This is a genomic window from Paraburkholderia phenazinium (assembly GCF_900100735.1).
Taxonomy (GTDB): domain Bacteria; phylum Pseudomonadota; class Gammaproteobacteria; order Burkholderiales; family Burkholderiaceae; genus Paraburkholderia; species Paraburkholderia phenazinia.
Genome location: NZ_FNCJ01000005.1, coordinates 115,344 through 463,427, shown reverse-complemented (window position 1 = coordinate 463,427; position 348,084 = coordinate 115,344). Strand labels below are relative to the sequence as shown.

Here is a 348,084-nt window from a genome sequence, read left to right as displayed (position 1 = left end):
CGACGAGTTGTCGGGCGGCATGCGCCAGCGCGTGGGCCTCGCCCGGGCGCTGGCCGCCGACACCGACGTGCTGCTGATGGACGAGGCGTTCTCCGCGCTCGATCCGCTGATCCGCACCGAAATGCAGGACCAGTTGCTGCAGTTGCAGGCCACGCTGAACAAGACCATCGTATTCATCACGCACGATCTGGACGAGGCGCTGCGCATCGGCAACCGCATCGCGATCCTGCGCGACGGCACGCTGGTGCAGGAAGGCACGCCGAACGAGATCCTCACGCGTCCGGCCGACGATTATGTGCGGCGTTTCGTGGAACGGCGCGCCGGCGTGCATTGAACGGCACGCGTACGGGAACGGGAATCGGAACGGGCGGGTAGAATGCACGCGAAGCGACGGACTGCGGTCCGTCGCCTGCATTTCGCCCTGCTGTTCTCTCGCTCCCCATGAATCTCGAAAGCGTTCTCTTCACCCAGGGTTTCGGTTCACGACGTCAATGCCGCGCACTGATCGCGGACGGCCGCGTGACGATCGACGGCGCCGTTCACGACGATCCGGACGCCGACCTCTCGACCGAGGCGCTCAACTTCACGGTCGACGGCGCCGCGTGGCCCTACCGCGAGCACGCCTACCTGCTGCTCAACAAACCCGCAGGCTACGAATGCTCGCGCGAGCCGCAGCATCATCTGAGCGTGTTCAATCTGCTGCCGCCGCAATTCGCCGCGCGCGGCGTGCAATGCGTGGGCCGCCTCGATCAGGATACGACCGGGCTGCTGCTGCTCTCCGACGACGGCAAGTTCGTCCACGCCTTCACCTCGCCCAAGCGCAAGGTGCCGAAGGTCTACGTCGCGAGCACCCGCCATCCGCTCGACGATGCGCAACTCGGCGCATTGCGCGAAGGGGTGCTGCTGCACGGCGAGCCCAAACCGATTGCCGCGGTCGCCGCGCAGGCGCGCAGCGAGCACGCGCTCGAACTGACCGTGCTCGAAGGCAAATACCACCAGGTCAAACGGATGGTTGCGGCCGCTGGCAACCGCGTCGAAGCGCTGCATCGCGAGCGGATCGGCGGCCTCAGCTTGCCCGCGACGCTCGCCGTTGGCGCATGGCAATGGCTCGACGAAGCCGACCTCGGATCTTTACGGAGCGGGTAAACAAGTAACCGGGCAGGCCATAGAGCCGCGCAGCCCCACAGCGTCGAGCACGTCGTGTGCGGTGTCCCACCAAGGCCGCCTTTATCGGTCCATTTACGGCCCTTTTGCGCCCTGTTTGCGCTGCGGCGCAGCATGCCCTTCCTGACAAGTCGCTTTATACTCGATTAAACAACGAGTACAAAGTTTCAGGGAGGAGCGCCATGATCACCCACACTTCGTTTGAGATCTCGGCCGCGATGATTGCGTTTGTCTGCCTGGCTGCAGTCGTGGTCGGCGCTCTGCTGATCGTGATGCATCTGCGGCACAAGTATCATCCGAGCCTGATCGGCGCGCTGATCGGCGCGGTCCTGTGCTTCCTGCTGCTGGAAGCACTGCCGGCCCTCACCTGACTCATCTGAGCTTGGTCCGCATGCTTTATGGCGCCGCGTCGGTAGGGTGCGTTTCGCCTCCCGGCGTGGTTTCTCCATGCGCACGCCGCAGAAAATCCGCCACCGTCGGATAGCGCAACTGCACCCGCAGCTCGCGCTTCATCCGCTCATTCACGAGCCGCCGCGATTCACGCATGAACGACAGCATCATTGGGTCGATCTGCGCTTCGGCTTGTGCCCGCGAAATGCGCGGGGCGCGCTCAAGTCCGTACGCGTCGGCCACCAGGTCGAAGTACTCGCCCATTTTCAAGCTCGTATCGTCCGAGGCATGGACCACCCGCCCGCGCCGGCCGAGCCGCATCATCCGCACCAGAATCGCGGCCAGATCGTCGGCGTGGATATGGCTCGTGTAGACGTCGTCGGCGTCGATCAATGCCGGAGTGCGCTTCTGCAGCCGCGCGAGCGGCAAGCGGTTGCCCGCGTAGATACCCGGAATGCGCGCAATGCTCGCCTGCAGCGTGCCGCGCGCAGTGGCGCGCCGCAGTTGCTGTTCCGCGGAAACCCGCCGCAGCGCCCGCGGATTGGCCGGGCGTACCGTGCGCGTTTCGTCGATCAGCGCGCCGCCGCAGTCGCCGTATACGCCGGTCGTGCTCGCGTAAACCATACGCACGGGAGGCCGCGAACCCGCGGAGCGTCTTACCCCGTCGGGTACAATATTGCCTGCTTCCCGTTCCATCCATGCACCGCGAAGGCGGCGCAAGCGCGCTACCGGCGCTACCGCACTGCGTGCGGGCCGGATCCGGCGTGCGCTGAGGGCGCCAAGCAACGCCCGCGTACGGCGGTCGTCGTCGCCGGTCTTTTGCGGCGGGGCCAGATGCAGCACCATCGGCGCGAGGCCCGCGAGCCGCTTCAGGCTGCGGCGGGCATCGAGATCGCCGAGCAGCGGCGTCAAGCCCGCCGCGCGCAATTCGGCGCAACGGGCTGGCTGGGTCGTAAGCGCAAACAGATGCGCGCGCGGCTGCAGCAGCGCGGCACAACGCATGCCGACATCGCCGCAGCCCACAATGAGCACGCGCCGGCGGCGCAAGTTTCGTGTGGCTTTCATGGTGGACGCATTGTAGCCGTCAGGGGCGGCTCACACCGATTACCGACTCTTCGAACTCGAACACGCTATGGCATTTAATGTAACCCTCCGGCAAAGCGGCCGGCAGTTTCAAGTAGAACCCGACGAACCCGTCCTGACCGCCGCCCTGCGCCAAGGCATCGGCCTGCCGTATGGCTGCAAGAACGGCGCGTGCGGTTCGTGCAAGGGCACCGTGGTCAGCGGCGAAGTCGAACAGCGCCAGCATTCGTCGTCGGCACTGTCGAACGACGAAAAAACCCGCGGTATGGCGCTGTTCTGCTGCGCGACGCCGTGCTCCGATCTGGAGATCGACATCCGCGAAGTCGCGGGTGTGGGCGACGTGCAGGTCAAGAAGCTGCCGTGCCGCGTGAACGCGATCGAGCGCAAGGCCGACGACGTGGTCGTGCTGAAGCTGCAATTGCCCGCCAACGAGCGTCTGCAATACCTCGCCGGCCAGTACCTCGAGTTCATCCTGAAGGACGGCAAGCGCCGCAGCTATTCGATGGCGAACGCGCCGCACGTCGAAGGCCCGATCGAACTGCATATCCGCCATATGCCCGGCGGTGCGTTCACCGATCACGTCTTCAACACCATGAAGGAGCGCGACATCCTGCGCTTCGAGGCGCCGCTCGGCACCTTCTTCCTGCGCGAAGACTCGGACAAGCCGATCGTGCTGCTCGCCTCCGGCACCGGCTTCGCGCCGCTGAAGGCGATCGTCGAACACGCGGTGTTCAAGGAACTCGACCGGCCGATGACGCTGTACTGGGGCGCACGCCGCAAGAAAGACCTGTACCTGCTCGAGCTGGCCGAACAATGGGCGCGCGAAATCCCGAACTTCAAGTTCGTGCCGGTGCTCTCCGAACCGGACCCGAGCGACGCATGGACCGGCCGCACCGGCTTCGTTCATCGCAGCGTCATCGAAGACCTGCCAGACTTGTCGGGTTATCAGGTGTACGCCTGCGGCGCACCGGTGATGGTCGAATCGGCGCAGCGCGATTTCACGCAGCACCACGGCCTGCCGGAAGACGAGTTCTACGCGGATTCCTTCACGAGCGCAGCCGACCTCGCGAACCCGGTTTAACCACAGCCAGCCCTTACCTGGATTGGCCGCGTCAACCTGACTAGCCTGCACGGCGGACCCAAAAAGTCCGTCGCAGGCGAAATTCATGGTTTACACCGGTGCTCGCGTTGTCGTATTCTTTCGCGCATGAACCGCATCCAGTCCGAACTCCGACGTCGCCGCTCGCTGCTCCCTTAGGGACGCCGCCGGCTTTGTCACGGATTCGCGCCAGACAGGCGCATGTTGTTCGAATCACGAAAGCCACGGCATGCCGTGGCTTTTTGTTTTTCCCGCCCCTTTTTACTGTTCCTTCACCCTGCAACGCCCGGAGCCTGCCGCCATGAATTTCAATGAGTATCCCGTCGAGTCGCTGATGTACATCACCAACCGGCCCGAGATCGTTTTTACGCACGGCAAGGGCTCGTGGATCTACGACAACACCGGCAAGCGATATCTCGACTTCATCCAGGGGTGGGCGGTCAACGCACTCGGGCATTGCAACGAAGGCATGATCGAAGCGCTGAACAAGCAGGCGCAACTGCTGATCAACCCGTCGCCCGCGTTCTACAACGCGCCGATGGCCCAGCTCGCCGGCCTGCTCACGCAACATAGCTGCTTCGACAAGGTCTTCTTCGCCAACAGCGGCGCCGAAGCGAATGAAGGCGCGATCAAGCTGGCGCGCAAGTGGGGCAAGAAGCACAAGGACGGCGCCTACGAGATCATCACGTTCGACCACAGCTTCCACGGCCGCACGCTCGCCACCATGTCGGCGAGCGGCAAGCCGGGCTGGGACACCATCTACGCACCGCAAGTGCCGGGTTTCCCGAAGGCCGACCTGAACGACATCGCCTCGGTTGAAAAGCTCATCAACGGCAAGACCGTCGCGGTGATGCTCGAGCCGATCCAGGGCGAAGGCGGCGTGATTCCGGCGACGCCCGAATTCATGCAACAACTGCGTGCGCTGACCCAGAAACACAACATCCTGCTGATCGCCGACGAAGTGCAAAGCGGCTGCGGACGCGCCGGCACGCTGTTCGCGTACGAACTGTCGGGTATCGAGCCGGACATCATGACGCTCGGCAAGGGTATCGGCGGCGGCGTGCCGCTCGCAGCGCTGCTCTGCAAGGCCGCAGTCGAAGTGTTCGAAGCCGGCGACCAGGGCGGCACCTATAACGGCAATCCGCTGATGACGGCAGTCGGTTACTCGGTGATCTCGCAACTGACCGCACCGGGTTTCCTTGAAGGCGTGCGCGAGCGCGGCGAGTATCTGCGTGCGAAGCTGCTGGAACTGTCGGAAGAGCGCGGCTTTGCTGGCGAACGCGGCGAGGGCTTGCTGCGCGCGTTGCTGCTCGGCAAGGATATCGGCAACCAGATCGTCGAGAAAGCCCGCAATATGCAGCCGGACGGTTTGCTGCTCAACGCGGCGCGTCCGAACCTGCTGCGCTTCATGCCGGCCCTGAACGTGACCAACGAAGAGATCGACCAGATGATGGCTATGCTGCGCTCGATTCTCGACACCCTTTAAACGCTGAAGAAGGAGCGCGCATGACAACCGCCACGCTATCGATCCGCCGCTTTGAAGCGAGCGATACCGATGCCGTGGTCGCGCTGTGGCAGGAGGCATTTCCCGAGTATCGGGAAGTGACGCGGCCGCATCGCAACCCGCATCTGTCGATCGCCAACAAGATGGCCACGCAGCCGGAGCTGTTCTTTGTCGCCACGCTCGGCGAGCGTCTGGTGGGCACCGTGATGGCCGGTTATGACGGCCACCGGGGCTGGCTTTACTCGCTCGCCGTGGATGGCTCGCAGCGCCGGCTCGGCATCGGCACCAGGCTGATTGCGCATGCCGAAGCGGCGCTCGTTGCGATGGGCTGTCCGAAGGTCAATCTGCAGGTGCTGACGGCGAAGCAGGAAGTGCGGGCGTTTTACGAGGCACTCGGTTATCGCGCCGATGCGGTGATCAGCCTGGGCAAGCGCCTGGGTGAACATGCGAGCGCCGAGTCGGCGTCGCCTCCTTCTGCTGCGTAAGTTCGTTTTGAACGGCTAAGCAAGCCGGCGCGCAGAAATAACAAAGGCCGCATGCAAAATATCGCATGCGGCCTTTGTGTTTGGGCAGGTTTGAGTGGCGGGTTCAGCCACTCAACTTGCCGGGTTTATTCACCGAGCTCATTCACCCAGCTCATTCACCCAGATAAGCAGCCCGAACCTTCGGATCATCCAGCATCTGCTTCGCGTCACCGGACATCGTCACCAGACCCGAGTCCATCACGTAGCCGCGATTCGCTGCCTGCAGCGCCAGGCGCGCGTTCTGCTCGACCAGCAGCACGGTCATGCCTTCGGCCGAGATCGCCCGCACCACTTCGAAGATCTTCTCGACCATGATCGGCGAGAGACCCATCGACGGCTCATCCAGCAACAGCAGCTTGGGCTTGCTGATGATCGCGCGCGCCATCGCCAGCATCTGCTGCTCGCCGCCCGACAACGTGCCCGCGTACTGCGAAGCGCGTTCCTTCAGGCGCGGGAAGAAGCCGAACATGCGATCGACGTCCGCCTTGATGCCGTCGGTGTCGTTACGCAGATAAGCACCCATCTGCATGTTTTCGACAATCGACATGCGCGAGAAGATGCCGCGACCTTCCGGCACCATCGCCAGACCGCGCTTGAGCAGCTCGTGCGCGGGCAGCCCCTTGATGGACTGGCCCATGTACTCGATATCGCCCGCCGAGTACGCCTTCAGACCCGTGATCGCCTTCATCGTCGTGGTCTTGCCTGCGCCGTTCGCGCCAATCAGCGTGACCAGTTCGCCCTGACCAACTTCCAGGTCGATACCCTTGACTGCCTGAATGCCGCCGTAATTGACCTGCAGGCCCTTGATTTTCAACATTGCCGTAGCCATCAGTGGACCCCCGCACCCAGATATGCCTCAATCACCTTCGGGTCTTTCTGCACGTCTTGCGGCAGCCCCTGGGCGATCACCTTGCCGTAATCGAGCACTGTCATGTTGTTGCACAGGCCCATCACCAGTTTCACGTCGTGCTCGATCAGCAGGATCGTCTTGCCGTCGCTGCGGATCTTGTCGAGCAGCTTGGTCAGCTCGACCTTTTCCGTCGCGTTCATGCCGGCGGCCGGCTCGTCCAGCGCCAGCAGCTTCGGATCGGTTGCCAATGCACGGGCGATTTCCAGACGACGCTGGTGGCCATACGACAGATTGCGCGAGGTGTAGTCCGCGTATTGCAGCACGCCGACGTACTCCAGCAGTTCGAGCGCGCGCTCCTTGATCTCGCGCTCTTCCTTGCGCTCAGCCGGCGTCTGGAACACAGCGCCGAGCAGGCCATGCTTGGTGCGCACGTGACGGCCCACCATCACGTTTTCCAGCGCGGTCATGCCGCCGAACAGACGAATGTTCTGGAAGGTCCGCGCAATCCCGGCCTTCGCGACCTGGTACACCGCGGTCGGCGTGTAGCTCTCGCCGTCCAGCCTGAAGTCGCCGGAGTCCGGCGTATAGAGGCCCGTGATGACGTTGAAGAACGTGGTCTTGCCGGCGCCGTTCGGCCCGATCAGACCGTAGATCTCACCGGACTTGATTTCCAGGCCGACGTCGGACAGTGCCTGCAGACCGCCAAAGCGCTTGTTCACGCCCTTGACGGACAGACGGATTTGTTTGTCGCTCATAGAATTCTCCAATCAGGCCTCAGGCGCGCACCGGCTTCTTGCTGTTGCGCTTCGCGATTTTCGCAATCTTGTCCTCGTGCTTCGGCGACGGCCACAGGCCTTCCGAGCGGTACAGCATGATGAGGACCATCGCGAGACCGTACAGCAACTGACGGATCACTTCGGTATCGACAATTTCATGGCCGAAGATCATGTTCTGCAGCGGACCCATGGTCGAGCGCAGGAATTCCGGGAACACGGCGAGCAGCACCGCACCGAGAATCACGCCCGGGATGTGGCCCATACCGCCCAGCACCACGCAGGCCAGCACCACGACCGATTCCCAGAAGGTGAACGATTCAGGCGACACGAAGCCCTGGAAACCACCGAACATCGCGCCCGACAGGCCGCCGAACGACGCGCCCATCGCGAACGCCAGCAGCTTCACGTTACGGGTGTTGATGCCCATTGCCTTGGCAGCGATTTCGTCTTCGCGGATCGCGGCCCATGCACGGCCGATACGCGAGTGCTGCAAACGCGTACATACCCAGATCACCAGCAACGCACACAGCACGAACAGGTAGTAATACATGTACACCGTCGTGAACTGGAAGCCGAGGAACGTGTGGGTCTGCGCGAGGCTGAAGCCGCCGACCTGCACCGGGTCGATACCCGTGATCCCCTGCGGCCCGTTGGTGATGTTCACCGGGCGGTCGAGGTTGTTCATGAAGATCCGCACGATTTCCCCGAAGCCCAAGGTCACGATGGCGAGGTAATCGCCACGCAGACGCAGGGTCGGCGCACCGAGCAGAACACCGAACATCGCGGCCAGTGCCATGGCGAGCGGCACGATGATCCAGAACGGCGTATGCAGGCCGTGCGGGAACATTGCGCCGATCCACGCGAATTGCGTGGACAGGTGCGGCGACGACAACAAGGCCGTGGTATAGGCGCCGATCGCGTAGAACGCGATGTAGCCCAAGTCCAGCAGGCCGGCGAAGCCGACCACCACGTTAAGGCCGAGTGCCAGCATCACGTACAGCATCGCGAAGTCGAGCACGCGCACCCAGTAGTTGCCGCCGACTGCGCCGATGATCATCGGCGCGGCGATCACGAAAATCGCGGTGATGATGCCGACGGTCAGCGTCTTCGTCAGGTTCTTCTCGGGGATGAGCGTCGTGGACGGCTCGATCGGTTGAATTGAGGTCATGTCTAATTGCTCCTTATGGCCCAGGTCAGGCGCGATCTGCGACACGTTCGCCGAGCAGGCCCGACGGACGGAACACCAGCACGACGATCAGCACGATGAATGCGAACACGTCCTGGTAGTTACTGCCGAACACACCACCCGTCAGGTTGCCGATGTAGCCCGCACCCAACTGTTCGATCAGGCCGAGCACCACGCCGCCGACCATTGCACCGCCGAGATTGCCGATGCCGCCCAGCACTGCCGCGGTAAAGGCCTTCAGACCGGGGATAAAGCCCATATAGAAGTGAGCGTTGCCGTACTCGGACGCGATCATCACGCCGGCCAGCGCAGCGAGGGCCGAGCCGATCATGAAGGTTGCCGAGATCACGAAGTTCGGGCTCACGCCCATCAGGCTCGCCACGTTCGGATTTTCGGCAATCGCGCGCATCGCACGGCCGAGCTTCGTCTTGTGCACGAGCAGCAGCAGGCCGCCCATCACGAGAAACGCCACTACGATGATTACGATTTCAGTCATCGAGATCACGGCGCCCGGATTGTTGGGCCCGGCCTTGATCACGTTGATCGGATCGGTCGGCAGCAGTTGCGGGAACGGCAGCGGGTTACGCGACCAGATCATCATCGCAAGCGTCTGCAGCAGGATCGACACGCCGATGGCGGTGATCAGCGGAGCCAGACGCGGCGCGCGGCGCAACGGCCGGTAGGCCACGCGCTCGATCGTGTAGCCGACCACCGAGCAAACCGCTGCGGCGATGATCAACGCGATGATGAGCGTCGGCACATTGCCTAGCCCCGGAAAGTGGTTCTGCAGCACGCCTATGGCTGAGAGCGCAACCATCGCGCCCACCATCAACACATCGCCGTGAGCGAAGTTGATGATGCCCAAGATGCCGTAAACCATCGTATAGCCCAGTGCGATGATGGCGTAAACGCTGCCAAGCACCAGTCCGTTGAGGATCTGCTGGATGAAGATATCCATTTAATGCTCCTTAGCCCGTGCGACTGGATTTGCGTTCGTCATCAGCCGGTGGGCGGTGATGCTTCACACAAATCGCAACGGCACTGCGGGTACTGATGTAAAAGACCGGTAAGGGTTATCCGCTACCGGTTCGTCATGCGACTGGGATGCAGTCGCCGCCTTGCCGGAAACGGATGCAAAAACGACACCAATGGGTGGGCCAGGTGCCGTCAGGCTGTACGTCCCGTCATTACATCTCTACGGCGTCGAGGACCGCGTGCTTGCTGTCCCTGAAGTCGTAAAGCGTAATGGCGCCTTCTTTCAAATCACCCTTGTCGTCGAATGCGATGTGACCGGTTACGCGGTGGTAACCCGCGCTCGGCATCGCAGCCAGCACCTCGGGCGCGTCGATTGAGTTGGCGCGCTGCTTTGCATCGACAATCACGTACAGAGCCTCATACGTGAACGGCGCGTCACTCTGCACCGGCGTGTTGGAACGGCCTCCATCCTGCTGCTTGAAGCCCGCTCCCTGGGTCATGTCCGAAAGCACGAGTGCCGCCTCCGAACTGACCGGGTTGTGCCCGGCGGATCCCGCCAGCTCCCCCACCTTGACGGTACACACGCCGTCGCCGCCAAGGATTTCTGCCCTGATATCGAGCGCGGCCGCCTGCTTCGTGAGCGGCCCGCCCGTTGCGTGCATGCGGCCGGACTTGATGCCGCCCGGCTGAACACGCTTGATGTTGGTGAGAATGGCCCGGATCCCCGTGGCCTGATCATTTGTCGCTTCCCGTGCGACCGTTTTCGCGCTGCTCGCCCTGGCGGTATTCGCAGACTCGTCCGCGCTCCCCTTGCCATAGGCAGCCGCATCGGCCCTTGGCGCGATGCATTTCGCGTCCAGCTCCGGCTGGATCTTCTGGCCGTCGACTGCCGGCCCCTGCGTGGTCATCTCCTCAACTACCAATCGCGCCCCGTTTTCGTTGTCTTTGCCTAGATGGGCAATATTTCCCATTAATGGGGTCGCATGATCGATCGTAACGATCGCCACCTTCCTGCTTGCCGGCGCCTCTACCATCGTCGCGGCGGATTCGCCTGCGTCTGCCATGCCATTGCTCTTTTTGCTGCTCGCGGTCAGCGTCTCAACCGCGGCCGGGATGGACACGGCGTAAGCAAACTTGACTCGCATTAGGTAGGTCTCCAGCGCCTTGCTAAATCCAGCGTTCGAAGCCCGGAGGCCTTGAGAACGCGCGCATTGTAACTCCAATTATGCGACGGGCAATATTGTTGAAACGGCAGGGTTTTCCTGCATTGCAACCGTATTTTGAGAACAATATCGGGATAAAGGCGCAACCTGGTTGCGACAATTTTCCGTGCATCAGTTGCACCAACGTAGACCCAAGCAGCATCAAGTGTTGCAGCGAACGCGGTCCACCCCTGATTTCATCGCGCTGAGCGATAAGTACTACCTTTTGGTATATCGGCAGCGCGACGCACAATGTTAGTGCATCAAAAATCAACGGTGGCGAATATCACACAGTTAAATGGGGCTCGATCACTGCCGGATAGATTAAATAAAATCGCCTGGAAACAAAATTTTTGCGTTCCGGGCACTGCAAAACGGTTCATTTCTATGATCTGACACTTATTTATAGAACTCGATGCAATCGTCGGAACAATAAAAAAGCGCGCTCGAGGCGCGCTTTTCTTACAGAAACGTCAGCAGATTGTCAGGCTGGCAAGCCCAGACCTCGCGGCAGAGGAAACGCGATGTTTTCCTCGATGCCTTCAAGAGCGCGCACATTGCGCACGCCCAGCTCGCGCAAACGGGCGATCACGGCTTGCGCCAGCACTTCCGGCGCGGACGCGCCGGCGGTCACGCCGATGCGGCGCTTGCCGACGATCCAAGCCGGATCGATCTGGTCGGGCGAGTCCACCATATAAGAAGGGATCCCGCGCTTCTCGGCGACTTCGCGCAAGCGGTTCGAGTTCGAACTGTTCGGACTTCCCACCACGATCACCACGTCGCACTGCGGCGCCATGAACTTCACCGCGTCCTGGCGGTTCTGCGTGGCATAGCAGATGTCCTGCTTTTTAGGCTCGCGGATGGCCGGATACTTGGCCTTGAGCGCAGCGATGATCTCGGCGGCGTCGTCGACCGACAGCGTGGTTTGCGTGACGAATGCTATGCGCTCCGGATCCGCGAGTGCCAGCGCTTCGACATCGGCAATGTCTTCGACGAGATACATGCCCTCGCCCGCCTGCCCCATCGTGCCCTCGACTTCAGGATGACCCTTGTGGCCGATCATCACGATATCGAAGCCGTCCTGGCGCATCTTGGCGACCTCGATGTGCACCTTGGTGACGAGCGGACAAGTTGCGTCGTACACGCGCAGGCCACGCGACTCGGCTTCCGCGCGCACCGTCTTCGAGACACCGTGCGCACTGAAGATCACCGTATTGCCGGCCGGCACCTCCTCCAACTGCTCGATGAAGATCGCGCCCTTCTTGCGCAGGTCTTCCACCACATAGGCGTTGTGAACAATCTCGTGACGCACGTAGATAGGTGAACCGTGCAGCTTGATCGCGCGTTCGACGATTTCGATGGCCCGATCGACACCCGCGCAAAAACCGCGCGGTTGCGCCAGCAGGATCTCGGCTTCAGTCAGAGTCGTATCCGTGGTGCTCATGTTTACAGAATCCCGATGATTTTCACTTCGAACGCCAGCGCCTGGCCGGCGAGGGGGTGATTGAAATCGAACAGGGCAGACGTTTCGCCCACTTCCTTCAGCACACCAGCGTAGCGTCCGCCTCCCGGCGCGTTGAATTCGACGAGATCGCCCGGCGAAAAGTCCTCACCGATCATGCTGTTTTCGCGCAGCGTGGCGAGCGACACCCGCTGCAGCAGTTCGGGATTGCGCGGGCCGAAGGCCTGCTCCGGCGTTAGCTGAAAGGTCGAATGGTGGCCGACCTTCAATCCCAGCAAAATATCTTCCAGCGGCGGCGCCAGTTGGCCTGCGCCCAGCAGCAGCGTGGCCGGCTTTTCCGTGAAGGTGTTGATGACTTCGGCGCCATCGGCAAGCGAAAGCCGGTAATGGAGTGTGACGTGCGAACCGGGTTTCACTTCAGAGATGTCGATGATGCTCATGCAGTACTCGTTCAGTCGGGACGCGCTGCACGCGGGCGCCGTGGGCGCCGCCTGTGCGGGTGGCAAACCGTCATGGTGCCGTGCGCAAAGGCCCTATTGTAAGCCACATATCCCGCGGCGGCTTGCGAGCGTCATATGCAAGGCCGCTACAGGTGAGGCGGTTCTCACCCACCAATCGGAGAAAGATGACATGGACTATTACGCCTGCGTCGAAGTGACGCCAAATACCGCGGAGGATGTGGGTACGCTGTCCGCCCCCGGGCGGCTCGCGCCGAAGCCGCCTGCGCGTTCGGCGACCATGGGCGAGCGAGCCGTGCGCAAGCGCAGCCGCAGCAAGCGCGGCAAACCCGACATGCCGCGCGAGCGCTTGCTCGAGTTCGGGCCCGGCACTCTGACCGACGCCGAACTCGTCGCGCTGGTGCTGGGCTCCGGGCTGCCGGGGCACAGCGTGTTCGGCATCTCCCATTCCCTGCTCAAGCGCTTTGGTTCGCTGCGCGCAATGCTAGACGCCACACCGGACGATTTCAACGGGCTGCCCGGCATCGGCCCCGCCAAAACCGCGCAGTTGCTCGCCATTCTTGAGCTGGCGCGGCGCTCGCTGGTCGAAAAAATGCGCGAAAAGCCGCTGATCGACTCGCCCGAGGCAGTCGAAGACTATTTGCGCCTGCTGATCGGCTCGCGGCCCCATGAAGTCTTCGTCTGCCTGTTTCTGGACGCCCGGCACCGGCTGATCAGCACCGAGGAAAGCTCGCGCGGCTCGCTCACGCGCATGGCGGTCTATCCGCGGGAAATTGTCCGCCGCGCGCTCACAACCAATGCGGCGAGCATGATCGTGGCGCATAATCACCCCTCTGGCGCGGTCAAGCCGAGCGCCAGCGACCGGCGGCTCACCCAGGTGCTGCGCGATACCCTCGCGCTGATCGACGTCCAACTGATCGATCACCTCGTGATCGGCACCCACGAGACATTCTCGTTTGCCAGAGCCGGATGGTCGTGAATCCCCGAGCGGCCACAGCAGCACAGCGCCAGGGCGCCCGTCGGATTGAGGACGCAGCGCCATGTTGTCCCGGGTAGCCGATCGCAAATAAGGTTTGATTTATCGGCTTTTTTTCTGCTAGAATTCCGGTTTGCCTGTTTCCAACCCTGTTCCGAAGCCATCAAAGGCCTTTCGGGAGATAAGTGACTGAGTGATCAGCACGGCCCTTCCGGATAACTTTCGCGGCGTCCGAACTCAGAATTAGCGTATTAGGAGTGCTCTCATATGGCACGCGTATGCCAAGTAACTGGGAAAGCGCCGATGAGCGGCAACAACGTTTCCCACGCGAACAACAAAACCAAGCGCCGGTTCCTGCCGAACCTGCAAAACCGCCGTATTTGGGTGGAAAGCGAAAACCGTTGGGTGCGTCTGCGCGTTTCGAACGCCGGCCTGCGTCTGATCGACAAGAACGGCATTGACGCCGTGCTCGCAGACCTGCGCGCACGCGGTGAAGCCTAAGGAGTAAATCATGGCCAAAGGCGCACGCGACAAGATCAAGCTGGAATCGACCGCAGGTACGGGTCACTTCTACACCACGACGAAAAACAAGCGCAACATGCCGGAAAAGATGGAGATCAGCAAGTTTGATCCCGTCGTTCGCAAGCACGTTCCGTACAAGGAAACCAAGATCAAATAAGATCTTGTCTCCTGTTTGTTGACGACGACAAAAAAGCCCCGCACTTGTGCGGGGCTTTTTGCTTTTTCAGGCCTCCTTGCTGCGCGCTGCGCGTATGCTTTCACGTTTATCGGTGAGCGGCGACACGAGTCGCAACGGCCGATCAAGCGATGGAGACGCAGGGAATGAATTTCGATGTGGCGATTGTCGGCAGTGGCCTGGCGGGTCTGAGTGTCGCACTGAATCTGGCGGAGACGCGGCGGGTCGCGGTCATTGCCAAGGTTTCGATGACTGAAGGCGCCAGCGATTGGGCGCAAGGCGGAATCGCCGCCGTGCTGGATTCCGCGGACAGCATCGAAAATCATGTCAGCGACACGCTCATCGCCGGCGGCGGTCTGTGCGACGAAGCCGCGACGCGTTTCATTGTCGAGCATGGGCGCGAGGCCATCGAATGGCTGATCGCCCAAGGCGTGCCGTTCACCAAAGACGATGCCGCCGAACTCGGCTTCCACCTTACGCGCGAAGGCGGCCATAGCCATCGCCGCATCATTCATGCTGCGGACGCGACCGGCCACGCGGTAGTCGCAACGCTAAGCGAGCGTGTGCGCCGCCATCCGAACATCACGTTGCTCGAAAATCACTACGCAATCGACCTGATCACGTCGGACCGCCTCGGTCTGCCGGGGCGTCGCTGCCACGGCTTGTACGCGCTCGATCTCGAAAGCGGCCGCACCGTCACTATCGAGGCGCCGCACACGGTGCTCGCAACCGGTGGTGCAGGCAAGGTCTACCTGTACACCACGAACCCGGACACCGCCACCGGCGACGGCATCGCCATGGCCTGGCGCGCCGGCTGCCGCGTGTCGAACATGGAGTTCATCCAGTTCCACCCGACGTGCCTGTTCCATCCCTACGCCAAATCCTTCCTGATCTCGGAAGCGGTGCGCGGCGAAGGCGGCATTCTGAAGCTGCCGGACGGCACCCGCTTCATGCCGCAGCACGACGAGCGCGCCGAACTGGCCCCGCGCGATATCGTGGCCCGCGCGATCGACTTCGAGATCAAGAAGCGCGGCATCGACTGCGTGTACCTCGATATCAGCCACCAGCCGGCGTCGTTCCTGCAAGAACACTTTCCGACCATTCTCAAGCGCTGCCTCGAGTTCGGTATCGACATCACCAAAGAGCCGATTCCGGTCGTGCCGGCCGCGCACTACACCTGCGGCGGAGTCGTCACGGATCTGGGCGGCCGCACCGATCTGGCGGGCCTCTACGCGGTCGGCGAGACCTCCTGCACCGGACTGCACGGCGCCAACCGTCTCGCCAGCAATTCGCTGCTGGAGTGCCTTGTTATCGGCCGCTCCGCCGCCGCTGCCATCGAAGCGGAAGGTTTCAGCGCCGCCGTTCATGCGCCGCTGCCGGACTGGGACGAAAGCCGCGTGTCCGATCCGGACGAAGAGGTGGTGGTTGCCCACAACTGGGACGAGCTGCGCCGCCTGATGTGGAATTACGTCGGCATCGTGCGAACCGACAAGCGGCTCGCACGCGCCAAGCATCGTCTCGCGCTGCTGCGCGACGAGATCCACGAGTACTACGCACACTTCAAGGTGAGCCGCGATCTGCTCGAACTGCGCAATCTGGTCGACGTCGCGTCGCTGATCGTGGATAGCGCCCGTTCACGGCGCGAAAGCCGCGGCCTGCACTTTAGCCGCGACTGGCCGGCTGCGCTGCCGAAAGCATTGCCCACCGTGTTGTCGCCGGAGAACGTGCGCAACCGCAACGTCTAACGCATGAGGTGCGGAGCGCGGCTCATCGCCGCTCGTTTCGGACCTGCCCAAAAACAAAAAGGCCATCGAACGTTGACGATGGCCTTTTTGCTGCTGCGGCGGCAGATGACGCATGCCGCGTACTCGAATCGAAAAGAGACGCGACGAGGAAATCAGACGATGCGCATCGAGTAATCCGTTGCGCGCACGTCCTTCGTCAAGGCGCCAATCGAGATGCGATCGACACCCGTCTCGGCAATCGTCCGCACGGTCTCGAAGTTCACGCCGCCCGAGACTTCGAGCACGGCACGCCCGGCCGTGAGACGCACCGCCTCACGCATGGCATCGAACGTGAAGTTGTCGAGCAGCACGGATTGCGCCCGATGAGCGAGAGCCGTTTCAAGCTGCTCGAGCGTTTCCACCTCGATCTGGATCGACACACCCGCATTCAACGCGAGCGCAGCGTCCATCGCCGCCCCCACGCCGCCAGCCGCTGCGATGTGATTCTCCTTGATGAGAATGCCGTCATACAGCGCGAGCCGCTGGTTAGCGCCGCCACCCACGCGCACCGCATACTTCTGCGCGAGCCGCAACCCGGGCAAGGTCTTACGCGTATCCAGAATGCGCGCCTGGGTATGGGCGATCGCATCGACGTAGCGCCGTGTCGCGCTCGCCACGCCTGAGAGCATCTGCAGGAAATTGAGCCCGTTACGCTCAGCGGTCAGCAACGCGCGCACTGGGCCGCGCAGCTCGCACACCGGCGTGTCGGCCGCCATGCGTTCGCCTTCGCGATAGCGCCACTGCACCTCGATGTGCGGATCGACGCTGCGCATCACTGCGTTGAACCACGGCACACCGCACAGCACGGCGTCTTCACGCACGATGATGCGCGCGTCGCGCAACTCGTCGGCAGGTACGAGCCGGCCCGTCTGATCGACCGCACCCACATCTTCCGCCAGTGCGTCCGCGACGTTGCGCGCGAGCGCCGCATCGAAGGCCGCGCCATACTGCGCCCGCACTTCTGCAAACAACGGCGATACCGCGTCAGCCTGATATCCCGCCCGATTCTGCTCAGCCGCCCCCATTACGCCGCCCCCACATTCGAAAACAATGCCGTGTCCTTGGCCAGATCGCCGCTCGCCTGCACGCGCTTCTTGTGACGCGCGGCGAAGTCGAGCATGCGGTCGATCGGCAGGCGGGCGCGCTCTGCCACCGCGCGATCGACGAAGATCTCGTTGTGACCGCGTTCCAGCACGTCGGCCAGATTCGCCAGTCCGTTCATCGCCATCCACGGGCAATGCGCGCAGCTCTTGCAGGTCGCGCTGTTGCCGGCCGTGGGCGCTTCGATAAAGGTCTTGCCCGGCGCGGCAAGCCGCATCTTGTACAGAATGCCGAGATCCGTTGCGACGATGAACTGCTTGGCGTCGAGCCGTTGCGCGGCGTCGATCAGTTGCGTCGTCGAACCCACCACATCGGCCAGCGCCACCACGCTTTCCGGCGACTCGGGGTGCACCAGCACCTTCGCGTCCGGATATTGCTCGCGCAGCAGATCGAGTTCGATGCCCTTGAATTCGTCGTGCACGAGACACGAACCCTGCCACAGCAGCATGTCCGCGCCGGTCGTCTTCTGAATGTAGTTGCCCAGGTGCCGGTCCGGCGCCCAGATGATCTTTTCGCCGCGCGCGTGCAGGTCGGCAACGATCTCGAGGCCGATCGACGACGTCACCATCCAGTCCGCCCGCGCCTTCACGGCGGCACTGGTGTTCGCGTAGACCACCACCGTGCGATCCGGATGCGCATCGCAGAAGGCCGAGAACTCGTCGGCAGGACAGCCGAGATCGAGCGAGCAGGTCGCGTCGAGATCCGGCATCAGTACACGCTTGCCGGGACTGAGAATTTTCGAGGTCTCGCCCATGAAGCGCACGCCGGCGACCACCAGCGTCTGCGCTTCGTGATCGCGGCCGAAACGAGCCATTTCCAGCGAGTCCGCCACGCAGCCGCCAGTTTCGTCGGCCAGCTCCTGCAGCTCCGCATCGACGTAATAGTGCGCGACAAGCACTGCTTTCTCACGCACCAGCAACTCGCGGATACGCGCCTTCAGCGCGCGCCTTTCTTCCGCCGACGGCACGTCCGGCACCTTTGCCCACGCTTGCCCGATACCGCACGTCAGGCCCTGCGCCTGCGGCCGGTCGTATTCGACGCTCCTGATCGCCTGCTGATTCATGATCCCCTCTGCCCTGCTGATTCGCCGCTGATCGCCGTACGTGGTGCATGCGCCGATGCGCTATCCATGTTGCGCATGCTGCGCTGCGCGTCACGTCCGACGTTTTTGGCGGCCCAAAAAAGCAAAACCCCGCCAACGCGGGGTTTTGTGACGTAACTAAATTTTAATAGATTTCGTGCTTATGTTCCGAGCTCATGCATAGCGACGCAGGCGCATCGCAAATTCCTGCAGGGCCTTGATGCCGCTCTGTTCTGCACGATGACACCAATCCTGCAACTGTACCAGCAACTGTTCGCGCGAGGCGTTCGAGCGCTCCCACATGGCGGCCAGCTCATTGCGCAGTTCGATGTAGGTGCGCAGCTTCTGGCTGTTCGCGAAGATTTGCGGCAGTTGACGCTTCTGCGGTTCGTCGAGGCCTGCCTCTTCCTTGTGGAACCAGCTACGTGCGCCACGCATCACTTGATACTTTTCGCGCGCGCCCACTTCCTTCAGGTGTGCGAGTTCCTGGCGATAAGCGCGCTTGAGCGCCTTGCCGTAACGGGCCATCACTTCGTAGCGATTGGCCAGCACGGCCTGCAGCGTGTCCTGGTCGAGCACCAGCTTGCCGGTGGTCAGGCGCGGCGTAGGCGCGACCTTCTTCACCTTGGCGAGGCGGAAGGCCGACATGATGCGGATGTACATCCAGCCGATATCGAACTCGTACCACTTGTTCGACAGCTTGGCCGAGGTCGCGTACGTGTGGTGGTTGTTATGCAGCTCTTCGCCGCCGATCAGGATGCCCCACGGGAAGATGTTGGTGCTCGCATCCGACGAGTTGAAGTTGCGATAGCCCCAGAAGTGTGCGAGGCCATTGACCACGCCAGCTGCCCAGAACGGAATCCAGATCATCTGCACGGCCCAGACGGTCAGGCCGACGAGACCGAACATGGCGACGTTCAGCACCATCATCAGGCTCACGCCGAGAATCGGGTACTTGGTGTAGACGTTGCGTTCCATCCAGTCGTTCGGGGTGCCGTGACTGAACTTGCGCATGGTCTCTTCGTTCTTGGCTTCCGTGCGATAGAGCTCGGCGCCTTCCAGCAGGACCTTCCAGAGGCCGCGCGTTTGCGGGCTGTGCGGATCTTCTTCGGTCTCGCACTTGGCGTGGTGCTTACGGTGAATCGCGGCCCATTGGCCGGTCAGCATGCCGGTGGTCATCCACAGCCAGAAGCGGAAAAAATGACTGACTGCGGGATGCAGATCAAGGGCGCGATGCGCCTGGCAGCGGTGCAGATACACCGTCACACCGATGATGGTGATGTGCGTCACCACGAGCGTGTATACCACGAGTTGCCACCAGGAGAAGCGCAGCAGACCGTGGGCAAGAAAATCAAGCAAGGAATTCAACAAGGCAATTTACCTGTGGAACGAGAGTGACAGGACACCAGAAGACAACGCGAAAACAGCAACCAGCGGATAACCGAAACAGGGTAACCAAAAACGCGGCGTCAAGAAAGTGAAAGCATACGAACAGATTGGACGTTATTCTACTTGAACCGTTCCAAGTGTTTGTAACAATTGAGGATTTTTTGTGGCGCATCAAGCCAGGGGAAACACGCTGGCGCTCTTTTTTGATACGCCGGCGTGAGGCCGCCGCCCCGTCAGGCGGGGCTGCCCGGCTCGCCAGCGACCCCTTCGGTCAGATTTGCCGATCGCGACAGTATGTCGCTCGCGCCGACGATGCGCACTTCGCGCTGCGAGAACGGGATCGAAATGCCGTTTTCGCTGAAGCGGCGCCAGATATTGCGGTTGATCGCCGAGCGCACGCTGGCGGTGCCGGTGGCCGCGTCCTCGATCCAGAAGCCCAGTTCAAGGTTGATGCCGTCCGGCCCAAAACCAACCAGATAGGGCGTGGGCGCAGGGTCCTGCAACACGCGCTCCACCCCAGCCGCCGCTTGCGCGAGCAGACTCATGGCCTGTTCGACGTCCGACGTGTAAGCGACCTGCACTGCAAGCTTCGAGTAACCACGGGTCAGATACGACGACTGGTTCTGTACGACGTCGGTAATCAGCTTTTCGTTGGGAATCAGCGTTTCGATACCGTCGAGACCGCGCACCACCGTATAGCGGGTGCGGATCTGCGTGACCATGCCCTGCAGGCCGCCGGTGTTGATGGTGTCGCCGATCCGCAGCGACCGGTCGATCAGGATGATGAAGCCGGACACGTAGTTGCTGGCGATCTTCTGCAGGCCGAAGCCGAGCCCCACACCCAGCGCGCCGCCGAACACGCCCAGCACGGTAATGTCGATACCGACCAGCGACAGGCTGATCAGCACCGCCGCCAGCACGAACAACGCGCGGCCGACCCGCGCCACCACCACTTTCAGATTCGCGTCGAGCGTATGCGAGCGCATCAGGCGCTCTTCGAACGCCGAGCCCAGCCACATCGCCACGATCATGGTCACGCACACCCACAGGAGGCCCGTGGAGAGCGACAGCAGCGTCATATGCGCATTGGCGACGCGAAAGTGCACGCTGCCCATCCATTCGAGCACGTCGTCCTGGATGCCCATGACGGTCAGCACCATGCCGATCCAGACGATCAGCGAGACGATTTTCTCGCCGAAGAAGAGCCAGGTATGGGCTTCGCCATGGCTCGCAAACACGCGCCGGGCGAGGAAAAACATCACGTAGATCAGGCCGATGCCCAACAGCGGCACCAGCGCCAGATCGAGCAGCGCGGTGTGCATGAACTGGCCCGCAACCGCCTGCGCGATCCAGACCAGTGCCGCGCCGATCAGCGGAAAGAACGCGCGGTTGAGGCTTTCCGCGCCGAAGCGCAGCGCCTGATAGCGCGTCTGACGGCGCAGATCGAGCGTGCGGCGCAGCAGCCAGGCGAGCCCCCACGCGAGCGCGAGCGTCCCGAGCAGCACGCCCACCTGCCAGAGCATCACCGGCTGGCCGAAGTCGTGGCCGACATCGCCGAACAGGTGCGAGAAGATCCGATTGTGCATGGTTTCGTGGTTGCGCCCGGCGCGGCGCGGCCGCCGTTGCAGCTTGGCGGCCGGCGCGCCTGCGGCGCTTCTGCTGCCTTAAGCGCGGCGCTCCAGCACGGCGGCGAAGAAGCCGTCGGTGGCGTGACGGTGCGGCCACAGGGACAGGTAGTCACCCATCTCGATCTCGACGCGCTGCTCGGCCAGCACGTCGCGCGCCGGCACGAGGGCAAAGCTCGGGTGATTGGCGAGGAACTGCGTGACAATCGCCTCATTCTCCTCTTCGAGAATGCTGCAGGTCGCGTAGACCAGACGCCCGCCCACCTTCACGAGGCGCGCGGCGCTGGTCAGGATCGACAACTGCTTGGGCGCCAGTTCCGCCACAGACTCAGGCGACTGACGCCACTTCAGGTCCGGATTGCGGCGCAACGTGCCGAGGCCGCTGCACGGTGCATCGACCAGCACGCGGTCGATCTTGCCCGCGAGGCGCTTGATCTTCGCGTCATGCTCGCTGTCGATCAGCACCGGGTTGACGTTCGACAGCCCGCTGCGCGCGAGGCGCGGCTTGAGCTTGGCGAGGCGCCGCTCGGAGATGTCGAACGCGTACAGACGGCCGGTGGAACGCATCATGGCGCCCAGCGCCAACGTCTTGCCGCCCGCGCCGGCGCAAAAGTCGACGATCATCTCGCCGCGCTTGGGCGCCACCAGCGAGCACAGCAACTGGCTGCCCTCGTCCTGCACCTCGACCCAGCCGTTCTGGAACGCATCCAGCTTGGTGAGCGGCGGCTTGCCGACCACCCGCACGCCAAACGGCGCGAACGGCGTGGCGCCGGCCTCGATGCCGGCCTTCGAAAGCGCGCCCAGCACGTCGTCGCGGCTCGCCTTGATCGGGTTGGCGCGCAGGTCCAGCGGCGCCGGATAGTTCAGAGCGGCGGCCAGTTGCGCCAGCTCTTCGGCCTCGAAGCGCCTGGAGAGCGCCTGATAGATCCAGTCGGGCAGATTCATGCGAATCCGCAGCGGCAGGCTTTCCGGGTCGATCTTCGCGACGTGTTCGAGCCAATTGGACTCGCTGTCGGAGACGAACGGCTTCAGGGCCGAGCGCCCTGCCGTCTGCATCAGGCCCAGCAAGGCCATCCGGCGCGCCGGGCTGCCCGTGCCGCTTTCGGCCAGATGGGCGAATTCCATCCGGCGGCGCAGCACCGCGAACACCGCTTCGGCGATCACGCCGCGCTCGCCGTGCCCGAGCTTCGGGTGAGCACGGAAAAAGCGGCTGGTGGCCGCGTCGGCAGGGCCTGCCAGCTTCAGCACGTCCGCCAGCAGCGTTTCGGTTTGTCCAATCAGAAATCCATGCAGTCTCATACGCCCTCTCCGGCGATCTTGTTGCTATTGATGTCGGCAAAGAGCCATTGCGGCTCCGGCGGCGTCAGCGTGACGCGCAGTCCGTCGAGCGCGAGACGCCCTTCGACGAACCAGCGCACCGCGCGTGGGTAAATGATGTGTTCCGTAGCCAGTACCCGCTCGGCGAGCGCAGCAGCGTCGTCGCCGTCCTGCACCGGCACGGCCGACTGGATCACGATCGGCCCATGATCGAGCTGCGACGTGACAAAATGCACAGACGCGCCGTGCAGGCGCACGCCGGCGTCGAGCGCCTGCTGGTGGGTTTTGAGGCCCGCGAAGCTCGGCAGCAGCGACGGATGCACGTTCAGCATACGCGCCGCGTAATGGTCGACAAAGCCGGGCGTCAGGACGCGCATGAAACCGGCGAGCACCACCAGGTCCGGCGTGAAAACGTCGATCTGGCGCGCGAGAGCAGCGTCGAACGACTCGCGATCGGGAAACTGGCGGTGGTCGACCACCGCCGTGGCAATACCATGCGACGCGGCAAACGCAAGGCCCGCGGCGTCTGGACGGTTGGCAATCACGGCGGCGACTTGCGCCGGCCAGCCTTCGTGCGAACAGGCGCGCACAATGGCTTCCATGTTGCTGCCCCGCCCGGAAATCAGGATGACAAGTTTTTTCATCCGCGGATTTTATCATTCGGGGGACGCCGGAACGGCGCTGCGCCGCCGGGTCCCGCTTTGAGCGTTTATAATCGTTTGTTTTGCGGCGTCTGCGCTTGCTGCGTCCGCGCCTTGTGGCGTCCCCACAGACTAGTCCGTTACACGCGTCCCCAACTTTAAAGTTGCTCAACCCGCTATTGTGAGAGTCTTCCGCGGTCTTCCCAATGCCGAGAGCCGTGCGCCCTGCGCCCTGACCATCGGCAACTTCGACGGTGTCCACCGCGGCCATCAGGCTTTGCTCGCCCATGTGCGGGCGGCCGCCGATGCGCGCGGCCTGCCTGTCTGCGTGATGACTTTCGAGCCGCACCCGCGCGAATTCTTCAATCCGGCCGGCGCCCCACCCCGCATCGCGATGCTGCGCGACAAGCTGGAAGCGCTGCGCACCAACGGCGTGGACCGGGTCGTGGTCGAGCATTTCAACCACACCTTCGCCAGCCAGTCGCCGGATACCTTCGTCGAACGGATCATCGTCAACGGCCTGCATGCGCGCTGGGTCATGATCGGCGACGATTTCCGCTATGGCGCCAAGCGCGCGGGCGATTTCGCCTCGCTGAAGGCAGCGGGTACCCAGCACGGTTTTGAAGTCGAGCAGATGGCCACGGTCGCGGATCCCTCGGGTGCGCGCATCTCCAGCTCGGGCGTGCGCGCCGCGCTGGTGGCGGGCGACCTCGACTCGGCACGCGCCGCGCTCGGCCGCGACTACCTGATCAGCGGCCACGTGGTGCACGGCATGAAGCTTGGCCGCGACCTCGGCTTTCCCACCCTGAACCTGCCGATCGCCCACAAGCGCCCGGCATTGGCGGGCATTTTCGTCGTGCGCGTGCACGGCATCGAAGCGGAACCGCTGCCGGGCGTCGCCAGCCTCGGCTTGCGCCCCACCGTCGACGATTCCGGCCGGGTGCTGCTTGAAGTCCACCTGCTCGACTGGCACGGCGACGCCTATGGCAAACTCGTGCGCGTCGAATTCCTGAAAAAGCTGCGTGACGAGGAAAAGTATGTCGACCTCGAAACGCTGACCGCCGCTATCGCGCGCGACGTCGCCAATGCGCGCGCGTGGTTTGCGGCTGTCGGCACCGGCACGCCGGGCAGCCGTTCGACCGGCTTCGCCACTTCAGCCACGGACCGAATTAGATAGCCGCCGCGGTGCGTGCCAGCGCGTTCAGCATCAAGCGCAGCACGCACCCTCGCCGCGCGCATCGAAGGGCGTCCGTGGATCACGCGACATGCCTGCCGGGCGCGCCTAACGCCCCGCGCATCGTGCGCATATCGCGCACTTACCGCGCATCGAACGAATTCACCGCGACCACACCATGAGCAACAAGAAAGCCGATTCGAAACCGCAGTCCCGCTACCCGGTCAACCTGCTCGACACGCCGTTTCCGATGCGTGGCGACCTGCCCAAGCGCGAGCCGCAATGGGTCAAGGAATGGCAGGAGCGCAAAGTCTACGAAACGATCCGTGCAGCCTCCAAGGGTCGCAAGAAGTTCATCCTGCATGATGGCCCGCCGTATGCCAACGGCGACATCCACCTCGGCCACGCGGTGAACAAGATCCTCAAGGACATGGTCGTCAAGGCGCGCAACATGGCGGGCTTCGATGCAGCCTATGTGCCGGGCTGGGACTGCCACGGCATGCCGATCGAAATCCAGATCGAAAAGCAGTTCGGCAAGTCGCTGCCGGCCGCCGAAGTGATGCAGAAGGCACGCGCCTACGCGAGCGAACAGATCGAGAAGCAGAAACTCGGCTTCCGGCGTCTGGGCGTGCTTGGCGACTGGGACAACCCGTACAAGACCATGAACTTCACGAACGAAGCCGGCGAAATCCGCGCGCTCGCGAAGATCATCGAGAAGGGTTACGTGTTCCGCGGCCTGAAGCCGGTGAACTGGTGCTTCGACTGCGGCTCGGCGCTGGCCGAGGCGGAAGTCGAGTACAAGGACAAGTCCGATCCGACCATCGACGTGCTGTTCGCCTTCGCCGAGCCGGAAAAGACCGCGCAGGCGTTCGGCCTCGCGGCCCTGCCGCGCAGCGAAGGCGGCATCGTGATCTGGACCACGACGCCGTGGACCATCCCCGCCAACCAGGCGCTCAACGTTCATCCGGAAATCGCCTACGCGCTGGTGGATACGCCGCGCGGCCTGCTGATCCTCGCTGAAGAACGCGTCGAAGCGTGCCTGAAGCTGTACGGCGTCGAAGGCCACGTCGTCGCAACCGCCGCGGGCGCGAAGCTCGCCAACCTGCGCTTCCATCACCCGCTCGCCTCCGCGCATCCGAGCTACAAGCGCACGGCGCCGGTGTATCTCGGCGACTACGTGACGACCGAAACCGGTACCGGCATCGTCCACTCCTCGCCCGCCTACGGCGTGGAAGACTTCGTGTCGTGCAAGGCGCACGGCATGGCCGATTCGGACATCATCAGCCCGGTGATGGGCGACGGCCGTTATATCGAATCGCTCGCGCTGTTCGGCGGCCTGTCGATCTGGGCAGCGAATCCGAAGATCGTCGAAGCGCTGGGAACAGCCGGGTCGCTGCTGCGCACCGAAAAGTACGAGCACAGCTACATGCACTGCTGGCGCCACAAGACGCCGATCATCTACCGCGCGACCTCGCAGTGGTTCGCCGGCATGGATGTGAAGCCGAACGACACCGACAAGACGCTGCGCGAAACCGCGCTCGAAGGCATCGAAAACACCGCGTTCTATCCGTCGTGGGGCAAGCAGCGCCTCTTCAGCATGATCGCCAACCGCCCGGACTGGACGCTGTCGCGCCAGCGCCAATGGGGCGTGCCGATGGCGTTCTTCGTGCACAAGGAAACCGGCGAGCTGCATCCGCGCACGCTGGAGTTGCTCGAAGAAGTGGCGCAGCGCGTCGAGAAGGCTGGTATCGAAGCCTGGCAATCGCTCGATCCGCGCGAGCTGATCGGCGACGACGCCAACATGTACGAAAAGAACCGCGACACGCTCGACGTGTGGTTCGATTCGGGCACGACGCACTGGCACGTGCTGCGCGGCTCGCACAAGGATGAACTGCAGTTCCCGGCCGACCTCTACCTGGAAGGCTCGGACCAGCACCGCGGCTGGTTCCATTCGTCGCTGCTGACGGCTTCGATGATCGACGGCCGCCCGCCCTACAACGCGCTGCTCACGCACGGCTTCACGGTGGACGGCGAAGGCCGCAAGATGAGCAAGTCGCTCGGCAACGGTATCGATCCGCATGAAGTGGCGAACCGCCTGGGCGCGGAAATCATCCGCCTGTGGATCGCCTCGACCGATTATTCGGGCGAACTGGCGATCTCGGAGGAAATCTTGAAGCGCGTAACGGAAGGCTATCGCCGCATCCGCAACACGCTGCGCTTCCTGCTCGCCAACCTGTCGGACTTCGACTTCGAGAAGCACGCGCGTCCAGTGGAAGACTGGCTCGAGATCGACCGTTATGCAGTGGCGCTGTCGGCCAACCTGCAAACCGAGATCCTCGCGCACTACGACAAGTACGAGTTCCACCCGGTAGTCGCCAAGCTGCAGACGTTCTGCTCGGAAGACCTCGGCGGCTTCTACCTCGACGTGCTGAAGGACCGCCTGTACACCACGGCGGCGGACTCCGTGGCACGCCGTGCCGCTCAGACCGCGCTGTATCACATTGCGCATGGCCTGCTGCGCATCATGGCGCCGTTCCTGTCGTTCACCGCCGAAGAAGCGTGGAAGGTGTTCCAACCGGGCAGCGAAACGATCTTCACCGAGACGTATCACGCCTACCCGGAAGTGGCGGACGCCGCCGCGCTGCTCGACAAGTGGACGCTGCTGCGCGCCGTGCGCAGCGACGTCACCAAGGCGCTGGAAGAAGCCCGTGTGGCGAACCTGATCGGCTCGTCGCTGCAGGCGGAAGTGGAAATCCGCGCGAGCGGAGCGCGTCATGACGCGCTGGCAAGCCTCGGCGCGGATCTGAAGTTCGTGCTGATCACGTCCTCTGCCACGGTCGTGAAGGTCGAGGACGAAGCGGCCGAAAGCGTCGAAGTGGTCGCCTCGAAATACCTCAAGTGCGAACGCTGCTGGCACTACCGCGCCGACGTCGGCGAGAACGCCGAACACCCGTCGCTGTGCGGCCGGTGCTTTAGCAATCTGTTCGGGAGCGGCGAAACGAGGAGCGCGGCATAATGGCAAGAACACTGTCAAAACCCGCCAGCAGCGGTTCGCTGGCACCGTGGCTTGGCGTGGCGCTGATCGTGATTCTGTTCGACCAGCTCACGAAGATTGCAGTCCAGAAGGTGTTTTCTTACGGTGTGCCGCATGAGGTGGCGCCGTTTTTCAACCTCATTCTGGTCTACAACCGCGGCGCCGCCTTCAGCTTCCTCGCCATGGCGGGCGGCTGGCAGCGCTGGGCTTTCACGGCGCTCGGCATCGTCGCGGCGCTGGTGATCTGCTATCTGCTCAAGCGCCACGGCACGCAGAAGATGTTCTGCGCGGCCCTGGCGCTGATTCTGGGCGGAGCGCTCGGCAATGTGATCGACCGGCTGGCGTACGGCCACGTGATCGACTTCCTCGATTTCCACGTGGGAAGCTGGCACTGGCCGGCGTTCAACCTCGCCGATAGCGCGATTACGATCGGCGCGATCCTGCTGGTACTCGACGAATTGCGGCGCGTACGCGGCTCGCGCTAACGCTGTTGCTTTGTCTCGGAGGCTTTCGTTGGCAACCGCAGAACTCACAGGCAAACATCTCGTCCTCGGCATGAGCGGCGGGATTGCCTGCTACAAGATCGCCGAACTCACGCGCCTGCTGACCAAGGCAGACGCCACCGTGCAGGTCGTCATGACCGAAGCGGCGACGCAGTTCATTACCCCCGTCACCATGCAGGCGCTGTCGGGCCGTCCGGTCTACACAAGCCAGTGGGACGCGCGCGTGCCGAACAACATGGCGCATATCGATCTGTCGCGCGAAGCGGATGCGATCGTCATTGCGCCGGCCTCGACGGATTTCCTCGCCAAGCTGGCACACGGCATGGCCGACGATCTGCTTGCGACGCTATGCGTGGCGCGCGATTGTCCGCTGCTCGTGGTGCCGGCGATGAACCGCCAGATGTGGCAGAACCCGGCCACGCAGCGCAACGTCGCGCAACTGCGTGCCGACGGCATCGAAGTGCTCGGCCCGGACTCCGGTCCGCAGGCGTGCGGCGAGGTCGGCGACGGCCGCATGCTGGAAGCCGCCGCCACCTACGAAGCGATTGCCTCGTTTTTCCAGCCGAAGATTCTCGCCGGCCGCCGTGTGCTGCTGACCGCCGGTCCGACCTTCGAACCGTTGGACCCGGTGCGCGGCATCACTAACCGCTCGAGCGGCAAGATGGGTTTTGCGCTGGCGCGCGCGGCACAGCAAGCCGGCGCCGACGTGCATCTGATTGCCGGGCCGGTCGCGCTGGAAACGCCGTGGGGCGTGATCCGCGAGGACGTGCAAACGGCCCAGCAAATGCACGACGCGGTGATGCGCGCGGTGCCCGACTACGACGTCTTCATCGGCGTGGCGGCGGTGGCCGACTGGCGTGTCGATCACATCAGCGACCACAAGATCAAGAAGACCGCCGAACGCGCGATACCGGCTTTCAACTTCGTTGAAAATCCGGACATTCTGGCGGCGGTGGCCAAGCTGCCACATCCGCCCTACTGCGTCGGCTTTGCAGCGGAGAGCGGCGATCTCGACGTACACGGCGAAGAAAAGCGCGTGCGCAAGAATGTGCCGCTTCTGATCGGCAATCTCGGCCCGCTGACCTTCGGCCTCGACGATAACGAAGTCGTCCTTTTCGAAGCGAGCGGCGCGACGAAACTGCCGCGCGCGGACAAACGGACGCTCGCGGGCGCATTGATTGCCGAAATCGCCAAGCGCCTGCCCGATACGAGCCTGATCCGGTAACGACCTGGCAACCAGGCGGTCTTTTTGCCGGAACCCTGAGTCACCTTGGAGCAGTACTGTCATGACGCTACTATCCGTGCTCGATCAAACGCCCGTGATCGACGGGCACCCGGTGGCGGACGCAATCGCCGCCACCGTCGAACTCGCGCAGCTTGCCGACGATCTCGGCTATACGCGCTACTGGTGCGCCGAGCACCACGGGCTGCGCGGCGTGTCCAATCCCTGTCCTGAGGTCATGCTGGCCCGCCTGGGCAGCGTGACCAAACGCATTCGCCTCGGCTCCGGCGGCGTCATGCTGCCGTACTACAGCCCGTTCAAGGTCGCCGAGCAGTTCATGATGCTCGAAGCGCTGTTCCCGAACCGCATCGACCTCGGCGTAGGCCGCGCGCCGGGTGGCGATATGCGCACCGCGCAAGCCGTAGCCGCTGGCGAGTACAACCGCGGCGATATTTTTCCGCAGCAGGTGGCCGATCTGGTCGGTCTGATGAACGGCACGCTGCCGGAGGGTCATGTGGCGCAGGGCGTGCTGCTGCAGCCGCAGATCGAGACCCGCCCGCAACTCTGGATGCTCGGCTCGAGCGAATTCGGCGGCCTGCTCGCTGCGCAACTCGGCATTCGTTTCGCATTCGCCCACTTCATCAACGCGCACTTCGGCCATCAGGTCGCGCAGGCGTATCGCGAGCGCTTCAAGCCCGGCAACGAGGCGCAGCCCTATCTTGCCGCGGCGGTGTTCGTGATCTGCGCGGATACGGAGCATGAGGCGGCGGCACTGGAGAAAGCCGTCGACCTGCGCCGCGTGCAGATGGCCTACGGGCTGAACGCGCCCATTCCCACGATCGAGCAAGGCCTGACCCAGGAGTACGGCGAGCGCGAGCAACTGGTGATCGACCGCGAAAAGCCACGCAGCATTATTGGCACGCCAGAGAGCGTGACGGAACGCATGCTCGCCCTGCAAGAGCAGTTCCAGGCCGACGAACTGGTAGTACTGACCGTGACCGGCAGCTACCGTGCGCGGCTGCGCTCCTACGAACTGCTCGCCGAGGCGTTCCAGCTCGGCCGCTGAACCGGGCCTTACACCGAATTTTTCCTGACACCCTACCCACTCATTCGAACTGCATGAAACTTGACCTGAAGATTCTCGACGCGCGCATGCGCGACCAGCTCCCGGCCTACGCCACGACGGGCAGCGCCGGCCTCGACCTGCGCGCGTGCCTCGACGAACCGCTGACGCTGCAGCCCGGCGAAACCGCGCTGGTGCCGACGGGTCTGGCGATTCACGTCGGCGATCCCGGCTATGCGGCCTTGATCCTGCCGCGTTCGGGCCTGGGACATAAGCACGGCATCGTGCTGGGGAATCTGGTGGGTTTGATCGACTCGGATTATCAAGGTCAACTGATGATCTCGACGTGGAACCGCGGGCAAACCGCGTTCACGCTGAACCCGATGGAACGGCTCGCGCAACTTGTGATCGTGCCGGTCGTACAGGCTGAATTCAATATCGTCGACGATTTCGCGGAGAGCGAGCGCGGTGCAGGTGGTTTTGGCAGTACCGGCAAGCACTGAGGTTTTGCTCTAGCGCTCTCGCGCTAGACCGTGGCCGCGCTGGCGGCACTACGATTATCTGAAGCGGCAATAAAAAAACGGCACGGGCTTTGCGGCCCGCGCCGTTTTACTTTGCTTGCTGCGAGAAACTGAGCGCTTACTCGACTTCGACCGCTTCCGGATTCGGATTGCGCGGAGCCGGCGTTTCGTCGAACGTGAGCTGCACCTTGTCTTCGGCATCCACATCCACCGTCACGCGGCCACCGCTCATCAGCTTGCCGAACAGCAGTTCGTCGGCCAGCGCACGACGGATCGTGTCCTGGATCAGACGCTGCATCGGACGCGCGCCCATCAGCGGATCGAAACCGTGCTTGGCGAGATGCTTGCGCAGTGCGTCGGTGAAGAGCGCATCGACCTTCTTCTCATGCAACTGATCTTCCAGTTGCATCAAGAACTTGTCGACCACGCGCATGATGATTTCTTCATCGAGCGAGCGGAAGCTGATCGTCGCGTCCAGACGGTTACGGAACTCCGGCGTGAACATGCGCTTGATGTCGACCATCTCGTCGCCGGTTTCGCGGCGCGTGGTGAAGCCGATAACCGATTTGCCCATTGCCTCGGCGCCCGCATTCGTCGTCATGATGATGATGACGTTGCGGAAATCCGCCTTGCGACCGTTGTTGTCCGTCAGCGTGCCGTGGTCCATCACCTGCAGCAGCACGTTGTAGATGTCCGGATGCGCTTTCTCGATTTCGTCGAGCAGCAGCACGCAGTGCGGCTTCTTCGTCACAGCTTCGGTCAGCAGACCACCCTGGTCGAACCCGACATAGCCCGGCGGCGCGCCAATCAAACGGCTCACCGCGTGACGTTCCATGTACTCGGACATGTCGAAGCGGATCAGCTCGATACCCAGCGTGAACGCCAGTTGCTTCGCCACTTCGGTCTTGCCCACACCAGTCGGGCCCGAGAACAGGAACGCGCCGATCGGCTTGTCCAGCTTGCCGAGGCCTGCGCGCGCCATCTTGATCGCCGCCGACAGCGCGTCGATGGCCGGGTCTTGCCCGAACACCACGCTCTTCAGGTCGCGATCCAGCGTTTGCAGCTTGCTGCGGTCGTCTTGCGACACGCTTTGCGCCGGCACGCGCGCGATCTTCGAGATGATTTCCTCGATCTCGCCCTTGCCGATCGTCTTCTTCTGCTTCGACTTCGGCAGGATGCGTTGCGCTGCGCCCGCTTCGTCGATTACGTCAATGGCCTTATCCGGCAGATGACGATCCGTGATGAAGCGTGCCGACAGTTCAGCCGCCGCCGACAGCGCACCCGACGAGTACTTCACGCCATGGTGCTCTTCGAAACGCGACTTCAGGCCACGCAGGATCGCCACCGTCTGTTCGACGGTCGGCTCGGTCACATCCACCTTCTGGAAGCGGCGTGACAGGGCCGCATCTTTTTCGAAGATGCCGCGGTATTCGGTGAAGGTCGTCGCGCCGATGCACTTGAGCGTGCCCGACGACAGTGCCGGCTTCAGCAGATTCGATGCATCCAGCGTGCCGCCCGAGGCAGCGCCTGCGCCGATCAGCGTATGGATTTCGTCGATGAACAGAATCGCGTGCGGACGTTCCTTCAATTCCTTGAGGACCGTTTTCAGGCGTTGCTCGAAATCGCCCCGGTATTTAGTACCGGCCAGCAGCGCGCCCATGTCGAGCGAATACACCTGCGCATCGGCTAGAATATCCGGCACTTCGCCGCGCGTGATGCGCCAGGCGAGCCCTTCGGCGATCGCGGTCTTGCCGACACCGGCCTCACCGACCAGTAGCGGATTGTTCTTGCGCCGGCGGCACAGCACCTGCACCACACGTTCGACTTCCGATTCGCGCCCGATCAGCGGGTCGATGCGGCCGTCTTTCGCCATCTGGTTCAGGTTCTGCGTGAACTGGGCGAGCGGCGTTTCTTTCTGCGCAGCGGCTTCGTCAGACTCGGCATTCGCATCGCTCGCCTTGGCGGCGTCGGTGCTGCTGGTCTTGGCAATGCCGTGCGAGATGAAATTCACCACGTCCAGACGCGTCACACCCTGCTGTTGCAGGTAGTAGACGGCGTGCGAGTCCTTTTCGCCGAAGATCGCAACCAGCACGTTCGCGCCGGTCACTTCCTTCTTGCCATTCGAGGTGGACTGCACATGCATGATGGCACGCTGGATCACGCGCTGGAAACCCAGCGTGGGCTGCGTGTCGACGTCGTCCGTGCCTGGCACGGTCGGCGTGTTGTCATGAATGAAGTTGCGCAGGTTCTGGCGCAGATCCTCGATGTTGGCCGCGCAGGCTCGCAACACCTCTGCGGCCGTCGGATTGTCCAACAGGGCCAGTAAAAGATGTTCGACCGTAATGAACTCGTGCCGCGCCTGGCGTGCTTCCATAAACGCCATGTGCAAGCTGACTTCCAGTTCCTGGGCAATCATGCTTCCTCCATCACACACTGCAGCGGATGCCCGGCCTGCCGTGCGTGGGTAACGACTTGCTCGACTTTGGTCGACGCGATGTCCCGCGTATAGACCCCACAAACTCCCCTACCTTCGCGATGCACCTTCAACATAATCTGCGTTGCGGTTTCACGATCTTTATTGAAGTATTCCTGCACGATCATCACGACAAATTCCATTGGCGTGAAGTCGTCGTTCAACAGCACCACCTTATACATGGAAGGCGGCTTCAGCTTTTTTTCCTGCCGCTCCAGTACGGTGCCGTCCTGCTTGTCCGGGATAATTGCCATACACCCATTCTAAACAACTCGGACAGGCCCGCAATCCTGTCAAAACCCCACCGGCGATCCGGCGACCCTTGTTCGTCCCCACGTGACGGCATTGCCTGCCACGCGTGCGTCTTGCACGGAGCCGATTGCGGAGCCGGCCCTCCTGAAAGTCGTTGCCACTGCTGTTGCAGTGCAGTTGGATCGAGTATCGCACAACCTGCTCCGGCAAGCTGAGCGCCTGCACGACGGCCAAGGACATGTCACCTCGCCGTCATACGGTAATACTTGCGGGAGCACCGGCTCGCAGAACTGCATGTGAGTCGATTATGCGACTTTTCAAGACGAGAGGGTTGCGCCACCGCACATAAGAAAAGCGGGAAAAACCCTGGAAATGGGGTGTTTGCAACGCGCCGGGACCGGTCTCAAAATTTTCTTGACACTCGAATAAAGAGCCTCAACAATCAAGCTGGCACTTTTTTCAGTCAGCCACATATTCGAAAAAATGCCGATGGTGAGCTTGTGAGGAGGGAGCGGCTGCATACCCGCGGCCGTTAAGCTTTTCGAGGGCTCGTGGTGGTGTCATGAGTTACAGGGGAAGTAGGTATGGCAACTGGTACGGTCAAATGGTTCAATGACGCGAAAGGTTTCGGATTCATTACGCCCGACGAAGGCGGTGAGGATCTGTTTGCACACTTTTCGGCCATCCAGATGAATGGGTTCAAAACCCTGAAGGAAGGCCAGAAGGTTAGCTTTGAGGTCGTGCAAGGCCCCAAAGGCAAGCAGGCATCGAACATCCAGGCCGCAGCCTGAATCTGTTCGATACCCGTACCCTGGAAACCCGGCTTCGTGCCGGGTTTCTTCATTCTGGGACGCGAGACACGCATCGCGCATGGGCGAGTTGGCGTTCAGCGTGCGCGCCTGGCTTTCGGATAGCCTTCAGGTCGCTCAGATCACCTTGAGCGTGCCCATCATGCCGAGATCCTCGTGTTCGAGGATGTGGCAGTGGAACATCCGCCTCCCCGCCTGCTGCTGAACCGTCGCAATGCGCACGGTCTCCCCCGGCTGCACGTTGACGGTATCGCGCCACGCCCGGTACGGCTCCAGCGCGGCGACACCGCCCTGCTCGCGCTCCAGCACCTGAAACTGCGTGCCGTGCAGATGGAACGGGTGGTCCATGTCCGTGCGGTTTTCAATCGACCAGTGTTCAACCTCGCCGCGCCGGCTGGTCAGTGTGATGCGGCGCGGATCGAAGGTCGCACCGTTGATCATGAAGCTCATGCCGGTTGGCAGACCACCAGGCAGCCCACCAGTAACCGGCCGGCCGGTGTGGTGCATCGCGGCCATGTCCATGCGTTCGGAGAACACCACCGATTTGCGTGCGGCCGGCGCCCCGAGCGGGGCAATGACCCGCAGCGACGCTGGAAGCACACGCGCGACCTGGGTGGTATCTGCCGAGTCCGGTTCGAACTGCACGTCTGCGAGCGGCAAAGCTGGATTGGGCGGCAGGCTGCCATGCGACATCGCCATCTTGCGGCGGTCGTAGACTTCGGCGGTCAGGATCGCCCGGGCTGTCTGCGCAGAAGTCGCCAACTGCCTTGATTGCGCGGATTGCTGCGCTTGTGCAGCCTCGCCCGACGCTCCAGCGGCCGAAACCATCAGTTCCGCCCGCTCACCCGGCGCCAGCAGCAGAGTTGTCAGCCCCGCACGCGGCTGCTCCAGCAAGCCGCCATCCGTACCGACCTGGGTAAATACACGGCCCTCCCCCAGCGACAATCTCAAATAGCGGGCATTACACCCATTCCATATTCGCCAGCGCTCGTCCGTCGTCACCACGATCAGTGGGCGACGCGCGCCGTTGACGAGCACAAACTGCCCTTCGCGGCCGTTCATCCAGTCCATCATGTCGTTCGGCGGGATCGCGCCGTCGCTCGCCAGCTTCAGGTCTGAGAAGAATAGATGCCGCTCCGGCCAGGCGGCGAGCGGATCATCGGCGGCGCGGACCACGAACGGGCCCGCGAGTCCGCGAAACACCTGCTCGGCCGATTGTCCATGCGGATGCGGGTGGTACCAATAAGTGCCGGCGCTGCCACGCGGCAGCGTAAAGCGGTAGACACGCGAACCGCCGGGCGCAACCGGGTCTGATGGATTGCCGTCCTGGTCGGGCGGCACCGGCAGGCCATGCCAGTGAATCGTGGACGGTTCGGGCAGACGGTTCACGAAACGGATCTCGACGGTGTCGCCTTCACGCACGTCGATCAGGGGGCCGACAACAAGACTGCCTGGTTGCGCCGAAGCTGGGCCATTGCCGGCGCCTTCGGCGGGTTGCCCGCCAGCGGGGCCGTACTGCCAGAACGTCGTCGGGTGCCCGGCAATCAGCGTGTGCTGAGCCGGCTGCGCGACGAGGGTTGCGCGGAACAAGCCGGGTTCGCCGCTTTCGTTAGGCAGCGTGCGCAACGCAGCCAGCGGCGCACCTGCGGGCAGCGCATCAGGCGCGGCCAGTTGGACAGACGGCGGCATACCGCCGCCTGGCATGTCCGGCATCCCGGACGAGTTCCGCATTCCTTGCATGCCGCTCATATCGGACATGCCGTGCATCGAGTGCGCGCCTTGCTGTCCTTGCTGTGCAAACGCCTCACGCGCAAACACTGACGCTGCGGCCGCGCTCAACGCGCGGACGAGAAATTCCCTGCGGATCATGGATCGATTCCCTAATCTGGGCTGCGCAGCGGCGCTCTTGAGCCGCCGCGCGTGATGGTTCAAACGGCTCGCGCGGCGCTAGCCGCCGCCCGAGCCGTGCCTAACGGGATGCATTGGGCGAGCCCGTCAGACCGGCGCAATGCATCGAACCATCAGCCGATCGGCGGACGCACCGGAGGCGCGTGGGTCAGACCGTCGCGCCGCGGTTCGGGAAGCGATTGAGGGTGCGCGGAGTCGAGCGCGTGGGGTTCAAACTGGAAGGCAACGAACAGGGCACCGCAGTGGACGCCACAAGTGACGACGCAGCAACACGGCGCGTGGTCGTGACCACAGGGCTCGCCGGAGGCAGTGGCCTCCGACCCCGGGCAATGAGCCGGAGCGTTTGCAGCGGTACCGAATGCACCTTCTACGGAAGGCATCGCCATGTGCTGCGAATCCACCGCACGCTCATGCGCAGACGCGCCGTGCGCGGTGAGCAGCGCAAGCGAGAGCAATAGCAGGAGGCGCGTCAGGAAATTCATCAGGATGCCGGAAGGCGAGTCCACAGGATGGCGGTTGATCGGCACATCATAGCGCAGGGGCCGGCTCTGCACCCCCACGCGCTGCCAGTCGCTGCAGATTCAGACTGCGCTCCAGGTCGCCCCGAAACACGGCAACACCCTGATGAGTAAAGTTCGATCGCGTATCCACCGCCGGCGTGATGCCGATGCTGGCGATGCGTCGACAGAACGCATAGTCCTCGGACAGGTACGTGCGAGTCTGAGGATCGATCATCGTGTCGAAGAACGCGTAGTGCAGCGCCCCCAGCACCCCCGTGTCGTCTTCTTCGCGGCCCTTCATACGGGCGCTGCATTGAAGCTCGGGGAAGTGTCGCATCAACGCCAGAAAGACCTCTCGCTTGATCAGCATGAATCCTGTTGGCGCATAAAGGGCATCGAGGAAACCATCTGCATCGGCCTCCAGGTTATCCGAACGCGCTACCGCGGGATAGCTCGCAAAGCGCGCCTGGAAGTCGGCCTTCGTGGTTCCCGCCGGCAGCGCTTCGGGCAGCCCGGAGCGCGGCCAGCCGTCGGACTTCAACGGGTAGACCCCAGCGACTACTGGCCGGTTTGCCTTCAGCAGCCGGACCACGTCGGTGCCCTTGAAACCGATGTCGCCGTCAATCCACATCAGGTGCGTGAAGCGGTCGTCAGCGAGGAATTCGGCCACCATCGTGTTGCGTGCACGGGTGATCAGACTGTCGAAGCTGTTGAAGTGCACCCGCAGACCGAATCCATAGCTTTCAGACACGTCGTAAAGGTCAAGCAGGCCAAGCACATAATCGGTCGCGACCACCGCGCCGTAGCTCGGCGTGGCCACATAAACATTCGCCTGGATTTTTTCGTCGCTCATCATCTCCCCTTGAATATCGAGCACATCGCGGCGCACTCAACCGTGTGCCGATGACGGATCTGCCAAAGCGGCGAACTTATATCAGAGGGGTTTGTTTCAAACCATATGAACAGATGCGTTGGCGTCGATCAGGATGCGTTTTTAAGATGTGATTTTCGGTTGTAGGGCGCCGCATCAGATTTGACAAAAAAATTCAGAATGCCGAATTATTTGTGTTTTGCCACAGGGTATTGAGACAGCGATCCGAATGCGTTGGTCGAGGCAGGACAATCGTGCGTGAGCACTAAGAGTCTGTTTGTGAGATAGAAAAATCGACGAGCGGTGCGACGATTCGCCGCAGCGCAATCGGCTCCATGTCGGCTGCATTCACGCGACCAGCCGATTCCCCAAATCGCAACACCCTGAAGCATCCGAGCCAGGAACGATCCTGGCCTCGCCCAGCTCGAAACCTTGATCTCAAAATAAAAAACCCCGGCGACGTTTTATCGACCGGGGTTTGCAACGTAGCCCATTAAAGGGCCAACCGTCAGACTCACATATTCTCGATCAGCACCTGCCCAAAGCCCGAACACGACACCTGCGTCGCGCCTTCCATCAAACGCGCGAAGTCGTACGTGACACGCTTCTGCAGAATCGACGCTTCCATCGCCTTGATGATCACATCCGCCGCTTCGGTCCAGCCGAGGTGGCGCAGCATCATTTCCGCCGAGAGAATTTCCGAGCCCGGGTTCACATAGTCCTTACCCGCGTACTTCGGCGCCGTGCCGTGGGTGGCTTCGAACATCGCCACCGAATCCGACAGGTTCGCGCCCGGGGCAATGCCGATCCCACCAACCTGCGCAGCCAGCGCGTCGGAAATATAGTCGCCGTTCAGGTTCAGTGTCGCGATCACGTCGTATTCGGCCGGACGCAGCAGGATCTGCTGCAGGAACGCGTCGGCAATCACATCCTTGACGACGATATCGTTACCCGTCTTCGGGTTCTTGAACTTCATCCACGGGCCGCCGTCCACCAGTTGCGCGCCGAATTCCTTCTGCGCAAGCGCATAGCCCCAGTCACGGAAGCCGCCTTCCGTGAACTTCATGATGTTGCCCTTGTGCACCAGCGTGAGCGAGCGGCGATCGTTGTCGATGGCGTACTGCAGCGCCTTGCGCACCAGACGCTCCGTGCCTTCGCGCGACACCGGCTTGATGCCGATAGCCGACGATTCCGGGAAGCGGATCTTCTTCACGCCCATTTCTTCGCGCAGGAACTTGATGACCTTCTTCGCCTGTTCCGATTCCGCCGCCCATTCGATACCGGCGTAGATGTCTTCCGAGTTCTCGCGGAAGATCACCATATTGGTCTTTTCCGGCTCGCGCACCGGCGAAGGCACACCCTTGAAGTACTGCACCGGGCGCAGGCAGACGTACAGGTCGAGTTCCTGGCGCAACGCCACGTTCAGGGAACGGATGCCGCCGCCCACCGGCGTCGTCAACGGCCCCTTGATCGAGACGACATAATCCTTCACCACCGCCAGGGTTTCTTCCGGCAGCCACACGTCCGGGCCATAGACCTTGGTCGCCTTCTCGCCGGCATAGACTTCCATCCAGTGAATTTTCTTCTTGCCCCCGTAGGCTTTCTCGACCGCTGCGTCCACCACCTTGATCATGACCGGCGTGATGTCGGTACCCGTACCGTCGCCTTCGATGTACGGAATAATCGGTTGGTCAGAAACATTGAGCGAGTAGTCTGCGTTGACAGTAATCTTGTCTCCGCCCGTCGGAACCTTAATGTGCTGATACGGCATGATCGGACTCCAGTGATGGCTGTTCTGATTGAAGCAGATGGGGACTGTGGGCCTGGGCGCTCCTCGCTATGCGCAATGCTGAACGCCTGCAAGCGGCCGAGCGGCTATTCTAGCCCACGCTGATGCCAGCGCGCGCCGGCCGTGCCGCAGGCTTTGAGACAAAGCAAGCTAAAGGTAGCAGCCGGGTAGCAACTGCTAGCAGCCCCCGCGTCTTATGTCTTATATAAGACATAAGATCTGCCGTTGGGGATTATGCATTATTATCCCGCCATTTGCCACAGAACCTGCCTTGCCGGGCGGCGCGCGGGTACCAGCCGGTACCGGCCCGCTCCTGCCACCGGCCGGTGTTCGCCGGACTCCGCATGCGCCTCCTTGCCCTCAATAAGCCGTTCGGCACCATCTGCCAGTTTTCGCCGCACGAAACCCGCGCCTCGCTTGCCGACTGGGTCAAGGTGCCCGGCGTCTATCCGGCCGGCCGCCTCGACTCCGATAGCGAAGGCCTCCTACTGCTGACTGACGACGGCGCACTGCAGGCGCGCATTGCCGAGCCGCGCCACAAGCTCGTCAAGCGCTACTGGGCACAGGTCGAAGGCGCACCTGACGAGGCTGCGCTGAATGCGCTCGCCAAGGGCGTCGATCTCGGCGACTATGTGACGCGCCCATGTCAGGCCCGGTTGATCGAAACGGACGAGGTCGAGGCCGGCCCCGGGCCTGGCGCTCTGTGGCCACGCAATCCGCCAATCCGATACCGTGCGGCGATCCCGGCCACCTGGATAGAACTGTCGATCACCGAAGGCAAGAACCGCCAGGTGCGCCGCATGACCGCCGCGGTCGGCTTCCCCACCCTGCGCCTGGTGCGCGTCGGCATCGGCGCGCTCGATATTTTTTCGCTGGGACTGCAGCCCGGCGAGTCGCTTGAACTGACTGCCAGGGCACCTTGGGACGGTCTCCGCTAACGCTCAATCTTTAGGCACCGACACGCTAAGCCGTTGTATCCGCAAGCATTTCCGTTGCAATGCAAATCCATTGCGCCACTTCATCAAGGGTGGCCAGGCGCTCAATAAAGCGGCGAATAAACATTCCCGAAAATTTGCGTCAACCGCGTCGCGAGTTCACGCGTTATTCGACGCAGATGCCGCCCGAAGCTATCCGGCATTCAGCCTTGAGGGCCTTTGTGCAAGCCGTTCGTGCGGTCAGTGCAGGGAGACCGAGCGCTAGCAGACGCGTCAAAAAAAATTGTTTGATGCGGCTGTCAACCGAAAGGTGGATGGCACGTTTACCGACATGACTCATACATAACCGGGTCATTTGGTTAATTAACTAAAGCTGAGGATTCACAAAATGAACAAACTGATCGCCGCTCTGGTCGCTGGCCTCTTCGCAACGGCAGCATTCGCACAAGCTTCGGCACCGGTCGCAGCTTCGGCAGCTCCGGCAGCAGCAGCTTCGTCGGCAAAGAAGACGACGAAGAAGGCAGCACACAAGAAGTCGCACAAGAAGGCAGCTGCAGCAGCAGCAGCTTCGGGCGCTTCGGAGTAAGTTTGTTGTAAAAACGCAGTCAAGAACTAGCAGCAGTTGCCGTTCTTACGGCGTTGAAAGGCAGATCACCGCAAGGCGATCTGCCTTTTTGTTTTTGACGTGCTTTGACGCGCTCGCGTAACATTCGCGGGTTAATTTCCCACCCAGGAGTCTTGCCGTGCGAATTTCCCTGCGCTCGTTGCTCGCGCGCTTTGCGTTTGCTGTTGCGCTGCCGTTGGCCGCCGCCTCGTTCACGCTCGCCCCCGTTCATAGCGCCTATGCGCAGCAAATGCCGCCCGGTGCAAAACAGCCCGGCGACTTCCCGCGCGCCAAACTGACCGTCGGCATGTTCGTGATCGACGCCGCCGTCGCGGCTAACGATCCGGATCGCGAGCAAGGCCTGATGTACCGCTCGCAGCTCGCACCCAACGAAGGCATGCTGTTCGTGTTCAACGAGAACGCGGTGCACTGCTTCTGGATGAAGAACACGCTGATCCCGCTGTCGATTGCCTTCATGCGCGCCGACGGCACGATCACCGACATCGACGAGATGGACGCCGAAACGACCAACAACCACTGCCCGCGCAACAACGGCGTGTATGCGCTGGAAATGAGCAAGAACTGGTTTGAGTCGAAGGGCATCAAGCCGGGCATGACGATTCAGGGCCTGCCGGCAGCGCAATAGCCGCCGATCCGACCGCCCTTCGCGGCAGGCGCGGCGCCAGATGCCTGGCGACAAACCGCACCGCCCGACTGCCCGCTCCCGCAAAGCCGGTGCCTTGTCAAGGTCACCGGCTTTTTTGCATTGGGCGGACGCTGGCAAGATTCCTGCAAAAGCCCTTGCGACGCGCTATGCTAGTAGTCTTATCGCAGCACCGAGTTCGTCCGGGCGGCGTCGTGCGCCGCCCGACGCCCACCACCGGCGCGCCAATCCAAGGAGGTTCACGTGCCCCGCAAGACTCCCATCGAGCGCTACCGGAATATCGGCATTAGCGCTCACATCGATGCCGGCAAAACCACCACCACCGAACGCATCCTGTTCTACACCGGCGTGACTCACAAGATCGGTGAAGTTCACGACGGTGCGGCGACGATGGACTGGATGGAGCAGGAGCAGGAGCGCGGCATCACGATCACATCGGCTGCCACGACTGCTTTCTGGAAAGGCATGGCCGGCAATTATCCGGAACACCGCATCAACATCATCGACACCCCGGGCCACGTCGACTTCACAATTGAAGTCGAGCGCTCGATGCGCGTGCTCGACGGCGCCTGCATGGTGTACGACTCGGTCGGCGGCGTGCAGCCGCAGTCCGAAACGGTGTGGCGCCAGGCGAACAAATACAAGGTGCCGCGCATTGCGTTCGTCAACAAGATGGACCGCGTCGGCGCGGACTTCTTCCGCGTGCAGCGGCAGATCGGCGATCGCCTGAAGGGCATCGCGGTACCGATCCAGATTCCGGTCGGTGCGGAAGATCATTTCCAGGGCGTGGTCGACCTCGTCAAGATGAAGGCCATCTACTGGGACGAAGAGAACCAGGGCATCAAGTTCGAGTATCGGGACATCCCGGCGGAACTCGCAGCTACCGCGAAGGAATGGCACGACAAGATGGTCGAGGCCGCCGCCGAAGCGAGCGAGGAACTGCTCGACAAATACCTGCACGGCGGGACGCTGAGCGAAGAGGAAATCAAGCACGGCATTCGGGTGCGCACCATCGCCAACGAGATCGTGCCGATGCTGTGCGGCAGCGCGTTCAAGAACAAGGGCGTGCAGGCGATGCTCGACGCGGTGATCGACTATCTGCCGTCGCCGCTCGATATCCCTGCTATCACCGGTCACGACGAGCACGACAACGAAATCGAGCGTCATCCGCGCGACGACGATCCGTTCTCCTCGCTCGCCTTCAAGATCATGACCGACCCGTTCGTCGGCCAGCTGATTTTCTTCCGCGTGTATTCGGGCGTGGTGAATTCGGGCGATACCGTCTACAACGCGACCAAGGAAAAGAAGGAACGCCTTGGCCGGATCCTGCAGATGCATGCGAACGAGCGCAAGGAAATCAAGGAAGTCTACGCGGGCGACATTGCCGCGGCGGTCGGCCTGAAAGAAGCGACCACGGGCGACACGCTGTGCGATCCGAACCACGTGATCATCCTTGAAAAGATGATCTTCCCGGAACCGGTGATTTCGCAGGCCGTCGAGCCGAAGACCAAGGTCGACCAGGAAAAGATGGGCATTGCGCTCAATCGTCTGGCCCAGGAAGACCCGTCGTTCCGCGTGCAAACAGATGAAGAATCCGGCCAGACCATCATCTCCGGGATGGGCGAGCTGCACCTGGAAATTCTGGTTGACCGCATGAAGCGCGAGTTCGGCGTCGAGGCGACCGTCGGCAAGCCGCAGGTTGCCTACCGCGAAACGGTGCGCAACAAGGTTGAGGATGTCGAAGGCAAGTTCGTCAAGCAGTCGGGCGGGCGTGGCCAGTACGGTCACGCAGTCATCACGCTGGAGCCGGCGCCGCAGGGCAAGGGCTACGAATTCGTCGACGCGATCAAGGGCGGCGTGATTCCGCGTGAATACATCCCGGCAGTCGACAAGGGCATTATCGAAACGCTGAAGGCCGGCGTGCTGGCGGGCTATCCGGTGGTGGACGTGAAGGTGACGCTGACCTTCGGTTCGTACCACGACGTGGACTCGAACGAAAACGCCTTCCGTATGGCTGGTTCGATGGCGTTCAAGGAAGCCATGCGCAAGGCCAAACCGGTCTTGCTCGAGCCGATGATGGCCGTCGAAGTGGAAACGCCCGAAGACTTCATGGGCAACGTGATGGGCGATCTGTCGAGCCGTCGCGGCATGGTGCAAGGCATGGAAGACATCGCCGGCGGTGGCGGCAAGCTGGTGCGCGCCGAAGTGCCGCTCGCGGAGATGTTCGGCTATTCCACCTCGCTGCGTTCGGCAACGCAAGGCCGTGCGACCTATACGATGGAGTTCAAGCACTACGCTGAAACGCCGTCGAACGTCGCCGAAGCCGTGATCAACGCCAAGCAGAAGTAAGCGCTGAAGCTGGGCGCAGAGCAAAGCCCGTCCCGGTTGGACGGGCTTTTTTTTGGAGACACCCCATGAGCCACGACCATCCCCACGACCCCGACCACGCTCACGATCACTCGCCTGAGGCTGAACCCGATGCAGCGCCCGCGCCGGTCGACTGGCGCGAACACGGCGTCAAGGTCATCCGCGGCGATCAGCTCGACACCAACACCGCACAAACCCCCGGCATGAACCGCGCCGCCGCGATCAACGCGGCGCGCGTCGGTGCGCAGAAGATCTGGGCCGGCACCGTGACGATCCATCCGAATGCGAAGACCGGCGCGCATCATCACGGCGCGCTCGAAAGCGTTATCTATGTGGTGCGCGGCCAGGCGCGCATGCGCTGGGGCGAGCACCTCGAATTCACAGCCGAAGCCGGTCCCGGCGACTTCATCTTCGTGCCGCCCTATGTGCCGCATCAAGAGATCAACGCCAGCACCGACGACCCGCTCGAATGCGTGCTAGTGCGCAGCGACAACGAAGCGGTCGTGGTGAATCTGAACATCGACGCCGTGGAAGCACCCGAAACCGTGTTCTGGGTCGATCCGATCCACAAGCATCCGCACGAGCACTAGATCCGGCCTGCCGGCCGCAGGCCGGTAAAGATGTCGCCGTGGCAGCGGTTCTTCTGCCAGGGCATCGGCAACAGTGATACGGCTCGGCGCTTGCGGCAGGCGGCTGGGCGGCCCGCCGTTGTCTGGGCGATACAGGTTGACCCGTTTAAGCGCCCCAGGCCGCCTCGCGGCCGCTGCAGGCGTTCCGAATCCCCAGGCAATCGCTTACACTGAAACCGCTTTTCGTCATCGCAATACCGTCGCCCCTGCCGCGCGCAAACCGCGCAGCACCCATCAGAACGGACAGGACACCCCATCGATGAAGACTCCCGCGGACCGACTCCTCGCGCTCGAAACGGCACGCCGCAGCGCCGATCAGTATGGCAATCACGCGCTCGACGAATTCCTCGCCGGCCGCCTGTCGCGCCGCGAGCTGCTGCGCTACGCCAGCGTGATCGGCCTCTCGCTTGCCGGCGGCGGCCTGTTCGCCGCACCGCAAGCGCGGGCACAAGGTACGGCCGGAGCCGCGAATGCGACCATTCGCGTCGCCCACCTGACGCCGGCCGGCGCAATCGACCCGCTCACGGTCACTGACGCCGGCGGCCTCGCGCTGCTGGTTCAGAGCGGCGAATTCCTGATCAACGACGACGGCGAGCATCTGGTGCTGAAGCCGGCACTCGCGCTGTCGTGGAAGCCGAATGACAAGGGCGACGTCTGGACCTTCAAGCTGCGCCCGAACGTGAAGTTCAGTGACGGCCAGCCCTTCACCGCCAAGGACGTGGTCGCCACCTTCGACCGCCTCGCCGATCCGGCGAGCGGCTCGGCGGCGCTCTCCGTGTTGAAGGGCGTGCTGTCCAAGGGCGGCACCCAGGCTGTCGACGATCACACGGTCGCCTTCCATCTCGACGCGCCGAACGGCAACTTCCCGTACTACGTTTCCTCGGACAATTACAACGCCATCGTGCTGCCGGCGAACTACGCAGGCAACTACGAAAAGACCTTTATCGGCACCGGGCCGTTCAAGCTCGAGAAGTACACGCCGAAGGTAGGCGCCTCGTTCGTACGCAATCCCGACTACTGGGGCGAAAAAGCGTTACCGCAACGCGTGCAGTTCTCGTTCTACGCCGATGAGCAAGCCCAGATCCTCGCACTGCAAGGACGCCAGGCCGACGTGATGGGCACGTTCACCGTACAGGGCGGCTCGGGCATCATGAATAACCCCGAGTTCAAGACGATGGGCGTAAAGTCGAGCGCGCACCGCCAGATCCATATGCGCAACGACGATCCGCTGTTCAAGGACAAGCGCGTGCGCCAGGCCATGGCGCTTTCGCTCGACCGCGATGTGATCGTGCGCGGCCTGTTTCGCGGCAAGGCGCAACTCGGCAACGACAGCCCGTTCGCACCCGTGTTTCCGTCCTCGGATGCGGGTGTTGCGCAACGCAAGATCGACATTGCCAAGGCGAAGCAACTGCTCGCACAGGCGGGTGTCGCCAATGGCTTCGACGTGACGCTCACCACCGAAAAGTACATGGAGATTCCCGATCTCGCCGTGGTCGTGCAGAACGCGGCGAAGGCGATCGGCGTACGGGTGAATCTGAAAGTGGAAAGCCAGTCGCTGTACTACGGCGCGGGCACGCCTGGCAAGTCGGACTGGCTGGATTCGCCGCTCGGCATCACCGACTACGGCCATCGTGGTGTGCCGAACGTGTTCCTGAACGCACCGTTGACGAGCACCGGCACGTGGAACGCGGCGCACTTCAAGAATCCGCAGTACGACCAACTGGTCGCGCAGTTTGTCGCTGCGGTCGATATCGCCTCGCAGCGCAAGCTCTCCGGCCAGATCCAGACGCTGTTGCTCGATGAAACGCCGGTGATCATTCCGTTCTTCTACGATCAACTGATCGCCATGCGTGCTGGCGTCAACGGCATGCGCTTTACGGCGCTGGCGCAGTTGTACTTCGATCGCGTCACGCTCAGCGCTTAAGCGCCCGAGCACCCGAAACGTCCGCTTCGAATCGACCATGTCCACCGCGCTCACGCCCTCCCCCCCTCACGTTGCCAGCGGCAACGCGGGACGGGTCGCGCGTTTTCTGGCGACGCGTTTCGCGCTGTCCTTGATCACGCTGTGGCTGCTCTCGGTGATCGTGTTCGCGGGCGGCCAGTTGCTGCCGGGCGATATCGGCCGCTCGGTTCTCGGCCCGCTCGCCGATGCGCGCGCCGTCGCTGCGCTCAATCATCAGCTCGGCGCGGACCGGCCGCTGTTGACCCAATACGTCGAGTGGATCACGCATTTCGTGCGCGGCGATATGGGGCTGTCGTACGCGTATCGCGAACCCGTTGGACCGTTTATCGCCGATGCGCTGGCGCACTCGGCAAAGCTCGGCGTGCTGGCGTTCATCGTCGTGGTGCCCTTGGGTATCGCCGGCGGTGTGTGGGCCGCCATGCACGCGGGGCGTTGGCTCGATCGCACCATCAGCATCGCCGGTTTGTCGGCGACGGTAGTGCCGGAATTCGTCTCGTCGATCGCATTGATCCTGATCTTCGGCGTGTGGCTGCGCTGGCTGCCGATCGAAGCGTCGTATCCGCCCGAGGCCGGCGTACTCGAACAACTCAAGCATCTGATCCTGCCGGTGCTGCCGCTCGTGCTGGTGTTCTTCGGCTACATCGCACGCATGGCGCGCGCCGGCACCGTCGAGGCGCTCGACGCCGATTACACGCGCACCGCCATTCTCAAGGGCTTGCCGCGACGTGTCGTGATCTGGCGGCATGTGTTGCGCAATGCGCTGCTGCCCACCATCACGGTTGCCGCCACCCAACTCGGTTACATGATCGGCGGCCTCGTCGTGGTGGAGACGCTGTTTCACTATCAGGGCATCGGCTCGCTGATCTATAACGCGGCCAAGGCGAAGGACTTTCCGATGCTCGAGGCCGGGGTGCTGACGATCGGTGTCGTGTACACGGTGGCGAATCTCGCGGCCGACGCGCTGCAAGTGCTGCTCAACCCGCGCCTGCGCGTGAGGAGCGGCGAATGAGCACGATCGTTCCAGCCACTCCTCAAACGCACGAACCCCGCTTCGATCAGTTGCGCGTATTGCTGCGCTCGCCCACCTTCGTGGTCGGCGTGGTGATCGTGCTGTGGTGGGTGGTCTGCGCGATTGCCGGAACGTGGATCGCGCCGCTCGACGCCTATGCCTCCGATCCGCTCAATTCGCTGATGCCGCCCGACCATACGCACTGGTTCGGCACCGATCAGCTCGGCCGCGATGTGTTCTCGCGCGTGATCGTCGGCGCGCGCGACATTCTCACCATCGCACCGCTCGCCACGCTGCTCGGCACCGTGGCGGGCACCGCTCTCGGCCTCGTGGTCGGCTACTTCGAAGGCTGGGTCGACAACGTGGTGGGACGCGCGATCGACGCAGTCCTCGCGCTGCCGCTCGTGATCGTCGCCCTGCTCGCGCTGGCCGCTGTGGGCGCGTCGAACTTCACCGTGATTCTGGTGATCGGCATCACCTTCACGCCGATCACGGCACGCACGGTGCGCGCCGCGGTATTCGCCGAACGCCATCTCGACTACGTCGCCGCGGCGCAACTGCGCGGCGAACGCGCGCCCTACATCATGTTTGCGGAGATCCTGCCGAACGTGCTGCCGCCCATCATCGTCGAAGCCACGGTGCGCCTCGGCTATGCGATCTTCGCGGTGGCCACGCTGTCGTTTCTCGGCTTCGGCATCCAGCCGCCATCGGCGGATTGGGGCCTGGCCTTGTCCGAGTCGTACACGCTGATGGCCGGCGGCGCCTGGTGGACTGTCGTGTTCGACGCCACCGCCATCGCTTCGCTAGTGGTGGGCGTGAATCTGATCGCCGATAGCGTACAAGGCGTGCTCGACCGATGAACGGCCCGCCTCCCGCCTCGTTCCCCGCCTTCGACGTCTCGAAGAGCGACCGCACCGACGCGCTGACAGTGGTCGGCCTCACGGTCACCTACCGGATTCGCGGGCGCGACCGCGAAGTCCTGCACGACGTATCGTTCCGCGTGCGGCGTGGCGAGGCGTATGGCCTCGTGGGCGAATCGGGTTGCGGCAAGTCGACCGTGGCGATGGCGACCTTGCGCTACCTGCCGCGCAACGGCAAGGTCAAGGCCGGCAAGATCCTGATTGCCGGACAGGACGTGCAGGCGCTCGACGCCGACGCGTTGCGCACGATGCGCGCCACCGCGATTTCGATGGTCTACCAGGACCCAGGGCGAGCGCTCAATCCTTCGATGACGATTGCGCGCCAGGTCGCCGAGGCCTTCGAAGCGGCCGGCGCCAGCCGCAGCGAGGCGCTCGCGCGCACGCTGGAGATGCTGCAGCGCGTGCGCATTTCAGCCCCGGAACGGGTGATGGATAGCTATCCTCATCAGTTGTCGGGGGGCATGCAGCAACGCGTCGTGATCGCGATGGCGCTCGCGTCGAACCCTGCCTTGCTGATTCTCGACGAACCCACCACCGGACTCGACGCCACGGTCGAGGCCGAAGTGCTGGATCTCGTCGCGCAGTTGCGCAAGGAACTCGGCACCGCCGTGCTCTTCATCAGCCACAACCTCGCGGTGATCGGGCGCATGTGCGAGCGCGTCGGCGTGCTGTATGCGGGCAAGCTGGTGGAAGAAGGCGCAACCGAGGACGTGTTCGCACGGCCGCGCCACCCCTACACGGTCGGCTTGCTGCGCTGCCTGCCGACCTCCGGCCGCAGCAAGGAGCACGAACGGCTCGACACGATCGCGGGGCAATTGCCCGCGCCCGGCTCGGTGACGCAGGGCTGCATCTACGCAGACCGCTGCCGTCTCGCCGACGAGCGCTGCCGGCGCGAGGCTCCGCCGCCGCATCGCGTCGCCGGGGCGCATGGCGATCAGATGTCGCGCTGCCACTATCACGAACGCGCCATGGAATTGCCGCGCACCAGCACCGAAGCGCCCACACCGCGCAGCGGCGCTGATGGCGCTTCGCCTGCCGATGCCGCAGCGCCTAGCGCGCTCGTGCTGCGCGCCGAACGGGTCTCGAAGACCTTCCACGTAAGCGGCGTCGCGCTGCGGGCGGTCGACGACGTCTCGCTCGATCTGGCGAGCGGCGAAACACTCGGCCTCGTGGGCGAATCGGGCAGCGGCAAGACAACGCTCGCCAAACTGATGCTCGGCCTGCTCTCGCCGGACGCCGGCAGTGTCCTCGAACTCGACGGCGCACCGCTGCCGGCGCGCGTGACGAGCCGCAACGACGAGCAGGTCAAATCGCTGCAGATCGTATTCCAGAACCCGGACTCGGCACTCAACCGCTCGCACTCGGTGAAGCGGCTGATCGGCCGGGCGCTGTCGCGGCTCGCCGCGTTGCGCGGAACCGCGCAGGACGAACGGCTCGCGGCGCTGGCCGCCGCGGTGCGCTTGCCGGATCGCTATCTCGGCGCCCGCACGCGGCAATTGTCGGGCGGCCTCAAGCAGCGTGTCGCGATTGCCCGCGCCTTCGCCGGCGAACCGCGCGTGGTGGTCTGCGACGAGCCAACCTCTGCACTCGACGTCTCGGTGCAGGCCTCGATCCTCAACCTGCTTGCCGATCTGCAGCGCGAACGCGGCGTGAGCTACGTGTTCATCTCGCACGATCTGCACGTGGTGCGCTACCTGTCCGATCGCATCGCCGTGCTGTACCTCGGACGACTGCTCGAAATCGGCCCGGCCGCCGCCGTCTTCGACGGCCCGCACCATCCCTACACCGAGGCGCTATTGTCTTCTGCGCCCGCGCTCGGCGAACCTGCGCGCGGCGAGCGCATCCGCCTGTCCGGCGAAATGCCGAGTGCAGCCGCGCCGCCTTCAGGCTGCGTGTTCCACACGCGCTGCCCACGCAAGCTGGGTGCTGTCTGCGAAGAGCAGGACCCGCCCTTCGCCGAGGCGGGCGATGGTCATCGGATTCGCTGCCACATCCCCATCGAAGACCTGCGCACGCTGCAGGGCGTGAAGTGCGCCGCCCACAGCGAGGCCGCCGGCGACGCGCCGCACGAGGCTTGATTCGGCGTCGGGCCGCACACACGCGAACCCGCTGCGCACGTTTCATGTGCGAAACGTTTTCCGTCGATTCGCCGCGCGCCACATCCGGGCCGTCACACAGATGCCACATTGGACGGGCCTTTGCGGCCAATGGCATGGATATCGCTATAGAAGAAGCGGTATCCGGCCCGCGTTGAGCGATCCAGCCGCGTGCACGCAGCGTCGCACTGACCTCCATACGAATGGACCAGCACGACCCCCTGCGCACCGTCGACATCGCGCGCGGCCTACGCGCGGGCAACCGACGCGTCCGCCATCTCGCGTGAGGGAGGGGGAATCAATCACACGAGCCGGAGCCACGAAGGATCGGCAAAACGGTGACACCGTTTCGCGCACATCGCGTGCATTAGAGAGGCACGCGGCGCGCAGAGCGAACTCGGGGAAGCGATGAGGCCCGCGGCTCGACAGGCCCATTGCGGAAAGCATAGCTTGAGAGACGACGGCGGCGAGGCGCTGGCGTTTCCTCGGGAGAGAAGTCATGAAAACCACAATATTAGATAAGTACTGCTACGGGATTGTCAGAGGGTTTGCAGTCGTGGCTGCTGGCGTGGGGTTGCTGGCGACGCAGGGCGCTTATGCGGCGCCCACTGATGATGGCGTGAGGCTGGCGGTTGCAGCGGGTGCTCCGTTGCCCGCCAGCGGTGCGTCTGCGGCGACCCAGCTCGCGCAGGACGACGAGTCGGCAACCAGCCCCGCTGCTTACGCAGCCACTGCGGCTGACGATGCAGCGGCGATCTTCCAGATTCAGGAATGCCGCGGCGACAACTCAGGAAACTGCGTGACACATCCGCGTGGCGGTACCGGCAGCGCGAGCGCTGGTGCGAACGCCAGCGGCGGAACCGGGCCAAGCGGGGTAGGAGCCGATACGGGCACCGGGCCAAGCGGCGGGGCCAGTCCCGGTGCTGGTGGCTCGAGCGCTAATGGGAAGGGCGGTGGAAGTGGTAGCGGCGGCGGCAACGGCGGTGGTAACGGCGGTGGTGGCAACGGCGGTGGCAACGGCGGTGGCAACGGTGGTGGTAACGGCGGCGGAAACGGCGGCGGAAACGGCGGTGGTAACGGCGGCGGCAACGGTGGTGGTAACGGTGGTGGTAACGGCGGTGGTAACGGCGGTGGTAACGGCGGTGGTAACGGCGGTGGTAACGGCGGTGGTAATGGCGGTGGCCCTGGCGGCAGTGGCCCCGGCGGCGGTAGCAGCGGTTGCGGTTGCGGCAGTGGTCCTGCCGGCGGTTTTGGCGGTGGCTTCGGTGGTGGCTTCGGCGGAGGCCTTGGCGGCGGCTTCGGCAACGGCGGCCACGGAGGCAAGGGTGGAAGCGGCAGTGGCGGCGGTAACGGCAACGGCGGTAATGGGCATTAGACCCAGGGGGACGGCGCCCCCGAGCCGTTCCCTCCCCCGCGTGTCGTGCCCCGTCGCGGCGGCCCCTCCCGGCAAGCGTCGGCGGTGGCGTCTCGATCCCCCGGTCGAGCGTCACCGCCAAAGCCGGGACCCGCAGCAGCAGCAGCACATCTGGGTCAAGAGAAGTACAGCAATGCCCCTATCCAGCAGGAACCAAACAGCATCAATGCCCTCATATCAGATTCAACGTTCGATATGAGGGCACCACAACATGCAACCAAACGTCCCCCGCACCGCAGCGCGAGCAGCCACCGGCCTGCTAATGGCAGCAGCATTCGGCTTCGCCACGCTGGCACACGCACAGACTGCTGACCAGCAGGCTCAACAGCAGGCCCAGGCACAGGCCGCCCCTCCCGTCGATCCCTCCTTCTCCGCCTGGTCGCTGATGCAGGTCTGCAAGCAGAAGGCCGATAACGTGGCGCAAGGTGAATGTGTCGGCGCGATACGCGGCATTATCCATGGCTATCAATACGGCGTGCTGTTCCTCGGCCAGCGCGCCTCGCTGCCGGCCAACGAAACCCAGCGCGTCTCGCTGTGTCTGCGTAACGTTCAGGTGTCCTCGATCGTCGACGACTTTGTCGGCGATGCTGCTCAGGTGAGCGAAGAGTCGCTCAGGCGCACGCACGCCGAGGTCGCGGTGCTCGGCTCAGTCCACTCGCATCACGCCTGCAACTGAGCGCCGCGGCGCGCTCAAGACGGCACCCGGCGCGCGCCATGCAACCCGGCCGCGTCGGCGCTTGAAGCATGACAACAGCAGTAACCGCCGCCGCTCAAAGCATCTCGAGCGGCCGCTTGCTGCGCGGCGCTCTGAAGTAGGCATCGATAGCCGCGCAGTCGTCGGCACTCAGGTGCAGTTCTAACGCTCGATGGTTGTCGCGCACATGCTCGATGCGCCCCGCTTTCGGAATCGCGAACACGCCCGGCTGCCGCAACGCCCACGCCAACGCCACCTGAAACACCGAGACACCACGCGCATCGGCAATGTCGTCGAGCGGCGAGCGTTTCGGCAAGCGAGCGTGATCCACCGGGCTGTATGCCATGGCCGGCATGTTCCGCGCCGCAAGCCAAGGCAACAGATCGAACTCCGGCCCGCGCCGCACGACGTTATACAGAATCTGATTGGTCGCGCAGGCCTCGCCGCCCGGCGTCGAGATCAGTTCTTCCATATCCTCGGTGTCGAAATTGCTGACGCCCCAGTGGCGAATCTTGCCGGCCCGGCGCAGGGCTTCGAAGCCTTCAACCGTATCTTCCAGCGGCACCGAACCGCGCCAATGCAGCAGGTACAGATCGAGCCGGTCGGTCTTCAGGCGTTTCAGGCTCTTTTCGCAGGCCGCCTGCACGCCGCGGCGGCTGGCGTTGTGGGGATACACCTTGCTGACGAGAAACACACGCTCGCGCAAGCCAGCGAGCGCCTCGCCGAGCAGGGTTTCCGTGGCGCCGTCGCCGTACATCTCGGCGGTATCGATCAGCGTCATGCCAAGTTCGACGCCAGCGCGCAACGCCGCGATTTCGGCGGCGCGCCGCGCGGGTTGCTCGCCCATCTCCCAGGTGCCCTGACCCAGCTTCGGGATGCGCTCGCCGTCGGGCAAGCTCACAGTGGCGATGCCGGTCGTCATGTTTTCTTCCTTCGGTTGTGGAGGGCCGTGTACGGATAGCCGCTTACGGACAGCCGCTCGCGGACCCCGCATGGCCGGTTGCGCTGCCAGTTTATCCCCAGCAGCAGGGCGAAATCGCCCTCCAGGCAAAAGCCCGCTATAACACGGCGCGCCAATGTCATAGAATTGCCGCTTGCCCTTCTTGCGTCTGCCACATGAACTCTGCCTCGGAAGACCGCTGGCGCGACCTGCGCCCGGACCCGGAAAACGATACGCCGCTTTATCTGCAACTCGCTCGCAAGCTCGGCAACGCGATTCATGAAAACCGCTGGAACGCAGGCGAGGCGCTGCCGTCCGAGCGGGTGCTGTCGGACGCGCTCGGCGTCTCGCGGATCACCGCACGCAAGGCGATCGCGCTGCTGGTCGAACAGGGTTTGATCCGCCGCACTCAGGGCGCAGGCAGCTTCATTACGCCGCGCTATGAAGACCCGCTCTCGCGCCTGTCGAGCTTCAGCGAAATGCTGCGGCGGCGTGGTTTCAGTCCGAGTTCGCAATGGCTTTCGCGCGAGATCGTGCCCGCCAATCGCGACGAAGTGATTCAACTGGGATTGTCGCCGGCCGCCGCGGTCACGCGCCTGCGGCGTCTGCGCCTCGCGGACGGCATCGTGATGGCGGTTGAGAACTCGACCTTCCCGGCCGCGGTGATTCCCGATCCGCAGGCCATCGGCGATTCGCTCTACAGCTACCTCGAACAGCGCGGCCTCGGGATCGTGCGCGCCCTGCAGCACTTTCGCGCCGTCAACGCGAGCGACGAGATCGCACAGCAGATGAGCATTGCGCCCAACGAGGCGCTACTGCTGATCACGCGCGTCGGCTATACGGCCGATCAGCGCGCGATCGAGTTGACCGATACCTATTGCCGCAACGATTACTACGACTTCGTCGCCGAGTTGCGCAAGTAACGAGGTGGGGCCGCGTCAACTCTCCCAGCATGCCTCGTCCGTGCCGATCGGCGCCGGCGGGCGGCCATAAAACGGCGGCGTCTCCGACAGGCGCTCGGCGGGCAAGGTCCCGCGCACCCGGCCAAACGGTGAAGCGACCGTCTCCATGCAATCCTGGACGTCCTCGGCCCGAACCTCCGGTACACGCCAGCCGTCCTCGATCTGCCCCATCGATTGCAGCCAGCGCCCAGTCTGCGCCAGCGACAGCCGCACGTGCCAGCTTCCACCTTCGGTAGCCCGCCGCGCCAGCGCGACCATCGCGCCGAACGCGGCCAGATAGCCGGTGGCATGATCGAGCGCCTGACACGGCAGATGCTTTGGCCCGTCGCTCTGCGCCGCACGGCTCTCGGTCCAGGCAATGCCGCTCGCGGACTGCACCAGACTGTCGAAGCCGCGCCGCTGCGCCCACGGTCCCGCGTGGCTATACGCGGAAATCGACACGTACACGATCCCAGGCCGCACCTGGGCTAACGCTTCAGGTGCAAAACCGCGCGCGGCGAGCGCCCCCGGCCGGTAAGCCTGCAGAAACACGTCGGCGTCGCCCACCAGCGCACGCAGGTGGGCGACGCCGGCCGCGTCGCGCAGATCGAGCGTGGCGGAGCGCTTGCCGCGCCCGTTGTCGATCACGAGCGGCGCGATATTCGGTAAATGCGGGCCGTTGATCAGCAGCACCTGGGCGCCGTGCTGCGCCAGCGCGCGCCCCGCCACCGGCCCCGCAATGATGCGCGACAGATCCAGCACCCGCGCGCCGGCCAACGGCCGGTCCGCGCCGCCGCGTCCGGCGGGCTCGGGAGGCGCGTCGCCGATGCGGGTGATCTCGAACAGCGGCAAATTGGCAATCGCCTGCGCCTGTTCGAGCGCCGCCCATTCGCGCGGCGAGCGGATCAGCGCGGCGCACAGTCCCGCGTCGGCGAGCGTCTGATCGAGCACCGCGCCATCCCAGCCGCGAATCGCCTCGGCCACCGCGGTGGGATCGTTGGCACAACCCAGCACCTTGAGGATGCCGGCCAGATGATGCGGGAAATTGGTGTGCAACTGGATCCAGCGGCCATCGCGCGTCGCATAGAAGCCCATCACCGGATCGCGCAAGGCGGGCGGCGGGCCGTCGTCGATGCGCAGATAGCGCTCGCTGCGAAACGCCGCCAGCGCGCGCCGCGCATCCACCTCGACGCGTTGCCGGCAACCGGTGCGCAGGCGGAAGCATTCGGCGGCGGCCAGGCCCACGGCGGCAGTCGTGGCCGTGGCGAGGGTGCCGACCCGGTAGACGGAGGGCAGACCGGGATCGTCGCCGCTCAGCGTGACGGCGTCGAGCGCGGCGGCATCGCAGCCGGCCGCGGTCCAGAGATGATCGAGGGCGAGATGAGGTGTCATGTCGAGCGCAGTGAAGTTGGGGGAACTGAGCTGAGTCTAGAATTTCACCTTCACACGATCAATCTTGATTAATATAATCAATATATATTGATTTGTCCGGCTTTCTCGCGCCTTTATACCTCCTCATACCCATGTCCACCCACCTCACCGCGACCGAAGCCGCCGCCCTGCTCGGCATCAGCGTCCCAACCCTGTACGCCTATGTGAGCCGCGGCATGCTGCAATCGTCGCCGGATGCGCATGGCAAGCACCGGCTCTACAACGCAGCCGAAGTGCGGCGGCTCGCACGCCGCAAGGCCGACGGCAAACGCGCCGGCAAGGTGGCGCAGAAGGTGCTCGACTGGGGCGTGCCGGTGCTCGAATCGTCGATCACCTTGATCGCAGACGGCCGCCTGCTGTACCGGGGGCATGACGCGGTCGAACTGGCACGCACGGCGTCGCTGGAAGACGCGGCGGCGCTATTGTGGGAATGCAGCCCGCGGCGGCTCGCCGAGGCGCCGCCGGTGCCGATCGGCACAGCGCAGTGGGCCGCATGGCTGAAATTGTGGAGCGACAGCACGCCACTCGACCGGGCGCTGGTGCTGCTGCCGGCCGCCGCCGCGCAAATGCCGCGCGTCTGGGCGCAAGGCCGCGATGCGCAACTCGATACGGCTTGCGCCGTCATGCGCCTGCTGGCCGCGGCGATGATCTCCGCGGCGCCGTCGAACGAACCGCTGCACCGGCAGCTTGCTGCCGCGTGGGGCATCCGCAACCGGCAGCAGATGGGCGTGCTGCGCGCGGCGCTAGTGGCCTGTGCGGATCATGAACTGAACGCGTCGACCTTCACAGTGCGCTGTATCACCTCGACCGGCACCCACCTGTTCGGCGCCGTGGCGGGAGGTCTCGCGGCCTTGTCGGGGCCGCGTCATGGCGGCGAGACCGTGCGCGTCGCCGCGTTGCTCGACGAAGCGGCCCGCGCGCCCGATCTCGACCGTTTCCTGGCCACCCGTCTTGCCCGCGATGAACATGGCGGCTACGGCGCGATTCTGTCGGGCTTCGGGCATACGCTCTATCCGCAGGGCGATCCACGGACGCGCATGTTGCTGGAGTTGCTGACCGAATGCGCACCGGCGCGCTCGGCAATGGGCGAGATCCATGCACTGGCTCGTGCCGTGCGCGAGACGAGCGGCGTGGAGCCGACGCTCGACTATGCGCTCGCGGCCATCGAACGAGTGTTGGATTTGCCCGCCGGCGCCGGCTTTACGCTGTTTGCGGTGGGCCGCGTGGTGGGCTGGATCGCGCACGCGATGGAGCAAGCGGCGGACGGCCGTCTGATCCGTCCGCGAGCGCGTTACGTTGGGGAGTACGAGGCGGATCGCTGACCGCGCCCGCCGGCACAGGCCGCCTCGCCGCAGAGAGATGCCAAGCGCGCGTCCCTCAGATGGTCTGCAGCCAGCGCGGCACCCAGTTCCGCGCCGAGCGCCGCGCCGCCTCAGCCACAGGCCGCCCCAGCGCACCCGCGGCATCGCTCGCAAAAGCAAGCACCAGCCGGGTACCGCCCTGCCCGGCGCTCACCCACACCCGAGCACCGCGCTTCAGTTCGAAGGTCTCGCCCGAAGCGAGCCAGTAATCGCGCAGGTCACCCTCCACGGTCAGCCAGACCTGTCCCGCCATGACCTGCAAAGTGAGCGGCTGCGCGACACGCCAGGCGGCTGCCGGCTCGCCGTGATCGAGTTCGAAAGTACGGATTTCACGCATCGCTCTACTCCTTGGAAGCTTTTGCTGGTTGACTAATTATTGCCGTGCGATGATGTAAACCCCATGCACACTTCCAGACAGTTTCTACGGAACTGTGCAGTCGAAAAACCTGACAGTTTCCGACATGCCGCTTCCTAGGCACCGGTTCGCAGGCGTCTAAAGCGCGAGACCTTATGAAACTCGACATCGAACTCGACCGCGAAAACGGCGTGCCGCTCACCGAGCAGATCGTCAGCGGCGTCACCGCGTGGATCCGCTCGCGGGCCGCCCATCCGGGCGCGAAGCTGCCGTCGATCCGCCAGTTTTCGGCCGACTACGGCGTGAGCCGCTTTCCCGTGATCGAGGCGTACGACCGGCTGGTCTCGCTCGGCTATCTCGACTCGCGCCACGGCTCGGGCTTTTACGTCGCCGAGCGGCATCGCAACGCGAGCGACCCGCAGTGCACCTCGGACCCGCGCCGCGCCGAGGAAGTGGTGGAGCACATCCTGCAGCAGTTCAATCACCCCGGCGAATCGCTCAAGCTCGGCAGCGGCTTTATCCCGGAAGCGTGGCGCGACATGGACAGCCTTGGCCACGCGATTCGCCACGTGTCGCGGACGGACCCCGCGAGCCTCGTCGACTACGCCACCCAGCTCGGCAATCTGACCTTGCGCGAGCATCTGCAAAGCCGCCTCGGGCAGCTCGGTATCGAAGCCGACCCCTCGCAGATCCTCATCACCAACGGCGCGAGCCAGGGGCTCGACCTGCTGATGCGCTTCATGCTGAAAGCCGGCGACACGATGTTCGTCGAGGACCCCGGCTACTACAACCTCTACGGCTTGCTGAAGCTGCATGGCGTCAAGCTGGTCGGCATTCCGCGTACCCGTACCGGCCCGGATCTCGAGGTGCTGCAGGCGCAGCTGCGCCTGCACCGGCCCAAGCTGTTCTTCATCAACACGCTGTTCCACAATCCGACCGGCACCACGGTGTCACCCCCCGTGGCGTTCCGGCTGCTGCAGCTCGCCCGCGAGCACGACTTCCGCATCATCGAAGACGACATCTACGCCGACTTCCAGACCGATGTCAGCGACCGCCTCGCCACCCTCGACCAGCTCGAGCACGTGATCTACGTGGGCGGCCTGTCGAAGACGATGTCGTCGTCGCTGCGGATCGGCTTCGTGGTCGCCAGTCACACGATCATCAAGACTCTCGCCGACATCAAGATGCTCACCAGCATCGGCGGCTCGCGCTTCGCCGAAGCGGTCGCGGTCGCCATGCTCGAACGCGGCGCCTACCGCAAGTATCTGGAGCGGTTGCGGCGCCGCATGCGCGATGCGCTCGGCGCCTCGGTCCAAGCGCTCGAGGCGAGCGGCTGGGAGGTCTTCGAAGCGCCGCAGGGCGGCAAGTTCGTATGGGCCCGGGTGCCGCATATCGAGGACTCGACCCGGCTCGTCGAATGCGGCGCGCCGCTCGGCGTGACGGTCGCGCCGGGCAGCTATTTCCGGCCGAACGGTGAAGTGAGCCCGTGGATCCGCATCAACGCCGCCTATACGAGCGATCCGCGCGCCCAGCAATTTTTCGACGCAGCAGCGCGGCTTCGATAAGCGATGCTAGCTCGCGACGCGGCCTCGCGATGCACGCCACGCCGAACCAGGCCGCATAATCAGGCTGCACAATCAGGCCGCATAATCAGGCCACACAGCCGCGCGGATTTCCCTAAAATGGGCACTCCCCAGCCCGTCCGGTACGCGTGATCAGCCGCCCTCCATGTCCAATCCGCCGAACGCCGCCGCAGCACCCGCCCCTACCGCCTCCCAGCCCACCGCCCGCTCGCTCACCGTGATGCTGTGGCTCGTCGCCACCGGCTTCTTCATGCAAACGCTGGACTCGACCATCGTCAACACGGCCCTGCCGGCGATGGCGACGAGTCTCGGCGAACTGCCGCTGCGGATGCAATCGGTGGTGATCGCCTACTCGCTAACGATGGCCGTGATGATCCCGGTGTCCGGCTGGCTCGCCGACAAACTCGGCACGCGCAAGGTGTTCTTCAGCGCCATCCTGGTGTTCACGGTCGGCTCGCTGCTGTGCGCGAACGCGCATTCGCTCAATCAACTGGTGATCTACCGCATCATTCAGGGGGTCGGCGGCGCCATGCTGCTGCCGGTCGGACGGCTCGCCGTGCTGCGCACCTTCCCCGCCGAACGCTATCTGCCGGCCTTGTCGTTCGTCGCGATACCCGGACTGATCGGCCCGTTGATCGGTCCGACGCTCGGCGGCTGGCTCGTCAAGATCGCCTCGTGGCACTGGATTTTCCTGATCAATGTGCCGGTGGGGATAGTCGGCTGCATTGCGACCTTCATCTTCATGCGGGACAGCCGCAATCCCGACACCGCGAAGTTCGACATCAAGGGCTATCTGCTGCTGGTGGTCGGCATGGTGGCGATCTCGTTCGCGCTCGACGGCCGCACCGAACTCGGTATCCAGCACGCCACCGTGCTCGTGCTGCTGATTCTCAGCCTCGCCTGCTTTGTCGCCTACGGGCTGCACGCGGTGCGCGAACCGCATCCGCTGTTCTCGCTCGATCTGTTCAAGATCAATACGTTCAGCGTCGGCCTGCTCGGCAATCTGTTTGCGCGCATCGGCAGCGGCGCGATGCCCTATCTGATTCCGCTGCTGCTGCAGGTGAGCCTCGGCTACAGCGCCTTCGAAGCCGGTCTGATGATGCTGCCGGTGGCCGCGGCCGGCATGACCTCGAAACGGCTCGCCACGACACTCATCACGAAGTACGGCTATCGCCGCGTGCTCGTCACCAACACCGTGCTGGTCGGCCTCGCGATGGCGAGCTTCGCCCTGACCACTGCGGCCCAGCCGCTGTGGTTGCGGCTCGTGCAGCTCGCCTTCTTCGGCGGCGTGAATTCGATGCAGTTCACCGCCATGAACACGCTCACCCTCAAGGATCTCGGCACCGGCGGCGCGAGCAGCGGCAACAGCCTGTTTTCGCTGGTGCAGATGCTTTCGATGAGCCTCGGCGTGACCGTCGCGGGCGCTTTGCTGGCGACCTTCACCGGGCTGATCCACAAGGTCACCGAAGCCAACTCGCTGCCCGCGTTTCACGCGACCTTCCTGTGCGTCGGCTTCATCACCGCCTGCTCGTCGTGGATCTTTGCCCAGCTGGCGGCCGACATTCGCCGCACCGCGAAGAAAACCGATCCGTCGGAACGGACCTGAGGCGCTTCGCCGACCCGCAACAGGGCGCGCCGCGCACCACAGCTGTGCGCGGCGTAGCCGCAGCGCACATACCGGCGCACAATGAGCGATTAACCGCATGCGAAGCGCATTTCGCTCGCGCGCATGGTTCTTGCTCGCCTATCCTGTAAACTCACCGATAATGCACGCCAACTGCGGCGTGCCGGCTGCGCCGCCACCTTCACACGACTGACACATGATGAGCATGATCGAACTCGATCCTCCCGGTTTCCAGCCGCCGCGCCCGATGGCGGGCGACGAAGGCTCCCGGCGCACCGTCCTGTACGGCGGCTACACGGTGTTCAGCGTGTTCCAGCCGGTGTTTTCCGTGTCGCACCGCCGCGCGATCGGCTACCACGCCTCGCTGCGCGCACACGACGAACATGCGCTGCAGGTGCCATCGCACGAGGTGTTCACCCAGGCCGCGCGGCGCGGCGACCTGCTGGAACTCGGGCGGCTCGCGGAATCGCTGCATCTGGGCAACTTCAACGCGTTCGATAGTCATGACGAGTGGCTGTTCCTGAGCCTGCACCCCGCCGCGCTGATGGACACCAGCTATGGCGACGCGCTGCTCGCCGGGCTCAAGGCACTGGGCCTGCCGCCGCAACGGGTAGTGCTGGAAGTGTCGGAGCAGGCCGGCGGTGAGACCACGCGTTTCGCGGAGATCATCGACGCGCTGCGCAAGTCGGGTTTCCTGATCGCGCTCGACGGTTTCGGCGCCAAGCACTCGAATATCGACCGCGTCTGGAACCTGCGGCCCGATATCGTCACGCTCGACCGCTGCATTCTGGCGCAGGCGAGCGAGCATTCGCACATCGAACGCGTGCTGCCCGGGCTGGTCTCGCTGCTGCACGAATCGGGGCAACTGGTGCTGATGGGCGGTCTGTCGACCGAGCGCGACGCGCTGATCGCACTCGAATGCAATGTGGACTTCGTGCAGGGCGCCTATTTCGCCGGACCGAGCGTCGAGCCGGTGAAGCCGCAAGCGGCGGCCGGTTTGATGGATGCGTTGTCGGCCGCACTGCGCGAGCGGGTTGCCGCACGCGACCGGGCCCAGGCCGCACGGCTCGCGCCGTACGCCAAAGCGCTCGAAACCGCCAGTGCGCAACTGGTGGCCGGCGAGACGGTCGCTCAGGCAACCGCGCCATTGCTCACGCTTGGCGAAACCGCGCGCTGCTTCGTGCTGGATGGCTCCGGGCGCCAGATCGGCGATAACGTCCTGCCGACGGGACGCGCGTCGCAACGGGCCAAGCGCTTCCGTCCGCTGCTGCATTCCGAAGGGGCCAGCTGGGAACGCCGGCCGTATTTCATCGGCGCGATGCGTACGCCCGGCCAGGTGCATCTGACGCCGCCCTATCTGTCGATCAACGAGGCGCACCTGTGCGTGACCGCATCGATTGCCGCGCAGACGCCGCGCGGCATGCAGGTGCTATGCGTGGACATCAACTGGGAAGTCGCCGCACACCGTAGTTGAGGTGCGAGTTGATGTGTGGCCCGGCGCCGGACACGAAGGCGTGCGGATTGCCCCGAGCAAACGCACGATAGCCGGCAAGCCGAAGCGGCGGCGCGCAGCTTGCAGTTGCGCGGCCCGGGTGACGATGCGCAGCGCCACGAGCCGGCCGGCGCGGCTCGAGACGTCGAGCAAGGCAAAGATTTCGCCCCCCTGCAGGAGCGCCACGCCGAGCGTACCGTCGATTGACAGGCATTCGGCGTAAAGCGCGCTGGCATGGGGTGTCTCTGACGCCGCGGGTTCCATTTGCCCCGTTTGCCCGGTTTGCGCCATTCCCCCCCGTTGCCCCGTTTGCGCCATCTCTCCCGATCGCCCCGTCTGTGCCACTTGCGTCGCGCTCGCCACGTTCGCGACTAGCGACATCACCACGTCCACCCAGTCCGTTGCCGCCACGACCGGTTCGCTCACTCGGAGCGGCGCGTCGCTGACAATTTCCGCCGCGTCGCTAAAGAGGCGCAGCAAACCCGCCCGATCCTGCGTTTCCAGCGCCGTCCGCAACTGCTCCACGAGCCGGGCATGCTGTGCCGGCTCCGGCCGCCTCAGGGGCGCACCGTCACGCTGCAGGCGCTGTTTCGCGCGATGCACGATCTGCCGGCACCCGGCCGGCGTGCGCTCAAGGATCTTCGCAATCTCCGCGTAGTCGCAATCGAAGGCCTCGTGCAGCACGAAGGCCGCACGCTCGTCGGGCTTGAGCCGCTCGAGCAGCAGCATCAGACCATACGACATCTGCGCCGAACGCAACGCCAACTCTTCCGCGGACGGCGCCGTTTCATCGAGCCACGGCTCCGGCATCCAGCCCGCCGCCCGCGCGCTGCGCTCCCGTTGCAGATGGCGCAACCGGTCGATCGCGAGGCGCGCTGTAATCGTGGTCAGCCAGGCCGCCGGGGTACGCACCTCGCGGGTGTCGGCCAGCTGCCATTTGAGCCAGACGTCCTGCACCACGTCTTCCGCTTCCGCGCGGCTGCCCAGCATGCGGTACGCCAGCGCGACGAGGCGCGCGCGGGCGGCCTCGAAGGCGGATGACTGGTCGATTGCGGGTTCGGTCATGCGTGCTGCTCCCAGAAACGTGAACGATACTGCGCGGGCCGAATCCGCGCGCATGCGCGGCAACCCGCAGCCTCTGTACAGCTAGACGTTCGAGCACCGTCCGATGTGACAGGCCGGCGCAAAAATATTCGTGTCACAGTCTGGCGTGCGCTTTCGTCATGGAGACAGTCACCCGCGCCCGCAACAGCGGCGACGGGTTCTTCGACCCTATCCAACCTCCAACGAGGCGCGCATGCAATCCAGCTCCCCTTCCTTTTCCGGCCTCGGCCTGGTGCCCACCGTCATCGAACAATCCGGCCGCGGCGAGCGTGCCTATGACATCTATTCGCGGCTGCTGCGCGAGCGGATTGTGTTTCTGGTCGGCCCGGTGAACGAACAGTCCGCGAGCCTGATCGTCGCGCAGTTGCTGTTCCTCGAATCCGAGAATCCCGACAAGGATATTTCTTTTTACATCAATTCGCCGGGCGGCTCGGTTTACGACGGCCTGGCGATCTACGACACGATGCAGTTCATCAAACCGGAGGTGTCGACGCTTTGCACCGGTTTTGCCGCCAGCATGGGGACGTTCCTGCTGACCGCCGGCCAGCGCGGCAAGCGCTACGCGCTGCCGAATGCGCGGATCATGATCCATCAGCCCTCCGGCGGCAGCCAGGGGACCGCCGCCGACGTCGAGATTCAGGCACGGGAGGTGTTGTATCAGCGCGAGCGCCTGAACGCGATGATGGCGGAGCATACGGGTCGCAGCATCGACGAGATCGTCAGGGACACCGACCGGGACAACTTCATGTCCGCGGCGGCGGCGAAGACGTATGGGCTGATCGAAGACGTGTTGCAGACGCGCGAAGCGCTTGGGGCGGCGGCGCGCAGCAAGGCGATGTAAGCGATCCGGCCGATGTGACGATGGGTGCTTGCGGGCGGCGCGCACGCCGCCCGCTCATTTAACGCTCGTCGTGCACGCGCTGAGCGATCGCCACGAAGTCGCTTTCCTTCATACTCCGAATGATTTTCTCTTCGGCCCGCAGATCGAGCGAGCGGCTCAGCAGCCAGTACACCCCGCCCGCGACGATCAGCCCGACCAGCCACGCGATATCCACCCCACCCAGCAAGCGCGCAACATAGCCGACGAATACTTCTTTTTGCGCCTCGGCGTCGTACACATAAAAGAACGGAATCATCGCCACGAACCCCACGACGTAGGCCACAATGCCACGCATCTGCCACGCACCGTAAATGCCCTTGGGCGCGAAGAAATGCGGAATCGCATAACGGCCCTTGCGCACGAAGAAGTAGTCGACCAGATTGACCGCCGTCCATGGCACGAGGAAATACAGCATCAACACGAGGAACGTATTGAGCAGCGCGATGCCGTTGCCCTTGATCGCCAGCACGCAGACCAGCACCACCGCGCTGATCGCCATGATGGACAGTACCCGTGCGCCGCGCGTCGGCTTGATCTTGCGGATCGAATCCACGCCGGTGAGCAGCGTCAACATCGCGCTGTAAGTGTTGAGCGCGATGATCGGCAGAAAGCCAGCCACTGAAACCATCACGATCACATGGCCCAGACCTGGCAGCATCGATGAACCGACCTGATTCAAGGCGACCAGCGCATCTTCCGCCTTCAGTTGCTGCGCGAGCCACGCGCCGAGGCCGATCATCCACGCCCCCGAGAGCGACGCACCGAGAAAGATCGCCGTAATCAGCTTGCGCCGGCTGGTGTGCTTCGGCAGATAGCGGGAATAGTCGGACACGTACGGCGCATACGAGATGTTGTAGCTCGCGCCGATGGCGAATTGCGTGGCGAAAGCAATCCAGTTGAAGCCCAACGCAGGCGCGGGAGTCGCCGCGGCCGCCGCGCTATGGCCGACACCGAACATCAGCGCAAGCGTCACCAGCGCATACAGTGGCAAAGTCACGATCAGCGCCCACTTGAACGCCTTGTGCATCAGATCGTGGCCATAGATCGACAGCAGCGCGCCCGCGAGGATCGCCACCACGGCGGCCAGCGTCGCATCGAGGCCGAACACGTGCTTGAGGCCATCCGTGATGAGCGAGACATTGACGACGTTGAAGCCGACGAACACGAACAGCGTGGCAAGCAAGGCGAGAATCACGCCGCGATAGCCGAACTGCGCGCGCGACTGGATCATCTGCGGCAGGCCCATCTCCGGGCCCTGGGAGCCGTGAAAGGCCATAAAGATCGTGCCGAACATGATCCCCAGGGCGCCCGCGAGCGTCGTCCAACCCGCCGACAACCCCATGCCGGGACCGACAAAGCCAATCGAAATGGTGAAGAAATGGAAATTGCCGAGGAACCAGAACGGTCCCTGGCTGCCGAGGCGGGCATGCCGTTCCGTCTCGGGAATGTAGTCGATCGAGTGACTCTCGACCTCGATACCCGCGCCGCCGCCGGCCACGTTGATCGCTTCTGGTTGATTCATCTGATTCTGTCTCCCGCTTGTCCCGCCGACTCGATAACACCGCAGGCCCAGCACGCAATGCGGGGCTGCGAGCGCGTTTCACTCCGCTTGCATGGATGTCGCCGGATCCTTCGGATCGGCCGACGGGATTAGTTGTAAGCGGCCAAAAGTCAGAAATGAATTGCGAAGTCGGCACGTTTACTTCGATCTGCGGCGATGTATCGAGATAACGGAGCGGATAGCGAGCCCGCGGCGCACACAAAGCTGTTAACCCGGCACAGGAATCGCTATCATGGTCGCGATCCGTCGAGTTCGACGGTTGCCTCATTGGAGAGATACATGGCGTCATCCCACGAAACCATCAGCATGGCGCTGTTCTGCGACTTCGAAAACGTCGCCCTTGGCGTACGCGATGCGAAGTACGAGAAATTCGACATCAAGCTGGTGCTCGAACGTCTGCTGCTCAAGGGCAGCATCGTCGTCAAGAAGGCGTATTGCGACTGGGAGCGTTACAAGAGCTTCAAGGGCACCATGCACGAAGCCAATTTCGAGTTGATCGAAATTCCGCACGTGCGGCAGTCGGGCAAGAATTCGGCGGACATTCGTCTCGTCGTCGACGCGCTCGATCTCTGCTACACCAAATCGCACGTCAACACGTTTGTCATCATCAGCGGCGACTCCGACTTCTCGCCGCTGGTTTCCAAACTGCGCGAGAACGCCAAACAGGTGATCGGCGTAGGGGTTCAGCAATCCACCTCCGACCTGCTGATCGCCAATTGCGACGAATTCATTTTCTACGACGACCTCGTGCGCGAAAGTCAGCGGACCGTGGTCAAGCGCGAAACGGCGCGTCCGGCACAGCAGCCCACAGCGACCGCCGCCGCCAAGCGTGCGCCGAACGAAGAAAAGCGCCCGAAGGAAGACCTGGAAACGCGCCGGACCAAAGCAGTCGAAATCGCCGTGCAGACCTTCGATGCGCTCGCTTCGGAACGCGGCGACAGCGGCAAGATCTGGGCCTCGGTACTGAAAAACGCCATCAAGCGACGCAAGCCCGATTTCAACGAAACGTATTACGGCTTTCGTGCCTTCGGCAATCTGCTTGAGGAAGCGCAGGCGCGTGGCCTGCTCGAGTTCGGCCGTGACGAAAAGTCAGGCGCGTATGTGTATCGCAGCACCGTTGTGACCACGGGCGGCGAGGTGCTAAGCGAACAGGCGGAACAGGCTCAGGAGACGCTACCGGCGGAAGCGGCACAACCCGCACAGGCAGAACACTCTGGACGGCCGGCGAAATCGGCTCAGCAGGCGGAATCGGGCCGCAAGCAGGACGCCCGCCGCCGCGGTCGCGGCAACCGCAAGACGGAACGTGAATTGCCGGCGGCGACCCGTGACGAACAACCGGCTACGGGCCACCACGAAGCGCAGACGCTTTCCGACGAACAGGACGAAATCTTCTTCAACCACGGTGGCCGCTCGCCTTTCGCATACGACGAGCCCGAAGAGGAGCAAGCGGAAACGGTTGCACAACCCGAGTTGTTCGCGTCGGAGCCGGAACCGGTTGTCGAAGCGGGCGAAGCAGGCGAAGCGGAAAGCAATCAGGAGACGCGGCGTAAGGGACGCGGCAGCCGGAAACCAGCGGCCAAGAAGACGAGGAAGGCTGCTGCGCAACCGGTTGAAGCGGCGTCTGAGAGCAATGTGCCGCAGGAAGCGCCTGCTGAACCTGCTGCAGAAGAACCCGCAGCCCGTAAGACCGCGCGCAAGTCCACGACCCGCAGCCGCCGGCCGCGTAAGACTGCGGCAACTTCGGATGCCGAATAAGCACGCACCCCTATCACCGCTTGCGCACATTCCGCTCTACCGCCGGATAGCGGAATGTGCGCGCAAGATGCGTGACGCGTGGCTCGTATAGCCGCAGCGCGAGATAGAACGCGCCAGCCGGCACCGGTAACCAGTTCTTGCGCAACACGGCGTCCGCCGGTTGCCGTGAGGAGATGGCAATGCGCAATCCGCCATCGGCGTCGTAACACAAGCCAGGGGTGTGGTCGCCTAGCGAATAACGGCCAATCGCATTCTCGACCAACAAACGGCTTGCCTTGTCATAAGCGGTGATCGACCAGAAAGCGCCGGTCTGCGGCAAACCGCCAGGCGGAAAATACAGCACGTACTCCTCGTCACCACGAAGCGGGACCCCTGCTACGTCACGGTCCGCGACGACATACATGGCTTCCTCGACGCCGAGTGCCCCAATGTAATTGTGCGCAACCTGAGCCCGCTCGCGGTAGCGCGTCCCGTACGATTCGCTCACCGCGACCGGCAAGAACCAGCCGCCACCCAGCTCGGACGGCTGCGGTTCGGACAGTTCAGCCACTACCTGTTGAATCGCATGTGCAACGGCCTCGCGTTGTGCCGCACTCATCGCGTCGGAATCGCAATTCGGCCCTATGCCGACTTGCGCGAAATTCTCCAGCGCACGGACTGATTCTGGCGCCGGTGGATTCTCCGCCAACGCCCGGTTGACGACGCGCGCATAACGCGCGGGATCGCCTGCCAGCTCGCGGGGTTGCATGCCCGCGTCGATCAGCATGGACACCCGCGCGGCGGCGCGGCCGAACGGCGCGAACACCAGACGGTCCTGCAACGCCACGACCTGGGCCAGATCGTCGTTTCCATCGACCAGGAAGCGGCCGATCATCCACACATGGGGCGTCGGGCAACGCAGCGCGCGCACGCCTTGAGGTGCTTCGCCATTCCAGTCAGGACCATGCAGCAGAAAAGTGCCTGCGCCTGTGCCGGTTGTTCGGCTGCCGATGTAACCGAATGGGTTGGTATAAAAATCGAGCAGACCCAGCACGTAGTAGCGCCAGCTCATATCGGGTACGTGCAACAGAAGCGGACCTTCGCTCAGATCAAGCCAGGCGCTCGAATAGAGGGTGTCGCTATTGGGGGTGACCACCTCGCGGTTTTGCGGCCCCAATAGCTGGCGCGTGTGGACCCACTGATTCATCCATCGCAGCGTCGATTCAGCCGAACCGCCGGCGAGCTTGCCCTCGGCATCGCGCCTTGCCGAGGCAGCGGCGCGCATGCGCGCCATCTCATACAACGGGTAGGTGAACAGGACCGCGTCGCGAGCGATCCTCGCTATATCGTTCAAGGGTGGCTGCGCTGCGGGATCTGACATGGACGTAACCGACATGAAGTTCGAAGACTTTAGGAATGCAGGATTGCAGACGTCGCTTCCGCGGCTCTGGACAATCGACAGCGCACCGGCTGGCCCCGGGTCGCGGGACCAGCCGTCTTTCGCTGCGCCTTTCAGAAACGATGAGTCATGCCCACCGTTGCAAGAACCTGCTTTGTTCCCGGTTCGCTAACCGTGACGCCCGGCCAGCTAACCGTCGCACTGCCGTTGTTTTTGATGTAACCCGCGCGGACATAGAGACTCGTGCGCTTCGACAAAGAGTGATCGGCGCCGATCTGGAAGCCGGGCGCGTTGTCGTGCGCACCACGCACACTGCGCTGAACCGCGGCGATCTCGATCGTATCCACAGCCGTTGCCTGGATCGTCGCACCCAACTCGGCGGTGCTAAGCGAATGAGCCGTGCCGAGCACTGCGGCGAGCGAGTGCGCGGAAGGATCTTGCGCGCGCTGATACGAATAGTTGAACTGGAAGTTGACGATGCCGAGCCGGTACGCGAGCGCGCCGATGAAGTGCTCGGTGCCCAGCAGGCTGAGGGGTCCCGGCAAGCCGGCGATGGTCTCTTGCCCCGGATGCTGATAGACGTAGGCAAGGCCCGCATACAAGCCGTAACCCGTATAGGTTGCCCCCAGGTTCAGCATGTTGCCGGTGGTGGCCGGCACCGGCTGCGTGACGGTGGAGGCAAACGCATACATGCCGTAAAGCTGGAGGCCGCCCAGGTTCGGCGATTGATACATGATCGAATTGCTGGCGCGACCGGAGTCGTATTGCGTCGACAAGGTATTACGGTCGACCGCCAGGACGTCTGCCGAGAACGGCGAGAGCACCTCGTTCGCCCGGTACGGATCGGTCGGATACACCACGCGGAAACTTGGCTCGTACTGGCGCCCCAGTGTCAGCGAACCATAGCTCGAGTGGCTCAGGCCAACCCAGGCCTGGCGATAGAAGAGCGACGTGGTGTCGGCGAACAAGGTACCGTTGTTGATGTTGAAGCCGGTTTCAACGTCGAATTGCGCCGAAAGCCCCCCTCCCAGGTCTTCGTTGCCCTTGAGGCCGAATTGCGAACCCGTTGCACCGCCGCTTCGTTCGGAATACGAATGGTTGCCACCGTTGTCGAGGTACTGAACGAACGTATCGGCCACACCGTACAACGTCACACTCGAATCGGCCGCTGCTGCACCGCCGGCGGCAAGAGCCAGCGTGGCCCCGCAGATACTCTGACTGATCAAACGCATGCATGTCTCCTCATTTTGATAGCCGCTTGCAGCGGACTTGATTGCATCGCTGCGATTCCACGCGACCGCTGTCTCCTGCACACCGCATCGAGAGCGGGGTGCGCGATCGTTCTCTCCGACCCTGCGTGTCATGCCCGGCAGTGGCGCCGTTCAGGTGGAAAATAGAATGCCCGTGCTAATTTGAAGGCAACTGAGGCCATAACGCTATTGCATTATTCTCATGATGAGATTGCAGAGAGCGCATGCCCGTCGGACGCCCTGCAGGCAGGGGAAGTTGCTCGAAACGACGGCGTAACGAGGGAACCAAGGCAGGGTTTACACAGCCGGCGCGGCGGGCCGGGCGGTGGATTTAAAGCGAGGGAAACTTAGGGAGGGACTAACGAAACACCGCTCATACAAGGCGTGTCGAGTTCGATGTTTCGACGCTTGCAGTAAATGGCAAACTGCAAGGCCCAAAAAACAGAAAGCCCTCACGCAGGAGGGCTCTCATTGTCACTACCGGGTCCAGGCTTGCTTGCAGCGCGGCGTTCGGACTGTTCAACCTGCCCGGCCACGCCGCACCGCGTGAAACCTTACGCGAAGTTCTTCGCAGCAAAGTCCCAGTTCACGATGTTCCAGAACGCTTCGACAAACTTCGGACGTGCATTGCGATAGTCGATGTAGTACGCGTGTTCCCACACGTCGATCGTCAGCAGTGCCTTCGAGTCCGTGGTCAGCGGCGTGGCAGCGTTGCTGGTCGAGACGAGGTCGAGCGAGCCGTCAGCCTTCTTCACGAGCCATGCCCAGCCCGAGCCGAACGTGCCGACTGCGGTCTTCGCGAACTCTTCCTTGAACTTGTCGTAGGAGCCCCACTTCGCGTTGATCGCGTCGCCGAGCGCGCCCGACGGTGCGCCGCCACCTTGCGGCGACAGGCTGTTCCAGAAGAACGTGTGGTTCCAGACTTGCGCGGCGTTGTTGAACAGACCGCCCGTTGCCTTCTTGACGATCTCTTCAAGCGACAGGTTCTCGTACTCCGTACCCTTGATCAGATTGTTCAGGTTGGTCACATAGGTCTGATGGTGCTTGCCGTAGTGATACTCGAGCGTCTCTTCCGACATATGCGGGACGAGTGCGTTTTTCGCGAACGGCAGCGGCGGGAGCGTATGTTCCATGGTGCTTTCCTTCTATCTGTGTGTGGGGGAGTCTGCGGATAACGCTGTGGAGCACTCGATTGTAGGCGAGTTGGAATAACCCCGCAAACCAGCGGACTTTATGTCAGGCATGCGCAAACAAGCCGCTCAGAGGACGTAATTAGTGCTCGCGCAAGGCCGTTGCCACGGTCAAAAGTACGACTCCAGCAGACGCTCAGAAACCGTCGGCAAGACGCGCCTGCACATCGGCGAGCGTGATATCCGCGGCCCCTTCGGCAAGGTGCACGGTAAGACGTCGGCCGGGCTTCAACGAGGCCGGCGCGCGCACCGCGCGACCGTTCTGCGCATCGAGCACAGCCGCGTAGCCACGCTCGAGCGTGCGCTGCGGACTCAGCACCTCGAGGCGAGCAGCGAGCGTGGTCACGCGCGCCGTATGCCGTTCATGCTGGCGCAGCACCGCGCCATCGAGACGCTGCGCAAGCGAGTTCAATGCCGCGTGGTGCGCTGCCAGGTCCGGACGCCAGCGCTGCCAGCGCATCTGCAGCAGCGAAAAACGTGCTCTTGCATCGCGCACTGGCCGCGCCCCCGCAGACCCAAGGCGCACGCTGAGCTGCTGCAAATGCGTACGTTGCCGCGCGAGCCGCTCGGAAGGCGAGACCAGCCGGCGCGCCAGCCAGTCGAGTTGTTGCGCACGCCGCTCCATCATGCGGCCAAAGCCGCGCGCGAGCGTCGCGTGCCGTTGATCGAGATCGCGCAGCAACAGCACGCGTTGCGGACTGACGAGCTCGGCCGCGCCAGTCGGCGTGGGGGCACGCACGTCGGCGGCGAAATCGGCAATCGTGAAATCGGTTTCGTGACCCACACCGCTCACCACCGGCACGCGGCTCTCGGCAATCGCCCGCGCCAGCACTTCTTCGTTGAAGGCCCACAGGTCTTCAATCGAACCGCCGCCACGGCACACGATCAACACATCGATCTCGCGCCGCGCGTTGGCCGTCTCGACCATCGCCGCGAGTTTCGCACTCACCCCTACACCCTGCACCGGCGCGGGATAAACAATCACCGGAATATGCGGCGCACGGCGTTGCAAGGTGGTCAGCACGTCGCGCAAGGCGGCGGCCTGCAATGAAGTGACGATGCCGATTGCGCGCGGATGCGCCGGCAACGGCCGCTTGCGCTCCGCGGCAAAGAGCCCCTCTGCTTCCAGCTGCGCCTTGAGCTTCAGGAACGCTTCGTAAAGCCGTCCCTGCCCGGTACGGCGCACGGCTTCGACATTGAGCTGCAACTCGCCACGCGGCTCGTACATCGTGACGAGCGCGCGCACTTCGATCCGGTCGCCTTCGCGCGGCGTGAACTCAGCGTACTGGGCACGGCCGCGGAACATCACGCAACGCATCTGCGCCTGGGCATCCTTGATCGAGAAGTACCAGTGACCGCTCGCGGCGCGCGTGAAATTCGACACTTCCCCCGCCACCCAGACGAGCGGAAAGGAACGTTCGAGCATCGTGCCAATCGCGCGATTGAGCGCCGACACCGGCACGACGACCTCGCCACCCGGCGTGGACGGCGACGAAAAAGGACTATCTGAATTCATGCGAAGAATAGGGATGACGGGCCGGACAGACGATAGACCGAGCGGCCATCCGCGTCCAGCGCGTTGTACGAATTGTTAAAAGTGTCCACATGTCGGGAGAAGCTTACGAAACGCCGCCAAAGCGCGTGCAGAGCCCAGTAACGCCGAATTAACCCATTGATTTTTAAAGACTTTGTATCTCATTAGTACCAATGCATACCGACAAGACCCGCGCGGCATGGCCTTTCCAGCCTCGTCGATGGCAGGTTCTCCACAAAGTTATCCACAGGTTGCCGAGGCACGGATCGCCACCCGCGGGCGGCCGGGTGCAACCCGCGCGACTTGCGGCGCACGACGCTCGCGCGCTAGAGTGCCGGGTTTTAAGGGCATCATGAGCGACATGCCACGTATGCGGCGCTCGCCCTGTCCTGTTCGTCCCGCCCGGAGAAACGCGTTGATACTTGTTCCGTGTACCGCGTCACCTGAACCGGTGCCGCAACCGCTGTACGCACCGGCGTTGTCCTCATGAGCGAAGTCAAAGCCCAACTCGAAACGCGTCTTGCCCGCGAGTGGCAGCAACGCGGCCCGCTGGCCTGGGCGATGCTGCCGTTCGCCTGCGTGTTCGGCGCGATCGCCGCCGCGCGGCGCGCGGCCTTCTCGCTCGGCTGGCTGAAGGCGCAACGCATCGGTGTGCCGGTGGTGGTGGTCGGCAATGTCACAGTCGGCGGGACCGGCAAGACTCCGACGGTCATCGCGCTGGTCGAAGCGCTGCGGGGTGCCGGGTTTCACCCGGGCGTCGTCTCACGCGGTTACGGCGCGCGGGTTAACCGGGCGACGCCGGTCACGCCCGCCTCGGCGCCACAGGACGCTGGCGACGAGCCGCTCCTGATCGCTCGCCGCACCGGCGCGCCGGTGTGGGTCTGCCCGGACCGGGTGGCCGCTGCGCAAGCGCTGTGCGCCGCGCATCGCGAGGTCGACGTGATCGTCAGCGACGACGGCCTGCAGCACTACCGCCTCGCGCGCGACGCCGAACTGGTGGTATTCGACCATCGGCTTGGCGGCAATGGCTTCCTGCTGCCGGCCGGTCCGTTGCGCGAGCCGCTGTCGCGCCACCGCGATGCAACGCTGATCAACAACCCCTACGAACGGACGCTGCCGCCCTGGCCCAACACCTTTGCGCTCACCCTCACGCCCGGCGATGCGTGGCATCTGGGCAATCCGGCGCTGCGCCGCCCGCTCGCGCAATTCAGCGGCGAGCGGGTGCTGGCCGCGGCCGGCATCGGCTCGCCGGAACGCTTTTTTGCGACTCTGCGCGCCGCGGGCCTGACGCCTGAGACCCGCGCCCTTCCGGATCACTATGCGTTCAGCAGCAATCCGTTTGCCGCGGTCGATGCCGATGCGATCCTGATCACCGAAAAGGATGCGGTAAAATTGGGGTCCTGGCACGATGCGCGCATCTGGGTTGTCCCGGTTGAAGCCGCACTCGATCATCGCCTCATTGAATTAGTTGTGGAGAAAGTCCGTGGACGCTCGCCTGCTTGAAATTCTCGTCTGCCCGATCTGCAAGGGCCCGCTCAGCTACGATCGTTCGGCACAGGAGCTCATCTGCAACGCCGACAAGCTGGCGTATCCGATCCGCGACGGCATCCCGGTGATGCTGGTAGACGAAGCCCGGCAAACGGTTGAAGGCACGCCGGTCGAGCCGTTGAGTCCCGGGGCCGGCGATCCCACGTCCGGCGTCTGAGGCTGCCTTCTCGATGACTCAAGCCGCCACCGCCACTGCCGCCCCGCCGTTCATTGCCGTCGTTCCGGCACGGCTCGCCTCGACCCGTCTGCCCAACAAGCCGCTCGCCGACATCGGCGGCAAGCCGATGGTCGTGCGCGTCGCCGAACGCGCGCTCGCCTCGGGTGCGCAGCAGGTGTTGATTGCATCGGATGCGCAGGCGGTCCTCGAGGTGGCACGAGAACATGGCATCGAAGCCGTGCTGACGCGCGCCGACCATCCGTCGGGCACGGACCGTCTCGCGGAGGTCGCCGCATATTTCGGCTGGAGCGACGACACCATCGTCGTCAACGTGCAGGGCGACGAACCGCTGATCGATCCGGCGCTGGTGTGCGGCGTTGCGTCGCACCTCGCCGCCAATCCAGACTGCGCCATTGCTACCGCGGCTCACCCGATCAGCGACCCCGCCGAAATCTTCAATCCGAACGTCGTCAAGGTCGTCCTCGATGCGCGCGGCGTGGCGCTGTACTTCTCGCGCGCGCCGATCCCCTGGGCGCGCGACGCCTACCAGCCACACTGGCCCGACATCGCCGCAATGCCCGCGCCACCGGCTCCCGCGACGGTCTACCGGCATATCGGACTGTATGCATATCGTGCAAAGTTTCTGCGCTCCTACCCGACGCTCACGCACTCGCCGATCGAGCAGGTCGAGACGCTCGAACAGCTGCGTGCGATGTGGCATGGCGAGCGGATTGCAGTCCTCGTCACGGACGAAGCACCGCTGCCGGGCGTCGACACGCCTGCCGACCTCGCCCGCGTAAGGTCGTTATTCGGTCCGTCAGCGTAAAAACCCATGGCATAATCAAACGGTTGTGCGCACCATCTGCAATGATCGTTCGTCAGGGTTTGTCCGGTCGTCCCGCTGCCCCCTTGCAGCGCCGTCGCCATCGACGTGCAGCCCAAGGCGCATTGCGGCCAGTTCGATGCGGGCCCCCTGAAGCCAACGCGCAGATAAGCTTAAAGACAAGCTTCAAGCGTCGCGCCGCGAAAGAATTCACATAGATCTGGAGATATCACATGCGTTTGATCCTGTTGGGTGCTCCCGGAGCGGGCAAGGGCACTCAGGCCACGTTCATCAAGGAAAAGTTCGGCATTCCGCAAATTTCCACCGGCGACATGCTGCGTGCAGCCGTCAAGGCTGGCTCGCCGCTCGGCGTTGAAGCGAAGCGTTTCATGGACGCTGGCGAACTGGTGCCGGACGAGCTGATCATCAACCTCGTCAAAGAGCGCCTGAAGGAAGCGGATTGCGCGAACGGCTATCTGTTCGACGGTTTCCCGCGCACGCTGCCGCAAGCGGAAGCCATGAAGCAGGCTGGCGTCGCGATCGACTACGTGCTGGAAATCGACGTGCCGTTCGACGAGATCATCGTGCGTATGAGCGGCCGCCGCGTGCACGCTGCGTCGGGCCGTACGTACCACGTCAAGTTCAACCCGCCGAAGGTCGAGAATGTCGACGATGTCACGGGCGAACCGCTGATCCAGCGCGACGACGACAAGGAAGAAACGGTCAAGAAGCGCCTGGATGTGTACGTCGCACAAACCAAGCCGCTGATCGAGTACTACAACACGTGGGCCAAGCAGGGCGATGCAGCGAGCAGCTTGAAGGCGCCGCAGTATCGCGCTATCTCGGGCCTTGGCAGCGTCGATGAAATCCGCACGCGTGCGTTCGACGCACTGAAGTAAGTCGGCTAGCGCTAGCTGGCGAGCCGGGCCGCAATCAAACCCGCACTACCGCTCGCTCAGCAAGACGCACGATCCGCTTCGACAGAACCCGCCCAGATGGGCGGGTTTTTTATCGCCGCCGCAAAATGCGCGCTGGTTCGCAGCGTAACGCTGCCGCCCAGGTCGGCGAGCCATCTGGAATCGATCCCGCGTGCGCGCCGCACCCGCTACGGCCAACTTGCTCAGTTATCCAAAGCAAATCGATCCGCCCGCCAACGCACCACCCCGGTGCAAACGCCCCACCCTTTCGCTTTCCGCGCTGCAGCACAGCCGTTACAATCGACCATCGAAAAGATATTCGATCCTGACGGTTACTGAACTGAATTAAAGGAGAAGACATGGAGATTCGTGACAACGTATTCCTGATCACCGGCGGTGCATCGGGCCTCGGCGCCGCCACGGCGCGCCTGTTCGCGGCAGAAGGCGGCAAGATCGTGGTCGCCGACCTGAATCATGACGCCGGCACGGCGCTCGCGCAGGAACTGGGCGGCGTGTTCGTCAAGTGCGATGTGAGCCGCGAAGACGACGCCACGCAAGCCGTTGAAGCCGCGACGAAGCTCGGCACGCTGCGCGGCCTGATCAACTGCGCGGGCGTTGCACCGGCCATCAAGACGGTCGGCAAGGACGGCCCGCATCCGCTCGAGTCGTTCACGCGCACCATCTCCATCAACCTGATCGGCACCTTCAACATGATCCGCCTAGCCGCAGCGGCGATGTCGAAGAACGAACCGAACGCCAACGGCGAGCGCGGTGTGATCATCAACACCGCATCGGTAGCAGCGTTCGATGGCCAGATCGGCCAGGCGGCTTATGCAGCCTCGAAGAGCGGCGTGGTCGGCATGACGCTGCCGATCGCACGCGACCTGTCGCGCAACGCAATCCGTGTGATGACGATTGCACCGGGCATCTTCGAAACACCGATGCTGCTCGGCATGCCGCAAGAAGTGCAAGACGCGCTCGGCGCGATGGTGCCGTTCCCACCGCGCCTCGGCAAGCCGGTGGAATACGCTATGCTCGCCAAGCAGATCTTCGACAATCCGATGCTCAACGGCGAAGTGATCCGCCTCGACGGCGCGATCCGGATGCAACCGAAGTAATCCTGCCTGGTTGCCGTGCCTCGGGTGATACGCTGCGCCGCCCGAGGCGCGATGCACCCTGCACGATTGAAGATGGACAAATAAAAACGCCTGCGGTGCGCTCGATGCGCATCGCAGGCGTTGTGCTTTTCGTCCTGGGCCTAGCCAGGTTTCGTGTTTAGTCGCGATCGTTGTGCTGCGTACGCTGGCGCAACTCGTGCAACTGCGACTCGACCACCGTTGCATCGTCGGCATCGGGCCGGTCGCCCAGGTAGCGCTCCAGATCTTCGAGCGCCGGGCGCAGATAGTCGAGCCGCGCATAAGCGAAGCCGCGGTCGCGCACTTCCTCGATGCTCTCGGGCAGCAGAATTACCAGACGCTGCTGCACGCCCAGGAGGCGCTGCCAGCGTTCCGTCTGAAGATAGGTCGCCTTCAGGTTGCGCAGCATGCGCGCAATGATCTCGCGGCGCGTGGCCGGCTGCAGCAGCATGCGCAAGGCACGGCTGACCGACTCGCCCGCGGAGGCCACATACGGCTCCAGCATCTCCACCATCTCCGACTCGGACAGCGAGTGCCCCGTAGTCGGATCGAGCATCACGTCGCCGTCAGGCGTCGTCACGCGCAGCAGGAAATGCCCGGGAAACGACACCCCGCGCACCGGAATGCCGATCTGCTCGGCCATCTCCAGATACAGCACGGCCAGCGAAATCGGAATGCCGCGGCGCCGTTTCAGCACGACGTTCAGATGGCTGTTGTCGGGGTCGTAGTAATCGTTGAGATTGCTGCCGAAGCCCAGCTCGCGGAAGAAAAAGCGATTGAGAATGCCAACCTTCTGCTTGATATCGGCATCTGCCGGCATGCGGCGTTGCAGGCGCACCACCAGTTCGTCGATCTCGGCGAGCGCGCCTTGCAGATCGAGATCGGGATAAGCGTCCTGTGCAAGCGAGAGCGCTGCCTCGGTCAGGGGCAGACTGTCGTCTTCGGCGACCAGCGTGCCGAAATAGTCGAGAACCCGCGTCGTCGTGATCACTTCACTCGCCTTCTGAAATACGCGTATTTGAAGCCCATCAGCCAGAGCATACCGAAATATAGCGCAGCAAACAGCACGAGGCACGCCGCCAGCAACACGATGCGTGCGAGCGGCTGGGCATGCAGCCCGATCCAGTCGAAGCTGATGGCGAACCAGTGCATCACGCCCGCGAGCACGAGGCATGCGCCGATCATTTGCACGAAGAAAACCAGCCAGCCGCTCGACGGCATATAGATGCCGCGCCGGCGCAAACCGATGAACAGCAGCAAGGCATTCATACAGGCGCCGAGCCCGACGCTGAGGGTCAAACCTGCGTGCGCAAAGATCGGCACAAAGACGAAGTTGCTCAACTGCGTAACGATCAGCACGCCAACCCCGATCTTCACCGGCGTCTTGATGTCCTGTTTCGCATAGAAGCCCGGCGCGAGGATCTTGATGAGGATGAGCCCGATCAGGCCAACCCCGTAGGCCGCCAGCGCGCGGCCCACCATCACGACCGAGTGGCCGTCGAATTTGCCGTAGTGGAACAAGGTGGCGGTGAGCGGCTCAGCAAAGAAGAACAGCGCGATCGCGCTCGGTGCGGCGAGCAGGAAGGTCACGCGCAGGCCCCAGTCGAGCAGCGACGAGTACTCGTGCGGATCGGCATCCACGTGTGCTTTGGAGAGGCTCGGCAGCAGAATCGTGCCGAGCGCGACGCCGAGCAGCGCGGTCGGAAATTCCATCAAACGATCGGCGTAGTTGATCCACGAAACGGCGCCCGGCCCGATGCGCGAGGCAATGTTCGTATTGATGATCAGGCTGATCTGCGCGACGGAGACCGCGAACATCGCCGGCACCATCTTCGACAGCACGCGCTTGACGCCACGATGCGCGAGCGCGCGCACCGGGTTCCAGCCGATGCGCGGCACCATGTCGATCTTCTTGAGCCCAGGCAACTGCACGAGAAACTGCAGCACGCCGCCGACGATCACCGCCCAGGCGAGCGCATACACCGGCGTCTTCATATGCGGCGCGACGAACACGGCCGCGACGATGAACGCGACGTTCAGCAGCACCGGTGCGAAAGCGGGCAGCGAAAAGTTCTTGTAAGTATTCAGCACGCCCGAGGCCAGCGACGTCAGCGAGATGAATACGATGTACGGGAACATGATGCGCGTCATCGTGACGGCGAGCGGATACGCCTGGCCGTCATGCGCGAGACCGGAAGCGACCACGAACACCACCCCGGAGGCTCCAACGACGCCGATCAGCGACAGGATCGCCAGCGCCCAGGCGAGCACGGTCGAGGTCGCGTCGACGAGCGCCTTGGTCGCGTCGTGCCCCTGCTGATTCTTGAACTCGGCAAGAATCGGCACGAACGCCTGCGAGAATGCGCCCTCCGCGGAGATCCGGCGCAGCAGATTGGGAATGCGAAAGGCGACGTAGAACGCGTCGGTGAATTGGCTGGCGCCGAACGCACGGGCGATCAGCGTTTCGCGGGCCAGTCCGGTCACGCGCGACAGCAGCGTGAAGCCGCTGACCGTCAGCAGGGCTCGGAATAGATTCATGGGGCGCTTATTATACGGGTGCCGCAGGGGCGGGCGACGAGCCGGGACGCGAATCGGACCGATTTCTGGCGCAGACGTTCGATTCGGTGCGTGTTCCGCGCGCACCGGCAAACGGGTTTCGAGGCGTTTTTCCGGCGCCGGGCCGGGTGCTTGCCCGACGCGCGAAGCCCTGAATGGCGGGCTTTGCACGCGCCTCGCGAGGCAATTCGCCCGCCGAATCGCGCTTTTCCGTTTGCCACGTGCTTGTTTTTGTTGCTATAATCGCCGGTTTCGAAGCTCGCTCAATTTTCGGACAGCATTCAGGAACGCTCCTGATGCGTGCTGAAAACCGAAGAATCGGGCCTGATTTCGCGTAGTTGAATCACCCCATTCGTCAGTAATCTCGACATTTTTTGCGCTCTTGGGCAATCGCTTCCAAGGGTTCGATCTAAAAGCAGCGCCCGGCCACTTGAAGGTCAGGTACTGGAAACAGGAACAGGATAAGGAACCGTCATGGCTAACTCCGCACAAGCACGCAAGCGCGCCCGTCAGGCCGCGAAAGCAAACTCGCACAACTCGGCGCTGCGCTCGAAGTTCCGCACGGCAATCAAGGCTGTTCGCAAGGCGATCGACGCCGGCGACAAGGCTAAGGCCGCTGAGATCTTCCTGGCGTCGTCGAAGACGATCGACATCATCGCCGACAAGAAAATCGTTCACAAGAACAAGGCAGCTCGCCATAAGAGCCGCCTCGCTGCAGCCATCAAGGGTCTGCAAGCGCCCGCAGCGCAGTAAATCCGGTCAGCCCGCTTCGGTGGGCTACCTCCTGTTTCCGCTGCGTCAGGAAAGCCCGCTTAGGCGGGCTTTTTTGTTTGGCCCGACTGGCTTGCTCCCGCCCAACTCTGCAGCCTGCCACCAGGCACAAAAAAACCCGCCTTTGCGGGTTTCGTCGTTTTCATTCGCCTTGCTTGCCCCATCCATCGTCACCCGGACCTGGGCCAAGCTGCCTGCCAGCGGGACAAAGCCCGGAGTTACTTCGCCTTCAGCGCCTGTTGCGTGCCGTGGTCGGGAGGCAGTTCGCAGGCCTCGGTCACCACAAGGTCGTTGTCCTTCGCGAAGTTCATGACGAAATCGAAGGCCATCGGCTCGATGTCGCGCAACCGCGAATCCAGGATGACGCACTTGAGATCGTCGAGCATGGTGGGGCGAACGTAAAGCGAGTACTGCATGTAGGCGTTCGGCCCTTTTTTCTGGCCCGGCCCGAACATGGACATCACCCCGGCGAGGCGCTCCGACCAGTCGCTCGGCCGAAACTTCTTTCCGCTCTTGGTAATGCCCTGAATGAAATATTCGGTTGGAGCTGCTTCGGCCATGTAGGGATACCTGTGTGACTGCCCAGCAAAATGCCAGCGAATGCGGCTGCCCGACCAGCTCACTCAAGCCGCCGTACACGACCCCGGGCGCAAAGCCGCGGGTGCCGCAGTGCCGGCCAAGGCCACCTCGGCAATCGTCATGACGGCGCGCCGCGAGGAAAGCGTTCCGGGCGCGCGAGCCGTGTCCCGCAAGCATGGGAGCCTGCCTGCCGGGCTTTTTGGAAACCCCGAGATTATAGCGCAGCGGACCTTTTTCCGCACTGCACACAAGAACCCTGCCAGGACTCGCACACTCGTGTAGGAATGACCGACATGCCTTTTGGCTAACTCGTCAAATGGGTCAAAATCCTTTATGCTGCTTAGAGTTACCACAAACGACGGCGGCGCAGTCCGGCAATTTCGCCGGGTGAGACCGCCGTATTTGTTTCATGACCGCCAAGAAAATTCGCCACTACCTGCAGTTCAAGGATTTCTCGCTGGAAGACTACGAGTACGTGCTCGAACGCGCGCGCATTCTGAAGCGCAAGTTCAAGAACTACGAGACCTACCACCCGCTGCACGACCGCACGCTTGCGATGATCTTCGAGAAAAACTCGACGCGCACGCGCCTGTCGTTCGAAGCGGGCATCTTCCAGTTGGGCGGCCATGCGGTGTTCATGAGCACGCGGGATACGCAGCTGGGTCGCGGCGAGCCGATCGAGGACGCCGCGCAGGTGATCTCGCGCATGGTGGACATCATCATGATCCGCACCTTCGGCCAGGACATCCTCAAGCGCTTTGCCGAGAATTCGCGCGTGCCGGTCATCAACGGCCTGACCAACGAGTATCACCCTTGCCAGGTGCTGGCTGACATCTTCACGTATTTCGAGCATCGCGGCCCGATTCGCGGCAAGACCGTGGCATGGGTCGGCGACGCCAACAACATGCTGTACACCTGGATCGAAGCGGCGCAGATTCTCGGCTTCAAGCTGCGTCTGTCCACCCCGCCGGGCTACAAGCTCGACCACGCCATGGTGGCGGCGGAAAGCGTACCGTTCTTCGAAGAGTTTGACGATCCGAACGAGGCTTGCGCAGGGGCCGATCTCGTCACCACCGACGTCTGGACCAGCATGGGCTTCGAGGCAGAAAACGAAGCGCGCAAGACGGCATTTGCCGACTGGTGCGTCGACGCCGAGATGATGGCCCGCGCCAACCCGGATGCGCTCTTTATGCACTGCCTGCCGGCCCACCGTGGCGAGGAAGTCAGCGCGGAAGTGATCGACGGACCGCAGAGCGTAGTGTGGGACGAGGCGGAAAACCGCCTGCACGTCCAAAAGGCCTTGATGGAATTTTTGTTGCTCGGCAAGCTGAATCACTGAGCGGCCCAAACCTTCAAGCTAACGGCCAGAAAAAAGGCGCCAGGATCATCAATCCTGGCGCCTTTTTTATTTCTTGCGACGAACTCTCAGCCCCGCCCAGCGGCACCTACAAACAAACCGGCTCCGCCTCCAGCTCGACCCCAAAGCGCTCGCGCACATCGTGCTGAATCGCCTGCGCCAGCGCCAGTATCTCCGCCCCGCTCGCCCCGCCGCGATTCACCAGCACCAGCGCCTGCCGGTCATGCACGGCCGCCGCGCCCATCGCGCGCCCCTTCCAGCCGCAGCGGTCGATCAACCAGCCCGCCGCGAGCTTCACCGCCCCGTCGGCCTGCCGGTACGACACCACCTCCGGCTCGCGGCGCTGCAAGGCTTCGAACTGCGCCGCGTCGATCACCGGATTCTTGAAGAAGCTCCCCGCATTGCCCAGTTGCGCCGGGTCAGGCAGTTTCGCGCGCCGCACCGCCACGACTGCGTCGAAAATCGCCTGCGCGCTCGGCGATGTGTCACCATGACCCTCGGCGGCCAGTTCGCGCGCGATGTCCGCATAGCTCGCGCGCGGCACCCACACCTTCGGCAAGCGGAAGGTAACCGACGTGATCACAAAGCGGTCACGCCCTTCGCGTTTGAAGAAACTGTCGCGATAGCCGAAGCGGCAGGCCGCCGCGTCGAGTTCGTGCACTTCGCCGCTCGCCAGCTCCACGGCGCGCAGCGACGCAAAGCGTTCGCACATTTCCAGGCCGTAGGCGCCGATGTTCTGGATCGGCGCGGCGCCCACCGTCCCCGGAATCAGCGCGAGGTTTTCGAGCCCGGGCATGTCCTGCGCGAGCGTCCAGGCCACGAAGTCGTGCCAGTTTTCGCCGGCGGCCGCTTCGACGTACCACGCGTAGTCGTCTTCACGCACAAGACGCCGGCCGGAGAGCGCCACCAGCAACACGAGGCCCTCGAAGTCACCGCTCAGCACGACATTGCTGCCGCCGCCCAGTACCAGACGGGGCAGGCCCGCGACTCGCGGATCGCGCACGGCGGCCAGCAGTTGGTCCTCGCGCTCGAGGCGGCACGCGAACCGCGCGCGGACATCGAAGCCAAAGGTGTTGTGGGCCTTGAGCGGATACTGGTTCAGGAAAACAGTGGAGTCGGACTGGGACATCAGGGACATCGGAATGTGAGGGCCGTCTGCGGCAGGCCGGGCGGTAATGCGCAGCGGCCTTGGGCAAAAGAGAAAGGCGTCGGTAAAATGACGTCCGGTTCGTGATTATAGCGAGTGCGTCGTGCGCAGCCGTCCGGCGGCGCCAGGCACCGCAGCACTATTGGGAGAGAGCAATGCCATCGTTTGACGTCGTCTGCGAAGCCAACATGATCGAAGTCAAGAACGCGATCGAGCAGTCCAACAAGGAAATTTCCACCCGCTTCGACTTCAAGGGGTCGGACGCGCGCGTCGAGCACAAGGAGCACGAGCTCACGCTCTACGCCGACGACGACTTCAAGCTGGGTCAGGTCAAGGACGTGATGGTGTCGAAAATGGCCAAGCGCAACGTGGACGTGCGCTTCCTCGACTACGGCAAGATCGAGAAGATCGGCGGCGACAAGGTCAAGCAGGTTGTCACCGTGAAGAAAGGCGTGTCGGGCGATCTGGCGAAGAAAATCGTCAGGCTCGTGAAAGACAGCAAGATCAAGGTGCAGGCGAGCATCCAGGGCGATGCGGTACGCGTGAACGGCACCAAGCGCGACGACCTGCAGAGCGTGATTGCGCTGCTGCGCAAGGATGTCACGGATACGCCGCTCGACTTCAACAACTTCCGCGACTAACGCGGTCAGGTGCGGGGCGCCAGAGGCCCCCGCGCCCGCATTCGACTCAGCGGCTCGCCGAACTCAGTGCCGCTTGGCAGACGTTTGCGCCTCGTCCTTCTTCTTGCCGCCAATACGGCTTTCCTGGCCGGCCATCAGCTTGGCGATGTTGCTGCGATGGCGCCAGATCAGCAGTGAGCTCATGGCGACGATGGCCAGTGCGATGATGTTCGCGCCGAACAGGAAGCCGTCGAACAGCGGCGCGAATACTGCCGCCGCAAGCGCCGCAAGCGACGAATAGCGGGTGAAGAACGCGACGATCAACCAGGTCAGCAGGGTGGCAATGCCGAGCACCGGGTTGATGGCGAGCAGCACGCCCGCGGCCGTCGCGACACCCTTGCCGCCCTTGAAGCGGAAGAACACCGGATACAGGTGGCCGAGGAACACGGCAATCGAGGCTAGCGCAATCGCCGTATCGTCGAGGCCGTAGTGCGCGCCGAAGTGGCTGACGAGCCAGACGGCAAGCCAGCCCTTGAACGCGTCGCCGATCAGCGTGAGAATCGCGGCCGTCTTGTTGCCGCTTCTCAGAACATTGGTAGCGCCGGGATTCTTCGAGCCGTACGAGCGCGGGTCGGCCAGCCCCATCACGGAACTGACGATCACGGCAAACGACACCGAACCGATCAGATAGGCGACGACGGCGACGATCAGGTTTTGCATCTGGGGACTCTTATAGGTATCGGAAAGCGCAACAGGTGCATCAGGTACAACACGCACCCCACAGCACGAACGAAACGGCGAACATTCTACCGAACCGGCCCGCCACGGCCAGCCACTTTTGTAGAGGGTTGCCCAGAAAACGCCGGGGACCTCGGGTTTGCCCTCCCCCATTCGGCGGGCTTGGCGCAGCGACAGGCTTGCTGCCCCCTGGCAAACCCCGCCCTGCTTCAGGTTTATGTACCCGCGTCTGCCGAGCGGCGCCAGCAGCCAGCGCTCTCAGGCAGCTCAGTCCACGCTCGCGCATTGCACCGGTTTCGCCTCCAGCAACCCGGTGAGCACGGCCGGCGCGATGCTGACGAGGAACCCACGCCGCCCGCCATTCAGCCAGATATTCTCGAGTTCGAGAATACTCGACTCCACATACACCGGCATCGCCTTGCGGGTGCCGAATGGCGAGGTACCGCCGATCAGGTAGCCCGAATGCCGGTTCGCCACCTCGGGCTTGCACGGCTCGACACGCTTGGCGCCGATCTGCCGTGCGAGGTTCTTGGTGGAGACGGTGCGGTCGCCGTGCATCAGCACGATCAGCGGCTTGGCGTGCTCGTCTTCCATCACCAGCGTCTTGACGACCTGATGCTCGTCCACGCCGAGCTGACGCGCCGATTCCGCGGTGCCGCCGTGCTCGACATAATCGTAAGGATGCTCCCCGAAGGCGACCCCATGGCGGCGCAGAAACTGCGTTGCGGGGGTTTCGGAGACGTGTCTGGATTTGCTCATCGGCGCATTGTAATGGCGACTTCGCGCAACGGCTATTTGCCGAATGGCCAATTGTGCGCCCCTGGCGGCTGTGGCACGATCGTTCGAAAATCACCGTGCGCAGCGCGTGCGGGCACCCCAATGTTTCAGGGAGACAGCGTTGACCCACGACCCGCTTGCGCGCAGCGCCATCCACGTGCCTGATCTGCTCGCCGCGTTACCGCACCGTATTGCCGAGATTCCGGTGCTGGTCGCAACGCGCGATCCGCAGCATGTCGCGCTGATCGAAGACGCGCGCCGGCTGACGAGCGCACAACTGCTCGAGGCCGTGAACGCGACCGCGGCGCTGCTGCGCGAACGGGGTGTGCGCGGCGGTGACCGGGTGATGATCGTCGCGGAAAATAGCGTCGCGCAGGTCGTGCTGCTGTTCGCCACCGCGCAGCTCGACGCGTGGGCGCTGGTGTCGAATGCGCGCCTGTCCGCCGCCGAACTCGACGCGATCCGCGCGCACGCCCAGCCACGCCTCGTGGCCTATGCCGTCGAAAGCTCGCCCGACGCGCAGCAGCATGCGCAACGCCATGGCGCCGTGGCAGCGCCCGCGCTCACGCCGGATATCGGCGCGTGGGCTTACACCACGGACGCATCCGTCACAGCGGAGCCAGTCGAGCAGGCCAGCGAGCGCCAATGCGCCGCGCTGATCTACACCACCGGTACCACCGGCGCACCGAAAGGTGTGATGCTGTCGCACCGCAACCTGCTGTTTATCGCGGCGATTTCGAGCGGCCTGCGGCGTGTCGGCCCGGACGACGTGGTGTACGCCGTCCTGCCCATGTCGCACGTCTACGGCTTCGCCTCGGTGTGCCTCGGCAGCCTGTATGCGGGCGCCACTCTGCGGCTCGCACCGCGTTTCGCGCCGGAAGCGGTACGCCGCGCCCTCGCGGAAGAGCGTGTGTCGATTTTGCAAGGTGTCCCTGCCATGCACGCCAAGCTGCTCGAGCATCTGCAAAGCCACGGCCATGCGTGGTCCGCGCCGCATTTGCGCTTCGCCTATTCGGGCGGGTCGCCGCTCGACGCGGCGCTCAAGGCCCATGTCGAAAGCGTCTATGGCACGACGCTGCACAACGGCTATGGCATGACCGAGAGCAGCCCGACGGTCGCTCAAACCATGCTCGACGCGCCGCGCAGCGACTGCTCCGTCGGCCAGGCGATTCCGGGCATCGAGGTGCGCTTCGTGGGCGCCGAAGGCATGGAGGTCGCGCAAGGCGAGATTGGCGAGTTGTGGGTGCGTGGTCCGAACGTCATGCTCGGCTACTACCGCGATCCGGAGCAGACCCGCGCAACAGTCACCGGAGACGGCTGGCTCAAAACCGGCGATCTAGCGCGCCAGGACGCCGACGGCGCGTTGCATATCGCCGGGCGCAGCAAGGAGTTGATCATCCGCTCGGGCTTCAACGTCTATCCGGCGGAAGTCGAGCATGTGCTTAACGCTCACCCGGAGGTCGTGCAATCAGCGGTGATCGGACGCGCGGTCGAAGGCAACGAGGAAGTGATCGCCTTCGTCGAATTGAAGACCGGCGCCAAGGTCACGCCGGCTGAGTTGATCGCCTGGTGCGGTAAACGTCTCGCACCGTATAAGCGTCCCGCCGAGGTACGCCCGCTCGCAGCGCTGCCGGCTGCGTCAACTGGCAAGATCCTCAAGCACCGGTTGCGCGACTTGGTTTAAACGGAGAGACCCACGTGCAAGCCCGGACGCAGCCGCGCTTTCTCACCACGGCGGCCACCCGCTCTCAGCCACGCTCACCCGCGCGGGTGATGCGCCGCATGCAGCGACTTCAGCCGCTCCCGCGCGACGTGCGTATAGATCTGCGTAGTCGAAATATCCGTGTGACCCAGCAGCAGTTGCACCACGCGCAGATCCGCACCGTGATTTAACAAATGTGTGGCGAACGCGTGGCGCAAGGTATGCGGCGAGAGCGGCGCATGCACCTCGGCAGCCGCGGCGTGGCGCTTGATGATGTTCCAGAACTGCTGGCGCGTCATGCCTTCGGCGCGAGTGGTCACAAACAGCGCATCGGTCGCACGGGCACCCAGCAGCGCCGGACGCGCCTCGCGCAGATAGCGCTCGATCCACGCGTGCGCCTCCTCGCCGAACGGAATCAGGCGCTCCTTCGAACCCTTGCCCATCACCCGCACGACGCCTTCATTGAGGCCCACTTCAACGGTTTTCAGGGTGACCAGTTCGGTGACGCGCAGGCCGCTCGCGTACATCAGTTCGAGCATCGTGCGGTCGCGCAGGCCGAGCGGCGTGTCGATATCCGGCGCGCCGAGCAATGCTTCGACCTGGGCTTCGCTGAGCGTCGCCGGAAAGCGCGCCGGCTGTTTGGCCGAGCGAATACGCAGCGTCGGGTCCACCTGGGCACGATGCTCACGCACGGCCCACGCGTAGTAGCGCCGGAACACCGAGAGGCGCCGGTTCGACGAAGTCGACTTATCCTTCTGCCGCACCACGCTATACGCGGTGAGATCCGCTTCACTCGCCGTATCGAGCGAAGTATTGCGGCTCTGCGCAAGCCATTCGCAGAACAGACGCAAATCGCGCCGGTAAGCATCGAGCGTATTGCGCGACAGGCCGTGTTCGAGCCACAGCGCGTCGCAGAACGCATCGATCGAGGCGTTGCTCGCCACAACCAGCGGTGACACCGCGGGGGAATCAACAAGAATGGTGTCGCTCATGCGTAGGGCACGCCTTCGTGCGCCAGCAGCCAGCGCTTCACGTCACGGAAAAAATTCTCGCCCGCATGATGCGCGAAGCCGCCAATGCCGTTCGACGCCACCACGCGGTGACACGGAATCACCAGCGGGAAATAGTTCGAGCCGCACGCCTGACCGACCGCTCGCGGCACGCTGCCCACCTGCCTCGCGAGCTGTCCATAGGTCAGCACGACACCCGGCGGGATTTCGCTGATCGCCGCCCACACGCGCCGCTGAAACGCGGTGCCGACCGCAGCCAGCGGCAGGTCGAAGCCGGCCGAGGCGCGCTCGAGATAACGCTCGATCTGCTGCGCGGCCTCTTTGGCAAGCGGACTATCCGGTGCGACGTTGTCCACCGAATCCGGCAAATAGACGATCTCGCGCACTGTGTCGGCTTCGAGACGGATGCCGACCTTGCCGAACGGCGCGTCGATCACTGCGTTGAACATCATGTGCTGGCCCGATTTGCTTAACCAACCCGGACGCGGCCCGCTGCCGCACCGGTACCCCGCTACTGTACGCCGCCTGCTTGCCGGGCTTCAAGCTGCCGCCTCAAGCGCCCATTCGACGTGTTCGCGCACCAGCGCCGACGGATCGTCCAGGCGCCGGCGCAAAGCCTCGACAATCGCCGCACGCGCATCGCCGGCAAGGCTCGCCGGATCCGCTCGCAGTGCATTGCCCATGCCGACCGCGAGATTGCGCAGCCAGGATTCGTAGCCGATGCGCCGAATCGCGCTGCCCTGCATGCGCGTATCGAAATCGTCGGCACTCCAGTCGAATAGCTCGACCAGCGTCGCGCGATCGAGGCCATGCCGAACGTCGAAATCGGCAACCGGCGCCGCCTTGGCAAACTTGTTCCACGGACAGACGAGCTGGCAATCGTCGCAGCCATACACACGATTACCGATCAGCGGCCGCAAATCCAGCGGAATGCTGCCTTTCAGTTCGATGGTCAGATAGGAGATGCAACGGCGCGCGTCCACCTTGTAAGGCGCGACGATCGCGCCCGTCGGGCAGGCATCGATACAACGCGTACAACTGCCGCAATGCGCGCCCGGCGTTTCCGGGGCCTCGGCGGGCGCGGTCTCGGCGTCGGTCGGCAGCGGCACATCCACGTAGATTTCGCCGAGAAAGAACAGCGAGCCAGCGTCTCGTTGCAGCAACAGCGTGTGCTTGCCGCGCCAGCCGATGCCGGCTTTCTGCGCGAGCTCGACCTCGAGGACTGGGGCCGAATCAGTGAAGACGCGGTACCCGTAAGCGCCGATTTCCGCTTCGATTCGCTCGGCGAGCTGTTGCAGGCGGTTGCGCATCACCTTGTGATAGTCGCGGCCCCGCGCGTAGATCGAGACGACCGCGGCGGACGGGTCGGCAAGCCGCGCATGTTCGTCGGCACGCCAGTTGCGCGATTCCGGCTGCGCGCTTTCGCCCAGCTTTCCACCCTCCGCCTTAGCCGGAAAATGCGCCGGCAAATCAGCGGGCAAATAGGCCATCCGCGCGCTGATGACCCGTCGCGTGTGGGCCACAAGCTCTGCGGGGCGGGCGCGTTTCATCCCATGTTTGGCCATATAATCCATCTCGCCGTGGCAGCCCTCTTCAAGCCAAGCAGCGAGACCCGCCTCGGCAGCGGAGAGATCGGTGTCGCTGATACCGACCGCCCCGAAACCCAGTTCGCGGCCCCACGTTTTGATGCGCAGGGCAAGCGCCGCCAGCGCCGCCTCATCGAGGTGACGCGTGGCACGCGCAGCGTCATCGGACGCAGGCGTGCAGGAAACGGGGGACTCCAGACTTCGGTTCATCACGCCATTTTACGAGAATGCCCGACAACTCCGATCTCTCGATCCAACCATCCGCCGCCGTCCTGCTCGAGCGTCACTTTGCGCTCGCAGACGAAGCCGCCACCAACGCGTTCGGCGTGCGCTTCGCCGAAGCGATCGAGAGTGTGCGCCTCGCTGCGCACCGGGCAGCCAGCAGCAGCGCTACTTTCCAGGGCCTGCAGGTGCAATTGACCGGCGACCTCGGCGCCGGCAAAACCACCCTCGTGCGCGCCACGCTACGCGGCCTCGGACACACCGGACGCGTGCGCAGTCCTACCTATACGCTAGTCGAACCCTACGCGGTTGAAAGACCCGACGGGGAACTTGAGCTCTATCACTTCGATCTGTACCGTTTCACCGATCCGGCTGAATGGGCCGACGCCGGCTTTCGCGAGTACTTCGACAGCGGCGCAATTTGCCTCGTCGAATGGCCGCAACGCGCGGGCGGCCTGCTAGGCGTGCCGGATCTTGTTTTCTCGCTCGATGTCGACGGCGACGGCCGGCTGCTGATTGCCCGGGCGTTCAGCGAATCAGGAAAAGCATGTCTAGAAAGATGTTAATCAAACCATTTCGCTCGATCGAGTCCGCCGCTACCGCGTCACACAACTGGCGGCGCCGGCAGATTCTGCGCGCCGGCGCCTCGTCGCTCGTGCTCGGCCTCGTCGCGCCGCGCCTCGCGTGGGCAAGCTCGGTGCTCGGCGTGCGGGTCTGGCCGGCGCGCGACTACACGCGCGTGACGATCGAATCCGACCAGCCGCTGCAGAACACCCAGCAGTTGCTGCTCAATCCCGACCGGCTGGTGGTGGACCTGAGCGGCCTCGATCTCGACCAGGCGCTCAAGGACCTGGTCTCGAAGATCACGCCGAACGACCCGCAGATTCAGGCGGTGCGGGTTGGGCAGTATCAGCCGCATGTGGTGCGGATGGTGTTCGACCTGAAGGGTTCGGTGAAGCCACAGGTGTTCACGTTGCCGCCGGTCGGCTCGTACAAGTACCGGCTGGTGTTCGATCTATACCCTGCTGTCGCACCCGATCCGCTGATGGACCTGATCGCGCAGAGCGAGCGCAAGCAGCAGCGCCTCAATGAGAACAGCGCGCCGCCCACCACGCTGAGCGGCCCGGGCACCACACCGCCGATCGCCGACAACAGCGAGGCGTTCTTCGACCGTTACGCGCAAAACAGCGGCGGCGCGCCCGATATGCCGCATCCGTCAGTGCACACTGCGCCGGCTCCGATACCCGTTCCTGCGCCGCGTGTGCTCGCCCAGACGCCGACGCCGGCTCCCGCGCCCAGCAAACCCGTGGCGCCGCCCAGCGCGCTGGCCAACAACGGCAGCGGCGACGACAGCACCGACGACACCTATGCCTTCACCTCGCCGAAGTCCGGCAAGGGCAACACGGTGCGCCTGTTGACCGTGGCGATCGATCCGGGCCACGGTGGCGAAGACCCGGGGGCGATCGGCAGCGCGGGCACCTACGAGAAGCACATCGCGCTCGATATCGCCAAGAAGCTGCGTGCGAAGATCGATGCGCAGCCCAACATGCGTTCGATGATGACGCGCGACGACGACTTCTTCGTGCCGCTGAACGTGCGCGTGCAGAAAGCGCGGCGCGTCGGCGCGGATCTGTTCGTGTCGATCCACGCGGATGCGTTCACCACGCCGCTCGCACGCGGCTCGTCGGTGTTCGCGCTGTCGGAACACGGCGCCTCGAGCGCCGCGGCGCGCTGGATGGCGAACAAGGAAAACTCGTCGGACCAGATCGGCGGGATCAACATCAAATCGGATGACGCCGCAGTGAATCGCGCGCTGTTCGATATGTCGACCACCGCGCAGATCCGCGACTCGATGCGCTACGGCAACTTCGTGTTGAACGAGATCGGCGACATCAACAAGCTGCACAAGGGTTCGGTGGAACAGGCCGGGTTTGCCGTGCTGAAAGCACCGGATATTCCGTCGATCCTCGTCGAGACGGCGTTCATCAGCAACCCGGACGAAGAGCGGCGCCTGAACGACGACGCCTATCGCGACCAGATGGCCACGGCGATCATGAAGGGCATCAAACGGTATTTCGCGGCGAATCCGCCGCTGGCGAAAAACCGCATGACTTGAGGCGAAGTGCGCCTCTGAAGCAAAACGGCCGCTGCTTGCGGCCGTTTGTATTTGAGGGGAGCAGTTTGGCTTTAGGTCTTGCCTGAGGGCTTCAAGCGTTGAGCCAGTTCTCAATTCTCACGCCCGGGTAGGTGGCGAAATCCCGTTCGTTGTTGGTAACCAACACCACGTCCAGTGATAACGCATGCGCCGCAATCAGCTTGTCGAACTGGTCCTTCTTGCGCTCGCGGGTGGCTTCCCGAATCGGCCCATACGCGCTCGCCGCGGCGCTGTCGAACGGCTGCACCGGAATGTCTTCGATGAGGGCTGCGAGATTTCGCCGCTCACGCGCGCGGTTTGCTGAAACGGCCACGCCGAACTCCAGCTCGGCATACGTAATCGCTGACATCACCACGTCGCCGACGAAACACTCGGCAAAGCGCTCCGCGACCTGCTCGGGTTGGTTCTTCATCAGGTAGATGCACATGTTGGTGTCGAGCATGTAACGCGGCATTACATATCCTCGCGTTCGGTTTGCTCATGGTCACCGCGCCCATCTGCCATGAAATCCGGCCCGAATTTCGCGAATTTTTTCAGCACACCCGCGAGCGGACGTCGCATTGGGCGAATGCGCAGTTCGTCACCGACACGCTCGATCTCGACCTCGACATCGGTACGGTCGTAAGCCAGTTCCGCAGGGATGCGCACGGCCTGCGAATTGCCGTTTCTGAAGACTTTAGTCGTATGCATATTGAGCTCCCAACCACGGATGTACATGGATGTACTATAAACCTCGAAAACGACAATGTAACTACACGTGTGTACATATAGCGTCGACTCGGCGGAACCGGCCAACAGGGTGCAAGGGCATGCCAGGTCAACGGGCCGCGGCAAGGCACTCACCCAGGGAACCCATCCCCCAAACTGCACCATCCCCCGCACACCAGTAGAATGACCCCATCCTCCACGCACCGAGCCTGCCCCATGACCTCCTCGATCAAAGCAGTTCTCAAGCCCCACCTGCGCGACGTCGGCAACCTGACGGTGCGCCGCGTCCTGCCGGCGATGGCCGCGCGCCTGATCGGGCCATTCATCTTCTTCGATCACATGGGCCCGGCCACGCTCGCACCCGGCGTCGGCCTCGACGTGCGTCCGCATCCGCATATCGGCCTCGCCACCGTCACCTATCTGTTCGAAGGCGCGATCATGCATCGCGACAGCATCGGCTCGGAGCAGAAAATCGTCCCCGGCGACGTCAACTGGATGACCGCCGGCCGCGGCATTGTCCATTCGGAACGCACGCCCGACGCGGACCGCGCCACAGGCCAGACGATGCACGGCATCCAGACCTGGGTCGCGCTGCCGCTCGATCATGAAGACGTCGAGCCGTCCTTCGAGCATCACCCCGCCGCCACGCTTCCTGAGATCGAACGCAACGGCGTCACGCTGCGCGTGATCGCCGGCACGGCGTTCGGCCAGACCGCGCCGGTGACGACCTTCTCAGGCACGCTGTACGTGGCTGCCCACTTCACGCCGGGCAGCGCGTTCGCACTCGAACCGGAACACGAGGAACGCGGCGTCTATCTGGTGGAAGGCGATCTGGAGATCGACGGCACGCCGCTCGAAGCCGGTCAGATGGCCGTGCTGGCGCTCGACGAAACGGTCACGCTCGCCAGCAGCAACGGCGCCACCGTGATGGTGCTCGGCGGCGAGAAACTGGATGGCGAACGCTTTATCGAATGGAATTTCGTCGCCAGCTCGCGCGAGAAAATCGAGCAGGCCAAGCTCGCGTGGACCAATCAGGAAATGGGACACGTGCCCGGCGAAAGCGAGTGGATTCCGCTGCCGGAGCGCAAAGCACACTGAGGATGCTGGGCGTCTTGTGAGCACGCTGGGCGCATCGAGTCCCCCCGCACACGGTACGCCGCGAATGCGCCCCGAGCACATTGAACCGGCCGCATTCGCCCCCATCTACACGCACGAACCGTAATACCGACGAGGATGCAATGGAAACAACCCTGGCCACTTTCGAGAAAGATGTCATCACCGCCTCGACGCTCGCCCCCGTACTGGTCGACTTCTGGGCGCCGTGGTGCGGCCCATGCAAGACACTCGGTCCGATGCTGGAAAAACTCGAGGCCGAGTACGCCGGCAAGTGGCGGCTCGTGAAGGTGAATGTCGACGAGAACCAGGAACTGGCCGCGCACTTCCAGGTGCGCAGCATTCCGCACGTCATGGCGTTTGCCGATGGGCGGCCGGTCGACCAGTTCGTCGGCGTGCTGCCGGAAGGTCAATTGCGCGAGTTCCTCGACCGGCTGGTGCCGCAGGGCGCCGACGCCGCGCGCATCGAAGCGCAGACGGCTATCGCCGAGGGCCGCCGCGAAGACGCATACGACGCGCTCAAGGCCGCGCTCGCCTACGACCCGGGCTACGACGACGCCCGTCTCGATCTGATCGAGCTGCTGCTGGAAGACCACCGGATCGACGAGGCGCGCAATGAAGTCGACCTGCTGTCGCCGAAGACCACCCAAGGCATCGATGCCCGTTTCAACGCGATCAAGACGCGCCTCGACGCCGTGGACGCCGCGGCCGACCTGCCGCCCACCGACGCGCTGGAAGCCCGCGTGGCCGCCGAGCCGGGCGATCTCGAAGCGCGCTTCGACCTTGCCAGCGCCCTGATCGCGCGGCGCAACTACGCCGGCGCGCTCGAGCATCTGCTCGCCATCGTGCAGCGCGACCGCACCTTCCGCGACGACATCGGCCGCAAGACCATGTTGTCGGTGTTCGATCTGGCGGCACACCAACCGGAAATCGTCTCGCAGTGGCGGCGTAAGCTGAGCGCGGCGCTGTTCTGACCTGACCGCATGGTTTGACCTGGCGCCTGGATCGTCCCGCAGCGCCAGGTCAACCGCGCATCCAGCTCAAGCAGCCGCGCCCTGCCCCAGCGCACGCAGCACATGCGCCGCCGCGGCAAACCCGAAGCTCGCGGTCACGCATACGCTGGACCCAAATCCCGCGCAGTTCAGCCCGATCGGACCCGCCGTCGCGCTCGGCTGCGTCGCAACATCCCCTGCATCCTCATCTGCCCCGCTCGACACGGTTGCCGCTTCCGGGTAGATCAGCGGCTCGTCCGAATACACCGCACTCACCTTGAACTTCGCTTTCGGTCCGCGTGGAAAACCATGCTGCTTGCGTAATTGCGCGCGCACCTTCGACAGCAGCGGATCCTGAATCGTCAGCGCCAGATCGTCGATGCGGATGCGCGTCGGGTCGAGCTGGCCACCCGCGCCGCCCACGGTGATCAGCGGCTGGCCCTGCTCGACACACCACGCGATCAACGCGGTCTTGGTGCGCACGCTGTCGATCGCATCCACCACGTAATCGAAACCGCCGCCCAGTACCGCCGCAAAATTGTCCGGTTCGATGAAGTCCTCAACCTGCCGCACCTCGCACAGCGGATTGATCTGCCTGATCCGCTCGGCCATCGCCTCGACCTTCGGCTTGCCGTAGTTGCCGTCGAGCGCGTGGATCTGCCGGTTGGTGTTGCTTTCCGCTACGTTGTCCAGATCGATCAGCGTCAGCGAGCCCACCGCGCTACGCGCCAAGGCCTCGGCCACCCACGAGCCCACCCCGCCGATGCCGATCACCGCGACGCTGGCGCGCTCGAACGCCGCCAGCGCCGGCGCGCCGTACAGCCGGGCGATGCCGCCAAAACGCCGCGCGTGGTCGGCGCCTTCAAAGCCTCCGGGGCTGGTAGTAAGATCGGCAACATTGGAGGGCACGGCAGGGCTAGGCGTCGACATGGTTTGGGGCTCGTCGGGGACGGACATGAAAGCGAACAAAAAAGCGGTGAAATGAGCGCCGGAAAAAAGCGCTTAAGACAACGGACACAACAGCAAACCAGGCGGCAAAATAAGCAGCAAATTAAAAAGCAGGCAAAAGCTGTCGAAGCGCAAGCAAACGGTACTCAGAAACGAGAGACGTGAAACACGCGCATGCGCTAATCCGGTATTTTGCCTGATCGCGTCATCACCGACGCGCAAGCCCTGCGTCAACCTTGCCTGCAAGGCGCCGCGCGCTGCCGCGCTGCACGCAGGAAATTTGTTCCTTGGCTATACTGGCCTTACTGAACTGTAGCGTTCGCATAAGAACATGACCTCACTCGCCGAACTTCGAAAAAACTATTCGCTGGGTTCACTGGACGTCGCAGATGCCGACCCGAACCCGTTTCGTCAATTCGAAACGTGGTTTGCCCAGGCCGTCGAAGCGAAACTGCCCGAGCCGAATACCATGACGCTGGCTACGGTCGACTCGCGCGGCCGGCCGTCGGCCCGAATCGTGCTCATCAAGGGCGTCGACGAACGCGGCTTCGTGTTCTTCACCAATTACGAAAGCCGCAAGGGCCGCGAACTCACGAACAATCCGCACGCGAGCCTGTTGTTCTACTGGATCGAACTGGAGCGCCAGGTGCGCATCGAAGGCACGGTCGTGAAAACGAGCCAGGCCGAAAGCGACCAGTACTTCCAGTCGCGCCCGCTCGGTTCGCGCATCGGTGCGTGGGCGTCGGAGCAAAGTCAGGTAATTGAAAGCCGTGCGGTGCTCGAAGCTCGCGAGAGGGCAATCAGCGCGCAATACGGCGAGCATCCGCCGCGGCCGCCGCACTGGGGCGGCTACCGGCTGGTTCCGGACGCCATAGAATTCTGGCAAGGCAGGCCGTCGCGTCTTCACGACCGCCTGCTCTACACACGCGAGGCGCAAGGCGGCAACTGGCAGATCGCCCGGCTTTCGCCCTGAAACCATATCAACGCCGGCGCGCCCGATCTGCCGTAGAAGCAGCGCGCGCATCGGCAGGATTGCGCGGCCATCGAGGCTTGGGAGTGACGCCACGGCACGCAGCGACCTGAAAAGCTTTGCTTTGTATTTCATCGGACACGGAGAAATCACATGTTCTGGGAGAAGAAGCTGGCGCAGTGGGTGGAAGACGTAAAAACCAAGGCGAACCTGCCAGCACGCCTTGTGCTTTGGGATGGCCAGCAACATGACTTCGGGCAGTTTGCCGCGCCCCAGGTCACGCTGCACGTGAAGAGCGCCACGGCGCTGCCGTATCTGCTCGAACCGAGCCTCGACAATCTGGGCGAGGCGTACGTGAAGGGCAAGATCGACATCGAAGGCAAGCTGTCGGACATCATCAACATCGGCTATTCGCTGGCACGCAACACCGTCACCAGCGCAAGCAAGCTGGCGCGGGTGCGACGCTACTTCAATCACTCGAAATCGTCGGACAAGAAGGCCATCCAGTATCACTATGACGTCTCGAACGAGTTCTACAAGCTGTGGCTCGACGAGAACATGGTGTACTCATGTGCGTACTTCGAAAACGGCGATGAAGATCTCGCCACCGCGCAGATCAAGAAGATCGACCACATCCTCACCAAGATCCAGTTGCAACCCGGTCAGCGTCTGCTCGACATCGGCTGCGGCTGGGGTGCGCTCGTGCTGCGGGCGGCCTCGAAGTTCGGCGCCAAGTGTCTCGGCATTACGCTGTCGCAGAATCAGTTCGACCTCGCCACCGCGCGCGTGAAAGCCGCCGGTCTGGAGAACCAGATCGAGATCCGCCTGCAGGACTACCGCGATCTCGAAGGCCAGTTCGACCGGATCACCAGCGTGGGTATGTTCGAGCACGTCGGGCGCAAGAATCTGCCGGCCTATTTCCAGAAGATCCGCGAGCTGCTGGTGGACGACGGCATTGCGATGAACCACGGCATTACGTCGAGCGATTCGGACAGTGGCGAGACCGCGCTCGGCGGCGGCGAGTTCATCGACCGCTACGTGTTCCCGGACGGTGAGCTGCCGCACATCAGCCTCGCGCTCGAAGCGATGCAGCGCGGCGGGCTCGAAGCGGTTGACGTCGAAAGCCTGCGCCGTCACTATGCGCACACGCTCGACATCTGGGCGGAAAATTTCGAAACCCACGCGGAAGAAGCACGCAAGCTCGTCGACGACGAAAAATTCCGCATCTGGCGCGTGTACCTGGCCGGCTGCGCGTATGCGTTCGAGAACGACGACGTGTCGATCTACCAGGTGGTATGCCGCAAGGCCGGCCGCAGCGCGAAAACCTTGCCGTGGTCGCGGCGGTATATGTACGACAAACCGCTGTGACGCGGTTGCGCCGGAGCGATGCACCGCCGCGCAGCCGCTCCGGCGCAACCTTTGACAGCAAGACCGGAACTCGATGGACGAAGGCGCAGCAAGCGAATTTCCCTCAGTGATGCGCGCAGGCGCGGACACTGACGCGCACAGGGAGAGCGTCACGCCGGACGTGGACGCGGAGCAACTGGATCTGTTTGGCATGCCGGTCGGCGCGCCCGTTTCCCCACCTACCCTTCAAGCCGCGCCGGGCAGCGGGTCAAGCACGACCCGGCCGCGTCAAGCGCGCCCCGTAATCGCCTCTCTGTGGGAAGAAGACGAGACGCAAGCCGCCGAGGCGGAAACCGCAGCGGAAGACGAAACCAACGCAGACGAAGCGCCCGCGCCGCCCGCCACCGCCCCCAAAAAGCGCCGCACCCGCGAGGTGCTGGCGGCCGAACCCTCCGCCGAAATACTGGAAATCGCCGCCGCGCTGCCGCCGCAGATTCACCTTGGCACGTCAACGTGGTCGTTTCCGGGCTGGAAAGGCATCGTCTACGGCGACGACTACAGCAACAGCAAACTGTCGCGCGACGGCCTGACCGCCTATGGCCTTCATCCGCTGCTGCGCACGGTCAGCATCGACCGCTCGTTCTATGCGGCGCTCACCGTCACCGACTACCTGCGCTATGCGCAGCAGGTACCGAAGCACTTCCGCTTCATAGTCAAGGCACCGGCCCTCGTTACGGATGCCACCGTACGCGCTGAGCGCGGCGAACCGGTCTCGCTCAACCCGTGCTTTCTGAACGCGCAACTGGCCGTCGACGAGTTCGTGCGGCCCTGCCTCGACGGACTCGGCGCCAAGGCCGGCGCGCTGGTGTTCCAGTTCTCGCCCTTGCCCGACCAGATGCTGGCTGACCCGGCCGGCTTTATCGAGCAACTCGCGGCCTTCCTCGCCGCGCTGCCACCTCTGCCCGGCGGTACAAGCTACGCGGTCGAGATTCGCGATGCATGCCTGCTGACGCCACGCTTCATCCGCACGCTGAAAGCGACCGGAGTGCGATATTGCGTGGGAATCCATGCGCGCATGCCGGACCCACTGCGCCAGGCAGCGGCGCTCGCGCTGCTCGACGGCGAGCCCGCGGGGCCGCTGGTCGTGCGCTGGAGCCTGCACGGCGGCTTCAAGTACGAACAGGCGAAGGCCAAATACGAGCCGTTCGACCGTCTGGTCGACGAAGATCCGGCCACCCGCACGGCGCTGGCCGAACTGGCCGCCCGTTATGCGATTGCCGGGCAGCCCGTGGTGATTGCGGTGAACAACAAGGCGGAAGGGTCGGCGCCGCTGACCTGCGTGAAACTCGCGCGGGCGATTGTCGAAGCCTACTTGCGTTTGCAGGACGAAGCAGCGCACGACGCGCAACCGGCAACACCGGCGCATGAGACTCCGTAGATCCAAACGCGCCGCGTGCGGCCGGGCCGAAGCCGCAGGGTAATCAACCCGCCTTCACCCGATGCGCGAACTTCTGGCGAAACTTCGCGACCTTCGGCGCCACCACGAACGAGCAATAGCCCTGGTTCGGATGCTGCGCAAAATAGTTCTGATGATAGGCCTCGGCCGGCCAGTAGTTGCCGTCGAGCGGCAGCACCTGGGTGACGATCTGGCCGCCGTAGATGCCTTCGGCGGCAATCTCGCGGATCGCCTGCAGCGCGGTCTCGCGTTGCGCCTCCGAGTGCGTGAAGATCACCGAACGGTATTGCGTGCCGACGTCGTTGCCCTGCCGGTTGAGCTGGGTCGGATCGTGGATCGCGAAGAAAATGTCGAGAATCTCGCGGTAGCTAATGCGCGCCGGATCGAAGTCGACCTTCACGACTTCCGCATGGCCGGTAGCGCCGTCGCACACCTGCTCATAGGTCGGCCGCTCCACCTGGCCACCCGCATAGCCGGACTCCACGGCATTGACGCCGTCGACGCTGAGAAACACCGCTTCGAGACACCAGAAACATCCGCCGCCAAGGGTGGCGACTTCATCTGTCTGACTCATGCTGCCTGCTCCTAGTTGATTGCCACCTGCCAACTTGCGGGGCCCAGCTAGCCGGGCCACCCTGCCTGGGCACCGCGGCCGGGCAACTCCGCATTGCCGCTCAGGGTGACAAGTCCGGCGGCATTTGCCGGATACCCGCATGAAGCGGGCCACGCCCCCAACAGCGGCTAGCGGTTTCAATAGCGGTAGCGGCCAAGGTTCGCGGCCAGTCCACCCGCGATTCCGTTAAAATTGGGACAAATCGCCGAATTTCCACATGACTTTCGATTCAATTTATTCCCTTTGCGCGCAACCCGCAGCCGCCCGACCAGCCCAGTGGACCTGCCACCAATGAAGCGCGCCTCGCCGCCCAACTTCGACCAGCTCGCCTTCAAAAAGGCGCTGGGCCAGTTCGCCACCGGCGTCACCGTCATTACGACACGGACGGACTCGGGCCAGTTGATCGGGATCACGGCCAGTTCATTCAATTCGGTATCGCTCGCGCCGCCGCTCGTGCTGTGGAGCCTCGCGACGCGTTCGGCGTCGATGTCGGCGTTCCAGGCGAACAGTCATTATGTGGTCAACGTGCTGGCCGCGTCGCAGCTCGATCTGTGCAAACGCTTCGCCACGGTGAAGGGCGACCGCTTCGAGGGCGTTTCGCACGCAGCGGGCGATTCCGGCATGCCGGTGCTCGACGGTGCGCTGGCGTGGTTTGAATGCCACAACCGCAGTCGCTACGAGGAAGGCGACCACGTGATTTTCGTCGGCGAAGTGGAGCGCTGCGGCATCCGCGAGGATGCCGCCGAGATCGCCCCGCTGGTATTCCAGAACGGCCAGTTCCACGGACTGAAGCCGCTCTAGGCCCTCAGTCGCCCGCGGCCACGCTGCTTCTGACCGACGCCCCCGGCACCAGCGCCACCGGCACGCCCGAATCCTCCTTGAGCGTCTGCAGCACGATGTTCGAGCGGATATCCATCACGCCGGGCGCCTTATACAGCCGCTGCAGCACGAAGTCCGAATAGTGCTTGAGGTTATGCGCGAGCACCCGCAGCAGGTAATGGGTCTCGCCCGTCACGACGAACGCCCCGACCACCTCCGGCCAGTCCCGCAACGCCTCGGCAAAGCGCTCGTGCCAGTTTTGCTGGTCGTTGCGCATCGACACCTGCACGAATGCCTCCAGTTCGAAGCCCAGCACCTCGCGGTTCAGGCACGCCCGGTAACGTTCGATCACCCCCTGCTCTTCCAGCAAGCGCAACCTGCGCAGGCACGCGGAGGGCGAGAGCGAGATTCGCTCCGCCAGGTCGAGATTGCTGATCCGTCCCTCTTGCTGAAGCACCGTCAAGATACGGCAATCGGTGGCGTCGAGCGAGATCGCGTTCATATTCGGTCTCCCTTTCCTATTTGAATCAAATTATGTTCCAAGGGAGACCAAAAAACGAGATTTTTTCGCAAGCACATTTCGCCACGCCTTGCCTATCATTCGAGGCATACACAGCAAGGCACATCGGAGACATGACTACACTCTGGGACATCACCCCCGCCGTCGACACCGCGACGCCCGTCTGGCCGGGCGATACGCCAGTCACGATCGAGCGCGTCTGGCGCATGGAAGCCGGCTCGCCGGTCAATGTCGCCCGGCTCACACTCTCGCCGCACACCGGCGCGCATACCGATGCACCGCTCCATTACGACGCCGAGGGCGCCGCCATCGGTGCCGTGCCGCTCGACGCGTACCTGGGCCGCTGCCGCGTGATTCACTGCATCGGCGCGGCGCCGGTCGTCACGCCCGAGCATGTGGCCGGTGCGCTCGACCGTCTGCCGCCGCGCGTGCTGCTGCGCACCTACCAGCAGGCGCCGACCACGGCGTGGGACAGCGCGTTCTGCGCGGTCGCGCCGGAGACGATCGACCTGCTGGCGGCCCATGGGGTCAAGCTGATCGGTATCGACACGCCGTCGCTGGACCCGCAGGAATCGAAGACCATGGACGCCCATCACCGCATCCGGGCGCACCGCATGGCGATTCTCGAAGGCATCGTGCTGGATGCGGTGGCGCCGGGAGACTACGAACTGATCGCCCTGCCGCTCAAATTCGCCACGCTCGATGCGAGCCCGGTGCGCGCCGTGCTGCGCGCCCTGCCCGCCGCAGACCTCACCTGATCCCCCTTATTTTTTGACTCTGGACCATCATGAAGAATCGTGACGAAGCCGTAGCGCTCGACCGCGCCGACCCGCTGGCCCCGCTGCGCAATCAGTTCGCGCTGCCCGCGAGCACCATTTATCTCGACGGCAATTCGCTCGGCGTGCCGCCCGCCGCAGCCGCGCAGCGTGCGCAGAGCGTGATCGCCGCCGAATGGGGCGAAGGACTGATCCGCAGCTGGAACAGCGCGGGCTGGTTCACGCTGCCGCGGCGCCTCGGCAACAAGCTCGCGCCGCTCATCGGCGCGGCGCACAACGAGGTGGTCGTCACCGATACGATTTCGATCAACCTGTTCAAGCTGCTCTCGGCCGCTGTGCGCGTCGCTAACGAACGTGACCCGAAGCGGCGTGTGATCGTCTCAGAGCGGTCGAATTTCCCGTCCGACCTGTATATCGCGCAAGGCCTGATCGAGCAGCTCGACCGGGGTTACGAGCTGCGCCTCGTCGACGATCCGTCCGAACTGCCGGCGGCGATCGGCGACGATACGGCAATCGCGATGATCACGCACGTCAACTACCGCACCGGCTACATGCACGACATGGCCGCGCTGACCAGGCTGATTCACGACAAGGGCGCGCTTGCGCTGTGGGATCTGGCGCATTCGGCCGGGGCGGTGCCGGTGGATCTGAACGGCGTCGGCGCTGACTACGCGGTGGGCTGCACCTACAAGTATCTGAATGGCGGCCCCGGGTCGCCGGCCTTCGTATGGGTGCCGCATCGCCATCAGAATGCATTCGCGCAGCCGCTGTCGGGCTGGTGGGGCCATCGCGCACCGTTCGAGATGAACCCGGTCTACAAGCCGGACGACGGTGTGGGACGCTTTTTGTGCGGCACGCAGCCGATGGTGTCGATGGCGCTGGTCGAATGCGGCCTGGATGTGTTCCTGCAAACCGATATGCAGGCGATCCGCCGCAAGTCGCTGGCGCTGACCGATCTGTTTATCGAACTGGTCGAATCGCGTTGCGCCGAGTTTCCGCTCACGCTCGTCACGCCGCGCGACCACGCGCAGCGCGGCTCGCATGCGAGCTTCGAACATCCGCACGGCTATGAAGTGATGCAGGCCTTGATCGCGCGCGGCGTGATCGGCGACTATCGCGAGCCGCGTGTGTTGCGCTTCGGCTTTACGCCGCTGTACACGCGCTTTGTCGATGTGTGGGATGCCGTCGAAACGCTGCACGAGGTACTCGCCAAAGAGACCTGGCGTGCGCCCGAATTCGCCGCTCGCGGCGCGGTGACCTGAGGAGCCTGCGATGACCGATCATATGCAAACGCCGGGAATTCCTGGTTCGCCGGAAGCGTCCGGTGCCGCGCCGGCCCAAGGCGGATGTCCCTTTGGTCACGGCAGCGGCGCTGCTGCGGCCCACGTTGCTTCGGCACCGCACGTGCCGGCGGCGGACGACGACGGCTGGCATAACGCCCAGCTCGATTTTTCGAAGTCGATGAGCTATGGGGATTACCTGTCGCTTGGCTCGATTCTCTCCGCCCAGCATCCGCTCTCGCCCGATCACAACGAGATGCTGTTCATCATCCAGCATCAGACCAGTGAACTGTGGATGAAGCTCGCGTTGTATGAGCTACGTGCTGCACTCGATGCCGTGCATCGCGACGAATTGCCGCCCGCGTTCAAGATGCTGGCGCGTGTCTCGCGCATCATGGAGCAACTGGTGCAGGCGTGGAGCGTGCTGTCGACGATGACCCCGTCGGAATACACGGCGATGCGTCCTTATCTGGGCAGCTCGTCCGGATTTCAGTCGCATCAGTACCGGCAGATCGAATTCCTGCTGGGCAACAAGAATGAGCTGATGCTGAAGCCGCATGCGCATCGGCCTGACGTGCTCGCTGAGGTTAAGGCGACGCTAGAGGCGCCTTCGTTTTATGACGAAGTGATCCGCCTGCTGGCGCGACGCGGCTTTGCGATCGCACCGGAGCGCCTGGAGCGCGACTGGACGCAGCCGACTACGCACGATGCGTCGGTGGAAGCGGCGTGGCTCGAGGTCTATCGCAATCCGTCACAGCACTGGGAGTTGTACGAGATGGCCGAGGAGCTGGTCGATCTGGAAGACGCGTTCAGGCAGTGGCGCTTCCGGCATGTGACGACGGTTGAGCGGATCATTGGCTTCAAGCAAGGCACAGGCGGCACGAGCGGGGCAGTGTATCTGCGCAAGATGCTAGACGTGGTGCTGTTTCCGGAGTTGTGGCACGTAAGGACGATGCTCTAGTCCACTTGCCCAGCAAGCGTATTCAGTCAGGCACGGCGCGCATGCATCTCAGCGCGCCGTGAAACCCCCATCAATCGGCAACGCCACTCCGCTGATCATCGAAGCCGCATCGCTCAGCAGAAACAGGATCGGCTCCGCCACCTCATGCGGTTCAGCAAACCGCCGCAACGGAATCCCCTGCAGCGCCGGTTCGCGTTTAGCCGGATCGCTCCACGCCTGCACGGCCATCGGCGTGAGCGTCACCGTCGGATTCACGCTATTCACCCGAATCCCGTGCGGCCCGAGTTCGATACACAAGGCTCGCGTGATCGCATCCATCGCCGCTTTCGACGCGGAATAACTGAGATGATCGTCGAGTGCGACGAGCGCCGCCTGGCTCGACACATTGACGATGCTGCCCTGCCGCTTGCCGTCGATCATCCCCCGCGCCACGTGACGCGCCACTAGCGCGGCACCGCGTGCGTTGACCGCCATCACGTGGTCGAAACTCGCGGCGCTCGTATCGATCGCCCGTTCGAGCAGCGCGATGCCCGCACAATTCACGAGGCCATCGAAAGGATCGAGACCCGTCAGCGCATCGTCGATCGCAACAGGATCGCCGACATCGAGCACCAGCGGCTCGCAGCCGGTCTCCTCCGCAAGGCGCGCCAGTTCGTTGACGTTACGCGCCGCCGCGACGACGCTCGCGCCGCTCGCGCACAGCAACTCGACGGTGACACGGCCAATGCCGCTCGAAGCACCCGTCACAAGCACCGAGCGTCCGGAAAAGTCGAAAGTCGTTTTCATTTGGGCTGCAGCCGGTGCATGACCGGTTTCAAGGCAGGGTACAAATCAGTGTAGACGCCAAAACGCTCCGCATACAAAGCGACGCGTTGCGGATCCGGCTGGGCCCGCTCGATCAGCTTGACCCATCCGCCTTGCGCGGCCTCATGCGACACCAGCTTGACGCCCACGGCCGCCAGCAGCGCGGCGCCCATTGCCGCCTCCACTTCCTGCTCGATGGTGAAGACGGTATAGCCGGTGATATCGGCAATGATCTGCATCCACATGTCGGAATGGGCCGCACCGCCCACGACGATCAGCTTGTCGTCGAGCGACTGCGCGCCTTTACGTCCCGCTTCGATATTGTGCTTGAGCGCAAACGACACGCCTTCCAGCACCGCACGATACAAATGCGCCCGCGTATGAAACAGGCTCAAGCCGACAAACGCGCCGCTCGCCTTCGCATCCCACACAGGGCTGCGCTCACCCATCAAATACGGCAGAAACAGCACGCCATCGGAGCCGGCTGGAATTTTCGCCGCGGCCTCTTCGAGCAGCGTATGCGGATCGCCATGCGTCAACGAACGGGCCGCTTCGGTCTCGGCATGGCAGAACTGCTCGCGATACCACGTGACCGATGCGCCCGCCGTAATCGCGCCGCCGAAGATATAGATATCGTGCTGGCCGTTGAACACGTGCGGCATGCTGACCAGGCCATGACGCGCATCGACTTTCTGGTTGATATAGCCCCAGCACATGCTGGTGCCGATCATCGCAACATGCTGTCCAGCACGCGTGACGCCCGCGGCAAACGTCGCCATGGCCGCATCGACACCACCCGCAACGATCGCCGTGCCGGCCTTCAGGCCGAGCTGATCGGTCCATTGCGACAGCAGGCCACCCACCACTTCGGATGAGTCGACCAGCCGATCCGGCATCATGGTTGCCGGAATGCCCAGCATATCGAGCGCTTCGTCCGACCAGTCGCGCCGCGCAATGTCGTACACGCCACCAATGTTGCCCGCCGAACTGTGATCCACCGCCACTTCGCCAGTCAGCAGGTAGATCAGATACGCATTGGGTGGCAAGAAATAACGCGTCTTCGACCACACGTCCGGCTCGTGTTCGCGCAACCACAGCATCTTCGTATAGCCGTAGTAGCTGTCTACGCCGTTGCCGGTAATCGCATACAAGCGCTCGAGGTCGACGTTCTCACGCACCCATTCGACCTGATCGGTCGCCCGGCGATCCATCCAGATCAGGCATGGATAAAGCGGGCGCATTTCGCTGTCGACCGGAATGCCCGAACCGCCGTACAGGCTGCTCACGCAGACCGCCTTGATAGAGGCAGCGGAGATGCCCTCCACTTTGGCCTTTTCGACACAACGCGAAATACAGCCCACCACCGCCTTCAACCACACCGAAGGCCACTGTTCGGCCCATAGCGGTTTCGGGGTATCCGGCTGATAGCTGCACGCGTGTTGCGCGATGATCGTGCCGTGCTGATCGACGACTAGCGCCTTGGTACTCTGGGTGCCGATATCGACGCCGATAACGTAATCCATAAAGTCTCCGTTCTTGTGCCGCTTCTTGCGTGCGCTCGTGGGCGCTTTCGTGCTGGGCGACGGCGCATGGCTAACGCGCTGCGCCCAGGCACAGGCTCACGCTCAAGTGCGCGGCTTCATCAACACCTTGATCGAATCGAGCGAGTTCGCGACCTTGATCGCCTCGTCCCATTCTTCCAGCGAAAAGCCGTGAGTGACAATGCCCTTCGACGTCACCAACCCGCGCGCCAGCAGATCGATAGCAATCGGATAGCAGTACGGCCCCAGATGCGCGCCGCGCACATCGAGCTCTTTGCGATCGCCGATCACCGACCAATCCATTGTAGTCTCGCTGCCGAACACAGAAAACTCGACGAAGCGTCCGAGCTTGCGAATCAGATCCATGCCCTGCGTGACGCCGGCAGGCACGCCGGTGGTTTCGATGTAGACGTCGCACCCATAGCCCTGCGTCAAGGAGTGGATAATCGCCAGCGCATCGTCCTGCTTCGGATTGATGGTCACGTCCGCGCCATACTCGCGGGCGAGCGCAAGACGCTCTTCCACCAGGTCGATCACCACCAGCTTCTTCGGCGTTTTCAGATGCGCGACCTGCACCATCATCAAGCCGAGCGGTCCCGCGCCGGCGATCACCACTACATCGTCGAGCTGCAGATCGCCGCGGTTGACCGTATGAATCGCACAGGCGAGCGGCTCGATGATTGCCGCATCTTCCAGCGAGATGCCATCGGGAATCTTGTGCACGATCGCAGTCGGCGGAATACGCATGTACTCGGCCATACCGCCGTCCGCGACCTCGCGCTGGAAGCCGAAGATGTTATGCACTTCGCACATCCAGTACTGGCCGGATCTGCAATAGCGGCATTTGCCGCACGGCACGATCTGTTCGGCAATCACGCGGTCGCCCACCTTGACGTCGAAATGTTCGGCCGCGCCCTCGCCCAGTTCCTCGACAAAGCCGAAGAACTCGTGCCCCGGAATCACCGGCGCTTTCACCCATGGGCTCGGGCCGCCCCAAAACATCCTGGCGCCGGAATGGCACTTGCAGTCGCTCGCGCAAATACCGCACGCAGCGATGCGGATCACCAGTTCATGTGCGCGTGCCTTAGGCTTGGCCACCTGCTCGACACGGTAGTCCTTAGGTGCATGACAGACGATGGCTGTCATGTTGTGTGCGTTATCTTGAGTCGTCATTGCATTGTCCTGCGAGAAAGGAAAATCAATCGATCGAAGAGGCAGATCACTTGCGGCGATCGCGGCTGATATAAATCGCGAGCAGGATGATTCCGCCCTTGATCACGTTCTGCACGTAGGGGTTCACGCCGACCATGTTCAGGCCGTTGTTCAGCACGCCGAGCAAGAGCGCACCGATCAACGTGCCGATAATCGAGCCGCGCCCGCCGGAAATCGACGTGCCGCCCATCACCACCGCAGCAATCGCGTCGAGTTCGAAGCCAATGCCGGCGTTCGGCTGACCGCTCATCAAGCGCGCGGTGAGCACGATGGAAGCGAACGCGGAGGTCAGCCCCGCCAGCATGTAGACGATCAGCTTCACGCGGGCCACTCGCACACCGGACAGTCGCGTGGCCTGTTCATTGCCGCCGATCGCGTAGACGTAGCGGCCGAACGGCATGCGTTCGAGCAGCACCCACGCAATCGCATAGATCACCAGCATGATCACGACGGGCGCCTGAACGCCGAGCACCTTGCCGCTGCCGAAGAAGCTGACCCAGTCGGGCAGGCCGTCGATCGGATAGCCGCCCGTGTAGATCAGCGCCAGACCGCGCGCAATCCCCATGGTCGCGAGCGTGACGATGATGGGCGGCATGCCGGCGTAAGCGACGAAAAAGCCGTTCGCTGCGCCGAAGCCGAGGCCCACCGCGATGCCGACCACCAGCGCCGCCGCCGCATTCATCCCAGCAACCATCAGACCCGCAGCAAGCGTGCCCGACAGCGCCATCACGGACCCCACCGACAGGTCGATGCCGCCCGTCAGGATCACACAGGTCATGCCGACCGCGATGATGGCGTTGATCGATACCTGACGCAGCACGTTCTCGATGTTCGCCGCCGACAGAAAGCTGTTGCTCGCGAACACCATGACGACGCACACCACAGCCAAGCCGACGAACGGATAGAAGACCGTCGAGCGCTTCAGGCTGGCCCACGAGAGACGAACCGGCGCCCCGGCCGTGTTGCCGCTGACGGTGGAGGTCTTGGGCGATGAGGAAGGATTAGGCGTGTTCATGAGTTGCTCCACGAGAAGAGCCGGCTGTCGCGTAAGTCATCACGGCGTTCGAGTCGATCTGGTCGCCTTCGAGGATCGCTTCGATGCGGCCCTGGCGAAACACGGCTACGCGGTCGCACATGCCGACGACCTCCGGCAATTCGGACGAGATCATGATGATCGAGTAGCCGCGCGCGGTGAGTTCGCGCATCAGCAGGTAGATCTCCGCTTTCGCGCCGACGTCGATGCCGCGTGTCGGTTCGTCGAAGATCAGGATGTGGGTGTGATGGTTGAGCCAGCGTGCAATCACCACCTTCTGCTGATTGCCGCCGGAGAGCGTTGCCACCTCGGTATGCATGCTTGGCGCCTTGACGCCAACGCGCTTCATAATGTCGGCAGTCGAGCGCGCTTCGCTGCGCCGGTCGATAAAGAAGCGCAGCGAACGGTATTTGCCGAGGTTGTTGATCGAGATGTTTTGCTTGATCGAGAAGTCCGTCACGAGCCCCTCGGTCTTGCGGTTCTCCGGCAGGATGCCGACACCCGCTTTTAAAGCGTCCGCAGGATCCGAGAGGTTCGCAACGGCGCCATTGATGCGAATGTCCTTGACGTGAGCCGGGTCCGCGCCGATCACCGCCAGCGCGGTTTCGGTACGGCCAGAGCCGACCAGTCCAGCGAAGCCGAGAATCTCGCCTTCGCGCAGCGAGAAGCGGTTTACCGGCCCGTCTTTTTGTAGCTGCAACGCGTTCACGTCGAGCACGACTTTCGCATCGCTGCGCAGCGTCGGCTTGGGCGGAAAGCTGCTTTCGATGCGCCGCCCCACCATCATCTCGACGAGCCGCCCGACATCGGTGTGCGCCACCTCCGTCACACCGACGTATTGGCCGTCGCGCAGCACGGTAATGCGGTCACAGACTTCGAATATCTCTTCGAGGTGGTGCGAGATGAAGATCATCGCTACCCCCTGCTGCTTCAGTTCACGCATGATTGCAAACAGGTGCTCGGCCTCGGCTGGCGTGAGCGTCGCCGTCGGTTCGTCGAGAATCAGGATGCGCGCATTGAGCGAGAGCGCCTTGCCGATTTCCACGAACTGCTGCTGCGCAACCGACAATTCGCGGATCTCCACCGACAGGTCGATCGTCACGCCCAGCCGCACAAAAATCTCCGCCGCGGCGCGCCGCATCCGCGCTCGGTCGAGCATGCCCAGGCCATTGCGCAACTCGCGGCCAAGAAACATATTCTCCACGGCATTCAGATACGGAATCAGGCTGAACTCCTGAAACACGATCCCCACACCGGCGGCCACCGCGTCGTGATAGTTGCCGAAGTGCCGCTCCTCGCCCTCGAGCGTAATCGTCCCTTCGTCGGGCTGATAGATGCCGGACAAAATCTTCATGAGTGTCGACTTGCCCGCGCCGTTCTCGCCGAGCAACGCATGAATCTCGCCACGTGCGATCTCCAGGTGAATGCCCTGCAGCGCCTTCACGCCGGGGAAGCTCTTGGTGATGCGGTCAAGCTTGAGTATCGAGTCCATCGGCTCCTCCTTTGCTGCACGAGCGGCGCGGCATGCTTCAAAAGCTCGCCACGCCGCGCGCGTACGGCTTACCAGCTAAAGCCCCTGGCGTTGCTCTTGTCGACCAGCTTTACGTCGACCGGGATGGCTTTCGGTACATTGGCGCCCCACTTTTTGGCGAGCGCAACGCCGACCGCGATGCGCACCTGGTCAGCAGGGAATTGCGCCGAGGTCTCGATGAACTTCGAGTTTGGCTTCTGGATCGCCGTAATCGCTTCCGGCGCGCCATCCACGCTCGACAGCTTGATGTCCTTACCCGACGATTCGATCGCCGAGAGCGCTCCCATCGAGCCGCCGTCGTTCACGCTGAAAAGACCCTTGAGATTCGGATGCGCCTCGATCATGTTTTCGGTGACCGTCAGCGCCGTGGCGCGCTCCTGCTTGCCGTTCTGCGTATCGACGATCTTCACGTTCGGAAACCTGGCGAGCGCCGCCTTGCAACCGCGTACGCGCTCCAGAATCGGCACCACGGGAATGCCATCGAGAATCGCCACTTCACCGCTGCCGCCAATTGCTTTGGCGAGGTAATCGCAGGACATCTGGCCGGCATCGAAATTCTTCGAGCCGACGAACGAGTCGACCGGACCGTTCGCGTTCGCATCGACCGCCACCACCACCACACCAGCCTTCTTCGCCGATACGACTGCCGACTGAATGCCGGTCGAATCCGTCGGGTTCACCAGCAGAATGTCGATCTTCTTCTGCAGCATGTCCTCGACATCGCTCACCTGTTTGCTCACATCGTGGTGCGCGTCGGTGACCACGACATCTGCGCCGATCGTCGCCGCCGCATCGTTTAAGGCCTTTTGCATCGTCACGAAGTAGGGATTGTTCAGTTCCTGAAACGTCATGCCGATCTTCAGCGGCGCGGCGTGTGCAGCGCTCGCGCCGACCAGCGACATGCCGAGCGCGAGCGCGGCGCTCAGGGCCGGCAGACGTGCAAGGCGTACGAGGGGATTGAACGGGAGCGGCTTCAGCGTGGTTTGCGTCATGGTTGTCTCCAGATCTTGAGGATGAGCTTGTCCCTCGCGTGGTCTTGAGCCACGCGATGAGCGTTGAAACACGGGTGAGGCGAAGCGTTACGTCGGTGGATACGCGGCTGGGTTAAGCCGCGTGTGGCTGGGGGTCTGGACGGCCGGGACGATCGCCGGCGCGTTGGCGATGCCGACGCCGCGGGCCGCCGCTTCCTCGGAGGCGTCGCGGCTTGCGTCGTTCGACTGCTGGTAACGGCGGAACTTCGAGGGCGCCATGCCCTTGGCGATCAGGAACTGCCGGTTGAAATTGGACAGGTTGTTGAAACCGACCTTGTAGCAGATGTCGGTCACGCTCAACTCGGCGTCCATCAGCAACTGGCAGGCGAGATTGATGCGCATGCGGTTCACGTACTGCACGAACGGCATGCCGGTATGACGGCGGAAATAGCGCGAGAATGCACTGACGCTCTGGCCCGCCAGTTGGGCGAGATCCGACTCACGCAACTCGGAGGACAGATTTTTGCCGATATACGACAGCGCATGATTGATGCGCGTCGCGGCGAAGCCGGTCGGGTCAGCCTGATACGCCGGGCTCGCCAGCAGTTCGGTATCCTGAGCGCTCACCAGCACTTCGAGCATCGACATGAACAGCACGATACGGCGCAGGCCACGTGCATCCAGCAACTCGATAAACAGCGGCCGGATCGCCGCACTGGTTTGCGCATCGAACGACACGCCACGCCGCGAGGCCGCCAGCAAAGCCTCCACCTGACGCCACTCGGGAAAGCTCTCCATGCAGTGCGCGACGAACTCCTGACCGAACTGCACGACCAGATTGCGCTGCTCGATGGTTTCGCCCTCGGGCACGTCGCTCACCCAGTTGTGCGGCAGGTTCGGCCCCATCAGCACCAGATTGCCAGGCGCGAAGCTGCCAATGTGATCGCCGACGAACATCTTGCCCGTGGTCGCCACGATCAGATGGATTTCGTATTCGGGGTGGAAATGCCAGCGCACCGTACGGTACGGATAACCGTGGTACCACGCCTTGAACGATTCGTCGCGGCGCACAGCCACGAGTTCGAGATCGGGTTGCACGTGTCTTCCTCCATTGAAGCGGCTTGGCTGCAGCGCTGGTTTTTAGCGCGCCGCCGGGCTTCGGTTTGTGTAACGAAAATTACCCCCCAAAGGCGCGCCGCACCACTAAAAATGAAACCGCTGACCGATACTTTTTTGCATTCGGGTTAGTCCTGACGCTTTCGATGTCAAATTTGATGCAATGCAGCAGCCCCGCGAAGCGGCTCCGCAGAACGTCGCGCACGGCCCGCTTGCTCCGTACAAGGCCCGCCGCGCGGCGCTGCGCCACAGATTGAGGCGTTTGCCGCCTTGACTTTCGATTCGCCGGGTACGATCATTCGCTCACATACAGAGCAAATGCTCCAAATCAGAAAATGCACGCCTCTACCGGCCAACTCCGGTCGACATAGGAGACACACATGAACAGTGGCCAAAGCGGCGTCGCGGACGCCCACGTGATCTTGCACATTGGCGCAGGATCGTTTCACCGCGCCCACCAGGCGTGGTATCTGCACCGGTTGAACGAGCTACGCAAGGAAGGCGAAGCGCGCTGGTCGCTCACGGTGGGCAATATTCGCGGCGACATGAATCCCGTGCTCGAAGCGCTCGCGGCGCAGGACGGCGTCTATACGCTCGAAACCGTCACGCCCGGCGGCGAACGTGCGTATGAGACAGTGCGTTCGATCGAACGCGTGGTGCCGTGGTCCGACAGCCTCGACGGGCTGATCGAAGCCGGCGCCGATCCGGCCTGCAAGATCATTGCGTTCACCGTCACCGAGGGCGGCTATTACCTCGACGAGCACGACCGGCTCGATACCGCCCTCCCCGATCTCGCCGCCGATCTGAACGGCGCCCACACCACCATCTACGGCGCGCTGGCGGCGATTCTCGAGGCACGCATGCAGCGCAATGCCGGCCCGGTGACGCTGCAAAGCTGCGACAACCTGCGCAGCAACGGCGAGCGCTTCCATGCGGGGATGAGCGAGTTTCTCGAGCGGCGCAACGCCAACGCGCTGCGCGCCTGGTTCGACGCCAACACGACCTCGCCGAGTTCGATGGTCGACCGCATCACGCCACGCCCTACCCCCGACGTGCGCGAGCGCGTGCTCGCCGCCACCGGCTTCGACGACGCGGTGCCGGTAATGGGCGAAGCGTTTATCCAGTGGGTGATCGAGGACCGTTTCTGCGCCGGACGTCCTGCGTGGGAGCGGGTCGGCGCGGAACTGGTCGACTCGGTCGTGCCGTACGAAGAAGCCAAGATCCGCATCCTGAACGCCACCCATAGCTGCATCGCTTGGGCGGGCACGCTGGCCGGGCTGAACTACATCCACGAAGGCACGCTCGATCCGGAGATCCGCCAGTTCGCCTTCGATTACGTCACGCAGGACGTGATTCCCTGCCTCACGCCGAGCCCGCTCGATCTGGCGCGCTATCGCGATGTCGTGTTGGACCGTTTCAGCAATCCGCATATCCAGGACACCAATCAGCGCGTTGCGGCCGATGGCTTTTCGAAGATCCCCGGTTTCATCGCGCCGACGCTCGCCGAATGTTTCGAGCGCGGCGTCGAACCGGCGGCCACTGCGGTGCTGCCGGCGTTGTTCTTCCGCTTTCTCGACCGCTGGCAGGCCGGCAAGCTGCCGTATGCGTATCAGGATGGCGTGATGGACGAACGCGTCGCGCGCGGCTTCTTTGCCGCGCCCGATCCACTGCAGGCGTTCTGCGCCGACCGGCTGCTGTGGGGCAGCATGGCGCAGACGACGCATCTGGAGAAGGCGTTGCGCGGTGCATTGGCCCGCGTGGATGCGTGGCTCGCCAGGTCTAACGCCCATGGCATCCCCCGCCATGTGAGGCTAAAGTAGCGCATCCCCAACGACGAAGGTTCCGCGCCCATGTATCTCGGCATCGACCTCGGCACGTCCGAAGTGAAAGTCCTGCTGCTCGCGTCCAACGGCCGCGTGGTCGGTACGGCAGGCTCTCCGTTCACCGTTTCGCGCCCGCATCAGCGCTGGGCCGAACAGAATCCCTGCGACTGGTGGGACGGCACTCGTGCCGCCCTGTTCGCGCTGCGCGCAAAGCATCCTGACGAGTTCGCCCAGGTGCGCGGCATCGGCCTGTCCGGGCAGATGCACGGTGCGGTACTGCTCGATGCGCAAGACCGTGTGCTGCGCCCGGCGATCCTGTGGAACGATATGCGCAGCGTGGAGGAATGCGCCGAGCTGACCGCACGCGCACCCGAACTGCATCGGATTGCCGGCAACCTCGCCATGCCCGGCTTCACCGCACCCAAGCTGCTCTGGGTCGCGCGCCACGAGCCGGAGATTTTCCGGCAGATGGCGAGCGTGCTGCTGCCGAAGGATTATCTGCGGCTGCAACTGACGGGCGACAAGGTCTCCGATCCGTCGGATGCCGCGGGCACGCTATGGCTCGATGTGGCGAAGCGCGATTGGTCCGACACGCTGCTGGCCGCCTGTGACATGCGCCGCGCGCAGATGCCGCGCCTCTGCGAAGGCAGCGAATCGTCCGGCACCTTGCGCGCCGACGTGGCCCGCGAGTTCGGCCTGAGCGAAGCTGTGGTGGTCGCAGCGGGCGGCGGCGACAACGCGACGAGCGCCATCGGCATCGGCGCGACGCAACCGGGCGACGGCTTCGTCTCGCTTGGCACCTCGGGCGTGCTGTGCGTGGTCGGCGACAGTTTCCGGCCCAATCCGGCCTCCGCCGTGCACGCGTTCTGCCATGCGATTCCGGACCGCTGGCATCAGATGAGCGTCGTGCTCTCCGCGGCCAGTTGCCTGCGCTGGGTCTGCAAGCTCACCTCCACCGACGAGCCCACGCTGCTCGCCGAAATCGAAGCGCTCGCGCCCGAGGCGTTGGTAAGCGCGCCGTTCTTCCTGCCCTATCTGTCCGGCGAACGCACACCCCATAACGATCCGTATGCGCAGGGCGTGTTCTTCGGCATGAACCATGCGACCGATCGCGCGCTGCTCGGCTATGCGGTGCTCGAAGGCGTGACTTTCGCGCTGACGGACGGGCTCGATGCCCTGCGCGCGGCCGGTACCGAAACGAACGCACTATCGCTGCTCGGCGGCGGTGCGCGCAGCAGCTACTGGGCGCAGTTGCTCGCCGACGCGCTCAATACCACCACCCGCAAGCACGGCGGCGGCGAGACGGGCGCGGCGCTCGGCGCGGCCCGCCTCGGCTGGCTGGCGGCAGGCGGCGATCCGGCGCAGGTGCTGACCAAGCCGCCGGTGGAAATGGAGTTCACGCCGGACCCGGTGAGGCGCGCGGCATTGCGCTCGCGCCTCGATGGTTTCCGGGCGCTGTACCGACATGTGCGGCCGCTGTTCGACCCGTCGCGCGAGCAGCTGGCTTAGTGACGACGTCCATGCCGACATCAGCAGGCTGAGCCGCTGCTATCATCGGCGCCAACCACAAGAAGCCCATCGTGCCCAAGTCCAACGAAAAACTCGATCTCGCCACGCGCGCCGCGTGGCTCTATTACGTCGCCGGCAATACGCAAAATGAGATCGCGGAGAAGCTGCAGGTCTCGCGCCCGGTAGCGCAGCGGCTGGTCGCGTTCGCGGTCGAGAAGAACCTGATCCGCGTGCGCGTCGATCATCAGCTCGCGGATTGCCTCGCGCTCGCCGAGCAGTTGTCGAAGCGCTATGGGTTGTCGATGTGCGAGGTGGTGCCGGTCGACAGCGACAGCGCCGAGGAGATCGACCGCAAGCTGGCCGTCGCCGGTGCGCAGGTGATGGAACGCTACCTGAACGAAGAAAAGCCGATGGTGATCGCGGTGGGCAGCGGCCGTACGCTCAAAGCCGCGGTCGATCAGATCGCCCAGCTAGACCGCCCACAGCACCGCTTGGTATCGATGGTCGGGGCAATCGCCCAGGACGGCTCCTCGAACCGCTATGACGTCGCGCTGCACATTTCGGAGAAGACCGGCGGCAAGCATTTTCTGCTGCCCGCGCCGCTGCTCGCCGATAGCGAAGCCGAGCGTGCGCAGTGGTGCAATCACCGCCTGTACCGGATCGTCGAATCGCTGACGAGCGAAGCGGATGTCGCGTTTGTCGGGATCGGCAATGTCGGGCCGCATTGTCCGCTGCACGAGGACGGTTTTATTACGGCAGCCGAAGTGAAGGAACTGGTGCAACGCAAGGCGGTGGCCGAGATGCTCGGCTTGCCGATCGATGCCTCGGGCGCGCATGTCGAATCGCCGACGGGTCAGCGTGTCACCAGCGTGGCGCTGGATTCGCCGCCGCGGCGGCCCACGATTGGCTTCGCCGGCGGCGAGCGCAAGCACGATGCGGTGATCGCGGTGCTCAAGGGCGGCTGGCTGTCGGGGCTGGTGACTGACGAGTTGTGCGCACGGGCCGCGCTGGAAGCCTGAACGAACAAGCGGAGACGCCAGTCATGCTTCGGCGGATGCCCTCCGCCGAACCGGCCCATGCGGGATAAAGCACCGCCCCGGTGCACGCAGCGGTGCCACGCCGCGAGCGCGGCGCGACGCCCCAAGCTGCGCCGCCCTCGCGGCGCATCCAGCCTCCCCCAACTCAAGCCGCCAGCACCTCGACGATCTTGCGCTGGAACGCCTTGCCTTCAGCGTCGAACAGATGGCAATGCTCAGGCGTCGCGCCGAGCTTCTGCGTTTCGCCCTTCGTATGCCGTTCAAGCGGCGGAATCCGTGCAATCAGCCCCTCCGGCGACACGCTCGATTCCGCGTACAGATACGCCGCGTCGCCCAGCGACTCGACCGCCATGGTGCGCGCCGAGACGCCGTCGTCCGACATGCCCACATGCAGATGCTCGGGGCGAATCCCGACCGTCACCTTGTCGCCCTGCTTCACCGCGCCCGGCTCCACCGCCACGCGCTGGGTCTCGCCGGTTTCATAGCGCACCGTGACGCCGTCGTGCGTGACCGACTGCACCACGCCTTCCATGAAGTTCATCTTCGGCGAGCCGATAAAACCCGCCACGAAGCGGTTAGCCGGCGCGTGATACAGCATCGTCGGACTGCCAACCTGCTCCACGTTGCCCGCCGAAAGCACCACGATCTTGTCGGCCAGTGTCATGGCTTCGACCTGATCGTGCGTCACGTAGATCATGGTGGTCTTCAGTTCGTCGTGCAGACGGGCGAATTCCAGCCGCATCTTCACGCGCAGCGCGGCGTCGAGGTTCGACAGCGGTTCGTCGAACAGGAACACCTTCGGCTTGCGCGTGATCGCGCGGCCAATCGCCACCCGTTGCCGCTGACCGCCCGACAACTGTTTCGGCTTGCGATCGAGCAGGTGGTCGATATGCAGGATCTTCGCTGCATTGCGCACCGCCGTGTCGATCTCCGGTTTCTTGGTGCCGGCGAGCTTGAGGCCGAAGGCCATGTTGTCGTACAGCGTCATGTGCGGATAGAGCGCGTACGACTGGAACACCATCGCGATACCGCGCTTGGCCGGCGGGATATCGTTCACGCGCGTGCCGTCGATATTCAGATCGCCGCTGGTGATGTCTTCGAGGCCTGCGATCATGCGCATCAGCGTGGATTTGCCGCAGCCGCTCGGGCCGACGAACACCACGAATTCACCGTCCGCGATGTCGAGATTGATGTCGCGCATCACTTCGTTGTCGTCGTAGGCCTTTCTGATGTTGCGCAGCGTTAAGCTTGCCATGATGTGTCTCCGTGTGTTGCTCGTACTACGTTAAACCAGTCGACTGCGCCTGCTGACAGCCCTCTTTGGGCATCGTCATGGCAGCGCCTCCCTCAATGCAATTCTGCCGTCACCCGCAGCGTCCATTGCGCCGCCAGCGCGGGCAGTTGCGTCATGTCGTCGAATACGTGGCTCGCACCCGCGGCGCGCAACGCGCCGATCTGCGCATCGCTCGCGTGACCGCCGCCGATAAAAGCAAGCACCGTCATGCCCGCTGCGCTTGCCGCCGTGACGCCGGTGACGCTGTCCTCCACCACCAGGCAGGCCGTGTTTGCGATGCCGAAACCTTGCGCCGCCGCCAGATACACATCGGGGGCCGGCTTCGGCAGTGCCACCGAATCCGCGCAATAGAGCCTCCCGCCGAAGAACGGCTCGAGGCCCGTACGCGTCAGCACCGTCTGCACATACGCCTTGAAGCTGTTGCTCGCACAGGCCTTGATGAGCGGAATCTGCGCGAGCGCCTCGGCAATGCCGGTCACGGCGGGCGCCTGCATCGCCGCGGCTTCGACCGCATGACGAATCGCCTCCATGTCGGCTGCGCTCAAACTCCGGCCAAGTTGCGCTGCGGCATTTTCGAGCACCCGTTCGATGCGCAGCCCGAGCAGCGGCAGTACCACCGGTTCGACGTCGGTGTCCGGCCAGCGCGCCTGCAGTTCGTGCACCAGCATGCGCGCCGCCACCGCTTCGCTGTCGATCAGTACACCGTCGCAATCGCAGATCAACGCCAGCCGGACTTCGCTCGCGGGGTTGCCGCCGTTGCCTGTCACGGGTTTAACGGTCATTTAACCGCCCCGAAGGTCAGGCCACGCACCAGTTGCTTCTGCGACAGCCAGCCGACGATCAGGATCGGCGCCACCGCCAGCAGCGAAGCGGCCGAGAGCTTGGCCCAGAACAATCCTTCAGGACTCGAATACGACGCAATAAACACGGTCAGCGGCGCTGCGTTCGAACTTGACAGGTTGATGCTCCAGAACGCCTCGTTCCACGACAGGATCACCAGCAGCAGTGCGGTCGACGCGAGACCCGGCAGCGACATCGGCATCAGCAGGTAGACGATTTCCTGCCAGGTTGCCGCGCCGTCGATACGCCCGGCTTCGAGAATGTCGCGCGGGATCTCGGCGAAGTACGTGAAGGTCATCCATACCGCAATCGGCAGGTTGATCAGCGTGTAGATGATGATCAGCCCCGAGACGGTATCGAGCATCCCGGTGTTCTTCCACAGCAGATAAATCGGCACCAGCACGCCGACCGACGGCATCATCTTGGTCGACAGCATCCACAGCAGCAAACTCTGCGTGCGGCGCGTCGGAAAGAACGCCATCGCATAGGCGCAGGGCACGGCAAGCAGCAGGCAAACCACCGTCACGCCCGCCGAGATCATCACCGAATTCCAGGCGAACGAGAAATAGTTGCTGCGCGCGAAGACCTCACGAAAACTGTCGAGCGTCGGGATGAAAAACAGCGACGATGCGTAGGCCTGTTGCTCGGTCTTGAACGCGGTGATCGTCATCCAGAAGATCGGGAAGAACAGCAGCAGCGCGATCGCCCAGGCAAGCACACCGGGAATGGCGCGCTTGAAGACGGCCCACGGCGCGTTCTTCGATGAAGTCGTCGTCGAGGCGACGGGTGAAGCGGCAACGTGGCTCATTTTTCGTACTCCCCTTTCAGGTTCTTCGCGAGCATCCGCACAAGGAAGAACGACACAATGTTGGCCAGCACCACGGCGAGAATCCCGCCCGCCGAGGCAAGCCCGACGTCGAACTGTTGCAGGCCGAGCGCGTAGATCAGGTAAGACAGCGTGGTGGTCGCTGTGCCCGGGCCGCCGCCGGTGGTCGTGTAGATTTCCGCGAAGATCGACAGCAGGAAAATGGTTTCCATCATCACCACCACCGCAATCGCCCGTCTCAGGTGCGGCAGCGTGATGTAGAAGAACATCGAGAAAGCGCCCGCACCGTCGATCTTGGCCGCTTCCTTCTGCTCCTGGTCGAGCGACTGGATCGCGGTGAACAGAATCAGGAAGGCGAACGGCAGCCACTGCCACGAGACGATCATGATGATCGCGGTGAGCGGATAGTCGGCGAACCAGTCGATCGGTGTCAGGCCGATGGCGCGCATACCCTGCGCGATCAGGCCGTACACCGGGTGCAGGATCATGTTCTTCCAGATCAGCGCGCTCACGGTCGGCATCACGAAGAACGGCGCAATCGCCAGCAGCCGGGCGATACCCTGGCCGTAGAACTTGCGGTCGAACAGCACCGACATCAGCACACCGCCCACCACCGTAATCACCAGCGTGGCGACGATCAGTTCGAGCGTATGAAAGATCGACGGCCCGAACGACGGATCGGTGGCGAGGTACTTGTAGTTGTCGATGCCGGCAAAACCCTTTTCATCCGGGTTGAGCAGGTTGTAATGCGTGAACGAAAACCAGATCGTCATCGCCAGAGGAATCGCCATCCACAGCACCAGCACGGCGGTGGAGGGTGTCACTAGCCAGCGTGCGGACGCGGCCTTGCGCGTTTCGCGCTCTTTTTCAGTCTGGGGATGGGCATGCATGAGAGGAAGGCGCAGAGGACGCATGATGTGACCACCTGTACGGTAATGCGCGGGATACGCGCGGCTGAGGTTCAACCCGGGCGCCGCCGGTCGCGGCGAGGCAAGTGCGACCGGTACATGGCTGGCTCAGGCGTAACGGTTCAGCCGTGACGGCCCGCTGTGCTGCAAGGGCCGGCTGACTGGCGTCAGCCGGCGTGTTTCACGTCACTTCAGATAACCCGCCTGACGCACGGCGCGTTCGGCGGTGGCCTGCCCGGCTGCCAGAGCCTGATCGACCGTCATCTGGCCGGCCAGCGCACCCGAGATGCTCTGACCCACTACCGTGCCGAACGACTGGAACTCAGGAATGCCGACGAACTGCACACCGGTGTACGGCACCGGCTTGAGCGTCGGATGATTCGGGTCAGCCGTTTCGATCGCCTTCAGCACGAAGTCGGCAAACGGGGCCGCCGCTTTGTACTCAGGACGTGCATAGGTCGACTGACGGGTTCCCGGAGGCGCCGAGGCCCAGCCTTCGTCCTTCGCGACCATCTCGATGTATTCCTTCGAGGTCGCCCAGGCGATGAACTTCTTCGCCGCGTCAGCCTGCTTCGACGACTTCGGAATCGCCAGCGCCCAGGCCCACAGCCAGTGAGCGCCGTGCGGCGTGACTTCGATCGGGGCTGCCGCGAAGCCAACCTTGTCGGCAATCTGCGATTGCTGCTTGTTGTACAGCATGCCGGCCGCCACCGTCGCATCGATCCACATCGCGCACTTGCCCGATGACATCAGCGTCAGGTTCTCGTTAAAGCCGTTCGAGCTCGCTCCCGGAGGGCCGTCTTTCTGCAGCAGGTTGACGTAGAAGGTGATGGCCTTCTTCCATTCCGGCGAGGTCAGTTGCGGTTCCCACTTCTCGTTGAACCAGCGGCCGCCGAAGGTGTTCACGACCGTGGTCGCGTATGCCATGTTTTCGCCCCAACCGGCCTTGCCGCGCAGGCAGATGCCGTAGACGCCGTTGGCCTTGTCGGTCAGCTTGTCGGCGAACTGCTGGATCTGGTCATAGGTCGGCTGATCCGGCATCGTCAGACCCTTCGCCGCAAACAGGTCCTTGCGGTAGTAGGTCATCGAGCTTTCGACGTAGAACGGCAACGCATACAGCGAGCCGTTGTAGGACAGCCCGTCGCGGGCCGTCTTCACGACGTCGTTCAGATCGTAGCTGGCGGGCAGGTTCGTGATCGGCGTGAGCCAGCCGCGCTTGCCCCATTGCGGCGTCTCGTAGGCGCCGATCGTCATCACGTCGAACTGGCCGCTGCCAGTCGTAATGTCGGTGGTGGCGCGCTGACGCAGCACGTTTTCTTCGAGAATCACCCAGTTGAGCTTGATGTCCGGATTGGCCTGCTCGAACGCCGGCGACAGCTTCTTCAGCTCGATCATGTCCGGGTTGTTCAAGGTCGCAATCGTCACGGTCGCGGCCGACGCGTTCAGTGCTGCGCACGCGACAGCGGCGGCGCCGACCGCCTTGAGCGCGGGTTTCATGGCTGCTTTCATCACTTGTCTCCTTTCTAGTACGTTATGTTTGACTGCGTTGTTATACAAAAGGGGCGGCGCGCTGGCGAAAGCGCATTTCTTAGCTCATCCAGTTGCCGCCGTCGACGTTCAGAGTTTGCGCGGTGATGTAATCGGCATCGGCCGAAGCCAGGAACAGCGCCGCGCCGGTCAGGTCTTCGGGCAAGCCCATGCGGCCCAGCGGCACCGCCTCTCCGACCAGACGCTTCTTCTCGCCCGGCTGTCGGTTCTCGTAGCGGGCGAACAGCGCATCGACCTGATCCCACATCGGCGTATCCACGACCCCGGGGGCAATCCCGTTGACGTTGATCTTGTGCGGCGCGAGTGCGAGCGCCGCCGACTGTGTATAGCTTAGTACGGCCGCCTTGGTTGCGCAGTAGTGCGAGACAAGTGCCTCGCCGCGCCGGCCCGCCTGCGACGACATATTGATGATCTTGCCGCCGTGGCCCTGCTCGACCATGCGCTGCGCAACCGCTTGCATCAGGAAGAACATGCCTTTTACATTGACCGAGAACAGGCGGTCGAAGACGTCCCAGGATTCGTCGAGAATCGGGCGCATGTCGAACAGCGCCGCATTATTGAAGAGGATGTCGATCTGGCCGAAGCGTTCGAGGGCGCTCGCGACAATCCGTTGAATGTCGTCGCGACGCGTGACATCGGCGCTTAGTGTCAGGACCCGGTCGCCCTCGGTTTCGCGCAGCGACTGGGCAAAGCTGTCGGCCGGCTTCACGTCGACCAGCACGCAGCGCGCACCTTCGTCGAGATACCGGCGGGCCACGGCTTCACCAATACCGCTTGCCGCACCCGTGAGAATCGCTACCTTCCCTTGCAATCGCGCTGACACTGCATGTCTCCAGTTCGGTTCGAGTTTTACCGCGCGGTGAGCGAACGCTCGTTGCGTGATCATTTGCTCTGTTAGTGATCGAATGATCGGATACGTGTCCGGTCATGTCAAGGCGGTTAACGAGATTTCGATGGTGCAGCGCGGCAGGACGCGCGCACTCGCGCCGCGGCCCGGCTCGACGGCCACGCGAGCCGCCGCGGGGCCGCGCCACGCCCCTGCCCAATCGCCACGGCGGCATGCCGATCAAGGTCGGGACACGGGTCGACGGCGGCTCCCTGCGCGCCCGCCCTGTCAGCAGGCGCTGACAAACTCGGCAGATACGTTATATCATTGCATCCCCGCCTCAATGCGACACTCTCCCGGCCCGGCCGGAAGCCCCTCGCACCAACTCTTAGCTTATGCAGCAGGGATACCGATGAAAGAACTCAGCTTGAAGTGGCTCGCAGCGCGCCGCGCGCTCGGCCTGTCGAAGTGTCTGGTGGCTGGCGCCGCCGTGCTGGCGATCGGCCAGGCCGCTTTCGCGCAGGACGCGAAGATCCAGGTAGTGGCCGCCGAAAACTTCTATGGCGACGTGGTGCATCAGCTGGGCGGCGAGCACGTCGATGTCACCAGTATCCTGAGCAACCCGGACGAAGACCCACACCTGTTCGAAGCCAGCCCGAAGACCGCGCGCGCGCTGCAGCATGCGAGCCTTGTGGTCTACAACGGCGCCGACTACGATCCGTGGATGGCGAAGCTGCTGAACGCGTCGAAGAACAATGCCAAGCGCACGATCATCGTCGCGGCCGACCTGATCGGCAAGAAAGGCGGCGACAATCCGCACCTCTGGTACAACCCGGCTACGATGCCCGCGGTAGCGCGCGCCGTGACCGCCGCACTCGAAACGGCTGACCCGGCGAACAAGTCGGCGTACGATGCGAACCTCGCGAAGTTTCTCGATTCGTTGAAGCCGATCGATGCCAAGGTAGCCGAGCTGCATGGCCGCTATGCCGGCGTGCCGGTGACGGCCACGGAACCGGTGTTCGGCTATATGTCGGATGCAATCGGCCTGTCGATGCGCAATATGCGCTTCCAGTTGGCGACGATGAACGACACGGAAGCGAGCGCGTCGGATATCGCCGCGTTCGAACGCGATCTGCGCGAAAAGCGCGTGCGCGTCCTGATCTATAACAGCCAGGCAACCGAGGCCCTGACCAAACGCATGTTGAAACTCGCCCAGCAATCGCACGTGCCGACCATGAGCGTCACCGAGACGGAACCGGCCGGCAAGAACTACCAGGTGTGGATGCTCTCGCAACTGGACGCGCTCAGCGCGGCGCTGGCTGCGGGCGACACCGGTGCGGCTGCGGCGGCAACGGGTAAGTAAAGCAGCAACCAACGGAACCACGCAATGAATCTGACTGGCCGCACGCCGTCCCAAGCCGCGCCCGTTCTCGAACTCGAGAACGTGACGCTGGAACTGGGCGGCCGTGTCATCCTGCGCGACACCAGTCTGCAGGTGAATCAAGGGGAATTTATCGGCGTGCTCGGGCCGAACGGCGCGGGCAAAACCACGCTGATGCGCGCCGTGCTCGGCCTCGTGCCGGCTGCGAGCGGCACCATCCGCGTGCTCCGGCAGCCGGTGGTGCGCGGCAATGCGTCGATTGGCTACATGCCGCAGACACGCGCCGCGCTCGCCGGCCGCCGGGTGCGCGGCCGCGATTTTGTCGCGATGGCCGCCGACGGCCACCGCTGGGGCCTGCCGCACGCCGATGCGAAGACCCGCGCCGACGTGGAACGCGTGCTCGATCTGGTGGGCGGCCGTGCCCTGGCGGCGCGGCCCTTGTCGGAGCTGTCAGGGGGCGAGCGCCAGCGTCTGCTGCTCGCGCAGTGCCTGCTCGGCAATCCCAAGCTGCTGCTGCTCGACGAACCGCTGATCAGCCTCGACCCGCATCATCAAAAGAGTGTGGTCGAACTGGTGCGCAACGTGCAGCAGGAACTCGGCATCGCGGTACTGTTTTCCGCGCATGAACTCAATCCGCTGCTGCATGCGCTCGATCGCGTGCTGTACCTCGGCAGCGGCGTCGCGGCGCTCGGCACCGTCGACGAAGTCATCACGAAGCCGGTGCTGTCGCGACTCTACGGTTCACCCATCGACGTGATGCGCGTGAACGGCCGCATCTTCGTGATGTCAGGCGACGTCGAAGTCGAAAAGCACGATCACGAACACGAAGACGACGCCCACGATCACGATCATGGTGGTGCACACGGCCATGGGCACGCGCACGGCCACGGTCATACCCACAGCCATCACCACGCCTCACGCGACGGACACACGAACGATGTTTGAATACGATTTCATGGTCAACGCGTTCGCGGCGTCGGGGATCGTCGCGGTGCTGGCGGGGATTGTCGGCTACTTTCTGGTGATGCGCGGACAGACCTTTGCCGGCCACGCGCTCTCGCACGTCGGCTTTACGGGCGCAACCGGCGCCGTGCTGATCGGCATCTCGCCGATCTGGGGGATGATCGGCTTCACGCTCGCGGCCGGTGTCGGCATGGGTGCGCTCGGTGAAAAGCTCGCCGGGCGCGATGTGGCGATTGGCGTGATCCTCTCGCTCGCGCTCGGCTTTGGCCTGCTGTTTCTGCACTTCTTTACCGCTTATGCGACTCAGGTCACGGCGCTGCTGTTCGGTAACGTGCTCGGCGTAAACGCGTCCACATTGGGCGTGCTGGCAGGCCTCGGCGTGCTGAGCTTGCTGGCGCTCGCGGCAATCATGCGGCCGTTGCTGTTCGCATCGCTGCAGCCGGAGCTGGCCGAGGCCAAGGGCGTGTCGCTGCGGCTCGTGTCGGTGCTGTTCCTCGCGATTGCCGCACTGGCAGTGGCGGCGTGCACGCAGATCGTCGGCGTGTTGCTGGTGTTCACGCTGATGGTGGGCCCGGCGGCCGCCGCGCAAAACCTGACCACGAGACTCTCCACCGGGCTCGTGCTCGCGGCGTTGCTGGCGCTGGTGCAGGCGTGGCTCGGGCTCACGCTCGCGTTCTATACGGATTGGCCGACGAGCTTCTGGATCACCGCGCTGGCAGCGCTGGTGTATGGGGGGAGTTTGTTGGGGCGGCGCTAGGGGGTGAGGGGCAGCGGAGCGTCTCGCTCGCTGCGCCACTCACCGTGCGCCGCAAAAGCGGCACGCGTCGATCTGCACGCGTGCCGCGTCCGACGTCAGCGCATCAAGCCAGCAAGACTTTGGCGTGATGCGCGATGTGATCCTCGATGAACGTCGAGATGAAGAAGTACCCGTGGTCGTAGCCCTCATGACGGCGCAAGGTCAACGGCTGCCCTGCCGCATGACAAGCCGCTTCGAACACCTCCGGGTACAACTGCTCGGCAAGAAACTGATCCGACAAACCCTGATCGATCAGAATCCCCTCGGCGAACTTGTGTGACGCGCTCGCCACCAGTTCGCTCGAGTCATACGCCTGCCACGCCGCGCGGTCCTGGCCCAGATATCCGCTAAACGCCTTTTCTCCCCACGGACACCGTGAGGGCGCGGCGAGCGGCGCAAACGCCGACACCGAGCGGTAAATCTGCGGATTGCGCAGCGCCAGCATCAACGCGCCGTGACCGCCCATCGAATGGCCGAAGATGCCCAGACGCTCGCCATCCACCGGCAGATTCGCCAGCACCGTCTCGCGCAGCTCGTCGCGCACGTACGAGTACATCCGGAAGTGCTTCGACCACGGCTCCTCGGTCGCATCCACATAGAACCCCGCGCCCACACCGAAGTCCCACGCCGCGTTTTCGCCGGGGATGCCCGTACCGCGCGGACTCGTGTCCGGCGCGATCAGCGCGAGACCATGCCGCGCGGCAAAGCGCTGCGCGCCCGCCTTGATCGGGAAGGTTTCCTCGGTACAGGTGAGTCCGGCCAGATAGAACAGCGCCGGCACCTTATGCGTGCCTTGCTCCGGCTGCAGGGCTTGCGGCGGCAAATACACCGAAAAACGCATCGGCAAGCCGGTCACCTTCGACTCGTGCTTGTAGATGCGTTGCACGCCGCCATGGCAGGCGTGCGCGGCTAGAAGTTCGAGCATCGCGCGCTCCCTTGATTGCAACGTGAAGCCGGCATCAGTACAGCACGACCGAGCGGATCGACTCGCCCTTCTTCATCAGGTCGAAGCCTTCGTTGATGCGTTCGAGCGGCAGACGGTGGGTGATCAGATCGTCGATGTTGATCTTGCCTTCCATGTACCAGTCGACAATCTTCGGCACATCGGTACGGCCGCGTGCGCCGCCGAATGCCGAGCCCTTCCACTCACGGCCCGTCACCAACTGGAACGGACGCGTGCTGATTTCTTCGCCTGCCGCCGCCACGCCGATGATGAACGACTGGCCCCAGCCCTTGTGCGTGCACTCCAGAGCCTGACGCATCACCTTGGTATTGCCGATGCATTCGAACGAGTAGTCCGCGCCGCCATCGGTGAGCTGCACGATATGGTCGACGACGTTCTCTACTTCATTGGGGTTGATGAAGTGCGTCATGCCGAACTTCTTTGCCAGCTCGATGCGGCCCGGGTTGATATCGACGCCGATGATCTTGTCCGCACCCACCATCCTGGCGCCCTGGATCACGTTCAGACCGATGCCGCCCAGACCGAATACGACGACGTTCGCGCCCGCCTCGACCTTGGCCGAATACACCACGGCGCCCACGCCCGTCGTCACACCGCAGCCGATGTAGCAGATCTTGTCGAACGGCGCGTCTTCACGCACCTTCGCCACCGCAATCTCCGGTACGACGATGTAGTTCGAGAAGGTGGACGTGCCCATGTAGTGGAACAGCGGCTTGCCGTCGAGCGAGAAGCGCGAGGTCGCATCGGGCATCAGACCCTTGCCCTGCGTCGAGCGAATCGCCTGGCACAGATTGGTCTTGCGCGAGAGGCAGAACTTGCACTGACGGCATTCAGGCGTGTAGAGCGGAATCACGTGATCGCCCTTCTTCAGGGTGCCGACGCCCGGACCCACGTCGACGATCACACCGGCGCCTTCATGGCCGAGAATCGCCGGGAAGAGGCCTTCCGGGTCTGCGCCCGACAAGGTGTAGTAGTCGGTATGGCAGATACCCGTGGCCTTCACTTCGATCAGCACTTCGCCGGCGCGTGGGCCTTCCAGATCGACCTCCTCGATCGTCAGCGGTGCGCCCGCTTTCCACGCGATGGCGGCTTTCGTCTTCATGGTGAATGCTCCTGTAGTTCGGTGAATCAATCTGGTGATGCGGGGCACGCGACCACGCGCCTGCCTTAGACAGCCTTACGCCGCAACCGGCGCCTATGATCGCCGAAATCGGCTCCGCTTGTATGCGAACACTCGTCACTGCATTGCCGTTGGGCGACATCGCAATCGCGGGTTAACCCCGCCGTCCTGGAAGCGGCGTCAAAACGGCACTATGCGTGATATCGAATACACCTCATCGATTCTCACACATATCGGTTTCGCGGCGCCCACCGGCGATGCCGCAGCGTCGCACCGCAGCATGGGGCTCACAGCCGGTTTGCGCGGCCCGCGCATTTCGATCGGCTTTCAAAGCGCTCTCGCGCATATGATCGTCGCGAAGCCCGGAATAGGCCCCAGTGGTCTTGTTGCGCTATTTCTCTCCGCATACCTTGGAGTCATCCCAAAACGAGATGGTGGAGAGAGACAAAATGCAATCGAACACGGTTCACCCGTGCGACGAGCGACTGCCCGCAGGCCAGTTGCTCACGCTCGGCATTCAGCACGTCCTCGTCATGTACGCCGGCGCAGTCGCTGTGCCGCTCATCATCGGCAGCGCGCTCAAGCTGCCCAAAGATCAGATTGCATTTCTGATCAGCGCGGACCTGTTCTCGTGCGGCATCGCCACGCTGATCCAGACGCTCGGCCTGTGGATCTTCGGCATCCGCCTGCCCGTCATCATGGGCTGTACGTTTGCTGCCGTCGGTCCGATGGTGGCGATCGGCACCAACCCGAGTCTCGGCATTCTCGACATCTTCGGCTCCACGATCGCGGCGGGGGTGATCGGCATCCTGCTTGCGCCAGCGGTCGGCAAGCTGCTGCGGTTTTTCCCACCGGTCGTGATCGGCGTGGTGATCTCCGTGATCGGGCTCTCGCTGATGGAAGTCGGCATCAACTGGGCGGCCGGCGGTGTCGGCAATCCCGACTACGGCAATCCGGTCTATCTGGGACTGTCGCTCGTCGTGCTCACGCTGATCCTGCTGATCAACAAGTTCGGCAAGGGCTTCATGGCGAACATCTCGGTGTTGCTCGGCATCGTCGCCGGCTTCGCGATCGCCTTGCTGCTCGGCCGCGTCAACATGGCTGGTGTGACTGCCGCGCCGTGGGTCGGCATCGTGATGCCGTTCCACTTCGGCCTGCCGCATTTCGATCCGCTCGCCATCGCCACGATGGTCACCGTGATGTTCGTCACCTTCATCGAATCGACCGGCATGTTCCTCGCGGTCGGCGACATGGTGGATCGTCCGGTGGATCAGAAGACGCTCGTGCGCGGCCTGCGCGTCGACGGTCTGGGCACGCTGATCGGCGGCATCTTCAACTCGTTCCCGCATACGTCGTTTTCGCAGAACGTCGGGCTGATCGGCGTCACGGGCGTGAAGAGCCGGTTCGTCTGCGCGACGGGTGGCGTGATTCTGGTGCTGCTCGGCCTGTTTCCGAAGATGGCCCAGGTGGTCGCATCGGTGCCGGCGTTCGTGCTCGGCGGTGCCGGTATCGTGATGTTCGGCATGGTGGCCGCGAACGGCATCAAGGTGCTGTCGAAGGTCGACTTCGTGAAGAACCACCACAACCTGTTCATCGTCGCGGTCAGTATCGGCCTCGGTCTGGTGCCGGTGGTGTCGCCGCAGTTCTTCGCCAAGCTGCCGCCGGCGCTCTCGCCGCTCTTGCATAGCGGGATTTTGCTGGCTTCGGTGTCCGCCGTGGTGCTGAATCTGGTCTTTAACGGCGTCAAGGGCGAGCGCGCAGCGAAGTGCGAAATCCGCCGCGCTGGGCATGACTTCGACGGGCGGGGTGGCAATGAGGACCCGGCACCGCGCGATGAGATGCTGCGTGCTGCGGATTTGCATTGAGCAGGGCCGTCGCTGGTAAGGGCGTAGCAAGCTCCTGTTTCACCTGAACTCAGTCGACGCCCGCTACACCGTAAGTCACAGCAAAGCAATACCTCAAAGAGAAACGCCACGGCATGCCGCTACCCGTGCCACAAAGGTCTTGGTTTGAAGCTAATTACCGCTGAGACCCGCGTCCCAAAGGGGATTGCGGGTCTTTTTCTTGCCGGAGGCAGTTGCTTCCTCAAAATGAAGCAATTACGCGAAAATTGATGCCGTATAATGAATCAGACGATTCGATTCTGCGTCACTATGACGACGCTAAACATATCCGCTTGCTTCCTCATAGTGAATCATAAATTTGATGTACGCTTCCCTATAGGCTATCATTTGTTGTGTTTTTGATAGCCTATAGGGAAGCAGAATGGATTCCAGAATGAGGCAGCTCCGGCTTGAGCAGGTCCAGGCGTCGGTCGCGGCGTACTCGGATTTGACCAGCCGTCGGCCCCCGCCACGTGGATGGCTAAAGGCCATCCGAGAGTCGTTAGGCCTCACCGAGCGACAGCAAGCAGACAAATTAGGCATTACCGGTTCGACCCTGCACAAGTCGGAGTTGGCGGAAGCTGAGGAGCGAATCACGCTCGGACAACTGCGCAAGTTGGCTGACGGGCTGAACTGCGAGCTGGTCTATGCTCTGGTGCCCAGAAAGCCGCTGACTCAAGTGGTCGAAGACCGGGCGCGCTCAATCGCCCTACAGGAAGTGAGTGGCGTTGCGCACACCATGAGTCTGGAAGACCAACGTCCGGCAACTGACCGACTTCGCAAACAGGTTGAGCAGAGAACGGCGGAACTACTCCGGGGCCGCTGGTCCGACCTATGGCGATAGATTTAGACGAGCAGGACGGCCAGACACCGCTCGACCCTGACGAGCTTGCAGGGCTGATACCGACGCATCTGACCACCAAGGGCAACCTGAATGACTGGGAGCAGGAGAACATCCTGCAAGCCGTGCAGTGGGCTCGCCGTCAGCGCAAGGTCGACGTCCTCAGTGAAGAGTTCTGTCGCAACCTGCACAAGAAAATGTTCGACCAGACCTGGTCGTGGGCAGGCACGTTTCGCAAATCCGACAAGAACATCGGATGTGACTGGACGCAGGTCAGCGTCAAACTGAGAAATCTTTTCGATAACACGCGGTGGCGGGTCGACAGCGACACATTCCGGCCCGATGAGATTGCCGCACAATTTCACCGCGAGCTGGTGTGGATTCATCCCTTTCCAAACGGCAATGGTCGACACTCACGAATGATGGCTGATGCACTCTTGCGCGGCATGAAACAAGAGCCATTTTCGTGGGGCGGCGGCGGGACATTGGTTAAAGCGGATAACGCCCGGTCGGATTACTTAACCGCCTTGCGTGCGGCGGATCGGGGTGACTACAGTTTGCTCCTGGTCTTCGTGCGAAGTACTGCTTAGCCGTCGCACGGACAAGAAGGACGTCAAGCCATTTGTGCCAGGCCGAAGAGTTTTGCGCTGTTGCGAGCGCAGCAGCGCTCGACACCGCTTGGGCCTTGGCTCGTATAGGCTTTCGACGCCCGTAAAAAAGCGAGCCTCCGAAGAGGCTCGCAGTGATCACCAGGCCTGCCCGTTTACCAACACCTCTGCGGTACGGTTAGCGGCATGCCGTGGCGTTTTCTATTGCTACATGAACATCAGATGAACGCCGGCGGATTAAGCAGAAAACCCGCCGCCGCTCTCGCTCCGATCAGTTTGCTGCAGGTGCTGAAGCTGCCGACGCACTGGCCGCGCTGTAGTCCACCGGCGCATCGGCCGGACGCGGCTGCTCGCCGTTCCGTTCGATCCAGCCGCCGCCGAGCGCCTGGTACAGATCGACCAGGTTCGTGAGCCGCGCCACCCGTGCCGAAATCAACGCCTGCTGCGCCGAATACAGACTGGTCTGCGCCGTCAGCACCGACAGGTAGCTGTCCACACCGTTGCGGTAACGCAGGTCCGACAGATCGAGCCGGCGTTGTTCCGCGAAGGTATCGCGCTCGAGTGCCGCGATCTGTTCGTCGTACGTGCCGCGTGCCGCGAGTCCGTCTGCCACTTCGCGGAACGCCGTCTGGATCGCCTTTTCATACGTAGCGATCTGGATGTTCTTCTGCACGTGTGCGAGATCGAGGTTGGCCTTGTTCTCGCCACCGGTGAAGATCGGCAAGGTGATCGTCGGCGAGAAACCCCATGCCGCCGAACCCGGCTTGAACAATCCGCCCAGCGTCGGGCTCAGCGTGCCGAAGTTGCCGGTCAGCGAGATCTTCGGGAAGAACGCAGCACGCGCCGCCCCGATGTTCGCGTTGGCCGCGAGCAGGTTCTCCTCGGCTTCCATGATGTCCGGACGCCGCGTCAGCAAATCGGAGGGCAGACCGGCCGGAATATCCGTGAGGAGGTTCTGGTCGCTGAGCGGCAGCCCCGGCGGCAGGTCGTCAGGCAAGGGCTCGCCCACCAGCAGCACCAGCGCGTTAACCGCCTGGGCACGCAAGCGCGCCTCCGCCTGGTAATTCGCGTTGGCCTGTTCGACCACCGTCTGCGCCTGGCGCAGGTCGAGTTCCGAACCCGTGCCATTCTCGTATTGCAGCTTGTTGATCCGATACGATTCCTCGGCCGTTTTCAACGTGCCCTCGGTGACCTTCAACAGATCGTCGTACGACAGCACGGTCAGATACTGATCCGCCACCTGTGACACCAGCGAGATCTCCGCCGCCTTACGGGCCTGCGCCGTGGCCAGATACTGGTTCAAGGCCTGGTCCTTCAGACTACGAATCCGGCCGAAGAAGTCCAGCTCCCACGAAGCGTTGAGCCCAACCGAATACTGGGTAGACAGCTCTTGCCCAGGCAGGGACAGGTCGGCCGGCGTACGCGTCTTGCTTTCCGAACCCGCCGCATTGATCGTCGGGAACAGGCTCGAGCGCGCCACCCGATACTGCGCCTGCGCCTGCTGGATATTCAGCACCGACACACGCAGGTCGCGGTTGTTCTTCAGCGCAATCTCGATCAACCGCTGCAGGCGCGGATCGACGAAGAAATTGCGCCAGCCGATGTCGGCCGCGGCCTGGGCGTTCGCGCTACGCGCGCCGCCGTTGGCCGCGCCCGGCTGCGTCGCGTAGACACCTTCCGTCGGGAAGGCGCCCGATACCGGCGCGGCCGGCCGCTCGTACCTCGGCTCCATCGTGCAAGCCGTAGCGAGCACTGCGACCGCCACTGCAATCAAAGAGTGTTTTTGCATCTCAATGTCCTTCCTTGCCCGAGCCGTTGCCGCCCTGCGGGTCATGAGGATGGTGCTGGTTATAGTGTTCGAGCGCCGCATCCGGATCTTCCTTCTCGCCGCCGAACTTCGCACGAACCACGACGAAGAACATCGGGATCATGAAAATCGCGAGGAAGGTTGCGGTGATCATCCCGCCGATCACGCCGGTACCGATCGCGTGCTGGCTCGCCGAGCCTGCGCCGTTACTGATAGCCAGCGGCATCACGCCGAGAATGAACGCGAGCGAGGTCATCAGAATCGGCCGCAACCGCAGACGTGCCGCTTCCAGCGCCGCCTCGACCGGTCCCATGCCTTCACCCTGCTGCAGTTCGCGGGCGAATTCCACGATCAGAATCGCGTTCTTCGCCGACAGCCCCACCGTGGTCAACAGACCCACCTGGAAGAACACGTCGTTCTCGAGACCGCGCAGCGTAGCGGCCAGCAGTGCGCCCAACACGCCGAGCGGCACCACCATGATCACCGAGAACGGGATCGACCAGCTTTCATACAGTGCCGCGAGACACAGGAACACGACGAGGATCGAGATGCCGTACAGGATAGGCGCTTGCGAGCCGGACTGGATTTCCTGGAACGACAGACCCGTCCATTCGTAGCCGATACCTGCCGGCAGCTTGGCTGCAATCGCTTCGACCGCCTGCATGGCCTGGCCCGTACTCTTGCCCGGCGCTGCCGCACCCTGGATTTCGACTGCCGAAATACCGTTGTAGCGTTCCAGCTTCGGCGAGCCATAAGCCCACGAACCGCTGGCGAAGGCCGAGAACGGCACCATCGTGCCTGCTCCGTTGCGCACGTACCAGGCGTTCAGGTCCTCCGGGTTCATACGGAACGGTGCATCGCCCTGCAGGTACACCTTCTTGATCCGGCTGTCGGTATCGAGGAAGTTGTTCACGTAGGCCGATGCCCAGGCGATCGAGAACGTCTGATCGATCGTCGCAAGCGATACACCCAGCGCCGAAGCCTTCTCGTGGTCGATCGACACGTTGAACTGCGGCGTGTCGTTCAGGCCGTTCGGACGCACCTGCGCCAGCATCGGATCTTTCGCAGCCATGCCGAGCAGCATGTTGCGCGCTTCCATCAGCTTCTCGTGGCCGACCCCGGCACGGTCTTCGAGTTCGAAGTCGAAGCCGGCTGCGGTACCCAGTTCAGGAATCGACGGCGGATTGACCGGATAGACGAGCGCATTCTTGTAGCCCGCGAAGTGCATGAACAGCCGGCCCACCAGCGCCTGGACCTTCTGGTCCGAGTGCTGCCGCACCGAGTAGTCCTTCATCCGCACGAACACGAGACCCGCATTCTGGCCGCGGCCGGCGAAGCTGAAGCCGTTCACCGTGAAGACCGATTCGACGATGCCCTTCTCTTTGTCGAGCAGGTAGTCGGAAATGTCCTTCAGCGCATGCGCCGTGGTTTCCTGGGTCGAGCCCGACGGCGTCTGCACCAGCACGAACATCGTGCCCTGGTCTTCATCCGGCAGGAACGACTTCGGCAAGCGGATGAACAGCATGCCCACCGCCACGATCACCACCAGGTAGATGATGAGCCAGCGGCCCGAGCGCTTGATCACGTGGTGCACGCCGCTGTGGTACTTGTCGCGGCTCTTCTCGAAGGTCCGGTTGAACCAGCCGAAGAAGCCCTTCTTCACTTCGTGGTGGCCCTTCGGAATCGGCTTGAGAATCGTCGCGCACAGTGCCGGCGTCAAAACCAGTGCGACCATCACGGACAGCACCATCGCCGACACGATGGTCAGCGAGAACTGCCGGTAAATCGCGCCCACCGAGCCGCCCGAGAACGCCACCGGCACGAACACCGCTGACAGCACGAGCGCCACGCCAACCAGCGCGCCGGTGATCTGGTCCATCGCTTTGCGGGTCGCGTCGCGTGGCGATAGCCCTTCTTCGGCCATCACCCGCTCGACGTTCTCCACCACCACGATCGCATCGTCCACCAGCAGACCAATCGCGAGCACCAGGCCGAACATCGACAGCACGTTGATCGAGAAGCCCACGGCGCTCATGATCGCGAACGTACCCAACAGCACCACCGGCACCGCGATCGTCGGAATCAACGTCGCGCGCAGGTTCTGCAGGAACAGGTACATGACCAGGAACACCAGCACGATACCTTCGAGCAGCGTCTTGACCACTTCCTCGATCGACAGGCGCACGAACGGCGTCGTGTCATACGGATACTTCACGACGAGACCGTGCGGGAAGTACTTCGACAACTGGTCGATCTTCTGGCGCACCGCCTTGGCCGTAGCCAGTGCGTTCGCGCCGGTGGCGAGCTGAATCCCGAAGCCTGCCGTCGGCACACCGTTGTACTTGGTGTCGAAGTTGTAGTTTTCGCCGCCGAGCTCGATGCGCGCCACGTCCTTCAACAGCACGCGCGAGCCGTCCTGGTTCACCTTCAGCAGGATGTTGCCGAACTGCGCCGGCGTCTGCAGCAAGGTCGCTTCGCTGATGGTGGCCTGCAGCGCCTGACCCGGCACCGCCGGCGTACCGCCGAGCCCACCGCCCGCCACCTGCACGTTCTGGGCTTGCAGCGCGGTTTGCACATCAACCGGCGTGAGGCCGAAGTTGGTGAGCTTGTTCGCGTCGAGCCAGATCCGCATGGCGTACTGCGAGCCGAACAGCGTGACCGTACCCACACCGTCGATCCGGCTCACCGGGTCTTCGATGTTCGAGGCGACGTAGTTCGCCAGGTCGTACTTGTTCATGCTGCCGTCTTCGGAGTTGAAGGCCAGCACGAGCAAGAAGCTGCTGCTCGATTTGGTGACCTTCGTACCGAGCTGCTGCACGGCTTGCGGCAGGAGCGGCGTGGCGAGCTGCAGCTTGTTCTGCACCTGCACCTGCGCAATGTCAGGGTTGGTGCCGGCTGCGAACGTCAGCGTAATGGTGGCCGTACCCGAATCGTCCGAAGTGGACGAGATGTACAGCAAGTGGTCGAGACCACTCATCTGTTGCTCGATCACCTGCGTGACGGTGTTTTCCACCGTCTTCGCCGATGCACCCGGGTACGATGCGCTGATCTGCACCGCTGGCGGGGCGATGGTCGGGTATTGCGCGATCGGCAGCGTAAAGATCGACGCGATACCCGCGAGCATCAGGATGATGGCGATCACCCATGCAAAAATCGGGCGATCAATAAAGAACTTTGCCATGAAACAGGCTCCCTGTTATTGCGCGCCCGATGCAGCAGAGGCTTGTGCCGTCTGAGCACCGCTGGCGGCCGGTGCGCCTTGAGCGGCGGCATCGGAGGCGGGGGTAGCAGGCAGTTGGGCCTCGACAGCCTTGACCTCCATGCCCGGACGTACCTTGTCGGTGCCCTGCACGATCACGCGGTCACCCGGGTTCAGGCCGCTATCGACCACCCAGTTCGAACCGTACGTACTCGAGGTGACGAGCTGGCGCGTCGCGACCTTGTTGTCCGGACCGACCACGAGCGCGACCGGCGTGCCCTTCTGGTCATGCGTAATGCCGATCTGCGGCACGACGATGGCCTTGTCGTTCACGCCTTCTTCGATACGCGCACGCACGAACATGCCCGGCAGCAGCACGCCGTCCTTGTTCTGGAACAGCGCGCGCACAGTGACCGAACCCGTGCTTTGATCGACCGTGACGTCGCTGAACTGCAGCTTGCCCTTTTCCGAATAGGTGCGGCCGTCTTCGAGGATCAGCGAGACCTTGGCCGCATCCGGGCCGCTCGTCTTCAGACGGCCTTCCTGAACTTCGCGGCGCAGCTTGAGGCCGTCGAGGCTCGATTGCGTCAGGTCGACGTACATCGGATCCAGTTGCTGCACCGTCGACATCAGCGTGGCCGCGCTGGCCTGCACATAGGCGCCCGGCGTAACCTGCGAGATACCGACCTGGCCACTCACCGGCGAGACGACATCCGTATAGCCGAGGTTGATCTGCGCGGTATCCACGGCTGCCTTGCCCGCGGCGACATCCGCCACGGCCTGGCCTTCCGAGGCCACCGCGTTGTCGTAGTCCTGCTTGCTGACTGCGTTGGCGGCGACCAGCACCTTGTAGCGGTTAGCCTGCGCCGTGACCGACGCGAGGTTGGCCTGAGCCTTGGCGAGCGTCGCCTTGGCGCTATTCAACTGGGCGATGTAGGGCGCCGGATCGATCTTGTACAGACGCTGGCCGGCTTTCACCTGGCTGCCTTCCGTGAACTCGCGGCGCAGCACGATGCCGTCTACCCGTGCGCGCACTTGCGCCACGAGGAAAGCGTTAGTGCGGCCCGGCAGTTCGGTGACGACAGGCACGGAGGTCGGCTGGACAGTGACGATGCCGACTTCAGGGGTTTGTTGTGGCGGGGCCGATTGTTTTGGTCCGCACGCTGCCAGCAATACGGCAGCCGTCGCGGCACTGATTAAGCGAAATGGAACCCGTTCGACGCGCATGGAGCGACCTCTGTCAAGGCTGAGAGAATGAAAAAGTGCGCGCATCCCTACCCCGGGGACGACAGCGCACACATGCGTCTCGCGACGCGTGACCGGTAGCCCAGCACCCAGAAAAGCGAACGGGTTGGACATCCCGACGGCAATGCGCCAACCCGGGAAATGCCGCACGGCGCCGCTTTTTTAATACGGCGCAAAGCGTTTTGAAAGACAACAGTGACGGATATTAACCGGTCGTCACGGCTTGGGCTATCCGATCGATGGGGTGCTATTATATATACATTCGCGAATGCATGTATAAGTGCGTTTTACTATTCTTACGGGCCGAGTTCGGCAATAATTGTTCGCGAAACACGCAACAATCAGAGGGTTTGTGACGGTTTACGTTTAAAAGTACCCGGCTAACCCGTAATCAGGCAGGTCAGACGAATATGGTCAGAAGGACCAAGGAAGAGGCGCTGGAGACGCGCGCGAGCATCCTCGATGCCGCAGAAAAGGTCTTTTTTGAGAAAGGTGTGTCGCGCACATCGCTGGCCGATATCGCCCAGGCAGCAGGGGTCACACGCGGTGCGATCTACTGGCATTTCGCCAACAAGGGCGACCTCTTCACCGAGATGTTCGACCGCGTGCTGTTGCCGCTCGACGAACTGAAAGCGGCCTCGATCAACCCGGAAGAAGCCGACCCGCTCGGGCGGCTGATCGAAATCTGCACGCTGTGCCTGCGCGACACCGCACTCGATCCGCGCCGGCGCCGCGTGTTCGACATTCTCTTCCTCAAGTGTGAGTTCGTCGAAGAGATGGGGCCGGTGATGGTCCGCTACCAGAGCAACATGCGCGAAGCCCTCGGCAAGATCGAAACCGGCTTGCGCAACGCGATCTCCAAAGGCCAGATGCCCGCCGATCTCGACACGAAGCTGGCGGCCACCATGCTGCACGCCTTCGTCGGCGGTGCGCTGCGCGACATGCTATTCCTGCCCGACTCCATCGATTTCAGCGTGCACGCGGGCAAGATTGTGGAAGGCATCTTCGACGCGCTGCGGCTCAGTCCCGCCTTACGCATCGGCAATACCGGAACTCCCGGGGCTCCCGCGGACAGCGCCGGGAGCGGCGGCTCCCGGCAATCATCATGACTCAGACGCTAGCCAGCCGCGCGCGAGCCTTCTGATTGGACGCATAGATACTGCCGCGTTCCAGCGCCACGCCCTTTTGCACCGCCGCGATCCACGCCTCGGTGCTGGCCACCGCGGCAAAGCTCGAGTGCAGCACCACGCTGAACACGCGGTGAATCTCCTCGGCGCTGGCAGACCCCGCCGCATTCTCATACGGCAGCGAGCCGGTCGCATCTTCCAGGAACTCGACCGCGAACCCCGCGTGCACCGCGTGATTGATCGTCGATGCGTCGCAGTTGTGGGTCATATAGCCGGCCACCGTCAGCGTATCGATTTGCTGCGCGGCGAGCCACTCGGCCAGGTCGGTGCCGGCAAACGAGCTCGCCTGCGCCTTGCTGACGTAGTGATCGTGCTCGCGCGAGGCCACCACCGGATGCAATTCGGCGCCCGGCGTGCCGCGAGCGAAGATCGGCGAACCAGCCGGCGAAAGGTGCTGCACGACGACCACCGGCACGCCGCCTGCGCGGGCGGCGTCGATCGCGAGGCCGATGTTGGCGAGCGAGCTCTGCACCTCCGGGTATTCGATCGGCAGGTCGCCGGTGACGTATTCGTTCTGGACGTCGATAACCAGCAGGGCGCGGCGCGGCGTTGACATGGCAAGGCTCCTTCATTGGATGGGTGAGTTTGCCGTGCGTCGATGCTTCCAGCGGGATTCCGGCGTGAGGCTCTGCGGCGCAGCGGCAATGAAGGCATTGTTCGCTTTTGCCCAGCGCGGCGACAGTGACCCGGATGACAAGCTTCGCTAGAATCGGGCCATCGTGAATTTTCCACGGGAGACCTGCGGTGAGCGTTCGAGATCGAAACACCCCGCACGTCGTCGCGGCCATCGCGTTCGACGGCATCAGCCCATTTCACCTCTCGGTGCCGTGCGTGGTGTTCGGCGAGAACCGCGACGCCGGTGGCGTGCCAGTGTTCGACTTCCGCGTCTGCGCCCTCGAAGCGGGCACGCTCTCGACCACGGCCGGCTTCTCGATTGCCGCGACGCACGGTCTGAAAGCGCTCGATGATGCGCACACCATCATCGTGCCGAGCTGGCGCGATCCGGACGAAGCCCCGCCTGCAGAACTCCTCGAAGCGCTGCGCCGGGCGCACGCGCGCGGCGCGCAACTGGTCGGCCTGTGCCTTGGCGCCTTCGTGCTGGCAGCCGCGGGAATCCTCGACGGCCGCACCGCGACCACGCATTGGGCGTGGGCCGGCGACTTCGCGCGCCGCTTTCCACGCGTGCGCCTCGATCCCGACGTGCTCTACATCGACGACGGCGACGTGCTCACCTCGGCCGGCACGGCAGCGGGATTGGACTGCTGCCTGCACGTGCTGCGCGGCCTGTGCGGCGCGCAGGCCGCCAACTATGTTGCGCGCCGGCTGGTCGTGTCGCCGCATCGTCAGGGCGGTCAGGCCCAATACATCGAGCAGCCGGTGCCGCCGAATCTGCGCGGCGACCGGCTCTCGGGGTTACTCGAATGGGTTGCCGGGAATCTTGACATGCCGCACACGCTCGACTCGCTGGCTGAGCGTGCGTTGATGAGCCGCCGCACATTCACGCGCCGCTTCAGGCTGGCAACGGGCGCCACGGTAGGCGCATGGCTGCTCGCGCAGCGCCTCGCCCGCGCGCAGCAATTGCTGGAAAGCAGCGATCAGTCCGTCGAAGCGATTGCGGCAAGCGCCGGCTTCGGCTCGACGGCATCGCTGCGGCAACATTTTCAGGAGGCGTTTCGCACCTCGCCGTCGGCGTGGCGACGGGAGTTTCGCGGCGTGTGACGCGGTGAGGGACCTGCTCTCAGCTAGCGGCTATCAGCTCTGGGTAAGCCAATGCGCCGCATACAGCACCAGCGCGACCACGAAAATCATCGCGGCCCACGCCCAATTCGGCATGGCATGCGGCGTCGGCTCCCGCTGCGACACGCTATGAGAGCGCGCCCCGAACAGCGGGCTGGTCGCGCGCCCCGTGAGCGCCGCGGCGTGATCGTGGGAACGCACCCGCCGTGCCATCCCGCCTAGATTGATAGGCCGCAGAAACACATGCTGCCGGCGGCTGTGCGCGCCGCGCGCCTGGTTCGGCCCCTGGCCGTGCTTGGCCTGCACGACGGCGCAGAACTCGGTGAAGAAATCGTCGGCCAGTTCGTGCAGCGCATTCTCCAGTTGGCGCGTCGGCAGTTCGGCGAGCGGCCCCGTCAAGGTCGCCCACACCGAATAATCGATCCGCGTGCTCGGCCCCGCGCCCGGGTTCCCCTCGTCCGGGCGCAGCGTCACGTCGATCTGGCCGCGCAGCGACCCTATGCCTTCGGCGCGCGCCTTGAAATTGAGCGCGCGATGCGTCGCGTCCCCCTGTTCTGCGTTCTTGCTGGCAACATGGGCGCGCACCTCGTAGCGGGCGCGCAACGGTCCGAGCGGCACCGTCAGCGTCAACGCGTACTCGCCGCGTGCGAGGCGGCTAAACGATTCGCAATTGTCGAGACTCGCGCGCAACAACGCGATGTCCTGCAGCGCGTCCCAGACATCGGACGGTGCAAGTGCAATCCGTAACGCGTCGTTTAGTTCCATGACTGCCTCCCCGATGAACGCACGAGCTCGCGAGATCAGGATGTCTGATCGATGCGATCCACACGCGATGCATAAAACGCCAGATACCCCTTGATCTGCTGGACCCCGTCGAGCGGGTTTTCATAGCACCAGACGGCGTTCTCGATCAGGCCGTCTTCGGTGCGCAAATGGAAATACGACGCCTCGCCCTTGAACGGGCAATGCGACGTATCGTTGGAGCGTTCGAGCCGCGCCATATTGACATCGCCGCGCGGAAAATAAAACACATCGGGAAGTCCGGTCTGCGTGAGCGTGAGCGCAGCCTGCGAGTCGGCCACCGTGACGCCCTGGTGAATCACCCTGACACGATGACGGTTGACGGCAATGCTGATGCGATGGCCGCCGCGCGCCGCACCGGACCCAGCGCCGCCATGGGAGGCTGCGCCTGCGGCGGGAGTTGCAGCGGGACTTTCGTCGGGCGTTGCAGGATCGCTCATCTCACGGCTCCGTGTGCGATAAAAGCAGCCGGTTCAGGCGGCAGCCCGGGTCACAACTCCAGCATAAAAAAAGCCACGGGAGACCCGTGGCTTCATTATCGGCCAATCTTCAGCCGAGCGCGCGACCTTCGCGCAGCCGGCAAATTCAGCTGATTACTGCGTATTCCAGTAGAACGCCGACTTTGCGCTGCCCGCGGCCGACACCGTCACCGCTTTTTGCTGCTCGTCGCTCTTGTAGCGCGCGTGCACCGTGTAGCGGCCCGGACGCAGTTTCACCAGCATGTACGGCCCGCGCGAGGTGGCCTGCAGCACGTCGGCGCCATGGGCGTCGACGATCTGCACGTGCACGTCGGCGAGGAAATCCGAGCCGGGGCCGGTAAAGCGCAACGCCAGCGGCCATTGATTTTGCGCGCTTTGCAGTGCGTGCGACTCGTCGCTGCCGACGCCGCCCGAGACAAAGGCCACGTCGCCCTGATGCTGGATTTGCGGCATGCCGCCGCCGTTGGTGTTGCCCGCGCTGCTGTCTTCGTTGGTGCTGCCGCCCGTCACGCCCGGCTGCTGCGCCCAGGCGCCGCCGGCGAGGCCTAGCGTCAACGCGGCGGCAAGCGCAGCCGCAACGAGCCGGCGCTGATTACCTTGGATTTTCATTGCATCGCTCCTTATTAGAGTCGTGGTGGTATGCCCGCCAACACCTGCAACTGTCGTGCCCGCTGGTTGCCTCCGACCCTCTTTGAGGCGGTACCTGAAGGCCCGCGGGCCGCCCATCCTGCCTCGCGCGTCACTATCTGACGCGCGAGGCCACCGCGAAGGCCGGCAGACAGCTCAAAAACGGGCGCGATACGAATGCAAGACGCCAGTCCGTCGGCAGTTTATGCAAACGGACCGGCAAGTTTTACGTCAGCCTAGATCGACCGGCACGAAGATCTGTGCGTTATCGCGCTGGATCAGCAGGGCGATGCTGTTACCCGCCTGCGCGATCATCTGCTTCAACTGGTCGACGCTCGACACGGGGCGGCCGTTGACCGCCAGAATCACGTCACCCGGTTGAATGCCGGCGTTCTCGGCCGCGCCACCCGACTGCTGCACGAGCAAGCCGTGCGAGACGGAGGCGTTGCTCTTTTCGTCCGGCGCGAGCGGCCGGACGGCGACGCCCAGACGCCCCTGAACCTGGGCCGGCGCATTGTCGTTCGAGGCGACCTTGGCATCCGACATCGAACCGATGGTCACCTTGATGTCCTTGCTCGCCTTGTCGCGCCACACGGTCACGGTCGCCGTGCTGCCCGGCGCGAGGCTCGCTACCTGCGAAGGCAGATCGGTCGAATCCGCCACCGGCGAGCCGTTCACCGCGGTGATCACGTCGCCAGGCTGCAAGCCAGCTTTGGCAGCCGGACCGCCCGGATCCACCGAGCTCACCAGCGCACCGTTAGGCGTCGTCAAGCCAAACGAATTGGCGAGCGTCTGGTTCATGCCCTGCACTGCGACGCCGAGGCGTCCGCGGCTCACGTGGCCGGTCTTGACCAGGTCGTCCTTGACCTTGATGGCTTCGTTGATCGGAATCGCGAACGACAGGCCCTGGAAGCCGCCGGTTTGCGAATAGATCATCGAGTTGATGCCGATCACCTCACCCTGCAGATTGAACAGCGGGCCGCCCGAGTTGCCGGGATTGACCGGCACATCGGTCTGGATGAACGGCGTGTAGTTCTCGTTAGGCAGCGAGCGCGACTTCGCGCTGATGATGCCCGAGGTCACGGTGTTGTCGAAGCCGTAGGGCGAGCCGATTGCCACCACCCACTGGCCGACCTTGCTCTGGTTCGGATCGCCGATCTTCACGGTCGGCAGGTTGGACGCGTCGATCTTCAGCACTGCGACGTCCGACTGCTTGTCCGCGCCGACCACCTTGGCGCGGAATTCGCGCTTGTCGGTGAGCTTGACGGTGACGACGTTGGCGCCGTCGACGACGTGCGCGTTGGTCAGGATGTAGCCGTCGCTGCTGACGATGAAGCCGGAACCCAGGCTCGCGCTCGGCTGGTCGGATTGATCGCCGCCGTCGCCTCCGCCACCCTGCATGCCCGGCATATTGCCGAAGAAGTGACGGTAGAACTGATAGAACGGATCGCTCGGATCGATCGGCAGTTGCTGGGCGTTGCCGCCGTTGTCGCCGCCACCGCCGCGCAGCGCGGTCTGCTTGACCACATGTTTGGCGCTGATGTTGACCACAGCCGGGCCGTAGGTTTCAACGAGGCCGGAGAAATCGGGGATGCCGGTTTTGGCGGCGGCCTCGGCAGGCATCATCGCGGCTTGCGCCGGTGTGATCACCTGGGGCGCCGGCACATCGCGATGGCCCGCCACATAGCCGGCGGACAACGCGACGGCAACCGCGACGGCAACGGCGCTGCGGGACAGGGTTTTCGCATTCATCGTGTACTCCTGACAGGGAGGAAGGCTTTAGGGATGGGATGAAGCGTACGGCCTGTCTCTTAAAAGAGTCTTAAGCAGGGGAACTTCGGCAAAAAGGCCTGCTTCTCAAAACCGCACGCTGACTTCGAGACCACCCGCCGACGCCTCGCCCAGCGTCACGCTCGCACCGTGCTGAAGCGCGATGCGCCGCACGATGGCGAGTCCCAGCCCACTGCCCGAAACGTCCGTGCGAGCGCGGTCGGCGCTCGCCCCAACGCGGTAGAAGCGGTCGAACACCCGCTCGCGCTCGTCCGGTGGAATGCCCGGCCCACTGTCGGCGATGCGCACCACCGGATGCCCTGCTTCGACCAGCAGGCTCACGTCTACCCGGCCGCCGCGCGGCGTGTATTTGGTTGCGTTGTCCACCAGATTGTTGAACATCACGCGCAACGCATCGGCGTCGCCGATCACGGTAGCGGCCTCGCTCGCCTCCACGCCGAGATCGACTCCGCGCTGCTGTGCGAGCGGCGCGTAATTCATCACACAGTCCTCAAGCAGCGCGTGCAGATCGATCGCCTTGGTCTGCGTGTGGCCGTCCGGTTCGGAGCGCGCCAGCGCCAGCAATTGCTCGGCAAGGCGCGTGGCGCGCGTGACGCCGGCCTGCAGATCGGCCAGCGCTTCGCGGCGCGTCGTATCGTCGGTCGCGCGGGCGACCAGTTGCGTCTGGATCTGCACAGCGGCAAGCGGCGTGCGCAGTTCGTGTGCGGCGTCGGCAACGAACGCCTTCTGCGTGTCGAGCGCGCTGGCAAGCCGCTGCAGCAGGCCGTTCAGCGCACGTACGAGAGGCTGCACTTCGAGCGGCAGCCTGCTGTCGGGCAGCGGGTCGAGCGCTTCCGGATGGCGGGTTTCGAGCGCACCGGTCACCCGGCGCAACGGCTTGAGCCCACGCCCCACCACCACCCAGACTGCCAGCCCGAGCAGCGGCAACAACACGATCAACGGCCACAAGGTGCGTAACGCGACGTTGGCGGCGAGCCGGTTGCGCACCGAAACCGGCTGCGCGAGTTGCACGACGTTGTCGCCGACGATCGCGCCGTACACGCGCCAGTCGCCACGGTCGGTGCGCTCAGTCGAAAAGCCGAGCTCGGCGCGCGGCGCGAGCGGCGCGCGCGGCCGCGAGTAGTACATCAACGCGCCGTTGCGATTCCAGATCTGCAGCACGATGCCCTCTTCGCCGGTGTCGCGCGAGCCGAGCACCTGCGAGAAGGGCTCGGACGGCAGCGCCTCGGCGATCTCCTGCAACTGGTAATCGAACAGTTCGTTGGCTTCGGCGAGCGCCTGGCGGTAAATCAGCCAGCCGGCGATGCCGACACCCAGCAACACGATGGCAAGCAGCCAGAACAGCAATTGACGGCGAATGGAACGCATCGGCTCAGGCGTCCTTGGCGATCATGTAGCCGAGGCCTCGCACGTTGCGGATCAGGTCGGCGCCGAGCTTCTTGCGCAGCGCGTGGATATACACCTCGACGGTGTTGCTGCCGATCTCCTCGCCCCAGCCGTACATTTTTTCTTCGAGCTGGCTCTTCGAGAGCACCGCGCCCGGCCGTGCGATCAGCGCCTCGAGCAGCGCGAATTCGCGTGCGGACAATGCGACCGGCGCGCCGGCCAGCGTAACCTGATGCGAGGCCGGGTCGAGCGTGAGCGTGCCGTGGCGGATGGTCGAGTCGCTGCGACCCGACTGGCGGCGGATCAGCGCGCGCATGCGGGCGCCGAGTTCGTCGAGATCGAAAGGTTTGACGAGGTAGTCGTCGGCGCCCGCGTCGAGTCCCTTGACGCGATCCGCGACCGCATCGCGCGCCGTGACGATCAGCACCGGCAGCGTATGGCCGCGCGCGCGCAGCGTACGCAGCACGTCGAGGCCGTCGCGCTTGGGCAGGCCCAGGTCGAGCAGCACCAGATCGTAAGGTTCGCCACCGGCCGCGCTGAGCGCCGCTTCGCCGTCCTCTACCCAGTCGACCGCAAAGCCTTCGCCACGGAGTGCCTTGCGCACGCCCTCGGCAATCATCCGGTCGTCTTCGACTAGCAATATGCGCATGACTCTACGATTCCGAAACATTCATGATGCCGCATTCTAGCGCCCGGCCCGGGCGCGTGCGTCTGAGCGCCCGCCGATTGCTGCAGGTGCGAGGCAATTTCACCGCAGCGCCGCAGCATGTCTCTACAATGAGCGCTTTTGCGCAGCGCGCCATCTGATCCCGGTTCAAGGGGCCACATGGCGACTCGCACAAGGCGCGTCGGCCTCGCGCATGGCGGTGAAGATTTGCTCAGCGCGGCCGTTACACCTCTTGCATGCCCTACATCAGCGCAGCGCGCCGCGCGCCGTGCTTCAGCCGTGACTCTTTGGTTCTTTCGCCCGTTCATGACGCACGTCTTCCTGTCTTCTCTGGTCCGCCGCCTCGCGCCGTGCGCCGCTTCGTCCGCTCCGCTTGTCCCGCGTGCCGCCGCTGCACCGTCGACATGCTCCACACTATCCGACCCGGCACGGCGCCGTGGCACGACGGGCGCCGCGGCTTTGCTGCTGGCCTGCGCCGCCCTCTCCTGCACCGCGCCGGCACAAGCCCGCGTCAAGGCCAAGCACCCTTCGGTCAACGTCAGCACGGTACTGCCGGCTTCGGTGATGACGGGACTGGCGCGCGCCCACGTGCCGTTGTCCAACATCAGCGTGGTGGTGGAGAAAGTCGGCGATCGCACGCCGATCGTCGCGCTCAACGCCGGCAAGCCGATGATGCCGGCCTCGACGATGAAGCTCGTTACCACCTACTCGGGGCTGTCGATCCTCGGCCCCGACTATCGCTGGCGCACCAGTGCCTACGCCGACGGCAATCTCGACGCCAACGGCATCCTGCATGGCAATCTGTACATCCAGGGCACCGGCGACCCGAAGCTGGTGCCGGAAGAACTGATCGACCTCGTGCAGAAGATCCGCAAGGCCGGCATCAATGGCATCGACGGCGCACTGGTGCTCGACAAGCGCTATTTCGATCCGTCCACGCGCGACCTGCCGCCGTTCGACGACGATGCCACCGCTCCCTACAACGTCGGCCCCGATCCGCTGCTGTACGCTTTCAAGTCGCTGTCGTTCACGCTCACGCCGTCGCCTGACGGCAGCGTCGCCGTGGACGTGGTGCCCGCGCTCGCGCAACTACAGATCGACAACCAGTTGCACGCCACCGGCGGCCCATGCCGCGGCGAACTGCCCACGCCGGCGGTGACGCCGCAGCAGAACGGCATGGTGAGCGCATCGTTTAGCGGCGACTACCCCGAGCGCTGCGGGCCGCGCACGCTCAACGTCGCCGTGCTCGATCACTCGGCGTTCTTCGCGGGCGGGTTCCTCGCGCTGTGGGAGCAGAACGGCGGCACCTTCACGGGCGCCACGCGCGAAGGTCCGGTGCCGGTCGAAGCGCGCCTGATCGCCACCCACCAGGGGCCGGTGCTGTCCGATATCGTTCGCGACATCAACAAGTTCAGCAACAACACGATGGCGCGCAATCTGTTCCTGACGATCGGCGCGGTCACGAGCAAGCCGCCGGCGACGCCGGAGAAATCCGCCGCCGCGATCGAAGCGTTCCTGCAGAAGAGCGGCCTGAACATGGAGTACCTGTCGCTCGACAACGGTTCGGGCCTGTCGCGCGACGAGCACATCACGGCGCTCTCGCTCGCCGATCTGTTGCAGGCAGCCAACGCGAGCCCGGTCGCCCAGGTGTTCGTCGATTCGCTGCCCGTAGCGGGTGTCGACGGCACCATGCGCAACCGGTTGACCACGCAGCCGGTCGGCGGCAATGCGCACATCAAGACCGGCACGCTGCGCGACGTGCGGGCAATCGCCGGCTACGTGGCCTCCGCCGACGGCACCAGTTACATCGTCGTCAGCATCATCAACGATCCACACTCGGAGGCGGCGCGTGCCGCGCACGATGCGCTGCTCGAATGGGTCTACCAGGGACCGTCGCAACCGATGCAGGAAGTCGCCGAGGAACCGCGCGCCAAGCCCAGGAAAAACCCGCACAAGCGCAGCCAGCATTGAGGATTCCTTCTAGCGAAGCCATGCGCGACGAGCCGCAGAGCGTGTACGCTTGCGGGCAGTGTTTGAAGCGCATGTCAAACTGAGCGTGGCGCGCGCGAGCCGCGCGCCCCCGATGACGGCGTTGCGCAATCAAACGATAAAGACAACGCCCGCTGCGGCATTCGCAGCGGTCAGGGACCACGGAGGAAGACGTCCATGCAATTCGATGCCGAATTGCTGCTGCTCGCCATGGCACCCGTCTTCCTCGCATGTATTGGCTGGGAGGCGTGGCACCTGCATCGCACGCGCCCGCAAGCAAGCCTCTATAGCTGGCGCGACACGCTTTGCAACGCCGCACTCGCGCTCATGCAGCAGGCCGCCGACAAGCTCGCGTGGCTCGCGATCATTCCCGTTTATGCGTATTGCTTCAACCACTTCCGCGTCTATACCTGGCACGCGGGATGGGTGTCGTTCGTTGTGCTGTTCGTCGCGCAGGACCTGCTCTACTACGTGTTTCACCGCTGCAGCCATCGCGTGCGCTGGCTGTGGGCCGCGCATGTGGTGCATCACTCGTCGGAGCGGATGAATTTTTCGACCGCGTTCCGCCAGAGCCTGATGTACCCGATTGCCGGCATGTGGGTGTTCTGGATTCCACTCGCCTTTCTCGGTTTTCCGCCGAAGCAGATCGTCGCGATCGTGCTGATCAACCTCGGCTTCCAGTTTTTCGTCCACACGCAGGCCATCGGCAAGCTCGGCTGGCTCGAATACGTGTTGAACACGCCGTCGATCCATCGCGTTCATCACGCGCGCAACGACCGCTATATCGACCGTAACTATGCCGGCGTGCTGGTGATCTGGGACCGCCTGTTCGGCAGCTATGTGGAGGAGGATGCGCACGATGCGCCCGTCTACGGCATCGTCGAACCGCTCCACACCTACAACCCGCTCAAGGCGACGTTTCACGAATGGGCGTCGATGGGAGCCGATTTCCTGCGCGTGCAGGGATGGCGCAACAAGCTGCGCGCACTGTTCGCGCCGCCGGCATGGGCCGCCGAGTATCACGCCGCGCTCGCCGCTGAGGCTGGCGGCCACGATCTGGACGAACATTCGGAGCAACGCCCGAGCGAACCTGCCGATGTATCGGCAAACCACCGCGCTGCGTTTCAAACGCAGCGCGAATCAGGGAAGATTCTGTAAGCTGTCGCCACGCCGCCGACGCGGCGGGCGCCGCCTGCATCACATGGCAACAAGGCCACACATACGAGGAGATGAAATCAACATGAAACAACAGGGAACGAAACATCGCGGTCTGCTGCGTTTGACGCAAGTCGCGATCGCCAGCACAGCCTTTGCCATGCTTGCAGCCTGCGGTGGCGGCAGCAGCAGCAACAACAACTCGAGCAGCACACCGGCGGGCGGCGTGAACCTGCAGGTCGTGTCGTTCGGCGACAGCCTCTCGGATGTGGGCACGTATTCGCCGGTCATCTCGGCAAACTTCGGCGGTGGCCGCTTCACCACCAACCCGGGCGAAGTGTGGACGCAAAAGGTCGCTGAATACTACGGCGGCACGCTGACGCCGGCCTACCTCGGCGGCTTCGGTCAGCCGCTGGTCGCAGCGGGCGGCTACGGCTACGCGCAGGGCGGCTCGGACGTCGTCAACGCGCAAGGCGAAGGTTGGGCGCCGAACAGCCTGGCGGCGACGACGGTGCCGGTGGTGACCCAGGTGGCGAACTACCTGAGCGCCCATACGAGCTTCAACGCGAACCAGCTCGTGCTGGTGAACGGCGGCGCGAACGACATCTTCCAGTTCGCGACCACCGCCAATCTGACGGCGCTCGCCACCGCACTGCAGACGGTATATCCGCAGGAAGTGGCGGCCGGCCTGCTGCCGAACACACAGGCGGGCCAGGTGGAGTTCATCGCCGGCTACCTGCAGCAGTTGTCCAACCCGCAGATCGCGCAGGCCGCTGCCCAGCTTGCCGCTCAAGTCCAGACCATCGTCAACTCGGGTGCGACCCACGTGGTCGTGTCGACGGTGCCGGACATTGGCAATACGCCGCTCGGCGTTGCAGCCAACGCGGCCACGCCTGGCTCGGCAGCACTGCTGTCGGGGATTACCGCGGCGTATAACGGCATGCTGGTCCAGGCCCTGACGCAGCTCGGCCTGGTGGGCAACGGCAAAGTCATCGTGGTCGATGCGTTCACGTGGCTCGATCAGCAATTGCCGAACTACCAGTCGCTCGGCTTCACGGTGTCCAACACGGGCACGGCGTGTAACCTGTCGTCGATGATCGCCAACGCAACCGCGTACGCCACTGCGAATCCGGGCGCAACCAACGGACTGACCGCTGCCCAGTACGGCGCACAGTTCGGCTCGTCGCTGTTCTGCTCGCCGCAGACCTACACGGTGGCTGGCGCTGACCAGACCTACATGTTCGCGGACACGGTCCACCCGAGCACGCACATGCATGCTCTGTTCGCGCAGTACGTCGAGCAGCAGGTCGCGGCGACCGGTTTGGGTAAGTAATTGGGGAAGCGGCGGATCGGGGCGATCTGCCGTTACCTTAGTGGTAGTGAAAGGCCCGGCTGGGTTCAGCCGGGCCTTTTTGTTTGGTGGACGTGAGTTGGAGACAGCTTGTGGGTGACGGTGCTCACGCCGAGTAAATTCATGCCAACAACTGGTATTTTCATGCCAATTATTGGCATTTTGGCAACTCGGAACTGAAACCTACCCCTGCGCTTCGAACGCCGCAGCCGCCCGGCCGAGCCGGTCGTTCACTGCGATCCATTCGATCGTATCCGGCAGCTTCTCGATCAGAATGCGGGTCACGTTCGCCCGGTCGAGTGCACGCAGCAAACTGTAGAGTTCACGCGCGTACACATGGGGATCTTCGGGCGCGGCCATGAAGTGCACACCGTCGGCATCGGCCCAGTGGCCTGCGCGCGACACGCGGGCCACCAGCGCCACGCGCTCATTGGATTCACGCGCCGCCAGTAAGGGCTCCAGCGCCTCGAATGGCAGCAGCGCGAGCGGCGTGCGCGGCGCGTAGTGCGCCTTGAGCGTGCCCGATGCTCGCGGCGCCGTCGCATCCGAGCCATCCGGCAGACGCGGCGCCTCGCCCAGCACTTCGGCGATATCCTGAGGCGTCACCCGTCCAGGGCGCAGCAGCGCCGGAAAGCCGCGCGACAAATCGAGGATGGTCGACTCGATGCCGACATCCGACGAACCACCGTCGAGCACATGAATCGTGCCGCCGAACTCGTCACGCACGTGTTGCGCCGTGGTCGGGCTCACGTGACCAAAACGGTTCGCCGACGGTGCAGCTACCCCGCCGTGACCACCGCGCAGTGCGCTGAATGCGTCGAGCAGCGCCTGCGCCACGGGATGCGACGGGCAGCGCAAACCGACCGAGTCCTGTCCACCGCTCACGGCAGCGGGGATATGCGCAGCGCGCTTGAGAATCAGGGTGAGCGGACCGGGCCAGAAAGCATCGATGAGCCGCAGCGCTTCCGGCGGCAAATGCTCGACCCAATACCCCGGATCGCCGTGCGGCGCGAGGTGCACGATCACCGGATGATTCGCCGGCCGCCCTTTCGCTGCGTAGATACGCGCTACCGCGTCGGGGCTCTGGGCGTCGCCGCCTAGGCCGTAGACGGTTTCGGTCGGGAACGCGACCAGTTCACCGGCGTCGAGCAGCGCGGCGGCGTGCTCGATTTGGGCAGCGCTCACGGCAGTGACGCCCGGTGTGGCGCCAGAAGCTTGGGCAGCCTTGGCAGCGGCTGAGACAGCGGCCGCCGCAGCGTCGGCAGGTTTAGCTTGATCCGGCATGATGGCGCGCGCGTCAGCCCTTCACGATATGCAGCAGCCGGGCGCAGTCGCGCGCAGCCGTGCGGGCTTCGTCGAGTGTCGCGGCGGTGAAGTTCACGTGGCCCATCTTGCGGCCGGGCCGTGCGTCTTCCTTGCCGTACAGATGCAGCCGCGCGGCTGGCATCGCCGCTACTTCGTGCCATGGCGGCGTGACGGCCGCACGCTTGCCGCCATCCGGGAACCAGATATCGCCAAGGATGTTCAGCATCACCGCCGGCGAGTGCTGGCGCGTGTCGCCGAGCGGCATGCCCGTCATCGCCCGGACCTGCTGTTCGAACTGACTGGTGGCGCAGGCATCGACGGTGTAGTGGCCGGAATTGTGCGGCCGCGGCGCCATCTCGTTGGCGACCATCGAGCCGTCTTCCAGAATGAAGAACTCGACGCACAGCACGCCGATATAGCCGAGCTTGTCGGCAATCTGCAGCGCGGCCTGCTGAGCCTGGCCGACCAGCGTCGGGCTCGCATCCGGCGCCGGCACGATAGTGTGCGAGAGCACGCCGTCGCGGTGAGTATTCTGCGCCAGCGGATACACTACCGAGGTGCCGTTCGCGCCGCGCGCAATCAGCGCCGACACTTCGAACTTCAGCGGCAGGCGCTTTTCCAGCACGCAGGGCACGCCGCCCAGCGAAGCATGCGCCTCGCGCACTTCCTCGGCGTTGCGCACGCTGACCTGGCCCTTGCCGTCATAGCCGAGACGGGCAGTTTTCAGAATGCCGGGCAACACGGCAACGAGGGTGGCGTCGTCGATAGCGGCGAGCGCATCCGACGATTCGATCACCACGTGCGGCGCAACGGGAACGCCCGATTCGACGATAAAACGCTTCTCGGCGATACGATCCTGCGCCACGGCCACACAGCGGCCGGCCGGGCTCACGAAGGTGGTGCGGGCGAGAAAATCGAGGCTCGCGGCAGGCACGTTCTCGAATTCCGTCGAAACCGCCGCGCACAAACGCGCGAGTTCGGTCAGCGACGCTTCGTCGTCGTAGGCGGCGCGCAGGTGGCGGTCCGCGACAGCGCCAGCCGGACTGCCTTCGTCCGGATCGAGCACGGCAACGCGATAGCCCATCGCCTGGGCGGCAAAGCAGAACATGCGGCCGAGCTGGCCGCCACCCACCATGCCAAGCCATGCGCCGGGCATAATCGGTGAAACCGGTGTGTTGTCTGGGTTCATCTCAGTGGTCGGTCACGGCCGGCGCGCATCGCTGCGCGCCGCACCGGGGGTCAGGCAATGGACATCAGGCCCGATCACGTCCGATCAGGCCGTCATCCGGCCTTCATCGGGTCTTCAAAGACGCGCTTACAGCGCGGGCAAAACCATCGCGTGCGCGGCTTCGTTCTGCCGCACACGGAACGCGGCGAGCGCGTTCGCGTATTCGGTCGAAGTCACGCTCAAAATCGACACAGCGAACAGCGCCGCGTTGGCCGCGCCCGCTTCGCCGATCGCAAACGTCGCGACCGGCACGCCTTTGGGCATCTGCACGATCGAATGCAGCGAATCGACACCCTTCAGATACTTGCTCGCCACCGGCACGCCGAGCACGGGCACCGTGGTCTTGGCGGCCAGCATGCCGGGCAAGTGCGCAGCGCCGCCAGCGCCCGCGATGATTGCGCGCAGGCCGCGCTCGCGCGCCTTCTCCGCATACTCGAACATCTCGTCGGGCATCCGGTGCGCGGATACGACCTTCGCTTCATACGGTACGCCGAATTCCTGCAGGATCGCAACGGCGTGCTTCATGACTTCCCAGTCGGAACTGGACCCCATCAGCACGCCGACGAGCGGCGCAGCATGCGTATGTGCCGTTTGTGCTGCCTGGGCAGTCTGGACTTGGCTCATCTGTGAGACTTCCTCATCTTCCTAATCTGCTCTCGCGGCGTTAAGCGAGCTTCTGCCCGGTCAGGCGCTCGAGCGCTTCCTGATACTTAGCGGCCGTCTTCGTGACGACCTCGTCCGGCAGCTTCGGCGCCGGCGGCTCTTTCTTCCACGGCTGGGTTTCCAGCCAGTCGCGCACGAACTGCTTGTCGAACGACGGCGGGTTGGTGCCCACCTGATACTCGTCCGCCGGCCAGAAGCGCGACGAATCGGCCGTCAGCGCCTCGTCCATCAGGTACAGCTTGCCGTGATTGTCCAGACCGAATTCGAATTTGGTGTCGGCAATGATGATGCCGCGGGTTGCGGCGTAGTCCGCCGCTTCCTTGTACAGCTTGATCGAGATGTCGCGGATCGTGGCCGACAGTTCGGTGCCGATGCGGCGTTCCATCTCGTTGTAGGTGATGTTCTCGTCGTGGTGGCCCATTTCGGCCTTGGCTGCCGGCGTGAAGATCGGCTCGGGCAGCTTCTGCGCATTTTGCAGGCCCGGCGGCAGTTCGACGCCGCACACGGCGCCCGTGGCCTGGTAGTCTTTCCAGCCGCTGCCAGCCAGATAGCCGCGCACCACCGCTTCGACGAGGATCGGCTCGAGGCGCTTCACCACCACGGCGCGGCCCTTCACCTGCTCGGCTTCGTCTGCCGCCACCACCGACTCCGGCGCCACGCCGCTCAGGTGATTCGGCACGATGTGCTTCAACTTGTCGAACCAGAAGTTGGCCATCTGGTTCAGCACGCGACCCTTGTTCGGAATCGGCTCGCCCATGATGACGTCGAACGCCGACAGACGGTCGGTGGTGACGATCAGCAACTGGTCGTTGCCCACCGCATAGTTGTCGCGGACCTTGCCGCGGCCGAGCAGCGGCAGCGAGCGGAGCGTGGATTCGTAGAGGGTAGACATCGTCGTAGTTCGCTAAAAGTGGGGCAAAAAGTGAGACCGGAACAAAAGGGAAACGCCGTTCCCCCTATGATGCGGGAACGGCGAAACGTGCTGCAACCTGGCCGGATGGCCAGATCCGCGCTGTGCTGCCTAGGTACTGCCTTAGCGGACGACCTGTGCGAGGCTGCCCGACTTGTACTTCTCCGCAATTTTATCAAGCGAAATGGGCTTGATCTTGCCAGCCTGGCCTTCGGCGCCAAAAGCGACGAAACGGTCCACGCAAATCTTCCTGGCCGCTTCGCGCGCCGGCTTCAGGTAATCGCGCGGGTCGAACTTGCCCGGATTTTCCGCCAGGTAGCGGCGGATCGCACCGGTGATCGCCAGACGCAGGTCAGTATCGATATTAACCTTGCGCACGCCGTGCTTGATGCCTTCCTGAATTTCTTCGACCGGCACGCCGTAGGTTTCCTTCATGTCGCCGCCGAATTCGCGGATTTCCGCGAGCAGCTCCTGCGGCACCGAGGACGAACCGTGCATCACCAGGTGGGTGTTCGGAATGCGCTGGTGAATTTCCTTGATGCGCTGGATCGACAGAATGTCGCCCGTGGGCTTCTTGCTGAATTTGTACGCACCGTGTGACGTGCCGATGGCGATTGCCAGCGCATCGCACTGCGTCAGCTTGACGAAGTCGGCGGCCTGCTCCGGATCGGTCAGCAGTTGCTCGCGCGTCATCGTGCCTTCCGCGCCGTGGCCGTCTTCCTTGTCGCCCTTCATGGTTTCCAGCGAACCCAGCACGCCGAGTTCCGCTTCCACCGTCACGCCGATCGAGTGTGCCGCTTCCACGACCTTGCGCGACACGTCGACGTTGTACTCGTACGACGCAACCGTCTTGCCGTCGGCTTCGAGCGAGCCGTCCATCATCACGCTGGTGAAGCCGCTACGGATCGCCGCCATGCACACAGCCGGCGACTGCCCGTGATCCTGGTGCATCACAACCGGAATGTGCGGATACGACTCAATCGCCGCTTCGATCAGATGACGCAGGAACGGTTCGCCCGCGTACTTCCGCGCGCCAGCCGAGGCTTGCATGATCACCGGGGCGCCGACCTGATCAGCCGCAGCCATGATGGCCTGCACCTGCTCCAGATTGTTCACGTTGAATGCCGGCAGCCCATAGCCGTTTTCGGCGGCATGGTCCAGCAGTTGACGCATTGATACGAGAGGCATGCTTTACTCCTTAGATTGAAACGAATCCTGTGCCGTCGGCATCTATTTTTACAATTTTATCGCGAAGCAAGCCGCATACCCGTAGGCAGCAGGCTCGAAGCTCGCCCGGGGGCTAGCTCCAAAGGCCTGCGCGCCGCCTCTCGCGGGGTGCTGCGGCTGCTTCGCCGTGCCGATCCTAAGCAGTTTTAAAGCCGATCAATACGGTTCGCCGACCCGCACGATCTTCAGCGTGTTCGTTCCGCCAGCCTGACCCATCGGTTCGCCGACGGTCAGCACGACCATGTCGCCGCGCGATGCGTAGCCTTTGCTCACCACCGTCTCCAGCGCCTGCTGCAACGCGGTGTCGCGGTCGCTGCTGGTGTCCAGATGCAGCGACGTGACGTTGCGGTAGATCGCCATCGCGCGCTCGCTGCCCACCCGCGGCGTGAGCGCGAAAATCGGCACGTGGGTCCAGTGACGCGACATCCACAGCGCGGTCGAGCCCGACTCCGTCAACGCGACGATCGCCTTGGCGCCGAGGTGGAACGCCGTGAACAGCGCGCCCATGGCGATCGACTGGTCGATGCGGGTGAAGGTGCGGTCAAGGAAATCCTTGTCCAGCTCCGACTGCTCCGACTTCTCCGCTTCGACGCAGATGGCCGCCATCGTCTCGATGGTCTGCACCGGGTACTTGCCCGCTGCGGATTCGGCGGACAGCATCACCGCGTCCGTGCCGTCCAGCACCGCATTGGCGACGTCCGACACTTCGGCGCGGGTCGGCACCGGAGCGTAGATCATCGACTCCATCATCTGCGTGGCGGTAATCACGAACTTGTTCGATTCGCGTGCCATACGAATCATGCGCTTTTGCAGCGCCGGAACTGCGGCATTGCCCACTTCCACGGCGAGATCGCCACGCGCGACCATGATGCCGTCGGAGGCGTCGAGGATGCCTTGCAGCGCCGGAATCGCTTCGGCGCGCTCGATCTTGGCGATCATCTTCGGCTTGATGCCGTAAGGCGCGCCCGCTATGTTCGCGAGCTGGCGGGCCATTTCCATGTCGGTGGCGTTCTTCGGGAACGACACGGCAACGAAATCCACGCCGAGCGACATGGCCGTGCGGATGTCTTCCATGTCTTTGGCCGTGAGCGCGGGCGCCGTCAGGCCGCCGCCCTGGCGGTTGATACCCTTGTTGTTCGACAGCTCGCCGCCGACCTTCACGGTGGTGTGAATCTCGCTGCCGAGCACGCGCACGACATCGAGCACGATCAGGCCGTCGTTGAGCAACAGCACGTCGCCCGGTTTCAGGTCGCGCGGCAGATCTTTGTAGTCGAGGCCGACGCGATCGTCGTTGCCGAGTTCGCATTCGGCGTCGAGGATGAACGGGTTGCCCGGAATCAGCGTGGTCTTGCCGTTTTCGAACTTGCCGACCCGGATCTTCGGGCCTTGCAGGTCGGCCATGATGGCAACTTCACGGCCCGCCTGGCGAGCCGCTTCGCGCACGAATTCGGCGCGCTGGCGGTGGTCGTCGGCCGTGCCGTGCGAGAAATTGAGGCGCACCACATCGAGCCCCGCCTTAATCATTTGCAGCAGGATTTCGGGCGTGCTGGAAGCCGGGCCGATGGTGGCGACAATCTTGGTGGCGCGATGCATGAGTCTCCTCGTCTGGATGGGATCGCTGGAAAGAGCGCTGCGAGTCGGGTGCGGAGGCTGCGCACCGAAGGATGCTGCCGGGGGCTGCGCGCCAGTTGAAACCGGCGTCGCTTTATGGGGTAAAGCGGTGTTCGAGACCAGCGTGCGGGACGCCAGCGGTGCTGCGGCTACGACAGAAGTGTCGCTGCGGGGTTCTGCGTGCGGTGCGGTGGCATGCCCGGCGGGCACGCCTGCGACCGACTCAGTGGTCAACTCCGCGAGCGCCACGAGTGATTCGGATGTTTCGTGTGCTTCGGATGATGCGCCGCCGGCATGACCAGCGGGTGAAACTGCGGGAACCGCTTGCCGCAGTGTCCCGATGGAGCCTGCGGTGCGCTCCCCTGCTTTGACTGCTTGCGCTGCGCTGTTCGCTGCTGACTCGGTAGCCGCTTTCGCTGCCTTGCCCGCCTTGGCGGTGGCTGCGTTTTTGCTGGCCGGCGACTTCATGCGCGTCTTTGCAGTTTTCGCCGATGGGGAGCGCGTTGTCACATTAAACCCGCGATTCCAGGACTTCGACCGCCGGCAGCTTCTTGCCCTCGAGGAACTCGAGGAAGGCGCCGCCGCCCGTCGAGATATAGCTCACCTTGTCGTGGATGCCGTACTTGGCGATGGCCGCGAGCGTATCGCCGCCGCCTGCAATCGAGAACGCCGCCGACTTGGCAATGGCGTCCGCCAGGGTCTTCGTGCCGTTGCCGAACTGGTCGAATTCGAACACGCCGACCGGGCCGTTCCAGACGATCGTGCCGGCCTTTTCCAGTTGCGCAGCCAGGGCCTTGGCAGTTTCCGGTCCGATGTCGAGGATCAGGTCGTCGTCCTGCACATCAGCCACAGCCTTGACTTCAGCCTTGGCGGTCGGCGAGAACTCCTTGGCCGTGACTACGTCGGTCGGGATCGGCACCGAGGCGCCGCGCGCCTTGGCTGCATCGATGATGGCTTTGGCTTCGTTCACCAGATCGGCTTCGGCCAGCGACTTGCCGATCTTCAGGCCGGCAGCCAGCATAAACGTGTTGGCGATGCCGCCGCCGACGATCAGTTGATCGACCTTGTCGGCCAGCGACTTCAGAATGGTCAGCTTGGTGGACACCTTCGAGCCGGCCACGATCGCGACCAGCGGACGTTTCGGTGCGCCCAGCGCCTTGCCGAGCGCTTCGAGCTCAGCCGCCAGCAGCGGGCCTGCGCAGGCGACAGGTGCGTACTTCGCAATGCCGTGCGTGGTGGCTTCCGCGCGGTGGGCGGTGCCGAAGGCGTCGTTGACGTAGACGTCGCAAAGCTTCGCCATCTTCTGCGCGAGCTCGTCGGAATCCTTCTTTTCGCCCTTGTTGACGCGGCAGTTTTCGAGCAGCACGACCTGGCCGGGCGCGACGTTCACGCCGTTTTCGACCCAGTTCGCCACCAGCGGCACGTCGCGGCCGAGCAATTCGGCCAGACGCTTCGCGACCGGCGCGAGCGAGTCTTCCGGCTTGAACTCGCCTTCGGTGGGACGGCCCAGGTGGGAAGTCACCATCACGGCGGCGCCGGCGTCGAGCGCGGCCTTGATGGCCGGCACGGAGGCGCGGATGCGGGTGTCTTCGGTGATGTTGCCTTGATCGTCCTGCGGAACATTCAGGTCGGCGCGGATAAACACGCGTTTGCCGGACAGCTTGCCTTCGGAGATCAGATCGGAGAGACGCAATACCTGGTTCATGAGCGTTTGGTTGCGAGTTGATTGGAAGGCGGTGACGGACAGCGCGCGAACAGCCTGCGCTCAGGGGCCCCGCGGGGGTGGCCCCATGAACAGGCCCGACGGCATCTGCCGCAGCGTCGCGCAGTGATCCGCAAGCCGATCATTTTAACCGATCCCCACCCCGTCAGGCCCCGCGCCGAGGCGAATGTCCCGTATTTGGGAGATGCGCTGCGCATGCTGCATCGCAGCGTACACGCGGGAGTCAGTGAAAAACAAGACGCAGGAGCGTGAAAGTCAGCATGCCGGCGATGATCGTGCCGAGCATGGTACGCCGCCACAAAAACCAGCCGAGCCCGGCAAGCGTCGCGTAAAGCTCGTGGTTCGAGAGCGCGAACGAAAGCCCATTCGGGGTCGCCACCACATCCGGCAGCACCACGGCGGCCAGCGCCGCCGCCGGCGCGTAGCGCAACATCCGCTGCAGGCGCTCCGGCAAAACGGCGCGCTCGCCGCCAATCAGGAACAGCGCCCGCGTGAAAGCCGTGACAAACATCATGCCGAAAATGGCAATCCAGATCTGCGTGCTGGTCATTGTGAGCCTCCGCGGGAGCCGCCGCCGGAATCCCCGGCGCTGTTACGGATGCGGCGCAAGTCGGCACGCTCGATCAGCAAATCGGTGCAGCTGCCGGCGACGATCGCCGTCAGCACCGCAAGCGGCAAGGCCAGCCGGTACGGCAGGTCGAAGGCGAGCAGCGCGACGACGCCAGCAATGAGCACGGCGACCAGCGTCGAACGGCTACTGATGGCCGACACCATCACCGGAATCAGCACCAGCGTGCCGGCGAGCGCGAGACCCCAGTTATCCGGAATCATGCTGGCGAGCAGGATGCCGAGAATCGACGACACCTGCCAGGACAGCCAGCTCGCGCTCGCCATGCCCCAGAAGTACGCCTCCTTGCCCGGCACGTAACCGGTCTGAAAGCTTTTCTTCTGAAACAGCAGGTAGATGACGTCGCCGTTGAAATAACCCAGCACGATGCGGCGCCACATGGGCAGATAGGAAAAATGCGGCGCGAGGCCCGCGCTGAAGATCACGAAACGCGTATTCACCATCGCCGCGGTCAGCAGCACGGTCCAGACCGGCAATTTGGCGGCGAAGAGCGGCAGCACGGCCACTTGCGACGAACCGGCGTAGCACAGCAGCGACATGGTGAGCGCCTGCGGCAGCGTGAGCACGGACTTGCTCATGGCCATGCCGGTGACAAGGCCCCAGGAGAAGATCGCCATCAACGCGGGCGAGTAGTCGCTCAAGCCTTCGCGGAAAGCACGGCGTTGCAGATCGGACGGGCTAGCGAGCATCAGACGGGGGCTCTGGGGCGGGGCGCGCCGCGACGGCATGGAGTCGGCGCCAGCTCGACAAACAGCCACTGGCGCATGCGGATTGGGATTCTGCGTGCGCCGGATTATAGCGTCCGGCATGCGGCCTAATGCCCGTTCCGTGTGCAAAAGACGTTAAAATAACGGACTTCGCCGCTTGCCGGGCCTCTGTAGGCCTCCCGCCCGTCCTGGCGGGCTTGCGCAACCCTTCACAACGCACTGCTGGAGAATCGTATGTCAATGGCCGACCGCGACGGCAAGATCTGGATGGATGGCAAGCTCATCGACTGGCGCGATGCCAAGATCCACGTGCTTACTCATACGCTGCACTACGGCATGGGTGTTTTCGAAGGTGTGCGCGCCTACAAGACGGCCGACGGCGGCACCGCCATTTTCCGTCTGCAGGAACACACCAAGCGCCTGCTGAACTCGGCGAAGATCTTCCAGATGGATGTGCCGTTCGACCACGAAACGCTCGCTGCCGCGCAGCGCGAAGTGGTGCGTGAAAACAAGCTCGAGTCCTGCTATCTGCGCCCGATCATCTGGGTCGGCTCGGAAAAGCTCGGCGTGTCCGCCAAGGGCAACACGATCCACGTGGCAATCGCCGCCTGGCCGTGGGGCGCCTACCTCGGCGAAGACGGCCTGAAAAAGGGCATCCGCGTGAAGACCTCGTCGTTCACGCGCCACCATGTGAACGTGTCCATGGTGCGCGCCAAGGCGTCGGGCTGGTACGTGAACTCGATCCTCGCCAACCAGGAAGCCACCGCCGACGGATACGACGAAGCGCTCCTGCTCGACGTAGACGGCTACGTGTCGGAAGGCTCGGGCGAGAACTTCTTCCTCGTGAACAACGGCAAGCTGTACACGCCGGACCTGTCGTCGTGCCTCGACGGCATCACGCGCGACACGGTCATCACGCTGGCGAAAGACGCCGGCATCGAAGTAATCGAAAAGCGCATCACGCGTGACGAGGTCTACACCTGCGACGAAGCGTTCTTCACCGGCACCGCTGCTGAAGTCACGCCGATCCGCGAACTCGACAACCGCACGATCGGCTCCGGCGCACGCGGCCCGATCACGGAAAAGCTGCAAAGCGGCTTCTTCGACATCGTCAACGGCAAGAGCGAGAAGTACGCGCACTGGCTGACCAAGATCTGAATCTGAAATTAAAGCAGGCCGCCCACGTGGCGCGCCTGCGCCCTGTCTCCACAGAGAAAGCCCCCATGAGCGAAATCAAGGAAATGCCGCTGGTCGAACTGTCGGCAAAAGACCTGCCCGCCTACTGTCCGAACCCGTCGATGGCGCGCTGGAGCGCCCATCCGCGCGTGTTTATCGACGTCACGCACGGCGAAGCGCGCTGCCCGTACTGCGGCACGCGCTACAAGCTGCGTGACGGCGAAGTGGTCAGAGGCCACTGAAAGCCGCTCACCGGCTGGGCACGCCCACTACAATCAGGCCGCATGTTGCGCGCGGAGCCAGTCGTACTGGCGCCGCGCGTAAGCATGTGGCCGCTTCCCTTTTAAAATCAGAACGCTGTGCGCCCGTGCGTGCGGCGCGTTCTTTCGACACCGGAAACCCACCCTGATGCGTCGCGCGTTGGTTATCGCACCGAACTGGATCGGTGACGCATTGATGGCGCAGCCTTTGTTCTCGCGCCTCGTCAAACTGCATCCGCGCATCGTGATCGATGCGGTTGCGCCCTCGTGGGTCGCGCCCGTGCTGGAGCGCATGCCCGAAATCCGCGACGTCTATGCCACGGATCTCGCGCACGGCAAGCTGCAGATGCTGCGCCGCTGGCAACTCTCGAGCGACCTGCGCGAGGTCGGTTACGACGCGGCGTACGTGCTGCCGAATTCGCTGAAATCGGCGCTGATTCCGTGGATGGCGGGCATTCCGCTGCGCATCGGCTATACCGGCGAAAGCCGCTACGGCCTGCTAAACGTGCGCCACGCGAATCCGCGCAAGGACGAGCGCCCGCCGATGCTCGCCCATTACGCGGCGCTCGCCTACAAACCCGGCGCAAAAGTGCCCGACGATCTGCCGATGCCGCGGCTCGACACCGACCTGAACGAAGCGTCGCGCGTGTCGGCCCGCTTCAATCTGGACACGCGGGTGCCGCTGCTGGTGTTCTGCCCCGGCGCCGAGTACGGTCCGGCCAAGCGCTGGCCGCCCGAACATTTCGCGGCCCTCGCGCAAATCGTCGGCCAGTCGTTCCCGTACACGCAGATCGTCGCGCTCGGTTCGCCGAAAGACGCACCGCTCGCCCAGGCGATTGCCGAGCGCGCGCCGAACGTGCGCAACCTGTGCGGCCAGACCGCGCTGGGCGAGGCCTGCGCGCTGATCTCGCGCGCCAACGCCGTAGTGACCAACGATTCCGGCCTGATGCACGTGGCCGCCGCGCTGCGCCGGCCGCTCGTGGCCGTGTACGGCTCGACCGATCCGCGTCACACGCCGCCATTGTCCGAGCTTGCGAAGGTACAATGGTTGCATCTCGAATGCAGTCCCTGTTTTGAGCGCGAGTGTCCGCTCGGTCATCTGAACTGCTTGCGGCAATTGAGCGCCGAGCAAGTGTTCGGCGACCTGCGCGGCATGCTGCTCGCGCAACGCTGAACCGTCCGGCAGCCGCACGCCGCGTTGCAAACCCGCCACGTGGCGTCATCCCCGCGCCTTCCAGCGCGGGCATCCTCGCGGTTGTCCCTGGGTTGTCCTGGGTTGTACCGTTAACTGTTGCCCCGCAACCGCGCGCCCTGCGCACAAGAGACTGACGAGCCATGCCACGTTTTGCCCACATCTTCGAAGCCGCTGCGGATACCCTCAACGCCTATTACCAGGCGGTGGCGGAGGTCAATATCGACAGTTTGATGGGCCTGTGGATCGACGAGGAGTTCGCCAGCTGCATCTGCGCCGACGGCTCGCACCTGCATGGGCTCGACAGCATTCGCGCGGGCCTCACCGTTCAGCTCGAAACCGCGCCGGTTTCGATCGAACCGGTCGACATCCGCGTGTACGACAGCCTGGGCACCGTCGTGTACGCGATTGCGGAAGCGCACCGCCCCGCCGACCCGAAGGCCGCGCCCGCCATGGTGTTCACCACCTATGTGATGGTCCACGAACGCGGCGAATGGAAGATCGCACATATTCACGCAAGTGCGATGCCGAACGAAGCGGCGAACCAGTTTGCTGCGAAAATGCGTCATGGTCAGGGGTCATTGCACTGACGCGGTACGTTTTCCGTTTTTTCGGTTGCCGGTATGAGCACGACGCACAACAATAGCGTTTCTCCCCCCTCCGCCCGCGCGGCGGCCGGTGAGGCGAGCGTCGACATGTTCTATCGCGCGCCGCTGTGGCTGCCGAACAGCCATATCCAGACCATCGTTCCCGCGCTGTTCGCCCGGCTTCCTGCGGTGACCTACCGGCGCGAGCGCTGGGATACGCCGGATGGCGATTTCATCGAGCTCGACTGGCTGGTGCATGAAGGGCGCGGTGCCAGGCTGGCGCTGAACGATCCGGCGATCGGAGTTCAGGCCGGCGGCGAACAACCCTCGCCCGACGCGCCGCTCTTCGTCCTGTTTCACGGCCTCGAAGGCAGTTCTGCCTCTCACTACGCCCGTACGCTGATGGCTAGCGCACGCGAGTTCGGCTGGCACGGCGTCGTGCCGCACTTTCGCAGCTGTAGCGGGCCGTTGAACCTGTTGCCGCGCTTCTATCACCTGGCCGATAGCGCCGAAGTGGACTGGGTGCTGCGGCGCCTGCGCGACACGCATCGCGGGCCGATCGTCGCGGCGGGCGTGTCGCTGGGCGGCAATGTCCTGCTTCGCTGGCTGGGCGAGCGCCGCGAAGACGCCTCGTTTATCGCCGCGGCCGCGGCGATCTCCGCCCCGCTCGACGTCCATGCCGGCGGCCGGGCGCTGTCGCAGGGCTTCGGCAAGATGTACACGCGCAACTTCCTGAAGACGCTGAAGATCAAGGCGCAGCAAAAGCTCGTACAGTATCCGGGCCTGTTTGACGGCAACGCGATGCTCGCGAGCCGTAACATGTACGAATTCGACAATGTCGTCACCGCTCCGCTGCACGGCTTTCGCGACACCGACGACTACTGGACCCGCGCGACCACCCGGCCGCTATTGCCGGAGATCACCGTGCCCACGCTGGTGCTCAACGCCCGCAACGATCCGTTCCTGCCTGGCGCGGTGCTGCCGGGACGGCACGAGGTATCGGCCGCGGTCGAGCTGGATCAGCCGCAGCAAGGCGGCCACGTCGGCTTCATGACAGGCCCGTTTCCGGGCCGCATCGACTGGCTGTCGCAGCGCGTTTTCAACTACCTCAACCCATTCGTCGACCATGGATGACATCGTTCGCCAGGCGCTCGCCAAATGGCCCAACGTGCCGCATTGCACCGGCTGGCTGCTGCTCGACCGGCGCGGCAACTGGCGCATGCGCGACGACGAGGCCCAGGCGCGCGGCGCGCCGGGCGAGCCGATCCGCCATGTGGCGCTGCTCGCGTTCATCAACCGGAACTACGAGGCGGACGCCGGCGGGCAGTGGTTTTTCCAGAACGGACCGCAGCGGGTGTATGTGGAGTTGGGATATACGCCGTGGGTGGTGCGGCTGGGGGCTGCCAGCGATAGCGATGAGCTCTCGCTAACCGATCAGGCGGGCAATGCGTTCGAGCCGTCCACGGCTTATCTTGATGACGAAGGCGGCGTGCTGTTCGCGGACACCTCGACGCCCCCGCGTATCGCCGTGCTGCATGATCACGATCTCGATCTGTTTTCCGAGCACGCTGATGTGGCTGAGGACGGCAGCAGTGGGCGGTTCCGTTGGCGCAATGGCGTGACGTTGCCGTTGCAGCCGGTGTCGCATGCCGACGTGGCAGCGCGCTTTGGCTTCGTCGCCAGTCCAGCACAGGCGGCGAAAGGCGGCGCGGCGGCGTAGCCATCGGCGAGGCGTCCAGCCCGATCTGCCAGCGGCACCGCGCTGTTATGATAAGCGCCCTCTGAAGGAGCCCCGCCATGCCTGAACTCACTCACTTCGACGCCGCCGGCCAAGCGCATATGGTGGACGTCGGCGCCAAGCAGGAAACCAAACGCATCGCCATCGCACGCGGCTCGATCCGCATGCTGCCGGAGACGTTTGCGTTGATCCGCGACGGCAATGCCAAGAAAGGCGATGTGATCGGGATCGCGCGAATTGCTGCGATTCAGGGCGCCAAGCGCACCGCCGATCTGATTCCGCTGTGTCATCCGCTCGCGCTCACCCGCGTCAAGGTGGATTTCGAACTCGACGAGACGCTACCCGGCGTGCATTGCACGGTGCAGGTAGAGACGTTGGGGCGTACCGGCGTGGAGATGGAAGCGCTGACTGCCGTACAGGTGGGACTGCTGACCGTGTACGACATGTGCAAGGCGGTGGATCGCGGCATGACGATCACCGATGTGAAAGTGCTGGAGAAGCACGGCGGGAAGTCGGGGGATTGGGTGGCGGCGTAAGCGCTGCTGCTGCGCTTCACCGCCCTCCTGCGCCGTTTAGCTCAACCCGCAAGCGACGACCTCGATCAGTCGTCGCTATCGTCATCATCCTGATTGACGTCTTTTGGCGGCATGCCGTACTCCTTCACCAGCTCCGCCTTGAAGCCCGCAAGGCTCTTCTGCTCGTCGCACAGCTCGTACAGATAGCCCTGTTGCGACGGCCAATCGTGCAGCTTTTCCGCGAAAAGCTTCAGGCGCGCCACGGTATCGAACGCAGCGTTGGTATCGCCGCTCAGCGCCTGCAGCACCGCATAACGCCGCAACACTGTCTCACCCGGCAGCAGCGCGAGCGCCTGCTTGTGCATGGCGAGCTTGTGGTCCAGATCCATGGCGTTCATCGGCAGCAATGTCGCCATGCCGTACTCGCCCCAAGCCCGGAACAGGAACGAAGGATCGTTGCGATACTGCTCGGCCGGACTCGTGCCGTAATACAACACCTCCGAGCGGTTGTAGTCGCGACAGATCGGATACAGCGCGGCGAGGCCGCCGAACACGATAAGCATGTAGACGTTGAACGACACACGGCTCGGCACCAGCCGCAGCGAGCGCGTTTCCAGCAGACCGAACACGAACATCGCAGGCAGCAGGAAGAACATGTATTGCTGCGGATACTCGACCAGCGCATGCATCACCAGCACGCCAATCAGCGCGATGCCGAATACGCGTGCCGCGGTATGCGGCGCACGGACCACGCGCACCAGCCACGCTACCAGACCGAGCAGCACGATCGCGAGGCCGATCAGCCCCGTCTTGCCCAGCAGATCGATGAAGATATCGTGCGAGTTGTTGGCGATCTCGACGCCGCCCAGCGTCCGTACGAAGTCGAACTGGTAACGCGGAAACTCGCCCCAGCCCACGCCCAGCAGCGGGTGCGTCTTGAACATCGTCCAGCCATACTTCCAGAGCGCGAGACGCGGCGCGATCTGGCCAGCGTCCTTGAAGCGGTCGGCAGCGGACTCGGCCAGATCGAGCTGATAGTGCACGTTGGCCCAGCGAACCAGCGCATTGACCGCGAAGAACAACACGCCCAGCACTATCGGAATCAGCCATTCGCGGTTGCTACGACGCAAAGCCGGGTTGCGCCGGATTTCGGCAAACGCCATCCAGAAGCCGGCGACCACGATCACGCCCATCTGCAACCAGGGGCCGCGCGAGACAGTCAGCGCCAACCCGGTCGAGAACACCACCGACAGCAGCCCCCACACGATCACGGGTAGGCGCCGTGTCTGCACCAGGAACAGGGCTCCGGCCATCGCGAAAGCAATATAAGTGGCGAGGTGGTTGGCCTGCGCCATATTGCCGAACGGCCGACGCTCCACCGTGATGTTGTACCCCACGACGAACGGCGAGACCTTGGTCTCCAGATGGAACAGCTGAATCACCTGGCAAAACACCGCGAACAGCCCGCCGAAGATCAACGCCGTCGCGGCCCAGCGCAGCACCGTCTCGTCCATCTTGGCGCGGCTGAGGGCGTAGCCGGTGTGGGTCGCCATGAACGCCGCGAGCAGATAGCCCGCGCCGAGCCAGTTCATCGACGGCTGCGCGACCGGCAGCACCAGCGTCTGTACGATCAGCACCAGCCCGAACAGAAGCGGCACGAGCGCGACCGTGGGCGAGGCAAACGTGACGTGCTGCCGCTCCGACCAGACCAGCAGGACCACGGCCGCGCTGGTCACCACGTACAGGACAAGTGTGGTGAATTCCGCGTAAAAAGTCGGGATCGGATAGGTATGGACGGTGACTGCATAAGGCAGAATCAACGCACAAGCCAGCAATACGAGAGATAAATAGCGCGCGAATGGGGTGGGCATGAGGAACCGGGGGCGTCAGCAACCGGCGCACTATACAAAAAAATCCTCCCCCTGTGCGCCGGACGGCCTTAAATATCCCGAAGTTAGCCCGAAGTTGCCCCGCAGCTCCCCTCCCCCTCACCTCGGCATCAACTCCGGCATTCAGGCGGCGCCAGATTCGACGGTAAGGTCGGCGCATCTGCAGGCAGTGGTCCTGCGCCCGGCGCAGGCAACGACGAAGCGCCCTTGCCGCCGGCAAAACACTCCCACGTCACCGTCCCCGGTTGCGCGGAACCCTTGACGAGCGCGATGCGCGCGGTCGGCGTATCGGCGTTATCGGGCACCGACGGCACCAACACCAGCGTATTGGTGCCTGCGGGCGCCACGCGCGTGGTAAATGCGACGCTAATCTGCCCCGTGTCGTCATCCACGTGCACGGATTCGACATTTCGGGTGGCTGGCGGCGGCGCGTAGCCGCCGCCGAATGCGCTGCCGCTGGCGGCATTCTCGGCCACCGCGAGCCGCGCCGACGCCGCGAGCGAAAGCCCCTCGCCGACGCGGCTGCGAGCCAGATAGTCCTGGTAAGCGGGAATCGCATAGGCTGCGATCACCCCGACGATGGCGAGCACGATCATCAGTTCGATCAGCGTGAAGCCAAGCTTGCGGCCGAACCGTGCAATTCGTGCGGGCCATTGCGCGCCGGGCTCGGAGATCCGTGCGCCGGCAGCAGGGTCGTCGCGCCGCAACAGCACGCAACGGAAGGCAGAGGTGGGAAAAGTAACGGTCATCGGCAGGCTCCTGAAACGAAAAACGCCTGCCCCGCGAATCGGAACAGGCGCTTTGATCGTAGCCAGCCGCGTGGATCCTAAACAGTCAGCCAGATGGCTAACGTCGGACCCGGCGCCCCTTTGCCGGGGCGTATGGCCTTAGTGCGAACCCGGCGGCAACTGCGCCGCTGCCCGGCCAGCGTTACGGCGCTTGAGCACGTATCCGAGGATCACTACAAACAGCGCACCCGCGATGCTCATGCCGTACTCGGCCACCGGGGTGTCCAGGATCGGCCAACGATCGCCAGCCGGATCGTTGATGATGAGGCCACCGGCAATCCAGCCCAGCAGCGCCGCACCCAGCGTAATCACAATAGGGAAGCGGTCCAGCAGCTTCAGCACCAGTTGGCTACCCCACACGATCAACGGAATGCTCACCACGAGGCCGAAGATCACCAGCGCGAGGCGGTGTTCCGGATCAGCCGCTTCGGCCGCGCCGGCAATCGCGATCACGTTGTCGAGACTCATCACGGCGTCGGCGATGATGATGGTCTTGATTGCGGCCATCAGCCGGTCGGCAGGCTTGATGTTTTCATGCACGTCATGCGCCGGCGCCATCAGGCGCACGCCGATCCACAGCAGCAGCAGGCCGCCGGCGAATTTCAGCAACGGCACGTCGAGCAGCACCACGGCGAACGCGATCAGCGCGACGCGCAGCAGGATCGCCCCCGCCGTCCCCCACATCACGCCCTTGACGCGCTGGGCCGGCGGCAGGTTGCGGCAGGCGAGCGCGATCACCACCGCGTTATCGCCACCCAGCAGGATGTCGATCACGATGATCTGGATAACGGCGCCCCAGTGGAGCGTGGCGAAGAACTCGAGCATGGAGAGAACAATAGAAGGAAGAGAAGCGAACAGGCAACCGCGATGAAGCTGCATGGGGCCAGAGTAAGTGCCAAAGCGCTAACGCTGACCGACAGCTAAAGCACTAACTCCGGTCGAGACAACAAAAAAGCGAGGGAGCAATTGCTCGCTCCCTCGCTTTAGGACTGCGTTCTTACGAAAGGGTTTCGTAAGAGTATCAAAAATAAGCCGATCGAGTCAGCCTATTTCGATTTACAGCATCGCCTTCAGAAGACGCGCCATTTCCGACGGGTTCTTCGTGACCTTGATACCGCATGCATCCATGATTTCCAGCTTGGCTTCAGCCGTATCGGCGCCGCCCGAGATCAGCGCGCCAGCGTGACCCATGCGCTTGCCGGCCGGAGCCGTGACACCCGCGATGAAGCCAACCACCGGCTTCTTCATGTTGTCCTTGATCCACTCAGCAGCATTCGCTTCGTCCGGACCACCGATTTCGCCGATCATGATGACGGCGTCCGTATCCGGATCGTCGTTGAACATCTTCATCACGTCGATGTGCTTCAGACCGTTGATCGGGTCGCCGCCGATACCGACTGCCGACGATTGGCCGAGGCCAATTGCCGTCAACTGGCCGACTGCTTCATACGTCAGCGTGCCCGAACGCGACACGACGCCGATGCGGCCCTTGCGGTGGATGTGACCCGGCATGATGCCGATCTTCAGTTCGTCCGGCGTGATCGTGCCCGGGCAGTTCGGTCCGAGCAGCAGCGTCTTGCTGTTCTTCGCGCGCATGCGTGCCTTGAGCTCGATCATGTCACGCACAGGAATGCCTTCCGTGATACAGATTGCGAGATCCAGGTCGGCTTCGACGGCTTCCCAGATGGCAGCAGCAGCGCCTGCCGGCGGAACGTAAATCACCGACACAGTCGCGCCCGTTTCAGCCTTGGCTTCAGCGACGCTTGCGTAAATAGGAATGCCTTCGAAATCTTCGCCGGCCTTCTTCGGGTTCACGCCCGCGACATACGCTTCGCGACCGTTTGCATATTCACGGCAGGCGCGCGTGTGGAACTGACCGGTCTTGCCGGTGATGCCCTGCGTGATGACCTTAGTGTCTTTGTTGATCAGAATCGACATGTATTGACCTCTGTTCGTTTGGCGTCGCGCTGTTGCGCCAACGGGCCGAATGTTCTTAGCCCGCGTCGCTCACGCGCCGCCATTCGTAATCCTGGTGAACGCCCGGCCTGGCTTACGCCTTGCCCGCAGCGGCCGCGACGACCTTCTGAGCAGCTTCTTCCATGCTGTCTGCCGCAATGATCGGCAGGCCGGATTCAGCCAGCATCTTCTTGCCCAGGTCTTCGTTCGTGCCCTTCATGCGGACCACGAGCGGCACCTTCAGCGAGACAGCCTTCGACGCAGCGATCACGCCTTCCGCGATCACGTCGCAGCGCATGATGCCACCGAAAATGTTGACCAGAATGGCCGTCAGATTCGGGTTCTTCAGCATGATCTTGAACGCTTCCGTGACCTTCTCGGTCGTGGCGCCACCGCCCACGTCCAGGAAGTTCGCCGGTTCGCCGCCGAACAGCTTGATGGTGTCCATCGTCGCCATGGCCAGACCCGCGCCGTTCACGAGGCAGCCGATGTTGCCGTCGAGCGAGATGTACGCGAGGTCGAACTTCGATGCTTCGACTTCAGCCGGATCTTCTTCGTCCAGATCGCGGTAAGCCACGATTTCCGGATGACGGAACAGTGCGTTCGAGTCGAAGTTGAACTTGGCGTCCAGTGCGATGACCTTGCCGTCGCCGGTCAGGATCAGCGGGTTGATTTCGGCCAGCGATGCGTCCGTTTCCCAGAATGCCTTGTACAGGCCTTGCAGGATTGCGCGAGCTTGCGGCAGCGAAGCGGCGGGCACGCCGATCTTCGTTGCGAGTTCATCCGCTTCTGCGTCCTTCAGACCGGTCGACGGGTCGACGGCGATCTTGTGGATCAGCTCAGGCGTCTTTTCCGCGACTTCTTCGACGTCCATGCCGCCTTCGCTCGAAGCCATCACGACGACCTTTTGCGAAACACGATCGATCACGAGGCCGACATACAGTTCCTTCTTGATGTCAGCGCCTTCTTCGATCAGCAGGCGGTTCACCTTCTGGCCTTCCGGGCCAGTCTGGTGCGTGACGAGTTGCATGCCGAGGATCTGGTTCGAGAATTCACGAACCTGTTCCAGCGACTTCGCGACCTTCACGCCGCCACCCTTGCCACGGCCACCCGCGTGGATCTGAGCCTTCACGACCCATACCGGGCCGCCGAGCTCTTCTGCGGCCTTGACCGCGTCATCCACCGAGAAGACCGGCTTGCCGCGCGGTACCGCGACGCCGAATTTCCGCAGGATTTCCTTACCCTGGTACTCGTGAATCTTCATGCGTGATTCCCTTCAGTCTGAGAGTTGGATTGAACTTCGTTTCCGCTGCTGTCGTTCAAACGGGACGTGCCGGCGCCGTTGCCGTTTCCGGCGGCGTGGCGTGTTTGCTCGCTTGCTGTATCCGCACGCTCCGCTGAACGCGGCGCGTGGCCATACCAGCGCGGATAAAACTGTCGCACCGCCTCGCCGTCGAATCGCAGCGCGTGGCAGCGACCCAGCTGGAATGGCGGCTTGTCGTTTGAATGTTCGTCTGAGGCTTGAGGTGAAGCGTCCCCTGAACCCGCTTCGTGCGGCGGCTTGCCGCCATTGGTATTCCACACATCGCCGGCGAACGCCTGAATGGCAGCGGTAGGAAGGAAAGCGCACAACTCGGTGAGATGCGTGCAACCTGCCGTACCGCTGAGCAAACGGGCGGATTCGCGACGGAAGTTGTTGAACAGATTGAGCCCGATGAGGGCACGATAGGCGGGATTGGTGGCTTCGCACAGACCAGGATAGGGCACCCAGTCGGACGACGCTTGCGCGTCGACAACGTTGAGCTTGCGATCGATCGTAATGCGGAGCCAGAGTTCATGGATCGGCTGACCGTTGGGCCGGACGCCCGACGCAAGCACCACATCACGTGGCTTTTGGTCGGTTAGACACGCCTCTATATCCCACAGGCCGTCCTCGCGCTCATAGGCTTCCGCACGAATTGCGCGGCGATGGCGCAACTGACGGGAAACTGGCGGGGGAAGCGGCATGCGGAAGGAAAAGGCCGAATTGGAAAACCTTTGAATTTTAGCATACTGCATATTTGAGACAGCGTGGATTGTGCATAGCACCAATCCGGTGCGGGCCGATGCGGCCCAGTGTCGCGTGGCGTTGCGTTGTGTTGCCGTGTCTGGACAGGCTGGCGGAGGGTTTGGCCCGGTTCGGCCGGGCGTTAAGCGGCGGCGTGGTGTCAGTCGCCGGCCCACTCCTCGTCGATCCCCTTGAGGATCTTGCCGATGGTCGCTCCGGAAAAACCCCGCGCGGCGAGGAAGCGCGCTTGCCGCGCACGTTCGGCCGGCGTTTCTGGAAGATGGCCGTATTTCTTGCGCCAGATAGCCTGGGCGCGCGCCAGCTCGGTTTCGCGCAGTTGTGCGCTCGCCTCTTCGATCAGGGTCTGGCCGACCGCATGACGCTTCAGTTCACCCACGATCCGGTTCGCACCGAGGCGCGACGCGCGGCGGTGAATCAGGCTCTCGGCAAAGCGCGAATCCGACAGCCAGCCTTCGCCTTCGAGCGAATCGAGCAAAGCCTCTAGAGAGTCCGCCTCTTCAACGAACGGCATCAGCTTGCGCGAGAGTTCGGCGCGGCTGTATTCGCGGCGGGAAAGATAGCCGAGTGCGCGCCCTTTTAGCGAGCGGACAGGGCCTTTGGACTTGTCGGCTGCGCGTTCCTGGTCCGGGCGTGCTTCTCCGGGGACGCGGCGCGAGCGGGTGTAGGTAGTTTCTGTAGACGAATCAGCGGTGTCGCCCTGCCCCGAAGGCACGGAGCCGCGCTGCGTTGAAGGCGCACGGCCGGAAGCCCGGTCGTGCGCATCAAAAGATTCGAACGGGTCGAATGGATCGAGTGGATCGCCGTCACGCGGGCCGTCCGCATCACGTCCTGCATCGGATACAGGCCGGCCCTTGCGTATCACGCGACGATTACTCCTCTTCGCCCGCGACTTCGGCTGCGCCTGCGGCGACTTCCGCCATCGCATTCACGCCCAGCGATTCACGGATGCGGTTCTCGATTTCGCGTGCGATCTCGGGATTTTCGCGCAGGAATTCGCGTGCATTGTCTTTACCCTGACCAATGCGCTCGCCGTTGTAGCTGTACCAGGCACCGGCCTTGTCGACGATCTTCGCTGCCACGCCCAGGTCGATGACTTCGCCTTGGCGCGAAATGCCTTCGCCGTACAGGATGTCGAAAATCGCTTCGCGGAACGGCGGCGCCACCTTGTTCTTGACGACCTTCACGCGCGTTTCGTTGCCGATCACTTCGTCATTCTTCTTGATCGAGCCGATACGGCGGATATCCAGACGCACGGATGCGTAGAACTTGAGCGCGTTACCGCCCGTGGTGGTTTCCGGGTTGCCGAACATCACGCCGATCTTCATACGAATCTGGTTGATGAAGATGACCAGGCAGTTCGTACGCTTGATCGTGCCGGTGAGCTTACGCAGCGCCTGCGACATCAGACGTGCTTGCAGACCCGGCAGCGAGTCGCCCATTTCACCTTCGATTTCGGCCTTCGGCACGAGAGCCGCGACCGAATCGATCACGATCATGTCGATCGAGCCCGAGCGCACCAGCGCGTCGGCGATTTCCAGCGCCTGTTCGCCCGTATCCGGTTGCGAAACCAGCAGGTCCGACACGTTCACGCCGAGCTTGCCCGCGTACTGGATGTCCAGCGCGTGTTCCGCGTCGATAAACGCTGCCGTGCCGCCGAGCTTCTGCATTTCAGCGACGACTTGCAGCGTCAGCGTGGTTTTACCCGACGATTCCGGCCCGTAGATTTCGACCACACGGCCACGCGGCAAACCGCCGACGCCCAGCGCGATGTCGAGGCCAAGCGATCCCGTTGAGACCACTTGAATGTCTTCGACTGCCTCGCCTGCGCCGAGCCGCATGACCGACCCTTTGCCGAACTGCTTTTCGATCTGCGCGAGCGCGGCGGCCAAGGCCTTGCTCTTTTCAGCCGTCAGTCCAGCCGAGCCTTTCTTGCTTTCTTCCATGAATCGTCCTTTGCTATGATGAACGGCGTCTGAGGCAGATGTGCAGCCCATTCATCACGGACAGCACCCTAAACGCAGACACTGTATAAAAAAACAGTAGTTTTGGCAAGCACGATTCGCACATGGCGCTACTTATGTGCGGTCAAAGTGCGCCGACTACCCAGAAAAATCTTTGGAGACCGCTGCGCGCCGGGCATTACTACGGTGCCAGCAAGGCTGGCTGGCGCATCATGCGAATTCTCATTGCCGAAGATGACAGCATACTCGCGGACGCTCTGATTCGATCACTCCGCCAATCGGCATACGCCGTTGATCACGTGAAGAACGGCGTCGAGGCGGATACTGCGCTGTCGATGCAAACGTTCGACCTGTTGATTCTCGATCTCGGCCTGCCGCGCATGTCCGGGCTCGAGGTGCTGCGCCGCCTGCGGGCGCGCAATTCGAACCTCCCCGTATTGATCCTGACCGCTGCGGATAGCGTCGACGACCGCGTCAAAGGGCTCGACCTCGGCGCCGACGACTATATGGCCAAGCCGTTCGCGCTCAACGAACTCGAAGCGCGCGTGCGCGCACTGACCCGGCGCGGCGCGGGAGGCGGCCCGACCGTGGTACGGCACGGCTCGCTCTCGTTCGATCAGGTGGGGCGGATCGCTTATATCAACGACCAGGTCATCGAGTTGTCGGCACGCGAACTGGGCCTGCTCGAAGTGCTGCTGCAGCGGATCGGCCGGCTGGTGTCGAAGGAGCAGCTGGTCGATCATCTGTGCGAGTGGGGCGAAGAGGTCAGCAACAACGCGATCGAAGTCTACGTGCACCGTCTGCGCAAGAAAATCGAACCGAGCGGCGTGCGCATTCTCACCGTGCGCGGCCTCGGCTACTGCCTGGAGAAGGCTGCGCAGACGGCGGCTGGGGCGAGCACGCCGTCCTCTGCCGCGGCGTCCGGCGCGGCCACCGGCGCAACATCGGCGGCGCCCACGCCAGCGCCCAGTCCGTCCAGTTTGCCTGCCACGCCCGAGCCTGCTGCGCCCTCCTCGCCCGCATCCGCTGCGATGCCCGCGAGCCACCACTTCAAATAGAGACCGCTCATGTCCGCACGCGCAGAGCGCGCCGCGGCGCCAGCGGCGAACCTCGACGACGAGGCGCGCGACGCCCGCTACGCGAACCCGTTCGCGCCGCCCGACGAAACCGAAGCCGTCGCCGAGACCCGCCCGCGTTCGCTGTTCGGCGAGATTCTCGACTGGATGCTGGCGCCTTTGCTGCTGTTGTGGCCAATGAGCATTGCGGTGACGTATCTGGTCGCCAAGTCGATTGCCAACGGCCCGTTCGACCGCGCGCTTGAAACCGATGCCTACGTCCTGGCCCGCCAGATCCATCCTGTGAATGGCGTCGCGGAGCTGACGCTACCCGATGCGACGCGCGATTTCCTGAGCGGGGACAACGTCGACAAGGTGTTTTATCAGGTGCTCGGCACCCGTGGCGAACTGGTGGGCGGCGACCGCGACATGCCGCTGCCGCACGAGGAAGACCGGCCGCCGCCGGGGCTGGTCGAATTTCGCGACGATGTTCTGCACGGCAACGATATCCGCGTTGCTTACACGACCGTCGAGTTTCCACAGACACCGGGCGCGCTGCCGGTGCTGGTGCAGGTGGGCGAGACGCTCGACAAGCGCAGCCAGCTCGCCAACGACATCATCAAAGGCGTGATCCTGCCGCAGTTCGTGATCCTGCCGCTCGCGATCGTGCTCGTGTGGTTCGGGCTGTCGCGCGGACTCGCGCCGCTGCACGCGCTGCAGGCGCATATCCGCGCGCGACGCCCGGACGATCTGTCGCCGCTCGAAGCCCATCGCGCGCCGCCTGAGATCGAACCACTGGTAACGTCGTTCAACGACCTGCTAACGCGCCTCGAACAGAATATGGAGCTGCAAAAGCGCTTCATCGCCGACGCCGCTCACCAGATGAAGACCCCGCTCGCCGGGCTGCGCACCCAGGCTGAACTGGCGCTGCGGCAGGACGTGTCGGCAGAAGTGCACCGCTCCCTCGAGCAGATCGCGACGAGTTCCGAGCACGCGGCGCGGCTTGTCACGCAATTGTTGGCGCTCGCTCGCGCCGAAAACCGGCTGTCCGGGCAGATTTTCGCGCCGGTCGAGATCACCGAGGTCGCCCGCAATGCCGTGCGCGACTGGCTGCAGGCAGCGCTCGCCAAGCAGATGGACCTCGGCTACGAAGGACCGGACGAGGCGGTGGAAATAGACGGCAGTCTGCTGATGCTGCGCGAGATGCTCTCCAACCTGATCGACAACGCGATCCGTTACACGCCGGCCGGAGGACGCATCACCGTGCGCGTAAGGCCCGACGCGGCGGCAAGGCAAGTGCATCTGGAAGTGGAGGATACCGGTCTTGGCATTCCGGTCGCAGAACGGACGCGGGTGGTCGAGCGCTTCTACCGGATTCTCGGCCGTGAGGGCGACGGTAGCGGGCTCGGACTGGCCATCGTCCGCGAGATCGCCATCATGCACGGCGGCACGTTGACGATCGAGGACAACGTCTATCAAACCACCCCGCGCCTGGCCGGAACGCTCGTGCGTGTCAGCTTGCGGGCACGTCAGGCGGCCCGGGACTTACCCTAATCGGGTCGAATCAAGCACAACAAAAAATGCGCGATATTCACATTTTGACCGTCGATTACCGAAACTTAGCAAATTATTGAACGAACATAGCCCCACTCGCACCCATTCTCCTGCACCACCAATTTTGAGACACAACGTCAGTAGGCCGTAAGTTTCCGCTCCAATAATCCGATTCACGGGAACGCCTTCCGGGCGGGCCGCGTGCATATATCAAAATATTGGAGACGACATATGGCTACCGTTGGCGGACAAATGTCCCACGTGCCGATGACGCACGATGAGAAGCGGGTGATCTTCGCATCGTCGCTAGGCACTGTTTTCGAGTGGTATGACTTCTACCTGGCCGGCTCACTCGCGGTCTTCATCAGCAAGAGCTTCTTCTCCGGGGTCAATCCAACAGCCGGCTTCATCTTCACGCTGCTCAGCTTCGCGGCAGGTTTCGCGGTGCGGCCGTTCGGCGCCATCGTGTTCGGGCGGCTGGGCGACATGGTCGGGCGCAAGTACACGTTCCTGATCACCATCGTGATCATGGGTCTGTCGACCTTCCTGGTGGGCTTCCTGCCCGGCTACGCCGCGATCGGCATGGCGTCACCGGTGATCTTTATCGCGATGCGGCTGCTGCAGGGTCTGGCGCTCGGCGGCGAGTACGGCGGCGCGGCGACCTATGTCGCGGAACACGCACCGGCAGGCCGGCGCGGCTTCTACACCTCCTGGATCCAGACGACGGCCACGCTCGGCCTGTTCCTGTCCTTGCTCGTGATCCTCGGCGTGCGCACGTCGATCGGTGAAGAGGCGTTTGGTAGCTGGGGATGGCGCGTGCCGTTTCTCGCGTCGATCCTCCTGCTTGCCGTTTCAGTGTGGATCCGGCTGCAACTGAATGAATCGCCGGTGTTCGCGCGGATCAAGGCGGAAGGCAAGACCTCCAAGGCGCCGCTGACCGAAGCGTTCGCCCAGTGGAAAAACCTGAAGATTGTGATTCTCGCGCTCATCGGGTTGACCGCCGGCCAGGCTGTGGTCTGGTACACGGGTCAGTTCTATGCCCTGTTCTTCCTGACGCAGACGCTCAAGGTTGCTGGCTCCACCGCCAATATCCTGATCGCACTGGCGCTGCTGATCGGCACGCCGTTCTTCCTGTTTTTTGGCTCGCTGTCTGACCGGATCGGGCGCAAACCGATCATCATGGCAGGGCTACTGATTGCCGCGCTGACCTACTTCCCGCTGTTCAAGGCGCTGACGCACTTCGCCAATCCGGCGCTCGAAACCGCGACGCAAAAGTCGCCAATCGTGGTGATCGCCAACCCGGATGAATGCTCATTCCAGTTCAATCCGGTGGGGACATCGAAGTTCACCTCGTCATGCGACATTGCGAAGAGCGCGTTGTCCAAAGCGGGTTTGAACTACGACAACGTGGCGGCCCCGGCGGGGACGCTCGCGCAGATCAAGGTGGGCGATACGGTGATCAATACGTTCGACGGCAAGTCTGCGGACGCGAAGGCGCAAGGCAAGGTGTTCGACGAATCGCTCGGCTCGACCCTCAAGGCGGCCGGCTATCCGGCCAAGGCTGATCCGTCGCAGATCAACTGGCCGATGAGCGTGGTGATCCTGACCATCATGATGATCTACGTGACGATGGTGTACGGGCCGATTGCGGCGATGCTGGTGGAGATGTTCCCGACGCGGATCCGGTATACGTCGATGTCGCTGCCGTATCACATTGGGAATGGCTGGTTCGGCGGATTCTTGCCGGCTACGGCGTTTGCGATCGTGGCAGCGAAGGGGAATATCTACTCGGGGCTTTGGTATCCGATCGTGATTGCCATCATCACGTTCGTGATCGGCATGCTGTTCGTCAAGGAGACCAAGGATTCGGATATTTATGCCAAGGATTGAGCGTGGGTCCTGTTGCCTGGGTGCCCGGGCGCCCGCTCATAGCCCGGGCCCCGGGGTCTGAAAATGTTGGCGGCGGGGGTTGACAGACGCCAACGCCGTCTTCATAATCTCGCTTCTTCTTTAGGCGAATTAGCTCAGCCGGTTAGAGCGACGGAATCATAATCCGCAGGTCCGGGGTTCGAATCCCTGATTCGCCACCAGTTGCACTAAGCCCTTGAATCTTCTAACGAAGTTCAAGGGCTTTTTACTTCTGGTGTCACGGTCGGTGTCACAGGTGCCGACTTGCACAAGCTTCCACGCCTCCTCAAGTCCCGTCACGGGGTCTACTATCTGCGCATTTGTCAAGGCGAACTCGATACCCGACGTTCCCTTGGTACCAAGGATTTCCGCCAGGCAAAATTGGCTGCATTGTTACTCAACTTGCAGGTGGAAATGAACAAGACAATCCTTAACGCAGGCAATGTGCGCCGACTCGACGTCGTCTTTCCCAACGGCGTTCAATTCAACAATATCAAGCAGGAAGAGACGGGCATGCTGTTCCAGATTCTGGACCGGCTGGGCATGACGTCCGAGCAAATGCTGTCGCTCACGACTGAGCAACTGGCGAAAACTCTCGCTGGCCCTAATCCGCAGAAAATCGAACCGGCCAAGCCCAAAAGCAAACTGCTCTCAGAGGTGATCGCCCTCTATCTGGCTGAGAAGCGGCTGGACAATGTCCCGAAAACGATTGACGACAAGGAACGGACGTTCACCGAGTTCCACGGCTTTTTCGAGAACAAGGATATCAACACCTACGGCGCCGACAGCGCGGTCAGCTACAAGAATCGCCTGATCGCTTCAAACCATTCGGCCAGTCGTATTAACGCGAAAACGTCGTTCCTGAAAGACCTGTTTGCCTACGCAATCGATAACAACCTGTATTTCCAGACCAACCCGTTCGAGAAAGTTCGGGTGTCACGTAAATCGAAGCTGAAGCAAAAGGTGGAATCGTATCGAGACTTCACTGACGGCGATTTGAAGCTGATCTTTGACGAGGAGCCGTATCGGGCATTCATGAATAAGCCTGACTACCACTGGCTCCCCTTCCTTGCGCTTTATACCGGCGCTCGGGTGGAAGAGCTCGCAAGCCTGAAACTGAGCCAGATCCGGCACGAAAGCGGCGTATGGTATTTCGAGATCGAGCAGGCCAAGAACCGCAATTCGATCCGCAAGATCCCGCTTCACAAAGCGATTGAGCGGTCTGGGTTTCTGGCTTACGTGGAGGGGTTGCGAACCCAGAACAAGGAAATGCTGTTCCCGCACCTCAGGGACGGCAAAAACGGTTACAGTAAAAACATGTCGCGCCGGTTTGGCCAGTATCTGGATAAGCTGAAATTCACCGACGACAGGAAGGTGTTCCACTCGTTCCGTCACACCTTTATCAATCGCATGACGGAAATGCATACCCACCCTGCCATGCTCATGGCGATTGTCGGGCACTACGAGCAAACGGCGCTCAACCTGTCGTCACCGCACTTCGTGAACTATCAGCACGAAAAACAGATTGTCACGCTGAAGCGGACCGTGGACCTGTTGGAATTCCCAATCACGCTCTTTTGGTAGTTCCCGTCTGATCTCGCCGCGCCAAATGATCCGGGGCGAGATACTAGCCCGTCCTATCGCCGAATACACGAACGCAATCGTGCCTGCGCCGACGGCGCGCTCACACGGTTCTCTTGGTTCACGGGAAGACAGGACTAAAGGAAAAACTGCGGCACCCCAACGGGCGAATCGTCTCAGCCGTTACGTACAGCCGATTTCAGGTCGTCCAGGTCCTTAAAGAACTCTGACGGCTGAAGCCCGAGGGTATCAATGATCTTCATGATATTGACGAGCGCCAGATTGTGCTCGCCGCGCTCGATCCCGCCCATGTAGCTTCGGTCGATTCCGCAAGCGTCCCCGAAGGCTTCCTGAGAAAAACCCTTTGCTTTGCGGTGACGCCGAACCGCAGCACCAAAAGCCACTAGTACCGGCGGCTTAGCCTTGTCAGACGCGGAAATTGGGGAAGTAGCCATACCCAATGTTTCCCCGACTGTGTATAAATCGCCACGGGATATGGTTTCACCGGATATGGTTACAGTTTACGCTATGATCGCGCCCAGCACGGCCAAACCGTGCGTCCTTCCAATAACCAGAAAGGGATCGACATGCGCAACAAGCGTGCTATGGCAGCGTTGTGGTTCGTGGCAGTGGCGGCGTGCGCCAGTGCCACGGCAATGGCGGCTGATACGGGGTTCTACATGGGCGCGTCTGTGGGACGCAGCCAGATTCACTCTGACGACTCGCAAATCACGCTCGGACCGGATTTGCCATACACGAAGAACTCCGGCGACTTGGGCTACAAGCTTTTCGCTGGGTATCAAGCCTTTAAATACCTCGGTATCGAAGCGGAAGCACTGAATCTCGGGAAACAGTCAGTCAAGTTCCAGACGATTGACCGCACGAACGACATGACCATGCTGGGCTTCAATCTATCATTGGTCGGCAGCTACGATTTCGGCAACCTTCAGGTGTTCGCAAAGGCCGGTGCGTCCATGCTAGCGAATCGATCTCATGAATACGGCGCGGATTTTGTACGCATGGAAGGCACGCCTGACGCAGATAACACCGACTGGTCCGTGCGTCCGTCATTTGGACTGGGTGCCGCGTACAACTTCACCAGGCATTTCGCGATCCGGACTGAGTGGCAACACTTCAAAGCAGCGGCCGGCGAACACACCGTGGACATGACTTCGAATCTCTTCACGGTCGGCGCGCAATACAAGTTCTGACCATAGAGGCGCGGCCTTGCGTCCCGCCTGATACCTCTTGGGAGTCAATATGAAGCAATACACCGGGCAACTGAAAACGCTGGGGGCTGGTTCGTCGTCGGCCGGGCGAGGGGACCGTTACACGTATATTGAAATCGGGGATCACCGTATCAAGAATGTCGGTGTCAGCGACGCATTGGGTGGAATCCTGCAAGAAGCCCTGCACAACAGCACGCCAATTTCGATTTGGATTGTCTCGTACTTTGGCAAGAAGATTATCGCTGGCGTGTCACGGGCGGACGGCACCGTCTTCCGGGCGAAAATGACGGGGATCCTCTTGGGTTCGGTAGTCGCCGTTATTGCGTGCGGCTTTCTCTATGCCGGATTCGCTGGAAATTCGCCCTTCCACGCGGTGGTCGGCCTCGTCGTCGGGTCATGGGTTGTGTACTTCGCCAATGTGAACCGGCAGTTGTTCAGCATTCCCGCCAACGACGTGCTGTAATCGGTCCTATCGTTCAGAACGGTTTATCCACGTTTTCGAAGCGGCCAATGCATGGGCCAAGAGCGAGGAAGCGGTGGATAAGCCGTTCAGATCTATCATGTCGAGTTGTAACTGCGACGGCCTCGGACATAGCCGCTCCGCCCTAATGTCGGGTTTTTCGTCGATTGCGAAGCGGTCTCAGAAACAACTGGATAGAACACGGACTAGCGCGACGCGTCCCAAACAGTCAGTTGTGAACCCTATACATGCGGAACGCATACCGTCAGGTAGTCTGCTCTAAAGTACGGATAAGTTTTGCCGTAAAAGCATAGATAAACTTAACACCCCTCGGCGAAGAAACCGCTAATGAAAAACTATCCGTCTCTTTTACTACCTGTATTCCTGCTAGGCGCATGCGCAACACAAACGCAAACAGAGCACGCACAGTCAACAGCAATCAATCAGGCGATCACGATCTGCGGAATCGGCTCTGAGAGCCAAGTCTCGGACATTTACAAAGCAGCGTTCGACATTACGTTGAAAAAATCCGTCTCGACGAGCTTTGAAGCGACCATGACGCAGAGTATCAAGGCCGAGGAAACCGCGTTACTGCAGTCCATTGCAACCAAATCCCCGGATAGTAGCAAGGCTATCGTTGAGGAAATCGACAAGACGCGGGAATGCGTAATCGAGCAAACAAATCTGCTCCGGCCGCAGACGCGGGCTGACGCGCTCGAAGCATGCCGCCTCGATGTTCAACACCGGATTTCACCACCGGGGCCTACCAGTTACGGCGTGGTCCGATACTGGAATCAACTTCCTCAAGACCCTGAATATTCCGCAGCGCACCCGATTATGAGCGGACTTTTCGACAGCAATGGTACAAACTCTTTCCCTATCCGTGCCAGATGCGATATGCCGAATGGTAGATTTGAGGAGGCTACGATACTCCCGCCGAAATCTTAGGACAGCGATCACGCCCTTCCGATCAACTCTCCATTAGCCAATCGGGCGATTCTTATGTCAACTGTCACGTTCGTGGTCGACTGTCTTCATTGCAAGGCAAAGGTCGCAGCGATTGAGGAAGGAAAAGGAGAGCGATTTTACTCGGACGAAGACTCAAATCAGCCATACGGGGAAAGGATACATGTTGGCCATTGCCCGCGCTGTCGTACCCTATTGGTCGGCGAATCACAACAGGTCGACTTCGAAGGATACGATGCCTATGAAGATCGGTGGTCCGACGTTGTGCGGGTGTACCCGAAGCCGCCGAAAGCGTTCTTGAGTGGTCGCGTCCCTAGGGTTGTATCTGAGTCGCTTGCGGAAGCCGACCGAGCTTTGCAAGCGAACGCAAGCATTGCTGCCTGCGTCATGCTGGGCAGAGCACTAGAGGCTCTCTGCCGGGACATTCTTCACGAGCCCGAAGGGCACAAAAAGAAATTAACATTGGCAAACGGAATCAAACGCCTCCGCGAACTTAATCATATCGACGACAGGCTTCTCGATTGGAGTCAGCAGCTCCACGCCTTCCGAAACCTCGCGGCGCACCCAGACGAGATTTCGATCTCAAGACAAGACGCTGACGACCTGCAAATCTTCGCGTACGCGATTGTGGAATATATCTACGATCTCTCTGACCGATACGAAGACTTTAAACAACGTCTCGCAAAGCTGAAAGACCGGAAGCCACCGGAGTCGTAGAAATTGAGCTCCCGACAAAAGCACCCAAAACGCCTATCGACTCAAGAGCTTGTTCCGGGCGATGTTGTTCAACTGCCGAACCCTCGCTTGCTCAAGCTGCATTTGCAGTCGTCTCTTTTGCGCCGTGAGCCTGATTAGTCTAAGTTCGGCACGACTACGTTCTCCCGATGTCTTTGCATGATTCACGTCCGACGTCGCCCCATTGATATCGGACTGGATCGCGCCAAGCGCACCCTCTACTTCATGGACGAGGTCCATGTCTGTATGCGCCCGGTCTTCGTCCGGTTGGTAGACGGCGCGCTCCCGAATGCTACGCATGCTGGTCAGGACGTCCGCCTTCGAACGGCGAATCGTCGCTAACGGACGACCGGCGCGAATCAGGCCAACCGCTTCCATTGCGTCTCGGACAATCTGCTTTATTGCTGCAACTTCTGGTTTCATACTGATCTCCTTTTGAGTTTTTGTTATTGGTTTATATGTCGTACGGGGAACTGGCCGTGAGCTTGCCGGTCGCAGCCGACGAGGCGAAAGATACGCCTGCACATTGAACTGCCGACGGACTTCAACAAGCGCGCCCAGCGTCGTTCTAGCTTGCTCATATTCAGCCGGTGAAAGGTAGCGGTCCTGTTTTACTTCTTGTGCCTGCTGAAGCAATCGCCCATAGTCTGCGTCGGCACGATAGAACGGCCCACGGAAACGTTTAGCTTTCGCGTCGCCGGGAAACTTCGCTGAAATATAGTCGCGGCCTTGGCGGGTGATTTCGACACCGAATTCTTCGCTGAGGACGTGGCATAGTTGGTCACGGCTCGCGACCTCACCTGAGCGGATCATTCGCGTCAGACGCTTGTGCAAAAACAGCTTGTTGTCGCGATCACGCTGCCCGACTTTCGTCCGCCGCTCGAAACCACTCATGGCAAGCTTCAACGGGTCAGCTATGACCTGCGCATAACCCAAGCGGTGGTTCATAACCTGCGTGAACGCCTCGTATAGCCGAACGTTCTGGCCACCAGGCGGGTGTATGTTCATGCGCTTGCCTCTGCCACTGGCGAACTCGATCATGGGCACGACGAAATGCACCTCGGTATTGCCTTTGTCCTCGTGCAATACGAACAGGCTGTTGAACTGATCGCCCGAGAGGCCCGGGCAAAACGTTTCCTTGAATGTTCGAATGACCCCGTGCAATTGCTCGCGCGTGGGACGTTCAGTGTCGCGGAACGCAATCGCGCCGGACACATACTTATGCTTGCGCTGAATGCTGTTAATTACGGCTATGGTGGTATCCGGGTTGCCCGATAGAACAAACGGCATGACGGCACGCTGCTCGCCGGCATGGTCACGCTCGCTCAGCAGGTAGTTGACGGGGGACTCCCCGGTGGAAATCCCCGCATTGAAAATTCGAACAATCATGCCGCGTCCGTTTTCGCTCCGTACTTCGCCTCCTGCCACACTTGTTCAGTCAGCTCCTGTATCTGCAACAGCACGAGCAGCATTTCTTCGTCGGGTTCGTGACCGCCGCGCAGCTTCGCTGATATCTCCTCAACGTGGTTCCCGATACGATTGACTTCCTGCAGCCATTTCAACTGGTCGTGGTAGGCGCTGGTTGGGATCGTGCCACTGCCTGCCCTTAACGCCACTTCCCGTGCATATTGAGCGAGTGAGTTGCAGCCGTTCGCAAGTGCCATGGCGCGCAACTGCGCGTGCTCAACGACGGTGACGCGAAATTCGACTCGCTTGTCGCGGACGTGCTGGTTTCCGTCGCTGCCGGACTGTCCGGTCTGCCTCTTGAGTCGTGAGGCGTCGGCCTCGATACTGCAGTGTAAATCGTTATCCATATCGGCTCCTTGTTGTTATATGGTTTTGGGCCGTGCTAGCGTTGCTGTGTCCTGTTTAGCGGTGTTGCAGCTCAGGGGACTGGGGGAACCCCAGAATATCCGGTATCACGCCATAGCGTGATAAAGGTTGACCTTGCTTGTTCTTCGCTTCGAGCGGCTCTATATTCTTATATAATAAAATTACTGAAAATCAAGGCCAATCCGACGGACGGTTAAGCAACAATAATGTCTCGTGCGCGACCAGCTAATAACTGTTCCTCGCTCCTATCGGTTGGATCGAGGCTTCGGGCGAGTAAAATCTGTAAAAAATCCGCGTCCACTAACGGTATTATTAACTCTTGATTATCCCTGTAGACGTCCCGACAGCGGTCTAACAAGCGATCAAAGTTATCCACAGAACGACATAACAACAAGCCTACTCTGCCTCTGTTCGCAGAAAATCGACCTGCAATTTGATCAACCTCAGGATTCCCGATTTCGCGTCCGTAGTTTTTGCACTCCACCATTACGTACTGGGCAGGAATGTGCTGAATCTGATGAACACGCCAAAAAAATCCGGTAATCGCAGAATTGTCAAACACAATGTCGATACGCTTCCGCCCTTCGTGAATCTCGCGCTCAACTTGAGGACAACTGAGATTCGGATAGAAAACCAGCTCTAAAATGCCAACCATTAATCGATGGTACGCGGAAGCCGAATCATTCCCGACCGGCGTATGTGTCAGCCTATCCGCAAGGTATAGAGCGATGACCGTGATGTCCTCGTCGGGGGCAAGTTCGCCGTCACCGAGTGGTTTGGCGTTTTGACTTGCCCATGCCTTAAAATTTGCGAAAACCTGCCCGTGCTGCAACGTGAAACTTGTTGCGAAATCCTTGGTTGGCGGCGCAATAGACTCGGACAGCTCTTTCTTCACCACCCAGACCTTCTCCGCACCGTTCCTTAGCTGCCTCCGGCGCACGAAAGGACCGTTGGTACTCAACTGCTCATGCTTCAGGAAGTTCAAGACGAAATGTTGGTGGTACTTTCCTAGCGCAAAAATCTTGGCAAACGAAACGATAGCTTTCGGAACGAGGAGAATCACCTTGTCGTCAACAACCAACATGTCGTCATATCCGACCTCCCATGCATGCGTCGCTCGGTTCCAACAGGGTCCCGTAGCAGTATCCGACCTAAGCGCTATTCCGTGGAGCAGACATTGGTTCTGCGTGTAATCTATGAGATGGCCCCGGATGATATTCGTGGTCATGTCGGAAACTTTGTCCTTATCCACATTTGGCACAAAGATTCTACAATCTTCAATATGCTCAACGACGCCGGTTCTAACCGCCCTACTCTGGGAGATGCTCTGAAAAATCTCCTCGGCCTGAACTGCACCAACCCCCCTTCCACGTGGCGCGCCCACTGAAACTCCCAGGCACGTCTCGTTCGGTTCATGCAAGTTTGAGAATAGAGAGCGTGCTTCTTCGAGGCGATTCTCCCGTATCAGAGCTAGGAGTAGGGAGAAGAAGTCCTCTACAGTACGGTGCGCATTTATTGCAAATGCGTCATTCCTCTGCGAGAGAAGGTGGGGATCTAGATACAGTGGGGTGTCGCGTTCTGGATCAATGTCAACAAAGTCCAATTCTGCTTGTGTTTTCTGTAACTGGAAGCGCTCCGAAATTTTCATTTTTGGTCCAAGCTCTCTGAGAGTGCAGGAGAAGGCGAACGGTGTGACAGACCCTAAGCGACGTTTCGCTTTGATTTTAGATCATATGCGACATTACACCGTTTTTTATAACATGATGCCATTCCACGGTTTTACATTACTGAAAACCGCTTCCGCACGATCAGCGCCCTCCCACTCCGTCTCCTCGACAACTTACGCGCGTCAGTACACAATTTCTCATATACCTTCGTAATCCTATCTATATCTATGTTAATTGTAGCCATACACCCAAATCTCCGACTCGATCTCAAGGTCTAGACCTTGAGATCGAGATCTCCGGCCTGTTTGATGCCGACTCACTCGACAATAGCAATATAGCGCTCCCATGCCTTCGGTTCCCCCGATTGTCGCGCACCAGCGAATTTCCTGCTTCTCACCTTCAGATAGTGGATTTCACTGAGCTTGAAACGGCGCCAGCTCAGAATCTTGTCGTTCGCGCTCTTCCCGGCCACCTGATAGCCGAGGAGTTGGCGGTCGTCGACACTGATGCCGTAAATATGAGGCTCAACGATTCGGTAGTGTCCCTGATAGTAGAAGCCCAACAGCTTCTTCTCATGAATTGCCTTGCAAATTTTTTCTTCCATTTCCATGTTTGCTCTCCTATAAAATCGGTTGGTTACTTGAATGCTTCGTTAATCTCTTCCTGCGTGGTCATGTCCTCAGGCTCCGGCTGGAAAAATGCGAGGTTGACGTGCCTTTTTTGCCGACCGCCCTCGCGTTTCTTCGTCTCCTTCAGGTGTGGGAACCCGGCACGCATACGGGACCAGAACTCGACGTTCCCGCACGGGGTGTGTCCGCACTCTTCGCAGTAAGACAGGTATTTTTCGTAGATCGCGTCCTTCGCAAGCGTCTTCCCACCTTCGCTGTAGCCCACGCTGTAATCTTCACTAAAGGCAAGTACGGTGTTGCTCGACTCCTTCTCACGCATGGTATTTGCGAGGACGGACTGCGGTTCGTCGAACGAGCCACGGCGCAAAAGTCGCTGCAGCCCCTCCAGACACCAATTCACGACATGGTGCAGCTCTCGCTCGATAATCAGCTCGTCAAGGCGCTCAATCCGATTGCGCTTATCGAACTGCACATTCCAATCAATGATCTGAAGCCGCCGCCAAACGCCGTCCGTCTCGTCGTTGATATGCGGAAAGCGGTTGCAAGCGATAATCCACTTAGCCGTCGAGTGATACGTGAATTCGTTCCTCTGCTTGGCCTCAATGACCACCGGGTCCGAAGTGATACAAGCCTTCAACACCTGCTCATTGATCCCGCGTTTCGGCGTTTCCGCCGCCACGGCCAGCGAGGCGTCTACCAACGACTGCAAGCCGAACTTTTCCATGTTGTCCAGACGGATTGCCGCTGATTTCTGATGAAGCTTCTGCATGATCTTCAACAACACCGACTTGCCATTGCTGCCTTGGCCCTGCCACACCTGAGCTACCTGAAAGCGGGTATCGTTGAGCAGGGTGTAGCCGCAGTATTCCTGCACGAGATTCCGCACCTCAAGGTTCGGCAGCGAAGTAAGCAGAAACGAATGGAAAAACGTGCCGCCCGGCACCGGGGCGGGCACATAGGTCGCTCCGGCCGCATTCAGGCTGGCGAGAATCTGATAGGTCACGCCAACCGAGCGGTCAGGCGTCCGCACAGACAACGAGCCGTCGGCGTTCACGACAATCCAGCAATCTTGCAAAGGCACAATATCGGCTGCGGGTTGCCCCGGCAGTACCGCAGCCTTGAACTGCGCGGACTGACTGCACTGGGTAGCGAGCTTCGCCGACACGAGACCCGGCTCGTTCGTTTCCAGCCACGTGAAGGCGTGCTTCTGTGCTTCGTGCTTGGTCTGCGGCTTCCAGTAGTTGCCCTGCCAACGATAAAACGAAACGTTTTCGTCACGTTGAGCCACTGCCCAGTCTGGATCGTCCGCAATCGACTGCGCATATTTCAGCTCGCAGGATTCACGCTTTCCCGTTTTAATAGCGACCTCCGAGAGCTTCGCAATAACGCGCGTAACCTTCGCGCTGTGCAAATTTTCAGCCGAAGATCCGATAGGGCCGTCAGCAAACGGGTCCATGCTCAAATCCAATTCACTCAGCTTTCCCATAACACCTCCCATTCGATAAATTCGATTAAATTAGCGATTCAATTCAAGCCAATAATGCAACCCGAAACCTGACAAGTTCGGCCAGATATCATTGATTCGATACTCTTCAAGCTCGCCCTCCTGAGGCCACCGGGCATGGCTGCCAAAGAAATGTTCGGCAAAAAAATCTCGTGCATATTCGCGTGCTTCCTGTTCCGTCTTTCCACCAACCTCGATTTCCGATTCTTTATTTCCTTCGCCAATTTGGTAAATGACGATATATCCGTAGTCCATTGCGCTTTTCTCCTCGTTCAAAACATGGTGCCAATTTAGCTTTTCGGACATAAAATCTCGTTTCGAGGCCAATAGCGAGCTCGCCTTGACATTCGACTTTTTTCGTGGGTGAAAATGAGCAATCAAACTAACGCCGACGAGGCGACGACCTACAGCGCGCGGAAACGAAGCATTCCCACGCTCAAGCCGCGCGAGCTTGAAGCGCTCCGTGTTCGTACGTGGTTTGCAAACGTGTTAGTTGAGGCAGGGCTACCGGACGGGACCAATGACTCGATAGTGGCGAAACTGCTGGATACCCAAGTGTCGGAGCTTCCCTCGCCGAGCAATCTATTGCAGGCGTGGTTAAAGGAGTACAGCGGCCCTCTAGACGACCGTCACGTGGACGCACTGACGAATGTTTCTCGCCAGCGGTATGAATCTGGTGGGCAGTCGCCTAACGATCTGACACTGGACGCTCTTGACGCTGTTCTGCCCGGCACTCGTGACGTCTACGAATTCGGGCCAAGCGGCGAGTCGCTATGGCTTGTTCTGGCGGGAGATAGAGATACGTGCGAAACCCACTTGCTAGAGATGTTTCCGCCGCCGAGGGGCAGATTCGGTTTCAGCTTTGACGAGAAAGTGCAACAGCTCTTTGACGCACTGTTGGCACCAGAGTGGCGCGGAAATTTTGTCGAAGTTGCGGCGTCGTATGCAGGACGGCCATTGGCTCACCCGGTATGGCGAAGCTATGTGCAAACAACTCAGTTCGGCGACATGCCCGACGAAGAGAGTGCAGGCCTGTTACCCATGCGCCCAGTAGAAGATTGTGTGATCGGTAGCATTGCGGCGTGGTGGACGGCCATTCACCGTCGTGAGGGTCCCATTCTCGAACTCGAATGGCTGATTGTTGGCCTATGCCAAGGCGTGGTTGCCAGCGAGTTAACCGGCGATATCCAAACCTACCTGCTGAATCTGGTCAGAGAACAAGCTCAGGAAATTGACAGGGCGGTGGCACCGCCTCGCGGAGCCGTCAAACCATTTGAGGAGCGTTGGACACAGCAAGTCGATCTCGGTTGAAGTGGGACGCGTGAGTCAGCCTGAGACGAGCTAAGAGAACTAGGCTCGTCTCACTCTCAGGCAAGCTAAGCAACGGTTTTAGCGAGACGAGTCAGGCGAGCCAAGTGAACGCATGCATGTGCTCGCGCTATGGCAACGTAGTCTCTTTTTCTATTGACTGAATATATGATCTGACTTGCCTCACTTGTCTCACCTGACGGCGCAACCACGCTTCGTAGGAGTTTGAAGTGAGACGCGGTGTGCGACGGACAACTCGCCTCAGATTGCCTCACTCGGCTCATTTGGCACCTCGGCAAGCCCAAAGGAAAAAAGCCCCATTCTTCTGTCGAGGAGCCTACGGAATTCGCCAAATGAAAAAAGCCCGCTAAGGGGCTTTTTTCACTTCGCTGGAATGCAACTATGCCAAGCAGGCGTCAGCTTCGTCCTGCTCTGAATTAAATGGTTGCAGTTTCGATTTTTCCAGCGGCTTGGTTCGCTTCTTTGGAAAAGCATAGCGATCAGCAGCCAGTAGTCCTGTCGGATCGAAAAGCACCTCAATGCCTCGAGCCGAATATAAACGTCGCCGAAAAACCGTCTGCTTTTGCGCCGACACCGGCGCTAGCATTTTAATGATTTCTTCAAGCGACATATCAGCAGTCGCCGGCGCGACGCCGGACCACTCTGCTCGCACGTCAACCAGCCGTGCCCCTGCCATATCAACGGCATTCGCCTTGCCTGCTACCGCGACTGGCTTTGAGAAGGTAACGGCATGGACGTCCTCTGGTTGTTCGCGATCGGCACTCCCGCTCGCATGGGTACCTGCTCCTCCAAACGCCCGTTGCCCGGCGGGCTGTAGCGGAGTCGCCGCCTTTTGCTGACCTTGGCGGTCACTTTCTCGTCCACGGGCAACGTACAAAGCGACGCAAAGCACGCAAGCCGCTCCCGACAGACCGATAAAGGTCGGAGCGACCCAGTTCGCCGGGGGGAGGTGTTGCGCTATCAGCACCATAAGCGCGACGCCGAACAAACAGACGTTCGTCACCCGAACATATGTCTTGTCAGACATTAGCACTCTCACGATTCTTTCTCCTTACTTGAGTGTTGGGCCAGCAGCGTCGTCCATCCAAGTCCAGCCCCAAAAGCTTGCGGCCATGTTGCAGGCTGCGCGAAAAGCAGCGCAATGAATGTTCCGCAGACAACAAATGCGAGCAACTCAAGCGACATCCGCACTCTACCCGGCTTGACGTCGAATCGGTCAAACGCCGTCGAAAAGCCGTGTGTTCTCATATCCTTCGCGCCAAGACGGCACCATAGGATAGTAACTCCAAAAGCTATTACCACGAGAACCGACCACGTCGGCTGCGGTCCCGTAATATTGTCCAAATGCAGACCCAACGGTCCGTCGCTGGACACTGCTGCACCAGCAGCCGTCATACCAGCAATCACCGTCAACCCTCCCCGAGACCCAGTTTTTTCTGAGTAGCCTCCAACTTTTGCAGTGCAGCATCAAAATCTGCACGCAAACGTGTTAGCTGTTCCTTGGTCATTTGGCACCAAAGTACCTGTCCTTCCGCATCCGTGTCTATGTTTGCTACGACAACGGGTACCATTGAACGAACTTCGTTGCCCTCGAACGAGACGCGAACATCGATTCCCAAAGTGAAGCTTGCAAGGTTGGGGAGGACCGCCCGAGCGTCATCCGTGCGCTCGACCTGGCTGCGAAGCGCCTGCCGCTCAGCGCATGCTATCTCAAAGAAATTCTCAAGAGCGTCTGATAACGCCTCGTCTATGACGCCTGCCTTAATAAAAATCTGACGAAATTGCTCCGGGGCGAGTTCCACGGAGGTGCGAGCAAAAATTGTCGTCGTTATCGCTGCCGCAGCGATTGCGGGCTCGGCGACGTTCGCATCCTTTCCCAGCCGAGCGGCGACTTCATTAGAGTCAGGCAGGGACGTCGCGATAGCTTGGCGAGCACCCTCAACCACGATTCGCTGCTGCTGCTCGCTCATCTCACTCAGCAACGAAAATCCAAAACGAAACAATGACTTAGCTTGAGCAGGAAGGTGCGTAACGTAGTCCAGCGCCTGCGCTTCGTTCACGAATTCGATCATTTTTACCTTCTAGTCTTCGCGTTTTTGTCGTCTAGTTTACCCTAGCGACAGTCTGGGCGAAATCGATATACCACTCGTGTTAACGGCAGGACTGCCTTTCAGCACAGGCCTTGATAACGACAGCACCATTGATACCTGTACAAAAGAACAGTAGTCCATCGCTTTTTATGGCGACTCAAAAAGCCGCATATCAATATGAAGGATGATACGCTCGGTGTCACGGAAAAACCGTGACACCTGTCAGCCCTCCGACCTGGCAGGCCCTTGTGTACAGGGGTTCAGAGCGATTTGGCGGGTACGTCCCTGATTCGCCACCAGCATCACTCGCAAGGCCCGCTACTCTTAACCGAGAGCGGGCCTTTCGTTTTGGCCCCCGCGGAGACGGGGGTTTCAGATCACCTTGATTACTCCCCAGACTTTCGCAAGTGCAGGTCGATCAAAGGCGCAACCTGCGTCGCGCAGGTGTTAGCAAGGTTGTGGTCGCCACCCGGAATGACATGCAACTCCGCCCGAGGCAGCAACTGAGCCAGCCGCTCTGCAACCGCAACCGGACTAATCGGATCGGCGTCACCCCACAACAGCAAAACCGGAACCTCGATCTTCGGCAACTGCCCGGTCAGATCTTCGTGATAGTCCGCAAACCAGCGCGGCAACGCGGGCGCGCCTGCGTGTAACGCCTCCCGCCAATCCACACCGCCCATTCCAGCTACATCCAGCCCACCGGAAGTCACGCTCAAAACAAGGTGAGTCACCAGCGAGGGCTTCTCAAGCGCGGCCCGAATCGCAACCACGCCGCCCATCGACTGTGCGATCAAGGCAGTGGGCCCGTCGATATCCGCTACGACCCGCGCCACGAGGTCATCCATACCATTCACCGTAGGATCGGCAGGAGTCGGCCCAAAACCGGGCCAACCGTAATGCACCCGGTCCCCCGAATGCTCCAGCCGGTCGGCCACCGGATGCCAGAACGCCGCATTGCCGGAGGCACCGGGCAAGAACAAAAGCTTGGTTTGTGTAGAAAGACTCACCGGGAACAGATCCTCATAGCTTGAACAAGGGCATCCTGCTGCGCAGGATTCTGAAAGAACGCTTCGAGGCTCGCATGCTCCTCGTTCGCGACCTGTTGAAGGCAACGCATATTATTCGACTTCGCACTCGATGGCGCCTTGACGACTGCCAATGCGAACAAGGCGAGTATCAACAGCATGTTCGTGATACCGACCATCCATTGCCACCCCGCCTCCGAAATGAGCCCTCCCCTCCGGGAAGCGCCGCCGCTTACTAAACGTCTCTGCATGTCACCATCCATTTCGCACTCCTATGCAGTGAATTGTGATGAATCCCACGAACCAGCGTCCAAGACTTCCTTAACGAGCTACCGGCGCCAAAAACCTGAAGGCGCGCTCCAGCCATCGCACAGGCGGGAGGCCGAACGGTCGTCGTCGCTCTACGTATTCGCTCGTCAAAGTGACTTCAGCCGGCCCATCGTCGTCAGCGGATAACCAGATGCGCTCGCCTCGCGTCACGCGAATCACATCGCCCGCTTGCAGCCAATAGTCATACGGGGAACATGCCCGCGTCATCCAGACACGCGAGCCTCGCGCGCGGATCTCCGATCGCGCAGCCGCTCGCCAGGATACGGTCTGGCGCGGCTCGAGGCTTAGGTGAATCACCATTTTGGGCGAGCGAAACCCGCCCGCACATGGATCATCCGGTACAGGAAAACAGTCGAACTTGCTGCTAGCGTCGTGCATGGTCATCTCCGTCGATTGAGCCGACAGACGGATAGGCCACCAAAAGAAAAAAGGCCTCATCCGTTTCCGGCGAGGCCTTGTGACTTGCGTTACTGCAAACTTCTAACGCACACACGCCTCCGATGATGCACCCCAAGCGGTGATCATTCGGTGATTAATCGCGATGGCGATAAAGGCGGGCGTTTTCATGTCGTTAAGTTTCTATTGCACGCTATGCCTTGTCAATGAAAATTTTCGCCTGACCGCGTGTCGCACGCATGATGCGACCCAGGCCCGAGTCTAGTGCTGCTCATCTGCACGCACCAAATCGACAACCGATAGCACCGCGTGAATCACCACATCGGGACGATGAAACTGAATGTTGTGGCTCGAATCGCCAACCAGTTGGTGCTGGCTTCGAGACGACCAGGACGCTTCGTCGTCCTGCATCTGCTTCCAGACTTCCCGCATGTGGACGCCTTGCGCCGCGTTCATATGCATCGACTGAAGCTCTGCTTTGGAAAGCGGCGCCATCGCAGTGAGCACATAAAGCGGCCGGTTGCCGAGTTGCCTGAAGGTCCCCGCTTCCGCCAGTGTCTGGTCTAACGCGGCGTTCTCAGCCAGCATCGGCCCGAGGGAAGTCGGCGCATAGGCGCGAATCATCGCGACGTCTTGCATATCCTGATGCGGCTGTTGCTGCACCACACCCCCAACGAACTGACGTAGCGCGCCGGTCCACGCAAGCGAGACGAGAAGCTTGCCGAAAAAGGCGCTCTGCTGCGGCGTCACGGCCTTAAGCCGCTCAACCTGATCCGGATGCGAGGCATCGACGAACACCAACCCGGCGACATCCTGCCCGTAGTACTTGGTATAAGTCATGATGTAAGGGCCACCTAGCGAGTGCCCCACCAGCACGAACGGACCGTGTTCACCGGCCGCCTGCAGCGTCTTATGCAGATCGTCCACGACCGCTTTGCCGTTTTGAACTCCCCTACTTGGGTCGCTCCACATGATCCCGGCGCGGCTATACGAGCAGGCTCGTGTCGTCTTGGCCACCGCGCCTTGAACGGCTGACCAGCTCAGTGACCCATTGATGTCCAGGCCCGATTCGAACACGACGGTGGGCGACCCGGTACCTCTGCAATCGAGCTGGATCCGGCGCCCGCCTATGTCGACGAGTGTTCCCAGTGGAGGAAAGTCATGTTTGGTCTGATACCGCTGAATCCGCTCATAGGCGCTGCCCGTCACTGTCGCCAACGCGATCGACGCAGCGAGCAACAATGCAATGCGAATAATCCATCGTTTCACAGCGTTCCCTTCAGCAGACTCGACGAGGGAGCAGTATGCCCTGCGAAAGACGACGCCAACAACCGGTGACCCGGCCCCGTGGCACGGCGCTTGCTGCTCGCCAATAGGTACCCCTGAGGCGCTGCGTGATGTATGCGACTCAGCCCCGACCTAGTCATGCTCGACATCGCAAAGCGGAGCGTGACTTCATCACTACAAACCGCCTTCTCACCCCATGACGCAAGCAAAGCAGATTCTTCTCGTCGACGACCAGGCCGACGCCATCGACGCCCTCGCCATGTTGCTCGAACTGGATGGGTACACGGTCCGCACCGCATACAGCGGTGCAGATGCGCTGGCAGCGATTGAAACGTTTATACCCGACCTCGCGCTGATCGATGTGTCCATGCCCAATATGAACGGTATGCAGCTCGCTCGGCTACTGCGGCACAACGCAGCTCTGGCGAACACGCGGCTGATCGCGCTCACCGGTTTCGGCGGCGATGCCGAGAGGAAACAAGCCGCGGAGGCGGGCTTCGACGCACACATGACTAAACCCGTCTCCGCGGACCAACTGACTCAACTGATCGAAGGCACGGGTGATTAGCGCTGCGTGATGCGAAAGCCAGGCGAGGCGGCATGGTTGTTGCGGAACAGCAGACAGGCTCCTGACTTTCCGAAAATGTCCACTATCCTGCTCGTCGATGATGAAGTCGATTCGCTCTGGGTCTTCCAACTCGTGCTGGAGGGGCGAGGCTACCACGTCATCCTCGCGGAGAACGGCGATGCCGCGCTTGCGAAGGCAAGCCGATGGCTCCCCGATTTGATCGTGACGGACTGGAATATGCCGGGGACGGATGGCATCGAGTTGTGCCAGCGGCTCAAGTTCTATCCGGCGCTGGCGCAGATCCCCGTGGTGATGTCGTCGGGCCACACACCGCCCGCGGAAAAATCAAAGCTATGGAACGTCTTCATTCCCAAGCCGGTCGAGCTGGAGGAGCTCGAGTCGGTGATCGATTCGCTACTGGCGAAGCGCCTCGATAGTCCGCATCACGGCACCAACGTGCCGGCGCCCGCACCTTCGCGGTGGCAGCCGGTCCCGTGGAAACTGTGGGTTTAGCGTGTTACTGCCACGCGTTACTACCGCGCGTTTATCGGTAAGCAAGCGCGCACGGACGGCGCCTGCCGCATTCTCTACCTTCAGCGATCCACAATCCGGCTGAGATTACCCCGCACCCTTTGCAGCAACGCAATCAGTTGCCGCGCCTCTTCGTCGCTAAAGCCGTTCAGGCCCTCGGCCGCCACTTCGTCGCCCACCTTGCGGGCCTTGCCGAGCGCGCGCTCCGCCTTGGCGGTCATGCGCACCTGACGCTCGCGACGATCGCCGGGGTTGCTCCAGCGCTCGATCCAGCCGCCCTCTTCCATGCGATCCAGCAGACGCCCGGCCGAAATTGGCGCGACTTCGAGCAGGTCCGCAAGACGTGCCTGGTTGACCTCGCCATAGTGCGCGAGATAGGCCAGCGCGCGGCATTGCGCACGGGTCAGATCGACGGTGGACTTGGCGAGATCGTCGAAACGCTTGCCGCACAGGCGGCCGACGTCCGAAATCAAGAAGCCGAAGCGCTCTTCGAATTGGGTTTTTTCCATCGCGCGATTATACGAAAGCCATAGGTAAGCGGGCGGTGAAGAGTGGCGGGGCGGCACCGGGTCGGCAGTGAGGCAGCGGCCCTTCGTCTTCGTACAGTTCCTGGTATTCACGGTCGGCTCCCCTCACTATACTAAGCATGCTTATGATATTTCCCCCTGCCTCCCATCCTGTCCGCCCATGTCTTCGGAAACCCCGTCAGGGAGCACTGCCGTTGCGCTGAACCGGCCCATGATCACGGTGTCGATCATGCTCGCCACCCTGATGCAGACGCTCGACAGCACCATTGCCAATGTGGCCCTGCCGCACATGCAGGGCACGCTATCGGCGTCGCAGGACGAGATCACGTGGGTGCTGACCTCGTACATCGTCGCCGCCGCCATCGCCACGCCGCTGACGGGCTGGCTGTCCGATCGCTTCAGCATCAAGCGTCTGCTGGCCTTCTCGATCGCGGGCTTCACGATCGCCTCGGCGCTCTGCGGCCTGTCGGAAACGTTGAGCGAGATCGTCGCCTCCCGGCTGCTACAGGGGATTTTCGGGGCGTCGCTGGTGCCGTTGTCGCAATCGATCCTGCTCGACATCAACCCGCGTGAGAAGCAAGGCCAGGCCATGGCCGTGTGGGGTATGGGCGTGATGGTCGGGCCGATTCTCGGGCCGACACTCGGCGGCTGGCTAACCGACAGCTACAACTGGCGCTGGGTGTTCTTCATCAATTTGCCGATCGGCGCATTCGCACTTTTTGGCGTCCTGACCTTTCTGCCGAGCAAGGCGCCACGTCATGACGTGAAGTTCGACGCCTTCGGTTTCGCGACGCTGGCGCTCGCGATCGGCGCGCTGCAGGCGATGCTCGACCGCGGCGAACAACTGGACTGGTTCGGCTCGTATGAAATCGTCATCGAAGCCTTGCTCGCATCCATTAGTTTCGCGTTCTTTCTGGTGCACACGGCAACAGTGGGCAAGACGTCGTTCTTCAAATCCGAGTTGCTGAAAGACCCGAACTTCGCCACCGGCACGTTCTTTATTTTCATCATCGGCGCGGTGATGTATGCCACCCGGGCGCTGCTTCCGCCCATGCTGCAGACTCTGATGAACTATCCGGTCGCCACGACCGGGCTCGTCACGGCGCCGAGCGGCGCCGGCACGATGGTCGCCATGCTATGCGCCGGGCGGCTGCTCAAACGGATCGACGCCCGCCTGCTGCTGCTCGCGGGGTTCCTGATCTCGGCCTTTGCGCTGTGGCAGATGATGCAGTACACGATCGTGTTGTCGGCATCGGATATCGTCTGGCCCGGTGTGATCCAGGGTTTTGGGCTCGGCCTCGTGTTCGTGCCGTTGAGCGCGCTGACCTTCTCCACGCTCACGCCGGCGCTGCGCGCAGACGGCACCGCGACCTATAGCCTGATGCGCAATATCGGCAGCAGTATCGGCATTTCGATCGTGCAAACGCTGATGACACGCGGCACCCAGGTCGCACACGCGGACCTCGCCGCCAACATCAACATCTTCAATCCGTTGATGCGGCCGATGCTGGAAAGCGGCTCGCGTTACGACCTCGCGGTGATGAATGTGTCGATCACGCAGCAAGCGGCGATGATCGCCTATCTGAACGATTTCAAGCTGATGTTCGTGGCGACGCTGCTGGCGATTCCGCTGCTGCTGTTGATTCGCCCCGCGAAAAAGATCCCCGACGCAGCGGCCGCGCATGCGGCGATGGACTAGCCAGCCGCGGCAGGGCTGAGACCATTAGGCACTCAGCCTTCGATCCTGCGCCGCGTCACCCCTAGCAGGCCAGCCATGGCCTGCTGCGCGCCCACGGCATCGCGGGCACGGATCGCTTCGAACACGGCCGTATGCTCGGCCAGCGACGCGTTGTACACCTCGGCCCGCTTCGCGTTCAGGCGCAACTGTCCTTCGAGCGTGCGCTCGATCAGGGTGCCCAGCGGGATCAGCAATTCGTTGCTGCACGCGGCCAGCACGCTGATGTGAAAGCGCAGATCCGCCCGAACCCATTCATCCACGTTGCGCGCCGCCACCATCGCCGCATGCGCGGCGTCGAGTGCGCTGAAGCTGTGCTCGGTATGAGACGCCGCAGCCAGTCCCGCGGCATACGGCTCGATCATTTCGCGCATCTCCTGCAACTTGAGCGCGAACGTCATCGGCTCGGCCACCCGCGAGTACCAGTCGAGCACGTCGACATCGAGCAGGTTCCACGCCTCGCGCGGCCGCACCCGCGTGCCGACGCGCGGCCGCGACTCGATCAGCCCTTTCGAGGTCAGCGTGCGCAGCGCCTCGCGCAGCACCGTGCGGCTCACGCCGAAGGTCTCCATCAACTCGGCTTCGCGCGGCAGGATGGTCTCCGGCGCATGGTCGCCACGCAGGATGGCGGTGGCCAGTTGTTGGGCCACGCGGCCGTGCAGATCGTGCTGAATAAGGGCTCTCCCCGCCGTCTTCCGGCGCTCTCTATGATCGAAACGAACGCGATTATCCGGTATTCCGACGGTAAGACCTACCGTGCGGGTTCGCCGAACCCAGACGCCAATAGTACTATTTATAGTATTTAAAGGCGATTTTGTCGTAGTATGTGACTCCTCAGACATCGCGCCGAGGAACGCGAAGGCGGGCGCATCGGCACCCGCACCGCGTGTCACCGGCAATCGCCACCCAGCATCGGCCTCGCAGCAGGCAGCCACAAGGAGACGCTCACCATGAAAATTACCAAGCTCGAAACCTTCATCGTTCCGCCGCGCTGGTGCTTCCTCAAGATCGAAACCGACGAGGGCATCGTCGGCTGGGGCGAGCCGGTGGTCGAAGGCCGGGCGCATACCGTCGCGGCGGCGGTCGAAGAGTTGTCGGACTATCTGATCGGCAAAGACCCGCTGCTGATCGAGGACCACTGGCAGGTGATGTACCGGGCGGGCTTCTATCGCGGCGGCCCGATCACGATGAGCGCGATCGCCGGCGTCGACCAGGCGCTGTGGGACATCAAGGGCAAGCACCACGGCGTGCCGGTGCACGCGCTGCTGGGCGGCCAGGTGCGCGACCGGATCAAGGTGTACTCGTGGATCGGCGGCGACCGCCCCAGCGACGTCGCCAACAACGCGCGCGCCGTGGTGGAACGCGGCTTCAAGGCAGTGAAGATGAACGGCTCGGAGGAGCTCCAGATCATCGACACCTTCGACAAGGTGCAAGGCGTCATCAACAACGTCGCCGCCGTGCGCGAGGCGGTGGGGCCGAACATCGGCATCGGCGTGGACTTCCACGGCCGCGTGCACAAGCCGATGGCAAAGGTGCTCGCCAAGGAGCTCGATCCGTACAAGCTGCTCTTCATCGAAGAGCCGGTGCTGTCGGAAAACGCCGAGGCGCTGCGCGACATCGTCAATCAGACCAATACGCCGATTGCGCTCGGCGAGCGTCTCTACTCGCGCTGGGACTTCAAGCACATCCTGGCCGGTGGCTATGTCGACATCATCCAGCCGGACGCCTCGCACGCGGGCGGCATTACCGAGTGTCGCAAGATTGCATCAATGGCGGAAGCCTATGACGTGGCGCTGGCGCTGCACTGCCCGCTCGGACCGATCGCTTTGGCGACCTGCCTGCAGATCGACGCGGTCAGCTACAACGCGTTCATCCAGGAGCAGAGCCTGGGCATTCACTACAACCAGGGCAATGACCTGCTCGACTACATCAAGAACCCCGAAGTCTTCAAATACGAAGACGGCTTCGTCTCGATTCCGCAAGGGCCGGGGCTCGGCATCGAGGTCAATGAAGAGAAGGTGCGCGAAATGGCCAAGGTCGGTCATCGCTGGCGCAATCCGGTGTGGCGCCATACCGACGGCAGCGTCGCCGAGTGGTAAGCGGCGCTCGAACCAGGCTGGCATCGCATCACTCAGACGTTTTCACCGACGTTACGGCACGTGACGCCGGCTGCGTCTCAGTTACGTAACATCGCGGTCCGAATCGAGCTTAAAACGCCGATTTGAAGTCGCAACCTCAACCTCCCTCTGCGCCGAAAAGCCTTGCTGAATAAGGCTTTCCGGCCGCCTCACCGGCACTCGCCGCGCGCTTGGCCCACTCCTTGCTCTATTGCAGTCAAAAGACAATGCGAGAGGCCATCATGGGCGAATTCCTTCCTGACTATCTGATCCGCGAGCAAGCAGCCGTGGGTGCGCTGGTGGTGTTCGGCGTACTGCGGGTGATCGGCGCGGTGCTCGCGTTTCAACGCGGCTGGCGCATCTCGACGGTAGAAAAGTGCTTCCTGGCAGCCGCCGTGATCTATTGCGCGCCGCAACTGTTCGACCTGCTGAGCCAGCTGTACGGCTCGCACGCCGCGGCGGCCGAACTCGAAGGCAAGGTCAGCGGCTGTGCGATCGCGCTGTTCTGCGCGCCGATCCTCGGCCACAAGCTGGGATTCGAATAATTCGCTGAGTGGAAGACCGAACCGATGAAATCAATGTTCCTGTCCAAACGAACGACGTACCGCGGCGGCGACGTGCTGACGCTCAAATCGGGCGGCCGTCCGATGACCGCGACGTGGGTAGGTCCGGTGGTATTCGCGCCGGGCACCTGGCTAATCTGCCAATGGTTCGACGACGACGGCGAACTGCGTCAGGAGATGTTCCCTGAAACGATGCTGGAGCGAGTGCCGAACGCACTCGCTGCTTAACGGGCAGTACCGGGAAAGCCGGCTCCTGCCGGGCGACCGTGTGTGTTAACGCCGCACAGGCCTGCTGTGCGGCGCTTTTTTGCGTGAGCCGCGGTTAGCCGCCCACTGCTCGCTCAGCCGAGCGAGACGTAAGCCGGCACGCTGTGCGACAGCGCAGCGGCTGCCACGAACACGCCAATCATCGCCAGCGCTTCGAGGTAGAGCACGTTGGTGAAGGTGTGCGCATCCATCGTCGAGGCGGTGCGGCGCAGCCGCGGCAACGCCGAGAAGCGGTTCAGCCCACCGAGCACCAGCGCCAGCGCGACAAGCGCAAGCTTGAGCGTCAAAACATGCCCCCAGGTGCTGATCTCGATCGCCTCGAACGAGCCCCCCGAACCGCGCACGGTGTTGAAGATGCCGGTCAGCAACACGAGCACCACCGCGACCAGCGACACGTTCGACACCTGCATGGCCGTACGGATCAGGATGCCCCGTGCGGTCGAGGTGCCTAGCGCCGGCAGCACCGCCAGACCGGCCGCCACCACGAGCCCGCCCCACACACTGGTGGCCAGCACATGCAAGGTATGCACGCCGATCGCCGCCGAGGCCGGTCCGGCATCGGCCGCATGCCCGAGCGACGCCTTGCCACCCGCAATGGCGATCACCGCCAGCCATAGCAGCGCATTGCGCAGCGTGCTGGCGTGCGAGGACATCGCGGTCAGCAGCAGCACCAGCGCACCGATAAACGCAACGCTCCAGGCATAGCCTACATGCGTCTGCGCCAGCACCGTCGGGATCACGCCAAACGCCTGCGGCAAGGCGCTGCCGCTCATCGCCGCAGCCTGATACAGCAGCCAGCCAAGGTCGGCGAGCACCAGCACGACGCACGCCGTCAGCATCGAGCGTTGCGCCCGCAACCATGCAGGACGCGCCGGCGCGACCTTGGCCTGGGCATCCTTCGCAAGCCAGGCGCCAAGCAGCGCCGAACCAACAGCAAACGCAAACGCGACATTCATGAGCGCGGCCATCGCGACCTGCCCGATCCACAATCCGTCTACTCTCATTGCACAGCCAACGCGTAAGTGGCCGGTTCGAGCGGCACGCTGAAATGGATCGCCAACTGGCTCGACGCCGCGGCTTCGGCGTTCAGTACAGGCTCAAGTGAGCCAGGACCCGCATGGGCAGACGCGGATGAGCCCGTGGCGAGCGCCACGGCACTGACCGCCGGCACACACGGCGCAGGGCGGGTGAAATCGGATAGCTTCATGAAAGGCGGGTTGCTTGTCGAAAAACACACGGAAGAGGGTTGCACGCAGCGCAGCAAGACACCGGCGCCCCGGGAGTGTACGCTTCGATGGTTCGTATGCGTGCGGGTTCAACTCAGTTGCATCTTCATGCTGCGAAACTGTCCAGGAACGGAGCCGGGCAGCAGCGCAAAAGCAAGTCAAAAGCAACGCAAACGCAACCCAAAAGTCAACTCAGGGCAATCCAAAGGGCATATGGGACGAGGCCGATACACACTGCGCCAAACTGTCACATCGGCGTTTACGAGGAGGTGCCAGGTGGCCTGTGGCAAATAGTCACCATTACCCAGCGATGATAGAATGCTGCGTCGCCGCAGCCCCACTTGCCCCCCAAGCCGAGCCGTTCGAAGCCCGGTCGGGTCCCCGAATCTGATGGAGTTACGCGTGTCTTCAAGACGCATTTTCCGCCCGCTTCTTGCCCTTCTGCTGATCGGCGCTGCAGGCGTCTATAGCGCAGCGAAAGCGCAGACTCAGCCCAAGACCCCGGATACGATGGAAGCGCGCGTGCAAGGCTGCACGGCATGCCATGGCTCACACGGCCAGGGGACGGACAACGACTACTTCCCACGCCTCGCGGGCAAACCAGCTGACTATCTGTACAACCAGCTCAAGAATTTCCGCGAAGGGCGCCGCAAGTACCCGCCCATGAACTACCTCGTCACGTATCTCTCGGACGACTACCTTCATCAGATCGCCACGTACTTCTCCCAGCAGCGCCCGCCCTACCCGCCGCCGGCCAAGCCGACGGTGTCGTCGGATACCTTGGCGCGCGGCCAGAACATCGTGCTGCACGGCGACGCGGCGAAGCAGATTCCGGCCTGCGCCGCTTGCCACGGCAAGGCGCTGACCGGCATGCAACCGGCTATCCCGGGTCTGGTCGGGCTGCACGCCGACTACATCAGCGCGCAGCTCGGCGCCTGGCGTTCGGGCTCGCGCCACGCCATTGCGCCTGACTGCATGCACACGATCGCCACCCGCTTGACCGATGACGACGTGAATGCGGTCGCTTCATGGTTGTCCACCCAGACGGCTCCGCAGAACCCCGTTCCGGCTGCGGCCGGCTCGATGAAGACTCCGCTTGCCTGCGGCAGCGAACCGCAATAAGGCACCGGGAGAGATGACCAAATGAAACGCAAGACTGTGTTCGCCCTTTCGGCAGTCGTCGTGGTTGCGGCCGCTGCCCTCGTTCCCGTCCTGTGGTCGGGCGGTGACAACCTGCACAACGGCAGCGCCATGGCGGCCACCCCCGCCGACCAGGCTGCCCTGATCAAGAAGGGCGAGTACCTCGCCCGGGCCGGCGACTGTATCGCCTGCCACACGGTGCGCGGCGGCAAGGAATTCGCCGGCGGCCTGCCGATGGCCACGCCGTTCGGCACGATGTTCACGCCGAACATCACGCCTGACGACCAGTACGGCATCGGCAAGTGGACCCAGGACGATTTCTACCGCGCCATGCACACCGGCCGCTCGAAGGACGGCAGCCTGCTCTACCCGGGCTTCCCGTTCACGAGCTACACGAAGGTCACGCGCGCCGATGCGGACGCGATCTACGCGTACCTGCGCTCGGTCACGCCGGTCAACGTGCCGAGCCGTCCGCACGAACTGAAATTCCCGTTCAACAACCGCAACCTGCTGATCGGCTGGCGCACGCTGTTCTTCCGTGAAGGCGAGTACAAGGCGGATCCGACCAAATCGGTCGAATGGAACCGCGGCGCGTACCTGATCGAAGGCCTCGGCCACTGCGGCATGTGCCACACCTCGATCAACGCCATGGGCGGTCCGGTCAACTCGGCGGCCTTCGCCGGCGGCCTGATTCCGTTGCAGAACTGGTACGCTCCGTCGCTCACGTCGAACAAGGAAGCCGGTCTGGGCGACTGGGACATCAAGGACATCCAGGACCTGCTGAAGAACGGCGTGTCGCAGCGTGGCGCGGTGTTCGGCCCGATGGCTGAAGTGGTTCACAACAGCTTGCAGTACATGTCGGACGAAGACATCAAGGCGATGTCCACGTATCTGAAGACCATTCCGCAGAAGAGCGAAGCGCCGGAAAACCTGCAGCTGGAAACCTCGGCTCAGTTCGGCACGGAGCTGTTGCAGCAAGGTCAGAAGATCTACACGGACAACTGCGCGAAGTGCCACGAGGCGAACGGTCTCGGCCAACCGCCGAACTACCCGCCGCTGGCCAACAACCAGTCGATCCAGATGCCGTCAGCCGTGAACCCGATCCGCATGGTGCTGAACGGCGGCTTCCCGCCGAGCACGGATGGCAATCCGAAGCCGTACGGTATGCCCCCGTTTGCACAGTCGCTGTCGAACCAGGAAGTGGCCGCCGTAGTGACCTACATTCGTATGTCCTGGGGCAACCACGGTACGGCCGTGTCGCCACAACAGGTGGCGGATCTGCGTTCTGCGCCGCTCGACTAGGCGGCGTAAGCAGTAAGGAGGGCGCGGCCTGCGGGAAAAACGCGGCCGCGCCCTTCGTTTTTTAGGACCAGGGTTAGCCATTACGTGCACAATGGCGTATTGGACCCAGCAGGAGAAGATGTCGTGCATGTCGGTGAGCGTTTCAACAGTATTACCCACCTCGTCGGCGCAGTGCTGTCGGTGGCGGGGTTGGCTACGCTCGTCACCATGGGCGCGCTGGACGGCGATGCGTACAAGGTCGTCAGTTTCAGCGTTTACGGCGCGATGCTGTTCGTGCTGTATGCTATCTCCACGCTTTACCATAGCGTGCGCAACCCGCGCGTCAAGGCGGTCCTGCAAAAATGCGATCATTCGGCGATCTACCTGCTGATCGCCGGCAGCTACACGCCGTTCACGCTGGTCACGCTGCGTGGACCGTGGGGCTGGTCCCTGTTCGGGGTAAGCTGGGGCCTTGCGGCCCTTGGCATCGTGCAGGAACTTACGCTCGGGCGACGCACCCGTAGCGTATCGATGGTGCTGTATGTCTTGATGGGATGGCTCGCGCTCGTTGCCATTCGTCCGCTGGTCGAAGCATTACCGACCGCGGGCACCGCATGGCTCGTGGCCGGCGGGATCATCTACAGCGTCGGCATCTACTTCTTCATCAACGACGAGCGCATCCGGCACGGACATGGTATCTGGCACCTGTTCGTTCTGGCGGGCAGTCTGTGTCAATTCGTCAGTGTTGCGCGCTACGTCGCGTAACACCCCACGACGGCGAAGTGCAACTAAAGGCCAGTCAACGTGTCTTGATAGCGCGTTGAAGCATTCGGCACGCGCTGGCGTGTGCCGCCGATTTCCCTGCGACCGGACCAGGGCTTAAGCCCCGAAGCGCGCTTTTTTGGCCGCGCGTTCGCCGTTTCGCGATACTGCATTGCAAAGAGTTTTTATGTCTTTTGATTCCCTCGGCTTGTCCGAACCGCTGGTCCGTGCTGTTCACGAACTCGGCTACACCATCCCTACTCCCATTCAGCTGCAGGCGATTCCGGCCGTGCTCAACGGCGGCGACCTGCTCGCCGGCGCGCAGACCGGCACCGGCAAGACGGCCGGCTTTACGCTGCCGATCCTGCAGCGTCTGAACACCATGCCGCCGGTCACCACGGCCGCCGGCAAGCGCGTGGTCCGCGCGCTGATCCTCACGCCGACGCGCGAACTCGCAGCGCAGGTCGAGGAAAGCGTGCGCGCCTACGGCAAGTACCTGAAGCTCAAGTCCACGGTAATGTTCGGCGGTGTCGGCATCAATCCGCAAATCGATGCGCTGCGTCGCGGCATCGATATCGTGGTGGCCACGCCCGGGCGTCTGCTCGATCACATGCAGCAGAAGACCATCGACCTGTCGCATCTCGAGATTCTCGTACTCGACGAAGCCGACCGCATGCTCGACATGGGCTTCATCCACGACATCAAGCGCGTGCTTGCCAAGCTGCCGCCGAAGCGCCAGAACCTGCTGTTCTCCGCGACCTTCTCCGACGAGATCAAGACGCTCGCCGACAACCTGCTCGATTCGCCGGCGCTGATCGAAGTGGCACGCCGCAATACGACGGCTGAGTCGGTGGCGCAGAAGATCCACCCGGTGGACCGCGACAAGAAGCGCGAGCTGCTCACGCACCTCATCAAGGAACACAACTGGTTTCAGGTGCTGGTATTCACGCGCACCAAGCACGGCGCGAACCGCCTTGCCGAGCAACTGACCAAGGACGGCATCAGCGCACTCGCGATTCACGGCAACAAGAGCCAGTCGGCCCGCACGCGCGCACTCGCCGAGTTCAAGAGCAACACGCTGCAGGTGCTGGTGGCAACCGATATCGCAGCACGCGGCATCGACATCGACCAGTTGCCGCACGTGGTCAACTACGACCTGCCGAACGTGCCGGAAGACTATGTGCACCGTATCGGCCGTACCGGCCGTGCTGGCGCGACAGGCGAAGCGGTGTCGCTGGTCTGCGTCGACGAACTGCAGTTACTCAAGGACATCGAGAAGCTGATCAAGCGCGCGGTGCCGCAAGAAGTGATCGCCGGATTTGAACCGGATCCGAACGCGAAGCCGGAGCCGATCCTGCGCCGTGGCCAGGGCGGTGGCGGCGGCGGCGGTGGCCGTCAGCCGCGTCAGGGTCAAGGTGCGCCGCGGGGCGAGGGTACGCGTCGCGATGGCGGCGCGGCCAAACCCGCACAGCGTTCGGGGCAGCGCCCGGCGGGCAGCCAGCTGGCCAAAGCGCAAGGCGCCAAGCCGGCCGGTGCGCCGAGCCAGCCGCAAGCGCGCAAGGACAATCCGCGCCATGAGACCACTCGCCATCACGGCAAGCCCGGGCCTGCCACGCATGACGGCGCCGGCGCCACGCATGCGCCGCGCAAGCCGCAGGCTCAGGCCAAACCGCAAGGCGGCAATCCGGGCGCGTTGCTGGGCGGCGCCAAGCCGCGTGGCGATGCACCGCGTAGCTCGCAGCCGCCGCGCAACGGCGGTCAGCGCGGACGTTAAGCGTAGGCGGCGCTAGCCGCCGAGCCTCATCCGCGTCACGAGCGGGCCGCTGCGGCGGCCTGCTTCAGGTGCTCGATCTGCTGTTCCCACCGGTCGAGCACCGCCTCACTCTCCTCCCCCAATTCGAACGTGATGCCACCCGTCAGGCGTGCGTAGCGAACCCGTTGCGTTTCACCCGTATCGATGAAGCCGATAAAGTGGGCCAGCCCGCTACTGCTGCCGTCGGCTGACGCCAGCGGCTCGAACTGCAACTGCACCTGATAGAACGCGTCTTCGCAGACAAACGTCAGCGCCCCACGGCCGCTGCGCGTCAGAACGCCTGCAGCCCGCGATTGCGGCCATAGCGCAATGCAAAGCGTGCGCGAATCGGGCGCGTACAACTCGCCCACACCCAGCAGCGAAGTACGCACGTGACCGTTCGCGTCGGTGGTCAGCAACGACGCGGTGAAGCCGGTCTTGCTCCCGAGCGAGCTGCCGTCGAACAAGGCGCGCGCCGCAGCCGGCCATTCGTCGAATACGTCCTGGTCGAGCGGGCGTCTGGATACAGAATCGGTCATCGCCGGACTCCGGTGGGTCGATCGTGTTGAATCGAAATACAGACTGTGAAAATACGAATGGCCCGCGCGCGGCGGGCCATTCGTTCATACGTTCGCAAGCTCAGAGCGCCAGGACGATCCAACCGACCCGCTCAATGAGTCGCACGCGCATGGCACCCGTCATCAACGGAAGAATACATGCTGCGTGATCTTCGCGAGCGGATAATGCACGCCGGGTTGAATGCGTGCCGGCAGGTCGAGCGGTTTGAGCAGCATCTTCACGCACATGTCGGCCGACAGATTGCGACGCACGAGTGTATTGATGCGTGCCGCACGTTCGCGGTTGTAAGCGGAGTCGTGCACGCGCTCCGGATAGCGGATCGCGAACACATGGCGCAACGCAATCTCCGAGTCTTCGTTCTTGATCTCCATCAAGCGACGCATCAACGCACCGAACACCGCAAGCCGACCGTTGCCTTCGATCTTGTTGTACTTCTTGAAATACTTGAAAAAGTGCTTGTAGTGACGGACTTCGTCAGTGCGAATGTTGTCCGTGATCTGCTTGAGCACCGGCTCGTCCGAGCACTCGCCGATCGCGCGGTACAAGGTTGCCGTGCCGGTTTCAACCACGCAGCGTGCAACCATTTCAAGCGCACGCGTCTTCTCGAAGTCTTCGACGGAACAGGTCTTCGAATACTCTTCGAAGAAATTGCGGAAGGCCGTATCCCAGTCGAACTCCGGCCACACGTAAGCGATATACGTCTTCAGGGCCCGGCCGTGCTGCATTTCTTCCGGCTCCCACTCGTTGTTGAGCCAGGCCGACACTTCCGGGTCGCCGTTGAAGAAGGTGCTCAGATTGCTGGTGTAGAGATCCGTACCGCTTTCAATGAACGAGGCCGCGCACAGCAGAAGCAGCAGATCTTCGTTGGCCACGGCCCGCTGCCGGTCGATCCGGCTGAGGTCAATGTCCTCAATCCGCCAGGGCATCACATGGTTACGCTCAGTGTGCATTTGTTTCTTGCTCCGAAAGCTGTATCGACTGATGGAGCGTGCCTAGAACCACTTGCGTTTCGCCAGGCTGCTTTTGTTTCGATACAGCGCCTTGAATTAGAGTTAACCCCTTGTATCTTGCATCTTAGCTGGTGTTCCGCAACTCTGCAGATAACTCAGCACAGACCAGACCCATGCTCAGCAGTTCCGGCCGCAAGATAGTCGAAATGTTCCAATCCAACACAAGGAGGGCGCGATGCATCGCGAAAGCAGCGTGGCAGGGGCTGCCGGGGCATCGATCTAGGGGCCGGCGAGCAAGGTGCGGTAAGGTTTCGGTGGCCTGAGGGGCGATCGAGGCCACGTACGAAAGTTTGTCGAAGGTCAACGCGGATGAACATCCGGATCAATGCGCGCGGATGTCATTGGCGAGCGGTCCGATTAGCAGACCGAACGGCCCAGGACGCCTGGCTATGCCGATGCGCCGGCGTGTTTCACGCAATCGGCATAGCCTTGGGTCGGTGGCCCGCTTGGGGCCGGTTCGCGCCAGGCGCGAGGTTCAGGCCAGATCAGAAGCCCGCGGCAAGACCATCGCGACGACTGTCGCTCGCCGCCACATAGCCGCGTTCCGGATCGTTACGATCGAGCTTCCAGATGTACTGGCCGGAGCCGAAATCCATGTACGGATCGTCGACCGACTTGATCGTATGGCCGAGTTTCTCGAGCGCGCGCGCCGTGTTCGCATCGAGCGTCGCTTCGATGTCGATGCTGAAATCGCGGTTCACCTTCCAGCGCGGCGCATCGCACGCTGCCTGCGGTTGCTGGCCATAGTCGAGCATCCGCACGATCGATTGCAGATGACCTTGCGGCTGCATGTCGCCGCCCATCACGCCGAAGCTCATCACCGCTTCCTGCTTGCCGTCGACCTGTTGCGTGAGGAAAGATGGGATGATCGTATGGAACGGCCGCTTGCCGCCTGCGACAACGTTCGGCGACTTCGGGTCCATCGAGAAACCGCAACCGCGGTTCTGTAGTGCAATGCCGGTATCCGGCACGACGATGCCGGAGCCGAAGCCCATGTAGTTCGACTGGATGAAACTCACCATCATGCCGCGCTCGTCGGCCACCGACATATAGATCGTGCCGCCCGCTTTCGGCATGCCGAAATCGAACTGCGTCGCGCGCTTCGGATCGATCAGTTTCGCGCGCGAGCTCAGATAGGCATCGTCGAGCATCTGCTCAGGCGTGACGTCCATTGAACGCGGATCCGCGACGTAGCGATAGACGTCGGCAAATGCGAGCTTCATCGCTTCGATCTGCAGATGCTGCGATTCGACGTTATCGACCGCGAGCGAACCCACGTCGAATTTTTCGAGGATGCCGAGCGCAATCAGCGCGGCGATACCCTGGCCGTTCGGCGGAATTTCGTGCACGGTGTAGCCGCGATACGCCTTGCCGATCGGTTCAACCCAATCCGCGCGATAGTTGCGCAGGTCTGCAACGGTCATTGCGCCGCCGCCCTCACGCGCGAACGCGGCGATCTGCTCGGCGATCTCGCCTTCGTAATAGGCGCGCGGACCGAGTTCAGCGAGCTTGCGCAGCGTCTTGGCGTGCCCGGGGAAGCGCACCAGTTCGCTCACTTCCGGCGCCCGGCCGCGCGGCATGAAGGTCTGGGCGAAGCCCGGCAGGTCCTTCAATTCGGGCACGGCCGCCGCCCACTTGTAGGCGACGATGCTCGCCACCGCATGACCGCGCTCGGCGATTTCAATGGCCGGCTCCATCAGGTCGGCAAACGGCAGCGAACCGAACTTCTGGTGCAACGCCTCCCAGCCGGCGATCACGCCCGGCACCGTCACCGCATCCCAGCCGCGCTTGGGCTGTTTCGCGAGACCGTTCTTCTCGCCGTACTTGCGCTTGAAGTAGTCGACGTTCCAGGCCGCCGGAGACACCCCAGACGCGTTCAGGCCATGCAGCTTCGCCCCATCCCACACGAGCGCGAACGCATCGCCTCCCAGGCCGCAGGAGACCGGCTCCACGACGGTAATGGCCGCTGCCGCCGCGATCGCCGCATCGACCGCGTTGCCGCCCTTCCATAGCATGCGCAGGCCCGCTTGCGCGGCAAGCGGATGCGAAGTCGAAACGATATTGCGCGCGAACACCGGCAGGCGCGGTGTCGGATAGGGGTTTTGCCAGTCGAAGCGGGTCATATAGGGAACTCTCGGAGAGCGTGGCCCGGCGCGGGAAATCCGCCGGCGCCATTAGAAAAGCAGCACGGAAAGGACCTTCGATTGCAGCGCGAACCGGGCAAAAAAACAAATTCATTTATCAAATGAATAAATGCAGAAACGGGCTGAATAGACGTAGTGAGCCTGTAGTAGCGAGTGCGTTTTACTTACTGAATTCGTCAAAAAAGCATCTTATAAGAAGCGTATACGTCATCTATCGCCCCATTGTGCTACATTTATGATGCTTAAGGAGCCAGCTCATGGAATGCACTTTGCAGATATTCCTGGACGACCGCTGGATCGACTGCGCGCAGATTGAGCTCAACAACGGCCTTTGCCAGTGGAATCTTCCGGTCATGTACGCCGTGGAGCATGCGCACGCCCCAGTATCACTGGTCGAGCCGGTGGATATGGAGATCCGCACGGCCCGGACCATGCCCGCCTTCCTCTACGACCTCGTTCCACAGGGGGGCGGTCGTCGCTTCCTGCTGGGCGAGTTGGAACTGGCGGATGGCCCTGACGCCGACTTTCCGCTGATCTGCGCGGGCGCCTTCAATCCGGTTGGCCGAATCCGGGTTGCCGAGGCAGTCGACTATTTTGAGGCACACGTCGCGCGACACCCGGACGCGCGTGGTCTGCCCGGCCTGACAATCGACGACGTCGCCGAGCGCAGCGCCGAATTCAAGGAAAGGATGTTCCTGCACGGGATGCTGGGCACCGGCACCACAGGAGTCCAGGGTGCGGCGCCGAAATATCTGCTAACCCGGGACAAAAAGGGCCTACTGCACGGTGATGCCACCCTGCCTGATGCCGACGCGACCCAGCATCTGATAGCGAAACTGCCGCGTGGGAATAGCGCGGCCGACGACAAGGTCCTTCGCAACGAAGCGGCGTACATGCGCGTGGCCGCCACGCTGGGTATCCGCACGCACGCGGACTTGCCGACCCTTCACGGAGACATCCTGCTGATCCCGCGCTTTGACCGGATCGCGAGCGGCGGGAAAGTCATGCGCCTTCATCAGGAAAGCGTGGCATCCATTCTGGGGCTGCCCGGTTTTGATCGACGCCCGAGCCTCTTCGAGGTCGTGGCCGGGATCCGCAAGGTGGTGACCGATCCATCAGTCGAAACGCTCGAATTCATCAAGCGGGACGTGCTCAACCTCGCAATGCGCAACACGGACAATCACGCGCGCAATACAGCCGTGCAGATAGTCGAAGGCAAAGTTGGGCTCACACCGCTGTTCGACTTCGCGCCGATGTACCTGGACCCCGAGTTGATTCCACGTGCGTTGAGATGGTATCGGCCTGACACGCGGGTCGAGCTCACGGACTGGGCCGACGTGCTTGCCGCGCTGCCTGTGCCTGATCAAGAACGCCAAACGCTCGCCCTGGGATTGAGCCGTTTCGCCGCCCAGATCGAACGCCTGGCCGACATCATGGAAGCGCAGGGCGTCGACCACGACATCATAGAGTTCCTGACACCGCACATCGATACGCAGGTCCGACAACTGAAAGCCCTTCAACCGCCAGAGATTCATCATGCCCCGCCGGAACCGACCCACCCGTGAAGAGCAGGACGCCATGCGCCGCGCCTTCTACGAAATGATCGAGCGGGGTGGCATGAGCATTCCCGATGCCATGAAAGCGATGCGCAAAATGACGGGCCTGACCCAGGCGGAATTCGCCGCGCACCGGGGCGTCAGCCGCCGGGTCATCCAGGACATCGAGCGCGGGGCCGGAAATCCGACCGTCGACTCGCTCAACAGCGTTGCAAAGCTCTTCGGCCTCCAGGTTGGATTCGTCCCGATCAGGCGGAACGCATCCGTTTCGCCGACCTCAAGCTAACAGGGCGGACAACCCCGCACTTGGTCTTACAATAGCTCACCGTAAAACCAACGCTCGCTCCTGGTGCTGGCGGCCGCACCCGGCGCCGGCGCAATCACTTGACCCGAGACACATGACCCGAGACCCCCGCCTGACCCTCAACGCACGTCAACAGGAACTGCTCGAGTGGGTGCAACGCGACGGCTTCGTAACCGTGGATGACCTGGCTGCTCATTTCGACGTCACCCCGCAAACCATCCGGCGCGACGTCAACTGGCTGGCCGACATGAACCTGCTGCGCCGCTACCACGGCGGCGCCAGCCTGCCGACCAGCTCCGAGAACGTCTCGTACACCGCGCGGCAGCGGATGTTCCATGACGAGAAGCGGCGCATCGCAGCGCTCGTAGCGACCCACATCCCCGATCAGGCCTCGCTCTTCATCAACCTCGGCACCACCACCGAGGAAGTGGCGCGCGCGCTGAACCGCCATCGCGGGCTGCGCGTGATCACCAACAACCTGAACGTCGCCAGCATGATGAGCGGCTATCCGGAATGCGAGGTGCTGGTCACCGGCGGCATCGTGCGGCCGTGGGACAAGGGCATCGTCGGCGAACTGGCGATCGACTTCATCCGCCAGTTCAAGGTGGACTTCGCGATCATCGGCACCTCGAGCATCGAAACCGACGGCACGCTGCGCGACTTCGACACCCGCGAAGTGCGGGTGGCCGAGGCGATCATCGAGCACGCGCGTACGGTGTTCCTCGCCACGGACCATTCCAAGTTCGGCCGGCCGGCGCTGGTCCGCCAGGGCCATCTGAACCAGATCGACGCGCTCTTCACCGACGCCGCGCCCCCCGCCGACATGGCCGAAACGCTGGCCACGGCCGGCACCCAGGTCTATATCGCCGAGTGACGCTGGGAGCGGCGCGCCTGGCCGAATTAGCCAGCCGCCGCCCGCTCCGGCTCTTTGCTGCGGCGCACGCAAAACTTCGAGTGAAATCAAGGATTTGCCCGCCAATCCAGACCGCCGCCGCAGCCTTCAATTGTCAAATGGAAAATTTTCAGGGGACGATTTGGCGTTCAGTGTGCGGTTGACTACACTCCAGTTCCCCGACGCCATTTTCACTGCGCGCCGGACGTGACAGCTGTCACTCCCGCCTGATCCTTTAGCGGATCGCACTGCGCCCGCCACCGAGCCGGCCCAGTCGCCCACACGGCAGTCCGCATTACGCTTGACATGGAGAGAACGATGCTGAGTCCGCATGAATTCGCCACGTTGTTGCTCGTAAAGGATGCTCCCAATCAGGTCGAGATGGATCGGGAGGAGCTGGATGCGCTGCTCGAACGACAGCTCGTCCAACTCGAAAAGCTCGCCTCCGGCCTCAAGCAATGGCGCGTCACCGACATCGGCGACACGGCAATCCGGGCGATCAAGCGTCTGTCGTAGTGCGCCGGCCTGCTCCGGCGCGTGATCTCCGCTCAGTCAGACTTCGTGCACGGCGCTGCGCACCGCCTGCCGGGGTAAGGCGCGCATCCTTCGCCGGTGCGCGCCACTTCAGTTCCGCAACGCCTCCGCGAGATTCATTCTCCTGCGTGGTTGTGCCGGGTTGATTTACGCAGTAAATTGACGCAATGAACCTCTGCGTCATCCGGCATGCCTAAAACACTCTCTGACGAAGACATTCACCAGTTCCGCGAAGCCATGCGCCGCGTCGCCGAGAACGCGTTCGCCACCCGTGGCGCGCAAGGCGTGACGATGCGCGAGCTGGCCCGCGAACTGGGCTGCAGCGCGATGACGCCCTACCGGTATTTCCGCGACAAGGAGGAAATCCTCGCGATGGTGCGCGCCGCAGCCTTCACGCGCTTCGCGCAGCGGCTGGAGGCAGTTGCCCAGGCCGCCGCCCCCGGCCACCAGGGCGTGGCGCTCAGCGAGGCCTACGTGACGTTCGCGCTGGATGAACCCCATGCCTATCGTCTGATGTTCGATCTCGAACAGCCGGATGAAAACGCGCACCCCGATCTAACCACAGCGTCGCACCGCGCTTGGCGCACCTTGGGCGAGCATTTCGAACCGCTCGTTGCGGCCGGGCGCATGGAGGGCGATCCGAGCCTGATCGCCTACGCCTATTGGGCGGCCCTGCACGGCTTTGCGATGTTGGCGCTCGCTAACAAGTTACCGCTGCCCGCGGCGCAACAGCCGCCGGAGGATGGCGCGACGCCGGCGCTATCCCGCGAGGCCGTGTTGGCCCAGCTTCGCAAAATGCTATGGCGTGGCGCGCAGCCTCAGCCGGCGCCGTAGTAACCACTCACCCCTCAACCACTGCGCAGAGTCGGATCGACCGCCGCACGCCAGCTAATCGCCTTTGCGCGCTGATCGAGGAAAAACGCCACCCACTGGTTGCGCGCCTGCGGATCGCTGCTCGTGCCGAGCGTCGTGTATTGCTGCGCGATCGCGCTCTGGAAGGCGCAGTAGTCCGCAGTAGAGACCTTACCGCGCCGGTTGGCGACGTAAGCGTCATAGAACGTCGTATAGACCGACTGCGCGTCGTTGCCGTAGTCCACCGGCGTCGCCGGGCTGCAGATCTGCTGCAGCGCTGCAAACGACGGCGCGCCGAAACTGCCGTTCAGGCTCGGCGTGCCCACACATCCCGCCAGTAGCGCCGCCGCACCGATTGCCCACAATCCCCGCATGTCTCACCTCGAGTTGGCTAATGCCATGAGTATCGTCGGTGCCGACGCGTCGCGCCACTACCCAGGACAAACGATCAGTCAAGCCGAACTTTACTTTTTCGATTATGTTCATTAAAGTTCGAAAACGAACACTATCGGTTCGATAGCTTTCTTTACATGACGTAGGGGACACAGCAGGTGACGCAAGGCTCTAGATACGATTTGCTCGTCGTGGGCGGCGGGATCAACGGCGCCGGCATCGCACGCGACGCCGCAGGGCGCGGCCTGTCCGTGTTGCTCTGCGAACAGGACGATCTGGCGGCGCATACGTCGTCGGCCAGCACCAAACTCATTCACGGCGGCTTGCGCTACCTCGAGTACCGCGAGTTCGGACTCGTGCGCAAGGCGCTGCAGGAACGCGAAACGCTGCTGCGCGCCGCGCCGCACATCATGTGGCCGCTGCGCTTCGTGATGCCGCACATGCCGAACCTGCGGCCGGCCTGGATGATCCGCGCGGGCCTGTTCCTTTACGATCACCTCGCCCGCCGCGAACTGTTACCGGCCTCGCGCGGCATCGACATGCGCCGCCATCCGGCTGGCGTGCCGCTGATCGAGTCGATCAAGCGTGGCTTCGTGTACTCGGACGGCTGGGTCAATGACGCCCGTCTCGTCGTACTAAATGCGCTCGACGCGCAGGAACACGGCGCCACCATCCTCACCCGCACCAAGCTCGTGAGCGCCGTGCGCGCCGGCGGCGAATGGCACGCGCAACTGCGCCGCGCCAATGGCACGCTGCTCGATGTGCGCGCCGGTTCGATTGCGAACGCAGCGGGCCCGTGGGTGGGCGAACTGCTGCACGGCGCACTCGGCCGCGACGCGAACCACAGCGTGCGCCTCGTCAAGGGCAGCCACATCGTCGTGCCGCGCCTGTTCGAACACGATCACGCGTACATCTTCCAGAATCCGGACAAGCGGATCATCTTCGCGATCCCGTACGAGCACGACTACACGCTGATCGGCACCACGGATATCGAATACCGCGACGACCCCGCCAAAGTGGCGATCAACGCGGACGAGACGCAATACCTGTGCGACTCGATCAACCGCTACTTCAAGCAGCAGATCTCGCCGCGCGACGTACGCTGGACCTACTCGGGCGTGCGTCCGCTGCTCGAGGAAGAAGGCGCGGACAACCCCTCGGCTGTCACGCGCGACTACCGCCTGGAGCTTGACGCCCCGGCCGGTGAGGCGCCGCTGCTGTCGGTGTTCGGCGGCAAGATCACGACCTTCCGCAAGCTTGCCGAAGAAGCTGTCGACGAACTCGGCCGCGCGCTGCGCAATCCGGCTCCGGCGTGGACCGCCGGCGCGGCGCTGCCGGGCGGCGATATTCCGCAGGCCAATTTCGAACGCTTCCTCACCCAGTTCAGGCAGCAGTACGGCTGGCTGCCGGCCGATCTCGCGCATCGTTACGGCCGTGCTTACGGCACGCGCGCCAAGCACGTGATCGGTGAAGCACGCTCGCTCGACGAGTTGGGCCACGCCTTTGCGCCGGGCCTGTACGAAGCCGAACTGCGTTATCTGCGCGACGTGGAATGGGCCCGCAGCGCGCAGGACGTGTTGTGGCGCCGCTCGAAGCTCGGCCTGCACGTCGAGCCAGGCACGCTGGAAAGCATCACCAAGGAAATCGACGACTGGTTCGCACGCTCGCCCGCACCGCTCGAGCGCGCGCCGCTCAAGCAGGCCGCCAGCCAGCATGCATGAGTACGCATGAGCATGAATGAGCACGCTTAAGAACGCATAAGCACGGCACGCCCATCGCAGGCGTGCTCCGCGCAAAGCACCAAAAACACCGTATTCCGGCGCGCAGATCAGCAATCTGGAATGCACGAAGCCACGGCCGTTGCAGCATCCAAAAACAACAAGCCGTTCCCGTCGCCGGATCTTCAATCCGGCGACTCATAACATGGAGAAGAGACAATGCAGGATCAGTACATCCTCGCGCTCGACCAAGGCACCACCAGTTCGCGCGCAATGCTTTTCGACCGTCAGGGCAACATCGTTTCGACGGCACAGAAGGAATTCCAGCAAATCTATCCGCGTCCGGGCTGGGTCGAACATGACCCGCAGGAAATCTGGTCGACTCAAGCAGGCGTCGCGGCTGAAGCCGTGACCCGTGCGGGGATGAACGGCACCTCGATCGCCGCTATCGGTATCACCAACCAGCGTGAAACGACGATCGTGTGGGACCGCGAAACCGGCCACCCCATCTATAACGCGATCGTCTGGCAAGACCGCCGCACCGCCGACTTCTGCGACGGCCTGAAAGCACAGGGGCTCGAAGAGAAAGTCCGGGCGAAGACCGGCCTGCCGATCGACGCATATTTCTCCGCCACAAAGATCCGCTGGATTCTCGACAATGTCGAAGGCGCGCGCGAAAAGGCCAACCAGGGCCGCCTCGCCTTCGGTACGGTCGATAGCTGGCTGGTGTGGAACTTCACCAAGCACGAGCTGCACGTCACCGACGTGACCAACGCGTCGCGCACGATGCTGTTCAACATCCACACGCTGCAATGGGACGACGAGCTGCTGCAGGCGCTCGACATTCCGCGCAGCATGCTGCCGGAAGTGCGTGCCTCGTCGGAGATCTACGGCCACACGAAGACCACCGTGTTCGCCTCGAAGATCCCGCTCGGCGGCATCGCAGGCGACCAGCACGCCGCGCTGTTCGGCCAGATGTGCACGCGCTCGGGCATGGTGAAGAACACTTACGGCACCGGCTGCTTCCTGATGATGAACACCGGCGAAAAGCCGATCGAATCGAAGAACAACCTGGTCACGACCATCGCCTGGCAGATCGGCGACCAGATCAACTACGCGCTCGAAGGCAGCATCTTTATCGCAGGTGCAGTGGTGCAGTGGCTGCGTGACGGTCTCGGCATCATCAAGAGCGCGTCGGAAATCGAATCGCTCGCCCGCACGGTGCCGCACGGCGACGGCGTGTACCTTGTGCCGGCTTTCGCTGGCCTTGGCGCACCGCACTGGAATCCGCGCGCCCGCGGCACGTTGTTCGGCGTTACGCGCGGCACGACCTCCGCGCATATTGCCCGCGCTGCGCTCGATTCGATCGCCTACCAGTCGCTCGACGTGCTGAAGGCGATGGAAGCCGACTCGGGCATCCGCATCGGCGAATTGCGCGTCGACGGCGGCGCCTGCGCCAACAATCTGCTGATGCAGTTCCAGGCCGACATTCTCGGTGTGGACACGGTGCGTCCGAAGATCAGCGAAACCACGGCGCTCGGCGCAGCGTATCTGGCGGGTCTGGCAGTCGGCTACTGGAAGGACGTCAACGAAGTGCAGAGCCAGTGGGCACTCGATCGCCGCTTCACGCCGGATATGGAGCCGCGCGAGGTCACCGACAATCTGGCCGGCTGGCAACGTGCAGTCCGTGCAGCTAAAGCATGGGCTGACACGCCCTGATCGGTTCACGCCTGCGTGTATAGGCCCTCGCCAGTAGAGCCTGTACACCTCGACAAAACGCGATCAACCCTGTAATTTGCCGCGCAATTGATTATCAGTGACGCCGAGAGGCCGCTTCCGCAGCGGCCTCCCTAACAAATATATTTTGGAGAACCAATCATGTCACCTTACATAGCCGAATTCATCGGCACTGCCATGCTCGTGCTGCTCGGCAACGGGGCCGTCGCTAACGTGCTGCTCGCCCGCACCAAAGGCAAGGGCGCCGACCTGATCGTCATCGTGATGGGCTGGGCAATGGCGGTCTTCATTGCCGTCTTCATCACGGCGTCGTTCAGCGGCGCGCACCTGAACCCAGTGGTGACGATCAGCCTCGCGCTGGCCGGCAAGTTCGCCTGGAGCAAGGTGGCCGGCTATATCGCGGCGCAGATGCTGGGCGGCATGGCGGGTGCGGGCCTCGTGTGGATGGCGTACCGCCAACACTTCGAGAAGGAAACGGATGCCGACATCAAGCTGGCCACGTTCTGCACGGCGCCGGCGATTCGCAGCGCCCCGCATAACTTCCTGACCGAAATGATCTGCACGTTCGTGCTGATTCTCGGCGTGCTGTATCTGGCCTCGCCGCAAGTCGGTCTGGGCGCGCTGGATGCCTTGCCGGTCGGCCTGCTGGTGCTCGGTATCGGCATTTCGCTCGGCGGCCCGACGGGTTATGCAATGAGCCCGGCGCGCGACCTGGCCCCGCGTCTGATGCACGCGCTGCTGCCGATCCCGGGCAAGCGCGACAGCGACTGGCGCTATGCATGGGTGCCGGTGCTGGGCCCGCTCGCCGGCGGCGCCGCTGCTGCATGGCTGTACCTGCATATGCATTAAAGCTAATACCGGACGGGAGCGAACGGCAGGCTCGCGCAGACGGCAACAAAGCACGTATGATGATGCTTTCAGTTTGCGCACGGACCGAAAGGTCCACGTTCCTCTCGCTCCCTGTTCCGGCATGCTCGATCATCTCATTTGTGACTGCGACGGCGTTCTCGTCGACAGCGAAGTTATCGCTGACCACGTACTCCTTGAAACGCTGTCGGCCACCTTCCCCGGCCTCGACTTCACCAGCGTCGTGAAAACGGCGTTCGGCCAGCAGACCTCTCGCTTTCTCGAAGGCATCGAGGCGTCGTTCGGCATCACCTTGCCGGAAAATTTTCTGGAAACGGTTGAGCACAACGTCGAACTGGCGCTGAGCTCGAAGCTGAGCGCCGTGGGCGGCGTGCGCGACGCGCTGCAACGCGTGTCGCTGCCGGCGGCGGTCGTATCGAATAGCCGGATGCAGCGCGTGCAGGCTTCGGTGCGGCGCGCGGGGCTGCAGCAGGTGTTCGGCGAACGCGTGTTCAGCGCCGAGCAGGTGTCAAGGCCCAAGCCCTACCCCGATGTGTATCTGTTCGCCGCTCAGCAACTGGGCGTGGAGCCGGCCAAGTGCCTGGTGGTCGAAGACAGCGTCGCCGGGCTGAACGCCGCGCGTGCGGCCGGCATGAAGACCATCGCCTTCGTTGGCGCGAGTCATATTCCGGATGGGTACGCGGATGCGCTACGCAAGATGGGCATGACGCGAATCATGCAGCATATGGATGAACTGCCCGCGCTTGTCGACGCAGGTGTGCGTGGTGAGTTTGCGGACGTGCAGTCGTAGGAGATAGCGTCGATCCGTGCAGGATCGTGCGAGCGCGGGATGATGCGAGTCGACGTGCGTTCGGCGGCGGCTCTTTCTGCCGGAATAAAAAACCCGCGCTGACCAGGCGCGGGTTTCTTCAGGCTGTGCGGATTCTCCCGCCGCTCAAACCTCGTCTGTGCAGCATTCGCGCGCCGCAGCCAGCGCCTCACGGAATTCCACCAGTTCGGCAATCGTCAGCATCGGCAGATTGTGTTGCGCCGCGAAGCGCTCCACGTCCGCGCCGCGCGTCATCGTGCCGTCCGGGTTCATCAATTCGCAGAGCACGCCAGCCGGCTTCAGGCCGGCGAGAATCGCCAGATCCACCGTGCCTTCCGTGTGGCCACGCCGCGCCAGCACGCCGCCGGGCATCGCGCGCAGCGGGAACACGTGGCCGGGACGGACGATGTCGGCCGGCTTCGCCGTATCGGCGATCGCAGCGCGAATCGTCGTTACGCGGTCGGCGGCGGAAACACCGGTCGTCACGCCTTCACGCGCTTCGATCGACACCGTGAACGCCGTGCCATGGCGGCTCTCGTTGTTGACGGCCATCGGCGGCAGTTCGAGCGCGCGAATCTTCTCGTCGGGCAGGCACAGGCAGACGATGCCGCTGCACTCACGGATCAGCAGCGCCATGGTCTCGTTGGTGAGCCGCTCGGCGGAGACGATCAGATCGGCTTCGTTCTCGCGGTCGTGGTCGTCCTGCAGGACGACAGCGCGGCCATCGCGCATAGCCTGCAAGGCAGCGGCGATACGCGGCGGAACCGGTTCGGTAGTGAGCAGGGGGAGATCGGCGAACGCGTCTTCCGCAATCGTCGAAGGGGCAGGAAAAGTAGTAAAGGACATTTGAAACGCTCTCGCAAAAGTTGGGCGAAAAACGTTTCAGGGCATTGCAAACAGGCAGCACTCGTCCCGCTGGACGTTCCAATGGAACGCCCATGCTCCGCTCAGGCCATCGAGCAGCGCAACGGGAACCGACATGACTATCTGCACATCTTCTTCCATCCGGACTATGACCGTCGGCTCTGGCATCGCACCAGATCTGCTGACCCCATGTCGACCAGAGTTAGTGCGAAGCACTTACTCCGGTCCCATGCAACGTTGTCGATCAGAGTTAGTGCTTCAGCGCTTACTCTGATCCCAGCAACGCACAACGACTTGGGCGCTCGCGGGCTCGCCGGCAAGCGCGATTGCGCTGCCTGCATACCGCCGGTGGGGAATTTCACCCCGCCCTGAAGACGCACTGATTGCCGGAATTTCCGGCAGGGGAAGCATACAACAGCCGCGCTCGCTCTGCAGCGAAGCGGCCATGGATTAGAACGACGCCTCGCTAGCCGCCGCGCGCAATCATTTCATCAAACCGGCGCCGCATGCCGCACCGCATCGTGCGGCACGTCCCAGCGCGGCGGCGTTTCCGCATTCAGCGTGACGCGAAACGCGCGCGCCTCGGTGTCACCAGGATTGCGCAGGCTATGCGGCTGATCGGCGTCGAACACGATTGCGTCGCCGGTGGCGAGCAACTGGCGCTGGTCATGCACGCTGACTTCGAGCGTGCCCTCGCTCACCACCAGATTGACCGTCGTGCCCGGCGCACGCCGTACGCCCGCCTCGGTATGGAGCGGCGCGATGCGCAATTCATGAAACTCGGCGGTCGCCGGTTCCGCATCGGGATACAGCGGTCGCGCTGAATACCGGCCGTTCGAACTGACGAGGCGCGTCGCGCGGTCGGCAGGCAGATGCTCGAAGCCATTGTTGGCATGGCGGCGCAAGAACGCGGCGACCGAGACCTTCAGCGCCGCCGCGACCTTACACAGCACCTTGATCGACGGCACGCTGCGAGCCGACTCGATCTGCGCCAGCATGGCACGCGAGACGCCCGAAGCGCGGGCCAGCGCGTCTAGCGACAACTGTCGTTCGGCCCGCAGGCGGGCGAGATTGACACCGACCAGATGTTCCAACGCATCGAAAGGTTCCGCGGCCCGCGGCCCATCGTGAGCATCGAGTGCGGCATCGCGAACCAGCGCAAGCGGTGAATTCATGAGTGCCTCCAGTAGCGCCGCCGGATGGCGGGCAAAAGGTTAGTGGAGGCAAGATAGCATCGCGATTCGCTACGCCCAACGAAGTTATCTTCACACTGTTATCAGTATTGCGGAGGACGATTCCGGCAAAGCTTGTGCCGAATTTTCATATGGCCTCGCCGCTAATCGCGCGATTGCTGAGCGGCGCATCCATGCGCGCCGCCAGCCACGTCAACAGCAGCGCCGCGAGGGAAACCGCCGCCGCGACCCACGGCAGTGCATCGAGCCCCAAACCGTGACCAATGGCCAGCCCGCCGAGCCACGCGCCCCCTGCATTGCCCAGGTTGAACGCGCCGATATTCAGCGTCGAGGCCAGATTCGGCGCTGCGGTCGCCTTTTCGACCACGCGCATCTGCAACGGCGGCACCGTGGCGAACGCGGCGATCCCCCAGACGAAAATCGTCACTGCGGCAGCCACCTGCGAATGACTGGTGCGCGTGAAAATTGCCATCACCACGGCGAGCGCCAGCAAAATCCCCATCAGCGACGGCATCAGCGCGCGGTCCGCGAGTTTGCCGCCGATCGTATTGCCAACCGTCAGCCCCACGCCGAACAGCACCAGAATCAGCGTGACACCGCGCGGCGAAAAACCACTCACCTGCTCGAGAATCGGCGCAATGTAGGTGAACACGACGAATACGCCACCGAACCCGACAATCGTCATCGCGAGCGCCATCCACACCTGCGGGTCCTTGAGCACGCGCACTTCATGCATCAGACCTGCCGGTCCCGTGTCGTGCTTGTTCGGCACCAGCGCCGCGACGCCCGCGAGCGAGACCACGCCGAGCGCGGCGACGACCCAGAACGCCATACGCCAGCCGAACTCCTGGCCGATGAAGGTGCCGAACGGCACCCCGAGCACATTGGCGAGCGTGAGTCCGGTGAACATCAGCGCAATCGCGCTGGCGCGCCTTTCCTGCGGCACGAGCGAGGCCGCCACCACTGCGCCGATGCCGAAGAACGAGCCGTGCGCAAACGACGTCACGACGCGCGCAATCATCAGCACCGAGTAGTCCGAGGCCACCGCGCACAACACGTTACCGACGATAAACACGCCCATCAGCAACTGCAGCGCGAGCTTGCGCGGCATCTTGCTGGTCACCACGGCAAGCAACGGCGCTCCAACCGCCACGCCGAGCGCATAACCGCTCACCAGCAAGCCCGCAGACGGAATCGAGACGGCGAGGTCGCGCGCCACCTCGGGCAGCAAGCCCATGATCACGAACTCGGTCGTGCCGATGGCAAAAGCGCTGATCGCTAGCGCAAGAAGGGGAATAGGCATAGCAAGACTCCAACCGCGAAATTTCAGTAAGCGGATTGTCCGTGGCCCCCGTCAATTTGAGAATTGGCGTAGCATTTGAATCATTTTCAAATTATTTTGAACAATCGATGCCCATGGATAACCTCGGCGACGTCCGCCTGTTCGTCGAAGCTGCGCAGTTGGGCAGCCTGTCGGCGGCCGGCCGCAAGCTCGGCCTGACGCCGGCCGCAGCCAGCGCCCGTCTGACGAAGCTCGAAACCGGCCTGAAGGCACGCCTGTTCGAGCGCACCACCCGCCAGTTGCGCCTCACCGACGAAGGCCGCCTGTACCTCAACTGCTGCCGCCAGGCGCTGAAGGCGCTCGACGACGCCGAGTCTTTGCTGCAGGAGGGACAGAGCGTGGTGCGCGGCAAGGTGCGGATTTCCGCGACCTCGGATTTCGGGCGCAACCTGCTGATGCACTGGCTCGACGAATTCAACGCGCTATATCCCGAGGTGACCTTCGCGCTGACCTTGTCGGATTCGCTGTCGAACCTGGTGCAGGAAGACATCGACCTCGCCATCCGCTTCGGCGTGCCGCAGGACAGTTCGCTGATCGCCCGGCCGCTGGCGCCGAACCGGCGCGTGTTGTGCGCCGCGCCGGAATACGTCGCGAAGCATGGCGAGCCCAAGGATCCGCTCGATCTGGCGCGATTTGACTGCATCGTGCTCGGCACGGCATCCGGGCCGGTCAACGAATGGCGCTTCACACGCGGCGACGAGATCCAGCACTACACGGTGCCGCTCGATACCGCCCGTGAGACCAATGACGGCGCGGTCGCCCGCGAATGGGCGCTGCGCGGCTACGGGATCGTGGTGAAGTCGATGTGGGACGTGGAAGCCGACCTGCGCTCGGACGGCCTGAAGGTCCTGCTGCCCGACTGGCGCTACCCCGACGCGCCGCTGCACGCGCTCTACCACCGCAACCGCTACATGGCCCCGCGCGTACGGGTGCTGCTGGACTTTCTGAGCGAGCGTTTCGCCCAGGTTTCGGACGAACTGGAAGCGCTGCTCGGCCTGCCGCAGCTGCGTCCGCATAAAAATCCCGTATCCGGTGAAGGGCTATAATGTTGGACTACGCTGAGAACATGCTGCGAGGCGTCCCCAAGGCTTCGTCCGGCCCTGCGCCGCGCCCAGCCCGCGCACGTTTTCGCCTCACTTCACTCTTAAACGACGCCCCCAGGTTAACCACTGCGACCGGCGAAATTCGATGATCAAGAAAGTTTATGTAAAGACCTACGGCTGCCAGATGAACGAGTACGACTCCGACAAAATGGTCGACGTACTCGGTGCGGCTGAAGGCCTGGTCAAGACCGACACCCCGGAAGACGCGGACGTCATTCTCTTCAATACCTGCTCGGTGCGCGAAAAAGCGCAGGAAAAAGTCTTCTCCGAACTCGGCCGTGCGCGCGAGCTGAAGGAAGCGAATCCGAACCTGATCATCGGCGTGGGCGGCTGCGTGGCGAGCCAGGAAGGCGCGTCGATCGTCGCGCGAGCGCCGTATGTGGACGTGGTGTTCGGCCCGCAAACGCTGCACCGTCTGCCGCAGATGATCGACAAGCGCCGCGAAAGCGGCCGCGCCCAAGTCGACATCTCGTTCCCGGAAATCGAAAAGTTCGACCATCTGCCGCCGGCGCGCGTCGACGGCCCGAGCGCCTTCGTCTCGATCATGGAAGGCTGCAGCAAGTACTGCAGCTACTGCGTCGTGCCGTACACGCGCGGCGAAGAAGTGTCGCGCCCGCTCGACGACGTGCTCACCGAAATCGCCGGCCTCGCAGACCAGGGCGTGCGTGAAGTGACGCTGCTCGGCCAGAACGTGAATGCATACCGTGGCGGCCTCACGCTCGGCTCATCCGAGATCGCGGACTTTGCGACGCTGATCGAATACGTCGCGGATATTCCCGGCATCGAACGCATCCGCTACACCACTTCGCATCCGAAGGAATTCACCCAGCGTCTGATCGACACGTACGCGAAGGTGCCGAAGCTCGTGAGCCACCTGCATCTGCCGGTTCAGCACGGCTCCGACCGTATCCTGATGGCCATGAAGCGCGGCTACACGGTGCTCGAATACAAGTCGGTGATCCGCAAGCTGCGCGCGATCCGTCCGGACCTGTCGCTGTCCACCGACATGATCGTCGGTTTCCCCGGCGAGACCGAGGAAGACTTCGACAAGATGATGGCGCTGATTCACGAGATGAAGTACGACACCAGCTTCTCGTTCATCTACAGCCCGCGCCCCGGCACGCCGGCGGCCAACCTGCACGACGACACGCCGCGTGAAGTGAAACTCAAACGGCTGCAACATCTGCAGGCTACGATCGAAGAAAACGTCGCCCGCATCAGCGAATCGATGGTCGGCAAGGTCGAGCGTATTCTGGTCGAACGTCCGGCGCGCAAAGACCCGAACGAACTCGCCGGCCGCACCGAAAACAACCGCGTGGTGAATTTCCCGGTGCCGCTGGCATCGCACGCGCGGCTGATCGGCCAGATGGTCGACGTGAAAATCGTGCAAGCGTACCCACATTCGCTACGTGGCGAACTCGTGCTGGTGCATGACGGAATGCACAACGACTCGCCGGCCACCACCCATTAAGCGCACTGAAACCGACAGGATCGATCCACCGCCTTGAAGACCACTCAGCAGCATCTGGAATTCACCGCACCGCGCGAAGACAACGCGCGGCTCGCCAACCTCTGCGGACCGCTCGACGAAAACCTGCGGCAGATCGAGCAGGCGCTCGACGTCACGCTGCAACGCCGCGGTCACCGGATCTCGATCCGCGGCCGGGGCGCCAAGGTGGCGCTCACGGCCCTCGAAAACTTCTACAACAGCGCGCGCGATCCGCTCTCGGTCGACGATATCCAGCTTGCGCTGGTCGAGGCGCGTCATCCGGCGCGCAGTCGTGCGAACGGCGCGGATAACCCGGACGCGCGTTTCCGTCACGACCCGGACCACCCGTTCGACGAGCCGGCCGACACCGGCGACGAAGACCTCGAAGAGCTCGGCCCGAAGCTGTACACGCGGCGTGCCGACCTGCGCGGCCGTACTCCGGCGCAGCGTGAATATCTGAAACAGATCGTCTCGCACGACGTGACCTTCGGCGTCGGGCCGGCGGGCACGGGCAAGACGTATCTGGCGGTGGCTTGCGCCGTGGACGCGCTGGAACGCGATCAGGTCAAACGCATCGTGCTGACGCGTCCGGCCGTCGAAGCGGGCGAGCGCCTCGGCTTCCTGCCGGGCGATCTGGCGCAGAAGGTCGACCCGTATCTGCGCCCGCTGTACGACGCGCTCTACGATCTGCTCGGCTTCGACAAGACCGCGAAGATGTTCGAGCGGCAGATGATCGAAATCGCGCCGCTCGCTTATATGCGCGGCCGCACGCTGAATCACGCGTTTATCATTCTCGACGAGGCGCAAAACACCACGCCCGAACAGATGAAGATGTTCCTGACGCGGATCGGCTTCGGCTCGAAGGCTGTCGTCACCGGCGACACCACCCAGGTCGACTTGCCGCGCGGCCACAAGAGCGGGCTGATCGAAGCGCAGCAGGTGCTGTCGGACGTGCGCGGCATTGCGCTCACGCGCTTTACCAGCGTCGACGTCGTGCGCCATCCGCTGGTGGCGCGTATCGTGGAGGCCTACGATGCGCACTCGCAGAAGAACGCGAGTCCCGCCGATGCACGCTGAATCAGCCATGTGGCATCGTATTGATGCCACGCATTAGACTGCCAAGAACGCCACACAATCAAGACGCATGAGCCGCGCCCCGAAACTGACGTTGAACCTGCAATTCCCCGCCGCCAAGGCCTGGCCGGAGCACAAGGCGATTCTGCCGCGCGCAACCGTCGCAAGCTGGGTCAAGGCGGCCCTCTTTGCCGATGCGGAACTGACCGTGCGCTTCGTGGACGCCGACGAAGGCCGCACGCTGAACCGCACCTATCGCGGCAAAGACTATTCGACCAATGTGCTGACCTTCGCCTATGCCGAATCGGAAGACGATCCGGTGACGGGCGATCTGATCCTGTGCTGCCCGGTGGTCGAAAAAGAAGCCGCCGAGCAGGGCAAAACGCTCGCCGAGCACTATGCGCATCTGCTGGTCCACGGCACGCTGCACGCGCAAGGCTACGATCACGAGGTCGAAGAGGAAGCGCAGGAAATGGAAGCGATCGAGACTGAGATCCTGGCCAAGCTCGGTTTCAGCGACCCTTACCAGTAACCCCTACCCGCCTTTATGCACGCACCGTGAGCGCCCCCTACCCCGTACCCGACGACCGCCCGCCCTGCCCCGGCTATCCGCCGTCGCTCGGCGAATCGCGGCTGCTGACGGACGAGGAATTGCGCGCCTCGCTCGAATGCGCGCTGCGCGACTGGGACCGCAAAAGCGATCTCTGGCTGTTCGGCTATGGCTCGCTGATCTGGAATCCGGGCATGCCGACGGTCGAAGCGACGCGCTCCAAGGTGCACGGTTATCACCGCGGCCTGTATCTATGGTCGCGCGTGAACCGCGGCACGCCGGAGCAGCCCGGCCTTGTGCTGGCGCTCGACCGCGGCGGCTCGTGCACCGGCATTGCGTTCCGGCTCGCCGCCGAGGGCGCGATGCCGCATCTGGAGACGCTATGGCGCCGGGAAATGGCGATGGGCTCGTACCGGCCAGCCTGGCTGCCATGCAACCTCACGGACGGCCGCCGGGTCGACGCGCTCGCCTTCGTGATGCGCCGCGACGTGCCGACCTACACCGGAAAGCTGGCCGATGAGGTGGTGCAAACGGTGTTCGGCTGCGCCAGCGGCCGCTATGGCACGACGCTCGACTACGTGAGCCGCACCGTCACCGCATTGCGCGAGAGCGGTATGCCAGACCGTGCGCTCGAAGCGCTGCTGGCGCGCTGCCGCGAAGCGGAGAGCGACGGCGGCTAAATGGTGAGGCTGACACTCCGTACGGCTGAGGCTGAGCGCCGGCTGAGCTGATCTGCCGACCCGGCTGAGCAGCACGCGCCTCGTCACATGGGGCCGCCCGCCACGACCACACTGCCTTACACTGAGCTTGCGCGGCGGATTTTTGCTCCACCGCCCCTCGGGCGGATTTATCCGTTAGCATTGAACCAGGCCCTGCGCATGCGGCGCCACCGTTTGTCTCGCCGGCGAGTGCGCGGGGACACGGTCCTGCCATGTGCGTGGTGTATCCTTAACGCTCTGCAACAGCGCGCCCAGACTTGCCGGGCGCACCACCATGAACGACACGTATCCCAGTCGACACCGAACTAGCGACAAACCACAGGAAAAACGCTCCCTGCTTGAGCGTCTGACCGACTTCATCTCGCCCGAGCCTGAATCTCGCGGCGAACTTCTGGAAATCCTTCAGGACGCGCACGAGCGCAACCTGATCGACGCGGATTCGCTGTCGATGATCGAAGGCGTTTTCCAGGTCTCCGAACTCTGCGCGCGCGACATCATGATCCCGCGCGCCCAGATGGACGCGATCAACATCGCGGAAACGCCGGCGGAGTTCATCCCCTTCGTGCTGGAGAAAGCGCACTCGCGCTATCCGGTCTACGAAGGCAACCGCGACAACATCATCGGCGTGCTGCTCGCCAAAGACCTGCTGCGTTACTACGCCGAAGAGGAATTCGATGTACGCGGCATGCTGCGCCCCGCCGTGTTCATTCCGGAGTCCAAGCGCCTGAACGTGCTGCTGCATGACTTCCGCGTGAACCACAATCACATTGCGATCGTCGTGGACGAGTACGGCGGCGTCGCGGGCCTCATCACGATTGAAGACGTGCTGGAGCAGATCGTCGGCGACATCGAGGACGAATACGATTTCGACGAGGAGAGCGGCAACATCATCGCCTCGCCGGACGGCCGCTTCCGCGTGCGGGCGCTGACCGAGATCGAGCAATTCAACGAAGCGTTCGGCACGCATTACTCGGACGAAGATGTCGACACGATCGGCGGACTCGTCACGCATCGTTTCGGGCGCGTGCCGCATCGCGGCGAGAAGGTGCGCATCGACGACCTGATCTTCGAGATCCTGCGCGGCGACGCGCGGCAGATTCACATGCTGCTGGTACGCCGCGATCCGCTCGCGGGCCAGCGCGAGCGCGACGCGCAGCACGTGCAGACCTGATCTCTTCTCTTTTCCTCAAAACGACCACGCAATAATGGCCGACTCGATCACCTCCCGTCTGCGCCGTAGCGTGGCGTCCACCGTCGCGCAAGCGCCGGGCCGAACGATGCCGCGCTGGCACTACCTCGTCGCACTCCTCGCGGGTGCGGCGAACACGCTGTCGTTCGCACCGACGCCACATGGCGGCTGGCTCGAACTGGTGGTGTTCGTGTTTTTCTTCGCGTGGCTTACCCGTACTACCGGGTGGAAAAGCGCGGCATTGACCGGCGGCGCGTTCGGCTTCGGCAACTACGTCACGGGGGTGTGGTGGCTGTACGTCAGCATGCACCACTACGGCGGGATGCCCGCGCCGCTGGCGGGCGCGGCGCTGGTGTTGTTCTCGCTGTATCTCGCGGTGTATCCGGCGCTGGCGGCGGGAGTGTGGTCGTTCTGTGCGGGGCACGCGCAAAACGGCGTGCGAGATGACAAGCCGTTTTCACCGACTTGGCACGGTGCGTTTGCATTCGCTAGCGCATGGGCGCTCGGCGAATGGCTGCGCGGCTATGTGTTCACGGGGTTTCCGTGGCTTTCGAGCGGCTATGCGCAGGTCGATGGACCGCTCGCCGGATTCGCGCCGGTGGCGGGTGTGTATGGCGTAGGCTGGATGTTGGCGCTGGTCGCGGCGCTGATCGTGCAAGCGCTACTGCGTGTGCGTGAACCTGCCGAGGCGGCCAGGGGCGCCTCACGAGCCAGCCGCGTGCTGCCGGCGGCCGTGGTCGCGGTGGCGCTGATCGCAGCCGGAATGTTGCTGCCTCTCGTCGCGTGGACCGTGCCGTCTAACGCACCGCTGAACGTGCGCCTGCTGCAAGGCAACGTCAAGCAGGAAATGAAATTCGAAGAGGCCGGCATGGTCGCCGCCATCAACGAATATCAGCAGATGATTACCGCGAAGCCGGCCGACCTGGTGGTGACACCGGAGACCGCGATTCCGGTCGTCATCCAGGAACTGCCGGAGCCGTTTGCTTTGGCAGTTCGCAAGTTTGTCGATTCCACCGGGACATCAGTGATTTTCGGTGCGATCGGCGGGACCATTACGCCGGAAGGCCGGTTGGTCGACTATACGAATAGTCTCTTCGGCATCACGCCGGGCTCGCATCAGCTGTACCGCTACGACAAGCATCATCTGGTGCCGTTCGGTGAGTTCGTGCCGTGGGGCTTCCGCTGGTTCGTGAACTTGATGAATATTCCGCTTGGCGACTTTGCTCGTGGGGCGCCGGTGCAGAAGCCGTTTCTGGTGCATAACCAGCCTGTGGCTGTCGATATCTGCTACGAGGATATTTTTGGCGAAGAGATTGCGCGCTCGATTCGTGAGAGTGATACGCCGGCGGGGGTGTTGATCAATTCGACCAACCTCGCGTGGTTCGGCGATACGATCGCGCTCGATCAGCATTTGCAGATTGCGCGGATGCGGTCGCTAGAGACGGGAAGGCCGATGTTGCGGGCGACGAACACCGGGACCACGGCTGCGATTGATGCACACGGGAAGGTGCTTGCGCGGCTTGCGCCTTATACGGTTGGGTCGATTGATGTGACCGTGCAAGGGACGTCGGGGAATACGCCGTATGTGACCAGCGGCAATAACACCGTTCTGGCGGTTTCGCTGCTGTTTCTCGCGTTTGGGTTCGCGTTTGGGCCGGGGATACGGCGACGAAACGGCGAAGGTTGATCAGGGTGGCGCTCTCTTAGAAAGAGCGCCATTTTTTTGCCCAATCATAGGACCTTAAAGGAGAGCCTCCAGACCCTTGCGGTCCACCAGGCTGAGCAGTTTCAGCGATGGACCGTTCGGCCGCTTCTGCCCCTGCTCCCACTTCTGCACCGTCGAGGCACTAGTGTTCAGGCATGCCGCGAACACCGCCTGGCTGGTCTTGCTACGCTGACGCAGCCGCCTGATCTGCGCGGCACTGTAATCCTTTACTGGCGGCAGGCACAGCGCGTCGAACTCCCGCAGCGTAACGGCATCCATCGTCCCGGCCCGGTACAGCCCGTGCGCTGTTTCATGCAACGCCTTCAGCAGTTTGTCACTCATGGCTCTTTATCTCATGCAACTCGCCCGCGCGCAGCGCCTGGGCCAGCGTACGCGCGTCATAACCAAGCAGCTCCGACGCCATCAGCTTCAGCGTCAGCAGTCCCTTGTGGCTCACGTCGGCTCGCTCGTTCTTCGCAAACCCGAACACGAAGAAGGCCCGCTCACCCTTCCGATACGCCAGCAGCGTGCGCAGCCCGCCGCGTTTGCCCCGTCCGTCGACACCGACTCGCTTCTTGAACACGTGTGCGCCCAGATTCGCATCGATCAGACCTCGGTCCGCCTCCTCCAGCGCCCCCACCCCCACCCCGCCCCCAAAAATCCTCACCCCCCGCCCTTTCCGTTAAAATCTCTGGTTTAGCACTTTGCTCCACGGCCGCCTCGCGCGCCCCGGCGCCTGCGGCGCGGCCTCCATGCCCGAAAGGCACTTCATGCTCACGTTTCAGCAAATCATCCTGACGCTGCAATCCTATTGGGACAAGCAGGGTTGCGCGCTGCTCCAGCCGATCGATATGGAAGTCGGCGCGGGCACCTCCCACGTCCACACTTTCCTGCGCGCGGTCGGCCCGGAGCCGTGGCGCGCGGCGTACGTGCAGCCGTCGCGCCGCCCCAAGGACGGCCGTTACGGCGAGAACCCGAACCGCCTGCAGCACTACTACCAGTACCAGGTGGTGTTGAAGCCGGCGCCGGAAAACATCCTCGACCTGTACCTCGGCTCGCTCGAAGCGCTCGGCTTCGACCTGAAGCAGAACGACGTGCGCTTCGTGGAAGACGACTGGGAAAACCCGACGCTCGGCGCGTGGGGCCTCGGCTGGGAAGTGTGGCTGAACGGCATGGAAGTCACCCAGTTCACCTACTTCCAGCAGGTGGGCGGTCTGGACTGCAAGCCGGTGCTCGGCGAAATCACCTACGGGCTCGAGCGTCTGGCCATGTATCTGCAGAAGGTCGAGAATGTCTACGACCTGGTGTGGACCGAGTGGGAAGAGCAAGGCCCGAACGGCCCGGAATTGCGGCGCCTCTCGTACGGCGACGTGTACCACCAGAACGAAGTCGAGCAGTCCACCTACAACTTCGAGCACGCGAACACCGATCTGCTGTTCACGTTCTTCAACAGCTACGAAGCGGAAGCGAAGCGCATGATGGAAGTGCCGCTCGCATTGCCGGCCTACGAACTGGTGCTGAAAGCCGGCCACACGTTCAACCTGCTCGACGCCCGCGGCGCGATCTCGGTCACGGAGCGCGCGGCGTATATCGGCCGGATTCGTAACCTGTCGCGCCAGGTGGCGCAGGCTTACTACGAATCGCGCGAGAAGCTCGGCTTCCCGATGCTCGGCAATCCGGTGCACGGAGTGCCCGGTCTCACGACCGACGAACAGGACGCCGCGATGCCCGCCTGGGCGCCGCCGCTCAAAGTAGAACGCAAGATCGACGCGGACTGACGAGAACACGAACACATGACTCATCCCCAACACGCCACCCTCCTCGTCGAACTGCTGACTGAGGAATTGCCGCCCAAGGCGCTCGCGCGCCTCGGCGACGCCTTCGCCGAAGGGATCGCCCAGCGCCTCGCCGCGCGCGACCTGATCGAAGGCGAGCTGTCGTTCGAACGTTACGCCACGCCCCGCCGTCTCGCGGTCACGATCAAGAACGTGCGCAGCGTCGCGCCGGAAAAGCAGGTGCGCGAGAAAGTGCTGCCGGTGTCCGTCGCGCTCGATAAGGACGGCCAGCCCACCGCGCCGCTCGCCAAGAAACTCGCCGCTCTCGGCTTCCCCGATTTCTCGGTGAACGACCTCGAGCGCGCCTCGGATGGCAAGGCCGACGCTTTCTTCCTGCGCTATGCCGCGCCGGGCGCCACGCTCGCCGAAGGCCTGCAAGCGGCGCTCGACGAAACGTTGAACGTCTCGAAGCTGCCGATACCGAAGGTCATGACCTATCAGCGTCCCGACGGCACCAATATCCAGTTCGTGCGCCCGGCGCATCGCCTGACGGTGTTGCATGGCGAACAGGTGGTGCCGGTTACGGCGCTCGGCATCGACTCCGACGACACCACGCTCGGTCATCGCTTCCTCTCCGACGGTCTGGTGGCGATCCAGCACGCCGATACGTATGCAGAAACGCTGCATCACAAGGGTCGCGTGATCGCGGGTTTCGCCGACCGCAAGGAAGACATCCGCACCCAACTGCTCGCGCAGGCCGAGGGCGACCAGGTGGTGATGCCTGAAGCGCTGCTCGACGAGGTGACCTCGCTGGTCGAATGGCCTGTCGTCTACACCTGCCGTTTCGAGGACGAATTCCTGCAAGTGCCGCAGGAGTGCCTGATCCTGACCATGCAGACGAACCAGAAGTACTTCGCGCTGACCGACGCCAACGGCAAGCTGCGCTCGCGCTTCCTGATCGTCTCGAACATCGAGACGGCAACGCCGGGCGACATCATCGAAGGCAACGAGCGCGTGGTGCGCCCGCGTCTGGCCGATGCGAAATTCTTCTTCGAGCAGGACAAGAAGAAGCCGCTGGCGGACCGCGTGCCGCTGCTCGCCAACGTCGTGTATCACAACAAGCTCGGCTCGGCCCTGCAACGCGTCGAACGCGTCGAAGCCCTGGCTGGCGCGATTGCCACGCTGATGGGTACGGATGTCGCGCTCGCGAAGCGCGCCGCTCTGCTCGCCAAGGCCGATCTGATCACCGACATGGTCGGCGAATTCCCCGAGCTGCAAGGCACGATGGGCACGTACTACGCGCGCCACGACGGCGAGCCGGAAGAAGTCGCGCTTGCCTGTACCGAACACTATCAGCCGCGCTTCTCCGGCGACGCGTTGCCGGCCACGGCAACCGGCACGGTCGTCGCCCTGGCAGACAAGCTCGAAACGCTGGTCGGCATCTGGGGCATCGGCCTGCAACCGACGGGCGAGAAAGACCCGTTCGCACTGCGCCGTCACGCGCTGGGCGTGCTGCGGATTCTGGTCGAGAAGCAGTTGCCGGTCGATCTCGTCGAGCTGTTACGCACCGCCTACGCACAGTTCGCCGCGGTGCCGAACGTCGCTGACTCGACGCAAGCCATCTATGATTTCTGCATGGACCGTCTGCGCGGCCTGTTGCGCGAACGCGGCTACTCGGCCGGTGAAATCGACGCGGTGCTGGCGCTGAACCCCACGCGCCTGAACGACGTCGTCGCGCGTCTCGATGCCGTGCGCGAGTTCTCGGCGCTCACCGAAGCCGCCTCGCTCGCCGCTGCGAACAAGCGCATTTCGAACATCCTGAAGAAGTCGGACGGCGCGCCGGTGGGTGGCGTGCAGGTCAATCTGCTCATCGAAGCCGCGGAAAAAGCCTTGCACGCGCAGCTCGAACAGGTCGCCCCGCGCGTCCAGTCGCAACTGGCGGCACATGACTATACGGGTGCGCTTACGGCACTCGCCGCTCTGCGCGAACCGGTCGACACGTTCTTCAACGACGTAATGGTCAACGCCGAAGACCCGGCGTTGCGCGCTAACCGTCTGGCCTTGCTCGGCGCACTGCATCAGCAGATGAACTGCGTCGCCGACATTTCCAGACTCGCAGCCTAACCGACGCAACCAGGCGCCCGCGCTATGCCGAGCAACCCTAAAAAAGTCGTCGTCCTCGACCGCGACGGCGTGATCAACGTCGATTCGGACGCCTTCATCAAGTCGCCGGACGAGTGGGTCGCGCTACCCGGCAGCCTCGAAGCGATTGCCCGGCTCAACCAGGCCGGCTATCGCATCGCGATTGCGACCAACCAGTCGGGCATCGGCCGCGGCCTGTTCGACATGAACGCGCTCAATGCGATGCATCTGAAGATGCACCGCATGGCTGCAGCGGTCGGCGGACGCATCGACGCCGTGTTCTTCTGCCCGCACACGGCCGAGGATCACTGCGAATGCCGCAAGCCGAAACCCGGCATGCTGAAGATGATTGCCGAGCGCTTCGAAGTGGATCCGAAGGGCACGCCGGTCGTGGGCGATTCGCTGCGCGATCTGCAAGCGGGAGCGGTGCTCGGCTTCGCGCCGCATCTGGTGCTGACCGGCAAGGGCCGCAAGACGCTCGCTGCCGGCGGCCTGCCGGAAGGCACCAAAGTCCACGACGACCTGCGCGCCTTCGCGCTCGACTTTCTCGCCACAGAACAAGCCTGACGCGACCTGAGCGCGTCCTTAACACTGACTGCCCCGCCCCGATGCGCTTCCTCCGTTCGCTGCTGCTGCTGGTCTTCCTCGTGGTCTACACGATCCCCTACGCGATCGCCTGCTTCATCGCTTTCCCGTTCATGCGCGCCGAGCGCCGCTACTGGATGGCGGCCGGCTGGTGCAGCTCGACGCTCGCCGTGGTGCGCCGCCTGAACGGCATCGACTACCGGATCGAGGGCTTCGAGAATCTGCCTGACGGCCCTGCCGTGCTGCTGTCGAAGCATCAGTCGGCCTGGGAGACGGTTGCGTTCCCGGCGTTGATGCCGCGGCCGCTGTGCTATGTGTTCAAGCGCGAACTGCTGTACGTGCCGTTCTTCGGCTGGGCGCTCGGTCTGCTGAAGATGGTGCATATCAACCGCAAGGACGGCAAGTACGCCTTCGAATCGGTCATCACCCAAGGCAAGACACGCATGGAAGAAGGCGCGTGGGTGATCATGTTTCCGGAAGGCACGCGCACCCGGACCGGCACGCAAGGCAAGTACAAAACCGGCGGCGCGCGCTTCGCGGTGGCGACCGGTGCACCCGTCGTGCCGATCGCACACAACGCAGGACGTGTGTGGCCACGTAACTCGTTTCTCAAATATGCGGGTATAGTCACAGTGTCGATCGGCAAGCCGATCGAGACGAAGGGGCTCACGCCCGATGAAGTGAACACGCGCGTCGAAACGTGGATCGAAGCGGAGATGCGCCGCATCGATCCTGCCGCGTACCGTGCTGAAGCCGGCACGTCCGCCGCCGCTCGAATCTGACGCGCCCACGCCCTCGAAGGCGTATTAGCGCCGGGGCGTATTGCCCGAAGCCGAAACCGATGCAGAAGTCTCCCACGCCGCAGCCCGCTGCGGCGCTCGATAGCCGGCAACTCGATCTGCCGCTCTTCGCTGAGCCGGCCCTCCCGCCGTCCACGCCGCCTTCATCGCAGAAGCCGGACGCCCCTCGCGCGCCCGACGGCTCGAAGCTGCGCAGCCTGACGCTCGGCAACCAGACGCTCCACTATCAGCTCAAGCGCTCCTCGCGCCGCTCGATCGGTTTTGCGATCGACAGCAGCGGCCTGATGATCACTGCACCACGTTGGGTCACGCTGGCCGATATCGAAACCGCCATCAGCGAAAAGCAACGCTGGATCTTCACGAAGCTGATCGAATGGCAGACGCGTGTCGAGCAGCGTGCATTACCGCAGGTCGACTGGAAGGACGGCGCCGAAGTGCCGTACCTCGGCCAGCCGGTGCGCGTGATGCTTGGTGCGCCGCAAGGCACGCTCGCCTTCGATGCCGAGCAGGCCGCACTCGCACTACCGTTGCCGTTGCAAGCCGACCCGCAGCAGATCAAGGATCGCGTACAAGGCTGGTTGCAAGGCGAAGCGAAGCGCCTGTTCGGCGAACGGCTGGCGATCTACGCAGAGAAGTTGGGGGTGAGTTATCGCGCCTACGCGCTCTCGTCAGCGGCGACGCGTTGGGGCAGTTGTTCGAGCGACGGCAAGATCCGCCTCAACTGGCGGCTGATTCACTTCCCGCTGTCGATCATCGATTACGTCGTCGCGCACGAGCTCGCGCATCTGCGCGAGATGAATCACAGCCCGCGTTTCTGGCAGACCGTCGAGTCGATTTTTCCGGAATTCCGCGAAGCGCGGCAGACGCTCAAGCACCATCCGCCCGAGTTGCTGCCTACGCTGTGAAGTCGAAGTGCTGCAGCGAAGCGTTCATTCCGCGCAGAACGTTTCCTGCAGATGCAGCCACCGCACCGTGCCGTGCGCGTCCATTTCCAGCACCGCTGTCGAGCGCCGCAGGTTGCGGCTGTGCTCGCCGTCGGACTGTCTTTCGTTGTACCGCACCACCGCCCCGCCCGGGTATTGGACGATGATCGCGCTGTCCGTAATCTGGATTTCGAAGTTCGGCCGCTGCCCGCCGTGCTGCGCGAAAATCTCGCGCAGCGCCGGCCAGTCCAGCGTCGCGCCGTTCGGCAGGATCATCGAAAACTGCGCAGAGAAGTGCGCCATCAGCCGGTCCAGCGCACCCGCTTGCGGTGCACCGGTGTACCACGCCTGAACCTCGGCGTTGACCGTCTGGATCTCGTCAAAGTAGGGATTCGCTTCGCTCATCGTTGCTGTCCGTGGTTGCCGCCGGCCTGCGCAGAACGCGGCGCGCCGCTCGCGCGAAGCTTATTTTTTCTTCTGAATGAACTCGATCTTGTAGCCGTCCGGATCGGTGACGAAAGCGATCACGGTGGTGCCGTGTTTCATCGGGCCGGCTTCGCGCACAACGGTGCCGCCTTGCGCCTTGATCTTGTCGCAGGCTGCATAAGCGTCTTCGACTTCGACCGCGAGGTGACCGAAACCGCTGCCGAGGTCATACGACTCGGTGTCCCAGTTGTGGGTCAGTTCGAGCACGGTGCCGTCGCGCTCGTCGGTATAGCCGACGAAGGCCAGCGTAAACTTGCCGTCCGGATAGTCATCGCGGCGCAGCAATTTCATGCCGAGCAATTCGGTGTAGAACTTGATGGAACGGTCCAGGTTGCCAACCCGGAGCATGGTGTGAAGAAGGCGCATCGCGTACTCCCTATTGCTTGATGTCGAGGACGTAAATGTACCCGGAATCGCGCAATATTGCTGAGAGCCGGGCCGGCTCGTGCGCCTCTGCCCGGCTCTTCGGCAATCACACCTGCGTAGCCTGTGTGTGTGCTTGCGCCTGTGCCTCGTCGCGCAAGGCACGCCGCAATATCTTGCCGACGTTGGTCTTGGGCAACTCGCTGCGGAACTCGATGATTTTAGGCCGCTTATAGCCGGTGAGCTGTTCCTTGCAGAAAGCGAAAATGTCCGCTTCCGTGAGCGCCGGATCGCGCTTCACGACAAACAGCTTGACCGCCTCCCCTGCCTGCTCGTCCGGCACGCCCAACGCGACCACTTCGAATACGCCCGGATGCTTCGCCACCACGTCCTCGATCTCGTTCGGGTAGACGTTAAAGCCCGACACCAGAATCATGTCCTTCTTGCGATCGACGATTTTCACAAAACCGGCCGCGTCCATCACGCCGATATCACCCGATTTGAAGAAGCCGTCTGCGCTCATGGCGCGCGCGGTTTCCTCGGGCCGGTTCCAGTAACCGGCCATCACCTGCGGTCCGCGAATGCAGATTTCGCCCGGTTGGCCGAGGGGGACCTCGTTGCCCTCATCGTCGCGAATCGACACCTCGGTCGACGGCAACGGCAAGCCGACCGTGCCGGTGAATCCGATGGCCGTCGGCAGGTTGATGCATGCGCACGGCGCGGTTTCCGAGAGGCCGTAGCCCTCGGCAATCGGCACCCCGGTCAGCGCCTGCCAGCGTTGCGCAACCGCTTGCTGCACCGCCATGCCGCCACCCGTGGACTGCACCAGCTTCGAGAAATCGAGTGTGGCGAAGGCGGGATCGTTCAGCAGGGCGTTGTACATGGTGTTGACGCCCGGAAACGAATTGATCGCATAGCCCCGCAGCGTCTCGATCATGCCGGGGATGTCGCGCGGATTGGGGATCAGGATTCCCATGCCGCCGCAGCGCATCGCCAGCAACGCGCAGACCGTCAGTCCGAAGATGTGATAGAGCGGCAACGCGACCACGACGATGAACTGGCCGATGTCAGTGCGGCCCCGATACGCCGGCTCACGCCACAACTCGGATTGCAGGACGTTGGCGATCAGGTTGCGATGCAATAGCGTCGCGCCCTTCGATACGCCGGTCGTGCCGCCGGTGTACTGCAGCGCCGCGACTTCGTCAGCGCTGACCTGTACACGAGCGAATCCCGACTCGGCGCCCTGGGCGAGCGCGTCGCTCAGGCTCACGCGCGTGTTCGGCTGCGCATGTGAGTGCGAGCTTACGTGCGAAAGCGGTTGTGCTTGCGGGCTCGCTGGCGAATCGTCATGCTCGACGCCGGCCTGCGTAGCGAACGTGAGTGGCGTCCCCATCATCTCGGCGACGGAAGTCACCACCACATGCCGCACCGCCGTGCGTGCCTGCACGGCCTGCAAGGTGGCGGCGAAAGTGTCGAGCACGACAATCGCCTCGGCGCCGCTATCGGTCAACTGATGCTCAAGCTCACGCGGCGTATACAACGGATTCACGTTCACGACGACGTAGCCGGCGCGCAGAATCGCCGTCATCGCGACCGGGTACTGCAGCAGGTTCGGCAACATCACGGCGATCCGCGCACCGCGCTTGAGCCCCTGCGCCTGAAACCAGGCGGCAAGGTGGCGCGATTGTTCGTCGAGCGCAGCGTAGGTCAGCTCGCGTCCCATGCAAACATAGGCACACCTTGTGGCGTACTCGCGAAAACTGCGTTCCAGCAGATCGCCGATGGAACCGTAGGGTGTCATGTCGATCTCCGCCGGCATGCCGGGTGGATACGATTTCAGCCAGACCTTTTCCATTTCCTCCATTCCTCCTAGTGCAGGTTATGCGGATTCGCGCAAACTCTAGCGGCTTGCGAGCGCCGGCATGCGCTGCGCCGGGCGCTCGAAGCTATCGAAGAATGCGCGCAATTGTTCAGGTGTGCCATGCTCCAGCGCAATTTTTTCGCTCGCGATACCGGCATACATCGCGCAGCCCACCGCGCAATACACCCGCTCGGCCACCCGGTAGATACGCTGCGCCATGCGACGGGAATGCTCGGTGAGCCGGGCGGTACCGTCGGCGCGGCAATCGCGAAGGCCAGGTTGACACCAGCGTCGAAGGCGACGTCGAGCGGATCGCCGACGTGCGGCACATCAAAGGCAGGATTGCGAATCATCTCCGGACAACAACGGCTCATACAGTGTCTCCTTGACGGAGGCAAGCAGTTCAGTCTGCTCCTTGCAATCGGAAACGGAATTCTTGTTCCGTTTTATGGTTAAAAAAATCAGCCGTTCGATAAACCGAGGCAACGGCGAAACGCCGCCTGCAGCCATGGACGCAGGCGACGGCTGGAGAGCGACAGCGGCCCCGGATCGTTCAGGATGCTGTTCACCAGCAGGCCGTTGATCATCTGCACAGAGGCACGCACTTCGAACTCGAGCGCCGCCGCTTCGGCAGGCGGCGCACCGCGAACCGCGAGCAGCGCCTCGACGAGGCGCGGCACCAGCAAGGCCAGCGCCTCGCGATTGGCTTCCTTGGCAGCATCCCAACTCGGCTTGAGCTGAGACGAGCGCAGCAGGGAGGCGTGGTACAGGCCGCGGTTGCGCCGGAACACCAGGACGTAGAACGCCACTAGTGCATCGGCGAGTGCACCGGCGTCACTGGAACGCCATACCGGATCGCGCTCCAGCATGTCGTGCACGTAATCGAGACCTTCAGCCATGACCTGGTCCTGCACCACCTCGAAGAACGCGTCCTTGTTGTCGAAGCGGCGGTAGAACGCACCGATCGAGGTATCCGCGCGCTCGACAATATCGTTGATGGACAGGTCGTCGAGATTGCCGCTTGCCTCGATCAGCTCGCGGCCCGCTTGCAACATCCTGGTGAGGCCGAGCTGGCTGCGGGTCTGACGCGGCGCCGCGATGGCAGAGGAAGATTCGCGCTTGCGCGCTGGCGTGCTTGTCATGCGGCTTTCAACTTCGTCTCAAGGCAGAGGAGGCGTGATCCCCGGTCTGCCGCGCCAGCAGCGCACAGGCAAAACCGGCCGGCCCCGAAAAAACGGAATCCGGATTCCGAATCGTGGTGGATCGGCCGGGCTTTGTCAACCGCACTCAGGGTAGATCCTGGGTCGGCGCGTCCTGCTCCAGCAGTTCCTGGGCGGCGTGATTGGCCTCGCTCATGATCTGCTCGGCCAATGCCAGCGCTGAGCTAGCCGCGGGCGACGGGGTGCGCTCGGCCAGATAGACCAGCGCGAATTCGAGGCTCAGGCGCGGCGGATTGGTAAGCACAATCGGCGCGAGCCGCCGCGTTTCAAGATCGCGCCGCACCGACGACCCGGTGGCGAACAATACCGCGTCCGTCTGGGCCACGACCTCCTTGAGAACAGCGACATCGTTGCATTCCACCTGCACGGGGATTTGCTCGTGCGCCCGGTATTTCAGCAGGCGATGCACCGCATCTTTCATGAACGCGGGCAAGGTCACCGAGACCAGCGGAAACTCGCGCAAGGCGGCAAGCGGAACAGGCCCGCGTGCCAGCAGCGGATGCCCCGGGCGGGCGAACCACCCGCCGTCGTGGCGCGGCAAGCGTTGCATCGCGACATCCGGTGTGACCGGCGGCACCCGGCGGTCCGTCACCAGAAAGTCGACCTGCTCGGCGCGGAGCTTGCCAATCAGCGCATCGCCTTCGCCCAGTTCAATCGAAACCTTGATCTTGGGAAAGCGCCGCGAAAATTCGACCAGCAGATCGGGCAGCAGCACGACGGCAGTGTAGGGACCGAGACCGATGCGCACCTCGCCCAGCTCGTGCGCCTTGAGCAGCTCGACATCGCGGAACAGGCAGCGCGTCTCGAACAGCACGCGGCGCGCACGCTCGACCAGCAAGCGGCCGGCTGCGGTCATCGCGACACCCCGCGCGGCCCGGTCGAACAGCTTCATGCCGAGCTCATCCTCCAGCGCCTGAATGCTGCGGCTCAGCGCGGGCTGGCTCAGATGCACGCGCTCCGCGGCGCGCGCGAAGCTGCCTTCCTCGGCGAGGGCGATCAGGTGGGTCAGCCGGCGGGAGTTGATCTCATGCATGTTTTGCAAGGTTCCGATAACCAGATTGCACTTGAATAATTCTCTTATACCACCTCAAATGGGCGACACTCCGCCGGTGCCGCTCAACTCGTCATCCGGACGGCAACAAGACCGTCACAACACAGCAACGGTCGCACAGAACATCATCCGCAACCATGTTGTCGGATCGGAGACAGGGTATGTCCATCTCACCGCACCCCGCATGCATACGGGTCGGTCAGTCCGGGTACCCTCAGGAGTATTGAATGCTTGAAGCAGAAAGTTCCGCCCTCGCGACCATTCCGGCGGCCCCCGCTGTACCCGGCGAGCGCGCAAGGGCACGCCGCTGGGTGATCGTCGCCGCGCTATTCCTGTTCATGTTGATCAACTTCGCCGACAAGGCCGTGCTCGGTCTGGTGGCGATTCCGATGATGCACGATATGCAGCTGTCGCACGAGCAGTTCGGGCTCGTCGGCAGTTCATTCTTTATCCTGTTTTCGATTTCCGGCATCGTGATCGGCCTGATCGCCGATCGCGTCAGCATGAAATGGCTACTGGCTGCGCTGGCGCTCACGTGGGCCTGCGCCCAGCTTCCGCTCGCCTGGCCAAGTAGTTTCGCAGTCCTGCTGCTTTGCCGCATTCTGCTGGGCGCGGGCGAAGGGCCGGCGTCGCCGCTGGCGCTGCATGTGGTCTACACATGGTTCGACGATCGCGAGCGCAACCTGCCCACCATGATTGTTCAACAAGGTGCAACGGCCGGGGTGATCATTGCAGGCCCGCTGCTCACGTATATTTCGCAACGCTGGCACTGGCACGCGACGTTCCTGACGCTCGGGCTGGTAGGCACCGCGTGGACCGTGCTGTGGCTGTGCATCGGCAAAGCCGGCAAGCAGCGGCGCAGCACGCAGAGCACCGGAGCATCAGTGGTGAACCCGCAGCCGCGGGTGCGTTACCGGACCCTGCTCTCCGAGCGCACGGTGATCGGCGTGATGCTGCAATCCTTCGTCGCCTACGCGGTGATCGCGATTGGCTTCACCTGGGTGCCGGCCTATTTCCGGCTGGGTCTCGGCTTTGCCCCTACCCAGGCCGGCTGGCTGTTCGCGGCACAGGTGGCGACGCAGATTCCGGTTGGGATCGCGCTGGTGGTCTACTCGCATCGTCTGCTCAAGCGCGGCGTACCTACAAGGCGCGCACGCGGCACGCTGATCAGCGCTGCCTGCGTGGCAAGCGGTATCGCGTACTGCGTGCTGTTTCTCGGCATACCGCCGTTCGCCAAGGTCGCGTTGATGGGACTCGCCAGCGCACTCGCTATCCAGACGTTCACGTTCGGTCCCATGCTGGTGGCAGAAGTCGCCCCAACCGGTCAGCGCGGCGCCTTGCTAGCCATCACCAATTCGATCACCACCACCGCCGGATTGATCGGGCCCGCGGCGATGGGCAAGCTGCTGGGCGCAGCAGGCGACGCGCACGGCTACGAGATCGGCTTCGCCATCACCGGCGCGCTGCTGCTGGTGGTCGGTGCAGCCGGTTTTGTGTTGCTCAATCCGCAACATTCGCGCCGTCGAATCGAGGCGCTGCAATAGTGCCAGGCATTTACGCATTTCTGCATCGCGTCCCCTTCACGCGTTGCCTATTCTGATTCACACTACCCGCGGCACCCTTCCGAATCAACGCCCCTAGAGGCGACTCTGCAAGTAAGCGAACCCCCGGGCACCGGCACGGCCGGCCCTTCACGGAGACACTTATGCGCCGCGCGTATTCGCCGTTGGTATCAAGCTGTCTATTCGAAGCGCTTTCTTCTAGTTTGGGAGTCCTGATTCTCCTGCGAGTGCAACCCGCGCTCGCCGCCTGCGATAGCGCGGCGCCCGCGACCGGGCAAACCGTCACGTGCAGCAGCACGGTTGCGCCCAATCCTTCGACCACACCTGTCGCTGCGGTAACGGGCAGCACCAACGTTTCAGTAAACGTGCTGTCGGGCGCTGAACTTGCCATTAACGGCAACAATGGAGTCCTCGTGTATGACCGCAGCACGGTCACGAATCTGGGGACGATCAACATCACGGGCGACACCTTCGACGGCATCTCGGCGCACGGAACGGGCGCCGGCCAGAACGTGCTGATCAATCGCGGCCTGATCGTGACGACCGGCGTGGAGTCGGAAGGTATGTTCAACAGCGCGGCCGCGGTCACGATGCTCAACGACACGAACGGCATCATCCAGACGAGCGGCAGCGATTCCGTCGCGATGCACGACTTCGCCAGCCCCGGCGGTGGCACGCTCACTAACAACGGCCGGCTCTCGACTAGCGGCGACGGGTCCGCGGGCATGGCCGCAGAGACGAATAACGACACGCTCGTCAACAACGGCACAATCACAACGACGGGCAACGGCTCGCCTGGCATGTTTGCAAACGGCAACGCGGTGAGCGGACCTGGCAACAACGTGATCACGAACGCGGGCACGATCAGCGCCTCAGGTGTGAGTTCGGATGGGATTGTCTCGGACGATACGTCGCCGGGTGTCGTCACCAACACCGGTTCGATCACCGTCAGCGGTTCGGGCAGCCTCGGCGCCTACATATCAGGCCGCGTCACGTTCAACAATGCAGCCGGTGCGAGCATCGTCAGCAAGCAGGGCAACGGCATCGACGCGAATGGCGGCGGTACGTTCAACAACGTCGGCACGGTCTCCGCACAGAACGTCACGCTATCGATTACCGGCGCCGGCGCCACCATCAATAATAGCGGGACGCTCGAGTCCGCCAGCACGGAGGTGATTGCCGCCACCGGCGCGATCGACATCGTGATCAACAACACCGGTACGATTGCGGGCGGCAACGGCCGCGCGATCTGGACCGACACCGGCAACGACACGCTCAACTGGAGTGCCGGCACGATCACCGGCTTTATCCGGCTCGGCACCGGTCACGATACCGCTACGCTGACTGGCCTGACCGATACCAATCTCGCCGGCGTGCCGCTGCTTGCAGGCGGCAACGTCTCCAGTGTTCTCAACTTCAATAACACGCAGGTGAGCGGCCTGAGCCGCTTCACGAACTGGTCGACCATCAACGCCACGAACGGCAGCCAGCTCACGCTCGACAACAACGGGCTGACGCTCGGCAATAGCGGCACGTTAGCCGGCACGCTCACGCTCGATTCGACCAGTACCCTGTTCGCCGGTGGCCTGGGTGACCCCGCGATCACGCCCGCGGTGAATGGACAGCTTGTCACCGTCAACAACGCGGGCACGATCGACCTCACCAACGGCGGTACCAGCACGAGCGACGCGCTAGTGGTGAACGGCAATTACGTGGGACTCAACGGCAAGCTTTTACTGCAGAGCGTGCTCAATGGCGACGGCTCGCCAAGCGACAAGCTGGTTATCGTGCAGGGTGTCGGCTCGGGTAAAACGACGCTCGGCATTACGAATGTCGGCGGCGGCGGCGCGGCGACGCTCACGGACGGCATCATGGTTGTGCAGGCAACCAACGGCGCGACGACGGCGGCAGGCGCATTCACGCTACCGAAGCCGCTGGTGGCCGGGGCGTACACCTACTACCTGTTCCAGGGTGGAGTGAGCGCGGGAACGGCGGACAACTGGTATTTGCGTTCCAGCCTGGCTGCGGTTCCTGCGCCTGCGCCCACGCCCACGCCTACGCCCACACCCACGCCCACACCCACCCCTGCACCCGCACAAGCCGGGCCCATTGCCGCCGCCGGCACCCCTCCCTTACCCGCCCCGCCGCCGGCAGGATCAGCACCGACGCCGCTCTACCGAATGGAGGTTCCCGTCTACGCCGAAGTACCTGAACTCGCACGCGAACTCGGCATCTCTCAGGTGGGTACGTTCCACGATCGCCAGGGCGCGCAATCGCTGCTGACGGAGAGCGGCACACTGCCTGCCTCCTGGACCCGCGTATGGGGCGGGCACGACACGTTGAGCAACGGTGGCGCGGTCAATCCTGAATTCAGCGGCACGATGGGAGGCGTGCAAGTCGGCCAGGACCTGTACGCGGATGCGACGCCGGGCGGCCATCGCAACCACTACGGCTTCTTCCTCGGTTTTGCCCGCGCGCAAGGCGACGTGAGCGGCTTTGCCCTCGGCTTTCCCGGCCTTTCGGCAGGACACCTGTCGATCAACGCATACAGTGCCGGGGGTTACTGGACGCATGTCGGCCCTGGCGGCTGGTACACCGATGCCGTCGTGCTAGGTAGCACGCTGACGATCAATCCGATGTCGTATGAAAACATCGGCGCCTCCACACATGGCTATGCTGAAGCCGGATCATTCGAAGCCGGACTGCCGATTCCTCTGCCGGCCAATCTGCGCCTCGAACCGCAAGCCCAGTTGATCTGGCAACACACCTCGATCAACGACCTCAACGACGGCATCTCGAGCGTGTCGTTTCATTCCGCGAACGGTCTGATCGGCCGTCTCGGGCTGAGACTGGAAGGGAAGTTCGAAGGCGCGGGCACCGTGTGGGAGCCTTACCTGCGCGCCAATCTATGGCGCTACTTCAACGGTACGGACGAAGTGACCTTCGCCGGCAGCACCGTCATTCCGACCAGCGTCCCGGCGACGGCGGCTGAGTTCGGTCTCGGCATAGCAGCGCGGGTCAGCGCGCATGGCAGCCTGTATGCCGCGGCGGGCTATACGACCAACGTGAACGGCGCACATCGCAGCGTGGTCGAGGGTAACGCTGGCTTGCGCTGGAGTTGGTGAGGCGAATGCTCGCGTGTGGAGGATGAATGGCAGCGAAACAACGGAACACACGTGGTTGGTGGGGTCATCGAACTGGATGCGCACCGCATTTGTTATCGTACGGCGGGTGCTCGATCCCGCGCCCGTACCGGGCGCCGTTCCGCCCCCTCCTGCCGACGACCATTCCATGAGCACCCCTGCCCAGCCCGCGCGCCGCGCCCCCGACAGCTTTGCCATCCTGACCATGATCGCGCTCTGTGCAATCTGGGGCTTTCAACAGGTGGCGATCAAAAGCACCAACGCGTTTCTGCCACCGGTCTTTCAGGCCGGCCTGCGCTCGGCGATCGCGGCGCTGCTGGTGTGGGGCTGGGCGCGTAGCCGCGGCACGCCGCTGTTTCGCGACGACGGCACGCTCGGCGCCGGACTGCTCGCGGGCGTGTTGTTCGCCAGCGAATTCGTGTGCATTTTCCTCGGCCTGACGCTAACCAGTGCCTCGCGCATGGCGGTATTTCTCTATACGGCGCCGTGCTTCACGGCCTTGGGACTGCATTGGTTCGTCGAGGGCGAGCGCATGCGCCGCATCCAGTGGGCGGGGATCGTGGTCGCCTTTGCGGGGATGGCGCTCGCGTTCAGCGACGGCTTCACGCGGGCTCACGCCGGCAGCGCAAGCTCGACGCTCGCAGGCGTAACCGGTGACGCACTCGGCGTGCTAGGAGGCGCCACATGGGCTGCGACCACGATCGTGGTGCGCGCCAGCCGTCTCGCCCACTCGAGCGCCAGCAAGACGCTGTTTTACCAGTTGGCGGTATCGGCGGTGTTACTGCTCGCGTTGGCAGCGGGATTGGGGCAGGTGAAAGTAGCGACACTCACGCCGCTTGCGCTGGTCAGCCTGGGCTATCAGGCCGTGGTCGTCGCGTTCGTCAGCTATCTGATCTGGTTCTGGCTGCTGACGCGCTACGTCGCGTCGCGTCTGTCGGTGTTCTCGTTCTTGACGCCGCTGTTCGGCGTCACCTTCGGCGTGCTGCTGCTAGGCGAGTCGTTCAGCACGCGGTTTCTACTCGCCGCAGTGCTGGTACTGGCGGGCATCGCGCTCGTCAATGGCCCGGCGCGGCCTCGCGGGGCTTAGCGCGCACAGTCGCGCTCAGTCCCGCCCAGCCGGATTCAAGCGGCTTCAGTCGGGCTTGTCCTGCGGCTGCGGCTGCGGCGCGGTGCCGCGCTTCGGCGACGCGGCGACAAGCTGCGCCACCCGCACGTACTCGGACACCGGCACATCCTCGGCACGGCGCTGCAGATCGAAGCCGATAGCCTCAAAGTCGACCACGTCGCGGAATGCGGCAAGCGTATTGCGCAGCATCTTGCGGCGTTGCGAGAACGCCGCGGTCACCACCTCGCCGAGCACCCGCTCGTCGACCTCGGGCAGTTCATGCAGTTCGTACGGAATCATCCGCACGATCGCCGAATCGACCTTGGGCGGCGGCTGGAACGACTCGGGCGGCACATCGAGCTGCTTGTCGATCACATAGCGGTACTGCAGCATCACCGAGAGGCGGCTGAACGCCTTGCTGCCCGGCTCCGCCACCATTCGCTCGACCACCTCGTTCTGCAGCATGAAGTGCTGATCGATCACGCAATGCGCGAACGAAGTCAGATGGAACAACAGCGGGCTCGAGATGTTGTACGGCAGATTCCCGACAATGCGCAGCGTTGCCTTGCCGTCCGGCGCATCGGGTGCGGCGAGCGAGCCAAAGTCGAAGTCGAGCGCATCGCCCGAATGCAGTTCGAGCAGATCGCCGAACTTCTTCTTGAGCCGCACGATCAGATCGCGATCCAGCTCGACCGCATGCAACGGCGCTTCGGGCGTGGCGAGGCGCTCGATCAGCGGCTCGGTGAGGGCGCCGAGTCCCGGTCCGATTTCGACCATGCGTTCGCCGCGTTGCGGACGAATCACGTCGACAATCGAATCGATCACGCCGGTATCGACCAGAAAATTCTGTCCGAAACGCTTGCGCGCGAAATGGCCCTGGTGCTGTCTGCTGGTGGACATCGAATGACGCTACAAAAAAGGGAACGGAAAAACTCAGGCGGCGCGACGGTGGCGCGCCATCGAAACGGCTGTGTCGATAGCGGCAATCAGGCTGCCCGAGTCCGCGCGGCCGGTGCCTGCGAGGTCGAGCGCCGTGCCGTGATCGACGGAGGTGCGGATGATCGGCAAGCCGAGCGTGATATTGATGCCTTCGCCGAACGTTGCGTATTTCAGGACCGGCAGGCCCTGATCGTGGAACATCGCCAGCACGCAATCGGCTTCGGTCAGGTAACGCGGCTGGAACAGCGTGTCGGCCGGATACGGCCCGCGGGCGTCGATGCCCTCGCCGTTGGCCAGCTTCAGGGCGGGCGCGATGACGTCGATTTCCTCATGCCCCAGGTAGCCGTTTTCGCCCGCGTGCGGGTTTAGCCCGGTCACGAGAATGCGCGGCGCCGGCAAGCCGAAATGGTGGCGCAGATCGTGGTCGATGATGCGCAGCGTGCCGACAATGCTCTCCACCGTCAGCGCCGCCGAGACATCCTTGAGCGGCAGATGCGTGGTGGCAAGCGCCACCCTCAACGGCCGCTGGCCGGTGCCGGCCAGCATCATCACCACGTGCGGCGTGTGGGTGCGCTCGGCCAGATATTCGGTGTGGCCGGTAAACGGTACCCCGGCATCGTTGATAGTGCTCTTTTGCAGCGGCGCGGTGACGATCGCGTCGAACTGGCCGGCCACTGCGCCGTCGATGGCGCTATCGAGCAGATTCAGCACATACCGCCCATTGGCGGCGTCGAGTTTGCCCGCCTGCGACGGCACGCCAAGCGGCTGATGTTGTACGCGCACACGCTCTTGAGCAGCGCTGGACAGCGCGGCCCAATCCACGCCGACCGCGCGGGCCCGCTCGGCGAGCAGTCCCGCATCGCCCAACACGGTGAAACGCGCGTCGGGCCAGTGCGCAGCCGCCCCCGCCAACGCCTGCACGGTCAGTTCGGGACCGACGCCGGCGGGTTCGCCGGTCGTGATCGCGATCTGCAGCGGGGCGCGGGACGGTTGGGCAGCGGTTGTCATAAGGCTTATTGCAGGCTCGGCTTGCCGACCTTCACGTCGACATAGGCCGTATCGCGCAATTCACGCAGCCAGTCTGCGTAGGCCTGCTCCGCCTTGCGTTGGCCGATCGCCTGACGCGCCAGATCCATCTGCTGCGCCACCGACCCTTCCGCCTCGCGGCGGCCCAGCACCTGGATCAGGTGGTAGCCGTATTCGCTGCGCACCGGCTCGCTGATCTGGCCGTCCTGCAGGCTGTTCATGGCGCGTTCGAATTCCGGCACGGTCTCGCCCGGGCTGATCCAGCCGAGGTCGCCGCCTTGCGATGCCGAACCGTCTTGCGAATAAGTGCGGGCGAACTTGGCGAAATCGCCGCCTTCGGAAATTTCACGCTTGATTTCGAGCAGCTTCTGACGCGCCTGCGGCTCCGACATGCCGTCGCCGACGCGCAGCAGGATGTGGCGCACGTGAGTTTGCGTGAGGTGGGTCGAATCGGCGCTCGCGGCGCCTTGAGCGGCGCGGCGTTCCACGAGGCGCATGATCTCGAAGCCGTCCGCCGTGCGGATCAGGTCCGGATTCACCTCGCCCGGACGCAGCGTCGCGGCCGCCTTCACGAACTCAGGTGGCAGTTGCGCGGTGGACTGGTAGCCCATGTCGCCACCCTTCGAAGCGTCCGCCGCTTGCGAATCGTTCTTGGCGAGCTTCTCGAACTTCGTGTCGCCGCTGGTGGCCTGCTGCAGGATGCCCTGAGCCTTCTGCTCGGCCGCGACGATGTCGCTCTGCGCCGCGTTGGCCGGCACCTTCACGAGAATGTGTTCGAGGTGCAGGTCGCTCGTCAGGCCGACGTTCGGCCCACGCTGGCTGGCAATGTAGTTCGCCACTTCGGCGTCCGACACCGTCACCTTGCTATCCACTTCCTTTTCGCGCAGACGCGACAGGGTCAGTTCCGTGCGGGCATCGCGCGTGAAGGTGGACCAGGGCACACCTTGGGCCTCGATCTTCGAGCGGTACATGTCGAGCGGCATGTTGTTCGCCGCGGCGAGCCTTTCGAGCGTCTTCTGCACGGCGGCGTCGTCGACCGTGATGCCGTCTTCCTTGGCGCGCTGCAACTGGATGCGCTCCAGCACCATCTGGTTCAGCACCTGCTGGCGCAACTGGTCGGCCGGCGGGACCGGTGCGTTTTGCTGCTGGAGGCGGTGCGCGATCAGGCCAACACGTTCGTCGAGCTCGCGCTGCGTGATCACGCCGTCATTGACCACGGCGGCGATCGTGTCGACCGTCTGGCCGTTGCTGGGGGCGGCCTGTGCCTGCCGCGCGCCCGCGTTGGGCAGATCCTGCGCCTGTGCTGGCGCGACCGACAGGAAAGAGGCCGCGGCGGCCAGAGCGGCCGCGAGCGATGCCAAGCGAAGCTTTTTCATGATTCCCACAGATACTCCAATGATGTCGGGCGCGCCCCGCCCGTCTTTGCGCATTTTATAGACGTTCACACAACCGTCAGTCGTAATTGGTAAAACGCGCCTCCGGCGCCGGAGGCGGCGGCAGCGGCGTATAGCCCGGCACGCCGGCGCGGAATGCGGGGATCAAGCCGTTGTCGACGCTCGACAAGCCCTTGAACGTAATTTGCGCCAGCAACCGCGTTCCCTGAGTCGGCTGGCTCGCACTATTGACGCCGTCCGCATAGCGCTGTATGCCGATACCCAGCACCCAGCAATCCGCATCGTACTGCAGGCCGATCAGGCTATCGACAATCGCGTGCCCCTGCAGATCGTAGTTCAGGCGCGCCACACTATACACGTGGTGTGTCAGCGGCCACTGTGCCGAAATGGTGATCTGGTTGACCGGTGTGTTGTCCAGCGTCGTATCGGCACGCGTGTACCGATAGGCGAGGTTGATCACCTTGCCCGATTCCGGGCTGAAGCCGAAGCCAATACTGCTCTGGGTAAGCCGGTTGTTGTCCGCATTATATTGGACCGCGGTTTCCGACGCGAAACCGGCCCCGAGCTTGAGCGACGCCCCGGCAATCAGGTCCGAATGAGTGGCCTGCGCGGGCGTCTGCGTCGAAAGCAGCGTGACGCGCTGATCCTGGAAATAGTACTGCTGCGCCAGCACGAAGCGCGCGCGCTCGTCACCCGTTGCCGGATTGATGAAGCGCGTGGTGATAGCAGCCGTCAGGCGGTTCGCGTCCGCGACCCGGTCGTCGCCGACGAAGGTATTCGGCGTAAACATTTCCGCCAGCCCGAAATCCGCGTCAGCCGTGTCGAACAGCGGCGCGAAATTCTGGTTGTGGTACGGCGTGTAGACATAGTACAGCCGCGGCTCGAGGGTCTGAATGTAATCCTGACCGAAGAGCCGCACCGAACGCTCGAAAATCAACCCGGTATCGAACGAGAAGGTCGGGACCTGCTCGGTGAAGTTCTTCGGCTGGCCAGCCGGCGAACCGGTGCCGATATTGCTCAGGTTGTATGACGCGAAGTGCCATTGCACCTTCGGCGTCACGAAGTAACCCGGGCCGACCACCGAATACGACACGTACGGGTCGAAGGTGATCCGGTCGCCTTCGGTCGAATCCGCCGTGGTGATGCGAAAACGCGAGAAGTCGCCGACCGCGCCGTAATCGAAGCCGCCGACGTTGTACTGGGTGTACTTGACGTTCAGTTCGGGTTCACGCCCATACGGCGCCACCGAAGGGTAGAGCGTCTGCCAGTTCTGCTCGCGCGCGAGCACCGACCACGGGCCGTTGTTGTACGTCAGCCCGGCTTCCTGCTGGTACAGCAGCTGCGTACCGTTGAGAATCTGGCTGGAGGCCGAGCCAAGGTCTTCCGGAAAGGTACTGTCCGAGACCTTGTTGTAGTAGATGTAGCCGCCGAAGCCATTACCGAAGTTCTGGTTGTGCTGGATGAACAGCGCGTAACGGTTCGCCTTCTTGATCTCGTCGTCCGGCAGGAACGTGCCGCTGATCGAGCCCGAGTAGTTCGGCGACAGATAGCGGAACGTCTCATTCAGTTCGATACCGCGCTTCGAGATGTAGTTCGGCGTCAGCAACAGGTCGCGGTTCGGCGCGATGTTGAAGTAATACGGCAGGTTGATTTCGAACCCGTTGGTCGAACCGAGCGAGAAGGTGGGCGGCAAGAAGCCGCTGCGCCGGTCGCCGGACAACGGGAACGACAACCACGGCGAACCGAAGATCGGCACGCCCTGGAAAAACACCACGGCGTTGTGCGCCACGCCTTCGTCGGCGCCGGTGTCGAAATCGAATTCGCTGCCGCGGATGTACCACGCCGGATTGCTCTCGCACTGGCACGCCGTGTAGGTGCCTTGCGAAAAGACCGAGCGCTCGTTATCGAGCATGTCGACCCGTGCCGCGCTGCCCGAGCCGCCCGTCATGTTGAAGTGATACTTCGGCGAGGTCATGTAGCCCTCGCTCGAGTCGACCTGCATATGCGCTTCCGGCCCGAGGAAGGTCGCGCCATTGTTGATCACGTGCACCTTGCCGTACGCGTCGGCCATGTCGGTGTCTTGATCGTAGTGCAGCGCGTCGGCCTTGATCGTGAAGGTCGGACGGCGCACTTCGGCAGAACCCTTGGCGGCCAGATCCTGGTCCGTGGTGCCGCTCGTGTAGTCGCCGAGCACGAAGGTCGCCGGCTTCTGGTCCGGCTTCAGCGGATGCTCTTCGAGCTGCGGGGCAAGCCGCATGCCCCACGGTGCGTCGATAGGCTGCGGCTGCGCAGCCTCGCCCGCCAACTGGGCGTGCGAAAGCGCGGGCATCAGGCCCGGCACGGCAAGCAACGCCGCGACGAGCCGCCTTCGGCGGGGCACGCCGCCACGAGAGGGGGTCGTTTGGGAAAGCTGTCTAGGCGGCATGTATCGGTTTGGCGAATCGGCCCAGCCGCCAGCTCCTGCAATCACACCTCCGCCTGAGCAGCCCGGCCGTGATGGTCGGTTACCCATCAATCAATATTTACAACCGGTCGAACGATGAGGCGGGCGGTAAAGCGGGATAAGCGAAAGCTAGCGTGAGTCGCGTCAAAAAAGTCGTGGGGTATTATATGGCAAGACGTTGCCCCCCTGAATTTGCCTTCCGGTTTTCATGACGCTGCCCCCTGCCTCCCACGCCCCCGACACCCGCCTGCCACTGCTCACCGCCTGGCTAGAAAGCCACGCGAACCGTTATGCGCTCGACCTGACAACGCTTGTGCCCGCCTCCAGCGACGCCAGCTTCCGCCGTTATTTCCGGCTGACGGGTAAGGAAGCGGAAGGCGCCACCGGCACGACGCTGATCGCCGTCGACGCCCCGCCGCCAGAAAAGTGCCGCGAATTTGTGCAGGTGGCGCAGTTGCTGAGCGCGGCCGGCGTGAATGTGCCGCGGGTGCTGGAGGTCGATTTCGAGGCCGGCTTCATGCTGGTCGCCGATCTGGGCACCACGTCCTACCTCAGCGCGCTGACGCCGGACAACGCCCGGGCGCTGATGCGCGACGCGCTCGACGCACTGATCCGCTGGCAGCTTGCCTCGAAACCGGACGTGCTGCCGCCGTTCGACGAAGCCTTCCTGCGCCGCGAAATGGAGTTGCTGCCGGAGTGGTTCATCGGCCGGCATCTGGGCCGCGAAGTCGACGAGAAAACCCGTGGGCTGCTCGATCGCACCTTTGCGCTGCTGATCGCCAGCGCCAAGGCGCAGCCGCAGGTGTTCATGCTGCGCGATTTCATGCCGCGCAACCTGATGGTGATGCCCACGCCTAATCCGGCGAATCCGGGCGTGCTCGACTTCCAGGACGCGGTCTATGGGCCGATCACCTATGACGTCGCCTCGCTGCTGCGCGACGCGTTCCTGAGCTGGGACGAAGAGTTCGAACTCGACTGCTTCGTGTACTACTGGGAGCGCGCGAAAAAGGCCGGCCTGCCGGTCGATGCCGATTTCGGCGAGTTCTTCCGGCAACTGGAATGGATGGGCCTGCAGCGGCATATCAAGGTGCTGGGCCTGTTTTGCCGGATCAACTACCGGGACCACAAGCCGCATTACATGAAGGATCTGCCGCGCTTTATCGGCTATGCGCGCAAGGTCGCCGAGCGGTACCGCCCGCTCGCGCCGTTCGCGAAGCTGCTCGACGAACTGGAAGGCCGCGCCGCCGAAGTCGGCTATACCTTCTGAGCCCGGCGCACGCACGATGACAACACTCACCAAAGCCATGATTTTCGCCGCCGGGCGCGGCGAACGGATGCGTCCGTTGACGGACCATACCCCGAAGCCGCTGCTCGAAGCGGGCGGCAAGCCGCTGATTGTCTGGCAGATCGAGCGGCTCGCGCAGGCCGGTTTCCGGACCATTGTGATCAATCATGCGTGGCTCGGCGAGCGCATTGAGGCGGCGCTGGGCGACGGCTCGCGCTGGGGCGTGCAATTGCGCTATTCGCCCGAGCAGGAGGCGCTCGAGACGGCCGGCGGGATTGCGCAGGCGCTGCCGCTGCTGGAAGACAGCGGGGCAAGCGAGATTTTTCTCGGCGTCGCCGGCGATGTGTATGCCGATTTCGATTACGCGAGCTTGCATGCACACGCCGGGCGGCTCGCCGCGCAGGCGGAGCCGGGCATGCATCTGGTGATGGTGCCGAATCCGCCGTTTCATCCGGCCGGAGATTTCGGCCTTGCCGATGGGATCGTGTTGAGCGATGCGCAGCCGCGGCTCACCTTCGGCAGCATCGCGTTGTACGACACACGCATGTTCCGCGCCTTGCCGCACGGCACGCGGCGCGCGCTGACACCGTACTACAAGGAGACCATCGCACGCGGACTGGCGAGCGGCGAGTTGTATGAAGGTCTATGGGAGAACGTCGGCACCCCTGCGCAGTTGCAGGAACTGGATGAGAGGCTGCGGCTCGCCGCTACGCGATAGCCCGGCGTCGCGGGCTGAGACACCATCGCAAGATTACTCATGTAGCCCCTGAGCTTTTGCCACCTTGGGTAAACAGACCAAGCGGCTTCAAGATCAGCGCTTCATATCTCGATAGAAATTTTCGTGTGGCCCGATCGCCTCAAGGTACACAAGTCGTAATCCGTCATCGACGGTGTACCCAAGCAGGAACAGCTGTCCGTGGCTATGAAACTTGTACACGCGCAGATCAGCGAGATCCCCTCTCTTTTGATCACCGACTACCGGATCAGCTGCAACGACTGCGACTGCCTCATCAACATCGGCCGCGATGTTGTCGTGAAGCTTCTTGTACTGCCGTGCGAAGCGCCTTGTCTGTCGAACTTCAGACTTCATCCGCGGCGTCCACGCGGCACAAATGACGTCGCCTGCTCACGTGGCTCAGCCATCGCAATCAGGGTTTCCGCAATAAAAGAAGCCGGCAGATCCGGGTTGTCCAACGCCGCGCGCCCAACCTTTGCCCAAAACTCAATCTGACCTGCAATCGAGCGATGCTCGGCTGAGGCGTCTGCCTTCGCCTGTTCGTACAACTCGTCGTCAATTCGCACTGGCATACCCATCATTTTCTCCGCTACTACAATTGTAGTAAATGTAGCAGAAAAGCACGCCGTGTGCCACGGTCGTTAGAGGGTACCGGGCGGCAGGCTCGAGCATGCTCAACGCCCGGCCTCACCCGCCGTCACTACGTCCGGCGCGGCCTCGGCTTGCGCCGCGCGCTGCTGCTGCAGCGCCCACATCTGCGCGAACAGGCCGCCGGCTTCTAGCAACTCCGCATGCGTGCCGCGCTCGACGATACGCCCCTTGTCCATCACGATGATCTGCTGCGCATGCACCACCGTCGACAGGCGGTGCGCGATGATCAGTGTGGTCCGCTCACGGGCAATCTGATCGAGTTCGTGCTGAATCGCGCGTTCGGAACGTGAGTCAAGGGCGGAGGTCGCTTCGTCGAATAGCAAGATCGGCGGGTTCTTCAGGATCGTGCGGGCAATCGCCACGCGCTGCTTCTCGCCACCCGACAACTTCAAACCACGCTCGCCGACCGCCGTCTCATAACCATTCGGCAGCCCTTCGATGAAATCGTGAATATGCGCGGCCCGTGCCGCCGCGATCACTTCGTCGCGGGTCGCGCTCGGCCGGCCATAGGCGATGTTGTAGTAGATCGAGTCGTTGAACAGCACCGTATCCTGCGGCACGATGCCGATCGAAGCCCGCAGCGAGTCCTGCGTCACATCGCGAATATCCTGGCCGTCGATCGTGATCGCGCCGCTCGTCGCCCGGTCCAGATCGTAGAAACGAAACATCAGGCGTGCGAGCGTCGACTTGCCGGAGCCGCTGTGGCCGACCACCGCCGTGGTGGTGCCGGCCGGGATCGTGAAGCTCACGTCATGCAGAATCTGCCGTGCAGGCTCATAGGCAAAGTTGACGTGCTCGAAGCGCACCTGGGCGCCGTGCACCACGAGTTCCTGCGCGTCGGGTGCATCGGGCACTTCCTGCGGCGCACCGAGCAGCGTGAACATGCGGTCCATGTCGGTGAGGCTCTGCTTCAGTTCGCGATACACCACGCCGAGGAAGTTCAGCGGAATGTAGAGCTGCAACATGAAGGTGTTGATCAGCACCAGATCGCCGAGCGTGAGCTTGCCTGCCATCACGCCCTGGGTCGCGCGCCACAGGATAAAGACCAGCCCCGTGCCGATAATCGCCTGCTGGCCGAAGTTGAGCACCGATAGCGAGTTCTGCGACTTGATCGCCGCCGCGCGGTAGCGCCGCAGGTTCTCGTCGTAGCGCTGCGCTTCCCATTCCTCGTTGCCGAAATACTTGACCGTCTCGTAGTTGAGCAGCGAATCGATCGCCCGCGAGTTGGCGCGCGAATCGAGATCGTTCATCGTGCGGCGGAAGTGCGTGCGCCACTCCGTCATTTTCACGGTGAAGGTGATGTAGACCGCCAGCGCCACGAAGGTGACGATCGCGTAATAGGCCTCGTATTTGACGACGAAAAAACCGAGCACGAGGCCCACTTCGACCAGCGTCGGCAGGATGCTGTAGAGCGAGTACGAAATGAGCTGCGTAATGCCGCGCGTGCCGCGTTCGATATCGCGCGACATGCCGCCCGTTTGCCGTTCGAGGTGAAAGCGCAGCGAGAGGCCATGCAGATGGCGGAACACCTTGAGCGCGAGCTGACGCACCGCGCTTTGCGTGACTTTCGAAAAGAGGATTTCGCGCAGCTCGGTAAACAGCGAGGTGGACAGCCGCACCACCGCATACGCAACCACCAGCAAGCCCACACCGCCGAGCAGCACGATGGCCGGCGCGTGATCGGCGCGGCCGAGCGCCGTCAGATGCCGCACCGAGGCGAGGCTGTCGACGATCCGCTTCATCACGATCGGCACGCCGAGATTGGCGACCTTCGCGCCGATCAGGCACGTCAGCGCCAGTATGACCCGGCCTTTGTAGGTGGCGAGGTACGGCAGCAGCGAGACGATCGTCTGCCAGTCGTTGCGCGGCTGGGTCGAGATCGGCGAGGGTTCGGAGGAGGCGGAATAGCGGCGCATGGGGGTCGGCTGGGGGTGAGGCGGAATAGACAGAGGCAACAACCGTGCGCGCCGCCAGCAGCAGATTTTTTGGCGCGCGACCCGGCTGGGCGCTTTCCCGTACAATTCCTGATCTTTCTATTGTCGCAGAAGCCGGCTGGCGCCGCTTTTCATGGGCTGGCCGTTTGCCGGTCGTAATGTTGTCGTGAAGAACCCGCCTGCCAGCCGAGCCAATCCGTTCTCATGGGTGCCCCGATGACCGAGCAACTTCAACTCCCGCAAAAATCGTGCGCGCTGCGCGTCGTGCCGCAACCGTCGGATGCCAACGTCCACGGCGACGTGTTCGGCGGCTGGATCATGGCGCAGGTCGATATCGCCGGCTCGATTCCCGCCAGCCGGCGCGCCAACGGCCGGGTTGCGACCATCGCGGTCAACTCGTTCGTGTTCAAGCAGCCGGTGTTCGTCGGCGATCTGCTGAGCTTTTACGCGGATATCGTCAAGACCGGCAACACCTCGGTCACCGTCGAAGTGACCGTCTACGCGCAGCGTATGAGCCTCAACGAAGAGGTCGTGAAGGTGACCGAAGCGACGCTGACCTATGTCGCCACTGACAGCGACCGCCGTCCGCGCGCCCTGCCCTCGCTCGATTAAGCGGGCCGCTGGCACCTCGAAGGTCGACGGTGCGCGCCGGGTCCACCGGCACCTTTGGCGGGTCGGGTGCGCCGCGCTCAGGCCGGCGCCCAATCCTTTAGAAGCAGGCCAAACTGCAGCAGGTCGTGACGCGCGCCCTGCCAGTAGCCGGCTTCGCGCGCCCGCCCCTCCTGAACAAAGCCAAGCCCGCGCGCCAGCTTGAGCGATGCGGCGTTATCCGGATGGATCTGCGCTTCGATCCGGTTCAGCTTCATCTCTTCGAAGCCCCACGCCAGCGCGGCCGCCAACGCTTCCGACATCAACCCCGCACCGCGTGCCGCATGCGCGAGCTCGTACCCGAGGCTGCAGGTCTGCCAGCCGCGATTCCATTTGAACAGTCCACAACTGCCGATCAGCGAGCCGTCGGACTTACGTTGAATCCCCCAGCGCACGCCCGGATTCGGCAACTGCCGCCAGCCGGCGAACACTTCAATCAGCTTTTGCGCTTGCCGCACATCGATCATCGGGTCGACGCCGTACCACTGCATGGCGGGCGCGTCGCCGTGAATGGCGAAGAGCGCTGGAGCGTCGTCGGCGACCAGTTCGCGCAGCAACAGCCGGCGGGTTTCCAGCGAGGGGAAGTCGCTCATTGAGCTCCTGGGAGAATAGGACATGCGAGCGGCGATTTTACATGGCCGGTAGCGCGGCGATCCTGCAAATCCCGAGCCTTAGGGCCATCTCGCGTCACTCCAGGTCAGCGTGCGCCTAGCCAACGCGAATCCCCAGAATGCGCGAGAATCGTCGCCATTGCGCCGGGGGGCCACTCACGCCCTCATGTTGCGCGGTCGACCTGTCCATCCAGAATGGGAGTGTGGCGTTGAATCAGAAATCTTCTTCCGCGAACGCGGACGGTGTGTTCGAGCCGTTTGACATCAGCGACGTGCCGCTCGAAACGTTCGAGCACGGCGAGCGCTTCGGCATGAGCTTCCAGCACCTGAGCTCGTTCGGCGGCGGCTCGCAATTGAGCGTTTCGATGGAAGTCCTGCAGCCGGGCAAGCAGGCCAACCAGTTCCACTATCACCTGCTCGAAGAAGAGCATGTGATGATCCTCGAAGGCAGTCTGACGCTGCGTCTCGGCGCGCAATCCCACATCATGTCCGCGGGGCAATACGTCTGCTTTCCCGCCGGCCAGGCGGCCGGTCATGCGCTCTTCAATCACACCTCGCAGCCGTGCCGTTATCTGGTGTTCGGCAATCCGCAAGCGCATGACGTCGCGGTGTTTCCCGATTCGGGCCGCGTGAGCGTCAAGCTGATGGGCGAGAGTTACCGGAGGTCGGCTCGCATGGAGTACTGGGACAACGTGGACACCACCGGTCCCACCTGAATGTTCCTACTTCACGCGCCCGCCGGACCAGCACGCGGCCTCAGACGCGCGGGTTGATGCGTGAGGTCAGCACGTGATCGGCCCACTCGCCGTTGATCTTCAGGTAGGCGCGAGCAAGACCCTCGCGTTCGAAGCCGAGCTTTGCCAACAGCTTGCCGCTGCGCAGGTTCTCGGGGCGATGATTGGCCATGATCCGGTGCAACCGGTACTGGCTGAACACATGTTCGATGGCGGCGCTGAGCGCCTCGCTCATCAGGCCGCGCCCTTCGTAGCGGCTGCCAATCGAAAACCCCATAAAACAGGCCTGAAACGGGCCACGAACGATATTGGTGAAGTTGCACTCGCCGAGGATCGCACCGGTGATCCGGCCGCGCAGCAGCAGGTGCAGCGCGGCGCCGTCGGTCATTTGCTGCTCCATCAGGGCGAGGCGTTGCTCGGCCGCCGGCAAGGTGAAGAACTCGGGCGTGCGCAGCGGTTCCCATGGTTGCAGATGCGCGCGATTCTCGATCTGGAACGCGAGCACCGCTTCGGCATCCGCGCGGGTGATGGCGCAAAGCCGCACACGCTCGGTCATGAGACCGTCGGCAGGAAAAGCGGGGGAGTTCAATTGGCTAAGGCTCCTATCAGGGCGCGTCCTGGATGGCGTTCACCACGCGCTCATTCAGACGAGCATACATCCTGAAGTTGCCCGGCGTGCCGCGCACCATCCGGTAAGCGTGCAACAGACCTTCATAACGGAAGCCGCAGTTCGTCAGGACTTTCTCCGAGCGCAGGTTCGTCTCGAGCACTGTGGCCTGCACACGTACCCAGCCGTACTGCGCGAAGGCCCAGGCCGTGACCGCCTCGCACACCGCACTTGCAATGCCGCGTCCCCAGTAGGACGGCGCCAGGTCGTAGGCGATCTCCGCGCTCAGGTTCGCCTCGGAGACCGTATGAAAGCCGATGGTGCCAACCAGCTTGCCGCTTGCGTGCTCGATCATCGCCATGCGGCGCATCGAGGCGGGGGCGTTCGATTCGAACGCGTCCATCATCGGCACGAGGTCCGCGGCCGAGTGCAGGTTCCAGCTCGTATGTTCGACCACCTCGGGAATCGAGAGATAGCCGAACCATGCCGTCAAATCGGTCCGCTCGAGCGGGCGAAGAACAATGCCCGGATAGCCGGAGTCCGGCGGAGAGTCGATGCGCATCGGAGGTTCTGGTTCAGAGGGTTACAGGCTTCGATCGAGGAACACCAGAAACGTTGCGCGCTCATCTTGTTCGGAGACGCGAAAGCGCTCCCATTCCGCATCCACCCGCAGATCGGCGAAGAGGCCGGCTGGATCTTCATGAAAATGCAGAAACGCTTTGCCCTTGCGATAAAAGACGCCGGGGCGCGGCTCCTTGAGTGCCCCGCGCTCGCGGATTGCGCCGATCAGAAGCGCCAGCGTATCGAGGGCCGCCGGCCCAGCGTGTTTCATCGATCAGGCTCCTGTAGGTCGCGCTGTCACACGCAGCGTGCCCGCTTGTGATGGTTCAGAGATGCCGATAATAAAACGTCGTCGCGCAAAACTCGCCGTCCGGCATCAGCGCGTATTTCGGCACGGAGCCCACGCGCTGCCAGCCGGCCCGCTCGTACAAGCGCTCGGCGTCGCCGCCGGTGACGGTATCGAGCACCAGCACGCTCCGGCCTTCCTCGCGCGCCACCTCTTCGACCGCCGCCATCAGGCGCTGCGCGATCCCTTGCCGCCGAGCCTTGCGGCACACCAGCATCTTGGCGACATCCGCACGATGCGGCTGATTGTCGGGCAGCGCCAGCACCAACTGCACGGTGCCGAGTATCTCGCCGCCGCCATTCTCCGCGATCAGCAGCGCCCGTTCGTTGCGCGCCACGCCCTCGGCCACACCGCGCCAGAACGCCAGCGCTTTCTCGCGTGCGAGCGGCAGCATGAAGCTCACCGAGGCGCCTCCTTCGACGCAATCAATCAGCACATCGGCCAACGCATCCACGCAGACCGCCGCCTCGTTCGCGCCGATCCGGCGTACGCTCACCTCCTCGCTCATCCATTTCTCCTTGCCGGCGTGAAGTTCAGGTTGGTTAGCGACACCAGGTAGCGAGCCGGCTCACGTGCGGGGTTGCGAAACACCATCGGACAGTCGAGGCGCATCGTCAGGCAGTCGCCGGTTTCCAGACGCCACTGCACGTCGCCCACTGTCAGCTCCATCACGCCTTCGATCACCCAGACCTGCTGATGAACCTCCACGTCACGCGCACTGGTCTCGTAAGCGACCTGCTGACCGGCCGGAAAGTGGACCTCCACCAACTGGATCGGCGAGCGCGCGGCAGGCGACAGATTGCGACGGACGTAGCCCGAGGTCGGGTCGGTCCATACCGGCTGTTCAGCGGCACGCGCCAACGGCGAAGGCTCGGCGGCCGAAGTGGCGCTGTCTTCGAACAGCGAGGCGAGCGTGACGCTCAAGGCCGTGGCAAGCTTGTCGAGCACGGTGGCCGTCGGGCTGCTCTGACCGCGCTCGATCAGCGAGATCGTCGAGCGGCTCACGCCGCTGCGCTCGGCGAGCGTATCGAGCGAAAAACCCTGAGCGTCGCGCAGTTCGCGCACGCGGCTGGCGATTCGGTTGTTGATGTCCATACCGTCCAGTTTACTGGAAAATAATTCCAGTAAACTAGATTTTGCAGACGACGGCAGACGCCGTCACAAGCTCCGTGAGCCTCCCACAGGCGCGCCGGCAGTTGCGCTTATGCCTCTACCACCGCCCCGCCCTGCAACAAGCCTGGAATCGCGTCGCGCGGCATTGGCCTGGAGAAGAAGAAGCCCTGCATCTCGTCGCAGGCGCGCTCCTTCAGAAAGTCGAGCTGCTCCGAGGTCTCGACCCCTTCGGCAATCACCTGCAGTTTCAGCGAATGGGCGAGCGCAATGATGGCAGAGGTGATCGTCTCGTCATCGCCCGAGGTGCCGATGTCCGAGACAAACGAGCGGTCGATCTTCAAACGGTCGACCGGGAAGCGCTTCAGATAGCTAAGGCTCGAATAGCCGGTACCGAAGTCGTCGATGGCCAGCCCGATACCGAGCGCGTGGAGCGAGTTGAGCATGATCACCGCTTCCTCAGCATTGCGCATGATGGTGCTTTCAGTGAGTTCGAGTTCGAGGTATTGCGGTTCGAGCCCGGTCTCCTCGAGCACCTGGGTCACCAGCTTGGCGATATCGTGCTGCTGGAACTGCCGCGCCGACAGGTTCACGGAGACGCGTGCCGGCGGCAAGCCCTCATCCTGCCAGGCCTTGTTTTGCCGGCAGGCTTCGCGCAGCACCCACTCCGACAGCGGTCCGATCAGCCCGCATTCCTCCGCCACCGGAATAAAGGACGACGGCGGGATCAACCCCACTTCCGGATCGCGCCAGCGCACCAGCGCCTCCATGCCGACGATCTGCCCGGTCACGATATCCACCTGCGGCTGGTAATGCAGCAAGAACTCGTTGTCGCGCAGGGCGCGCCGCAGGCGGCGTTCGAGATTCAGCCGCGCACCGGCGCTCGCGTTCATCTCAGGCTGGTAAAACTGGAAGGTATTGCGGCCCATGTCCTTCGCGCGATACATGGCGAGGTCGGCCTTCTTCATCAGCGTTTCGGTGTCGTCACCGTCCTGCGGGAACAGGCTCGCCCCCATGCTGCAGCCCACATACAACTCGGTGCCGTCGAGCCACACCGGCTCGGAGATCGAGGCGCGCACCCGCTCCATCCACGCAATCAGCGACTGTTCGTCGACCGTATCGGTCATCACGATCACGAACTCGTCGCCGCCGTGGCGCGCCACCGTATCGCTGGCTCGCGCGCAGCGCGCAAGCCGCTCGGCGACCACACTCAGCAGGCGGTCGCCGACGCTATGGCCGAGGCTGTCGTTGACGTTCTTGAAGCCGTCCAGATCGATGAACACCACCGCCACGCCCTTGTGGTGACGCCGCGCCACGATCAAGGCATGCTGCAGACGGTCGCGCAGCAGATTGCGGTTCGGCAGCCGGGTCAGGCTGTCGTAGTTCGCCTGGTACTCGAGCTGCTCCTGATAGCGGATCAGATCGGTGACGTCGTTGATGATGCCAATGTGATGAGTGGTCTCGCCGTCCGGATTCGGCACCGGCGCGATAAAGAGCTGGTTCCAGAACAGCGCGCCGTCCTTGCGGTAGTTGCGCAGCACCGCACTGACTTCGCGGTTGGCGGCGAGCGCCTGGCGGATCGAGACGATCCCCTCCTGGTCGCGGTCGTCGCGTTGCAGCAGGCGGCAGTCCTGGCCGATCACTTCGGCCGGATCGTAGCCCGTGATGCGCTTGAAGGCCGGGTTCACATACTCGATGAGGTTGCCGGTACTGGTCGGCCCGGTGATCAGGATTGCGTTCACGCTGGCATCGAGCGCACGGCTTTGCAGGCGCAGCGCGAGGTCGGCGCGCTTGCGCTCGGTGATGTCGGTGTAGGAGCCGAGCACGCCGATCACGCGTCCGTCGCTGTCGGTGAACGGCAGCTTGCTCGTTACCGTGGTGCGGTGCACGCCGTCGATCACCAGATCGACTTCGAAATGCATCTTCGGCACGCCCGTCGTCACCACCTCGGCGTCGTGCAAGCGGACCTGATCGGCCAGCGCGCGCCACGGCAAGTCGTGGTCGGTCTTGCCCACCACCTGCTCCGGATACGCGAGCCCGGCATCGCGCGCAAACGCCATATTGCAGCCGAGGTAGCGCGACTCCTGATCCTTCCAGAAAATTCGTTGCGGGATATTGTCGATCACCGTTTCGAGCATCTGGTTCGAACGCTGCGCTTCGGCTTCCGCGTTGATCTGTTCGGTCACGTCGTCGGCCAGCACGAAGCTCGCGGGGCGGCCCATGTATGTCAGCGAGTGATACGAGATGTCGACGCTGATAGTCGAGCCGTCCTTGCGCCGGTGATGCCACACGCCCGCCATGGTGCGGCCCTGCTGGGGACCGCCGTCGCTGCGCAGCAGGTGCGATTCGAGGCGCCCGATCTCACCGGTCGGCCGGATCGCACGGATCGTCATGGCGAGGAACTCGCTCTCCGTATAGCCGTATTGCTGGATGGCCGCGGCGTTGACCGCGAGAAAGCGCAGGGTCTCGCGATCGAAGATGTACATCGGCACCGGATGGCTGTCGAACAGGCCGCGAAAGCGCTCGTCGTTGCGGCGCAGCGCCTGGGCGACCCGCAGCCGTTCACGGGCGGCGCTCTCGCGGACGCCGAAGGTGTAGATCAGAAGCGAGCTGCCCGCCAGCATGGTGACGATCAAGAGCAGCATCGCGTGCTGCGTCTGCCGGGCCGACTCCGCGAGCGACGCCTGCAGCGCGCGGTCCTCCTGCTGCCGCAGCCCGGCCAGCGCCGTCTCCACGTGGTCCAGTTGCATACCGAGCCGCGTATAGGCCGAGGCCGCCCAGGCGCGCGATTCCTCCGGTTTGCTCGCCTGAGCCCGCGCCAGCGCCAGCGCGATGTCGTGTTGCAGCGCCTGGCCGGCACTGCTCAGCTTGACCAGGGAGGCCGCCATGGCCGGCTCGTCGGCGAGCTCGGCGGCCAGCGTATGCTCCAACGCGGCGAGCGACGACGCTATCGCCGGCGCAGCGTCAGTTGCCTCCGGCCGCCCCGTCGCCTCGAAGCGGCCCAGCGCGGCGAGGCCGTCGTCGAGCACCGACCGATAGGCGTCGAGATTCTGCCGGAGATCGGTCGAGCGCATGGTACGCACGTCCGCGTCGCGCTGGCCGCAGATCTGCGTATAGGCGACGAACGCGTTCGCGCCGACCGCCGCGGCGACGACTGCCAGATTGATCAGCAGCCGCCTCGATAGGAAAGGAGTCATGGGTTCCGAACGTCATTCGTTCTGCAGGCGGGAGCGCGCTGGGTGTTGTCCGCTTTAGATGCCTCGTGCAACTTGGGCTTCTTCTTGCATCTGCGGAGTCTTTTACGCGCCAACCCATGGATAACGGCAACGCTCGGAATAGATTAAGGGGGAAATGTGAAAATATTTTGCCCGGCCAGACCTACCCGGCCAGACCGAATTCCTTCATGGCGGGCACGAAGTCGTGGTTGCTTTCCGGCTTGCGCGACAGCTTGGCGAGCACGTAGCGCTTGAACGGCTCGAGCGTGGCCCACTCGCCGGCGCTCGGCGCCGGCAGGCTCGCAAGCTCCGCCTGGTGCAGGACGCCGTCCGGCACCGCATCGGTACGGCGCCACGCCGGGGTGTCTTCCGGCGTGAACCAATCCGGCTCGACATTGGCATGCGTGCGCAGCATCTCGAACAGTGCGTGATCGAAGTTCGGCTCGATTCTGGCGTCCTCGTCGACCGGAAAACGCGCCAGCAGCTTGCGGTCTTCATGCGGCAGCATCTGCCACTGCGCGAGCGAAATGCGCAGTCCGAAGCGGTCGAGATTGAAGCGGACCGACATCGGGATGTAGGTCAGATCCTCCGAAGACTCGATTTCGAAGTTGAACAGGAGCGGCGCTTCGTTGAGTCCCATGACAGTGTCCTCGTAGGTGGCGGGCAACACGCAAGGCCCGCTTGAGGTATTTTAGAACCTTATTCGCGCGGCGGCGGCCCGGTCTGGGCTGGCTCAGCATTGGGAAACGCTACCGCTCTCGCCGTATGGATCAAGGAGTCAGGGTTTTGAACGAACTGGAAACAGGCGGCCAGCCGGGCGCGGTGGAGCGTCAGGTGCGGCGGCATCGCGGCGGCAAGGTGGAGACGGTCACCGACCACGTCGGTCAGGAGTGGCCCGTGGCGCTTGTCTTCAACGGCATTTCGCACGCGGTGATGATGTGCACGCCGCGCGACCTGGAAGCGTTCGCGGTCGGTTTTGCGATTTCGGAAGGGATTGTGGCGCGCGGCAGCGATATTCAGGACATCGAGGTCGAGCTGCATGACGGCGAATTGCCGCATGCCGAAGTGCAATTGCAGGTGGTGCAACAGGCGTTTGTCGCACTGAAGGAAAAGCGCCGGGCGCTGGCCGGCCGCACCGGTTGCGGCGTGTGCGGCATCGAAAGCATCGATTTGCTGGATCTGAAGCCGGAGCGTGTGCCCGATACCGGTTTTCTACAGCGGCTCGCGCCGGACGCGATTGCCCGCGCGGCGCGTGAATTGCCCGGGCACCAGGCGCTGACGCGGCTGACGGGCGGCCTGCACGCGGCGGCATGGTGCGACGCGGCGGGGGCGATCCGGCTAGCGTTTGAGGATGTGGGCCGTCACAACGCTTTGGATAAGCTCATCGGGCAATTGGTGCTCGACCGCGCGGATACCAAAGACGGCTTTGTGTTCCTGTCGAGCCGGGCGAGCTATGAACTGGTGCGCAAGGCGGCGCGCGTCGATGTGCCGATGCTGGCCACGATCTCGGCGCCGTCCTCGCTCGCGATTGCGATTGCACGCCAGGCCGGTGTGCGGCTGGTGAGCTTCTGCCGCGAGGCGGGTTACGTCGACTACGACACGTTATAGGCGGAGCGGGGCTGCCGCCCCGAAACGCACTGACCTGCACGGGCCGGGCCGCGAGACGCGATTCACTGTCACGCCCAGGCGGCCCGAGCTACGCGCCGCCGCCAAACTCAGTCGAACTGCCGGAAATCCGGCTTGCGCTTCTCGAAGAACGCCTTGAACGCCTCACGAGCTTCCGGCGCGAGCAGCATCTTGCCGAAGTGCAGCGCTTCATCGGTCATCTGCGTCTGCAGTTCGTGGTGGCTCGCACGCTTCATCAGCGACTTGGTGACGCGCAGCGACGAGGCCGGCAGCGCCGCCAGCCTGGCTGCTTGCGCGAGTGCGAATGCATCGACTTCAGCCGCCGGCAGCAGGCGGTTCACAAAGCCCATGCGGTGCGCTTCGCGCGCGTCGAACGCTTCGCCCAAGAGCAGCTTTTCCGCTGCGGCCTGATAACCGGCCACGCGCTGCAACAGCAGGCTCGACGCCGCTTCCGGGCACAGCCCGAGCTGCGTGAACGGCAGCGAGAAGGTCGCCGTCTCGGCGGCGTACACCAGGTCGCAATGCAGCAACAGGGTCGTGCCGATCCCCACCGCCGCACCCGCCACCGACGCCACCACCGGTTTCTCCGCCGAGCTGATCGCGCGCAGGAACTGGAACACCGGGGCGTTCTCGCCCATCGGCGGCGTCTTCATGAAGTCTTCGAGATCGTTGCCAGCGCTGAAAATGCCCACGCTGCCGCGAAACAGGATGGCGCGCACGGAGGCGTCGCTCTGCGCCTCGACGAGCGCGTCGGCCATCGTCTGGTACATGGCGGCCGTAATCGCGTTTTTCTTGTCCGTCCGGTTAAAGGCAATCGTCAGTACGCCGTTGGCGCGCTCGACCAGAATGTCCATCGTCATCTCCTTATAGTCCCGCTCGATGCTGCTCAATGCCTGGTGCATCTGAATGGAAAAACGGTTCGCAAGCCGCTCAGCCTACGAACCGTTCTGGGGCCTTCAGGCAACCCGTTCGTCCGTGCTTACAGGCGCTCGATAATACCCGCTGCACCCATGCCCGTGCCGACGCACATGGTCACCATGCCGTACTTGTAGTTGCGACGGCGCAGGCCGTGCACCACTGTCGACGCACGAATCGCGCCCGTTGCGCCGAGCGGGTGGCCCAGTGCAATTGCGCCGCCGAGCGGGTTGATCTTCGACGGATCCAGACCGAGGTCCTGGATCACTGCCAGCGATTGCGCAGCAAACGCTTCGTTCAGCTCGATCCAGTCCAGGTCGTCGATCTTCAGGCCAGCCGCCTTCAGTGCGGCCGGAATTGCTTCCTTCGGACCGATGCCCATGATTTCCGGCGGCACGCCGCGCACGGCGAAGCTGACGAAACGCGCGAGCGGCGTGAGGTTGAATTCCTTCAACATCTTTTCCGACACCACGATCAGCGCGCCTGCGCCGTCCGAGGTCTGCGAGCTGTTGCCGGCCGTCACCGAACCCTTGTTGGCGAACACGGTGCGCAGCTTGGCCAGACCTTCCAGCGAAGTGTCGGCACGAGGACCTTCGTCGAGCCGCACTTCGCGGGTCTTCACCTTCACTTCGCCGGTGGCGAGGTCGGGGAAACGCTCGGTGATCGTATAGGCGGCGATTTCGTCGTTGAACTCACCGGCTTCCTGCGCGGCGATGGCGCGGCGGTGCGATTCGACCGAGAACTGGTCTTGTGCTTCGCGGCTGATCTTCCAGCGCTCGGCAACCTTCTCGGCCGTCAGGCCCATGCCGTAGGCGATGCCGAAGTCTTCGCTACGATCGAAGATGTGCGGCGACATCGACGGCTTGTTGCCCATCATCGGCACCATGCTCATCGATTCGCAGCCGCCAGCGATCATCGCGTCGGATTCGCCTACGCGGATGCGGTCAGCCGCCATCGCCAGCGCGGTCAGGCCCGAGGCGCAGAAGCGGTTCACCGTGACGCCGCCCACCGACTGCGGCAGGCCGGCCAGCAGTGCACCCATGCGCGCCACGTTCAGGCCTTGTTCCGCTTCCGGAATCGCGCAGCCGATGATGGCGTCTTCGATCACCTTGGTGTCGAGACCGGGCACTTGCGCCACGGCCGACTTGATCGCGTGCACCAGCAGTTCGTCCGGGCGCGTGTTCTTGAACATCCCGCGCGGCGCCTTGCCGATCGGCGTACGGCTCGCGGCGACGATGTATGCGTCTTGCAATTGCTTTGTCATTTGAGGCTCCAATGTCGACCGGAGTTGGCGCTTCATCGCCTATTCCGGTCCCATGCAATTTGATTGCGGTCCGCTCGCGCGTTAGTTACGAACCGGCTTGCCGGTTTGCAGCATGCCCATGATCCGTTCCTGCGTCTTTTGCGTACCGAGCAGGTCGACGAACGCACGGCGCTCGAGTTGCAGCAGCCATTCTTCGTCCACCAGACTGCCCGCTTCGACATCGCCACCGCACACAGCTTCGGCGATACGGCTCGCGATCAGGTAATCGTGCTCGCTGATGAAACGGCCATCGCGCATGTTGACGAGCGACGCCTTGATGGTCGCAATTGCCGACCGGCCCGCCACCGGCACCTGCGTCACACGCAGCGGCGGACGATAACCCGCAGCAGCCAGCGCACGCGCTTCTTTCTTCGCCACGTCGAGCAGCTCGAACACGTTGAAGACGATCGTGTCGGACGGCTTCAGATAGCCCATCGTGCGGGCGTCGAGTGCGGAGGCCGAGACCTTCGCCATCGCGGCGTTTTCGAACGACTTCTGCACGAACTTCAGCAGATCGTTGGTCGCGCCGGCTTGCGTCGCCGCTTCCGCTGCGCGCAGTGCCGCTTCCTTCAGGCCGCCGCCAGCCGGCACGAGGCCCACGCCGACTTCCACCAGACCGATATAGCTCTCGATGTGCGCCACGCGCTTCGCGCTATGCAGCACCAGTTCGCAGCCACCGCCGAGCGCGATGCCCGAAATCGCCGAGACGACCGGCACGCTCGCGTACTTCACGCGCAGCATGCCTTGCTGGAACTTCTTCACGAAAGGCTCGATACCCTTCGCGCCACCTGTCATGAAGGCGGGCATCGCTTCTTCCAGGTTGGCACCAGCGGAGAACGGACCACCCGGCGTGCCGAGCTTCAGCGACGTGGGTTGCCATACCACCAGGCCCTTGTATTCCTTTTCGGCCAGTTCGATTGCTTGCGTGAGGCCGTCGATCACCGACGGTCCGATCGTGTTCATCTTGCTCTTGAACGAGACGATCAGGACGTCGTTCTCGCCAGCACGATCGTCGACCCATGCGCGAACCGCATCGGTTTCGAACAGCGTCTTGCCGTAGGTCTTTGGATCGGCGCCCGTCTCGCCGACCAGCGGCGCGCGGAACACCTGCTTGTCGTAGACGGACAGCGACGAACGCGGCACGAAAGACTTCGAAGCCGGCGACCACGAACCTTCGTTCGTGTGCACGCCACCCTTCTCGGCAACCTGACCTTCGAGCACCCACGACGGCAGCGGCGCGTTCGACAATGCCTTGCCAGCCGCGATGTCTTCCTGGACCCACTCGGCGATCTGCTTCCAGCCGGCCGTCTGCCAGCCTTCGAACGGGCCTTCGTTCCAGCCGAAGCCCCAGCGGATGGCCAGATCGACGTCACGCGCGTTGTCGGCGATCGACTCCAGATGCACGCCGATGTAATGGAACACGTCGCGGAAGATCGACCACAGGAACTGTGCTTGCGGATGCTGCGATTCGCGCAGCAGCTTCAGGCGCTCTGCCGGCGGACGCTTCAGAATGCGGCCGACCAGTTCGTCGGCCTTCGCGCCGCCGTCGACGTACGTACCCGTCTTCGGGTCGAGCACCTTGATCGCCTTGCCTTCCTTCTTGTAGAAGCCGCCACCGGTCTTCTGACCGAGCGCGCCCTTCTTCACGAGTTCAGCCAGCACCGCCGGCGTTTCATACACCGCGAAGAACGGATCGTCCTTCAGGTTGTCCTGCATCGTCTTGATGACGTGCGCCATCGTGTCGAGACCGACCACGTCAGCGGTGCGGAACGTTGCCGACTTGGCGCGGCCGAGACGCGAACCGGTCAGGTCATCCACTTCGTCGAAACGCAGACCGAACTTCGCCGCTTCGGTAATGACGGCGAGGATCGAGAAAATGCCGACGCGGTTGGCGATGAAGTTCGGCGTGTCTTTGGCGCGCACGACGCCCTTGCCGACCACGCTCGTGAGGAACGATTCGAGCTGGTCGAGGATTTCCGGACGCGTCGCCGCGGTCGGGATCAGTTCGACCAGGTGCATGTAGCGCGGCGGATTGAAGAAGTGCACGCCGCAGAAGCGCGACTTCAGTTCATCCGTGAAGCCTTCCGACAGTTCGGTGATCGACAGACCCGAGGTGTTGCTCGCGAAGATCGCGTTCGGCGCGAGATGCGGCGAGACCTTCTTGTACAGGTCGTGCTTCCAGTCCATGCGTTCGGCGATCGCTTCGATCACGAGGTCGCATTCGGCGAGCTTCTCGATGTCGTCATCGTAGTTCGCGGGCTGGATATATTGCGCGTCGTCCTTCACGCCGAACGGCGCCGGCGACAGCTTCTTCAGATTCTCGATCGCCTTCAGCGCGATCGCGTTCTTCGGGCCTTCCTTGGCAGGCAGGTCGAACAGCAGCACAGGCACCTTGGCGTTGATCAGGTGCGCGGCGATCTGCGCGCCCATCACGCCGGCGCCGAGCACGGCTACCTTGCGAATGATCAGATTGCTCACGTCGTTCCTCCGGGGGAGTTATGCGGTGTCGCGGAAATTTCGCGATGTATGGCTGGCGGCGGCGCCACGCGTTTCAAACACGCGCAGCGCCGCCGTGATGTGGCTTTAGAACAGCGACTCTTCAACGTCCATCAGCGACTTCGAACCGGCGCGCGCCTGGCGAATCGTCATGGCCGTTTCCGGCAGCAGCTTGGCGAAGTAGAAGCGCGCGGTGGCGAGCTTGGCCTTGTAGAACGGATCGCCGGACGCTTCCTTGTCCAGTGCGATGCGCGCCATGCGGGCCCAGAAGTACGAGAACACCAGATGGCCGACGGTACGCAGATACGGCACGGAAGCGGCACCCACTTCGTCCGGGTTCTGCATCGCCTTCATGCCGATTTCCATCGTCAGCTTCTGCACCTTGTCGCCGATGTCGGCGAGCGGGTTGATGAACTCCTGCATTTCCGGCTTGACGCCTTCGGCTTCGACGAATTCCGTCACCAGCTTGCCGAACTTTTTCATCTTGGCGCCCATGTCGCCGAGGATCTTGCGGCCCAGCAGATCGAGCGCCTGAATCGCGTTGGTGCCTTCGTAGATCATGTTGATCCGCGCGTCGCGCACGTATTGCTCCATGCCCCACTCGGCGATGAAGCCGTGGCCGCCGTAGATCTGCATGGCGTGGTTGGTGCTTTCGAACGCGTTGTCCGAGAGAAACGCCTTCAGGATCGGCGTGAGCAGCGCGACGAGGTCGGCGGCATCCTTACGCACCGATTCTTCGGCGTGCGACAGTTCCTTGTCGATATGCAGTGCGGACCAGTACGAGAAGGCACGCGCGGCTTCCGCGTAGGCCTTTTGCGTGAGCAGCATGCGGCGCACGTCCGGATGCACGATGATCGGGTCAGCGGCCTTTTCCGGCGCCTTCGGGCCCGTCAGCGAACGCATCTGCAGACGCTCTTTCGCGTAGGTAAGCGAGTTCTGATAAGCGACTTCGGTCAGGCCCAGGCTCTGCATGCCGACGCCCAGACGCGCGGCATTCATCATCACGAACATGGCGTTCAAGCCCTTGTTCGGCTCGCCGACCAGCCAGCCCTTGGCGTTGTCGAGGTTGATCACGGCAGTTGCGTTGCCATGAATGCCCATCTTGTGTTCGATCGAGCCGCACTTCACGGTGTTGCGCTCGCCCGGCTCGCCGGCTTCGTTCGGCACGAACTTCGGCACGATGAACAGCGAAATGCCCTTGGTGCCCATCGGCGCATCCGGCAGGCGCGCAAGCACGAGGTGAATGATGTTCTCCGAGAGGTCGTGTTCGCCGCTGGAGATGAAGATCTTCGTACCGCTGATCGAGAAGGAGCCATCCGCATTCGGCTCAGCCTTGGTGCGCAGGATGCCGAGGTCAGTGCCGCAATGCGGCTCGGTCAGACACATCGTGCCGGTCCAGACGCCCGCGACCAGCTTCGGCAGATACAGCTTTTGCAGTTCCGGCGTGCCGTGCGCATGCAGGCATTCATACGCGCCGTGCGACAGGCCCGGATACATCGTCCACGCCTGGTTTGCCGAATTAAGCATTTCGTACAAAGCGTTGTTGACGAACGCCGGCAGGCCCTGGCCGCCGTATTCCGGATCGCAGCCGAGTGCCGGCCAGCCAGCTTCGACGTATTGCTTGTAGGCTTCCTTGAAGCCCTTCGGCGTGGTCACGACGCCGTCGCCGACGTACGTGCAGCCTTCCTGGTCGCCGCTCTGGTTCAGCGGGAACAGCACTTCGGAGCAGAACTTGCCGGCCTCTTCCAGAACCGCATTGATCGTGTCGGCGTCGAGATCCGCGTGCTTCGGCATCTGCTTGATCTCGCCTTCGACGTTAAGCAGCTCGTGCAACACGAATTGCATGTCGCGCAGTGGCGCGGCGTACTGTCCCATGACTCTCTCCAAAGTTTGACAAGAAGCCAGGCCGTCAACCCAGGCCCGTGGTTCGGACCTTTTCAGCGCCGCTGGATCCAACGGATCCGGCCGCCCTGCTAACGGCTTTCGCTCTGATACGAAACAATCAATTTTTCGAGCGCGGCCCACGTGAGAGGCACAGCATCCGGCAAGTGCAGGAAGCGTGCATCGTGATGCAGGCCGAGCGTGAAGCTGTACAGTTCGAAGAGCATCAGTTGCGGATCCGTGTCCGAGCGCAGATGCCCTTCTTCCATTGCCTGCGAAATGGCCCGGGTCAGCGCAGCACGCCAGATCGTCACGCTCGACACCAGTTGCTCGCGCACCGGGTTGTCCGCGCGGTCGTCGTACTCGACCGCACCGCTGATGTAGATGCACCCAGTGGTGACCTCCTGAATGCGTTTCTCAATCCAGCGGGAGATCATTGCGCGCAAACGCGGCAAGCCGCGCGGTTCACGCAGACTCGGGAAAAACACCTCGTCTTCGAAACGACGGTGATATTCGCGCACCACTTCAACCTGCAAGTCCTCGCGCGAGCCGAAGTGCGCAAACACGCCGCTCTTGCTCATCTGCATGCGCTCGGCCAGCAGCCCAATCGTCAGACCTTCCAGTCCGTCGCGGCTTGCCAGATCGAGTGCTGCTTCGAGAATCGCGGCTCGCGTTTGTTCGCCTTTTCGCATAGCTGTTTTACCGTTCTTATGTGACCGAAAGAAAAATCGAACGGCCGTACTATTATTGAGTGCTGCCGTCCGCGAAACAAGGACTTTATTAGAAACCGGTTTCTAACCGGAGCATCAATTTTGCGTCATACGTCAATCAGACGAGGGAGATTTTTTAGAGGCGTTTGCCTTGCCGCGTTTGACGTCTGTCATACGGCAATGTGGGGCCTGATTTAAGCCTGTAAGCCACCCAGACTGTAAGCCCGGGTTTATCCCGACTACGCGTGAAGCGTGCTGCGGGTTAGTCGTAGCCGCCCACGGTGAGCAGCTTCATGACTGCACGGTAAGTTGTGTAAGCCAGCCAGTTCAGCAAGCGCTCACCGGCAGGACGCGCTTCGTAATGGGCCAGATCGATACGGCGCGATTCGTCGAACGCGCTGAGGATCGCCTCGCGCAGCGCGTCGATCTGCGGATCCTGCACCAGCACGACGTTGGCCTCGTTGTTGAGCATCAGGCTCAGCGCGTCGAGGTTCGACGAACCCACGGTACCCCAGTTCGAATCGACTACGGCCACCTTGCCGTGCAGCATGGTCTTTTCGTATTCGGCGATCTTCACGCCGGCTTTCAGCAGCGAGCGGTAGAGGAATGGCACCGCATAGTCGAGCGCGGCGAACTCCTTCCTGCCGATGATCAGTTTCACCTCCACCCCGCGCCGTGCCGCGAACACCAGCGCGCGGCGCAGCTTGCGGCCCGGCATGAAGTAAGGATTGGCGAGCAGCACTTCCTTGCGCGCCTGACCGATCGCGGCGAGATACGCCTTTTCGATGGCGCGGCGGTTGATCAGGTTGTCGCGCGCCACGAACGCCACTGCCGGCTCGCCGGCGCCGCGCAGATCGGCGCTGCGGTTGCGGCCGCGGTTCGGCGTGGCGGAATTGGAGTCGTCCTTGAGGCTGAGATCCGGTTGCAGCGATTCGACCGGACGGTGGCCGAAACGGATGCGGTGCCATTGCGCCTCGAAGGCTTCGCGCACATCGGCCACCACGGGCCCCTGCAACTCCACCGCGAAGTCCCAGCGGCGATACGGCAAACGCACGCCGTCGTTCTCATAGTCGTCGACGATATTGATGCCGCCGCACCAGGCGAACTGGTCGTCGACCACCGCGAGCTTGCGATGCGTGCGCGAAAAACCGAAGCGGCCGAACAGGTGTGGGTTGTAGATCAGATGCTCGACGCCGCGAGCCGGCCAGTCGTTGAAGAGCGGCAAACGCGCGGTGCCGATGCCATCCGTAATCACGCGCACTCGCACGCCTCGTGCAGCGGCGCGCAGCAACGCAGCGCTAATGGCCTGGCCCGCGCTGTCGTTGCAGAAGATATAGGTTTCGAGAACGACGTCTTTCTCGGCGGCATCGACCCGCGCAATCAGCGACTCGAAAAACGCCTCGCCTGAGCGAAACAGTTGGACTTCGTTACCGGCGGTGAAGCGATATTTCGACCAGTAGCGACGACCGAACAGGGTCTGCCGCAGCCGCTCGAGACCGCGCGGACCGCCGCCCGTCATCGGAACCGCCCCTGCAGGCGCCGCGGCAACTGCAGGATCGCGTCGGCATTCGACGATGAAAAGCAACGCTCTGCGGCTTCTTCGTAGGGCAGCCAGACGTGTGCGGTATGTTCGAGCGGGGCGAGCGTCACCTCGCAGCGTTCGGGTACCTGCAGGCTGAACCAGTGCTCGGTGTTGCGCGTCACGCCCTCGGCATAGCGATGCCGCCAGACCGGGTAGATCTCATACTCGATCTGATACTGCCAGTCGAACAACGCGTCATGCGGCACGGCTGCGCTGCCGATCACGATGCCGGTTTCCTCCGCCACTTCGCGTGCGGCGGTCTCGGCAAGCGGTTCGTCGAGGCGGTCTTTCGAGCCGGTCACCGACTGCCAGAAGCCCGCGCGGTCGGCGCGCTCGATAAGCAGCACATCGAGCCCCGGGGTATGGATGACGACAAGTACGGATTCGGGAATCTTCGGCGGTTTCGGCATGGCGATAAGACTAGGCGCGCACGGCGCGCGATACATGTCGGTCGACGGTTATGCTGGCGTGTCGCTTGGGGTGTTGCTGCGACTGTAACGCAAAAAACGAAAAAGGCGCGTGACGCGCCTTTTTCGTTTGCTTGACTGCGGCCCGCCGGGGCCGCTCAAGTAGTCTGCTAGCCTTACGCCTTCGCTTCCGGCTGGCGCAGACGGATGTGCAACTCGCGCAACTGACGCTCATCCACTTCGCTCGGCGCCTGCGTGAGCAGACACTGTGCGCGTTGCGTCTTCGGGAACGCGATCACGTCGCGGATCGAATCGGCGCCGGCCATCATCGTGATGATGCGGTCGAGACCGAAGGCGATACCGCCGTGCGGCGGCGCGCCGTATTGCAGCGCGTCGAGCAGGAAGCCGAACTTGGCGCGTGCTTCTTCCGCATTGATCTTGAGCGCGCGGAACACCTTGCTCTGCACTTCTTCACGGTGAATACGCACCGAACCGCCACCGATTTCCCAGCCGTTCAGCACCATGTCGTAGGCCTTGGCCAAGCAGCGGCCCGGATCCGTTTCCAGATACTCGAGGTGCTCGTCCTTCGGGCTCGTGAACGGGTGATGCGCGGCGACGTAGCGGTTTTCTTCTTCGTCGTATTCGAACATCGGGAAGTCCACCACCCACAGCGGCTTCCAGCCGGTTTCGACGAGGCCGTTGGCCTTGCCGAATTCCGAGTGACCGATCTTCAGACGCAGAGCGCCGAGGCTGTCGTTGACGACCTTCGCGCGATCCGCCGCGAAGAAAATGATGTCGCCGTCTTGTGCGCCGGTGCGCTCGATGATCGCCTTGACCGCTTCGTCGTGCAGGTTCTTGACGATCGGGCTTTGCAGACCGTCACGGCCCTTCGCGACTTCATTGACCTTGATCCAGGCCAGACCCTTCGCGCCATAGATGCGCACGAATTCCGTGTAGCTGTCGATATCGCCACGCGAGAGCTCGCCGCCCTTCGGCACGCGCAGTGCTGCAACACGGCCGTCCTTGGTGTTGGCCGGCGTGCTGAACACCTTGAAGTCGACGTCCTTGACGGCGTCGGTCAGGTCGGTGAATTCGAGCTTCACGCGCAGATCCGGCTTGTCCGAACCGAAACGGCGCATGGCTTCCGAGTACTCCATCACCGGAAATTTTTCGTCCAGTTCGACGCCGATCGTCACCTTGAAGACGTGACGGATCATCGCTTCGAACAGATCGCGGATTTCCTGTTCGGAGAGGAACGAGGTTTCGCAGTCGATCTGCGTGAATTCCGGCTGACGGTCGGCGCGCAGGTCTTCGTCGCGGAAGCACTTGACGATCTGGTAGTAGCGATCGAAGTTCGCCACCATCAGCAGCTGCTTGAAGAGCTGCGGCGACTGCGGCAGCGCGAAGAACTGACCAGCGTTGGTACGCGACGGCACGAGGTAGTCGCGCGCGCCTTCCGGCGTGCTCTTCGTGAGCATCGGCGTTTCGATGTCGATGAAGCCCAGCGAGTCCAGGTACTTACGCACTTCGATCGCGACGCGGTAACGCAGACGCAGGTTGTGCTGCATCTGCGGACGGCGCAGGTCGAGCACGCGGTGCGTGAGACGCGTGGTTTCCGACAGGTTGTCGTCGTCGAGCTGGAACGGCGGCGTCACCGACGCGTTCAGCACGTTCAGTTCGTGGCACAGCACTTCGATCTTGCCGCTCTTCAGAGTGGCGTTGGTCGTGCCTTCCGGACGGTTGCGCACGACACCCTTGATCTGCACGCAAAACTCGTTGCGCACGCCTTCGGCGGTCTTGAACATCTCCGCGCGATCCGGGTCGCACACGACCTGAACGAGGCCTTCACGGTCGCGCAGGTCGATGAAGATAACGCCGCCGTGGTCACGGCGACGGCTCACCCAGCCGCACAGCGACACGGTTTGGCCCAACAGTTCTTCGGTCACCAGACCGCAATATTCAGATCGCATCGACATGATGTTTGTCTTTCGTTTTGCATTAGTTGAACGGCGCGCAGCTCATGAAACTGAAACAATGCGCGCCGGCATTACATCGGCGGCTCGATGGTGGAACGACGCACCTGCGCCGGCGGCGCGGACGGCGCCACCACGCCCATCGAGACAATGTACTTGAGCGCAGCGTCGACTGTCATATCGAGTTCGACCACTTCGCTCTTCGGCACCATCAGGAAGAAACCGGACGTCGGGTTCGGCGTAGTCGGCACGTACACGCTGACGTGATCTTCCTTCAGGTGGTTGACCACGTCGCCGCCCGGAATCCCGGTCAAAAACGCAATCGTATAGGAACCCTTGCGCGGATACTCGATGAGCAAGGCCTTGCGAAACGCATTGCCGCTGCTCGATAGCAAGGTATCCGACACCTGCTTGACGCTCGTGTAGATCGGCCCGACCACGGGGATATGACCGACGAGGAGTTCCCACCACTTCACGAGCTTCTGCCCGATGAAGTTTTGCGTCAACAGTCCGACGATGAAAATGAACGCCAGCGTCAGCACAGCGCCCAGGCCCGGCAGACGGAAGCCCAAGGCGCGCTCCGGCTGCCACGACTCCGGCAGCAACAGCAGCGTCTGATCCATCGTGCCGATGATCAGGCCGAGCACCCACAACGTAATGGCCAACGGCACCAGCACCAGCAGGCCGGTCAGGAACACCGATTTAAGCGTCGCTTTTTTCGTCGTCATGTGTATCGCCAGAAAGCCACCCCGGCGCGGCCGGGTGCGGCGAATGCGCCGCCTCATCGAGGCGGCAACGCAAGCTAGGCGCTGCCGGAACCGCTCGTGGTAGCCGTTGCGGCCGCAGGCGCTGCCGGTGCTGCGGCGGCGCTCGAGGAGCTCTCGGCGGTGCTGGCCGACGAACTGGCCGCACCGGCTTCGGCTGAGCCGCCTTCGGTCTTCGCCGACGCGGCTGCTTTATCGCCATTCGCGCCATTCGGGGCGGCTGCGCCGCTTGCGCTATTGCCGCCGCGGAAATCGGTTACATACCAGCCCGAACCCTTCAACTGAAACCCGGCCGCGGTCACCTGCTTGCGGAAGCTGTCTTTCCCGCACTCAGGGCAGTTCGTCAGCGGGGCGTCGCTCATCTTCTGAAGCACGTCCTTCCCGAAGCCGCATGATTCGCAGCGATACGCGTAGATCGGCATGATCTTTTCCCTACAGTAATCTGGTAAACGCTTGCAAAGCCTTGAATTATAGCCGCAAACGATCCGCCACCCCCGGTTTTCGGGGGCGGCCGGCTGGCGCAGCCACTGTTCGCGCAGATGGGGGCGTCTGGCGCAGGATCAAGTCCCTACTGGTCCCGGCGCCGCCAGGTGAGCCAGCGTTCGCGGCCGGCGAACACCGGAATCGAGTCGCTGACCGGCTCGTCTTCGAGCAGATCGAAGTACGGGGTCAGCAAGGCGTCTAGCTCAGCTCGCTCGATGCCGAACGGCGGGCCTTTCGGCGTGTCGCCCAAAAAGAAGAAGCCGGCCAGCAGAGCGCCCGCCGGCAGCAGCGCGGCCATGCGTTGCGCGTAGTCGGCGCGGCGGGCTTTCGGGAGCGCACATAGAAACGCGCGTTCGTACATCCAACCCGCTGTGAAGGGCGGCTGCCAGGCGAAGAAATCGGCTTGATCGACCACGTTTGCGTGCGCACCCAGTTGGGCGCGTGCTGCCGCTACTGCGGCGGGCGAGAAATCGATCGCCTGCACGCGACGCCCCTGGCGGGCAAGCCACAGAGCTTCCCAGGCGCTGCCACAACCCGGGATCAACACGGCTGCATCGGGGTGGCGCGTCGCAAAGGCTTGAAACGCCGCGGGCACGCCGGCCTGGTCCCAAGGTATGAAGCCGCGCTCGAAGCGCTCGTCCCAGAAGGCCGGCGAATTCGGATCGCGCGTGGCGAAGTCGGCGCCTATGGCGTTCGGGGATTGTGCAGGTTCGGTTGGATCACTCATCTCTCTCCCCTAACCACCATAGGCCAGCGCCAGCCACGCCCGCGCCACCACCGCGCCGACGCCCACCGCAATACCGAATAGCAGCAAGCCTTGCAGCAACCGGTTGGTACGCTTCTGTTCGAGCAGGATCTGCCGGATCGTGTCGTCGCTCGGACCGCGCTGGCTGTCATGACGCTCGGCCAGCACGTGATGGATCAGACGCGGCAATTGCGGCAGCGTCTTGCTCCACTGCGGCGCCTCGATCTTGAGCCGCTCGAACCAGCCACGCAGACCGATCTGTTCGTTCATCCAGCGCTCAAGGTAAGGCTTGGCCGTCTTCCACAAGTCGAGTTCGGGGTCGAGCGAACGCCCAAGCCCTTCGACGTTCAGCATCGTCTTCTGCAGCAGTACGAGTTGTGGCTGGATCTCGACGTTGAAACGGCGTGACGTGGAAAACAGGCGCATCAGCACCTGCCCCAGCGAGATGTCCTTTAGAGCGCGGTCGAAGTACGGCTCGCAGACCGCGCGAATCGCGCTCTCCAGTTCCTCAACCCGCGTAGTAGGCGGCACCCAGCCCGACTCCAGGTGCAGCGTGGCGACCCGGTGGTAGTCACGCTTGAAGAACGCCAGAAAGTTCTGCGCGAGGTAGTTTTTGTCGAAGTCCGACAGCGCGCCGATGATGCCGAAGTCGAGCGCGATATAGCGCCCGAAGTGCGCGGGATCGAGACTCACCTGAATGTTGCCGGGGTGCATGTCGGCGTGGAAAAAGCCGTCGCGGAACACCTGGGTAAAGAAGATCTCGACGCCTTCGCGGGCCAGCTTCGGAATGTCCACGCCTGCGGCGCGCAACGTCTCCACCTGGCTGATCGGCACGCCGACCATGCGCTCCATCACCAGCACGGTGGGCGTGCAAAACTCCCAGTACATTTCCGGCACCAGCAGCAGATCGAGCCCAGCGAAGTTACGGCGCAACTGGCTGCCGTTGGCAGCCTCGCGCATCAGGTCGAGTTCGTCGTGCAGATACTTGTCGAATTCGGCCACCACCTCGCGCGGCTTCAGGCGTTTGCCGTCGGCCCACAGGCGCTCGGCCCACACGGCGATATCGCGCAGCAGCGCGAGGTCCGAGTCGATCACGGGCAGCATGTTCGGGCGCAGCACCTTCACCGCGACGGCCTTGCCGGCGTGCTGGCCGGCCTTGACCTTCGCGAAGTGCACCTGCGCAATCGAGGCGCTTGCCACCGGCACCCGTTCGAAATCGTCGAACAGCACGTCCACCGGCGCGCCGAGCGACTTCTCGACGAGACCGATCGCCACCTCCGACGGAAACGGCGGCACCTGGTCCTGCAGCTTGGCGAGTTCGTTGGCGATATCGACCGGCAGCAGGTCGCGCCGCGTAGACAGGACCTGGCCGAACTTCACGAAGATCGGCCCGAGGCTTTCTAGCGCGAGACGCAACCGCACGCCTGGCGGCTGGTCGAACTTGCGGCCGATGGTGGTGATGCGCAGCAACAACCGCACGCGGCGGTCGTTGATGCGGCTCAGCATCATCTCATCGAGACCGAAGCGGATGACCGTAAAGAAAATCTTGAGGAAACGCAGAAAACGCATAGTTGAGCCCGATGACTAGCGCGTGCCGCGCGACGTGGCGGCGCCGCCCGGCGCATTGACGCCGCGGGCTTCGACCTTCTGTTCAAGGCGCTCGAGGCGCTTTTCGACGCGTGCCAGCGCATCGCGGGCGCGAGCGAGTTCGGTGTTGAACTCGTCGAGCGCGGCGCGGCGCACCAGTTGCGGATTTTCATCGAGCAGGTATTCGGCGACCGAGTCGAGCAAATTGCGGCCGGTGCGGCGCGCATGCTCAGCGACCGAGCGAGCCACCGTTGCCACCCGCCACGCCGGACCATCGCCGATCAGCCTTGCCAGGTCTTCCTCGGGCTCCCAGCGCAGATGCTCGGCGAGCTTCGCGATTGCCGTGGCGAACTCCGCGTCGCCTTCGATTTTCACGTGCTTCATCACGGCCGCCTGACCGCCCTGCACGAAGGCCGGCAATGCGTCGGACGGCACCGAGATGGTGACGTCGAACTGCTGAGCTTGCGTTTCGTCGACCGCAGCCAGATAACCGTCCGGCTGGACCAGCAGCATCAGCACGACCGGCGGGCAGGATAGCCGGGCGGTCTTGCCGGCGTAGGGGGCGAGGCGCTCACGTGCCCACGATTCGCGGGCGAGCAGATGATTGACGGCAGCAGCGAAGGGCTTGGCGGCGAGGGTCATTGAGAGTGGCAAGAAAAAACCCGCGCGGGCGATGTGCCCGTGCGGGTTCCTATTGTAACGTCCGTTCGCTTCCCGGCTTACTCAGCCGTTCAGCCTATGCACAAGGCTTGACGTTAGTGCGCGGGAGCCGCCTCATCCACCTGCTGAATCCCGGCGAGCAACCAGCCTTCACCGGCGCGGGTCGACTTCGAGAGGTTCCAGACCTCCATGAACGGCTCGGCCGGCGCGCCCGAGGTCTCGCGGATCAGGCCGGAAAAGCGCACGCTGGCGAGATACTCGCTGCCGCGGTCTTCGACGCCCAGCAACTCGGCGTTCAACTGCACCACGTCGGTCAGATTGGACTCCGGACCGCGCGCATCCAGGTCGATCTTCACTTCGGCGAACATTTCCGGCGTCGTGAATTCGCGGATATCGGCGATGTTGCCCACGTCCCAGGCGGCCTGCAGGCGCACGAAGTACACCTTGGCGTTGCGGACAAAGGCGTCCGAATCGAAGCCAGCCGGCACTACGGGCGCCGCCTGCATCGCGGGCGTAGCCAGCGCGGCATTGCGCTGCGGTTCAAGGTAAGCACCGCTTTGCGCCGACGGCGACTGCGTGAAGCTCGGCTCCTGCGAGTACCCGCCGTTAGGCCCTGCGCTCAGGCTCGGCGACGCACCCGCATACGCCGGTGCGGTCGCATCACGCTTGCGATTCATGAAGCGGCGGATCAGCCAGATCGCCAGCATCGCGATCGCGGCGATCACGAGCATATTGGCCATTGCTCCGGCAAACGCCTCACCCAGCCCGAAGTGCGAGAGCAGCGCAGCGATACCCAAACCCGCGGCCAGACCGGCGATCGGCCCCAACCAGCGCGAGCGGTTAGGCGCGGCGGCCGGGGTCGGCGCCGGTGCCGCGCGCTGCGCCTGAGCGGCTTGAGCCGATTGCTGCGGAGATTGACCAGGTTGGACCGGCGGCGTGGTTTGCCGCTGCATGGTGGTGGATTGCTGACGGCCGACGCTACGGCCGCCGCCCATGCGTTTTGCCTCTGCGTCGAGCGAGGCGACGGTGGCAACCGCGATCAGACCGACCATGGCCGCCAGCCCGATTCTCCTCGCCAACGACCTGGAAACCTTACGGTCAGATAACAAACGCGAATCGGACATGATTAAATTTTCCTTTAAAAACGATGGGTTAGGGACCCTAGTATTTGGTCCCCACGTGTAAAGCTACCACACCAGCTGACAAATTGTAATATTTGACGCCGTCGAGGCCAGCTTGTTCCATCATTGTTTTTAAAGTTTCCTGGTCGGGATGCATGCGGATCGATTCCGCCAGGTAACGGTAGCTCTCGGCGTCCTTCGCAAAGCGGTCGCCGAGCCACGGCAGCACCTTGAACGAATAGACGTCGTAGACTTTTTTAAGCGGATCCCACACTTTGGAGAATTCCAGCACCAGCAGACGTCCGGCCGGCTTCAGCACGCGGCGCATTTCCGCCAGCGCGATGTCCTTGTGGGTCATGTTGCGCAGCCCGAAAGCCACCGTCACCACATCGAAGTAGTTGTCCGGAAAGGGAATTTTTTCCGCATCGCACAATAGGGCTGGGGTGATGATGCCCTTGTCGAGCAGGCGGTCGCGGCCCACGCGCAGCATCGATTCGTTGATATCCGTATGCCAGACCTCGCCGGTCGGACCCGCCTTTTTGGCGAATTCCTTGGAGAGGTCGCCCGTGCCGCCCGCGATATCCAGCACCTTGTAGCCCGGCCGGACGTTCGCCTGGGCAATCGTGAAGATTTTCCACGCCCGGTGCAACCCGCCCGACATCAGGTCATTCATCAGGTCGTAGTTGGAGGCAACGGAGTGGAACACGCCTGCCACCTTCTGCGCTTTTTCCTGTTCGTCGACTGTCTGAAAGCCGAAGTGGGTTTTGCTCATCGCGTTCGTCCTTTCGCGTATTCTTGAATGTTGCGCCGCATCACCGCGGCGTCAGGCCGAATCGTATCAGTGACAATGACCGTGCGGGGCGCTGGCTGACACCATTGGGGCGTCGCGGTCGACGCCGGCCGCTTTAAGTTTGTCGAGATACTCCTGCCAGAGTTCATCCTGGCGGGTGGCGATGTCATACAGCAGATCCCACGAGTAAAGCCCGGTGGAGTGGCCGTCCGAGAAGGTCGGCTGCAGCGCGTAATTGCCCACGCCCTCGATTGCGGTGATCGTCACCTCGCGCTTGCCGGTCTGCAGCGTCTCCTGCCCCGGCCCGTGGCCGCGTACTTCCGCCGAAGGCGAATAGACGCGCAGCAGCTCGAACGGCACGCGAAACGATTCGCCATTTGCGTATTGCAGTTCGAGTACGCGCGATTTAGCGTGCACGACCACCCCGGTCGGCACCGGTGTGTCGGGAGTCAGTCCACTCATGTTGACCTCATTCGTAACCCCCTTGAGGGGTTTGGCGCGAAGCGACAGCTTCGGGGACGCTCAGCCAAGAGCTTGTTCGATTTCGTGACGCACCGCGTCGCGCAGCAAGGTAGCCTGCGCGCGGCGCGACGATAGCAGCGCCTCCGACACCGTGCGCTGGCGCGGCGCCCAGATCGGCAGCGGGAAATGGGCGTCGTTCGAGAAACGCGGAATCACATGCCAGTGCACGTGCGGCACCTGGTTGCCGAGGCTCGCCAGGTTCACCTTGACCGGTTGCAGGATGCGCCGCATGGCGCGCTCGACCGCGTAGACCGCGCGCATCACGCGGTCGCGGTCGGTCTCGGCGAGATCCGAGAACTCGGCAACGTGCTTGTTCCAGATCACCCGGCAAAAGCCCGGGTAATCATGTTCGTCGGCGAGGACGACGCGCAGCGAGTCGTCCTGCCACAGCACGTCGCCGCCATCTTCACGGCAAAATACACAGTCCATCGTCGTCCTCAAGCGGAAACCGTCAGTCGTGCCATTAAACCAGCACGCGCTCGATTCCGCCATTGTTGGCACGTTGGACGTAATCCGCCATCCAGTCTTCACCCAGCACGTGGCGCGCCATTTCGACGACGATGTAGTCCGCCTCGATGTTGGCGTCCTCGTTGTAGCGCGACAGCCCTTGCAGGCAGGACGGGCAGCTCGTGAGGATCTTCACGTCGGGGGCGCCGTTCGACGCTGAACCGTTGCCAGCCTTGGGCAGCGAGCCGTTCGGGGCACCTGCCGCATCCGCCGGGGCGTTGCCCAGATTGATCCCACTGGCGCCCGCTTCGGCCACCACAGGAATCCCGCGCAGCTTCGCCGCCCCCTTGCGGATCTCCTCTTCCTTGCGGAAGCGGACCTGCGTCGAAACATCAGGACGCGTCACTGCAAGTGTGCCGGATTCGCCACAGCAACGATCGTTCTTCTCGATCTTGTAGCCGTCCTTCTCCGAACCCATCAACTCATTGACGAGTTTGACCGGGTCCATCGTCTTGATCGGCGTGTGGCACGGGTCGTGATACATGTAGCGCGTGCCGCTCACGCCGTCGAGCTTCATGCCCTTCTCGAGCAGGAACTCGTGAATGTCGATGATCCGGCAACCCGGGAAAATCTTCTCGAATTCGTAACCGGCGAGCTGGTCGTAACACGTGCCGCATGACACCACCACCGTCTTGATGTCGAGGTAGTTAAGCGTGTTGGCGACGCGGTGGAACAGCACGCGGTTATCCGTGACGATCTTCTCGGCCTTGTCGAACTGGCCCGAGCCGCGTTGCGGATAGCCGCAGCACAGGTAGCCCGGCGGCAGCACGGTTTGCACGCCGGCTTCCCACAGCATGGCCTGGGTCGCGAGACCCACCTGCGAGAACAGACGCTCGGAGCCGCAACCCGGGAAATAGAACACCGCTTCCGTATCCACCGTGGTGGTCTTCGGGTTGCGGATGATCGGCACGATCTTGTTGTCTTCGATGTCCAGCAACGCGCGCGCCGTCTTCTTCGGCAGGTTGCCCGGCATCTTCTTGTTCATGAAGTGGATCACCTGCTCCACCACCTTCGGCTTGCCGACGGTAGCCGGCGGGTGCGCCGTCTGCTTCTTTGCGAACTTCTTCAGCACGTCGTTGCCGAGGCGCTGCGCCTTGTAGCCGACGCCCATCATTGCGGTGCGCGCGAGGTTAATCGTCTGCGGATTGGTGGCGTTGAGGAAGAACATGCCGGCCGCGTTGCCCGCATTGAACTTCTTCTTGCCCATCTTGCGCAGCAGATTGCGCATGTTCATCGTGACATCGCCGAAGTCGATCTTCACCGGGCACGGCGTCACGCACTTGTGACAGACCGTGCAGTGGTCGGCGACGTCGTTGAACTCGTCCCAGTGCTTGATCGACACGCCGCGGCGCGTCTGCTCCTCGTACAGGAACGCCTCGACCAGCAGCGAAGTGGCGAGAATCTTGTTGCGCGGGCTGTACAGCAGGTTGGCGCGCGGCACGTGCGTGGCGCAGACCGGCTTGCACTTGCCGCAACGCAGGCAGTCCTTGATCGACTCGGAAATGGCGCCGATGTCGGACTGCTGCATGATCAGCGATTCATAGCCCATCAGCCCGAAGCTCGGCGTGTAGGCGTTGCGCAAGTCCGCGCCTTCGAGCAGCTTGCCCGCATTGAAGCGGCCATGCGGATCGACGCGTTGCTTGTACTTACGGAATTCGCCGATCTCGTCCTCGGTCAGGAATTCCAGCTTCGTAATGCCGATGCCGTGCTCGCCCGAAATCACGCCGTCCAGCGAACGCGCCAGCTTCATGATGCGTGCGACCGCCGTGTGGGCGTCCTGCAGCATCTCGTAGTTGTCGGAGTTGACGGGGAGGTTCGTGTGCACGTTGCCGTCGCCTGCGTGCATGTGCAGCGCGACAAACACGCGGCCGCGCAGCACCTGCTTGTGGATCGCCTGGGCTTCTTCGAGGATCGGCTTGAATTCGCCGCCGTTGAAGATCTGGCGTAGTTCGGCACGGATTTCCTGCTTCCACGACACGCGGATCGTACGGTCCTGGGTGACATGGAACACGGTGGCATCAGGCTGTGCGTCAGCGCGATCGGCGAACTTCTCCGCGAGCGCTTCGTAGCCGAGTCCGACCAGGTAATGCTGGGCTTCGCGCAAGGACAAGTCGAGCTTGTCGCGCAGGAATTCCCAGCGGGTGCGGACATGCTTGAGCAGATCGAGCGCGTGCTGCACGCGGTCTTCGAGCAGTTCAGCGCTCGGAATCTCGTTGGCGTCGTCGCTCTTGCCGAGCGGCAGCTTGCCACTCTTGAAGAACGTTTCGAGCGCGTCGAGCAGTTGCAGCTTGTTCTTGATCGACAGTTCGATGTTGATGCGTTCGATGCCGTCGGTGTACTCGCCCATCCGGTTAAGCGGAATCACCACGTCTTCGTTGATCTTGAAGGCGTTGGTGTGCTTCGCAATCGCGGCGGTACGGCTGCGGTCCAGCCAGAAGCGCTTGCGCGCCTCGGCGTTCACGGCGACGAAGCCTTCGCCGCTCTTGCCGTTAGCCATGCGCACCACTTCCGAGGTGGCTTGCGCCACCGCGTCCGCATCGTCACCAACGATGTCGCCGATCAGCACCATCTTCGGAAACGCGTTGCGCTTGCTCTTGGTCGCATAGCCGACCGCGCGCAGATAGCGTTCGTCGAGATGTTCGAGGCCGGCGAGAATCGCACCGCCCTGCTTCGACGTTTCAAACAGGTAGTCCTTGATTTCGACGATGCTCGGAATCGCGTCGCGCGCCTGGCCGAAGAACTCGAGGCAGACAGTGCGCGTATGCGCAGGCATCTTGTGCAACACCCAACGGGCCGACGTGATCAGCCCGTCGCAGCCTTCCTTCTGGATGCCGGGCAGTCCGGCGAGGAATTTATCCGTAACGTCCTTGCCGAGACCTTCCTTACGGAACACGCGGCCTTGGATGTCGAGCGACTCGGTGCGCAGCAGCTTCTCGCCCGGCGCGTATTCGCCGTCGAACCACTTCAGTTCGAAGCGCGCGACCGCGATGTCATGGATCTTGCCCATGTTGTGGTCAAGACGCGTGACTTCGAGCCAGTTGCCTTCCGGGTCAACCATGCGCCACCAGGCGAGGTTGTCGAGCGCGGTGCCCCACAACACGGCCTTCTTGCCGCCCGCGTTCATGGCGACGTTGCCGCCGATACAGGAAGCGTCGAGCGAAGTCGGGTCGACCGCGAACACGTAGCCGGCCTGTTCGGCGGCCTCGGTCACACGGCGCGTGACAACACCGGCACCCGAGAAAATCGTCGCCACCTTGTTCGGCACGCCCGGTAATTCGGTCAGCTCGACTGCGCCGAGCTGTTCGAGCTTCTCGGTGTTGATGACCGCGGAGAACGGCGTCAGCGGCACTGCGCCGCCTGTATAACCCGTGCCGCCCCCACGCGGAATCACGGTCAGGCCGAGTTCGAAGCAGGCCTTGATCATGCTGGCAATCTCGGCTTCGGTGTCCGGCGTCAGCACGACGAACGGATACTCGACACGCCAGTCGGTCGCGTCGGTCACGTGAGACACGCGTGACAGCCCGTCGAACTTGATGTTGTCTTTCTGCGTGACGCGGCCCAACACCTTGTTGGCGCGGCGGCGCAGTTCAGCGGTCTTGTCGAACTCGCTGGCGAAGTCATCCACGGCACGGCGCGCGGCAACGACCAGCGTTTCGACGCGTGCAGCGCGGTCTACACCCGCTTCATCGCCGTGCTCAGTAAGGTCGGCGCGACGGCGCTTGTCAATCTCGGTGAGACGGTGATGCAGCGCTTCGATCAGCAGAGTCCGGCGTTTCGGGTTGTCGAGCAGGTCGTCCTGCAGATACGGATTGCGGCGTACCACCCAGATGTCGCCGAGCACTTCGTACAGCATGCGTGCCGAGCGGCCAGTGCGGCGTTCGGCACGCAATTCGGCCAAAGCATCCCACGCTTCGCTACCCAGCAGGCGGATCACGATTTCGCGATCGGAAAACGAGGTGTAGTTATAGGGGATTTCGCGCAGGCGCGCTTCAGGGTCGGCTGCCACCGCGGCGGCGGCTCCGTGCGGATCGAATACTTGAGGTGCGTTCATGTTTGGACGACTCGGTAGGTCAGTTGGCCACGCTCCCCAATCAGTGATTAAGAAACGTTAGGGAGGCGCCGTCTGACGATGCGCGTGGGGCGCAATTCTGGAAATCTTCTAGTTGGGCGAAGCACCTGCCGGCGGGCAACACACGCCGGCCGCTTCGCGGCGCTCAGATGCAGCTACACGATCGTGAGCAGCAGAGGTGCGGCTGGCCGACGTGCCGCTGCGCCGCGGAATGAGACTCTCGCGGGGCGGGCATCAAATGGGCCATCCGTGGCTGCCGGTGCATCTTCCGATCCTTGTTCCAAAATCGAATTCTACCGCATGATGCGCAAGCGCGTTGACGCTCAAATCGGGCTGCAGCAGGGCTTTTGCATCGAAAGATTCGGAAATATGTTCCATCTGGTGAGTCCGGAATTCCTCGACCGGACGGTCGGGTGGGCGCCCTTCCTGCACCCTGGCCATTCGGTAGAGGCCAGACGGCGGGCCGTTGGCGCTATCATTGTCCTTTCCCGTCTCACACAGCGCACCGCGCCACCCGCATGGCTTCCCACGACTACCTGAAGAAAACCCTGACCGCGCGCGTCTACGACGTCGCCCGCGAGACCGAACTCGAACATGCGCCGAACCTGTCGGCACGGCTGCGCAATCCGATTTACCTGAAGCGCGAGGACAATCAGCCGGTGTTCTCGTTCAAGGTGCGCGGGGCGTACAACAAGATGGCGCACATTCCGGCTGAAGCGCTGGAGCGCGGCGTGATTACGGCCTCGGCCGGCAATCACGCTCAGGGCGTGGCGCTGTCGGCGGCCCGCATGGGCGTGAAGGCAATCATCGTGGTGCCTGTCACCACGCCGCAGGTGAAGGTCGACGCAGTGCGCGCGCATGGCGGCCCGACTGTCGAGGTCGTACAGGTGGGCGAGTCGTATAGCGATGCTTACGCGCATGCAGCCAAGCTGCAGGAAGAACGTGGCCTGACCTTCGTCCATCCGTTCGACGATCCGTATGTGATTGCCGGCCAAGGCACGGTGGCAATGGAGATCCTGAGCCAGCACCAGGGGCCGATTCACGCGATCTTCGTGCCGATCGGCGGCGGTGGCCTCGCGGCCGGGGTTGCCGCTTACGTCAAGTCGGTGCGCCCGGAGATCAAGGTAATCGGCGTGCAGACCGACGATTCCTGCGCAATGGCGCAGTCCCTGAAGGCCGGCGAGCGCGTTACGCTGAACGAAGTGGGCCTGTTTTCGGACGGCACCGCCGTCAAGCTGGTCGGCGAGGAAACCTTCCGGCTGTGCCGCGAGTATCTGGACGACGTGCTGATCGTGAACACCGACGCCCTGTGCGCGGCGATCAAGGACGTCTTCCAGGACACGCGCAGCGTGCTGGAACCCGCGGGCTCGCTGGCGGTAGCCGGCGCGAAGCAATATGCGGAGCGCGAAGGCATCGAAAATCAGACGCTGATCGCCGTCACCTCCGGCGCGAACATGAATTTCGACCGGATGCGCTTCGTGGCCGAACGCGCCGAGGTCGGTGAGGCGCGCGAAGCGGTGTTCGCCGTGACGATCCCCGAAGAGCGCGGCAGTTTCAAGCGCTTCTGCGAACTGGTCGGCACGCGCAGCGTCACCGAATTCAACTACCGGATCGCGGATGCAAACTCCGCTCATATCTTCGTGGGCGTGCAGATCAGGAATCGCAGCGAATCGGCGCAGATCGCGGGCGCGTTTGAGGCACATGGCTTTGCCACCGTCGATCTGACCTTCGACGAACTGTCGAAGCAGCACATCCGCTACATGGTGGGCGGGCGTTCGCCGCTCGCGCACGACGAGCGCCTGTTCCGCTTCGAATTCCCGGAACGGCCGGGCGCGCTGATGAAGTTCCTGTCGTCGATGGCGCCGAACTGGAATATCAGCCTGTTCCATTACCGGAATCAGGGGGCGGATTACAGCTCGATCCTGGTGGGAATCCAGGTGCCTGGCACGGAGAACAACGAATTCGACCGTTTCCTCGCGACACTCGGCTATCCGTACTGGGAAGAGACGACGAACCCGGTGTACCGGCTGTTCCTCGCGTAAGCGGCCATCCGGACTGCACAGATGGCCTTTTCGCTTCAGGACAAACTGGTGGTGGCGATTTCATCGCGCGCGCTGTTCGACTTCGAGGAAGAGAACCGTGTGTACGAGGAGGGCGACCTGCACGCCTACGAAACGCTGCAACGCGAACGGTTGAGCGTGCCGGCCAAGCCGGGCGTGGCGTTTCCGCTGATCCGCAAGCTGCTGGCGCTGAATGCGGGCGCACACCGGGTCGAGGTGGTGATCCTGTCACGCAGCGATCCGATCAGCGGCTTGCGGGCGTTCCATTCGTGCCGCGAGTACGGTTTGGGCATCGAGCGCGGCGTGTTCACGCGCGGGCGGCCGCCGTTTGGGTATCTGAAGCCGCTGAATGCGTCGCTGTTTCTGTCCGCCAATCAGGAGGACGTGCGCGACGCGTTGGCCGCGGGATTTCCGGCTGCACGCGTGTTGCCGGAATCGGCGAAAATGGCGAGCAAATACCCGGACGAGATCCGGATTGCCTTCGACGGCGACGCCGTGCTGTTCTCCGACGAAGCCGAGCGGGTGTTTCAGAAGGATGGCTTGCGCGCGTTCCTCGGGCACGAGATTCACAACAAGGATCTCCCGTTAGCCGACGGACCGCTCAAGCCGTTGCTGGAGGCGTTGCATCGCTTGCAGAACGTGGCGGGCGAAGCCGCGCCGACCCAGGCGGCGCCGATGCATATCCGGACGGCGCTAGTGACGGCACGTTCGGCGCCGGCGCATGAACGAGCGATCCGCACACTGATGGCGTGGAACATCGAAATCGACGAAGCGATGTTCCTCGGCGGGCTGGACAAGAGCGCATTTTTGCGTGAGTTCGAGCCGGACTTTTTCTTCGACGATCAACTTGGCCACTGCGAATCGGCCCGCGTCGTGACGGCGACGGGGCACGTGCTGAGTGGCATCGTGAACGCATCATGACACCCGAACAATCACCGCTTGGCAAAGCTGCCGCCTATACCGAACAGTACGACGCGACGCTGCTCTTTCCGATCGCGCGCAAGGCCGCGCGCGAGGCGATCGGCATTGGCGCGCAGTTGCCGTTCTTTGGGACGGACATCTGGAATGCTTACGAGCTTTCCTGGCTGAATGGACGCGGCAAACCGCAGATTGCTGTGGCGACTTTTTATGTGCCGGCGGATTCGCCGAATATAGTCGAATCGAAGTCGTTCAAGTTGTATCTTGGGTCGTTTGCGCAGAGTTCTTTTGAATCGTTTGAGGCTGTGCGGGAGACGATCAAGAAGGATGTTTCGGCTGCCTGCGGCGCGAGTGTTTCAGTGCATCTGACTGGGCCGATGGACTTTGGCAAGCTGGCGCTTGAGGAGTTTGAGGGGACCTCGCTGGATCGGCTCGATCTGGATACGGATGTTTATCAGCCGGATGCTTCTTTGCTCAAGGCGGCGCTTGATGAGGCGCCTGTTGAGGAGACGGTGTTTTCTAATCTTCTCAAGTCCAATTGTCCTGTGACTGGACAGCCTGATTGGGGGAGTGTGCAGATTCACTATGTTGGGCCGCAGATCGATCATGCAGGTTTGCTTCGGTATATTGTTTCCTACCGGAGTCATACCGGGTTTCATGAGCAGTGTGTTGAGAGGATCTTTGTTGACATCCTCAAGATCTGCAAGCCGTTGAAGTTGGCGGTTTATGCACGCTATACGCGGCGCGGTGGGCTTGATATCAACCCCTTCCGGACTAACTTTAATTTGCCTATGCCGGATAATTTGCGCACGGCGCGGCAGTAGGCTTTTTTGCCTGCGGCGCCTTGGTTTTGGTTGTTGTTCCTGCGGTGTTGGCCTTTCCTTGATCTGATATTGGTCTATTAGCGTTGCCCCTGTGCGGGGCGGCACCTACTTTTCTTTGTCCCCCCAGGGGACTTCCTTCGGGGCGCCGGCCGCAAAGAAAAGTAGGCAAAAGAAAGCGGGCTCACACCGTCAGCTTGTAGTGAGCCATCTCGGTCTACTACCGGGAACGGCCCAAGACAAGACCCGCCCTCGCACCGCACACGGTAGTGACAAGGCAATCATCCGTTCCAGCGTCGCGCTGCGCGCCCCGCCGATGGGTATAACTTCCGGCGTGCTAGCGCTTCGGCATCTATACTTAGTTATCCAAACATTTAGCCGCGTCAAAAAACCAGCCAGGCCAAGCACTCTACCGCTGCAGACCGATCCGCCGCGCACGCAGTGTGCTGGCGGGATGAATGAGCTCCTTGTCACTAACGGGAGTGGTGCGAGGGCGGGTCTTGTGTTGGCCCGTTTCCGGATCAAGTACAGAGATGGCTCACTACGAGCTGGCGGTTTGAGCCCGCTTTCTTTTGCCTACTTTTCTTTGCGGCCGGCGCCCCGAAGGAAGTCCCCTGGGGGGGGACAAAGAAAAGTAGGTGCCGCCCCGCACAGGGGCAACGCTAATAGACCACTAAGAACGCAAGGAAAGGCCAACACCGCAAGACAGACCAAGATAACACCAAGGCGCCGCAGGCAAAAAAACCATTACCCCTTAGCCGCAGGCGCCTTATACGCGACGCAGTCAACCTCAACCTTGCAGTCAATCACCATGCTGGACACAACACATGCCCGCGCCGGAGGATTCTCCCCAAAATACTCCCGAAACACCTTATTAAACGAAGCAAAATCCCGCGGATCATCCAACCAAACCCCACACCGAACCACATGCTCGGCGCCATAACCGGCTTCCTTGAGAATGGCAAAAACATTCTGAATAGCCTTGTGCGACTGCGCCACAATCCCGCCTTCAATCACTTCGCCATTCTCCATCGGCGTCTGCCCAGACACGAACAACCAGCCATCCGCTTCAACCGCACGCGCGAACGGCATATGCTGCCCACCGGTCCCCTTGCCACCCTCAACGCCATAACGCTTCATCTCAAACACTCCTTATAAGATCCAGCGGCACGCAGGCAAAAAAAGCCCTCTGCGACCGCGTCAATAAACTCAAACCCAAAACCTCAAAACGCGCCCTGCGCATCCACCACCGACGCCGCACCACGCGCCACAAAATGCCCCGCCCGCTCGCCGGTAGGTTGCCCATCCCGATACGACAGCACACCATTCACCCACACCGCGTCAATCCCATCCGCCGGCTGCTGCGGCTTGTCGAACGTCGCTGCATCCCGCACTCGCGCCGGGTCGAACAACACCAGATCCGCGTGGTACCCGATATGCACCTCACCACGCTGCGTCAAGCCAAAGCGCCGTGCCGACAAACTCGTCATCTTGCGTACCGCCTCCTCCAGCGACAACAATCCCGCATCCCGCGCGTAATGCCCCAGCACCCGCGGAAACGCGCCCCACAACCGAGGATGTGGCAACGGATCGTTAGGCAAGCCGTCCGAACCCACCATCGTCGCCGGATGCGAGAGGATGCGCCGCACGTCGTCCTCCGACATGTTGTGATACACCGCCCCCGCCGGCAGCAGGCGCTTGCCCGCCTCCTGCTGCGTTACGCCCCACTCGGCCGCAATCTCCTTCACCAGCTTGCCCGCCATCTCCGGGTGCGGCTCCGACCAGGTAATCGTGATGTCGATATCGCCCGTCACCTGCTTCAGGTCCAGCGTCGACGAACTGCGGTTGTACGGGTAGCAGTCGCAGCCGATCGGCTGCATGCGGCGTGCGCCGTCCAACGACTTCAGCACCTCCACGCTGCGTCCCCAGTTCGACGGCCCGGCGCACTTCAAATGCGAGATCACCACCGGCACCCGCGCGTGGCGTCCCACCTGGTACGCCTCTTCCATTGCATCGAGAATCGCGTCGAACTCGGTGCGCATGTGGGTCGTGTACAGCGCGCCCGCCGCGGCCAGCGGCTCCGCCAGCGCCATCACCTCTTCTGGCGGCGCTGCGAACGCCGAGTTATACGCCAGCCCCGAACTCAAACCGAGCGCGCCGTGCTTGAGCGCCTCCTCGAGCTGTGCGCGCATCCCGGCAATTTCCTGCGCCGTCGCGGCGCGATCGAGTTGGTCCATGTGGTTGCTGCGCAGCGCCGTATGCCCGATCAGCGCGCCAACGTTGACCGCCGGGCGCGCGGCGTTCACCGCCTCGACATAGGCGGCGAAGGTCGGATACTGAAACGCGTCGCGCTCGCCCAGCAGGATCATCGGGTTCGGCGGTTCGCCCTTCAGGGTCACCGGCGATGCGCTAATGCCGCAGTTGCCGACAATCACCGTCGTCACCCCCTGGCTGATCTTCGGCAGCATCTGCGGCGCGCGGATCACGTGGGTGTCGTCGTGGGTGTGGACGTCGATAAAACCCGGCGCCAGCGCACGGCCGTTCGCTTCCACAATTTCTTCGGCCAGCCAGTTCGACAGATTGCCGATCGCCACAATCTTGCCGTCGCGCACCGCCACGTCGCGCTCGACCGGCGGCGCGCCCGTGCCGTCGTACAGTTGTGCGTCGATGATCAGCGTATCCGCGGCTTCGGGATGCGAATGCATAAGTCAGTCTCCTAGCGGTTGTCGGTCGCCGCCGCCACGGTGCGCATCCAGCGCATGTTTCATGCGGCGCAGCAATTCGCGGCTCTCATCGCCCTGGCTAACGGCAAGTTCGGTGACGAGCACGTCGAGCGCCATCATCATCGCGTAGCGGGATGACGATGGCTTGTAAATGAAATCGGTTTCGAAGGCTACGATCGGGATCACCCAGTCCGCCAGCCGCGCCAGCGGCGAGGCCGGTGCGGTCAGTGTAATCAAGGTCGCGCCGTAGCTGCGCGCAATGCGGCAGTTCTCCACCATCTCGGGTACCCGCCCGGTGGTCGATAACGCAATCACGACACATTCGCGCGATACCGTGCTTGCCACCATCCGTTGCAGCAAGCCGTCCTGGTAGGTCGCCACCGGCCTGCCGAGGCGCACCAGACGAAAGCGCATTTCATCGGCCAGCGCGGTCGAACCGCCGCCCATGCCGAACACATAGATCATGCGCGCCTCGCGCAGCGCGGCGGCCGCTTCGGCAACCGGCGCCTGGCGCAGCAACTGATGGTTGTGTGTCAGCGCGGTCTGCACTTCGTCGAACACGCGGGTGGCGAGCGGTTCGGGCGTATCGGCGTTAGCGCCGCTTTGCAGGAAGCGCTGGCCCACCGCCGCTGCCTGGGCCAGCCGCAGCTTCAGTTCGCGCACGTCGCGGCAGCCCACCGCCTTGGCAAAGCGCGTGACGGTGGCGACGCTGACGCCAGCCTGCTGCGCCAGCGCGCCAATGCTCGCCCGCGACGCGCCGGTCAGATCGTCGAGGATCAGCGCAGCCACCTTGCGCTCGGCCGAGCGCAGTTCCGGCGCGCATTCGGCGATGCGAGCGACAATGTCGAAAGTAAGCGGTTCAGCGCTGGAATTCATGAAGGACCGTCAGGATCGGGAGACCGTTGCGGCGCGGGAAGCAGTTGAAAACACCGTTCACGGCACCTTGTACCAGCCGGCGCCAGCGCCGTGGTACTAAATAACATTTCAGCAAGTATGCTACTTTCGGTAACATACGAAAGTCAACTTCGCTGCAATTTTTCTGGAAGATGGAGCAGGATTACATGAAAGTTACAAACTATCAGGGCGCGACGATTGATCCTTATAGCAAGGGCTTGGGCATGGTTCCGGGCACCAGTATCCAGCTGATGGACGCCGGCCGCCTTGAATGGAATCTGCTGAATGAGGACGTGAGCCTGCCGGCTGCCGTGCTCTACGCGGATCGCATCGAACACAACCTGAAGTGGATGCAGGCGTTCGTCGCGGAGTACGGTGTGAAGCTGGCGCCGCACGGCAAGACCACCATGGCGCCGCAACTGTTTCGCCGTCAGCTCGAAACCGGCGCGTGGGGCATCACGCTCGCCACCGCGCATCAGGTGCGCGCCGCGTACCACGGCGGCGTGTCGCGCATCCTGATGGCCAATCAACTGGTTGGCCGCCGCAACATGCTCATGATCGCCGAGATGCTCAGCGATCCCGAGTTCGAGTTCTTCTGTCTGGTGGATTCGGTGGAAGGCGTCGAGCAGCTCGGCAAGTTCTTCGGCTCGGTGCGCAAATCGCTGAACGTGCTGCTCGAACTCGGCGTGCCCGGTGGTCGCACTGGCGTGCGCGATGAAGCGCAGCGCACGGCCGTGCTCGAGGCTATTGCGCGCTATCCGGATGCGCTCAAGCTTGCGGGCGTGGAGTTGTATGAAGGCGTGCTGAAGGAAGAGCAGGAAGTCCGCGAGTTTCTGCAGAACGCTGTCGCCATTACGCGCACGCTGGCTGACGAAGGTCGCTTTGCGCGCACGCCGGCCATTCTGTCGGGGGCGGGCTCGGCGTGGTACGACGTGGTCGCGGAGGAATTCGTCAAGGCGTCGGCGGCCGGTCAGGTCGAAGTGGTGTTGCGCCCCGGCTGCTATCTGACGCATGACGTGGGCGTTTATCGGAAAGCGCAGACGGATATCTTTGCGCGCAATCCGGTCGCCAAGAAGATGGGTGAAGGGCTGTTGCCGGCGCTGCAACTGTGGGCGTACGTGCAGTCGATTCCCGAACCGGACCGCGCGATTATCGGTCTCGGCAAGCGCGATTCCGCCTTCGACGCCGGCATGCCGGAACCCGCAAAGCACTATCGTCCGGGCACGGAAGCGCCGCGCGAGATTGCGGCCAGCGAGGGTTGGGAAATCTTCGGCATGATGGATCAGCACGCCTATCTGCGGATTCCCGCGGGCGCGGATCTGAAGGTCGGCGACATGATCGCCTTCGACATCTCGCACCCCTGTCTGACGTTCGATAAATGGCGTCAGCTGCTGGTGGTCAATCCGTCGTATCAGGTCACGGAAGTCATCGAGACGTTCTTCTGAAGCGGGCGCTCATCTCGCGCCCACTTGAGGCTTGGTTGGCGCTCGTGGGGAGCGCCACTGGTGCTCATCTGGCACTCATCTGGCAGTAACCGGGCGGCAGACGCAAGGCTCGCCGCCCGGTCCTCAAACCTCAAGCCGCCGCCTGCCCCTGCCCGGTAGCGGCCACTTCGCCGATTCGCACTTCGAGCATTTTCAACGCTCCGGACAGCGCCGCCAGCGCCTCGTCCGGCAGCGCAGCCATCGTATCGTGCAGGAACGCGTTGCGGCGCGGCAGGCTTGATTCAGTGGCTGCCATCCCCGCTTCGGTGAGTCGCACGTTGGTGATGCGGTTATCGCGCTCATCCATGCTGCGCGAAATCCAGCCCAGCACTTCAAGCGCTTTCAACTGACGCGTCAGGGCGCCGGGGTCGACACGCAAGCGCTCGACGAGGCGCTTTTGCGACGACTCCCCACCCTGGTCGTGCAGCGCCAGCATGATCCGCCAGCGCGGCATGGGATGCCCAACCTGCGCTTCGAACGCCGACATGAACGCCCGATAGGTGCGGCCGAATTGCTGAACGATGGCGACGCGATCCTGTTCTTCCATGGTGTTCCGATGATGCGGGTGTTCGAAAATCAATCTGCGAGAATGGTCGGCTCGACCTGGCGCTTGAGCTTGATGTGGGGCACGCGGCGGGTTTGCCAGATCGACACGACCGCAATGATAGCCGCCAGCGCGAGACCCAGATGAATCGCCCCCACCAGCGCTTCGCGCGCCGACTCCAGCAGCATCGCGCCGTTGTGTCCGGCATGCGCCATCTGTCCCAGCAGCGTGGTCTGGGCATCACGGTTGATGAGGATTTGCGGGTCGCCCATCTCCGCGAACCAGTGCGTCGCCTGATCGCGTTCCAGTGCGCTGCGCACGCCGCTCGCATACATATGCGTGACGAGCGTGCCGGTCAGCGCCGTGCCGATCATCCCGCCGATCATCCGCAACGACTGCAGTAGCGCCGTCGCAATGCCGAGGTGTTCGCGTCCGGCCGTCTGCTGCGCGAAGATGGTCAGGTTCGGCATGACGAAGCCGAGACCGAGACCGCCGAGCACCATGAACGACATCAGCAGCCATTCCGGCATGGCGCGCGTCGCCACCACCACGCCAAGGCATGACAGCGCGACCAATGTGAAGCCTACGTAGAGCATCAGGTTCGGATTACGCACGCGCGAGACGATCCGCCCGTTGGCGATGCTGCCGATCGTAATGAACACGACGAGCGGCGTGATCACCAGCCCCGCTTCTTTCGGCGACATGCCGAAGCCCCCCTGGAACAGCAGCGGCGCGTAAAACAGCAGCGAGAACATCGTGAAGCCACCGAGCACTGCCAGTGTGAACAACGCGGCGAGGCTGCGGTTGCGGAACATATCGACCGGCAGAATCGCCGTCGGGCATCGCTGTTCCCATTTCCACAGGCCATACGCGGATGCCACGCTAACAGCCAGCAACACGGCGGCGGTCAGCGTCACGCCGTGCTTCGGCAACATTTCGACGAACAGTTGCAGACAACCGAGCGCGATCGCGATCAGCAACGCGCCGGGCCAGTCGAGGCGCATCTTGCCTTCATGCTCGACATGCCGCAAATGCGGCAGGAAGCGCCAGACGAAGAACAGCGACAGCAGGCCCACCGGCAGGTTCACGTAGAACACCGAGCGCCAGCCGTAGTACTGAGTCAGGAAGCCGCCCAGCGACGGCCCGATCGCGTTGGCGATGCCGAACGCCGAACTCATCAGCACCTGCCAGCGCAGGCGCACGACAGAATCGGGGAACAGGTCGGGAATGCAGGCGAATGCGGTGCCCACCAGCATGCCGCCGCCGATCCCCTGCAGGCCACGCGCCAGCACCAGGAACAGCATGCTATTGGCCATGCCGCACAGCACGGAGGCGCCGGTGAAGACCACGATCGAGGCGATCACGAACGGCTTGCGCCCGTAGTAGTCGCCGAGGCGCCCGAAGATCGGCACCGTGATGACCGAGGTCAGCAGGTAGGACGTAGCGACCCAGGCGTATAGCTCGAAGCCTTTGAGCTCGGCCACGATGGTCGGCAGCGCCGTGCCGACCACGGTCTGGTCGAGCGCCACGAGCATCGTTACGAATGAGACGCCGAGCATCGCCATCAGCGATTCACGGAACGGTAAAACTTGCCCACTCGAGTGGTGAGCCGCGGTATGGACAGCCATTTTTTTGATAGCGCAACAGTTGACGCGTCAAACGACGGGGAATCATAGCATGTTCTGGCGCTCTAAACTGGCTGTGGCGAGGCACACTCGGTGCGTCGCCGATCGGCTATCTACAGAATTTGCCAGCCACAGGGAGGCACATGGATTCCACTTCGCTCGCCGAACAGAGCTTGTCCACCGAGGACCTGAGCGCGCTGCGACGCGCGAAACACGAGCTGGAAAGCCCCGCGCTGGCGATGAAACTCGCCAGCATCGTCGGTGCGCCGCTTGAAAAGCTGCTCTCGCGCATGCCGGCGATCGCCAACGAAAAGGTCAACGATGCGACGCAGCTTGCGTTGCGCAAGTGCCTGCAGATCGCCCTGCGCACGCTGGGCCGCCAGGACGCCGCGGCGCCGCTTGCGATCCCCGACAAGCCCAGCAACCTGCTGCACAAGTTCGCGGTGGCGACCACCGGCGCGGCCGGCGGCGCGTTCGGCCTGTTTGCGCTGCCGGTGGAATTGCCGGTCACGACCACGCTGATGTTCCGCTCGATCTGCGACATTGCGCGCAGCGAGGGCGAAGATCTGTCGTCAATCGACACGCAGTTGCAATGTCTGACGGTGCTGGGGATGGGTGGCGCCTCGAAAGCCGATGACGACGCCGACTACGGCTACTTCATCATGCGCGGGGCGCTGGCGCAGGCGGTTTCAAAAGCATCCTCGGAAATTGCGACCAAGGGCTTCACCGCGCATGGCTCGGCAGCACTGGTGCGCCTGCTCAACACCATCGCGTCGCGCTTTTCGGTGCAGGTGAGCGAACAGATCGCGGCCAAGTCGATTCCCGCGATAGGCGCGGTGCTGGGGGCGATCGTCAACACCGTGTTTATGGACCACTTCCAGTTGGTCGCTCACGGTCACTTCACCGTGCGGCGGCTCGAGCGGCAATACGGGGCGGAAGCGGTGAAGACCGCCTATCAGACCATCGACATCGCGCTCGACGGCTGAGCGCTGCGCGGGCTCGTGACCTTGCGTACGAAGCCGGCGGCATCGTCGAGCGCGCGTCGCGCTTCCGGGATGAACGGCGTGAAGATCTGCCAGACGTGCGGCATGTTCGGCCACACCTGCAGGTCGACTAACACGCCCTCGGTGCGCGCGTTCTCGGCCACGCGCCGCGAATCGTCCAGCAGCACCTCCGTGCTGCCGGCCTGAATCAGGAGCGGCGGCAGGCCGTGCAAATCGGCGTAGACGGGCGACGCGTACGGGTGCGTCGCGGGCGTATCGCCGAGGTACAGCTTCGCGGCCCGGCCGATGGCGGGACCGCTGAACATCGGGTCAGCCCCGTCGTTAGTGCGAATCGACGCGCCGCTCGCGCCGAGATCGGTCCACGGCGAAAACAGCACGGCGCCCGCCGGCAACGAATCGCCGGCATCGCGCAAGGCGACGAGGGTCGCAAGCGCAAGACCGCCGCCCGCCGAGTCCCCTGAAATCACGATCGATGCGGCCGGGATGCCGCTCGCGAGCAGTTGCCGGTAGGCCGCCAGCGCGTCGTCCAGGGCCGCAGGAAAACGCGCTTCAGGCGCAAGGCGGTAGTCGAGCGAAAACGCAGAGGCGCGCGAGCGCGTCGCCAAGCCAAACACCAACGCGCGATGCGAACTCGGCGAGCAGAAGTAATAACCGCCGCCGTGCAGATACAGAATGGTGGGCGTACTGGGGGCGTCAGCCATGGCGCTGTTGCCGCTGCCATCATTCTTACCACGGTTGTCGCTCAGCGGCTCGAACCATTCTCCGCGCAGCGTTTCGCCGTTCCCGTACTGTTCCCGCAAGCGCCAGCCAGCCGGCACTTTGGGTGACCACGCGCGCTTTGCCGTGAGCGCGCGCGCCCGCTCGACGTTGATCTCGGTCCTTTGGGTGGCCGGTCGAAACTGCCGGCGCAGATACCAGCATGCGAGCGCACTTTGCCAACTCATCGGAAACCCCTCCATGAACGGTCGCCTGTCATGGTACGTGCGTTCGACAATAAAGCCGCTGGACGATCCGTTCTAAACCGCGCGCAACGCTCGCTAGTTGGAAGGCCGCACCTGACCGCGAATTTCTCCCATCGGGTTCTGCGCGGTGTGAATGTTGAAGTACCACTGGCCCGCCATCAGGTCGGTGACCTGCTGGTCGCTCAAGGTAGCTGAACCCTTAATAGGGCTGGCCAATGCACTCTTCTCGATCGGGATCTGAATTTTCGCGTTCTGCCCGACCGGCGCCGGGCCATGAAAGTGAGCCGCCGTGATGGGACTGGACAGGTCCTCGTAGGTGATCGTCCACTGCAAGGCCTTGGTCGATGTGTCGAAGGTGGCATTCAGCATACCGTGCCCGTGACTCACGCGCGGCGGCACTTCACTAGACGGTTCCAGGTCCGCCTTCAATGCCACCGTATCCGCGAAGGCGATCCCCGACGCCAGCGCCCACAACACCACACCCAGGCTCAGTTTCCGAATTGCGATCATATTTTTTCTCTCCGGACTTGGTGCACCGCCGCACCAACGGATAGGCTGCGCGCGGAGCCACCACATACTAGTGCAAATCGCTCGCCGACGTCTGGCTTCCCAGGCCGCACAGCTTGGACCATCCGGTCCGGTCAATGGAAAAGGCACCGCGAACGGTGCCTTTCATACAGCTGCATTCAGACCTCGTTGAGGCCTTAGAAGCGGTGACGGATACCCGTCGACACCACCACCTGGTTGCGGCCGGACGCAGGGGCGTCGGTGCCGAACACTTGCGTGTCGACACCATTGCCACTCGCACCGACCTGCACCACGCCCTCGGCATACAGATCCGTGCGACGCGACAGCGCGTAGCCGCTCTGCAGACCAAACTGGTTCCAGTGGCTCGAACCGTTCGGCGTCGCGCTGGTCCGTTGCAAGGCTTGCGTATAGGTGTAGGCCGCACCGAGCGAGAACGCCGGGGTCAGGTTGTAACGGGCATTGACCTCATAGTTGCTGTAGCGCACCGAGTCATCACCCAGTGCGAACTGGAAGCGGCTTTGCGTGAACACGGCGCCGACCACAGCCGGACCGAACGTGTAGCTGCCGCCGGCACCCCAGGTGCGCTGCTTCGTCGCAGTCCCCGCCACGCCGGTATCCGGCGCGCCGTCCTGAATCGCACCATTGGCGCCGCGGTCGAGACCCTGCGCTTGCAGGTAACCGGCAGCCAGTTTCAGGCCGCCGTTCTCATACCCAGCGCCGACGCTGTACGCGCGGTTGCTGGCGAAACCGCCGGGCTGGTTCGAGAAGCCGTACAGACCGCTAAACGAAAAGCCGTCGTCGTTCACGCTCTGATACTTCACAGAATTGTTGATGCGCAACGAGCCGTTGCCATTGTCGTTGTCGCCGGGATGCGCGAAATACGTCCCGCCCCAGCTTCCGACCGCGCTCAGCGGCCCGAGATAGTCGACCACGGAATCGTACTGACGACCCAGCGTCAACGTGCCGTACGGGGTCGACAAGCCGGCAAACGCCTGGCGGTTGAAACTGCGACCGCTTGCTTCGGCTTGACCGTTGGCGACATTGAAACCGCTTTCCAGGGTGAATACAGCGGCAAGACCGTGGCCCAGATCTTCCTTGCCGCGCATGCCCCAGCGGCTGTCGTCCACATTACCGCTCGTCAGTGCGTAGGCCGGGTTGTGACCCGCACCAGTCGCGCTGGCTTCGTTGTTCACATAGGTGAAACCTGCATCGACGACGCCATACAGCGTCACACTGCTTTGTGCGTAGGCCGCACTCGCGAAGCTCGCGGCGACAGCCGCAAGGATCAGCGTCTTTTTCATGTTGTTCCCTAAATACCGTGTGGATGTTGAGCCTTCAGACTCGTTCGATTGACCGCGAGACAGCAGTCCGAGCGCGGGTAGCCTCACCGCGCCGGCTTTCACCGGACGCTGGTTCGATCTGCAGCGCGAAGTGTGGGGGAGGACTTTCGTGGCGGCCACGGCATCCGCGCAAAAGAGTTTTTGAATTATTCGAAAACTGCGCAGCCAGCTGGCTGCATGCCTTGATCTTCAAGGGGCGCGATTTATCTCGTTTTTTAGTTAGCTTAACTTATCTATTTATAGCGTTGCCCGGCCGCCACAGCGACGGGGTGAAACTATCTGAGGGAGCATTCAGAACGGTCCCGCTCCTGCACATGCCAACCATCGTTAAGATGCGTCACTCAGGAATTCGCTATGCCCGGCACGTCCATCGCCGTGCGTGAGGCAAGGCGTCTGTGTCCCGCTTGAACCGAAATTGAAGATGAACCATTTGCAGGCCATGCGCGTCTTTGTGAAAGTCGCGGAAAATGGTTCGTTCGGCCGCGCCGCGGCGAGTCTGGATCTGTCCAACGCGGTCGTATCCCGCTACGTTGCATTGCTGGAAACGCACCTCAATACCCGGCTGATCAACCGCACCACCCGCAGCCTGTCGCTGACCGAGGCGGGAATCGCGTACGCCCACGGTTGCCGGCAGACGCTCGAACAACTCGATGCAATGGAATCGAGCGTCTCGCAAACTGCGACGGCCCCAACGGGGACACTGAAGCTCGTTGCCGTCGCGTCGTTCTCATTATTTGGTCTGACACCTTTGTTGCAGCGCTATCGCGCGCTTCATCCGCAGGTGAGATTGTCGGTGACTTTGTTGCATCGGCCGGTCGACCTGATCGAGGAGGGATTCGATGTCGGCATCGTGACGCCCGGACAAGTCACCAGCGGCACGTTGATCAAGCGCCCGCTGTACCGGGTTCGAGGCATCGCGGTCGCCTCGCGGGCTTATATCGGCGCGCACGGCCTGCCGGTCAGTCCAGCGAGTCTTGCTGCCCATACGGTACTCGCGTCAGCGGCGAATCTGCCCCATTGCGCCTGGCGTTTTGTCGCTGCAGACGGCCATGAGGAAACGGTGAGTCTCCAGCCCGGGTACGCGGTCAACAATGCCGTGATGCTGCGGCAGGCCGTGCTCGCCGATATGGGTATTGCGATACTGCCGGAGAATCACGTGGTGGCAGATCTCTCGAGTGGAACGCTCGTGCAGGTACTGGCCGGCTATCAGATCAAAGGGGCCGATAAGGAAGTGTCGCTGGTGTATCCGGGCCGCCGGCACGTATCCGCCAAGACCCGCTCGTTCGTGGATTTCACGGTCGACTACTTCCGGGGAGAACCCCTGCCCGCCTTTCCTTCACTATTTCAAAATACTTAATTGCGCAATATGCAGTCAATTAACCCGCATCCGGGCGCTATGCTTCGGGTAGCGAGAAGTGACTCCTTCATCGAAGGATGTCTCCAATCTTTAACGCGGCTTCGGCCGCGTTTTTTTTCGTCTACGCAAGCAAAGCGGCCTGCTCTTCGATGCCATCGAGCATGGCATTGCATTTTCTGGCGAGCGCGAGGCCGTCCGCGCGCAGCACGTCGGGCGTATTGACGGTGATACCGTGCCGGTATTGCTCCAGCGCGGCCAGCAGCGGCGGATACTGCAGCACGCCCGCCGCGCCCGCCACCCGATGATGCCATTCACGCAACTGCGCCACATTCGCGTGATCGAGCAAGGGCGGCAATGCCCGAACATCGTCACGCACGGACGTCACGAACGAATCGAGTAGCGCCTTCACGGTCGACTCGCTGCCCCACAATTGCGTCATATGGCCGAGGTCCACGGGCACGAAGGGCTCAACGGATTCCTCCCCTTGCGGTTCGGCGGCCGGACCTGTACTGCCCGCCGTACCGACCGCTTCGGCTGGCGCGCCGTGGCGCGCGCCGTCCGCGCCAAACCAACGGCTCAGATGGTCGCGCAGGGTTGCGAGACGGGTTGGCTTGACGAGGCAATCGTCCATGCCCGCGTCCCGGCATTGGCTCAGGTCTTCCGGAGCGGTATTGGCGGTAATGCCGAGAATCGGAAGGTGCTCCGCCCCGCCCTGCTGCGCCTCTTCCGTCTCGCGCACACGCCGCGCCAATTCATAGCCGGACAGGTTCGGCATGTGGCAATCGGTGATGAGGCACCCGTAACGGGTTGTCTGCAGCGCGCCAAGCGCCTCCATGCCGTCGTTCACCACGTCGCATGCGAACCCGAGCAATGTCAGTTGGTGACGGATCAATTCCTGATTGACCGGATGGTCCTCCGCAACCAGAATCAACCGGCCGCTTGCGATGGCGCGGTCACGGTCGGGGGGCGTCGCGCCCGTCCCGGCGATCTCCCGCTTGTGCGGCGCGGGCGTCGACAGGCCGGTCAGCGCCGCGGCACAAGCCGCCCCGAGCCCGCGCCAGGAAATCGGATTGATACTAACGCGCACTGTATCGTCCAGAATGCGGTAACCGGTGGGCTTGGGTTTCTCTGTCAGCCAGACCACGCGCGAACCTGAGCGCACGGCGCCCGGTATCTCCTGCCCCTCGCTGAGGAACACTAGATCCGCATCGGCAAGCGCCGCCGGGTCGCTCAACTGCGCGGCGCCCTCGGCGACCCGGTGCAACTCGATGCCGAGCGCCTGGCCGAAATGAACCAGCGCCTGCGCAACGCGGGGATCCGAGACAGCGACAAGCCCGCGCTTGCCACGCAAGCCGCTGACCTTGTAGTGCTGCGCCTCGATCGGCATCACCACCCGAACGGTCATGCGCGTCCCCACGCCCGGGGTGCTCTGCAACTCCAGCGCGCCACCCATCAACGCGATAAGCTTACGGCAGATGGTCAGGCCGAGCCCGGTGCCGCCAAAGCGCCGTGTCGTCGAGGATTCGGCCTGTACGAACGGTTCGAACAGCCGCGCCTGAACCTCGGGCGCGATACCGATGCCGGTGTCCTCGACGCTCATCTCCAGCGTCTGGCTCTGCTGTGTCTGCTCGACTACGCCGACCCGCACGTCGACCTCGCCCGCCAGGGTGAACTTGATCGCATTGCCGAGCAGATTGAAGAGGATCTGCCGCAGTCGCACGCTGTCACCCCGCAAACTGGCCGCTACCTCAGGGGCGATGTCCACGCGTACTTTGAGACCCTTCTCGTGAGCTCGCCCCGCGAGCAGGCCCACCGCGTTGTCGACCAGCTCGCGCAGGTCGATCGGCTCCGACTCGATGCTCAGGCGGCCGGCCTCTATCTTCGAGTAATCGAGCAGGTCATCCAGAATCTGCAGCAGCGCGCCCGCGGACTCATGGATCATGCTGAGCATTTCCCCCTGATCCGCATTCAGGCGCGTGCGTTCGAGCACTTCGACGAGCCCGAGCACACCGTTCATTGGCGTGCGGATCTCGTGGCTCATCATGGCCAGGAAGTCGTCCTTGGCGCGCGAGGCGGCCTCGGCCAGATCGCGGGCGCGCGCCAGTTCCTCGGAGCGGGCATGCTCCGCACTCGCGTCAACCCAATATCCGCTCCACACCACACTACCGGTGGCTTCGCGACGCGGCACCAGTTCGGCCCGTACCCAGCGCACGCCGTCGCACGCGTGGGAGCGAAACTCCATGTGAATCGGCCGTTCGGAGCACGCGGAACGCTCGAGCTCAGCCAGCACGCGTGGCCGGTCATCCGCCCACACGCGCTCGAAGTCGATCTCGCCTAGCTTCATGAGAGCACTGCTATCGCCGCCCAGCAGATTCCTGGTGTCACCGCCGATGTAGGGGAACGAGTAGCGGCCGTGCAAGTCGCGCCGCAATTGAAACACCACCGCCGGCAACGAGCGCGTCACATCGAACAAGCGCCGCTCGTTCTCGCGTGCGTGCATTTCGGCACGCCGGATGTCGGTAATGTCGACCACCGTACCAAGCACACAGGAGGGCTTGCCGTCGACGCCGCGGCACAAGCTGGTCCAGAACAGACCATGCCGCACCTGGCCATTTGTACCCGCGAATTCGAGCTCCAACTGGGAGCGCTCGCCGGTCTTCATCGCTTCCCGGGTAGCGCGTTCCAGCTTATAGCTGTTCGCGGCCCCCCAAACCTGCACTTCCTCGCCCGTCCGACCCAGGATCTGCTCGCGCGGCAAGCCGGAGCTCTCCTCGTAGGCACGATTGATGGCGATATAGCGGCCTTGGAGATCTTTCGCAACGAGCGGATACGGCACCATCTCCATCATGGTCTGCTGGAAAATGAGTTGCGCCGCCAGTTCGCGCTCGGTCTGCTTGCGCAACCGCACCTCGCGCTGCAGCAGCAGGTAAGCGCGCAGCGTCACCACCAGCACTGCGCCGATGCAGATCAGCAAAGGCAGCAGGCGCACGGCCGGCATGCTCCATATGCTGTGCTCGCCGCCATTACCGGTGACCCATTTCTGGCGGATGCGCTGCTTTTCCGCAGGCGGCATAGCCAGCAATGCACGATCGATCAAGCCGGCGAGCGGCGCCAGATCGGAGCGCACGGCAAAGCTCAACGAATCGGATTCGCCGACCGTGCCGAGAATCTTCAGCTCGCCCTTGTAGTGCTGCTCCAACTCGAGATCGATGGCAGCGACATTGCCTACCAGCACATCCGCCTTGCCGCGCGCCACCAGATCTAGCGCCTGCTGGAGGTTAGGGGAAACAGTCACATCCCCGGCCGGAATGCTATAAGAAGCGAACGGAACCGAACCGGCTGTATGGGCGGATACGGCTATGCGACGTGCAGCGAAATCGTTCAGACTGCGCGCGGCGGGCTCGTCCTCCCGTCCCACAATCACGAGCGGATAGGTTTCGTACGGGCGGGTATGCACCGCGTTGTTTAGGCGCGGATCGCTGCGCGCCGCAGTCGCCAGAACCGCGAGATCGCCGTGCTGAAACGCACCAAGGGTGGCGGGCCAATCGGCAATCGGCGCACGGGTGAACTGGATGCCGAGCGTACGGCTCAGATAGTCGAGGTATTCGGCGGTAATGCCGCTCGGGCGACCCGCCTCGTCGAGGTAGCTGAACGGCGGCCAGCCGCTGTCGAAGCCCACGGTGATGGGCGGCAGCGAACGCAACCATGCCTGCTCCGCGGGAGTGAGCACGAGACGCCGTGCCGTGTAGATAGAGGGCGAATCGAAGTTGGCGCCGAGCCAGCGCGCCCGGATAGCGGCTTCGTCAGCCGGATACATGGCGGCAAGCGCGCGGTCGAGCCGATCGCGCAGCGCGGCGCGCTCACGCGGCACCGCGAAGCGCAGTTCGCTGGGGCTGCTTTCTTCGAAAGCAATCCGCAGCCCGCCGAATTCTTCGCTCGCAAGCGCGTATTGAACCGTGGGTGTGAATCCCAGGTACGCGTCGGCGTGGCCCTGCACCACCGCACGCAGGGCCGAGGCGGTGTCCGGGAAAGCCGCGATCTGCGCACGCGGGAAACGCTCACGCAGCACTCGCTCGAGCGCATAACCCTTTTCGATGGCGAGCCGGGCGTTGGCAAGCTGCGTGACATCCTGCACGGTCTTGTCGTTGGCCTTGACGACCGCGGAGGTCGTGGCCCAGAAATAGGGTGCCGTGAAGCTAAGACTGTGCTCGCGCTCCGGGGTGCGTGCGATGCTCATCAACACATCGACCTTGCCGGCGGCGACCGCCGCAAGCAGTTGCGGCATATCGGAAAAGATCCGGGGTTCGAGGACCACATCGGGACCGACGAGGGTACGCAGATAGTCCGCGCTCAAGCCGGTCAGGCGACCATCGACTACCTCCTCGAAGGGCGCCCATCCACCGGCGAGCGTGCCGACGACGAGCTTCGCCGGCACCGTCCCGCTCGCCTGCTTCGCCACGCCGCCCGATGGATTGGCCGCCAGCGCAAACGGCGCGGCGAACAGCATGAGCAGCACCACGGCGATCCGCCACAGAGGCCGCAATACCTTGAGTCCAATCCGGAAGCGAAGCGCGCTCATGACGGGCTCGCAGGATCCTGCGAGCGAGCGGAGATCAGGCGAGCTCACCTTGCTCCTCCCTCGCGCCTCCACGCTTTGCACTCGGCTTGCCCCACAAGCGCGCGTACAAAACGCCTGCGGCGATGGCGCCCGTCAGTGGCGCGGCCCAGAACAGCCAAAGCTGATCGAGCGCCCAGTCGCCGACGAACAACGCCGGGCCGGTGGAGCGTGCCGGATTGACCGCCCCATTGGTAACAGGCAGTGCAATCAGATAAATCAACGCCAGGCAGATGCCTTTGACCAGGGGCGAAACGGAACGGGAGACGCTTTTGCGCGACATCAGCAAATTCACCATCACCAGCGCGAAAGACATCAGTAGCTCGATCACAAGCGCCGAATGGAGCTGATAGTCTGCAGGGGAATGGTCGCCGAAGCCGTTGGCGGCGAACTCGCTCGCCGCCAGATCGAACCCCGGGCGCCCGCTAGCCACGTAGGCGAGCAGTGCAGTGCCGACCAGCGCCCCACCAATCTGCGCGGCGATGTACGGCGCCAGATCGCGAATCGGGAAGCGGTTGGCAATGGCGTACCCGACCGTCACGATGGGGTTGAAGTGCGCGCCTGACAGGCGTTCCAGCGAATAGGTCGCGATAGCGAGTGCGAGCCCGAAGGCAAGCGCCACCCGGAGCGCACCAAAGCCGGGTTGCCCGGCCGATGGACTCAGTACGATGCTGCCGCAGCCCACGAACACCAGCCACGCCGTGCCCGCACATTCGACCGCTAACCGCTTGCTCAAGCTCATCATTGCGCCCCTCACTCTCCGAGTCACACGGTGCGAAAGCGCGCCTTGGGCGCCGGCCCGCTGCCATGCAGATTTCTGAATCAAATTTGCATGCCGAATCGTTTTTTCGTGAAAGGTTTGCCGAAACCGCCCATGAATCGCATGCCACACACAAGTATGGAATGGCGACGCAGCCCCACTAATCAGACGATTCCTAAATCAGCGAAGCCACCCGACAGCTCACAAGAACTTCTCTCACAGGCATTCAGGTCAACCCTATCTGCTGGGCGTATTTAATGAGGGCAGTTTCTGAATCGAGCCCAAGCTTGCGCATGGCACTGCGCTTTTGCGTGCTAATGGTCTTGCCGCTGCGGTTGAGCAGCACGGCAATCTCAGAGATGGACCTGCCCTGTATATAAAGGCAGAACACCTCCCACTCCCGCGCACTCAGAATCCCAGCGCGTGGACGTGGGAAAGAACCCGTTTCAGCGAAGGCGGCCTGCACGCTGACTGACAGATAGTTGCGTCCCGCCACGGCGGCGTTGATCGCATCAGGCAGTGCGTCGACCGTGTCGCGCTTGTCGACGATGGCCGACACGCCCAGGTGCAGCAAACCCGACAAGGTGGGCGGATGGCAGATCATGGTCAGCACCACCACGCGCGGATGCGGCGCGTGGCGCAAGACGCGCCGCAGGATCGGCGTGGCGTTACTGAGGCCGTCGATATCCGGCATGCCGATGTCGGAGACCACCACATCGCAAGGGCAGGTATCGAGCAGCTCGGCGAGCGTTTGCGTGTCCGAAGCCTCGCCGACCACCGACAGGTAAGGCTCGCTTTCCAGCAGATGCCGCACGCCGAGGCGCACGCAGGCGTGGTCGTCAGCCACGATGACTCGAATAGTCGAATTCATATTGTTGTAGGGGTATTGACTGCCCCTCCGTGCACACTGTGCATCCCCCGGAGCGGTCAGCCATGTTTCTTACCGTCGCGCTGGCTCACTGCACGCGACGACGTACCGGATCAGCGCCGGCTGTGCGAAGTGTCTTCGGGCAGCACGCCGTATTCGACGGCAAACTTGAATAGCTCGGAGTCGCTCTTCAGCCCGAGCTTGCGCATGGCGGCGCACTTCTGCGAGCTGATCGTCTTGACGCTGCGGGCAAACCGCCTGGCGATCTCCGTCACGCCTATGCCCGACGCATATAGGGCGAGCACATCCAGTTCACGCGGCGTCAGCATTTCGCGTACGAACTCGAGCCGGCGTGCCTGAGCCGCGTCGGCGATCAACGCGCGCACCGCTGGGCTGACATAGCGCTCACGCGCCAGCGCGCTCACAACCGCCACATGGATGAGGTCGATCCGGTCACGCTTGCTCAAGAGCGCTTCGACTCCCAGCGAGAGTACCTTCTGCAGCGCGCTGGCGTCGGTCTCCATGGTCAGCACCACGAGCGCCACTTGTGGATAACGCTTGCGGAACTGCCTCAGGCTGGCGAAGCAGTCGCCTTCAAGTTTGCCGGGCATGTGCAGGTCCATCACGGCAAGATCGCATTCGACGCGATCGGCTTCTGCAAACAGCTCGTCGGTATCCGAAGCTCGACCGACAACCTCCATATTTGGAAAACCGGACATCAGGTTTTCAACGGCCAACAGGACAAGCGGATGATCGTCCGCAATGATGGTTCTAACGGGTGTGCTTGTGTCGGCGCTTTCGTACATTGTTTCTGGCTCTCCCGGTTTCTCGGTTCCCGGTCGCTCTCTCTAGCGGAACAACTGGCCCAGCGGCGAGCATCAAACATTTGCCATGGCACAAACATAAGATTGCTCCGAAATGCCAATCGATCATCACCTCTACAAGCATTTTATTTAGCTATCCGACTTAATTATCAGACTACCCCGTGCGCTCTGACATAGGCAAACAAACCAGGGTCGTTGGCGACGCCAAGCTTTGCCATCGCAATGCGCTTCTGTCGGCTGACGGTGCGAGCATCGCGCCCTAGCGCACGTGCGATTTCAGATATCGACTTACCTTGTGAGAACAATCCGATAACCTCGGATTCTCGCGACGACAGATGACTTATTCGCCATGTGCCATCCGATTCACTTTTGAGTTCGGCAAGCGCTTCGAGAATGGAGCCGCTAATGAATACGCGGCCGTCTGCGGCGCAGCGGATTGCCGCGATCAGTTCAGTCATCGCTTCGGTCTTGTTGAGTATGCCTACAGCGCCGTCCGACACGACCGACCTCAGGATGGCCGTGTTCGTCAGACCGGTCAGCACCACCACGCGTAGTGCCGGCCATTCATCGCGGATGCGGCGGATGAGGTGCAAGCCGTCGCCCATGGCGCCGCGCACCTCGGGCATGGTCAGATCGGTGACGAGCACATCGCAGGGGACGCTGCGCAGCAGATCGATCAGGCTCGTGGGGCCCGTCGCCTCCCCGGCAATCAGGATGTCGCGATGTGCGGAAAGTGCAGAACGGACTCCGAGCAGAACGAAGGGATGATCGTCTGCCAGGATGACTCGAAGGTTCACCATGGTTATCTCTCGATTGTTGTATGTGTATACGCGTCACCCATTTCGATGCAACGCTGTCAGGCGTGCCGCTCGCCCGGCCCGGCTCACGGCATCGAAATGGCGCGGCGGGCGCCTCCATAAAATCACTCGGTTAAAGAATTTTTAATCGGAGCTTTCCGAATCAAATCATCCTGTCGAGAATCGCCTTTCAACCATAAGGATTACAGAGTTTATTTGTCGGAATTTCAGAACATCCCTCGAATCCCTCTTACGTATTTCCCCGCTTAAGGTTCACACCGCACCGGTGTGCGTCGCACGGCAGGCGCACCGGCTGAGACGGCACGCGGAAACACCGGCAACGCGATCAACGCACATGCACTGCCCACCGCCCACACCAACGGCCACGAGCCGACCGAGAGCAGCAGCGGAATGGCCAGCGGCGTCACGAACAGCGTCAGGAAGGCAAACGTATTGCCCATCGCCAGCGCGGTGCCGGCGCGACGCGTGCCGGCAAGCGTTGCCAGTTCGGTAAACGCCACGCCGTGCCAAGCCGAGGCGCTCACGCCACCAAGGACGACAAGGCCGGCGAACACCATCGTCAGTGCCGCGTGATGCGCGCCACTCGCAGCCGTCACCAGCGCCAGCAGTGCAAACAGCGCGGCGCTCAGCAGACTGCAGCCCCGCATATACGCGCGCCGGTTGCCGCGCTGGTCGGTCCAACGACCGCTCCAGACCCGGGCGACCGCCGCGCCGGTTTGCACCGCCGCCATCGTCGCGCTAATCAGCACGACGCCGGCGTGACTGAAGTCATGCAGGAACACCGTCGCGAAGGTCACCACCGCGAGTTGCGGGACACATAGTGCGCCGATCCCCAGCGCGACCCGCCACACACGGGCATCGCTCAATGGGCCGGAGTTCGCGCCCGATGCGGCGAGATCGGCAGCACTGCGTTGACTATCGGAATGTTCCAGGAGCGACGGCTCATGCAACCAGCGCCACGCAAACGCCGCCGTCACCGCGCATAGCAGCGCCAGCACGCCATACACGCTGGCAAAGCCGAAGTGCGACGCGAGCGCCGGCAACATCAGCGCCCCGAGACCGCCGCCGGCGGGCACCGCTGTCTGTCGGATGCTCATGGCTAGACCGCGCTCGCCTTCGCGGAACCACGCCATCACTGCGCGGCCGCTCGAACCATTCACGCTGCCGCCCAGCAAGCCGACCAGCAACAGGCCAAGCGCCAGCGTCGCAAGACCGGGCACATAGGCGTCGCTCGGCACGACGAACAGCGCCATGCCCGCGAGCGCCGCAGCGGTAGCACCGAGGCCGAGCAGCAAAACGCGCCGGTCGCCCCAACGGTCAGTCAGAAGACCCCAAGGCAATTCGCTGAGTGCGATGCCGAGCCCGAGCATGCCAAGCACCAGCCCGAGACCGCTATTGCCGACGTGGTAACCGGAGCGCAAAAACACCGCGGTCGTCGGGATGCCGGAGAACGCCGCCGAAAAGCTGGCGTTGGCGGCAAAGCCGACCCCCAGCACCTTCCAGCGGTGATTGGCGCCGCGGGTTCGGTGTGTCTGTACAGCTCGTAAAGATTCACTTCTCATGATGACCTCAGCATTGATGAACTGAGGCGATCGTAAAGCTGGACGAGTCATCGGAAAAGCCGGAAAATTAGATCACTTCCATCGGAGATTCCGAATCATGAGCTGGCGTGGATTCGATTTGAGCCAATTGCGCACCTTCGTCGCGGTCGCCGAGGCCGGCAGCGTCTCGGCTGGCTCCGAGCGGGTGTTCCTGTCGCAATCGTCGGTAAGCGAGCAGTTGAAGAAGCTGGAGGAGCGCGTGGGCCAGCCGTTGTTCGTGCGCAGCAAGCAAGGCGTCTCCGCCACGCATGCCGGCGCCCGGCTGCTCGAGCACGCACGCCGCATCCTCGCCATGAGCGAAGCGGCCTTCGAAGACCTGCAAGGCCATTCGCTCGACGGCGAACTGCGCATCGCGATCACCGATTACTACCGTCCGCACGATATTGCCCGCATTCTAAAAACGTTCTCAGAGCAATATCCGCGGCTAAAGCTGCACGTCACGGTGCTGCCCAGCGCGGTCATCGACGAGAGCGCCGGCGGCGACGCGGCCTTCGACATCGGTTTGTCGTTGCGCCTCATGACGCCGCAGCCCAAGCGCGGCGCCACCGGCAGCGCACGCGACAAAGGCATCGTCGTGCGCCGCGAGAAGCTGCTTTGGGCGATCGCGACCGACGCGAATCCAGGCCTGAGCCAACCGTTTCCACTCGTGCTGCTGCCGTCCAGCTGTCAGTTGCAGCGCTTTGTGGTCAAGCTGCTCGACGAACACAAGGTGCCGTACCTGATCGCGCACTCCGCGTCCGGTGTCGCGGGTTTGCAGCTTGCGCTGAAGGCGGGGCTCGGCATCGGCTGCCTGAATGAATCGTCGATCGGCCCCGGGGTGGTTGCGTGTGGAGCGAGCGTGGGATTGCCGGCGCTGCCCCCGGTGGAGTTTCACCTGTTGGCGGGACGCTCCGGCGAAAGCGAGCGCGTCACCAATGCGCGTGCCGCTTTGGTGCGGCTCTTTAGTTGACGTACTACGCTGCAACCGCTCGCGCGCTGCCGCCACTCGTGCGCGCCTGAACCGTCGCCGGTGAGCGCACGGCGGGCGCCCCGCCCGACCCGGTACGGAACACCGCCACCGCCGCCGTCAAGCGGCGCGCCTGATCTTCCAGCGAGCTGGCCGCAGCGGCGGCCTGCTCGACCAGCGCCGCGTTCTGCTGGGTCACTTCATCCATCTGCGCGACCGCGAGATTGACCTGATCGATACCCGTGCTCTGCTCCGTCGCCGCCGCGGCGATCTCGCTCATGATCGCGCTCACCCGAACGATCGCGTCGACGATCTCGGTCATCGTCGTGCCCGAGCGTTCGACCAGTTGTGCGCCAGTCTGCACGCGCGCATTCGAATCGTCGATCATCGTCTTGATCTCTTTGGCAGCGCCGGCGCTACGCTGTGCCAGCGAGCGCACTTCGCTCGCCACCACCGCGAAGCCGCGGCCCTGCTCGCCCGCGCGGGCCGCTTCGACGGCCGCGTTGAGCGCGAGAATGTTGGTCTGGAACGCAATGCCTTCGATCACGCCGACGATATCGGCAATCCGGCGCGAATCGTCGACCATGTGATTCATCGTGCCCACCACCTGCTGGGTCAGCTCGCCGCCCTGCGCGGCGAGGGTCGAAGCGCCTTGCGCGAGTGAACTCGCCTGCTTGGCGTTCTCGGCCGTTTGCTTGACGGTGGAGGTCAGTTGTTCGATGCTTGCCGCAGTCTCTTCTAGCGAAGCGGCTTGTTCTTCGGTGCGCTGCGACAGGTCGGCGTTGCCGGCGGCGATTTCGCTGACGCCCGTGTCGATCGATTCAGTACCTTGTCGGACCGTGTTCACGGTCGAGATCAGCGAGTCCTGCATCTTGCGCAGCGCGGCGGCAAGCTTGCCCATTTCGTTGTCGCTGACGACTTCGATGCGCCCGGTCAGGTCCCCCTCGGCGATTCGCTCAAACTGGCCGATGGTCGCATCCACCGGGTCGACGATCGCATGCACCAACACCATCCGCCCCAGCCACGAAAACACCAGCGCCAGCACCATCCCCACGCCAACCGCGACGCTGATCGCAAAGAAACGATCCTGGGCGTCCTGATAGCGCTGCGCGCCATGGCTCAGTTGCAGTTGCTCCAGAGCGAGCATCGACTTTTCGTAGGTGTTGTAGAGCGAGGGTAGCTTGTGCGCCTGCAATTGCTGGAAGGTCGGCTTGTCGCCCGACTTGAGCGCGGCCATCGCCGGATCGACGCCCTCGTGCAGGAAGATGTCGCGCTTGTCCTGCATGTCCTTGATGAGGCGCTGCTCTTCGTCATCCGAACCGGCGCGGCTCAGATAGTGAGCAAGGCGATCGTTCGAGACTTTCAGATACTGGTCGAAGCGCTGCAGAACCGCCGTTGCGCCGTCCTGATCGTTCAAGTCGACAAGCGATGCGTAGGTGGCCAGCGCGAGGCGCAGACGCAGCAACTGGCCGGCGCTACCCTCTAGGTCGGCCACCGCGGGGGTATCCACCGTATACATCTGTTGCAGCGAGTCGTTACTGGCGCGTAGCGACAGCAACCCCGCCGCCGCCCCGATCAGCAATACGACACCGAAAAAGGCAATCATCAAGCTCAGGCAGGCGCGGATCGACAACTTGTTCAACATGGGCAGGTCTCCAATGGGCTTACCCGCCGGGGATCGAGGAAGACCTCCGGCAGGCGTGCTGCGCCCAAGCCCACTGGCCAGGTTCGCAACTTGTTTAAAAATTAAGCGAACGCCACATGGAATGGTCTACGGCTATCTGGCCGAAAACTTTATGGTACTGGTCAGACAAATTGCATTACCGCCTCGCCTGATTACTCGTTGCCTGCTCGCCTGGGTCAGCCAGCTACCATCTTTTCGCGAGCCCACGCCACCGCGGCGCGCGCCGGAGCGATGCCGGTTGCACGAACGCGCTCGGCCAGTTCGAAGACGCGCGGACCGATTTGCGCGACTTCGGCGAGCACCGCCAGCTCTTCGCCCGAACCCTGATATTCCCGCACGCAACTAATGATGCCGCCTGCGTTCACGAGGAAGTCGGGTGCGTAGAAAATGCCGCGCTGATGCAGCACGTCGCCTTCGGCCAGCGAAATCAGCTGGTTGTTTGCGCCGCCCGCCACCACCTTGAAACGGCACTGCGCCGCGACCGCTTCGGTGATCGAGCCGCCCAGCGCACAAGGCGCGAAGACGTCCGCTTCGACGCCGGTGATCTCCGTTGTGCCGACCACGCGCGCATTGAAGAGCTGCTGGGCACGCGCCGTTTTGGCGGCGTCGATGTCCGACACGATCAGTTGCGCACCCGCCTGATGCAGACGCTCGCACAGGTCCCAGCCTACCGAGCCGAGACCCTGCACCGCCACCGAGACGCCGTCGAGCGACTTGCGCCCAAGCGCGGCTTCCACGGCCGCCAGCAGGCCGACGAACACGCCGTAGGCGGTACGCGGCGACGGGTTGCCGCCGTACACGTCGTTGGCGCGCGGAATGCCGCTCACATAGCCGGTCTCGCTTTGCACGGCGCGCATGTCGTCGGCGGTCGTGCCAACGTCCTCGGCCGTGATGTAGATGCCCGCCAGCGATTGCACCAGCCGGCCGAACGCCTTGAACAGCGCGCTGCGGTCGAGCACCTCCGGGCGGCGCAGGATCACGGCCTTGCCGCCGCCGAACGGCAGATCGGCGAGCGCGTTCTTGAACGCCATGCCTTGCGACAGACGCAGCGCGTCGTTGTAAGCCTCATGGTCCGATGCGTATTGCCAGAAACGGCAGCCGCCGAATGCGGGGCCGCGCGCCGTGCTGTAGACGGCAACGATGGCTTGCAGGCCGGAGGCGGCATCCGTGGCGAGGACGATGCGTTCGTGCGCGGGTTCGCCGTGCAGTCCAAAGAGCGTGCCGGCGGCAGTGGTCGTCAGTCGGTCCATCAGTATTCCTTCCTTGTGGGCGGAGAGTTCGTCATCCGCGCGAAGCGATGGCTTCGCGCCTGGCCGCATGCAGACCGGATCGCGGCAGCATGCGGAGGTCGGGCGAGGCGCAAGACTCTGTGGTTCGAACGCGCCTCGACGGCAAGAGTGTATGCGGCCAAATCTGGGGATTTCTTCTGTTTATCTGGCATCATGCGAGCCACTGCAGAAGCTTTGGCTGCCATTTACCATTTATAAAGATGAATCGTCTCCCCGCTCGCAACGTGCTGGGAGCCTCCTGGAGGACGACATGAAGCTCGACGCGATCGACCAGCGGATCCTGCGCGAACTGCGCAGCGATGGACGCCTGTCCAACGCCAAACTGGCCGAGCGCGTCGGCCTGTCGGCCACGCCGTGCTGGAACCGGGTGCGCGCGCTGGAGGAAGCAGGCGTGATCGAAGGCTATGCGGCGCTGCTCAACCAGAAGGCGCTGGGGCTGCCCGACACCGTCATCATCGAAGTGACGCTCGACAAGCACGACGAACGCACGCTGGAGCGCTTCGGCGAAGCGCTCGCGGATCTGCCGGAAGTGGTCGAAGCCTTCCTCGTCTCCGGCGAGTACGACTATCTGATCAAGGTTGCGGTGGCCGGAACCGAAGGGTACGAGTCGTTCCTGCGGCGCAAGCTTTACCGCTTGCCCGGCTTTCAGAACAGCCGCTCGATCTTTGCGCTGCGGTGTCTGAAACGCTCGGTGTCGGTCGAGCCCTGAGGGGTTTTCCCGGGGTGTTGGGATGACGCGGGTGCAGCAAAATGCTGCACGCATGTCCCGACTCCCGTGCATCAAAAGCCGACCGTTGCGGCAGGGTAAAACGCTGATTCGAACTGGTGCACGCCATGCACCAGGATGCGCTAGAGGGTTTAGTCTAGTTTCGGCGTTTGCAAAATCGCGCTTTCTTTCGGCGTGTTATAAGCGCGATACCCTGTCGACCGTGAAGGTAGCTACGGATACCTAAACACGGCTGACTTTTTGCAATCCAATCAGTCAGTTGCCTTGATGTCAGTGAGGCAGCAGACCGATGGGCGGGGATCGAGCAATGCTTTAGGCATGCCTTCTGCTTAGGGTGCCGTCGCCTCAAACCAGCGCGCTGCCGACACAATCGGTGTTGCATGCTGATGGGACTTTCGATAACGAATGTTGCGCGTCAACGGCAAAACACTTGCCGGACAACGCGCATGACTGCTGGGCGCACGGCTCGTGCGCCGATACGCAGGTCGTCCATGGTTGTGGCTTCAACGACAGGAAGGATCGTAAGTGAAACGTATGCAGCACGCCGCATCCCCCAATCGCTTCGCGTCAGACTTTGCGCGGCGCCATCTTTCTCCAGACATCCCATTCCTCACCCGACGTCCACACCTGCTCGCAGGCCGCGACGCGTTGCCGCCTGATCTCAGGTGAGCTGCGTCGTGCTGCGACGTCGTACTTTTCTCTCCGCCGCCGGCCGCGTTGTTCCGCGGGGCGCGGTTTTCTCTTGAACCTCTTCTTCCGAAACAGGCCATGAAACTGTCGCAATCCCTTACCGCGGTGCTCTCAGCGATCACATTCACCTTTGCCGGCGCAGCGTCGGCGGTCACGGTGCCACCGGGCACCTCGCTCGCCGCCAAGCAGGAATTGACCCGACAGGTGCCGACCGAAGTCGAATCGCTCGACCCGGCGCATATCGAATCGTGGACCGGCAACACCATCGGCCTCGATCTGTTCGAGGGACTCACCCGGGTCGGCGCCTCCGGCGCGATCGTGCCGGGCGTGGCGGAGTCGTGGACGCGCACGGCGCCCGACACCTGGGTGTTCAAGCTGCGTCATGACGCGAAGTGGAGCAATGGCGAGCCTGTCACGGCTGCCGATTTCGTCTATTCGTGGCAGCGCGTGCTCGATCCGAAGACCGGTTCGAAATACACGATCCTGGTGGAATTCGTGAAGAACGCGAAAGCGATCATCGCCGGCAAGGCGCCGCTCACGTCGCTCGGCGCACGGGCGGTCGATCCGTACACGCTCGAAGTGAAGACCGAAGTGCCCGCCGCATTCTTCCCCGAACTGACGGCCATGCCGACCATGGCGCCGGTGAACAAAGCCGTGGTGGCCAAGTTTGGCGACAGCTGGACGCGGCCGGGCAACATGGTCAGCAATGGCCCGTACACGCTGACCGACTGGGAACCGAACAACCGCATCGTGATGGTCAAGAACGCGAAATACTGGAACGCGCCGCAGGTAGTGATCGCGAAGGTCACCTACGTACCTGTTGAAAGCGACGAGACGGCGATGCGCATGTACCAGTCCGGCCAGATCGACTACACGTATTCGATCCCGTCTGGCATCTACGCCCAGGTCAGCAAGCAGTTCGGCAAGGAACTCCAGACCGGCGTGCAACTTGCCACCTACTTCTATAGCCTGAACAACAGCGACCCCGCGTTCCACGACCCGCGCGTGCGCCTCGCGCTCTCCATGGTGATCGACCGCGACCTGCTCACCTCGAAGCTCACCCAGGCAGGCGAGTTGCCGATGTACGGCCTGATCTCCAAAGGCACCAAAGGCGCCGCCGTCTACACCCCCGACTGGGCGAGCTGGCCGATGCCCAAGCGCGTCGACTACGCACGCGGTCTGCTGAAGGCAGCCGGTTATTCGGATGCGAAACCGCTCGCCTTCACGCTCACGTACAACACCAACGATCTGCACAAGAAGGTGGCGCTGTTCTCGACCTCGGAATGGCGCACCAAGCTGGGGGTGAACGCGAAGCTGGAGAACGTCGAGTACAAGGTGCTGCTGAGCGAGCGCCATGCGGGCAAGGTGCAGGCCTCGCGCGATGGCTGGTTCGTCGACTATAACGACGCGATGTCGTACTTTGACCAGTTGCGCTGCGGCAGCATGCAGAACGACCAGCAGTTCTGCGATCCGAAGGTCGATGCACTGGTCGATCAGGCCAACGCGCAACTCGACGACCAGAAGCGCACTGCCTTGCTCACCCAGGCGCACAATCTGGCCATGAGCGAAACGCCGCTGGTCCCGCTGTTCCAGTACTCGGCAGACCGGCTCGTGAAGCCATACGTGGGCGGCTACCTGCCGACCAACTATGTCGACCAGCGTGCCTCGCAGGACATGTACCTGCTGGCGCACTAAGCCCCGATCACTGACCGCTGAATGTTGAAGTAACGGAATCCGCCATGCTCGCCTATGCGCTGCGCCGCACCTTATGGGTCATCCCGACCGTTCTTGCCGTGATTACGGTGTGCTATCTGATGTTGCACGCGACGCCAGGCGGTCCGTTCGACACTGAAAAGCACCTGTCCGCGGCCACCCTCGCGAACCTCAATGCGAAATATCATCTCGACCAGCCGCTCTGGAAGCAGTACCTGCTGTATCTGAACGCACTGCTGCATGGCGACCTCGGGCCGTCGGTCCGCTATGTCGACTGGTCCGTCAACGATCTGGTCAGCAAGGCGCTGCCGGTCAGTCTTGGCGTGGGCGGTCTCTCGGTGCCGATCGCGCTGGTGATCGGCGTGCTGCTCGGTACGGCCGCCGCAGTGCGCCGCGACGGCATTACCGATCGCATCGTGATGCTGCTCGGCAACGTCGGCAATGTGATTCCGCCGTTCGTGCTGGGGCCGGTTCTGGTGTGGGTGTTTGCGATCCTGCTCAAGCGTTCAGACGGGCATGGCTGGCTGCCGGCAGGCGGCTGGGGCGACGGCGGCTGGCACTACCGCGTGCTGCCGATGGCGTTGCTGGTGATCATCAACGTCTCGTCGATTGCACGGGTGATGCGCGGCAGCATGATCGAAGTGCTGTCGGGCAACTTCATCCGCACGGCGCGCGCCAAGGGCCTGCCCGGTCATGTGATTGTTCTGCGCCACGCGCTCAAACCCGCGTTGATGCCGGTGGTGTCGCTGCTCGGCTCGATCTGCATTTCGTCGATTACCGCCGCCGTGGTGACCGAATCGGTGTTCGCGCTGCCGGGTCTCGGGCAACTGGTGGTGGACGGCGCCATCAACCGCGACTACACACTGGTGCTCGGGCTCGTGGTGCTCACCACCGTGGCGGCCGTCGTGTTCAACCTGCTTGTCGATCTGGCGTACGCGTGGCTCGACCCGCGCATCCGTTACTGAGCTCCCGCTTATGGAACCCAGTTACGGAACCCGCTTCGATCATCGAACTTTGCTAGAGACGCCATGAACACCTCCCCTTCCGCCGCTGCGACCACGGCTAGCGCCAACGCCCCGCGGCGCTCGCGCAGTCCGCTCGAGCTTGCCTTCAGACAGTTTCTGCGCAACCGCGCCGCGCTCGCGAGCCTGGTGATTCTCGGGCTCATCATCATTGCCTGTTTTGCGGGCCCGCTGCTCCTCTCCAACGACCCCGCCGCCAACGACTGGGGCGCGATCAGCATGGCGCCCACGCTGCAGGGCCAGCACTGGTTCGGCACCGACGAGCTGGGCCGCGACCTGCTGGTGCGCACGCTAGCCGGCGGACGCGTGTCGCTCGAGGTCGGGCTGCTCGGCACGCTGGTGTCCGGCCTGATCGGCGTCGCCTGGGGCGCCACGGCCGGCTATATCGGCGGACGCACCGACGCGGTGATGATGCGAATCGTCGACATGATGTATGCGATTCCCTACATGCTGATCGCCATCCTGATGATGACGCTGCTCGGCCGCGCCTTCTACCTGGTGGTGCTGACGATCAGCGCGTTCTCGTGGCTCGACATGGCGCGGGTGGTGCGCGGCCAGACGCTGTCGCTGCGGACCCGCGAGTTCATCGATGCGGCGCGCGCTACCGGCGTGAAAACGCCAGGGATCATCCTGCGGCATATCGTGCCGAACCTGCTCGGCGTGGTGGTGGTGTACGCGACGGTCACCGTGCCGGGCATCGTGCTGACCGAATCCGTGCTGTCGTTTCTCGGCCTGGGCGTGCAGGAGCCGATGACGAGCTGGGGTGTGCTGATCAACGACGGCGCGCAAAAACTGGAATCGATGCCGTGGCTGCTGTTGTGCCCGGCGGTGATGCTATGCGTCACGCTGTACTGCGTGAACTTTGTAGGCGACGGGCTGCGCGACGCGCTCGATACCAAGGAGCGGTGAGATGGCGTTGCTCGAAGTAAAAGACCTGGGGGTGCGCTTCACACGGCGCGACGCCTCGCCCGTGGATGCCGTGCAACGCGTGTCGTTCACGCTCGAAAAAGGCAAGACGTTGGGGATTGTCGGCGAATCCGGCTCGGGTAAAAGCCAGACGGTGATGGCGCTGCTCGGACTGCTGCCGGGCAACGGCCAGACCTCCGGCGAAGCGCTCTACGCGGGACGCAACCTGTTGACGCTGAGCCAGCGCGAACTGAACCAGATTCGCGGCGATCGCATCGGCATGGTGTTTCAGGACCCGATGACCTCGCTCAATCCGTTTCTGACGGTGGAGCGGCAGATGACCGAGGCGCTGCAGATGCATCGCGGCGTGTCGCGGCGCGACGCACGCCGCCAAGCCATCGAAGCGCTGCAGCGCGTGTGGATTCCGGACGCGGCGCGACGCATCGATCGCTATCCGCATGAGTTCTCCGGCGGCATGCGCCAACGGGTGACGATTGCCACGGCGCTCTTGACCGAACCCGAAATTCTGATTGCCGACGAACCGACTACCGCGCTCGACGTGACGGTGCAGGCCCAGATTATCGAATTGCTGCGCGAGCTGAATCGCGATCTCGGTACAGCGATCATCCTGATCACGCATGACATGGGCGTAGTGGCAGGACTCGCCGACGACGTGATGGTGATGTATGCGGGCCGCACCGTGGAGCGCGCGAGTGCGCAGGCGCTCTTCGAGCACCCGACTCATCCTTATACGCGTGGGCTGCTCGATGCGTTGCCGCGGCTCGACGACGATGGGATGCATGACATCGACGCGCCGCTGCGCACGATTGCGGGCAACCCGCCGGCGCCGGGCGAGGCGATCACAGGCTGTGCGTTCGCGCCGCGCTGCGCGCTGGCGCGGGAACGCTGTCATGGCACGCGGCCTGAGCTGGAACCGATCACAGGTGTGACGGACGGCTGGCGCGCTTGTTTGAGGCCGGTCGCGGAGATTGAGGAGGTGGTGCGGTGAGTGATACGGCAACGCGCAAGACAGCGCATAGGAATGATGCGATGACGAGCTCACCGCTTGGTGGCGTAGAAGGCGGCGCGCAGGCTGCGCCGATTGGCGAGCCGGTGTTGACGGTGCGCGATCTCAAGGTGCATTTCCGCGTGCCGCGCGGCGGCTATCCATGGTCGCCCAAGGCGACGCTGCGCGCGGTCGAAGGCGTGTCGTTCGACATTCGCCGCGGTGAGACTGTGGGGCTCGTTGGCGAGTCGGGGTGCGGCAAGTCGACGTTAGCCAGGGCGATTATTGGTTTGACGCCCGTGACGGAAGGCAGCGTCCGTTGGCGCGATACCGAAACGGTTAGCGATGGACGGCGCCCTGCGGCCGCGATGGAGCGGCTGCGCAAGGACGTGCAGATGGTGTTTCAGGACCCGCTCGCGTCGCTGGACCCGCGCATGACGATCGAGCAGATCGTCACCGAGCCGCTGAAGGTGCAACGGCCGGGACTCGGGCGTGACGAGACGCATGCGCGAGTGGTGACGATGCTCGAACGCGTGGGGCTCGGGGCGCATCATCTGTCGCGGTATGCGCATGAGTTTTCTGGCGGGCAGTGTCAGCGGATCGGGATTGCGCGGGCGTTGGTCGGCGAGCCGCAACTGGTGATTTGCGATGAGCCGGTGTCCGCGCTGGATGTTTCGATTCAGGCGCAGATTGTTAACCTGTTGCGCGATCTGCAGCGGGAGTTGTCGCTTTCGCTGTTGTTTGTTGCGCATGATCTGGCGGTGGTGAAGACGATTAGCCAGCGCGTGCTGGTGATGTATCTCGGACGCGTGATGGAGTTGGGCACGCGGCAGGAGGTGTATGGGTCGCCGCAGCATCCTTATACGCGGGCTTTGCTGTCCTCGGTGCCGCGGCCGGATCCGGCCACGGAGCGCACGCGCAAGCATGCGGTGCTGACTGGGGAGATGCCCTCGCCGCTGAATCTGCCTTCGGGCTGTGCGTTTCGCACCCGCTGTCCGGAAGCGATTGCCGCTTGTGCGGAACAGGTACCGCAGTCGGTATCGCGCGGGACGGGCGATCGGCGGGTGGCTTGTATTCGAGTGGGGGTGGATCTGCGCGAGGCACCGCCCGTTGTTTGAGCGGTAAGCTGTCCCGTAGCTGTGCAGCCTGTCCGCCGCGATTACGTCCTGGCGGACAGCATCTCCCCAATCATGCGCAGACCAGTGCTGCGCGTGTCACTTCTGTTTCGCTGGGGCCTATTGGCATGTGGGCGATGCTCACTGCATGGCGCCGCGGATCCGCATCCGTTCCCGCGAGACATTCGATCAGCATCCATCCACGACAACTATCAATCTTTATAGGTAGATGGTCCATGGCGGTTCCAGTAGGATTTTGCGGACGCATTTTTCGTTTGCGTTTTCCATTGAGAATCGACGGAGATCTATGTTGGCACAAAGCAGCAATTTCACGTACCGGCCGATGCGTGCTGATGATATCGGGTCTTTCTACGATGTCCGGTTCTCCGTAAAGGAAAACCGCATCCATCCGCACCAGGTCAATCTGCTTGACCGCGATCTGGTGATTGAAAAGATCGGGCAAGGTGGCGGCTGGGTCTGCGAGCAAGACGGCGAAGTTGTTGGTGTCTGTTTGCCTGCGTTGACGGAAAAGCCCTTTATTTCTGGCCTCTTCATCAGACCCTCATGTCATGCACACGGCATTGGTCGTGAACTGTTGGAGCGGTCAGTTCGCTGGCTCCGCGAACGGGGTGCGACATCGGTCAAGCTGGTGACCGATCCCGGGTCTCGCGCCGACGGCTTCTATCAGCATCTGGGTTGGCAACGACACGGACTGGATGAGTATGGATGCCAGATCGTATTCACGCTGGACCTGATGCCAACCTGATACAACCGGGGAGTTCGGCGATGTCACGCAGTACCGACACGACCAGGTCCGCTGCCCAACGACCAGCAACGCTCCATACCGTCGTTATCGCCGCAGAAGTCCTGAAAGCGCGCGGCGTTTCCGTCGAGGCGCTGCTGCAAGGAACGGGCATCAGACCGGCCGATCTGGAGCAACCCGAGGCACTGATCACGCATGCGCAGGAAGTCACTGCGTTCGGCAATGCGCTTTCGGCATCCGGAGACTCCGGCGTAGGGCTGGATATCGGCGATGCGATTCCCGTCACCGCGTACGGTTGCCGCGGCACGGCGATGCTAGTCAGCCCGACCCTGGAAGCATCGCTGCGTCTCGCCTTTTCGTTCCCACTTCTGGCAATCTGCTACTTCAACATTGCCCTTGAGGTCCCCGGCGACGAAGCCCGGGTGGTCATCCGCGACTATACGTACCGGCCGGACCTTCTGGTCCTCAACAGCGACGTGTGTCTTGCCGCGATACGACGGGAAATTATCGGCGCTCTCGGTGGCCGCGAGATTGCGTTCTCGCGAATTACGCTCGCCTTCCCCACGCCCGAACACGCCGACCGCTACAGTCGCCTGTTTGGCTGTCCGGCCACGTTCGATGCAGCCGACACGGCCATGTATTTCCCGGCTGCCGAATTGAACAGCCCGCTGCCGCTCGCACATCCTCATGCCTACGAGATTGCCCGTCATCAGTGCGAGAGAAAGGAAGCGGAACTTGCGCGATGGGTGCCCGGCGATATCGTCGGACGCGTGCTCGAACTGCTGTATGAGAATCCGGCGAGGAAAGATTACGACCCGCTAGGACTGTCGTTGCGGAGCCTGCAGCGGCGGCTTCAGCTCGCCGGTACATCGCTTAGCGAACTGCGCGCAACAGTGCGCCGGGATCTTGCTGCGCGCTACCTGAGCGACAGTCGCTACAGCGCCAAAAAGGTCGCATCGAGGCTTGGATTCGAACAAGCGAAATCGCTGAGCCGTCTACTGTCCGGCTAAAGCTGATCTGCTATTCGGGCTGCTAACTGGTCAGTGCCAGTCATATTGCATATCACGGCGCGAAAACGCCCAAACTTGACGCGACTTCTTTCCCTTAAACCATGTCTGGTTTGTTACGCTCGTCGATAATTAAAAGGCAATCGGCGATATGTGGGTTAAAGAATCAATAAGCATGCGTGTAGGTATCTGGCCAGTCGCGGCGGTGATGGCCTTGGGTGTCATTGCACCGCTATGCGTACTGGCAGTCGTGTCGTGGTCCGCCCCCCTCGATTTCGGCGGCGTTGCCTGGGGCAAGTTTTCGCCCGATGCGTATATTGGGCTGCTGTATGAGCGCGATTTCGACGGCACGCTCGTGCTGCACTCCGATTTCGTGCGGATCTTGATTCGCTCCGTTGTGCTGGCCGCGTCGACCACTGCGATCTGCCTGCTGCTTGCGCTCCCAACGGCCCTTTACATCGCGGGTTGTTCAGCGCGCATGAAAGTGATCTTTCTGTTGCTGATTACAGTGCCGTTCTGGACGTGTGTCGTCGTACAGATGTACGGCTGGATAATCCTTCTCGCGGATAACGGGCTGCTGAACCAGTTGCTGGTTAGGGCTGGTGTCATTCACGGGCTGCTCGGCATGCTTTACACATACAGCGCGACGCTGCTAGGCATGGTGTACACGTTCCTGCCGTTCATGGTGCTGCCGATTTATGCCGCCCTCGAGGATCTGGACTGGAGCATCGTGGAAGCGGCGCTCGATCTGGGGGCGACGCGAACGGTTGCGTTTCGTGAGGTGGTTATGCCGAGTTGTCGTGCTGGCATCGGCGCGGGTATCGGCCTCGTGTTCGTGCCAGCGCTTGGCACTTACGTTGTCTCCGATCTCCTCGGTGGCAACCACACCATGATGCTCGGCAATCTGGTCGCATTTCAGTTTTCTTCCGGGCACGACTGGCCATCCGGTGCTGCGATGGCCTTCGCAATCCTGGGCGTCGTGCTCGTGGGAATGCTTGCGCGGCGCGCCCGTCTGGTGAAGAAGACCCGTATTGGTGTGGCTCATGAGTTCGTCTGAATGCAGCCGTTCAATGGCAAGCGCGACCACACCGATTGCGTGGGGTGTGCTGCTATTCCTGTACCTGCCGATAGCGGCTCTCGTGTGGATGAGCTTCAACGCCGGTCCATCCGCGCTCGTGTGGCAAGGCTGGGGTGTCCATGGCTATGTCGATGCAGTTCGGGACGAGACGCTGATGCGCGCGGCGGTAACGTCACTTACCCTGGCCTTTGTGTCGATGCTTGCATCGACTGCGATTGCGCTTGCCGCCGCCGTTACCGGCTGGACGTTCGCTCCTCGCAAGCGCAGCGTTCTGGCCGTGTGGATCTCGTTGCCATTGGTGATTCCAGAAATCGTGCTGGCGATTGGCACCCTGCTTCTGGTTGCCATGCTGTCGATCGAACCAGGTTTTACGGTCGTCGCCTTCGCGCACATCGTGTTCTGCCTGCCGTTCGCCTACCTGCCTATCAGTGCGCGACTGGAGAGGATTGATCGCAGCCTGCTCGACGCGGCTGCAGATCTATCGGCGACGCCGTGGGCTGTTTTACGGCAAATCACCTTGCCTCTTGCACTACCCGGAATCCTCGCCGGCGCGATGCTCGCTTTCGTCGCTTCGATGAACGACTATGTGACGAGCTACTTTCTGGCCGGCGCAGGATTCACCACGCTACCGATGTACATCTTCAGCGCGCTCAAGCTCGGTATTACGCCAAAGATCAATGCGGTGTCGACCGCCATCGTCGGCGTTTCAGCGCTGCAGTTGGCGGGAGTGTGGCTGGCAAGAGCGGACAAAAACTTTAAAACAACGTGAGATTTGCAGGATGAAGAGATATTTGTATGGGATGGCGTGTCTTGCCGTCAGCACGAGTGTATGGGCGGCGGGTGAAGTTCACATCGGGAACTGGCCTGATTACATGCCACCGTCGCTGCTGACCCAGTTCGAGAAAGAAACGGGCGTGAAAGCCATTCTGGATGTCTACGATAGCGACGCGGCGCTGACGCAGAAGCTGCAGGCGGGCTCAGGCGGGTACGACGTCGCTATAACCGGCGACTACTACGTGCCGATACTCGCGCGGGCTGGACTGATCACGAAACTCGACAAGTCCAAACTGCCTAATGCCGCAAACGTCAAGCCAGAGTTCAGGCACCCCGCGTTCGACCCGAATCGGGACTACGCGATGCCCTACATGGTTGTGATCACTGGCTTCAGTTACAACAGCGCACGTGTGCCTGGTGGCCGGCTCGACGATAGCTGGAAGTCGTTTTTCGATCCTGTGCCGGCTGTGCGTGGACAGATCGGGGATCTCGATGCGGAAGAAGAGCTTTACATGGCTGCGAGCTGGTATCTCGGCCAGGATGAATGCAGCGAGAACCCGGACGACGCGAAGCGTGTGCTCGCTGTCCTCGAACAGCAAAAGCCGTTCGTTAAGACCTATAGCGACGATGGCCCCATCGACCGGATCGTCTCCGGGCAGGTGATCGTACAGCACGTGTGGAACGGCGCTGCGGAGCGTGTGGAGCAACAACTGCCGGGCGCGAAATTCGTGATCCCGAAGGAAGGGGCACGCATGCTGCTGGACAACCTCGTGATTCCCGCGAAGGCGAAGAACCCCACCGCTGCCTATCAGTTCGTGAACTGGATGATGCGGCCAGAGATCATCGCGCAGGTGTCGAATGCGTATCGGTACAACAACGCCATCACGGGTTCGGAGAAGTATATGGATGCGGCGCTTCTGCGCGATCCGTCAATCAACATTCCGAAAGATCAGGTGGCGAGATTGCGGCCGTATAAGACTTGCTCGACTGCGGCGCTGATTCGCTGTCGTGGTAACAAACGTGGGTCTGTGGACGCAGTGCTGTGCCGAGCATATAGTCCTCGCAGTTCGACTCCAAGGTTAATGAGAGCTGCACAATCAACTTCGAATGTCCGTTCGGTCGCCGTATCCCAAGTGACTCCGACAAAAGGTCTGCGTTGGTCAAATTGCAGTTGGCGCGTGGTGACACTAACCCAATTGCGAACGCCCATGAAGCGGGCTATCTCAGGGAAATCCGCGAGCATGTTCTCCTTCCCCACGACGCCGATTGGGTCGAACGAATTAGAGAGCAAACCTTTAGAGAAAAACCACGTCAGAAGCGCGTCCTGTGCGAGTGCGGCGACGAGTTTTTGACTTTCGCGAAGCTGAATTTCTGTTCGTGTTCCACCGAGCAAAGGCGCGTCTCTTGCGCGAGCGACACATTGAACCGTTTCACCGCTTCTTCGGAAAACGTGCGTGCTCCCGTGCTCACGGCGCAATGTCTTCAATTGGTCCGCTGAATCATAGGGGAGCAATTCGACCTCGCAGACCGTCTGCGGATACTGGATGGGAGTGATATTAAGCAGCAACTCGCGCGACATATACGGCCCCGGAAGAAAAGTCATTTTTCTTGAGACGACAGCCTACGGTACACCCACCTCATTGTTTCGAATTTGCTTGAATCGCAGCGGCCTGCGACTCAGCCTAAGCCGTTCCCGCAAACTGCGCTGCCGCCTAAGCGGAAGATGCAGCGATTTTTGAAGGCAGGTTGGATAGTTCGATGAGCCCAAATTCTCGTTCGCGAGCAACAAGTTACACGCAATTCACACCACGAAATCTTCCGCCTTCATTGCGCCAAACCACATCATGAAAAAGGGCGCCCAGAAAAGAGCGCCCAGAATCACAATTTTCTTATTCCCGTCAAAGAGTTAGTGAACAAATCTTCCCTCCTCTTATGGGTATGCTCACTAAAACGGAATATCGTCATCCATCTCATCAAACCCACCACCAGCCGGCGCGCTCGGACGGCTAGCTCCACCGCCGCTACCACCACGCGAAGCGCCACCACCCGACGAAGCCACCCGGCCGCCACCACCACCACCACTACGCTCCGACGGCTCACCCCGGCTATACCCGCCTTCATCACCTCCACCCATCGAAGCGCCACCGCGCCCACCAAGCATCTGCATCTGCTCAGCCACGATCTCAGTGGAGTACCGGTCAGTCCCATCCTGAGCCTGCCACTTGCGCGTCCGAATGCGGCCTTCGATATAAACCGACGAGCCCTTCTTCAGGTACTCGTTCACAATCTCAGCCAAACGCCCAAAGAACGAAACCCGATGCCACTCGGTAGCTTCCTTCATTTCCCCAGACGTCTTGTCCTTGTACCGATCCGTCGTCGCAAGGCGGATGTTCGCCACTGCGTCGCCGCTCGGAAGATAACGGACTTCCGGATCGGCTCCGAGGTTGCCGACGAGAATGACCTTGTTCACGGATGCCATGAGTTTCTCCTGTTGATTCCGTTGCAGGTGGCGCGGCAACGCACGTTTCACGTCTCAGAACCGGCTGGCCCGAGAGGAAAACTGCGCCTCAGCCGGCCACCGGTGAGTTCTATCAAGAAAGCGCCGGGCCGCCCCAAGCTTGCTTGCCCCCCTTGGGGGGCCTGACGCGAAGCGTCCGGGGTGGGGGCACTCTCATGCCTTCTTGCGCGGCGGCTGCTTCATATTTGCCGCGATTATAAGCCAGCAAAAAACCAGCCCCGAGCACGCAAAGAACACCGCGCTCTGCCCGTCCGCTTTCAGCAGCACGCCGCCGATCACGCCGCCGATAGCCAAGCCGATCGACTGCGTAGTGTTGTACACGCCCGTAGCCGCGCCCTTGCGCGAGCCGGGCGCCAGCTTTGACACCAGCGAAGGCTGCGACGCTTCAAGAATATTGAAGCCGAGGAAGTAGATAAACAGAATCCCGGCCACACTCAGAATGGTATGGGGCGCGACGCCCAACAGCAACTGTCCGATCAGGATAAGACCAATCGCACCCACAAGCACCGTCTTCATCTTGCCGCGCGTTTCCGCCGCGATGATCGCCGGGACCATCATCACAAACGACAGGCCCATCACCGGCAAATAAACCTTCCAGTGCGACGCAACGGGCAGACCGCCCGCTTCCAGAATTCGCGGCACCACCAGAAACAGCGCCGTTTGCGTAGCATGCAGCACCAGCACGCCGAAATTCAGGCGCAGTAATTCCACGTTGTGCAGCACTTCCGAGAATGGGGCGCGTACGTGCACCGGCTTCGGTACATGGGGCACCACCCAGATCACCACGCCAATCGCCAGAATCGAGAAAATGCCGATCAGCGTGAACAGGCCGCTCATGCCCACCCACTGGAATATGATCGGCGCGCCGACAATCGCCACCGCGAACGACACCCCGATGCTGCCGCCGACCATCGCCATCGCCTTGGTGCGATGCTCCTCGGAGGTGAGGTCGGCAATACACGCGAGCACTGCGGACGACACCGCGCCCATCCCCTGAATCACCCGCCCGACGATAATCCACGTCATGTCGTGGGCGCCCGCCGCGACAAAGCTGCCGATCGCGAAGATCGCGAGCCCGGTGGCGATCACGGGTTTGCGGCCCACCTTGTCGGAAATCCAGCCGTAGAAGATATACAGCAGCGATTGGGTCACGCCGTACGCGCCCAGCGCGATCCCCACCAGCACCACGTTGTCGCCGCCGGGGATGGTTTTCGCGTAGATCGAGAACACCGGCATGATCATGAACAGACCGAGCATGCGCAGCGCGAAGATGGCTGCGAGCGACACGGTCGCGCGCAGCTCAGGCGCGCTCATGCGTGAAGATGTTGCGGACGGATTGGACATCGGGAACGTGTTTTGAATAATCTGGACGGCCGGGGGCCGGGCGACACACCGTGGGCAGCATACCCTCGGCGGCCTGCCGTGAGTGACCGTCGATCTGCGGCAAAGGCCCGCAGGCGACTTGCAGTCACCCCAAAAGGCCCCATTTGCGGCCTTTCCTCACGGCGCTGGACCGCTGCCTTACAGCTTGCCGCGCGCCTGTCGGGCGCTGTCAGGTAGCCGTAACAGCGGTCTTGAAAAGTCGTTATAGTAGCAGGTTTAGCCTCTTCCTCTTTCCGCCAGGTAATGGCCAGGTATTGGATCAACGCGTGGAACAAATCCGTATCCGTGGGGCCCGTACCCACAACCTGAAGAACGTCAATCTCGACCTGCCGCGTCACAAGCTCATCGTGATTACCGGCCTGTCGGGCTCGGGCAAATCGTCGCTTGCCTTCGACACGCTCTATGCGGAAGGGCAGCGGCGCTACGTCGAAAGTCTCTCCGCTTACGCCCGGCAATTCCTGCAATTGATGGAAAAGCCCGACGTCGACCTGATCGAGGGGTTGTCCCCCGCCATTTCGATCGAGCAGAAGGCCACTTCGCACAATCCGCGCTCCACGGTCGGCACCGTCACGGAGATTCACGACTACCTGCGGCTCTTGTTCGCACGGGTCGGCACGCCCTACTGCCCGGACCACGAGATCCCGCTGGAGGCGCAAAGCGTCTCGCAGATGGTCGACGCCGCGCTCGCGCTGCCCGAAGACACCAAGCTGATGATCCTGGCGCCGGTGGTCGCGAACCGCAAGGGCGAGCACGTCGAGCTGTTCGAGGAAATGCAGGCGCAGGGCTTTATCCGCTTTCGCGTGCGTTCCGGCGGCGGCACCACCAACGAAGAGGTCGCGAAGATCTACGAAGTGGACTCGCTGCCCAAGCTGAAGAAGAACGACAAGCACACGATCGACGTCGTCGTCGACCGTCTGAAAGTGCGTGCCGACATGAAGCAGCGTCTGGCGGAGTCGTTCGAAACCGCGCTGCGCCTAGCTGACGGCCGTGCCATCGCGCTGGAAATGGACACCGACCGCGAGCACCTGTTCAGCTCCAAGTTCGCCTGCCCGATCTGCTCGTATTCGCTGCAGGAACTCGAGCCGCGCCTGTTCTCGTTCAACAACCCGATGGGCGCGTGTCCGGAGTGCGACGGCCTCGGCCAGATCACCTTCTTCGATCCGAAGCGGGTGGTCGCGCATCCATCGCTGTCGCTGGCGGCCGGCGCCGTGAAGGGCTGGGACCGGCGCAACCAGTTCTACTTCCAGATGCTGCAAAGCCTCGCGGCGTTCTACGAGTTCGATATCGACGAGGCCTTCGAAGACCTGCCGGAAAAGGTCAAGAAGATCCTGCTGTTCGGCTCGGGCAAGCAGACCATTCCGTTCTCGTACATCAACGAGCGCGGCCGTGCATCGGTGCGCGAGCATGTGTTCGAAGGGATCATCCCCAACCTCGAGCGCCGTTACCGCGAGACCGATTCGGTCGCGGTGCGCGAAGAACTCGCCAAGTATCAGAACAACCAGGCCTGCCCCGCCTGCGAAGGCACCCGCCTGCGCCGTGAAGCGCGCTTCGTGCGCATCGGCGCGAACAGCGATGCACGCGGCATCTTCGAAATCAGCGGCTGGCCGTTGCGCGACGCGCTCGGCTATTTCCAGACCCTGCGTCTGGAAGGTTCGAAGCGCGAAATCGCCGACAAGGTGATCAAGGAAATCGTCGCGCGGCTGATGTTCCTGAATAACGTCGGGCTCGACTACCTGTCGCTGGAACGCAGCGCCGAGACGCTTTCGGGCGGCGAAGCGCAGCGCATCCGGCTGGCCTCGCAGATCGGCTCGGGCTTGACCGGCGTGATGTACGTGCTGGACGAACCGTCGATCGGACTGCACCAGCGCGACAACGACCGGCTGATCTCCACGCTGAAGCACCTGCGCGATCTCGGCAACTCGGTGATCGTCGTCGAGCACGACGAGGACATGATCCGCATGGCCGACTACGTGGTCGACATGGGACCGGGCGCCGGCGAACACGGCGGCATGATCATCTCCGAAGGCACGCCTGAAGAGGTGGAAGCGGATGCGGCGTCGATCACCGGCCAGTACCTGTCTGGCGCGCGCACCATCCAGTATCCGGACGAGCGCAAGGAGCCCGACGAACGGCGCCTGCGCATCGTCGAGGCGTACGGCAACAATCTGCAGCGCGTCACGCTCGACCTGCCGGTAGGCCTCCTCACCTGCATCACCGGCGTCTCCGGCTCAGGCAAGTCCACGCTGATCAACGACACGCTGTACCACGCGGTCTCGCATCACCTGTACGGCTCGTCGGCCGAGCCGGCGCCGTACGAGGCGATCGAAGGCCTCGAGCACTTCGACAAGGTCATCAACGTCGACCAGTCGCCGATCGGCCGCACGCCGCGCTCGAATCCGGCCACCTATACGGGCCTCTTCACGCCGATCCGCGAGTTGTTCGCAGGCGTGCCCGCTTCGAAGGAGCGCGGCTACGATCCGGGCCGCTTCTCGTTCAACGTCAAGGGCGGCCGCTGCGAATCCTGCCAGGGCGATGGCGTGCTGAAGGTGGAAATGCACTTTCTGCCCGACGTGTACGTGCCGTGCGACGTTTGCCATGGCAAGCGCTACAACCGCGAAACCCTCGACGTGCAGTACAAGGGCAAAAACATCAGCGAAGTGCTGGAGCTCACCGTCGAGAACGCCTATGAGTTCTTCAAGCCGGTGCCGGTCGTGGCGCGCAAGCTGAAAACCTTGCTGGACGTGGGTCTTGGCTACATTCGCCTCGGCCAGTCGGCCACCACCCTGTCGGGCGGTGAAGCGCAGCGCGTGAAACTTTCGCTGGAACTGAGCAAGCGCGACACGGGTCGCACTCTATACATTCTCGACGAGCCGACCACGGGCCTACACTTCCACGATATCGCGCTGTTGCTCGAAGTGATTCACCGTTTGCGAGATCAGGGTAATACCGTGGTGATCATCGAGCATAATCTGGATGTAATCAAAACTGCGGACTGGCTGATCGACCTCGGCCCGGAAGGCGGCGCCGGCGGCGGTCAGATCATCGCCCAAGGCACGCCGGAGCAGGTGGCGAAGTCGAAGGCAAGTTTTACCGGTCGATACCTGGCGCCGCTGCTCAAGCGCGACGCTGCCAAAAAATAATGCTGCAAACCCTGGGTTGGATACGGAAATAAGCCATGACCAAGCGTAACGAGGCGCCCGAAGATGGGCAGGTGCAGGATCTGCGCCCACGCCCGGTCAGGCTGACGAGCGACATGAGCCTGCCCAAACTGTCCGCCGTCGAGATCGGCAGCTATATGCTGATGCTGTTCGGCATGTGGGCAGTCCTCAATCTCCGGCTGCTCGGCGCGTTGCTGGCCGGACTGCTGGTGTTTCAGCTGATCCATACGATCGCGCCGCGCATCGAGCGGCACATGTCCAGCCAGCGGGCCCGCTGGCTGTCGGTCGTGCTGCTGTCGGTGGTGATCGTCGGTGGATTGACCGGCATTGTGATCGGCATCATCGACCATTTCGAGGGCGATGTGCCGAGCGTGCAGAAGCTGCTCGACCAGGCCATGCAGTTGATCGACGAAGCGCGCGGACGGATTCCGCAGTTCATCGCCAACTACCTGCCAGTCGACACCGATCAGATGAAGGCGCGCGCCACCGAGTTGATGCAGACCCACGCCGGCATGCTGCAGCAAGGCGGCAAGAATGCGGCTCGCGTGTTCACGCATATCGTGATCGGCATGATCATCGGCGCCATCATCGCGGTCGGTGCGCAGAAGCATATGCAGCGGCTGCCGCTGTCCACCGCGTTCGTCACCCGGGTGACGCGCTTTGCCGATGCGTTCCGCCGGATCGTGTTCGCTCAGGTGAAGATTTCGGCGATCAATGCGTTCTTCACCGGCCTCTTCCTGCTGGTGCTGCTGCCGATTTTTCACGACCGGCTGCCGCTCTCGAAGACGCTGGTGCTCGTCACGTTTATCGTCGGCTTGTTGCCGGTGATCGGCAATCTGATCTCGAACACGATCATCGTCGCGGTGGCGCTCTCGGTAAGCTTTCCGGCCGCGGTCATGTCGCTGGTGTTCCTGATCCTGATCCACAAGCTCGAGTACTTCCTGAACGCGCGGATCGTCGGCGGGCAGATCGAGGCGCGGGCGTGGGAGCTGCTGGTGGCGATGCTGGTGATGGAGGCCGCGTTCGGCATCCCCGGAGTGATTGCTGCGCCGATCTTCTATGCGTATATCAAGCGGGAGCTGATCTATCTGCGGCTGGTGTGATCGCCCCTTGAGCGCCGGCTCGCTTGCCGAACGCTGCGCTCCATGAAAAAGGCCGCCTGTCGCAATGACCGGCGGCCTTTGTTTTTTGCAAAACAGCAGTGTTAGCGCGGCTTGCTGCTTAGCGGAACACCACCGTCTTGCTGCCGTTCAGCACGATGCGATGTTCAACGTGCCACTTCACCGCTCGCGCCAGCGTCACGCATTCGACGTCGCGGCCAATCGCCGTGAGTTGATCCGGCGTCATGCTGTGGTCGACGCGCTCCACTTCCTGCTCGATGATCGGACCTTCGTCGAGATCGGTCGTCACGTAGTGCGCGGTCGCGCCGATCAGCTTCACACCGCGGTCGAACGCCTGGTAGTACGGCTTTGCACCCTTGAAGCTCGGCAGGAACGAGTGGTGAATGTTGATCGCACGGCCCGTGAGACGCTCGCACAATTGCGGCGAGAGAATCTGCATATAGCGGGCGAGCACCACCAGATCGGCCTTGTGCTCGTCGATCACTTCGAGCACACGCGCCTCCTGGGCCGCCTTCCCTTCAGGCGTCGACGCCATCAGCGGGAAGTGGTGGAACGGAATGTCGTAGCTCGCGGCGAGTTGATAGAACTCCTTGTGGTTCGAGATGATCGCCGGAATCTCGATGCCCAATTGACCGGTGCGGTAGCGGAACAGCAGGTCGTTCAGGCAATGGCCGATCTTCGAAACCATGATCACCACGCGCGGCTTCACATTGGCGTCGTGCAGTTCCCAGCGCATGCCGAACTCGTCGGCGAGCGTGCTGAACGCACCGCGCAGCGCCTCCAGACCGGGATCGCCGCCCACCTGCTGGAAATGCACGCGCATGAAGAACTCGCCGGTGTGGCTGTCGCCGAACTGCGCCGAGTCGAGAATATTGCTGCCGCGCTCGAACAGGAAGCCCGATACGGCATGCACGATGCCGGGCCGGTCGGCGCACGACAGTTTGAGAATAAAGCTGTGATCGGTCGACATGACCTGGGTGACTCCCTTCTTCAATGCGTAATTCGTTGATGGCGCTATGTGGCAGCCGGCGGCGCGAACAGCGCGTCGATTCCCGCGCAGTCCTCTCTATCGATCCAGCGGCGGCGCAACAGGCAGTCGAGGGTCGCGAGGCTGGCATCGACCGTCATGGCGTCCTCTTCGATCCAGCGCGCTACCTCATCGATACGCGCCAGCCGGTGTTCGCCCACTTCGCCGTCCTGATTGCGCGGCGCGAAATCTGCCGGCAACGCCAGGTCGTAGACAAAAATCTGCTCGGCCTGGGTGCCTTCCGGCAGCGATTGCAGCACATGCACCGTTCGCCCGGCCATGGCGCGCGCGGCGATCTGCTCGGGAATGCCGGCTTCTTCCCAGCACTCCTTGACGATGGTCGCCTCGATACCGAAGCCCCAGCCTATGCCGCCCGCCACCACGTTATCCAGCATGCCAGGATCCGTCGCCTTGGTGTCGCTGCGGCGCGCAATCCACAATTGCGGCGCGCCATCTGCGTATTCTACGACGCCGTTCAGATGCACCGCGTAGGTCATCGTGCCGAAGAAGCGCGAGGCAGCACGTTCGATATACGCCAGCGGCGGCGCGTCGAAGGCATTGCGGATCGCATAGGTTTCGTCGCGCCAGCCGGGAATGCGGCCGTCCGCGGCCAGTGCGCCGATCACGGCGCCCAGCGCCGCACTGCGCAGGTCCAGCGTGTTGAAGCGCGACGCCAAGGTCACGCGCGTGGCATCGATCTCGAAGACATCCGGCCAGCGGACCAGCAGCGGCACATCCGTCGCACGGACCCAGCCGACCTGCTCGCCGTCGATCCAGAACGGCCTGTGCGCGTGCGCATCGAAGCGGCGCGCCTTGGTGATACAGGGCAAAGTCATGATTGCTCCAACTGCACGACAAGCGCACGGCAGGCCGCGCAGGTCAATTCGGAAGCTCGTTGCAGCTCGTCAGATTAGTCGCGCAACGCGACCCGAATGCCGATCGCGATAAAGGTCGCACCAGCGAGGCGATCAAGCCACACGCCGACGCGCGGACGGCGCTTCAGCCAACCGCCGATCATCCCGGCGCACACGCCGAACAGCGAAAACACGGCCACGGTCTGCAGCATGAACAGCAGGCCCAGTTCGAGCATCTGCACCGGCACGCTTTGCACGCCATGCGGCTCGATGAACTGCGGCAGGAACACGAGGAAGAACAGCGTCACCTTGGGGTTCAGCATGTTGCCGAACACGCTTTGGCGGAACACCGACCACAGCGGCTGAGCCGGACGCTCATGGGCCGTGGCAAGCCCCTGGCTGCGCAACGCCTTGATGCCGATCCAGATCAGGTAAGCGGCGCCGGCGTACTTGATGGCCTGGAAGGCCAGCGGCGAAGAGCGCAACAACGCGGCCACGCCGAGCGTGGCGAGCGTCGTGTGAAACGTGATGCCGGCCGCAAAACCAAGCGCCGCGACGAGTCCCGCCGCGCGCCCTTGGGAAATGCCGCGCGCCAGCACTTGCAGGTTGTCCGGGCCGGGCGCCAGGGTGATCGCCATCGAAGTGGCGAGGAACAGCAGGAAATTCGGCATGCTTCTTACCTCGTCGCGAGTGTGTTGCGGGTGGATCGATGCTAGTGACCGCTAAACTCGGTCACGGTAAACAGCGGCAGCCCCGCCGAGCGCAACAGCGCGGACCCGCCCAACTCCGGCAGATCGATAATCGCCGCACCTTCGATCACCTCTGCGCCCAACCGCTCCAGCAGTTTCTTGCCGGCCATCATGGTGCCGCCGGTCGCGATCAGATCGTCGACGATCACGATGCGGTCGCCCTTCGAGCAGGCGTCGGCATGAATCTCGACGGTCGCAGTGCCGTATTCGAGTTCATACGACTCGGACTCCGTCTTGTACGGCAGCTTGCCCGCCTTGCGGATCGGAATGAAGCCCACGTTCAGCTCGTAAGCCAGCACCGGCCCGATGATGAAACCGCGCGCGTCGAGACCCGCGATGTAGTCGAGCTTCGCCTCGATATAGCGCTGCACGAACAGGTCGATCAACACCCGAAAGGTCTTCGGATGCTGCAGCAGCGGCGTGATATCGCGAAACTGCACGCCGGCCTGCGGCCAGTCGGGCACGGTGCGAATCTGGCTTTTGACGAACGCAGCCGCGTCGAGCGGCGCGCTCGCAAGCGCGTTGGACATGATGACTCCAGATGGATCCCCATGGATCCGGGTAAAAGACTTAAGAATCTCGCACGGCGGCCCAGCTCAAACGCTCACCTGGTCACTCGGTCAAACCGCAGCCGAGCCAGCCCGGCGATGCCGCGACAGCCGTTCTTCGGCTTCGGCAAGCGCCTCGGGCAAACCGCGCAGCACGACGATGTCGCTCGCCCGCAGCTTGGTGGACGGGTCCGGCTCCACGCCGCGAATTCCGTGGCGGCGGATTGCCGTCACCTCGACACCCATGTCGACCAGCCCCACCTCCGCCAGCGTGCGGCCCACCGCGTCCGAGTTCTCGTCGACCGGCACAGATTGTAGTCGCACCTGCTCGTGACTGTCGTCGTCACCCGCGTCGTCGGCGCCGTGGAAATAGCCGCGCAGCAGACTATAACGCTCGTCGCGCATCTCCTCGACGCGCCGCACCACCCGCCGCATCGGCACGCCCATCAGCACGAGCGTGTGCGAGGCGAGCATCAGGCTGCCTTCGACGATCTCCGGAATCACCTCGGTCGCCCCCGCGGCGAGCAGCTTTTCGAGGTCGGCGTCGTCCACCGTGCGCACGATGACGGGCAGGGTCGGCTCGAGTTCGTGGATGTTGTGCAGCACGCGCAGCGCGGACGGTGTATTGGCGTAGGTGATCGCCACCGCAGCCGCCCGGTGAATCCCGGCCGCCAGCAGCGACTCGCGCCGCCCGGCGTCGCCGAACACCACTGACTCACCGGCCGCCGCAGCCGCCGCCACCCGGTCAGGGTCGAGGTCGAGCGCGACATAGGAGAGACCTTCATGTTCGAGCATGCGCGCGAGGTTCTGCCCGGCCCGCCCATAGCCGCAGATGATCGTATGGCCGCTTTGCTTCAGGCTTTGAGTGGCGATCCGCGTCATCTGCAAGGACTGCATCATCCATTCAGTGGACGACAGCCGCAGCACGATACGGTCCGCGTTCTGGATCAGGAATGGCGCAGCCAGCATCGACAACAGCATCGCGGCGAGAATCGCTTGCAGGAAGGTGGGGTCCACCAGATGCTTGTCGAGAATCAGGTTCAGCAGCACGAAGCCGAATTCACCGGCCTGCGCCAGCCCGATGCCGGTGCGCATCGCCACGCCCGGTGATGCGCCGAACAGCCGCGACAAAGCCGTGATCATGATCAGCTTCAGCAGCAACGGCCCGAGCAGGAAGGCCAGCACGATGAACGGATGCTTCCAGATCACCATCGGATTGAGCAGCATGCCGGTGGTGACGAAGAAAAGCCCCAGCAGCACGTCCCGAAACGGCTTGATGTCCTCTTCCACCTGATGCCGGTACGGCGTCTCGGCGATCAGCATGCCGGCGATAAACGCACCGAGCGCCAGCGAGAGCCCGAATTTGTCCGTGATAAACGCCGCGCCGAGCGTCACAAGCAAGAGATTCAGGATGAACAGTTCCTGCGAACGGCGCCGCGCCACCACGTTGAACCAGCGCGTCATGAACTTCTGCCCGACGATCAGCAGCAGCGACAGCGCCACGACGATCTTCACCGCCGCGAGGCCGAGCGCCGTCATCAGGGTGCGCGAATCGCCGCCCAGCGCCGAGATGATAATCAGCAAGGGCACCACTGCCAGATCCTGGAACAGCAGCACACCGAAGATATTGCGGCCGTGCTCGGTCTCGATCTCGAGCCGCTCTGCCAGCATCTTGCTGACGATGGCCGTGGACGACATGGCCAGCGCCCCGCCCAGCGCGATGCTGCCCTGCCAGGTAATGTGCACCCAGCGCTCCAGCACGAAGCCCAGCGCCACCGCCACAGCAACCGTGCCGATCACCTGCAACAGGCCGAGTCCGAACACCAGCCGGCGCATCGAACG

At 63.0% G+C, this 348,084-nt stretch carries 315 protein-coding genes, 1 tRNA gene, 1 pseudogene and 1 riboswitch (1 of these 318 cut by a window edge); of the genes and pseudogenes, 145 read left to right on the top strand and 172 right to left on the bottom strand.

Features of this window, described 5'->3' with window-relative positions; all coding sequences use genetic code 11:
• From BLQ92_RS14865 to BLQ92_RS14855, 3 genes are all read left to right on the top strand, one after another.
• A partial coding sequence (locus BLQ92_RS14865) for an ATP-binding cassette domain-containing protein (protein ID WP_143016578.1) occupies positions 1 to 334 on the top strand: 334 nt, incomplete at its 5' end.
• Positions 335 to 441: 107 nt separating this feature from the next.
• Complete coding sequence (locus tag BLQ92_RS14860) at positions 442 to 1,146, top strand: pseudouridine synthase (protein ID WP_090685260.1); 705 nt, start codon at positions 442 to 444, stop codon at positions 1,144 to 1,146.
• Between the two features lie 200 nt (positions 1,147 to 1,346).
• The gene (locus BLQ92_RS14855) at positions 1,347 to 1,535 is read left to right on the top strand and encodes a hypothetical protein (protein WP_090685259.1); all 189 of its coding nucleotides are present in this window, start codon (positions 1,347 to 1,349) and stop codon (positions 1,533 to 1,535) included.
• Between the two features lie 25 nt (positions 1,536 to 1,560).
• On the opposite strand, the gene BLQ92_RS14850 is transcribed toward BLQ92_RS14855, so the two are convergent.
• Positions 1,561 to 2,619, bottom strand: coding sequence for an NAD-dependent epimerase/dehydratase family protein (locus tag BLQ92_RS14850; protein WP_090685257.1), 1,059 nt, complete (start codon positions 2,617 to 2,619; stop codon positions 1,561 to 1,563).
• A gap of 67 nt (positions 2,620 to 2,686) precedes the next feature.
• On the opposite strand from BLQ92_RS14850, the gene BLQ92_RS14845 reads away from it, so the two are divergent.
• The 3 genes from BLQ92_RS14845 (at position 2,687) to BLQ92_RS14835 (ending at position 5,725) form a co-directional block, all read left to right on the top strand.
• Positions 2,687 to 3,718, top strand: coding sequence for a CDP-6-deoxy-delta-3,4-glucoseen reductase (locus tag BLQ92_RS14845; RefSeq protein ID WP_090685256.1), 1,032 nt, complete (start codon positions 2,687 to 2,689; stop codon positions 3,716 to 3,718).
• Positions 3,719 to 4,037: 319 nt separating this feature from the next.
• Complete coding sequence (locus BLQ92_RS14840) at positions 4,038 to 5,222, top strand: acetylornithine transaminase (protein ID WP_090685255.1); 1,185 nt, start codon at positions 4,038 to 4,040, stop codon at positions 5,220 to 5,222.
• A 20-nt stretch (positions 5,223 to 5,242) separates the two neighbouring features.
• Positions 5,243 to 5,725, top strand: coding sequence for a GNAT family acetyltransferase (locus tag BLQ92_RS14835; RefSeq protein ID WP_090685254.1), 483 nt, complete (start codon positions 5,243 to 5,245; stop codon positions 5,723 to 5,725).
• 151 nt (positions 5,726 to 5,876) lie between these two features.
• On the opposite strand, the gene BLQ92_RS14830 is transcribed toward BLQ92_RS14835, so the two are convergent.
• The 7 genes from BLQ92_RS14830 to BLQ92_RS14800 form a co-directional block, all read right to left on the bottom strand.
• Positions 5,877 to 6,593: an ABC transporter ATP-binding protein gene (locus tag BLQ92_RS14830; RefSeq protein WP_090685253.1), complete on the bottom strand. Its 717-nt coding sequence runs from the start codon at positions 6,591 to 6,593 to the stop codon at positions 5,877 to 5,879.
• Positions 6,593 to 7,369, bottom strand: coding sequence for an ABC transporter ATP-binding protein (locus BLQ92_RS14825; protein WP_090685251.1), 777 nt, complete (start codon positions 7,367 to 7,369; stop codon positions 6,593 to 6,595). Before BLQ92_RS14825 ends, BLQ92_RS14830 begins: the two co-directional genes overlap by 1 nt.
• A gap of 19 nt (positions 7,370 to 7,388) precedes the next feature.
• A complete protein-coding gene (locus BLQ92_RS14820) occupies positions 7,389 to 8,558 on the bottom strand; it encodes an ABC transporter permease subunit (RefSeq protein ID WP_090685250.1) in 1,170 nt (389 codons plus the stop codon).
• A 25-nt stretch (positions 8,559 to 8,583) separates the two neighbouring features.
• Positions 8,584 to 9,534, bottom strand: coding sequence for a branched-chain amino acid ABC transporter permease (locus BLQ92_RS14815; protein WP_090685249.1), 951 nt, complete (start codon positions 9,532 to 9,534; stop codon positions 8,584 to 8,586).
• 229 nt (positions 9,535 to 9,763) lie between these two features.
• Positions 9,764 to 10,696 (bottom strand): type 1 periplasmic-binding domain-containing protein, encoded by a 933-nt coding sequence (locus tag BLQ92_RS14810; protein ID WP_090685247.1) that lies wholly within the window; start codon positions 10,694 to 10,696, stop codon positions 9,764 to 9,766.
• Positions 10,697 to 11,237: 541 nt separating this feature from the next.
• The gene (ispH, locus tag BLQ92_RS14805) at positions 11,238 to 12,197 is read right to left on the bottom strand and encodes a 4-hydroxy-3-methylbut-2-enyl diphosphate reductase (protein ID WP_090685246.1); all 960 of its coding nucleotides are present in this window, start codon (positions 12,195 to 12,197) and stop codon (positions 11,238 to 11,240) included.
• Between the two features lie 2 nt (positions 12,198 to 12,199).
• A complete protein-coding gene (locus tag BLQ92_RS14800) occupies positions 12,200 to 12,655 on the bottom strand; it encodes an FKBP-type peptidyl-prolyl cis-trans isomerase (RefSeq protein WP_074300570.1) in 456 nt (151 codons plus the stop codon).
• A 298-nt stretch (positions 12,656 to 12,953) separates the two neighbouring features.
• Here BLQ92_RS14800 and radC point away from each other — a divergent pair, with 298 nt between their 5' ends.
• From radC to nadB, 4 genes are all read left to right on the top strand, one after another.
• A complete protein-coding gene (gene radC / locus BLQ92_RS14795; protein WP_090685294.1) occupies positions 12,954 to 13,652 on the top strand; it encodes a RadC family protein in 699 nt (232 codons plus the stop codon).
• Positions 13,653 to 13,916: 264 nt separating this feature from the next.
• Positions 13,917 to 14,150: a 50S ribosomal protein L28 gene (gene rpmB / locus BLQ92_RS14790; RefSeq protein ID WP_007180631.1), complete on the top strand. Its 234-nt coding sequence runs from the start codon at positions 13,917 to 13,919 to the stop codon at positions 14,148 to 14,150.
• A 10-nt stretch (positions 14,151 to 14,160) separates the two neighbouring features.
• Positions 14,161 to 14,328, top strand: a complete 168-nt coding sequence (gene rpmG, locus BLQ92_RS14785) for a 50S ribosomal protein L33 (protein WP_074263557.1) — start codon at positions 14,161 to 14,163, stop codon at positions 14,326 to 14,328.
• A gap of 164 nt (positions 14,329 to 14,492) precedes the next feature.
• Entirely contained in the window at positions 14,493 to 16,091 is a 1,599-nt protein-coding gene (gene nadB, locus BLQ92_RS14780) for an L-aspartate oxidase (protein ID WP_090685244.1), read from the top strand.
• A 152-nt stretch (positions 16,092 to 16,243) separates the two neighbouring features.
• On the opposite strand, the gene nadC is transcribed toward nadB, so the two are convergent.
• The 6 genes from nadC to purN form a co-directional block, all read right to left on the bottom strand.
• Positions 16,244 to 17,155 (bottom strand): carboxylating nicotinate-nucleotide diphosphorylase, encoded by a 912-nt coding sequence (nadC, locus tag BLQ92_RS14775; protein ID WP_090685243.1) that lies wholly within the window; start codon positions 17,153 to 17,155, stop codon positions 16,244 to 16,246.
• Complete coding sequence (gene nadA, locus BLQ92_RS14770) at positions 17,155 to 18,294, bottom strand: quinolinate synthase NadA (protein WP_090685242.1); 1,140 nt, start codon at positions 18,292 to 18,294, stop codon at positions 17,155 to 17,157. Before nadA ends, nadC begins: the two co-directional genes overlap by 1 nt.
• Before the next feature lie 192 nt (positions 18,295 to 18,486).
• Entirely contained in the window at positions 18,487 to 19,683 is a 1,197-nt protein-coding gene (locus BLQ92_RS14765) for a DesA family fatty acid desaturase (RefSeq protein ID WP_090685240.1), read from the bottom strand.
• A gap of 251 nt (positions 19,684 to 19,934) precedes the next feature.
• Positions 19,935 to 21,287: a mechanosensitive ion channel family protein gene (locus BLQ92_RS14760; RefSeq protein WP_090685238.1), complete on the bottom strand. Its 1,353-nt coding sequence runs from the start codon at positions 21,285 to 21,287 to the stop codon at positions 19,935 to 19,937.
• 78 nt (positions 21,288 to 21,365) lie between these two features.
• Positions 21,366 to 22,625 (bottom strand): RsmB/NOP family class I SAM-dependent RNA methyltransferase, encoded by a 1,260-nt coding sequence (locus BLQ92_RS14755; RefSeq protein ID WP_090685237.1) that lies wholly within the window; start codon positions 22,623 to 22,625, stop codon positions 21,366 to 21,368.
• Positions 22,622 to 23,287, bottom strand: coding sequence for a phosphoribosylglycinamide formyltransferase (gene purN, locus BLQ92_RS14750; protein ID WP_090685236.1), 666 nt, complete (start codon positions 23,285 to 23,287; stop codon positions 22,622 to 22,624). Before purN ends, BLQ92_RS14755 begins: the two co-directional genes overlap by 4 nt.
• Positions 23,288 to 23,465: 178 nt before the next feature.
• Between purN and BLQ92_RS14745 the strand changes: the two genes are divergently transcribed.
• From BLQ92_RS14745 to dut, 6 genes are all read left to right on the top strand, one after another.
• Entirely contained in the window at positions 23,466 to 24,461 is a 996-nt protein-coding gene (locus tag BLQ92_RS14745) for a bifunctional riboflavin kinase/FAD synthetase (RefSeq protein WP_090685235.1), read from the top strand.
• Positions 24,462 to 24,636: 175 nt separating this feature from the next.
• Positions 24,637 to 27,474 carry an isoleucine--tRNA ligase gene (gene ileS / locus BLQ92_RS14740; RefSeq protein ID WP_090685234.1) on the top strand — a complete coding sequence of 946 codons (2,838 nt, stop codon included), beginning with the start codon at positions 24,637 to 24,639 and terminating at the stop codon, positions 27,472 to 27,474.
• Positions 27,474 to 27,977 (top strand): signal peptidase II, encoded by a 504-nt coding sequence (lspA, locus tag BLQ92_RS14735; protein ID WP_090685233.1) that lies wholly within the window; start codon positions 27,474 to 27,476, stop codon positions 27,975 to 27,977. Before ileS ends, lspA begins: the two co-directional genes overlap by 1 nt.
• Before the next feature lie 28 nt (positions 27,978 to 28,005).
• Complete coding sequence (gene coaBC / locus BLQ92_RS14730; RefSeq protein WP_090685232.1) at positions 28,006 to 29,220, top strand: bifunctional phosphopantothenoylcysteine decarboxylase/phosphopantothenate--cysteine ligase CoaBC; 1,215 nt, start codon at positions 28,006 to 28,008, stop codon at positions 29,218 to 29,220.
• Positions 29,221 to 29,281: 61 nt separating this feature from the next.
• The gene (locus BLQ92_RS14725) at positions 29,282 to 30,283 is read left to right on the top strand and encodes an LLM class flavin-dependent oxidoreductase (RefSeq protein WP_090685231.1); all 1,002 of its coding nucleotides are present in this window, start codon (positions 29,282 to 29,284) and stop codon (positions 30,281 to 30,283) included.
• Positions 30,284 to 30,336: 53 nt separating this feature from the next.
• Positions 30,337 to 30,783 carry a dUTP diphosphatase gene (gene dut / locus BLQ92_RS14720; RefSeq protein WP_090685230.1) on the top strand — a complete coding sequence of 149 codons (447 nt, stop codon included), beginning with the start codon at positions 30,337 to 30,339 and terminating at the stop codon, positions 30,781 to 30,783.
• A 136-nt stretch (positions 30,784 to 30,919) separates the two neighbouring features.
• Here dut and clpA read toward each other — a convergent pair whose 3' ends face one another.
• Together clpA and clpS are read right to left on the bottom strand one after the other, a co-directional pair.
• Complete coding sequence (clpA, locus tag BLQ92_RS14715; protein WP_090685228.1) at positions 30,920 to 33,217, bottom strand: ATP-dependent Clp protease ATP-binding subunit ClpA; 2,298 nt, start codon at positions 33,215 to 33,217, stop codon at positions 30,920 to 30,922.
• Positions 33,214 to 33,528 carry an ATP-dependent Clp protease adapter ClpS gene (gene clpS, locus BLQ92_RS14710; RefSeq protein ID WP_074300583.1) on the bottom strand — a complete coding sequence of 105 codons (315 nt, stop codon included), beginning with the start codon at positions 33,526 to 33,528 and terminating at the stop codon, positions 33,214 to 33,216. Before clpS ends, clpA begins: the two co-directional genes overlap by 4 nt.
• Positions 33,529 to 34,110: 582 nt before the next feature.
• Here clpS and cspD point away from each other — a divergent pair.
• Positions 34,111 to 34,317: a cold shock domain-containing protein CspD gene (cspD, locus tag BLQ92_RS14705; protein ID WP_017776809.1), complete on the top strand. Its 207-nt coding sequence runs from the start codon at positions 34,111 to 34,113 to the stop codon at positions 34,315 to 34,317.
• A 135-nt stretch (positions 34,318 to 34,452) separates the two neighbouring features.
• Here the strand turns inward: cspD and BLQ92_RS14700 are convergent, their stop codons facing one another.
• From BLQ92_RS14700 to icd, 3 genes are all read right to left on the bottom strand, one after another.
• Positions 34,453 to 36,204, bottom strand: a complete 1,752-nt coding sequence (locus BLQ92_RS14700) for a multicopper oxidase family protein (protein WP_090685225.1) — start codon at positions 36,202 to 36,204, stop codon at positions 34,453 to 34,455.
• A gap of 567 nt (positions 36,205 to 36,771) precedes the next feature.
• Positions 36,772 to 37,620, bottom strand: a complete 849-nt coding sequence (locus BLQ92_RS14690; protein WP_244896643.1) for a hypothetical protein — start codon at positions 37,618 to 37,620, stop codon at positions 36,772 to 36,774.
• A 508-nt stretch (positions 37,621 to 38,128) separates the two neighbouring features.
• Positions 38,129 to 39,385, bottom strand: coding sequence for an NADP-dependent isocitrate dehydrogenase (icd, locus tag BLQ92_RS14685; protein WP_090685223.1), 1,257 nt, complete (start codon positions 39,383 to 39,385; stop codon positions 38,129 to 38,131).
• A gap of 362 nt (positions 39,386 to 39,747) precedes the next feature.
• Here icd and BLQ92_RS14680 point away from each other — a divergent pair, with 362 nt between their 5' ends.
• From BLQ92_RS14680 to BLQ92_RS14630, 11 genes are all read left to right on the top strand, one after another.
• Positions 39,748 to 40,341: a pseudouridine synthase gene (locus BLQ92_RS14680; RefSeq protein WP_090685222.1), complete on the top strand. Its 594-nt coding sequence runs from the start codon at positions 39,748 to 39,750 to the stop codon at positions 40,339 to 40,341.
• 385 nt (positions 40,342 to 40,726) lie between these two features.
• Positions 40,727 to 40,924, top strand: coding sequence for a hypothetical protein (locus tag BLQ92_RS14675; RefSeq protein WP_074282411.1), 198 nt, complete (start codon positions 40,727 to 40,729; stop codon positions 40,922 to 40,924).
• 157 nt (positions 40,925 to 41,081) lie between these two features.
• Complete coding sequence (locus BLQ92_RS14670; RefSeq protein ID WP_090685221.1) at positions 41,082 to 41,588, top strand: DUF192 domain-containing protein; 507 nt, start codon at positions 41,082 to 41,084, stop codon at positions 41,586 to 41,588.
• Positions 41,589 to 41,849: 261 nt separating this feature from the next.
• Complete coding sequence (fusA, locus tag BLQ92_RS14665) at positions 41,850 to 43,955, top strand: elongation factor G (RefSeq protein WP_090685220.1); 2,106 nt, start codon at positions 41,850 to 41,852, stop codon at positions 43,953 to 43,955.
• A 65-nt stretch (positions 43,956 to 44,020) separates the two neighbouring features.
• On the top strand, positions 44,021 to 44,563 hold the full coding sequence (locus BLQ92_RS14660; protein ID WP_090685219.1) for a cupin domain-containing protein: 543 nt from the start codon (positions 44,021 to 44,023) through the stop codon (positions 44,561 to 44,563).
• A gap of 298 nt (positions 44,564 to 44,861) precedes the next feature.
• The gene (locus BLQ92_RS14655; protein ID WP_090685218.1) at positions 44,862 to 46,526 is read left to right on the top strand and encodes an ABC transporter substrate-binding protein; all 1,665 of its coding nucleotides are present in this window, start codon (positions 44,862 to 44,864) and stop codon (positions 46,524 to 46,526) included.
• A gap of 37 nt (positions 46,527 to 46,563) precedes the next feature.
• Positions 46,564 to 47,574, top strand: coding sequence for an ABC transporter permease (locus tag BLQ92_RS14650; RefSeq protein ID WP_090685217.1), 1,011 nt, complete (start codon positions 46,564 to 46,566; stop codon positions 47,572 to 47,574).
• The gene (locus tag BLQ92_RS14645; protein WP_090685215.1) at positions 47,571 to 48,434 is read left to right on the top strand and encodes an ABC transporter permease; all 864 of its coding nucleotides are present in this window, start codon (positions 47,571 to 47,573) and stop codon (positions 48,432 to 48,434) included. Before BLQ92_RS14650 ends, BLQ92_RS14645 begins: the two co-directional genes overlap by 4 nt.
• Positions 48,431 to 50,572, top strand: coding sequence for an ABC transporter ATP-binding protein (locus BLQ92_RS14640; RefSeq protein ID WP_090685213.1), 2,142 nt, complete (start codon positions 48,431 to 48,433; stop codon positions 50,570 to 50,572). Before BLQ92_RS14645 ends, BLQ92_RS14640 begins: the two co-directional genes overlap by 4 nt.
• 517 nt (positions 50,573 to 51,089) lie before the next feature.
• Positions 51,090 to 51,965, top strand: a complete 876-nt coding sequence (locus BLQ92_RS39975; protein ID WP_090685211.1) for a hypothetical protein — start codon at positions 51,090 to 51,092, stop codon at positions 51,963 to 51,965.
• A 250-nt stretch (positions 51,966 to 52,215) separates the two neighbouring features.
• Positions 52,216 to 52,680, top strand: a complete 465-nt coding sequence (locus BLQ92_RS14630; RefSeq protein ID WP_090685210.1) for a hypothetical protein — start codon at positions 52,216 to 52,218, stop codon at positions 52,678 to 52,680.
• 94 nt (positions 52,681 to 52,774) lie between these two features.
• Here BLQ92_RS14630 and BLQ92_RS14625 read toward each other — a convergent pair whose 3' ends face one another.
• A complete protein-coding gene (locus BLQ92_RS14625; RefSeq protein WP_090685209.1) occupies positions 52,775 to 53,620 on the bottom strand; it encodes an aldo/keto reductase in 846 nt (281 codons plus the stop codon).
• Between the two features lie 194 nt (positions 53,621 to 53,814).
• Here BLQ92_RS14625 and BLQ92_RS14620 point away from each other — a divergent pair, with 194 nt between their 5' ends.
• Positions 53,815 to 54,561, top strand: coding sequence for a GntR family transcriptional regulator (locus BLQ92_RS14620; RefSeq protein WP_090685207.1), 747 nt, complete (start codon positions 53,815 to 53,817; stop codon positions 54,559 to 54,561).
• Between the two features lie 15 nt (positions 54,562 to 54,576).
• Here the strand turns inward: BLQ92_RS14620 and BLQ92_RS14615 are convergent, their stop codons facing one another.
• Positions 54,577 to 55,971, bottom strand: a complete 1,395-nt coding sequence (locus BLQ92_RS14615; protein ID WP_090685206.1) for a CoA transferase — start codon at positions 55,969 to 55,971, stop codon at positions 54,577 to 54,579.
• Positions 55,972 to 56,102: 131 nt separating this feature from the next.
• On the opposite strand from BLQ92_RS14615, the gene BLQ92_RS14610 reads away from it, so the two are divergent.
• On the top strand, positions 56,103 to 57,332 hold the full coding sequence (locus BLQ92_RS14610; protein WP_090685205.1) for a citrate synthase family protein: 1,230 nt from the start codon (positions 56,103 to 56,105) through the stop codon (positions 57,330 to 57,332).
• Positions 57,333 to 57,387: 55 nt separating this feature from the next.
• Here BLQ92_RS14610 and BLQ92_RS14605 read toward each other — a convergent pair whose 3' ends face one another.
• On the bottom strand, positions 57,388 to 57,708 hold the full coding sequence (locus BLQ92_RS14605; RefSeq protein WP_090685204.1) for a DUF2917 domain-containing protein: 321 nt from the start codon (positions 57,706 to 57,708) through the stop codon (positions 57,388 to 57,390).
• A 173-nt stretch (positions 57,709 to 57,881) separates the two neighbouring features.
• On the opposite strand from BLQ92_RS14605, the gene BLQ92_RS14600 reads away from it, so the two are divergent.
• From BLQ92_RS14600 to BLQ92_RS14590, 3 genes are all read left to right on the top strand, one after another.
• On the top strand, positions 57,882 to 59,291 hold the full coding sequence (locus BLQ92_RS14600; protein ID WP_090685203.1) for an aminotransferase-like domain-containing protein: 1,410 nt from the start codon (positions 57,882 to 57,884) through the stop codon (positions 59,289 to 59,291).
• A gap of 163 nt (positions 59,292 to 59,454) precedes the next feature.
• Entirely contained in the window at positions 59,455 to 60,915 is a 1,461-nt protein-coding gene (gene mdtD / locus BLQ92_RS14595; RefSeq protein WP_090685201.1) for a multidrug transporter subunit MdtD, read from the top strand.
• Between the two features lie 217 nt (positions 60,916 to 61,132).
• The gene (locus BLQ92_RS14590) at positions 61,133 to 62,407 is read left to right on the top strand and encodes an EAL domain-containing protein (protein WP_090685292.1); all 1,275 of its coding nucleotides are present in this window, start codon (positions 61,133 to 61,135) and stop codon (positions 62,405 to 62,407) included.
• On the opposite strand, the gene BLQ92_RS14585 is transcribed toward BLQ92_RS14590, so the two are convergent.
• On the bottom strand, positions 62,363 to 63,490 hold the full coding sequence (locus BLQ92_RS14585; protein WP_090685291.1) for a sigma-70 family RNA polymerase sigma factor: 1,128 nt from the start codon (positions 63,488 to 63,490) through the stop codon (positions 62,363 to 62,365). The two genes, BLQ92_RS14590 and BLQ92_RS14585, sit on opposite strands and share 45 nt — an antisense overlap.
• Positions 63,491 to 63,722: 232 nt before the next feature.
• On the opposite strand from BLQ92_RS14585, the gene clpP reads away from it, so the two are divergent.
• Entirely contained in the window at positions 63,723 to 64,370 is a 648-nt protein-coding gene (gene clpP / locus BLQ92_RS14580; protein ID WP_090685200.1) for an ATP-dependent Clp endopeptidase proteolytic subunit ClpP, read from the top strand.
• A 58-nt stretch (positions 64,371 to 64,428) separates the two neighbouring features.
• Here the strand turns inward: clpP and BLQ92_RS14575 are convergent, their stop codons facing one another.
• On the bottom strand, positions 64,429 to 65,931 hold the full coding sequence (locus BLQ92_RS14575; protein ID WP_090685199.1) for a purine-cytosine permease family protein: 1,503 nt from the start codon (positions 65,929 to 65,931) through the stop codon (positions 64,429 to 64,431).
• Between the two features lie 318 nt (positions 65,932 to 66,249).
• On the opposite strand from BLQ92_RS14575, the gene BLQ92_RS14570 reads away from it, so the two are divergent.
• Complete coding sequence (locus BLQ92_RS14570) at positions 66,250 to 67,725, top strand: NYN domain-containing protein (RefSeq protein WP_090685197.1); 1,476 nt, start codon at positions 66,250 to 66,252, stop codon at positions 67,723 to 67,725.
• 13 nt (positions 67,726 to 67,738) lie between these two features.
• Here the strand turns inward: BLQ92_RS14570 and BLQ92_RS14565 are convergent, their stop codons facing one another.
• From BLQ92_RS14565 to xseA, 4 genes are all read right to left on the bottom strand, one after another.
• Entirely contained in the window at positions 67,739 to 69,058 is a 1,320-nt protein-coding gene (locus tag BLQ92_RS14565) for a DUF1254 domain-containing protein (protein WP_342342404.1), read from the bottom strand.
• Between the two features lie 158 nt (positions 69,059 to 69,216).
• The gene (locus tag BLQ92_RS14560) at positions 69,217 to 70,335 is read right to left on the bottom strand and encodes a porin (RefSeq protein WP_090685195.1); all 1,119 of its coding nucleotides are present in this window, start codon (positions 70,333 to 70,335) and stop codon (positions 69,217 to 69,219) included.
• Positions 70,336 to 70,907: 572 nt separating this feature from the next.
• Positions 70,908 to 71,486, bottom strand: coding sequence for a superoxide dismutase (locus BLQ92_RS14555; protein ID WP_090685193.1), 579 nt, complete (start codon positions 71,484 to 71,486; stop codon positions 70,908 to 70,910).
• Between the two features lie 193 nt (positions 71,487 to 71,679).
• On the bottom strand, positions 71,680 to 73,059 hold the full coding sequence (gene xseA, locus BLQ92_RS14550) for an exodeoxyribonuclease VII large subunit (protein ID WP_090685192.1): 1,380 nt from the start codon (positions 73,057 to 73,059) through the stop codon (positions 71,680 to 71,682).
• A gap of 504 nt (positions 73,060 to 73,563) precedes the next feature.
• Between xseA and lpxK the strand changes: the two genes are divergently transcribed.
• The 5 genes from lpxK (at position 73,564) to BLQ92_RS14525 (ending at position 77,640) form a co-directional block, all read left to right on the top strand.
• Positions 73,564 to 74,580, top strand: a complete 1,017-nt coding sequence (gene lpxK, locus BLQ92_RS14545) for a tetraacyldisaccharide 4'-kinase (protein ID WP_090685191.1) — start codon at positions 73,564 to 73,566, stop codon at positions 74,578 to 74,580.
• Positions 74,561 to 74,782 (top strand): Trm112 family protein, encoded by a 222-nt coding sequence (locus BLQ92_RS14540; RefSeq protein WP_090685190.1) that lies wholly within the window; start codon positions 74,561 to 74,563, stop codon positions 74,780 to 74,782. The genes lpxK and BLQ92_RS14540 overlap by 20 nt, the downstream gene beginning before the upstream one ends.
• 13 nt (positions 74,783 to 74,795) lie before the next feature.
• The gene (kdsB, locus tag BLQ92_RS14535) at positions 74,796 to 75,608 is read left to right on the top strand and encodes a 3-deoxy-manno-octulosonate cytidylyltransferase (RefSeq protein ID WP_090685189.1); all 813 of its coding nucleotides are present in this window, start codon (positions 74,796 to 74,798) and stop codon (positions 75,606 to 75,608) included.
• Positions 75,609 to 75,838: 230 nt separating this feature from the next.
• Positions 75,839 to 76,504 (top strand): adenylate kinase, encoded by a 666-nt coding sequence (gene adk, locus BLQ92_RS14530; protein ID WP_090685188.1) that lies wholly within the window; start codon positions 75,839 to 75,841, stop codon positions 76,502 to 76,504.
• Between the two features lie 377 nt (positions 76,505 to 76,881).
• On the top strand, positions 76,882 to 77,640 hold the full coding sequence (locus tag BLQ92_RS14525; protein WP_090685187.1) for a 3-hydroxyacyl-CoA dehydrogenase: 759 nt from the start codon (positions 76,882 to 76,884) through the stop codon (positions 77,638 to 77,640).
• A 157-nt stretch (positions 77,641 to 77,797) separates the two neighbouring features.
• Here the strand turns inward: BLQ92_RS14525 and BLQ92_RS14520 are convergent, their stop codons facing one another.
• Together BLQ92_RS14520 and murJ are read right to left on the bottom strand one after the other, a co-directional pair.
• On the bottom strand, positions 77,798 to 78,649 hold the full coding sequence (locus BLQ92_RS14520; protein ID WP_090685186.1) for a SirB1 family protein: 852 nt from the start codon (positions 78,647 to 78,649) through the stop codon (positions 77,798 to 77,800).
• A complete protein-coding gene (murJ, locus tag BLQ92_RS14515; RefSeq protein ID WP_090685184.1) occupies positions 78,646 to 80,196 on the bottom strand; it encodes a murein biosynthesis integral membrane protein MurJ in 1,551 nt (516 codons plus the stop codon). The genes BLQ92_RS14520 and murJ overlap by 4 nt, the downstream gene beginning before the upstream one ends.
• Before the next feature lie 492 nt (positions 80,197 to 80,688).
• Here murJ and rpsT point away from each other — a divergent pair, with 492 nt between their 5' ends.
• Entirely contained in the window at positions 80,689 to 80,967 is a 279-nt protein-coding gene (rpsT, locus tag BLQ92_RS14510; RefSeq protein ID WP_007180577.1) for a 30S ribosomal protein S20, read from the top strand.
• A gap of 236 nt (positions 80,968 to 81,203) precedes the next feature.
• Here rpsT and BLQ92_RS14505 read toward each other — a convergent pair whose 3' ends face one another.
• Entirely contained in the window at positions 81,204 to 81,545 is a 342-nt protein-coding gene (locus tag BLQ92_RS14505) for a DUF3579 domain-containing protein (protein WP_090685183.1), read from the bottom strand.
• A 428-nt stretch (positions 81,546 to 81,973) separates the two neighbouring features.
• Here BLQ92_RS14505 and argF point away from each other — a divergent pair, with 428 nt between their 5' ends.
• Positions 81,974 to 82,903: an ornithine carbamoyltransferase gene (gene argF / locus BLQ92_RS14495; protein WP_090685180.1), complete on the top strand. Its 930-nt coding sequence runs from the start codon at positions 81,974 to 81,976 to the stop codon at positions 82,901 to 82,903.
• A gap of 106 nt (positions 82,904 to 83,009) precedes the next feature.
• Here the strand turns inward: argF and murB are convergent, their stop codons facing one another.
• A complete protein-coding gene (gene murB, locus BLQ92_RS14490) occupies positions 83,010 to 84,050 on the bottom strand; it encodes a UDP-N-acetylmuramate dehydrogenase (protein WP_090685179.1) in 1,041 nt (346 codons plus the stop codon).
• Between the two features lie 173 nt (positions 84,051 to 84,223).
• On the opposite strand from murB, the gene BLQ92_RS14485 reads away from it, so the two are divergent.
• Entirely contained in the window at positions 84,224 to 84,709 is a 486-nt protein-coding gene (locus BLQ92_RS14485; protein WP_074300623.1) for a YajQ family cyclic di-GMP-binding protein, read from the top strand.
• 63 nt (positions 84,710 to 84,772) lie between these two features.
• Here BLQ92_RS14485 and plsY read toward each other — a convergent pair whose 3' ends face one another.
• Both plsY and ybaK read right to left on the bottom strand, forming a co-directional pair.
• Positions 84,773 to 85,408 carry a glycerol-3-phosphate 1-O-acyltransferase PlsY gene (plsY, locus tag BLQ92_RS14480; protein WP_090685177.1) on the bottom strand — a complete coding sequence of 212 codons (636 nt, stop codon included), beginning with the start codon at positions 85,406 to 85,408 and terminating at the stop codon, positions 84,773 to 84,775.
• A 285-nt stretch (positions 85,409 to 85,693) separates the two neighbouring features.
• Complete coding sequence (gene ybaK, locus BLQ92_RS14475; protein ID WP_090685176.1) at positions 85,694 to 86,185, bottom strand: Cys-tRNA(Pro) deacylase; 492 nt, start codon at positions 86,183 to 86,185, stop codon at positions 85,694 to 85,696.
• A 43-nt stretch (positions 86,186 to 86,228) separates the two neighbouring features.
• Here ybaK and BLQ92_RS14470 point away from each other — a divergent pair, with 43 nt between their 5' ends.
• Positions 86,229 to 87,887 (top strand): class I adenylate-forming enzyme family protein, encoded by a 1,659-nt coding sequence (locus tag BLQ92_RS14470; protein WP_090685175.1) that lies wholly within the window; start codon positions 86,229 to 86,231, stop codon positions 87,885 to 87,887.
• Between the two features lie 74 nt (positions 87,888 to 87,961).
• Here the strand turns inward: BLQ92_RS14470 and xerD are convergent, their stop codons facing one another.
• The 3 genes from xerD to queG all read right to left on the bottom strand — a co-directional run bounded on the left by xerD (position 87,962) and on the right by queG (position 90,711).
• Positions 87,962 to 88,897, bottom strand: coding sequence for a site-specific tyrosine recombinase XerD (xerD, locus tag BLQ92_RS14465; protein ID WP_090685174.1), 936 nt, complete (start codon positions 88,895 to 88,897; stop codon positions 87,962 to 87,964).
• Complete coding sequence (locus BLQ92_RS14460; RefSeq protein WP_090685290.1) at positions 88,894 to 89,364, bottom strand: methylated-DNA--[protein]-cysteine S-methyltransferase; 471 nt, start codon at positions 89,362 to 89,364, stop codon at positions 88,894 to 88,896. The genes xerD and BLQ92_RS14460 overlap by 4 nt, the downstream gene beginning before the upstream one ends.
• Positions 89,365 to 89,454: 90 nt before the next feature.
• Positions 89,455 to 90,711 (bottom strand): tRNA epoxyqueuosine(34) reductase QueG, encoded by a 1,257-nt coding sequence (queG, locus tag BLQ92_RS14455; RefSeq protein ID WP_090685173.1) that lies wholly within the window; start codon positions 90,709 to 90,711, stop codon positions 89,455 to 89,457.
• A 17-nt stretch (positions 90,712 to 90,728) separates the two neighbouring features.
• Between queG and tsaE the strand changes: the two genes are divergently transcribed.
• The gene (gene tsaE / locus BLQ92_RS14450) at positions 90,729 to 91,289 is read left to right on the top strand and encodes a tRNA (adenosine(37)-N6)-threonylcarbamoyltransferase complex ATPase subunit type 1 TsaE (RefSeq protein ID WP_090685171.1); all 561 of its coding nucleotides are present in this window, start codon (positions 90,729 to 90,731) and stop codon (positions 91,287 to 91,289) included.
• Positions 91,271 to 92,839 (top strand): N-acetylmuramoyl-L-alanine amidase, encoded by a 1,569-nt coding sequence (locus tag BLQ92_RS14445; protein WP_090685170.1) that lies wholly within the window; start codon positions 91,271 to 91,273, stop codon positions 92,837 to 92,839. Before tsaE ends, BLQ92_RS14445 begins: the two co-directional genes overlap by 19 nt.
• 91 nt (positions 92,840 to 92,930) lie before the next feature.
• On the opposite strand, the gene BLQ92_RS14440 is transcribed toward BLQ92_RS14445, so the two are convergent.
• Together BLQ92_RS14440 and BLQ92_RS14435 are read right to left on the bottom strand one after the other, a co-directional pair.
• Positions 92,931 to 93,332 carry a type II toxin-antitoxin system VapC family toxin gene (locus BLQ92_RS14440; RefSeq protein ID WP_090685169.1) on the bottom strand — a complete coding sequence of 134 codons (402 nt, stop codon included), beginning with the start codon at positions 93,330 to 93,332 and terminating at the stop codon, positions 92,931 to 92,933.
• Positions 93,332 to 93,568 carry an antitoxin gene (locus tag BLQ92_RS14435; protein ID WP_090685288.1) on the bottom strand — a complete coding sequence of 79 codons (237 nt, stop codon included), beginning with the start codon at positions 93,566 to 93,568 and terminating at the stop codon, positions 93,332 to 93,334. Before BLQ92_RS14435 ends, BLQ92_RS14440 begins: the two co-directional genes overlap by 1 nt.
• 234 nt (positions 93,569 to 93,802) lie before the next feature.
• On the opposite strand from BLQ92_RS14435, the gene BLQ92_RS14430 reads away from it, so the two are divergent.
• Positions 93,803 to 94,684, top strand: coding sequence for a pirin family protein (locus BLQ92_RS14430; protein WP_090685167.1), 882 nt, complete (start codon positions 93,803 to 93,805; stop codon positions 94,682 to 94,684).
• A gap of 140 nt (positions 94,685 to 94,824) precedes the next feature.
• A complete protein-coding gene (gene trxA, locus BLQ92_RS14425; protein WP_090685166.1) occupies positions 94,825 to 95,673 on the top strand; it encodes a thioredoxin in 849 nt (282 codons plus the stop codon).
• Between the two features lie 66 nt (positions 95,674 to 95,739).
• Here trxA and tcdA read toward each other — a convergent pair whose 3' ends face one another.
• A complete protein-coding gene (gene tcdA, locus BLQ92_RS14420; RefSeq protein WP_090685165.1) occupies positions 95,740 to 96,621 on the bottom strand; it encodes a tRNA cyclic N6-threonylcarbamoyladenosine(37) synthase TcdA in 882 nt (293 codons plus the stop codon).
• Positions 96,622 to 96,970: 349 nt separating this feature from the next.
• Between tcdA and pdxH the strand changes: the two genes are divergently transcribed.
• The 3 genes from pdxH to BLQ92_RS14405 all read left to right on the top strand — a co-directional run bounded on the left by pdxH (position 96,971) and on the right by BLQ92_RS14405 (position 100,394).
• On the top strand, positions 96,971 to 97,612 hold the full coding sequence (pdxH, locus tag BLQ92_RS14415) for a pyridoxamine 5'-phosphate oxidase (RefSeq protein WP_090685164.1): 642 nt from the start codon (positions 96,971 to 96,973) through the stop codon (positions 97,610 to 97,612).
• A 150-nt stretch (positions 97,613 to 97,762) separates the two neighbouring features.
• The gene (locus BLQ92_RS14410; protein ID WP_090685163.1) at positions 97,763 to 98,977 is read left to right on the top strand and encodes an SAM-dependent methyltransferase; all 1,215 of its coding nucleotides are present in this window, start codon (positions 97,763 to 97,765) and stop codon (positions 98,975 to 98,977) included.
• A 73-nt stretch (positions 98,978 to 99,050) separates the two neighbouring features.
• Positions 99,051 to 100,394, top strand: a complete 1,344-nt coding sequence (locus BLQ92_RS14405) for a DUF72 domain-containing protein (RefSeq protein WP_425312425.1) — start codon at positions 99,051 to 99,053, stop codon at positions 100,392 to 100,394.
• 43 nt (positions 100,395 to 100,437) lie between these two features.
• Here the strand turns inward: BLQ92_RS14405 and msrA are convergent, their stop codons facing one another.
• Positions 100,438 to 100,986, bottom strand: a complete 549-nt coding sequence (msrA, locus tag BLQ92_RS14400) for a peptide-methionine (S)-S-oxide reductase MsrA (protein WP_090685162.1) — start codon at positions 100,984 to 100,986, stop codon at positions 100,438 to 100,440.
• A 330-nt stretch (positions 100,987 to 101,316) separates the two neighbouring features.
• Here msrA and BLQ92_RS14395 point away from each other — a divergent pair, with 330 nt between their 5' ends.
• Positions 101,317 to 101,826 carry a flavin reductase family protein gene (locus tag BLQ92_RS14395; RefSeq protein ID WP_090685161.1) on the top strand — a complete coding sequence of 170 codons (510 nt, stop codon included), beginning with the start codon at positions 101,317 to 101,319 and terminating at the stop codon, positions 101,824 to 101,826.
• Between the two features lie 4 nt (positions 101,827 to 101,830).
• Here BLQ92_RS14395 and BLQ92_RS14390 read toward each other — a convergent pair whose 3' ends face one another.
• Entirely contained in the window at positions 101,831 to 102,346 is a 516-nt protein-coding gene (locus BLQ92_RS14390; RefSeq protein WP_090685160.1) for an Lrp/AsnC family transcriptional regulator, read from the bottom strand.
• 131 nt (positions 102,347 to 102,477) lie between these two features.
• On the opposite strand from BLQ92_RS14390, the gene kynB reads away from it, so the two are divergent.
• From kynB to kynA, 3 genes are read left to right on the top strand one after another with little or no spacing between them, the layout of a single operon-like run.
• Complete coding sequence (kynB, locus tag BLQ92_RS14385) at positions 102,478 to 103,122, top strand: arylformamidase (RefSeq protein ID WP_090685159.1); 645 nt, start codon at positions 102,478 to 102,480, stop codon at positions 103,120 to 103,122.
• Positions 103,123 to 103,151: 29 nt separating this feature from the next.
• Positions 103,152 to 104,402 carry a kynureninase gene (kynU, locus tag BLQ92_RS14380; protein WP_090685158.1) on the top strand — a complete coding sequence of 417 codons (1,251 nt, stop codon included), beginning with the start codon at positions 103,152 to 103,154 and terminating at the stop codon, positions 104,400 to 104,402.
• A 10-nt stretch (positions 104,403 to 104,412) separates the two neighbouring features.
• Positions 104,413 to 105,381, top strand: a complete 969-nt coding sequence (gene kynA, locus BLQ92_RS14375; protein WP_090685157.1) for a tryptophan 2,3-dioxygenase — start codon at positions 104,413 to 104,415, stop codon at positions 105,379 to 105,381.
• 48 nt (positions 105,382 to 105,429) lie between these two features.
• Here kynA and BLQ92_RS14370 read toward each other — a convergent pair whose 3' ends face one another.
• The 7 genes from BLQ92_RS14370 to BLQ92_RS14340 all read right to left on the bottom strand — a co-directional run bounded on the left by BLQ92_RS14370 (position 105,430) and on the right by BLQ92_RS14340 (position 113,571).
• Positions 105,430 to 106,167 (bottom strand): SDR family oxidoreductase, encoded by a 738-nt coding sequence (locus BLQ92_RS14370; protein ID WP_090685156.1) that lies wholly within the window; start codon positions 106,165 to 106,167, stop codon positions 105,430 to 105,432.
• Positions 106,164 to 107,708: an FGGY-family carbohydrate kinase gene (locus tag BLQ92_RS14365; protein ID WP_090685155.1), complete on the bottom strand. Its 1,545-nt coding sequence runs from the start codon at positions 107,706 to 107,708 to the stop codon at positions 106,164 to 106,166. The genes BLQ92_RS14370 and BLQ92_RS14365 overlap by 4 nt, the downstream gene beginning before the upstream one ends.
• Before the next feature lie 102 nt (positions 107,709 to 107,810).
• Positions 107,811 to 108,899, bottom strand: coding sequence for an alcohol dehydrogenase catalytic domain-containing protein (locus tag BLQ92_RS14360; protein WP_090685154.1), 1,089 nt, complete (start codon positions 108,897 to 108,899; stop codon positions 107,811 to 107,813).
• A gap of 46 nt (positions 108,900 to 108,945) precedes the next feature.
• Positions 108,946 to 109,953, bottom strand: a complete 1,008-nt coding sequence (locus tag BLQ92_RS14355) for an ABC transporter permease (protein WP_090685153.1) — start codon at positions 109,951 to 109,953, stop codon at positions 108,946 to 108,948.
• Entirely contained in the window at positions 109,940 to 111,463 is a 1,524-nt protein-coding gene (locus BLQ92_RS14350; protein ID WP_090685152.1) for a sugar ABC transporter ATP-binding protein, read from the bottom strand. Before BLQ92_RS14350 ends, BLQ92_RS14355 begins: the two co-directional genes overlap by 14 nt.
• A 68-nt stretch (positions 111,464 to 111,531) precedes the next feature.
• A complete protein-coding gene (locus BLQ92_RS14345) occupies positions 111,532 to 112,494 on the bottom strand; it encodes a substrate-binding domain-containing protein (protein ID WP_425194888.1) in 963 nt (320 codons plus the stop codon).
• Between the two features lie 87 nt (positions 112,495 to 112,581).
• Positions 112,582 to 113,571 (bottom strand): AraC family transcriptional regulator, encoded by a 990-nt coding sequence (locus tag BLQ92_RS14340; protein ID WP_090685151.1) that lies wholly within the window; start codon positions 113,569 to 113,571, stop codon positions 112,582 to 112,584.
• 398 nt (positions 113,572 to 113,969) lie between these two features.
• On the opposite strand from BLQ92_RS14340, the gene dalD reads away from it, so the two are divergent.
• The 3 genes from dalD (at position 113,970) to BLQ92_RS14325 (ending at position 117,940) form a co-directional block, all read left to right on the top strand.
• Complete coding sequence (dalD, locus tag BLQ92_RS14335; RefSeq protein ID WP_090685150.1) at positions 113,970 to 115,409, top strand: D-arabinitol 4-dehydrogenase; 1,440 nt, start codon at positions 113,970 to 113,972, stop codon at positions 115,407 to 115,409.
• A gap of 30 nt (positions 115,410 to 115,439) precedes the next feature.
• Positions 115,440 to 116,921, top strand: a complete 1,482-nt coding sequence (gene xylB / locus BLQ92_RS14330; RefSeq protein ID WP_090685149.1) for a xylulokinase — start codon at positions 115,440 to 115,442, stop codon at positions 116,919 to 116,921.
• Between the two features lie 71 nt (positions 116,922 to 116,992).
• Positions 116,993 to 117,940 carry a sugar-binding transcriptional regulator gene (locus BLQ92_RS14325; protein WP_090685148.1) on the top strand — a complete coding sequence of 316 codons (948 nt, stop codon included), beginning with the start codon at positions 116,993 to 116,995 and terminating at the stop codon, positions 117,938 to 117,940.
• Positions 117,941 to 118,103: 163 nt separating this feature from the next.
• On the opposite strand, the gene BLQ92_RS14320 is transcribed toward BLQ92_RS14325, so the two are convergent.
• The 6 genes from BLQ92_RS14320 to BLQ92_RS14295 form a co-directional block, all read right to left on the bottom strand.
• Complete coding sequence (locus BLQ92_RS14320) at positions 118,104 to 119,213, bottom strand: ABC transporter ATP-binding protein (RefSeq protein WP_090685147.1); 1,110 nt, start codon at positions 119,211 to 119,213, stop codon at positions 118,104 to 118,106.
• 92 nt (positions 119,214 to 119,305) lie between these two features.
• The gene (locus tag BLQ92_RS14315; RefSeq protein ID WP_090685146.1) at positions 119,306 to 120,034 is read right to left on the bottom strand and encodes an HAD family hydrolase; all 729 of its coding nucleotides are present in this window, start codon (positions 120,032 to 120,034) and stop codon (positions 119,306 to 119,308) included.
• Complete coding sequence (locus BLQ92_RS14310) at positions 120,031 to 120,900, bottom strand: carbohydrate ABC transporter permease (protein ID WP_090685145.1); 870 nt, start codon at positions 120,898 to 120,900, stop codon at positions 120,031 to 120,033. The genes BLQ92_RS14315 and BLQ92_RS14310 overlap by 4 nt, the downstream gene beginning before the upstream one ends.
• On the bottom strand, positions 120,897 to 121,832 hold the full coding sequence (locus tag BLQ92_RS14305) for a carbohydrate ABC transporter permease (protein ID WP_090685285.1): 936 nt from the start codon (positions 121,830 to 121,832) through the stop codon (positions 120,897 to 120,899). Before BLQ92_RS14305 ends, BLQ92_RS14310 begins: the two co-directional genes overlap by 4 nt.
• Positions 121,833 to 122,012: 180 nt before the next feature.
• Entirely contained in the window at positions 122,013 to 123,335 is a 1,323-nt protein-coding gene (locus BLQ92_RS14300) for an ABC transporter substrate-binding protein (RefSeq protein WP_090685144.1), read from the bottom strand.
• 79 nt (positions 123,336 to 123,414) lie between these two features.
• Positions 123,415 to 124,197: an L-iditol 2-dehydrogenase gene (locus BLQ92_RS14295; RefSeq protein WP_090685143.1), complete on the bottom strand. Its 783-nt coding sequence runs from the start codon at positions 124,195 to 124,197 to the stop codon at positions 123,415 to 123,417.
• Positions 124,198 to 124,612: 415 nt separating this feature from the next.
• Here BLQ92_RS14295 and BLQ92_RS14290 point away from each other — a divergent pair, with 415 nt between their 5' ends.
• The 3 genes from BLQ92_RS14290 to BLQ92_RS14280 are packed head-to-tail and all read left to right on the top strand — an operon-like array spanning position 124,613 to position 127,301.
• A complete protein-coding gene (locus BLQ92_RS14290) occupies positions 124,613 to 125,563 on the top strand; it encodes a metal ABC transporter solute-binding protein (RefSeq protein WP_090685142.1) in 951 nt (316 codons plus the stop codon).
• A 24-nt stretch (positions 125,564 to 125,587) separates the two neighbouring features.
• Complete coding sequence (locus tag BLQ92_RS14285; RefSeq protein ID WP_090685141.1) at positions 125,588 to 126,526, top strand: ABC transporter ATP-binding protein; 939 nt, start codon at positions 125,588 to 125,590, stop codon at positions 126,524 to 126,526.
• The gene (locus BLQ92_RS14280; protein ID WP_090685140.1) at positions 126,519 to 127,301 is read left to right on the top strand and encodes a metal ABC transporter permease; all 783 of its coding nucleotides are present in this window, start codon (positions 126,519 to 126,521) and stop codon (positions 127,299 to 127,301) included. Before BLQ92_RS14285 ends, BLQ92_RS14280 begins: the two co-directional genes overlap by 8 nt.
• Positions 127,302 to 127,404: 103 nt before the next feature.
• On the opposite strand, the gene fghA is transcribed toward BLQ92_RS14280, so the two are convergent.
• Together fghA and BLQ92_RS14270 are read right to left on the bottom strand one after the other, a co-directional pair.
• Positions 127,405 to 128,265: an S-formylglutathione hydrolase gene (gene fghA, locus BLQ92_RS14275; protein ID WP_090685139.1), complete on the bottom strand. Its 861-nt coding sequence runs from the start codon at positions 128,263 to 128,265 to the stop codon at positions 127,405 to 127,407.
• Between the two features lie 34 nt (positions 128,266 to 128,299).
• The gene (locus BLQ92_RS14270) at positions 128,300 to 129,406 is read right to left on the bottom strand and encodes an S-(hydroxymethyl)glutathione dehydrogenase/class III alcohol dehydrogenase (RefSeq protein ID WP_090685138.1); all 1,107 of its coding nucleotides are present in this window, start codon (positions 129,404 to 129,406) and stop codon (positions 128,300 to 128,302) included.
• A gap of 467 nt (positions 129,407 to 129,873) precedes the next feature.
• Between BLQ92_RS14270 and BLQ92_RS14265 the strand changes: the two genes are divergently transcribed.
• The 3 genes from BLQ92_RS14265 to BLQ92_RS14255 all read left to right on the top strand — a co-directional run bounded on the left by BLQ92_RS14265 (position 129,874) and on the right by BLQ92_RS14255 (position 132,738).
• The gene (locus BLQ92_RS14265) at positions 129,874 to 131,289 is read left to right on the top strand and encodes a nucleobase:cation symporter-2 family protein (protein WP_175772056.1); all 1,416 of its coding nucleotides are present in this window, start codon (positions 129,874 to 129,876) and stop codon (positions 131,287 to 131,289) included.
• 400 nt (positions 131,290 to 131,689) lie between these two features.
• The gene (locus BLQ92_RS14260; RefSeq protein WP_090685136.1) at positions 131,690 to 132,151 is read left to right on the top strand and encodes a mobile mystery protein A; all 462 of its coding nucleotides are present in this window, start codon (positions 131,690 to 131,692) and stop codon (positions 132,149 to 132,151) included.
• Entirely contained in the window at positions 132,142 to 132,738 is a 597-nt protein-coding gene (locus BLQ92_RS14255) for a mobile mystery protein B (protein WP_090685135.1), read from the top strand. The genes BLQ92_RS14260 and BLQ92_RS14255 overlap by 10 nt, the downstream gene beginning before the upstream one ends.
• Before the next feature lie 289 nt (positions 132,739 to 133,027).
• Here BLQ92_RS14255 and BLQ92_RS14250 read toward each other — a convergent pair whose 3' ends face one another.
• Genes BLQ92_RS14250 through BLQ92_RS14240 form a run of 3 tightly spaced genes read right to left on the bottom strand, consistent with a single transcriptional unit; the run spans position 133,028 to position 138,989 of the window.
• On the bottom strand, positions 133,028 to 134,545 hold the full coding sequence (locus BLQ92_RS14250) for an efflux transporter outer membrane subunit (RefSeq protein ID WP_090685134.1): 1,518 nt from the start codon (positions 134,543 to 134,545) through the stop codon (positions 133,028 to 133,030).
• Position 134,546: 1 nt separating this feature from the next.
• Positions 134,547 to 137,744, bottom strand: a complete 3,198-nt coding sequence (locus tag BLQ92_RS14245) for an efflux RND transporter permease subunit (protein ID WP_090685133.1) — start codon at positions 137,742 to 137,744, stop codon at positions 134,547 to 134,549.
• Between the two features lie 15 nt (positions 137,745 to 137,759).
• Positions 137,760 to 138,989: an efflux RND transporter periplasmic adaptor subunit gene (locus tag BLQ92_RS14240; RefSeq protein ID WP_090685132.1), complete on the bottom strand. Its 1,230-nt coding sequence runs from the start codon at positions 138,987 to 138,989 to the stop codon at positions 137,760 to 137,762.
• Between the two features lie 428 nt (positions 138,990 to 139,417).
• On the opposite strand from BLQ92_RS14240, the gene BLQ92_RS14235 reads away from it, so the two are divergent.
• Complete coding sequence (locus tag BLQ92_RS14235; RefSeq protein WP_090685131.1) at positions 139,418 to 140,116, top strand: TetR family transcriptional regulator; 699 nt, start codon at positions 139,418 to 139,420, stop codon at positions 140,114 to 140,116.
• A 1-nt stretch (position 140,117) separates the two neighbouring features.
• Here BLQ92_RS14235 and BLQ92_RS14230 read toward each other — a convergent pair whose 3' ends face one another.
• Positions 140,118 to 140,750 (bottom strand): cysteine hydrolase family protein, encoded by a 633-nt coding sequence (locus BLQ92_RS14230; RefSeq protein WP_090685130.1) that lies wholly within the window; start codon positions 140,748 to 140,750, stop codon positions 140,118 to 140,120.
• Between the two features lie 188 nt (positions 140,751 to 140,938).
• Here BLQ92_RS14230 and BLQ92_RS14225 point away from each other — a divergent pair, with 188 nt between their 5' ends.
• Positions 140,939 to 141,913: a helix-turn-helix domain-containing protein gene (locus BLQ92_RS14225; protein ID WP_244896641.1), complete on the top strand. Its 975-nt coding sequence runs from the start codon at positions 140,939 to 140,941 to the stop codon at positions 141,911 to 141,913.
• Positions 141,914 to 141,946: 33 nt separating this feature from the next.
• Here BLQ92_RS14225 and BLQ92_RS14220 read toward each other — a convergent pair whose 3' ends face one another.
• The 6 genes from BLQ92_RS14220 to BLQ92_RS14195 all read right to left on the bottom strand — a co-directional run bounded on the left by BLQ92_RS14220 (position 141,947) and on the right by BLQ92_RS14195 (position 147,664).
• A complete protein-coding gene (locus tag BLQ92_RS14220) occupies positions 141,947 to 142,696 on the bottom strand; it encodes an SRPBCC family protein (protein ID WP_090685128.1) in 750 nt (249 codons plus the stop codon).
• Positions 142,697 to 142,731: 35 nt separating this feature from the next.
• Positions 142,732 to 143,172 (bottom strand): DUF427 domain-containing protein, encoded by a 441-nt coding sequence (locus BLQ92_RS14215; RefSeq protein WP_090685127.1) that lies wholly within the window; start codon positions 143,170 to 143,172, stop codon positions 142,732 to 142,734.
• Between the two features lie 153 nt (positions 143,173 to 143,325).
• On the bottom strand, positions 143,326 to 143,820 hold the full coding sequence (locus BLQ92_RS14210; RefSeq protein ID WP_090685126.1) for a hypothetical protein: 495 nt from the start codon (positions 143,818 to 143,820) through the stop codon (positions 143,326 to 143,328).
• Positions 143,821 to 144,069: 249 nt separating this feature from the next.
• Positions 144,070 to 145,590, bottom strand: coding sequence for a DegQ family serine endoprotease (locus tag BLQ92_RS14205; protein WP_090685125.1), 1,521 nt, complete (start codon positions 145,588 to 145,590; stop codon positions 144,070 to 144,072).
• Between the two features lie 105 nt (positions 145,591 to 145,695).
• Entirely contained in the window at positions 145,696 to 146,997 is a 1,302-nt protein-coding gene (locus BLQ92_RS14200) for an ATP-binding protein (protein ID WP_090685124.1), read from the bottom strand.
• Between the two features lie 4 nt (positions 146,998 to 147,001).
• A complete protein-coding gene (locus BLQ92_RS14195) occupies positions 147,002 to 147,664 on the bottom strand; it encodes a response regulator (RefSeq protein WP_090685123.1) in 663 nt (220 codons plus the stop codon).
• 324 nt (positions 147,665 to 147,988) lie between these two features.
• Between BLQ92_RS14195 and dacB the strand changes: the two genes are divergently transcribed.
• The 3 genes from dacB (at position 147,989) to BLQ92_RS14180 (ending at position 152,159) form a co-directional block, all read left to right on the top strand.
• The gene (gene dacB, locus BLQ92_RS14190; protein ID WP_090685122.1) at positions 147,989 to 149,653 is read left to right on the top strand and encodes a D-alanyl-D-alanine carboxypeptidase/D-alanyl-D-alanine endopeptidase; all 1,665 of its coding nucleotides are present in this window, start codon (positions 147,989 to 147,991) and stop codon (positions 149,651 to 149,653) included.
• Between the two features lie 195 nt (positions 149,654 to 149,848).
• Positions 149,849 to 150,829 (top strand): sterol desaturase family protein, encoded by a 981-nt coding sequence (locus tag BLQ92_RS14185; RefSeq protein ID WP_090685121.1) that lies wholly within the window; start codon positions 149,849 to 149,851, stop codon positions 150,827 to 150,829.
• Positions 150,830 to 150,911: 82 nt separating this feature from the next.
• Positions 150,912 to 152,159, top strand: a complete 1,248-nt coding sequence (locus BLQ92_RS14180; RefSeq protein WP_090685120.1) for an SGNH/GDSL hydrolase family protein — start codon at positions 150,912 to 150,914, stop codon at positions 152,157 to 152,159.
• Positions 152,160 to 152,360: 201 nt separating this feature from the next.
• On the opposite strand, the gene BLQ92_RS14175 is transcribed toward BLQ92_RS14180, so the two are convergent.
• The 9 genes from BLQ92_RS14175 to BLQ92_RS14135 all read right to left on the bottom strand — a co-directional run bounded on the left by BLQ92_RS14175 (position 152,361) and on the right by BLQ92_RS14135 (position 162,161).
• On the bottom strand, positions 152,361 to 153,461 hold the full coding sequence (locus BLQ92_RS14175; protein WP_175772051.1) for an L-threonylcarbamoyladenylate synthase: 1,101 nt from the start codon (positions 153,459 to 153,461) through the stop codon (positions 152,361 to 152,363).
• Between the two features lie 13 nt (positions 153,462 to 153,474).
• Complete coding sequence (locus tag BLQ92_RS14170) at positions 153,475 to 154,671, bottom strand: 5-(carboxyamino)imidazole ribonucleotide synthase (protein WP_090685119.1); 1,197 nt, start codon at positions 154,669 to 154,671, stop codon at positions 153,475 to 153,477.
• Between the two features lie 126 nt (positions 154,672 to 154,797).
• Positions 154,798 to 155,334, bottom strand: coding sequence for a 5-(carboxyamino)imidazole ribonucleotide mutase (purE, locus tag BLQ92_RS14165; RefSeq protein ID WP_090685118.1), 537 nt, complete (start codon positions 155,332 to 155,334; stop codon positions 154,798 to 154,800).
• A gap of 40 nt (positions 155,335 to 155,374) precedes the next feature.
• A complete protein-coding gene (locus tag BLQ92_RS14160) occupies positions 155,375 to 156,265 on the bottom strand; it encodes a phosphoribosylaminoimidazolesuccinocarboxamide synthase (RefSeq protein ID WP_090685117.1) in 891 nt (296 codons plus the stop codon).
• Between the two features lie 141 nt (positions 156,266 to 156,406).
• Complete coding sequence (gene fba / locus BLQ92_RS14155) at positions 156,407 to 157,471, bottom strand: class II fructose-bisphosphate aldolase (protein ID WP_090685116.1); 1,065 nt, start codon at positions 157,469 to 157,471, stop codon at positions 156,407 to 156,409.
• Between the two features lie 195 nt (positions 157,472 to 157,666).
• Positions 157,667 to 159,103 carry a pyruvate kinase gene (gene pyk / locus BLQ92_RS14150; protein ID WP_090685115.1) on the bottom strand — a complete coding sequence of 479 codons (1,437 nt, stop codon included), beginning with the start codon at positions 159,101 to 159,103 and terminating at the stop codon, positions 157,667 to 157,669.
• Between the two features lie 529 nt (positions 159,104 to 159,632).
• Entirely contained in the window at positions 159,633 to 160,826 is a 1,194-nt protein-coding gene (locus BLQ92_RS14145; RefSeq protein ID WP_090685114.1) for a phosphoglycerate kinase, read from the bottom strand.
• A 241-nt stretch (positions 160,827 to 161,067) separates the two neighbouring features.
• Complete coding sequence (locus BLQ92_RS14140) at positions 161,068 to 161,394, bottom strand: AzlD domain-containing protein (protein ID WP_090685113.1); 327 nt, start codon at positions 161,392 to 161,394, stop codon at positions 161,068 to 161,070.
• Complete coding sequence (locus BLQ92_RS14135) at positions 161,391 to 162,161, bottom strand: AzlC family ABC transporter permease (RefSeq protein WP_090685282.1); 771 nt, start codon at positions 162,159 to 162,161, stop codon at positions 161,391 to 161,393. Before BLQ92_RS14135 ends, BLQ92_RS14140 begins: the two co-directional genes overlap by 4 nt.
• Positions 162,162 to 162,413: 252 nt before the next feature.
• Between BLQ92_RS14135 and BLQ92_RS14130 the strand changes: the two genes are divergently transcribed.
• The 7 genes from BLQ92_RS14130 (at position 162,414) to moaC (ending at position 167,668) form a co-directional block, all read left to right on the top strand.
• Positions 162,414 to 163,337, top strand: coding sequence for a branched-chain amino acid transaminase (locus BLQ92_RS14130; RefSeq protein WP_090685112.1), 924 nt, complete (start codon positions 162,414 to 162,416; stop codon positions 163,335 to 163,337).
• A 65-nt stretch (positions 163,338 to 163,402) separates the two neighbouring features.
• Positions 163,403 to 163,597, top strand: coding sequence for a zinc-finger domain-containing protein (locus tag BLQ92_RS14125; protein ID WP_090685111.1), 195 nt, complete (start codon positions 163,403 to 163,405; stop codon positions 163,595 to 163,597).
• 166 nt (positions 163,598 to 163,763) lie between these two features.
• Positions 163,764 to 164,789: a lipopolysaccharide heptosyltransferase II gene (gene waaF, locus BLQ92_RS14120; RefSeq protein WP_090685110.1), complete on the top strand. Its 1,026-nt coding sequence runs from the start codon at positions 163,764 to 163,766 to the stop codon at positions 164,787 to 164,789.
• Between the two features lie 161 nt (positions 164,790 to 164,950).
• Positions 164,951 to 165,397 carry a nuclear transport factor 2 family protein gene (locus tag BLQ92_RS14115; protein ID WP_090685109.1) on the top strand — a complete coding sequence of 149 codons (447 nt, stop codon included), beginning with the start codon at positions 164,951 to 164,953 and terminating at the stop codon, positions 165,395 to 165,397.
• Positions 165,398 to 165,430: 33 nt separating this feature from the next.
• On the top strand, positions 165,431 to 166,528 hold the full coding sequence (locus tag BLQ92_RS14110) for a YheT family hydrolase (RefSeq protein WP_090685108.1): 1,098 nt from the start codon (positions 165,431 to 165,433) through the stop codon (positions 166,526 to 166,528).
• Positions 166,521 to 167,114 (top strand): DUF2946 family protein, encoded by a 594-nt coding sequence (locus tag BLQ92_RS14105; RefSeq protein WP_090685107.1) that lies wholly within the window; start codon positions 166,521 to 166,523, stop codon positions 167,112 to 167,114. The genes BLQ92_RS14110 and BLQ92_RS14105 overlap by 8 nt, the downstream gene beginning before the upstream one ends.
• Before the next feature lie 77 nt (positions 167,115 to 167,191).
• Positions 167,192 to 167,668, top strand: coding sequence for a cyclic pyranopterin monophosphate synthase MoaC (moaC, locus tag BLQ92_RS14100; protein ID WP_074300698.1), 477 nt, complete (start codon positions 167,192 to 167,194; stop codon positions 167,666 to 167,668).
• Positions 167,669 to 167,733: 65 nt separating this feature from the next.
• Here moaC and BLQ92_RS14095 read toward each other — a convergent pair whose 3' ends face one another.
• The 8 genes from BLQ92_RS14095 to recA all read right to left on the bottom strand — a co-directional run bounded on the left by BLQ92_RS14095 (position 167,734) and on the right by recA (position 176,291).
• The gene (locus tag BLQ92_RS14095) at positions 167,734 to 169,518 is read right to left on the bottom strand and encodes a PglL family O-oligosaccharyltransferase (protein WP_090685106.1); all 1,785 of its coding nucleotides are present in this window, start codon (positions 169,516 to 169,518) and stop codon (positions 167,734 to 167,736) included.
• Positions 169,519 to 169,646: 128 nt separating this feature from the next.
• On the bottom strand, positions 169,647 to 170,285 hold the full coding sequence (locus BLQ92_RS14090; RefSeq protein ID WP_090685105.1) for a pilin: 639 nt from the start codon (positions 170,283 to 170,285) through the stop codon (positions 169,647 to 169,649).
• 138 nt (positions 170,286 to 170,423) lie between these two features.
• Complete coding sequence (locus BLQ92_RS14085) at positions 170,424 to 171,149, bottom strand: TerC family protein (protein ID WP_090685104.1); 726 nt, start codon at positions 171,147 to 171,149, stop codon at positions 170,424 to 170,426.
• Positions 171,150 to 171,380: 231 nt separating this feature from the next.
• Positions 171,381 to 172,262 carry a succinate--CoA ligase subunit alpha gene (sucD, locus tag BLQ92_RS14080; RefSeq protein WP_090685103.1) on the bottom strand — a complete coding sequence of 294 codons (882 nt, stop codon included), beginning with the start codon at positions 172,260 to 172,262 and terminating at the stop codon, positions 171,381 to 171,383.
• Between the two features lie 112 nt (positions 172,263 to 172,374).
• The gene (sucC, locus tag BLQ92_RS14075) at positions 172,375 to 173,544 is read right to left on the bottom strand and encodes an ADP-forming succinate--CoA ligase subunit beta (RefSeq protein WP_090685102.1); all 1,170 of its coding nucleotides are present in this window, start codon (positions 173,542 to 173,544) and stop codon (positions 172,375 to 172,377) included.
• A complete protein-coding gene (locus BLQ92_RS14070; protein ID WP_090685281.1) occupies positions 173,541 to 174,287 on the bottom strand; it encodes a DUF2889 domain-containing protein in 747 nt (248 codons plus the stop codon). The genes sucC and BLQ92_RS14070 overlap by 4 nt, the downstream gene beginning before the upstream one ends.
• Before the next feature lie 200 nt (positions 174,288 to 174,487).
• On the bottom strand, positions 174,488 to 175,210 hold the full coding sequence (gene recX, locus BLQ92_RS14065) for a recombination regulator RecX (RefSeq protein ID WP_244106046.1): 723 nt from the start codon (positions 175,208 to 175,210) through the stop codon (positions 174,488 to 174,490).
• 7 nt (positions 175,211 to 175,217) lie between these two features.
• Positions 175,218 to 176,291, bottom strand: coding sequence for a recombinase RecA (recA, locus tag BLQ92_RS14060; RefSeq protein ID WP_090685100.1), 1,074 nt, complete (start codon positions 176,289 to 176,291; stop codon positions 175,218 to 175,220).
• Positions 176,292 to 176,521: 230 nt separating this feature from the next.
• On the opposite strand from recA, the gene BLQ92_RS14055 reads away from it, so the two are divergent.
• The 5 genes from BLQ92_RS14055 to BLQ92_RS14035 all read left to right on the top strand — a co-directional run bounded on the left by BLQ92_RS14055 (position 176,522) and on the right by BLQ92_RS14035 (position 182,410).
• On the top strand, positions 176,522 to 177,367 hold the full coding sequence (locus tag BLQ92_RS14055; RefSeq protein ID WP_090685280.1) for a response regulator transcription factor: 846 nt from the start codon (positions 176,522 to 176,524) through the stop codon (positions 177,365 to 177,367).
• A 9-nt stretch (positions 177,368 to 177,376) separates the two neighbouring features.
• On the top strand, positions 177,377 to 178,918 hold the full coding sequence (locus tag BLQ92_RS14050; RefSeq protein WP_090685099.1) for a sensor histidine kinase: 1,542 nt from the start codon (positions 177,377 to 177,379) through the stop codon (positions 178,916 to 178,918).
• A gap of 231 nt (positions 178,919 to 179,149) precedes the next feature.
• A complete protein-coding gene (locus tag BLQ92_RS14045; protein ID WP_090685098.1) occupies positions 179,150 to 180,808 on the top strand; it encodes an MFS transporter in 1,659 nt (552 codons plus the stop codon).
• A 123-nt stretch (positions 180,809 to 180,931) separates the two neighbouring features.
• Positions 180,932 to 181,008, top strand: a tRNA-Met gene (locus BLQ92_RS14040).
• Positions 181,009 to 181,090: 82 nt separating this feature from the next.
• Positions 181,091 to 182,410, top strand: coding sequence for a site-specific integrase (locus BLQ92_RS14035; protein WP_090685097.1), 1,320 nt, complete (start codon positions 181,091 to 181,093; stop codon positions 182,408 to 182,410).
• Positions 182,411 to 182,583: 173 nt separating this feature from the next.
• Here BLQ92_RS14035 and BLQ92_RS14030 read toward each other — a convergent pair whose 3' ends face one another.
• Entirely contained in the window at positions 182,584 to 182,862 is a 279-nt protein-coding gene (locus BLQ92_RS14030; RefSeq protein ID WP_090685096.1) for a helix-turn-helix domain-containing protein, read from the bottom strand.
• Positions 182,863 to 182,961: 99 nt separating this feature from the next.
• On the opposite strand from BLQ92_RS14030, the gene BLQ92_RS14025 reads away from it, so the two are divergent.
• The 4 genes from BLQ92_RS14025 to BLQ92_RS14010 all read left to right on the top strand — a co-directional run bounded on the left by BLQ92_RS14025 (position 182,962) and on the right by BLQ92_RS14010 (position 185,779).
• A complete protein-coding gene (locus BLQ92_RS14025) occupies positions 182,962 to 183,618 on the top strand; it encodes an outer membrane beta-barrel protein (RefSeq protein ID WP_218133034.1) in 657 nt (218 codons plus the stop codon).
• Positions 183,619 to 183,667: 49 nt separating this feature from the next.
• Positions 183,668 to 184,099, top strand: a complete 432-nt coding sequence (locus BLQ92_RS14020) for a hypothetical protein (RefSeq protein WP_090685094.1) — start codon at positions 183,668 to 183,670, stop codon at positions 184,097 to 184,099.
• 345 nt (positions 184,100 to 184,444) lie between these two features.
• On the top strand, positions 184,445 to 185,044 hold the full coding sequence (locus BLQ92_RS14015) for a hypothetical protein (protein ID WP_090685093.1): 600 nt from the start codon (positions 184,445 to 184,447) through the stop codon (positions 185,042 to 185,044).
• Positions 185,045 to 185,098: 54 nt separating this feature from the next.
• Positions 185,099 to 185,779: a DUF4145 domain-containing protein gene (locus BLQ92_RS14010; RefSeq protein WP_090685092.1), complete on the top strand. Its 681-nt coding sequence runs from the start codon at positions 185,099 to 185,101 to the stop codon at positions 185,777 to 185,779.
• A 33-nt stretch (positions 185,780 to 185,812) separates the two neighbouring features.
• Here the strand turns inward: BLQ92_RS14010 and BLQ92_RS14005 are convergent, their stop codons facing one another.
• The 6 genes from BLQ92_RS14005 to BLQ92_RS13980 form a co-directional block, all read right to left on the bottom strand.
• Positions 185,813 to 187,186, bottom strand: a complete 1,374-nt coding sequence (locus tag BLQ92_RS14005; RefSeq protein ID WP_090685091.1) for a relaxase/mobilization nuclease domain-containing protein — start codon at positions 187,184 to 187,186, stop codon at positions 185,813 to 185,815.
• Positions 187,183 to 187,611, bottom strand: coding sequence for a plasmid mobilization protein (locus BLQ92_RS14000; RefSeq protein WP_090685090.1), 429 nt, complete (start codon positions 187,609 to 187,611; stop codon positions 187,183 to 187,185). Before BLQ92_RS14000 ends, BLQ92_RS14005 begins: the two co-directional genes overlap by 4 nt.
• 212 nt (positions 187,612 to 187,823) lie before the next feature.
• A complete protein-coding gene (locus BLQ92_RS39370) occupies positions 187,824 to 188,714 on the bottom strand; it encodes a hypothetical protein (protein WP_143016577.1) in 891 nt (296 codons plus the stop codon).
• Between the two features lie 899 nt (positions 188,715 to 189,613).
• On the bottom strand, positions 189,614 to 189,907 hold the full coding sequence (locus BLQ92_RS13990) for a hypothetical protein (RefSeq protein WP_090685088.1): 294 nt from the start codon (positions 189,905 to 189,907) through the stop codon (positions 189,614 to 189,616).
• A 26-nt stretch (positions 189,908 to 189,933) separates the two neighbouring features.
• Positions 189,934 to 191,412, bottom strand: a complete 1,479-nt coding sequence (locus tag BLQ92_RS13985; protein WP_176860742.1) for a DNA primase family protein — start codon at positions 191,410 to 191,412, stop codon at positions 189,934 to 189,936.
• A gap of 30 nt (positions 191,413 to 191,442) precedes the next feature.
• Positions 191,443 to 191,736: a hypothetical protein gene (locus tag BLQ92_RS13980; RefSeq protein WP_143016576.1), complete on the bottom strand. Its 294-nt coding sequence runs from the start codon at positions 191,734 to 191,736 to the stop codon at positions 191,443 to 191,445.
• A gap of 63 nt (positions 191,737 to 191,799) precedes the next feature.
• On the opposite strand from BLQ92_RS13980, the gene BLQ92_RS13975 reads away from it, so the two are divergent.
• Entirely contained in the window at positions 191,800 to 192,741 is a 942-nt protein-coding gene (locus BLQ92_RS13975; protein ID WP_090685085.1) for a hypothetical protein, read from the top strand.
• Positions 192,742 to 193,138: 397 nt separating this feature from the next.
• Here the strand turns inward: BLQ92_RS13975 and BLQ92_RS13970 are convergent, their stop codons facing one another.
• The 5 genes from BLQ92_RS13970 to BLQ92_RS13950 all read right to left on the bottom strand — a co-directional run bounded on the left by BLQ92_RS13970 (position 193,139) and on the right by BLQ92_RS13950 (position 197,872).
• Entirely contained in the window at positions 193,139 to 193,786 is a 648-nt protein-coding gene (locus BLQ92_RS13970) for a hypothetical protein (protein WP_090685084.1), read from the bottom strand.
• A 382-nt stretch (positions 193,787 to 194,168) separates the two neighbouring features.
• Positions 194,169 to 194,831 (bottom strand): hypothetical protein, encoded by a 663-nt coding sequence (locus BLQ92_RS13965; RefSeq protein ID WP_090685083.1) that lies wholly within the window; start codon positions 194,829 to 194,831, stop codon positions 194,169 to 194,171.
• A gap of 404 nt (positions 194,832 to 195,235) precedes the next feature.
• Positions 195,236 to 195,859, bottom strand: a complete 624-nt coding sequence (locus tag BLQ92_RS13960; protein WP_208449332.1) for an alpha/beta fold hydrolase — start codon at positions 195,857 to 195,859, stop codon at positions 195,236 to 195,238.
• 339 nt (positions 195,860 to 196,198) lie between these two features.
• Positions 196,199 to 196,507 (bottom strand): DUF2917 domain-containing protein, encoded by a 309-nt coding sequence (locus BLQ92_RS41405; protein ID WP_425194893.1) that lies wholly within the window; start codon positions 196,505 to 196,507, stop codon positions 196,199 to 196,201.
• A gap of 357 nt (positions 196,508 to 196,864) precedes the next feature.
• A complete protein-coding gene (locus BLQ92_RS13950) occupies positions 196,865 to 197,872 on the bottom strand; it encodes an alpha/beta fold hydrolase (RefSeq protein WP_244106045.1) in 1,008 nt (335 codons plus the stop codon).
• Positions 197,873 to 198,086: 214 nt separating this feature from the next.
• Between BLQ92_RS13950 and BLQ92_RS13945 the strand changes: the two genes are divergently transcribed.
• Positions 198,087 to 198,458: a response regulator gene (locus BLQ92_RS13945; RefSeq protein ID WP_090685081.1), complete on the top strand. Its 372-nt coding sequence runs from the start codon at positions 198,087 to 198,089 to the stop codon at positions 198,456 to 198,458.
• Between the two features lie 75 nt (positions 198,459 to 198,533).
• Entirely contained in the window at positions 198,534 to 198,971 is a 438-nt protein-coding gene (locus BLQ92_RS13940) for a response regulator (RefSeq protein ID WP_090685080.1), read from the top strand.
• 80 nt (positions 198,972 to 199,051) lie between these two features.
• Here the strand turns inward: BLQ92_RS13940 and BLQ92_RS13935 are convergent, their stop codons facing one another.
• The gene (locus BLQ92_RS13935; RefSeq protein ID WP_090685079.1) at positions 199,052 to 199,498 is read right to left on the bottom strand and encodes a MarR family winged helix-turn-helix transcriptional regulator; all 447 of its coding nucleotides are present in this window, start codon (positions 199,496 to 199,498) and stop codon (positions 199,052 to 199,054) included.
• 178 nt (positions 199,499 to 199,676) lie between these two features.
• On the opposite strand from BLQ92_RS13935, the gene BLQ92_RS13930 reads away from it, so the two are divergent.
• The gene (locus BLQ92_RS13930; RefSeq protein ID WP_090685078.1) at positions 199,677 to 201,215 is read left to right on the top strand and encodes a DHA2 family efflux MFS transporter permease subunit; all 1,539 of its coding nucleotides are present in this window, start codon (positions 199,677 to 199,679) and stop codon (positions 201,213 to 201,215) included.
• 32 nt (positions 201,216 to 201,247) lie between these two features.
• Here the strand turns inward: BLQ92_RS13930 and BLQ92_RS13925 are convergent, their stop codons facing one another.
• Positions 201,248 to 201,925: a FadR/GntR family transcriptional regulator gene (locus tag BLQ92_RS13925; protein ID WP_244106060.1), complete on the bottom strand. Its 678-nt coding sequence runs from the start codon at positions 201,923 to 201,925 to the stop codon at positions 201,248 to 201,250.
• Positions 201,926 to 202,201: 276 nt separating this feature from the next.
• On the opposite strand from BLQ92_RS13925, the gene dgoD reads away from it, so the two are divergent.
• The 3 genes from dgoD (at position 202,202) to BLQ92_RS13910 (ending at position 204,159) form a co-directional block, all read left to right on the top strand.
• The gene (dgoD, locus tag BLQ92_RS13920) at positions 202,202 to 203,350 is read left to right on the top strand and encodes a galactonate dehydratase (protein WP_074263425.1); all 1,149 of its coding nucleotides are present in this window, start codon (positions 202,202 to 202,204) and stop codon (positions 203,348 to 203,350) included.
• 260 nt (positions 203,351 to 203,610) lie between these two features.
• A complete protein-coding gene (locus tag BLQ92_RS13915) occupies positions 203,611 to 203,913 on the top strand; it encodes a hypothetical protein (RefSeq protein WP_090685077.1) in 303 nt (100 codons plus the stop codon).
• A gap of 24 nt (positions 203,914 to 203,937) precedes the next feature.
• Positions 203,938 to 204,159 (top strand): YodC family protein, encoded by a 222-nt coding sequence (locus BLQ92_RS13910; protein WP_090685076.1) that lies wholly within the window; start codon positions 203,938 to 203,940, stop codon positions 204,157 to 204,159.
• 113 nt (positions 204,160 to 204,272) lie between these two features.
• Here BLQ92_RS13910 and BLQ92_RS13905 read toward each other — a convergent pair whose 3' ends face one another.
• Together BLQ92_RS13905 and BLQ92_RS13900 are read right to left on the bottom strand one after the other, a co-directional pair.
• Complete coding sequence (locus BLQ92_RS13905) at positions 204,273 to 205,202, bottom strand: CopD family protein (protein WP_090685075.1); 930 nt, start codon at positions 205,200 to 205,202, stop codon at positions 204,273 to 204,275.
• Positions 205,199 to 205,405, bottom strand: a complete 207-nt coding sequence (locus tag BLQ92_RS13900) for a hypothetical protein (protein ID WP_090685074.1) — start codon at positions 205,403 to 205,405, stop codon at positions 205,199 to 205,201. The genes BLQ92_RS13905 and BLQ92_RS13900 overlap by 4 nt, the downstream gene beginning before the upstream one ends.
• A 409-nt stretch (positions 205,406 to 205,814) precedes the next feature.
• On the opposite strand from BLQ92_RS13900, the gene BLQ92_RS13895 reads away from it, so the two are divergent.
• From BLQ92_RS13895 to BLQ92_RS13880, 4 genes are all read left to right on the top strand, one after another.
• A complete protein-coding gene (locus tag BLQ92_RS13895) occupies positions 205,815 to 206,546 on the top strand; it encodes a c-type cytochrome (RefSeq protein ID WP_090685073.1) in 732 nt (243 codons plus the stop codon).
• Between the two features lie 21 nt (positions 206,547 to 206,567).
• Positions 206,568 to 207,866, top strand: a complete 1,299-nt coding sequence (locus BLQ92_RS13890) for a cytochrome c (RefSeq protein ID WP_090685072.1) — start codon at positions 206,568 to 206,570, stop codon at positions 207,864 to 207,866.
• A 123-nt stretch (positions 207,867 to 207,989) separates the two neighbouring features.
• Positions 207,990 to 208,610, top strand: a complete 621-nt coding sequence (gene trhA, locus BLQ92_RS13885; RefSeq protein WP_090685071.1) for a PAQR family membrane homeostasis protein TrhA — start codon at positions 207,990 to 207,992, stop codon at positions 208,608 to 208,610.
• 184 nt (positions 208,611 to 208,794) lie between these two features.
• A complete protein-coding gene (locus BLQ92_RS13880) occupies positions 208,795 to 210,381 on the top strand; it encodes a DEAD/DEAH box helicase (RefSeq protein WP_090685070.1) in 1,587 nt (528 codons plus the stop codon).
• 35 nt (positions 210,382 to 210,416) lie between these two features.
• Here BLQ92_RS13880 and BLQ92_RS13875 read toward each other — a convergent pair whose 3' ends face one another.
• The 3 genes from BLQ92_RS13875 to BLQ92_RS13865 form a co-directional block, all read right to left on the bottom strand.
• On the bottom strand, positions 210,417 to 210,938 hold the full coding sequence (locus tag BLQ92_RS13875; protein WP_090685069.1) for a hypothetical protein: 522 nt from the start codon (positions 210,936 to 210,938) through the stop codon (positions 210,417 to 210,419).
• A gap of 162 nt (positions 210,939 to 211,100) precedes the next feature.
• Positions 211,101 to 211,928 carry a ferritin-like domain-containing protein gene (locus BLQ92_RS13870; RefSeq protein ID WP_090685068.1) on the bottom strand — a complete coding sequence of 276 codons (828 nt, stop codon included), beginning with the start codon at positions 211,926 to 211,928 and terminating at the stop codon, positions 211,101 to 211,103.
• 545 nt (positions 211,929 to 212,473) lie between these two features.
• The gene (locus BLQ92_RS13865) at positions 212,474 to 214,111 is read right to left on the bottom strand and encodes a gamma-glutamyltransferase family protein (RefSeq protein WP_090685067.1); all 1,638 of its coding nucleotides are present in this window, start codon (positions 214,109 to 214,111) and stop codon (positions 212,474 to 212,476) included.
• 278 nt (positions 214,112 to 214,389) lie between these two features.
• Between BLQ92_RS13865 and BLQ92_RS13860 the strand changes: the two genes are divergently transcribed.
• The 5 genes from BLQ92_RS13860 to BLQ92_RS13840 all read left to right on the top strand — a co-directional run bounded on the left by BLQ92_RS13860 (position 214,390) and on the right by BLQ92_RS13840 (position 218,252).
• Positions 214,390 to 215,697: a type II toxin-antitoxin system HipA family toxin gene (locus BLQ92_RS13860; RefSeq protein WP_244896640.1), complete on the top strand. Its 1,308-nt coding sequence runs from the start codon at positions 214,390 to 214,392 to the stop codon at positions 215,695 to 215,697.
• 13 nt (positions 215,698 to 215,710) lie between these two features.
• On the top strand, positions 215,711 to 215,974 hold the full coding sequence (locus tag BLQ92_RS13855) for a helix-turn-helix domain-containing protein (protein WP_244106043.1): 264 nt from the start codon (positions 215,711 to 215,713) through the stop codon (positions 215,972 to 215,974).
• 112 nt (positions 215,975 to 216,086) lie between these two features.
• Positions 216,087 to 216,866 carry a DeoR/GlpR family DNA-binding transcription regulator gene (locus tag BLQ92_RS13850; RefSeq protein WP_090685065.1) on the top strand — a complete coding sequence of 260 codons (780 nt, stop codon included), beginning with the start codon at positions 216,087 to 216,089 and terminating at the stop codon, positions 216,864 to 216,866.
• 336 nt (positions 216,867 to 217,202) lie between these two features.
• The gene (locus BLQ92_RS13845) at positions 217,203 to 217,400 is read left to right on the top strand and encodes a hypothetical protein (protein ID WP_175772045.1); all 198 of its coding nucleotides are present in this window, start codon (positions 217,203 to 217,205) and stop codon (positions 217,398 to 217,400) included.
• 207 nt (positions 217,401 to 217,607) lie between these two features.
• The gene (locus BLQ92_RS13840) at positions 217,608 to 218,252 is read left to right on the top strand and encodes a TetR/AcrR family transcriptional regulator (protein WP_090685063.1); all 645 of its coding nucleotides are present in this window, start codon (positions 217,608 to 217,610) and stop codon (positions 218,250 to 218,252) included.
• Positions 218,253 to 218,266: 14 nt separating this feature from the next.
• Here the strand turns inward: BLQ92_RS13840 and BLQ92_RS13835 are convergent, their stop codons facing one another.
• Positions 218,267 to 218,644, bottom strand: coding sequence for a hypothetical protein (locus BLQ92_RS13835; protein WP_090685062.1), 378 nt, complete (start codon positions 218,642 to 218,644; stop codon positions 218,267 to 218,269).
• 177 nt (positions 218,645 to 218,821) lie between these two features.
• On the opposite strand from BLQ92_RS13835, the gene glpD reads away from it, so the two are divergent.
• From glpD to BLQ92_RS13815, 4 genes are all read left to right on the top strand, one after another.
• The gene (gene glpD / locus BLQ92_RS13830; RefSeq protein ID WP_090685061.1) at positions 218,822 to 220,384 is read left to right on the top strand and encodes a glycerol-3-phosphate dehydrogenase; all 1,563 of its coding nucleotides are present in this window, start codon (positions 218,822 to 218,824) and stop codon (positions 220,382 to 220,384) included.
• A gap of 216 nt (positions 220,385 to 220,600) precedes the next feature.
• Positions 220,601 to 222,100 (top strand): glycerol kinase GlpK, encoded by a 1,500-nt coding sequence (gene glpK, locus BLQ92_RS13825; RefSeq protein ID WP_090685060.1) that lies wholly within the window; start codon positions 220,601 to 220,603, stop codon positions 222,098 to 222,100.
• Between the two features lie 159 nt (positions 222,101 to 222,259).
• Positions 222,260 to 222,967, top strand: coding sequence for an MIP/aquaporin family protein (locus tag BLQ92_RS13820; protein WP_090685059.1), 708 nt, complete (start codon positions 222,260 to 222,262; stop codon positions 222,965 to 222,967).
• Positions 222,968 to 223,088: 121 nt separating this feature from the next.
• The gene (locus tag BLQ92_RS13815; RefSeq protein ID WP_090685058.1) at positions 223,089 to 223,775 is read left to right on the top strand and encodes an HAD family hydrolase; all 687 of its coding nucleotides are present in this window, start codon (positions 223,089 to 223,091) and stop codon (positions 223,773 to 223,775) included.
• 144 nt (positions 223,776 to 223,919) lie between these two features.
• Here the strand turns inward: BLQ92_RS13815 and ribB are convergent, their stop codons facing one another.
• From ribB to BLQ92_RS13800, 3 genes are all read right to left on the bottom strand, one after another.
• Positions 223,920 to 224,639, bottom strand: a complete 720-nt coding sequence (gene ribB / locus BLQ92_RS13810) for a 3,4-dihydroxy-2-butanone-4-phosphate synthase (RefSeq protein WP_090685057.1) — start codon at positions 224,637 to 224,639, stop codon at positions 223,920 to 223,922.
• Positions 224,640 to 224,782: 143 nt separating this feature from the next.
• A riboswitch (FMN riboswitch) is annotated at positions 224,783 to 225,037 on the bottom strand.
• Positions 225,038 to 225,148: 111 nt separating this feature from the next.
• Entirely contained in the window at positions 225,149 to 225,832 is a 684-nt protein-coding gene (locus tag BLQ92_RS13805; RefSeq protein ID WP_090685056.1) for a helix-turn-helix domain-containing protein, read from the bottom strand.
• A gap of 145 nt (positions 225,833 to 225,977) precedes the next feature.
• A complete protein-coding gene (locus BLQ92_RS13800) occupies positions 225,978 to 227,153 on the bottom strand; it encodes an MFS transporter (RefSeq protein ID WP_090685055.1) in 1,176 nt (391 codons plus the stop codon).
• A gap of 113 nt (positions 227,154 to 227,266) precedes the next feature.
• Here BLQ92_RS13800 and BLQ92_RS13795 point away from each other — a divergent pair, with 113 nt between their 5' ends.
• The 7 genes from BLQ92_RS13795 to lnt all read left to right on the top strand — a co-directional run bounded on the left by BLQ92_RS13795 (position 227,267) and on the right by lnt (position 235,003).
• Positions 227,267 to 228,238, top strand: coding sequence for a LysR family transcriptional regulator (locus tag BLQ92_RS13795; protein WP_090685274.1), 972 nt, complete (start codon positions 227,267 to 227,269; stop codon positions 228,236 to 228,238).
• A 142-nt stretch (positions 228,239 to 228,380) separates the two neighbouring features.
• Positions 228,381 to 229,766, top strand: a complete 1,386-nt coding sequence (miaB, locus tag BLQ92_RS13790; protein WP_090685054.1) for a tRNA (N6-isopentenyl adenosine(37)-C2)-methylthiotransferase MiaB — start codon at positions 228,381 to 228,383, stop codon at positions 229,764 to 229,766.
• 33 nt (positions 229,767 to 229,799) lie between these two features.
• Positions 229,800 to 230,861 carry a PhoH family protein gene (locus BLQ92_RS13785; protein ID WP_090685053.1) on the top strand — a complete coding sequence of 354 codons (1,062 nt, stop codon included), beginning with the start codon at positions 229,800 to 229,802 and terminating at the stop codon, positions 230,859 to 230,861.
• A 67-nt stretch (positions 230,862 to 230,928) separates the two neighbouring features.
• Positions 230,929 to 231,390 (top strand): rRNA maturation RNase YbeY, encoded by a 462-nt coding sequence (gene ybeY, locus BLQ92_RS13780; RefSeq protein WP_090685052.1) that lies wholly within the window; start codon positions 230,929 to 230,931, stop codon positions 231,388 to 231,390.
• Between the two features lie 26 nt (positions 231,391 to 231,416).
• Entirely contained in the window at positions 231,417 to 232,088 is a 672-nt protein-coding gene (locus BLQ92_RS13775) for a gamma-glutamylcyclotransferase (RefSeq protein WP_090685051.1), read from the top strand.
• A 313-nt stretch (positions 232,089 to 232,401) separates the two neighbouring features.
• Complete coding sequence (locus BLQ92_RS13770) at positions 232,402 to 233,298, top strand: CorC family transporter (RefSeq protein WP_090685050.1); 897 nt, start codon at positions 232,402 to 232,404, stop codon at positions 233,296 to 233,298.
• A 34-nt stretch (positions 233,299 to 233,332) separates the two neighbouring features.
• Positions 233,333 to 235,003 carry an apolipoprotein N-acyltransferase gene (lnt, locus tag BLQ92_RS13765; protein WP_090685049.1) on the top strand — a complete coding sequence of 557 codons (1,671 nt, stop codon included), beginning with the start codon at positions 233,333 to 233,335 and terminating at the stop codon, positions 235,001 to 235,003.
• Between the two features lie 54 nt (positions 235,004 to 235,057).
• On the opposite strand, the gene BLQ92_RS13760 is transcribed toward lnt, so the two are convergent.
• The gene (locus BLQ92_RS13760; protein WP_090685048.1) at positions 235,058 to 235,363 is read right to left on the bottom strand and encodes a helix-turn-helix domain-containing protein; all 306 of its coding nucleotides are present in this window, start codon (positions 235,361 to 235,363) and stop codon (positions 235,058 to 235,060) included.
• Positions 235,356 to 235,688, bottom strand: a complete 333-nt coding sequence (locus tag BLQ92_RS13755) for a type II toxin-antitoxin system RelE/ParE family toxin (protein WP_090685047.1) — start codon at positions 235,686 to 235,688, stop codon at positions 235,356 to 235,358. Before BLQ92_RS13755 ends, BLQ92_RS13760 begins: the two co-directional genes overlap by 8 nt.
• A 103-nt stretch (positions 235,689 to 235,791) precedes the next feature.
• Here BLQ92_RS13755 and glyQ point away from each other — a divergent pair, with 103 nt between their 5' ends.
• The 5 genes from glyQ to BLQ92_RS13730 are packed head-to-tail and all read left to right on the top strand — an operon-like array spanning position 235,792 to position 241,228.
• Positions 235,792 to 236,799, top strand: a complete 1,008-nt coding sequence (gene glyQ / locus BLQ92_RS13750; RefSeq protein ID WP_090685046.1) for a glycine--tRNA ligase subunit alpha — start codon at positions 235,792 to 235,794, stop codon at positions 236,797 to 236,799.
• Between the two features lie 15 nt (positions 236,800 to 236,814).
• Positions 236,815 to 238,920 (top strand): glycine--tRNA ligase subunit beta, encoded by a 2,106-nt coding sequence (glyS, locus tag BLQ92_RS13745; RefSeq protein WP_090685045.1) that lies wholly within the window; start codon positions 236,815 to 236,817, stop codon positions 238,918 to 238,920.
• A gap of 24 nt (positions 238,921 to 238,944) precedes the next feature.
• Positions 238,945 to 239,505, top strand: a complete 561-nt coding sequence (gene gmhB, locus BLQ92_RS13740; RefSeq protein WP_090685044.1) for a D-glycero-beta-D-manno-heptose 1,7-bisphosphate 7-phosphatase — start codon at positions 238,945 to 238,947, stop codon at positions 239,503 to 239,505.
• A 41-nt stretch (positions 239,506 to 239,546) separates the two neighbouring features.
• Positions 239,547 to 240,305: a lysophospholipid acyltransferase family protein gene (locus BLQ92_RS13735; protein ID WP_090685043.1), complete on the top strand. Its 759-nt coding sequence runs from the start codon at positions 239,547 to 239,549 to the stop codon at positions 240,303 to 240,305.
• Between the two features lie 59 nt (positions 240,306 to 240,364).
• On the top strand, positions 240,365 to 241,228 hold the full coding sequence (locus tag BLQ92_RS13730; protein ID WP_090685042.1) for a M48 family metallopeptidase: 864 nt from the start codon (positions 240,365 to 240,367) through the stop codon (positions 241,226 to 241,228).
• 24 nt (positions 241,229 to 241,252) lie between these two features.
• Here the strand turns inward: BLQ92_RS13730 and BLQ92_RS13725 are convergent, their stop codons facing one another.
• From BLQ92_RS13725 to BLQ92_RS13700, 6 genes are all read right to left on the bottom strand, one after another.
• A complete protein-coding gene (locus tag BLQ92_RS13725) occupies positions 241,253 to 241,651 on the bottom strand; it encodes a DUF4440 domain-containing protein (protein WP_090685041.1) in 399 nt (132 codons plus the stop codon).
• 60 nt (positions 241,652 to 241,711) lie between these two features.
• Positions 241,712 to 242,098 carry a lactoylglutathione lyase gene (gene gloA / locus BLQ92_RS13720; protein ID WP_090685040.1) on the bottom strand — a complete coding sequence of 129 codons (387 nt, stop codon included), beginning with the start codon at positions 242,096 to 242,098 and terminating at the stop codon, positions 241,712 to 241,714.
• A gap of 106 nt (positions 242,099 to 242,204) precedes the next feature.
• Positions 242,205 to 243,950, bottom strand: coding sequence for a long-chain-fatty-acid--CoA ligase (locus BLQ92_RS13715; protein ID WP_090685039.1), 1,746 nt, complete (start codon positions 243,948 to 243,950; stop codon positions 242,205 to 242,207).
• Between the two features lie 45 nt (positions 243,951 to 243,995).
• On the bottom strand, positions 243,996 to 244,175 hold the full coding sequence (locus tag BLQ92_RS13710; RefSeq protein WP_090685038.1) for a hypothetical protein: 180 nt from the start codon (positions 244,173 to 244,175) through the stop codon (positions 243,996 to 243,998).
• A gap of 242 nt (positions 244,176 to 244,417) precedes the next feature.
• The gene (locus BLQ92_RS13705; RefSeq protein WP_090685037.1) at positions 244,418 to 245,098 is read right to left on the bottom strand and encodes a TetR/AcrR family transcriptional regulator; all 681 of its coding nucleotides are present in this window, start codon (positions 245,096 to 245,098) and stop codon (positions 244,418 to 244,420) included.
• A 145-nt stretch (positions 245,099 to 245,243) separates the two neighbouring features.
• The gene (locus tag BLQ92_RS13700) at positions 245,244 to 246,209 is read right to left on the bottom strand and encodes a LysR family transcriptional regulator (RefSeq protein WP_244106042.1); all 966 of its coding nucleotides are present in this window, start codon (positions 246,207 to 246,209) and stop codon (positions 245,244 to 245,246) included.
• A 245-nt stretch (positions 246,210 to 246,454) separates the two neighbouring features.
• Between BLQ92_RS13700 and BLQ92_RS13695 the strand changes: the two genes are divergently transcribed.
• The 3 genes from BLQ92_RS13695 to BLQ92_RS13685 all read left to right on the top strand — a co-directional run bounded on the left by BLQ92_RS13695 (position 246,455) and on the right by BLQ92_RS13685 (position 252,019).
• Positions 246,455 to 247,771, top strand: a complete 1,317-nt coding sequence (locus BLQ92_RS13695; protein WP_090685036.1) for an MFS transporter — start codon at positions 246,455 to 246,457, stop codon at positions 247,769 to 247,771.
• Between the two features lie 161 nt (positions 247,772 to 247,932).
• Positions 247,933 to 250,914, top strand: a complete 2,982-nt coding sequence (locus BLQ92_RS13690) for an autotransporter family protein (RefSeq protein ID WP_090685035.1) — start codon at positions 247,933 to 247,935, stop codon at positions 250,912 to 250,914.
• A gap of 166 nt (positions 250,915 to 251,080) precedes the next feature.
• On the top strand, positions 251,081 to 252,019 hold the full coding sequence (locus tag BLQ92_RS13685; RefSeq protein ID WP_090685272.1) for a DMT family transporter: 939 nt from the start codon (positions 251,081 to 251,083) through the stop codon (positions 252,017 to 252,019).
• 45 nt (positions 252,020 to 252,064) lie between these two features.
• Here the strand turns inward: BLQ92_RS13685 and rsmA are convergent, their stop codons facing one another.
• The 4 genes from rsmA to BLQ92_RS13665 all read right to left on the bottom strand — a co-directional run bounded on the left by rsmA (position 252,065) and on the right by BLQ92_RS13665 (position 257,821).
• Positions 252,065 to 252,937 (bottom strand): 16S rRNA (adenine(1518)-N(6)/adenine(1519)-N(6))-dimethyltransferase RsmA, encoded by an 873-nt coding sequence (gene rsmA / locus BLQ92_RS13680; RefSeq protein ID WP_090685034.1) that lies wholly within the window; start codon positions 252,935 to 252,937, stop codon positions 252,065 to 252,067.
• Positions 252,938 to 252,970: 33 nt separating this feature from the next.
• Positions 252,971 to 253,984, bottom strand: coding sequence for a 4-hydroxythreonine-4-phosphate dehydrogenase PdxA (gene pdxA, locus BLQ92_RS13675; protein WP_090685033.1), 1,014 nt, complete (start codon positions 253,982 to 253,984; stop codon positions 252,971 to 252,973).
• A gap of 5 nt (positions 253,985 to 253,989) precedes the next feature.
• Positions 253,990 to 255,387, bottom strand: coding sequence for a peptidylprolyl isomerase (locus tag BLQ92_RS13670; protein ID WP_175772037.1), 1,398 nt, complete (start codon positions 255,385 to 255,387; stop codon positions 253,990 to 253,992).
• A gap of 67 nt (positions 255,388 to 255,454) precedes the next feature.
• Positions 255,455 to 257,821, bottom strand: a complete 2,367-nt coding sequence (locus BLQ92_RS13665; RefSeq protein WP_090685031.1) for an LPS-assembly protein LptD — start codon at positions 257,819 to 257,821, stop codon at positions 255,455 to 255,457.
• A gap of 226 nt (positions 257,822 to 258,047) precedes the next feature.
• On the opposite strand from BLQ92_RS13665, the gene BLQ92_RS13660 reads away from it, so the two are divergent.
• Both BLQ92_RS13660 and murU read left to right on the top strand, forming a co-directional pair.
• Complete coding sequence (locus BLQ92_RS13660; protein WP_090685030.1) at positions 258,048 to 259,106, top strand: aminoglycoside phosphotransferase family protein; 1,059 nt, start codon at positions 258,048 to 258,050, stop codon at positions 259,104 to 259,106.
• Positions 259,107 to 259,122: 16 nt separating this feature from the next.
• Entirely contained in the window at positions 259,123 to 259,842 is a 720-nt protein-coding gene (gene murU / locus BLQ92_RS13655; RefSeq protein WP_090685029.1) for an N-acetylmuramate alpha-1-phosphate uridylyltransferase MurU, read from the top strand.
• Between the two features lie 93 nt (positions 259,843 to 259,935).
• On the opposite strand, the gene BLQ92_RS13650 is transcribed toward murU, so the two are convergent.
• The 3 genes from BLQ92_RS13650 to BLQ92_RS13640 all read right to left on the bottom strand — a co-directional run bounded on the left by BLQ92_RS13650 (position 259,936) and on the right by BLQ92_RS13640 (position 262,427).
• On the bottom strand, positions 259,936 to 260,214 hold the full coding sequence (locus BLQ92_RS13650) for a type II toxin-antitoxin system RelE/ParE family toxin (RefSeq protein WP_090685028.1): 279 nt from the start codon (positions 260,212 to 260,214) through the stop codon (positions 259,936 to 259,938).
• Positions 260,211 to 260,441: a ParD-like family protein gene (locus tag BLQ92_RS13645; RefSeq protein WP_208449331.1), complete on the bottom strand. Its 231-nt coding sequence runs from the start codon at positions 260,439 to 260,441 to the stop codon at positions 260,211 to 260,213. Before BLQ92_RS13645 ends, BLQ92_RS13650 begins: the two co-directional genes overlap by 4 nt.
• Before the next feature lie 93 nt (positions 260,442 to 260,534).
• Complete coding sequence (locus BLQ92_RS13640) at positions 260,535 to 262,427, bottom strand: ABCB family ABC transporter ATP-binding protein/permease (protein ID WP_090685026.1); 1,893 nt, start codon at positions 262,425 to 262,427, stop codon at positions 260,535 to 260,537.
• A 234-nt stretch (positions 262,428 to 262,661) separates the two neighbouring features.
• Here BLQ92_RS13640 and BLQ92_RS13635 point away from each other — a divergent pair, with 234 nt between their 5' ends.
• Entirely contained in the window at positions 262,662 to 263,057 is a 396-nt protein-coding gene (locus BLQ92_RS13635; RefSeq protein WP_090685025.1) for an acyl-CoA thioesterase, read from the top strand.
• A 77-nt stretch (positions 263,058 to 263,134) separates the two neighbouring features.
• On the opposite strand, the gene BLQ92_RS13630 is transcribed toward BLQ92_RS13635, so the two are convergent.
• Entirely contained in the window at positions 263,135 to 263,686 is a 552-nt protein-coding gene (locus BLQ92_RS13630) for a GNAT family N-acetyltransferase (RefSeq protein WP_090685024.1), read from the bottom strand.
• A gap of 227 nt (positions 263,687 to 263,913) precedes the next feature.
• Here BLQ92_RS13630 and BLQ92_RS13625 point away from each other — a divergent pair, with 227 nt between their 5' ends.
• Positions 263,914 to 264,420, top strand: coding sequence for a cupin domain-containing protein (locus BLQ92_RS13625; protein WP_090685271.1), 507 nt, complete (start codon positions 263,914 to 263,916; stop codon positions 264,418 to 264,420).
• Positions 264,421 to 264,460: 40 nt separating this feature from the next.
• Here BLQ92_RS13625 and BLQ92_RS13620 read toward each other — a convergent pair whose 3' ends face one another.
• From BLQ92_RS13620 to BLQ92_RS13590, 7 genes are all read right to left on the bottom strand, one after another.
• Positions 264,461 to 265,027 (bottom strand): GNAT family N-acetyltransferase, encoded by a 567-nt coding sequence (locus BLQ92_RS13620; RefSeq protein ID WP_244106040.1) that lies wholly within the window; start codon positions 265,025 to 265,027, stop codon positions 264,461 to 264,463.
• 16 nt (positions 265,028 to 265,043) lie between these two features.
• A complete protein-coding gene (locus BLQ92_RS13615; RefSeq protein ID WP_090685022.1) occupies positions 265,044 to 265,607 on the bottom strand; it encodes a GNAT family N-acetyltransferase in 564 nt (187 codons plus the stop codon).
• Positions 265,608 to 265,628: 21 nt separating this feature from the next.
• Positions 265,629 to 265,877, bottom strand: coding sequence for a hypothetical protein (locus BLQ92_RS13610; protein ID WP_090685021.1), 249 nt, complete (start codon positions 265,875 to 265,877; stop codon positions 265,629 to 265,631).
• Between the two features lie 55 nt (positions 265,878 to 265,932).
• Positions 265,933 to 266,460 (bottom strand): GNAT family N-acetyltransferase, encoded by a 528-nt coding sequence (locus BLQ92_RS13605; RefSeq protein WP_090685020.1) that lies wholly within the window; start codon positions 266,458 to 266,460, stop codon positions 265,933 to 265,935.
• Positions 266,457 to 267,047 carry a helix-turn-helix domain-containing protein gene (locus tag BLQ92_RS13600; RefSeq protein ID WP_090685019.1) on the bottom strand — a complete coding sequence of 197 codons (591 nt, stop codon included), beginning with the start codon at positions 267,045 to 267,047 and terminating at the stop codon, positions 266,457 to 266,459. The genes BLQ92_RS13605 and BLQ92_RS13600 overlap by 4 nt, the downstream gene beginning before the upstream one ends.
• A 107-nt stretch (positions 267,048 to 267,154) precedes the next feature.
• Complete coding sequence (locus BLQ92_RS13595) at positions 267,155 to 270,259, bottom strand: EAL domain-containing protein (RefSeq protein WP_090685018.1); 3,105 nt, start codon at positions 270,257 to 270,259, stop codon at positions 267,155 to 267,157.
• Between the two features lie 181 nt (positions 270,260 to 270,440).
• Entirely contained in the window at positions 270,441 to 270,917 is a 477-nt protein-coding gene (locus BLQ92_RS13590; protein WP_090685017.1) for a nitrate reductase associated protein, read from the bottom strand.
• A gap of 146 nt (positions 270,918 to 271,063) precedes the next feature.
• Between BLQ92_RS13590 and fdhD the strand changes: the two genes are divergently transcribed.
• Entirely contained in the window at positions 271,064 to 271,885 is an 822-nt protein-coding gene (gene fdhD, locus BLQ92_RS13585; RefSeq protein ID WP_090685016.1) for a formate dehydrogenase accessory sulfurtransferase FdhD, read from the top strand.
• Positions 271,886 to 271,992: 107 nt separating this feature from the next.
• On the opposite strand, the gene BLQ92_RS13580 is transcribed toward fdhD, so the two are convergent.
• From BLQ92_RS13580 to BLQ92_RS39970, 19 genes are all read right to left on the bottom strand, one after another.
• Entirely contained in the window at positions 271,993 to 272,763 is a 771-nt protein-coding gene (locus BLQ92_RS13580; protein WP_090685270.1) for an enoyl-CoA hydratase, read from the bottom strand.
• 119 nt (positions 272,764 to 272,882) lie between these two features.
• Positions 272,883 to 274,082, bottom strand: coding sequence for an acetyl-CoA C-acyltransferase (locus BLQ92_RS13575; RefSeq protein WP_090685015.1), 1,200 nt, complete (start codon positions 274,080 to 274,082; stop codon positions 272,883 to 272,885).
• Positions 274,083 to 274,163: 81 nt separating this feature from the next.
• Positions 274,164 to 276,599 (bottom strand): 3-hydroxyacyl-CoA dehydrogenase/enoyl-CoA hydratase family protein, encoded by a 2,436-nt coding sequence (locus BLQ92_RS13570; protein ID WP_090685014.1) that lies wholly within the window; start codon positions 276,597 to 276,599, stop codon positions 274,164 to 274,166.
• Between the two features lie 105 nt (positions 276,600 to 276,704).
• Positions 276,705 to 278,492 carry an acyl-CoA dehydrogenase C-terminal domain-containing protein gene (locus BLQ92_RS13565; RefSeq protein WP_090685013.1) on the bottom strand — a complete coding sequence of 596 codons (1,788 nt, stop codon included), beginning with the start codon at positions 278,490 to 278,492 and terminating at the stop codon, positions 276,705 to 276,707.
• A gap of 98 nt (positions 278,493 to 278,590) precedes the next feature.
• Complete coding sequence (locus tag BLQ92_RS13560) at positions 278,591 to 279,190, bottom strand: TetR/AcrR family transcriptional regulator (protein ID WP_090685012.1); 600 nt, start codon at positions 279,188 to 279,190, stop codon at positions 278,591 to 278,593.
• Between the two features lie 280 nt (positions 279,191 to 279,470).
• The gene (gene clsB / locus BLQ92_RS13555; protein ID WP_090685011.1) at positions 279,471 to 280,727 is read right to left on the bottom strand and encodes a cardiolipin synthase ClsB; all 1,257 of its coding nucleotides are present in this window, start codon (positions 280,725 to 280,727) and stop codon (positions 279,471 to 279,473) included.
• Positions 280,724 to 281,200 carry a dihydroneopterin triphosphate diphosphatase gene (nudB, locus tag BLQ92_RS13550; RefSeq protein ID WP_090685010.1) on the bottom strand — a complete coding sequence of 159 codons (477 nt, stop codon included), beginning with the start codon at positions 281,198 to 281,200 and terminating at the stop codon, positions 280,724 to 280,726. Before nudB ends, clsB begins: the two co-directional genes overlap by 4 nt.
• A gap of 173 nt (positions 281,201 to 281,373) precedes the next feature.
• Positions 281,374 to 283,173: an aspartate--tRNA ligase gene (gene aspS, locus BLQ92_RS13545; RefSeq protein WP_090685009.1), complete on the bottom strand. Its 1,800-nt coding sequence runs from the start codon at positions 283,171 to 283,173 to the stop codon at positions 281,374 to 281,376.
• Between the two features lie 71 nt (positions 283,174 to 283,244).
• Positions 283,245 to 283,898, bottom strand: coding sequence for a DUF502 domain-containing protein (locus BLQ92_RS13540; protein WP_074300791.1), 654 nt, complete (start codon positions 283,896 to 283,898; stop codon positions 283,245 to 283,247).
• 74 nt (positions 283,899 to 283,972) lie between these two features.
• Positions 283,973 to 284,356, bottom strand: coding sequence for an FmdB family zinc ribbon protein (locus BLQ92_RS13535; protein ID WP_090685008.1), 384 nt, complete (start codon positions 284,354 to 284,356; stop codon positions 283,973 to 283,975).
• Positions 284,357 to 284,502: 146 nt separating this feature from the next.
• The gene (locus BLQ92_RS13530) at positions 284,503 to 285,144 is read right to left on the bottom strand and encodes a methyltransferase domain-containing protein (RefSeq protein WP_090685007.1); all 642 of its coding nucleotides are present in this window, start codon (positions 285,142 to 285,144) and stop codon (positions 284,503 to 284,505) included.
• Positions 285,145 to 285,153: 9 nt separating this feature from the next.
• Positions 285,154 to 286,731 (bottom strand): ubiquinone biosynthesis regulatory protein kinase UbiB, encoded by a 1,578-nt coding sequence (ubiB, locus tag BLQ92_RS13525; protein WP_090685006.1) that lies wholly within the window; start codon positions 286,729 to 286,731, stop codon positions 285,154 to 285,156.
• Positions 286,732 to 286,746: 15 nt separating this feature from the next.
• The gene (locus BLQ92_RS13520) at positions 286,747 to 287,391 is read right to left on the bottom strand and encodes a ubiquinone biosynthesis accessory factor UbiJ (protein WP_090685005.1); all 645 of its coding nucleotides are present in this window, start codon (positions 287,389 to 287,391) and stop codon (positions 286,747 to 286,749) included.
• Between the two features lie 113 nt (positions 287,392 to 287,504).
• Positions 287,505 to 288,533 (bottom strand): Tim44 domain-containing protein, encoded by a 1,029-nt coding sequence (locus BLQ92_RS13515; RefSeq protein WP_090685004.1) that lies wholly within the window; start codon positions 288,531 to 288,533, stop codon positions 287,505 to 287,507.
• A gap of 37 nt (positions 288,534 to 288,570) precedes the next feature.
• Positions 288,571 to 289,302, bottom strand: coding sequence for a bifunctional demethylmenaquinone methyltransferase/2-methoxy-6-polyprenyl-1,4-benzoquinol methylase UbiE (ubiE, locus tag BLQ92_RS13510; RefSeq protein ID WP_090685003.1), 732 nt, complete (start codon positions 289,300 to 289,302; stop codon positions 288,571 to 288,573).
• A 66-nt stretch (positions 289,303 to 289,368) separates the two neighbouring features.
• Positions 289,369 to 289,782, bottom strand: coding sequence for a gamma-butyrobetaine hydroxylase family protein (locus BLQ92_RS13505; protein WP_090685002.1), 414 nt, complete (start codon positions 289,780 to 289,782; stop codon positions 289,369 to 289,371).
• A 60-nt stretch (positions 289,783 to 289,842) separates the two neighbouring features.
• Positions 289,843 to 290,271, bottom strand: coding sequence for an HIT family protein (locus tag BLQ92_RS13500; RefSeq protein ID WP_090685001.1), 429 nt, complete (start codon positions 290,269 to 290,271; stop codon positions 289,843 to 289,845).
• Positions 290,272 to 290,305: 34 nt separating this feature from the next.
• Positions 290,306 to 294,400 (bottom strand): DUF3683 domain-containing protein, encoded by a 4,095-nt coding sequence (locus tag BLQ92_RS13495; protein ID WP_090685000.1) that lies wholly within the window; start codon positions 294,398 to 294,400, stop codon positions 290,306 to 290,308.
• Positions 294,401 to 294,652: 252 nt separating this feature from the next.
• The gene (locus tag BLQ92_RS39970; protein ID WP_175772034.1) at positions 294,653 to 294,796 is read right to left on the bottom strand and encodes a hypothetical protein; all 144 of its coding nucleotides are present in this window, start codon (positions 294,794 to 294,796) and stop codon (positions 294,653 to 294,655) included.
• Positions 294,797 to 294,936: 140 nt separating this feature from the next.
• Here BLQ92_RS39970 and ilvA point away from each other — a divergent pair, with 140 nt between their 5' ends.
• From ilvA to queF, 3 genes are read left to right on the top strand one after another with little or no spacing between them, the layout of a single operon-like run.
• Positions 294,937 to 296,460, top strand: a complete 1,524-nt coding sequence (gene ilvA, locus BLQ92_RS13485; RefSeq protein ID WP_090684998.1) for a threonine ammonia-lyase, biosynthetic — start codon at positions 294,937 to 294,939, stop codon at positions 296,458 to 296,460.
• 21 nt (positions 296,461 to 296,481) lie between these two features.
• On the top strand, positions 296,482 to 297,399 hold the full coding sequence (locus tag BLQ92_RS13480; protein ID WP_090684997.1) for a 5'-nucleotidase: 918 nt from the start codon (positions 296,482 to 296,484) through the stop codon (positions 297,397 to 297,399).
• A complete protein-coding gene (queF, locus tag BLQ92_RS13475; protein WP_090684996.1) occupies positions 297,396 to 298,220 on the top strand; it encodes an NADPH-dependent 7-cyano-7-deazaguanine reductase QueF in 825 nt (274 codons plus the stop codon). The genes BLQ92_RS13480 and queF overlap by 4 nt, the downstream gene beginning before the upstream one ends.
• Positions 298,221 to 298,964: 744 nt before the next feature.
• Here the strand turns inward: queF and BLQ92_RS13470 are convergent.
• The 3 genes from BLQ92_RS13470 to BLQ92_RS13460 all read right to left on the bottom strand — a co-directional run bounded on the left by BLQ92_RS13470 (position 298,965) and on the right by BLQ92_RS13460 (position 301,816).
• A complete protein-coding gene (locus BLQ92_RS13470) occupies positions 298,965 to 299,357 on the bottom strand; it encodes a RidA family protein (RefSeq protein ID WP_090684995.1) in 393 nt (130 codons plus the stop codon).
• Positions 299,358 to 299,440: 83 nt separating this feature from the next.
• Positions 299,441 to 300,922, bottom strand: coding sequence for an N-acyl-D-amino-acid deacylase family protein (locus BLQ92_RS13465; RefSeq protein WP_090684994.1), 1,482 nt, complete (start codon positions 300,920 to 300,922; stop codon positions 299,441 to 299,443).
• A 3-nt stretch (positions 300,923 to 300,925) separates the two neighbouring features.
• On the bottom strand, positions 300,926 to 301,816 hold the full coding sequence (locus tag BLQ92_RS13460; protein WP_090684993.1) for a MurR/RpiR family transcriptional regulator: 891 nt from the start codon (positions 301,814 to 301,816) through the stop codon (positions 300,926 to 300,928).
• A 185-nt stretch (positions 301,817 to 302,001) separates the two neighbouring features.
• Here BLQ92_RS13460 and BLQ92_RS13455 point away from each other — a divergent pair, with 185 nt between their 5' ends.
• On the top strand, positions 302,002 to 303,279 hold the full coding sequence (locus BLQ92_RS13455; protein ID WP_090684992.1) for an amino acid deaminase: 1,278 nt from the start codon (positions 302,002 to 302,004) through the stop codon (positions 303,277 to 303,279).
• A 130-nt stretch (positions 303,280 to 303,409) separates the two neighbouring features.
• On the opposite strand, the gene BLQ92_RS13450 is transcribed toward BLQ92_RS13455, so the two are convergent.
• Positions 303,410 to 303,865 (bottom strand): MarR family winged helix-turn-helix transcriptional regulator, encoded by a 456-nt coding sequence (locus tag BLQ92_RS13450; RefSeq protein ID WP_090684991.1) that lies wholly within the window; start codon positions 303,863 to 303,865, stop codon positions 303,410 to 303,412.
• 29 nt (positions 303,866 to 303,894) lie between these two features.
• A complete protein-coding gene (locus BLQ92_RS13445; RefSeq protein ID WP_090684990.1) occupies positions 303,895 to 305,490 on the bottom strand; it encodes an MDR family MFS transporter in 1,596 nt (531 codons plus the stop codon).
• Positions 305,491 to 305,630: 140 nt separating this feature from the next.
• On the opposite strand from BLQ92_RS13445, the gene BLQ92_RS13440 reads away from it, so the two are divergent.
• On the top strand, positions 305,631 to 306,473 hold the full coding sequence (locus BLQ92_RS13440) for an EcsC family protein (protein ID WP_090684989.1): 843 nt from the start codon (positions 305,631 to 305,633) through the stop codon (positions 306,471 to 306,473).
• Here the strand turns inward: BLQ92_RS13440 and BLQ92_RS13435 are convergent.
• The 3 genes from BLQ92_RS13435 to BLQ92_RS13425 all read right to left on the bottom strand — a co-directional run bounded on the left by BLQ92_RS13435 (position 306,443) and on the right by BLQ92_RS13425 (position 309,282).
• Positions 306,443 to 307,435, bottom strand: coding sequence for an alpha/beta hydrolase (locus BLQ92_RS13435; RefSeq protein WP_090684988.1), 993 nt, complete (start codon positions 307,433 to 307,435; stop codon positions 306,443 to 306,445). The genes BLQ92_RS13440 and BLQ92_RS13435 overlap by 31 nt on opposite strands.
• Before the next feature lie 93 nt (positions 307,436 to 307,528).
• Positions 307,529 to 307,963: a CHRD domain-containing protein gene (locus BLQ92_RS13430; protein ID WP_090684987.1), complete on the bottom strand. Its 435-nt coding sequence runs from the start codon at positions 307,961 to 307,963 to the stop codon at positions 307,529 to 307,531.
• A 194-nt stretch (positions 307,964 to 308,157) separates the two neighbouring features.
• Positions 308,158 to 309,282: a porin gene (locus tag BLQ92_RS13425; protein ID WP_090684986.1), complete on the bottom strand. Its 1,125-nt coding sequence runs from the start codon at positions 309,280 to 309,282 to the stop codon at positions 308,158 to 308,160.
• Positions 309,283 to 309,742: 460 nt separating this feature from the next.
• Here BLQ92_RS13425 and BLQ92_RS13420 point away from each other — a divergent pair, with 460 nt between their 5' ends.
• On the top strand, positions 309,743 to 310,678 hold the full coding sequence (locus BLQ92_RS13420; protein WP_090684985.1) for a LysR family transcriptional regulator: 936 nt from the start codon (positions 309,743 to 309,745) through the stop codon (positions 310,676 to 310,678).
• A gap of 121 nt (positions 310,679 to 310,799) precedes the next feature.
• Here BLQ92_RS13420 and BLQ92_RS13415 read toward each other — a convergent pair whose 3' ends face one another.
• The 6 genes from BLQ92_RS13415 to BLQ92_RS13390 all read right to left on the bottom strand — a co-directional run bounded on the left by BLQ92_RS13415 (position 310,800) and on the right by BLQ92_RS13390 (position 320,125).
• A complete protein-coding gene (locus tag BLQ92_RS13415; protein WP_090684984.1) occupies positions 310,800 to 315,257 on the bottom strand; it encodes an ATP-binding protein in 4,458 nt (1,485 codons plus the stop codon).
• 34 nt (positions 315,258 to 315,291) lie between these two features.
• Positions 315,292 to 316,038 (bottom strand): aquaporin Z, encoded by a 747-nt coding sequence (aqpZ, locus tag BLQ92_RS13410; RefSeq protein WP_090684983.1) that lies wholly within the window; start codon positions 316,036 to 316,038, stop codon positions 315,292 to 315,294.
• Positions 316,039 to 316,279: 241 nt separating this feature from the next.
• Entirely contained in the window at positions 316,280 to 316,924 is a 645-nt protein-coding gene (locus BLQ92_RS13405; protein ID WP_090684982.1) for a response regulator, read from the bottom strand.
• A gap of 110 nt (positions 316,925 to 317,034) precedes the next feature.
• Positions 317,035 to 317,727, bottom strand: coding sequence for a response regulator (locus BLQ92_RS13400; protein ID WP_090684981.1), 693 nt, complete (start codon positions 317,725 to 317,727; stop codon positions 317,035 to 317,037).
• Between the two features lie 167 nt (positions 317,728 to 317,894).
• Entirely contained in the window at positions 317,895 to 318,545 is a 651-nt protein-coding gene (locus BLQ92_RS13395; protein ID WP_175772031.1) for a response regulator, read from the bottom strand.
• A gap of 263 nt (positions 318,546 to 318,808) precedes the next feature.
• Positions 318,809 to 320,125 (bottom strand): MFS transporter, encoded by a 1,317-nt coding sequence (locus BLQ92_RS13390; protein ID WP_090684980.1) that lies wholly within the window; start codon positions 320,123 to 320,125, stop codon positions 318,809 to 318,811.
• A 97-nt stretch (positions 320,126 to 320,222) separates the two neighbouring features.
• Here BLQ92_RS13390 and BLQ92_RS13385 point away from each other — a divergent pair, with 97 nt between their 5' ends.
• A complete protein-coding gene (locus tag BLQ92_RS13385) occupies positions 320,223 to 321,113 on the top strand; it encodes a LysR family transcriptional regulator (protein ID WP_090684979.1) in 891 nt (296 codons plus the stop codon).
• A 4-nt stretch (positions 321,114 to 321,117) separates the two neighbouring features.
• Here BLQ92_RS13385 and BLQ92_RS13380 read toward each other — a convergent pair whose 3' ends face one another.
• Positions 321,118 to 322,755 carry a methyl-accepting chemotaxis protein gene (locus BLQ92_RS13380; protein WP_090684978.1) on the bottom strand — a complete coding sequence of 546 codons (1,638 nt, stop codon included), beginning with the start codon at positions 322,753 to 322,755 and terminating at the stop codon, positions 321,118 to 321,120.
• A 215-nt stretch (positions 322,756 to 322,970) separates the two neighbouring features.
• The gene (locus BLQ92_RS13375; protein WP_090684977.1) at positions 322,971 to 324,044 is read right to left on the bottom strand and encodes a Leu/Phe/Val dehydrogenase; all 1,074 of its coding nucleotides are present in this window, start codon (positions 324,042 to 324,044) and stop codon (positions 322,971 to 322,973) included.
• A gap of 289 nt (positions 324,045 to 324,333) precedes the next feature.
• Here BLQ92_RS13375 and BLQ92_RS13370 point away from each other — a divergent pair, with 289 nt between their 5' ends.
• The 11 genes and pseudogenes from BLQ92_RS13370 to BLQ92_RS13320 all read left to right on the top strand — a co-directional run.
• Positions 324,334 to 324,792 (top strand): Lrp/AsnC family transcriptional regulator, encoded by a 459-nt coding sequence (locus tag BLQ92_RS13370; protein ID WP_090684976.1) that lies wholly within the window; start codon positions 324,334 to 324,336, stop codon positions 324,790 to 324,792.
• Between the two features lie 786 nt (positions 324,793 to 325,578).
• The gene (locus BLQ92_RS13365; RefSeq protein ID WP_090684975.1) at positions 325,579 to 327,195 is read left to right on the top strand and encodes a peptide ABC transporter substrate-binding protein; all 1,617 of its coding nucleotides are present in this window, start codon (positions 325,579 to 325,581) and stop codon (positions 327,193 to 327,195) included.
• A 44-nt stretch (positions 327,196 to 327,239) separates the two neighbouring features.
• Positions 327,240 to 328,178, top strand: a complete 939-nt coding sequence (locus BLQ92_RS13360; RefSeq protein ID WP_090684974.1) for an ABC transporter permease subunit — start codon at positions 327,240 to 327,242, stop codon at positions 328,176 to 328,178.
• A gap of 63 nt (positions 328,179 to 328,241) precedes the next feature.
• Positions 328,242 to 329,144 carry an ABC transporter permease gene (locus tag BLQ92_RS13355; RefSeq protein WP_090684973.1) on the top strand — a complete coding sequence of 301 codons (903 nt, stop codon included), beginning with the start codon at positions 328,242 to 328,244 and terminating at the stop codon, positions 329,142 to 329,144.
• 1 nt (position 329,145) lies between these two features.
• Positions 329,146 to 330,150: an ABC transporter ATP-binding protein gene (locus BLQ92_RS13350; protein ID WP_090684972.1), complete on the top strand. Its 1,005-nt coding sequence runs from the start codon at positions 329,146 to 329,148 to the stop codon at positions 330,148 to 330,150.
• A 41-nt stretch (positions 330,151 to 330,191) separates the two neighbouring features.
• Positions 330,192 to 331,265 (top strand): ABC transporter ATP-binding protein, encoded by a 1,074-nt coding sequence (locus tag BLQ92_RS13345; RefSeq protein ID WP_090684971.1) that lies wholly within the window; start codon positions 330,192 to 330,194, stop codon positions 331,263 to 331,265.
• A 304-nt stretch (positions 331,266 to 331,569) separates the two neighbouring features.
• Positions 331,570 to 332,028 (top strand): GNAT family N-acetyltransferase, encoded by a 459-nt coding sequence (locus BLQ92_RS13340; protein WP_244106039.1) that lies wholly within the window; start codon positions 331,570 to 331,572, stop codon positions 332,026 to 332,028.
• A 20-nt stretch (positions 332,029 to 332,048) separates the two neighbouring features.
• Positions 332,049 to 333,035 (top strand): AraC family transcriptional regulator, encoded by a 987-nt coding sequence (locus tag BLQ92_RS13335; protein WP_090684970.1) that lies wholly within the window; start codon positions 332,049 to 332,051, stop codon positions 333,033 to 333,035.
• A 172-nt stretch (positions 333,036 to 333,207) separates the two neighbouring features.
• Positions 333,208 to 334,089, top strand: coding sequence for an ABC transporter permease (locus tag BLQ92_RS13330; protein ID WP_244106038.1), 882 nt, complete (start codon positions 333,208 to 333,210; stop codon positions 334,087 to 334,089).
• A complete protein-coding gene (locus BLQ92_RS13325) occupies positions 334,076 to 334,879 on the top strand; it encodes an ABC transporter permease (RefSeq protein WP_175772029.1) in 804 nt (267 codons plus the stop codon). Before BLQ92_RS13330 ends, BLQ92_RS13325 begins: the two co-directional genes overlap by 14 nt.
• A 10-nt stretch (positions 334,880 to 334,889) precedes the next feature.
• Positions 334,890 to 335,903 (top strand): annotated as a pseudogene (locus tag BLQ92_RS13320) (extracellular solute-binding protein); the annotation flags it as partial.
• Between the two features lie 926 nt (positions 335,904 to 336,829).
• Here BLQ92_RS13320 and BLQ92_RS13315 read toward each other — a convergent pair.
• Both BLQ92_RS13315 and BLQ92_RS13310 read right to left on the bottom strand, forming a co-directional pair.
• Positions 336,830 to 337,363 carry a single-stranded DNA-binding protein gene (locus BLQ92_RS13315; protein WP_090684967.1) on the bottom strand — a complete coding sequence of 178 codons (534 nt, stop codon included), beginning with the start codon at positions 337,361 to 337,363 and terminating at the stop codon, positions 336,830 to 336,832.
• A gap of 192 nt (positions 337,364 to 337,555) precedes the next feature.
• Complete coding sequence (locus tag BLQ92_RS13310) at positions 337,556 to 338,746, bottom strand: MFS transporter (RefSeq protein WP_090684966.1); 1,191 nt, start codon at positions 338,744 to 338,746, stop codon at positions 337,556 to 337,558.
• A gap of 305 nt (positions 338,747 to 339,051) precedes the next feature.
• Here BLQ92_RS13310 and uvrA point away from each other — a divergent pair, with 305 nt between their 5' ends.
• Together uvrA and BLQ92_RS13300 are read left to right on the top strand one after the other, a co-directional pair.
• On the top strand, positions 339,052 to 341,925 hold the full coding sequence (gene uvrA, locus BLQ92_RS13305) for an excinuclease ABC subunit UvrA (protein WP_090684965.1): 2,874 nt from the start codon (positions 339,052 to 339,054) through the stop codon (positions 341,923 to 341,925).
• 35 nt (positions 341,926 to 341,960) lie between these two features.
• Entirely contained in the window at positions 341,961 to 343,046 is a 1,086-nt protein-coding gene (locus tag BLQ92_RS13300) for an AI-2E family transporter (protein ID WP_090684964.1), read from the top strand.
• Between the two features lie 118 nt (positions 343,047 to 343,164).
• Here BLQ92_RS13300 and purU read toward each other — a convergent pair whose 3' ends face one another.
• The 5 genes from purU to BLQ92_RS13275 form a co-directional block, all read right to left on the bottom strand.
• The gene (purU, locus tag BLQ92_RS13295; protein WP_090684963.1) at positions 343,165 to 344,034 is read right to left on the bottom strand and encodes a formyltetrahydrofolate deformylase; all 870 of its coding nucleotides are present in this window, start codon (positions 344,032 to 344,034) and stop codon (positions 343,165 to 343,167) included.
• A 44-nt stretch (positions 344,035 to 344,078) separates the two neighbouring features.
• Complete coding sequence (locus BLQ92_RS13290; protein ID WP_090684962.1) at positions 344,079 to 344,927, bottom strand: NUDIX hydrolase; 849 nt, start codon at positions 344,925 to 344,927, stop codon at positions 344,079 to 344,081.
• Positions 344,928 to 345,001: 74 nt separating this feature from the next.
• On the bottom strand, positions 345,002 to 345,616 hold the full coding sequence (locus BLQ92_RS13285) for a LysE family translocator (RefSeq protein WP_090684961.1): 615 nt from the start codon (positions 345,614 to 345,616) through the stop codon (positions 345,002 to 345,004).
• Between the two features lie 41 nt (positions 345,617 to 345,657).
• Positions 345,658 to 346,224, bottom strand: a complete 567-nt coding sequence (locus BLQ92_RS13280) for an adenine phosphoribosyltransferase (protein ID WP_090684960.1) — start codon at positions 346,222 to 346,224, stop codon at positions 345,658 to 345,660.
• 90 nt (positions 346,225 to 346,314) lie between these two features.
• Positions 346,315 to 348,084, bottom strand: partial view of a monovalent cation:proton antiporter family protein gene (locus tag BLQ92_RS13275; RefSeq protein ID WP_090684959.1) — the 3' portion only. Its footprint extends 234 nt past the window's final position; the window shows 1,770 of its 2,004 coding nt (coding positions 235-2,004); its start codon lies off the right edge, out of view; the stop codon is at positions 346,315 to 346,317.

Excerpts from the sequence above, each read along its gene's own strand:
- BLQ92_RS14245 (WP_090685133.1), bottom strand. The coding sequence starts at position 137,744 with ATGGCAAAGTTCTTTATTGATCGCCCGATTTTTGCATGGGTGATCGCC.
- pdxA (WP_090685033.1), bottom strand. The coding sequence starts at position 253,984 with ATGACAACCGCTGCCCAACCGTCCCGCGCCCCGCTGCAGATCGCGATC.
- rpmB (WP_007180631.1), top strand. The coding sequence starts at position 13,917 with ATGGCACGCGTATGCCAAGTAACTGGGAAAGCGCCGATGAGCGGCAAC.
- BLQ92_RS14840 (WP_090685255.1), top strand. The coding sequence starts at position 4,038 with ATGAATTTCAATGAGTATCCCGTCGAGTCGCTGATGTACATCACCAAC.
- BLQ92_RS14850 (WP_090685257.1), bottom strand. The coding sequence starts at position 2,619 with ATGAAAGCCACACGAAACTTGCGCCGCCGGCGCGTGCTCATTGTGGGC.
- BLQ92_RS14170 (WP_090685119.1), bottom strand. The coding sequence starts at position 154,671 with ATGAACCCAGACAACACACCGGTTTCACCGATTATGCCCGGCGCATGG.
- BLQ92_RS14005 (WP_090685091.1), bottom strand. The coding sequence starts at position 187,186 with ATGATTGTTCGAATTTTCAATGCGGGGATTTCCACCGGGGAGTCCCCC.
- glyQ (WP_090685046.1), top strand. The coding sequence starts at position 235,792 with ATGCTCACGTTTCAGCAAATCATCCTGACGCTGCAATCCTATTGGGAC.
- BLQ92_RS13330 (WP_244106038.1), top strand. The coding sequence starts at position 333,208 with ATGCGTGTAGGTATCTGGCCAGTCGCGGCGGTGATGGCCTTGGGTGTC.
- BLQ92_RS13985 (WP_176860742.1), bottom strand. The coding sequence starts at position 191,412 with ATGGGAAAGCTGAGTGAATTGGATTTGAGCATGGACCCGTTTGCTGAC.
- pdxH (WP_090685164.1), top strand. The coding sequence starts at position 96,971 with ATGACCTCACTCGCCGAACTTCGAAAAAACTATTCGCTGGGTTCACTG.
- BLQ92_RS13795 (WP_090685274.1), top strand. The coding sequence starts at position 227,267 with ATGGATAACCTCGGCGACGTCCGCCTGTTCGTCGAAGCTGCGCAGTTG.
- BLQ92_RS13385 (WP_090684979.1), top strand. The coding sequence starts at position 320,223 with ATGAGCTGGCGTGGATTCGATTTGAGCCAATTGCGCACCTTCGTCGCG.
- BLQ92_RS13900 (WP_090685074.1), bottom strand. The coding sequence starts at position 205,405 with ATGAAGCTATCCGATTTCACCCGCCCTGCGCCGTGTGTGCCGGCGGTC.
- BLQ92_RS13580 (WP_090685270.1), bottom strand. The coding sequence starts at position 272,763 with ATGACGATGGACATTCTGGTCGAGCGCGCCAACGGCGTACTGACGATT.
- queF (WP_090684996.1), top strand. The coding sequence starts at position 297,396 with ATGACACCCGAACAATCACCGCTTGGCAAAGCTGCCGCCTATACCGAA.
- BLQ92_RS13820 (WP_090685059.1), top strand. The coding sequence starts at position 222,260 with ATGTCACCTTACATAGCCGAATTCATCGGCACTGCCATGCTCGTGCTG.
- queG (WP_090685173.1), bottom strand. The coding sequence starts at position 90,711 with ATGAACCGAAGTCTGGAGTCCCCCGTTTCCTGCACGCCTGCGTCCGAT.
- BLQ92_RS13355 (WP_090684973.1), top strand. The coding sequence starts at position 328,242 with ATGAACACCTCCCCTTCCGCCGCTGCGACCACGGCTAGCGCCAACGCC.
- BLQ92_RS13505 (WP_090685002.1), bottom strand. The coding sequence starts at position 289,782 with ATGAGTGGACTGACTCCCGACACACCGGTGCCGACCGGGGTGGTCGTG.
- BLQ92_RS14630 (WP_090685210.1), top strand. The coding sequence starts at position 52,216 with ATGCAACCAAACGTCCCCCGCACCGCAGCGCGAGCAGCCACCGGCCTG.
- BLQ92_RS14085 (WP_090685104.1), bottom strand. The coding sequence starts at position 171,149 with ATGCTCGAGTTCTTCGCCACGCTCCACTGGGGCGCCGTTATCCAGATC.
- BLQ92_RS14620 (WP_090685207.1), top strand. The coding sequence starts at position 53,815 with ATGAACTCTGCCTCGGAAGACCGCTGGCGCGACCTGCGCCCGGACCCG.
- BLQ92_RS14305 (WP_090685285.1), bottom strand. The coding sequence starts at position 121,832 with ATGCGTCCTCTGCGCCTTCCTCTCATGCATGCCCATCCCCAGACTGAA.
- argF (WP_090685180.1), top strand. The coding sequence starts at position 81,974 with ATGACCGCCAAGAAAATTCGCCACTACCTGCAGTTCAAGGATTTCTCG.
- BLQ92_RS13905 (WP_090685075.1), bottom strand. The coding sequence starts at position 205,202 with ATGAGAGTAGACGGATTGTGGATCGGGCAGGTCGCGATGGCCGCGCTC.
- BLQ92_RS14010 (WP_090685092.1), top strand. The coding sequence starts at position 185,099 with ATGTCAACTGTCACGTTCGTGGTCGACTGTCTTCATTGCAAGGCAAAG.
- nadB (WP_090685244.1), top strand. The coding sequence starts at position 14,493 with ATGAATTTCGATGTGGCGATTGTCGGCAGTGGCCTGGCGGGTCTGAGT.
- moaC (WP_074300698.1), top strand. The coding sequence starts at position 167,192 with ATGCCTGAACTCACTCACTTCGACGCCGCCGGCCAAGCGCATATGGTG.
- BLQ92_RS14105 (WP_090685107.1), top strand. The coding sequence starts at position 166,521 with ATGGATGACATCGTTCGCCAGGCGCTCGCCAAATGGCCCAACGTGCCG.
- BLQ92_RS14230 (WP_090685130.1), bottom strand. The coding sequence starts at position 140,750 with ATGTCAACGCCGCGCCGCGCCCTGCTGGTTATCGACGTCCAGAACGAA.
- lspA (WP_090685233.1), top strand. The coding sequence starts at position 27,474 with ATGGCAAGAACACTGTCAAAACCCGCCAGCAGCGGTTCGCTGGCACCG.
- ileS (WP_090685234.1), top strand. The coding sequence starts at position 24,637 with ATGAGCAACAAGAAAGCCGATTCGAAACCGCAGTCCCGCTACCCGGTC.
- BLQ92_RS13440 (WP_090684989.1), top strand. The coding sequence starts at position 305,631 with ATGGATTCCACTTCGCTCGCCGAACAGAGCTTGTCCACCGAGGACCTG.
- sucD (WP_090685103.1), bottom strand. The coding sequence starts at position 172,262 with ATGTCGATTCTGATCAACAAAGACACTAAGGTCATCACGCAGGGCATC.
- BLQ92_RS13595 (WP_090685018.1), bottom strand. The coding sequence starts at position 270,259 with ATGACTCCTTTCCTATCGAGGCGGCTGCTGATCAATCTGGCAGTCGTC.
- BLQ92_RS14820 (WP_090685250.1), bottom strand. The coding sequence starts at position 8,558 with ATGACCTCAATTCAACCGATCGAGCCGTCCACGACGCTCATCCCCGAG.
- BLQ92_RS14255 (WP_090685135.1), top strand. The coding sequence starts at position 132,142 with ATGGCGATAGATTTAGACGAGCAGGACGGCCAGACACCGCTCGACCCT.
- BLQ92_RS13700 (WP_244106042.1), bottom strand. The coding sequence starts at position 246,209 with ATGCATGAGATCAACTCCCGCCGGCTGACCCACCTGATCGCCCTCGCC.
- BLQ92_RS13710 (WP_090685038.1), bottom strand. The coding sequence starts at position 244,175 with ATGGCGCAGCGTATCTACCGGGTGGCCGAGCGGGTGTATTGCGCGGTG.
- BLQ92_RS13590 (WP_090685017.1), bottom strand. The coding sequence starts at position 270,917 with ATGGGACTCAACGAAGCGCCGCTCCTGTTCAACTTCGAAATCGAGTCT.
- BLQ92_RS14220 (WP_090685128.1), bottom strand. The coding sequence starts at position 142,696 with ATGGAACTAAACGACGCGTTACGGATTGCACTTGCACCGTCCGATGTC.
- BLQ92_RS13870 (WP_090685068.1), bottom strand. The coding sequence starts at position 211,928 with ATGCACACTGAGCGTAACCATGTGATGCCCTGGCGGATTGAGGACATT.
- BLQ92_RS14310 (WP_090685145.1), bottom strand. The coding sequence starts at position 120,900 with ATGAGCCACGTTGCCGCTTCACCCGTCGCCTCGACGACGACTTCATCG.
- recA (WP_090685100.1), bottom strand. The coding sequence starts at position 176,291 with ATGGAAGAAAGCAAGAAAGGCTCGGCTGGACTGACGGCTGAAAAGAGC.
- waaF (WP_090685110.1), top strand. The coding sequence starts at position 163,764 with ATGCGTCGCGCGTTGGTTATCGCACCGAACTGGATCGGTGACGCATTG.
- BLQ92_RS14015 (WP_090685093.1), top strand. The coding sequence starts at position 184,445 with ATGAAAAACTATCCGTCTCTTTTACTACCTGTATTCCTGCTAGGCGCA.
- trxA (WP_090685166.1), top strand. The coding sequence starts at position 94,825 with ATGGAAACAACCCTGGCCACTTTCGAGAAAGATGTCATCACCGCCTCG.
- BLQ92_RS13465 (WP_090684994.1), bottom strand. The coding sequence starts at position 300,922 with ATGCATTCGCATCCCGAAGCCGCGGATACGCTGATCATCGACGCACAA.
- BLQ92_RS13980 (WP_143016576.1), bottom strand. The coding sequence starts at position 191,736 with ATGTCCGAAAAGCTAAATTGGCACCATGTTTTGAACGAGGAGAAAAGC.
- BLQ92_RS14250 (WP_090685134.1), bottom strand. The coding sequence starts at position 134,545 with ATGCAAAAACACTCTTTGATTGCAGTGGCGGTCGCAGTGCTCGCTACG.
- BLQ92_RS14395 (WP_090685161.1), top strand. The coding sequence starts at position 101,317 with ATGAAGCGCGCCTCGCCGCCCAACTTCGACCAGCTCGCCTTCAAAAAG.
- BLQ92_RS14585 (WP_090685291.1), bottom strand. The coding sequence starts at position 63,490 with ATGACCGAACCCGCAATCGACCAGTCATCCGCCTTCGAGGCCGCCCGC.
- BLQ92_RS14030 (WP_090685096.1), bottom strand. The coding sequence starts at position 182,862 with ATGGCTACTTCCCCAATTTCCGCGTCTGACAAGGCTAAGCCGCCGGTA.
- aspS (WP_090685009.1), bottom strand. The coding sequence starts at position 283,173 with ATGTCGATGCGATCTGAATATTGCGGTCTGGTGACCGAAGAACTGTTG.
- BLQ92_RS14570 (WP_090685197.1), top strand. The coding sequence starts at position 66,250 with ATGGCGTCATCCCACGAAACCATCAGCATGGCGCTGTTCTGCGACTTC.
- BLQ92_RS13480 (WP_090684997.1), top strand. The coding sequence starts at position 296,482 with ATGGCCTTTTCGCTTCAGGACAAACTGGTGGTGGCGATTTCATCGCGC.
- BLQ92_RS13460 (WP_090684993.1), bottom strand. The coding sequence starts at position 301,816 with ATGAATTCCAGCGCTGAACCGCTTACTTTCGACATTGTCGCTCGCATC.
- BLQ92_RS13685 (WP_090685272.1), top strand. The coding sequence starts at position 251,081 with ATGAGCACCCCTGCCCAGCCCGCGCGCCGCGCCCCCGACAGCTTTGCC.
- BLQ92_RS13310 (WP_090684966.1), bottom strand. The coding sequence starts at position 338,746 with ATGTCCAATCCGTCCGCAACATCTTCACGCATGAGCGCGCCTGAGCTG.
- clpS (WP_074300583.1), bottom strand. The coding sequence starts at position 33,528 with ATGGCAATTATCCCGGACAAGCAGGACGGCACCGTACTGGAGCGGCAG.
- purU (WP_090684963.1), bottom strand. The coding sequence starts at position 344,034 with ATGTCGACCGATCACAGCTTTATTCTCAAACTGTCGTGCGCCGACCGG.
- BLQ92_RS14285 (WP_090685141.1), top strand. The coding sequence starts at position 125,588 with ATGAATCTGACTGGCCGCACGCCGTCCCAAGCCGCGCCCGTTCTCGAA.
- lnt (WP_090685049.1), top strand. The coding sequence starts at position 233,333 with ATGGCCGACTCGATCACCTCCCGTCTGCGCCGTAGCGTGGCGTCCACC.
- BLQ92_RS13715 (WP_090685039.1), bottom strand. The coding sequence starts at position 243,950 with ATGGAAAAGGTCTGGCTGAAATCGTATCCACCCGGCATGCCGGCGGAG.
- murB (WP_090685179.1), bottom strand. The coding sequence starts at position 84,050 with ATGTCCCAGTCCGACTCCACTGTTTTCCTGAACCAGTATCCGCTCAAG.
- BLQ92_RS13610 (WP_090685021.1), bottom strand. The coding sequence starts at position 265,877 with ATGAAACACGCTGGGCCGGCGGCCCTCGATACGCTGGCGCTTCTGATC.
- BLQ92_RS13965 (WP_090685083.1), bottom strand. The coding sequence starts at position 194,831 with ATGATCGAATTCGTGAACGAAGCGCAGGCGCTGGACTACGTTACGCAC.
- ribB (WP_090685057.1), bottom strand. The coding sequence starts at position 224,639 with ATGTCCTTTACTACTTTTCCTGCCCCTTCGACGATTGCGGAAGACGCG.
- radC (WP_090685294.1), top strand. The coding sequence starts at position 12,954 with ATGGGCGAGCGAGCCGTGCGCAAGCGCAGCCGCAGCAAGCGCGGCAAA.
- miaB (WP_090685054.1), top strand. The coding sequence starts at position 228,381 with ATGATCAAGAAAGTTTATGTAAAGACCTACGGCTGCCAGATGAACGAG.
- adk (WP_090685188.1), top strand. The coding sequence starts at position 75,839 with ATGCGTTTGATCCTGTTGGGTGCTCCCGGAGCGGGCAAGGGCACTCAG.
- BLQ92_RS13350 (WP_090684972.1), top strand. The coding sequence starts at position 329,146 with ATGGCGTTGCTCGAAGTAAAAGACCTGGGGGTGCGCTTCACACGGCGC.
- BLQ92_RS14110 (WP_090685108.1), top strand. The coding sequence starts at position 165,431 with ATGAGCACGACGCACAACAATAGCGTTTCTCCCCCCTCCGCCCGCGCG.
- BLQ92_RS13335 (WP_090684970.1), top strand. The coding sequence starts at position 332,049 with ATGTCACGCAGTACCGACACGACCAGGTCCGCTGCCCAACGACCAGCA.
- nadA (WP_090685242.1), bottom strand. The coding sequence starts at position 18,294 with ATGAATCAGCAGGCGATCAGGAGCGTCGAATACGACCGGCCGCAGGCG.
- BLQ92_RS13725 (WP_090685041.1), bottom strand. The coding sequence starts at position 241,651 with ATGAGCGAAGCGAATCCCTACTTTGACGAGATCCAGACGGTCAACGCC.
- BLQ92_RS13405 (WP_090684982.1), bottom strand. The coding sequence starts at position 316,924 with ATGAATTCGACTATTCGAGTCATCGTGGCTGACGACCACGCCTGCGTG.
- ilvA (WP_090684998.1), top strand. The coding sequence starts at position 294,937 with ATGGCTTCCCACGACTACCTGAAGAAAACCCTGACCGCGCGCGTCTAC.
- BLQ92_RS13735 (WP_090685043.1), top strand. The coding sequence starts at position 239,547 with ATGCGCTTCCTCCGTTCGCTGCTGCTGCTGGTCTTCCTCGTGGTCTAC.
- BLQ92_RS14235 (WP_090685131.1), top strand. The coding sequence starts at position 139,418 with ATGGTCAGAAGGACCAAGGAAGAGGCGCTGGAGACGCGCGCGAGCATC.
- BLQ92_RS14365 (WP_090685155.1), bottom strand. The coding sequence starts at position 107,708 with ATGGATTACGTTATCGGCGTCGATATCGGCACCCAGAGTACCAAGGCG.
- ybaK (WP_090685176.1), bottom strand. The coding sequence starts at position 86,185 with ATGAGCAAATCCAGACACGTCTCCGAAACCCCCGCAACGCAGTTTCTG.
- BLQ92_RS14070 (WP_090685281.1), bottom strand. The coding sequence starts at position 174,287 with ATGCCGCTTCCCCCGCCAGTTTCCCGTCAGTTGCGCCATCGCCGCGCA.
- BLQ92_RS14020 (WP_090685094.1), top strand. The coding sequence starts at position 183,668 with ATGAAGCAATACACCGGGCAACTGAAAACGCTGGGGGCTGGTTCGTCG.
- BLQ92_RS13910 (WP_090685076.1), top strand. The coding sequence starts at position 203,938 with ATGAAATCAATGTTCCTGTCCAAACGAACGACGTACCGCGGCGGCGAC.
- BLQ92_RS14175 (WP_175772051.1), bottom strand. The coding sequence starts at position 153,461 with ATGCCGGATCAAGCTAAACCTGCCGACGCTGCGGCGGCCGCTGTCTCA.
- BLQ92_RS14125 (WP_090685111.1), top strand. The coding sequence starts at position 163,403 with ATGAGCGAAATCAAGGAAATGCCGCTGGTCGAACTGTCGGCAAAAGAC.
- BLQ92_RS14290 (WP_090685142.1), top strand. The coding sequence starts at position 124,613 with ATGAAAGAACTCAGCTTGAAGTGGCTCGCAGCGCGCCGCGCGCTCGGC.
- BLQ92_RS13360 (WP_090684974.1), top strand. The coding sequence starts at position 327,240 with ATGCTCGCCTATGCGCTGCGCCGCACCTTATGGGTCATCCCGACCGTT.
- BLQ92_RS14410 (WP_090685163.1), top strand. The coding sequence starts at position 97,763 with ATGTTCTGGGAGAAGAAGCTGGCGCAGTGGGTGGAAGACGTAAAAACC.
- BLQ92_RS13640 (WP_090685026.1), bottom strand. The coding sequence starts at position 262,427 with ATGCGCCGCTATTCCGCCTCCTCCGAACCCTCGCCGATCTCGACCCAG.
- BLQ92_RS13855 (WP_244106043.1), top strand. The coding sequence starts at position 215,711 with ATGCGCCGCGCCTTCTACGAAATGATCGAGCGGGGTGGCATGAGCATT.
- BLQ92_RS13915 (WP_090685077.1), top strand. The coding sequence starts at position 203,611 with ATGGGCGAATTCCTTCCTGACTATCTGATCCGCGAGCAAGCAGCCGTG.
- dacB (WP_090685122.1), top strand. The coding sequence starts at position 147,989 with ATGACGCACGTCTTCCTGTCTTCTCTGGTCCGCCGCCTCGCGCCGTGC.
- BLQ92_RS14405 (WP_425312425.1), top strand. The coding sequence starts at position 99,051 with ATGGACGAAGGCGCAGCAAGCGAATTTCCCTCAGTGATGCGCGCAGGC.
- murU (WP_090685029.1), top strand. The coding sequence starts at position 259,123 with ATGACAACACTCACCAAAGCCATGATTTTCGCCGCCGGGCGCGGCGAA.
- BLQ92_RS14815 (WP_090685249.1), bottom strand. The coding sequence starts at position 9,534 with ATGGATATCTTCATCCAGCAGATCCTCAACGGACTGGTGCTTGGCAGC.
- BLQ92_RS14185 (WP_090685121.1), top strand. The coding sequence starts at position 149,849 with ATGCAATTCGATGCCGAATTGCTGCTGCTCGCCATGGCACCCGTCTTC.
- BLQ92_RS13400 (WP_090684981.1), bottom strand. The coding sequence starts at position 317,727 with ATGTACGAAAGCGCCGACACAAGCACACCCGTTAGAACCATCATTGCG.
- nudB (WP_090685010.1), bottom strand. The coding sequence starts at position 281,200 with ATGCCGAAACCGCCGAAGATTCCCGAATCCGTACTTGTCGTCATCCAT.
- BLQ92_RS14860 (WP_090685260.1), top strand. The coding sequence starts at position 442 with ATGAATCTCGAAAGCGTTCTCTTCACCCAGGGTTTCGGTTCACGACGT.
- BLQ92_RS14485 (WP_074300623.1), top strand. The coding sequence starts at position 84,224 with ATGCCATCGTTTGACGTCGTCTGCGAAGCCAACATGATCGAAGTCAAG.
- xerD (WP_090685174.1), bottom strand. The coding sequence starts at position 88,897 with ATGAGCGACACCATTCTTGTTGATTCCCCCGCGGTGTCACCGCTGGTT.
- BLQ92_RS14505 (WP_090685183.1), bottom strand. The coding sequence starts at position 81,545 with ATGGCCGAAGCAGCTCCAACCGAATATTTCATTCAGGGCATTACCAAG.
- fghA (WP_090685139.1), bottom strand. The coding sequence starts at position 128,265 with ATGCTCGAACTTCTAGCCGCGCACGCCTGCCATGGCGGCGTGCAACGC.
- BLQ92_RS14300 (WP_090685144.1), bottom strand. The coding sequence starts at position 123,335 with ATGAAAGCAGCCATGAAACCCGCGCTCAAGGCGGTCGGCGCCGCCGCT.
- BLQ92_RS39970 (WP_175772034.1), bottom strand. The coding sequence starts at position 294,796 with ATGGAACATATTTCCGAATCTTTCGATGCAAAAGCCCTGCTGCAGCCC.
- BLQ92_RS14355 (WP_090685153.1), bottom strand. The coding sequence starts at position 109,953 with ATGAACACGCCTAATCCTTCCTCATCGCCCAAGACCTCCACCGTCAGC.
- BLQ92_RS13860 (WP_244896640.1), top strand. The coding sequence starts at position 214,390 with ATGGAATGCACTTTGCAGATATTCCTGGACGACCGCTGGATCGACTGC.
- nadC (WP_090685243.1), bottom strand. The coding sequence starts at position 17,155 with ATGGGGGCGGCTGAGCAGAATCGGGCGGGATATCAGGCTGACGCGGTA.
- BLQ92_RS13930 (WP_090685078.1), top strand. The coding sequence starts at position 199,677 with ATGTCTTCGGAAACCCCGTCAGGGAGCACTGCCGTTGCGCTGAACCGG.
- BLQ92_RS14320 (WP_090685147.1), bottom strand. The coding sequence starts at position 119,213 with ATGGCAAGCTTAACGCTGCGCAACATCAGAAAGGCCTACGACGACAAC.
- BLQ92_RS14055 (WP_090685280.1), top strand. The coding sequence starts at position 176,522 with ATGCGAATTCTCATTGCCGAAGATGACAGCATACTCGCGGACGCTCTG.
- icd (WP_090685223.1), bottom strand. The coding sequence starts at position 39,385 with ATGCCGTATCAGCACATTAAGGTTCCGACGGGCGGAGACAAGATTACT.
- msrA (WP_090685162.1), bottom strand. The coding sequence starts at position 100,986 with ATGAGTCAGACAGATGAAGTCGCCACCCTTGGCGGCGGATGTTTCTGG.
- clpP (WP_090685200.1), top strand. The coding sequence starts at position 63,723 with ATGCAATCCAGCTCCCCTTCCTTTTCCGGCCTCGGCCTGGTGCCCACC.
- rpmG (WP_074263557.1), top strand. The coding sequence starts at position 14,161 with ATGGCCAAAGGCGCACGCGACAAGATCAAGCTGGAATCGACCGCAGGT.
- BLQ92_RS14555 (WP_090685193.1), bottom strand. The coding sequence starts at position 71,486 with ATGGAACATACGCTCCCGCCGCTGCCGTTCGCGAAAAACGCACTCGTC.
- BLQ92_RS14195 (WP_090685123.1), bottom strand. The coding sequence starts at position 147,664 with ATGCGCATATTGCTAGTCGAAGACGACCGGATGATTGCCGAGGGCGTG.
- BLQ92_RS14200 (WP_090685124.1), bottom strand. The coding sequence starts at position 146,997 with ATGCGTTCCATTCGCCGTCAATTGCTGTTCTGGCTGCTTGCCATCGTG.
- BLQ92_RS14610 (WP_090685205.1), top strand. The coding sequence starts at position 56,103 with ATGTCCACCCACCTCACCGCGACCGAAGCCGCCGCCCTGCTCGGCATC.
- BLQ92_RS13535 (WP_090685008.1), bottom strand. The coding sequence starts at position 284,356 with ATGCCGATCTACGCGTATCGCTGCGAATCATGCGGCTTCGGGAAGGAC.
- BLQ92_RS14000 (WP_090685090.1), bottom strand. The coding sequence starts at position 187,611 with ATGGATAACGATTTACACTGCAGTATCGAGGCCGACGCCTCACGACTC.
- BLQ92_RS14830 (WP_090685253.1), bottom strand. The coding sequence starts at position 6,593 with ATGGCTACGGCAATGTTGAAAATCAAGGGCCTGCAGGTCAATTACGGC.
- BLQ92_RS13560 (WP_090685012.1), bottom strand. The coding sequence starts at position 279,190 with ATGCGAAAAGGCGAACAAACGCGAGCCGCGATTCTCGAAGCAGCACTC.
- BLQ92_RS13990 (WP_090685088.1), bottom strand. The coding sequence starts at position 189,907 with ATGGAAATGGAAGAAAAAATTTGCAAGGCAATTCATGAGAAGAAGCTG.
- aqpZ (WP_090684983.1), bottom strand. The coding sequence starts at position 316,038 with ATGATGAGCTTGAGCAAGCGGTTAGCGGTCGAATGTGCGGGCACGGCG.
- BLQ92_RS13435 (WP_090684988.1), bottom strand. The coding sequence starts at position 307,435 with ATGAGTTGGCAAAGTGCGCTCGCATGCTGGTATCTGCGCCGGCAGTTT.
- BLQ92_RS13875 (WP_090685069.1), bottom strand. The coding sequence starts at position 210,938 with ATGACCGATTCTGTATCCAGACGCCCGCTCGACCAGGACGTATTCGAC.
- BLQ92_RS13615 (WP_090685022.1), bottom strand. The coding sequence starts at position 265,607 with ATGCGCATCGACTCTCCGCCGGACTCCGGCTATCCGGGCATTGTTCTT.
- BLQ92_RS13390 (WP_090684980.1), bottom strand. The coding sequence starts at position 320,125 with ATGAGAAGTGAATCTTTACGAGCTGTACAGACACACCGAACCCGCGGC.
- BLQ92_RS13445 (WP_090684990.1), bottom strand. The coding sequence starts at position 305,490 with ATGGCTGTCCATACCGCGGCTCACCACTCGAGTGGGCAAGTTTTACCG.
- BLQ92_RS13660 (WP_090685030.1), top strand. The coding sequence starts at position 258,048 with ATGACGCTGCCCCCTGCCTCCCACGCCCCCGACACCCGCCTGCCACTG.
- rsmA (WP_090685034.1), bottom strand. The coding sequence starts at position 252,937 with ATGTCCACCAGCAGACAGCACCAGGGCCATTTCGCGCGCAAGCGTTTC.
- BLQ92_RS41405 (WP_425194893.1), bottom strand. The coding sequence starts at position 196,507 with ATGGTGATTCACCTAAGCCTCGAGCCGCGCCAGACCGTATCCTGGCGA.
- BLQ92_RS13975 (WP_090685085.1), top strand. The coding sequence starts at position 191,800 with ATGAGCAATCAAACTAACGCCGACGAGGCGACGACCTACAGCGCGCGG.
- BLQ92_RS13290 (WP_090684962.1), bottom strand. The coding sequence starts at position 344,927 with ATGACTTTGCCCTGTATCACCAAGGCGCGCCGCTTCGATGCGCACGCG.
- dalD (WP_090685150.1), top strand. The coding sequence starts at position 113,970 with ATGAACAGTGGCCAAAGCGGCGTCGCGGACGCCCACGTGATCTTGCAC.
- BLQ92_RS13690 (WP_090685035.1), top strand. The coding sequence starts at position 247,933 with ATGCGCCGCGCGTATTCGCCGTTGGTATCAAGCTGTCTATTCGAAGCG.
- BLQ92_RS13375 (WP_090684977.1), bottom strand. The coding sequence starts at position 324,044 with ATGGACCGACTGACGACCACTGCCGCCGGCACGCTCTTTGGACTGCAC.
- BLQ92_RS13520 (WP_090685005.1), bottom strand. The coding sequence starts at position 287,391 with ATGACCCTCGCCGCCAAGCCCTTCGCTGCTGCCGTCAATCATCTGCTC.
- lpxK (WP_090685191.1), top strand. The coding sequence starts at position 73,564 with ATGAGCGAAGTCAAAGCCCAACTCGAAACGCGTCTTGCCCGCGAGTGG.
- BLQ92_RS13730 (WP_090685042.1), top strand. The coding sequence starts at position 240,365 with ATGCAGAAGTCTCCCACGCCGCAGCCCGCTGCGGCGCTCGATAGCCGG.
- xseA (WP_090685192.1), bottom strand. The coding sequence starts at position 73,059 with ATGAATTCAGATAGTCCTTTTTCGTCGCCGTCCACGCCGGGTGGCGAG.
- pyk (WP_090685115.1), bottom strand. The coding sequence starts at position 159,103 with ATGCATCGCGCCACCAAGATTGTCGCCACCATCGGCCCGGCTTCCAGC.
- BLQ92_RS14445 (WP_090685170.1), top strand. The coding sequence starts at position 91,271 with ATGTCTAGAAAGATGTTAATCAAACCATTTCGCTCGATCGAGTCCGCC.
- xylB (WP_090685149.1), top strand. The coding sequence starts at position 115,440 with ATGTATCTCGGCATCGACCTCGGCACGTCCGAAGTGAAAGTCCTGCTG.
- BLQ92_RS14650 (WP_090685217.1), top strand. The coding sequence starts at position 46,564 with ATGTCCACCGCGCTCACGCCCTCCCCCCCTCACGTTGCCAGCGGCAAC.
- BLQ92_RS14760 (WP_090685238.1), bottom strand. The coding sequence starts at position 21,287 with ATGCACAATCGGATCTTCTCGCACCTGTTCGGCGATGTCGGCCACGAC.
- cspD (WP_017776809.1), top strand. The coding sequence starts at position 34,111 with ATGGCAACTGGTACGGTCAAATGGTTCAATGACGCGAAAGGTTTCGGA.
- BLQ92_RS14675 (WP_074282411.1), top strand. The coding sequence starts at position 40,727 with ATGAACAAACTGATCGCCGCTCTGGTCGCTGGCCTCTTCGCAACGGCA.
- rpsT (WP_007180577.1), top strand. The coding sequence starts at position 80,689 with ATGGCTAACTCCGCACAAGCACGCAAGCGCGCCCGTCAGGCCGCGAAA.
- BLQ92_RS14210 (WP_090685126.1), bottom strand. The coding sequence starts at position 143,820 with ATGAAAATCCAAGGTAATCAGCGCCGGCTCGTTGCGGCTGCGCTTGCC.
- BLQ92_RS14640 (WP_090685213.1), top strand. The coding sequence starts at position 48,431 with ATGAACGGCCCGCCTCCCGCCTCGTTCCCCGCCTTCGACGTCTCGAAG.
- BLQ92_RS14270 (WP_090685138.1), bottom strand. The coding sequence starts at position 129,406 with ATGAAGACGAAAGCCGCCATCGCGTGGAAAGCGGGCGCACCGCTGACG.
- BLQ92_RS14590 (WP_090685292.1), top strand. The coding sequence starts at position 61,133 with ATGAGCATGATCGAACTCGATCCTCCCGGTTTCCAGCCGCCGCGCCCG.
- kynU (WP_090685158.1), top strand. The coding sequence starts at position 103,152 with ATGAAGAATCGTGACGAAGCCGTAGCGCTCGACCGCGCCGACCCGCTG.
- BLQ92_RS13850 (WP_090685065.1), top strand. The coding sequence starts at position 216,087 with ATGACCCGAGACCCCCGCCTGACCCTCAACGCACGTCAACAGGAACTG.
- BLQ92_RS13495 (WP_090685000.1), bottom strand. The coding sequence starts at position 294,400 with ATGAACGCACCTCAAGTATTCGATCCGCACGGAGCCGCCGCCGCGGTG.
- BLQ92_RS13425 (WP_090684986.1), bottom strand. The coding sequence starts at position 309,282 with ATGAAAAAGACGCTGATCCTTGCGGCTGTCGCCGCGAGCTTCGCGAGT.
- BLQ92_RS14215 (WP_090685127.1), bottom strand. The coding sequence starts at position 143,172 with ATGAGCGATCCTGCAACGCCCGACGAAAGTCCCGCTGCAACTCCCGCC.
- BLQ92_RS13280 (WP_090684960.1), bottom strand. The coding sequence starts at position 346,224 with ATGTCCAACGCGCTTGCGAGCGCGCCGCTCGACGCGGCTGCGTTCGTC.
- BLQ92_RS14140 (WP_090685113.1), bottom strand. The coding sequence starts at position 161,394 with ATGACCAGCACGCAGATCTGGATTGCCATTTTCGGCATGATGTTTGTC.
- BLQ92_RS13365 (WP_090684975.1), top strand. The coding sequence starts at position 325,579 with ATGAAACTGTCGCAATCCCTTACCGCGGTGCTCTCAGCGATCACATTC.
- BLQ92_RS13325 (WP_175772029.1), top strand. The coding sequence starts at position 334,076 with ATGAGTTCGTCTGAATGCAGCCGTTCAATGGCAAGCGCGACCACACCG.
- ubiB (WP_090685006.1), bottom strand. The coding sequence starts at position 286,731 with ATGCGTTTTCTGCGTTTCCTCAAGATTTTCTTTACGGTCATCCGCTTC.
- clsB (WP_090685011.1), bottom strand. The coding sequence starts at position 280,727 with ATGACGGGCGGCGGTCCGCGCGGTCTCGAGCGGCTGCGGCAGACCCTG.
- BLQ92_RS13455 (WP_090684992.1), top strand. The coding sequence starts at position 302,002 with ATGAAAGTTACAAACTATCAGGGCGCGACGATTGATCCTTATAGCAAG.
- BLQ92_RS14755 (WP_090685237.1), bottom strand. The coding sequence starts at position 22,625 with ATGAGACTGCATGGATTTCTGATTGGACAAACCGAAACGCTGCTGGCG.
- tcdA (WP_090685165.1), bottom strand. The coding sequence starts at position 96,621 with ATGTCGACGCCTAGCCCTGCCGTGCCCTCCAATGTTGCCGATCTTACT.
- BLQ92_RS14390 (WP_090685160.1), bottom strand. The coding sequence starts at position 102,346 with ATGAACGCGATCTCGCTCGACGCCACCGATTGCCGTATCTTGACGGTG.
- BLQ92_RS13635 (WP_090685025.1), top strand. The coding sequence starts at position 262,662 with ATGACCGAGCAACTTCAACTCCCGCAAAAATCGTGCGCGCTGCGCGTC.
- BLQ92_RS13895 (WP_090685073.1), top strand. The coding sequence starts at position 205,815 with ATGGAGTTACGCGTGTCTTCAAGACGCATTTTCCGCCCGCTTCTTGCC.
- dut (WP_090685230.1), top strand. The coding sequence starts at position 30,337 with ATGAAACTTGACCTGAAGATTCTCGACGCGCGCATGCGCGACCAGCTC.
- BLQ92_RS13315 (WP_090684967.1), bottom strand. The coding sequence starts at position 337,363 with ATGGCATCCGTGAACAAGGTCATTCTCGTCGGCAACCTCGGAGCCGAT.
- BLQ92_RS14090 (WP_090685105.1), bottom strand. The coding sequence starts at position 170,285 with ATGACCGTTACTTTTCCCACCTCTGCCTTCCGTTGCGTGCTGTTGCGG.
- BLQ92_RS14625 (WP_090685209.1), bottom strand. The coding sequence starts at position 53,620 with ATGACGACCGGCATCGCCACTGTGAGCTTGCCCGACGGCGAGCGCATC.
- glyS (WP_090685045.1), top strand. The coding sequence starts at position 236,815 with ATGACTCATCCCCAACACGCCACCCTCCTCGTCGAACTGCTGACTGAG.
- BLQ92_RS13760 (WP_090685048.1), bottom strand. The coding sequence starts at position 235,363 with ATGAGTGACAAACTGCTGAAGGCGTTGCATGAAACAGCGCACGGGCTG.
- BLQ92_RS13540 (WP_074300791.1), bottom strand. The coding sequence starts at position 283,898 with ATGACGACGAAAAAAGCGACGCTTAAATCGGTGTTCCTGACCGGCCTG.
- BLQ92_RS13650 (WP_090685028.1), bottom strand. The coding sequence starts at position 260,214 with ATGAAGTCTGAAGTTCGACAGACAAGGCGCTTCGCACGGCAGTACAAG.
- BLQ92_RS14725 (WP_090685231.1), top strand. The coding sequence starts at position 29,282 with ATGACGCTACTATCCGTGCTCGATCAAACGCCCGTGATCGACGGGCAC.
- BLQ92_RS39975 (WP_090685211.1), top strand. The coding sequence starts at position 51,090 with ATGAAAACCACAATATTAGATAAGTACTGCTACGGGATTGTCAGAGGG.
- BLQ92_RS14810 (WP_090685247.1), bottom strand. The coding sequence starts at position 10,696 with ATGCGAGTCAAGTTTGCTTACGCCGTGTCCATCCCGGCCGCGGTTGAG.
- BLQ92_RS13840 (WP_090685063.1), top strand. The coding sequence starts at position 217,608 with ATGCCTAAAACACTCTCTGACGAAGACATTCACCAGTTCCGCGAAGCC.
- BLQ92_RS14645 (WP_090685215.1), top strand. The coding sequence starts at position 47,571 with ATGAGCACGATCGTTCCAGCCACTCCTCAAACGCACGAACCCCGCTTC.
- BLQ92_RS13940 (WP_090685080.1), top strand. The coding sequence starts at position 198,534 with ATGTCCACTATCCTGCTCGTCGATGATGAAGTCGATTCGCTCTGGGTC.
- BLQ92_RS13565 (WP_090685013.1), bottom strand. The coding sequence starts at position 278,492 with ATGGGACAGTACGCCGCGCCACTGCGCGACATGCAATTCGTGTTGCAC.
- BLQ92_RS14845 (WP_090685256.1), top strand. The coding sequence starts at position 2,687 with ATGGCATTTAATGTAACCCTCCGGCAAAGCGGCCGGCAGTTTCAAGTA.
- BLQ92_RS14115 (WP_090685109.1), top strand. The coding sequence starts at position 164,951 with ATGCCACGTTTTGCCCACATCTTCGAAGCCGCTGCGGATACCCTCAAC.
- BLQ92_RS13415 (WP_090684984.1), bottom strand. The coding sequence starts at position 315,257 with ATGAGCGCGCTTCGCTTCCGGATTGGACTCAAGGTATTGCGGCCTCTG.
- BLQ92_RS14615 (WP_090685206.1), bottom strand. The coding sequence starts at position 55,971 with ATGACACCTCATCTCGCCCTCGATCATCTCTGGACCGCGGCCGGCTGC.
- BLQ92_RS14280 (WP_090685140.1), top strand. The coding sequence starts at position 126,519 with ATGTTTGAATACGATTTCATGGTCAACGCGTTCGCGGCGTCGGGGATC.
- BLQ92_RS13395 (WP_175772031.1), bottom strand. The coding sequence starts at position 318,545 with ATGGTGAACCTTCGAGTCATCCTGGCAGACGATCATCCCTTCGTTCTG.
- BLQ92_RS13665 (WP_090685031.1), bottom strand. The coding sequence starts at position 257,821 with ATGCCGCCTAGACAGCTTTCCCAAACGACCCCCTCTCGTGGCGGCGTG.
- BLQ92_RS13500 (WP_090685001.1), bottom strand. The coding sequence starts at position 290,271 with ATGGACTGTGTATTTTGCCGTGAAGATGGCGGCGACGTGCTGTGGCAG.
- BLQ92_RS14560 (WP_090685195.1), bottom strand. The coding sequence starts at position 70,335 with ATGCGTTTGATCAGTCAGAGTATCTGCGGGGCCACGCTGGCTCTTGCC.
- BLQ92_RS14050 (WP_090685099.1), top strand. The coding sequence starts at position 177,377 with ATGTCCGCACGCGCAGAGCGCGCCGCGGCGCCAGCGGCGAACCTCGAC.
- BLQ92_RS14360 (WP_090685154.1), bottom strand. The coding sequence starts at position 108,899 with ATGACGACTCAAGATAACGCACACAACATGACAGCCATCGTCTGTCAT.
- BLQ92_RS13600 (WP_090685019.1), bottom strand. The coding sequence starts at position 267,047 with ATGGACATCAACAACCGAATCGCCAGCCGCGTGCGCGAACTGCGCGAC.
- BLQ92_RS14575 (WP_090685199.1), bottom strand. The coding sequence starts at position 65,931 with ATGAATCAACCAGAAGCGATCAACGTGGCCGGCGGCGGCGCGGGTATC.
- purE (WP_090685118.1), bottom strand. The coding sequence starts at position 155,334 with ATGAGCCAAGTCCAGACTGCCCAGGCAGCACAAACGGCACATACGCAT.
- plsY (WP_090685177.1), bottom strand. The coding sequence starts at position 85,408 with ATGCAAAACCTGATCGTCGCCGTCGTCGCCTATCTGATCGGTTCGGTG.
- BLQ92_RS13880 (WP_090685070.1), top strand. The coding sequence starts at position 208,795 with ATGTCTTTTGATTCCCTCGGCTTGTCCGAACCGCTGGTCCGTGCTGTT.
- mdtD (WP_090685201.1), top strand. The coding sequence starts at position 59,455 with ATGTCCAATCCGCCGAACGCCGCCGCAGCACCCGCCCCTACCGCCTCC.
- murJ (WP_090685184.1), bottom strand. The coding sequence starts at position 80,196 with ATGAATCTATTCCGAGCCCTGCTGACGGTCAGCGGCTTCACGCTGCTG.
- BLQ92_RS13450 (WP_090684991.1), bottom strand. The coding sequence starts at position 303,865 with ATGGAAGAACAGGATCGCGTCGCCATCGTTCAGCAATTCGGCCGCACC.
- BLQ92_RS13345 (WP_090684971.1), top strand. The coding sequence starts at position 330,192 with ATGACGAGCTCACCGCTTGGTGGCGTAGAAGGCGGCGCGCAGGCTGCG.
- BLQ92_RS14605 (WP_090685204.1), bottom strand. The coding sequence starts at position 57,708 with ATGCGTGAAATCCGTACTTTCGAACTCGATCACGGCGAGCCGGCAGCC.
- BLQ92_RS13515 (WP_090685004.1), bottom strand. The coding sequence starts at position 288,533 with ATGTCCGATTCGCGTTTGTTATCTGACCGTAAGGTTTCCAGGTCGTTG.
- BLQ92_RS14345 (WP_425194888.1), bottom strand. The coding sequence starts at position 112,494 with ATGACGCAAACCACGCTGAAGCCGCTCCCGTTCAATCCCCTCGTACGC.
- sucC (WP_090685102.1), bottom strand. The coding sequence starts at position 173,544 with ATGAAGATTCACGAGTACCAGGGTAAGGAAATCCTGCGGAAATTCGGC.
- purN (WP_090685236.1), bottom strand. The coding sequence starts at position 23,287 with ATGAAAAAACTTGTCATCCTGATTTCCGGGCGGGGCAGCAACATGGAA.
- BLQ92_RS13430 (WP_090684987.1), bottom strand. The coding sequence starts at position 307,963 with ATGATCGCAATTCGGAAACTGAGCCTGGGTGTGGTGTTGTGGGCGCTG.
- kdsB (WP_090685189.1), top strand. The coding sequence starts at position 74,796 with ATGACTCAAGCCGCCACCGCCACTGCCGCCCCGCCGTTCATTGCCGTC.
- BLQ92_RS13770 (WP_090685050.1), top strand. The coding sequence starts at position 232,402 with ATGAACGACACGTATCCCAGTCGACACCGAACTAGCGACAAACCACAG.
- ispH (WP_090685246.1), bottom strand. The coding sequence starts at position 12,197 with ATGAGCACCACGGATACGACTCTGACTGAAGCCGAGATCCTGCTGGCG.
- BLQ92_RS13865 (WP_090685067.1), bottom strand. The coding sequence starts at position 214,111 with ATGACCCGCTTCGACTGGCAAAACCCCTATCCGACACCGCGCCTGCCG.
- BLQ92_RS14430 (WP_090685167.1), top strand. The coding sequence starts at position 93,803 with ATGACCTCCTCGATCAAAGCAGTTCTCAAGCCCCACCTGCGCGACGTC.
- BLQ92_RS13695 (WP_090685036.1), top strand. The coding sequence starts at position 246,455 with ATGCTTGAAGCAGAAAGTTCCGCCCTCGCGACCATTCCGGCGGCCCCC.
- BLQ92_RS14655 (WP_090685218.1), top strand. The coding sequence starts at position 44,862 with ATGAAGACTCCCGCGGACCGACTCCTCGCGCTCGAAACGGCACGCCGC.
- fba (WP_090685116.1), bottom strand. The coding sequence starts at position 157,471 with ATGCCTCTCGTATCAATGCGTCAACTGCTGGACCATGCCGCCGAAAAC.
- BLQ92_RS14525 (WP_090685187.1), top strand. The coding sequence starts at position 76,882 with ATGGAGATTCGTGACAACGTATTCCTGATCACCGGCGGTGCATCGGGC.
- BLQ92_RS13285 (WP_090684961.1), bottom strand. The coding sequence starts at position 345,616 with ATGCCGAATTTCCTGCTGTTCCTCGCCACTTCGATGGCGATCACCCTG.
- ybeY (WP_090685052.1), top strand. The coding sequence starts at position 230,929 with ATGAGCCGCGCCCCGAAACTGACGTTGAACCTGCAATTCCCCGCCGCC.
- BLQ92_RS14435 (WP_090685288.1), bottom strand. The coding sequence starts at position 93,568 with ATGCATACGACTAAAGTCTTCAGAAACGGCAATTCGCAGGCCGTGCGC.
- tsaE (WP_090685171.1), top strand. The coding sequence starts at position 90,729 with ATGCCCGACAACTCCGATCTCTCGATCCAACCATCCGCCGCCGTCCTG.
- glpK (WP_090685060.1), top strand. The coding sequence starts at position 220,601 with ATGCAGGATCAGTACATCCTCGCGCTCGACCAAGGCACCACCAGTTCG.
- BLQ92_RS14045 (WP_090685098.1), top strand. The coding sequence starts at position 179,150 with ATGGCTACCGTTGGCGGACAAATGTCCCACGTGCCGATGACGCACGAT.
- BLQ92_RS14835 (WP_090685254.1), top strand. The coding sequence starts at position 5,243 with ATGACAACCGCCACGCTATCGATCCGCCGCTTTGAAGCGAGCGATACC.
- BLQ92_RS13835 (WP_090685062.1), bottom strand. The coding sequence starts at position 218,644 with ATGCGGGGATTGTGGGCAATCGGTGCGGCGGCGCTACTGGCGGGATGT.
- BLQ92_RS13845 (WP_175772045.1), top strand. The coding sequence starts at position 217,203 with ATGCTGAGTCCGCATGAATTCGCCACGTTGTTGCTCGTAAAGGATGCT.
- kynA (WP_090685157.1), top strand. The coding sequence starts at position 104,413 with ATGACCGATCATATGCAAACGCCGGGAATTCCTGGTTCGCCGGAAGCG.
- BLQ92_RS14680 (WP_090685222.1), top strand. The coding sequence starts at position 39,748 with ATGCGCCTCCTTGCCCTCAATAAGCCGTTCGGCACCATCTGCCAGTTT.
- BLQ92_RS13300 (WP_090684964.1), top strand. The coding sequence starts at position 341,961 with ATGACCAAGCGTAACGAGGCGCCCGAAGATGGGCAGGTGCAGGATCTG.
- BLQ92_RS14600 (WP_090685203.1), top strand. The coding sequence starts at position 57,882 with ATGAAACTCGACATCGAACTCGACCGCGAAAACGGCGTGCCGCTCACC.
- BLQ92_RS14145 (WP_090685114.1), bottom strand. The coding sequence starts at position 160,826 with ATGAACCAGGTATTGCGTCTCTCCGATCTGATCTCCGAAGGCAAGCTG.
- BLQ92_RS13945 (WP_090685081.1), top strand. The coding sequence starts at position 198,087 with ATGACGCAAGCAAAGCAGATTCTTCTCGTCGACGACCAGGCCGACGCC.
- BLQ92_RS14470 (WP_090685175.1), top strand. The coding sequence starts at position 86,229 with ATGGCCAATTGTGCGCCCCTGGCGGCTGTGGCACGATCGTTCGAAAAT.
- BLQ92_RS13815 (WP_090685058.1), top strand. The coding sequence starts at position 223,089 with ATGCTCGATCATCTCATTTGTGACTGCGACGGCGTTCTCGTCGACAGC.
- BLQ92_RS13575 (WP_090685015.1), bottom strand. The coding sequence starts at position 274,082 with ATGACAAAGCAATTGCAAGACGCATACATCGTCGCCGCGAGCCGTACG.
- BLQ92_RS14800 (WP_074300570.1), bottom strand. The coding sequence starts at position 12,655 with ATGAGCATCATCGACATCTCTGAAGTGAAACCCGGTTCGCACGTCACA.
- BLQ92_RS13530 (WP_090685007.1), bottom strand. The coding sequence starts at position 285,144 with ATGAGTGATCCAACCGAACCTGCACAATCCCCGAACGCCATAGGCGCC.
- BLQ92_RS13420 (WP_090684985.1), top strand. The coding sequence starts at position 309,743 with ATGAACCATTTGCAGGCCATGCGCGTCTTTGTGAAAGTCGCGGAAAAT.
- BLQ92_RS13935 (WP_090685079.1), bottom strand. The coding sequence starts at position 199,498 with ATGGAAAAAACCCAATTCGAAGAGCGCTTCGGCTTCTTGATTTCGGAC.
- gloA (WP_090685040.1), bottom strand. The coding sequence starts at position 242,098 with ATGCGCCTTCTTCACACCATGCTCCGGGTTGGCAACCTGGACCGTTCC.
- dgoD (WP_074263425.1), top strand. The coding sequence starts at position 202,202 with ATGAAAATTACCAAGCTCGAAACCTTCATCGTTCCGCCGCGCTGGTGC.
- BLQ92_RS14350 (WP_090685152.1), bottom strand. The coding sequence starts at position 111,463 with ATGGACTCGATACTCAAGCTTGACCGCATCACCAAGAGCTTCCCCGGC.
- BLQ92_RS14205 (WP_090685125.1), bottom strand. The coding sequence starts at position 145,590 with ATGAATGCGAAAACCCTGTCCCGCAGCGCCGTTGCCGTCGCGGTTGCC.
- BLQ92_RS14370 (WP_090685156.1), bottom strand. The coding sequence starts at position 106,167 with ATGAAAACGACTTTCGACTTTTCCGGACGCTCGGTGCTTGTGACGGGT.
- BLQ92_RS13630 (WP_090685024.1), bottom strand. The coding sequence starts at position 263,686 with ATGAGCGACTTCCCCTCGCTGGAAACCCGCCGGCTGTTGCTGCGCGAA.
- BLQ92_RS39370 (WP_143016577.1), bottom strand. The coding sequence starts at position 188,714 with ATGTTGGTTGTTGACGACAAGGTGATTCTCCTCGTTCCGAAAGCTATC.
- clpA (WP_090685228.1), bottom strand. The coding sequence starts at position 33,217 with ATGATTGCCCAGGAACTGGAAGTCAGCTTGCACATGGCGTTTATGGAA.
- BLQ92_RS13705 (WP_090685037.1), bottom strand. The coding sequence starts at position 245,098 with ATGACAAGCACGCCAGCGCGCAAGCGCGAATCTTCCTCTGCCATCGCG.
- BLQ92_RS14855 (WP_090685259.1), top strand. The coding sequence starts at position 1,347 with ATGATCACCCACACTTCGTTTGAGATCTCGGCCGCGATGATTGCGTTT.
- BLQ92_RS14260 (WP_090685136.1), top strand. The coding sequence starts at position 131,690 with ATGGATTCCAGAATGAGGCAGCTCCGGCTTGAGCAGGTCCAGGCGTCG.
- BLQ92_RS13370 (WP_090684976.1), top strand. The coding sequence starts at position 324,334 with ATGAAGCTCGACGCGATCGACCAGCGGATCCTGCGCGAACTGCGCAGC.
- ubiE (WP_090685003.1), bottom strand. The coding sequence starts at position 289,302 with ATGAGCAAAACCCACTTCGGCTTTCAGACAGTCGACGAACAGGAAAAA.
- BLQ92_RS13380 (WP_090684978.1), bottom strand. The coding sequence starts at position 322,755 with ATGTTGAACAAGTTGTCGATCCGCGCCTGCCTGAGCTTGATGATTGCC.
- BLQ92_RS14440 (WP_090685169.1), bottom strand. The coding sequence starts at position 93,332 with ATGCCGCGTTACATGCTCGACACCAACATGTGCATCTACCTGATGAAG.
- BLQ92_RS14700 (WP_090685225.1), bottom strand. The coding sequence starts at position 36,204 with ATGATCCGCAGGGAATTTCTCGTCCGCGCGTTGAGCGCGGCCGCAGCG.
- BLQ92_RS13605 (WP_090685020.1), bottom strand. The coding sequence starts at position 266,460 with ATGAGCGAGGAGGTGAGCGTACGCCGGATCGGCGCGAACGAGGCGGCG.
- BLQ92_RS13340 (WP_244106039.1), top strand. The coding sequence starts at position 331,570 with ATGTTGGCACAAAGCAGCAATTTCACGTACCGGCCGATGCGTGCTGAT.
- kynB (WP_090685159.1), top strand. The coding sequence starts at position 102,478 with ATGACTACACTCTGGGACATCACCCCCGCCGTCGACACCGCGACGCCC.
- BLQ92_RS14130 (WP_090685112.1), top strand. The coding sequence starts at position 162,414 with ATGTCAATGGCCGACCGCGACGGCAAGATCTGGATGGATGGCAAGCTC.
- BLQ92_RS14660 (WP_090685219.1), top strand. The coding sequence starts at position 44,021 with ATGAGCCACGACCATCCCCACGACCCCGACCACGCTCACGATCACTCG.
- BLQ92_RS14160 (WP_090685117.1), bottom strand. The coding sequence starts at position 156,265 with ATGTCTACCCTCTACGAATCCACGCTCCGCTCGCTGCCGCTGCTCGGC.
- BLQ92_RS13805 (WP_090685056.1), bottom strand. The coding sequence starts at position 225,832 with ATGAATTCACCGCTTGCGCTGGTTCGCGATGCCGCACTCGATGCTCAC.
- BLQ92_RS14460 (WP_090685290.1), bottom strand. The coding sequence starts at position 89,364 with ATGTTCAACGCAGTGATCGACGCGCCGTTCGGCAAGGTCGGCATCCGT.
- BLQ92_RS13800 (WP_090685055.1), bottom strand. The coding sequence starts at position 227,153 with ATGCCTATTCCCCTTCTTGCGCTAGCGATCAGCGCTTTTGCCATCGGC.
- BLQ92_RS14095 (WP_090685106.1), bottom strand. The coding sequence starts at position 169,518 with ATGCCCACCCCATTCGCGCGCTATTTATCTCTCGTATTGCTGGCTTGT.
- BLQ92_RS14135 (WP_090685282.1), bottom strand. The coding sequence starts at position 162,161 with ATGCTCGCTAGCCCGTCCGATCTGCAACGCCGTGCTTTCCGCGAAGGC.
- BLQ92_RS14265 (WP_175772056.1), top strand. The coding sequence starts at position 129,874 with ATGCAATCGAACACGGTTCACCCGTGCGACGAGCGACTGCCCGCAGGC.
- BLQ92_RS13970 (WP_090685084.1), bottom strand. The coding sequence starts at position 193,786 with ATGTCTGACAAGACATATGTTCGGGTGACGAACGTCTGTTTGTTCGGC.
- BLQ92_RS14315 (WP_090685146.1), bottom strand. The coding sequence starts at position 120,034 with ATGACCGTTAAACCCGTGACAGGCAACGGCGGCAACCCCGCGAGCGAA.
- BLQ92_RS14240 (WP_090685132.1), bottom strand. The coding sequence starts at position 138,989 with ATGCGCGTCGAACGGGTTCCATTTCGCTTAATCAGTGCCGCGACGGCT.
- BLQ92_RS13645 (WP_208449331.1), bottom strand. The coding sequence starts at position 260,441 with ATGATGGGTATGCCAGTGCGAATTGACGACGAGTTGTACGAACAGGCG.
- gmhB (WP_090685044.1), top strand. The coding sequence starts at position 238,945 with ATGCCGAGCAACCCTAAAAAAGTCGTCGTCCTCGACCGCGACGGCGTG.
- BLQ92_RS13890 (WP_090685072.1), top strand. The coding sequence starts at position 206,568 with ATGAAACGCAAGACTGTGTTCGCCCTTTCGGCAGTCGTCGTGGTTGCG.
- BLQ92_RS13470 (WP_090684995.1), bottom strand. The coding sequence starts at position 299,357 with ATGAAGCGTTATGGCGTTGAGGGTGGCAAGGGGACCGGTGGGCAGCAT.
- BLQ92_RS14825 (WP_090685251.1), bottom strand. The coding sequence starts at position 7,369 with ATGAGCGACAAACAAATCCGTCTGTCCGTCAAGGGCGTGAACAAGCGC.
- BLQ92_RS14180 (WP_090685120.1), top strand. The coding sequence starts at position 150,912 with ATGAAACAACAGGGAACGAAACATCGCGGTCTGCTGCGTTTGACGCAA.